Here is a 461,373-nt window from a genome sequence, read left to right as displayed (position 1 = left end):
GCCGAAGCCTCGCCAATGACCCCCTGAACCTGGTTGCCGTCGATGGTCCCGCCAACGTGAAGAAAGGCGCGAGCGACGCCGCGAGCTGGCTTCCTGCAAACAAAGGCTTTCGCTGCCATTACGTAGCCCGGCAGATTTCCGTCAAAGCCGCCTACCGGCTCTGGGTCACCCAAGCTGAGAAGGACGCCATGAAGCGCGTCCTGGATTCGTGCCCCGGCCAGCGGACCATCAGGGCGATGTAGCCGCCTCAGGCCGTGTCAAACCTGAGTGCTCCGCGCTGGGGGAAGCGCCAGATGGCCGTGGCCAAGCTGCCAGGCCCCGCCGTCTTCGATCCTTTCCAGCACCACCCGCTGAAGTGACGTCTCGCGGGGGAGCCGATCAAGGTTTTCCATGCCGCGCTGCCGGAAAGTGAAGTAGATAGCGTCGCCCGGGGCGTCTGAGCAGCGGTCCAGGGTGAATCGGCGGGCAAAAGCCGCGATGTTGCTGTGCGGCAGCTGATCGGCAAGATAGGGATCCAGCATCCAGGAGTCGCAGCTCGCCACGGAAACCGGCCTGTCCGGGAAGTATCGGTCGAAGAACTCCCTGGCCTGGCTGAAGCTCGCGTCCACGAGGGCAGGGGAGAGGCCTCCATCCTCGGGAATGTGCACGCCCAGCACCCATGAGCCCCCTGCGGGGGCGGAGCCTTCGGCGTCGGCGGAGCCTCCGACGTCTGGGAAATCCGCGTCGCCGCGGACAAGGTGGAATTGCAAGCGGCCGATCCGGAAGATGTTTCCGGCCATGTGGAGGGTCAGCCACGCCCACGTGTCCAGGCCGAAGCGTGCGTGGACCCGTCGGTTGATACGGAGGTTCAGTCCCACATCCGCCAGGATCGCGGCGGAGGCTGCCGGCGGGATGCCAAGGGAAAGATGATGCCGGTGGACCACAGGTGCGAAGCGCAAGAGCGCCTCGATCCAGTCGGTTTCGCTGCCGCCGTCCGCGGGGGCAGACGTGCTTGGGAAGGTACCCAGGCGGGAGTCAAGGCTTGCAAGGGCCCGTCGGGTGCCGTCTCCGGGAGGTGAAGCCAGCAGCGAGGCACACTCCTCGGCGTCCTCACCGTGGATGTCGAGAAGCCCGAACAATTCGTCCTGCGCGATGCCGGCCATGGCTCAGTGCCCGAAGGGGTCCGGGTCGACACCCGGCATCCAGCTCAGGCCAGGTACGCCCCAGCCGTTCTTCTTTGCCTGCTTCATGGCTTTCTTGGCGTAGCGGTCAACCAGGCGGTTCACGTAGAGCTTGCCATCAAGGTGGTCGAATTCATGCTGCATGATCCTCGCGAACCACCCCGTGGCGACGAAATCCACCGGGTTGCCGTAGCCGTCGAAGCCTTGGACGCGGGCCCATTCGGCCCGCTGGAGGGGGTAGTGCTCCCCAGGGAATGACAGGCAGCCTTCGACGTCTTCCTCGGGATCGGGAAGGGCGCCGGGGACCTTGGAGAGCGTGAGGACCGGGTTCACCAGAACGCCTTCATCCGGAGCATCGTCCTCATTCGCGTATTTGAAGATGAAGATCCGTTTTCCGACCCCCACCTGGGGCGCGGCCAACCCTACGCCGTTGGCGGCTTCGTTCGTCTCGAACATGTCGGCAATCAAGGTGCGCAGTTCGTCGTCGAACTCTTCCACTTCACTCGCCCGGCGGTGAAGCACGGGCTCGCCCCAGATGGTGACTGGCAGGACGGTCATGTCAGGTGTTCCTCTGGTTCTCGGTCTGTGGTGGCCGACATCGGCCCGGACAAAGCAAAGGCCGCACTGGATAACCAGTACGGCCTTTGGCTGCGATCGATAACCTGCTACCGATCTCGTGAGGGTGAGCGACGGGGGTTGAACCCGCGACCTCCTGGACCACAACCAGGCGCTCTGCCAACTGAGCTACGCCCACCATGTGCCTTTTTATGCTTTCGGAATGACCCGTTGGCTGCGAAGGCAACGACAAAAACTATACCCCGTCTTGGGGAGTGGTTTTGCCACTTTTGGCCGTTTGGTTGAAAATTCCCGGAAACGTGCCGCAGATCACGTGCCTGCCGGTGTCTCCGGACCCGCTGCAATCTGCTTGGAGATCTTCTGGGCAGTTGCGGTGTCGGGGCCGGGAGCCGGAACGAACACAGCTTCGCGGTAGTAGCGCAGTTCCTCGATGGAGTCCCTGATGTCTCCAAGCGCGCGGTGGCCGCCATGTTTGGCAGGCGACTGGAAATATGCGCGCGGGAACCATCGGCGTGAGAGTTCCTTGATGGTGCTGACGTCGATGACCCGGTAGTGAAGGTGTTCGACGATGGTGGGCATGTCCCGCGCGAGGAACATCCGGTCGGTTCCGACCGAGTTGCCACCCAACGGCGCCTTCTTCGGATCCGGTACCCACTTCTCGATGTACTCCAGAACGATTGCTTCGGCTTCGGCCATGGTCTTGCCATGGGGGAGCTCGTCCAGGAGCTTCGAACGGGTGTGCATGTCGCGGACGAAGTCGTTCATCTGCTCAAGCGCGGCGTCCTCAGGCTTGATGACGACGTCCACGCCATCACCCAGGATGTTTAGCTCCGAATCGGTGACCAAGGCCGCGACCTCGATCAGGGCGTCGTTTTCCAGATCGAGACCGGTCATCTCACAGTCGATCCAGACGATGCGTTCATTTGTAATAGGCACTGGCCCAGCCTACCGTTCGGGCGCGCAGGAAGGGTGGCGGGGCGCTCCATTCCGAGCCTGCGGCGCAGTGCTGCTGGTAAACTGGGCCGTTGTCGAGCGGTTGTTGCCTGCATCGATGAGCTGGACCAATGTAGGTAGGGACTGGAATATCATGACGGCAGGCGGAACGGGCGTGGGCACCTCAGATAGCCGGGATGAAGCAAAGGAATCCGCGGCGCCGTCGGAGAAGGCCGTCGCCGGTCTCTATTCCCCGAATGCCGCGCACCTCGGCGTCGGAATCCCCGGCCACGCGAAGGCCTACGTGGCAATCTGGCAAGGATTCTTTGGATCCCTCATGATCTTCGTCGGTTCGATCGGCGCCGGCTGGATCGCCAACGGCTCGCCCATGTTCAGGCACCCCCTTGTCATCGCCCTGCGCACGGAGGGCTGGGGCGTGACGACCTCCACCATCCTGCTGACGGCGGGGGCCATGCTTTTGGTCAGGTCATGGTTGAGGCTCGGGCAAAGACTCAAGGACTGGGGCCCCGGCTCGCTCAGATCCGTGGTTGTCGCCGTTGCGGCGTGGGCGGCGCCCCTGATGTTTGCCGTGCCCATCTACTCCCGCGACGTTTACGCTTACACCGGCCAAGGCAGGCTGGTGCTGGAAGGCCAGAACCCGTACACGGCGGGCATTTCCACGCTCAGCAACTGGTTCTCGCTGGGAGCCGATCCGGCCTGGGCAGAAGCCAAGACGCCGTACGGGCCCTACTTCCTGTGGCTGGCTAGATGGGTGGTGGGCATCACCGACGCCCAGCCCGATTTTTCCGTTTTGCTCTTTCGCGTTCTAGCAACCGTCGGAGTGGTGCTGTGCGTGATCTATGTCCCCAGGCTCGCCGAAATGCACGGAATCAATCCCGGCCGCGCGCTGTGGATCGCCGTAGCGAACCCGCTCTTTCTCATCAGCTTCGTAGCCAGCGCCCACAACGATGCCCTCATGGTGGGCCTGGCCGTGGCCGGAATGTACTTCGCAGCCACCGGACGCCATATCACCGGGCTTCTGCTGGTGACGGCTTCCATCGGCATCAAGCCGATCACGGTGCTCCTCTTGCCCTTCATAGGACTCATGTGGGCTGGCCCTGCCGCGAGTTGGGCCCGCAAGTTCCTGTTCTGGGGCGCGACGGCGGGTATCAGTTTTGCGGTCTTGGCAGTGAGCGGCATTCCCTACAACCTTGGCTTTGGCTGGGTCTGGGCCATCCTCGATCCCACACCCGGTTACACGGGATATTCTCCCTCCGGCTTCCTGGGCCAGCAGGTCGAGATGATCGCAAATCTCCTGGGCCTGCCCGGGTCCACCATGGCGACGGGGCTCCGGACGCTCATGAAGTGGGCCGGAATCGGGCTGGTGGTGGTGTTGATGTTCCGCGGCGACTATTCACGGCTGGTGCGCCGCGCGGCCCTGGCGTTTGCTGCCGTCGTCATGCTGTCCCCGATCATCCAGCCGTGGTACATCCTGTGGTTCATCCCGCTGCTCGCGGTCACGGGAATCAGGGACGACTGGCAGATCAAATCCCTCTATGTCGCGGTCACGTTTTTCGTCGCGTTTGGAGCGCAGGACCAGATTTCGGTGCTGTCCTTCGTGGAGTTGAACGTCAAGGTATCCTCCCTGTCATTCCTGGTGGCCTTGGGATTCACTGTCTACCTGATGGTTTTGGACGTCCACACCCGCAGGCTGCTGATCCGTTCCACTCCTGCGCAACTGCTCCGCCGGCTCGAGCAGCGGCTCAGGCGCTCCGAATAGCAGTTCTTGCGCCGGACTTGCGGCCCAGTTCCACCGTCCGCTGCACTGACCACCAGAGCAGGACAACCAAAAGAACGTTCCGCGTGGTGAGCACCGTTGCCATCACCGGGTTGGCATGGATCAGCGGCGTGTAGAACAGCGGGTAGATCACAAAAGTCGTCATGGCGATCCCCATGAGGAGCGCGGCGGGAACCCGCCAACGATTCCAGTCGTGGGTCAGCCCTGCGATAACCACCGGCGCAAGCCAGATGATGAATTGCGGCGAACCCACCTTGTTGAACACGATGAACGCGGTGGTCATCATGAGGGCACCTTCGAGGAACAGCTCTTCCGCTTCGGCGCCGCGCCGAAGGGCCCAGATCAAGAGGGCGGAGCCGGCGACGGCGGCAAGCACCAAGAGCGGCTGCATCATGAACGCCGCCACATTGGCTCCCGGGCCGTATACCTCGGTGGAGTTGATGGCGACGTTGTCGGCGATTTTGGAACCGCCGATGTTGAGCACGCTCAACCAGACCCATGGGGTTGAGAACGTGGCTTCCAATTGCATGCCGCGTTCGCCTTGGTTGGTCAAAAAGTCGAGGATGTGTGGGAGGCCGCCCGAAAGGTAGGTGCCCAGTGCGACGGCCGCGGTTACGGCGGCGCCGCACGCGATGATCCGCAGCCTGCGGTGGCTCGCGATGATGATGGGTACCAGGACGGCGGCCGGCCAGACTTTGATCCACGTGGCGATGCTGAGGAGGATGCCCGCCGCGACGGGCCGCGTAGCGGCATACAACAGGGCGACCAAGACAATGGGTGCCGTGATGCCCTCTACCCGGGCGAAGCTGAGGTAGCCCATGAAAGCGGTGAAGAACAGCCACCACCACGCGGGAGCGATTCCCGTTGTCCTGCGCGGTCCGCGGATCAGGATGAACAAGCCGGCGGCATTGAGCGCAGTGATGATCAACGTCCACACCAGGAGGTATGGACCCGGGCCCGCGATGTTGGCCAGGAAGATCGGAATCTGGGCGAGCACGGGGTATACCCACGGGCTGATGGCTCCATGGAGATCGGCAGGGTTGTAGCCGGCCATCGCCCACTGGCGGTACTGCTCAGTGTCGCTGAACGTGTTTCCCGTCAGGAAGAAACTAGCCATCCAGCCGAGGAAGTACACATGAATGGCGGCAAAACCCCACCAGACGCTGGAAGGGCGGCTGAACCAGGCGACGGCGGCAGGCGGCAGGGCGGCGTCGCGCACGCGGACCAGTCCGTCAAAGAAGCGAACGGAAATCTTAGGACTCCTTGGCAGCGGTGGCGGGCTCTTTGGCCGGGATCTTCTTGCCCAAAAGGTAAAGGCGGCGCACGGACCAGCAGAACAGGACCACCAGCAGGACGTTTCGGACTGTCAAAACCAAGGCCATCAAAGGGTTGTTGTGGCTGAGTGCGTCATAGAAGAGGGGGTAGATGAAGAACGTGGCCACAGCAATGGCGATGAGCATGGCCGCGGGAACGCGCCATTCCTTCCAGCTGTGGGCGAGTCCTACAGCGACAGCCGGCGCCAGCCACACCATGAACTGGGGCGACCCCACCTTGTTGAACACGACGAAAGCCGTGGCCATGGTCAGGGAGCCGGCCAACAACAGCTCCGTGCGGTCCGCCCCGCCGGTTCGCTTGCCGTTGTGGAGCGCCCAGAAGATCAGGGCGGCCACCAGGATTGCAGCCAGGACAAGAAGGGGCTGCATCAGGAATGACATAAGCGTGGTGCCGGGGCCATCGACCTGCATGGAGTTGATGTCCGTGTTCATGTACATCCTGGAACGGCCAATATGGAGGACCGAGAGCCACAACCAAGGAGTGGTGAAGGTAGCCTCCAACTGCATGCCACGATCGCCTTGTTGGGTCAGGAAGTTAAAGAGCCTGGGCAGTTGACCCACCGCAGCAGTGAGCGCGACCACCACGATGCTCGTGAGAATTCCCGCGGCAAGTACCCGTGTTCTCTGCTTGACCACCGTGAAAAGCGAGAGGACGACGGCGGCTGGCCAGACTTTCATCCAGGTCGCGATGCTCAGGAGGGTCGAGGCAATGAAAGGGTGCGACACCCCATATGCCAAGGCGATCAGCACAATGGGTGCAGTCAAGCCATCCACGCGGGCGAAGCCCAAGCAGCCCATGATCAAGAGGAAGACGAGCCACCACCACCCCGCCGGGATGGCGTCGCGACGCCGTCCCCATCCTGTGAGCTTCGCGATGGCCACGCCGTTGAGCACGGTGATCATGAGCACCCACAAGAAGAAGAACGGTCCGGGACCGGCCACGCCTGCTATGGCCATCGGCAAGAGGGCGAGGACCGGGTAGACCCACGGGCTCGGTCCGCCATGGAGGTTCCCGTCCTGGAATCCGGCTGCGGTCCAGTTTCGATAGATCACCGTGTCGCTGTACGCCCCGCCGTGAAGCGAGACAATCAAGGAGAAGACGAGGAAGACCAAATGCACCACGCAGAATCCGGCCAGCAGCCCTTTGGGGGAGTTGAGCCAGGCTTGCGCCGGGGAGGGAAGAACACGGTGACGGAACCGTGTGAGCGCGCTGAAGAATGAGTCCGTGGAAATGGGAGGATCCTTGCTGGGTAGTCGGTGTCGCGGGGTGTCGCAAGCCGTAACGGCCGGAGCCGTTCCAGACAACATCGGCTCCTTGAATTTCACGCGGAACCAGTGTGGCTATGGGTCTTCGGCATCAGACCAGAGCCCCGTCCATCCTATCTCAGGCCCCTTTCGCGGGCAGACCTCCGGTCCCGTTGGCCCCGGGGAGCCACGGGCCACGATGCTACAGTTGCAATAATCCATGGCAGCATGCAGTACCACTTTGGCCGGACGCGGCAGGGAACCGGACAGGATTTTGTTTGATGGTGACGTCGAAGTTTCGTGAGCGTGAGGTGGGGAGTTCGGTGGCTCATCCAGAGGCGCTTGGCGATTCCAACGCCCCGGTACACGGCATTGTGATAGCCAAAGCGGCAAGGACGGCAATCGTCCAGGGTTTCGTCGGGTCTTTGATGATGGTGGCAGGCTCGGTCGGAGTCGGCTGGCTGGCCAGTAGCAGTGCCCTCATCCGTACACCCCTCTTCATCGTGGCCCGGACGTCTCCGGTTGGTGTGATCGTCTGCACCGTGATGCTCTGCCTCGGCGCGCTCCTGCTTCTGCGCTCTTGGCTGCGCATTGCCCAGCGGATCGGCGGATGGAACCCTTCCTCGCGTCCTGTGCTTCGGCGCGCGTTGTGGATGTGGGCTCTCCCGATGATGTTCAGCTTGCCGTTGTTCAGCAGGGACGCTTATGCCTACATCGGCCAAGGCCGGCTCATGGAGCAAGGCCTGAATCCATATACCAACGGCATCTCGGCCCTGAGCAACTACTTTTCACTCGGGCCGGACAAGTTGTGGACGGAAGCACCTACCCCTTACGGTCCGTTGTGGCTCTGGATCGAACAGGGTGCCGTGTGGGTGAGCGCCAGCGTCCCCGAGCTTGCACTCATTCCGTTCCGCCTGGCTGCCCTCGCAGGGGTCATACTCCTCGCTGTCTACGTTCCCCGCTTGGCTGCGCTCCACGGAGTGAACCCGGAGCGGGCATTCTGGCTTGGAGTCCTCAACCCCGCTCTCCTGATCAACTTCATCGCCAGCGCGCACAACGACTCCTTGATGTTGGGACTGGTTGTTGCCGGACTGTACTTCGCCTCGGTCAAACGTCCCGTGCTTGGAATCTTGTTGGTCACTGCCTCGATCGCGATCAAGCCGATCACTCTGATTGCGTTGCCTTTTGCCGGACTGCTGTGGGCAGGTTCCCGTGCCGGCTGGGGACGCAGGATGCTTTGTTGGACGGCCACGTTGGGTCTGTCCATGGGGCTCCTCGCCGCTGCAGGATTGGTGAACGGGCTGGGATTTGGCTGGCTGGGCGCTCTCCAGACTCCCGGCGCCGTCTGGAGTTGGTACGCGCCGGTGGGCTTGCTGGCACACCTGGCCGGACTCGTCGTCGGACTATTCGGTGGTCCGGGCGTTCCCGTGACGGATGTTATCCAGACCGCCGGAACAGCGGTTTCGGCGCTTGCGATCGTCTGGCTCGCGGTGCGGACGCCCGGGCGCGGAATCGGAATGCCCGCGCCGCTTGAGCAGGAATCCGAGTTCAATAAGACCGTGCTCCGCAGGATGGCGTGGGCCTTCGCCGCCGTCGTAGTCCTCGCGCCGGTAATCCAGCCTTGGTACATGGTGTGGCTGCTGGTGTTCTTTGCGGTGACCGGAATCGCAGACGGCGCCCAGCTTCGGACGGTCTTCTATTTGACCGCCTTCTTCACCCTCATCGCGTTGACCGACCAATTGAGCGTCTTCCAATGGATCCCCATCGAGGTGGTGCGCGGGGTGGCGATCGCCATCGGGGTCTCCTTCATCGCCTATCTCGTGTTCTTTGACAAGAAAACCCATGTGCTGTTCCGCCCGCGCCGCGGGATTCTGAAGCTCAGGCTCAAGCCGAAGTCCTGAACCGGATCAGCCGAGGTGTTTCATGGCCTCACGGAGGGACAGCGGGCTCAGCCTCGTCTTTCGGGTTTCCACGTAGCCCCGCACCCACTGGGGATCGGTCTTGGCGTACTCCCGCAAGATCGCTTTCCTGATAAAGAACTCCGGCGCCCAGGTTGGCGTCCAGCGCCGTGGCGAGAAGATCCTGGTCCGTGGCGTTCCCGGATGTCGGCGATTCTTCGGGGTCCCATGCCGCGACTTTAGGCCAACCCGTGGCTCGCCGCGGACTCACCACCCGGTTGACTCGGACGACGGCGCCCATAGAGTGGGTGGAAAGAGTCCGTCCGGCGGCCGTTCCGGCCCCCTGTTCCTATGCTTGGAGGCCTCAGTGTCCATGGTGAAGACGCCAGAGGAGATTGCGCTCATGCGTGAAGCCGGGAGAGTGGTGGCGAACACTCTATCGGCGGTTCGTTCGCACGCCGGCGTCGGGGTGTCGCTCAAGGAACTGGATGATGTGGCTGCCGCTTTCATGGCGGCTGCCGGGGCCACTCCCGCGTTCCTGGACTATCGTCCGCGGTGGGCGCCTACGCCCTTTTCGAGGGTCATTTGCACGAGCGTCAACGATGCTGTGGTGCACGGCATCCCGGACGGATATGTATTGCAGGACGGCGACCTCTTGAGCGTCGATTGCGGGGCGTTTGTGCAGGGATGGTGCGGGGACGCGGCAGTCAGCTTCATCGTGGGCACTCCGGATCCGGTGGACCAGGAGCTGATCGACGCCACGGACGCCGCCCTCGCCCGCGGGATCGAGGCTGCCCGGATGGGAAACAAGATGGGCGACCTTGCGTATGCCATTGGCGGGGAGGCCAAGCGCAGCGGCTACGGGATCCTTGCCGATCACGGCGGGCACGGCATTGGCCGGACCATGCACGCCGAGCCGAGTGTGCCGAACATCGGTCGGCCGGGCCGCGGAGTGAAACTCGTTGAGGGCCTGGTGATCGCTATCGAGCCCATGCTGATTCTGGGCGGCAGCGACGACTACTACCACGACGACGACCAGTGGACCCTGCGCTCCGCCAACGGCCGCCGCGCGGCGCACAGCGAACACACGGTGGCCATCACGGCGGATGGCCCGCTTGTTTTGACACTGCCATAGTTGGATCGGTGGGCGGGGCCGTAGCCGGCTTCCGGGCGCCGCCTTGATGGAAATGCCAAGAGCGGCTCTGAACCACGTTTCCGCAGGTCAGAGCCGCTCTTTGGGTGCCCCGGGAGGGAATCGAACCCCCGACCAAGAGATTAGAAGGCTCCTGCTCTATCCTCTGAGCTACCGAGGCAGGCGTCGCACCAACAGCACATGGCTGTGGCGCCATCAAGAGTTTACATCGCGGCGGCTGCCCTTGTTGTCAGCCCGGGTTCGGGCGTGACCCGTCCTCCACAAGCGGGCATCCGGTCAGGCTATCCACATACGCGAAGTGGATACTGCCGCGGATCTGCGCGGCCCGTGAAGCTGAGAGGGCCAGACAGGCAGCTCAACTCACGTTAGGACACAACCATGAACGACATCATCACTGTCCGGGGTTTCGTTGCGACGGAACCCAAAAGTTCGACGACGCCGGGTGGAACGGGAACTGCCTCGTTCCGGCTGGGTACCACGGAGCGCAGGTTCGACCGTGCCAAGGATGTCTGGGTGGATGGCAACACCAATTGGTTCAGCGTCCAGGCGTTCAGGCATCTCGCGGGAAACATTGGATGCAGCGTCAAGAAGGGCCAGCGGGTCATCGTGGTCGGGAAACTCAAGTTGAGGCAATGGGAACACGACGGCAAGATCTATCACGTTGCCGAAATCGTCGCGGAATCGGTGGGGCACGATCTCATGTGGGGCTCTGCGAACTTCATCCGGACCTCAAGTAACACCATCCCGCAGAATATGCCGGTGGCACCGGAGGTCGTGCCGGAGAACCCCTGGCCTTCGGCGGATGATGATGGTGAGGACGGCCCGCATGACGACGAGGACGGAAGTGCAGCAGCCGAGCGGGAAGTAGTTCTGTCGGCTGGAGAAGGCGATGGGTCGGTTCTCGTTGATACCCGCACCGGAGAACTTGTGGACGCGATTGCCTGAACTACCCCGGTCCTCAGATGACGACGGCGCCTGAAACAGTAGATGCCACGGACCTCCGCGGTTGCCATGCGGCGCACCAGGTAGTGCGCCGCATGGCAGAATGGCCGGGTGATGAGCAGGGGAACGCCGCGAAAACCATCAGGACGCCGCCAACAGGCCGGAAGCCGAGGTTTGCTGCTTGCGGTGCCCTTGCTCGTGGCCGGGCTGGTAGCCGGCTGCACTGCGCCTGCTCCTGTCGTGTCAGCGAGCGCGCCGGCTTCATCGCCGATCCCATCGCGTACAGCCGGCGCCACCCCCAAAGCCAGTCCCGCTATCACACCGGGCGCTGCGAGCCCGGGGGCATCGGCTTCGCTCAGTCCGGGCACTGCGGCGCTGAAGCAGACCGTGGAGTCCGTACTCAAAACCGTTGTCGCCACAACGCCCAAACCGGCGCAGGATGCGCTGCGCTCCCAACTCGTTTCGGCAGGCATCCCCGCCTCTGCCGTCGAGGTGTCCGCGAGCAAGACGCCAACGGGACTGGATGTCGACGCCATTGAGACCGCGGCCAAACTGGACAAGGACTGCGTGATGGGGGAGATCAGGGACGGCCAGGTTTCAGTGTCGGTCCTTCCCGTGTTGGCCAGCGGCAAATGCTTCGTCGGGGATTCCCACTAGCAGGGCCGAATGTGAGTTATGCCTTGCCACCCATTAGATTTAACGGCATGGCGGAATTCATTTATACGATGACCAAGGCTCGCAAGGCCGTTGGCGAAAAACTAATCCTGGACGATGTCAGCATGTCGTTCTTCCCTGGCGCGAAGATCGGCGTCGTCGGCCCGAACGGAGCCGGCAAATCCACGATCCTGAAGATCATGGCTGGTATCGACACACCGTCGAACGGCGAAGCCCGCCTCAGCCCCGGCTATTCCGTGGGCATCCTCCTGCAGGAGCCGCCCCTGAACGAGGAAAAGACCGTCCTGGGCAACGTCCAGGAAGGCGTGGGCGAGATCTACTCGAAGATCCAGCGCTTCAACGCGATCTCCGAGGAAATGGCCAACCCGGACGCCGACTACGACACCCTGCTGGAGGAAATGGGCCACCTCCAGGAAGCCATCGACGCTGCAGATGCGTGGGACATCGATTCCCAGCTCGAGCAGGCCATGGACGCGCTTCGCTGCCCGCCGGGCGATTCCGACGTGACTGTCCTGTCCGGTGGTGAGCGCCGCCGGGTAGCGCTCTGCAAGCTCCTGCTGCAGAAGCCTGACCTCCTGCTTCTTGACGAGCCCACCAACCACTTGGACGCCGAAAGCGTTCTGTGGCTGGAGCAGCACCTCTCTTCCTACCCGGGTGCCGTGCTCGCCATCACTCACGACCGCTACTTCCTGGACCACGTCGCCGAGTGGATCTGTGAAGTAGACCGAGGACGCCTTTACCCCTATGAAGGCAACTACTCCACGTACCTGGAGAAGAAGCGCGCCCGCCTCGAAATCCAGGGCAAGAAGGACGCCAAGCAGGCCAAGCGCCTCACGGAGGAACTTGAGTGGGTCCGCTCCAACGCCAAGGGCCGCCAGACCAAGTCGAAGGCGCGCCTGGCCCGGTACGAGGAAATGGCAGCCGAGGCTGACCGCACCAGGAAGCTCGACTTCGAGGAAATCCAGATCCCGCCGGGACCGCGTCTGGGCGGCCTGGTTCTGGAAGCGAAGAACCTGCAGAAGGGCTTCGATGACCGGACCCTGATCGACGGGCTTTCGTTCACGCTTCCCCGTAACGGCATCGTCGGTGTCATCGGGCCCAACGGTGTGGGCAAGACCACGCTGTTCAAGACCATCGTCGGGCTGGAACCGCTCGACGGCGGCGACCTCAAGATCGGTGACTCGGTCAAGATCTCCTACGCCGACCAGAGCCGTGGCGGCATCGACCCCAACAAGACCCTGTGGGAGGTCGTCTCGGACGGACTGGACTTCATCCAGGTCGGCCATGTTGAGATGCCGTCGCGCGCCTACGTCGCGGCTTTCGGCTTCAAGGGACCGGACCAGCAGAAGAAGGCCGGCGTGCTCTCCGGTGGTGAGCGCAACCGCCTGAACCTGGCGCTGACCCTGAAGCAGGGCGGAAACCTCCTGCTTCTTGACGAGCCCACCAACGACCTCGACGTCGAAACCCTCAGCAGCCTTGAGAACGCCCTGCTCGAGTTCCCCGGCTGCGCGGTCGTGGTCTCGCACGACCGGTGGTTCCTCGACCGGGTTGCCACCCACATCCTCGCCTACGAAGGCGACGAGGAGAACCCGTCGAAGTGGTACTGGTTCGAGGGCAACTTCGAGTCCTACGAGGAGAACAAGGTGGAACGCCTCGGTCCGGACGCTGCCAAGCCGCATCGCATCACGCACCGCAAGCTGACCCGCGACTAAAAGCGGAATGCACCGCAAAAGGCCGGCGCCCTGGATCTTCTTCCAGGGCGCCGGCCTTTGTGTTGCGCAGAATTATTGCTTCGCGGAATCTCGGCCGTCTTGCGGCAGCGTCGCGGGCAGCTAGGACGGGATCCGGAGCATGCCCTCCTGTGCCACCGTGGCGACGTGCTGGCCATCCCGGCTGAAGATCTTGCCCGTGGCAAGTCCGCGGGCGCCTTGGGCGCTGGGGGACTCCTGCACGTAGAGAAGCCAATCGTCCACGCGGACCGGGCGATGCCACCACATGGCATGGTCCAGGCTCGCGACGCTCATTCCAGGAGTCATCCAGCTCAATCCGTTCTTGCGGAGCACCGATTCCAGAATGGTGTAGTCGCTCGCGTACGCCAGGGCAGCCAAATGAAGGTTGGGATCGTCGGGCATCGGGCCGAAAGTCTTCATCCAGACGGCATTGCTGGCTACCCGGTCCTCGGGCGCTTCCACGTAGATCGCGGGATCCACGTGGCGGACATCGAAGGGCCGCTCGAAGGACATGTGGCGGGCAAACGGGTGGTCGTACTTCTGCAGAAGCTCCGCTGTGCTCGGCAGGGTTTCGGGATCCGGGATTCCGGCAGGCATCGAGGACTGGTGTTCCACGCCCCCGGCTTCTGTCTGGAAGGACGCGATCATCGACAGGATCGGTTGGCCTTCCTGGTAAGCGTGCACCCGGCGCGCGGAGAATGAGCGACCGTCACGCAGCCGTTCAACGCTGAACGTGATGGGCTGGTTGGCATCTCCCGGACGGAGGAAATAGCCGTGCATCGAATGGACCGTCCGGTCCTCCTCCACGGTGCGCATGCCGGCGACGAGCGATTGGGCGAGCACCTGGCCGCCGAATACCCGGTGGCGCGGCTGTTTCTGCGACGGTCCAAAGAAGATGTCCTCGGCTGTCCTCGCGCCGTCGAAGTCGGCCAGGGACAACAGCTCGATGAGGGTGGATGTGGGGTCCTCAAGGGCAACCTGATGGTCCAGGCCGGCATGCGCGTCAGTCATGGTTCGACTCTAGACGCCACCCTGACCCCTCTCAACCGCGGACATGCCGGTAGAGTCGATGATGTGTCCGATGTATTGACCCAGTCCTTCCATTTCGTCGATCCCCGTGATCTGGCGGACCTCCGCACTTATGTCACGCGTGCCAAGAGCATCGACGATGGCGCCATCAGGCTGCAGGCTTCCGGTCGCGTCCTGGCGGCATATGTGTGCGTCTTGAGGCCGCGCCTCCTGGGCGAATCGACCCCCACCATTCTCGGGCTACGGACCATCGCCCTCGCCGATGACGCGCACGCGGACGTCACCGTGACGCTGTCCTCGGTCCTGGACCGCTTGGCGCGTTCCGGTGCCGACGACGTCGAGCTTCCGATCCCGCCGTCGACCGTTTCCGAATCGTGGGCGGGAGTCGGGGCTCCCCGCGGAGGCTGGGAGCCTCTGGGTTCTGTGCCCGACGCCGAGCTCAAGTCTGTAGCGAATGCGGGCATTGCCGAGGTGGCCGGGATTGTTCCGGAACAGCCCGGCGCATTGATCGTCAACAACGCCAGGGCCGCGGTGTGGGGACGGGAGATTCCAGGCCTCTACGGCGTGCCCGCGGGCGCCGCGTTCGCGGCCTTGGCGCTCGGCTTCCTTGGCGACGGGGAACACCGGCTCTTCCGCAACGGCCGCTGGTTCCGGCTCAGCGGGAGCCGGGGCCACATCCTGGCACGATCCGGATCGGGCCTGGGCTTCCAGGCCCGATAGGCCCCTGAACCCGAGCCCAGTTCCGGCCCAATCCCCTGGCCACACAGCACCGTCCTACAAACTCAGGGCTGGTGGACCGACGGGCTGTTGACCATCGTGAGCGCAGCCCGCTCCATGTAGTCCCACAGGGTACCTTCGTGAAGCGGCGACAAGCCCAACGAATCCACCGCCGCGCGCATGTGGAAGAGCCAGCGGTCCTTGGCTTCGGGTGTCACCTGGAACGGCATGTGCCGCATCCTCAAGCGGGGGTGCCCGCGTTCCTCGCTGTAGGTGCCCGGACCGCCCCAATACTGCTCAAGGAACATGAGGAACCGTCGCTTCGCGGGGGCGAGGTCCTGTTCCGGGTACATGGGCCGGAGCAACGGATCTCCGGCGACGCCGTCGTAGAAGACATCGATGAGCTTAACGAATGTCTCGTGGCCACCGATGGCCTCGTAGAAGCTGTCCGTGTAGGCCGGCTGGCTGAAGGGATCGTTTTGCATCAGTTGCCGCCGTTCGGCCGGCTGCGGCGCTGTGGCTTCCGGCTGGCTGCCCACGTCACTCACCTGCTTTCTGCTCGTGAATCTTGAGGGATTCCTTCGGGGACTGAGGCGCGCCCGATGCCGCGGTTTCTGCAGGCGCAGTGCCTGGGGGTGCTGGCGGAACGTCCGGATCAGCTGGTTCCTCCGGCACGTAGTCGCCTTGTGATCGGTTGCCCACCCTCAGGATTTCTCCGTTGCGCAGATACCAGATGGCGCCGTCTTCGGCCCGGAGCCGGGTGATCCGCAGGCCTACCGATTCGACGGTGCCGATCACTTCGGTGGTGACGATCACATCGCCGATCCCGAACTGGTCCTCGATGGTGATGAAGATGCCGGACAGGAAATCGCGGATGAGCTGTTGGGCGCCGAAGCCGATGGCGACACCCAAAATACCGACGCTCGTGAGTAGTGGCGCAATGTCCACGTTCAGGTATTTGAGGACGTAGATGATGACGATGACCACCACAACCACGCTCAGCACGCTGGTCAGCAGGGAGCCGATGGTGTGCGCGCGTTGGGCACGCCGTTCATGGTCGAGCGCCCGGAAGGCGGGCTGAACCCACCTGAAATGCGGTTTCTTGAAGAAACTGGTGCCCTCGGCCACCCTGCGGGTGATACGCAGGATGATGAACCGGGCCACAACCCAGAACACCAATCCGATGCCCAGCGTCACGAAGATTGACGCGTAATCGATTTTGGCTGCATCGGCCACGATGTTGTCGGTCGACGAGGCGACGTTCATGTGCGGGAATGCTCCTCACGGGATCCAATTGTTCGCCGGGCCCTTGATTGCCGGGCGCTGAACACTCTGTCCACGCTCAACCCTATCGCCGTAGCGTGGCCGGATCCGCATCGTGATTCCCGGCGGAACAGCATTCCCCTCGTCTGGCTAGCCCGCGGCCGCCGTCGTGCCCGGCTCATGAAGAACAGGAAAATTCACGCTCCGGGCGATGAAGCAGACCTGGTTGGCCTCATGGTGCAATTCGTCCACGAGGGAAATGTGGGCCGCGTCCGCGACCGTGACTTGCGGCTTCAAGGTGACGTTCTCGAACTGTCCGCTGCCATCGCGATTGAGCCTCATCATGCCTTCGGCGTGGTCGACATAGTCGGTGACCACCACGCCGTGCTTGACGGCGACGTGCAGGAAAGACAGCATGTGGCACTGCGACAGGGCGGTGAGGAGCAGCTGTTCGGGGTTGTACCGGCTACGGTCGCCATGGAAGGTGGGGTCCGAGGATCCCTTCAGGACGGGCAGGCCGGGGATCTCGACGTCGTGGTCCCTGGTATAGCCGCGGTAGCTGGAAGTCCCCGTGCCCAGATTCCCGGTCCAGCGCACGGTCAGGGAGTAGCGGTGTTCGTCGAGGCTCATGCGGAAAGTCTAGCGGCGGCCCTTCCCGGACGGCGCACCAACAGGCCCCGGTTCCGTTGAAGCGGAACCGGGGCCTGTTGGTGACTTACCCGACCGCTTCTAGAGGTCTGCCGCGCGGGCCTTCAAAGCGCGGGCAACGCCGTCGCGGTTTTCCAGCATCATGCGCCGCAGGGCGCTGCTGTCCGCCGGCAGTTCGGCGACGAACTTGTCCGTGCGGTCAACCGTGGCTTGCGTGGTCAGCTGCGCCGGGTAAAGCCCGACGACGATCTGCTGGGCCAGCGCGTGGGTGCGGTTGGCAACGATCTCGGGCACTGCCTCAAAGTACTCTTCGGCGTACGGCTCCAACAGGGAGGTGTCCAACACGCGCGTGAAGCCCGTGACGGCGGAGCTCTGAATGGCGTTGGAAAGCTCGCCTGTGACCACGATCTTCTTCCACGCTGCGGCCTTCGCCTCGGGAGTGGGAAGGGCCGCCGCTGCCAGGGCGGCGGCGTTCTGGCCATTGGCGGTGTGGTCGCGCTCCAGCTCGGCGTCGATCCGGTCCTGGCCTTGGCGCCCGCCCACCACCAGTGCGGTGAGGAGTTCCCAACGCAAGTCCTGGTCGACTGTCAGGCCATCGAGGACCGTGCCGCCGTCGAGGATCGCCTGGACGTTGTCCAATTGCGGGTTGCTCGCCGCAAGCAGCGCGAAGGACTTCACGAATTGGAGCTGGGCGTCCGATCCTGCGGCCGCGGTGCTCGAGAGTTCCCAGAGCTTGTCCGCCGCAGCCACGGTAGCCGCATCCTTGTGCTCCGCTGCGACGTAGTAGGTGAGGGTGGTCGCCAGCTGGCGGAGCTGGGTCTGGATCACGGACGAATCGGTCTCGGATGCGATGTTCGCCAGGATCAGCTCGGCGTAGCCACGGGCCGGGGTTTCGCCGTCGCGGGCCGCATCCCAGGCTGAGCCCCACACGAGGGTTCGCGGCAGGCTGCCCGCAAAGTTCTTCAGGTGGGTTTTCGCGGTGGCCAAGGAGGTGGGGTCGAGCCGCACTTTGGCGTAGGCGAGGTCGTCGTCGTTGAGCAGGACGAGATCCGGGCGTGCCATTCCGGAAAGGGCGGGGACCTCGGTCCGGGTGCCGTCGACGTCGAGCTCCTCCCTGTGGGTCCTCTCAAGTTTGCCCTCGGCGGAGAGGTTGTAGAACCCGACGGCGAGGCGGTGCGGCCGCAGTGTCGGCTGCTCCTCGATGGCCGTCTGCACGATCGCGAAAGACGTGATGGTGCCGTCGGCGTCGACCTCGAGCTCGGGGGAGAGGGTGTTGACTCCGGCAGTCTCGAGCCAGAGCTTGCCCCACTGGTCCAGGTCGCGGCCGCTGGCAGCTTCGAGCTCCTTCATGAGGTCCACGAGCTCGGTGTTCTGCCACGCATGCTTCCGGAAGTATTCGCGGACTCCGGCCATGAACTCTTCCGGTCCCACCCAGGCAACCAACTGCCTCAGCACGGAAGCCCCCTTGGCATAGGTGATGCCATCGAAGTTGACCTCGACGTCCTGGAGGTCGTTGATCTCGGCGAAAATCGGGTGCGTCGTGGGCAACTGGTCCTGCCGGTACGCCCAGGACTTCTCCACCGAGGCAAAGGTGGTCCAGGCCCGGTCGAATTCGGTGTTTTCGACTGCGGCGAGGTGGGACATGTACTCGGCAAACGACTCGTTGAGCCAGAGGTCGTTCCACCAGCGCATCGTGACAAGGTCCCCGAACCACATGTGGGCCAGTTCATGCAGCACGGTGATGGCGCGGCGCTCGATCTGGGCACCGGTGACTTTTCCGCGGAAGACGTAGCCCTCGAGGATGGTCACGGCGCCGGCGTTTTCCATGGCGCCGGCATTGAACTCGGGAACGAAGAGCTGATCGTACTTCTCGAAGGGATACGGGAAGCCGAACTGGGCCTCGAAGAACTCAAAACCCTGGCGGGTCAGTTCGAAGATGTTGTCGGCGTCCAGGTACTGCATGAGGGACTTGCGGGCGAACACGCCGAGCGGGATAACGCGGCCATCCGAGCTCGTGACCTTGCTGCGCACCGATTGGTACGGTCCCGCGATCAAGGCGGTGACGTAGGAGGAGATGCGGGGAGTGGGGGTGAAGCTCCAGACGGAGCGCGCCCCGCCGTCGTCCCCTGGGGTGGTTTCCACCGGTACCGGAGTGGGCGAGTTGGAGATCAGGTCCCAGTGCGAGGGCGCAGTGACCGTGAACGTGAACGCGGCTTTCAGGTCCGGTTGCTCGAACACAGCGAACATGCGGCGCGAATCCGGCACCTCGAACTGTGTGTACAGATAGACCTCGTTGTCCACCGGGTCCACGAAGCGGTGCAGGCCTTCACCCGTGTTCATGTAGGGGGCGTCGGCGACTATCGTCAGTTCGTTTTCGGCGGCGAGCCCGGGCAGCTGGATGCGGACACCGTCGGACACCGCCGCGGGATCGAGTTCGGTGCCGTTCAGGGTCACGCTGTGCACGGTGTCCGTGATCGCGTCGATAAAGCTCGATGAGCCCTCGACGGCGGAGAACTTCACCACCGTGGTGGAGCCGAAGACCGTGGCGCCCTTCGTCAAGTCGAGGGTGACGTCATACGAACTCACGGTGATCAATTCTGCGCGCTCTCCGGCTTCGGCGCGCGTCAGGTTCAGGCCTGGCAAGGGTTGCCTCCAAGAATGGTTTCGAGAAGCCGGTTGGTTTCAGCCAGCGCCGGCGCTGTGAAGTCATTCTTTCACTTGATTCCGGCTTGGCAAGGAAGCTCGATCACAGTGTCGCCGGCTCGGGGTAGCGTTGGAATATGGGAAAGATGCGCGACTCCTTGGACCTCCGTGCACTCCGCTTTGCGGTGGCATTTCCGCTGCTGCTCGCCGCCGCGTTCGCCGTGTGCGCGCTCATGCTGCGCAACAACCTTCCGGATCCTGTCGCCATCGCGTGGAACGCCGACGGCGGAATCAGCTTTGCGCCGTTCCTGGCCTATGTGCTGGGCGGAGGAGGGATTCTGGTCGTGGCAGGCTGGCTCGTGTTCATCCAGGCCGTTCCCCTTTCCCGGCCCGTGATGATGCGCCGGGTCATGATGGGCATGGGCCTCATGGTGACCCTCTTCATCACCGCTGTGCTGGCCGCCGGACTCGTGGGGCAAACGGGCCTCGCCGACGCCCGCAGCTCGCACGTCGATCCGACCGTCCTCGCGTTGGGCTCGGGCGCGGCGTTGCCCCTCGGCGTCGTCATGATGATGGCATTCAAGCCTGATCCGCGCTGGACACCGGAAGACGACGCGGCCCTCGAGGCCGAAAGGATCCGGACGGAAGACCCCGGCTTGGCGGAGGATTCCATGTTGCTGTGGGTCCACGCGCGGAGTTCGGTGTTTGTCATGATCTGCGTGGCCACGCTGTTTCCCGCCATGCTGATCGCGATTGCGCTCCCGTGGTTGGGCGCATTGCTGGCCGTGGTCGCCGTCGTCGGGGCGTGTTTCCTGTTCGTCCGGGTGCGGGCGGACCGGGGCGGGGTGCAGGTCTTCGTCGCGGGGGTACTCAGGGTGCTCACGGTGCCGGCCGTGGACATCGCAGGCGCGGCCGCCCAGGAAGTCAGGGCCGCCGACTTCGGCGGCTGGGGACTCAGGCACCACGGAGGAGCCACGGCCATGCTCGTCAGCAGCGGTCCCGCCGTCGTCGTGCGCCAGGTCAGCGGCCGCAGGGTGGCGTTCAGCGCCGGGACCTCGGCCACAGCGGACCGGCTCGCGGGAATCCTGAACCGTGTCGCGGCGCGTGCCCAGCGCGGCGAGCAGCCACCGGCCCCCTGAGCGCCGGAGGGCATCCGGACCGGGGCTTCGTCTTAAACCGGGGCTTCGTCTTAAGAGGTGGGCCGGTGCCCGATCCTAGTAACCTAGGAACCGCATCCCTCACCGCCGCGCCGGGCTTTGCCGCGCGCGCCAGACTGAATGGACTTCCTGTGACCACACCCCGCGTCCACATCGCCACGGACCACGCCGGCATGGAGCTGAGCGCCCACCTCGTAAACCACTTGACGGCCAAGGGCTACGACGTCGTTGACCACGGACCCAAGGTGTACGACGCCCTCGATGACTACCCTTCGTTCTGCATCAACGCGGCCGCTGCCGTGGTCGCCGACCAAGAGGCGGGCGTTCACGCATTGGGCATCGTCCTGGGCGGATCCGGCAACGGCGAACAAATTGCCGCGAACAAGGTCAAGGGTGTCCGGGCCGCGCTCGCCTGGAACCTCTCCACGGCGAAACTGGCCCGGGAGCACAACGACGCCAACGTCGTCGCCGTGGGCGGCCGCCAGCACACGGTCGAGGAAGCCACCGAACTGATCGAGGCCTTCCTCGAAGAACCGTTCAGCAACGACGAACGCCACGTGCGCCGCATCGGAAAGATCGCCACCTACGAGAACACTGGCGAAATCGTTGCCTAATGCCTGAAGGGCATTCCATCCATCGCCTGGCTCGCCAGTTCCAGGATGTTTTCGCCGGGCAGGTTCTGGAGGTCTCCAGCCCGCAAGGCCGATTCGTCGCGGGCGCAGCGCTTTTGGACCGCCATGAGCTGCTCGAAGCGACGGCGCACGGCAAGCAGCTCTTCCTCCGTTTTGACCACGGGCTGCTTCTGCATGTCCACCTGGGCCTCTACGGTGCGTGGAGCTTCGGTGGCGATGAGACCTTCCGCGGAGCCTCGAGCATCGGGGCGCCGCGGCGGATCGGCGAACGCGAGAGTTTCTCCCAGGAAGCCGGCACAGGAAGCCTGGGAAGCAGCTACGCGGGTCCGCCTGAGCCCGTGGGTGCCGTCCGCGTGCGCCTTGTTGCGACGAACGGCTGGGCGGACCTCAGGGGTGCCACCACGTGCGCGACGATCACCGAGGCAGAGGCCGCAGCCGTCCTTGCCCGCTTGGGCCCGGACCCGCTCCACAACCGCCCCGGCGACCGCGAGGAGTTCGTCCGCCGCCTGCTGCGCCGCAAGACCGCCGTCGGGCTCCTCCTCATGGACCAGGCGGTCGTGGCTGGAATCGGCAACATCTATCGCGCGGAAGTGCTGTTCCGCCAGGGCGTCGATCCGTGGACTCCGGGCAGCTCCCTGGACCCGGAAACCGCCGGACGACTGTGGGATGACACCGTGACGGCGATGTCCGACGGCGTCCGCGACGGCCGGATTGTTACGACGCCATCGGCTTTGTGGAGCGGAGGGAACGCAGAAGCGCTCGACGGCGAGGCCCACTTTGTCTACAAGCGGCAGGGACAGGCTTGCCGGCGATGCGGCGAAGCAGTGGGGATGGCCGAGCTCGGCGCGCGCAAACTCTATTGGTGCCCCGGCTGCCAGAACTGACGTCCGGCGCTGACCGGGTGCACCGCGCGCGCCGGGTACATCCTGAAAACACGAAGGGCCCCTCAGCGAGGGGCCCTTCGTTCCATGGAGGGGACGACGGGAATCGAACCCGCGTAATCAGTTTGGAAGACTGAGGCTTTACCATTAAGCTACGTCCCCGGGCAAGGCTGCATGGATCCCTATGAAGCTCACAGGGTGGTCCGTGCATCTTTCCGGTGGCTGTTGAAGCCGGATATAACTAAACCTAATTCAGGGGCCAAGTGTCAAATGTGCATTCTCCGGCGAGATGCCCGTAGACTGTCCTGTGCATTCACGGGGTGTAGCTCAGCTTGGCTAGAGCGCCTGCTTTGGGAGCAGGAAGTCGCAGGTTCAAATCCTGTCACCCCGACTCTGTGTGCCTGTCCCGGTCCGGGACGCGGCAGAACCCCATCCCACAAAACCAGGAGTACTTAGACTGTGAAGAGCGCTGTCGAGAACCTCACCGCCACGCGGGTCAAGCTCAACGTTGAGGTTCCCTTTGAGGAACTGAAGCCGAGCATCGATGCCGCTTACAAGACCGTAGCTTCGCAAATCCAGGTTCCCGGGTTCCGCAAGGGCAAGGTTCCTTCCAAGCTGGTTGACCAGCGCGTCGGCCGCGGCTACGTCCTGGAGACCGCCATCAACGATGGCCTCAACGGCTGGTACCAGGCTGCCGTCCAGGAAGCCGGCCTCCGCCCGCTGAGCCGTCCCGAGGTTGAGATCACCGAGGTTCCGGACCCGTCCTCGACCGACGGCGAACTGAAGTTCCAGGTTGAGATCGACGTCCGTCCCGAGGTTGAACTCCCGGACTACGCCGGCATCAAGGTCGAGGTCGCTGCAGCGGATTCCTCCGACGCCGACGTCGACAAGGCCCTCGACGAGCTCCGCGGCCGCTTCGGCACGCTGAAGTCCGTTGACCGCCCGGCCGCCGATGGTGACTTCCTGACCATCGACATCACCGCCACGATCGACGGCGCCGAGATCGACTCCGCCACCGGCCTGTCCTACCAGGTTGGCGCCGGCACCATGCTTGAAGGCCTCGACGAGGCCGTCACGGGTCTCTCCGCCGAAGAAGAAGCAATCTTCGACACCACGCTGGTTGGCGGCGAGCACGCCGGCGAGGCAGCCCAGGTCAAGGTTGCGGTCAAGACCGTCAAGGAGCGCGAGCTCCCCGAGGCCAACGACGATTTCGCCCAGCTGGCATCCGAGTTCGACACCCTTGCCGAACTGCGCGAAGACCTTGCCAAGCAGGCCGCTGAGTCCAAGGTCGTCGGCCAGGGCGTCGAAGCCCGCGACAAGGTCTTGGACAAGCTCGTCGAGCTCATCGAGGTTCCGGTTCCGGACTCCGTGGTTGAGGAGCAGCTCGAAGCGCACTTCAACGCCGAGAACGCCCACGGTGAGGGCGAGCACGACACCGAGGAGCACCGCGCCGAGGTCAAGGCCAACACGGCCCGCGCCTTCCAGAACGAGATCATCCTTGACGCCATTGCCGACAAGGAAGAAGTGAGCGTCAGCCAGAACGAGCTGATCGACTACATCGTCACCACCGCAAGCCAGTACGGCATGGACCCGAACCAGTTCGCCCAGATCATCGATCAGAGCGGCCAGGTTCCCATGATGGTTTCCGAGGTACGCCGCCGCAAGGCCCTCGCAGTCGTCCTCGGCCAGGCCGAGGTTGTCGACTCCGAAGGCAACAAGGTCGACCTCAGCGACTTCGTGCGCCCCGCAGGCGAAGAGGCCTCCGTCGAGGAAGCCGAAGAGGCAGCCGTTGTTCCGAGCGACGACCCCGCTGCAGTGAAGTTCTAGTTTCACCTCAAGCCGCCCCCGGATCCTTGATCCGGGGGCGGCTTGGTTTAAGCCCGGTGAGCATTGAAAGCGAGCTCTTCGGCAATCGTGCGCCGTCAGCGAACAGTGCGATTCGGGAGAACAAATCGCCGTGGAAAACGGTTAGTGTCCAAGTAGTGAAGATCAGGGATGGCAAGTTCAGCAATGGCCCTGTCACCAGCGAGAGGTAAGTACTTATGTCACAGCACGCAGAGGCGCCCAGGATGGCAACCGTCGATCCAGCGGCCCAGGACAACTACATCTACAACCGCCTGCTGAAAGAGCGCATCATCTGGCTCGGATCCGAAGTCCGGGATGAAAACGCCAACGCGATCTGCTCCCAGCTCCTCCTCCTCTCCGCTGAAGACCCGGAGAAGGACATCTACCTGTACATCAACTCGCCCGGCGGCTCGGTGACTGCCGGCATGGCCATCTACGACACGATGCAGTTCATTCCGAACGACGTCGTGACCGTTGCCACAGGGCTGGCGGCCTCCATGGGCCAGTTCCTCCTTTCCTCGGGCACCAAGGGCAAGCGCTACGCCACTCCGAACGCACGCATCCTGATGCACCAGCCCTCCGGCGGCATCGGTGGAACGGCGTCGGACATCAAGATCCAGGCGGAGCTGATCCTGCACATGAAGAAGGTCATGGCCGAGCTGACAGCCGAACAGACCGGACAGACTGTGGAGACCATCCTCAAGGACAACGACCGCGACAAGTGGTTCACGGCAACCGAGGCTCTCGCTTACGGCTTCTTCGACAAGATCTCTGCCCACGCGGGATCGGTCGCCGGCGGCGGCGGGACGGCGAATTCCTCGAATTCCGAGACCCCGTCGACCTCCGAGAAGTAACCGGCACCAAGAAACTTTCAGATCAGGAGCAATAAAATGAACTACAACTTTGGATGGTCTGCCGGTAATCTCCCGTCCAGCCGTTACGTCCTCCCGCAGTTCGAGGAGCGCACGCCCTACGGCTTCAAGCGCCAGGACCCGTACACGAAGCTCTTCGAGGACCGCATCATCTTCCTCGGTGTCCAGGTTGACGACGCTTCGGCTGACGACATCATGGCCCAGCTGCTCGTTCTCGAGTCCACGGACCCGGACCGCGACATCACGTTGTACATCAACTCCCCGGGCGGTTCGTTCACGGCCATGACGGCTATCTACGACACCATGCAGTACATCCGTCCCGAGATCCAGACCGTGTGCCTGGGTCAGGCCGCCAGCGCCGCAGCAGTGCTGCTCGCAGCCGGCACTCCCGGTAAGCGCCTCGCGTTGCCGAACGCCCGCGTCCTGATCCACCAGCCGGCCCTGTCGGGCGGCCAGGGTGGACAGGCTTCGGACCTTGAGATCCAGGCGGCCGAAGTGATGCGCATGCGCACGTGGCTCGAGGACACGCTGGCCCACCACTCGGGCCGGACCTCGGAGCAGGTCAACAATGACATCGAGCGCGACAAGATCCTCACCGCCGCTGAGGCGATGGACTATGGATTGATCGACCAGGTGCTCGATTCCCGCAAGATCAAGCCCCAGGCGATCGCCAGGTAGCTGGCTAAAACTCGACGCCGGTGCGGTTCAGGAAATATGGGCCGCATCGGCGTTCTGTTTCAACCCAAGCAGCCCATTGTGACCTACAGTGGAAGTTGTCATGGTGGCGCCCCCGCTGCGATCTTCCGTTCTTGGCAGATAGGTACGGGGCTGCACCACCCGCATGAAACGAAGGGATTCCCACATGGCTCGGATTGGCGAGAGCACGGATCTGCTGAAGTGTTCTTTCTGCGGAAAGAGCCAGAAGCAGGTGCGGAAGCTGATTGCCGGGCCCGGCGTGTACATCTGCGACGAGTGCATCGAACTCTGCAACGAGATCATCGAAGAGGAACTCGCGGAAGTATCGGATCTTGGCAGCTTCGAGTTGCCCAAGCCGAGGGAGATCTTCGATTTCCTCCAGGAGTACGTGATCGGCCAGGAACCCGCGAAGCGCTCCCTCGCCGTCGCGGTGTACAACCACTACAAGCGCATCCAGGCGGGCCACGCGCCCAAGACCGGCCTTGGTGAAGGCGGACACCAGGAAGACGTGGAGATCGCCAAATCCAACATCCTGCTGATTGGCCCCACCGGGTGCGGCAAGACCTACTTGGCGCAAACCCTGGCCCGCCGTCTTAACGTCCCCTTCGCGGTCGCCGATGCCACGGCCCTGACTGAGGCCGGATATGTCGGCGAAGACGTCGAGAACATCCTGCTGAAGCTCATCCAGGCCGCGGACTATGACGTCAAGAAGGCCGAACAGGGCATTATCTACATCGACGAGATCGACAAGATTTCGCGCAAGAGCGAGAACCCGTCCATCACGCGCGATGTCTCCGGCGAAGGCGTCCAGCAGGCGCTCCTGAAGATCCTCGAAGGCACCGTGGCTTCTGTTCCGCCGCAGGGCGGACGCAAACACCCGCATCAGGAATTCATCCAGATCGATACCACCAACGTGCTGTTCATTGTGGCCGGTGCGTTCGCCGGGCTCGAGGACATCATCGGCTCCCGCTCGGGCCGCAAAGGCATTGGTTTCGGGGCCCCGCTCAACGAGGTCAAGGACAACGCGGACAGCTACGGCGAGGTGATGCCGGAGGATCTGCTCAAGTTCGGGCTCATTCCTGAATTCATCGGGCGCCTGCCCGTGATCACCACCGTGTCCAACCTCGACCGTTCCGCGCTCATCCAGATTCTCTCCAAGCCCAAGAACGCCCTGATCAAGCAGTACCAGAAGATGTTCCAGCTGGACGGCGTGGAGCTGTTGTTCGACGATGACGCCCTTGACTCGATTGCGGACCAAGCCTTGGAACGCGGCACCGGAGCCCGAGGCCTGCGCGCCATCATGGAGGAAGTGCTGCTCCCGGTCATGTTCGACCTGCCCAGCAGGGACGACATCGCGAGCGTTGTTATTACCGCCGACGCCGTGGCCAAGAAGGGCCAGCCCACCATGATCGCGCACGAGGTCGTTGCGAAGCGTCGGAATAAGTCGGCCTAGCCTGGGGTTTGCATGGTTGGTGCCGGACACCCGTTCGTCCGGTAGCCGCGTCCCTTTCTTCCTACCCAAGGAGTTCCCTGTGCCCGAGCAGACCGCCAACAAGGTTGATTTCTGGTTCGATCCCATGTGCCCTTTTGCCTGGGTGACCTCCCGCTGGATCGGCGAAGTCGAAGACGTCCGTGGCATCGAGACCAACTGGAACGTCATGAGTCTCTCCGTCCTCAATGAAGGCCGCGAGCTGCCTGCTGAATACACCGAGAAGATGAAGCTGGGCTGGGGACCGGTCCGCGTCATCATTGCTGCCCGCGAGCTGCACGGCGATGAGTACATCAAGCCGTTGTACGACGCGATGGGCTTACTCATCCACCACGAAGGCGTCAAGGATTTCGCCGAGGTCATCTCCAAGGCACTGGCTGAAACCGGCTTGCCCGCCGAGTTGGCCCGCTTTGCCGATTCCGAGGAATACGATGTCCAGTTGCGTGCCAGCCACGAAGCGGGAATCTCCCTGGTGGGCCAGGACGTCGGCACGCCGGTGGTCGCCGTCAACGGCACGGCCTTCTTCGGCCCGGTCCTCACCCGTATTCCCCGTGGCGAGGAAGCCGGCCTGATCTGGGACGCCACCGTCACCCTGGCCGGCTACCCGCACTTCTTCGAGTTGAAGCGAAGCCGCACGGAAAGCCCCGAATTCAACTAGCGGGAAGTCAACGCTTCTGAATTGAAGTACCCTCGGCCGTCCTTTGAGGCACAGGCTACTTCAGGAATCGCGAGGTTCTGCGGTCCGCGAGGATTTTTCCGTTCGTTTGGCAGACAGGGCAGTACTGTAAAGCCGTGTCGGCAAAGGACACCTCGCGGATCGTGGTTCCACACACTGGGCAGGGCTGCCCTGCCCTGCCGTGGACCCGCATGGTGCTGCGCTTCGTGTCCTTGAGTTCGCTGGAGGCTTTCCCCACTGCGGCGGTGACGGCCGCGCCCAGGATGCTTTCGATGGACTCATAGAGGACATGAGTTGCGTCGTGGTCCAGCGACTTGGCGATCGCGAACGGTGAAATCTTCGCGGCGTGAAGGATTTCGTCACTGTAGGCATTGCCGATGCCCGCAATGACACTTTGGCTACGGAGGAGCCCCTTGATCTGGTGCGGACTTGCGGCAAGGATTCCGGCCAGTGTTTCTTCGGTGAATTCGGGGCCGAGCGGGTCCGGGCCTAGCGTCGCGATCCCGGGAACGTCCAAGGGGTCGAGGACCACGTAGATGGCCAGGCTCTTCTTCGTTCCCGCCTCCGTCAGGTCAACACCGACGGGCGTCGAGCCGTCGCTCTTGGTGAAGCCGAGCCTCGCGGCGATATTGCTGCCGCCCATCCGTAGCTGGGCTTGCGATGGCTGTTCCGTGTAGCGCAGCCACCCGGCTTTGGCGAGATGGAAGATGAAATGGATGCCGTCGGCGTTGAGACTGACGAACTTGCCGAAGCGTTCCACCCCGACGATCTTGCGACCCTCCAGGGCTGAGTATGGGGGATCGGCCGTCTTCAGCACGGCAAAGGAAGTGATCTGAATCTTCGTCAGTTCGGCACCGAGAAGATTCCTGCCCAGGAAGGCAGTCAACCCGGCCACTTCGGGAAGTTCTGGCATAGCAACACTGTGCCACAAAGCAACCATGCCCAGAACCCCGGACGCCCGCCACGAAGCCCCGAATTACATACCAGTAGTTCCTGAAGAGGGCTTGTGCTTGCTGGGGAGCAGGTCAAGAATAGAACTTACCCACTTCGAAAGAAGAGGGACACGGAAACCAGAGATTCAGTGATATGTATCTGACGCAGCCTTCGGCAAAGTTGGATGCAAGCTACCAGTGACGAGGTAGGAAGACCTGAAAGTCCGAGGATTCCGCCAGACTGCCAAGACGTCACCAGGCAGCCGAAGAGTCGAAGCCCCACCAACGGCTAAACGCTGATGGGGCTTCCCCTTTGCCCGGGAACGCCCGGGCACCTTACGGACTACGCTTGCGCGGGCTCCTCGGCAGGTGCCAGGACAACGTCGCTCACCGTGAGTTCGCCGTCCCCTGCAACCAGTGAGATCTCTTGTGCGTTGGCCGCGGCCTTCAGGTCTCCCAGTCCGGCTTCCAGTTGTGCAACGAACGACTCGGTTGCGCTGATGGTGGCGGAGAGAACCTCGGTGCGCTGCTTGACTTTGGCTTCGGACTTGGCCTTGCGGATGCCGCTCAGCGCGATGCCGACGGTGCCCAGCATCGTGGTGTCGCCGTCGACGATTTCCACGGCTGCCGGCCATGGCGCGCGGTGGACTGAACCCGTGCGCCACCAGCTCCAGACCTCTTCGGTGGCGAAGGGGAGGAACGGCGCGAAGAGGCGCAATAGCGCATCCAGTGCGGTGGCGAGGGCAGCAAGCACGGAGGCCTGCTCAGCCTCGCCGGCCGCACCGTAGGCACGGTCCTTGATGAGCTCCACGTAGTCGTCCGTGAACTGCCAGAAGAACGATTCCGTGATCTGCAGCGCGCGGGCGTAGTCGTAGTTGTCGAACGCCTTGGTGGACTGGGCCACGACGTCGGCCAGCTGCGCCAAAAGTGCACGGTCCAGGGGGTTGCTCAGGACGGACAGGTCCGAGCCGACCACCGAGTTCTCCGTGGCGCCCAGGTTCAACACGAACTTGGAGGCGTTGAGCAACTTGATGGCCAGGCGGCGGCCGATCTTCATCTGGGCGATCTCGTACGCCGTGTCCGCACCGAGCTTGGCCGAGGCGGCCCAGTAACGGACGGCGTCCGAGCCGAATTCGTTCAGGACGTCGGTGGGAACAACCACGTTGCCCTTGGACTTGGACATCTTCTTGCGGTCCGGGTCCAGAATCCAGCCCGAGATGGCTGCGTGCTTCCAGGGAGCGCTGTCCTGCAGGGCATCTGCCCGGACAGCCGAGGAGAAGAGCCAGGTGCGGATGATGTCGTGGCCCTGGGGGCGGAGGTCAAAGGGGTAGACCTTGCTGAATAGTTCCTCGTCACGGCTCCAGCCGCCCACGATCTGCGGAGTCAGCGACGACGTGGCCCAGGTGTCCAGGACATCGGCGTCGCCGATGAAGCCGTTGGGCTGCTCGCGCTGGGACTCGTCGAAGCCGGGTGCCGCGTCCGCCGCGGGGTCTACGGGCAAGGATTCGTCGGACGGCAGGATCGGGTTTTCGTAGTCCGGGTTGCCCTGCGCATCCAGCGGGTACCAGACGGGAATCGGCACACCGAAGAAGCGCTGGCGCGAAACGAGCCAATCGCCGTTGAGCCCGGAGATCCAGTTCTCGTAGCGGGAACGCATGAAGGACGGGTGGAACTCGATCTCGTGTCCGCGCGCGATCAACCGTTCGCGGCGGTCCTCGTCACGCCCGCCATTGCGGATGTACCACTGGCGCGACGTGACAACCTCAAGGGGCTTGTCGCCCTTCTCGAAGAAGTTCACGGGGTGCGTGATCTTCTTGGGTTCGCCATCCAGCAGATCTGCGGCAATGAGCAGCTCCACCACTGTTTCCTTGGCGGAGAACGCGGTCTTGCCGGCAATCGCCGCGTAGGCTTCCTTGCCGGCGTCGGTGGTGATCCACTCAGGGGTTTCCGCGATGATGCGTCCGTCGCGGCCCATGATGGCACGGGTGGGCAACTGCAGCTCGCGCCACCAGGTGACGTCGGTCAGGTCGCCGAAGGTACAGACCATGGCGATGCCGGAGCCCTTGTCCGCCTTGGCGAGCGGGTGGGCTTTGACCTCGAGCTCGACGTCGAACAGGGGGGACCTGACGGTCTTGCCGAACAGCGGCTGGTAGCGCTCGTCGTCGGGGTTTGCCACCAACGCCGCGCACGCGGCGAGCAGTTCAGGACGCGTTGTCTCGATGTAGATCTTCTCGCCGTCGGCGGTGAAGAAGGGGTAGCGGTAGTACGCGCCGGCAACGTCCCGGTCCTCCAGTTCGGCCTGGGCGACGGCGGTACGGAACGTCACGTCCCACAGGGTGGGGGCCTCGGCCATGTAGGCATCGCCGGCGTTCAGGTTGGCGATGAAGGCGCGCTGGGACACCGCACGGGAGGTGTCGTCGATCGTGCGGTACGTGAGGTCCCAGTCAACGGACAGGCCGAGGGTCTGGAACAGGTTCTCGAAGACCTTCTCGTCCTCGACGGCGAGTTCCTCGCAGAGCTCGATGAAGTTCCGGCGCGAGACGACGTCGAAATCGCGCTGGTTCTTCGCCGGCTGTGCCGGCGGCCGGTAGCCGGCGTTGTAGGGGATGGCGGGATCGCAGCGGACGCCGTAGTAGTTCTGCACGCGGCGCTCAGTGGGGAGCCCGTTGTCGTCCCAGCCCATCGGGTAGAAGACGTTCTTGCCGGTCATGCGCATGTAGCGGGCCTGGACATCCGTCTGCGTGAACGAGAACATGTGGCCCACGTGGAGCGAACCGGATGCGGTGGGCGGGGGAGTGTCGATCGAGTAGACCTGCTCCCGGGTGGTGTCCGGGTTGAACTTGTAGGTTCCTTCGTCCAGCCAGCGCCGCGTCAGGGCAGCCTCGAGGCCTTCAAGGGCCGGCTTGTCGGGAACGTTGATGGGGGCGGTGGCGGGCGTGTCTGTACCCTGCGTTGATTCAGCCATGGGCCAATTGTTTCATGGCGCCCTTTGTTCCGTGGCACGCGGACGTGCCGTAGCATGCGGGCCATGACGGAACTCAAGGATGTTTTGGCCATCAAGCGCATCTATGACGAAGCAAGCGACGACGACGGCTGCCGGGTTCTGGTGGACCGGCTCTGGCCGCGAGGGGTATCCAAAGAACGGGCCCACCTGGATCTCTGGCTCAAGGAAATAGCGCCCTCGCCGCCGCTGCGCACCGAGTTTGCTCATATGCAGGAGCGATTCGGGGACTTCCGCCGTGCATACCTCGCCGAGCTGGAACAGAATTCCGCCGTGGAGCAGTTGCTGGGGTTGGCTGCCGGGAAAAAGCGCGTGACGCTGCTCTATGGCGCCAGGGATCCCGAAGTGAACCACGCCCGCGTTCTGCTGGAGTTCCTGCTGGGTGCCGGGGCGGCGGCATGACGCCGCAGCATCCGCGGTTTGCGCGGGCCTATGCCCGGGCCGTTCCGGCGATAAACCTCCGCGGAGGGACAGAGCACCGGCGGACCTTGCTCGCCGGGCTGCGTGGCCGCGTCATCGAGGTCGGCGCCGGCGAGGGCTCGTCGTTCGGCCTGTACCCAGCCACTGTGGAAAGCGTCCTCGCGGTTGAACCTGATGACTACCTCAGGGAGCTTGCCGGAGCCAAGGCGCAGGCCGCTCCGGTGCCGGTCACGGTTGTTCCTGGAACCGCCGAAAACATTCCGGCGGACGACGGCGGGGCGGACGCCGTCGTCGTCAGTCTTGTCCTCTGCAGCGTCGCCGACCAGGCGGCGGCGTTGGCGGAAATCCGCCGGGTGCTGGGTCCCGGCGGAACCTTGGCGTTCTACGAGCACGTGCGCTCGGACAAGCGGTTTATCGCGGCAGTCGAAGACGTGCTCGCTCCGGCCTGGCAGCATATGGCCGGAGGCTGCCATCCCAACCGCAACACCCTTGAAGCGATCGGCACCGCTGGCTTCCAGGTGGTGCATCATGAGCGTTTCGGCTTCTCTGCGGGCCCGCTGTCGCCGTCGATCGCCCACATCCTGGGCCGTGCGGTTTCTCCGGGTGAACCGCGTTAGGGTGGTGCCATGACTGAGGAAGTACAGACAAAGACCGCAGTGGTGACCGGCGCGAGCACCGGAATCGGCGAGGCCACAGTGCGGGCCCTGGCCGCCGATGGATGGAAGGTATTCGCTGTCGCCCGCCGTGCGGAGCGGCTCGAGGCACTCGGCGCCGAGAGTGGCGCTGTGCCGTTCGCCGCGGACATCACCAACGACGACGACGTCGCGGCCTTGCTCTCCGCCGTCACCGAGGCAGGGGGAGCGGACACGCTCATCAACATCGCGGGCGGCGCACGGGGCGCTGACACCCTGGCCAATGCGCAGACCGAAGACTGGGACTGGATGTACCAAGTCAACGTGCTCGGCACCCTGAAGTTGACCCGGGCCTTCCTCCCGATGCTGCGGGCCAACGGAGAGGGCACTGTCCTGAACCTGACGTCTACTGCGGGATTCACGGCCTACGAGGGCGGCGGCGGGTACAACGCGGCCAAGTTCGCCCAGCACGCCATGACCGGTGCCCTGCGCCTTGAAGAGGCCGAGAACAACATCCGCGTGATCGAGGTGGCACCTGGCCTGGTCCACACAGAGGAATTCGCGCTCAATCGCCTCGGCGATGCCACTGCGGCGGCGAAGGTGTACGCCGGGGTCGAGAAGCCGCTCACGCCCGAGGACGTCGCCGACGTCGTCAAGTACGCGGTCTCAGTTCCGCATCACATCAACCTCGACGAGATCATCGTCCGACCGGTGGCGCAGGCAGCTACCCACAAGTTGATCCGCAAGGGCTAAGGTCGAGGCGTCGCGCGTTTCACCCAAGTGGAGCTCGCGGCGCCGCTGCCGTTAGACTTGTGGCACAAGCTTTGACCCGGACATCACCGGTGAGCTTCCGGAAGAACACCCCCGCCACCACGGGAGCCAGTAGAACCGGACGGGTAAGCCCGTCACAGCAGCAATGAGCGGCCGACGCCGGAACGGCTCCCCTTCACAGGGGGCAGCACCAGCGGCGGTAAGTGAGGTGGTACCGCGGTACCGGCGATGTTGGAAACAACGCAGCTGGCGCCGTCCTCGCATCCTGAATGAAACTTTGTGTTCACCGGCTCAACCCAGGATGAAGAGATGACGTATTACCCCAAGGCCTCCACAACTCCGTCCGGCACCTCACGAGGGGTGTCCGCCTCCGTGAAGTTCCCGGAGATCGAAGTGCGCATCCTCAAGTACTGGGATGAAGACGGCACCTTTCAAGCCAGCATCGACAACCGCAGCGCCGATCTGCCCGGCGGGCATCCTGGCAGCAACGAGTTCGTCTTCTACGACGGTCCTCCTTTCGCCAACGGGCTGCCCCACTACGGCCACCTCCTGACCGGCTACGCCAAGGACCTGGTGGGCCGCTACCAGACCCAGCGCGGCAAGCGCGTGGAACGGCGCTTCGGTTGGGATACCCACGGCCTGCCCGCTGAACTCGAAGCAATGAAGCAACTGGGCATGACGGACAAGACCCAGATCGAAGCGATGGGCATCGACAAGTTCAACGACGCCTGCCGTGCCTCCGTCATGAAATACGCGGACGAATGGAAGAGCTACGTCACGCGGCAGGCACGCTGGGTGGACTTCGACAACGACTACAAGACCCTCAACGTCGAGTACATGGAGTCTGTCCTGTGGGCCTTCAAGCAGCTCCACGAGAAGGGCCTCACCTACAACGGGTACCGCGTCCTGCCGTACTGCTGGAAGGACGAGACGCCGCTGTCCAACCATGAGCTGCGCATGGATGACGACGTCTACAAGAACCGCCAGGACCAGACCGTCACGGTGACCTTCCCCATCAAGGCAGGGGAGACCGAGCTCTCCAAGTCCCTGGCCGGCGTGCAGGCGCTCGCGTGGACCACGACCCCCTGGACCCTGCCCACCAACCTGGCGCTCGCCGTCGGGCCGAACATCTCTTACGCGGTGGTTCCTGCCGGTCCCAACGGGATCAAGGCCGCCTCCGCGGAGGCTCCGGTGACGGGCAGCTTCCTGCTGGCCGCCGATCTGCTCGGCAGCTACGCGAAGGACCTGGGATACGACGACGGCGCCGCCGCACTTTCTGCCGTCACGGCCAGTTACACGGGCACCGAGTTGGCCGGCCTGGAATACGAGCCGCTGTGGGACTACTTCTCCGACACCGAGAAATACGGCACCCAGAACGGCTGGCGTTTCCTCGTGGCGGACTACGTCACCACCACCGACGGTACGGGCATCGTCCACCAGGCCCCGGCCTACGGTGAAGACGACCAGAAAGTCTGTGAGGACGCCGGTATCCCCGTGGTCCTTTCCGTCGACGAAGGCGCCAAGTTCCTCCACCTGTTCGCACACGGACCCCTCGCCGAAATCTCCGGCTTGCAGGTGTTCGATGCCAACAAGCCGATCACGCAGGCACTGCGTTCCGGCGGGCGTTTGGTTCGCCAGGCCAGCTACGAGCACAGCTACCCGCATTGCTGGCGCTGCCGCAACCCCTTGATCTACCGCGCCGTGTCCTCCTGGTATGTGGAGGTCACCAAGTTCAAGGACCGGATGTCCGAACTGAACCAGGAGATCAACTGGATCCCCGGCAACGTCAAGGACGGACAGTTCGGCAAGTGGCTGGCCAACGCCCGTGACTGGTCCATCAGCCGCAACCGCTACTGGGGCTCGCCCATCCCGGTGTGGCAGTCCGATGACCCCGAGTACCCGCGCACGGACGTTTACGGCTCCCTCGCCGAGATGGAGGCCGATTTCGGCCGCCTGCCGGTGAACAACGACGGCCAGGTTGACCTGCACCGCCCGTTCATCGACGAACTGACCCGGCCCAACCCTGACGACCCGCGCTCTCCTGACGAGGGCCAGTCCACTATGCGCCGGGTGGAGGACGTCCTGGACGTCTGGTTCGACTCGGGTTCCATGCCCTACGGCCAGGTGCACTATCCGTTCCACAACGAGGAATGGTTCGAGACCCACAACCCTGCCGACTTCATCGTCGAGTACATCGGGCAGACCCGCGGCTGGTTCTACATGCTGCACATCCTGTCCACGGCGCTCTTCGACCGGCCGGCCTTCCGCAATGTGATCAGCCACGGCATCGTGCTGGGCTCCGACGGACAGAAGATGTCCAAGAGCCTGCGCAACTATCCGGACGTTTCCGAGGTCCTGGACCGCGACGGCTCCGACGCCATGCGCTGGTTCCTGATGTCCAGTCCCATCCTGCGTGGCGGCAACCTCGTGGTCACCGAACAGGGAATCCGCGACGGCGTCCGCCAAGTCATCCTGCCGCTGTGGAATGTCTACAGCTTCTTCACGCTGTACACGAACGCTTCCCACGCAGTGGATGGGACAGCCGCCGGCTATGACGCCAAGCTGCGCTACGACGGCTACACGGACACAATGGACCAGTACTTGCTGGCAAACACCGGCGACCTCGTCCGCAACCTCACCTCCAGCCTGGACGCATACGACATTTCCGGGGCTTGCGATGAACTGCGCAGCTACTTGGACATGCTCACCAACTGGTACGTGCGCCGCAGCCGGCAGCGCTTCTTCGACGAGAACACCGACGCCTTCGACGCCCTCTACACGGCACTCGAGGCCGTCTGCCGTGTCTCGGCATCGTTGCTTCCCCTGGTTTCCGAGGAGATCTGGCGTGGCCTGACCGGAGGGCGTTCCGTGCATCTGGCTGACTGGCCCGAGGCCTCGTTGTTCCCGGCAAACCCGGAACTCGTCGAGGCCATGGACCGGGTCCAGCAGATCTGCTCCACCGGTTCCAGCCTGCGCAAGGCCGCCAACCTTCGCGTTCGCCTGCCGCTGCAGGAACTCACGGTGGTGGCACCCGGTGCCGATGCGCTGGAAGGGTTCGCCGCCGTCGTCGCGGATGAACTGAACCTGCGGTCCGTCCGCCTCCTCGACGCGGCTACAGCGTCGCCGGAGGAATTCGGTATCGAGCAAAAACTCGTGGTCAATGCCCGCGCGGCAGGTCCGCGGCTGGGCAAGAACGTCCAGCAGGCCATCAAGGGTTCCAAGTCCGGCGACTGGTCTGTTTCCGATGCAGGAGTGGTCACGGCAGGAGGCCTCGAGCTTGAACCGCAGGAGTACACGCTCGAGACCGTCGTCGCGGAATCCGCTGACGGTTCCTCCGCGGCCGTCGCTGTCCTTCCGGGGGGTGGCTTCGTGGTCCTGAACACCGAGGTGACTCCGGAATTGGCTGCCGAAGGGCTGGCACGGGACATGGTCCGCGCCATCCAGCAGGCCCGCAAGGACGCAGGACTTAATGTCAGCGACCGCATCCACACCACGGTCCTGGCCGTCCACGACGTCGTTGATGCCTTGCGCGCCAATGAAGAGCTGGTCAAGACCGAAACCCTGTCCCTCAAGCTCGACCCCGTCGTCTCCGGCGACGCCGCCGAGCCGCAGATCACCGTTACCAAGATCGAGGCCTAGTACATGAGCGACGAATTCTCCGTAGAAAGCGTCTACGCCGAACTCCTCGGCCGCGCCCCGGAAAACAAAATGGAGCCGCGCCTGGCGCCCCTGTACCGGGCCATGGATGTACTGGGGGAGCCCAACAAGGCGTTCCCGATCATCCACATCACGGGCACCAATGGCAAGACGTCCACCGCCCGCATGATCGAGGCGGGGCTTCGTGCCCACGGCTTGAGCACGGGCCGCTACACGAGTCCGCACCTGTCCAAGGTCACCGAGCGCATCAGCATCGACGGCGAGCCGGTTTCGGACGAGACCTTTGTCCGGATCTGGGACGAGATCCGTCCGTACCTCGAAATCGTGGACAAGGAACTCGAGGCCGACGGGCAGCCCAGGCTCACGTACTTCGAGTGCCTGACCATCCTGGGCTTCGCGGTCTTCGCGGACCAGCCCGTCAATGTCGCTGTCATCGAGGTGGGCCTGGGCGGCATCACCGATGCCACGAATGTGGGCGACGGACAGGTTTCCGTGGTGACGCCGATTTCGCTCGACCACACGGATCTCCTCGGCGACACCACCGAGGACATCGCCCACGAGAAGGCCGGAATCATCAAGCCCGGCGGCTTCCTGATCAGCGCGGCCCAGCCCGTGGACGCCGCCCAGGTGCTCCTGGAGAAGGCGCGCGAGGTGGGGGTGCCGTTCCGCTTCGAAGGTGTCGAGTTCGGGGTCGAGTCCCGTAGCGTCGCCGTCGGAGGCCAAGTGCTCACCATCCAGGGGCTCGCAGGCCGCTATGAGGACCTGCTGCTGCCGTTGCACGGCGCCCACCAGGCCGAGAACGCGGCAGTCGCCGTCGCGGCACTGGAGGCCTTCTTCGGCGGAGGCGAGAAGGAACTCGACGGCGACGTCCTGCGCGAGGCTTTCGGAAACGTCACGTCGCCCGGCCGTCTTGAGGTGGTGCGCACCGCTCCTACGATCATCGTGGATGCCGCCCACAACCCTGAGGGCATCCGCGTCTCTGCCGAGGCAATCGAAGAGGCCTTCAGCTTCAGCAAACTCGTGGTGGTTCTCGGGGTCCTGAAGGAAAAGGACGCGGAAGAAATCCTGCGGCAGCTCAAGGAATCCCTGGGCGGACTGGCAGAAGAGTTCTGTTTCACGCAGTCCAGCTCGCCGCGGGCGATCCCGGCCGCGCAGCTGGCCGATCTCGCCGTCGACCTTGGCTTCGGAGCGGACAACGTCCACATTGCCGAGAAGCTGGATGACGCGATCGAGTGGGCCGTGGAGCGTGCCGAAGCCAATGATGATTTGGCCGGCGGCGTGCTCGTCACGGGTTCCATCACCGTGGTGGCGGAAGCCCGCATGCTCCTCGGGAAGGTAGGTTCCTGAGCATGGCCAAACTCACCAAAGCCCAGCGCGAATGGCGGCCCGGGATGCCCAAGAAGCGCCGCTCCACCAAGGTGATGTTCGCTTCGACCGTGCTGCTTTTGGAGGCCTTCGTCGCGTTCTTCGCCACCTTGGCTGTCTTCGGACTGAAGCGTGGAGAGCCGGCGCTGGTGCTGGGCTTCGGCATCACCCTGAGCGTCGTGCTGATCCTGGCCTGTGCCGTGCTCAGCAGGCCGTGGGGCATCGGCGTCGGCTGGGTAATGCAGCTGGTCTTGATTCTCTCCGGCTTCGTCGAGCCCACGATGTTCGTGGTGGGAGTCCTCTTCGCCGCCTGCTGGTGGTACGGCATCCGTGCCGGGATGAGGATCGACCGCGAGAATGCCCAGCGTGATCGTGAGCAAGCCGAATGGGACGCTTCGCACGGGGAAGACTCCGCCGGGCAATCAGCCTGAGCGAAACCCCGTAAACTGGCTGGGAAACCCACACATCCAACATTGGAGCAACCGTGAGCATTGAGCGCACCCTTGTACTGATCAAGCCCGACGGCGTCGCCCGCAACTTGAGCGGCAGCATCCTCGCCCGCGTCGAGTCCAAGGGATACTCCCTGGTCGAATTGAAGAAGGTCAACGCCACCCGCGATCTGCTGGAGCAGCACTACGAAGAGCACCTGGGCAAGCCGTTCTACGAGCCGCTGGTCGAATTCATGCTCAGCGGCCCGGTTGTCGCCGCCATCTTCGAGGGTCACCGCGTGATCGAAGGCTTCCGTTCCCTTGCGGGAACCACGGACCCGACGACGGCGGCGCCCGGCACCATCCGTGGCGACTTCGGCCGTGACTGGGGCCTGGCTGTGCAGCAGAACCTGGTCCACGGTTCCGATTCGGTGGATTCCGCCGAGCGCGAGATCAAGATCTGGTTCGGCGCGTAGATTCCCACCACGCCAACGAACAACGCGGGGTCACTTACGGTCCATCCGGAGGTCCGGAATGGGCCGTAAGTGACCCCGCGTTAGTTAAGGGATAAGTGCTCAGTAACCCGAAGTGCCGATGAAGACATTGATGAAGGAAAAGAAAATGCTCGCGATCACGGCAACGTAGAGCAGCGCGGAAATGATCCAACCGGATTCGGCCAGGATCTTCGCCAGGCCTGCCGGCGCTGGAATGACCCCGTGCGCCACGTTCCTGATGGTCACGAAGACGAAGAGCGGGATCATGCATGCCCACACCACCATGCAGAACGGGCACAGGATGTGAATGACATACAGTGCCTGGGACCATAGCCAGACGATGAAGATGAAGCCCAGTGTGACGCCGGTCTGGAGTCCGATCCAGTACCAGCGGGCGAACTTGGCCCCCGCAAAGATTGCCATGGCCGTGGTGATGATCACGGCGAAGGCGACAATGCCGATGAACATATTGGGGAAACCGAAAACCGAACTCTGCGGTGTCTTCATGACGCTGCCGCACGATACCCACGGATTGAGGTCGCAGGCCGTTACGTGGTTCGGGTCGATGAGGACCTGCAGCTTTTCCAGCACGAGCGCCCCGGATGCAAGCCACGCGATGGCGCCGGTGGCGAGCAATAGCCACGCAAAGTGGCGGTCGCGGACCATGCGCGGAAATGCGGAGTCCGCGGCGTTCTTCCCTGCAGGGGTTTTCGCGTTCTCCTGCCGGAGGGATCGGGCATCGTTGTTGGCCAGGTTCGGGCTGGCGGGGCTCGGCATGGTTGGCTGTCCTTTTCTGGGAGGCCCGGCGCGGAACCGGGGAGTGCTCTTGGGAGGATTCTAGCCGCGCCGGCTGGAGGACGCGTCCAGCGAGGGCGACGGCACGGAAGGTTTCAGGGCGTGCTTCCTGCCGGGAGTGCGGGCGTGTGAGAGAATGAACATGGCCGGAAGCCGATCCACATGCGGAATCCGGTCCGGTATCTTGTTCCCAAGACCGCCAGTCATATGCAGGGCATGCCCAGGATCCATTGATCCCCGGAAGCGCCGCAGTGGCAATGGACGGCACCTGGTTGTGTTTTTAGAACAACGGGTTTGGAGCGAAGCTGGCTTTCCGTGGATGCCGCACCCCCCTGCTGGTGCGAACCGGAAAGAACACTACTGACTTCTGTCAACGCCTGCGGGTTTTGACAATATTGCCCCTCTGGGCACCGGATGTGGCGGTTGCGCAAGGGCAGGAGTGTTGCCACATATGGATAATGAGCAAGTTGTAGCCGCCGCCGAAGATGCGGCGTCCGCCGAGACCACTGAAGCACCCAAGAAGGTCACCCGCACCCGCCGCAAGGCGGCACCGAAGACGCTCCCTGCGGACGCAACCCCCGACGTCGGAGCTGCCGCCACCGTTGAGCCGCTCGCTGCGGACGCAACCCCCGACGCCGGAGCTGCCGCAGCCACCGTTGAGCCGCTCGCCGAGTCGGCGGACACCGTTGAGCCCAAGGCCCCTGTCCGGCGCAGCAGGTCTCGCAAGAAGGTCGAAACTCCGGAACCGTTGCCTGGTTTCGCCGAAGACGCTTCCACCGGTGGCGGCGAGGCACCGGATGCTGCCGTCGTCGTACCTGAAGTAGCCGCAGAGGCCGAAGCCGCCCCGGAAAAGCCGGCCCGCCGTCGTCGTACCACGAAAGCCAAGAGCACCGAGCCCGTTGCCGAAGAAGCAGTGGTCGAAGCTCCGGTTGCGGAGGTTGTGCCCGAGGAAGCAAGTGAGGAAACCGCTGGGGAGCCGGCCGTCGAGGCGGAATCCGCAAGTCCGATCGCTTCGCTGTTCCTGGAACCCGGCTCCGTTACGTCCATGATCTTCCAGGCGCCGGACTTGAGCGCAGTCGCCCGTCCGGCCGTCGTCGAAGAAGAACCGCGGGCCGAGGCCGAGGAAGTCTCCGAGGACAACGAACTGGACGAATCCGGAAGCCGCCGTCGGCGTCGCAGCCGGGGCCGTCGTGGACGCCGGGGCACCGAGCGTGATGAAGCCGCGGGAGAAGAAACCGCCGCGGAATCCGAGGACGAGGCAGAAGCCGGTACCGAGGATGTCCTCGAAGAAGGCGTGACTTCCCGCCGTCGCCGGCGCCGGCGCCGTGGCGATCAGGACCTGGAACTGACAGGTGGGGGAGACGACGATCCCCCCAACACGGTCACCCGTGTCCGCGCTCCGCGCCCGCATGTTGAGTCCACCAGCAGCTCGGACCGCGTCACGAGCGTCAAGGGCTCCACCCGCCTTGAAGCCAAGAAGCAGCGCCGCCGCGAGTCCCGCGAGACCGGCCGCCGCCGCCAGGTCATCACCGAGGCCGAATTCCTGGCCCGCCGTGAGTCCGTCGACCGCCAGATGATCGTTCGCCAGCGCGACGACAGGATCCAGATTGGTGTCCTCGAAGACGGCGTGCTCGCGGAGCACTTCGTGTCGAAGACACAGCAGGACTCCCTCATCGGCAACGTCTACCTGGGCAAGGTCCAGAACGTGCTGCCGTCGATGGAAGCGGCATTCGTCGATATCGGACGCGGCCGCAACGCAGTGCTCTACGCCGGCGAAGTCAACTGGGATGCCGTCACCCTGGAAGGCAAACCGCGCCGCATTGAAAACGCGCTGAAATCAGGCGATTCCGTGCTGGTCCAGGTGACCAAGGACCCCGTGGGCCACAAGGGCGCGCGCCTGACGAGCCAGATTTCGCTTCCCGGCCGCTACCTCGTGTACGTGCCGGGCGGGTCAATGACGGGAATTTCCCGCAAGCTGCCCGACGTCGAGCGCAACCGCCTGAAGAAGATCCTCAAGGATCGGCTCCCGGAGAACGCGGGCGTCATTGTCCGCACGGCCGCCGAGGGTGCATCCGAAGAAGAGCTGACGCACGATATCAACCGCTTGCGGGCCCAGTGGGAAGGCATCGAAAGCCAGTCCACGTCCACCAAGATCCTGGCCCCGGAGCTCCTGTACGGCGAACCGGACCTCACCATCAAGGTTGTCCGCGACGTCTTCAACGAGGACTTCTCCAAGCTGATCGTCTCCGGCGACGAAGCCTGGGACACCATCGAGGCCTATGTCACGTACGTGGCGCCGGATCTGGTGGGACGCCTTGAGAAGTGGACCTCGGACCAGAACATTTTCTCGGCATGGCGCGTAGACGAACAGATCCACAAGGCGCTGGAACGCAAGGTCTTCCTGCCCTCCGGCGGTTCGCTCGTGATCGACCGCACCGAGGCCATGACCGTTGTGGACGTCAACACCGGGAAGTTCACCGGCAGCGGTGGCAACCTCGAGGAAACCGTCACCAAGAACAACCTTGAGGCTGCCGAGGAAGTGGTGCGCCAGCTGCGCTTGCGCGACATCGGCGGAATCATCGTCATCGACTTCATCGACATGGTCCTTGAATCCAACCGCGACCTCGTATTGCGTCGCCTCGTCGAGTGCCTCGGCCGGGACCGCACCAAGCACCAGGTCGCCGAAGTGACGTCGCTTGGCTTGGTCCAGATGACCCGCAAGCGCATGGGCACCGGGCTGCTCGAGGTCTTCGGCGAGCAGTGCGAGACATGCGCAGGGCGCGGAATCGTCACGCACGACGAGCCTGTCGAGCACCGTCGGGCCAACGTGGTGGCAGCTGAACACCACCACCCACGCACTGAGTCACAGCCGGCCGTCCGCCCGGAGCAGCGCAAGCGCCGCCGCGGCAGGGGCGCGGGCCAGGGAACTGCCGAACTCCCGGTCACGCCTCCGGTGCCGGTCCACACGGTCGAATCCACTGATCCGAACCGGCAGGCAGCCACCCGCGCCGCCCTTGCCACCATCGCGGCGGCGGCCCACGCTGCCCACCTGCACGACGACGAGCTCCACCACGCGGCGGAATTGCTCGCGGACGGGCACGTAGCCGAAGCAACTCCCGCAACACCGGCCGCCCCGGCTCCTGCCGCTGCATCGGGTGGCGAGGAACGTTCGAAGCCTGTGCTGCGGTTCGGCGGCGAGGAAGTGGCCCTGCCCTTCGTCCACCACGAGGAAGAGCCAGCGAGCGGCGCCCCTGCGATGAGCCTGGATCTGTTGGCTCAGGCGTTCGCGGGACTCGGGGAGGCGCCCGGTACGGTCCCGGCAGCCGTGGAAGCCCAGGAATCCCCAGCAGAGGCCCGCGCGGGCGTTGCAAGCGGTGAATCCCCGGACTCGGGCTCGCGTGGACGCCGAGGCCGCCGCAACCGCAGTGCCAGCCGTGCCCAGGGTGCCGCCAACGCCACCAACGTGGAGCACCACGAGGTCGCTGTGGCTGCCTCCGGCGGGGCAGCGCACGAGGCCAAGGCACCGGACGCTGCACCGGCCAAGTCGGCGCCGGCAGCGGAACCGATCATTCTCGGAGTCGGCGTGCCCAAGTCCCAGCTCTAGGCGCAATACCCTGCAGGGCCCCGGCCGTTCCACTCTCGTGGAAACGGCCGGGGCTTCTGCGTTTCCGGCTGTTTCACCTGGCCCCCGCACGCCCCGGTTGCATTGGGCGATTTCAGCGGGCGGGGTGTGATCCGGGTTAAGCTAGGGGACTGACACGGGGTGCCGCGCACCAAGCCGGCTGAGACCAAACCCGTTGAACCTGTCCGGTTAGCACCGGCGAAGGGATGTCTCGCATGACTGTTTCGGCGCAATCGGCCGTCTACCCGCTCAAGGCTGTCCAGAACCATATCCCCAGGGTCCTCAGCATCGCCGGCTCGGATCCCTCGGGTGGTGCCGGAATCCAAGCCGACCTGAAGAGCATTGCGGCCAACGGCGGCTACGGCATGGCCGTCATCACGGCGCTCACCGTACAAAACACGCAAGGAGTCACTGCCGTCCATGTGCCTCCCGTGGAGTTCCTGCGCCAGCAATTGGATGCCATCAGCGACGACATCACGGTCGATGCCGTCAAAATCGGCATGCTCGGGGACGCCGCGGTCATCCACGAAGTCCGCCGCTGGCTCGGCGGGGCGCGTCCCGCCGTCGTCGTGCTGGATCCGGTGATGATCGCCACCAGTGGAGACCGGCTCCTCGCGGAATCCGCTGAAACCGCACTGCGGGAGCTGCTGCCCCTCGCCGACTTGGTGACCCCCAACCTTCCCGAATTGGCCATGCTGCTTGGCGAAGCTGAGGCGACTGACTGGGCATCGGCGCTGGAGCAGGGCAAGCGACTGGCAGCTGCCTGCGGAAACACCGTCCTGGTGAAGGGCGGCCATCTGCAGGGAGCGGGCTGCCCCGATGCCCTGGTCAACACCGGGGGAGTCCTGAGCCAGGACGTGGTGGAATTCGCCGCCCAACGTGTGGAGACCCGCAACAGCCACGGCACGGGATGTTCCCTGTCGTCGGCGATGGCGACGGCCAAGGCGCGGCTCGGCGATTGGGAATCTGCACTGCGCGTGGTCAAGCCTTGGCTACAGGAGGCCCTGACCCAGTCCGAGGTGCTGGAAGTGGGGAAGGGCAACGGGCCGATCCATCATTTCCACGTGCTCCAGCAAGAGCTGCAGCCAGGGGATTTCGCCGTCCGGATGTGGGACGCCGCCCAAACGGAACTTGCGGCCATTTATGGCCTGGACTTCATCCAGCACTTGCAAACCGGTGGCCTCGGCGAAGCGCAGTTCAGCTACTACCTGTCCCAGGATGCCATCTATCTCAACGGCTATTCGAGGGTCCTGGCCAGGGCAAGCGCCCTTGCCCCCAGCGAAAACGAACAGCTGTTCTGGGCCCGCGGCTCGCAGATGTGCCTTGAAGTCGAGTCCGAGCTCCATCGGAAGTGGCTCAGCGGACGGCAGGTAAGCGAAAAGCAAGGCCCCGTCACCAAGGCCTACGTGGACCACTTGCTCGCGGCGTCGGCGTCGGGCAGCTATGCCGTGCTGTTGGCTGCCGTGCTGCCCTGCTACTGGTTGTACGCCGAGGTGGGACAGCAGCTCCACCATGGCTACCTTCAGGCCGGAGCGTCGGACGAGCACCCTTATGCGGACTGGCTGCGTACTTACGCGGACGAGGCGTTCGCCGAGGCCACCCGCCAGGCGATCGACATCACGGATGCCGCCGCACGGGCCGCTTCTCCTGCCGAGCGTACGGCCATGATGGAGGCATTCTCCGAATCCTGCCGCTATGAAACTGCGTTCTTTGATGCCCCAAGGCTGCACGGCTGAACCGGTTTCCTGGTGCGGAAGGACGGGATGGCGGGGCCATTCCGTCGGACGCCGCAGCGTGTCGGCGTGAGGATCCGGGATTTTCCCGGCTGGCAGGGTAAGGTTGACGGGCACGGTACCGGATGGCGGCATAGCCAGTCTGTGGCAGCCATCACGTGGCAGCCTCCGGACCTGGCCTCATTTGCAGCCGAAGGCGAAACTAGCGTAATCTAGATCTTCGGTGCTTACGCCAACACTTGGGTTATGCCCCTAGAGACCTTTCATGTGGAATTGACATTTCACGTGGATTTGTTCGAGGGATGACTCATGGATTCCGTAACGGAGTCCACGGCGTTGAGGCACAGCGTGAACCAGGCCCGTTTTCGGATCGGGGTTCCGCACGCAAATTTAGTAATAAACGTCGAGAGAAGTGAGTGCCCAAGTGGTGTACGCGATTGTCCGCGCAGGCGGCCGCCAAGAAAAGGTTTCCGTTGGAGACTACGTAACCCTGAACCGCGTCCCCGGTGGAGCCGGCAGCACCCTTGAGCTGCCCGCACTGCTCCTGGTGGACGGTGACAAGGTCACCTCCGCTGCTGCGGATCTGGCCAAGGTCAAGGTTACGGCTGAGATCCTCGAAGACCTCCGTGGTCCGAAGATCGTCATCCAGAAGTTCAAGAACAAGACCGGCTACAAGAAGCGCCAGGGTCACCGTCAAGAACTGACCAAGATCAAGATCACCGGTATCAAGTAACCACTGGTTGCTGTTCAGGTTTTCAACAGATTCCCCAGAATTTAAAGGCAGGCATTTCAAATGGCACATAAAAAAGGCGCGAGCTCCACTCGCAACGGTCGTGACTCCAACGCCCAGTACCTCGGCGTGAAGCGCTTCGGTGGCCAGGTCGTTTCCGCAGGCGAGATCATCGTCCGCCAGCGCGGCACCCACTTCCACCCGGGCGCCGGTGTCGGCCGCGGTGGCGACGACACCCTGTTCGCCCTGCAGGCAGGTGCGGTTGAGTTCGGTACTCGCCGTGGCCGTCGCGTAGTGAACATCGTTGCTGCTGCAGCTGCAGAGTAATAACACGTTCTGAACGGGTGGAGCGGGCCGTATGGCCCGCTCCACCCGTCTTTTTAACCGCACTAGAATTTACTAGGGCGGGCGGCGGCGCATGAGCCCGCAACGCGCATTCAAGCAGTAATTTCCACAAAGAGGAGAAACACGTGGCGACCTTCGTAGACCGGGTAGTACTTCACGTATCCGGCGGAACAGGCGGCCACGGCTGTGTCTCTGTTAAGCGCGAGAAGTTCAAGCCGCTCGGCGGACCCGACGGCGGCAACGGCGGCAATGGCGGCGACGTCATCCTGCGCGTCGATGCCCAGACCACCACTTTGCTTGATTACCACCACGCTCCGCACCGCCACGCGACCAACGGCGGTCCCGGCATGGGCGACTGGCGCGGTGGCAAGAATGGTGAAACTCTTGTGCTTCCGGTCCCGGACGGCACCGTGGTCAAGACCAAGGACGGCGTCGTCCTCGCCGACCTCGTCGGTGAAGGCACCGAGTTCGTCGCCGCCGCAGGCGGCATGGGCGGCCTCGGTAACTCGTCGTTGTCTTCCCAGAAGCGCAGGGCACCCGGTTTCGCCCTCCTCGGTATCGAAGGCGAGTCCAGCGACATCGTCCTGGAACTGAAGTCCATTGCGGACATCGCACTGGTTGGCTTCCCCTCCGCAGGCAAGTCGAGCCTCGTCGCGGCGATGTCGGCGGCTCGGCCCAAGATCGCCGACTATCCGTTCACGACCCTGATCCCCAACCTTGGCGTGGTCCAGGCCGGTGACGTCCGGTTCACCATCGCCGACGTTCCCGGGCTGATCGAAGGCGCGAGCGAGGGCAAGGGCCTCGGCCACAACTTCCTGCGCCACGTGGAGCGTTGCGCGGCGTTGGTACACGTGCTGGACTGCGGAACTTTGGAAGCGGACAGGGACCCGCTCTCCGATCTCGCGATCATCGAGCAAGAGCTGGACAAGTACGCCGTGGACATGAGCTACGCCGGCGTTGACGGCGAAGTTGTCCCTTTGAACGAGCGCCCCAAGCTTGTGGTCCTCAACAAAGTGGACCTGCCTGACGGTCGGGACATGGCCGAGTTCGTCCGTCCCGAACTGGAACAGCGGGGCTACCGCGTCTTCGAAGTCTCCGCTACGAGCCATGAAGGCTTGCGCCAATTGAGCTTCGCCATGGGTGAGATCGTCATGGCCGCCCGCAAGGCCGTTGCCATTGCGCCTCCCAAGGTCGCAGCGCCCGTTCTCCGCCCCCGTGCTGTCAACGAGTCCGGCTTCACGATCCGCCGCGAGGAAAAGAACCTCGAGCCGCTCTTCCGGGTATTGGGGGAGAAGCCGGTCCGCTGGGTCAAGCAGACTGACTTCACCAACGAGGAAGCCATCGGCTACCTGGCCGATCGCCTGGCCAAGCTCGGCATCGAAAACGAGTTGTTCAAGATGGGTGCCGTCCCGGGCGACACCGTGGTGATCGGCGAAGAGGACGGCGTCGTCTTCGACTGGGAGCCCACCATGATGGCAGGTGCCGAACTCTTGGCGACGCCTCGAGGCACCGACATCCGTGTTGCCGACATCGGCGATCGTCCCACCCGTTCGCAGAAGCGGGACGAGCAGATCGAACGCCGCGAGGCCAAGGCTGCCGCACGGGCCGAGCTCGAAGCCGAGCGGAAGGCGGGCATCTGGACCGAGTCCGTCAGCGGACGTCGTCTGCCCAAGCCCCTGAAGGAAAGCGGCCTGGAAGCCGAAAATGACGACTAGCACGGCCCGCATCGTTGAAGCCGCTACGGGCGACGACACCGCAGAACGCCAGGCCCTGGCCGGCGCCAAGCGGATCGTCGTCAAAGTGGGTTCGTCCTCGCTGACCAGCATCAAGGGCGGCATCTCGGAGAAAGCGCTGACGGCCCTCGTCCACGCCCTCGCTGAGAAGCGCAATTCCGGGACGGAGATCATCCTGGTCTCTTCCGGTGCCATCGCGGCGGGCCTCGCGCCGCTCGGCCTCGCCAAGCGTCCCAAGGACCTCGCCACGCAGCAGGCTGCGGCCAGTGTGGGCCAAGGGCTTTTGATGGCGCGCTATTCGCAGGCGTTTGCGGCACACGGGGTCACGGTAAGCCAGGTCCTGTTGACGGCGGATGACTTGATGCGCCGCACGCAGCACAGCAACGCCTACCGGGCGCTGGACCGCTTGCTGAACCTCGGCGTCGTGCCCGTCGTGAACGAAAACGACACCGTGGCTACGCACGAAATCCGCTTCGGTGACAACGATCGCCTGGCCGCTTTGGTGGCGCACCTTGTGCGGGCTGACGCGCTGGTCCTGCTTTCCGACGTCGACGCCTTGTATGACGGTCCGCCGTCGTTGGGCGCCAAGCGGATTCCACTCGTCACCGGTCCCGCCGACCTCGACGGCGTGACCATCGGCAAGGCCGGCCAAGCCGGCGTCGGAACCGGCGGCATGACCACCAAGGTGGAGGCTGCGTCGATCGCCGCAGGCTCCGGCATCCACGCCCTCGTCACGTCCACGGCCAATGCCGCAGCGGCACTGGCCGGCGCGGACGTGGGCACGTGGTTCGCCATCAACGGAAACCGCAAGCCGGTGCGCCTGCTGTGGCTGGCCCACCTCGCTTCGGTCCGCGGCCGTTTGGTGCTCGACGACGGCGCCGTCCGGGCCGTCCGCGATCGTCACACCTCGTTGCTGCCCGCCGGAATATCGTCGGTGCAGGGAGACTTCGAGCCCGGCGATCCCGTGGAGATGGTTTCCGCCGAAGGCGCCGTGATTGCCCGGGGCCTGGTGAACTATTCCGCTGAAGAGCTTCCCCGCATGCTTGGCCGCTCGACCAAGGAGCTCGCCAAGGACCTTGGCCGCGGATATGACCGCGTAGTTGTTCATGTTGACGACCTCGTACTGGTTCAGCAGCCCCGCTCCACTAAACTTGGAGAATGACTGAGGCCCTTACCCCTGATTCTCCTGTGATGACTGACACCCTGGCTTCCGGCAATGCCGGCCAGGTGCCGGAAACCCCGGAGCTGGGAACCGCGCCGCTCACGCCCGAGCAGGTGGAAGCGGCCGTGCATTCCATTGCGGACCGTTCGCGTCAGGCCGCGCGGCGCATGGCCCAGGCGAACCGTGCCTGGAAGGACCGCGCGTTGCACGCCATCGGCGCAGCCCTCCGGGAACAGCAAGCGTCAATCGTCGCCGCCAACGCCAAGGATGTCGAGTCCGGCCGCAACAACGGAACCTCCGCTGCCATGCTGGACCGTTTGACGCTGACTCCTGCGCGCATCGACGGACTTGTGGCGGCGCTTGAGAACCTGGCCGGCCTGCCGGATCCCGTGGGCAACGTCGTCCGGGGCCAGACCCTCCCCAACGGACTGCGCTTGCGCCAGGTCAACGTGCCGATGGGCGTGGTCGCAGCGATCTACGAGGCCCGCCCCAATGTCACTGTCGACATCGCCGGACTTGCCCTGAAGAGCGGCAATGCCGTGATCCTGCGCGGTGGATCGGCTGCCGCCCACACCAACGCGGCCCTTGTGACCATCCTCCGTGACGCGCTGGAATCCGTGGGCTTGCCGGCCGACGCCGTCCAGAGCGTGGACGAATTCGGCCGCGAGGGCGCCAATGTCCTGATGCGTGCCCGTGGCCGGGTGGACGTGCTGATTCCCCGAGGTGGGCGGGACCTGATTCAGACCGTGGTGAACAACTCTTCCGTGCCTGTCATTGAGACCGGCGAAGGCAATGTGCACATCTTCATCGACGAATCCGCCAGCGAAGAGATGGCCGTCGATATCCTGCTCAACGCCAAGACCCAGCGCCCCAGCGTGTGCAATACCGTGGAGACTCTCCTGGTGCACTCGAAATCCACGGTGCTGCCCGCCGTCGCTGCGGCCTTGCGGTCTGCTGGAGTCACCCTTCATGCCGACCCCCGGATTCAAGCGGCGCTGTCCGGTTCGGTGGAAACAGTCCCCGCAGACGACGTCGATTGGGCCACGGAATACATGGACCTTGACCTCGCCGTCGCCATGGTGGACAACCTGGATGAGGCAGTCGCGCACATCCGCAAATGGTCCACGGGCCACACGGAAGCCATCCTGACGAACAACCTGGCGAACGCCGAAAAGTTCATTGCGGACATCGACTCTGCGGCGGTCATCGTGAACGCTTCCACGCGTTTCACCGATGGAGGCGAGCTTGGCCTGGGTGCCGAGGTGGGAATCTCCACCCAGAAGCTGCACGCCCGCGGTCCCATGGGCCTCACGGAGTTGACCACCACGAAGTGGATCGTGCAGGGTGAAGGCCAGGTCCGGGGCTAGCGACGCTGTAACATAGAACAGAAGTCCTGGACGGTGGGAGGATCCGCCGTCGAAATCCTTTGAACCGCTAGGGGAGAAAATGCAGTTTCAGCAGATCGCCATTTCCATTCTCGCTCAAGGGGGCGAGAGTGAGGCCCCGGCGCCGTTGTGGGCTCCTCCTTTCGTCTTCGGCATCACCATTTTCTCCATCCTCCTGATCCTGATGTTCGTGGCGGTCTCCTACACGAACCTCGGCAACCGTCACGACGCCGTCGACGAGCACTCGGATCCGCACCGCCAGCACCCGGCCAAGCACCCAGGGCTGGGTCACTAACATTTCCGCCGCAAAACCCTTCGAGGAAACGGGGCGCCGGCATCGCTTGGGCGTGATGGGTGGGACCTTCGATCCCATCCACCACGGCCACTTGGTTGCTGCCAGTGAGGTTGCTTCCAAGTTCCGCTTGGACGAGGTGGTCTTCGTGCCCACCGGAGAGCCCTGGCAGAAATCGCACAAGCAGGTCAGCGAGGCCGAGCACCGGTACTTGATGACGGTCATTGCCACGGCCTCAAACCCCAATTTCACGGTGAGCCGGGTGGATGTGGACCGACCCGGTCCCACGTTCACCATCGACACCCTGCGTGATCTCCGGAAGCAGCGGCCGGACGCAGACCTGTTCTTCATTACTGGCGCGGATGCCCTGGCGCAGATCCTGTCCTGGAAAGACGTCGACGAGCTGTGGTCATTGGCGCATTTTGTCGGCGTCACCAGGCCGGGCCATGTTCTTGATGGCATGGGCAGGGAGGACGTCAGTCTCTTGGAAGTACCCGCCATGGCGATTTCCTCGACGGATTGCCGCGCCCGCGTGGGCGCAGGCAACCCGGTGTGGTACCTCGTACCTGACGGCGTAGTGCAGTACATCGCCAAATACAAGCTGTACTCGGGCGCACCCGGCATGGGGGAGCCCCTGCATGCTATGACCGGACCAGAACACCAAGCCCGTACCGAGTGAGTTTTGAATGAGCCAGGAACAACCCCCCATCCCTAGCCGGCGCGAGCTTCGGCGAGCCCGGGACGCACGCGTGGAAACCGGCGCACGTCCCGCGGTAGCCGAAGCCGGCACCACCGACGACGCCAACCATGCGTCCGGTGGCGCTTCGGTCAATCGGGTGCGCCGGGTGGCCGATGCTCCGCTCGACGCCAAACCCGCTTCGGAACGTTCTTCCCAGGCGCGCGCACGCGACCGCGCAGCCCTCCGTGCCATCAAGGAACTCGCGGATAAGGAACAGCAGCTTTCCCGCGGCGGTCCGCCCACGCGCCGTCAGTTGCGCTTGCAGCAGCTGCAGGAAGAAGTTGCCCCGGGAACCTCAGCGATCCCCGTTGTACCGGCACCAGGGTCCGGGCCGAGGACATCCAGCATCCCGGCCCAGGCTCCAGGCAAACAGCAGCCCGGACCGGATCGCAAAGGCGCATCGCCTGGCGGCGGTGTCCGCGTCACGGCAGGCCCGCCTCCCGGCGCCCCGGAAATGACCGTGGAGCAGGCCTTGATGGCCCGTGAGCTCCTCGCCGCCCAAGCGAACAATCAGACCAACAAGCTCGAGCAGATCGCGGCAATGGAATCCGCAGTGCAGAGGGTCCCGGCCGCTGAATCCGAGGCATCCGGAACCGACGCTGAGCCGGCGGATCCGGTTGTTTTGGCTGAGCAGATCGCCCAGGCCGAACGCGAGGCGATCCTCAACAAGAGGGCAATCGCCAAGCAGAAGCTTGCCGAGCAGAACAGCCGTCCTGCCCAGGCCCGTGCTGAACCTTCCGCGGCGAGCAACCTGGCCATGGTGACGCCCCTTGAGTTCGTGAAGGTTCCGGGACTCGATCGTCCCGTCATGAAGCCTCCCGGCACCACCTTTGTTCCCCTGGTGACCTCGCCTGCGCCGAAACTGAAGCCCGGGCAGTCGGCGTCGGGCAAGCCCCGCAGCCTGCGCGGCCGGGCAGGAGTCTTGGCGCGCGCCGAGGCCGCCGCGAAAGCGGCAGGCCGACGCCCGGCGTCGGACTCCGGATCGGACGGCCAGGCATTCGCGGAAGCGGCCGAACATCCGCCCGTTTCGGCAAGTTCGGCTTACGGACTTGAACCGCTCGACGCCGCGACGGCGGGACTTGGGCGCGCCCAGCGTACCCGGCTTCTGGTCCTGGGACTCGTTGGCATCGGAGCCATCGCCCTGATTGCGGGCATCATCATGATCACCAGCGGACTTTCCCGCTGACCACAACGGCTTTTGCCACCAAACAGGTTTCGTTCATTCTCGAAGCCGCATACAAGGAGTCCCGTGACTGCACATGAACAATCCGTCCTCTTGGCCCGCCACGCCGCCCGCGCGGCAGCGGACAAGCTGGCCGAGGACATCATCGCCCTGGATGTCAGCGAACGTCTGGCCCTCACTGACGTCTTCCTGATCGCATCGGCTCCGACCGAACGCCAGGTCAACGCCATCGTCGACGGCATCGAGGAAGAGCTGCTCAAGCAGGATCTCCGCCCGGTGCGCCGCGAAGGTCGTTCCGAGGGCCGCTGGGTCCTGTTGGATTACGCCGACATCGTGGTGCACGTCCAGCACTCCGAAGACAGGGTCTTCTACGCCCTGGAACGCCTGTGGAAAGACTGCCCTGTAGTGGACCTGGAGCTCGGCGACGATGCCTCCGCGAAGGCTCCCGCCGTCGAGGAATCCTAGGCTTTTAGACGCAAACCAACTGAATATGCCCGATTTGGAATTTTCGGAAATGCTGTTCTAAGATATTTGAGTTGCTTCGGAGGAATCCGAAAACTGGACGGGGTTTTCCGGCCAGTTCTCGGATAGTGAAGCAGCGAAAATATGGGGCTGTGGCGCAGCTGGTAGCGCACCTGCATGGCATGCAGGGGGTCAGGGGTTCGAGTCCCCTCAGCTCCACCATATTGACCTTATTCGAACCATCGACATCGTGGATGCCGTCGAGTAAGTGCTCGACGGTTACCAAAAGGGAACCACCAGATCTGGTGGTTCCCTTTTGTGTGTCACTGTGGGCCGCGTGGTGCGCTTGCGCGCGTTCGAGGGCCTCGGGCCGGCTAGCCCCGGCGATGAGCGACTGGTGGCCTGCGTGAGCGGCAGCCAGCGTCGCAACGGGTTCGGCCAGTAGCGTCCCTGTTATTTCTTCGTCTTCAACGAGGACTTTGACGAAGACTGCTTGGTTGAGCTGGCGGCGCTCCTGGTCGCTGGCGGCCCGGTAGAGGGCTTCCGGGTCCGCCAGTAGGTCCAGATAGGTTTCGAGATGGCGGGTTCCCTTTTCCAGATTGACGGTCGTTCGTGATACCAGCCCTTGGCTCAGTGCGACCATGTTCAACGAATTCCTTGACGACAAAAGCACCTTGTAGTCCTCCGCCATGGCCCGCGCGCGTACAGCCTCGAGTTGGGGAAAGCGGCGGGGGAGCGCCTGCTCGTGTTCGCCATTTTGTTTCGATTAGGCTCGTAGGACGCCCGCTCTTGAGGCCCTGCCTGGAACGTAGGTACATTTTCCGGGTACGCCTCTACCACTTTGCCAACCGATTACGGTTTACTATGGGGCATTACCGTCCGGCGGATTGCGGTCAATCGCGAGCCCACCGTCGACAAGTCACCGACAATGCAGGGGGATACTCCTTGGTAACCATGGCCGATGTTGCGCGGGTAGCCGGCGTTTCCAGGAGCACTGTGTCCTATGCGCTCAGCGGTGTCAGGCCGATTGCGCCCGAAACGCGGGAGCGCATCCTGCAAGCCATGTCCGAGCTTGGCTATACGCCGAACCTGCTTGCCCAGGGGTTGGCCGGCAAGCGGACCGGCATTGTCTCCTTGATTTTCCCGGTCGGGGAGCAGGGCATGAACACCACGGAGTTCGAGTACGTCCAAGGTGCTGCCGAGCAAGCGCGGGCTGATGGATACCATCTTCTTCTGTGGCCGATGGATCCCGACGACCTCGTCGAAATGCAACGGATCGTGGCCCAAGGGCTGGTCGATGGAATCCTCCTGATGGAAGTCAGGTCATTCGACGAACGGATTCCACTACTCCTGGAAACGGGGGTTCCCTTCGTCACGATCGGACGGCCGGCGGACGCCGCTGGCCTGACCTTCGTTGACGCGGATTTTGAAGCCATGGGTGAGTTGGCAGTGTCGCACCTCGTCAGCCTGGGGCACACGGAAATCGGCCTTGTGACGCATTCGCGTGAATCCCTGGACACCGGATACGGCCCGATGGTCCGGTCCTGGGACGCCGTGGCAGCTTCCGCCTCGAGGCACGGGATCACTGCCCGGCTGTTCCCAACCACGAGTTCGCTTGCCGGCGGTCGCGAGGTGTTCGCGCAGATCCTGGAAGAATTTCCGGAGACAACCGGACTCGTGATGATCAACGAAGCGGCCACCGCAGGCCTTCTGGGTGCCGCTGCGGCCCACGGTTGGCGAGTCCCCGAGTCCCTCTCCGTTGTCGCGATCAACACAAGTGCCGGCTCCGCCGAGCGCTTCATGCCCGCCCTCACGACGGCGTCCGCCGAACCCGGCGTCATGGGTCGTGAGGCGGCACAATTCCTTACCCGGCGCCTCCGGAGCGACGACGCGGACGCCTTGCAGTGGCTCGCTGAACCGGTGCTGACGTTGCGCGGAAGCACCGCCGCGGTACGCGCCAGACAGGCGTAGAACCGCCTCGCGGTTCGGGTGCAATCCGCCTATTCGCGGCCTTCATGACGCGGTTCCAACACGCATGATTGTGACATTTGACACACCATTGCGCTGCCAACTACTGTCGAGCCATCGACCCGCGTCGACAAGGCGCGTCGACGAACGGCGATGAGATTCCTCCTGATACAAACAAGGCGGATGGTCACCGATCAGCGTTCCCGGAAGACTAAGGAAGTAAGTCGTGCTTGGAATCATTCGGTGCCGACGCCCGGAGTTGACGATGCGGTCGACGTCACGCAAAACGGAACGGGAAATCCCCGGCTTTCGCCGCGGGTCCACAAGCAACCGCGTCCCCTTATTCCCCGACGGCGAAGGCCCCGGAATAGTGCGTGGACGGAACTTGGAGACTGCCACCCGCTTCTGAGCTCCAGGACCCGTGCGCCTGCGAGGCCAATGGTGCCCGCGCAAAGCATGTAAGCGCTTGCCCTTCCCCGATGGCTTCCCGGAAGCCTCCTCGCCGCGCGCCCCAGTGGTCCCATCCCCAAGCCACCATCCCCCCATCATCACAACAACCTCTTGGAGGTACACCCCATGGAAACGTTGACCAAAGCGGCCCTGTCCGCGTTCGAAGGTGGCCGGAAGTGAAAGCGATCCGACGGTTCACAGTCCGAACGGTTCTGCCGGACGCAATCGCTCCCTTGGCGCGGTTAGCGAAAAACCTGCGTTGGTCCTGGCATTTGCCGACGCGTGAACTTTTCTCCGCACTGAACGCCGAGGCCTGGGAACGAAGCGAGCACGACCCCATGACCTTCCTGGGCCTTGTCAGCCGCGAGGAATTGCAGGAGCTCGCAGCGGACGGCGCCGTCGTCGAGCGTGTGCAGCATGCGGCCGCGGATCTGGACCGGTATCTGAGCGAGCCGCGCTGGTACCAGGGCCTGGGTGCGGATGCCCCGGCGTGCATCGCGTATTTCTCGCCCGAATTCGGCATCACCGAGGTGCTTCCGCAGTATTCCGGTGGCCTGGGGATCCTGGCCGGGGACCATTTGAAGGCTGCCTCGGACCTCGGCGTGCCGTTGATCGGCGTCGGGCTGCTGTACCAGGCGGGCTATTTCAAGCAGTCCCTGTCCCGCGACGCGTGGCAGCAGGAAACCTACCCGGTCCTCGACCCGGACGGCCTGCCCCTGACACTGCTGCGCGAGGAAGACGGTTCGCCGGCCCTGGTCACACTTCCATTGCCGGGCGACCGGACGCTGCGCGCGCACATCTGGCGGGCGGACGTCGGGCGGGTGCCGCTGTTGCTGCTCGATTCGAACGTTCCGGCCAACGACGACGCCGCGCGCGGGATCACGGACCGCCTCTACGGCGGCGGAGGGGACCACCGCCTGCAGCAGGAGCTGCTGCTGGGCATGGGCGGGGTGAAGGCGCTGCGCGTCTACCAGCGCCTTACCGGCACCCCGGCCCCGGAAGTGTTCCACACCAACGAAGGCCACGCCGGGTTCCTGGGCATCGAACGGATCCAGGAGCTCATGTCTTCCGAGGCTCCGCTGAGCTGGTCCGAGGCCCTCGCCGCCGGGCGGGCGTCCACGGTGTTCACCACGCACACCCCGGTGCCGGCGGGCATCGACCGTTTCGAGGCCGTTCAGATCAGGCACTTCTTCGACGCGGGCCTGGCCCCGGACGTGCCGGTGGAGAAGGTCCTGGAACTGGGCCGGGAGAACTACGACGGTGGCAACCCCTCGGTCTTCAACATGGCCGTGATGGGCCTGCGCCTGGCGCAGCGGGCCAACGGCGTGGCCAAACTCCACGGAGTGGTCTCCCGCGAGATGTTCTCCGGGCTCTGGCCGGGCTTCGACCACTCCGAAATCCCCATCACCTCCGTCACCAACGGCGTCCACGTACCCACGTGGATCGATCCGAAGATGAGCCGGCTCGCCGCAAAGTACTTCGGCAGCACCGACGTGGATGCCACCGGTTGGGACAAGATCTATGACGTCGATGATGCCGAGCTGTGGGCCCTGCGAGGGGAGCTACGTTCCGCCTTGGTTGACGACGTACGCAGGCGCTTGCGCTCTTCGTGGAAGAAGCGTGGCGCGGCCGATGCGGAGTTGGGCTGGACGGACACCGTGCTGGACCCGGACGTGCTCACGATCGGTTTCGCCCGGCGCGTGCCCACCTACAAGCGCCTGACCCTCATGCTCCGGGACCCGGCCCGGCTCAAGGCGCTCCTGCTGCACCCGAAGCACCCGATCCAGCTGGTCATCGCCGGCAAGTCCCACCCGGCCGATGACGCCGGCAAGAAGATGATCCAGGACCTGGTGAAGTTCACCGACGACCCCGCCGTGCGGCACCGGATCGTGTTCCTGCCCAACTACGACATCGCCATGGCGCGCACCCTGTTCCCGGGCTGCGATGTGTGGCTGAACAACCCGCTCAGGCCCCTGGAAGCCTGCGGGACCTCCGGGATGAAGGCAGCCATCAACGGCTCCCTGAACCTCTCGGTGCTGGATGGCTGGTGGGATGAGATGTACGACGGCGAGAACGGCTGGGCGATCCCGACCGCGAACAACGACGCGTCCCCGACCGAACGCGATGACATCGAAGCCGCCGCGCTCTACGAGCTCCTGGAAACCCAGGTGGCCCCGCGCTTCTACGGCTCCACGGTCTCCGAACACGCCGGAGCGGCCGGGCCTTCGCAGACCGGCCCGGAAGCCGTGCCGACGCACTGGGTGTCCATGATCAAGCACACCCTGGCCCACCTCGGCCCGGCCGTCTCGGCCGACCGCATGCTCCAGGACTACGTCAACACCCTCTACCGTCCGGCGGCTGTCGCCGGCAGGCAAGCGGGAACGGCGTCGTTCAAGGAAGCAAAGGAACTCGCGGCCTGGACCAGCAAGGTCCGCGACGCCTGGCCGCAGCTCATCGTGGAACACGTGGACTCCGTGGGCGTCTCCGAAGAACCCCAGATCGGGGACACCCTCCAGGTCAACGCCTACATCGCCCTCCAAGAACTCACGCCCGAGGACGTGTCGGTTGAAGTGGCGTATGGGCGGGCCCAGGACGGAGACGAGCTGGAGGAAGTTGCCCTGGTCGAGCTGACCGAAACGGAGGACCTCGGCAACGGGCGCCACCTGTTCACCGGGTCCATCCTGATCAACCGCTCCGGATCCTTCGGCTACACCGTCCGGGTCTTCCCGAAGCACCCCTCCCTGGCGTCAAAGGCCGAACTGGGGCTCATCGCGAACGCCTGAAAGTCCGCGCCCCCGCTGCCGTTCGGGCAGCGGGGGCGCGTTTCGTTAAAGCGGTGCCCGCCCAGCGGGAGTCAGCAGCAACCGCAGCTTTCCCGCACCACAAGCTCCACGGGCAGCTCTTGGGCCACGGGCGCGGATCCGGGATTGGCGATCTGGTGGATGAGGATGCTGGCAGCGGCGCGTCCAAGGGCGATCATGGGCTGCCTGACGGTGGTGAGCGTGGGGCGGTTGACGCGGCCGGCCGCCAAGCCATCGAAACCCGTCACGGCAATCCGTCCCGGCACGTCCACTCCGGCCCGTTCCAGGGCATCCAGAAACAGGAGCGCCTCGGCATCGACGGAACAGACGAGCGCGTCCGGAAGTGCGGCCCCTGAGAGCAAACGCTGGATGGTCGAGTCCGCGTCTTCGGCGAGATTGACCCCGGAGTTCAACGTACCGCGCCCGTCCCGCCCCGGCGCGGGCAGCGTTTGGGTGTCCAACCCCGCCCCTGCCATGGCTTGGACGTACCCGGCGAAGCGCTGCTCACGGTCCGGCGAGCCGGACGCGCCGGCAAAGGTGATGGCCCGGTGTCCGTGGTGGTGGATCAAATGGTTCGTGAGGACCCGCATGCCTTCGGTATTCTCCACGGAGACCCTGTTCAGCCCTGTCTCTTCCGGCGGTTCGGCCAGCTCCACTACGGGAATCCGTTCGCCGATCCGCCGCAGGACCTCGACCGGAAACGTGTTGGGGAACACCGCCAGCCCGTCCACGCGGCCGGCAATGTCGTTGATGTCCGCCTCGGATCTGCCGCCACCACCCTCGCCCACCATGAGCACGAAGCCACGCCTGCGGCATTCCATTTCAACGCCGCGCTGCACCTCGTCGTGATAAAGCGGGAAGAGGCGAAACTCGTCATTGGCGTCGTCGGAGAACAGATCCCGGGGCAGGAGCGCGTCCGCCTCGCCGTGGACGCGGGCCGCTCCGGCGCCTGCACGGTTGAAGTAGTCGTAGGAGAAAAGGCCGATTGCTCCTGTCTTCCCCCGGGCCAGCCCCCTGGCGCTGGCACTGGGCAGGTATCCGAGTTCGCGTGCGGCGTCCATCACCAGTTTCCTGGTGGATTCGCGCACCCGGTGCGGCTGGGTGAAGGAGAGCGATACCGTCGCAATCGAGACGGCGGCGCGCTCGGCGACGTCGTAGATTGTTGGTTTCCTGGCCATGGCGACTCCTTTTCCGGCCCCCAGTCTAGGGGCATGCCGCTCCGTGGCCGTTCGTGGAGTGCCCGGATCCGGAAACGGCGAAAAAGTCGAAGCGCTTAAGCGATTGACGCGCTCTGGGGCCCATGAAAGCGTATTTATTGGCTCCAACCCGAGATCAGTGAAAAGACAGGAATTCCGTGGGCATTCAGCAGGAAGCAACGGCAGCACGCCTCAGGGTGGGCGTTGTGGGCATCGGATGGGCCGGTCAACAGCACCTTAAGGCCTACAGCGCCATCGACGGTGTGGAGATCGTCGCTGTCGCCGGGATGGAAGAGGATCTCCTCGCCCAGATGAAGCAGGAATACGACATTCCGCATGCTTTCGCGCGCTGGGAAGACATGATCGGGCTGGAAGGTCTGGATGCCATCAGTGTCGCCGTTCCGACCTTCCTGCACGCTCCGATTTCCATAGCCGCCCTGGAGCGCGGACTGCACGTGCTGAGCGAAAAACCACTGGCACGCAACGGTGAAGAAGGACGCGCCATGGTCGAGGCGGCCCGGAAGGCCGGCCGCGTCCTGGATGTTGCGTTCAACCACCGCCGCCGCGGCGACATCCAAAAACTCAAGAGCATCATCGACGACGGCGGACTCGGACGTCCGTACTACGCCAAGGGTTCCTGGCTGCGCCGCGCCGGCATTCCTACCCTGGGCAGCTGGTTCACCAATCCGGAGCTGGCCGGCGGCGGTCCGCTGGCTGACATTGGAGTCCACGTGCTGGACTACTCGCTCTACTTATTGGGCGAACCCAAGGTCCTGTCCGTTTCGGCGCAGACGCACTCGGAACTGGGGCCGCTGGGCCGTGGCGGCAGTGCCCGCTACACAGCAGGTCCCGCGAGCCACAAGTTCGACGTGGAGGACTTCGCCACTGCCTTCATCCGGCTCGCAGGCGGCGGCACCTTGATCCTCGAGGCGGGTTGGGCCAGCTACCGCGAGGTGGACGACCTGCTTGACTTCACGGTCTACGGGACCGACGGCGGTGCCGAACTGCGCGCCGTCGGGGCCCCGCTTCAGCCGGTCGGCAGCCTGAGAATCTTCACGGAGAAGGACGGCGAAAACGCCGATTACGAGCCCGAAGCGATCCCAGGCCTTGCCCACCAGGCCGTCGTCGACGACTTCATCGCCGCTGTCCGCGGTGGGGAGACGGTCTGGGGACTGCACGACGGCTCGCTTGCCCTGAGCCGGGCCCTCATCCTTGATGCCTGTTACAAGTCCGCCGTCGAACAACGCGAAGTGGTGCTCTGATGACCGACAAGAAGCTGAAGATCGTCGTCTGGAACGAAGCCGTCCACGAGGCCCGCAACCAACCGGACACCATGGCGGACATGTACCCGGACGGCATCCACGGTGCCATCGCGGCCGGCTTGCGGGGCTTCTACCCGGATGCCGACATCACGACGGCGACCCTCGCCGATCCCGAACACGGCTTGGATGAGGAAACTCTTGCGGCCACCGACGTCCTGCTCTGGTGGGGGCACATCGCGCACCACGACGTGAGCGACGAGGTCGTGGAACGGGTCCAGCGTCACGTCCTCGGCGGGATGGGACTCGTGGTGCTGCACTCAGGGCATTTTGCGAAGATCTTCACCCGGTTGCTGGGCACCACGTGTTCGCTCAAATGGCGAAACGACGGCGAACGCGAACTGGTGTGGACGGTCAAGCCATCGCATCCGATCGCGGCCGGCGTCGAGAGCCCCATCCTGATCCCCCAACAGGAGATGTACGGCGAACTCTTCGACATCCCGGAGCCGGACGACCTGATCTTCATCAGCTCGTTCGAAGGCGGGGAGGTGTTCCGCTCCGGCGTGACGTTCTCCCGCGGCAAGGGGCGGATCTTCTACTTCAGCCCCGGTGACCAGGAGTACCCCGTTTACCACCAGCCGCAGATCCAGAGGGTCATCGCGAACGGCGTGGGCTGGGTGGCGCAGCCCGATCAGTTCCGGGATGCCCCGGCAGTGAGCAACCCGGCCCGGGACTGGTTCCTGGCTACCTGAAATCCCGGGAGTTGGACTTCGCCGCCAGGACCAGGGATTCCAGCTTGTCCGCCACGAGGTTGGTGACTCCTTCCGGCGATCGTTCGAGGAACCCGCGGACGATCAACGCGGATGATTCGCGTGCGACGCGGCGATGCCTCTTCCAGAGGCCAACGCTGCAGATGACGTTGAGGATGCCGCTCTCGTCCTCCAGATTGACGAAGGTGATCCCTTGCGCGGTCTGGGGGCGTTGGCGGTGGGTCACGACGCCGGCCACTTCAACACGGGTGCCGGACTCGACCTGGGAGAGCCGGTCCACCCGCAGCACCCCCCTGGAATCCAGGTTTCGGCGCGCATGGCGCATCGGGTGGTCATCGGTACTGATGCCTGTGGCCCACATGTCGTAGGCAACATTTTCCAAGGGGGAAAGCTCAGGCAGCAGCGGCGGCTGGACGGCGACATGGGTCCCTGGCAACTGTCCTTCCCGCTCGAGCGCGGCATCGCCGGCCTGCCACAATGCTTCGCGGCGGTTCATCCCCAGCGAATCGAGTGCGCCGGCGGATGCGAGTGCCTCCAGCTGATCCGCGCTGAGGCTTGCCCGGCGGGACAGATCGGCCATGTCCCGGTAGGCGCCATGTTCCTCGCGCTCGGTGACGATGCGCTTCGCCACCTCGGCGCCGATGGACGTAACGCCGTCGAGGCCCAACCGCACCGCGCGTGAGCCATCCCGCCGGTGCAGGTGGTCTTCGGGTGGTCGATCCTGCTGGAAGAGGCCGATCTCCGGCTGATGGAACTCCAGGCAGGAATCCATGCCGCCCACCTGTCCCGTTTCAGTCCTTCCAGCCTCGTCGAGCACTTCGAGGGTCGCCTCGGCCAGGGAATGCAGTACATCCGGGCGCAACACCTGGACCCCGTGCCTGCGGGCATCCGCGACGAGGGTTTGCGGAGAGTAGAAGCCCATGGGTTGCGCCCGGAGCAGGGACGCGAGGAATGCGCCGGGATAATGGAGCTTCAGCCACGAGCTTGCGTAGACCAACACAGCGAAGCTCAAGGAGTGCGATTCCGCGAAGCCGAAGTTCGCAAAGGCCTGGATCTTGCCGTAGATAGCGTCGGCGTCGTCCTTGCTGATCCCGTTGGCCGCCATTCCCGCATAGAGCTTGGCCTCGAGCGACTCGATCTTCTCCCGGCCCCGTTTGGAGCCCATCGCGCGGCGGAGCAGGTCCGCGTCCTCGGCAGTGCAGCCGCCCACGGCAACTGCCATCTGCATCAGTTGCTCCTGGAACAAGGGCACACCCAAGGTCCGCTTGAGCACTGGCTCCAGCAATGGATGGAGATACGTGACTTTTTCCGTGCCTGCGCGGCGCCGGATGTACGGGTGAACGGCGCCTCCTTGGACGGGACCCGGGCGGATCAGCGCGATTTCGACCACCAGATCGTAGAATTTCCTCGGTTTCAGCCGCGGCAGCGTGCTGATCTGGGCCCGTGATTCCACTTGGAAGACCCCGATCGAGTCGGCCCGGCAGAGCATGTCGTAGACGGCCGGTTCTTCCCGCGGGATGGTTTCGATGGTCCAACGCTCCCCGAAATGCTTGTCGATCAAATCAAAGGAGTACTGCAGGGCGGCGAGCATGCCCAAGCCGAGGAGGTCGAACTTCACCAGGCCCATCCATTCGCAATCGTCCTTGTCCCATTGCAGAACTGTCCGGTTTTCCATCCGGGCACGCTCGATGGGTACCACCTCGCCGACAGGCCGTTCGGTGAGGACCATGCCGCCCGAGTGGATGCCCAGGTGCCGGGGGAAGCCCAGTATCTGGTCAGCAAGGTCCAGGACCGGAGCCGGGATGTTGTTCGTTTTGCCGTCGCTGAGATCCCCCCAGTGGTCGAGCCGCTTGGACCACGCGTCCTGCTGGCCCTGGCTGTAGCCGAGCGCCTTGGCGATGTCCCTGACGGCGTTCTTCGGCCTGTAACTGATGACATTCGCTACTTGGGCCGCGTTGAATCGTCCGTATTTGCGGTAGACGTACTGGATGACTTCTTCCCGCCGGTCCGAGTCGAAATCGACGTCGATATCCGGTTCTTCCTCGCGGAGGCTGGAGAGGAAACGCTCAAACGGAAGGTTGTAGAAGATACTGTCGACGGCGGTGATCCCCAGCGCGTAGCAGACGGCCGAGTTGGCCGCGGAACCCCGGCCTTGGCAGAGGATGCCGCGGGAACGCGCAAACTGCACGATGTCGTGCACAATCAGGAAATAGCCGGGGAAGTTCTTCGCCTCGATCACAGCGAGTTCCTGTTCGATCCGGCGACGGACCCGTTCGTCGGCGTCCGGGTATTTGTCCCTGATGCCTTCTTCGACAAGTTGCCGCAGCCAGGTGATGAGGCTGTGCCCGGCAGGGACATCAAGCTTGGGGAGCTTCGGGCGGGCTGCCCTTAACTGGAACGCAAGCTCGTCAGCGATTTCGACGGTCCGTTCGACCGCGCCGGGATAGCGGGCGAACCGTGCTGCCATCTCGGAACCGCTCCGCACATGGGCGCCGCTGCTTGCGGGCAGCCAACCGTCCAGCTCCTCCAGGCTGCGGCGTGCCCGGACAGCCGCCATGGCAGTTGCCAGCGGAAATCCCTCCGGGGACGCATAGTGCACGGCGTTGCTGGCGATGAAAGGCAGGCCTGCGCGCTCGGCAATCCGGACGAGGGCGTCGTTGTGGCTGCTGTCGAGGGGATTCCCGTGATCAAAGAGCTCCACCACCACGTTTTCCCGCCCGAATCTCTCGATCAACGCGTCCACCTCAAAGGCGGCTGCTTGCTCGCCGTCGCGCATAAGGGCCCTCCGGACTGAGCCTTTGCGGCATCCGGTGAGCACCACGCAGTGGTCCTTCAGGGAATGCGCCAGCGCATCGACGTCATAGATGGGGTGGCCTTTCTCGGCATCCGCGGCCAGATGCGCGGCGGTCATCGCCCCTGCCAAGCGGTGGTAGCCCTCTTCCTGGCGTGCGAGGACGAGCAAATGGTCGCCTTCGGGGTCGGCTTCGCCTTGTTGGGGTTTGCTGAGCCCGAGCGACAGCTCTGCGCCGAACACGGTTTTCAGCTCGTAGGCTTCGGCGGCCTCCGCCATTCGCACGATCCCGTAGAAGCCGTCGTGGTCGGTCAGTGCGAGGGCATGGAGGCCAAGCCGGACTGCCTCCTCAACCAGTTTCTCGGGTGACGAGGCGCCGTCCAGGAAGCTGTAGTGGGAATGCGCGTGCAGTTCGGCATAGGGCACGACGCCGGCACCCGCCTTGGACACAACCCTTGCGGGATCGAGGGGGACCGGACGGTAAGGCCCGCGTTTCCTCGACCAGGCTGGGCTGTCGCCGCCGTCTCCTGTGGCCTTGCCGATCTCCGGCATGCGCCGGTCTGAGAGCGTGCGTTCGAACTCCGACCATGGGATCGACGGGTTGTTCCAAGCCATCTTTGTCTTCCTGCCTAAGGTTTCAGTGTCTGGTGTTCAGTCGTAGCGGGCCTCTGCCCACCAGTTCTGCTCGTCCAGGAGAAGGAGCCATGCCTCTCCGTTTCCGTCCACAAGCTGGAACCGGTCCGCTTCGAGGCAGTGGTCGGCGTCCCACCATCTCTGCCGCAGCGGCCAGGGGCCGGCCCACTGAGCTACCAGCCGGCGTCGTGCAGGGTCTCCTCCGGGACAGAACCACATGGGCGGGGCAAGCAATCCGCCACGGTGGTCTGTACGGACTTTTTCCTTGTTCGCATCAAGAAGCAGGACAGGGATGAGGGAAGCGAACACCGTGGCGGGCTGCGGGTCTGGAATCCTGCCGGGCCACGGTCTGGTGGCCAGGGCGGCCGCTCCCGCGGGCAAGGCGTCTCCCCAAGGAACCAGGCGGCGCCGTTCGGCCAGCAGCCGGCCTCCGGAAATCGCGGGCACTACGACGGCTTCATGTCCCAGCATGCTTTGGATCCGGCTGAGTCCATGATGAATCTGCTCCTCGGCTCCGTCTCCGAAGAGCGCCCGCCCATGATGGGCGATGGAATCCACCCGGACGGGGACGAACTCGACCCGCGTGACCGGTGACGACAGCCCGCCGCGGGCCATGCCGGCGTCGTGCGTTCCGCCGTCGGCTGTTTTATCGCTGGCCTGGGCAGGGGGCTGCGACTGAAGCTGCCAACGCACCCTGTCCACGACGTCGCTGGCCGTGAAGTGGCGGGGGTGGCCCCACGTCCGCTCGGAGCGGCTCCCTGCTTCGTCAGTGATGAGGATCCTCAGCTCCGTGCAGACCAGGCCTTCCGTCTGCACCCCGGCCACGAAGGCGTCTGCCGTGGCGCGGAGCTGGAAGGCGAGTTGGTCAACCCGGTCCAGGCCCGGTTCGAAGTCCGCCCGTTGATCCAGTTTCCGCGGGGGAGTCCGGGGGACCACCTTGCGGGGATCCTGGCCGCTTGCCAGGGCGTGTGCAGTGATTCCGGCAGCCCCGAAACGGGCCCGGACATCTGCGACGGGAAGATTGGCGAAATTCCCCAAAGTGAAGACGCCAAGGCGTTTGAGCAAGGAAGCCAGCTTCGGCTGGCCAAGCACCTCCACCGGGAAGGGGGCCAGGAAATCCCGGGAAGAACCCGGCGGGAGCACAAGAACGGCAGAGAGTTCGCTGGTGCTCCGGGCTGCTTGCTCGGCGGCAAACACGGAATCGGCGACCCCCACCCTTGCCTCCACGCCGAGGCGGTCCGCCGATTCAAGCACGGCACCCGCGGCCGCTTCTTCTCCGCCGTAATACCGGGCAGCACCCTTGGCCCGGATAGCGCAGAGACCGGGGCGAAGCACTTCCACTCCAGGAGTCCGTTCCTCAAGGGAGGAGACCACAGGCTCGAATTCCCTCGCATCCCGCGCCGGATCAACGGCACACACCACCAGCTCAGGGCAGCGGGTCTGCGCTTCCCTGAGCCGCAAGCCCCGGACCACTCCTTCTGCCCGGGCTTCCGCGGAGCAAGCAGCTATGACACCTTTGCCTATGACTGCCACGGGTACATCAGGCGGCAGGGCATCTGCCAAACGGGCGGCGACAAGGGGCCAATCCGGGAACCATGTCACCAAGGCGCGCACCGGGGCTTCGAGCTGAAACAGCATCAGGCTCCCATCCGATGGCGGGACAGATCCACCGGACCGCTGTCCGTCAGATCCACGGAGGCCCTGCGGGAACTACCCCGCAGGGCGACCTCGAGCTCGAGCTCCTGCTTGGAGAGATGTCCATGGCCCTGCCCGAGCCCTGCCCACTCATATCCATTCACTTGCAGGACGGCTTCACTCTGCGGCCATGGTCCCAGGACAAGAAGGACGGCACTCCGCTCGCGGAGCCTGGCTCCCAAGCGGGCAGCCTCGGCGGGTGCGACTCTTTCCGGGGCATGCGCAAGCACCACCGAGAGCACGTCCGCCATGGCGGCGATCACCTGCGCCCAATGGGTCCCGGGATCAGGCACCAGTACCAGCCGGTCGAGCGCAATGCCGAAACCCGCCGCCGCCTCGACCCCGAAGTCCGGCAGTCCGGCTACCCCGCACCATGAGCCATTGCGTGACGGCCCGGCCAACAAGGCCATGGCCAGCGACATGGATCCCTGTATGGAGTAGGCCGCTCCCGGGCGCAACCCGCCCGGGAGGAGCCTGCTGAGCGAGGGGAGCACTGGCAGTGAGCGTTCGCTTCCGCGCTTGCCCTGCATGAGGTGGATCTGCGCCTGCAAGTCATCGCGCAGCGAAGCCGGCGATGCGGAAGACAGACGAGGAGGCATACTTCAATTTTCGAACATATATTCGAATGAGTCAATCGGGACTACTCCAGGGGCTTCCCTTTGCCTGCGCGCGCGACCACGTCACGCTGGACAGTGAAACTGCCAGGATCGAGGCGAGGATCAACGCCGACGCCGGGGCGGCGACAGCCCAAGGGGCCCGCTCCACGTAGTTGATTCCTTCAGCGAGGATGAGGCCCCACTCGGGGGACGGCTGATGGGGGCCGAGGCCCAGGAATCCCAAGGCGGCCAAGGCGAGCGCGATTCCCGGTACCCGGAGCATCGAATGCCTGAACACCGGGCCAAGGATGGCCGGGAGGATGTAGCGCCAGAGGATGCGGACCCTTCCCACGCCCAGGACCGGAAGGATCTTCACATGGGGTTGTGCCCTGGCCTCCTGTGCCAAGGCCGCTGTATGGGCGGCCAGGGGTGCCCAACTCACCAAGGTGACGGCTATTGCTGCTCCTTCGGCCGAGGGGCCGGTCATCACGGCAACGATCAGCCCGGCCAGGATGGGCGGAGCGGCGTTGGCTACTTCCAGCGGACCGGTGGCCGCGAGCGGGAAGAGCCCGACGACGATCCCGATCACAAGGCAAGCCAGCACCACGAGCAAAGCCGTCCCCAGGGTGGACACGGCGCCATGCCCCACCCGGGCAAGGAGATCCCGTCCGCTGGCATCGGCACCGAAGGGCAGTTCGAAGCCCGGGCCGGCAAGCCGTGCATGGCTCGAGGTAAACGGATCGCGAAGCAAGCCCGCGGCGACGATGAGCAGCAACGCTCCCGCCGCCACGAGCGGAACGGCGACATCCCGCCGTCGTGGTCTTCCCGGCGAGTCCGGAACCGGAACTGTGCCCGAGCGTAGCGCCGCTCCCACCAGAAGGTATCGGACCGCAGCACTGAGGGAACCCGCCCCGATCGCCAGCATGAGAAGGGCCAGGACTCCTGCCTGCAGCGCGGGTATGTCCTGGGCGCTCGCCGCGCCCAGGACCGCGCGGCCCAAGCCGGGAACCGCGAAGACCTTCTCCACCGCAACCGCCCCGCCGGTGAGGCCGATGAGGACAAGCCCGATCTGGCTCATCACCGACGGCAACGCCCGGCGGAGAACCGCCGCGGTGAGCCTGGCGGGGCTTGCTCCGGCCATCGCCCACGTGGCCACCCATTTTTCGGCGAACGCCAGGCTGGTGGCGTCGGAAAGCAGCCGCCCGATCAGCCCGCCGGCAGGCAGGCCGAGGGCGAGTGCCGGCAATACCGCATGGTCCAGGCCCTGCCAGCCATAGGGCGGAAACCAGCCCAGCCACACGGCACCGACGACAAGGAGCATCGCCGCCAGGAGGAACTCGGGAAGGGCGGTCATGGCCGCCGCTACGACGCCGGACCCCGGCCCGGGGTTCCCGGCCAGGCCCCGCATCACGGCAGGAACGCACAGTGCGGTGGCCATCACCGTTGCAACGGCCACCGCGCATGCCATCAAGGTGACGGACACTCCGAGGGTTTCCACGGTGCCGGGGCCGACCGGCGTATTCGTAATCCAGGAATTTCCCATGTCCCCGCGCAAGACGCTTCCTGCCCAGTCGAGGAAGATGTGTACTGGTCCTCGATCGAGTCCGAGTTCCGCGCGGATCATGCCCAGCGTCTCATCGGTCGCTTCCCGGTCGGCGTACCGGGCCCGCAGGATGGTGTACTCGGGGCGCTGTCCCGAAAGCCAGGGCAACAGCCCGATCAGCACCACTATGGCGAGGAGCGCCAAGGCCCGGGAAGCCGCGGTTTTGATGAACGCCGGGCCTGGCATCAGCCGGCGATTCCTGTCTTGCTGGTGATCAGGGCGCGCTCGCGGGGATCACGTTCGACGTTCCGGATCCTGGCCGATTCGCCTTGGATGACGCGCTCGTGCAGCAGCGGCACGGCAGCATCCTTCGAGAGGATCAGTGCTTCGGCGGCGGCAATTGCCGCCCGGCGCTCCGGGCCTGCGGGGATGGCTGCGGCCTTGCCCAGTGCTGCGTCCACCTCCGGATCGCAGAACTGGGAGATATTGAAGGAGCCTTTGCAGGAGAAGTCGCTGAACATGTAGGCGACAGGGTCGCCGGAGTCGAGGACCGTTGCCCGGGACAGGATGAAGGCGTCGAACTTGCCGGCCAGGGCGTCCGCCTCGATGTGCTGGTACTCGCGGACTTCCTGCTCCACGATGAAACCTGCAGCTTCGAGTTGCTGCTCAAGCTGCACGGCGACCTCGGGCAGTTCGGCGCGGTCCGTGAACGTGCCGAGTTTGATGCGGCGGCCATTGGCGGGTGCTGCTTCCGCCCGCTTCTTCAGCGTGTCGGCATAGGAGGTGCCCTGCCGTTCCTTCGCTGCCCAGGGAAGGGCCGGGCCAAGGAGGCCCTCGGCGATGTCCGCTCGTCCCTCGTAGACCCGTTCGACAAGGGCGGCGCGCTCGACCGACGCCCGGGCCGCTGCCCGGACCGACGGATCCGCGAAAGGGCCCGTCTTGGTGTTCAGGTAGAGGGTGTTGGTGCGGGGCATGGGAACTTCGTGGATCAAGTCCGCCTTGACCTGGGCAACCTGGCCTACGGGAATGGCCTCCACGACGTCGGCAGTTCCGGTCCTGAGCGCGGCAGCCCGCGCGGTGCCGTCCGGAACGTACTGGACGTCGACGCCACTGCTCGCCGCTTTCTCTCCCCAGTAGTCGGCGAAGCGGTTCAGCGTTGCCGAGCTGGTGCCGTCCGCGGACGCCAGGACATAAGGGCCCGTTCCGGCGTTGATGGGGCTCACGACCCCGCCTGGCTTGTAGGCGGATGCGGCGAGGATGGAAAGCTGGGGGCTCGAAAGCCGCTGCGGAACCAGCGGGTCGTCCGTTTGGGTGGTGACGACGACGGCGCTCCCGCCGTCCGCACGGACGCCCAGCTGCACGCCGTCGAGGATCCGCGGCTTGGGCTTCGCGTTGGCCGCCGCCGTCAACGATGCCGCCACTTGCTCGGCCGTCAGAAGCGTCCCGTCATGGAATTTCACCCCTGTGCGCAGTTCGAAGCGCCAGTTCCTGCCGTCCAGTTGCTCCCAGGCCGTTGAAAGCGCCGGCTGCGCATCGCCGAGCGCATCGAGGACAACCAGCGTCTCGGCGGTCTTCCAGCGTGAGAGTTTGAAGGCGTCGTCGCTCAAGGGAGTAAGTCCTGAACGGGGTGGCTGCAGCATGGCTACTTTGATTCGGGAGTCGGTACTGCCGGCCGATGATGCGTTGCCTTGGGCGAAGCAAGCGCTGAGGGCGGCGGCCATTGCGGTGGAGAGGAGTATCGCCGTCATTGCTTGTGGGCGTGGAATAGCCATGGATTGGTGCCTTCTTTCGTGGGTGTGAGTGGATCTAGGCGGGGTGGAGTTGTTGTGTGCGCGGCGCCGGAACGGGTGCCGCAAGGAAGCGGTGGATGAGTGCCGCGGAGGCTGCCGCGAAGATTGCCGACACCAGCCACGGAGCGGCCGCGGCCAGGGATGGTGTGGTGGCCTGTTCATAGAGGGGAGCAAGCGCGACATTGCCGAGCAGAACCATCGTTCCGCCGCAGCTCGCGAGCAGGCCGTAGTAGGCGCCGGTGGGGCGTCCTGCGGCATATTCGAGGACCAGATCCATGGCAACGGGTGCCACGCACATGTGCCCGAGGGCAAGCGCGGTAACCAGCAGGAACGCCGGCAGCGCAGGGAATGCAGCGGGTGCAGGAAGCACGGCCATGGCTGCAATTGCCACGAACCCCAGGCCCTGGACGGCAAATCCCACGGCAAGTGCTGCGCCTGGGCCTTTCCGTTTCATGAGCCCCGCGATGGGCCATTGCAGGGTGATGGTCAGGATGGATGCATAGGCGAAAACCGCGGAAAGTGCCCCCAAGCCGGCGTCGCTCCGTTCCAGTTCGATGGGTAGACCGAAATAGAGCTGGTTGTAGGCAAAGAGGTTGACGCTGTAGAAAGCCGCGAAGGCGACGAAGCGCTTCTCCCTGAGGCAGGACCAAGCGTCCGACGGCGGTGCGGCGCCCGGGTGCTTCACGGACGGTGCGACCGCGCTCGCCGTAGTTGCTGGAAGGAACGCGTTGAAGACCACGGCCATCACGGCAAAGACACCCGACCCGGCGAGCAGTGCTGTGTCGAAGCCGGTCTGGAGCAGGATGGACCCGAGCAGGGGACCCGCTACCGCCCCGACTTCTCCGAAGATGACCAGCAGCGCAAAAAGACTGGTCTTGCGGGGCTGAAGGGCGGCTCGTCGTTCTTCGGCCCCGCCCACAAGGCTTTCCAGGGCGGGTGAAAAGAGGGCGCCACCGACCCCCGTGATGACGGCTCCCAGGAGAAAAAGGGGGAAGTCCGAAGCCCAGATCAACAGAAGGTACCCGGAAATCCTGGCCAGGCATCCGGCGATCATGACGGGCCGCGCTCCCCAACGATCCGCGGCGGCGCCGCCCACGAAGAACAATCCTTGCTGGGCGAAGGTGCGGGCCCCGAGGACGATTCCCACGGCCATCGCGCCCATGCCGAAGTCCTCGCGCAGGGAAACCGCCAGGAAAGGGACAACGGAGTAGAAGCCAAGGTTGAAAATGAGCTGGCTGGCCAGCAGGAGCCGCGGCATGGGCTCCGCGCGGGGGTTCCCGTTCATGCCCTGTCCTTGTGGTCTTCTTTGTGCCTGCGCAGACGGGGGATGGAGTTGACGAGCTCCCCGGCCTCCCTGGTCTGTGGCTTGGCGTACACGGCGTCGGTAGGCCCTTGTTCCACGATGCGTCCCTCGGAGAGAACGAGGGTCCGGGAGCACAGCCGGGCGACCGCGGCCAGGTCATGCGAGACAAACAGGAGCCCAAGCCCGTCCCGATGGACCAAATGCTCCATGAGGTCCAGGACGGTGTTCCTGAGCGGAAGGTCGAGCCCGCTCACCGGCTCGTCGGCCAGCAGGACGCTCGGAGCGGGGACCAGCGCCCGCGCAATGGCCACGCGTTGGTTTTGGCCGCCGGAGAGTTCCCGGGGTCGACGCGTAAGCATGCCCGGATCGAGATCGACCCGCTGCAGCGCATCCAGGATCATCCGGCGGTGGTCTCCGTTGATGCGCAGTTGCCTCAGGGGCTCCAGGAGAAGGCGTTCCACGTTCATCCCCGGGTCGAGGCTCGCTGCCGGATTCTGCGGGATGTATTGCACCGCGCGGCGGTACCACCTCAATGACGATGCCGGGCCGGGCGCCACCGGAGTGTCGTTGAACGTGACGGTTCCGGCGTCCGGCTTCTCCAAAGCAAGCAGGATCCGCAGGAGCGTCGATTTTCCGGCCCCCGAGCCACCCACCAGGCCGAGGCGGTCTCCGGCAGCAATCCTGAGGGACACGCCCCGCAATGCGGGCCGGGACTGGCGTTGTGCCAGGAGTCCTCTGCCGGGGTAGCTGAGGCCCAGATTGGAGGCACTCAATACTGCATTCATGCCGTGGCTTCCCGGGGGAGGGCATCGAAGCCGGCATGGGCTGCTTCAACCAACTGCTTCGTGTAGGGGTGGCGGGGCCGCTCCACCAGCGCTTTCATCGATCCCTCTTCGACGATCCGGCCGGAACTCAGGACAAGGGCGCGGTGGCACAATGCCGCTGCCACGGCTAGGTCATGCGTGATGAACAACATTGCGGCCGCGGATCCGGAACGTCCGGACGCAGGGCTGCTCGGCTTCGAATGCATCGACCGCGAATACGAGGTCAAAGCCTCGAGGACCTTGGCCTGGTTGACCATGTCCAATGCAGTGGTGGGTTCATCCGCCACCAGGACGGAACTATGGCAAGCGAGGGCTAGCGCGATGCAGACCCGTTGCAGCTGACCGCCCGACAATTCGCCGCTGAAGCTCTCCATGGTCCGCCCGGCTTCCGCTATTCCTACCGCCTCAAGCAGCTCACGTGCCCGTTTCCGGGCCATGGAGCCTGAAAACCCACCATGCCGCAGCGGGATCTCCAGCTGTTTGCCGAGGTGCACCAGGGGATTGAGGGCCGACATGGGGTCCTGATGTATGGCGGCGATCCCGGCGCGGCTGCTTCGCCTGCGGGACAACGGCACGTCCACACCATTGATCAGCAACTCCCCGGAAAAACTCATCGTGGCCGGAAGCTGTCCCAGGAGGGCCGCCGCGGTCAGGGACTTGCCTGAACCGGAGGCTCCGAGAAGCGCCAGTCTTTGTCCCGGGTCAATAGCGAAACTGACTCCGTCTATCAAGGCGCGTCCCCGGAGGGACACCCTCAAATCTCGGACCAGGAGGGCAGGGTGCATGGCGGACTTTCGGGTAGGAGCGATGATGAGTATTGATGCTATCAATACTCATTCTCATTAAGCGAAATAATGACATGCGTTGAGCCTTGCTCCGTGCCATGCGCGCGACGCTTCCCTTAGTCCTGCGTCGCCCCGACCAGGCTTAGCGGCTCGTTATCGCGGCATGGAGAGCTGCGGCGTTTTCGGCGAGCCATGCCTGGCGGCGAAGAATCTTGTCCCCGACGCCTTCGTCCCACATCCGTTTCCACCCGCCGCCCTTGGTGAGCGCCCGGTGCCTCATCAGATGCCAGGAGCGGTCTGCGGCGTTCCGGGCCACGTGGACTACCTTGGCGCGGTCAGCAGGACCCAGGCCATAGGCGTCCACCAGCACGGCGGCACGGGAGGCGGCGTCGACCCCGCGCATGACGGGATCGCGGTCGGTGACGGGCATCCAGGCGCCCCACCAGAGGAGTAAGTTCGCGACTTCTTCAGCCCGGGTCGCGGGGCGCAGGAGATCGAAGTCGATCAGGGCGACGGCGGTGCCGTCCCGGAAAACGACATTCTCCGGGGTGATGTCCATGTGGGCGAGGAATGTTGCCGGTCCGGCGATCGAGCCGGGGCATCCAAGGGGATCAGCGCCGTCGTGCGCGTACGCCCAGTCCGGTACACCAAGCGGCTGCACGGCATCATCGTAAGCCCGCACCAAGCGCGCGACGCTGATGGCGCTCGATTCGTCGGCGACCCGGCGTGGCCAAGGGCGGCCGGCGGCCTCGCCGGGAACGAAACTCAGGGTGTCCCTGCCGTCTTCGTCGATGCCGAGGAAGCGCGGCGCCCCCTGGAAGCCGGCCGATTGGAGGAAATCCAGGACGCGGCGGACCCTCGGAGAAGCGTCGCTCGCAGGGCGCCGCACCGTATCGCCCACCCGGACGAGCCCCTCCGTCACGTCCCCGCCAAGGAGCGGAACGGCAGGTTCCGGCTGGCCACACTCGACGTACGGACGGGCATCGGTATCCATCGTCCGATGCTGCCACGGCCCGGTCGATGGCGCCAGCCGGTGCGGTCCGGGCAGGGGCGCCTGCTTCAAGCGGTAATGTCATCAGCGATGGAAGATCTGGGCGGCACCGTACTGACAGCGGCTGGAGCCTTTGCCGCGACAAACCTCGACGACCTGCTGGTCTTGTCCGTTCTTTTCTTGTCGGCCAGGACCCGGACGGTGCCAAGACTCTGGAGAATCTGGGTAGGCCAGTACGTCGGCATCGGAATACTGACCGTGGTGGCGGCCGCGGCGGCATTGGCGCTCACTCCGGTCCCGGTTGAGTGGGTGGGTTTCCTCGGGCTGGTGCCGCTCGCTTTGGGGTGCTACACCTTGCTCAAGGTCGCCCGCCCGTCCGGACATCCACCGAAGCCGCGCTCGCTGAACGTGCCCGTGGTTGTCGCTGTGACAGTAGCCAACGGTGGAGACAACATCTCGGTATACATTCCGCTTTTCCGCTCGCTGGGGCCGGCGGCCTCGGTGACGACGGGGCTCACCTTCGCGGTGATGGTGGCGGTGTGGTGCGCAGCCGGCTTCTGGCTGACAGCGCACCCGAAGGTGGGTGTGCTCTGCCGCCGGGCTGGAAACCGGGTTATTCCCGTGGTGTACATCGCCCTCGGGATCACCATCATTGTCCGCTCCGGAGTCGTCGCCCTGCTGGTGCAGCCCTGATCTGCACGTAGCGTGCAGGTTTCTCCCATTCGGAAGTGATATGACTGCGGGTGGGTTTCAACCGGAAGCGCGCAGGAGGATTGGCAGGGTATGTTCCGAGGTTGGTTTGTTGTAGGCGCTCTGGTGGTGCTCTTCGTGGCGGCGGCTGTGTTGGGGTTCGGAGCCATCTTCCGGGCCAAGAGTGTGGCGGCACGGATTGACGCGGCCGCGGCGGGGCTATTGGCCGCAACCATGGCGGCGGTAGGGCTCGGATGGGCCCAGCTAGGTGTCGTCCCCTGGGGAGCAGCGATTGGCCTTGTCTTCCTCCTTTTCGTCATCAGAATCGTGTACAGGAGCTCGGGTCCCGGCGAGGCGGGGCGATGGTCCGCCATCTACAACGCCCTGGTGGCGGCGCTTTCGGGCTGGGTGCTGCTTTCCGCGTCGAGCGGAGCCGGATCGGTGTCGGATCATCCAGGCCACCAATTGGGCATCATCCTTGCCGACATCATGGGCGCCCTGCTCATGATTTTCGCCGCCACCGGGTGGGTGCTGGGCACCTTCGCGATGCCGGCCGAGAGCAAATCGCACGCCGTTCCTCGATGGAAGGGCGTGCGCGAGGCGCTGATGGCTGCTGGACTTGCCGTCGCGTTGTTCGCGATATCCTAGCCCGATCCACCCAGCCCGGCACCGCCCTGAACCACCGGGTGGTGGCTTTAGAATGGAGCCATGATCGATATTTCGGTCGAGAAGATTGCCCTTCTCCTGATCATTGCCGTGTTGGTCCTTGGGCCGACCAAGCTTCCAGAGTATGCAAGGAAGCTTGGTCGGCTCATCCGCGAACTGCGGCGCATGGCCTCCGGCGCGCAGGAAAAGCTCCGGCAGGAGCTCGGCCCGGAATTCGAGGACATCGATTGGCGGAAAATGGATCCACGCCAATACGATCCTCGCCGCATTATCCGTGAAGCCCTCCTCGAGGACGAACCGCTGCCTGAGCCTTCCATCCCAGCCCAAATGCAGCATCCTGTACAGCCTCCCGCCCGCCCGGTTATGCGGCTGGCGGCCGGGCAGAAGGCCCCTTTCGACGACGAGTCCACCTGATCCGTCAGTCGAGGCGCGGTGTGCGCGGGGGAGCGGTACGACGCTCGCCTGTTGCTTCGAAGGCCGCAGCCAAGGCGAGCAGTGCGGTGTCGTCATAGGCGCGGCCGGCAAACGTGAGCCCGACGGGCATGCCGATATCGCTCATGGTTCCCATCGGCGCTGTGACGGTCGGGATTCCCAGATGCCGCGGAACGAGGTTGCCGTTGGCCACCCAGACGCCGTTGCGCCAGCCAAGATCGGCTGAGGATTCGTTGATGTCCATGTCCGCCGGTCCGACGTCGGCGGCGGCGGGGAAGACGACGGCGTCCAGCTTGAGACCGTCCATCCATTCCTCGAGGTCCACCCGCCGGGTCTCTTCGAGTCCGCGCAGGCCTTCTTCGAGGAACGGGATGTCGGTGACGGACGCGACCCGACGCGCGCGGATGTGCGCGGGATAGTCGGCGATGTCGTCGTCGAAGCCGTCATAGCGGTCCGGAAGCGCCCCTTCCGGGTGCGGGAAGATCGCCCCGCCGTCGACGTCGGCCAGGCTGTTGAGCGCCGGGTCGCCGTTTGCCGAGAGGAAATCGTCCCAGGCCCACGCCGAGAGATCGACTATTTCCCGCCGGAGGAACTCCGGGCTCACCAGTCCGCGGGTGGCTATGGTAGGTGCGCCCGGGCGGTCGCCTTCGTAGTTGGAGACCACAGGGAAGTCCACCAACACCACCTCGGCACCGGCGGCTTCGAGGTCGCGCCGGGCAGCCTCCCATAGGTCCATCACCGAATCGCGCGTCCGGATTCGTTGGCCCGTGGGGCCGCCGATGCCCGGAGTTTCGCTGGTACCGGCCTCGAAGTCTGCGTTGATGTACATGCGCGGCACTCCGAGGCGTTTCCCCTTCAACGGCGAGCGGGCGCCGTCGAGGTCGGATGGTGCCAGCGCCGGATAGGAAGCCGGACGGACCCTTGACGCGGCCGGGACCTCCACCCACGGCTGCGCACGCCAGAAGTCGCCGCGGGTTTCGGCGTCGTCGGCAACGATGACATCGAGCAGTTCCAAGAGGTCCGCCATGGAGCGCGTGTGGGGGACCACCACATCCATGGTGGGGACCAGCGGCCAGTTGCCACGCACTGAAATGACTCCGCGCGAGGGGGTGTAGGCGCACAAGGCATTGTTCGACGCCGGTGCGCGGCCACTTGACCAGGTCTCCTCGCCCAGGCCGAAGGCTCCGAAGCTCGCGGCGGTCGCGGTTCCCGAGCCGTTCGAGGATCCGGATCCGAAGGCCGCGGTGAGGAAATCGCCGTTGTAGGGGCTCTCGGCGCGTCCATAGACGCCGCGCTGCATGCCGCCGTTGGCCATGGGTGGCATGTTGGTCAGGCCGATCAGCACAGCGCCTGCCGCGCGGAGGCGTTCGATGGTGAAGGCATCGCGTTGGGCGATGAGGTTTTCGAAGGCGGGGGAGCCCGCGGCGGCCGTGAGCCCTTTGGCCAGGTAGCTGTCCTTGGCAGTGTAGGGAATGCCGTCGAGGGGCCCGAGGACGCTGCCGTTTGCCCTGCGTTCGTCGGAGGCCCGGGCATCGGCGAGCGCTTCGGGATTCATCACAACCAGGGCGTTCAATGTGATGCCGTTGCGGTCGTAGGCGTCGATGCGGTCCAGGTACGCCTGGGTGAGTTCCTCGCTGGTTACCTCGCCTGTCTCCAGCGCTGCACGCAACTGCGAAATGGAGGCCTCGACGACGTCGAAGCGGCTCATCGTGCAGCCGGCCTGGTGAGGGTGGGCTGCTGTTGCGTGATGCAGTGGATTCCTCCGCCCCTGGCAAGGATTGGCCGGGCGTCCACGGTGACGACGCGGCGGCCCGGATACGCCTCGGCCAGGATTTCCGCGGCCAAGGCGTCGGCCCGTTCTTCGCCGTAGCCGCACGCAATCACGCCGCCATTGACCACGAGATGGTTGACGTAGCTCCAATCGACGAAGCCTTCTTCATCGCGCAGGGTCTCGGGTGCGGGAAGCAAGGTGATCTCGAACGGCTTGCCTGTGGCGTCCTGTTGGGTTTCGAAGAACCGTTGGAGGGTGCGGCTGACCTCGAAATCGGGGTGACCTGGATTGGTCTGCGAGTGCAGCAGGACCTGGCCTGGCGAAGGAAGTGTCGCCACCATGTCGATGTGTCCGCGCGTACCGAGGTCTTCGTAGTCACGAGTGAGTCCCCGCGGCACCCAGACGGTGTGGGTAGTGCCCAGCGTGCGTGACAGCTCGGCTTCGACGCGTGCCTTGTCTGCAGAGGGGTTCCGGCGTGGATCCAGTTGGACGGTTTCGGTGGCGAGCACGGTTCCTTCACCGTCGACGTGGATGGCGCCGCCTTCGTTGACCAGCAAGGAAGTAACCAGTTCCGCGCCGGACGCTTCGGCGACAAACCGGGCCATGCCCGCGCTCTTCTGCCATTCGGACCAGGCCGGTGCGCCCCAGCCGTTGAAGATCCAGTCGACTGCGCCCAGCACGCCGGGACGTTCGTCGTCGACGACGAAGGTGGGTCCGACGTCGCGCATCCAGAATTCGTCGAGGGGAGCCTCAAGCTGTTCGATCCCGGCGCCGAGCATCCGGCTGGCCCTGTCCCGTTCGCTGGGGTCGACCACCATGGTGACGGGCTCGAACTCGGACACCGCGTGCGCGACGGCGGTCCATGCCGCATACGCTTCTTCCGCCGACGCGGCGTCGTCGCCCAAGGTCAGGCCAGTGCGGGGGAACGCCATCCAGATGCGCTCATGGGGTGCGGTTTCGGCCGGCATTCTCCAGGCCATGGAAGCCTCCTCTGTGTTGGTGAGGTGAAAGTGTTGGTGAGGTGAAAATTGTTATTGATCGCATGATCAATAACAGGAAAGCTACTTTAGACTGGTCTGTGATGTCAAGCACCATACAGAAACGCGCTGCGCGGAAGACGCCCGCCGAACGCGCTGCCGAAATAGCCGAGGCCGCCCGGGAAATAGCGCTCGAACAGGGGCTTTCCGCCATTACACTGCGCAACGTGGCGGCACGGGTGGGCGTGGCCTCGGGCCTCGTGGCGCATTACCAGCCCAATGTGGAGGCCCTGGTGGCGGGCATTTTCGCGACCATCGTGGCGGCGGAGACCGAAGAGGTTGCCGGCCTTCTGGAGACGCAGCCGACTCCCTTGGAACAGCTCGGAATGCTCCTCGAAACACTCATGGACGGCAGCCGCCTCGATGTCACGGCAATCTGGGTGGAGGCGTGGACCCTGGGGCGCCGGAACGAGGCGCTCGCAGCCTGCGTCCGTGAGCAGATGGATGCATGGCAGGCGGTGGTGCAGCGCGTCGTCGAAGCGGGGATCGACGCCGGTGAGTTCGAGACGTTCGATGCTCCGTCTGTCGCCTGGCAGATCCTGGGCATGGTGGACGGGCTGAATGCCCAGGCCTTGGTGCGCTGGGACGGCGTCAGCGACCGCGGTACGCACCTGGCCCGCGCAGTGGAAGGCATGGTGGGTGCGGCCCGCGGTTCGCTGCTGCCGGGCGGTGCCCCGCCCATAAGCCCGGACTCTTAGTTCCGCAGGTAGTGTTCCAGCCGCTCGAACTCCGGTTGGGAAAGCTCGCTCGCGACGGCGGCAGCCCCCACCGCGCAGGCCGCCGCGAGGCTGCTTTCCTCATCGAGGCCGGACGAGAGTGCCAGCACGAGGGCAGCACAGAAAGCGTCACCGGCCCCCACGCTGTTGACGACGCTCGTCTTGCTCGCAGGTGCGTGGGCGGTCTTGACCCCTCGCGTGTACATCGACGCACCGCCTGCGCCGTAGGTCACGGCCACGCGTTTGGCGCTCCGGAGCTCGGGGATGAGCTCGTACTCGGATTTGTTGACGATCACCAGCTCGCACCGCTCTAGAAGTTCTCCCGGGAGTGCCTGTGCCGGGGCCGCGTTGAGGGCGAAGAACCCGGACGTGCGTCGAGCGGCTTCGAGCACGGCATCGACGGAGATCTCCAGCTGTGCGAGTACGGGCCCGCCATCGGTGAAATCGACGTGGTCGAGCGAAACCATGGCGTTGGCTCCAGGAGCCACGGCGATCTGGTTCTCGCCCTCGCTGTCGATCACGATCAAAGCGGTACCGGTCGGCGCGGAAACCTGCTTCACTGCGGAAATATCAACCCCTGCACGGTCCAAGGCCTCCGTCAGGAGCCGGCCGTCCGCATCCGCGCCGACGGCCCCCACCATGCGCGCGGCGCCACCCAGCCGTGCGGCAGCCGCGGCTTGATTACCGCCCTTTCCGCCGGGTTGACGGTTGAGGGCGCCTTCGCCGATGGTTTCACCGGGGGAGGGCAGGCGGTGGACGCGGCATGTGAGATCGACGTTGAGGCTGCCGACAACGGTGAGCGTGCTGGGGATGGGCATGGACTGTCCTTCGGGTGGTGCTGGATTATGGTGCCGGGTTTCCGGCCCCGTGCCGGAAGCCTTGTTCATCGAAAGCCCCTTCAGTTCGCCGCCGGCAAGGACAGGATCCGTTCCAGGAGGTGGGCGGCGGCGTCACCCTTGACGGACAGCACAACCCGGGACGCCCGTTCCGGCACCTGCAGCGCGCCCGCGTCTCCGCCGTCGATCCGCTCACAGCGGGTCTTGCCATGGGCCTCGCCGGTGCTCGTGTCGACGGAAATTCCGACGTACGGGGCGTCGTCGAGCTCCAGGGCGCCGACGGCGATTGCCGCCGCCAGCGGATCGTGGAGGGCGGCGCAATGCTCACCGAAAATCGTGTTGTAAAAGGCGAAATACTGCACGAGCATGCCGGAGAGAGCATCGGCCACCGGGTGTCCCGCCGCCCCAAGGGCCGCACGATGGGCCTCATCGAAGCGGTGGTTCATGGTGAGGTCCAAGGGAACCATGGTCACCGGCCAGGCGGCCTCCATCACCACGGCGGCCGCCTCGGCGTCATTGAAGATGTTGGCCTCGGCGACGGGGCTGATGTTGCCCGGCACAAACGCGGCTCCGCCCATGATCGTGACATCGCGGACGAGCGACGGGAGCTCCGGATCCAGTTGCAGCGCGAGGGCCAGATTGGTGAGCGGACCGACGGCGATGACGCGCAATTCACCCGGGTGCTCGTTGGCGAGCCGCACCAGCATCTCCGCGGCAGTCTCCGATTCGAAGGTCAGCCCGGAGTCTTCCAGGACGACCCCGCCGATTCCGTTCTCGCCGTGAACGTGCGGCGCCCCGCCGTCGAACGTTCCCAGGAGGGGATCATGGGCACCCACGGCGACCGGGATCCCGGCCCTCCCGGCTGCATGGAGCAGGTTCAACGTGTTGACTGCCCCCGTTGCGGCGCTGACGTTGCCGCTGACGGTTCCGATCCCGGCCAGCTCCACCTCGGGGCTCGCCAAAAGATAGGCGATGGCGAGGGAATCGTCGATGCCGGTATCGCAATCGAGGTAAAACGGCTGCGGTGTGGTGGTGGTCATGGTGCTCCTTCGTGGGTTGGGTGACTCGGGTCCGGGATCAAGCATGGGAGACGACGACGGCGGGCGCCGCTGCGGCGTTCGCGGCGACAGGGCGCAGGATCAGGGAAGCGGCAAAGGCCGCGAGGGCGAAGCCCGCCGAGATCCACAAGGCATTTTGGTAGCCGGCGATGGTTCCGGCTGCGACGGCGGGTGCGACGACGGCGATACCCACACTGGCCCCGATTCCAAAGCACGCTCCATTGAGGCCGGGCACGGAACCCGGAGCCGATTTGGGCGAATTCAATACGGCGATGCCGCTGACGGTGCTCTGGAACTGGCCGAGATACAGGACGCCCATGATGATCAGCAAGCCGAACACCATCCAACGGTCCGCGGCAAAGATTGCGACCGCAACCGCGGCCACCACGATCAGCCCGCTGCTGATCCGCAAGGCCTTGAACCAGCCGATGCGCTGGGCGAACCAGCCGGAGAACACCGCGGTGAGCACACCGACGAAGGCTGTGGGCGTCAGGTAGAGGAGGGCGGACATGGAGGCGGACAGTCCGTATCCGGCTTTTGCGTCCTGGCTCAGGAGGATCACGGTGAAGTTCAACGCCGAGAAGATGCCGGCAAGCGTCAGCACGGTGCTTGCCAAAACCGGCCATACCTGGCGGGACCGCAATTGTTCGATGGCGATCAGTGGACGTGCAACGCGCCTTTCCACGGCCACGAACGCCAGCCCGGATACCACGGCGCCGGCGAGATAGCCCAGGGTCCAGATATCGCCCCATCCCGAAGTGGAAGCCTGCCCGATCAGGTTGCTCAAGAGAACCAGGAACGTGCCCAGGGTACCGGCGCCCCACCAGTCCATGCGTCCCTCGCGTGTCCGGGCGGCTCGCTTCGGGACGACGACGGCGACCAGCACGATCGCGAGCACGCCCACGCCGAGGACCAGCACAAAGAGGAATTGCCAGCCGATGGTGTCGGTGATGAAACCGCCCAGGAAGCCGTCGAGGCCGCCGATGCCGCCGTTGACCGCCGAGATGACACCGACGGAGATGCCGAAGAGGCGTTTGCTGAAGCGCTCGGACAAGAGCAGGAAAGAAATGGTGAACGTGGCGCTGGTTGCACTCTGCAGGACCCGGCCCACGAGGAGAACGGTCAGGTTCGGTGCCAAAAGGCACAAGACGGTGCCGCACAACATCATCGAGAGCACGATCAGCAGGGTGCGGCGGCGTCCCAGGAAGTCGCTCCATCGGGAAAATGCCATGCCCAGGACAGCGCCGGTCAGGAAGAACAACGACTGGACCTTGGCCACGTTTTCCGTGGATTCCTGGAAGTGGGCGGCCATGGCCGGCAGGGCGGCCGAGAACAGGCTGGCGTTGAGCTGGTAGCTGAGGATCGAAAGGATGAGCGTGGCGATGAGTATGGGCACTCGGGCTGCTTTTCGCCGAACGGGGAGCCCTGCGGTGCTGGTGGCTTGGGTTGTCATGGACAAACTTCCTTGTTTGAAACAGAACGGCTTGGGAGGTGGCTCAATGCAGGTGTGGCGCAGAGCACAAGGTGGCTTATATGTGAATCATACACGCTTGTTATACAAGCTTGGAATACCCATCGCGTAAACTCTCACTATCGACGAAGGGGGCCAACTTGGACCGCAGTGCTGAAGCCGTTCTTTCGGAGCCGTTGGATGCCACTGCCAACATCCCGCTCCGCGTTGCCGTCTACTCGCGCATCATGAACGCCATCAGGGCCGGGCATTTCCCTGTTTCCTCGCTGTTGCCTTCGGAATCTGATCTGGGTTCGGCGATGAAGGTCAGCCGGACGGTGGTCCGTGAAGCGCTGATGCTCCTCGAAGAAGACGGATATGTGCGCTCCCGCCGGGGCATCGGACGCTTTGTCGCCACCCGCCTGCCGCGGGTTGGCCTGGAACGGATCAGGCCCATGGAGGAGATTCTGGCCGAGGCCGGATCCGCTATCCAGGTCAGCCGTACGCAGCACGTATTGCACCCGTCGTCGTCGGTGTTCACCGCGGAGCCTCTCGGAATCCGGGAAGAGGAGGCCTCCTGGTTCTTCGAGAGCGTCCTCACACGGGATGGCTCACCCATTGCCCTGGTCCAGGAGCATGTGGCAAGCAAGGGGGGTCTCGTTGATCGCGACCCTGAAGCGGCGCGGGCCATTGTGGACGACGCCGGGCAAGGGGCGACGCTGTTGGCCAATTTGATTTCGGCCATTGGCCCGGCCTTCGGGCCCGGCGAGACCGATATCGCAGCAGGCACCCCCGGCGTCGCGAGAGGGGAGTTGCTCGAGCTGGACGCCAAGGACCCGGTGCTGATCCTGACCCAGACCGTGGAGCATTCCGGCCAGGTTGTCTACCTGGCGAAGACGCTGGTCAATACCGGCGTAGTCCAGATTGGAATCATCCAGGGAACCTAAGTGCAGGGCTGCCCATTGTCGTGTGGCAGCCCAACTGACTGGCAGTTGTTGTCGTTTTGGGCACCCAAAACGACAACAACTGCTGGGCCGACGCCGGCGAGGGTCCCTGCCTGAGCTTGCGAAGGCTGGGAGCCGGTGGGGACTAGTTGGCCGGGCGCACGGCCCGTCCCGCGACCGCGATCACCAGCTTCTCCGGCAGGAGCTTGACGGCCACCCGCGCAACAAAGGAATTGAGCCGGCCATCCACAACGCTCGGCTTGTTCCCGCGGATCGCGGACATCGCCGTGTCTACCACCTGCTCGGGGGTCCGCATGTTGCCGGCGGCAGCTGACTCACCGGCGATTTCAAAGAACGGTGTGTCCGTGGCTCCCGGGCAAACGGCGAGCACTTTCACGCCCGTGCCTTGCGTCTCGCCCCACAGCGCCTGGGTGAACGAAAGAACGAAGGCCTTCGTCGCGCCGTAGACGGCCATGTGGGGTATCGGCTGGAAGGCGGCCGTACTCGCGATGTTGATGATCGCCCCCGCCCCGCGTTCCACCATGCCGGGCAGGTAGCGAGTGCTGGTGCCGACCAAGGTGGAGCAGTTCAACTGGATCTGCTCCGCGTAGCGATCGGCGTCTGCATGGAGAACGTGTCCGTGTGTTCCGAATCCGGCGTTGTTGACCAGGATGTCCACTTTGAGTCCCAGGGCATCGGTGGCGAGCTGGAGTTCCTTGGCCGAGTCCGGCAGGCTCAAGTCCATGGCCAGGACGGTCACTTCGGTGCCCTGCCCGCGGAGTTCACCCGCAAGCGCATCGAGTTTGTCCTGGCTGCGGGCAACCAGGATCAAACGTGCGCCCTCGGCGGCCAACCTGCGGGCAAACACCGAACCAATGCCGGTGGATGCTCCCGTGATGAGGGCTGTTTTGGCTGAAATGTTCATTTCTACTCCTAATAAACTGACTGTGCGGTTTGTTTTTTGGCTAAGGGTCGAGATCTTTGGCTCGTGGTGCGCCGCATTACTGGCTGGAAATGAACTGACGCTCGACCAGCTCCAAGAGGAGGGTCGCACGTCGCTCGAAGGCGTCGAGATCTTTCGGGCCAAGGGCGTCGGTAACGGACTTCAACCCATCGAACGCGGCCACGATGACCGTTGCCGCATCGTCGGGATCCCCTGAAAACATCAGGACGCCGCTTGCGCGGCCCCGTTGAAGAATGCCGGCCACAAGATCCACCCATGCCGCCAGAGGTGAGGTGCCGCCGGCATTCTCGCTTGTGGATGCCAGTTGATTGGCCAAGTGGACCACGCCCCACGCGGACGAGTCGCTCAGGACTGTTCTGACCATGAATTGCCCGAGATGGCGCAACTCTTCGAGCGGGTTGTTCTTGCTGAGAATTTCCTCATGGACGCGAAGCAGCCACCGTGCCTTCTGCTCATCGACGACGGCCTGGGCCAACATGGCTTTCGACGAGAAGTGGAAGTAGATGGCTCCCTTCGTGAGCCCGACTGCGCGGATGATGTCGTCCATCCGTGTCTGCTCGAAGCCCTTGCGCGCAAAAACCTCCGCGGCAACCCGAAGGATCTCATTTCGGGTGGCCGCGCCCTTGGGTGTGCTGCCTGTGTCTGCGAATTCCACCCTACCAAGCTACAAACCGACCAGTAGGTATGTCAATGTGGGTAGTTCACCGGCATTGATCATCCGACGGGCACGCCTTGCCGATAGGATTTGGGCATTTAATGAGGGCGCAACAGCAGCGGTTGCTGCTCTGGCAGATTCCGGGAGGAGTGGGGGAACCCAATGCGCGATGAAGCGCTCTTCGAGGCTTCCGTCAATCGGGAGCTCGTTCATAAGCGCTCCGTTTCGGAAGTCTTCTTGACCGACTTTGTCCAATCAAGCTCCAGGCGGTTTGTCGCGGGAGCGCAATGGCCGCGATGGCATGTGTTTTATGGATCGCCCGACGGATCGCCGGACTCTGCGCTGATGGCTGAGACCTTGAGGCAGGCGGTGATCTTCTTGTCCCATTTGTGCGGAGTGCCCTTGAGTCATACGTTCCTCATGCCGTACATGAGCATTTCGGTGGAGGCCGCGCTCCTGGATCCCTTGGTGCCCACGCAGGTTGCCGTCGAGCTCGACGTGAAGGATATGAAGCTCAGTGGAGGGCAACTGTCGGCACTGACGGTGTCCGCCCGGTTCGTTGTTGACGGCACTCCCGTAGGGGGAGGGGCGGCCGCGGCCCGCATTGTGAATCCCGTGACGTATGAGCGATTCCGCGGGACGGTCCGCACCGGGCTGCCCACCGCCGGCGAAGACTTACTGGCGTGTGCCGACGTCGGGCATGCCACCCAACGGAACGTGATGCTCGGTCAAAGCAGCCGCCCGCTCATTTGGCCGTTGCGTGTCGATCCGACGCATCCGATCTTCTTTGACCATCCCCTCGACCACGTCCCGGGAATGCTGCTGGTGGAGGCCGCGAGGCAGGCTGTACGGGTGGCGACGTCCCGACCGGATGCCGATTTTGCCCTGTTTGAGGCGGAATTCATGAGGTTGGTCGAGTTCAGCTATCCCGTGGATGTTGCGGTGACACAGCTCGACTCCAATATTGGGCGCGGCGTGGTGGAGGTGCGGTTGTTGCACGAAGGGGAGACCCTGGTGTCCTTGTTGGCCCGGGTCAAAGAGCCGCGCTGATTCAGGGAGTCTCCGAGCCCTGCCCGTGTATCGGCGCAATGGCCGGCATCATGAAACGCCACATGTCCTCAATGCGTTTGAGGACGTCGCGTCGTTCCGTCAGCACATTGGAGACCATCTGCACGCCAGTGAAAGACGCCACCAGGTACCGTGCGAAGTCGCCGGCATCAACCTCGGGCCGCACGTCACCCTCGAGTTGGGCTTGGCGCGTCAGCATCTCCATGGTGGTGACCCAATCCTGGTACGGACCTTTGACGTCTCCGTTGAACGCCGAAGCTTCAAATGTCAGCCGGATGCCGGCCCTGACCACAGGCTCATCGAGTAGCTGTTGCCCGAACGTGCGGCACATGGCGATCATCGTCTCCAGTGCCGGCAGGCCGGCGGAGGCGATCTTCTCGCCAGCGACACGCACAATGTTGTGCTGTTCGGCTATGACGGCCAGCGCCAGGTCTTCCTTCGACTTGAAATGGAAATAGAGCGCGCCTTTGGTGACCGAGGCGCGCTCAGTGACGTCGCTTAGGCTCGCATTCCCATAGCCGACCTCTTCAAAGATCGACGCTGCACCCTCAATGACTGCCGTTCGGGTGGCTTTGGCACGTTGTTGCATGATCCGCGTGGAGACCTCTCCGGTTTCTGCGTCCGGGATACTTGAGTACATGAAGCTGGCGGACCGGGGGACCTGTGGGTGCGATGTCAACATGTGTTGACCATGTGCCCCGGGTTCTGGTCCTGGGTTCGTCGGGTTTCATTGGAAGTCGGGTTGTAGCCTCACTCGCCGGGTCCGGAGGAGCACAGGTTGTGGCACTCTCGCGAAAACCGGTTGCAAGACTACGAAACAATAACGCTACCATTGCGACCGCCGACATTTCCGTCCCGGGGAGCCTGCTCCCTTTCTTGCGCGATACGGATGTTGTCATCCATGCCGCATCGTATGTGGGCTCCGACCCCCGCCTTGCCCACGCGATCAACGAGTCCGGCACCAGCCACGTCATTGAGCAGTGCAGGGAGGCAGGAGTTGCCCGGCTGATCTATGTCAGCACGTGCAGCGTTTACGGAAGCGGCCCTCACCGGGGCATCCGTGAATCCGAGGCCCGTTATCACCCCGCCTCGGTGGCCAGCGCCAGCCGTTCCGTCGCCGAAGAGCTGGTTCTCGGCCGCGGCGGGGAAGTTGTCCGCCCCAACCTCGTGTTCGGTGCGGGAGACCGCTGGTTTGTCCCGGGCCTGCTCAAGCTGTTGAATGTGGCTGGCGGCTGGCCAGGTGACGGATCGGCGCTGGTTTCGCTCATCGGGGTGGAGGCGCTTGGAAGGCTGCTTTCCGGGCTCGCGTTGGCCCCTCCGCAACCCGGACAGGCGTTCCACGCCGCATATCCGGAACCGGTTCCTGTGTCAGTTCTCCTGCAAAGCGTTGCCCGGGTATGCGGCGTGGAATATCCGAGGTTCCTCGGGGATGACGAACGTGCGGGCTCGGCCTTGCGCGCGGCCGGATTCAGCGGCCATCAGATTGACCTGGTGACGAAGGATCACTGGTACTCCTCTGAACGCCTTTGGCGGATCTCCGGGCGCGAACCGGAAACGTTCCGCAGCGCCCTTGGCGAATTTGCTTCTTCCTACGAAGCTTCCCGGCGACCCGATCGGTCATAAACCGGTTGAACGGTTTGTTTATTGGCCTTCCAGTCCCTAGGCTTCAATCCAGTGGCTCGTTGCGATTGCGACAACAAGCCGAAGGGCAGGAATGGGGGGAGGTGCGGCCGAGAAATCGACCGCACCTCATCTGTCCCGAAGCCGCCGGGTTCGATTTCCTATCTCACATCGTTGTGGTTTAGTATTGACGAGTTGCTCCGGCGGGGATGGAAGTCCCTGGGGGCAAAGTTCGGGGCTGTGGCGCAGCTGGTAGCGCACCTGCATGGCATGCAGGGGGTCAGGGGTTCGAGTCCCCTCAGCTCCACCGAAGAAAAGGGAATCACCCGAGAGGGTGGTTCCCTTTTTCGTCTCTCCGTGGAAAACGCCTGGTCTGCCCAACTAGCTCGCAGTTAACGTCGTTTTCAGCCCTCAAAACGACATCAACTGCGAGCTAGTTGGGTCCGTGCTAGTCGGGCTTGACTCCGTATTCTGCTGCGCTGACAAACTCGATGGCCGAGTAGGTCTCGTCGCCTACAACCCAGGCAGTGTGTCCCGGCGGGATGGTGTATGAATCTCCTTTGGAGATGCTGATCTTCTTGCCGTCGATGGTCTCGACTTCCAATGATCCGGCAATGCAGTAACCCACATGGTTGAGCTGGCAGGAATCGGTGTGGACCACCGGTTTGATGCAGTCCGACCAGCTCCAGCCTGGCTCGAAGCTGAGGCGGCCGATCGTGTAGTCACCGACGGTGACGTTTTCCACCACGGTTTTGTCCGGGCGGCGAATTTCATCAGGGGAGTTGTGCGACTTTACTTCAAGCTGAGTGACGAGGTTGACGGTCATGATCTGCTCACAAGGGGAGTGGGAGCCTGGTCTTCCAGGTCCGCGACGTGGCTCGCCCTTCGCAGCGGACCCTGGTGTCCGGGCTGCTGGCGGCGTGTGCCGTGCCGACGGCAGCGGTCAGACGGTCGATTACTTGCAATCTCTACCTTCCTCCGCCACCACTATGTTGTCGAGGGTTCCCGAGGGGGATAGATTGGTGCACCGTGACCTTGACCGAGCTGGATGAAACCCTTGAGACGCTGTTCGGCACCCTGCGCCGCTTCCCCGACGTCGAGGCAGGGAACCTGCAGGCGTACGACGCCACCGACCGGCTCCTCCTTGAGACCGCAGCAAGGTACGTGCCCAGCCAGGAAACCCGCGTCGCTGTGATCGGGGACCGCTACGGGGCCCTGACCCTGGGCGCCGTAGCGGCCCTCGGCGTCGGGCACGTCCGCGTGACCCAGGATCTCTACGCCGGCAGGCTCGCGCTGCAACGGAACGCGGACGCGTCCGGGTTGGCCGGCCGCTTCGATCAGTTCGAGCTGGGTGCCGGGTTGCTCGACGGCGCCGGACTGGTGATCGTGCAGCTCCCCAAGGCCCTCGCGGAACTGGAGGAAATCGTCGACGCCGTTGCCCGCTTTGCGGCGCCGGGAGCCGTCCTCCTCGCCGGGGGACGCGTCAAGCACATGACCCTGGGCATGAACGCCGTCCTGGAACGCAACTTCGAGTCCGTGCAGCCACAGCTTGCGCAGCGGAAGTCACGTGTGCTGCTCGCCATCAATCCCAAGCGGCCGGACGCCCCGGAGCCCTTCCCGGTCTCGGAGCAGAACACAGAGCTCGGCATGACAGTCTGTGCCCACGGGGGTGCGTTTTCAGGCACCAAGCTGGATATCGGCACGCGCTTCCTCCTGGGCTTCCTGGACAGGATCCCCGAAGCCCGACACGCAGTAGACCTTGGCTGCGGGACCGGGATCCTCGCGACGATGTACGCCAGGAACCGTCCCGAAGCCCGGGTTACAGCGACGGACCAATCTGCGGCAGCCGTCGCGTCCGCCAGGGCAACGGTGGCAGCCAACGGTCTGGCAGATCGCATCACGGTAGTCCATGACGACGCCATGTCCACCTTCGAACCGGGCAGCGCCGACCTCATCCTGCTGAACCCGCCGTTCCACCTCGGCGCCAGCGTCCATGCAGGCGCGGCCACGAAGATGTTCGACGCCGCAGCGCGGGTCCTGGCTCCCGGCGGCGAACTCTGGACTGTCTACAACAGCCACTTGCAGTACCGCGCTGCGCTGGAAAGGCTCATTGGCCCCACCACCGAAATAGGCCGCAACCCGAAATTCACCGTGACACGCAGCATCAAACGCTAGGCGCCCGCCCGGTTCGGTGAGCAGCGCTCCGACAGCAGCTGCTCCACCCCGAAGCGCCCGATTCCCGCCATCGCCGGATTGTCATCCGAGAAACTGACCATCGCCGTCGCGAGGACCACGGCCCATCCGCGGGCCCGGGCCCACGTCGCGGCATCCACGGCGGTTCCGAAGGCCGCCATGAAACGATGCCGCGCACCGCCGTCGAACATCAACCACGCCACGGCGAGATCGACGGCGGGATCCCCGGCTCCGAGGTCTCCGAAGTCGACGACGGCGGCGAGCCGGCCGTCGGGCCGCACAAGGACATTCGCCGGGTGGAGATCTCCATGCAGCCACAGCCCCGGGCCGTCCCACAGCGGGGCGGCGCAAGCTTCGGACCAGAGCCTCCGCAACCGCTCCGCCTGGGGATAGCGGCTGGAATCGCGGAGCCTGTCCATGACCGCGTCCGACCTGGCTGCCAAAGGCACCCCGCGCACGGGATTGACGGGAGCGCCGGGGGTGGCCGGGACATGGATGGCGAGGAGGAACGTGGCCAGGTCCGCGGCCGCCGCGTTCCGCGACTCCTGGGAAACCAGCACGGCCGGGAGTCCCTTCAACCAAGGAGTCACGCTCCACGGCCATGGGAAGTCCACGGACGGCCGCCCCAAGTGGATGGGGATGGGGAGCGGGACAGGGGAACGCCTGGCATATTCGGGGAGATATTGCTGCTCATGCAGGATCAACTGTGCTGCCGCCTCCCGGCGGGGCAGGCGGACGGCCCACTCCTCGCCGAGCCGGTACATGACGTTGTCCCAGCCATTGGCCACCAGTTCCAACGGAAGGTCCGGGAGCCGTGGCAGCTGCTCCTCGAGTAGATTCCTCACCAACCGCGCGGTGACGTCGAGCTCGGCCTGCGGCATCAGTGCCATATTCCGGGCCTCCCATCAGCAATATCGGCGTCCGTTACGCCCGGGCAGCGTGTGGGCATACCGGGACAAGCACACGTGCCGTACGATGCAAATGCAACAGCATTATTCGAATGATTTTAGGGGAATCCGTGACTGAGATCCGGCAGCCGACTCCGAGGCGCGGAACCAATCTGCCACGCATGGGGGATTTCAACCTGACCGTCATTCTCGACGCCATCAGGCGCTCATCAGGTGGACTGAGCCGCGTGGAGCTTGCCCAAATCGTCGGCCTTTCACCGCAGACTATTTCGAACATCTCGCGCCGCCTCCTGGATCAACAACTCATTATCGAGGCAGGCAAGGAAGGGAGCGGTCCGGGCAAGCCCCGCACCATTCTGCGCCTGAATCCTTCCGGAATGTACGCGCTTGGCGTGCACCTTGACCCCGCGGTCATCACCACCGTGGTGCTGGACCTGGTGGGCGACGTCGTGAAGCACTCCAGGATTCCCACCCCGACGGGGAGCAATCCACAGCGCGTCATCGCCGCCATAGCGGAGGAAATCAAGGCGCTGATCGAAGATTCCGGTGTTGATACCGGGAAGATCGCGGGACTTGGCGTCGCGGCGCCCGGCCCGATCGACCTTGATGAGGGCACCGTCGTCGATCCGCCCCTGATGACAGGGTGGGACAGGGTGCACTTGAGGGATGCCCTCGCCGAAGCCACCGGACTTGAGACCCTCGTGGACAAGGACGTCACCAGCGCGGCGGTCGCCGAAACCTGGGCGGGTGGGGCCAGCGGCACCGGAAGTTTCATCTTCATGTATATGGGTACCGGCATCGGTTGCGGCATCGTCTTGAACGACGAAGTTGTCCGGGGAACATCCGGCAACGCCGGCGAAATCGGACACATCATTGTGGATCCGGACGGCCCGGAATGTGATTGCGGCCTTCGTGGATGCGTCAAGTCGTCCTGTATTCCGCAGGTCCTCGTGGCCGAAGCCGAAAAGCAAGGTGTCCTGAACGGTGGCCGCAAAGGCACCGAGGGCCCGGAAGTGCAGGAAGGCTTTGCCCGGCTTTGCGATGCCGCGGATGCAGGTGACGAACGCGCCATCGCGATCATCGATAAGTCGGCGGTGCTGGTTTCCCGAGCGGTTGCGGTGGTGACCAACACCCTCGACGTCGAACGCGTCGTCTTCGGCGGCCCGTTCTGGGGCCGCATGGCGGAACGCTACTTGGAGCGCATACCTCCCCTGCTCGCGGCCAACAGTGCCGCCAACAGCATCCACGGCATCGAAGTTGTCGGGACCGGAGTGGGCGAAGACGTCGGCGCGATCGGTGCGGCCTGCCTGGTCCTTGAACACACGCTTGCGCCGCGCGCCCAGCGGCTTCTCTTGGAAGGCTGAGGCCTTCACCACGTCCTGTGTCTCAGGGCTGCATTTATCAATATTGGCAACAGGCTGGGCCAGCTGAAGTGTGGGGGCTGCAGCCGCTTGAAGAAGGAGCGTCATGCGTCGCCCAGTCCGGATCGGAGCAGCACTGCTCGGCGTCGTAGGCCTTTTGGCCTCGGCAGCCTGCTCTGCCCAACCGCAAGCCACAAGCAAGCAAACCATCAAGATCGTCTATCAAAAGACGGACTCCTTCACCGCACTGGACAAGGTCTTCCAGGACGCCAAGCAGGAATTCGAAGCAGCAAACGCGGGCGTCACCGTGGACCTGGAGCCCATCCAGGCCAACGACGACGACTATGGCACCAAGCTCGCGCTGGCCCAACGTTCCCCCGACACCGCTCCGGACGTCTTCTACGAGGACACCTTCAAGGTCCGCTCGGACGTCGACGCCGGATACTTGCTGAAACTCGACTCGCAGCTGGCCTCGTGGGACGAGTGGTCCAAGTTCAACGAGGGCGCCAAAGCTGCGGGGCGCGGTGACGACGGCAGTATCTACGCCGTCCCGCTCGGCACTGATACCAGGGCGATCTGGTACAACAAGACTGTCCTCCAGAAGGCCGGCATACCCGTGCCCTGGCAGCCGAAGACCTGGGATGACATCCTCGCCGCGGCCCGCAAGATGAAGGCCGCGGATCCCGGCGTGATTCCCTTCAGCATGTACGCCGGAACCGGCACCGGTGAGGGAACCGTCATGCAGAGCTTCTACGAACTGCTCTACGGAACGGGCAGCTCCCTGTATTCGGAGAGCGACAAGAAGTGGGTGCTCGGCTCCAAGGGATTCACCGATTCACTCCAGTTCCTGAAGACCCTCTACGATGAGAAGCTTTCCGTGACACCGGCCGACGCCCTCGATGCGAATGTGTGGAAGAAAGTCTTTGGCCAGTGGCTGCCGCAGGGCAAAATGGGCGCCACCGTGGAAGGCTCCTACGCACCATCGTTCTGGCAGAAGGGCGGTTCATATGAATGGGCCGGCTACACGCAGGATATGGGAGTAGCCACGTTCCCCACCCAGTTCGGACAGGACCCCGGTGGGGTGAGCATGTCCGGTGGCTGGACGCTTGCCGTCGGCGCGAAGACCAAGGCCCCGGACCTGGCCTTCAAGTTCCTGACCACTGCGTTGAACAAGAAGAATGCCTTGGCCTTCGACGTCAACAACTCCCAGATCGCGGTCCGCACCGATGTCGCGTCCGATCCCGGTTACCAAGCGGCCAACCCGTTCGTGAAGGCTGTTTCCGATCTGGTCGGAGTGACGCACTACCGTCCGGCAACAGCCGACTATCCGAAGATTTCCCTCGCCGTCCAACAAGCCACTGAGGCGGTCATCACCGGCAAGCAAAGCCCGGCAGAGGCCGCGGCCGAATACGACGCCTCGGTCAAGAAACTCGTCGGCGACGCCAAGGTCATGCAGAAATGACGCATGGCAGTCCCTGATTCCCTCAGCCGCAGTTCCCTCCGGCGCAGAACCCCCATCCAAAGGACTCTGCGTCGCAGGCTCCGCTTGTTGCCGGTTGTTCCGTCAATCGTGCTGCTGGGCTTCTTCATGCTGGCCCCTGTGGCGTGGTCCTTCTATGCCTCCTTCACCAACGCCGCGTTGTCCGGCCAGGCGGCCCTGAACCCTCAATGGGTCGGCCTGGACAACTACGCCCGGATGTTGACGGATTCCGTCTTCCCGCTCTCGGCATGGCTGACGATGGTCTTCGTTATCGCGTCCGCGATCCTCGGACAGAACGCCCTGGGCCTGGGCATCGCCTTGTTGATGACCCGATCCGGGGGAGCCACCGCTTCGCTCGTGGGCACGGTGGTGGTCGCTTCTTGGATATTGCCTGAAATCGTGGCGGCCTTCGCGGCCTACGCGTACTTCAGCCAGGACGGGACGCTCAACCAGCTTCTGGGACTGTTCGGTGTCCAGGGCACCAACTGGCTCTATGCCTTTCCCATGGCCGCGGTCGTCCTGGCCAATGTCTGGCGCGGCACCGCGTTCTCGATGCTGGTCTACAGGGCCGCGCTTTCCCAGGTCCCGCGCGACATCTCCGAAGCCGCCCTCATGGACGGCGCCAGGGGTTGGCAACGCCTGGCCTTCATCACGCTTCCGATCATCCGCGGGAGCATCGCCACCAACCTCATGCTCATCACCCTGCAGACGCTCGCGGTATTCACCCTCATCTGGGTGATGACGGGGGGTGGTCCGTCCAACGCGAGCACCACCCTCCCTGTACTGGCGTACCAGGAAGCCTTCAAGCTCGGAGACATCGGATACGGCACCGCGATCGCTTCGGTCCTGATCCTGATCGGCATGGTCTTCGGGGCCGTGTACGTCAGGCTGATCCGGGGGGCGAAACCGTGACCTCCCTGCGCCGCGCTGCGCTGCTCGCCGGGAAGCGCCCGACGGCGGTGGGCCGGGGACGGCTCCGCGTCCGCTTGGCCGCGAATGCGGCGTTGGCCGTGATCGGCGTGTGCTTCGTGCTGCCCCTTGCGTGGCTGCTTCTTGCTTCCGTCGATCCGCACGCCGGATACGAGACGCGGTGGCCCCTATCGCCGTCGTTCGCGAATTTTGCCGCCGTACTGACGCCCGGCCTGCTGTTCCAGCCGCTCGCGAACAGCTTCCTGCTCTCCGCCGGGACCGCCGTCGTAAACCTGGCAGCTGCCGTCCTGGCGGCCTATCCGCTGTCCCGCTACCAATCGCGCTTCAACAAGCCGTTCCTCTATGCGATCCTGTTCGGAACCTCGCTCCCGGTCACGGCAATCATGGTGCCGGTCTATGGGCTGTTCGTGCAGTTGCAACTGCTGGACTCGATGCCGGCAACCATCTTCTTCATGGCAACCACCACCTTGCCCATGGCCATTTGGATGACCAAGAACTTCATGGACTCCGTGCCGCTGGAGCTGGAGGAAGCTGCCTGGATGGACGGCGCCTCCGGACTGGCCACGCTGCGGAGAATCGTCCTGCCGCTGATGAGGCAAGGTCTGGGCGTGGTGTTCATCTTCGTCTTCATCCAGGCGTGGGGGAACTTCTTCGTCCCGTTCATCCTGTTGTTGTCCAACTCCAAACAGCCGGCCGCGGTGTCCGTTTTCAGCTTCTTTGGCCAGCATGGAGCCATCGCTTACGGAGAACTCGCCGCGTTCTCCATCCTGTATTCCGTCCCGGTGCTTATCCTCTACACGGTGGTCGCCAGGGGCTCCGGCAGCGCGTTCGCGCTTTCGGGCGCGATGAAAGGCTGAGCAGCCAGGACTCAGTCGATGTCCTCCACGATGGTGCCGAACGGGATGGAATCATCCAGATGCGCTTGGTGGCCGCTGTGGTTGTAGACCACGCGGACGCCGTGAAGCTGGTCTGCGGCCGATTGCATCAGGATGGGGCGGACGGTCTGGACGAATCTTTCCTCTTTGTCGGCGAGGTACTCCTGGTAACTGGCGGGAAGCTGGATCATGGCAAAAGAATAGTCCTGCGGGACCGCCAAGGGGAGTGCTCGCGCCGGACTTCCCCGTGGCGTATTCTTCGCCGGCTGGACCCGGTCGGAATACTCAGCGAACAATCTTCAGAAATCGGGCGAAACGTAGCGTAAAAGTGCGTCTTAATTCGGCGGAGGATTTGTGGCGGCCGGAGCCCCGTTCTAGAGTCGTATTCAAGTTACCGCGGTAACGTGTCAGCGATCCTCCGCCGGATCTGCCTCTTGAAGGCAGGCAGGAGGGTGTGGGTGCCCCCATGTGGGCCTGACATTTGCACACGGACAACTTCATTCCAGGCGTAACAGTCGCGGCTGCGCCCTGCTGGAGTTCGTTGCGTGTATCCCCAAACTCAATTCACCGATTCTGCAGTCCACGGTTTCACGTCCGTGAACGCAGGCCCGCTGACACACAGCCAAGGACGCAAATGTCACCACCAAGCCTCATCGACACTCATCCGAACCTGACCGGCGCCGCCCCTGTTGCCTTGTCCTACGAACTTTTCCCGCCCCGCTCTCCAGCGGCTGCGGAGTCCCTCTGGACGACCATCGGGGAGCTTGAGGCCACGGATCCCGACTTCGTCTCCGTGACGTACGGTGCCAGCGGTTCCAACCGGGACACCGCCGTCGAGCTCATCAACCGGCTGCTGCTCGAAACGACCCTGCGGCCACTGGCACACCTGACCTGCGTCGGAAACACCCCGCAGGAATTGGCCGAGATCATCGGCGAACTCCTGGACAACGGCGTGCGCGGCATCCTTGCCCTGCGTGGCGACCTTCCCAAGGACAGCGGCCAGCCGGTCAGTGGTTCGCTGCGCTACGCCCAGGACCTCATCGAACTGATCCGGCGTGTGGAACAGCGGCGTTCGGCCCTCCTGTGCGCGGGCAAGATCGCCGTCGGCGTGGCCGCCTATCCCACGCGCCACCCGGAGTCCCCGAGTGTGGAGCACGACGTCGAGGTGCTGCTCGCGAAGCAGCGTTCGGGTGCCGACTTCGCCATCACGCAGGTCTTCTTCCACACCGAGCAGTATGCGGACCTGATCTCCCGTGCCCGGCGTGCCGGCGTCACGATCCCGATCATCCCGGGCGTCATGCCGCTGACCAGCCTTCGCCGGCTCAAGCGCCTCGGCGAGCTCACCGGCGTCGAACCCGCACCGGAACTGATCGAGCGACTTGCCGCGGCGGACAGCGACGCCGAACGGCGCAAGATCGGAGTCCGCGCCACGGTGGACCTGGCCAACGCCGCCCTGCAGGCCGGTGCTCCGGGCATCCACCTGTACACCTTCAACGAGCACGCCTGCGCCCTGGACGTGCTGGACAAGCTTGCCTTGCCCCGCCCGGCCCGGCCGGCCAGCAGGCTCAGCGCCATCGCCCGCCGCCAGGAACTCGTCAGCTGATCAGCCAACGCTGCTCCGCAAACCCCTCGACACATCGATTTGCACCTACTGCCCCAAGGAAATCCCATGACTGAACAGAACCTCACTGAAAAGACCAATGCGGCGTTCCCCGCTGCATCCCTGCTCGGCTACCCGCGCATCGGCCGCCGCCGCGAACTCAAGAAGACAATCGAAGCCTACTGGGCCGGCAAGATCGACGCCGCTGCCCTTGACGCCGCTGCCAAGGACATCCAACTGACCACCGCCAGGCGCCTCCAGGAACTCGGCCTCAACGAAGCCGCCGCCGTTCCAGGCACCTTCTCCTACTACGACCAGGTGCTCGACGCCACCGCGCACCTGGGTGCGGTCCCGGCCCGTTTCGGCCAGCTGCTCAACGCCGAAGGCCAGCTCGACATCGATGGCTACTTCACCCTGGCCCGCGGCAACAAGGAACAGCAGCCGCTCGAAATGACCAAGTGGTTCGACACGAACTACCACTACCTCGTTCCGGAAATCGGCCCCGAGACCGACTTCAAGCTCGCCTCCAACCGCATCGTCGAGGAGTTCGAGTTCGCCCTCGCCAACGGCATCGAGACCCGCCCGTACATTGTTGGGCCGGTGACCTACCTGCTGCTCTCCAAGGCTTCCGACGATGCTCCCGCGGGCTTCGCTCCGCTGTCCCGCTTGGAGGACATCCTCCCGGTCTATGTTGAACTCCTTGGCAAGCTTGCCGCTGCCGGCGCCAGCTGGATCCAGTTGGACGAGCCCGCCCTCGTTGTCGACCAGGACACCCCGGCCGCGGAAATCCAGGCTGCCACTGCCCGTGCCTACGAAGTCCTCTCAGGTGCCGCAGCGCGCCCGCAGCTCTTCGTCTCCACGCCCTACGGTTCCCTCGACGGCCAGCTCGGCACCCTCGCTGCGACCAACATCGACGCCCTGCACGTCGACGTTTTCAAGGGCGCGGTACCGTCAGCGGCAGCCCTGGCCGGCCTGGGCAACAAGACCCTGGTTGCCGGCGTCGTCGATGGCCACAACATCTGGCGCAACGACCTTGCCGTCTCGGCCGGCAAGCTGGACGAACTGAAGGCCGCGGCCGGCAAGCTTGCCGTCAGCACCTCCACCTCCACCCAGCACGTCCCGCACGACACTGCCGAGGAAACCCAGCTCTCCGCGCAGCTGCGTAGCTGGCTCGCATTCGCTGACCAGAAGGCCGTCGAGGTCAAGGTCCTGGCGGACTACCTGGCCGACCCGGCTTCCGCGAAGGCCGCGATCGACGAGGCTTCCGCGGTGATCGCGTCCCGCGCCACCGCCGAGGGGGTCCAGCGCGCCGACGTCCGCGCCCGCACGGCTGCCCTCACCGAGGCCGACTTCAACCGCTCCGAGTACCCGGTCCGCGAAGCCGCCCAGGAAGCTGCGCTTCACTTGCCGCCGCTGCCCACCACCACCATCGGATCCTTCCCCCAGACCTCGGAAATCCGTTCCGCCCGTGCCCGCAACAACAAGGGCGAGCTGAGCAACGAGCAGTACGAGCAGCTCATGAAGGACGAGATCAAGCGCGTCGTCGAGCTGCAGGAAGAGCTCGGCTACGATGTCCTGGTGCACGGCGAGCCCGAGCGCAACGACATGGTCCAGTACTTCGCCGAGAACCTCGAAGGCTTCGACGTAACCGTTCACGGCTGGGTCCAGTCCTACGGCTCGCGTTGCACCCGGCCGTCCATCCTCTGGGGCGACGTCACCCGTTCGGCGCCCATCACGGTTGCCTGGGCGGAATACGCGCAGTCCCTCACCAGCAAGCCGATGAAGGGCATGCTCACCGGTCCGGTGACCATCCTGGCCTGGTCCTTCGTCCGCGACGACCAGCCGCTCGGCGAGACCGCCAACCAGGTCGGCCTGGCACTTCGGGATGAAATCGCCGACCTCGAAGCAGCTGGCATCAAGGTCATCCAGGTGGACGAGCCTGCACTGCGCGAACTCCTGCCGCTGCGCAAGGCCGACCACGCCGCCTACCTGAAGTGGTCGGTCGACTCCTTCCGCCTGGCCACCGCCGGTGCCGCCGACGCCACCCAGATCCACACCCACCTCTGCTACTCGGAGTTCGGTGTGATCATCGACGCGATCGACGGCCTCGACGCCGACGTCACGTCCATCGAAGCAGCACGCTCACGCATGGAGGTTGTCCACGACCTCGAGGCGCACCACTTCGGCCGCGGGGTTGGTCCTGGCGTTTACGACATCCACTCGCCGCGTGTTCCGGGGGAGGCCGAGGTCACCGAACTGCTGTCCACCGCCGTCAAGCACGTTCCGTCCCGCCAGCTCTGGGTCAACCCGGACTGCGGCTTGAAGACCCGCGGCTACGCCGAGACTGAAGAGTCCCTGCGCAACCTGGTCAAGGCCACCAAGACGGTCCGCGCCGGACTGCTCGAAGCAGCAAAGTAAACCTCACGTAGTACAAACTGCGGCGGCCGGTCACCTCGAAGGTGACCGGCCGCCGTCGTTCTTTCGATCTTCGGGATAACCGACTTGTCACGACTCCCAGAGGATCTCGTCGTCCACTACACCGTCCTCATCGGCCGCAACCACCAGCAGTTCGTCGGTGAAGTGCGAGCCCAGAGTGAAATCCAGGACGAAATAGCGCTCCGGCTGGCCGGGGTAGATCGCCACATGGCCCAGTTTGAGGGCTTTGAGGAAAACGTCCTTGGTGAGCTGCGTCTTGTCGCGGACGCCGAACACCGCCTCCAGTTGCTCTTCTTTGAGCTGGTTGGAGTGGAAGTGCAGGAACTGCTGGGAGTTGGTGCCGTCCTGCTCCAGCTCCTCGGCGATCATGTCCCGGACCTGGTCCACCAATTCGGGGAGGTAGCCCAGGCGGTAGTCCACCTTGTGGAGTGCCTTCTCGTCGAAGTGGTCATGCGCCGTGACGTTCAGGTCCAGTTCGAGGGGATTTCCGGCGAGCTCGTGGGAAGCCACGTAACAGCGCTCCCGCCCGTGGTTGAGCTCGATCTCCCCAAAATGTTTGCTCGCTACCTTGCTCATGTCTTCAAGATAGTCCCAAACAAGCGGCGTGTTCCAGCATCCGGGAAGATTTCAGGTGCGGGGTTTGGGCGTTGACTTTTGAGTGGTTTTGGGCATCGTCGCGGCGCTGCCGGCCCGGACGGTTGCGGCGCTCCCGTGCAGCGTGTCGGCCAGCAATTCCGTGAAGAGCTGCACCTGGGCCGTTCGCTTCTCATTGAGGAGGAGAGCGAACACATTGCGGGCGAGCCGGATGTCCGGAACATCGAGAACCACGACGCCGGGCGGCCGGTGCCGCAGCGCCAGTTCCGGAACCAGGGCGGCGCCGAGCCCCGCTGCCGCCATCTCGAGGCTTGCGTGGAAGTCATCGCTGTAGGCCGCGACGCGTGGGTGCAGATTGCAGCTGGCAAACAGGCGTTCGATCACCACCGCGTCGCTGGTGCCCGGGTGGTGCATGATCCAGGGCATGTCCGAGAGTTGCGAGGCCTGCATTTCGGCGTCCTCCCGGATGCCCCACGATGCCGGGAGCACCACCCGGAAGTCGTCGTCGCCGATCCACTGCCGCTCCAGGGTGTGTGGCCACGCGAGCCCTGACTGGCCCACTTGGTACACGAGTGCGAGGTCCAGTTCGCCGCCGGTGCGCAGGCCTTGGATGGTCTGGGACGGCTCGGCCACCCACACGCGGAGTTCTATTCCCAGCTTCTTCCAGCGCGGGTTCCGGAGAATGTCCGGCAGGACGTAGGTTGCAAGGCTTGGGAAGATGCCGAGCCGCAGTTCCTGGACGGGGGAGTCGGTGCTCCTCGAGGCTGCCGCCAGCAAGGTCTCGACGTCGGTGAGCACTTTGGAGGCATGGCGCACCATGGTCAGGGCCGCCTCCGTGGGAACCACGCTGCGTGCGGAGCGGTGGAAGAGTTCGACGCCGGTGTCCCGTTCCAATGCTGCCATCTGTTGGGATACGGCCGAGGCGGTGTAGCCGAGCCGCGCGGCGGCTGCCGCGAAGGAACCGAGCCGCGTGACTTCAAGCAGTGTCCGTAGGTGGAGGAGGTTGACCATCAGTGATCCTTAGGCTCGGTGCCGGCCGAAAGACCGTGGAAACCAGCATATCGGTGTGAATTCGGTCTCCGCAGCCGCCGGGTTTGATGCCTGTCCGGCGTCGGGAAGTGTGGCGGGCGACTCACGGGACGGCGTTTGCAGGATGCCGCGACACGCCGGGATCCTGGCGACACGCTGGCGATTAAATGTGGCTAAGTAGTCCACAGGGTGTGGATGACGTCTCCGGATTTGGCGGATTTCCGGACATTTTTACCCCCTGCGCCTGTGGACTACCGGTGCGTAAAATGACATACTTGTAATACATCATCTTGGGGTTCCGCCGAGGCGCTTGCACTACATGTAGTATCGATTTACGGATTGAGCGGGAAACCAGCACAAGACATGAATGCAAGACGTGAATGCAAGACGTGAATAGATAGTTTGGCCGCCTTGGCGGCCAGCGGGCCAGTATCGGAGACGGAATCAGTTCCGGTCGGGGCCTGCCGAACGAAGAGCAAAGACTTCAACAAAGGGGACAGGGACCATGACTGTTACGGTTTACACGAAGCCGGCCTGTGTTCAGTGCAACGCGACTTACCGTGCACTCGACAAAAAGGGCATCGCCTACCAGAGCGTTGACATCTCACAGGATGCCGAGGCCCTTGAGCGCCTGAAGGCCCTTGGATACATGCAGGCCCCCGTTGTGGTGACCGAGCAGGACCACTGGTCAGGATTCCGTCCGGACAAGATCGAAGAACTGGCACTGGCTGCCGCTTCGGTGGCCTAGTCTTTCGGGACTCCGCCGCAACAACAAAGCATTCCAATGTAGTCGAGGTGACTCCCATGGCAGCGCTGGCAACAGCACCTGCTCAAACAATGGCTGAAGCTGTCAGCACGCGGAGCCACCTCATCTACTTTTCCTCGACATCTGAGAACACCAAGCGCTTCGTCCAGAAGCTCGGCGTGGACGCGGCACGCATCCCGCTCCATGCCAAGGACGCGCCGCTGCTCGCACTGGAACCCTTCGTCCTCGTGTTGCCCACGTATGGTGGCACGAACGGCGAAGGATCGGTGCCGAAGCAGGTCATCAGGTTTCTGAACAACCCGCAGAACAGGGAACTGATCCGCGGCGTCATCGGAGCAGGAAACACGAACTTCGCGGAAAACTACTGCATGGCGGGAGACATCATCGCCACCAAATGCCGGGTTCCGCTTCTTTATCGATTCGAACTCATGGGGACTCCGGAAGATGTTGACCGGGTCAATCAAGGATTGGAAAAGTTTTGGACACGACTGTCGCAGATACAGAAGTAACCAAGGGCGCTATGGACACCGCCAAGGCCAAGAAGCCATTGCCGGAGGCCTACAAGGGCCTTGGCTACCATGAGCTCAATGCCATGTTGAACCTCTACGGTCCGAACGGGGAAATCCAGTTCGAAGCAGACCGCGAGGCCGCGCACCAGTACTTCCTGCAGCACGTGAACAACAACACCGTCTTCTTCCATGACCTGGAAGAGAAGCTGGACTACCTGGTCAAGAACCAGTACTACGAGCGCGAGACCCTCGACCAGTACACGATGAACTTCATCCGTGACCTGTTCAACCGCGCCTACAAGAAGAAGTTCCGCTTCGAGACCTTCCTCGGCGCCTTCAAGTTCTACACCTCCTACACGCTGAAGACCTTCGACGGCAAGCGTTTCCTGGAGCGCTACGAAGACCGCGTCTGCATGGTTGCCTTGCACCTTGCCCGCGGCAACGAGGAGCTGGCCAGCCGCCTCGTCGACGAGATCATCGACGGCCGCTTCCAGCCCGCCACTCCCACGTTCCTCAACGCCGGCAAGGCCCAGCGCGGCGAGCTGGTCTCCTGCTTCCTGTTGCGCATCGAAGACAACATGGAGTCGATCGCCCGCGGCATCAACTCGGCGCTGCAGCTGTCCAAGCGCGGCGGCGGCGTGGCCCTCTCGCTGACCAACATCCGCGAGCACGGCGCCCCGATCAAGCAGATCGAGAACCAGTCCTCCGGCGTCATCCCGGTCATGAAGCTCCTTGAAGACAGCTTCTCCTACGCCAACCAGCTCGGTGCCCGCCAGGGTGCGGGTGCCGTGTACCTGCACGCGCACCACCCGGACATCTATCGCTTCCTGGACACCAAGCGTGAAAACGCCGACGAGAAGATCCGCATCAAGACGCTGTCCCTCGGCGTCGTGGTCCCGGACATCACGTTCGAGCTGGCCAAGAAGAACGAGGACATGTACCTCTTCTCCCCGTACGACGTCGAACGCGTCTACGGCGTCCCGTTCTCCGACATCTCGGTCACCGAGAAGTACTACGAGATGGTGGACGACTCCCGGATCAAGAAGACCAAGATCAGCGCCCGCGAGTTCTTCCAGACCCTCGCGGAGATCCAGTTCGAGTCCGGCTACCCGTACATCATGTTCGAGGACACCGTGAACCGGGCCAACCCGATCGCGGGCAAGATAACCATGAGCAACCTGTGCTCGGAGATCCTGCAGGTTTCCACGCCGTCGATCTACGCCGAGGACCTCAGCTACGAGACGGTCGGCAAGGACATCTCCTGCAACCTTGGCTCGATGAACATCGCCAAGACCATGGATTCCCCGAACTTCGGCCTGTCGATCGAGACGTCCATCCGTGCCCTGAGCGCAGTGTCGGACATGTCCTACATCAACTCGGTGCCGTCCATCGCGCAGGGCAACGCCCAGAGCCACGCCATCGGTCTCGGCCAGATGAACCTGCACGGCTACCTTGCCCGCGAGCACGTCCACTACGGTTCCGAAGAGGGCCTGGACTTCACCAACATCTACTTCTACACGGTGCTGTTCCACGCCCTCCGTGCCTCGAACAAGCTGGCCATCGAGACCGGCCAGCCCTTCGGCGGCTTCGAGAACTCCACCTACGCGAGCGGCACGTTCTTCGACAAGTACACCGAGCAGGTGTGGGCTCCGGAGACCGAGCGCGTGAGCGAGCTCTTCGCCGGTATTCACATCCCGACGCAGGACGACTGGCGCGAGCTGAAGGCTTCCGTCATGGAGCACGGTATCTACAACCAGAACCTGCAGGCCGTCCCGCCCACGGGCTCCATCAGCTACATCAACAACTCGACGTCGTCGATCCACCCGGTGGCCGCCAAGATCGAAATCCGCAAGGAAGGCAAGATCGGCCGCGTCTACTACCCGGCTCCGTACCTTGACAACGACAACCTGGAGTACTACCAGGACGCGTATGAGATCGGCTACGAGAAGATCATCGACACCTACGCCGCTGCTACGCAGCACGTGGACCAGGGCCTGTCCCTGACGCTGTTCTTCAAGGACACTGCCACCACGCGTGACATCAACAAGGCGCAGATCTACGCATGGCGCAAGGGCATCAAGACGCTCTACTACATCCGCCTCCGCCAGCTCGCGCTGGAAGGCACCGAGGTTGAGGGCTGCGTTTCCTGCATGCTGTAACTGTTTTCGGTTGTTTATTTGCGGCAGCCGCCGCGCCTCAAAACTGAAGAGTACGACGCCGGGCGAGCGCCCGGCGTCGTACGCTTACCTTAAAGAACACATACGTTAAGGGGACGAAATGACCGAGAAGGTCAAGCTGCTTAGCCACGTCGAAGCGATCAACTGGAACCGCATCCAGGATGACAAGGACGTGGAGGTCTGGAACCGCCTGGTCAACAACTTCTGGCTGCCGGAGAAGGTGCCGCTGTCCAACGACGTCCAGTCCTGGCACACCCTGACGCCGGACGAGCAGCAGCTCACCATGCGCGTCTTCACGGGCCTGACCCTGCTGGACACCATCCAGGGAACCGTGGGCGCTGTGTCCTTGATCCCGGACGCCATCACCCCGCACGAAGAGGCCGTGTACACGAACATCGCCTTCATGGAGTCGGTGCACGCGAAGTCGTATTCCTCGATTTTCTCCACCCTGTGCTCCACCAAGGAGATCGACGACGCCTTCCGCTGGTCCCTCGAGAACGAGAACCTGCAGAAGAAGGCGCAGATCGTCATGGACTACTACCAAGGCGACGATCCCCTGAAGCGCAAGGTCGCTTCGACGCTGCTGGAATCGTTCCTGTTCTACTCCGGGTTCTACCTTCCGATGTACTGGTCTTCGCGTGCCAAGCTCACGAACACGGCAGACCTCATCCGCCTGATCATCCGCGACGAAGCCGTGCACGGCTACTACATCGGGTACAAGTTCCAGAAGGGGCTTGAGAAGGTCTCCGAGGAGAAGCGCCAGGAAATCAAGGACTACACGTTCGAGCTGCTCTTCGAGCTGTACGAAAACGAAGTCCAGTACACCCACGACCTCTACGACGGCGTCGGCCTCGCGGAGGACGTGAAGAAGTTCCTGCACTACAACGCCAACAAGGCCCTCATGAACCTCGGCTACGAGGCCATGTTCCCGGCCTCCGTCACCGACGTGAACCCGGCCATCCTGTCGGCCCTGTCACCCAACGCTGACGAGAACCACGACTTCTTCTCTGGGTCGGGGTCTTCCTATGTGATCGGCAAGGCTGTCAATACCGAGGATGAGGACTGGGAGTTTTAATCCTCCCTTCCCTTCCTGGCGGCCCACAACGCGGGGTCACTTATCGCCCATCCAAGGCATCGGAATGGGCGCTAAGTGACCCCGCGTTGTTTTTCACGAGGACGGGGACTGGACCACCGGAACGGTCCCCTCGCACGGCTCGGGCATTACGGCGTTCAAGTGGGCGATATGGGGAGGCATGGTGCCCCAGCCATCGCTGGAAGATCCGGATGTGGTCGGCATACAGTACGGGCAGGACTCCCGCGGATATAACGAGATGTCGGCGAGCATTACCTATACGCTGTGGCGCAATCCCGCTGGCCGATCCGACCCGATGAATCTGGCCGAGCTCGACGAGCAAGCGCGAAGGTCGATCGAAGACTTTCCGCCATGGCCGCGACCGGCATGGCTGATTGAAGGGGTTCAACGGATGCGATACCCGCAGCTCTGGGAGGCCGTGCGGACCACGTGGCATCGGGACCCTTCCGAACGCCCATCCCCGGCCCAGGTGCTGACAGAACACATGAACCACATCCTCGTGAATCGCTACCGGAGTGAATGGCCCGGGGGCATCGCGTGGGACCGTAACGCCGGGGACATCAGTAATCGTCCGGGCAGCCGCGTCGTAACCGTATGGATTGACGGCGTCGAAGTGCAGGGTGTGGAGATCGACGCGGATCCCCTCGTGTACGGGGTTGGCGCGTCACTTGAACAGGGTGGGGTTATGACTGCTGTCCTCCCACGCGAAGAGCTCGAATACATACGCATTGAATTCGCGAAACGCGCGTAGGCTGTGGGGACATCCACAGCGAGGGGGCCAAGGATGAAGCATCCGCGCACTGTGGCCGCCGTCGCCGTGCTGTTGGGGTTGGCCCTCTCCGGGTGCCAGACGATAGCCGGGCCGCTCCCGGTCGACTCCTCCACAACAGCGGTGCCCAGCCCGTCGTCGTCGGAGCTCACTGCCATCATCCAGACTGCTGTCGAGGACCGAAACGCCACCGTCCTCGACAATCCCACTGCTCCACGCCTGGCCGAAGGGCAGACGACGGCGGCGTACCGGGCCAAGCGCGCGCGGGACCTCCCGGTGGTGGCCCGGTCAAAGGCCGGGTTCAAGTCAAAGGGCTTTTGGTACACGGACTTTTCGACGAAGATCACGGTGGAATCCGTGGAGGTGAGCGGGTCGACGGCAAGCGTCCATTTCAAGGAACTCACGGAAGAACACCAGGCCTCGGCGGCGAACGGGCCAAGCAACGTCCCGTTGGGCTACTCGGTGTCGCAGCCCGCTATGTTCCTGGCATCCGTGGATGGATGGCAGCTGGACAGCATCGCCCCTTCCACGCCGGGGGGCCTTTTGCCGATGTCCATCGTCAAGGGCTGAAACCGGAGCTGCACCGGTCCCGGGTCGGATTGGCGCGGGATCCGCCAGATCTACCCTCCTCGGCCAGGGAACGTGCCAGCCGAAACTGTAGGAAGTAGAGGGTCGGATGGCCCGTTCAATTCCTACTTATCCTGCTGTCGGCGCACCATCTCGCTGATCCAGATGGGTGCGAACGGAGACGTGCAGTTCGGGGGAGTCGGATAATCCCTGAGCACCCCCAAGCGCTCACCGATGTCAATGGCGCGGGCGCGATGCTCGGCGTGTTCGATCCCGATCTGGGCCAAGCACTGGTTCATGGCCCATTGCAGGCGATCCGGCGCGTCTTCCATCTCCGCCTCGATGACGTCGAGCAATCCTGCGAGATCCAGGCCCTCGGGATTCTTCGCCACCCGTTCGCTCGTCAACGCCCAACCGGCACTCGCCACCACCGGATCCGGATCGGTGAACCAGGCAAGACGCAATTCTTCGCAGTGCGGGTTCTTCTTCGCCACGTAATTGACGAGCCAGTCGTGCACCTTCGGAGTCCGCGCCTGGCGCAACATGACGTCCAACTCATCACGGTCGAACCCCTTCGGACGGCAGATCAGGATGGCCAAAAGCCTGGCGGCCGTTTCATCCGTCGCCCAGAGCTGGTGCGCGAGTTCCTGCTGCGTCTTCAACCGCTTCGCGAGGGCGCGGAGTTTGCCGAGGTTCACACCGTGATCGTCCCCGTGTTTTTCGTTCACCGCGCGAGGCTTCGGGTCCTCGAGCGCGGCCAGCTCGGCCACTATCTCGAGCACAGTCTCTTCGACCACTTCAGCCTCCTGTTGGTCACTGGTGGGGTTGAGCATACTAGGACAGGAAGCTCCGGATGCTGTGGCCTGCGTCCCTCCTGCACGGACTTCCAGTGGATCAAGCGGTTTGGAACTCGGGACATTCCGGGTAGGGGTCGTTCAGCCGCACGGGTCGATCCGGATCCCCAGGATCGACTGGACCGTGGTCAACGTCCATGTCGTCGGGGTCGGGCCATGGATGTGCGGCCGTGAAGGAGCACCAGTCCGGGAAGGGATCCTGCGGCAGTTCCGGATCCCGCGGAAATTCCGGATGTGCCGGCAGCTCATGGCCCGGTGGCGCACCCGTGTCCAGGTCCGTGTCGATGATCGTGAAGTGGTGTGGCCAGCGGGGTGGTTCCCAGTCCTGCTGTTCGCTGGGGTAGTGCCGTTTGGATGGTGAGGTCCAGCCCGGCGGGTGGTCCTTGCTGGCCGGGGAGGGAGTCCATCCGGTCCGATGTCTGAGACGGTGGTGCTTGGGGCAGGGTTGGCCGAGGTTGGTGATGCCGGTGGTGCCGCCGTCGGCCCAGGCCAAGAGATGGTCCGCGTCGTTGTCCAGGGAGTGGTTGTTGCAGCCGGGGAAAGGGCATTTGCCGTCGCGGAGCCGCAGCCACTGGCGCTGGGCCTTGGTGAGGCGGTAGCTCGTCCGTCCGATTTCCAGCGGAGCGCCGTCGCGGGGGTCGATCAAGACGCGGTGAAAAGAGTCAGCGCCGTCGGCGATCAGGCTCCTGGCCATGGACGGCGGGATCGGCCCATACCCGTCCAGCATGGCCGGTTCCTCCGTGACGCCCAGCAGGGACAGGATCGGGACGGTGACCAGCACCTGCGCCCGCGGGGACGGAACGCGCCCCGTCAGCCCCGGTTCCGCGCGTCCGCCGCCCGCCAGGCCGCCGTCGGGCACAACGCCCGGCAGGCCGCCGTCGGGCACAACGCCCGCCAGGCCGCCGTCGGGCACACCGCCGGTGGTGTTGGTGAGGAGCCAGGTGGCGGTGATGTCAGCGCGGAGCTGGGCGAGGGTCCGGGGCTCGTCGGGGCCTTGGAGGGCGCGGGCGGCGGCGGTGGTCCGTTCCCATATGCCCGCGGCGGTGGCCGCCGGGAGGTAGGCGGAGAGCCAGGCCATGCCGTCGCGGTCCGGGAGGTATTCGACCCGCCGGTCTTCGGCGCTCTTGGCGTGGCGCGATTCGATGCTGACGGGGTGGTGGCGTTCGCGCCAGGTGCGTGCTTTGGCCCGGAACCGGGACGGGACGAGGGCCCCGGCCGGGCAGCCGCGGGCGGGGTTGGGAGCATCGGGGTCCAGGAAGTGCGCTTCCAGGGCGGCTGCCCCGGCGGGGCCCAGGCCGCTTGTTTCGTCGACGATGATCCGGGCGTGCTGCCAGGAGATCGTTCCGGACTGCAGGGCCTTCAGGGTCAGCGGCAGCGTCGTGGTCAGGGACCGGGATTCGACCAGGAGGCCCCCGGCAGTCCGTTCGCTGACGGTCAGGACGCAGGCGACCTCGGCGATCAGGGCAAGTTCCTGGGCGGTGGATTCCTGTGGCGAGGACGCTGGCGGCGCCAGGGCACTGGCCGCCTGGACGTAATCCGCGGCGAGCTTCGCTTTCAGCGCGGCGGTCCGGGCTTCCAGCCTGGCCACTTCGGCGAGGCCGTCCAGGCAACCATCGGCGAGATCCCGGAGCGGATCGGGGCGTTCGGAGGGACCAGCGTCCTGAGCGAAGGCGGCAAGCACGGCAACGGACGCGGCAACGGCCTCCACTGCCGCCCTGCTCTCCGCGCTCCAGGCTGTCTTTCCATCCATGCCCCCAGCATCTCAGGAGGCACCGACAATTAAGCTCCGTCGCTGGGAGAGCCCCACACCGGTTCCCGCTGCTCGACCGGCTTGCTGCTGATGCCCTGCGAAAGCTCAGCCTCCAGCTCGCTGATGCTCGGCAGCGTTGACGCGATTTCGGGCAGCGACCCCGCGATCTCGGCTTCCCATTCTGCGATGCCAACGGGCTTGTTGAACCCGCGCAGCGCATATTCGGCCACGACGTTGTTTTTGGTCTTGCATAGCAGGAGCCCAATGGTTGGCTGATCGTCGGCGTGCGCGAGCAGATCGTCCACGGCGGACATGTACATGTTGATTTGGCCTAGGTATTCGGGTTTGAAGGCGGTGGCCTTCAGTTCAATGACCACGAAGCATCGCAGTTTGAAGTTGTAGAACAGCAGATCCGTGAAGAACTCGTCGCTGCTGATGGTGAGCCTTACCTGCCGGCCCACGAACGCGAAGCCTTGGCCAAGTTCCAAGAGGAACTTCTCAACGTGCCGGATCAACTGGTTTTCAAGGTCGCGCTCGTCCCGCTTGCCACTCATGGCGACGAAATCGAAGACATAGGGGTCTTTGAACGACTGTTGGGCAAGATCAGAGTCCGACGGCGGCATGGTCGCCTTGAAGTTGGTGATCGCCTTGCCGGAGCGTTCGTGAAGCCGGGTTTCGATCTGGACTGCCAAGACGCTTCGCGACCAGCCTTCCGCCAGGGCCTGGTCGGCGTACCAGACCCTGTCAGCTTGGTCCGCCAGTTTGTCGAGCAGGATGACGTTGTGGCCCCACGGCAATGTTGCAACAGACTGTTGCAACATTGGGAAGTCCGGCCAAGCCTCTGCAAAAGACTTCATGTACCGGAGGTTTCGTGGTGAGAAGCCCTTCGCCTCAGGGAAGGCCGACCGGATGTCTGCCGAGAGCCGCGTGACCACTTTGCTGCCCCACCCCTCCGCGGACTCCCGCTCGGCCAGTTGCTTACCAATGGCCCAGTAGGAAAGGAGCATCTCCCGGTTGGCGGCTGAGACTGCCCTGGACCTGCCGGAATGGATCTGACGTGACACCGAAGCCAGCAGCTCCGGGTACCAAGCAGGCATGACGGATTTCGCGGGCGTTGATTCAAACGAAGCTGGTGCGGACATACCGGGGCGGATCCTTTTCTCGGCAATCATTTCAAGGTGAACCTATCGGCGGGCACTGACACTTTCTCCAGGACATTGGCCCAGGACAGGAGCCCGGGGGATGGGCCCGGGGGATGGGCCAAGAGCTCCAGACGGCCCCGTTACCCTGGGTGGTCAGCCGGGCTGCCATCTGCCGGCGCATCCAGTCATAGGCGTCCTCATGAAACGGATCGACCAATGAGTTGTGCGGAACATGGACGCCAGTCGACAGGAGGGCCTCAAGCACTTCCCTCGGCTGAATCGTGTGGAGCAGGAGCCGCTCAGCAGAGATGTCGTAGCCGATCCGGCCGCGCGGGACGGCAGCGGCGGGCCGGGCTTTTCTGATAGGAAAGATCAACACGCAGGCATCTTCAGTGCGGGCACCGACATTTCCGGCCGGCTACCAGGCAGCCAGCCACAAAGTAAAAGCCGACGCCCCCAACCAAGTCAGAACAGCACAGACCGGGGGGCCGGCGGCGTCTGGGGTAGAGAGCCCCGAGCCCCGGGCTCCAGGGGCCCTCCCGCCGTCGGCCCCGTCTTTTCCGGACCCGTCAGGGCCGGTAGCTGTCGAAGTGCCGAATCTGTTCCTACATATATTCAACCGTCTTTTCCTACGATCTGAAACGAGTGGCGTGTACTCGTTTTAGGTCCGGAACCTCGGCAATACCACCCTCACCAGCTATGGCCACCGCTGCCGTTTTGGAAAGGGAATCCGGTCCAAGTCGTTCGCCGCGAGCACCGGAATTCCTCCCGACCGCGCGCGGGCTTGCTCCGCGAGCAGGCCGACGTCGGTATAGCGCGACGAGAAGTGGGTGAGGATGAGCATGCCAGCGTGGGCGGTGGCAGCCAATGCGCCCGATTGGCCCGCCGTCAGGTGACGGTATTGGGCGGCGAGCTCGCCGTCGTCGTCGCTGAAAGTGGACTCCGCGACGAGAAGATCGACGCCCTCGGCGAGTTCCTCAGCACCGGCGCATGGCGCCGTGTCCATGACGAAAGCAAAGCTCTGCCCGGGCCTCGGCACGCTCACATCCTCCAAGCGCACCCCGCCCAGTTTCCCGTCCTGCTGGAGGAGGCTGATGTCCGGACCGGCAATCCCGGCCGCCGCCAGCCGGTCCGGAAGAAGGCTGCGACCGTCGCGTTCTGCAACCCTGTAGCCGTAAGTCTCGATCCGGTGCAAGAGCGGGCGTACCTCCAGTCCCGGGGCGACGGCTCCTGCGCCGCCATGCGGATGCAGGCGAAGGTCGGCGCCGGGGGAGGCCACGGCAACGAGCGCACGGATCATGTCCTCGCCGGATGCGGGATAGTGCAAGTGGACCGGATGAGGAACCCGGTCTAGGGCCATGCGGGAAAGCACCCCTGGAAGCCCCAGGCAGTGGTCGCCGTGGACATGGGTGATGCAGATACGGGTGATCTGGCGGGCCGAGACACCCGCCTGGATCATTTGGCGCTGGGTGCCTTCTCCAGGGTCGAAGAGCAGGCCCTCCCCGTCCCAGTGGAGCACATATCCGTTGTGGTTGCGGGTCCGGGTGGGGACCTGGGAAGCGGTGCCGAGGACCACGAATTCGCGCATGGATCCGAGTCTCTCACTGCCGGGCTGCTTTCCCCATCGTTTGCTGCCCTTGCCGGTCGCCAGCCTTGGGAGGAAGATATGCGGCAGACCCAGGAGGCCTTCCATGATCCAGCTCGGGAAATTTGAAAAGTACTTGGTCGAGGAATTCTTCGACGATTACCGCTCGGGAGACATGTCGCAGCGGGCATTCGTCCGTCGGCTCGCATTCATCACCGGGAGCATGGCTGCCGCGTCCTCGACGATGCTGCAGCTCGGATGCACTCCGGAGGAGGTCCCGCGAAGCGGTGATCCCATGCCAGCACCGGACGCATCGTCCGTCCGGCCGGTTACCACGGCGATGGCCGGGGCCGTGCCTGGAGCGAAGAGCCCTCTTTCCGTTCCCGAGGGCGCGCCCGGATTGGAGGCGGCCATGGTCCGGTTCCCGGCAGGCGAAACCGAAATCAGCGCCTACCTTGCGCGGCCCGACACGGCCGGCGCTGGGCCGGCGGTGCTGGTTTGCCACGAGAACCGTGGACTGACACCGCATATCCAGGACATAGCGCGGCGTTTCGCGCACGCCGGATACGTTGCCTTGGCCCCGGATCTCCTCAGCAGGGAAGGAGGCACATCGAGCCTGGATCCCGACGCCGTACCCGGAGCCCTGACCCGGGCCGGAGCTGAACGCCACGTCTCCGACTTCTCGGCGGGTTTCGACTATCTCCGGTCGCTGGATGACGTTGACGGAGAGCGGATCGCGATGAACGGCTATTGTTTTGGCGGCGGCATCACCTGGCAATGCGCGACGGAAATACCGAGGCTGAAAGCCACTGCCGCCTTCTATGGACCCGCCCCCGATCTCGATAAAGTCCCATCCATCAAACCTGCCGTCTTTGGCGTCTATGCCGAACTCGACCAGCGCATCACCGGCGCGATGCCTGCCCTTCGGGATGCCCTGGCTGCCACCGATGTGCGCCACAAGCTCACTGTCTATCCCGGCGTCGACCATGCATTCCACAACGACACCAGCGAGCGGTACAACGAAGCGCAAGCGACCGCTGCGTGGCGGGACATGCTGGCCTGGTTTGGCGAGTACGTCTGAACGCACGCTATTGCGGAAGAATGTTTCGCATGAGTGACGCTGGCGAGTTCATCGATGAGGCTTTACGCCGTGAAAGCTCCTGGATCCGCGCGGAAGACATGCAGAGCCGGCTCGGAGGAGGCCACCGTTATTACGGCTCCTCCGTGGGTGCCGTCCGCGGGACAGTCCGCGACGCCCTCCGCAAGTACCCGGCACTCGAGCACGACGAAGTCACCGCCTTGAGCTCGGAATTGTGGGAGGTTCCCGTCTTCGAACGAAGGCTCGCGGCAATCGTCCTGTTGCAGTCAAACGTCCAGCTCCTGATCAATACCGATCTGACCAGGCTTGAGGGTTTTATCCGCGAAGGAAGGCTCCGCGAATTGGTCGATCCGCTGGCGGTCGACGTGATCGGGCCGTTGATCGCCGGGCTGGAAGGGCAGCTAAGGTCGCGCGCTGACGGCGTGCTGGACCGGTGGGCGCAGGAACCAGACGAATGGCTTCGCCGCGCCGCCCTGATGTCGCCATGGAGGGCACTCCGTGCCGGCGGAGGCGATTGGGACGCGTTCCTACGGCACGCCGCCGTAGCGCTCGACGCCGTTCGCGATACGGGCGGTGACGCTGCGGTGGTCCGGGACGCGGTCTCCACTGTTCTGGACGGGATTGCCAAGCGCCGGCCCGATCTGCGGTTTACCGCGGTGAGCTCCGGGGGGAATTCCGCTTAGCTTCTCGGGAAACTGGTGTTGTAGCGGTACATGAATGCTGCCATGGCATCCCGCGCGACGGCGGTGACCGGCCGATACGTCCTGGTGCTGTTCGACTCTGTCCACCCGGTGGAGATTCCCGTGGTCGAGAGCCAGTTGATTTCCTTGTAGAACGGAGTCTGTGGTGTCACGTCAGTGAACGGTGAGGCGGCCGGGGCCGCGTAGGCCGGGCTGCCTGCGAGCCGATACATGAAGGCCGCCATGGCATCCCGGTTCACGGGCTGCAGCGGGCGGTACGTCCTGATGCCGTTTCCTTCGTCCCAGCCGGTAGAGATGCCCTGCGTCGAGAGCCACGTGATTTCCTTGTAGAACGGGGTTTGCGTCGTCATGTCGGCGAACGGAGAAACGGCCGGGGGCGAGAAGGCCGGGCTGCCCGCCAGCCGGTACATGAAGGCCGCCATCGCGTCGCGGTTCACGGGATCCAGGGGGTGGTAGGTCCTGGTCCCGTTTGCTTCGACCCAGCCGGTCGAAATGCCTTGGGTTGCGAGCCACGTGATTTCGGTGATGTACGTGTAGTTGCTGGGGACATCCGTGAAGGGGCTCGACGCCGGTGGCGGTGGCGGTGGTGGCGGGGTGGTGGACTGCCCCAACGCCTGGGCGACGGTCCGGACCGATGTGGTCCCGTTGGCAGTCCGTGCGGCCAACCAGGTGACGAACGTGTCAAAGAGCGTTGGGCTGATGGTCAGGGTCGGATCAGTGCCCACTGCGATGTGGTGGAAAGTCAGTTCCAGCCACCCTCCGGTGCTTTCGGCGTTAGTGACCAGGTCCTCCAGATTCTGCAGGGTCCAGGTGCTGTCGACTTCGTCCGGGGCCTTGGTGACCAGGGGGTTTGCCGGAGGAAGGGTCTCAGCGAACGGGCAGCTTGGGCAGCTCGCGGGTGAACGGATGTCGCCGAGCCCGCGGCCGCTGGCAAATCCACAGTTCTTCACATCAGATTGAACGGACGCGTTCTCGGCGGCAAAAGGATAGGCGAAGTTGTTCACCTGGAATCCCCAGCTTTCGAGCGTCGACTTGCCGTTGCAGATCTCGGCGCTGGCGGCTGCCGAGGTGAGCGTGGTGAGATCCGGGTGGGTAACCGTGTGGCCCCCGATCTCGTTACCGTCGCCCGCGATGGTATGCAGGTCGGTCTGCGTGAGGTACCCCGGGGTGCCGATCCAGCTGGTGGTGATGAAGAAGGTTCCCACCAGGCCGTGGGCTTTCAACACCTGCTCGGCGGCAAGCTGGTTGCCGTTGCCGTCGTCGAAGGTCAAACTCACGATGGTCTGGGCTGCCGCCCGGGCGGGAGCGGCGACTCCGGTGAGGGCTCCCGCCGTGAGCAGGAGGGCGCCCAGGACGGCCACGATCCGCTTGTACTTTTCGGGGTTGCCTATCCGGCGAATTCCGGCCGCTCGCGGGCCGTGCTTCCTGAAACGCTGATCCAAGCTGCGCATGGCTCCTCCACGAGACGAGGGCCCCCAGGTGGCGTATGAATGTAGGGTACGCCTTCGCTCGCGCAGGTTGAACACGAAAACAATCAAAATCCGAATTCACAGCTTGCTCCAAGGTTCCGGGGAGTGGGGCCGGGCAGGCACGGCCGCGTCGGCCGGCCGTCTCAAGCCTGTTCCCACGACGGCCCAACACTCGTACTCTGAATGCTGGGAGGTGGTTCCTGTGGAAGCAGCCCAGGGAGATCGGATCATCATTCATGGCAGGACGGTCGGGGCATCGGACCGGCATGGCGAGATTATCGAAGTCCGCGGAGCAAATGGTGCGCCGCCGTACTTCGTGCGTTTCGACGACGGCCACGAGACCATCCTTTATCCAGGTGGTGATTTCACGATCGATCGCACAGGCGGCAGGTCCTAACCGAGAAACGGCCGTCTTCCGCCTTGAGCTAAGGTAGGACTTAGCTGCTGAAGAGACCGGGGGGCGCGCGTGGACCAGATCCTCGACCTGCCCTTTGAGGTGGCACTTGCGGCGCTGTTCGCTGGGGTGATGGTCCGGGTCAACGCGACATACTGGATCGGCCGCGGCGCAGCGGCGGGAATGGAACGCACGCGTTTCGCACGCGCTCTGCATCGCCCCAAAGCAAGCAAAGCGCAGGCGTTGATACAGCGCTTCGGCCCCTACGCCGTCGTACTGACCTTCCTCACCATCGGACTCCAAACGGCCGTCAACTTTGCTGCGGGGGCTGCGAGAATGCCACTCAGCCGGTATCTCCCTGCGGCGATAGTGGGCTCCGGCATCTGGGCCTTCGTCTACGCGACTATTGGTCTCGCGGCGATCGATGCTTGGCTCGCTGTCCTAGCGGCCTCCCCGCTGGCAGCTGTTCTCCTGGTTCTCTCGCTCGCCGGACTTGCAGCCGGCCTGGTCATGTGGCGCCGACGTCGGACGGCCGTGGCGCCAGAAGATACAGTGGTCTGAGTTCCATTACCGGACCGGCGAAAGGGCAGGCGTTGAGTATTGAGCTTCCGGACCTTGCGGAAGGCGGTTTCTACTACGAATCGCTCGGGAACGGGCGGTTCCGCTCGACCATCCACGCCCAGGGCGCGTGGAATCCGCATGAGCAGCACATGGCGCCCGCATCGGGCATCATGGCCGATGCCCTGCTCCGACACGAGCCGCGCGACGACGTCCGGATGGCCCGCCTCAGCTACGAAATCCTGGGGTTGATCCCGGGCGGCGAATTCGACATCACTACGACGACGCTCCGCCCCGGCAGGACAATTGAACTGATCCAGGCGGAACTCTCGGCGGCTGGACGCGTGGCTATCCGGGCCACCGCCTGGCGCATGGCCACCAGCGACACGAGTGCGGTGGCCGCGATAGAGGACGTCGCCATGCCGGCCCCGGACGAATGCAAGCCGTGGGACGGGGCGAGCGTGTGGCCGGGTGGCTACATCCGGTCCCTGGAGATGCGGATAGCGGAAGGGCACCGGGCCGGTTCGGGCAAAGTCTGGATCCGCACAGAGCATCCGCTCACCGATGCTGCGGACAGCCGCGATCTCGCGAGGCTCGTTGGACTCGTTGACACAGCCAACGGCATCGCCGCCCGCGTTTCGCCCGGTAAGAACAGCTATATCTTCCCCAACCTTGACCTGCAGATCCACATGTACCGTGAACCCGCAGGGGAATGGCTGGGACTGGACAACATGGTCTCCTTTGGCAATGACGGCATCGGCCTGACGTCCACGGTGCTTCACGACATCAGCGGCCCCTTCGGCCGTGCCGAGCAGATCCTGACGCTGAGGAAGAGCTGATGGTGGAGGACGCCGCCCGGCCATTGCGCACGCTGACGGTGGTGCGCCAGGAAGAATCACTCGGCGTCGCTGATGACCTTGACTTCGGAATCGAGCTCCTCAACCGTGCCCGCAGGGGGCTGCTGGGACCAACACTGAGGTTGTACCGGCCCCGCCCTACCGTGGCGTTCGGGCAACGCGACGCCAAGCTGCCGGGATTCCAGGCCGCGTCCGAGGCTTGCCGGGACCTGGGCTTCGAACCCTTGATCCGCAAGGCGGGTGGCCGGGCAGCGGCCTACCACCGGGGCACCTTGGTGATCGACCATGTGGAGCCGCACGCCGACGCGATTGCCGGGGCGAAGTCCCGTTTCTCCTTCTTTGGCGAGCTCCTCGCGGGTGCGCTCCGCCGCGTCGGCGTGCAGGCCGCCGTCGGCGAGATCCCCGGCGAATACTGCCCGGGTGAGTTCAGCGTCCACGGCCTGGACCCGGATTTTCCAACCCACCAGATCAAGCTGGTCGGCACCGCCCAGAGGGTGGTCTCCGGGGGATGGCTGTTCAGCTCGGTGATCGTCGTCGAGAATTCGGCGCCCATCCGCGAAGTCCTCACGGCCAGCTATGAAGCCCTTGGCCTCGAGTGGGACCCCGCCACAGCCGGCGCCGCCAACGACCTCTTGCCCCAGCTGGACGTACCCACGGTGGAAGACGCCGTCGTCGCGGCTTACTCGGAATACGCCCGGCTCGTCGACGGCGATTTCCAGGACCTGCTTCCTGTGACGAGCACCAGCACGCCGTTGTAGGCCACAAAGGCCGGGACTACGCTTGAACAATGGACAAGAAACCGTCCGTCGTCCATGATTCCGATGCGGACCTCACCGTCGGTCCGCCGAAGCGGTCCGCCGCGGGATTGCCGAGCCTGGTGGACTCCTTGCCCCGTGCGTTGAGCGACATGGGGCCGTCCCGTGCCTGGAAGTCCTTGCTGGCCATGAACCAGAAGGATGGCTTCGACTGCATGAGCTGCGCGTGGCCGGATCCTCCGGAGCGGAAGGTGGCCGAGTTCTGTGAGAACGGCGCGAAGGCCGTCGGGTGGGAGGCCGATCCGCTCAAAGTTCCGTCCACTTTCTGGGACGAGAACGACGTCGACTCCCTCGCCGAACGTTCAGAGTACTGGCTGGGACAGCAGGGCAGGCTCGTGGAACCCGTCTACAAACCCGCAGGGGCGAGCCACTACCGGCCCATCAGTTGGGACAATGCGTTCCGGATTATTGCCCGCGAACTAAACGACCTGGAATCGCCCGACGAGGCAACCTTCTATACGAGCGGACGGACGAGCAACGAAGCCGCGTTCGTCTACCAGCTCTTCGTCCGGGCGTTCGGGACCAACAACCTCCCCGATTGCTCGAATATGTGCCACGAGTCCACCGGGCTGGCCCTCGGGGAGACGCTCGGCGTGGGCAAGTCTGCCGTAACGTACACGGACTTTGCCAAGGCGGATTTGATCATCATCATGGGCCAGAACCCGGGGACCTGCCATCCCCGGATGCTCACCGCATTGGAAGAGGCAAAGCTTGCCGGCGCCAGCATCGTGGCGGTGAACCCGCTGCCGGAAGCCGGACTCATCAACTTCAAGAACCCGCAACGTCCCCGTGGACTGGTAGGCAAAGGAACGGATTTGGCAGACCAGTTCCTGCAGATACGCCTCGCAGGAGACATGGCGTTGCTCCAAGCAGTGTCCAAGCGGGTGCTGGACGCGGAGAAGGCGGCGCCGGGGGCCGTCCTGGATCACGCGTTCATCGAGAAGCACTGCCAAGGACTCGAAGAGTTCCGAGCCCATATCGACCATCTGGACGAGCAGGAGGTCCTCGCCGCGACGGGCCTGAGGACGGAGGAAATCGACGAGCTTGCCTCCCGCTACCTGCGTGCCGAGAAGGTCATCATCACGTGGGCCATGGGCCTGACCCAGCACAAGAAGGCCGTGATGACCATCAAGGAGATCGTCAACCTGCTCCTGCTCCGCGGGAACATCGGCAAACCCGGCGCAGGTCCGTCGCCGATCCGTGGACACAGCAACGTCCAGGGGGACCGGACCATGGGCATTTGGGAGAAGATGCCGGAACCGTTCCTCAACGCCCTGCAGCAGGAATTCGGCTTTGACCCGCCCCGGCACCCGGGCCTGGATTCCGTGGACAGCATCCGCGGCATGCGGGACGGCCGGATCAAGGTGCTCGTCGCGCTCGGTGGAAACCTCGTGCATGCCATGTCCGACACCACAGCGGCCGAGTCAGCAGTCCGCAAGACCCGGTTGTCCGTCCAGATTTCCACGAAGCTCAACCGCTCCCACGCCGTAGTGGGGGAACAAGCGATGATCCTGCCGACCATGGGCCGCACGGAAATAGACCGTCAGGCCAGCGGCGAGCAGTTCGTCACCGTCGAAGACACGGTCTGCGCGGTTCACCGTTCGGCGGGAAGGCTGGAGCCGATTTCGGACAAAGTCTTGTCCGAGGTGGCGATCGTGTGCCGCATGGCCGGCACGGTACTCGGCGATAAGGTCCCGGTTGATTGGCACGGCTTCGAGGCGGACTACGACACCGTGCGCGAACACATTTCCCATGTGGTGCCGGGCTTTGAGAACTTCAACCAGAAGGCCCGGAGCCGTGACGGTTTCGTCCTGGCCCACGGCCCGCGGGACGAGAGGAAGTTTCCCACCGCCACCGGGAAAGCAATGTTCACGGTCAACGACCTTGAGACCATCCATCTCCCCGAGGGGCGTTTGCTGCTCCAGACAGTGCGCTCCCACGATCAGTTCAACACAACCACCTACAGCATGAACGACCGCTACCGGGGCGTGAAGAAGGGCCGCATGGTGCTTTTCGCCCATCGTGACGACCTGGCTGATCTGGGCCTTGCCGATGGTGGCTATGTGGACGTGCACAGTGAAGCCGACGACGGCGTGGACAGGGTACTGCGGCAGTTGCGGCTCATCGCGTACCCGACGGCGCGCGGTTGCGTGACTGCCTACTACCCGGAAGCGAACGTCCTGGTACCGCTGGATTCGACCGCCGAAGGCAGCAACACTCCCGCGTCCAAGTCCGTCGTGGTGCGCCTGGAACCGGCTGCGCCACCCGGATGACTCCCTAATCGGGATTAAGGCGGCAAGGCGGGGTTCAGGCGGCGAGGCGCGCTTCGACCTCGGCTGCGGATGGGTTGGTGGCCGCGGTACCGTCCGGGAAAAGGACCGTGGGGACGGTCTGGTTGCCGCCGTTCAGCTTCTCCACGAGTTCGGCCGTGCCCTCAACCTCTTCGATGTTGATCTCGTTGTAGCCGATGCCCTTGGCGTCCAGCTGCTTCTTGAGACGGTTGCAATAACCGCACCAAGTGGTCGAGAACATAGTGATGGTGCCGGATTCGGGAGTGAAGTCCACGGATTCTCCTGTCGTTGTTGTGACGAACTACTCGCGTCAACGGTAACCCGGCAGGCGGTATTCCTTCGTGCGCATGTGTCACATGACACTCAAGGGAGCGGATGGAATAAGCATTCTGCCGCGAAATGTGACTTTTGGCCCTGCAAGACAGCTCGGTTCGCCGTCAGGCTTCAAGAACCAGAGGTTCCCCTTCCGGCAGGAGTACGCCATGGACCAGGAAGCATTCACGGGCAAGATCGTTGTTGGTGTTGACGGATCTCGCGCTTCAATTGAGGCCCTCAAGAAGGCCCGAAACATAGCGGTGCCGTTGGGGGCGCAGGTCGTTGCCATGGCGTGCTGGTCGTTCCCGCAGGTCTACGGAGGATATGTAGCCATGGGCGTCGAGGATTACGAGAAGGAGGCCCAGGGAATACTTGAGGAATCGCTGTCACGGGCGTTTGGCCCGGTTGTCCCTGAAGACGTTACGTCGCGCCTCCTCTGCGGTCCACCCCGGGACTTGCTCATCGACGCCAGCAGGGATGCCGACATGGTTGTTGTTGGCCGGCGGGGCCATGGAGGATTCGCCGGGCTGTTGCTCGGCTCGGTCAGCTCTGCCTGCGTGGCCCACGCCCACTGCCCCGTCCTGGTTGTCCGTGCCCCCGAGGAGGGTTGAACCCGGGATGATCCTAGAGCGACTCTTCGACAGCCACGCCTGACTGGAACTCGCGGCCGTCGGCTTCACTGAAGGCCGTCATCACATGCCCCTTGCCAAGGCCGTTGATCGCCGAGAGGGGGAAATGGCCCGTAATGGTGTTCCCCGAGTGCTCAACACCCTTGAGGTCGTAGTTCTCCTCGGCGCTGAGGTCGTGGTTAAACGAGAAGAAGGCAATCGCCTCCCCGTTCATGAACTCGATGCCCAGTCTTCGTTGAGAGGAATAGTCCGGAGTCGCCGCGACCAGCCCTACGACAAAGGCGCCGGAACCCGGGATGTTGCCCTCGATCTCGAACTTCGCCACGAGCGTGGCTTCCGTGGCGGTAATGCTGGCCTGCTTCAGAAGTGCCTCATGGATGCTCATGGCTCAATCCTGCTCTGTGCGACCTCCGCCGTCCACCCCTGATTCGGCTTTTGTCAGAGCGTGGCGGCCGGCCGGATCTGATCGAGCCCACGCGCGGAATCCGCCCTGACCAGCCGGAAGGGGTGCCGATACAGGTACCGGCAGGCCCTCCCTTACGGCCAGGAAGGCTTCTAGGGTTGAGGGCGTGGATCACCGGAATGAAGGCATGAAGCGATTACTCGTCCCGTCTGCGGCGCTGCTGTGGGGGTTCCAGTTCGCGTTCCTCAACCCTGCCCTGGCACTCCTCCTGGTGGCCCTGTTCAACGCCACCCCTGCGGAGGTGGGATGGGTCCTTGCCGTCTACAATGCCAGCGGCTTCGTCGCCTCCCTTCTGCTGCCTGCCTACGCAGATCGTGCGAACGACTACCTTCGGCCCATGCTGGCCTGCGGGGTCCTGACCCTGGCGTTGTCCGCCCTCCTGGCGGTGGGCACGTCGCTGCCGATCGCCGTCGTGGGCTTGATTGTCCTTGGCGGTCCGGCGGGGGTCGGCAGCTCGCTGCTCTTCGCCCACCTCAGGCACTCGGGTGCCGGAGCGTCGGACGTGATGAACACCCGCGCGATTGTCTCCTTCGCCTGGGTGGCCGGGCCGCCGCTCGCGACGCTCATCATGGGCGCGCTGGGCAACCGGGCCATCCTGCTAGCCCTCGGCGTGGTGGCTGTGCTCAATGTCGCCACGACTGCCGCCATGATTTCCCGACGACGCGCTGCCTCTGTCGAGGATCGTCCCAAGGCCCATGCCGAAGAAGACGGGCAGCTGTTCTCGAAATCAGGCGTCGCCGCCGTCGTCTTCGCCTTTGTCGCCTTGCAGGCCACCAATAGCGCCGCCGTGTCCATCATGAGCCTGTTCGTGACGCAAGGGCTCGGCGTGGACGTCATCTGGGCGGGCGTCGCGCTCGGCGTGTCCGCCGCGCTCGAGATCCCTGCGCTCTTCCTGATCGGGCGGCTGGCACGCCGCTACTCCAGCCGGGCGCTCATCGCCTCCGGATGTGTCGCCGGGATCGCCTACTACGCGGGCATGGCTTTTGTCTCCAACCCCGGCACCCTGATTGCGCTCCAGGTCCTGAATGCCTGGTTCTTCGGGATCGTGGCAGGTGTAGGACTGACCCTGTTCCAGCGGCTGATTCCCCGTCCCGGCCTGGCCTCCGGCCTCTACACCAACACGAGGCGCGTCGGCGCTATCGTTTCTGGCCCCATCATCGCTTTGGGATCGACGACGGCGCTCGGCTACCAAGGCGTCTTCGCGGCGTGCGCGGCACTCACCGTCCTGGCGCTGCTTGTCATCGTGTTGGCCGGGCGGCCGCGGCCGACGCCGGCAAAGGAACGGCCTGCTGCCCCTGCGCCCGCACTTGACGCTAGCGATTGATCCTGACGACGCGAAGGATGATCCCAGCTACGAACATGAGCACGCCCAGGGCCGCCGATAGCGGCGGAAGCGTGGTCACGAGGACGACGCAGGCCAGGGCCCCGAACACCTGGAGGGCCTTGGGGTATCGGCGGTCTTCGTCCGGCTGGGTGAAAGCCGCGATATTGGCGACCAGGTAGTAGACGAGCACGCCGAACGAGGAGAAGCCGATCGCACCGCGCAAGTCGGCGACGGCGACGATCACGCAGATCACCACGGCGAGGGCGGCTTCGGCGCGGTGCGGGACCCGGTACCGGGGGTGGACGGCGGCGAGCCAGTGCGGCAGGTCGTGGTGCCTGGCCATGGCCAGCGTGGTGCGGCCCAGGCCCGCGATGAGGGCGAGCAAAGCGCCGAGGGACGCGACGGCGGCTCCGACGCGGACCACCGGGACCGCCCAGGCGAAGGTCCCGGCTCCGGCCGCGGCAGCGAGCGGCGTCGGAGTGCCTGCAACACCGTCAGGCCCGAGGGCGGCGAGAAGCGTCACTGCGATGATCGCGTAGAGGACGACGGCGACGCCCAACGCTATCCCGATGGCACGCGGAATCGCGCGGCGTGGGTCCCGGACTTCCTCTCCCATGGTCGCGATCCTCGCATAGCCGGCGAAGGCGAAGAACAGCAAACCTGCGGATTGGAGGATCCCGTACCAGCCGTGTGCAAGGAGGCCATCCCCGGGGATGTTGGCCGGGGACGGCGCAGAACCGGTCCAACTGGCTGCCACCCCGATGGCCAGCGCCGCCAGCACTGCGAGAACCAGAATGCGTGTCAAGCCTGCCGTACGGGTCACCCCGTGATAGTTCACGGCGGCGAGGACGACGACGGCGACGATCGCCACGGGACGTTCCCAGCCCGGAGGGGCGGCATAGGCGGCGAACGTCATGGCCATGGCCGCCGCGCTGGCGGTCTTGCCGATGACGAATCCCCACCCGGCCAGGTAGCCGGACCATGGCCCCAGCCGTTCGCGCCCGTAAATGTATGTTCCGCCAGACGTGGGGTATGAGGCAGCGAGTTGAGCGGAGGATGTGGCGTTGCAGAATGCCACCGCTGCCGCGATGACGAGTCCGATCAGCAGTCCTGACCCTGCGGCAGCCGCCGCAGGGGTGAACGCCGCGAACACGCCGGCGCCGATCATGGAGCCCAATCCGATCACGACCGCGTCAAAGGTGCCCAGCCGGCGGGCCAGGGCCTGGGGATTGCTCATGGGATTAGGACTTCCCCGCGACTGTCAAGACGATGAGGACGCAATTGAGGCCGACGATCAGTGCGGCGCTGGTCCACCCGGCAATCTTCAATGCCGTGGAGTCCGTATGGATGCCCATGACCTCACGCTTGCCGGTAAGTCGGATCAGCGGAATCAAGGCGAACGGAATCCCGAAGCTCAGCAGGACCTGGCTCAGCACGAGCGCCAGGGTGGGTTCTATGCCCGCGCCGAGAATGGCCAGCGCCGGAACCAGCGTGACTACCCTGCGGACCAGCAAGGGCACCCGGATCTTGAGGAGGCCGCCCATGACCGTTGCGCCGGCGTAGCATCCGACGGACGTCGATGCCAGCCCCGAGGCAAGCAAACCGACCCCGAAAGCGACGCCGATGATTGGTCCCAGGGCCGAGGTCACGGCGGCGTGGGCTCCGGCGATGGTGTCGGTTCCGTCGACTCCCCGCAGGCTGGACGCGGCCAAAAGGAGCATGGCGATGTTCACGACGCCGGCCAGCATCAGGGCACCCGCGACGTCCACGCGGGTGGACTTGATGAGCCGCGTCCGCACGGCGGGATCCTCCGAGAAACCGTGCCGGTCGCGGGCCAGGGCCGAATGCAGGTAGATGGCATGCGGCATGACGGTGGCACCGAGCATGCTCGCGGCGAGGAGGACAGTGTCCGTGCCCTCGAAGCGCGGCACCAAACCAGCGAGCACTCCACCGGTCTCGGGTGGGTTGACGAAGAGCCCCGAAACGAACCCGACCGCGATGACAGCAAGGAGAATCATGATTGCATATTCAAAGGACTTCTGGCCCCGGGAGGACTGGAGCCCCAAGAGAACCATGGAAGCCAGGCCGATGATGATTCCGCCCGGGAGCAGCGGCAGTCCGAAAAGAAGGTTGAGGGCGACCGCGCCGCCGATGACTTCGGCCATGTCCGTAGCCCCGGCAACCACCTCAGCCTGGACCCAGAACAGCCTGCGGCGGCGGGTTCCCAAGCGTTTGCCCAGCAGTTCCGGAAGGCTCTGGCCGGTGGCCAAGCCGAGTTTCGCCGACTGGTACTGCACCAGGACCGCCATGACGTTCGCCGCTACCAGGACCCACACGAGAAGGTAGCCGTAATTTGCCCCGGCAGTGAGGTTTGCCGCGACGTTTCCCGGATCCACGTAGGCGATCGCGGCGACGAAAGCCGGACCCAAGAAGAGCAGCCGCGACCGCCACCGGGCCTTGCCCGCCGGTCGCTCGGCAATCGTGGCAGCCATGGTTTCCTCAACATCGCGGATACGGACACTTGAGGATACCGTTAAGTTAGGCATGCCGAAAAGTGGTTTTTAGGTACGGCTTGATACGCGCGCACTTTTCCCAACTGACTCGCATTAGGTGTCGTTCTGAGACCTCAAAACGACACCTAATGCGAGTCAGTTGGGTGGGTTCAGGCGTGGGTGGGTTCTTCCACGAGCGCCGTGGCGATGCTGTCCGCGTCGTCGAGCGCGGCGAGGTACCGTTCGGCATCCAAAGCCGCGGCGCAACCCGTTCCGGCGGCCGTAATGGCCTGGCGGTAGCGGTGGTCCACTGCGTCGCCGCAAGCGAAAACCCCGGAGAGGTTGGTAACGGTGGTGGGGGAGTCCACCTTGATGTAACCCTCGGCGTCGAGTTTCACCTGTCCCTCGACCAGGTCCGTCCGGGGGACATGTCCAATGGCAACGAAGATGCCGGTTGCTGCATGCTCGCGCGATTCGCCGGAACGCGTGTCTGCCAGGGTCACCCCGGTGACCTTGGCGTCGCCGTGGATGGCGGTGATGGCCGAGTTCCACGCGAAGCGGATTTTCGGATTGTCCTTGGCCCGCTGGGCCATGATCCTGGAGGCCCGGAGCTCCTCCCTGCGGACGACGACGGTCACGGTCTTCGCGAACCGGGTCAGGAACATCGCTTCTTCCATCGCGGAATCGCCGCCACCCACCACGATGATGTCCTGCTCACGGAAGAAGAAGCCATCGCAGGTGGCGCACCAGGAAACGCCGTGTCCGCTCAGCCTCTTCTCTTCGGGCAAACCGAGTTCCTTATAGGCCGAGCCGGTCGCAAGGATCACGGCGGGCGCCTCGTGGGTGTCGCCCGAGCCGGTGACCACGCGCTTGAGGTACCCCGTCAGCTGGACTTCAGTGGCGTCGTCGAAGACTATTTTGGCGCCGAAGCGTTCGGCTTGCTCCTGCAGGCCATCCATGAGTTCGGGACCCTGGATGCCGGCGGGGAAGCCGGGGAAGTTCTCCACTTCCGTGGTGTTCATCAACGCGCCGCCGGCGGTGACCGAGCCTGCAATGACGAGGGGGCTCAGGCCCGCCCTGGCTGCATAGATTGCCGCGGTGTAACCGGCAGGGCCGGATCCGACGATGATCAACTGTTCTTTGTTCATGGGACAAGTGCAACAAGGTCGGGGGATTCAATCAAGGGCCCGGCCATCCACGGGCATAATGGGTGGATGTTCAGCGAAGCCGGAGCCGTCCTGATCCGGCCCATGCGTCCCGGGGATTGGCCCGAAGTCCGAGCGATTTTCACGGAAGGCATCGGGACCGGGCAAGCAACCTTCGAAGCGGCCGCTCCCGAATGGGAGCAATTCGACGCAAGCCGCCTTCCGGACCACCGTTTCGTCGCTGAAGCATCCGGGCTCGTACTGGGATGGACGGCCGTTTCCGCTGTGTCCTCGCGACCGGCTTATGCCGGTGTCGTCGAACATTCCGTCTACGTCGCCGGTTCTGCCCGCGGACGGGGTGTCGGAGGCCTGTTGTTGAAAGCGCTGGCTGCGTCCACCGAAGATCGTGGCATCTGGACCATCCAGTCGAGCATTTTCCCCGAGAACCAGGCCAGCATCCGCCTTCACCAGGCGAATGGATTCACGATCGTCGGCCGCCGTGAACGCATCGCACGCATGATCTCGGGACCTTTTGCCGGCCAATGGCGGGACACGCTCCTGCTCGAGCGGCGCTCACGGAAGGTCTGACGTGCTTCCTGCTGATCCCTGGCTCACGCTACTCCGCCCAGTCCTGGTGTGCGCGGGTGACAAAGTGCTCCACCCGCCGGTCGGGAACGAGCCAGATCAGCGCCACGACAGTGTAGGCGGCGACGGCGAGCAAAGGATGCACGAAGCAGAGGCCAAGACCTGCAAGATAGATGAGGGGTGACGTCTTCCCCTTCCAGTCCCGGCCAACCGCCTGTGCGAGTGGACCCTGCCGCCCCTGCTGCCGGATCAAGGACTGCTGCAGGACGAAGTAGGCAATCGCGGCGCAGAGCAGGTTGAACCCGTAAGCCAGCACCGGGACCTCGGCGAAACCCGTCTCATCCATCCAGCGTGTGCTGAACGGGAAGAGGGATATCCAGAACAACAGGTGCAGGTTCGCCCACAGAATTCTGCCGTTGACCCGGTCCGCCAAGTGGATCATGTGGTGGTGGTTGTTCCAGTAGATCCCCACGTAGACGAAGCTGAGCAGGTAGCTGAGGAACGTGGGAAAGACGCTGAGCAAGGCATGCCAGCTCGGTTCCGGTGGCACCCGCAGTTCAAGCACCATGATGGTGATGACAATGGCGAGGACGCCGTCACTGAATGCCTCAAGCCTGTTCTTGTTCATCGGATTGCCTTCATGGGGAAATCATCGTTGCTGCGGACCCCCGTGGCCAAGTGACACTCCCTGACAGCAGAAAGCCCCCACGAAGCGCGAGCACGCGGCCAAGGGCCATGGTGCTTGCGCCCGCAGGGGCATTCGAGCCGAGGGCCGCCGGATCAGGTCCAGTGCGGCTTGAGGACCTCGGTCCGGTCTGTCGCCGGGGCCGGGGTTGGCGAGAGGGCCGAGATCTCGTCCCGGAGTTCCGCCGTCATCCCGACGTCCAGCGCGGCCAGGGAATCTTCGAGCTGTTCGAGGTTCCGTGCTCCGGTGATCGGCGCAGTGACTGCCGGATGCGACATTGCCCACGCCACGGCCAGTGTCGCAGGCTTGATGCCGGATTCCTGGGCGAACGCGGTAAATCGATCGGCAGTTGTCAGGTCGCTCTCGACGCCGTACCGGTCTGCATAGCGGGCATTGTCGACCAGCCTGCCGCCTTCGGGACGCTTGCCGGCACCATATTTGCCGGTCAGCAGCCCCGCTCCGAGTGGGCTGTACGTGATGACGCCCATGTTCTCGGCCTGGGCCAGCGGAAGAATCTCCACTTCCGCCTGCCGTTTGACCAGGTTGTACATGGGTTCGATCAGCTCGAACCGCGCGAGACCCTCCTTCGCGGAGATGCCCTGAGCGGTCGCGATTTGCCAGGCCGCCCAGTTGCTCACGGCAGGGTGGAGGATCTTCCCCTGCCGCTGCAGATCGTCGAGCGCGCGCAACGACTCTTCGATGGGAGTGTGCTCATCGAAGGCGTGGACAAAGTAGAAATCGATCCATTCTGTGTCCAGGCGCTTCAAGCTTGCCTCGACGGCGCGCACGATGTGCTGGCGGGACAAGCCCTGGGCATTGATGTCCGCGCCGGTCGGGTAGAACACTTTGGAGGCAATGACGACTTCGTCCCGGCTGTCCGAGACGAGCTTGCCCAGGATCTCCTCCGAGCGGCCGCCGCCGTAAACATCGGCAGTATCGAAGAAGTTGATGCCCAGCTCGCGGGCCCGGTGGAACTTGTCCGCTGAGGCCTGTTCGTCGGCTTCGGAACCGAACGACATTGTCCCGAAGCACAACGGCGAAACCTGCACTCCCGTTCTGCCTACCGTGGTGTACTGCATTCTTTTCGCTCCCCTAACCCAGTGTCGAGCTGTCGATCACGAAGCGGTACCGCACATCGGACGCGAGAACGCGCTCGTAGGCGTCGTTGATCTTGTCGGCCGGGATGACCTCGATCTCGGCACCAAGTCCATGCTCGGCGCAGAAATCGAGCATCTCCTGGGTCTCGCGGATGCCGCCGATTGCCGATCCGGCGAAGGAGCGCCGTCCTGTGATGAGCGAGAACACATTGACCGGGAGCGGCTCCGCCGGTGCGCCCACGTTCACCAGCGCGCCGTCGAGCGTCAGCAACTGAAGGTAGGAGCTGATGTCGATCGGGGCGCTGACCGTGTTGATGATGAGGTCGAACGACCGCGCAAGCTCCTCGAAGGTGGCCGGATCGCTCGTGGCGAAGTAACTGTCGGCGCCCAAGCGCAGGCCGTCTTCCATCTTCTTCAACGACTGGGACAACACGGTGACCTCGGCGCCCATGGCGTGAGCGAGCTTGACGGCCATGTGGCCCAGCCCGCCGAGTCCTACGACTGCGACCTTCTTGCCCGGGCCGGCACCCCAGTGCCGCAGCGGCGAATAGGTGGTGATGCCTGCGCACAGCAGGGGAGCGGCGGCGTCGAGCTCTATTCCTTCGGGGATACGCACCACGAAGTCCTCGGTCACGACGACGTGGGTGGAGTAGCCGCCCTGGGTGATGGTCCCGTCACGGTCGACGGCGCCATAGGTACCGGTCATGCCTTTCAGGCAGTATTGCTCCTCGCCCTTGCGGCAGTTCTCGCATTCGCGGCAGGAGTTCACCATGCAGCCGACGCCGACGCGGTCCCCGACCTTGTGGCGGGTGACCGCGGGGCCGACTTCGGTGACGATTCCGGCGATTTCGTGGCCCGGGGCCAGAGGGTAGGACTGCGGTCCCCAGTCCCCGCGGACCGTGTGGATGTCTGAATGGCAGATGCCTGCGTACTTGATCTCGATCAGCACGTCGTGGGCGCCGACGTCGCGGCGCTCGATGGTGGTGGGGACGAGGGCTTCGCTCGCGGAGGGGGCGGCGTAAGCGTTGACGGTCAGCATTATTCTCCTGTTGATGGACGGAGGATTGGCACTTTCCATCAAACAGGAGAATTCCAAGCTGAGGGAGTCCCTGCTAGTAGGGGTACTGGCAGGGCCTCCCTCACATTGAATCGGATCCGTCGCGGACTAGCTGGCACCCAGGAAGATCGGGTTCGTCAACGCCGCCATGGGTCCGAGCGGGATGGCAGTTCCCATCTCCGTGCCGCTGCCCGAGGTTCCGTCGAGCTTCGGATGGCGGACCTCCACGCGAACGTAGGCCGCGAGCTGCGGGGTGGTCACCCACGTGCTCGTTCCCTGGCCCGACGCCGGAAGGGTGACCTGCTGGGTCTGTCCCTCATCCGTGATGAAGCGCACGACGCCGTTCGGCACCCCGGCGATTTTCGCCGTCACCGTGACGCGGGCATCTGCGGCGACGTTGAGCCGCTCGCCAACGGTCGCCCTCTTGCCGCCGGACGTGACCTGGAAATCCACTGAGACGTCGGCGGACTCTGCGATCCAGTTCCGTCCGTTGCGGATGCCGTCCAGCAGGGCATCGCGCGACAGAGCCGCGGCGTTGACCACGTTGTGCGGGAGCCCGATGACCTGCGGAACACTGTGGGCGTCGCTGTTGCCCATGGCCGGGAGCCACCGGCCACCTGTGCGCACGGAGTGGGCCAGCATCGAGTCCCACGTGTTGACGGAGGACTCGTCGTCAATGGTCCACGGGCCCGTCCATACCTCTACGGCGTCGGCGTCGTCGTAACCGAACTTCCAGCGGCAGGCGACGTAAGGGCAATAGGGGTGTGCGGGGACAACGATTCCGCCGGAGGCGTGGATCCGCTGGGCTTCCTGCTCGAACCCCTTGTCGCGGGCCCGGTAGCGCCAGTCGATCCATTCGCCGGGCTCCAGGCCAAGCGCGAGGTAGTGGCCGTTCCGCGTGGTGACTTCCTCGCCCGTGAGGATGAGCAGGTCGTTGCCGGCGAGCGGCCCCCAGACGCCGTGCGATGCCGGCGTGTTGTGGTCCGTGGAGATCATGAAGTCGAGGCGCGCGGCGCGGGCGCCGGCTGCGACCTCTTCGGGGGTGCGCTTTCCGTCGGAGTAGACGGTGTGCAGGTGCGCATCGCCGCGGTACCAGGCCGCACCACGGCCGGCAATCTGCTGCGGCGGGTACTGGGGCTTGAACGGAGCGACGTCGGGTCCATACTCAAGGGTGATGTTGACGGTGTAGTCGAGGCCTTGCTCGGCTACCTGGTACGGGCCGAGGACGACGTTCCACGTGCCCTTTCCGATCGGTCCAGGCAGGTAGCCCGGCGTCGTGTCGCCGGCGCTGATGCTGAATTCGGTGCGGAAACCGCCGGACCAGCCGCGGAAACCCTTCCCGGCGAGATCGGTGCCCTTCTCATCGAAGATTCCGATGTCGCAGGCGTTCCCGAGGAGTCCGGAGGCCACCTGGGGCTTGCTGTAGGTATACGAAACGCTGATCTTGTTGACGCCGGCGGGGACGTCGATCGGCAAATAGACGAAATCTGCGGCGCCCGGTTCCAGATGCCCGGTGATCGTCTTGCTCTTGCTGGTTCCGGTGGCGGCTGCCGCGAACGAAACCGGGGCCAGGGTCAACGCCGCGCCGGTCAGGGCGGCGGCGAGGAAGCCGCGGCGGGTGGCGGAAAAGGAGACATTGTCGCCCGAATGGGCGTTGCATGGTGAAGTCACTCCCTCGATGTTGCCGAGCGTTACTGAACAGTAGGCAACGGAACCAAGAACGCAACATGAAACCGGAAGCGCCAGCAAGCCGGGTCCATCCAGTGGACATGTCCTCAACGGACCCTTGCCACGAGCCATGCCCGGGCTTACTGTTCTTGGCATGCACCAAGGGCTGGGGCGACGGCGCAAACCTTTCCCGTGGACCGAACAGGACGGTGTTTTCAGATGTGCGATATTCCGGGTTTGATCAGTCGCCTTCAATCCGAAGACCTCGCGCGATTGCGCGAAGCAGGCAAAGAAAAGCCCTTGGAACCGGGGATGGTCGCCGCGATAGATGCCGCGGCCGGCGGACCAGGCGAAGGCCGCGGCTATTACGTGGTCAGCGGTTCCTTGTATCCGGTGGACGCCAGGGACTACCACCTCAGGGAAGATGTAGCGGAGGCCGTGCTTGCATCGGAAGGAACCTCCGTAGACGTGACGGCCTAAGGCCGGGTCAGCCATAACCCGAGGCCGCCGAGCGCCGGCCCCCCTGGAAAACCGGGTGGGCCGGTGCTTTGGGCTGGATGTGCCTTTCGCTAGTCCGAATCTACAGCGTGCCCAATAACTCCTGCATTTCCTTGATCTCGGCCTCCTGGGCCACCACGATGTCCTTGCCGAGTTTGAGGGCGTCCGCGTTCTTGCCGTCGGCGCCTTCCTTCTGCGCCATGGCCACGGCCCCTTGGTGGTGGGCGATCATGTGGGTCAGGAACAGCCTGGCAGCTTCACGGCCCTGGGCCGCCTCGAGTTTCGTCATGTCCCCGTTGTCCACCATTCCGTTCATGGTGTGGCCGCCCGACATCTCCGCCGGCTCGTTCCAGTCCCTGAGCCAGCCCGTCATCTTCTCGATCTCCGGTCCTTGGGCTGCCTTGATCCTGCCGGCGAGCGCAGTCACCTGGGCAGGGATGCCGTTCTTGGCGAGCACACCGTCGCTCATCTGGACGGCCTGGGCATGGTGGGGGATCATCATCCGGGCAAACTCTGCGTCCGCGGCGTTGTGGTCTGCCGGCGCGGACGCCGCTGAACCGGCAGGGGATGCGGAGGCGCTTCCGTGGTTCATTCCCGGCATGCTGCTGTCGCTGGTTCCAGCCGAGCAGCCGGCAAGCGCGATTGCAGTGGCAACAGTAATGGTGGTCATGGCAAGGTTTTTTCTCATGCTTTTGGGGTCCTTCAATCATCAGCCTGCAGAGGTGCGGCTGTGCGGGACGCGCACGGCAAACCCACCGTGTGGGCGGCGCGTCAGGGAGGAGTCTTGTGCAGCGGGCGGGCAAGCCCGGTGCGGGTGTGGATTCTACGTGCGACTGATGCAGAGATCGCCCGGGGAAGGACTACCCGGACGGTGCGCATAGTCGGAGACCAGGACACCTGCTCCTGCTGCCCCCGCAGTGGCATAGGGCGGGACGCCGGGCAACGGTGCTGTCAGCGTGTTGTGGCCCGGCGCAGGGACGCAGACGGCGTGCAGGGCCGACATCCCGGTGCAGCTGCCTGGGCATGTGCACGACGGCGCGGGTGGAGAATCCGCGTGGTGGACTGCGGGGTGGCTAACGACAGAGGCTTGGCTCACGACGGCGGCCGGGCCCGCCGCGGGGGTGGCTTGCATGCTGTGGCCACCCGCCATGACGTGCATCCCGACGATTCCGGCGATGATCGCAAACAGTCCTGCCAACAGGCCGATGCGGAGGAGGAAGGCGGTGGCACGGCCCCGTAGGGGGTCGGTCATGGTCTTCCTCCTTCTGCAGCTTATGCGCTCTGTTCCCGCGCTTTACGACGGGTTCAACGAGTATAGGCCGCGTTCAGTTTCATCCTGCTGTCGGTCTCACCCGGCCATGGTCCGTCCCGTCATGGTCCTCGGGGGCTGAGCAGCTTTCGCCGCGGCGGCTTCGCGGGCGAGGAATGCTCCGAGCTCGCCGATGGTGCTCATCAAAGGCGCGGGGAAAACGACGGTGGTGTTCTTGTCCACGCCGATCTCCACCATGGACTGCAGGTTGCGCAACTGCAGGGCCAATGGGTGGGCCATCATGGTGTCGGAGGCCATGCCCAGTGCGGCTGCGGCCAGGGACTCGCCTTCGGCGGCGATGATCTTGGCACGCTTCTCACGCTCGGCCTCGGCCTGGCGGGCCATGGCGCGCTTCATGCTCTCCGGCAGCTGGATGTCCTTGAGTTCCACGAGGGTCACTTCGACGCCCCATTCCAAGGTCAGTCCATCCAGGATCTGGCGGATGTTGGCATTGATGACGTCTGTTTCCGCGAGCGTTTCGTCGAGCGTGTGCTGGCCTACTACTTTGCGCAGCGTGGTTTGTGCGATCTGGTCGATTGCGGCGTAGACGTTTTCGATCGCAAGGACGGACTTGATGGCGTCCACCACCCGGAAATAGGCGACGGCGGAAATGTCCAGGCTGACGTTGTCCCGCGTGATGATGCCCTGGGACTGGATAGGCATGGTGACGATCCGCAGGGAGACTTTCCTCAGCCGGTCGACGAACGGGATGATGACCACAAGCCCAGGGGTCCGGAGTCCCTGGACCCTCCCCAGCCTCAACAGGACACCACGCTCATACTGCGTGACAATGTGGACGGCCATCGCAAACCAGATGACCAGCAGGACAATCAAGACAATCAGCCAGGTGATGGCGTCCGCTGTCATGGCCGCACACCGGCTTCGTCGCTTAGCTCTGATGCATTCATGGCGGAGATCCTTCGGTGGCAGTGGAGGGAAAAGGGAGCCCACTTTCCGCAGCGGGGCGGGCGAACCGCTCACGTTGTATCTCCAGTAAATACCTTGGATTCGCGGAGTTGTAGGGCCACACGAAAGGAATGCCCCCTGGGGACATTCCTTTCAATGCCGTGGCCTAGACCCTCTCGCGGGTCCGGTCGATAACCGGCTCCGGATTGTTCGTGAACTCACGGTGGCGGCGTGGGAAGGCCCAGAACATGAAGTCCTTCGCGTCCACCTTGGGCTCAGGGCGTTCCTCGGGTTCCTGTGAGGCATCTTTCCTGGTGTCCCGCCGGAAATCCTTGTTGTAGCCGTAGCACATCACAGACCTCCTTCTAGCAACTGCCTTTTAATCGTCCTCCCGATTCGGCAAGGAGTCCACCTTTGAGGGTCCGATCCGCATCTATGCACAATGGAGAAGTGAAATCCCCACTCGTTCCCCGGAACGCCGCGCTCGCCTACCGCCCTTTCGACCTGGACAGGATCGGCGCGGGACTGGTGTTCGGAGAATCGCTGGGGGAACTCGCCAAAGCCCTCGATGCGGGAGGAGCGGCAGGAACCGCCGTCGTGCAAGCGCCCCCGGGGACCGGCAAGACGACCCTTGTGCCGCCCTTGCTTGCCAACATCGCACTCGCCAGGAACGAGGCCGGCGCCGTCACAGGCAAAAAGCTCCCCCGGGTGGTGGTGACCCAACCACGACGGGTGGCAGCGCGATCAGCGGCACGGCGCCTCGCCGCCCTCGACGGCAGCGGGCTCGGCGATCGGGTCGGGTACACGGTCCGCGGAGAAAGTCAAACAGGTCCGGGCACCATCGTTGAGTTCGTTACCCCCGGAATCCTCCTGCGCCGACTGCTGGCGGATCCCGGCCTTGAGAACGTCGGCACCGTGATCCTGGACGAAGTCCACGAGCGCGGCCTGGAGACGGACCTTTTGCTCGGAATGCTCATAGAGGTCCGTGAGCTGCGGGACGACCTGACGCTTGTCGCGATGTCGGCAACCCTCGACGCGCCACGGTTTGCCGCGCTGATCGGAGGCGCCGGCGCCGGAGAAGGCGCAGGCGGGAAGCACGACGGCGGCGGCCCGGCACCCGTCGTCGACTGTCCCTCCGCGCTGCATCCCTTGACGGTGGACTGGGCGCCCGCGGCAGGTCCACGGTTGGACGGACGCGGCGTGGCCCGCGCCTTCCTGGACCATGTGGCGGATACCGCCGCGGCGTCGTACACGGAGACGCTCGCAGCTGATCCGGATATCGACGCCCTGGTGTTCCTTCCTGGTGCGTGGGAGGTCTCCTACGTCGCGTCCCGGCTGCGCGCCAGAATGGCTGCGAGGCTACCGGGAGTGGAGGTATTGGAACTTCACGGCCAGGCAAGTCCGGCGGAACAAGACCAGGCGGTTTCCGGCCGGGAGCCCGGCGGACCTCCCCGGATCGTCGTCTCGACTGCCCTGGCCGAGTCCTCGCTGACAGTTCCAGGAGTCCGGCTGGTCATCGATTCGGGACTGTCCCGTGAGCTGCGCCGTGACGCCAACCGCGGGATGTCGGGACTCGTCACTGTCTCCTGCTCGCGTGCCTCCGCCGAGCAGCGCGCCGGACGCGCGGCACGCCAGGGGCCCGGACGGGTGGTCCGCTGTTACGAGCAAAAGGCGTATGGTGCCGCACCTGCCCACCCGACCCCGGAAATCGCGGCAGCCGACCTGACGGGCGCCGCTCTCGTCCTGGCCTGTTGGGGATCGCCGGGTGGCCGGGGGCTGGCACTTCCAGACGCTCCGCCCCAAGGTGCCACGGATGATGCCATCGAGGTACTGCGGGAGCTCGGTGCGATTGGCCCTGACGGACTGGCCACGGAGGCGGGAAAGACCCTGGCCAGGATCCCTGCCGATCCACGGCTGGCCCGCGCCCTGCTGGATGGCGCCGCCGCGGTCGGGCACCGGGCGGCTGCCGAGGCCGTCGCCCTCGTGGCGGGGGATCAGCGGGCTCCCGGGGCTGACCTGACGCGCCTTCTGGCCACACTCCGGACGGGCAAGGATCCGGCCGCCAGGCGTTGGGCGGAGGATGTCCGCCGCATGGAGGCGATCGCACGCCAGGAAAGGTCCGGCGTCGGGCCTTCCCTGACCACACCGCCGAGCCGGCCTTCACCGCCGAGCCGGCCTTCACCGGTGAGTCCGGCAGAAGCGCTCGGCTTCGTCGTCGCGCTCGCGTTCCCGGATCGCGTGGCGCGTCGCGTCCCAGGCGCCGGCCCCGAACGCTACCTGCTGACGTCCGGGACACGTGCCGGACTGCCGGCAGGTAGTACGCTCGCCGGCCACGATTGGCTCGCCGTGGCCGAAGTGTCCCGCGCGGAGGGCCGGGATGCGGCGGGCACCGGCGCCGTCATCCGATCCGCAGCCCCCTTGGCAGCGGATGCGGCGGAAGCTGCCGCCAGCCACCTGACGAGCGACACGGTGGAAGCCGATTTCACCCAGGGCCGTGTCACCGCCAAGAGGGAACGGCGGCTGGGAGCGATCCTGCTTTCGTCCACGCCCGTGCGCCCGACCATCGACGACGGGCGCGTTGCCGTCGCCCGCGCCCTGGCGAAAGAGGGCCTGGGGACGATTGGATGGTCGCCGGCCGCCGATGCCTTGCGCCGGCGATTGGCTTTGCTGCACAGGGAACTGGGTGATCCATGGCCGGACGTCTCCGAGCCGGCGTTGCTGGCCCGGCTGGAGAAATGGCTCGCGCCTGAACTCGAAGCGCTCGCAGGAGGCGCTGCCACGAGGGGTATTGACCTGGGCGAGCCGTTGCGGCGGCTTGTGCCGTGGGCTGAGGCGGCCCGACTCGGCGAGCTGGCACCGGAATGGCTTGAGGTGCCGAGCGGTTCGCGGGTGCGGATCGAGTATCCGGACGCGGCCGACGACGACGGCCGGCCGGTAGTGGCCGTGAAGCTGCAGGAGTGCTTCGGTTGGGCAGAGACGCCGCGTGTGGCAGGCGGACGCGTGCCGGTGCTGTTCCATTTGCTCTCCCCGGCCAGGCGACCGCTCGCCGTGACAGATGACCTGGCTTCCTTTTGGTCGGGCCCCTACGCCCACGTCCGTGCGGAAATGCGGGGCCGCTATCCGAAGCATCCCTGGCCCGAGGACCCATGGACCGCGCCCGCCACGGCCAGGACCAAGCGGAAGATGTGATCCCGGTCTGGCGACGGTTCCAGCCCTCTGGGAGGCATTCACAGGCTTTTTCTTTAGGATGCCACGGTGATGAACATGGAATTGCGACCCGCTGACCTGGCCAACGACTGGTGGCAGGCCGTCCTGCGGGGATTCACCACCCAAGAGGTCCCGAACCTGGCGGCCCCGGTTGTCCTGGGTATCCTCGCTGCGGCCGTCGTATTGAGCATCCCGCGGGCCACCTGGCGTTGGTTCGGCCTCTACGTGACCTTCGTGCATGAACTGGGCCACGCGTTCGCCGCCCTCATGACGGGGCGGGTTGTCCACGGGCTACGGATCGGGCTGGACCACTCCGGACAGCTCCTGAGCAGCGGGCGCGGCAAGTTCGGCGCAGCCTGGTCCGGTTTCTGGGGATATCCGAGTCCCGCGGTGGTGGGCGTGGCGCTCATATGGTCCGTGTCTGCAGGGTGGTCCGGGGCGGCCATGTCCGTCGGTGCGCTGGTATTGCTGCTCGCGCTGATCTTCCTGCGGAACTTCACCGGAATCTTCGTCGCGCTCCTGAGCGCGGCGACTGCCCAGCTGCTTGTCATGTTTGCTTCTGCACCGACGGTCAGCCATGTGGTGCTGGGCCTCGGCATAGCGCTCGAGGTGGGGGCCGTGCGGGACTGGTTCAAGGTGGCTGCCGTACATACCGGCCGCCGGGATCGGCTCGCATCCTCGGATGCCTACATCCTGGCCCGTTCCACGGGGGTGCCGTCCTTGTTGTGGCTGGCGGCTTTCGCGGTTGTCATTGCCGCGAGCGCGGCCATTTCCGTTCGCTTGGTGTGGGGAATGCTCTCCTAGCCTGCAGTTTCGGCACGGACTCCCTGGATTGCTCTTGCCGTGCGCCGGTCCAGGGTGTGGAATCGGTAAGCAAAGGACGCGGGGGATCCGGCTTCTACTCCAGGAGGTGCTCATGTCGGCGAAAGGCCCAGGCAGTGCGACGAAGGGGTCGAACCGGACCAACCCCGATCTTCGACGCGCGGACCCCTCCTCGGCGCCGGCCGACCGGCCGGAGAATATCCGCAACGTCGTGCTGATTGGCCGCTCAGGCGCTGGAAAGACGATGCTGCTCGAGTCACTTCTCTACGCTGCCGGCGTCGTGACCCGCATGGGTTCGATCGTCGACGGCACCACGGTGGGTGATTCGGAAGCGACGGCCATCCATCAACAACGGTCCATCGGACTCTCCGCGGCGCCCCTCGTCATCGACGACGTCAAAGTGAACCTTCTCGACACCCCTGGCTACGCGGATTTCATGGGAGAGTTGCGCGCGGGGCTGCGGGCCGCGGACGCGGCGTTGTTCGTGGTTTCGGCAGTGGACGGCGTCGACGTCGGAACCACCACTCTCTGGGGCGAATGCGAGCGCGTCGGCATGCCCCGGGCGGTCGTGATCAGCCGGCTTGACCATCCACGGGCGAACTACGATGCCGTCCTGGCCGAATGCCGGGCCGCCTTCGGCGATTCCGTCCTCCCCCTCTACGTGCCCGTCCGTGACGCCGACGCTGTTTCGGGAGTGCTCGGGCTGCTTTCGGGCACGGTGTCGGAGTACACCCTAGGGGAGCCGCGTCCCGCGGTACGTCCCGCGACCGCGGAGGAACTGGCCGGCGCGGAGGGTGTCCGCGGGGAACTCATCGAGGGCATCATTTCGGAGAGCGAGGACGAGAGCCTGATGGACCGATACCTCGGAGGCGAGGAGGTCCCCATCGATACCCTCGTGGACGATGTGGAGACCGCGATCGTCCGCGGCACGTTCTTTCCGGTGCTGGCAAGCTCTTCCGTGACCGGAGTCGGCACGGCCGAACTGCTGGAAGTGCTGACCCGGGCGTTCCCGTCACCGACTGAGCGAAACCTCCCGACGGTCACCGACTTGGGAGGGACGCCCGTCGCACCCCTGGCATGCGATCCGGAGGGTCCGCTCCTTGGCGAAGTGGTGCGTACCACCGTTGACCCGTTCCTGGGGCGGGTGTGCCTTGTCAGGCTCTTCTCGGGGACGCTTCGCGAGGACTCTGCCGTGCACGTCGGCGGGCACGGGCTGGCCGAACGGGGCCACCCCGACCACGACAGCGACGAGCGGATCACCCACCTTTACTCCCCGTTGGGGTCCAGCCTCCGTCCGGTACAGTTCGCCGTGGCCGGGGACATCTGCGCGCTGGCGAAGGTGGCGAGCGCCGAGACGGGAGATACGGTTTCCGCCCGCGAAGCTCCCTTGCTGGTGGAAACCTGGGACATGCCCGAGCCGCTGATGCCTGTGGCGATCGAAGCGGCGTCGCACGGCGATGAGGACGCGCTGTCCAAGAGCCTGGCCAAGGTAGCCGCGGGAGATCCGACCCTGAGGGTGGAGCGCAACTCCGAGACGCACCAGCTGGTCCTGTGGTGCATGGGCGAGGCCCACTCGGAGGCAGTCCTCGACCGCTTGCGGGAGCAGGGGGTGAAGCTGCAGACAGTGGACGTCATCACGCCCCTCCGGGAAACCTTCGCAGCCCAGGCCGCCGGCCACGGGCGCTATGTCAAGCAATCCGGCGGCCACGGGCAGTACGCGATTTGCGACATCGAAGTGGAGCCCCTTGAACGCGGGGCGGGTTTTGAATTCGTCGACAGGGTTGTCGGCGGGGTCATCCCCGGCACGTATGTCGTCTCGGTCGAGAAGGGCGTCCGGGCCCAGATGGGCAAGGGGGTGCGGGCAGGTTTCCCGGTGGTCGACATCAGGGTGATCCTGGTAGGCGGCAAGACCCACAGCGTCGATTCATCGGACGCGGCATTCCAGGCGGCCGGCGCGTTGGCCTTGCGGGAGGCCGCCGCGGCGGGCAGTATTCAACTCCTTGAACCGATTTCGGCCGTGACGGTCCTTGTGGCCGACGAGCATGTGGGTGCGGTCATGAGCGATCTGTCCTCCCGCCGCGGACGCGTCACCGGGACGACATCCGTCGGCGGAGAGCGTACTGAGATCAGCGCCGAAGTCCCGGAACAGGAACTGCTGCGGTACGCGATCGTACTGCGGGGACTGACGGCCGGCAGCGGCCGCTTCCGCAGGGAGTACTTGCGGCACGAGCCGCTGCCGCCCGGCATAGCCGTCGCCGCGGCGAAAGCCTGAGGCTCAGCCGTTCCTGCGAAGGAACGCCGACACGGGGGCCGCTAGTGATGCCCCTATGTCCGCGGCACCCTTCTTGACTCCCGCGCGCACGAAGGAATGGTCGCCGCCGTCCCACCACTCGATGGTGGCGGCGGGTCCGATCCGGGCCACGACGCCTTCGAGCAGCCCGGGCGTCGCGAAGGTGTCCCGGGTGCCCTGCAGGAAGAGCATCGGCAGAGCGAGCCCGTACAGGTGCTCGTCGCGGAGCTTCTCCGGTTTTCCCGGCGGGTGCAGCGGGTAGCCGAGATAGACGAGTCCGGCCGCGGACATTCCTTCGGCCGCCGCCATCGACGCCATGCGGCCGCCGAAGGACTTGCCGGCCGCCCACACGGGTTCGCCCTCCGACCGGGACGCCGCTTCCGCCATGACGGCCCGCCACGCCGCGATCGCAGCGGGTGGCCGGTCGGGGAACTTCCTGCCGGCTTCCCGGTAGGGGAAGTTGAAGCGCAAGGTCGCCACGCCGTCGTCGTTCAACGCGTGGGCCAGGCCGGCCAGGAACGGATGTTCCATGCCGGCTCCGGCTCCGTGTGCGAGGACAATTGTCGCCGCGGCTTTGTCCGGCCGGGCGTAGATCCCGGAAATCGCGGTGCCGTCGACGTCGATCGTGACGCGCGACTCGGCAGTGCCCATGCTCACTCGAACCGGGAGGGATCGCCGGTGCCGCGCCTGACAACTTCGGCCGTGCCGCTTGAGAAGTCCACCACGGTTGTGGGCTCTGCGCCGGTGTCGCCGGAATCGATGACGGCTTCCACCAGATTGTCCAGGCGTTCCTTGATCTCCCAGCCTTGGGTCAGGGGCTCCTCCTCGTCGGGGAGCAGCAAGGTGCTGGACAGGAGCGGTTCGCCCAGTTCGGCGAGCAGGGCCTGGACAAAGTTATGGTCGGGAATCCGCACGCCTACCGTCTTCTTCTTGGGGTGCAGGAGACGCCGCGGCACTTCCTTGGTGGCAGGCAAGATGAAGGTGTAGCTTCCCGGCGTAACGGCCTTGATGCTGCGGAACACGTCGTTGTCGATCATCACGAACTGGCCGAGCTGCGCGAAATCCTTGCAGACCAAGGTGAAATGGTGTTTGCCGTCGAGCTGGCGGATCGAGCGGATCCGGTCGAGGGCTTCCCTGTTGCCGATTTGCGCGCCGAGCGCGTAGCAGGAATCGGTGGGGTAGGCGATGAGGCCGCCGGACTGGAGGATCTTCACCACCTGGGAAATCGCGCGTGGTTGGGGGTCCTGCGGGTGAACATCGAAGAATCTTGCCATGCCATGAGCTTACGGGCAGGCCGAACTTCAGGACAGGACATCCTTGCTCGTGAACTTGCCGTAAGCCAACGCGCCGGCCACCAGGATGTAGCCCGCCTGCAGCAGGGCGTTGTCGCCGAAGCTCGTCCACGAGATCGGTTGGCGCAGGAGATCGGCGAAACCCAGCCAGTAGTGGCTGAACAGCCACGGGTGCAGCCACTCCAATTGCGGCAGGTTGTCAGCCACTTGCGACACCACGGACAACACGATGGTTGCAGCCATGGCTCCGACCGGCACGTCCGTGAAGGTGGAAATTGCCAGTCCGATAGCGGACAGCCCCAACAATGACACCGCGATGTATGCGGCAATCAGCAAGGAACGCACCACGGATTCGCCGACGCCGATCGTGTCGCCCGACAGCAGGGTGACAGGGCCCACCGGGAAGAGTGCGACGCCGGCCAGCGCGCCCGCGGCTGCAACCGTCAGGGTCGCTGCCAGGCAGAACACTGAGGCGGACGCGTACTTGATCAACAGGAGGCGGACACGTCCCGCCGGGGCGACGAGCAAGTATCTCAGGGTGCCAAGGTTTGCTTCGCCGGCAATCGTGTCGCCTGCCACCACTCCGATGGTGAGGGGGAGGAACAACGGTACGGAGACGATCATTGCCGTGACGCCGACGAAAAGCCCGTTCTGGGTGATGCGGTCAAGGAAAGGCGGGCCGCGCCCCGGGGCCACGGGATGCGAGCTCAGCTTGACCGCGGCGGCGATGAGGATGGGGATCGCCGCGAGCGCCAGGAGCATGGCCCATGTCCGCAGCCGCCGGAACAGCACCGAGAGCTCGGAGGCCATGAGCGACCACGAGCTTTGCGTGCCCTCCAGCACGGCAATCGTCGCTTCGGTTCCGCGTTCAGCCGGCAATGTCGAAGCCCTCTCCGGTGAGGGAGACGAAGCGCTCCTCGAGGCTCGCGCTCTCCACGCCGAAGCCCCGGACCCGGACGCCGTCGGACACCAAGGCAGCCACGATCGCCTCGGGTGCCACGTCGAGCCCCGCCGGACCGGTACTGACGAGGCTCCTGCCATCGGGACCGTACGAGCCGGGCGGCGGGGCAACCAGTTCCGACTCCAGGCCGAGTCTGGAGAGGACACGGACAGCGGCCTCGATATCGGGCGTGTGGAGCCGGATGATGGCCGTGCCCGCCGCGCGCAGTTCGTGCAGGGTTCCTTGCGCCACGAGCTTGCCCACGCTCATGACGCCCACATGGGTGCACATCTGCTCCACCTCCGCGAGGAGATGGCTGGAGACGAACACGGTGGTGCCCCCGGCCGCCAAGGAGCGGACCAGGCTGCGGACCTCCCGGGTCCCTTGCGGATCCAGGCCGTTGGTGGGCTCGTCCAGGACCAGCAGTTCCCGCGGCCGCAGCAAAGCATGCGCAATCCCCAGCCGCTGTTTCATCCCGAGGGAATAGGCGCGCACCCTTTTGCCCGCCGCGTGGGACAAGCCCACCCTCTCGAGCGCGTCATCCACGCGTGCGGCGCGGGTCCGTGGGGCGGCGTGAAGATCGGCGCTGTCCAAGCGCCGCAGGTTCGCTGCCCCGGACAGGAAAGGGTAGAAGGCCGGGCCTTCCACGAGCGAGCCCACGTTGGGCAGGACAGCTGCCAGTTGGCGCGGCATCTCGCCGCCAAGGACCCGGATGCGGCCGTTCGTGGCGGACGCCAGGCCAAGAAGCAACCGGATGGTGGTGGTCTTGCCGGAGCCGTTAGGACCGAGGAATCCAAAGACCGAACCGCGGGGCACCGCCAGGTCGACGCCGTCGACGGCGGCCCGGTGGCCGAAGCGCTTGCTGAGGCCTTGCGTCTCTATCGCCAGTTCAGCCGGCGGGGATGCCTCCGTCATTTCGCGGCGGCTGCGGCCTGCAACCGCTCAAGTGGCACCATTCCCGCGAAGACGCGGCCGTCGTCGAGCATCAAAACAGTAGCCAGGCTGGTGGTCAGCGCTCGACCGCCGGCGACAGGCTGGGTGAGCTGGGCCAACATCGGTGCCGAGCGGACATCGTTCGGCACAGTGCCGGCGGGCAAGCCCATCACTGCGTCCCAGCCGGTGCCCGTGATCGTTGGCCGGGCCGCTGTTGCCTTCGGCTGCCCGGTCTTTCCAGGGAGGGATCGCAACTGCGGGGTTGCCTTCTCCTCCACGGCGGCACCGCGGGGCGGAGTGAAACTGAACAGGGCGGCGTCGGGCGCCGACAAGCTCACGTCAGTGAATGCGAGCGAGAACGCCGCTGCCGCCTGGCCCCGTGCCCGGACATCGACGCCGAGCGGGAGGCCCGAAGCGGAGTCGACGGCGATTGTCACCGAATCGACGAGCGTGCCGGTACTGCGCGGCTTGATCACCAGTTGGTAGGCCGTGCGGCCGGCCACCGTGGTTCCGTCGCCCACGGCCACGTCCGTGGTGGGTCCGACGGCGGCGAGGAAGTGCTGCGCGACGACGTCAGGCGTGGTGACTCCGGGAGTCGGCGTCGCGTGCGGGGCCGCTGAACGCGCTGGTTCGGCGGGCATCGTCATGTGCGCCGCGCTGTTGTCTGCCGAGTTGTAGAGCCAGAGATCGTTGCCATTGCGGACGACGTCGCGCTCAGCGAGCATGTCCATCACCTGGAACCTGGCTTTGGCGGGACCGTCCATGTAGACCCGGGCTGTGTGTGAACCGCTCAAAAGCTCCATCACGGAAGCGGGCCCTTGGCTCGCCGTTGGCCCGACGGAGGGGAGTTGGGGCAGCCCCAGATCGGAACTTTGTTGAAGGGTTCCGGACAATGCATGGACGTCGGCGCGGCCGATCATGGCGATGACTTCCGCGGCCGTTTTGTGCGGCAGGCTCGTCGCAGCTCCGGCTTGGTAGGAACCAGCCAAGGCCGCCGCAGCAAGGGCCACCGGAGCCAGCACTGCCGGCAGCCAACGCAACCAGACGCGGGTCATGACGACCTCGCGAACCATCCACCATCGGGGAAGTTCATGGTTCCAGACTACTCCTGGTGCCCGGACTGATCACGTGTTCACGGGCTATCCCTCCAACGTCCTCCGCACGAATTCGGCGCTGGGCTTTGCATAGGCAGAGCCGAGGCGCTCGAACAGGGCGATCCCCGCCATTCCGGGCCAGTCCTCGGGAAGGAATTCGGCGGGCAGCCCCGGATCCAGATACGGAATGATCCGCCAGCGGTCGATGCTTCGGACATAGCGGGCGAAGGCCGCGGCAGTGTCCGGGCCGCCGTCGGGACCGTTGCCCGGGCCGTCGTCGTCGGCCATGGAACCATGATGCAGGATGAAGTCGCGATGCAGTTCCGCGACTGTGTCGAGGTCCCACCACGCGGAGGCGGCCTCGCGGAGGCTGCCTCCGACCAAGGGAGTGTCCGTCACGAACACCGTGGCCATGCCGCGCAGCTCCAGGTCCTCCAGGATCTCCTCCACTTCCTCCCGCAGTGCGTCGGGGCAGATCCACAGCCCTGCCGCTACGGTGCCGCAGCCGATCCAGTGCAGCCGCCGCCGCAACTGGTGCCGCTTTTCCCGCTCGGTTTCCGGGATGGAGAAGGACACGAGGCACCAGCGGTCGGCTGACGACATCAGGCGGGGTTTGAAGATCCGCCGGTCGCCGCGGGCGAGCATTGCTGCGGCACCCTCGGTGACGGCGAAGCCGGGAATCCCGTGACGCAATTGCGGCAGGACGATTTCCTTCTTCTTCAACCGTGACAGCGCCGTCCGGGACGCGGCAGCGCTCAACCCGAGTGCCTCCATGAGGGCGATGAGGTGCCTCGTGGACATCCATCCACCGGCATCGCGGAGGTACAAGCCGATGACCGTGCGCAGCAGTGACGTGGTGCTCCCGGGCCGGGAGTCCATGTCGTCAAGGACAGCGCTCACAGGAGTTCGGCGAGGGCGTCCCGGATGGCGGTCACTCCCAGCTCAACCTCCGCGTAGCTCGTGCTGAGCGGCGAGAGCCCGATCCGCAGTCCGTGCGGCGGACGGAAGTCCGGAATGATGCCCCGGTCCCAGAGCGTCCGGGTGACGTCACCGAACAGGGGATGGTCAACCGTGATGTGCGAGCCGCGCTCGGCGGTGTTGCGCGGGCTGACAATCTCGGCGCCGAGGGGGACCAGCATGTCCTCAGCCAAGGCAGCTGCGTAGTCGGTCAGTTTGATGGACTTCTCCCGCACGGCGTCCATGCCCACCGATGCGATCAGCTCGACCATGTCCTTGAGCGGCTGCATGGCCAGGACCGGGGGAGTGCCGGTGATGAAGCTTCGGATTCCCGTTGCCGGTGTGTAGCTTTCCGTCATGCCGAAGGGGTTGTCGGCGCCCATCCAGCCCCAGATCGGCTGTTGCAGGCGGTCCTGCTGCGATGCGTTGACGTAGGCGAACGCGGGAGAGCCCGGGCCGCCATTGAGGTACTTGTACGTGCAACCCACTGCGAGGTCCACGCCCCAGGCGTCCAGTTCGAGCGGCACCGAGCCCACCGAGTGGCACACGTCCCAGAGCATGAGCGCTCCGGATTCCTTGACCCTCGCGGTGATCGCAGCGGCATCCGCCAGGAAACCGGAGCGGTAAGCCACATGGCTGAGCACGACGACGGCGGTCCGCTCGCTGAGCAGTCCCTCGAGGTCCGTGGTCCGGACCCCGCTGGCCGGGTTGGAAGCGACCCACTTGATGGTGGCGCCCTTCTCCGCGGCGATGCCTTCGATGATGAAGCGGTCCGTGGGGAAGTTGTCCCGGTCCACAACGATCTCATCGCGGCCAGGCTGGGCGTCGACCGCCGCCCGGATGAGCTTGTAGAGCATCACGGACGTGGAATCGCCCACGGTGACCTGGCCGGCGGCCGCGCCCAGGGTGACGGCGCCGATCCGGTCGCCGACCGTGGTGGGCTCGTCCATCCACTGTTCGTCCCAACCGCGGATGAGGCGGCTGCCCCAGGCGTCCTCCACGAAGGACGCGAGCTTCGCCGACGTCGCCTTGAGCGGACGGCCGAGGGAGTTCCCGTCGAGGTAGGCGGTGAGCTGGCCTTCCGCCGGGGAGTAAAAGGCCTCACGCTGCCCGGCGAGGGGATCGGCGGCGTCGAGTTCTGCCGACGTCGGCCGTTGCGTTTGCTGCGCGCTGTTCATGTCTCTCCTGAGGGGAAATGTGGGGGTTTGCTCGGGTTGGAATTGCGGCTCAGTTGCCGATCTCGGTGCGGACGGCGTAGAGCTCCGGGAAGAAAGTCAGGTCCAGGGCCCGTTTGAGGAAGTCGACGCCGGAGGAGCCTCCCGTGCCCACCTTGAATCCGATGGTCCGTTGCACGGTCCGCAAGTGGCGGAAGCGCCAGGCGTGGAAGTTGTCCTCGATGTCCACGAGGTCTTCGCACGCTTCGTAGAATCCCCATGGCGTGGCTTCCGATTCGTAAATCTCCTGGAAGACCGGGACCAGGTCCTTCCGGAACGTCCACGGTTCGCTGGTGTCACGGTCCAGGATGTCGGCCGGAACGGCATAACCGGCCCGCGCCAGCACCGCGAGGAAGGCGTCGTACAGGGTCGGCTCCTCCAACAGCGTCGTGAGCTGGCTGTGCGCCGCGGGATCGCTCTCGAAGACCCGCAGCATGGAGCGGTTCTTGTTGCCCAGCAGGAACTCGACGCCGCGGTACTGGTGGGACTGGAACCCTGAAGAGCTGCCCAGGAAGCGCCGGAATTCGGAGTACTCGCGCGGAGTGAGCGTGCCCAGGACGGACCACTGCTCGGTCATGGTCCGCTGGATCGCCTTGACGCGGGCGATGCATTTGAGGGCCTTGGCAAGGTTGTCCACATCGAGGAGCCGTCGGGCTTCAAGAAGCTCATGCAGGATCAGCTTGAGCCACAGTTCGCTGGTCTGGTGCTGGATGATGAACAGCAATTCGTCATGGTGCTCCGGGGTGCTCAACGGGTGCTGGGCAGTGAGGAGGCGGTCAAGGTCCAGATACCCGCCATAGGACATGGCCTGGCTGAAGTCGGTGCGGACCGAATCCTCGATGGGCCGGATGTTTGTGGCCTTGATGGTCTCTTCGGAGTGGCCGGTGCGGTTTTCCATGCATTGAGCGTATCACTTGCGTGACGCACGTCAAGATTATGAATTTCAGGTTCATCCTGAGCCGCCTTCCCAAGGCTGCTTTTTGTTGCCTACGTGAACCGCTCGCACGGTCCATACGTTGTAAGATCGGCAGGGGGGTATGCGGGCTCCAGGAGGCTCCATGTACCAGCAGACAGTCAGCATTCGGGATTTACCAGCAGACCGTCGGCATCCGGAGGCAGACGGATCAGAACAATTCCCCGGTCTCGAACAGATGGCGCTTCGTACGCGTACAAAACTTCGGGCCCGGGACCTCATAGTGCAAAAGTACGGTGGCTCCTCGGTCGCCGACGCGGCGGCCATCAAACGGGTGGCCCGGCGGATCGCCGAGACCCGCGAGGCCGGGCATCCGCTGGTGGTGGTGGTTTCGGCCATGGGCGACACCACCGATGAACTGCTTGACCTGGCCGTGTCCCTCAGCCCCAGTCCTCCGGCGGGCGAACTCGACGCGTTGCTGACCACGGGTGAACGGATCTCCGTGACCCTTTTGGCGATTGCCTTGGCCGAGCTGGGCGTGCCTTCCCGGACCTTCAGCGGCAAAAAGGCCGGACTGATTACCGACGGCGTCCACGGCAAAGCGCACATCGTCAACGTTGACCCGCACCGTATCCGCGCTTGCTTGAAGCGCGAAGAGGTTGCCATCGTGGCTGGTTTCCAGGGGAAGGGCCTCAAGAAGAGGGAAGTCACCACCCTGGGCCGGGGCGGTTCGGACATCACCGCCGTCGCCTTGGCCGCAGCGTTGGGCGCCGGCATGTGCGAAATCTATACCGACGTCGACGGCGTATACACGGCCGACCCGCGGGTGGTTCCCCGCGCGCGGAAAATCGACGTCATTTCAAACGAGGAAATGCTGGAGCTGGCTGCGTCCGGTTCCAAAGTGGTGCATACCAGATGCCTCGAGTATGCCCGCCGTTTCGGCGTCCCCATCCACGTGCGTTCGTCCTTCAGCCGTGCCATGGGAACGCTGATCCTCCCGGGCCAGGACCAGGAGTCGGACTGGGACCACAGGCCCATCTGGGAACGGGCTCCGGCCGTGGAGCAGCCAGTGGTGTCCGCGGTTCTCTGTGACGCGTCCGTGGCGAAGCTGAAGGTCATAGGCGTCGCGGATGGCGTGGGAAAGTCCGCGGAAATCTTCGGGCTTCTGGCTGATGAGAGCGCCGAGGTCGACATGGCAGTTCAAAGCACCTCGTCCGTGCGCGCCGGCGGAAGCGATATTTCGTTGGCGGTTCCCAGCCGGGACGGATTCCGCGTCCGGGCGGCCTTGTCCGCTGCCCAGGGGGCCATCGGCTTCCTGGACCTCCAATACGACGGCCAGATCGGCAGGCTCTCGCTGATCGGGCTCGGCATGCGCACTGACGCCCAAGTATTTTCACGGCTCTTCAAGGCCCTTTCGGACGCGGGAGCCGAGATCGAGTTGATCTCTGCGTCGGACATCCGCATCGACGTCGTCGTCCGCGTGGCGGTGCTCGAGGACGCACAACGCGCCGTGCAGTTGGCCTTCGGGCTGGACCCCGCGGGAAATGACCAGGCAGGAGAGGAGGCCGTCAGCGCGCCATAGCGGGGCCGCAGTACCGGCCCCCCATCTCCCCGCGCCGCAGGCAAGGCCGCGGGAAGCGCCCAGTCATCGATCCGCCACCGCGGATCCCCCGGATAAGGACCCGATCGCCATGTACACACACCAGCAGCAGGCTACCTTGACCTCGGCACATGTCACCGGACCCCTGCCAGGACCCAGATCAGCCGAATTGTTGGCGCGCCAGGAACGAACAGAATCCAACGCCCGCACCTATCCACGGCATCTTCCCATTGCGATTGCCGAAGGTTCCGGTGCGTTCGTGCGGGACGTCGATGACAATGTCTTCCTTGACTTCCTGGCCGGTGCCGGGGTTTTGACCTTGGGGCACAGCCACCCGGAACTGGTTGAGGTGGTGGCCGGACAAGTGCGGAACCTGAGTCATGGGCTTGATTTCCCGACGCCGGCCAAGGACGCCTTCGTGCGGGCACAGCTGTCCATGCTTCCGCCCGGACTCGCCGAACGGATGAAGGTCCACTTCTGCGGACCGACCGGTGCAAATGCCGTGGATGCCGCCATCAAATTGTGCAAGACGGCCACTGGGCGGGGGGACGTCATTTGCTTCCAGGGCGCATTCCACGGCAGCAGCGCGGTCGGGATGGCGTTGACCGGGCTGGTCGAACAGAAGCGGCCGGTGGCGAACGGGATACCCGGAGTGCACTTCTTCCCCTATTCCTATTGTGCCCAGTGTCCCGTGGGCCTGAACCCGGAGACCTGCGCGACCAATTGTGTCCAGTTCCTCGAACACTCCCTCAAGGACCCGCTCGGGGGCATCCCGCTTCCCGCGGCGGTCATCATGGAAATGGTCCAAGGCGAGGGTGGAGTCGTACCGGCCACCATTGAATTCGCGCAAACCGTGCGCAGGGCGACGCGTGAGCTGGATATCCCGTTGATTATCGATGAGATCCAGACGGGCTGCGGGCGTACCGGAACCTGGTTCGCGTTCGAGCAGTTCGGGATCGAGCCCGACGTCATCGTGGCATCCAAGGCCCTGAGCGGGATAGGCCTCCCGGTTGCCCTCATCATCTACAACAAGGACCTTGACCGCTGGCTCCCCGGTGCCCACACCGGGACATTCCGTGGAAACCAGCTGGCCTTCGCCGCCGGGGCTGCCGCCGTCGAGATCATCCGGCGCGACGACGTTCTTGGCAACGTCCGCAGCCGCGGTGCGCAGATTGCCCGGCTTCTCGCGCCCTTGGCCAGCAACCCCTGGGTGCGTGAAGTTCGGGGCCGCGGGCTGATGTGGGGAATCGAGCTCGCTGATCCGGACACAGGCCGTCCTGCCGGAAGACTGGCCCGGGCAGTGCAGCGAAATGCCCTGGAGCGGGGCCTGATACTCGAATGCGGAGGGCGCGACGACTGCGTCGTCCGGCTCCTGCCACCGCTGAACATCACGGTAGAAATCGTCGATGCCGCCTGCGAGCTGCTGCTGGCCGCCATTGCCGAACAAAGCGCCATGGCCGAACGCAGGACCACGACGGATGCAGTCCGATAAGGCTCGACGAATTGGCATGACCCATTGGCGGGACCAGGAGGGGAAGATGGGAAGGCATACGGACCACGGCCGGACCCCCGGCGAAACGGCCACAAGCGCCGGACCCATGATCCAGCTAAGGGACGGCGCTGCGGTTCTCCTCGGCAGCGCACCGGACGCCACGGCGTCGGGCAAAATCACAAACGGCACCACCATCCGGTGGAGCCCCGGCGAGCGGCTCGAGGAGCTCTTCGAGGACCGGTGTGACCGGCAACGGGCCGAAGGCCGCAGCCATCATCCGGCAGTGGAAACGACCGATGGATCACTCAGCTACGAAGAACTGGACGCCCGGGCCAACCGCCTCGCCCGCTACCTCCAGGCCCGCGGCGCAAGCCCGGGCGACAAAATCGCACTGCTGTTCGACGACGCGGTGCGGTCCTATGTCTCCATGCTTGCGGTCCTCAAGGCCCATGCCGTCTACGTGCCCCTCGACCCGGCGTTCCCCTCCGAGAGAATTGCCTACATTGCCGCCGATGCCGACGTCACCATGATCCTGACTGTCTCCCGCCTGGCGGACAGCCTCCCGCCCGCGAGCGCAGCCCTCGCGGTTCGCATGGACAAGGAGGACCGCCGCATTGCCGCGTTCGAAGCCTCCCGACTGGCCTGGGCCGGGGAGGAGTCCCCGGCCAACGGACTGGCATACATCATCTACACGTCAGGATCCACGGGGCGGCCCAAGGGAGTGGCCATAGCCCACGCCAGCATCTGCCACTTCGTGCGGACCGCCGCCGAAACCTACGGCTACGATGCCCGCGACCGGGTCTACCAGGGCATGACCACGGCGTTCGACTTCTCCGTGGAGGAGATCTGGGTGCCATGGATGGTGGGGGCCACCTTGGTTCCCCGACCGCCCGGGAACAACCTCCTCGGGCCGGACCTTGCCGAGTTCATAGAGGCCCGGAACATCACCGCCCTTTGCTGTGTGCCGACCCTGCTCGCCACGCTCGACGACGACGTGCCCGGGCTGCGGTTCCTGCTCGTCTCCGGCGAAGCCTGCCCCGAGGACCTTGTGGCGCGCTGGCACCGGCCCGGCCGGCGCTTCCTGAATGTCTACGGGCCAACCGAAGCGACAGTGACGGCGACCTGGGGCACGGCGGAGCCCGGCAAGCCCGTGACGCTGGGCAAGCCCCTGCCCGGCTATGCGGCAGTCATCCTGGATCCCGTCCAGGACCGGGCCCTGGCCCACGGCGAGTTGGGCGAAATCGGCCTGGCGGGAGTAGGGCTCGCCAGGGGCTACATCAACCGGCCCGAGTTGACTGAAAGGGCATTCATTCCGGATTTCCTCGGCCTCGAGGACAACCCGTCCCACCGCATCTACCGCACCGGCGACCTTGGCCGGTTCAACGACCACGACGAAATCGAGTACCACGGCCGCACCGACACGCAGGTGAAGGTCCGGGGCTATCGGGTTGAGCTGAGCGAAATCGAAAGCGTCCTCCTGCAGATGCCGGGGATGGCGGCGGCTGTTGTGAAAACCTGGGAGCCCGAGCCGGGAATCACGGAACTTGCCGCCTACTACACGCTGCACCACAACGCACCCACGGTGGAAGGCGGGGACATCCGCGCCTGGCTGCGCGAGCGGCTCCCCGCCTACATGGTGCCAGCGTATTTCCTGTCCCTCCGGACCATGCCGATGATGGTCAGCGGGAAAGTGGACCGCAGGAGCCTGCCGGATCCCACCGGCCCGCGCGCGGTCAGTACAGGCGTCGCCGACACCAGCCCGGTGACGCCCACGGAACGGATCCTCGCCCCCGCTTTGGCCTCGGCCCTCCACCTCACGTCTGTCTCCACCACCGCCAATTTCTTCAACGATCTCGGGGCAAACTCCCTGTTGTTGGCGCATTTCTGCGCCAACGTCCGCAAGGTCGCCAACCCACCGTCAGTCTCGATGCGCGAAATTTATGCACATCCGACCATCGCCGCGCTGTCGGCCGCCTTGGACTCCGCGAGCGTCGGATCGACGGCGGGAGCCGACGTCGAGGGCCGGGAAATTGCGACGGCTGAACCCTTCCTGCGCGTCGGGACCGGCCAGTACCTGCTGTGCGGGGTTTTGCAGGCATTGGCGGGCCTGGCCTACGCCTACCTCGTCGTCCTCATCCCCTCCGCAGGTGAACAGTGGATCGGTGGCTCCCGGCAGCCCGGCGTCCTCGCGGCCCGCTCCGTCGTCGTCGGCACCGTATCGTTCCTGGCCTTGGCAGTCATGCCCATTGCGCTCAAATGGGCGCTCATCGGCCGGTGGAAGGCCGAGGAGTTCCCCCTCTGGTCCTTGCGGTACGTCCGCTTCTGGTTCGTCAAGACTCTCGTCAACACAAGCCCGGTGCGCTTGTTCGTCGGGACACCGGTCTTCCCCCTGTACCTCAGGGCTCTGGGGGCCAGGATCGGCCCGGGAGTAACGATCCTCTCCTCAAGGATTCCAGCATGCACCGACCTGCTGACAGTGGGTGCGGACACAGTGATCCGGAGGGATTCCACGTTCAATTGCTACCGCGCCCACGCCGGCCGGATCCAGACAGGGCCCGTCACTTTGGGCCGCAATGTCCTGATCGGCGAACAGACGACCCTGGATATTGATACCGCCATGGGCGACGACGCCCAACTGGGGCACAGCTCCTGCTTGTACCGCTTCCAGACGGTTCCGCCGGGCGCATCCTGGGCAGGCTCACCGGCCGAGCCCACCGGCACCAGCTACCGCAGGGCGGGACAAGCCGCTTCCGGGACCGCCCGCCGGGCCAGTTTCAGTTTCTGGACCGTACTGGTCCACGTGGTCCTGGTGTCTTCCATCGGGCTTGGAGTCGTCGACGTCATGCTCGCCTTCCTCCCCACGGGCGAAACGAACCCGACCCGGCCGCTCTTCTGGGAAGCGCTTTTACTGATCTCGGCCGTCCTTCTTTTCGGCAGCATCCTGGCCGCGTTCGCCGCCGCCGCCACCCTTCCCAGGCTGATTGCCTTGCTTCTTGTTCCGGGCAAGGACTACCCCCTGTACGGCGTCCGCTTCGGACTCTTGCGGACAGCCCAGCGCCTGACCAACCTCAAAGCCCTCCTCCAGCTCACCGGTGACAGTTCCCTGATCGTCTACTACCTGAACGTCCTGGGCTACCACCAGCCGGACCTGGTGCAGACCGGATCCAATTTCGGCGTGGGGCTGAAGCATGACAGCCCCACCCTGACGACTGTCGGCAGCGGCACCATGGTCTCGGATGGCCTTTCGATCATCAATGCGGACTATTCGAACACTGCTTTCCGCCTCAGCCCCACCATCATCGGGGCCAGGAGCTTCTTCGGCAACAACATCGCCTATCCCGCCGGGGCCAGAATGGGGGACAACTGCCTCCTGGGAACAAAGACGATGGTGCCTTTGGACGGTCCGCTCCGCGAGGGGGTTGGCCTCCTGGGCTCACCGCCCTTTGAAATACCGCGCACCGTTGACCGTGACAACGCCTTTGACCGGTTCCGGACGCCAGAGGAGCTACGGCGCCGGATCCCGGCAAAGAACCTGCACAATACCGTCACGGTAATCCTCTACCTGCTGGCCCGGTGGGTCGAACTGTATGTGATCCTCCTCGTTGCCTGGGGCTCGCAGGCCTTCCTCCCGAGCGCAGGAGGGCTCGCCGCGGTGGTCGCGGTGGGAACGATGGTGGTCACCACGGGCGCCCTGATGGTCCTCGTGGAGCGGGCATCCCTGGGATTTGGAAGGCTCTCGCCGACGTTTTGCTCCATCTACGAAGTGCCCTTCTGGCGGCACGAGCGCTTCTGGAAACTCGGCGCCGGGGGCATTGTGCAAATGTTCAACGGCACACCCTTCAAAGCAGTGATCTGGCGGATCCTGGGGGTTCGGATGGGCAAGAAGGTCTTCGACGACGGTTGCGGGATCCCGGAAAGGACCCTCGTCACCATCGGTGACTACTGCACCCTCAACGCCTACGCCGTCGCGCAATGCCACTCCATGGAGGACGGCGCCTTCAAACTCGATTCCATCAACGTGGGCATCGGCTGCACGCTTGGGGTGGGTGCATTCGTCCACTATGGCACCACCATGCATGAAGGTTCCGAGCTCGAAGGCGATTCGTTCCTGATGAAGGGCGAGGACATCCCCGCCTACGGCATCTTCGGCGGCAATCCCGCACGGGAGCTGAGCCGGAAGGCTGCCCCCGGACTGCTCTAACGTCGGCGCGTGGCTTACGCTGGCCCTAATGGGCGCGTCCGGTGAGGGGGTTGCATGACCAGCGTGTCACTCTATCTGGACGTCGACGGCGTGGTGAACCCCTTCGGTCCCATGGGCTTCACCGATTGGGGTACTGAATGGAAAATCGCCGACGCCGGCATACTTGACGTCGTTTACGCGTCCGAACTGGTCGATGAGCTCAACGAGCTGGCCGCGCATCCCGCGGCGAGGTTTGTCTGGCTGACCACGTGGCAGCGGCTCGCCCCTGAGTTCCTGTGCCCGGCCATCGGCCTCCACGGTAAGCACTGGCCCGTCCTGACGAGCGACGGTTGGGACCAGACCGCCGATTGGTGGAAGTTCGACGTTTTGCAAAAGGACGTCCAAGAATCCGGAGCCGAACGCATCGTGTGGATGGATGACCAGTTGAACCATGAAGCCGCGGCACGGTCCTGGGCGGAATTCCTCGGCCCCCGTGTGCTTTGGATCTCACCGGACCCGCGGCGGGGCCTGTCGCGGCGAGATATCGAGGCTGTTCGGCAATTCCTTGGATGATTCGATGTTTGGCCCTGCCGTCAATGGCACGTAGGATTCTTAGGGTTCCACGCCCGCCATAGTTAATTCCGCCAGTACAGTCAGATGAACGCCTGCTGAACTGTTTTGCGTCAGGCAGGCCCCGGGGAAGTGGAACTGCGCATCGTCGACTCTGCAGATTGGGCACCAGGTGGGAATCACCTTCATGGTCGCGCTTGTCATAGCGCTGGCCTTATTTTTTGACTTCACCAACGGGTTCCACGACACTGCGAACGCCATGGCGACTCCGATTGCCACAGGGGCCATCAAGCCCAAAACGGCTGTCGCCTTGGCCGCGGTGCTCAACCTCGTGGGCGCGTTCCTGTCGACCGAGGTGGCAAAGACCATATCGGGAGGCCTGATCCGCGAGGGCACGGACGGTGTCCACATCACGCCGGAAATCATCTTCGCCGGGCTGATGGGAGCGGTCCTGTGGAACATGTTCACGTGGCTCAAGGGGCTGCCGTCCAGTTCTTCGCACGCTCTCTTCGGCGGCCTCATCGGTGCGGCGATCGTCGGCATCGGATTCAACGCCGTCAACTTCGACACCGTGCTCCAGAAGGTCATCCTTCCCGCCGTCTTCTCGCCGCTGCTGGCGGGGGCCGTCGCCTATATATGCACCAAACTGGCCTACGCCCTGACGTCACGCCACGACCCCGAAACCGGCGACAAGCTGACCCAGAAGCGCGGCGGGTTCCGAACCGGCCAGATCTTCACCTCCAGCCTTGTCGCGCTGGCCCACGGCACCAATGACGCGCAAAAGACCATGGGCATCATCACCCTCGTGCTGATCGCCGCCGGAACCCAGCCCGCCGGAAGCGGACCCCAGCTCTGGGTCATCGGGGCCTGCGCGCTTGCCATCGCCATCGGAACCTACGCCGGCGGCTGGCGCATCATCCGGACCATGGGGTCCGGGCTGACCGACGTCAAGCCGGCCCAGGGCTTCTCCGCGGAAGCCAGCACCGCTTCGGCCATCCTCGCGTCCTCCCACCTCGGCTTCGCGCTGTCCACCACACAGGTGGCCTCCGGCTCGGTCATCGGCTCGGGTCTCGGACGCAAAGGCACCACGGTGCGCTGGGGAACTGTCGGGCGCATCGCCACAGGCTGGCTCTTCACCCTCCCCGCGGCCGCGATCGTGGGCGCCTTGACCGCGTTCCTCATCGGCACCGGCACCGCTGGCGTGGTGATCGCCGCCGTTGTGGGCACCGCCGTCGTCGTCTACATGTTCATCTACTCGAGGAAGTCGCACGTGGGCCACCACAACGCCGTCGAAGTCGAGGAAGCCGGCACCGCCGTCCGCTTCCGCAAGAAGAACGCCAAAAAACAAAGTCCGAGCAAAAGCACGAGTGAGGACATCCAGGCATGAAGTGGTTGGATCTGGTTCAGGTGGCCGGCGCGACCCTCGTCGCCGCCGTGGTCCTCGTGGTGCTGTATTCGCTCGGCGTCCGGCTCACTGCCGTCGCGGGCGACGCCCGGCAGAAGTCCCCGGCCATGGTCCGGACCCTGGCGTACGCGTGTTTCGCGGCCTGTGGAATTGCCGTGCTTTTCGGGATCTATCTGATCGTTCCGTACTTCACGAAGTAGCTGGGAACCCCGCTGCCTCATGGGTAGGGTGGTGCCATGGCGGACTTCCAGTACTACGTGGCATCCTCGCTTGACGGGTTCATCGCCACGAAAGAAGACGATCTCGGCTGGCTGCTCCAGTTCGAAGAGGCCGAGGGCGTCACCGAGAGCTACGAAGACTTCATGGCGGGCATCGGCTGCATCGTCATGGGTGGCCAGACCTATCGCTGGCTCATGGAGCACGAACCGGGCAAATGGCCCTATCCGGGTGTTCCATGCTGGATCTTCACCCACCGCGAGTATGCAGCGCCGCCCGGCGCGGACGTCACCTTCGTGCGCGGCGAGGTCGCGGAATTCGCACCGGACCTGATTGCCGACGCCGGTGACAAGAACGTGTGGCTGGTTGGCGGTGGGAACCTGGTGGCGCAGTTCGCCAAGGCAGGCCTGCTGGACGAGATGATTGTCACCCTCATCCCCGTCGCCTTGGGTACGGGCAAGCGCCTTTTGCCGGTCGAGAGCCCGACGGCGCCGCTCGAGTTGGTCTCGTCCCGCACCCTCGGTGCCGCAGCAGTCGAGATGCGCTACCGGTTCCCGGCCCGTGCCGGGTCAGCGGACCCTGTTCTCCCGGATCATGTTGGTGATCCGGGCCGTTGACAGTCGCCGGCCGTGTTCGTCGGTCATGACAATTTCATGGGTGGCGAGCGTACCGCCCAAGTGGATGGCCGTGCATGTGCCGGTGACCAGGCCGGCCGCTATGGAGCGATGATGGGTTGCGCCCACCTCGATTCCCACCACGTGGCGTCCGGCTCCTGCATGCAGGGCCGCCGCGAAGGAGCCCAAGGTTTCGGCGAGAACCACATGGGCTCCGCCGTGGAGGATGCCGGCAACCTGGGTGTTTCCCTCCACCGGCATGGTGGCCACGGTCCGTTCCGGCCCGAGCTCAAGGAACCTGATGCCCATCTTCGCCACGAGCGACCCCACCCCGTAACGGGAAAGCCAACCGTGCAACTCCGGCGGAACGCCGGCCGCATTGAGTTCGTCAGTGAACGGGCCCGGCGTGAAATTGTCCATCATGGCAACTAGGCTGGCACCTGTGAGCGAAACAACCAAACCGGACTCAGTTCCAACGTCAACGTCAACTGCCACCGCAACGGCACCAGACCCTTCGGCAACCATTGCGGGCACCGCGGCGGCTGGCCGCCCGAGGCTTCTGGTCCTCGATGGACACTCGATGGCGTTCCGGGCGTTCTATGCCCTGCCGGCTGAGAACTTCGCCACTTCCTCGGGCCAGCATACCAACGCCGTGCATGGCTTCACCTCGATGTTGATCAACCTGATCAAGGACCAGAAGCCCACCCACGTTGCAGTGGCCTTCGACGTCTCGGACGACACGACGTTCCGCAAGGCGGAGTACAGCGAATACAAGGGTGGCCGCAACGAAACGCCCCCGGAATTCCGCGGGCAGATCGATCTCATCGACCAGGTCATGGCGGCCTGGGGGATCAAGACCATCAAGATGCCCGGCTACGAGGCCGATGACATCCTCGCCACGCTCGCGGCACGGGGCGAGGCCGCAGGTTACGAAGTCCTCCTGGTTTCGGGGGACCGTGACGCTTTCCAGCTCATTACAGACAACGTGTTCGTCCTGTACCCGAAACAGGGGGTTTCCAACATTCCCCGCATGGACGCGGCAGCCATCGAAGAGAAGTACTTCGTTCCCCCCTCCCGCTACTCCGATCTCGCCGCGCTGGTAGGGGAGTCCGCCGACAACCTCGCCGGCGTTCCCGGCGTCGGCCCCAAGACCGCAGCCAAGTGGATCAACCTTTACGGCGGCCTGGAAGGGATCCTGGAGAACCTGGATTCCATCGGCGGCAAGGTCGGTGGAGCCCTCCGGGAAAACATCGACGCCGTCAAGCGCAATCGCCGCCTCAACCAGCTCCTGGGCGACCTTGAGCTCCCTGTGACGCTCGCCGAACTCGAGGAGCCGCGTCCTAATCGCCAAGAGGTCGAGACGCTCTTCGACACCCTCGAATTCAGGACCCTCCGCGCCCGGCTGTTCGCTCTCTACGGCGATGACACCGCCGGCGCGCCTGCCGAAACCATCGACGCGCCCGACTACGCGGTCCTGGAAGACGCAGCCGCCCTGGAGGCCTTCTTCGCGGGGGGTGCGGGGAGCCGTGCCGCGGTCGCCGTGCAGTTGGTTCCGGGACGGATTGGCGACGACGCCGCTGCCCTGGCCATCGTGCGGTCCAACGGGGCTGCCTACATCGAGCTGTCGTCCCTGGACGCGGCGGCCGATGCCGTCCTGGCCAAGTGGCTGCGTGATCCCGAAGAGGCCAAGGTCATGCACGAGTTCAAGGACGCCCTGAAGGCCTTGCACCATCGGGGACTTGGCCTGGAAGGCGTGGTGGACGACACCGCCATTTCGGGCTACCTGATCCAGCCGGACCGCCGCAGCTATGAGCTCGCCGAACTCGCCCAGCACCACTTGAGGATCACTGTCGCGGCTGCGGCGGCGCCAACAGGGCAGCTGGAACTCGAATTCGGCGATGGGCCGGACGGTGCCGCAGCCAGCGCGCTCGTCCAGCAGGCCGCCGTCGTGCACGCGCTGAGCAAGCACTTCGAAAGCGAGCTCGCGGAACGCAAGGCCGAGGCGCTCCTGACCACTCTGGAACTGCCGGTCGCACGGGTCCTGGCCCAGATGGAGCTCTCGGGCATCGCCATCTCCACGGAGCGGCTGAACGAGCAGCTCGCTGACCTCGCCAAGGTCATCGACAACGCCCAGGAGCAGGCATTTGCCGCAATCGGCCACGAGGTCAACCTCGGTTCGCCCAAGCAGCTCCAGACGGTCCTCTTCGAAGAACTCGGCTTGCCCAAAACCAAGAAGATCAAGTCCGGCTACACAACGGACGCCGCCTCGCTGAAGGCCCTCCTGGAGAAGACCGGCCACGAGTTCCTGGTTCAGCTCATGGCCCACCGCGAATCCTCCAAGCTGGCCCAAATGCTGGAGACTCTCAAGAAATCGGTGGCAGAGGACGGCCGCATCCACACCACGTACGCGCAGAACGTCGCGGCCACCGGACGCATTTCCTCCAACAACCCCAACCTGCAGAACATCCCGGTGCGCAGTGAGGAAGGCCGGCGCGTGCGCGGGATCTTCGTCGTCAGCGAGGGCTACGAATGCCTGCTGTCGGCCGACTACTCGCAGATCGAAATGCGCATCATGGCCCACCTGTCCGGGGACGAAGGACTCATCGAGGCGTACAAGGAGGGTGAGGACCTGCACCGCTACGTCGGCTCGCACATCTTCAACGTGGCACCGGAAGACGTCACGAGTGCCATGCGGTCCAAGGTCAAAGCCATGTCCTATGGATTGGCGTATGGCTTGACCTCGTTCGGCCTGTCCAAGCAGCTGGAAATCTCGGTCGACGAAGCCAGGACCCTCATGAAGGACTACTTCGACCGCTTCGGCGCCGTGCGCGACTATCTGCGCGGCGTGGTGGAGCAGGCCCGGATCGATGGTTACACCGCCACGATCGAGGGCCGCCGTCGCTATCTTCCGGACCTGACCAGCACGGACCGCCAGCACCGTGAGATCGCCGAACGCATTGCACTGAACTCGCCGATCCAGGGTTCGGCGGCGGACCTCATGAAGCGGGCCATGCTCGGCGTTTCGGCCGAGCTGACCAGCCAGGGACTCAAGTCCCGGATGCTGCTTCAGGTCCATGACGAACTCGTGCTCGAGGTGGCGCACGGCGAACGCGAAGCCGTCGAAAAACTCGTCACTGAACAAATGGGGACGGCGGCCCGGCTCACGGTGCCACTGGACGTGCAGGTAGGCGTCGGCTCCAGCTGGTACGACGCCGGGCACTAGCAGGCGCACCGGCCTGGTTGCAGGCTTCAACGGGGCACGCCGCCGGGATGGTGGCGTGCCCCCATGCTGTCTGGCTAGGCTCGGGACGTGGCTGATCCCAGGGAAACCAACGAAAAATACAACGTCAAGCGCTTTCGTTCCGTCGAAAGGACAACCCGGACTACGGACAAGCACGTGAGTGGCTCCGCGCCGTCGGCTTCGGATTCCACGACGAGCAGCGAAGCGATGAGCTCATCGACAAGATCCTCGCGATGTACCAAGCGGACAACCGCGAGCTGACCGGCGTCTACGTCAACGAAGAACCACCCTTGCACGCGCTCAACCCGGGGTTTCCGGTGGCTACCTTTGGAACGCTGGAAAACAAACTGAATGTCGGCTTCGGCCAGGAACTGCGGACCCGCCAGATCACCGCCGTCACCGTCCGCGGGACGCACCGGCGCCATGGCATCCTACGGGGAATGATGACCGCGGATCTCGCCGATGCCAAGGACGATGGCTTCGCCATGGCCGCCCTGACCGCATCCGAGGCGTCCATCTACGGCCGCTTCGGCTTCGGCGTCGCAACCTTCGAGCGCAGCATCAAGGTGGACACCGGTCCGAAATTCCGCATCCGGCACGAGCCCGTTGGCCGGGTGGAGATCGCGGATCCCAAGGTCCTCCTCGAACTCGCGCCCGAGGTTTTCGGACAGGTTCACCACCGTACGCCGGGGTCCATCGTGAGGCAGGACTCCTACCGCCATCACGTGTCCGGGGCCATGAAGCGCGACGGCAGCGAGGACAGAGCCATCAAATGTGCGCTCCACTACGCACCGGACGCCACAGTTGACGGCTACGTCTCCTACAAGTTCGCCGGTTGGGATACGAAGCCATACACGGTGGAAATCGTGGACCTCGTCGCCGCGTCGGACTCCGCCTACCTGGAATTGTGGCAGTTCCTGGGCAGCCTGGACCTCGTCGACCAGGTCTCCTGGCCTGACGCGCCCGTTGAAGACCCTCTCGCGTGGGCGCTCGTGGACGGGCGCTGCGTCACGTCATCCGACTACCGCGACATGTTGTGGCTGCGCGTCCTGGACGTCCCGGAAGCCCTGTCGGCACGGCGCTACGGGGCCGACGGGCGGTTGGTGCTGCAAGTCAGGGACGCGCTGGGTTTTGCCGACGGTACGTGGGAATTGACGTCCGACGGCGGCGTCGTAACCGTCAGGGAGGCGGGTGGCGGGAGCCAGGACATGAGCCCGGACCTGAGCATGGATGTCACGGATTTGGGGTCGGTCTTTCTGGGCGCCGTCAGTCCTGTAATCTTGGCTTCGGCAGGCCGGATCCGCGAGCACACGCCCGGAGCAGCATTGGCTGCCCAGCACATGTTCGCCGTCGAACGTCCGGCCCATTGCCTCACACACTTCTAGGCACATCTCCGTACGCAGAACCAACCAACAGAAGAGGATTCCATGGGGGAATTCCAGCCGGGGGGACACTCCTCCGGCCCATCAGGGCTGCCGGGCCGGCGGTCGTTGCTGGCGGCTGCCGCCGGACTCGCAGTAACCGGCCTGGCGGCTTGCGCCCAACAACCGGCAGCTGCACCCGCATCCCGCCCCGCGTCGGGTTCAGCGCCGGTCGTGGAGGATATAGGCCAGCATCCGGTCGTGCCCGAAACGCGGCCCGCGCTGCCGTCGAGATCCCAGGTTGTGGCCGAATACTCCAGGCGCAAGCCCGTCCAATGGGGGCTCGACGTCGTCGGCGTGGTGTCGAAGACAACGTCCCCTCATGCGGTCCTGACGTTTGATGCTTGCGGTGGTCCGAACGGTTCGGAATGCGATCACCGCCTTCTCCAGACCCTGCGCAAGTTCAACGTTCCCGCCACGCTGTTTGTCAACGGTCGCTGGATCAAGGCGAACCCCGGGCTGGCGGCTGATCTCGCGGCCGATCCCTTGTTCGAGCTCGGCAACCACGGCTTCCGGCACCAGCCCCTTTCGGTCAGCGGGCGCTCGGCATACGGCATCACCGGCACGTCCAACGCCGGCGAGGTTTATGACGAAATCATGGGCAACCAGGAAGTCATGGAGCGGCTCTGCGGCAAGGCTCCCCGCTTCTTCAGGGCGGGAACCGCCTACTATGACGACGTCGCGGCAGCGATCACCAATTCCCTCGGACTGGTTCCGGTGAGCTTCACGGTGAATGGCGACGGCGGCGCGACCTTCCCGGCCCCGACGGTCGCGGGCGAGGTGGGAAAAATCGCCGCAGGCCGGGGCGCCGGCCACATTGTGATCTCGCATTTCAACCAGCCCACGAGCGGCACCGCTGAGGGATATGCACGAGCCCTCCCAAGCCTGATGGACCGTGGCGTGACGTTCGCGCGGCTTGGTGACACGCTGCCGCTTTGACCCTCCTTGAGGCGAACGACTAGAATGAACGGGCGCATACTACTTGCGCGCAAATTTACAATCCACAATTCAGGATGACCCGGCGTTTTGCCGTGTCCTGCGGACCGGCGACGGAAAGCGGGCGGTTTGCCTGACCGATACTCTATCCACAACGGAGCCCCTACTACATGACCATCACCTCCACCGAGAAGCCCGGTACCCCCGTAGTCGCGATCAACGACATCGGTACCGCTGAGGACTTCCTCGCAGCTGTCGACGCCACCATCAAGTACTTCAACGACGGAGACCTCGTCGAAGGTATCGTCGTCAAGGTTGACCGCGACGAAGTTCTGCTCGACATCGGTTACAAGACCGAAGGTGTCATCCCTTCCCGTGAGCTTTCCATCAAGCACGATGTCGACCCCGGGGACGTCGTCTCCGTTGGCGATCAGGTCGAAGCCCTGGTGCTCACCAAGGAAGACAAAGAAGGCCGACTGATTCTCTCCAAGAAGCGTGCTCAGTACGAGCGTGCCTGGGGCGACATCGAAAAGGTCAAGGAAGAAGACGGTGTCGTCACGGGTACCGTCATCGAGGTTGTCAAGGGTGGTCTTATCCTCGACATCGGCCTGCGCGGCTTCCTGCCCGCATCCCTCGTCGAGATGCGCCGCGTCCGCGACCTTGCTCCGTACATCGGTCAGCAGATCGAAGCCAAGATCATCGAGCTGGACAAGAACCGCAACAACGTTGTTCTTTCCCGCCGTGCGTGGCTCGAGCAGACCCAGTCCGAGGTTCGCTCCACGTTCCTCAACAAGCTGGAAAAGGGCCAGGTTCGTCCCGGCGTCGTTTCCTCCATCGTCAACTTCGGTGCATTCGTGGACCTTGGCGGCGTAGACGGTCTGGTTCACGTTTCCGAGCTGTCCTGGAAGCACATCGACCACCCGTCCGAGGTTGTCGAGGTCGGCCAGGAAGTCACCGTCGAGGTCCTCGAAGTGGATCTGGACCGCGAGCGCGTGTCCCTGTCCCTCAAGGCTACGCAGGAAGACCCGTGGCAGACCTTCGCCCGCACCCACGCCCTTGGCCAGGTTGTTCCGGGTAAGGTCACCAAGCTGGTTCCGTTCGGTGCGTTCGTTCGCGTCGAAGACGGCATCGAAGGCCTCGTCCACATCTCCGAGCTGGCTGTCCGCCACGTTGAGCTTGCTGAGCAGGTCGTCTCTGTTGGCGACGAGCTCTTCGTCAAGGTCATCGACATCGACCTCGAGCGCCGCCGCATCTCCCTCTCCCTCAAGCAGGCTAACGAGGGCGTTGACGCTGACAGCACCGAGTTCGACCCGGCTCTGTACGGCATGGCCGCTGAGTACGACGAAGAGGGCAACTACAAGTACCCCGAGGGCTTCGACCCCGAGTCGAACGAATGGCTCGAGGGCTACGAGACGCAGCGCGCCGCTTGGGAGCAGCAGTACGCTGACGCCCAGGCACGTTGGGAAGCTCACAAGAAGCAGGTTTCCCAGCACGCTGCTGACGACGCCGCTGCTGCCGCTTCCGGCGAGAGCGACTCCGGTACCACCAGCTACTCTTCCGAGCCGGCTGTCGCCGAGTCCAACGCGGGCACCCTGGCATCCGACGAGGCCCTCGCAGCTCTGCGCGAGAAGCTGACCGGCAACTAATTGCCCCCGGCCCGGATTTCCGGGCCGGATCAAAGCGGCTCCTGCGATTCATTCACGAATCGCAGGAGCCGCTTTTGTTTAACCCTGTCCTACTCCTGCCCGGGTTGCTCTTGCCCGGGTCCCCACGGGACATGCCCATCGTTCGCAGCAAGGACTGGGCATATACCCACTATGTCCAGTGGTGGTGGTCGGGGGAGAGCATGTCCCTGCGTGGAAGCCCAGCCGTGTCCCGGGTCCCCACGGGACATGCCCCTCGTTCGCAGCAAGGACTGGGCATATACCCACTATGTCCAGTGGTAGTGACAAGGGGTGGGCATGTCCCTGTGTGGAAGCTCAGCCCTGGACGTCGACCCATTCCGTTCCACGCAACTGGAGTCCCGAGGCGCCTGCGGTCATGGATGCAAGCCGCTCACCGGCGTCGGCGATTGCGTTTGCATCATCGGGCAGGGCCACGCGCAGGATCGTCTCTGAGGGCCCGTAGCTTGTTTCGGCCATGACGTAGCCCGCGGAGCGCAGATCGTTTTCCAGCTTTCCGGCCGCGTGGTGGGGCACCGGGATGTCGCACATCCGCAGGCGACGCCGCTGAACCAGGGGAGCGGAGTCCAAAGCGGCCGAGACTGACTCGGAGTAGGCACGGACCAGTCCGCCGGCGCCCAGGAGGATCCCGCCGAAATAGCGGACGACGACGGCGCTCACGTCGCTGAGGTCAGTCACCCCGGGCAGTGTCTCGCGTTTGATGAGCGCCTCGAGCATGGGGATGCCGGCAGTTCCGGAGGGCTCGCCGTCGTCGTTGGAACGCTGGATGGCGCGATCAGGGCCCAGGACGAATGCCGAGCAATGGTGCCGGGCGTCATGGAATTCCTTGCGCAGTCCGGACGCCAACGCGCGGGCGGCATCCTCGTCGGAGGCGCGGCGCAGCACGGTGATGAAGCGCGAACGCTTGATCTCGAGTTCATGGCGGAAACCGTCACCGGGGGCCAACGTTGTGTACGAGGTCGCCCGGCTTTCTTCCTGTTCTGCCACCGACCCAGTCTAGTGTGGAGGGGTGCTGAAGATTGGACTTACCGGCGGGATCGCCTCCGGCAAATCACTCGTGTCCGCCCGGCTGAGGGAGTTGGGCGCCGTCTTGATCGACGCCGACGCTCTGGCACGCGAAGTCGTGGAGCCGGGCACGCCGGGCTTGGCGGGCGTCGTGGCCGAGTTTGGTGAAGACATCGTCGACGCCGGGGGTCGCCTTGACCGTGCACGCCTCGGCGCGATTGTCTTCGCTGAGCCCGATCGCCGGGAAGCACTCAACGCGATCATCCATCCGCGCGTGAGGGAGCGGGCTGCCGGGATGCTCGCGACCGCGAAACCCGGAGACATCGTCGTCCAGGATATTCCGTTGCTGGTCGAAACCGCGCAGGGGAGCAGTTTCCACCTGGTGCTGGTGGTCGACGCCCCGGACGGGGAACGGATCCGGCGCATGACGGAGAACCGCGGCATGACAGCCGAGGACGCGGTCTCCCGCATGGCCGCTCAAGCCAGCAGGGATGAACGGTTGGCGGCGGCCGACATCGTGTTGGACAACTCGGGAAGCGTGCAGGACATCACCGCACTCGTGGACGCCTTGTGGGAAGAGCGATTGGTCCCGTTCGCACGCAATCTTGCGGCCGACCGGCCGGCGCCACGAACCAGCGGCCCCGTATTGTCACCGCCAAACCCCGACTGGCCGGTCCAGGCTGAACGTCTGCTTGCCCGGATCCGGCGGGTATCTCCTGAGGTCCTGGGTGCAGACCATATCGGTTCGACGTCGGTTCCCGGCCTTCCTGCAAAGGACGTCATCGACCTGCAAGTGAATGTGTCCTCGCTGGACGCCGCCGACCGGATAGCCCGGGCCCTGGGCGAGGCCGGCTTCCCGTTGCGGGAGGCCTCAGCCCGCGACACCCCCAAGCCGCCTGACCTGGATCCATTGGCATGGCAAAAACGCTTCCACTGCAACGCCGACCCCGGACGGCCCGCCAATGTCCACGTCCGGGTCCTTGGAAGTCCGGGGTGGCGTTATGCCTTGTTGTTCCGCGATTGGCTCCGCGCCAACCCCGACGCCCTGCGCATGTATGCGGACCTGAAGCACGAGCTCGCCGCGCTCCACGCCGGAGACCGCAGGACCCTGGCGTACGCGGAAGCCAAGGAGCCGTGGTTCACCGAGGTCGCCTGGCCGCTCATGGACTCCTGGGCCGGAAGCAGCGGCTGGCACCCGCCGTCGTACTCCGCGGCGCAAGCCTAGAAAACGCGGACAGTAACTGTCCGCGGGCGGGGGTACATTGGATTCATGAGTCTTGCCCAGGAGATCAACCGCGTCGTCGCGCCCTTTGAGGTCATCAGCGAATTCAAGCCGGCAGGTGACCAGCCGGCCGCCATTGCGGAGCTGACTGAACGGATCAACAACGGCGAAAAAGACGTCGTGCTGCTCGGCGCCACCGGTACGGGCAAGAGCGCCACCACTGCCTGGTTGATCGAGCAGGTCCAGCGGCCCACCCTGGTGATGGTCCAGAACAAGACCCTTGCCGCGCAGCTCGCCAACGAGTTCCGGGAACTGCTGCCCAACAACGCGGTGGAGTACTTCGTTTCGTATTACGACTACTACCAGCCCGAAGCCTACGTTCCGCAGACGGATACGTTCATTGAGAAGGACTCCTCCGTGAACGAGGAAGTCGAGCGGTTGCGGCACTCGGCTACCAACGCGCTGCTGACCCGCCGGGATGTCATCGTGGTGGCTACCGTTTCCTGCATCTATGGCCTCGGCACCCCGGAGGAATACATCGCCGGAATGGTCACGCTCACCAAAGGCGCCGAAATGAACCGGGACGATCTCCTGCGCAAGTTTGTCGGCATGCAGTACACCCGCAACGACATGGACTTCCACCGCGGCACCTTCCGCGTCCGCGGAGACACCGTGGAAATCATCCCCATGTACGAAGAGCTGGCCCTGCGCATCGAGTTCTTCGGCGACGAGATCGAGAACATCTACACGCTGCATCCGGTCACGGGCGATGTCATCCGCGAGGAAACCGAGATGTACATCTTCCCGGCCTCGCATTATGTCGCCGGTCCGGAACGCATGTCCCGCGCCATCACCGCCATCGAGGGGGAACTCGCCGAGCGGCTCAAGGTCCTCGAAGGCCAGAACAAGCTGGTGGAAGCCCAGAGGCTGCGCATGCGCACCACGTACGACCTCGAGATGATGCAGCAAATGGGATTCTGCAACGGCATCGAGAACTACTCGCGGCACATCGATGGCCGCGGCTCCGGCACGGCCCCGCACTGCCTCATCGACTACTTCCCGGACGACTTCCTGCTGGTCATCGACGAATCCCACGTCACCGTTCCACAGATCGGCGCCATGTACGAAGGCGATATGTCGCGCAAGCGCACCCTCGTGGACCACGGCTTCCGGCTGCCTTCCGCGATGGACAACAGGCCGCTCAAATGGGATGAGTTCCTGGAGCGGGTGGGCCAGACCGTCTACCTTTCCGCGACCCCCGGAAAATATGAGCTCGGCAAGGCCGACGGGACCGTCCAGCAGATCATCCGCCCCACCGGGCTGATCGATCCCGAAGTCATCGTGAAGCCCACCAAGGGCCAGATCGACGATCTCCTCGGGGAAATCCGGACCCGGGTGGAGCGCGACGAACGCGTGCTGGTCACCACGCTGACCAAGCGCATGGCCGAGGACCTCACCGACTACCTGCTGGGCCATGGGGTCAAGGTCCAATACCTGCACTCCGACGTCGACACCCTCCGGCGCGTGGAACTGCTCCGGGAACTCCGCATGGGCAGCTTCGACGTCCTGGTGGGCATCAACCTGCTCCGCGAGGGCCTCGACCTGCCCGAAGTGTCACTTGTCAGCATCCTCGACGCCGACAAGGAAGGCTTCCTCCGTTCTGCCACGTCCCTCATCCAGACCATCGGGCGCGCGGCCCGAAACGTCTCGGGCCAGGTCCACATGTACGCCGACCGGATCACCGACTCCATGGCCAAGGCCATCGAGGAAACCAACCGCCGCCGGGAAATCCAGGTCAAGTACAACACGGACAATGGTGTGGATCCGCAACCGTTGCGCAAGAAGATCGCAGACATCACCGATCAACTTGCCCGCGAAGACGCCGACACCCGCGAGTTGCTGGCCGCAGCCGGAAAGGGCGGCCGGACCGGCAAGGGCAAGGGCGCTTCGAAGGTCCGTCAAGACGGCCTGGCCGCGGCGCCGGCCGAAGACCTCGTGGGTCTGATCGAACAACTGACCGAGCAGATGCATGCGGCCGCCGCCGAACTCCAGTTTGAGATCGCAGCGAGGATCCGTGACGAGGTGGGAGACCTCAAGCGCGAACTACGCCAGATGCAGTCCGCCGGGCATGCCTAGGGTAAAGTTGGGCCTACGTAGGGGAGTATCCCAAGCGCTAAGTCCGTCAACACGCAAGGCACAGACGCCTCGCCGGGCCTAGCGGATCGCCGTTTGAGCGTTGATTGCCTATTGAGCATGGACACGCAGGCAGGTCGGAGAGACTTACGCCGTTTTGGCGTACCTGCGAAAGGCATTCTTGATGCAACTCCCCGCCTGGTTTGAGATCGGCTCCTTCGTCGTTCTCGGAATCATCCTCCTTGTCGACCTTCTTTTGGTGATCAAACGTCCGCATGAACCCTCCATGAAGGAAGCAGGCCTCTGGGTCGCCTTCTACGTCACCCTCGCTTTGGTGTTCGCCGGGGCGATGTTCGCGTTTGCCGGCCCGGAGCATGGCAGCCAGTTCATCGCCGGTTGGGTGACCGAATACAGCTTGAGTATCGACAATCTCTTTGTCTTCATCATCATCATGGCGCGGTTCTCGGTGCCCCGTAAGTATCAGCAGGAAGTGCTCATGGTGGGCATCATCATTGCCCTGGTCCTGCGCGGTATCTTCATTGCCCTTGGCGCCGTGGTGATTGAGCAGTTCAGCTGGGTCTTCTACATCTTCGGCGCGTTCCTGCTGTGGACCGCATGGAAGCAGGCCACGGACAACGGCGAAGACGAGGAAGACGCCGCCGAAAGTCCGCTGATTGCCCGCATCCGCAAAGTTGTCCCGATGTCGGAGAAGTTCGACGGCGGCAAGCTGAGGACCACGGTCGACGGCAAGAAGCTGTTCACTCCCATGCTGATCGTCTTCGTGACCATCGGCATGACGGACCTCCTGTTCGCCGTGGATTCCATTCCGGCCATTTTCGGACTGACACAGAGCGCCTTCATCGTCTTCACCGCGAACATCTTCGCCCTGATGGGCCTTCGCCAGCTGTACTTCCTGCTGGGCGGACTCATGACCCGCTTGATCTACCTCAAGCACGCCTTGTCGGTCATCCTCGCGTTCATCGGCGTCAAGCTGGTCCTGCACGCCATGCACGTCAATGAACTGCCGTTCATCAACGGCGGCCACCATATTGACTGGGCGCCGGAGATCCCGACCTATGTGTCCCTGGCGGTCATCATCGGCACCATCGTGGTGGCGGTTGTCGCGAGCCTGCTGACCCCGGCGGCTGCGAAATCCAAACTGGATGCCCGGCTCGAGGAGGACTCCCGCAAGAGCATGAACAAGGTCAGCGGCCACTAACAACCGCCGAGCCATTGACACAGCAGAACTGAGCCCCGGTCAGCGCTTTGGCCTGGGCTCAGTTCTGGCCGCGGGCCATTCCCAGGAGCCGGTTGAAGATTCCTTCCCCGTCTTCGCCGATGCCGTCGTGGTGAAAGTCTCCGGTGGTCCAGGCACGCAGTCCGCGTACCGCCGCGGCGGTTTCCATGGACAGCTGGAAGTCGACATAGATGTCGTCGCGGTACACGGCAGCCGCGACCGGCACGGTGTTCGCTTTCAACCGGGACACATCGTAGAGCGGTTTCCAGTCTTGTTTGGCGGCCAACAGCGCGGCTACTTCCTGAAGGGGCACAAGCGCCGGATCCTGCTCGAAGTACCAGGGGTAGACCATTTCGCCGGTCAGGAGCGGCTCTGCGGCGTCGGGACGGAATTCCGGGAATTCCGAGCCCACCCGCCACGCCGCCCAGTCGGTGGCCTGGCCCTGGCCGTAGATGGACTCGTGCAACACCGCGTACAGCGGATTCGATGCGCGGGAGACCAGCCCGTGGACCTGTTCGAGGAAGGCGTCGGAGAGCCGTTCTCCGTCGGGCGTGGGCACGAACGCATCCTCCAGGAGGGTGTGCAGGGCATCCACCCGGGCGTTTCCGCCCAGGAACGATCCCACCATTTGGAAGCGCTCCGGAGTGAGTGGTTCCCCGCTGGGCAGCCGCTCCTCCGTGGACTCCAGATGCCGCGCAATCCGGGTGACCAGGCCGCGGTCCTCGGGGTACCACGCGAAGTATTCCGCGTTACGTTCCGCAACCCGTTGGAAGGTTGCCCGGTAGACCCGCTCGGCCGGGCCTTCCAACGGCGCCAGCCCGCCCGTGATGAGCACTTCGCTCAAGCCTTCCGGCGCGAAGGACAAGTAGGTCAGCGCGCAGAAACCGCCGAAGCTCTGGCCAAGGACGGTCCACGGCTCCGAGCCCAGCGCCTTCCGGATGAGTTCGGCGTCGGCGACGATCGAGTCCGCCCGGAAATGCGCGAGGTAGCCAGCCTGCGCTGCCGCGTCGCCCCGGAGCGGCAAGGTGTTGCGGTCCGCCGGCGTGGACAGGCCCGTGCCGCGTTGGTCCAGCATCAGGATGCGGAAACTCCTTGCGGCAGCCTTCATCCAGCCGGACAGGGAGGTGGTCCGGGTGCCGCGTCCGCCGGGGCCGCCTTGGAGGTAGAGCAACCACGGCAGCCGGTCCGCGTCCTCTTCCGAGTGCTCGGCAGAGACGATCTCCCGCGCGAAGACGGTGATCGTTTTCGCGTTGCCTGGAGCTTCTTCACCTCCGGACGCCCAATGGTCGAGCGGGACGGTGAAGAAATGCTCGGTGGTGCGGACACCCCGGAATTCGTGCCTTGCCCGGATGGTGTGCGCCGCTTGCCCAACCATGGGCTCAGCGAGACCCCCGACCGTGCGCTCAGCCACGGGCCATGACCTTGTCATCGCTGCCGAAGGCGCCCAGGGCGTCGCCGCTCAGGCGGAACGTGGACCAGCCGTCCATCGGAACGGCACCGAGGTTGCGGTAGAAGTTGATGGACGGTTCGTTCCAGTCCAGGACGCTCCATTCGACCCGCGCATAGCCGCGTTCGACGGCGGTCGCGGCCAGGTGCCGCAGGAGCGCCTTCCCGTGGCCCTCGCCTCGCGCAGCGGGAGTGACGTAGAGGTCCTCGAGGTAGATGCCGTGGACGCCTTCCCACGTGGAGTAGTTCAGGAACCACAAGGCAAAGCCCTGGACATCCCCGGCCGCGTTTTCCGCCATGTGTGCGTACACCCGCGGATTTTCGCCGAACAAAGCCTCGGTGAGCATTTCCGGCGTGTTCTTCACGGCGTCGGGCTCTTTTTCGTAGACCGCAAGCTCGTGGATCATCTGCAGGATCGCGGGAACATCGGATAATGTGGCTGGGCGGATAACACTCATGATTCGAGCTTACTAGGCGCCTAGAGACGGTTGACCGCGGTCACCCTGACCACGGCCGTGCCGCTCTCGTCGGAGGCTGCCAGGTCCACTTCGGCGGACACGCCCCAGTCATGGTTGCGGGCCGGGTCATCGAAAATCTGCCGTACGCGCCAGACGCCGGGTTCCTCGGTGATCATGAGGAGTCCCGGGCCCCGGGCATCGGGGCCGGTTCCGATGTCGTCGTGTTCGTCGAAGTAGTCGTCCAAAGCGTCTTCCCAGCGTTCCGCATCCCAGCCGCTGCCGGCGTCGAGCTCGCCCAGGGCGGCCGCATCCTCGTCCGCGAACAACTCAACGCGCCGGAACATTTCGTTGCGGACCATGACCCTGAAGGCGCGGATGTTGGACGTGAGCGACGGCGGCGCGGGAGGCGGAGCGTCGTGCGGCGTCGGGGCCACCCCGGAGGTAAGCTCTTCCCACTCGTCGAGCAGGCTCGAGTCGACCTGGCGGACCAGTTCACCCAGCCAGGCGATGAGGTCCTCGAGGTCTTCGCGAAGGGAGTCCTGGGGGACGGTCTGGCGCAGGGCCTTGAACCCATCGGCCAGATACCGCAGCACGATCCCTTCGGAGCGGGCGAGCCCATAGAACTGCACGAACTCACCGAAATTCATGGCGCGCTCATACATGTCGCGGACCACCGACTTCGGAGCAAGCTCGAAGTCGCCCACCCAGGGTGCAGCCTTCCGGTACACCTCAAACGCTTCGCCGAGGATCTCCGCCAACGGCTGGGGGTAGGTGACCTCTTCGAGCATCGCCATTCGCTGGTCGTAATCGATGCCATCGGCCTTCATCGCGGCGACGGCCTCGCCGCGTGCCTTCTTCTGCTGCGCAGACAGGATCTGCCGTGGCTTCTCGAGGGTTGACTCGATCACGGACACCACGTCCAAGGCGTACGACGGCGACTCCGGATCCAGGAGTTCGAGCGCGGCAAGCGCGAACGGTGAAAGAGGCTGGTTCAGCGCGAAGTTGGCTTGCAGGTGAACGGTCAACCGCACGGAGCGGCCTTCTTTCTCCTGCTCGGCCTCGGGAATGCGTTCGACCACGCCGGCTGCCAGCAGCTCGCGGTAGATGCCCAAGGCCTTCTTCATGAGCTGCAGCTGGGCGGGGCGCGCCTCGTGGTTTTCGGTCAGGAGACGACGGGCAGCGGCGAACGGGTCGCCAGGGCGCTCCATCAAGTTGAGCAGCATGGCATGGGTCACGGTGAAACTCGAGGTCAACGGGTCCGGCACGGACTCCACCAAACGGGTGAAGGTGGGCTGCCCCCAGGACACGAAGCCTTCCGGCGGCTTCTTCCGCACGACCTGCCTCAGCTTCTTCTGGTCGTCGCCGAACTTGGCGGTGGCCTTTGCCATCGCCTTCGCGTTTTCCACGACGTGTTCGGGAGCCTGCACCACGACCGTTCCGGCAGTGTCATAGCCCGCACGGCCGGCGCGGCCCGCGATCTGGTGGAACTCCCGGGAGTTCAGCAGGCGGGTGCGGACGCCGTCGTACTTGCTGAGCGCCGTCAGGAGGACAGTGCGGATGGGAACGTTGATCCCGACGCCGAGCGTGTCGGTGCCGCAAATGACCTTCAGGAGTCCTGCCTGTGCCAATTGCTCCACGAGGCGGCGGTACTTCGGCAGCATGCCCGCGTGGTGGACGCCGATGCCATGGCGGACCAGCCGGTTCAGGGTCTTGCCGAAGCCGGCGGCGAACCGGAAACCGGCGATCAGCTCGGCAATCTTGTCCTTCTCCTCGCGGGTGCACATGTTGACGCTCATGAGGTTCTGGGCACGCTCGATGGCCTCGACCTGGCTGAAATGCACCACGTACACGGGAACCTGCTTGGTGCTCAGCAGCTCCTCCAGGGTTTCGTGGACCGGCGTTTCCTGGAAGTAGTAATGCAGCGGGATGGGCCGTTCGGCCGAACTCACGGTGGTAGTGGACCGCCCGGTGAGTTCGCTCAGGCCGGCTTCGAAGCGGCTGACGTCTCCCAGGGTGGCCGACATCAGCAGGAACTGGGCCTGGGGGAGCTCAAGGAGCGGCACTTGCCACGCCCAACCGCGCTGGGGATCGGAATAGAAGTGGAATTCGTCCATGATGACCGTGCCGAGCTCGGCCTCCTTGCCTTCGCGCAAGGCGATGTTGGCGAGGATTTCTGCGGTGCAGCAGATGATCGGGGCGTCCTGGTTGACTCCCGAATCACCGGTGATCATGCCCACGTTCTCCGCTCCGAAAATGTCGCAGAGGGCGAAGAACTTCTCGGAGACCAGGGCCTTGATGGGGGCCGTGTAGTAGCTGCGCAAGCCGCGGGACATCGCCTCGAAGTGCGCGGCGATCGCCACGAGGGACTTTCCAGAGCCGGTGGGGGTCGCCAGGATGACGTTGGAACCGGACGCTAGTTCCATGATGGCTTCGTCCTGGGCAGGGTACAGCTGGAGCCCGCGGCTCTCCGTCCATTCGACGAAGCGTGTGTAGATTTCGTCCGGGTCAACGCGTGCGCCGTCGGTGAGCTGCTCAAGAAGTTTCATTGCCTTCCAGCTTAGTGTGGGTGGAGCAGACGACGGAGACCGACGATGGAGCATGCAGTGAAGTGGGATCCAGCCAAGTACGTCGAGTTCGGCAATCACCGTGACCGGCCGTTCTTTGACCTGGCCTCGAGGATCCTGGCGGAGGATCCGCGGCACGTCGTGGACCTGGGCTGCGGCCCGGGGAACCTGACGGCGACGCTCGCGACGCGGTGGCCCCGCGCCGCCGTCGTCGGGCTGGACTCCTCAGCGGACATGCTGGCCAAAGCCCACGCCCTCGCTGCCGCGCACCCTGCTCTTTCGTTCGTGCACGCCGACATCGCCGGGTGGACGCCGGAAGCGGACACCGACGTCGTCGTCAGCAACGCGGCGTTGCAATGGGTGCCGGGCCACTTGACGATGCTCGCCGCGTGGCTTGAAGCGCTGAAACCGGGAGCCTGGTTTGCGCTCCAGGTCCCCGGAAACTTCGGTGCGCCGTCCCACGTGCTCATGCGCGAACTGGCCGCCTCGCCCGAATGGTCCGGGAAGCTGTCCGGCGTGCTTCGCCACGACGACGCCGTCGGGGAACCGGCCGACTACCTGCGGATCATGCTCGACGCCGGATGCGCAGCCGACGCTTGGGAAACGACCTACCAGCAACTTCTGCCGGGAGCCGATCCGGTCCTGGAGTGGGTGCGGGGAACCGGCCTGCGTCCGGTGCTCGCAGCCCTCCCCGAAGCCGAAGCGCGCGCTTTCGAAAACCACTACGCGGCGGCCCTCCGCGAGGCCTATCCACGGGGGCGGCACGGCACGCTGTTTGCGTTCCGCAGGATTCTTGCGGTGGCACAAAAACAGGGCTGAGCCGGCCCAGGTCCAAAGGACTCCGGAAACGCCCTGATGACAAGGATTCGCACTGTGATCTGAACTACAATGGCAACGCGATCCAGGGGCGGCATCGTGTGAAATCCGCGGCTCCGGAGGCCAACGATTGGAGGCAATGTGCTGGCATCCTTGCTGTTGCAGCGCCTGGCTCCCTACAAGAGCCACGTCTTGGCCATCGTTCTCCTGCAGCTTGTCCAGACCGGCGCCACACTCCTCCTGCCCACCTTCAATGCCAAGATCGTCGACGACGGCCTCGTCGCCGGGAACAGCGGGGTGATCCTGCGCCTCGGCGGGTGGATGCTGGTCCTCACGGTCATCCAGGTGCTCGCCGCCGTGCTGGCCGGCTACCTTGGAGCCATTGTCGCCATGAAGGTCGGCCGCGGACTGCGGCAGGAACTGTTCGACAAAATACATTCCCTGCCGGACCAGGACGTGGCGGCGTTCGGACCGGCCAGCCTTGTGGTCAGGACCACCAACGACGTCCTGCAACTGCAGAACATCACGGTGCTCGTTTTGAGCATGCTGGTGGCAGCTCCCGTCATGGGTATCGGCGGCGTGATCCTCGCCGTCGAACAGGACGTGGCCCTGTCCTGGATCGTTTTCGCGATTGTTCCCGTGCTGCTGCTCATCATGCTGTTGATAGTGCGCAAGCTCGTCCCGCTGTACCGCGAGGGCCAAAACCTGGTGGACCGGATAAACGGCGTGCTCCGCGAACAGATCCTGGGGACCGCGGTCATCCGGGCATTCGTCCGCCAGCCCTTTGAGATGAAACGGTTCGAGGCCGCCAACGACGCCTTGACAAAGAACAATCTCCGTTCTGCCCGGATCGTCGCGGCCATGCTTCCGCTCGTCATGATCGTGGTCAACCTCTCCTCCGCGGGCGTGGTCTGGCTCGGCGGCCACCGCATCATCGCCGGAGACATGCAGCTGGGTGCACTCACGGCGTTCATCGCCTAGATCATGCAGATCCTCCTTGCGATCATGATGGCAATGTACGTGTTGAGCACGGCGCCCCGCGCGGCTGTCAGCGCCGAGCGCGTCACCGAGGTGCTCAACACGGATTCCGAAACGGTCTTGCCGGGCAACGGTGCCGGCGGGTTGGTCCGCCCCGCGAGGCCCGAAGGCTTGCGCTTCGAGAATGTCGTTTTCGCCTACCCTGGAGCCGAAACGCCCGTACTCGACAGCATCACCTTCCATGCGGCTCCGGGGACCACGACGGCGGTCATCGGCTCCACGGGAAGCGGCAAGTCGACCATCGTCAGCCTGGTGCCGAGGCTGCTCGAGGTGAGCAGCGGAAGCATTTCGCTCGATGGCCGGGACATTGCCGGGGTTCCCCTCGGGGCCTTGCGCGAGCAGCTCGGCGTCGTGCCCCAGGAGAGCTGGTTGTTTCGCGGAACCATCGCCGAGAACCTGCGGATTTCGCTGCCCTCGGCCACGGATTCCCAGTTGTGGCATGCCCTTGAAACCGCGCAGGCAGCGGATTTCGTGAATGAGCTGCCGCAAGGACTGGAAACCATGTTGTCCCAAGGCGGCGCCGGGCTCTCCGGCGGCCAGCGACAGCGTTTGTGCATAGCCCGCGCCATTCTGCGCCCGGCATCCGTCTACCTCTTTGACGACAGCTTCTCGGCGCTGGACACCGTCACGGAAGCAAAGCTCCGTGCCGCGCTTGAGCCGGAACTGCGCGGGGCAACCATCATCATCGTCGCCCAACGCGTCAACACCGTGGTGTCGGCGGACCAGATTCTGCTCATCGACGAGGGCCGCCTGGTGGCGCGGGGGACCCACGACGAACTTCTTGGTTCCTCGGAAACCTACCGGGAAATCGTGGCGTCCCAGCTGGAAACGGAAGAAGCCGCGTGAGCAGCGCAAGCGAGCTCCTCGCCGTCACAGGGAAACCATCGCGGTCGCTCCTCCGCCTGGTGGGCTTGATGAAGCCCGCCCGGGGAATCATGGCAGTGGCGATCCTGTGCATCTGCGGTTTCGTCACCCTCAATGTCGTGGCGCCCAAAATCCTCGGCGACGCCACCGACGTCATCGCGGCCGCAGTGTTCGGGGCGAAGTTCGACACGGCGCGATTTGTCTCCCTGCTGCTCGTGGCCGCAGCCATGTATTGCGTCACGGCGCTGTTCAGCTGGGCGCAGGGCCGCCTCAACGCCCTCGCCGTGCAGCGCCTCGCACACGATCTCCGGGAAGCCGTGGAAGCGAAACTGCACCGGCTTCCCGTGGCGTACTACGACGGCCGTTCCCGGGGCGACGTCCTGAGCCGTGCGACGAACGACCTCGACAACGTGTCGCAGACGCTCAACCAGCTCCTCTCCCAGCTCTTGACCTCAACGTTGATGGTCCTCGGTTCCCTCGGGATGATGCTCCTCCTTTCGCCCCTCCTCGCCGTCGTGTCCCTCTTGGCCGTTCCGGTATCGGCCCTGGCCTCGATTGTCGTGACCCGACGCTCGCAGAAATACTTCGTCCGGCAGTGGGAGGCCACGGGCGACGTGAACTCACTCGTGGAGGAAACGGCAACAGGCCATGAGGCCATCAAGCTTTTCAACGCCCAGCCCGCCATTGCGGCCCGCTTCGCTGCCCACAACGATGGCCTGTACGCCGCCAGTTCCAAGGCACAGTTCGCTTCGGGATTGCTGGTACCGCTCATGGCTTTCGTGTCGAACGCCAGCTATGTGGGGGTTGCGATCGTTGGTGCCCTCCAATTCCTTGCCGGAGCGATGAGTATTGGCGGCATTCAAGCGTTCATCCAATTCAACCGGCTCTTCAGCCAGCCGCTTGGACAGATCGGCGGCATGGCCCAGGTACTGCAATCGTGCGCAGTATCCGCGAGCAGGGTCTTCGAACTGTTGGACGCCGATGAAATAACGGGGGAGCCCGGGGAGCCGGGCGCTGGTTCCCGGGCCGACGCCCGCCCGGGCTTTGATGGGCGGTTTGATCTTCCTGCCGGGAGGGTTGCCTTCGAACGCATCTCCTTCAGCTACCGGCCGGATGCCCCCCTGATCCAGGACCTGTCCTTCCATGTTGAACCGGGACAGACGGTGGCGATCGTCGGGCACACCGGAGCGGGCAAAACCACGCTGGTCAGCCTCCTCATGCGCTTCCACGAACTCGCATCCGGGAGGATCACGATCGACGGCGTGGACATCGCCGGCATGCGCCGTGACGCGCTCCGCCGGAATTTCGGCGTCGTCCTCCAGGACCCGTGGATTTTCACCGGGACCATCAGGGAGAACATCGAGTATGGACGGCCAGGTGCCAGCGAGGCCGAAATCGTGGCCGCCGCCGAGGCGAGCCACGTTGACCACTTTGTCCGCTCGCTGCCCAACGGGTATTCAACCATGCTCAGCAACGGAGGAGATCCCCTCAGCCAGGGCCAAAGGCAATTGCTGAGCATCGCGCGGGCACGGCTCTCCGGGCGCCCCATCCTGATCCTGGACGAGGCGACAAGTTCGGTGGATACCCGCACGGAAGTCCTTATCCGGCAAGCGATGCACAGGCTGCGGAGCAACAAGACGTCATTCGTCATTGCGCACCGCTTGTCCACCATCCGCGACGCTGATCTAATTCTCGTCATGGACCACGGACGGATCGTTGAACACGGCACCCATCATTCCCTGCTGAAGCTTGGCGGGCACTATGCCCGGTTGCATGAAGCACAGTTTGCCTCGGGAGGCGGGGAGCTCGCCGAGATGCCCGTGAGGTCCGCCAAGCATCGCGCCGGCCAGGGCGGCAGGGAAGCCTCATGAGCCCGCTTGAGTTTCCAGGTTCCTGGCGTCCCAACCAGTCCAGCACCGTTGCCCTGTACGAGCAGCTTCGGCTCCGCATCATCGAATTGGCCGACGGCGGCACCCTGGCTGTCGGCAGCAAACTTCCGGCTGTGCGGAGCTTGGCCGAACAGTTGGATGTCGCTCCCCACACGGTGGCCCGTGCCTACAAGGAACTTGAAGCTGCGGGAGTAGTCGCAACCCGTGGGCGCAACGGAACAGTCGTGTGCGCACGGGATGACCGCTGGAGCGCATTGGCGGCAGTCGCTGCGAGCTACTCCGCGGCGGCCAAGGCGCAGGGTGCCAGTTTCGCCGAGGCGGTGCAGCTTCTGGCTGCCGCTTACGACGCCGATTGATACCCGTCAGTAGGCCGTGGGATGCCGCATGGAAATTCGAAGAAGTTTTCGATTAGCATTAGTGGGTGCCTAAAGCCGTAGCTGAAGTCCCCGCCGTCGAATCCTTCGCAAGCGTTTCCGCGCAACCACCCGCCGCGCCCGTAAGACATGACCTGTCCCGGCTCGTGGTCAAGGGAGCGCGTGAACACAACCTCCGCAACGTCGATCTCGACCTTCCCCGTGACGCCATGATCGTTTTCACGGGCTTGTCCGGATCCGGCAAGTCGTCCCTGGCTTTCGACACCATCTTCGCCGAGGGCCAACGCCGGTACGTGGAGTCACTGTCTGCCTATGCCCGCCAGTTCCTGGGCCAAGTGGACAAGCCGGACGTGGATTTCATTGAGGGCCTTTCCCCGGCAGTCTCCATCGACCAGAAGTCCACGAGCAAGAACCCGCGCTCCACGGTGGGCACCATCACCGAGATCTACGACTACATGCGCCTTCTCTGGGCACGTGTCGGCCGGCCGCATTGCCCGGTGTGCCACGAACCGATCACGCGCCAGACGCCGCAGCAGATCGTGGACCAGTTGCTGGAGCTCGAATCCGGCACCCGCTTCCAGATCCTCGCCCCCGTCGTCCGCGGACGCAAGGGCGAATTCGTCGAGCTCTTCAAGGAGCTCACCGCCAAGGGCTACTCACGCGCCCGGGTGGACGGAGACCTCGTCCAGCTGAGCGATCCGCCCAAGCTCGGCAAGCAATTCAAGCACTCGATTGAAGTTGTCGTGGACCGTCTGGTGGTCAAGGAAGGAATCAGCCAACGGCTGACCGACTCGATCGAAACCGCGCTCGGACTTGCCGAAGGCCGCGTGCTGGTCGAGTTCGTGGACCTCGATACCGAAGACCCCGCACGGATCAGGGCTTTCTCCGAAAACCTTGCCTGCCCCAATGAACACCCGCTGGCCATCGACGAAATCGAGCCACGCTCGTTCTCCTTCAACAACCCCTTCGGCGCCTGTGCGGCCTGCAGCGGTATCGGCACCAAGCTCGAAGTCGATGAGGAATTGGTGGTCCCCAACCCGGAATTGTCCTTGAACCAGGGTGCCATCGCGCCTTGGTCCCTCGGCACTGCCACCACGGAGTACTGGAACCGTCTCCTCGAGGGCCTCGCCCTGGAGCTCGACTTCTCCATGGACACCGCCTGGGAAAAGCTGCCGCAGGAAGTGCGGCAAACGGTGCTGCATGGCAAAGACCACAAGGTGGTGGTGCAGTACCGCAACAGGTTCGGCCGGGAGCGCAAGTACAGCACGGGCTTCGAAGGCGCCATCCAGTACGTCCACCGCAAGCACGGCGAAACGGACTCGGATTGGGCTCGCGACCGCTACGAAGAGTACATGCGGCAGATTCCTTGCCCGGAATGCAACGGCGCCCGGCTTAACCCGGCCTCGCTCTCCGTGCTGATCAACGGCAAGTCCATCGCCGAAGTAGCGGCCCTCCCGATGCGGGACTGCGCGGACTTCCTCGGCAGCCTCACGCTCACTGACCGCGAGGCCCAGATTGCCCACCAGGTCCTCAAGGAGATCCAGGCCCGCCTGACATTCCTCCTGGACGTCGGACTCGAATACCTGAATCTCGAACGGCCGTCCGGAACGCTTTCCGGCGGCGAAGCACAGCGCATCCGGCTCGCAACACAGATCGGCTCCGGCTTGGTAGGCGTGCTGTACGTCCTCGACGAGCCGTCCATCGGACTGCACCAAAAAGACAACCGCCGCCTCATCGAGACGCTGACGAGGCTTCGCGACCTGGGCAACACACTGATCGTGGTCGAACACGACGAAGACACCATCCACGAGGCCGACTGGGTGGTGGACATTGGACCCGGCGCCGGCGAGCACGGCGGCCAGGTGGTTCACTCCGGTTCCTACAAGGAGCTCCTGGAAAACACGAACTCGCTGACCGGCGACTATTTGTCCGGACGGCGCAAGATCGACATCCCGGCAAAGCGGCGCAAGTACGACAAGAAGCGCGAGCTCAAGGTCATCGGCGCACGCGAAAACAATCTGAACAACGTCGACGCCGCCTTCCCGCTGGGCCTCTTCACAGCAGTCACGGGAGTCAGCGGTTCAGGGAAGTCCACCCTGGTGAACGAGATCCTTTACAAGGTGCTTGCCAACAAGCTCAATGGGGCAAAGCAGGTCGCCGGCCGGCATCGCTCCGTGCAGGGCCTTGAGCACCTCGACAAGGTGGTTCACGTGGATCAGAGCCCCATCGGGCGGACCCCGCGTTCCAACCCGGCCACCTACACCGGCGTCTTCGACAACATCCGGAAGCTCTTCGCGGAGACCACCGAAGCCAAGGTCCGCGGATACCAGCCGGGACGCTTCTCCTTCAACGTCAAGGGCGGCCGCTGTGAGGCGTGCTCCGGTGACGGCACCCTGAAGATCGAGATGAACTTCCTGCCGGACGTCTATGTTCCCTGCGAGGTGTGCCACGGCGCGCGCTACAACCGGGAGACCTTGGAGGTCCACTACAAGGGCAAGACGATCGCCGACGTCCTCAACATGCCCATCGAGGAGGGGGCCGAGTTCTTTGCGGCATTCACCCCTATCGCCCGGCATTTGAACACCCTCGTCGACGTCGGCCTCGGCTATGTCCGGCTCGGGCAGCCCGCCACCACGCTTTCCGGCGGCGAGGCGCAGCGCGTGAAGCTGGCCTCGGAACTGCAGAAGCGTTCGAATGGCAGGAGCGTCTATGTGTTGGACGAGCCCACCACGGGCCTCCATTTCGAGGACATCCGCAAGCTGCTCATGGTGCTGCAGGGCTTGGTGGACAAGGGCAACACCGTCATCACCATCGAACACAACCTTGACGTCATCAAGTCCGCCGACTGGATTGTGGACCTTGGCCCGAATGGCGGTTCAGGCGGTGGACGCGTCGTGGCAACGGGCACCCCCGAACAAGTTGCCAAGTCGACGGAAAGCCATACCGCTACCTTCCTCGCAGAGATTCTCGCCTAGTCCTGGGTGAACGGCCGGGGAAAATTTCGAGTGCGCTCGAAGAATTCCCTGGCCGGCATGTGAGTTTCAGGCATGCCTCAACTCGTGAGAAACTAACCCGGTGACTCAAACAATGGTGCCCGTAATCTTTGATCTGGACGGCACCCTTGTCGATCCTGCAGGTGGCATAACCGGCGGCATCGCCGCGGCCCTGGGCGAAATGGGCCTCCGTGTCCCGGAACAAGCCGTGCTGGACTCCATGGTCGGACCCAAGCTCAGCGATTCCCTGGAGCACATTGCCGGGGTTCCCGCGGGAAAAGTCGACGAAGTCATCGGGCTGTACCGCGGCTACTACCGTTCCGAGGGAATAGGCCAAAGCCGGCTCTATCCGGGCATCCGTGAACTCCTGGAGTTCTTCGCGGAGTCCCGGCGGCCGGTTGCGGTGGCCACCCAGAAACCACAGGGCCTGGCACGCATCGTCCTGGAGCATCACGGCATTGCCGGTTTCTTCGCCTCCATCTGCGGCGCTTCGGACGACGAGTCGATGGCCGCCAATACAGCTCCGGGCAAAGTGGCAATCGTTGGTGCGGCGCTGGCCACCTTGCATTCCCAGCCTGCCGTGATGGTCGGGGACCGTCACCAGGACGTTGCAGGTGCCATGGCCAACGGACTCGACTGCATCGGGGTCAGTTGGGGATTCGCGCCCGACGGCGAGCTTCGGGAGGCGGGCGCCGTCGCCGTCGTCGACACCGCGGAGCAGCTGCTGAAGAAGATCGAAGAACTTGACGCTGTCCGCGCGGCGGCCCTGAGCGAGGTGCAGAACGATGGAAGCCTTTGATGTCATCCGATGGACCACGCGCGGACTGATCTCCGGCACGTGCAGGCCCACGGTCATCGGCCTGGAGAACGTGCCCAAGGAAGGGCCGTTCATTGTGGCCCCGAACCATTTGTCCTTTCTCGACAGCGTGATCGTCCAGGCCCTGATGCCCCGTCCGGTGGGCTTCTTTGCCAAAGCCGAATACTTCACCACCACAGGCTTCAAGGGGCGCGCGATGAAGGCGTTCTTTCAGGCCGTTGGATCCATTCCTGTGGAACGTGGAGAGCAGGCAGCCAGTGTGCAGGCCCTCAAGACCCTCCTGGACATCCTGGAGAACGGCAGGGGCATCGGAATCTATCCGGAAGGGACCCGCTCCCGTGACGGCTTGCTGTACCGCGGGCGCACCGGCGTCGGCTGGCTCGCCCTGACCACGGGTGCGCCCGTCATCCCGGTCGGCCTGATCGGCACGGACAAGCTGCAGCCGGTGGACCGCAATACTGTCCGTCCGCAGCATTTCACCATGAAGGTCGGCGGGCCGCTCTATTTCGAGAAGACAGGTCCCGACCATTCCTTGCCTGCCCGGCGCGAAGTGACTGACAAAATCATGGATGCCATCGCGGTGTTGAGCGGCCAGGAACGCTCAGCCAGCTACAACCAGAGCAAGTCCGCGGAGTAGCTTCGGCGGGCCGGTCGGCCCGTACGGGGGAGTGCGATTCCCTTACTAGACTGGATGCGTGGCAGATCCAGCGAGTTATCGACCCCAGACCGGAGAAATCCCCACCACCCCCGGCGTCTATCGGTTCCGGGATCCGCATGGCCGTGTCATCTACGTGGGCAAGGCGAAGAACCTCCGTTCCCGGTTGAACTCATACTTCGCCAACCCTGCCGGCTTGCTGCCGAAGACGTATGCCATGGTGCACGCCGCCAGCAGCGTCGAATGGACCATGGTGGGCAGCGAGCTGGAGTCGCTCCAACTGGAATACACCTGGATCAAGGAATTCAAGCCGCGCTTCAACGTGGTCTTCCGGGATGACAAGACCTATCCATACCTCGCCGTGAGCATGGGGGAGAAGCTCCCGCGGGTCCAGGTCATGCGCGGTGAACGCCGCAAGGGAACCCGCTACTTCGGGCCGTACACGGCCGGCGCCATCCGCGAAACCATGGACACCTTGCTGCGGGTCTTTCCGGTCCGCAGCTGCAGTCCCGGCGTGCTGAAGCGGGCCCAGGCCAGCGGCCGGCCGTGCTTGCTTGGCTACATCGACAAATGCTCGGCCCCGTGCGTCGGCCGAGTCACCGCGGAGGAGCACAGGGCGATTGCCGAAGACTTCTGCTCGTTCATGGGCGGCGAAGCGAAACGCTTCATCACGCGCCTCGAAAAGGACATGGGCGCCGCCGTCGCCGAGCTGGACTACGAGCGGGCGGCCCGGCTCCGGGACGACATCGTTGCGCTGCGCAAAGTGTTCGAGCGCAACGCCGTCGTGCTTTCCGAGGACACGGACGCCGATGTTTTCGCCCTGCACGAAGACGACCTCGAGGCTTCCGTGCAGGTTTTCCATGTCAGGGGTGGCCGGGTGCGCGGCCAACGGGGCTGGGTCGTCGAGAAGGTCGAAGACGCCACCAGTCCGGAGCTTATCGAGCACTTGCTGCAGCAGGTTTACGGGGAGGACAGCGACAACCAGGGCCGCATTCCCCGCGAAATCCTCGTGCCGGAGATCCCGAGCAACCACCATGAACTGCTTGAATGGCTCGGCGGCCTGAGGGGCGCCAAGGTGGATATCCGGGTGCCGCAGCGCGGCGACAAGGCTGCCCTCATGTCCACCGTCCGGGAAAACGCCGAGCAAGCGCTGAAGCTTCACAAAGTCCGGCGTGCCGGCGACATCACCGTCCGCTCCCAGGCGCTCCAGGAACTGCAGGAAGCCCTTGAGCTTCCCGTGCCGCTGCTCAGGATCGAGTGCTACGACATTTCCCATGTGCAGGGCACCAACGTGGTTGCGTCCATGGTGGTGGTGGAGGACGGACTCCCCAAGAAAGCCGACTACCGGAAGTTCTCCATCACCGGCGCTGCGGCAACAGACGATACGGCGGCGATGCACGACGTCCTGACCAGGCGTTTCAGGCACTACCTGCAGGACAAATCAGCACAGCTCCCGAAGAGCGGAGAGGTTCCGAACCCCGGCGCCGGGGAACCGCCGTCGGACGACGCCGCCCTCACGGGAGCCAAGGCGAAATTCGCCTATCCGCCCAACCTCGTCGTCGTCGACGGCGGGCAGCCCCAGGTCAATGCGGCCGCGCGCGCACTCGCGGAACTGGGGATCGACGACGTCTACGTCGTGGGCCTCGCCAAGCGCCTCGAAGAAGTCTGGTTGCCGGACAGCGACTTCCCGGTGATCCTGCCGCGCACTTCGCAGGGACTCTACCTGCTCCAGCGCATCCGCGACGAAGCCCACCGGTTCGCCATCACCTTCCACCGGCAGAAGCGCGGCAAGGCCATGACGGTCTCGGCCCTCGACGGCGTTCCGGGCCTCGGCGAGGCCAAACGGAAGGCACTCGTGGCCCATTTCGGTTCCCTCAAGAAGATCAAGGCGGCAACGGCCCTCGAGCTCACGGCCGCGAAGGGGATCGGCCCGGCGCTGGCCGAAGCCGTCGTCAACCACCTGGCCGCAGCAGGTGCCTCCGGAGAGGCTGCTCCTGCAGTGAACATGACCACCGGCGAAATCCTTGAAATTTAGCTAGGGTAATAAGCGGACCGCTCCCGAAAGCGGTCCGCCTTTGGGCCATCCCACAAACTTTGGACCATCTCAGAAACGGGGAAACTTGATGTCAGAGCCAACAGCAGGATCCGGCGCGGAGCAGGACGGTCTGGTACCCGTCAAGCCTGTCGAAGCGGAACTGCTGGTGGTGACCGGCATGTCCGGAGCAGGCCGGAGCACGGCATCGGACGCCCTGGAGGACCACGGCTGGTACGTCGTCGAAAACCTCCCGCCCCAGATGCTCGGAACGCTGGCGGAAATCGTCTCTCACGCGCCCCAGTCCATCCCCAAGCTCGCCGTCGTCGTGGACGTACGCAGCAAAGGCCTCTTCACCGATATCAGGACGGCGCTCGGGGCGCTCAGCGCCAGTGGAATCACCTTCCGCCTCCTCTTCCTGGATGCCAGCGACAACGTCCTGGTGCGCCGCTTTGAGCAGGGCCGGCGCCCGCATCCGCTCCAAGGCGGTGGCCGGATCCTGGACGGAATCGCGGCGGAACGCGACGTACTGAAGGAACTCCGGGAATCGGCCGACGTCGTCCTGGATACCAGTACGTACAACGTCCACGGCCTGGCGACCGCCATCACCGAACTCTTCACCGACACAGGCCCTGTGGCGTTGCGCTTGAACATCATGAGCTTCGGCTTCAAATATGGATTGCCCGTGGACGCCAACTTCGTCGCGGACGCGCGCTTCATTCCCAACCCGCACTGGGTTCCGAAATTGCGTCCGCACACGGGACTCGACGCCGACGTCAGCGATTATGTCCTCGGGGCCGATGGAGTCAAGGACTTCATCGACCGCTACGTCCTTGCCTTGGAGCCCGTCCTCGACGGCTACCGGACGGAAAACAAGCACTACGCCACGATTGCCGTCGGTTGCACGGGCGGGAAGCACCGTTCAGTCGCGGTCGCCGTCGAACTGTCCAAACGGCTGGCGCAATATCCCCGCGTCACCGTCACCACGAGCCACCGCGATCTGGGTCGCGAGTAATGGGGGTCCTCACCGGACCCCTGCCGCTGGTTCCACCGAAGGGCGCCCCGGGCAGCCAGCCTGCGAAGGGTCCCACAGTGGTGGCGCTCGGCGGCGGACACGGACTTTCCGCCTCGCTGTCGGCGCTGCGGCTGCTGACCTCGGAGCTGACCGCGATCGTCACCGTTGCCGACGACGGCGGATCCTCCGGGCGGTTGCGCGAGGAGTACGGCGTCCTTCCGCCCGGCGACCTTCGCATGGCGCTGAGCGCCCTGTGCGACGACACCGACTGGGGGCGCACCTGGCGGGATGTCATGCAGCATCGCTTCAAGACGCCGAGCGGCCGCCAAGGTTCCCTCGACGACCATGCCATGGGGAACCTGCTCATTGTCACCCTCTGGGAGCTTTTGGGCGACGCCGTCGCGGGCCTGAAATGGGCAGGTGCGCTTTTGGGTGCCCGCGGCCAGGTCCTCCCGATGTCCTCCCAACCGCTGAACATCGAAGGCGACGTCCGTGTGCCGTTGCCCGGGGGCGGGTACGAACTCCAGTCCGTCAAGGGCCAGGCCAAGTGCGCCGTTGCCGGATCGCTCGAAAACGTAAGGCTCCTCCCGGAAGATGCGCGCGCCTGCATCGAAGCGCTGACGGCCATCGAGCTCGCGGACTGGATCATTCTGGGTCCCGGCTCCTGGTACACCTCCGTGTTGCCGCATTTGCTGCTGCCCGAAATGCGCCAGGCCTTGTGCGACACACCCGCCAAACGCTGCCTGACGATGAACCTCGCCATGGACACCAAGGAAACCTCCGGGATGTCCGCTGCTGACCACCTGGATGCCTTGCGCCACTACGCGCCGGAGTTCAGCGTGGACGTTGTCCTGGCCGATCCGTCGTCGATATCGGACCTCAAGGAATTCGAACGCGCGGCCGGGATGATCGGTGCCGAGGTGGTCTTGGGTAAAGTGGGGGCGTCGAGCCGCCGTCCAGTCCACGACCCGCTGCGTCTGGCATCGGCGTATCACGATATCTTCGGGAATAGTTAGGAACATGCGATGGCACTGACCGCATCGGTCAAGGAAGAACTTTCCCGGCTGGACATCAAGAAGTCGTCCGTCCGCAAGGCCGAAGTCTCGGCCATGCTGCGTTTTGCCGGCGGACTGCACATCATTTCGGGCCGCATCGTGATCGAGGCAGAGGTTGACCTCGCCTCGACGGCGCGGCGGCTGCGCGCGGCGATCGCTGAAGTCTACGGGCACCAGAGCGAGATCATCGTCGTCTCCGGCGGGGGACTCCGGCGCGGTAGCCGCTATGTCGTCCGGGTAGTGCGCGACGGCGAAGCCCTCGCCCGCCAGACCGGCCTCCTGGACGGCCGCGGACGGCCTGTGCGTGGCTTGCCGTCCGCCGTCGTCAACGGCTCGGCGTCGGACGCGGAGGCTGTGTGGCGCGGCGCGTTCCTGGCCCACGGTTCCCTCACCGAACCCGGCCGGTCCTCATCGCTCGAGGTCACATGTCCCGGACCGGAATCTGCACTTGCCCTGGTAGGCGCTGCCCGCCGCCTCGGCATCCAGGCCAAGGCGCGGGAAGTGCGCGGAGTGGATCGCGTGGTCATCCGTGACGGCGACACCATTGCCGCTCTGCTCACCCGGATGGGCGCCCATGACGCCCTCATGGTGTGGGAGGAACGCCGCATGCGCAAGGAAGTCCGGGCCACGGCCAACCGCTTGGCGAACTTCGACGACGCCAACCTGCGGCGTTCGGCCCAGGCCGCCGTCGCCGCCGGCGCGCGCGTGGACAGGGCCTTGGAAATCCTGGGCGATGACGTCCCCGACCACCTCAAGTACGCGGGCGAGCTCCGGGTGGCCCACAAGCAGGCCAGCCTGGATGAATTGGGCCGGCTTGCCGATCCGCCCATGACCAAGGACGCCATCGCGGGAAGGATCCGCCGGCTCCTGGCCATGGCAGACAAGAGGGCCGGTGACCTCGGGATCCCGGGCACTGAGGCAAATGTGACCCCCGAAATGATGGACGAATAAAGCTCCCGTCCTAGAATCGGGAGAGTGTAGATTTCCGGCCGGTTCGCCGGTCGGATGAACAAAACGAGAGTTACCAACCGGACCCCGGTCCACTGCATTGGAGGATTTCGTGACAGAGTACGTACTGCCCGAGCTCGGCTACGACTACGCAGCACTTGAGCCGCACATTTCGGCGAAGATCATGGAGCTGCACCACAGCAAGCACCACGCTGCCTATGTAGCAGGCGCCAACAACGCTTTGGCCCAGTTGGCCGAGGCCCGCGACAAGGGCGACTTCGCCAACATCAACCGCCTCTCCAAGGACCTCGCGTTCCACACCGGTGGCCACATCAACCACTCCGTGTTCTGGAACAACATCTCCCCGGACGGCGGCGACAAGCCCGAGGGTGAGCTGGCTGCAGCCATCGACGATGCCTTCGGCTCCTTCGATGCATTCCGCGCCCAGTTCACTGCAGCCGCCCTCGGCCTGCAGGGATCCGGCTGGGGCTTCCTCGCCTACGAGCCCATCGGTGGCAACCTGCTCATCGAACAGCTCTACGACCAGCAGGGCAACGTCGCCGTCGGCACCACGCCCCTGCTCATGCTGGACATGTGGGAGCACGCGTTCTACCTGGATTACGTCAACGTCAAGGCTGACTATGTCAAGGCTTTCTGGAACATCGTCAACTGGGCTGACGTCGCGAAGCGCTTCGAAGCGGCCCGCGCGAACGCCACAGGGCTGATTGTCCTCTAGGGACACTCCTGCCGCATCGGTGCGTGACGCGGAATACACAAGGATGTAACAAACTTCACATTCAGGTGAATTTCGCCCAAATACCGGATTGTCTGCCCCCGCAGTTGCGGGGGCAGACGTAGTTAAACGTAAGATGGGTCACGGAAGGCGGTTAGCCTTCAGCAATGTGGCTGGTCGCCCTCCGATCTGATAATCACTTCTGCCCAATGATGTGCGGGAATTGTTAGTTGGAATCAAGATCCGACTCACTAGGTGTGCTTGCAAGAGCACCAAGGAGACTGAATAGTGACCACCCGTATTGGTATCAACGGCTTTGGCCGCATCGGCCGCAACTACTTCCGCGCAGCACTCGCCCAGGGTGCGGACCTCGAAATTGTTGCGGTCAACGACCTCACGAGTCCCGAGGCGCTTGCCCACCTTCTGAAGTACGACTCCGTCGGCGGTCGGCTGACCGAGACCGTTGAAGTCAAAGAGGGCAACCTCATTGTCGACGGCAGCATCATCAAGGTCCTTGCCGAGCGCGATCCTGCCAACCTCCCCTGGGGCGAACTGGGTGTTGACATTGTCATCGAGTCCACGGGCTTTTTCACCAAGGCTGCCGCCGCACAGAAGCACATCGATGCAGGTGCCAAGAAGGTCCTGATCTCCGCGCCTGCTTCCGACGAGGACATCACCATCGTCATGGGCGTCAACCACGAGCTCTACGACCCCGCGGCACACCACATCATTTCCAACGCTTCATGCACCACCAACTGCCTCGGCCCGCTGGCCAAGGTCGTCAACGACGCCTTCGGCATCGAGCGTGGCCTGATGACCACGGTGCACGCCTACACGGCAGACCAGAACCTGCAGGACGGCCCCCACAGCGACCTTCGCCGTGCACGCGCCGCAGCGATCAACATGGTTCCCACCTCCACGGGTGCCGCCAAGGCGATCGGCCTCGTCCTCCCGGAGCTGAAGGGCAAGCTCGACGGCTACGCCATCCGCGTTCCGGTCCCGACGGGTTCCGCCACGGACCTCACCGTCACCGTCTCCCGCGAAGTGACCGTTGAGGAAGTCAACGCCGCTCTCAAGGCAGCTTCCGAGACCGAGCAGTTCAAGGGCATCCTGAGCTACACGGCAGATCCGATCGTTTCTTCGGACATCGTCGGCGATCCCTCTTCTTCGATCTTCGACTCCGGCCTCACCAAGGTCATCGGCAACCAGGTCAAGGTTGTTTCCTGGTATGACAACGAATGGGGCTACTCCAACCGCCTCGTTGACCTCACGGAGCTCGTCGCATCCAAGCTGGGCTAGGGTAGACACATGACTTCTCACACCCTCAACGAACTGATCGCTGAAGGTGTCCGCGGGCGGTACATTCTTGTCAGAAGTGACCTGAATGTGCCGCTCGACGGCTCTACAGTGACCGACGACGGCCGCATCAAGGCCTCCCTCCCGGTCATCGAAAAGCTCTCGGACGCCGGTGCCCGCGTGCTCGTCACGGCCCATCTGGGACGCCCCAAGGGCGCTCCGGAAGCCAAGTACTCCCTCAAGCCCGCGGTAGCGCGGCTTGCGGAGCTCGCGCCATTCAAGGTCCAGCTCGCGGAAGACACCGTCGGTGAGTCCGCCAAGGAGCTGGCCCGGTCTTTGGGCGACGGTGACGTCCTTGTCCTGGAAAACGTCCGCTTCGACGCCCGCGAAACCAGCAAGGACGACGCCGAGCGCGGCGCCTTCGCCGATGAGCTCGTGGCCCTGACCGGTGACAACGGTGCCTTCGTGGATGACGCCTTCGGGGCCGTCCACCGCAAGCACGCCAGCGTTTACGACGTCGCCACCCGGCTTCCTTCCTACCAGGGGGACCTCGTGCACACCGAGGTGGAGGTTCTTCGCAAACTCACCACGGATACCCAGCGCCCGTACGTCGTGGTTCTCGGGGGATCCAAGGTCTCGGACAAGCTCGCTGTGATCGACAACCTCCTGGGCAAGGCTGACACCATCCTCGTCGGCGGCGGAATGCTCTTCACGTTCCTCGCGGCGGTTGGGCACAAGGTGGCGGGCAGCTTGCTCGAAGCAGACCAGATCCCCGTGGTCCAGGACTACCTCAAGCGCGCGTCCGACGCCGGTACCGCCTTCGTCATCCCGACCGACGTCGTGGTCGCCAGCCGCTTCGCCGCGGACGCTGAACACGAAGTGGTTGCGGCAGACGCGATCGAAGACAGCTCGTTCGGGGCTTCCGGCATCGGCCTGGACATCGGACCGGTATCCGCAGCGGCTTTCGCCGAGCAGATCAAGGCCGCCAAGACCGTCTTCTGGAACGGCCCCATGGGCGTCTTCGAATTCGAAGCCTTCTCGGGCGGCACCCGTGCCATCGCCCAGGCTTTGACCGAGACGCAGGCATTCACCGTGGTAGGCGGCGGCGACTCCGCCGCAGCTGTCCGGACCCTCGGTTTCGAGGACTCCCAGTTCGGACACATCTCCACCGGCGGCGGCGCCAGCCTGGAATACCTTGAAGGCAAGGAACTTCCCGGCCTGAGCGTTCTGGACCGCTAAGGCTACACGGCCGGCGGGGCGCCCTTCCTGGAAGGCAAGCGCCCCGCCGGCTTTCCCTATCTCAACGCATCTTTGGAGCACACGTGACAACTTCTGCCAACGGAAACTTCATCCGCAAGCCCTTCATCGCCGGTAACTGGAAGATGAACATGGACCACGTCCAAGGCATCACCCTGCTGCAGAAGCTGGCATGGACCTTGTCCGACGCCAAGCACGACTACAGCCGGGTGGAGGTTTCGGTCTTCCCGCCGTTTACCGACCTGCGCGGCGTGCAGACCCTCGTTCAGGGCGACGAGCTGGACGTCGTCTACGGCGGCCAGGACCTTTCGCAATTCGACTCCGGTGCATACACGGGCGATATCTCCGGGCAGTTCCTCAACAAGCTTGGCTGCGCCTACGTCCTCGTGGGACACAGCGAACGCCGCACCATCCACAACGAGGACGACCAGGTCCTCAACGCGAAGGTCAAAGCCGCCTTCCGCCACGACGTCACGCCCGTCTTGTGTGTCGGCGAGGGCCTTGAGGTCCGCCAGGCCGGCACCCATGTGGAGCACACGCTCGCCCAGCTGCGCGCCGGCGTCGAGGGCCTCTCCGTGGAGCAAGCAGGCGAACTGGTTGTCGCCTACGAGCCTGTCTGGGCCATTGGGACCGGAGAAGTCGCTGGTCCCGAAGACGCGCAGGAGATGTGCGCGGCGATCCGCTCGGAGCTCGCCTCATTGTTCGACGATGCGGTGGCCGCCAAGACCCGCCTCCTCTACGGCGGCTCGGTCAAGGCTAACAACGCGGCAGCAATCATGGCCGAAAGCGACGTCGACGGTTTGCTCGTGGGTGGCGCGAGCCTGGACCCCGCCGAGTTTGCTAACATTGTCAGGTTCGAGAGCCACCTCAGCGCGGCTTAGTCCGTTTTAGGTTCCGCTCCCGTTTTCCGCTCTTCTGAAAGGCCGTCGTGGACGTTCTTCAAGTTATTCTGCAGATCCTGCTGGGCATCACCAGTCTTCTGCTGACGCTGCTCATCCTCCTCCACAAGGGGCGGGGCGGCGGGTTGTCCGATATGTTTGGCGGTGGCATGAGCTCAGGATTGAGTTCTTCAGGTGTCGCAGAGCGAAACCTCAACCGCTTCACCATCGTTTTGGGCTGCACATGGGGCGTCGTCATCATCGGGCTTGGCCTCATCATGCGTTTCACTTCAGGCGGAGACTCCTAGCACTGCCCGTGTCGGGATCCTCCGATTAGACTAGGCTGCATGGCCTTCACCGCCATGCAGCCGAACTCTCAAGGGGATCGACGATGGTTCATGGTACTTCCGGATTCCGGGGCACACGGGCCGGCGTAACAGCCGGATCGGCCCCGAGAAACCAGCCCGACTCTGTTGTTGGCGAAAGCCTGCCGCGTATTCGTGTTCCCTATTGGTGCGCCAAGGGACATGAAACGCGGCTTGTTTTCGTTAAGCTCCCGGAAGATCAAATCCCGATTCGGTGGGACTGCCCTAAATGTGGCCTGATTGCCGTGCGCGAACAGGGCGAGGCCACCATGGAACGTGCGGACGAGGAAGTCTTCAAGAGCCACCTGGACTACGTTAAAGAAAGACGCTCCAGCCAAGACGCGGAGATTGTCCTGGCCGGAGCGCTCAAGCGGCTACGCGCCCGCGGGATCCTTGCGGATGAGCTGCTGGGGGACACGTGAGGCCGCGTTTTCATCGATGAGCCATAGGGTCCTCGACCGGCCGCTAGGACCGGAGGCGGGAACCTGGACCGGGTTGGCCCCTGCGAGGGCCAGTCCGACAGCCCCGGCCTTGTCCTCGCCCGCCACGACCATCCAGATTTCCTCGGCCGAATTGATCGCGGGCAACGTCAGCGAAATCCTCGACGGCGGCGGCTTGGGGGAGTTCTCGACCCCCACGACCGTACGGTCCTTCACGCGGATACCCGCTTGCTCGGGGAAGAGTGACGCAATGTGCGCATCCGGACCCACGCCGAGGAGCAGGACGTCGAAACGCGGCAACTCACCGGCCTCCTCCGGACGGTTGTCCGAAGCGTCGGCGGCGTGCTCGGCGGCAGCTGCGGCCTTGAGCCGGGCCGCGTAGTCCGCTGCGGCCTCGTCCGCCGTGTCGAACTCGTCCGTTGAACCCGGTTCGTGCACCCGGGCCGGGTCAACCGGCAAGCTGGCAAGCAACGCCTCACGCGCCTGAACGGTGTTGCGGTCCGTGCTGTCCTTGCCAACGAAGCGCTCGTCACCCCACCAGAAGTTCACCCGGGACCAGTCAACAGCCGGCGCTGCTGGCGAGTCGGCAACCGCTTTCAGGGTGCCGATGCCCACGGTACCGCCGGTGAGGACCACAGTGGCTTCCCCGTGCTTGTCCTGGATGTCCACCAGCTTGGTGATGAGCCGCGCTGCGATCGCGGCCATCAGGACGGCGGAGTCGGGATGGATGCTTACTCTGGGGTCGGCGCTCACTGGGACGGTCACTCCTTGCTATTGGTTCGGGGCAGTCCCATAGTAATCACTTCTCCGAAGACATCGTCCGGATCAAGGCGACGCAATTCTTCGGCGAGGCAATCCCGGAGGCTTCGGCGGGGCAGTGAGATCCGCTGGGCGGGCTGGCCCGGCTGAGTCAGTTCCGCCACGGTGAGGCCCGGACGGACCAGCTGGACGTCGCCCGTGGCGCGGCTGAGCCGCACCCTGCGGATGCCTGTTCCCGCCGGGTCGGCGACGATCTGGACCGGAGCGTCGAGGAACAGGGTGAGCCAGGCGGCCAGCAGCAGGGTGCTGGGCGAGTCCGAAGCCCCCTCGACGGCGATGGCCGTGACGGGGGATTCGTCCACCTGGTCCAGGGCTGCCGCGAGCTGGAGGCGCCAGTTGGTCAGGCGTGTCCAGGCGAGGTCGGTGTCCCCGGCGCGGTACGTCTTCCGGATCCGGGCAAGCGCCGCCGCGGGGTCGGCTTCGTTGGCCGAGTCCGTGATGCGGCGGTGCGCGATGCGTCCGATCGATGTCTCGCAGGCGTTCTCGGGTGCGCCGTGCGGCCACCAGGCCACGATCGGCGCGTCCGGGAGGAGCAGTGCGGCGACGAGGGACTCGCTTTCCTTGGCGAGCTCGCCGTAGCCGCGCAGCACGATGACCTCGGAGGCTCCGGCGTCGCCGCCCACCCGGATCTGGGCGTCGAGGCGGTTGGGCGCTTCGCTGCCTGCGTCCGCGAGGACGATGATCCGGCAGGGGTGTTCGCGGCTGGCCTCGTTGGCTGCCTCGATGGCTTCTTCCTCGAGGCCGGACTTCGTGACGACCACGAGGGTCAGGACGCGTCCAAGGGCGATCACCCCTCCCTGCTCGCGCAGGGAGGTGATCTTCTTGGAGATCTTGGAGGTGGTGGTGTCGGGAAGATCTACGATCATGGCCTTCTCCAGGTTCGTCCGTCGCGGGCAAGGAGCTCGTCGGCCGAGGCCGGGCCCCAGCTGCCGGGAGCGTAGGGTTCGGGCTGTTCGTCGAGGCCGGCCCAGTATTCCTCGAAGGGGTCCAGGATCTTCCAGGACTCCTCGACTTCCTGGTGCCGCGGGAAGAGCGGGGGCTCGCCCAGCAGCACGTCCAGGATGAGGCGTTCGTAGGCTTCGGGGCTGGACTCGGTGAACGAGTGTCCGTAGCCGAAGTCCATGGTCACGTCGCGGACTTCCATCTGCGTTCCCGGTACCTTGGATCCGAAGCGGATGGTGGCCCCCTCGTCGGGCTGGACGCGGATGACCACGGCATTCTGGCCGAAGTCGTCTTCGCCGTGGCCGCGGAAGAGCAGGTTGGGCGCCCGCTTGAACACCACGGCGATTTCCGTGACGCGCCGGCCCAGGCGTTTGCCTGCCCGGAGGTAGAACGGCGCACCGGCCCAGCGCCGGGTGTTGATGTCCAGGCGGATGGCCGCGTAGGTTTCCGTCTTGGAATCGGCCGGAATGCCGTCTTCCTCGAGGTAGCCCTGCACGAGCTCGCCGCCCTGCCAGCCGCCGGCGAACTGGCCGCGGGCGGAGTGGCTGGAGAGGTCCTCGGGGAGCCTGACGGCTGCGAGGACCTTTTCCTTTTCGGCACGCAGGTCGTCGGCGTTGAAGGAGATGGGCTCCTCCATGGCGGTCAGGGCCAGCAGCTGCAGGAGGTGGTTCTGGATGACGTCGCGTGCGGCGCCGACGCCGTCGTAATAACCGGCCCGTCCGCCGGTGCCGATGTCCTCGGCCATGGTGATCTGGACGTGGTCGACGTAGTTGGCGTTCCAGAGCGGTTCGAACAGCTGGTTGGCGAAGCGCAGGGCCAGGATGTTCTGGACCGTTTCCTTGCCCAGGTAGTGGTCGATGCGGAAGACCGCGTCCGGCGGGAAGACGGACTCCACGATGTCGTTGAGCTTGCGCGCGGACTCCAGGTCGTGCCCGAACGGCTTCTCGATCACTACCCGGCGCCACTGCCCGTCGCCGGCCTGCGCCAGTCCGTGCTTGGAGAGCTGTTGGCAGACCTGCTCGAAGGCCTTGGGCGGAATGGACAGGTAGAAACCATGATTTCCGCGGGTGCCGCGGGTTTCGTCCAGTTCGTCCAGGGTGGCGCTGAGGCGCTTGAACGCCTGGTCGTCGTCGAACTCTCCCTGGACGAAGCGGATGCCCTCGGAGAGCTGGTTCCAGACGGCGTCGTCGAACGGGGTCCGGGAGTGCGCCTTGACGTTCTCCTTGACCTCGTTCGCGAAGTCCTCGTTGCTCCAGTCCCGCCGGCCGAAGCCGACGAGCGCGAAGCTCGGCGGCAACAGCCCGCGGTTGGCTAGGTCATAGACCGCCGGCATGAGTTTCTTGCGGGCGAGGTCACCGGTGACTCCGAAGAACACCAATGACGAAGGCCCTGCGATGCGGTTCAGGCGCCGGTCCCGCGGATCCCGGAGGGGATTGCGGTGGCTTGCCTTTCCGGTGGACCGGTAACCGATTTCAGTTTCTGGCATGTTTGGGTTTGTGCCTTAGCTTTCGAGCGCGCTGGCCTGGCCGGCCAATGCGGCGACGATGTCCTGGAGCTGGGCGACACCGGCTCCGCGGTCCGTGAGGTGCAGCCGTAGGACCGGACGGCCGTGGTCCTCAAGAACCTGGGCATCGCCGGCGGCCTGGGCCGCAATCAGCTGACCGAAAGTGAACGGCCGTTCAGGGATGGCGATGTCGCCGCTTGCGGCGGCCGTCACCTGCAGGAACGAACCGATGGCCGGTCCGCCCTTGTGGAATTGTCCGGTGGAGTGAAGGAAGCGCGGGCCCCAGCCGAAAGTCACCGGCCGGCCGCTGACTCCGGCGAGCTCGTCGCGGATGCCTTCGAGCTGCGTGAAGGCGATCCGGTCGAAATATGCCTGGACGCTCAGGTAACCGTCCGTGCCGAGTTCGCCGAGGAGCGCCTTGACGGCGTCGGCGGCCGTTGCAGCGTCGCCGAGCCACGCACCGCCGCGGACCTCGATCGCGCCGTCGACGAAGTTCGCCGGCGTCGGCTCGGGACGCGCGTCCAACAGGCCGCGTGCGGCGATCTTGGCTGCCTCGACGTCGGGCTGGTCAAACGGGTTGATGCCCAGCAGGCGCCCTGCGACCGAGGTGGCGAATTCCCAGACGAACATCTGGGTGGCCAGGCCGCCTGCGATGGCTGCCTCGTTTTCGCCGAGTTCGACGTCGGATTCCGCACCGACGAGCCGGATCACCAGGACGTCGTCCGCGCCGCTGCTGACCTCGGGAGCGGAAGGACCTGCAACAACGGGCAGAACCCCCGTGCCGAGCTTGCCGGTGGACTCGGCGATGAGTTGTTCGGCCCAGTCCGCAAATCCAACGATTCCGGAACCGTCCTCGACGATCACGATCTTGTTGCGCAGCGGGGTGGTTCCGCCCAGTGCGGCACCGAGCCGGAGCCCGATGTTTTCGGGGGAGTCCTCGTTGAGGATTTCCGCTGCTTCCTCGGCCTCATCCAGGAACGCCTGGATGTCGACGCCGGCGAGGCCGCTCGGGACCAATCCAAAAGCGGTCAGCGCCGAAAAGCGGCCGCCAACGTTCGGGTCGGCGTTGAAGACGGCACGGTAGCCGGCTTCGCGGGACGCCTTGTCCAGCGGGGAGCCGGGATCGGTCACGATGACGATGCGGCTCTTGGCATCGATGCCGGCCTCGGTGAAGGCCCGCTCGAATACCCGTCGCTGCGAGTCGGTCTCCACGGTGGAGCCTGACTTGGAGGAGACCACGATGGCGGTCTCGGCGAGGCGGTCCGCGAGGGCAGCACCGACTTGTTCAGGGTCTGTGCTGTCCAGCACGGTCAGCTCGACGCCAGCGGTGCCGGCAATGACCTCGGGGGCAAGCGAAGAGCCGCCCATGCCACACAGGACAATGCGGGAGACGCCTTCGGCCCGGAGGGCATCCCGGAGTTCCAGGATTCCTTCGACCAAGGGCTGGGAAACGGTTGCCGCTTCCACCCATCCGAGACGGATGGCGGACTCGGATTCGGCGTCCGGACCCCACAAAGTGTGGTCCTTGGCGAAAATCCTGGTGGCAATCCGGTCTTCGACAAGTGCCGGGATGTGCTGCTCGATGGCCTGCTGCGCAGCACCGCTGGCGTCGTAGCTGAGAGTGCTCATGTGGGTTAGGAAGCCTTCCGTGCAGAGGCGAGGGCGCCTTCGACGTCGGCCAGAAGTTCCTTCCAGCTGGCGACGAACTTGTCCAGGCCCTCGGATTCGAGGATTGCGACGACGTCGTTGTAGGAAATGCCCAGCCCCTCCAGGTCGTTGAGGACGCGGTTTGCCTCCTCATACGTGCCGGAGACGGTGTCACCCGTGACGACGCCGTGGTCGAACGTGGCGTCGAGGGTCTTTTCCGGCATGGTGTTGACGACGCCCGCGGCGACCAGTTCGGTCACGTACAGGGTGTCCGGGTAGGCCGGGTCCTTGACGCCGGTGGAGGCCCACAGCGGGCGCTGGGGCAGTGCGCCGGCCTCGGCCAGGACTGCCCAGCGCTCGGTGGAGAACAGCTCTTCGTAGACCTGGTACGCGAGGCGGGCGTTGGCGACGCCTGCCTTGCCCTTGAGGGCCCTGGCTTCATCGGTGCCCAGGGCATTCAGGCGCTTGTCGATCTCGGTGTCCACGCGGGAGACGAAGAAGGACGCCACGGAGTGGATCGTGGAGAGGTCGTGGCCGTTTTCCTTGGCCAGCTCCAGGCCGGACTGGAAAGCGTTGATGACGGCGCGGTAGCGCTCCAAGGAGAAGATCAGGGTCACGTTGACGCTGATGCCCTCGGCGAGGGTTGCCGTGATGGCGGCGAGGCCTTCAAGGGTTGCCGGGATCTTGATGTGGACGTTGTCCTTGTTGACCTTCTTGTACAGGTGCTTGGCCTCGGCGATGGTGCCTTCGGTGTCCCACGCCAGGCGGGGATCCACCTCGATGGAGACGCGGCCGTCCACACCCTTGGTCGCTGCCGCGACCGGGGCGAAGAGGTCGCAGGCATCCGCGACGTCGGTGGTGGTGATCTCGAAGACGGTCTCTTCGACGGACGCGCCCTTGGCGGCCTTTTCGGCGATCACGGCGTCGTAGTCGCTGCCGGCGGTGATGGCAGCGTGGAAGATGGACGGGTTGGTGGTGACACCAACCACGTTCTTCTCGTCGATGAGCTTCTGCAAGGTGCCGCTGGAAAGGCGTTCCCGGGAAAGGTCGTCAAGCCAGATGGACACACCGGCGTCGGAAAGCTGCTGGGTGGGAGTCGTAGTCATTTCTTAATCTCCTTGGAAATCTGTTCGTTGCTGTCGGATTCGTCTCGGACGCGTTTCAGCTGCTGAGACCCGCGAGGGAGTCCTTGGCAGCAGCGGCGACTGCTTCTGCCGTGATGCCGAACTCCTTGAAGAGGCGCTTGTAGTCCGCGGAGGCGCCGAAGTGCTCGAGGCTGATGGATCGTCCGGCGTCGCCGACGAATTCCTTCCAGCCCAGGGCCAGGCCGGCTTCGACCGAGACGCGGGCCTTGACGGCGGCGGGGAGCACGGATTCGCGGTACGCGGAGTCCTGCTTGTTGAACCACTCGACGCACGGCATGGAGACGACGCGGGTGGCGATGCCTTCGGCCTGGAGCGCTTCGCGGGCATTCACTGCGAGCTGGACCTCGGAACCGGTGCCGATCAGGATGACCTCGGCCGGGACCGTGGCGCCGTCCTTCGAAGCTTCTGCCAGGACGTAGCCGCCCTTGGCGACGCCGGCGGTGGAGCCGAAGGTGTCACCCTCGGCAACGCCCTCGCCGCGTGCGTAGGTCGGGATGTTCTGGCGGGTCAGCACGATGCCTGCCGGGTTCTCGTGGTTCTCGAGCATGGTCTTCCATGCTGCCGCGACCTCGTTGGCGTCGCCGGGACGGACAACATCCAGGCCCGGGATGGCGCGCAGGGTGGACAGTTGTTCCACCGGCTGGTGGGTGGGGCCGTCTTCGCCCAGGCCGATCGAGTCGTGGGTCCAGACGTACAGCGACGGAACACCCATGAGCGCGCCGAGGCGGATCGCGGGACGCTGGTAGTCGCTGAAGATCAGGAACGTACCGGAGAACGCCCGGGTGCGGCCGTGCAGCGAGATGCCGTTCACGATCGACGCCGCGGCGTGCTCGCGGATACCGAAGTGCAGGACCCGGCCGTACGGGTTGCCCTTCCACGCGCCGGTGGAGCGCGAGGCCGGGATGAACGACGGCGAACCCTCGATGGTGGTGTTGTTGGACTCGGCGAGGTCGGCGGAGCCGCCCCACAGTTCCGGAAGGACCGGGCCGATCGCGTTCAGGACCTTGCCGGACGCGGCGCGGGTGGAGACTTCCTTGCCTGCTTCGAACACCGGAAGCGCGGAGTCGAGCTCGACCGGAAGCTTCTTGGCCTCGATGCGCTCGAGCAGCGCAGCGCCCTCGGGGTTGGCGGTCTGCCATGCTTCGAAGGATGCCTGCCATTCGCTGCGCTCTGCTGCGCCGCGTTCGACGACGGCGCGGGCGTGCGCCAGGACGTCCTCGTCAACCTGGAAGGATCGCTCGGGGTCGAAGCCCAGGACTTCCTTCAGGGCTGCGACTTCCTCTGCGCCAAGGGCGGAACCGTGGATCTTGCCCGTGTTCTGCTTCTTGGGCGCCGGGTAGCCGATGATGGTGCGCAGCGAGATGATGGACGGCTTGGACGTCTCGGCCTTGGCGGCGAGCAGCGCGCCGTAGAGTTCCTGGACGTCTTCGACGTATTCGCCGGTCTTGGTCCAGTCCACGCGCTGGGTGTGCCATCCGTAGGCCTCGTAGCGCTTGAGGACGTCTTCGGTGAAGGCCACGTCGGTGTCGTCTTCGATGGAGATGTGGTTCTCGTCGTAGATCACCACGAGGTTCCCCAGTTCCTGGTGCCCGGCCAGGGAAGAAGCTTCCGAGGTGACGCCTTCCTGGAGGTCGCCGTCGGAGGCAATGACCCAGATGGTGTGGTCGAACGGGCTCTGCCCGGCGGGAGCATCGGCGTCGAACAGGCCGCGTTGGCGGCGCTGCGAGTACGCGAAGCCCACCGAGGAAGCCAGGCCCTGGCCCAGCGGGCCGGTGGTGATCTCGACGCCGGCGGTGTGCTTGTATTCCGGGTGGCCCGGGGTCAGCGATCCCCACGTGCGCAGGGCCTCGAGGTCCTTCAGCTCCAGGCCGTAGCCGGAAAGGAACAACTGGATGTACAGGGTCAGCGATGTGTGGCCGGGGGACAGGATGAACCGGTCACGGCCGATCCAGTCCGGGTGCTTCGGGTCGTGGCGCATCAGCTTCTGGAACAGCAGGTAGGCGGCCGGCGCAAGGCTCATGGCCGTGCCGGGGTGACCGTTGCCGACCTTCTCGACGGCGTCAGCGGCCAAAACGCGGACGGTGTCCACGGCGCGCTGGTCCAGGCTTGTCCAAGTCAGTTCTTGCTCTTCCAAATGTGGCACGTAAACCGAGCCCCTCTCTGTGCTGACGGCTGGTGGCGGCACATGGCAAGCCTCGGGCACAGGATGGCGCCCGCTGCGAAGTGTCTACCAGCCGTTCACCATTGAAACGTTGATCTATCATCCAGACATGCAAATCTGAGAATACGCTTTCTCGGAAACCTGCGTGAGCTGATCTGCAGACAGCTTAGCCCGGTTCGCGGCCCCAAATGGTGGGAATCCCAAAAAATGGACGCATATTCCGTTTTATGAATCACCTCGACGGCAAAGCGCCGGTGAACTTTCGGAAATAACGGAAGGTTCGCCGGTGCCGTGGCGTCGGACAGGCCACGGTATGATATCTGGAGGCCACCAGCGGCGCGTGCGCCATCGATTGCATGCATGGATCGAATGCACGCTTCACCCCGTGCCCCGGATTCGGAGGTGCCAGGATGAACAGGCGCCGCCGCTGCGAGAACACCAGAGCAAAGAACAGAGTGACTGCCAACGTGAGCACAACAGATACGCCCCTCAACGCTTCCCCGGCTGTGGGGAAGGGCGGAATGTCCCGTAAGTTCAAGGCGTATCTGGCACTGACCAAACCCCGCGTGATCGAGTTGCTGCTGGTCAGCACCTTGCCCACGATGATCTTCGCCCAACGGGGCTTCCCGTCCATCGGGTTGATTCTGGCTACGTTGGTGGGCGGCGCCTTTGCCGCCGGCAGCGCAGGGGTCTTCAATTGCTACATCGACCGCGATATCGACAAGTTGATGCACCGGACCGAAAAGCGTCCCCTTGTGACCGGGGAAGTCACCCCACGCGAAGCTCTCGTCTTCGCGTGGATCCTTGGGGCCGCGTCCATCGCCATCCTGTGGTTCGGGGCCAACCCGCTGTCCGCTTGGCTGGGCCTCGGTGCAATTGTTTTCTACGTTGTCATCTACACGATGATTCTCAAGCGCCGCACGGCACAGAACATCGTGTGGGGCGGCGCGGCCGGCTGCTTCCCGGTGCTGATCGCCTGGGCCGCGGTGACCAACACCGTCGAGTGGCCCGCCGTCGTGCTCTTCATGGTGATCTTCCTGTGGACGCCTCCGCACTACTGGCCGTTGTCCATGCGCTACGGCGAGGACTACCGCAACGCCAACGTCCCCATGCTGGGCGCCATCGCCGGCGCCAAGGTGGTTTCCGTCCAGGTGGTCCTGTACGCCTGGGCCATGGTGGTGTGCTCGCTGCTTTTGGTGCCGGTTGGCCGCGCGGGCTGGGTCTACACCATCGCCGCCGTCCTCGCGGGCGCCTGGTTCCTGTATGAATCCCATGCCCTCTACAACCGGGCACAAGGCGGCGACGTTTCCAACAAGGGAGCCATGAAGGTCTTCCACGGTTCCATCAGCTACCTAACGATTCTCTTCATCGCCCTCGCGGTGGACCCGTTCATCGGTTCCCCGATCATCGGCGGCTGACGTTCCCCGTCCCCGCAGGACGCCCGCTCACCTTTAGGGCCGTTTTCCCACACGCCCGCTCACCTATAGCGGTAAAACGAAAGACCCTCGCTCACGTCGCATGACGTGAGCGAGGGTCTTTCCTTTGGCTTGCCCAGAGGCTATCAGCCGCCAGGTGCTAGAGCTTCGGGCTGAACCGTGCCACATCCGCCGCGTTCGTGGCGGCACCCATGAGCAGGGCGGCACCCAGCATGTGGGCTCCCACGAGGAGGGCGGGAATGCCGTTGTAGTACTGGGTGAAGCCGATGACCGCCTGCAGGACCGTCACGGCGAGCAGCAGCAGCGCAGCTGTGCGGAACAGGCCGGTGATTCCCTTGCGCAGGACGAAGTAGACAGCGAAGACGGCACCCGCCGTGATGAGGTACGCCGGCACTGCGTGGATGTGCGAGACGAGGTCCCAGTCGAGGTCGTTCCGCGGCGCGTTCGCGTCCCCGGCGTGCGGTCCGGCACCGGTCACGACGACGCCCAAGCACACCGCAACCGCCGAGAAGAACGCGACGGCGGTCATGACTGGGCTCATGGCTCCTGGAATCGCTGCCAACGGCCGCTTCATGAACCGCCCGGTCCGGCCATAGGCGCGGTTGACCAGCAGGGTGGAAAAGACAACCAGGGCCATGGAAACCAGGAAGTGCAGTCCGACAACCCAGGGGTTCAGGTTGGACAGCACGGTGATGCCGCCGATGATGGCCTGTGCCGGAATGCTGGCCAGCAGGCCCACGGCCAGCAGGAACAAGTCGCGGCGTTCCTTGCGGAGGTTCCACAAATACACAAGCATCAGGACCGCGACGGCGGCCAATGCGAACGTCAGCATCCGGTTGCCGAATTCAATGAAGCCGTGGATGCCCATCTCCGGCGTATTCACCAAGGATCCGCTGGTGCAACGAGGCCATGTCGGGCAGCCGAGCCCTGAAGACGTCAGCCTGACCGCGCCGCCGGTGACCACCAGGACCACCTGGCCGATCAGGGACAACATCGCCAGCCTGCGGATGGTGCTGTTGACTTCCGTGGGCAGCTTGTCGGCCAGCTGCTGGATGGACTTCGGGAGGCGGGAAGCCGTGCTCACAGTGTTCTCAATTCTCGGTACTCAATTCATGCTGACGGTTCGGTTCCACTGCGGGACACTCAGTTCCATTTGAACCAGCGGACGGCGGCCATGCCAGGAACGACGGTCCACAGCAGCAGCACAAGAACATACGGAAGGGAGACGCTGCCATGGAGGAAAGCATCCCTGAGGGACTGCCCCAAGGCTCCTGAAGGCAGGAAATGCACAATGCTCTGCGCCAGGTCCGGCAGACGCTCGGCAGGAACCACGATTCCGCCGAGGGCGCCCAGCAGGATCCAGAGCAGGTTCGTGATGGCGAGGGTTGCCTCAGGCCGGACGGTGCCGGCGACCAGGAGCCCGAGCGCAGTGAAGGCGGCAGCGCCGAGAACCAAGAGGCCGAGGCCCGGAAGCCAACCTTCGGGCCGTGGATGCCAGCCGAGCAACGCGGCGACGGCGCCGATCACCAGGACCTGGAGGACCAGGACTGCCAAGACGGCGATGATCTTGCCGGCAATGAGTCCGGTCCGGCCCAGGGGGGTGGTCGAGAGGAAGCGGAGCACGCCGTAGCGGCGGTCGAAGCCGGTGGCGATGCCCTGGCCCGTGAATGCCGTGGACATGGCACACAGGGCGAGGACACCCGGCGTCGCGATGTCCACCCTGCTGGCGCCCAAGCCGTCGAGCAGGGGCGTCACGGTGAGTCCCACCAGGGCCAGCAAGGGCATGATCACCGCGAGGATCAGCTGCTCGCCGTTCCTGATCATGGTCAGGGTCTCGTAGCGACCCTGCAGGAGGATCCTGCGCATCAAGGTCGCCGGTCCGGCGTGGGGTGTGCTGCGCAAAGGGATTGTGCTGGTCATCGGATATCCCTTCCGGAAATGTCCAGGAAAACGTCTTCCAAGCTGCGCGCCTCCAAGCGGAGGGACGCCGGCATGATGCCCTGCTCTGCCCACCAGGCCGTCAGCTTCGCCAGATGCTGCGGCGTCAAGGTGCCCGCAATTGCGTAGCTGCCTGCCCGGCTTTCGGTGACGGTCAGTTCGTGGCCGATGGCCGCGGCAATATCGAGGCCGGCCGGGGCGTCGAAGAACAGTGTGCGTTCAGTCACCCCGTCCATGGCCTCATGGCCGTGGCTCAACAAGTCGGCGACGGTGCCCTCTGCGACGTTGTGGCCGGCGTCGATGATGTAAACATAGTCCGCAAGCCTTTGCGCATCATCCATGAGGTGCGTGGTCAGGATGATTCCCATGCCGGCATCCCGCAGTTCGGCGATGAGCTCGAAGACGATTTGGCGGGACTGGGGATCGAGTCCAGCGCTGGGCTCGTCCAGGAACAGGACTTCGGGATTGCCGATCAGTGCAGCCGCAAGCGAGAGCCGCTGCTTTTGGCCGCCGGACAAGCGGCGGACGCCGGTGCGGCTGAAGGTATCGATGCCCAAGCGCTCGACGAGTCCGTCCAGTGGAAGCGGATTCCGGTACATGCCCGCAATGTGCCGAAGCAGGGGGATGGGACGGGCCGACGGCGGGAGGCCGCCGTCCTGCAGCATGACGCCGACGCGTGAACGGAGGTTCGCGCCGGCGGTGTCGGGATCTTCGCCGAGGAGTCCGATGCGGCCGCCCGTACGTTTCTGGAGGCCTTGGGCGCATTCGAGCGTTGTCGTCTTGCCGGCGCCGTTGGCACCCAGCAAGGCGGTGATCTGGCCGCGTTCTGCGAACATTGAGAGGCCGCTGACTACCCGCAGCATCTTGCCGTCAAGGGAAGCCAGCGGGCCAACGTCCTTGATGAGTCCGTCAATGGTGAGGACAGGGGATTCGGGGGATCGCACCAAAGTATTCTACGTGAAGTAGTAGGCCTGCGGAGGGCAAGCCGCCGCAGGCCAGCCTTGCCTTACTGGATGCGCGGACTAAATTACGACATGATTGTGTTGTGTATTCCATGAGGAGTTCTGTTTCCGTGCCCGCAGGGCATAGCGCGGTCATGCCGGTGCCCGGTGGCACTGCCGTTGGCGTCGCTGATGCAGAAGACCGCACCCGGAACCGCGTTCTCAATGCGGTGTTGGAGCATGGCCCCGTCAGTGCGGCTGAACTCGGCGACATGCTGGGGTTCACCCCTGCCGCTGTCCGCCGGCATCTGGATCACCTCCAGCGTGCCGGTGTCATAGAGGTAAAGCGCGTCGCGAAGGCGGGTGCCGGCGCGGGCCGGCCGGCCCGCCGCTATGTCCTCAGCTCCCAGGGGCAATCGAAGCTCGGCGATGACTACCTGAACATCGCGAGTTCCGCCTTGCGGCGGCTGAGGGACCTCGCAGGCGAAGAAGCCGTCAGGGACTATGCGGTGGAGCGCTTTGCCGAGATGGAGGCGCGCTACGCACCCGAAGTCGACCGCGCGGGTTCCGACATCGCCGCCCGGGCTGTGGCGCTGTCCAAGGCGCTGAGCCGTGACGGGTATGTCGCATCGGCAGCGTCGATTGAGACCAAGGCGCCCCTGCCCGCATCCCTTTCAAGCGTGCAGCTCTGCCAGGGCCATTGCCCCATCCAGCAGCTCGCCGCGGAATTTCCTGTTTTTTGCGACACTGAGACCGAGCTGTTTTCCCGTTTGGTCGGCGTCGATGTCCGCAGGCTTTCCACCCTCGCGCAGGGCGGACACGTCTGCACCACCCACATTCCTACCGGCAGGCCGGCCGCCAAGGAGGCCCTCGGGTTTCCGAAGCTGCCGGCCGCGCCCCATGTCGAATCCAACAATCAGTAAGAAAGGCCGTGATGACGGGTCAATTAGCTGAAGGAACAGCAGAGAAAGCGCTAGCTGACGGTGCTGTGATCTCGGAGATTCTGGAGAAGAATCCCGAGCTGCACGGTATTGGCACCTACGAGTACGGATGGGCTGACAAGAACGACGTCGGCGCCAACGCACGCCGTGGTCTCAACGAAGAGGTAGTCCGCGACATTTCGGCCAAGAAGAACGAGCCGGAATGGATGCTGGACCTGCGCCTGAAGGGCTTGAAGTACTTCGACCGCAAGCCCATGCCTACCTGGGGTGCAGACCTCTCGGGCATCGACTTCGACAACATCAAGTACTTCGTGCGCTCCACCGAGAAGCAGGCTGCCACGTGGGAAGACCTCCCCGAGGACATCCGCAATACCTACGAGAAGCTGGGCATCCCGGAAGCCGAGCGCAGCCGCCTCGTGTCCGGCGTGGCCGCGCAGTACGAGTCCGAGGTTGTGTACCACCAGATCCGCGAGGACCTGGAAAAGCAGGGCGTTATCTTCCTGGACACGGACACCGCGCTCCGCGAGCACCCGGAGATCTTCCAGGAGTACTTCGGCACCATCATTCCGGTGGGCGACAACAAGTTCGCGTCGCTGAACACGGCCGTGTGGTCCGGCGGTTCCTTCGTGTACGTCCCCAAGGGCGTCCACGTGGACATCCCGCTGCAGGCCTACTTCCGCATCAACACCGAGAACATGGGCCAGTTCGAGCGCACCCTGATCATCGCGGACGAGGACTCCTACGTCCACTACATCGAAGGCTGCACCGCTCCGATCTACACGTCGGACTCCCTGCACTCCGCTGTGGTGGAAATCATCGTGAAGAAGGGCGCCCGCGTCCGTTACACGACCATCCAGAACTGGTCCACCAACGTGTACAACCTCGTCACCAAGCGCGCCATCTGCGAAGAGGGCGCCACCATGGAATGGATCGATGGCAACATCGGCTCGAAGGTGACCATGAAGTACCCGGCCGTCTACCTCGTCGGCGAGCACGCCAAGGGTGAGACCCTGTCCATCGCCTTCGCCGGCGAAGGCCAGCACCAGGACACCGGCTCGAAGATGGTCCACATCGCGCCGAACACCAAGAGCTCCATCATTTCCAAGTCCGTGGCTCGCGGCGGCGGTCGTGCAGCCTACCGAGGCCTGGTCCAGGTCCGCGAAGGAGCCAAGCACTCCGCCAACACCGTGCGTTGCGACGCCTTGTTGGTAGACACCATTTCCCGTTCCGACACCTATCCCTACATCGACATCCGCGAGGATGACGTGGTGATGGGCCACGAGGCCACCGTTTCCCGAGTCAGTGAGGAGCAGCTCTTCTATCTGATGTCTCGCGGTATGCCCGAGGACGAGGCCATGGCCATGATCGTGCGAGGCTTCATTGAGCCGATTGCCCGTGAGTTGCCAATGGAATACGCCCTTGAACTCAACCGCCTGATTGAACTGCAGATGGAAGGATCCGTCGGTTAGCAATGACTGAAATCACTACTGAAAAGGCCCGCATCGGCGCGCCATCGGCCAAGCCGTTTATCGACGGATTCACCGAAGAGGGCGAGAACCTCTCACCGGTCAACACCGGTACCAACACGTCTTCCACCTCGGAAAAGACGTCGGAGCAGGCACCTTCGGCGGGGCCGCTTGCAGGCGCCTCGGCCAAGAGCCACTCCCACGGCGGCGGCGTTGGAATTCCGGACAGCTCGCGCGCAGGTCGGCTGACCTCGTACAAGCTGGCTGACTTCAAGCCCCTCACCGGCTTGGAAGAAGACTGGCGTTTCACCCCGCTCAAGCGGCTTCGCGGCCTTCACAACGAGGTCCTCTCCGGTTCGGCACCGTCCGTCGCCGTGACCGCCCCTGAGGGCGTCGTCGTCGAGACCGTGGGGCGGGACGACGTCCGCATCGGCTCCGCGGCCATTCCGGAGGACCGCGTGTCCGCCAATGCCTGGGAGAACTTCGCCGAGGCCACCGTCATCACGGTGCCCGCCGAGCTCCAGCTCGACGGCGAAGTGTCCGTCCTGCTGACCGGCACCTCCACTGAAGCTTCGGCCCAGCACATCGTGATCGTGGCAGGCCGCTTCTCGAAGTCCCGAATCATCCTGGACCACCAGGGCAGCGCGATCGTTTCGGAGAACGTCGAAATCCTCGTCGAAGACGGCGCGGACCTGACGGTCATCTCGCTCCAGGAATGGAACGACGACGCCGTTCACGCCTCTTCGCAGCAAGCCAAGCTGGGCCGTGACGCCAAATTCAAGCACATCGTGGTCAGCCTCGGCGGCGACGTCGTACGCATGACTCCGTCCACGCGCTTCACCGGGCCGGGCGCGGAAGCCGAGATGTTCGGCTTGTACTTCGCCGACGCGGGCCAGCACCTTGAGCAGCGCCTGTTCGTTGACCACGCCGTGGCCAACTGCAAGTCCAACGTCCTGTACAAGGGCGCCCTGCAAGGCCGCAACGCACACACCGTGTGGGTTGGCGACGTCCTGATCCGCAAGGAAGCAGAAGGCACGGATACCTACGAGGCCAACCGCAACCTGGTCCTCACGGATGGCGCACGCGCCGACTCGGTTCCGAACCTTGAGATCGAAACCGGCCTGATCGAAGGTGCCGGCCACGCCAGCGCCACCGGCCGCTTCGATGACGAGCACTTGTTCTACCTCATGGCACGCGGCATCCCCGAAGACGTTGCCCGCCGCCTGGTGGTCCGTGGCTTCCTCAACGAGATCATCCAGCAGATCAAGGTACCCGCGCTCGAAGAGCGCCTCACCGAAGCTGTTGAGCGCGAGCTCGCCGCGAGCGACAACTAATACAAGCCAAGCAGGGAAAACAGACTATGAGCGATCAGCCACAAGGCGAACTGGTATGCAACGCCAACGAGATCCAGGTCAAGCAGGCGCTGCGCATCCTGATCGATGACTACCCCGTAGCCATCGTCAAGGATTCGATGGGACAGATCCACGCCATCGGCGACACCTGCTCGCATGCGGACATTTCGCTCGCCGAGGGTGAAATCGAAGGCTGCGCGATCGAATGCTGGGGCCATGGCTCCCAGTTCGATCTCCGCACCGGACAGCCCTTGCAGCTCCCTGCCTATGACCCCGTCCCGGTCTTCGCCGTCACCCTCGACGGTGACGACGTCTACGTGGACGTGACCAACGTTGTGAACGGCGCGTCAGTACAGAACTACTGAGCGCCAAGTGCCTAAAGACTTACGAAAGAAAGAAGAGCATGTCTACTCTTGAGATCAAGGACCTGCACGTCAGCATCGAGACGGAGCAGGGCACCAAGGAGATCCTGAAGGGCGTCAGCCTGACCATCAAGACCGGTGAGACCCACGCGATCATGGGCCCCAACGGTTCGGGCAAGTCCACCTTGGCTTCCACCATCGCCGGCCACCCGCGCTACAACGTCACGAGCGGCACCATCACGCTCGACGGCGAAGACGTGCTGGCCATGAGCGTTGACCAGCGCGCCCGTGCCGGCGTCTTCCTGGCCATGCAGTACCCCGTAGAGGTTCCGGGCGTCACCATGACCAACTTCCTGCGCACGGCCAAGACCGCAATCGACGGCGAAGCTCCTGCCCTCCGCACCTGGACCAAGGACGTCAAGGCGGCCATGCAGCAGCTGCGCATCGACGCCGATTTCGCACAGCGCAACGTCAACGAGGGCTTCTCCGGCGGCGAGAAGAAGCGCGTGGAGATCCTCCAGCTCGAGCTCTTCAAGCCGAAGTTCGCCGTGCTTGACGAGACCGACTCCGGCCTGGACGTCGACGCGCTCAAGGTCGTCTCCGAGGGCGTCAACCGCGCCCACGCCACGGGCAACATGGGTACTTTGCTCATCACCCACTACACCCGCATCCTGCGCTACATCAAGCCGGACTTCGTCCACGTGTTTGTCGATGGCCAGGTTGTCGAAGAGGGCGGCCCTGAATTGGCCGACCGCCTCGAAGAAGAAGGCTACGACCGTTACGCCACCGGCGCCGGCGCAGCCACCATTGCTGCTGCCGCAGCAGCACAGGCCTAGTTAGGACTCCCGCCATGACCGAAATCAACGCGGCTCGCACCAGCCTCGAGGACGTCGAGGAGGCGCTCAAGGATGTCATTGACCCGGAACTCGGAGTCAACGTGGTGGACCTTGGGCTGCTCTACGGTCTGAAGTACTCGGAGGAGGACGGCGCTCTGCTCATCGACATGACGTTGACGACGGCGGCCTGCCCGCTGACCGATGTCCTTGAAGAGCAGGTCGGCCAGTCCCTCGACGGCATCGTCGACGACTGGCGCCTCAACTGGGTATGGATGCCGCCATGGGGTCCCGAGCGGATCACGGACGACGGCAAGGACCAGATGCGGGCCCTCGGCTTCAACATCTAGGAAAACCCTCGACGACGGCCGGTCACCTTTCGCGAAAGGTGACCGGCCGTCGTCGTACCCGCACAGCGTCATAGAACGGCGCGGACCCGCGGCAGGGGCTAAAATTCGATGATGCCTTTCCTGGACAAACTTCAGCTCTGGGCCGGTGAGCGCCCCGACGACACCGCCGTCGTCGTCGGCGGCAAGCGGCTCAGCTGGGCTGACCTTCGGGACGCCGCAGCCTTGCGCCTGGGCGGGACGCCCGCGACGGCGGTACTCGCCGAAGCGAATTCGCTGGACTTCGTGGTGTCCTACACGGCCGCGGTCGCCGGCGAGCGTTGCTGCGCCGTGCTGGACCCGTTGTGGCCGCGCGCCATGATCGATGAGGTCACCGAGAGGATCGGACAAGCCGGGCCCGCCAACGGCCCGACCGCCACCGGCGACGAGCTGTCAGACGGCGGTCCGGACTCCACGTTCCTGATCGGCCTGACGTCCGGAACCACGTCCGTTCCCAAAGCCTTCACCCGTTCACGGCGATCATGGCAGGTCTCGTTTGACGCCTCCATCGAGTTCTTCGGGCTGACCCCCGAGGACAGGACGCTCGCGCCGGGGCCGCTGTCCGCGAGCTTGAACCTGTACGCCCTGTCGGAATGCCTTTATGCCGGGGCGCCTTTCCACACCTTGGAGACCTTCGACGTCGGCGATGCCCATGCGGCCATCAGCTACGACGGCGTCACCCGACTGGTCCTCGTGCCTACGATGCTGCGCCTCCTGAGCGAACGCGGCCTGGCTGGAGGAGTGGACGCATCCGGCGTGCGCAGCATTATCTGCGCGGGCTCAAAGCTGGACGCCCGCACCCTGGAGGCGGCGAGGCGGTGGGCACCGAACGCGGCAATCTTCGAGTACTACGGTGCGTCCGAGCTCAGCTTCGTTTCCGGAACGCGGCTTGCTGCCGGGGAGCCGCTCGACGCCGGTGGCACCGGAATCGGCGGACCGTTTCCCGGCGTCGAACTCAGAATCATGGACGACGGCGGCGCGGAGCTGCCCGACGGGACCGACGGGAACATCTGCGTCCGCTCCGGCATGGTCAGCAACGGGTATTTGTGGGGCGACGACGGCCAGGCGCTGCGCTGCCTTGACGGTTGGTACACGGTGGGGGACCAAGGCTATGTGGACTCCGGTGTCCTGCATATCCTCGGCCGCCGGTCCGACATGATCATCACCTCCGGGAGGAACGTCTATCCCCACGAGGTGGAACTTGCCTTGGCATCGGTCCCGGGAGTCTCGGCCGCCGTCGCGGCCGGAATGCTCGATGAAGTCCGTGGCCAGAAAGTCGTGGCCGGCATCGTTCCAGCGTACGGTTCGGTGACGGCAACACAGGTCAAGACAGGCCTGGACGGCCTGCTCGCCCGGGACAAGCGGCCCCAGCGGTATTTCGCGCTGTCGGAATTGCCCGTGACGGACCGCGGGAAGGTCAGCCGCCGGATGTTGCTCGACTGGATTGAGAACAACGATCCGCGGGCGAAGCCCCTTGCCTAGCCGTGATCCGGTCACAGGGCCGGACCCTTCGCGCCAACCCGTGATCATCGCTGCCCTGCGTACACCCATTTGCCGGGCCAACGGACAACTGAAGGCGCTGCGCGCCGAAGAACTCCTCTCCCCGGTCCTGCGCTCACTGCTGACGGCAACGGGTATTGCCGGCTCGGACGTGAACGACGTCGTGATCGGCAATGCCGTGGGTGGCGGCGGAAACCTGGCCCGGTATGCCGCCTTGCACGCGGGACTGCCGCTGGAAGTCCCCGGACTGACCGTGGACCGACAGTGCGGCTCTGGACTCGACGCCATCGTGCTGGCGTCCCGGCTCGTGGTCGCCGGCGGTAATGGCGTCTTCCTCGCCGGGGGAGTGGAGAGCATCAGTACAGCTCCCTTGCGTGCCAGGCGGAACCAAGACCCCGACGGCGAGCCGGACTTCTACACCCGCGCCACCTTCGTGCCGCCCGGGTTCGGGGACCCGGACATGGGGGTGGCCGCTGAAAACGTAGCGCGGGAGTGTGGCGTCAGCCGCGAACAACAAGACGAGTTCGCCTTGCGGAGTCACCAGCGCTCCGTCGCTGCCGGTGCCGCCGGCGCGTTTGCCCCCGAAATTGTCCCCCTGCAAGCAGGGGACGCCGTGGTGCAGGCGGATGACGGACCGCGGGCTTCACTCAAGGCCGGGCTCATGGCCCGCTTCCCGCCGGCATTCGTACCGGGCGGCACTGTGACGGCCGGAAACTCGTGCTTCGACGCCGACGCGGCCTCCGCCGTCGTGATCACTTCACTGGAACGGGCACGTCAACTGGGCGCCCCCGACGGACTGCTGGTCCTGGGCTGTGACACCGCGGGCGTGGACCCGGAACTGCTGGGCATCGGGGCGTCAGTGGCGGCCAAGCGCTTGCTGGCGGAGCTTGGTCTTGAACCCGGGGAACTGGACCTCGTGGAATTCAACGAGGCTTTTGCTTCGCAGACCCTCGCGTGCCTTGGCGCGCTGGGAGTGGAACCGGCACGGGCGAACCTCGACGGCGGAGCGTTGGCCCTGGGACACGCTTACGGTGCGTCCGGGGCTGTCCTGGTGACGCGGTTGCTGGCCCAGGCACGCAGGATGGCCGGAGCGCAACCGGGCCGGCAAAGCCTGGCGCTGGCGATGATCAGCATCGCAGGCGGAATGGGCACCGCGGCGATGTTCCGCTACGCGCAGTTGCAGGGCGATTAGTCTTCGGCGTCGCCAAGGCCGCGCGCGGCCAGGGCATCGCCGGTCTGCCGGGCATAGGCGACCGTCGTGATGAATACCGGCAGCACCAGGGCACGGGGATTGCGTTCAAGGCCGCGCGCCCGGGCTGAGTCGCGGACATCGGAAAATGCGCCGGCGATGAACGGGAGGCTGCGCAGCATGATCGCGATCGTCAGCGCGAAGCGCTCAGGGTCCGCTCCGAAACGCTTGAACGGCTTGGACAGGGCCACCACTCCGTCCAGCAATGCTTGCACGGGAGTCGTGACCGTCAGTACCGACGCCGCCACGACGCAGACAAGCACATTGAGCACAATCCGCGCGGCGACAGGGCCGCCCAGTTGCCACCACTGGAAAGCGCCGATCGCAAGGAGGATGGGCGTTACGAGCCACACGGAGCGCCCGAGCCGTTTGAAGCCCGCACCGCTCAGCAGGAAGAGCCCGCACATCACTGCGAGGACCACTGCCGAGACAAGCCAATCGACAATGAGGAACGACGCGAGGCCGCAGCCGGCAACCAGCAGGAACTTGAGCCATAGGGGAGTGCGGTGCACGAGCGAGTCGCCCCGCACGTAGTTGGGGATCAGGACCCCGTGGCCCCTCACGTCGCCTCCACCTTGCCCTGCGGGGATTCAGCCGCGCACAGCGCGCGGTAGTGTTCGACGGCGGCGGTTGCTCCGCCGTCGAACACTATCCGTCCGCAATCCACCACGAGGGCGCGATCCGCTTCGAGGGCAAGGTCGAGATCGTGGGTGGACATGATGATCTGTTGCTCCAGGCCCGCAAGGGTCCGCCTGAGCAGCTCCCGGTTGCGCAAGTCCAGCAGGGTCGAAGGCTCGTCGAGGACCAGCACGGCCGGGTCCACCGCGAGGACGGCCGCGAGGGCGAGCAGTTGGCGTTCTCCGCCGGAGAGCTCATAAATACTCTGGTCGGCGAGGTCCAGGATCCCGAACCGTTCCAGCACGGCTTCCGCACGGGCAGCACGCTCTGTTGAGTTCTTGATGGAGCGCCGCAGGGAGAGTTCCACGTCTTCCCGGCCGGTCGGCATGACCAGCTGCGACAAGGGATCGGTGAAGACGAAGCCCACCTGGCTGCGGACCTGGCGAACGTCCCGAACGCTGTCTGCGCCGTTGACGCTGACGGTGCCTTCGCTGGGAGCCACCAGGCCGTTGAGCAAGCGCAGCAAGGTGGATTTTCCCGAGCCGTTGGCCCCGATGACCGCGATGCGTTGCTCGGTGAGTTCCAACGAGACGTCCCGCAGCAAAGTCTTGGGCGCCGGACTGCCATCAACGGCTACGTGCACAGAGACTTCGCTGAGAATGATGGTGTTCATCTACTGATTGTGCCCGCTCTATTTGACGCGGCGGACCAGGATGTCCGGGAAGGCCTTGTGTAGCGAGACCGCAATGATCGCCGCCAGGACGTTCTTGATGATGTCCCCGGGGTAGTAAGGCAGGTCGGCCAGGAACGCCTTGGCAAAGTCGAACTTGCCGTTGACCATGAAGCCAAGCACTCCGAGGCCGTGGATGAGGACGATGGTGCTGGCCATCGCCGCGGCAAACAGGAAAACGGTGCGGTACTTGACGGTCTTGCGGATCACGATGGCCGCCAACCAGCCGGTTGCGGCCGCCGCCAGCGGAAACGCAATGATGTATCCGGCCGACGGTGTCGCCAGGATACCGAGCCCGCTGCGACCCCCGCTGAAGATCGGCAGTCCCGCGAAACCGAGCAGGGTGTAAAGGCCGACGGCGGCAAAAGCGCGCCCGCCGCCGAGCACGAGGCCGGTCAGGATGACGGTGAGGGTCTGCAGGGTGATCGGCACGCCGAGTGCGCCGACCGGAATACCCGGAATCAGCGTTGAGGCGGCCACGAGGGCCGCGAATACCGCGATGAGGCCGATGTCCGTGGACGTCCAGCGGGTGCGGGAGGAGGTTCGTCGCGTGGATGCGGTTTCGGTGCTGCTCATGGTGTGTCCTGTCTCTGCCTTGGGGGCGGGGGAATCCCTGAAACCGACACTACAGAGCAGCCTGACACGGAATTTTGTAGGGTGTCCACGAGCAGCACCACAAGGCCTTGGGCCCTAGGTACAAAGGCGGCGCTGCTCGCGGGCGGAGTCGTGGCTAAGCTTCGACATCCTCGGCAGCCGGGGTGAAGCCCGCGCGGTCCACCTTGCGGTGGTAATGCATACCGGCGAGTCCTCCCAATGCCGCGGCGATGAGGGTCACCGCTGCCACCACGATGGCGGCGACGATGCCGATGGTGCTGAGCTGTCCCTCATTCACCGGAATCCTCGGGAAGCTGTTCACGCTGGCGAGGATATTGAACCGCGGTCCGGCGAACAAGCCCAGCAAGGCCACCAGCACGGCGACGATAACCGCCCAAAACCAGACCATGAATCCTTGCCTGACGCCGTTGAACCGGGCCATGCGTCCGGCAACGTAGCCGCCGCAATAATAGGAGAGGAACAGGATCACCAGGAGCGCGATGATCCCCGCGATGCCCACGGGCTGCGATGACGCGAGGTTCGCCGCATCACTGGCGTTCGCGTTGTTGGCGAGTCCGACGGCGATCCCCGCGGCTGCGAGGAGGGCGACCAAAAGCACTGCCATTCCGGTGGCGGTCAGCCAGCCGAAAAAGGCGGAGCCGATCTTGATTCCGCCGAACTGCTCCTTTTCGCGGGCGATGACGGTCTCGCGGGTGGCTGCGGTGGGGTCGGTAGCGGCGGGAACTACCGGATAGCTGCTCGTTTCGTCCACGTAACCGGAGCCGCTTCCACGCACATCACCTACCCGCTCGTTCCGTGCTTCAGCGGCGTATGGGACTTCATCCTGGGCGCGCTCGGCCCGGACGTGCTTGCCATCGGATCCTGCTGTACTGCTCATCGAGAGCCTCCCTCGCAATTGTCCTACCTTCACCTAACCACGCGCCGAAAATAGTAGCAAGGGTACTTACTATTTCCTGATCATCCTCGCCCGCCCTTGCCCCTGGCGAGTGTGGGACCTTGTGGGCGGTAGAATCGTAAAGGCCGTTTGTTCGGCCCTTCCACTTCAGCTGCGCCGTGACCTCCGGTGCTGCGGGTGTTCCCCATTGAAAGGCATCCCCCGAATTGATTACCGTCCAGGAACTCGAACTGCGCGCCGGCGCCCGCCTGCTCATGGACCAGGTGAGCTTCCGCGTGGACAAGGGGGACAAAATCGGTCTGGTGGGACGGAACGGTGCGGGCAAAACGACCCTCACCCGCGTCCTTGCCGGCGAGGGACTGCCCGCGGCGGGCAAAGTCGCCCGCAGCGGTGAAATCGGCTACTTGCCTCAGGATCCGAGGACTCCGGACATGGAGCAGCTGGCGCGCGACCGCATCCTTTCCGCCCGCGGGCTCGACGTGGTGGTGGGAAAGCTGAAGCAGGCGCAAACGGACATGTCCAGCGAGGACGCCACCGTTCAGCGCAAAGCCATGAACCGCTACGACCGTCTCGAAGCCGAGTTCCTTGCGGGAGGCGGTTACGCGGCCGAGGCCGAGGCTGCTGCTATTTCCTCCAACCTGGCTCTTCCCGAGCGGCTCCTGAACCAGCCGCTCAAGACCCTGTCCGGCGGCCAGCGCCGGCGCGTGGAGCTGGCCCGGATCCTTTACTCGGATGCTGAGACCCTTCTCCTGGACGAACCCACCAACCACCTTGACGCAGACTCCATCACCTGGCTCCGCGACTTCCTCAAGGGCCACCAGGGCGGGCTGATTGTGATCAGCCACGACGTGGAGCTCCTCGAGGCGACAGTCAACAAGGTTTACCACCTGGACGCCAACCGGGCGCAGATCGACTTCTACAACATGGGTTGGAAGCGCTACCTGCAACAGCGCGAAACCGATGAACGCGCCCGCAAGCGCGAACGCGCCAATGCCGAGAAGAAGGCCCAGGTCCTCATGGACCAGGCCAACAAGATGCGTGCCAAGGCCACCAAGGCTGTCGCGGCGCAAAACATGGCGAAGCGTGCCGAGCGGCTGCTCGGAGGCCTCGAAGCAGTCCGCGAGAATGACCGCGTGGCAGCCTTGCGTTTCCCGGATCCAGCTCCGTGCGGCAAGACTCCGCTCACGGCAGAAGGCCTGAGCAAGTCCTACGGCTCCCTGGAAATCTTCACCGACGTGGACCTGGCAATCGACCGGGGCTCCAAGGTGGTCATCCTGGGCCTCAACGGTGCAGGCAAGACCACCCTCCTGCGGATGCTCGCCGGGGTGGACAAGCCCGACACCGGCGACATCGTCCCGGGCCACGGGCTCAAAGTGGGCTACTACGCCCAGGAACACGAAACCCTGGACCACGAACGCACCGTCCTGGAGAACATGCGTTCATCCGCTCCAGACATGAAGGACGCCGAGGTCCGCGGGATCCTCGGTTCCTTCCTGTTCTCGGGCGACGACGTCGACAAGCCGGCGGGCGTGCTTTCCGGCGGTGAGAAGACGCGACTGGCCCTCGCCACGATCGTGGCCTCGAGCGCCAACGTGCTGCTCCTGGACGAGCCCACCAACAACCTCGACCCCGCCAGCCGCGCCGAGATCCTCGGTGCCCTGCGGAACTATTCCGGCGCCGTCGTCCTCGTCAGCCACGATGAAGGCGCCGTGGCGGCGCTGAACCCGGAACGCGTCGTCCTGCTTCCGGACGGTGTCGAGGACCACTGGAACGAAGACTACCTGGACCTCATCACCCTCGCTTAGGGGAGCGGGTCAGGGCATTTCCCACGGCACGGAGGCAAGCGGGCGGCCTAGTTCGATGTAGCTTTTCAGATTGGACAGGACCGCCGACCAGCCGCGGCTCGCAATGGCGAGCTGTTCGTCGTCGGCAATGTTCCTGTGATGGACGGTGAGCCGGGCAATACCGTCATGTGATTCGATGGTGAAAGTGACCACATCGGGCTTCACCACCTCCGGAACCGAGGGATCCTCCCACGTGTTCACGAGGCGCGCCGGCGGCGTCGCTTCGAGGATGGTTCCCACGACGTCGGCAGTTCCCGAGCCATCCGTGCGCTGGTGCTCCCAGCGTGAACCTGCCTTCCAGTCCGAGACATTGGCATGGCCCCAGTACTCCGCGCTTTGGGCTGCATCCGTCAGTGCCGTCCAAATCTGGTCCGGGGTTCCTTCGATGTACGTGACGTAGGTGTATTCAGCCATGCTCACCAGCCTAGCCGCAGGGCGGGCCGGATCAACGCCTCAGCGGACCTTCAGGGGCTGGGCGGCCGTAATCCGTTGGAGTTCGCCGTAGCTGATGGAGAACATCGAGTTATGGTCACCCGCGCCTGCCCAAAGAAGTGGGTGCTCCTGGAGCGAGATGTCGAGGATCGTTCGTATGGGCTGCGGGTGTCCAAGGGGAGCTACGCCGCCCACGGCTTGGCCGGTGTGCTCCAGCACGAACTCAGGGCTGGCACGGCGGATCCTGGCTGTTCCCAGGGAGGCTGCCACGAGGGCGGTGTCCACCTTCGCGGCCCCGCTCGCGAGGATCAGCAGGGGTGCGCCGTCAAGTTCGAAGACCAGGCTGTTGGCGATGGCCGCAACATCGCAACCGAGCAAGGATGCTGCCGCAGCCGCGGTGGGGACTTCGTCGTCGAAAGTCCGCACCGTGTCTTGTGCTCCGGCGGCGGTCAGCGCCGACTTCACATTCAGGACGGGGGCGGGGGCCGCTTCAGTACCCTTGTGCATCCAGGATCGCGTCTTCCTCTTCTTCGGCCGTCGGCCGCTTCGATTTCCGGGGTGCGGGTGCCTTGCGACGAGGCATCGCGCCGAGTTCTTCCTCTTCCTCGTCCTGGGCGTCGATCAGCGCGTTCCGCGCCTGTTGCCTGGCCGCGTAGCCGAAACCGACGAACATCAGCACGCCGAAGGCGAACCATTGCAAGGAGTAGGAGAGGTGGGTGCCCTCGTCCGTGGCCGGTTTGGCGAACGGCGCGGGCATCACCTGGGCAGCCGGCGATTCCGAGGCCAACTGCCCGTAGGCGCCGGTCAAGATGGGGTAATGGAGTTCCGCGGCGTAGGCAGGAAGATCGATCGATTGCAACTGGCCGTCTACCGCGCCGCGGCCCAGGTTGGCTTCCGAAGCCTGCAAACGTACGACGACGGTGACGTCGCCGGCCGGCGGGGCCGGGATGCTGTCCGGGTGGCCGGGAGTCTTGTTTCCGATGGGCAGCCACCCGCGGTCCACCACCACGGCGTCGCCGCTCGACAAGCGGAACGGGACCACTACCTCGTATCCGGGTTGGCCATTGAGGGGACGGTTACGGACAACGCGTTGGCCCGAAACGTCATAGCTCCCATGGAGTTCCACCTGCGCCCATTCCCGTTCAGGGTCCAAGGATTGGAACTGTGCCTTGGCAGCCGAAAAGGGAAGGGGGGTGGCCGAGTAGTTGTTGACGACTCGATTGATTTCCGCCAAGGTCTCTGCCCTGCGGTCCATCTGCCAGCGGCCCAGCAAAACGCAGCCGGTGGCAAAGATCAGGGCCAGAACGAAGTAGCCCAGCCACTTGCTGGAAAAAAGAAAACGGTACATTCAGCGGGCCTCGCCTGTGTCTGTGGTCTTGTCGAAAGGTACTGTCTCTTTCCACAGGCCTCGGGTCTGCAAGTAGTCCTCCAACCATTCCCGGTGCTCATCGCAGGACAACCACACCTTGCGGCGCTCCGGAGTATGGATACGGGGATTGTTCCACAGGAGCTGCCACGTGGCAGCCGCGCGGCATGCCTTGCGCGAACATACAGCCGCAGGCGAGCCATCGGGCCCGGCGTGCTGTTCATTCTCCAGCCCCAGCCCGCCCAAAGTGAAGATGTTCATGAAGCCGCCTGTTCTTCCCCGCTGAACGGATAGGTGCGTTTTACGCCGCCGGTGTAGTCATCGGGTTCCGGGCCGGTAGCGTCCCCGCCGCCAGCGTCGTCGTCGATGAGTTCGCCCTGCAAAACGGTGACGGGCGCCGCGGGCGGTTCCCCTTCTTCTGCAGGCGACGCTTCCAGCTCCACGGCCGGGACGTAGTCCAACAAGGCATCGCTGTGGACTTCGGCTTTGTCGCTGCCGTTGGCGATCACCACGGCAATCCAGGGCAGGAACACGGCACCGGCAACGGCGATGATCTTGAACCAGCCGTCGACCACGAAAATGAGGATGAGGCACACCAAGCGGATACCCATCGCCACGGCGTACTTGATCATCCGTTCGCGCATGTCGTCCGAGTGGGCGGCAGCGGCGTCGGTAATGCTGTGCACCACGGGGTCGCCCGAAACGGCGTCCGGACCCCCTGGCGCCTGCAGGGGACTGCTATCTCTTGTCACGGCTGATTCATCACGCTCCAACGGCTCCCCTCAATTCTCTCACCCCGGAACGGGCCTCCCAAACCGCGCCGGGCGCAGCTACCCGCGGCCACGGTCTCCCGGCGGCTAAGATCGATGCAGGAAATCACCCACTTTCAAGCGGCATATTGCTGCCGCGGAACTCTGGAGACCAGCATGTCTGAAGCAGTATCAAACGCCCGCAGTGTCCTGATCACGGGCGGAAACCGCGGCATCGGCCTGGCTATCGCAGAGGCATTCCTCGCCAACGGCGACAAAGTTGCCGTGACCTACCGCAGTGAAACACCCCTTCCGGAGGGCATCCTCGGCGTCAAGGCAGATGTGACCGACGAGGCCTCCCTCGATGCCGCGTTCAAGGAAGTCGAGGCGGCCCACGGGCCTGTCGAGGTTTTGGTAGCCAACGCCGGAATCACCAAGGACACGCTTCTCCTGCGCATGAGCGAGGACGATTTCACATCCGTCATCGACACCAACCTCACCGGTGCCTTCCGGGTCATCAAGCGTGCCTCGAAGGGCATGATCCGTTTGCGCAAGGGGCGGGTCGTGTTGATCTCCTCCGTGTCGGGCCTCTACGGCGCCCCGGGACAGATCAATTACTCGGCCTCGAAGGCGGGCATGGTGGGCATCGCCCGTTCCCTGACCCGGGAACTTGGCAGCCGGGGGATCACCGCGAACGTGGTGGCACCGGGTTTCATCAACACGGACATGACCGCGGAGCTTCCCGAAGACACCCAGAAAGCCTATTTGGCGAGTGTTCCGGCCGGCCGCTTCGCCGAGGCATCCGAGGTCGCCAACGTGGTCCGGTGGATCGCCAGCGATGAAGCCGCGTACATCTCCGGTGCTGTCATCCCCGTGGATGGCGGCCTGGGCATGGGGCACTAGGCCAGGGTTCCCGCTGGCATGATTGACTCGGGACTTATGGAACGTGGATGTTTTGCACAGGTCGGATGTTTTGAACAAGTTGGACGCTTTGAATAAAGGAGCACGAATGGGACTGCTGGACAACAAGACGGCAATCGTCACCGGTTCTTCGCGCGGCATCGGCGCTGAAGTAGCCAAGATCCTGGCCGGCGAGGGCGCTGCCGTCGTCGTCAACTACCGCCAGAAGGCCCCCCGGGCCAACAAGGTAGTGGGCGAGATCCAAGCGGCCGGTGGCCGTGCCGTCGCCGTCGGCGCGGACCTGACCACCCAGGAAGGCGTCCAGGCGCTGGCCAGCGCGGCCATGGAGGAATTCGGTTCGCTGAACGTCCTCGTGCTCAACGCTTCCGGCGGCATGGAATCCGGCATGGAAGAGGACTACGCCCTCAAGCTGAACCGCGACGCCCAGATCAACATGCTCAACGCCGCTGTTCCGCTGATGCCGGAGGGGTCCCGCGTGGTGTTCGTCACGAGCCACCAGGCGCACTTCGTCGAGACCGTTCCCACGATGCCCGAGTACGAGCCCGTAGCCCGCAGCAAGCGCGCCGGCGAAGACGCACTGCGTGAACTGCTGCCGCACCTTGCCGACAAGGGCATCTCGCTCGTGGTGGTTTCCGGTGACATGATCGAAGGCACCGTGACTGCGACCCTGCTGGACCGCTCCAACCCGGGCGCCATTGAGGCCCGCCGGGCCGAGGCAGGCAAGCTGTACTCGGTGGAGGAATTCGCCGCCGAGGTGGCGAAGATGGCCACGGCCGACGTTGAGAGCGGCCACACCGAATACGTCGGCGGCGCCGACTACTTCGGCAGGAGCGCTTTTTAGATTGCAAACACGAAAGAGCGGCCGGGACTGTCTCTGAAATACCCAGTCCCGGCCGCTCTTTCGTTGCGTGTGAAATGCCGCCTAAACGCCGGCGATATGCCGGACCGCGTCCAGGTACGGCATGTTGATGGCGGCGTCCGCTACCGCCCGGACGGCGGGCTTGGCGTTGAATGCCACACCGATCCCGGCCGCGCCCAGCATGTCGAGGTCATTCGCGCCGTCGCCCACCGCGATGGTGTGCTCCAGGGCGATTCCCTCGGCAGCCGCCCATTCTCGGAGGTACTTCTCCTTGGCGGCGCGGTCGATCACGTCGCCAAGGACCTTGCCTGTCAGGAAGCCGTCAACGATTTCAAGTTCATTCGCGATCCAGTAGTCCAGCCCGAGTTCCTCCGCGATAGGCCGCAGGATCTGGTTGAAGCCGCCGGACACCACCGCCACCGTATGGCCGGCCGCCTTGAAAGCGGCCACGAGTTCCGCTGCACCCTCGCTCAGGCGGACCTCGGCGCGGACGGCGTCGACGACGGCGGACGGCAGGCCCGCGAGGACCGCCACCCGGGCATGGAGGCTTTGTGCGAAGTCCAGTTCGCCGCGCATCGCGGCCTCCGTCACGGCCGCTACTTCTTCGCGTTTCCCGGCGTGTGCGGCCAGCAGTTCGATCACTTCCTGCTGGATCAGGGTGGAGTCCACATCCATGATCAGGAGCTTGCGCGAAGCGTCACGCAGTGCGTCGGTGACGATCGCGGTGTCCATGCCCGGTGCCGCCGCCTCGGAGACCCTGCGCCGGATGCCTGACAAGTCGGCGACAGTAGCCCCGTCAACGGCCAGGCCCATGGTGTAGACCCCGAAGCGCTCGTCGCCGGATTGCGACTCCGACGTGAAGGAAGCCCCCGAACCGGACAGCACCCTGCGCAGGTGTTCAAGCTCCGGAAGGGACAGATTCACGCCATAGCTGACGGCGGTCAAGTTCGAACTCATGGCTGCAATCTTAGCGAGCGGGGAACCGCCGCCCGAACTCGTGTTTCATTCACGCCGTCGCGCAAACCATGTGACCGGAGTTCCAGTTATCTATCGCCCCTATTTTTGTCCTAGTGTCTACTCCTATGAGCGATGTTCTTGAATTGGCTTCCGTCAGTGTTGTCCGAGGCACCAAGACCCTGTTGGACAAGGTTGACTGGCAGGTCAATGAAGGCGAGCGCTGGGTCATCCTCGGTCCCAACGGTGCCGGCAAGACCACTCTCCTCCAGATCGCTGCCGCCCGGATGCACCCCACGAGCGGGAAAGCCGGGATCCTTGACGAGACGCTGGGCCGCGTGGACGTCTTCGAGCTCCGCCCGCGCATCGGCCTTTCCTCCGCAGCCTTGGCCACCCAGATCCCGGAGCAGGAAAACGTACTGAACGTTGTGGTCACCGCCGCTTATGGCGTGACCGGCCGCTGGCGCGAAGGATACGAGCGCGACGACGAGCGCCGCGCCTTCGGCCTTCTCAACGAGTGGGGGATGGGCCCGCTGTTGAACCGCTCCTTCTCCTCGCTTTCCGAAGGTGAGCGCAAGCGGGTTCAGATCGCCAGGGCGCTCATGACCGATCCTGAGCTGCTCCTGCTCGACGAGCCGGCCGCGGGCCTGGACCTTGGCGGACGCGAAGAGCTCGTCCACAAGCTGGGTGAGCTCGCCCGCGACGAGGACGCTCCCGCCATGGTCCTCGTGACCCACCACCTTGAAGAAGTTCCTCCGGGATTCACCCACGCCATGCTGCTTCGTGACGGCGGCGTGGTTGCCGCGGGACCCATCGAGGAAGTCCTGACAGCAGAACACCTCAGCAACACCTTCGGCCTGCCCCTGGACGTGACCGAGAACTCCGGCCGCTACACGGCCACCGCCCGCCGCTAGGCCGGGCAGCGAGAATCAGTGGAGATCCTTAGCGGCATCCTGGTCTTTTTCGCGGGCTTGTGGGCCGGAACCATCAACAGCGTTGTCGGCTCCGGCACGCTCGTGACGTTCCCGGTCCTCATTGCCCTCGGCTACGCACCCGTCACGGCGACCATCAGCAACGCCATGGGGCTTGTCGCAGGCAACGTGACGGGAGCCTGGGGCTACCGCCACGAACTCAAGGGCAGGGGCAGCCAACTGCTGCGCCTCTTGCCGGCGTCGCTTCTTGGCGGGATCACGGGTGCCTGGCTGCTGCTGCACCTCCCGGAGAAGGTCTTTTACTACGCCGCCCCCATCCTGATCGTCGTCGCGCTGCTCATGGTGCTCTTCCAACCCAAACTCCAGCGGTGGGTCCAGGACCGGGCCGGCAACCCGGAGCACGCCATCCAGGACAAGCGCCACACCGTGGTCCTGGTGGTCCTGGTGTACCTCGCCGGGGTCTATGGCGGTTATTTCGTGGCGGCCCAGGGCATCCTGCTGGTCGGCATTCTGGGTGTCTTCATGACGGGCACCATCCAGAACGCCAACGCCATGAAGAACATCCTTGTGTTGGCCGTCAACGTGGTGGCAGCGTGCTCCTACCTCCTGTTTGCCTTTGGCCGGATCGAATGGCCTGTCGTGGCCGTCATCGCGGTCAGTTCATTGATCGGCGGACTGGTGGGCTCAAAAGTGGGACGGCGTTTGAAGCCCCTCGCGCTGCGCATCGTAATCTTTGCGCTCGGCATCGTGGCCCTCGGCTTCATGGTCGCCAACCTGCTGAAATAGGAACCTAGTGACCTTCCACTACCTCGAAACCGCTGACGACCCGCGTGTTGCCGACTACACCCAACTGACGGATGTCCACCTCCGCAAGCTCCGCGAGCCCGTCGAAGGCATGTACATCGCAGAATCGTCACGGGTGCTGAGACGCGCCCTCGCGGCCGGGCACCAGCCCCGTTCCTTCTTCCTGGCGGAGAAATGGCTGGAAGACCTCGACGACGTTTTCCAACAGTTCCCCGAGGTACCGGTCTATATCGGCAAGGCTTCCCTGCTCGAAGAAATCACGGGATTCCATCTGCACCGCGGTGCCATGGCTGCCATGCATCGGCCCGCGCCGGTGCCCCTTGAGGAACTCCTGGCCGGGGCACAGCGCGTGGCGGTCCTCGAGGACGTCGTCGACCACACGAATGTCGGCGCCATCTTCCGTTCCGCGGCCGCGCTCGGAGTGGACGCCGTGCTCGTGTCCCCGCGCTGCGGGGATCCCCTGTACCGCCGCAGCGTCCGGGTGAGCATGGGCACTGTGTTCCAGGTTCCCTGGGCGCGGCTCGAGTCCTGGCCGGGTGACCTTGAACGGCTCAAAGAGCAGGGCTTCACCGTCGCCGCCATGGAGCTGACCGACGACGCAGTGGACCTCGACGATCTTGCCGCCGGCAATCCCGGAAAGCTCGCCCTCGTCCTCGGCACTGAAGGCGCGGGCATGAGCCCGGAGACGCTCGCCGCCGTCGACCTCGCCGTAAAGATTCCCATGCGCGCGGGCGTCGACTCGCTCAACGTCGCTGCCGCCTCGGCCGTGGCTTTCTGGGAACTGCGCCCGCGCGACTGACGCGGTTGGTTCAAGCAAGGTGTGGTTTCCGCTATGATTGATTGTTGGCCCGGCACTGGGTATCTGTTTCAGTGCGCGGACCGAATCCATTCATACCTGGCAGCTGGCAAAATCCAGCTGCGTGAACAAAAGGTCCCATTATGAAGTCTGATATCCACCCGAAGTACGAAGCTGTTGTATTCAACGACCTGGCTTCCGGCGTCAAGTTCCTGACCAAGTCCACCGTGTCTTCTTCCAAGACCATCGAGTGGGAAGACGGCAACACCTACCCGGTCATCGACGTCGAAATCTCCTCGGAGTCCCACCCGTTCTACACGGGCAAGCAGCGCATCATGGACTCTGCAGGCCGCGTCGAGCGCTTCAACGCTCGCTTCAAGGGCTTCGGCGGCAAGAAGTAATCAACTTCACCTCCAAGCTTCTGTGAAAGCCCGCACCCGCCGGACCTCCGGTGGCTGCGGGCTTTTGCGTTTTCCGGCAGGATGGAAGCCATGACTTCCAGCATGGCTTTCGAGCAAGACGAACCGCGGCTCCATGGTGAATACAAGGTCCCGGGCGGAAAGCTCGTGGTGGTCGACCTCGACGTCGTCGACGGGCAGTTCGCGCACGTCTCGCTCAGCGGGGACTTCTTCCTGGAACCGGACGAGGCTCTCCTGGACATCAACCGGGCGCTCACGGGCCTTCCGGAAAGTTCGACGCCGGTGGAGATCTCCGCAGCCGTCTCCGCCGCATTGCGCGCGGACACTGTCCTGTTCGGCTTCTCAGCCGATGCGGTCGCCGTCGCTGTCCGCAGGGCGCTGTCCAAGGCCAGCGGGTGGGCGGACCACCAATGGGAGGTCATCCCGCCGTCGGTCCTTCCCACGCACCTCAACGTCGCGTTGGACGAGGTCCTCACCGAGCAGGTCGGGGCCGGGCTGCGCAGCCCCACCTTGCGCTTCTGGGACTGGGAAGAGCCGTCAGTGGTGATCGGCAGCTTCCAGTCCTACCGCAACGAGGTGGATCCCGACGGCGTGGCGCGCCACGGCATCACGGTGGTCCGTCGCATCAGCGGCGGGGGAGCCATGTTCATGGAAGCCGGGAACTGCATCACCTATTCGCTTTATGTGCCGCAGAGCCTGGCGGATGGCATCAGTTTTGCCGATTCCTATGCCTTCCTGGATGCGTGGGTCATGGCCGCTTTGGAAAAACTGGGCATTTCGGCGTTCTACGTCCCGCTCAATGACATCGCCACCGAGCAAGGCAAGATCGGCGGCGCCGCGCAAAAGCGCCTCGCCAACGGCGGAATGCTGCACCACGTCACGATGAGCTATGACATCGACGCCGACAAGATGGTCGAGGTCCTGCGCATCGGCAAGGAAAAGCTCTCCGACAAAGGGACCCGCAGCGCAAAGAAGCGCGTCGATCCGCTCCGGCGGCAAACCGGACTGGCGCGGACGGACATCATCAAGGCCATGCAGGAGGTTTTCACCGAGCGCTACGGCGCCGCGGAGTCCCGCATCACCGACGCCGAACTGGCAATAGCCCGGGAACGGGTGCAGTCAAAGTTCGGTACCGAAGAATGGCTGCACCGTGTTCCTTAGCCGGCCACCTGGAAGCCGGCCGCTTGGGCCGTCAGGGCCCGGAACAAGTGGCTTCGCTGCTCGATGACGATGCGCCGGAGCCCGCGCGGAGCCGCCGTGTGGGCGCTCAGCCACTCGTCCGTGCGCCGGAGCACCGGATGATCCGCCGGAGCCATGCCGTCCCGCAGATCCTGGGTTGTGGGGAACAAGCCCCGCACAATCCGGCTTGCGATCTCGATGCTCCGGGACTGCCAGACATCCTCCAAGCAGGTGAAGTACGGTTCCGTGAAGCCATCCAGCAGTCCGGACGGTGCAAGGGCGAATCCTGCGATGGTCGCGCTCAGAATCTCATTGGAGAGCCCGGTGTCGTTGACGGCGGCATTCCATGCGGCCGTCTTGACGTCGGCATTCGCACGGGCAGCCGCGGCCAGGGCATGGCCTTCGCGTCCCGACGCGGTGCGGTCCACGGCGAGCTCGGCATCCAGTTCCGAGAGCGTGGCCGCTCCGTTGGCTGCCAATGCTTGCCACAGGCTCCACCGGAGATCCGCATCCACCGTGAGGCCGTCCACTGTCACGCTTCCGGAGAGAATGCCGCGGAAGTACTCAACATACGCGCCGTCATGGCGCGACAACTCCGCCAGGGTCCTGGCCCACGCGAGTTGCTGGTCGGAACCCGGCTGGGAGGTCCGCAGCTGCATCGCGCTAGCCGCCATCAGGCCCTTCCGGACCTCATCGCGCTGCGGAGCAGGGACGTAACGCTCGACGGCGGTCACGGCGTTGCCCAGGACGTTGAGGAGCACGCCGATACCCGGTTCGGCCGGGGCGAAGCGTTCGACGGCGGTGACGTACAGCGCCGCCGGAGTGACGGCGTCGCGCGCCGAATCCCACAAAGCAGTCCAGCACAAGGCCCGGGCCATGGGGTCGCTGAGGCGGTCCAGGGAGGAACGTACCGTTGCCTCGGACCCCGCATCCAGGCGGACCTTGGCATAGCTGAGGTCCTCGTCGTTGACGAGAAGGAGGGCCGGGCGCGGTTTGCCCGCGAGTTCCGCGACGGGGGTGTCGGCACCGTCGGCGTCGAGCTCGATGCCCTCCGTGCGGAGCAACCGGCCGTCGTCGTCAAAGGTGTAAAGACCGATCCTGAGCCTATGCGGCCGGTGTTCCTGCTTGCCCGTGACGGGATCCACGGAGTCCTGCCGCAGGGTGACCGCCGCCATGGCATCGCCATTCCCCGAGATCTCCGCCGCAAGGGTGGAGATGCCCGAGGTCTGCAGCCATTGCCGGGCCCAGGTTCCAAGGTCCCGGCCGGATGCCGCGCCCAGGGCTTCGAGGAGGTCGGCGAGCGAGGTGTTGCCGTACTCATGATCCTTGAAGTAGCGCCGCGAGCCGGCAATGAACGCCTCGAAACCGACGTAGGCCACCAATTGCTTGAGCACGGACGCGCCCTTGGCATAAGTAATGCCGTCGAAGTTCTGCTTGGCGGCTTCCAGGTCCGGAATGTCGGCGACGATCGGGTGGGTGGTGGGCAACTGGTCCTGCAGGTACGCCCAGGACTTGCGCTTGTTCGCGAAATTCACCCACGCGCTGTCCCAGTCCGTGGCCTTGTCCACGCCGAGTGTGCCCATGTAGTCGGCGAAGGATTCCTTGAGCCAGAGGTCGTCCCACCAAGTCATGGTCACGAGGTCGCCGAACCACATGTGGGCCATCTCGTGCATGAGGGTGTTGGCGCGGGCCTGGTACTGGGCATCGGTGGCCCGCGAGGTGAAGACGTACTTCTCCGTGAAGGTGACGAGCCCGGGATTTTCCATCGCGCCGAGGTTGTACTCCGGCACGAACGCCTGATCGTACTTGCCCCACGGGTACGGGTAGTCGAAGAGATCGTTGAAGAAGTCCAAGCCGTTCTTCGTCAGCCGGAAAAGTTCCGCGGCGTCGAAGGACTCCTGCATGGATGCGCGGCAATAGAGCGCCAGCGGAACCTCAAGGTTCGTCCCGTCGTCGAGCGTCGTGCTCCAGTGGTCCTCGGCGCGGAAATAGGGACCGGCGAGAACGGTGGTGATGTAGGTGGACATCCGCTTGGTGGTGGCGAAGTCCCAGCGGCTCGTGGCCGGATCGCTCGTCAATTGCGTCCGGGAGACCTCGGCGCCGTTCGAAGCCACCTGCCAGGCGGAGGGTGCCATGACGCGGAAGGTGAATTCGGCTTTCAGGTCCGGCTGCTCGAAGTTCGCGAAGACGCGGCGGGCATCCGCCGGTTCGTATTGCGTGTAGAGGTAGCACTGCCCGTCTGCGGGGTCGACGAAGCGGTGCATGCCCTCGCCGGATCTGCTGTAAAGGGCGGTTCCGGTGACCGTGACCTGGTTTTCGGCCTGGAGATTGTTGAGGTGGATCCTGTCGCCGTCCACCACCTCGGTGATGTCGAGTCCTTTTCCGTTGAGGAAGACGCTGTGCACGCCGCCGTGGATGAAATCCAGGAACGTGGAGGAGCCGGGCTCCGCGGAGAAGTTGATGACGCTGCGGCTCGTGTACCCCGGCACTCCGGCATCGGAGGCTTCGCGGACGTCAAGGGAGACATCGTAGCTGTGGGTGCTGATCAGGGCTGAACGGGTGGCGGCTTCGGCGCGCGCCAAGTTGTGATTCGACACCCCGCTATCTAATCATGAGCAAGACCGCACCCAAGCCCAGGAGGGCGATAAGGAACCAGGAGCAAAGCGCTACGAGCACGGCACGGCCGCCAGTATGCAAGAGGGTACGGACGCGGACCGCGGAACCCAGCCCGAACAAGGCCGAGGCGAGCAGGATGTCCTGCAGCCCTCCCGCGGCGTCCAGCACGCCAGGGCCCAGGCCGCCCACGGAACGCACGGCCACCATCGCGATGAACCCGAGCACGAAGAGAGGGACGATCGGCGGGAACTTGCCGCCGTCGTCGTCGGCCTCGGCGCCGTTGCGCGACTTCAGCCTCATGGACGAGCGTTGCGCAAGGCCCGCTCCGGCGACGACGGGGGCCAGCAGGACCACCCTGGTCAGTTTCACGACGACGGCGAGCGCCAGCGCCGCCGGGCCGGCGGTCTGGGCGGTAGCTACCACTTGTCCGACGTCGTGGACCGAGGCGCCGGTCCACGCCCCGAATTGTTCGGGGCTCAGGCCCAAGGGGTGCATGAGCAGGGGCAGGACGCCGATGGCGAGCGTTCCGCACAGGGTCACCAGGGCAACGGGCAGGACCGTGTCCTGGTGTTTGATGCGGCGCACCGCGGCCATCGCTCCGATCGCCGAGGCCCCGCAAATGGCGAAGCCGGTGGCTATCAGGAGGGCGCCATCGCGCGGAAGCTTTACCAGCCGGGCCAGCCCGTAGGTGCCCGCGAAACTGAGGAGCACGACGGCGGCAATCAGGACGAGCGCAAACCAGCCGAGGTTGAGGACATCCACAACGCTGACCTTCAGTCCCAGCAACACGATGCCTGCCCGCATGTGGTGCTTGCCGGCGAAGTCGAGGCCCGGGCGGGCGCGTCCGGCAGCCCAGGTTGCTGTGCCCGGTATATTTGCAGCTAACAAACCCAGCGCTACAGCGGCTGTCATGGCAGGGATGGGGGGAAGCAGGGCATGGACACTGAAGGCAAGTCCGGTGGCTGCCACTGCCATGACGATCCCGGCTCCCCATCGGGAGACGGGGATCGGCAAACGCTTGGGGTGCATTCGTCAACCTTGATGCATGCAGGCGCTGAAATGCGAACCGGGTTCACACTTGGTGTCGCAACATGCAGAACGCGAAATGCGTTCGTAATCGAAAAGGTGATTGTCTGAATCCCATGTCAGAGCTATTCCGGGATTACTCCGAGGCCGCCGTCCGTTCCGGCGCCTACGACGAAATGTTCGCCCCAGGCACCGTTGCCCGAAAATCATACGGCCAGGTGGACGGCGCACTCCGCGAGCTTTCGCTTGCCGATGTGAGCGCCCGCGCTGAGTCGATGGCGCGGACCTTCCTGGACCGGGGCGTGACCTTCGATTATGCGGGGGAGGAGAGACCCTTCCCGCTAGATATCGTGCCGAGGGTGATTCCGGCTGATGAGTGGGATGTGCTTGAACGGGGGGTAAAGCAGCGCGTCCGCGCGTTGGAGGCGTTCCTGGATGATGTCTACGGCCGCATGACGGTGGTCGCTGACGGCGTCGTGCCGCGGGCATTGGTCACCACGAGTGCCCATTTCCATCGGGCGGTGCATGGTTTCGAGCCGGCGGGAGGCGTGCGCGTGCATGTCTCCGGTATCGACGTGGTCCGCGATGCGGCCGGCACGTTCCGGGTGCTGGAGGACAACGTCCGCGTGCCTTCGGGCGTGTCCTACGTGTTGGAGAACCGCCGGGCGATGGCAAAGGGTTTGCCGGAAGCGTTCGGGCAGCAGCACATCCGTCCGGTCGAGGAATACCCGCGCCGCTTGCTCTCGGCATTGCGCAAGACGGCCCCCTCCGGGGTGGACGACCCGACCGTGGTGGTCTTGACCCCCGGGGTCTTCAACAGTGCCTACTTCGAACACACCCTGCTGGCCGGGTTGATGGGCGTCGAACTGGTCGAGGGCAGGGACCTCATCTGCCGCGGAAACCGGGTCTACATGCGCACCACCGCCGGTGAGCAGCGCGTGGATGTGATTTACAAGCGGATCGACGACGAGTTCCTGGATCCGCTGCAGTTCCGCTCCGATTCCATGCTCGGTTGTCCGGGACTGGTGAACGCGGCCCGGGCAGGCGGAGTGACCATCGCGAACGCCGTTGGAAACGGGGTGGCCGACGACAAGCTGGTCTATTCCTACGTGCCTGACCTGATCCGGTACTACCTGCACGAAGAGCCGGTGATCGCCAACGTGGAGACTTTCCGGCTCGAAGAGAAGGAAGCCCGCGAGCAGGTCCTCGACCGGCTCGAGGAACTCGTGGTCAAGCCGGTCGACGGGTCCGGAGGCAAGGGCCTGGTGATCGGTCCGGATGCTTCACGGGACGAGCTGGATGCTTTGCGGAAGCGGGTGCTGGCGGATCCGCGAGGTTGGATCGCGCAGCCCGTGCTGCAGCTTTCCACCGTGCCCACCCTCTCGGGAGACCGCTTCGGGCCCCGCCACGTGGACCTGCGTCCATTCGCAGTGAACGACGGCGACGACGTCTGGGTGCTGCCGGGCGGACTGACCCGGGTGGCACTGAAGGAGGGCTCGCTGATCGTGAACTCTTCACAGGGTGGTGGTTCCAAGGACACGTGGGTACTCTCGGACTCCCCGCAATTGCCCGCGGCAGAGCTGCCCCGTTCGGCCATCACGGTCCGTGAACAGGTCTCGGTCTGGCCGGTCGAAAGCAACTGGCGGGACCGCCAATCGGACCAGCAGCAGTGATCGGTCACGCCGTGGTGCCGGAGCAGGACACATCCATCGTTACAACGCAGGACCCGAAGGAGGCACAGCCACATGCTGAGCCGTATTGCTGAATCCCTTTTCTGGATCGGCCGTTATGTGGAGCGGGCCGACGGAACGGCCAGAATCCTGGACGTCCATCTCGAACGCCTGAACCACCTTCCGCTCGAGGAACAACGCAGCGTGGCGAGGGAACTCCTGGCTGTCATGGGAGCCCGGCCGCAGAGCGAGGAGTTCGGCTTGCCGGAGCTGCTTCACGCCCTCGCTTATGACAAGACGAGTGCCACCTCCATTGCCGGGTCCCTGGGGGCTGCGCGGGAGAATGCGCGGCGTGCGCGCGAGACCGTGTCCTCCTCATTGTGGGAGAGCCTCAACACCACGTACTACGGGCTGAACCAGCATCGCAAGGATGTCGTGGGGACGTACCGTTTCTGCAACTGGGTACTGGAACGCACCGCCATGGTCAGGGGCCTCGCGGACACCACAGTGAGCCACGACGAAAGCTGGCTCTTCCTGGTCCTCGGCCGCTCGCTCGAACGGGCCGATATGACCGCGCGGATGCTGTCCACCAGGGATGTCCTCTCCGCGGGAATGTCCTGGGTGAACATGCTGCGTTGCGCCGGGGCCTACGAGTCATTCCTGCGGACCCGCCGTGCGGCCTTCGGAGACCAGCACGCTGCCGAGTTCCTTCTGCTGGACCGTTTGTTCCCGCGCTCCATCGTCTTCGCCCTGCGCGACGCCGACGAGTGCCTCGCGAAGTTGGATCCCTCGGCGCAGCGGGTGGGCTTCATCAATGACGCCCGCCGGATCGTCGGCCAGGCCCGTACCTTCCTTGAGTTCCACCGCACGGACGATCTCATGTCCGAGCTGCCCGAGCATATGGACCGGGTGCAGAAGGCCGTCACACAGGCGTCCGACGCGATTTCCCGTAAGTACTTCAATCAGGCGGATGAACTGGCCTGGGTGGGAGAAGTTTCATGACCCGGCTGAGCATCGTCCACAAGACGGCCTACAAATACAACCGCCGCGTGACCCTGTCGTACAACGAGGCGCGCATGACCCCGCTGACCGATCCGCAACAAGTGGTGCTTGAGTCCTCGCTGAAGATCACCCCGTCGCAGGCTGCGGTGAGCACCTACCGTGACTATTGGGGCACCCGCGTCACCGCCTTCGATATGCAGATGCCGCACGAGCGCCTCGAAGTGGTGGCCACCACCACCGTTGAGGTCCACCGGGTGGAACGGATGGCCCTGGACGAAGAGATCGTCGGCTGGGATGTGATGGCTTCCGACGAGATTCGGGACCAGTTCAGCGACTGGTTGCCCCAGTCGCAGCTCACCGGTCCGGGGGAGGAAGTCCTCGGGATCATTCCAGCCGTCGTGGCCGGCAAGAATCCGCACGAGACGGCCATGGCCATCTTCGAATGGATGCGCGGCGAAATGAGCTATGTGAAGGGCACCACCGGCGTTACCACCAACGCCGAGGAAGCCTGGAACCAGCGTCAGGGAGTCTGCCAGGACCTGGCGCACTTGGCCATCGGCTCCCTCCGCAGTTGCGGCATCCCTGCCCGGTACGTGTCCGGTTATATCCATCCGCGGCCCACGGCCGAGATCGGTGAAACAGTCGCGGGCCAATCCCACGCGTGGCTGGAATGGTGGGACGGCGAATGGCGCAGCTGGGATCCCACCAACCACAAGCCTGCCGGAGACCTCCACGTCACCGTGGCGCGCGGCCGGGACTACCGGGACGTGCCTCCCCTGAAGGGCATCCTGTCCGGGGGCGGCGGCTCGGGTCTCACCGTGACCGTCGAGATCACCCGGCTCACCTAGGAGGCCCGCGGCCCTCCGCCTGGTCTTACCAGGGGGAGGGCTTGTAGTCCTTCAGGAAGACGCCGTACTGGTCTTCGCCGTTTTCGCCCATCACGATCGGATCGTAGACACGCGCCGCACCATCGACCAGGTCGAGCGGAGCATGGAAGCCTTCCTCCATGAGCCGCACCTTGGTGTAATGCGGGCGTTCATCAGTGATCCATCCGGTGTCGACGGCGGTCATCAGGATCCCGTCGCTGTCCAGCATCTCTTGTGCGCTGGTCCGGGTCATCATGTTCAACGCGGCTTTTGCCATGTTGGTATGGGGGTGCCCCGGGCCTTTGTAGGCGCGGGAGAACTGCCCTTCCATGGCAGAGACGTTCACGATGTACTTTCGGTGTGCCGTGGAGCGCTTCATGGCGCCCCGGAGCCGGCTGACCAGCAGGAACGGCGCCGTGACGTTGCAGAGCTGAACCTCGAGCATCTCGAGCGGATCGACTTCGTCCACCACTTGGGTCCAGCTGTTGATGGCCGCAAGGTCGGGAACCAGGCCGCCGGCGTCGATCGCGGTACCTGTCGCGATCCGCGCCAACGACGCGGAGCCCGTGGACAATGCGAGCGAGGTAATCGCATCACCTGCCAGCACGGGATGATCGGTGACGCTTTGGGTGATGGCCAAGGGGTGCTTGTCGTGGGCATGGCCGAAGGTGACCAGCTCCGGACCGCCGTTGGCTGCCTGCAGGGCCTCGGGCAGGGGCTCATCCTCGGCATCCACCAGGGGCTTGTACGCATTCCCCGAACGCCGGACAGTCTGGGCGGCGTTGTTGATGATGATGTCGAGCGGGCCGGCTTCGTTGAGGGAGTCCGTGAGCGCCATGACCTGTGAGGGATCCCGGAGGTCAATGCCCACAATCCTGAGCCGGTGCAGCCAGTCCGCGCTGTCTTCCATGGCGGCGAAACGTCGTGCCGCGTCCTTGGGGAAGCGGGTGGTGATGGTGGTGTGCGCGCCGTCGCGGAGCAAGCGGAGGGCGATGTACATGCCGATCTTGGCCCGCCCGCCCGTCAGGAGGGCACGGCGTCCGCTGAGGTCCGTGCGGGCATCGCGTTTACTGTGGCTGAAGGCCGCGCATTCCGGGCACAACTGGTGGTAGAACGCGTCTACTTGCGTGTAGTGCTGCTTGCAGATGTAGCAGGGCCTGGACCGGATGAGGTGGCCCGCGATTTCGCCCGTGGCCGAGGTAGCCAGCTTGTTCCCGCGGGTCTCGTCGTCGATCCTGTCCGGGGCTGCGGTGGCAGTCAACGCAATGACAGCACGATCGGCTTCCGCGATCTCGTCCCGCTTGGTGACCCGGCGGTGGCGCTTGACGGCCTTGAACATCTTTCCCGTGGCACGACGGATGGCGACGTAGTCCGGGTGCTCCTCGTCGTAGGCGTGGATGGTGTTCAAGACCTTGAGGCAGGCCTGGATCTCTTCAGGCGTCAAATCGGCGGGGCTCATTGGGTCAATTTTACAGGGTCGGGCACAGCAAAGCCTCCCGTGCGGCAGTGGCGGGAGGCCTGCTGCCGCCCGGGAGGCCGGGGGGCTGTCCTGGTTCCGGGGTTCCGGGTCAGACCTCTACCGAGGAAGCCTGGATTTTCGTGACCTGCTCCGCGGAGTCCCTGATGTCGGGGAACTTCTCGGTGGCAGCCTTGATCGCCTCCGGCACCGAGCGGCGGTATTCAGCCGCCAGGGCGAGCTCGGAGGCCTCCGGCTCTGGTACCACCTGGTCCTTTGCGAGCACGGTGATTCCGGATTCGGTGACCTTGAAGCCGCGGGCCCGGTCGAGGTCGGGATCCAAGCCAATGGCAGCCCCGGCGGGCACTTTCACGTTTTTGTCGATGATGGCTCGCTTGACCACGGCACCTGCACCGATGCGCACCTTGTCCATCAGCACCGAGTCCTGGACCCTGGTGGCCGGTCCTACGTAAACATCGTTGGACAGCACGGACCCTTCCACGATTCCGCCGGAGATTACCGAGCCACTGGCCACGATGGAGTCCAGCGCGGTGCCCACGGTGCTGTTCTCGCCCCGGACGAACTTAGCCGGCGGTGAAATACTCTGCCGCGTGTAGATGGGCCATTCCGAGTTGTACAGGTTGAATATCGGAACGGGTGAAATCAGGTCCATGTGGGCGTCATAGAACGAATCGATGGTTCCAACATCGCGCCAGTACGTGCGGTCGCGCTCTGTTGAACCGGGAATATCGTTGAGCGTGAAGTCGTAGACGCCCGCCTCACCCTGGGACACGAAGTAGGGGATGATGTCGCCTCCCATGTCGTGTTTGGTGTCCAGGCGCTCCGCATCGATGCGAAGTGCTTCCACCAGGGCGTCGGCGTCGAAGACATAGTTGCCCATGGAGGCAAGGAACTGCGAGGGATCAGCGGCGAGGCCTTCCGTTTCGGCAGGCTTCTCCACGAACGCCGAAATTTTCTGCGGATCGTTCTTGTCGACCTCGATCACGCCGAACTGGTTGGCCATGTTCAGCGGCTGTCGGACGGCCGCAACTGTGGCCTTGGCGCCGCTGGCCACATGCTGTTGGACCATCTGCTGGAAGTCCATGCGGTAAACGTGGTCCGCACCGACAACGACAACAATGTCGGGGTTGGCGTCGTGAATGAGGTTCAGGGACTGGTAGATGGCATTCGCGCTGCCGAGGAACCAGCTCTTGCCCACGCGCTGCTGGGCAGGAACCGAGGCCACGTATCTTCCCAGCTGGGTGGACATCCGCCAGGTCTCGGAAATGTGGCGGTCAAGACTGTGCGATTTGTACTGGGTCAACACCACGATCTGGAGGTACCCGGAATTGACCAGATTCGAGAGAGCGAAATCGATCAATCGATAGCCCCCCGCAAACGGCACCGCAGGTTTTGCCCTGTCTGCCGTCAATGGCATAAGGCGGTTTCCTTCGCCGCCAGCCAACACAATTGACAATACTTTCTTCAACGCCATGGTGTTTGCTCTCCCTGTACGTCTTTGTAGCCCCCGAAAAAAGCCCGGGTTGCCGGACCCTTTCACACTAGAACACATACTCCGGAAGGACTACGTTAGGTAGCGTGCGCGTAGACATTGTGACTAAAGAGTTTCCACCCGAAATCTATGGCGGGGCCGGTGTGCATGTTGCCGAGCTCAGCCGCGTCTTGGCGAAGCATGTGGATCTGCAGGTGCGTGCCTTCGGCGCGCCCCGTGATGCGGACTTCCACGGTGCGACGGTGACGTCGTATTCCACTCCGGATGATCTGGGGGCCGCGAATGCCGCCGTCCAGACCCTCGGGGTGGATTTGCGCATCGTGCCGGACATCGCCGGAGCGGACCTGGTCCACTCCCATACCTGGTACGCCAACATGGCCGGCCACCTGGCGTCGCTGTTGCATGGGATACCCCATGTGCTCAGCGCCCATAGCCTGGAGCCGTTGCGGCCGTGGAAAGCGGAGCAGCTCGGTGGTGGTTACGCGCTGTCCTCATGGGTTGAAAAGACTGCCTATGAGGCCGCGGCCGCCATCATCGCCGTCTCGGAAGGCATGCGGAAAGACATCCTGCGCAGCTACCCGAACGTGGACCCGGCCAAGGTGCGAGTGGTACACAACGGCATCGACGTCGAGATGTGGCAGCCGGACCACGGCGAAGACGCTATTCGCGCCCTCGGCATCGACCCCGCGAAGCCCAGTGTGGTCTTCGTGGGACGCAACACGCGCCAGAAGGGTGTTCCGTACCTCTTGAAGGCGGCCGCGAGCCTCCCCGACGATGTGCAGCTTGTGCTTTGCCTGGGTGCGGCGGACACCCCGGAACTCGCAGCGGAAACGGCCCGCCTCATCGGCGACCTGCAGAGCAAGCGCGACGGGGTCCTGGTGATCGAACGCATGCTTCCGCGGCATGAGCTCATCCAGGTGCTAAGCCATGCCACGGCCTTCGCCTGCCCGTCGATCTACGAGCCCCTCGGCATCGTCAACCTCGAGGCCATGGCCTGTGGCGCAGCCGTGGTGGCGAGCGCAACGGGCGGCATCCCCGAGGTGGTTCAGCACGGCGAAACGGGACTGCTGGTGGAGCTGGAGCAGGTCACGGACGGTACCGGCACCCCGCTGGATCCCGAGAAGTTCGTCGCCGATTTCGCCGCTGCCCTCAACGAGGTGGTGTCCGATCCCGCACGGGCCAAGGTCATGGGCGCCGCGGGCCGCGTCCGGGCGGAGGAGCACTTCTCCTGGGAGTCGATCACCGAAACAACCCTCGAGGTGTACCGCTCAGTCCTCGCCCCCTGACCCACCAGCCCAACTAACTCGCAGTTAATGTCGTTTTGAGGGCTCATAACGACAACAAATGCGAGCTAGTTGGGAAAGAACGACGACGGCGCCGGGCCCCTCAGCGGGGGTGCGGCGCCGCCGTCGTCGTTAAAGGATTCGGCAACTGTTCACCGGCCGGTCACGGCAGGATGCTAGCTGGCTTTCCTCCCCTTCAAGGCGAGGAGGCTCTTCTCCTCGGCGGGGGCGTTGCCGCCTGCCCGTTGCGCCTGGAAGTAGCCGCGGGCCTCGTCCTGTCGGACCTTCTCGGCCCCCGAGGCGATGGGCGCCCGCAAGTGCTCCTGACCGTAGCCGAAGGAATCGACCAGGTCGCGGGCGTGGGGACGGATCTTGACGAGCAGCCGGTTGATGTAGGCCCCCACGGTGCGTCCGCGCTGCATGGAAAGGCGGCCGTTCATGAGGTACCAGGAGAGGTGCTTTTCGATGAGCGAGAGGCCGAACAGGTCGCGGAGCCAGGTCAGCACTTTCAAGGTATCCGGATCGCCGACCTTGCCGAGGGCTTCCGTGAACGCTTCCCATTGCAGCAGTTCGGCGTGGGCCTGGGCGGCTTCAATCAAATCGTCCTGGTGCTGGTTGAACAATGCGGCGCCCTGATGCTGCGGGAGCTTGTTCGCACCCTTGAGAGCAGAGCCCACCTCAGCCACCATGGACTGCACCCGGTCTGTCAGGAGCGTGCGTTGGCCTTCTTCGTCGCGCAGGGCCAGAGCGGCTTTCTGGACTGATCCGGTGTCTGCCACGAACTGTGCCACTTGCCGCAGGCCGGTCCGGTTGATGGCGACGTCGGCAGCCTGGGCAGCCACGAAGCGGGCCAGCACGCCAAAGTCGACGTTGCGGAACTCCTTGGCGTAGTCGGCCAGGAGGCGCTTGGCGACGAGCTGGAGAAGCACGGTGTTGTCACCCTCAAAAGTGGCGTAGACGTCCAGGTCCGCACGGAGCGAGGCGAAACGGTTCTCGATAAGGAATCCGGCGCCGCCGCAGGCCTCGCGGCACTCTTGCAGCGTGTCGAGGGCGTGCCAGGTGCTCATGGGCTTGAGGGCCGCCGCGAGGGTCTCGAGGTCCTGGCGGTCGGCGTCGGTGTCGTGACGGCCGGAGAAGACGTCGTCGAACTTTTCGAGCAGCTGCTCGTGCGCGAAGCTCGCCGCAAAGGTGGTGGCAAGCCGGGTGAACAAGCGGCGCTGGTGCCGCTGGTAGTCCAGCAGGACCTCCTCGTCGGTAGGGGAAGAAGCGTTGAACTGGCGCCGTTCGGCGGCGTACCGGATCGCGGTGGTCAAGGCCACCTTGCTGGCGGCGACAGCGGCTCCGTCGAGGGAGACCCGGCCTTGTACCAGGGTGCCGAGCATCGTGAAGAATCGCCGTCCGGGGCTCGCGATGGGCGAGGTGTACTCGCCTTCGGGGGAGACGTTGCCGTAGCGGTTGAGCAGGTTGGTGCGCGGGACACGCACATCGCTGAAGTGCAGGCGGCCGTTGTCGATCCCGTTCAGGCCGCCCTTGACGCCGTCGTCCTCGCCGCCGATTCCGGGCAGGAACTCCTTGGTGTCCGGGTCCCTCAGCTCGACATAGAACGCGTGGACGCCATGGTTCACGTTGCGGGTCACCAGTTGGGCGAACACGACGGCGGCCAGGCCGTCCTCGGCTGCGTTGCCGATGTAGTCCTTCCATGCGGCGCGGAACGGGGTGTTGATGACGAACTCCTGGGTGGCCTCGTCATACGTGGCCGTGGTGGCGATGCTCGCCACGTCGGAGCCGTGTCCGGTTTCGGTCATGGCGAAGCAGCCGGGGATCTCCAGGCTCATGATCCCGGGCAGCCACGCGTTCTGGTGCTCCTCCGTGCCGAGGTGCATCACCGCTGAACCGAAGAGACCCCACTGCACGCCGGCCTTGATCTGCAGTGAGGGATCCGCAGTGACGAGCTCCTCGAAGCCGGCGATGTTGCCGCCGTGGTCATCCGACCCGCCGAGGCTGGCGGGGAAAGCCCGGTGCACGGCATTGTTGTCCACGAGGTACTTCAGCTGCCCGAAGACGCGCTTGCGGTGTTCGGTATGCGTCAAGCCTTCGATCTTGTGCACCTCGGGGCGGCCCGCGAGGTCACGCGCCGTGTGGCGAATGTGGCCCCACTTGCCGAGCAACAGTTCGCCAAGGGCCGCGACGTCCACGGTAGGGTCGGCCGCAACGGGCTGCGGGGTTGACGGCGTTCCGGCGGACGCCCGGCTGGAGGAGGTACGGTCCACTACTTCAGTCATGGTGATTCCTTCTTTGGTTCCGAACAACGTGGAGTCATTGCTGATATTCAGGGGAGTTGATCTTGAGTTCCGGGGCGATTCCCACGCACAGCCAGTCAGTGATCCGGGCCGCCATCGTTTCCTGGTCGGGTTTTGCGGCGGAGGCAGGGCTGCCGAGCCACCTTTCGCCGGCGTTGCGGACCAACCCGATGGCCGCGGTGGGCCAGTAGTCGATCAACGCTTCCTTTTCCGCCCCCAGGTGTTCGCGCATCGGCCGGGCGATCATGGCACTGATCGACTCGAAGAAGTGGCCGAGAGCTCCCGAGGCGGCAATGGCATCTTGCGCCGACGGTTCCCCTTGGGAAAGCCGCGTGATGAACGCGTAGACGGCGGGGCTGGACTCCGCCATCTGCAGGTATGCGGAGACCATGGCGAACAAGCCTTCGCGGGGAGTCTGGGCGCTTTCGGCCGCTTCCTTCATCCGCCGTTGCATTTGTCCCAGTACTACTTCGCCCATTGCCTGCTGGAGGCCGGCTTTGTCCCCGAAGTACCGGTAGTACACCGACTTGGAGGTACTTGCCGCGGTCGCGATGTCTTCCATGGAGGCGTCGCTGCCCAGCGCATGGACGGCCTTGCGGGCGGCCTTGATGAGATCGCGTCGGCGTTCTTCGCGGTGGGCCTGCCAGCGGGCGGCGCGGCCGTCGACGGCGGGAGCCTCGCCGTCCGCGGGGAGCGGAGTGCCGGCGTCGTTTTCGGCAGGAAGTCCTAGGCTGGGGATGTTCACGATACTCAGCGTATCAGGTACGCTGGGTATCAGTAACCCGATGTGATCATAAGGAGAAACGCATGCCTGCAGCAGCACATTCCGCGAGCGCACCACACGAATCCCCCGCAACCCAGGGCACGCTCCGCAGGGCCGTGGTGGTTGGCGGGAACAGGATTCCCTTTGCCCGGACCGGGGGCGCCTACACCAAATCATCGAACCAGGACATGCTGACGGCGGCCCTCGACGGACTGATCGCACGTTTCGGGCTTCAAGAGGAGCGGATCGGTGAGGTAGCCGCCGGAGCCGTCCTGAAGCACTCCCGCGACTTCAACCTGACACGCGAAGCGGTCCTCGGTTCGGCCCTTTCCCCGGAGACGCCCGCCTACGATCTCCAGCAGGCGTGCGCCACCGGTCTTGAGACCGTCCTGGGCCTCGCCAACAAGATCAAGCTGGGCCAGATCGACTCGGCCATCGCGGGCGGCGTCGACTCTGCCTCGGATGCCCCCATTGCCGTGAGCGAAGGCCTCCGCGAAGTCCTGCTCGACCTCCATCGCGCCAAATCCCTGCCCGATCGGCTCAAGGTCCTCTCGCGGCTGCGTCCCAAGGACCTCGCCCCGGATGCTCCAAACACCGGGGAACCCAGGACCGGCCTGTCCATGGGGGAGCACCAGGCGCTGACCACGGCCCAGTGGAAGATCAGCCGCGAGGCGCAGGACGAGATCGCGTTCAATAGCCACCACAATCTCGCCGCGGCCTACGAACGTGGCTTCTTCGATGACCTCGTGACTCCGTACCGGGGGCTGAGCCGTGATTCGAACCTCCGGCCCGACACGTCCATGGAGAAGCTGGCCACCCTCAAGCCCGTCTTCGGCAAGGGCCTCGGCGCGGAGGCGACCATGACGGCCGGCAACTCCACCCCTCTCACGGACGGTGCCTCCACGGTGCTCCTCGGCAGCGAGGAATGGGCGGACGCCCGGGGCCTGCCCAAGCTGGCCGTCGTCGTCGACGGCGAGGCTGCCGCCGTCGATTTCGTCCACGGCAAAGACGGACTCCTCATGGCTCCTGCCTTTGCAGTGCCGCGGCTCCTGGCCCGCAACGGGCTGTCCTTCGAAGACATCGACTTCTTCGAAATCCACGAAGCCTTTGCGGGAACCGTCCTGAGTACGCTCGCCGCGTGGGAAGACGAGGAATTCGGCCGCACCCGGCTGGGATTGGACGGTTCACTCGGCAAGATCGACCGTGCCAAGCTCAACGTCAACGGCTCGTCCCTTGCCGCCGGCCATCCCTTTGCCGCCACTGGCGGACGAATCGTCGCTTCGTTGGCGAAGATGCTCCACGAGAACGGTCCGGTGAACGGTCGTCCGGCCCGCGGACTGATCTCCATCTGCGCTGCCGGAGGGCAGGGAGTCGTGGCGATCCTTGAGGCTTACTCCGCTCCGGAAGGTCGGTAACCGGCGTGACCGACAAGTACACACAGTTTGTGAGCCACGGGATCGGCAAGGACCTGGCGAAAAAGCTCGGCCTGCCCCAACCTGCCGTGCTCCGGAGGTACCAGCCGGGAGAGCCGCTGGTACCGGGACCCGTCCTGGTGCTCGGGAGCAGCAACGGCAAGACCGCGGGCTCCGACGAATTGGCTGCCGCCCTGGTGGGCTGGGGCCTCGACGTCCGGCGTTCGGCCTTGCCCAAGGAAAGGCTGGGGGCGATCATCCTGGTGCTCGACGGCGTCGAACATCCCGATGAGCTTGCCGGACCCGTTCTCACCGCGGCCCCGTCGATCCGGGATTTGGCCCGCAGCGCAAGGGTCGTCACGATCTCCCGCACCTCCGCCTCCGCGGCCAATCCGGCCGGTGCTGCCGGCCGGCAAGGAGTCGACGGACTGCTGCGGTCGCTGGCCAAGGAACTCCGGGCAGGTGCGACGGCCAACGGCATTCTCCTCGGGGACGGCGCCGGCACCACGAGCCCCAGCACGCTCGGGGCGCTGCGCTTTTTCCTGTCCGGTCGGTCCGCATTCGTGGATGGCCAATTCCTGACGGTCACGTCGGGCACGGGCCGGCTTCCCGCCGACGCCGACAAGCCCTTGGCGGGTAAGATCGCCGTCGTCACGGGCGCCGCCCGCGGCATCGGAGCGGCGATCGCGCGGACCCTGCACAGGGACGGTGCGCGGCTCGTGGTGGTGGATATTCCGGCTGCGGGGGACCACCTCGCCGAGGTCGCCAACGAGGTCCATGGCACTGCACTGCAATTGGACATCACGGCTGAGGACGCCGGGAAGCGCATCATCGACCACGCCGTGGAACGCCATGGCGGACTCGATATCGTCATCCACAATGCCGGCATTACCCGGGACAAGCTCCTGGCCAACATGGATGAGGGCCGCTGGAATTCCGTCATCGGCGTGAACATCGCTTCGCAGTTGCGGATCAACGAGGCACTCCTGGGCTCGGACCTGCTGCACAAGAGCCCGCGGATCGTGTCCGTGGCGTCCACGAGCGGAATCGCCGGCAACCGCGGGCAGACCAACTATGCGGCTTCCAAGGGGGGAGTGATCGGCATGGTCAGGGCCACGGCGCCCTTGCTCGCAGAACGCGGCGGCTCCATCAACGCCGTCGCGCCCGGCTTCATCGAGACCGACATGACCGCCCGGATCCCCTTCGCCACCCGGGAGGTGGCCCGCAGGCTCAATTCGCTGCAGCAGGGCGGCCTGCCCGGAGACGTAGCGGAGGCAATTGCGTTCCTGGCATCGGATGCGGCCGCGGGTATCACGGGTGAAGTGCTCAGGGTCTGCGGACAGAACCTGGTGGGCGCATGAGCACGGAACAACCCCTCATCCTAGGGGATCTGCCGTCGCTCTCGAAGCTGTACGTGAATGCGGCGGCGACGGCGGCGCGGCGGAGGTTGCTGGGGTTCCCGGCTGCCACCGCCCTGCCCCAGGGGAGCCATGAGGTCCGCGGGGTGCGGGCCGACGTCGCGAACCTCACCGAGTACCAGCACCTGATCGGGGAGACCGCGAGTGACGCGCTGCCGGCCGGCTTCATCCACGCCCTCGCGTTTCCGGTCTCCATGAGCGTGCTGAACCGGGACGACTTCCCGCTTCCGTTGCTGGGGATGATCCATTTGAAGAACCAGGTGGAGCAGTTGCGGGCCGTTCACTTCAGTGAACCGCTCGACGTCCGGTCCTGGGCCGATAACATGCGCGGCCACAGGGCTGGAACCCAGCTGGACGTCGTCGCCGAAGTCCGCTCAAGCAATGACGGGGCGCTGCTCTGGCGCGGCATCTCGACGTACCTCGCCAAGGGGGTCTTCCTTCCGGGATTCGACAAGGCCCCCGAGGCCGCCGCGCCAGCGGAGTTCAGGGCGCCCGCACCAACCGCAGTCTGGCAGCTCGGAGTGGATACGGGCCGCCTTTACGCTGCGGTATCCGGAGATTTCAATCCGATTCATTTGAGCCTCCTCTCGGCCAAGGCGCTGGGCCTGCCGCGGTCAATCGCGCACGGCATGTACCTCGCCTCCAGGGCCTTGGCCGACGTTGGCTCGGTGAAGGCGGAAGCGTTCCGCTGGGACGTGAACTTCGAGGCACCCGTGTATCTCCCTGCGCGGGTGGCCTTGGAAATCGGCACGGTCCACTCCTCGTCAGGTTCGTGGGAGCGTTCGGACTACGTCGCCTGGAGTCCGCGAAGCGGCAGGAGGCACTTCAGCGGCTCCGTGACGGCCCTGTAAGGCTCCGGTCTCGGGTTTCAGGAACGGCTACGACGACGGCGGTCACCCACGTGGGCGGCCGCCGTCGCCGTTCCCCGCGGAGCGAGGTCGGCAGTCCTGGTCACTGCCTCGAATGAATGAGCGGCAATGCAATTCAATAAATGTGATGAACGCCGCATTAGCGTCCGAAAAAGCAAATTCAAAGTTAAACAAACAAGGCCTGGAATTATCATAATTCCAGGCCTTGCAATTGTGCGCGGAGGGGGACTTGAACCCCCACCCCCTTTCGAGGACTAGCACCTCAAGCTAGCGCGTCTGCCATTCCGCCACCCGCGCAGGTGGTGTTCGGAGCGTTCGTTCTGCGCCTCTCGGCGCTTCTCTTTCCTCCGAAGCAGCGAGAAAAACTCTAACACGGTTTCTGGGAAATAAAAAAACCGGAGCGCGAGACGGCGCCGTCAACGGCAATTGGGGCCTGCCAATCGGCGCCAAAACGCGGGAAAGCACGCGGCCAAACGGGCATGCGGTGGGTAGGCTGAGGGAAGCGCGCGGGGAGCGTCAGCACCACCTGCCTTCCCGCCGGAGTACGTCCATCCCAGCAAGCAAGGAGAGTTCCATGACTGATATCCGACCCGAGGACGAAGTAGTCCGGATCTGCCAGGAACTTATCCGCATAGACACCTCGAACTTCGGCGACGATTCCGGTCCCGGGGAACGCGCCGCAGCTGAATACACGGCGGCGTTGATTAATGAAGTGGGATTGGACGCGGAAATCTTTGAGTCGGCTCCAGGCCGGGCCAATGTAGTCACGCGCATGGCGGGCGAGGACCCCTCGGCCGGCGCCCTCGTGGTGCACGGTCACCTCGACGTCGTTCCGGCCCTCAAAGACCAGTGGACTGTTGACCCCTTCAGCGGCGAACTCAAGGACGGACTCATCTGGGGACGCGGCGCCGTGGACATGAAGGACATGGACGCCATGATCCTCTCGGTCATGCGTGACTTCGCCCGCACGGGACGCAAGCCCAAACGCGACATCATCTTCGCGTTCTTCGCCGACGAGGAAGCCGGAGGCAACCACGGCGCGCGCTACGCCGTCGAGCACCGGAGGGAACTCTTCGACGGCGCCACGGAAGCGATCTCCGAAGTGGGTGGCTTCTCGGCCACCATCGGAGGCCAGCGCACTTACTTGCTCCAGACGGCGGAAAAGGGCCTTTCCTGGCTGCGCCTCGTGGCACACGGCAGGGCCGGGCACGGTTCGCAAATCAACACGGACAATGCGATCACCCGCCTGGCCGGGGCTGTCACCAGGATCGGCGAATACCGCTGGCCGATTGAGCTGACCCCCACCACCCGGCAGTTCCTCGACGGCGTGACGGAACTGACCGGCGTCGAGTTCGATCCGGACAATCCCGAGACACTGCTCAAGGAACTCGGCACCGTAGCGCGCTTCGTCGGAGCTACCCTGCAAAACACCTCGAACCCCACCTTGTTGAGCTCCGGGTACAAGCACAACGTCATCCCCGAATCGGCGGAAGCGCTGGTGGACTGCCGCACGCTGCCAGGCCAGCAGGAGTTGGTCTTCGAAACCGTCAAAAAACTCGCTGGGGACGGGGTGGAGGTCAGCTACGTCAACAAGGACGTGTCCCTGGAAGTGCCGTTTGCAGGCAACCTGGTGGACGCCATGATCGACGCCCTGCATACGGAAGACCCCGGCGCCAAGGTCCTGCCTTACACCTTGTCCGGGGGCACCGACAACAAGTCACTCAGCAAGATCGGCATCACAGGCTACGGATTCGCCCCGCTGATGCTTCCGGAAGAGCTCGACTTCACGGGCATGTTCCACGGGGTCGACGAACGGGTTCCGGCCGATTCGCTCAAGTTCGGATCCAGGGTGCTCAACACCCTGCTCAGCAACTACTAGGGAGAACCCCTTGATTCCCGAGGAGATCCTGCCGGACGAGCTGCTCGAGCGCATCCGGGCGCGGGCCGCAGGCTATGACCGGAACAACTCGTTCTTCCACGAGGACCTTGAGGAGCTCGCCGCGGCGGGATACCTGAAGATCTTCGTTCCGGAGTCCGACGGCGGACGGGGGCTCGGGCTCGAAGCCGCGGCGGCGCTTCAGCGCCGGCTTGCCACGGCTGCTCCGGCCACGGCATTGGCCGTCAACATGCACCTGGTCTGGACCGGCGTCGCGCACGTCCTGGCGGCCCGTGGCAACAGCTCCCTTGACTTTGTGCTGAAGGAGGCCGGACAGGGCGAAGTCTTTGCGTTCGGGATTTCCGAACCGGGTAACGACTCCATGCTCTTTGATTCAGGCACGACGGCGGAACCGCAGCCGGATGGCGGGTACAGCTTCACCGGGCGGAAGATCTTCACGAGCCTGTCGCCGGTGTGGACCCGCCTCGGCATCTTCGGCAAGGACAGCGGCGCACGGGAGGGGAGCGGTGAGCTGGTATTCGGCTTCCTCCACCGGGACGCGCCAGGCCACGAGACACTGGATGACTGGGACACCCTGGGCATGCGGGCGAGCCAGTCGAACACCACGCTTCTCCACGGTGCCCTGGTGCGGCCGGAGCGGATCTTCCGGAAACTGCCTGTAGGACCCAATCAGGATCCGTTGATCTTCGCGATCTTCGCGTGCTTCGAAACACTACTTGCCGCGGTCTATACGGGCATTGCGGAGCGGGCATTCAAGCTGGCCGTCGATGCCGTCACGCGCCGGACCTCGGCCAAGTACGGCGGCCGAAGCTTCTCGCAGGACCCGGACATCCGCTGGAAGATCGCTGACGCCGCCATGGCCATGGATTCCATCCAGCCCCAGTTGGCCTCGGTGGCCCGTGACGTGGATGCCGTGGTTGATCACGGGGCGCAGTGGTTTCCAAAGTTCGTGGGCCTCAAGGTGCGGGCCACGGAGAACGCCCGGAGCATGGTGGATGTGGCCATCCGGGTTTCCGGAGGCTCAAGCTACTTCCGCGGCTCGGAACTCGAACGGCTGTACCGCGATGTGCCGGCCGGGATCTTCCATCCGTCCAACGATGAATCAGCGCACACCACGGTAGCCAACGCGTGGCTGGGCCCGCTCGAAAGCTGAAACGCTCGGAAGCTCGAGCGGGGGACCCTGAAATAACGGCTGTGCTGCTATACGGTGCGCTGCACGTTGAGTACCTTGCGGCGCAGCCAGAACCGGCGACCGCCGCCGATATAGAGGATGCTCCGCTCCAGTTCCCACTTGCCGTATTCGGAGTGCTCCACGAGCCGACGTCGCGCCTCGGGCAAGGAATCGTCAGGGCTGACGGTCAGCACGAGATACTCGTACTGCCTTGCGTAGTCCCGCTGACGCTCCACTGAACTGCTCAGAAATTGTTCTCTCATCCCTCTCCATTTTCGTCTTTTTCGGGCTAACGTGAAGTCATGAGCATCGATCCGCGTGTCGCGCTTCAGTCATTGACAGCCGCCTTGGAAGAGCACCTGATTGCCGCTTCCGCCCGCCGTGGCGAAGGAGATCCCACCGTGGAGGCAGCGTTTTTTGCCGTCGCAGATGCCTTTGAGGTATATGAGGACTCACTATACGAGGCCTACTCGGAAGTCACACCCCTTCAGGTGTTCGACGACGATGAAGAGGATGACGACGAGGAGAATAATCAACTCCTCGATGAAGACGAGCTGGAGATCCTTGATCAGTAATGCAGGCCAGCAATGGGGGGCCGGCAGCGCCGGAGTAACAGCTAGGTCAGACCGCTGAAACGTCCTCCAATGCCCGGGAAATCTCAGCGGGAAGGGGCGCCAGCTGTGCGTCGAGCAGTTCCTTGAGCTGGACCGCATTGCGTGCTCCGACCACGGCCGTGGAGACGCCTGGGCGGGAGAGCAACCAGCTCAGCGAGACGTCCACGGCGGACCGTCCCAGGCCACGAGCGGCCATGGCCACCGCTTCGACGATCCGCGCCCCCCGCGCGTCGAGGTACTTTTCGACGTAACCGCTGAGGCGGCCTTCGGCCGCACGTGATTCAGACGGAATCTGCCCACGGTACTTGCCGCTGAGCACCCCGCGGCCGAGGGGGCCCCACGCCATGAGTCCGAGTCCTGCGTCTTCGACGGCGGGCACCAGCTCGTCTTCGGGCTTCCTGTGCAGGAGCGAGTATTCGGATTGGTTGGCCACCACGGTGAACCCTGCGACAGCCGCGGCCTTGGCGGTCTGCCAGCCGTTGTAGTTGGAGATGCCGACGTACCGTGCGCGTCCCGAGCGCAGCGCGAGGTCAAGGGCGGAGAGCGTTTCGTCCAGCGGGACGTTGCCGTCCCAGGCCTGCGCGAACCAAATGTCGACGTAGTCAGTCCGCAAACGGGCAAGGCTCGCGTCGAGGGCGGACAGCATGGCTCCGCGGGAGGCGTCCACGCTGCGCCGGCTGTCCGACGTCGAGATCCCCGCTTTCGTGGAGAGGGCAACCTCCGATCGCGACACGACGTCCCCCAGCATGGAGCCCAGGAGTGCTTCGGCCTGTCCGCCTGCGTAGGAGGCCGCGGTATCGATCATGGTGCCGCCCGCGGCGATGAACGTATGGAGCAACTCCCGTGCATCCTGCTCGTCCGTTTCTTCCGCCCAGGACATGGTGCCCAGGGAAAGGGTGGACACCCGAAACCCGCTGTTGCCGACGTAACGCTGCTGCATAGCTGATAGCTTACGGGGAGTTCGCCTAGATCATGACGTAGGGTCTATTCACGTGAACTGGATAGAAGCAGCCTTCCTTGGCCTCGTGCAGGGCCTGACAGAATTCCTACCGATTTCTTCAAGCGCGCACCTGCGAATTGTCGGCTCATTCCTGCCCAACGCGGCGGATCCCGGGGCTGCTTTCACCGCCATCACGCAACTGGGTACCGAGACGGCCGTCATCGTCTTCTTTTGGCGCGACATCGTCAGGATTGTCCGTGCCTGGTTCGGATCGTTGCGCGGCAAGGTCTCCGGGGATGATCCCGACGCGCGGATGGGGTGGCTGGTGATCCTCGGCAGCCTTCCGATCATCGTTCTCGGCCTGCTGTTCCAGGACCAGATCGAATCCGTCCTGCGTAGCTTGTGGATCGTGGCCACCATGCTGATCGTCTTCGGCATGATCCTTGCGGTAGCCGACGCCGTAGGCCGGCAGGAACGCGAGCTGAGCCAATTGACTTTCAAGCATGGCATCCTTTACGGCTTGGCTCAGGCGATGGCGCTCATCCCGGGCGTCTCCCGCTCCGGGGGAACCATCACCGCCGGCCTGTTGATGGGGTACACCCGGGAGGCGGCTGCACGCTATTCGTTCCTGCTGGCCATACCCGCGGTCTTCGGCAGCGGCCTCTACCAGTTATACAAGGTGGTGTCGAAGGAAGGAATCACCGGGCCTTTCGGCTTGCCGGAAACAGCCTTGGCCACGGTTATCGCCTTTGTTGTGGGCTTCATCATCATCGGCTGGTTCCTCAAATTCATCTCCACCCACAGCTACCGCGTCTTCGTGTGGTACCGCATTCTCCTGGGACTCGCCCTCTATGTACTGCTCGGTTTCAATGTCATCAGCGCCTAGCACTATGGTTGAGGCTGTGAAATCGTGGATCTCCCGCCCTGTGCCTGAACTACCCGGCAGCATGCCCTCTTTGAGGCTGTTCGATACCGCCCTCAGGGCCGTGGTGGAGGTCGAGCCACGCGCGGAGCAATCCATGTACGTGTGCGGCATCACCCCCTACGACGCCACCCACATGGGACACGCGGCGAGCTATGTCGCCTTCGACCTGCTCAACCGGGCATGGCGGGACAGCGGCCAGCGGGTCGCGTACGTCCAGAACGTCACCGACGTCGACGACCCCCTGCTTGAGCGCGCCACCGCCACCGGCGTCGATTGGCGCGAGCTGGCGGCGAGCCAGATCGAGCTTTTCCATACCGACATGGACGCCCTCAACGTGCTGGCCCCGAACCATTACATCGGCGCAGTGGAGGCGATCCCGATGATTGTCCCGGCCATTGAGAAACTGATCGCGGACAAACTCGCCTACCGCGTGCACGGTACCGGCGGCGAGCCCGACGGCGACGTGTATTACGACGTCGAGGCAGCCGGCAAAGCGTCGGATAGCCCGGACGCGTGGACGCTCGGGGACATCTCCGGGCTCGGTGAAGTGGAAATGCTGGAGCTTTTCGCCGAACGCGGCGGCGATCCGGGCCGTTCCGGGAAGCGGAATCCCCTTGATCCTTTGCTGTGGCGCGTTGCCCGCGACGGCGAGCCGCACTGGCCCGGCGCGAGCCTCGGTGACGGACGTCCGGGCTGGCACATTGAATGCACCGTCATCGCCCAGAAGTACCTGCCGGCTCCCTTCACCGTGCAGGGCGGCGGATCGGACCTCGTCTTCCCGCACCACGAGATGGGTGCCGGACACGCGTATTCGCTCAGCGGCGTTCCCTTGGCGCACCACTATGCCCACGCCGGAATGGTGGGCCTCGACGGCGAAAAGATGAGCAAGTCCAAGGGCAACCTGGTCCTCGTGTCCAAGCTTCGCGCCGCAGGCGAAGAACCTGCCGCAATCCGCTTGGCGATCCTGGCCCACCACTACCGCTCGGATTGGTCCTGGACCGATGAAGGCTTCGCAGAAGCCAAGGAACGGCTCAACACGTGGCGGGCGGCCCGGGATATCGCTCCCGAGGGGACGGCGGCGCAGCTGCTCACTCGGATGCGTGCCGAGCTCGCCAACGACCTCAACGCTCCCGGCGCGGTTGCCGCCGTCGATGCCTGGGCCGCTGCGGCCCTTGGCAACCCGTCCAACGCGAATCCGGGCGCCTTCGATTCCGCGCTGGTAAGCGACGCGATCAACGGATTGCTTGGCGTCGAGCTCTAATATCCAAACAACGCGGGGTCGCTTACGGCCCATAATGTCCCTTTGGACGGGCCGTAAGTGACCCCGCGTTGGCTTAGATGCGCACCGCACCCCCGGAGACGGCCCGTCAGGGCTTGTCCTTGCCCCTGCGCTTCAGGTAGCGCTCGAATTCGCGCGCTATGGATTCGCCACTGGCCTCCGGGAGGTCGGCCGTGTCCTTGGCCTCTTCGAGCTGCCGCACATAGGCGGCGATTTCCGGGTCTTCCGTGGCAAGTTCGTCCACTCCGCGCTCCCACGCCTCGGATTCCTCGTTGAGGGCATGGGTGTCCAAGGGCACCTGGAGCAGATCCTCGATCCGGTTCAAGATGGCCAGTTGCGCTTTGGGAGACGGTGGCTGGGCCACATAGTGCGGCACGGCTGCCCACAATGACACCGTGGGCAACCCCGCGAGCAGCGCGAACTCCGCCAGCACACCCACAATGCCTACCGGCCCCTCGTACTGCGACGCCTCAAGGTTCAAGCGCTGCCGCAGTCCGCTGTCGTCCGAGGTAGTGCTGACGGGGATCGGCCGGCTGTGCGGTACGTCGGCCAGAAGCGCGCCGATCAGCACCACGTAGTCAACCTTGAGCGTCTCGGCGTGGACCAGAAGCTCGGCTGTGTAGGCGCGCCAGCGATAGGAAGGCTCGGTGCCGAGCACGAACACCACGTCGACGTTGCTGTCCGGGACGCTCGCCTTGTAAAGGCGCGTGGAAGGCCATTTCACTTTGCGGGTTCCGGCGGCCGTGCGTCGAACGGTCGGCCTGGTGAACTGGAAGTCGTAGTAGTCGTCGGCATCAACGGATGCCACTTTCTTTCCTTGCCACAACTTGTTCAAGTAGTGGAGGGAATCGCTGGCCGCCTCGCCGGCGTCGTTCCAACCTTCGAAAGCCGCGAGCATCACGGTGATGCGCTGGCCTTCGGCTACAGGCTGGAGAAGGCGCTCAGGCTCGGGTGTTGTGGCCTGTCCGTCAGGGGCTCCGTCCAAACTGTTCATTCACTCACCCTACGTCCAACACCGCCACCCATGCATGGCGTGAAGTGACCGGCGTGGCCACACTTCGCCCCCGGCGTAGAACGGCAATTGCCTTCCGTCGTTCCACGTAGACTTTAGGCATGCTTGCTTCAGCCACCCAGCCCTTTGTAAAAGCCGAGCTCAAAGCCGCACTATGGGACATGGATGGCACCTTGGTGGACACCGAGCCATACTGGATTGCCGCGGAACGCGCCCTCGTGGAGTCCCATGGTGGCGCTTGGAGCCATGAACAAGCCATGCAGCTCGTAGGGCAGTCGCTGATGCATTCGGCCGGCATCCTCCAAACGGCTGGGGTGAACCTGGAAAAGCGCGAGATCGTCGACTCCTTGAGCGCCCGGGTCATCGACCGTCTCCGCGTCGAGGTGCCGTGGCGGCCCGGTGCCAAGGAATTGCTTGACGAACTGTATCAATCAGGCGTCCGCTGCGCCCTCGTGACCATGTCGGAAGGCCCCATGGCGCGGGAGGTCGTGGCCAACCTCTCCAAGCCCTACTTCGAGTTCCTCATCACGGGAGACACCGTGAGCCAAGGAAAACCCCACCCGGAGGCTTACCTTGCCGCCGTCGAGCGACTCCAGGACACAGACCCCGGGCTGACCGCAGACCATTGCGTCGCACTCGAGGACTCGGTCCCGGGAGTTGCGTCCGCGATTGCCTCAGGCGTGGTGACTGTGGGGATCCCGCACCAGATGCCGCTGCCGGAGGATCCCCGCCGGGCAACCTGGGACACCCTTCAGGGCAGGAAGGTCGCCGATCTGGAAGCGCTTGTTGCCGCCAGGGCCTCCGCGAATGCGCCCGCCGGGACTCTCCTTGGACGGGCGAACTAAGTGAGCACTCCCCGGAATGGTGGCCATAGCACTCGTCGCGGCAGTAAAGACGGGATTCCCCTCGGCCGGATAGCGGGAATCCCCGTGTACCTCGCTTACTCCTGGTTCATCATCGCGGCGTTCACGGTGATCGTCTACGGTCCAGCTCTGCTCATCCGGGAGCACTCGCTCGGCATCGCCGCGTACTTCGTTGCCTTCGCCTACGCGGTGCTCCTTGCCCTTTCCGTACTGGTCCACGAGCTCGCCCATGCCCTGAGTGCCAAGGCGTTCAACTGGCCCACGGAGAAGATCGTGCTGAATCTCTGGGGCGGACACACACAGTTCGAGAGCTTCATTGCGTCGCCCGGCCGCTCAGTGGTGGTTGCCTTGGCAGGACCCGCAGCCAACTTTGTCCTCGCGGGTGGGGCCTGGCTGGTGCTTCAGACCGGTATCTTCACCGGTGCGGGGGACACCCTGACAAATATCTTCATGTGGGCCAATTTCCTCATCGGCATCTTCAATGTCCTCCCGGGCCTGCCCTTGGACGGAGGCCGCTTGGTGGAGTCCGCGGTATGGAAAGCCACCGGCAGTCAGGAAAAGGGGACAGTGGCGGCGGGCTGGGCGGGACGGATCATCGTGATCGTCCTGGTCGTGTGGATCGTAGTACTGCCCGTGCTGAGCGGAAATACCCCGGATCTCAGCTACATGCTCATCACGATCCTGGTCTGCAGCTTCCTGTGGATGGGAGCCTCGGGCGCCATTCAGCAAGCCACGCTCCGCGGCCGCCTTCCCTTGGTGAGCGCCGCGGCCTTGGCCGAACCCGCCGTCGGGATTCCGAACTCGGCCACCGTCGCCGACGTCCTGCGGGTAGCACCTTACGGCACTCCCGCCGTCGTGATCTGCGGACCCGACGGCCGGCCTCAGGGCGTTGTCGATCCGCATGCCACCGCAGCCGTGCCGCCCTCCCAGGTTTACACAACGCTGGTGACGGCGGTTTCGACCCCGCTCGCCGAGGGCGCCTACGTCCCGTGGAGTTCCAGCGGCCAGGAACTGATCCAGTATCTGGCGCAGCTCAGCGGCACTGAATACGCCGTCGTGGACGAAGTCGGTACGGTCATGGGCCTGCTGCGGCAGCAGGCCGTAGTGACAGCCATTACAGGTAAAGTAGCCCGACGGAGCGGACGCCCGTAGGACCTTCCCGGTAGAGTTACCTGCCGGCCGTGAATTAACCCGGCCGCGCATCACCAAGCAGTAACTGTGGCAACAAAAGACGGCCCAGCCGTACAGGAGCGAGGAAATCCCCATGAGCAGCGAAACCGCCGCCAACTTCACGGCCACCGGCGCCGCCGACACCGCCCTTCAGCCGACGGGTGCGGCACGGCGCCGAGGGCCGTTCCGCGTGGGCGAGCGGGTTCAACTCACGGACGAGCGCGGCCGGATGAACACCATCACCTTGGAGGAAGGCGGAGCCTTCCACACGCACCGCGGCTTCCTCAACCATGACGAAATCATCGGCCAGGTTGATGGCTCCGTAGTCGCCAACAACATCGGCCAGCAGTACCAGACGCTCCGGCCGCTGCTCTCGGACTTCGTGTTGTCCATGCCCCGCGGCGCAGCAGTGGTCTACCCCAAGGATGCCGGGCAGATCGTCACGATGGCCGATATCTTCCCGGGTGCACGGGTTGTGGAAGCCGGCGTTGGTTCGGGCGCCCTTTCGATCTCCCTGCTCCGCGCAGTGGGGGACAACGGTTACCTGCACTCTTTCGAACGTCGCGAAGAGTTCGCGGACATCGCCCGCGGCAACGTGGAAACAATTTTCGGCGGCCCGCACCCCGCCTGGAAGATCTCGCTGGGCGACTTCCAGGAGGAAGTGGTCCGCAGTGAAGAGCCCGGATCCGTGGACCGTGTGGTGCTGGACATGCTCGCTCCTTGGGAATGCCTCGACGCCGTAGCCACCGTCCTGGCCCCCGGCGGCGTGTGGATCAACTATGTGGCCACGGTGACCCAGCTTTCCCGCACTGCCGAAGCCATCCGCGCCGACGGCCGGTTCACGGAACCGGACGCCTGGGAGTCCATGGTCCGTGGCTGGCATCTTGAGGGCCTCGCTGTCCGCCCCGACCACCGCATGGTGGCCCACACCGGCTTCCTTTTGGTCACCCGCCGCCTCGCCGACGGCGTGACCGGAATCTCCGTCAAACGGCGTCCGTCCAAGACCGAGTTCAGCGAAGAGGACTTGAACGCGTGGACACCGGGCGCCGTAGGGGAGCGCGCGGTTTCCGACAAAAAACTGCGTCGGGCGGCACGCGATGCGATTGCCGGCACCCACGTCAAGGACGACCCCACGCCTGCTTCCTGAGGAAACATCACAAACTGGTCCGCATTCCGGATGTCACAGGTTTCCCGACGCTTTTGAGGGCTAAGGTCTATTTATAGAAAGCGGGAAGGAGCTGATGCTTCGTGGATACGTCGAACAATGACTTCGGGCGAACGACGCCGGAGGAGCCAGCGAACAAGGCTGTGACTGAGGGAAAAGCGGGACACGGGGGTGGAGCAATCCAGCCGGTGGACGACTCCGCGGAACTCACCGTCGCGGAACGCCAGATCAACATCCTTCGAGACAAGCTGCGCCACATCGACCGTCAGCTTGCCGCCGCCACCCAGAACAACACCAAGCTCGTGACCATGCTGGAAACGGCGAAGGCCGAGATCCTGCGGCTCAAAGGAGCCCTCGAGCAGGACGGCCAACCGCCGTACAGCTTCGGGACGATCCTGCAGATCAATCCGAGGCGCCAGCCAACGGCAGGCAGCACGGGCCAGGCGGCCACTGAGGAGTCGGTAGACATCTTCAACGCCGGCCGCAAGATGCGCGTGGGCGTCAGCCCGCTCGTGAACCTCAACCAGCTGGCCGTCGGACAGGAAGTCCTCCTCAATGAGGCCCTGCTCGTGGTGACCGGACTGGGGTACGAACGGGCAGGCGAACTGGTCACGCTCAAGGAGATGCTCGGCACGGACCGCGCCTTGGTAGTGGGCAGGGCCGATGAAGAGCGCGTGGTGAGGCTCTCGGGTGCCTTGCAGAAAGTGCACCTGCGGGTCGGTGACGCCCTGTCCCTCGATTCCCGCACCGGCTACGCCTTGGAGAAGGTTCCCCGGGCAGAGGTCGAAAACCTCGTCCTCGAGGAAGTCCCGGATATCACCTACGAGGACATCGGCGGCCTGGGCCCGCAAATCGAACAGATCCGCGACGCGGTGGAACTCCCGTTCCTGCACCCGGACCTGTACCGCGAACACGGGCTCAAAGCACCCAAGGGCATCCTCCTGTACGGGCCTCCGGGCTGCGGCAAGACGCTGATCGCCAAAGCCGTTGCCAACTCGCTGGCCGCCCGCGCCTCCGAACGCGCCGGCAACGTGGACCTGAAGAGCTACTTCCTGAACATCAAGGGACCTGAACTCCTTGACAAGTACGTCGGCGAAACAGAGCGGCACATCCGCCTGATCTTCGCCCGCGCCCGGGAGAAGGCTTCGGATGGCAGCCCCGTGGTGGTGTTCTTCGATGAGATGGACTCGCTGTTCCGCACCCGCGGCACCGGTGTCTCTTCCGACGTCGAAACAACCATCGTTCCGCAGCTCCTGAGCGAGATCGACGGCGTCGAACGGCTGGACAACGTGATCGTGATCGGCGCTTCGAACCGCGAAGACATGATCGACCCGGCTATTCTCCGTCCCGGCCGCCTGGATGTGAAGGTCAAGATCCAACGGCCGGACGCCGAAGCGGCCGCCGATATTTTCGCCAAGTACATCACCACCGACCTTCCTTTCCACGCGACGGATCTGGCAGAGCACGGCGGCGACGTCCAGGCCACGGTCGACGCCATCATCCAGCGCACCGTTGAAGCCATGTACTCCACGGAGAAATCCAACGAGTACCTCGAAGTCACGTACGCCAACGGCGATACCGAGATGCTCTACTTCAAGGACTTCAACTCCGGTGCCGTGGTCCAGAACGTTGTGGACCGGGCCAAGAAGTACGCCATCAAGGACCTCCTGCTGACCCAGCAGAAAGGCCTGCGGATCGACCACTTCCTGCGCGCCGTCGTCGACGAATTCCGCGAGCACGAGGACATGCCCAACACCACCAACCCGGATGACTGGGCACGCATCTCAGGCAAGAAGGGCGAACGCATTACCTACATCCGCACCATCGTCCAGGGCAAGGCCGGCCAGGAGCCCGGGAAGTCGATCGAAACGACTCCCAACACCGGCCAGTACCTGTGACGGCCCGGCCGGAAGGCCTGCCTTCGGACAGGCTTCCCGTCGGCGGGGCCATGCGGGTCATGGGATCGGAAACCGAATACGGCATCCATTCGCCCTCCGCGCCGGGGGCGAACGCCACGATGATGTCCGCGCGGATCATCCAGGCCTACGCCAACCTGACGCGGCAACGGGCGGCCGGCGGCGCCGAGACCCGTTGGGACTATACGGACGAAGAACCCCTGCATGACGCGCGCGGTTGGACACTCGAGCGGAGTGCCGCCGATCCCAGCCAGCTGACTGACAGGCCCCCGGTGCTCGACGCCGAGGCCGTCGCGCTGGCGTACGGACGCCAGGAACTGGAAGCCGACGGCAGCGACGAGTCCGGATCGCTGCTCATGAACATGGTGCTCGGCAACGGGGCCCGGCTGTACGTGGACCATGCCCATCCTGAATATTCCAGTCCCGAGGTCACGAATCCCCGTGACGCCGTGGCCTGGGACGCGGCCGGCGACCTCGTCGCCTTGGCCACCGTTCGGAAGGTGGCCGCCGATCCCGACCTGCCGCCCATCAACCTGTACAAGAACAACACCGACAACAAATCGGTGTCCTATGGGTCCCACGAGAACTACCTCATGCCGCGCTCGGTGCCTTTCGGGGACATCGTCCGGGGCCTGACGCCGTTCTTCGTCACCCGCCAGGTCATCTGCGGAGCCGGTCGACTCGGCAAGGGCCAGGACGGTTCAACTGCCGGATTCCAGATCAGCCAGCGGGCGGACTTCTTCGAAGCCGAGGTGGGACTGGAAACCACCATCAGGCGTCCGATCATCAACACCCGGGATGAACCGCACGCCACCGCGGACAAGTACCGGCGCCTGCATGTCATCATCGGCGACGCCAACCTGAGCCAGGTGTCGAACTACTTGAAGTTTGGCACCACGGCTTTGGTCCTGAGCCTTATCGAAGCCGGCCAGGCTCCGAAGATCGAAGTACATGAGCCTGTGGCGGGCCTGCAGGCCATCAGCCATGACACCTCCCTGACCGCCACCGTCAGGCTTCTTGACGGACGGCGGGTCACCGCGCTGGATATCCAGTGGATGTACTACGAGGCAGCGGCCAAACTTGGCCAGGAGACCGGGGTTTCCGATTCCTTCAGTGGAGACGGCCATACCCGTGACGTCCTGGAACGGTGGGAGTCGACGCTGGGGCTCCTGGGTAGCAACCCCGCGAGTGCCGCGTCTTCCGTCGAATGGCTGGCCAAGATGTCCCTGCTCGATGGCTACCGGAACCGTGACGGCCTGGAATGGAACGACGCCCGCCTGGGGCTTGTCGATTTGCAGTGGTCCGACGTGAGGCCGGAGAAAGGCCTGTATTACAGAATGCTTTCCCGCGACCGCATGCAGACGATCGTCGACGACGCCACGATCAGCCGCGCCGTCGTCGAACCGCCGTCGGACACCCGGGCGTATTTCCGCGGGAAGTGTGTTTCCAGCTTCGGCAAGGACGTGGTCGGCGCCAGCTGGGATTCAGTCATCTTCGATGTTCCCGGCATCGGGAAACTGCAGCGGGTACCCACCAGGGAACCCCTCCGCGGCACCGAAGCACTCACCGGTCAGTTGTTTCGGAAGCATGCCACAGCCGGTGCATTCCTCCGTGAATTGCTCGGCCTGGACCCGGCCCCGCCCGCCTGAACGGGCAGCTGAGGAACGGCCGCCAAACGGGCCCGACAAAACCGCAGCGTCACGGCCCGCCCCGTGGCAGTATGGCATTACAGGAAGTCCCCGTTGCCGGGGATGGACAGAATGGAGAAGGAAATGGCAGCTCAGGAGCAGCAGCAACCGCAGTCGCGAGACGTCGAGACAGAGGCCGACGCCCCCGAGGCACCGCCCGCAGCGCCAGAGGCACAGGCCTCGGTCGCCACGCAGGGCGTTGACGATCTCCTCGACGAAATCGACGGCGTACTTGAGTCGAACGCGGAGGAATTCGTGCGGGCATTTGTGCAAAAGGGCGGTCAATAGCCAGCCGCCAGCCAAGCCAAGGGCCCGGCCGGCGCGAGGCCGCCGGGCATCGGATGTCAGAGTCGAAGGAGCGCAGCAATGCAGGATCCATCAGCCGGCCACCTGGCCACCCAAGCAACGTCTTCGTTCATAGAGCATCTGCAACGCTCCAGGCCTGAACTCCTTCCCTTCAACCAAGCGCTGCCTGCGGGACAAATTCCGCTGGTGCCCCATGCCACGACAATCGTCGCCCTGAGCTACCCAGGCGGCGTCCTGATGGCGGGGGACAGGCGTGCCACCATGGGCAACGTGATCGCCAGCAGGCACATCGAGAAGGTCTTCCCGGCCGACGAATATTCCGTCCTGGGAATTGCCGGGACAGCAGGCCTGGCTATCGACATCACACGGTTGTTCCAGGTTGAACTGGAACACTACGAAAAGATCGAGGGCACACTGCTGAGCCTGGACGGCAAAGCCAACCGGCTTGGAGCCATGATCCGTGGAAACCTGCCCATGGCGATGCAGGGCCTTGCGGTGATCCCGCTCTTCGCTGGGTTCGACCAGTCGGCCGGCGTGGGACGGCTTTTCTCGTACGACGTCACCGGCGGACGATACGAGGAATTGGAGCACCATTCGGTCGGATCCGGTTCCGTCTTCGCACGTGGCGCCTTGAAGAAGCTGTGGCGGCCGAACCTCACTGAAGACGAGGCCGTCGCCGTCGCCGTCGAAGCCCTCTACGACGCCGCCGACGACGACTCCGCCACCGGCGGTCCGGACCCCGTCCGGCAGCTCTGGCCGGTGGTGTATACCGTCAACCGCGCCGGCGCCCGCCGCGTGCCGGAACGGGAATTGGCGGCGATCGCAGGATCCATTGTTGAATCGCGCGCAGTTGCCGGACGGGAGGCCTGAGATGACCCAGCAGTTCTATGTTTCGCCCGAGCAACTGATGAAGGACCGCGCGGATTTCGCGCGGAAGGGCATCGCCCGCGGCCGTTCCGTCGTCGTGATCAGTTGTGCTGACGGCATCGCGTTGGTGGCGGAGAACCCTTCGCCGTCGCTCCATAAGATCGGTGAGATCTACGACAAGATCGCGTTCGCCGCCGTGGGCAAGTACAACGAGTTTGAGAGTCTTCGCCAAGCAGGCGTCCGCTACGCCGACGTCCGCGGCTATTCGTACGATCGCGAGGACGTCACGGCCCGCGGCCTGGCCAGCGTCTACGCGCAGAGCCTGGGCGCAGTCTTCACCGCGGAACAAAAGCCCTTCGAGGTGGAGCTCGCAGTCGCAGAGGTCGGGCATACGCAAGCCGGCGACCACCTTTATCGGCTGACTTTCGACGGTTCGATCGCCGACGAGAACGGTTTTGTGGTGATGGGCGGCTTGGCCGAGCAAGTAGCCGAGACCGTGGCCGGCGGTTGGAAGGCCGACCTCAACCTGGCCGGCGCACTCCGCCTGGCGGTCAAGGCGCTGGCCACGGACAAGGAAGTCGACGCACTGCCCGGCACCGCCGTCGAGGCCGCAGTCCTTGACCGGAGTCCGGAAAGCGGACGCGGTTCCCGACGGGCCTTCCGGCGGCTCCGGGCGGACGAAATCACGCAGCTGCTGGCAGGGGAGGCCTGAGATGGATAAAAGAATATTCGGGATTGAAACCGAGTTCGGCATTTCGTATTCGAGCCCGGACTCGCGGCCATTGGCTCCCGAGGAAGTCGCCAGGTACCTCTTTCGGAAGGTGGTGAGCTGGGGACGTTCCTCCAACGTCTTCCTGACCAATGGCTCGCGCCTGTACCTGGATGTCGGTTCGCACCCGGAGTACGCCACTGCGGAATGCGACGACCTCGCGCAATTGATTGCCCACGACCGGGCCGGGGAACTCATTCTCGACGACCTCGTCGATGAAGCGCAGGCGCGGCTTGCGGCGGAGGGATTCAACGGAACGGTCTACCTGTTCAAGAACAACACCGATTCCGCCGGCAATTCCTACGGCAGCCATGAAAACTACCTGATTCCGCGGCGCGGCGAGTTCTCGCGGCTCGCCGAGATCCTCATTCCCTTCCTCGTGACGCGGCAGCTGATCGCCGGCGCGGGCAAGGTCCTCAAGACGCCCCATGGGGCCACGTTCGCGTTCTCCCAACGTGCCGACCACATTTGGGAAGGCGTGTCCTCCGCGACGACGAGGTCCCGCCCGATCATCAACACCCGTGACGAGCCGCACGCCGACGCCGAGTTCTTCCGCCGTCTGCATGTGATCGTCGGTGATTCCAACATGTCCGAAACCACCGCCCTGTTGAAAGTGGGAACGGTGGACCTGCTCCTGCGCATGATTGAGGCCGGAGTGATCATGCGGGACATGCGCATGGAGAACCCGATCCGCAGCATCCGGGAAATCTCCCACGATCTGAGCGGTAAGGCCTTGGTGCGCCTGGCCAACGGCCGGCAACTGACGGCCCTGGACATCCAGCGCGAGTACCTCGCAAAGGTCACCGCCTTCGTGGCATCAAATGGAGCCCACAATCCGCACGTGCCGCTCATCCTGGATCTTTGGGAGCGGACGCTCGACGCGATCGACAGCGGCGACACCAGCGGAATAGATACGGAAGTTGACTGGGCCATCAAGAAGAAGCTGATGGACGGCTACATGCGCCGCCATGGAATCGGCCTCGACTCCTCGAGGATCGCGCAACTGGACCTGACGTATCACGACATCTCGCGCAAGCGCGGGCTCTTCTTCCTGCTCCAGTCGCGCGGTGCGGCGAGGCGCCTCGTGGCTGACACGGACATCAAGGATGCAGTGGATGCGCCGCCGCAGACCACCCGGGCAAAACTGCGTGGCGACTTCGTCCGGCGCGCCCAGGAACTCGGGCGTGACTACACCGTGGATTGGGTCCATTTGAAGTTGAACGACCGCGCGCACCAGACGATTTTGTGCAAGGATCCCTTCCGCAGCGTCGACGAGAGAGTGGATGCCCTGCTGGACTCGATGAGCTGACTCCCAGCTTCACCAGCTACTCTGGAGGTTGGCCTTTTAACAGGCCGCTACGCGCATGGCCGAGCCCGGCCCGGCCATGCCCTCCTTTTGCCCCGACGAAAGTTCAATTTGTGCGACGTCTACTAGCAATTCTTATCCCCGGCCTTTTGCTGCTCACCGCCTGCGGCGGAAGTCCAGCAACAACAGCAACCCCGGAGCCCACCAGCCAGTCCGCCGGCGATGTCGCCAAGCTGGATTCCCTCAAGGTCTCCGATAATGGAGACAAGAAGGCCCCCGGCCTGGATTTCACCAAGCCGTTGGACGTAACGCAGCCGACCATCAAGATGGTCAGCGACGGCACCGGTGACAAAGTGAAGGCCGGACAGGTGGCGCAGATCACCTACATTGCCGTCGACGGCAAGGACGGCAAGACACTCGAAGACACCTTCCCGACAGGGTCGCAGCCGGTCGAACTGAACGACCAGCTCAAGACCGGCAGCGCTGTGCTTTACAACGCGCTGGTCGGTGCGAAGGTCGGCGCCGACATCGCTTTTGCCGTCCCGGGAACTCCGGCTTCTGCTGAAGCAGCGGCAACGTCATCCCAGCTGGTGGTCTTCAAGGTCACCGGCGTCAAGGACGCAGTCAAACCCTTGGACAAGCCTGAGGGCGACACCGTGACTCCGCCCGCCGGCCTCCCCACGGTCAAGGTCGACGACAAGGGAATTCCGCAGATTTCCGTTGACGGTGCGAAGGCGCCGTCGGCCCTCGTCGCCCAGGACCTCATCAAGGGCAAGGGCGCAGTCGTCAAGGAAACGGACACCCTGACGGTCAACTACGTCGGCGTCACCTTGGCTGACGGCAAGAAGTTCGACTCGAGCTACGACAAGGGCCAGACCGCCAGCTTCGCGCTGAACGGCGTCATCAAGGGCTGGACTCAAGGCCTGACGGGCAAGACCGTCGGCTCCCGTGTCCTCCTGGTCATCCCCAAGAGCCTCGCATATGGCGACGCGGCCGCAGCCCAGGGCCAGCCCACGGGCGACCTGGTCTTCGTCGTGGACATCCTGGGCGCCCAGTAGCCTTCCGCAATTATCCGAAACACCGTAGCTATCACATTGAGGAGTACCCATGTCATTTGGTCAGCGCGATTACGACCGCACCAAGCCGGAGATCGACTTCCCGGAGGGCGACGTCCCCACGGAACTCGTTATCAAGGACATCATCGTTGGTGACGGCGCCGAGGCCCAGGCCGGCGACACCGTCTCCACCCACTACGTCGGCGTGGCTTGGTCCACCGGCGAGGAATTCGACGCATCCTGGGGCCGCGGCGCGCCGCTGGACTTCCGAGTGGGCGTCGGCCAGGTCATCCAGGGCTGGGACCAGGGACTGCTCGGGATGAAGGTCGGCGGCCGCCGTCGCCTCGAGATCCCCTCCGAGCTTGCTTACGGTTCCCGCGGCGCAGGCGCGGCCATCAAGCCGAACGAAGCCCTCATCTTCGTGGTGGACCTCGTGGCAGTCCGCTAGGTTTCACAGCATGGGAAGGCGCGTCTGCAGCCGGAGAAATCCGGCCGCAGACGCGCCTTCCGCCTTTGGCGGCGGAATTTAGTAACGTTGCAAGGGTGTCCGCATCACGTACCGAACGACTCCTGAACCTGTTGATTGCCCTTCTGAACACGAGATATGGGCTGTCCCGGGCCGTTCTCAGGCAGAAGGTCTATCACGACGCCGGCGGCAGCGACGTCGCGTTCGGACGCATGTTTGAACGCGACAAGTCAGACCTGAAGCAGTTTGGCTTCGAGATCGAAACGCTCTTCGACCACGGATTCGGCGCGGACGATCCCGCCTCGACCCGATACCGCATCGGCAAGGAGTCCAATCGCCTGCCGTACGTGCAGCTGACGCCGGCGGAGGGCACGGTCCTGCTCCTGGCCGCGCAGCTATGGGAGCGCGCGGCGCTCGGCTCAGCTGCGGCAAGCGCATTGCGGAAGCTGCAGGCTTCCGGCGACCTTGCCGACGTCCAACTCCCTGCCGGTGTCCAGCCGCGCATCAAGCCCGCAGGCCAGGCTTTTGACGACATCATCATGGCCATGAACGGCCGGCACCCCGTGAGTTTCGGCTACCGTGCCGCCAGCACCGGCAAGGACGAACGCCGCACCGTGGAGCCTTGGGGCCTCGGGAGCCGGTTCGGCCAGTGGTACGTGGTGGGCTTGGACAGCGCACGCCAGGCGAAGCGGTTCTTCCGGCTGTCCCGGATGACGAGCGATGTCCATGTCGAGACCGGGCATCACTGCGAGACACCTCCGGGGTTCGATATCCGCGCCGAACTGGACAGCCTCACCGAACTTCCTTTGCAGGAGGCCCACCTCGACGTCGCCGAAGGCCGTCTGCTCGGTCTTCGCAAGCGCGCGGTGAGTGTCACGGGGACGGCTGCCACCAGCGGCTCCCCAGGCGGCTGGGACCGGCTGTCGGTGCCTTTTCGGGACAGTGAGCTGCTCGCCGAGGAACTGGCCTCCTACGGTCCCCACGTCCGCGTCGCGGGACCTCCGGAGCTGCGCGATGCCGTGATCCGGCGGCTTGAGGCGGCCGCTGCGTTCGCCTCGAGCCCCGCCGTCGAGGTCCGCTTCTCCGGCGCCGGCCCGGCGCCGCTGGCACGTAAGCGGACCTCCGAAGACCAACTCAACCGCATGCTGCAGCTGGTCCCTTTCCTTGTCCACAACCAGGGCCTGCCGATCCAGGAAGTGGCGGACCGCTTCGGTGTGACCCGCGAGGAACTCGTGGCCGACCTGACCATACTGATTTGCTCCGGCCGGCCCGAGGGTTATCCGGACGACTTGTTTGACATCGATTGGGAGAACGAGCACGTCTACATCCGCGAGCACCTCGAACTCAACCGGCCCATCCGCTTCAGCGTTGACGAGGCTTGCGCGCTGCTCACGGGCCTGGCGACCCTGGGCGGGCTCCCCGCCCAGGCCGGAATGTCGGAGGATGAGCAGAGCGGCGCCCTGGAGTCCGTCACACTGAAGCTCACCGGCGCTGCGGGCGAGGCCGGCCGTTTGGCGGCAGCCGTCGCGGGACCACCCGTAACCCCCGCCGACGCCGGGGCGTTCGACACCATCACCCACGCGATCCAGTCGGGGCAACAATTGCGGCTTCGCTACTTGTCCCGGCAGCGCGACTCGATCTCCGAGCGGGACGTCGACCCTTTCCGGCTGTATTCCTTGGACAACACGTGGTATTTCGAGGCCTATTGCCATAGCAAAGCCGGGCTGCGGAACTTCCGCCTGGACCGCATCGAGGAAGTCACGCCCAATGGCCAGCCGGTTTCCCGGAGTTCCGCCGTCGAGGAAGGCGTTCCGGTGAAGCTGTACACGCCCAACGACGACGACGTCGTCGTCGTCCTCCACTTGACCCGGCAAGGCGTCGGACTGGCGGGCGACTATTACGCTGAGCGGACCGCCGTCCTTCCCGACGGCGGCTTGCTGGCCGAGATCCGGTTCGGAAATGCTGACTGGTTGCCGATGTTCGTCGCGCAGCATGGCGGTGCGGCCCGCATTTTGCAGCCGGCCGAGTTGGCGGACAAGTCGGCGGCGTGGGTGGCAGCGGCCCTCCGGCAGTACAAGCAGGCGGACCCGGTACAAACCGTGAAGGCTGGTTAGACTACTCAAATGCCTTGGTGGTCCTGGATCCTTCTGTGGGTCGCGCTGATTGCGGTATCGCTGCTTTGCTATGTCCTGTTGGGCGTTCGGCTTTTCCGGAAGTTCATGGCCACGGTGCGTGAACTGAGTGAGGCAGGGGAGGCGCTCGGGCACCGCCCGCACCTTCGCGAACATGCCGACGACGACGGCGGGGCCCCGGCGGATGTGTTCGGTGCGGCCGTTTTTGCCTCACCGGAACAGATGCGTCATGATTACGTGACGGCCAAGGCCTCCCGCCGGGAAGTGCGTCGCCAAAAGCGCGTTAAGCGCAAAGCAGAACGGGGCCAACCCCAGTCTCTGCACGACATCGAATTCAGTTAGACGTAGGATGTATTCCAACGAAAGGACTTCCCGTGGGACGACTATTTGATGGCCCTTGGCCAATTGTCATTATCATCATCGTGGCCCTGCTGCTGTTCGCGGCCCCCAAGCTGCCTGCCATGGCCCGTAGCCTCGGCCAGTCAATGCGCATCATCAGGTCCGAAGTCAAGGAAATGAAGAACGACGGGAAGCCTGCGGCCAAGGACGACACGGACCCCGTTGAGGGCAGAGTGGTCAACCACCCCGAAGCGAACAAGAGCGGCAACGACACTGACGTTCCGCCCGCAAACCGTAGCTAAGCAGTAGTGGCAACGAAGACAGGCCGCAAAGCCAACCCCGAAGGGCGGATGGCGCTCCTAGACCACCTGAGGGAGCTTAAGAACCGGCTGATCAAGTCTGCCATCGGCGTTCTCCTGGGCGCCGTGGCAGGGTGGTTCCTCTACGAGCCGGTGGTCAACAGCCTGTCGGATCCGTTGATCAAGATCGCCCAGGAGACCAAGCGGACCGCCGTCCTGAACTTCGCGAGCGTGGGAGATCCTTTCGACTTCAAGTTCCGCATTGCGATCCAGATCGGCTTGGTGCTCTCCAGCCCCATCTGGATCTATCAGGTCTGGGCATTCATTACGCCGGGCCTGACCAAGAAAGAGCGCCGGTACACGCTGGGGTACATGGCGGCCGCGGTGCCGTTGTTCCTGGCCGGGGTCTATGTTGCATGGACAGTCATCCCGAACGTGGTGCGTGCGCTGTTGCAGTTCACGCCGCAAAACGGGGCCAACAACATCGACGCATCCCAGTACCTGACGTTCGCCACGCACATGCTTCTTTTCCTCGGCATCGCGTTCCTGGTGCCGGTGGTGTTGGTGGGCGTCAACATGGCCGGCGTCCTGAGTGGCAAGACCATCCTCAAAGCCTGGCGCATCACGGTCTTCCTCGTGTTCGTCCTGGCGGCCGTTGCCGCGCCCGGTGCGGACGCCTTGTCGATGTTCATGCTCGCCGGCCCTCTCCTTGCGCTGTTCTTCGCCGCGATCGGGCTCTGCATGCTGAACGACAAACGGCGCGCGCGCCAGCAGTCGAAGATCGCTGCTGAGACGGATGCCACGGCCGACATCGCCACACGTGCTTCCGATCTGGAGAATCTCTAGTCTCACGGCCACTAGGCTTGAAGCATGTCCTCCAATTCAGGGGCCCTTTCGCCCTCAGAAGCCTTTCAAGCCGCAGCGCAGCGGAGTGCTGAGTCGAAGACCTACCTTGGCACTTTCGCCCAATCGCTGGAGTTCGAACTCGACGAATTCCAGCGCGACGCCTGCCGTTCGCTCCAGGAGGGCAGGGGAGTGCTCGTGGCGGCGCCCACGGGTGCCGGGAAGACAATCGTCGGCGAGTTCGCCATCTATCTGGCGCTCGAACGCGGACTCAAGGCGTTCTATACGACGCCCATCAAGGCGCTGAGCAACCAGAAGTTCTCCGAGCTCTCGGCGAAGTACGGCGTCTCGAACGTGGGACTGCTGACCGGCGATACCACCATCAACGGCGAGGCTCCTATTGTCGTGATGACCACTGAGGTCCTGCGGAACATGCTGTACGCGGACTCGGACACCCTCGGGGACCTTGGCTACGTGGTCATGGATGAGGTGCACTACCTGGCAGACCGCTTCCGCGGCGCAGTCTGGGAAGAAGTGATCATCCACCTGCCCAGCGAAGTGCAAGTGGTCTCCCTCAGCGCAACGGTGTCCAACGCAGAGGAGTTCGGCGCGTGGCTCGACACCGTGCGCGGGCACACCGATGTGATTGTCTCCGAGCACCGTCCCGTCCCTTTGTGGCAGCACGTCATGGTGGGGCGTGAGATCGTCGACCTCTTCGCCGGGGACACCAGCTTCGACGAGATCGCTCCGGAGGCACCCGACGGCGAAGCTCCTGCACCGGAGGCAGTGCGGGAGCCGGACCGGAATCCCCTGCAGAGGGAGTTCGAAGTCAACCCGGAGCTGCTGTCCATGGCCAGGGCAGAAAGCCAGATGAATTACCGTGGCCGCTTCGGCCATGGTGGGCGTAGTCGCCGCCGGCAGGACCGCCAGCGCGACAATACCGCCGCGGAGCAGCGCAGCCCGGTCCGCAAGGCCAGCCGGCCCCAGATCATCGCGAGCCTGGACCGCCAGGGATTGCTACCGGCCATCACCTTCATTTTCTCCCGCGCCGGCTGCGACGGGGCCGTGGCGCAGTGTGCCGCCGCCGGCTTGTGGCTCACGACGGAGCGGGAACAACAAATCATCGCATCCCGGGTGGATGAGGCCAGCCGTGAGATTCCGGCCGACGACCTGGATGTCCTGGGCTTTTGGAGCTGGCGCGACGGCCTGCTCCGCGGCCTCGCCGCGCATCACGCCGGCTTGCTGCCGACCTTCAAGGAGGTTGTGGAGACGCTCTTCGCGGACGGCCTGGTGAAAGCGGTGTTTGCAACGGAAACCCTTGCGCTGGGCGTCAACATGCCTGCCCGCTGCGTCGTCCTCGAGAAGCTCGACAAGTTCAACGGCGAAGCCCACGTCAACATCACCGCGGGGGAGTACACGCAGTTGACCGGCCGCGCTGGACGGCGCGGAATCGACGTCGAGGGCCATGCCGTGGTCCTCTGGCAACCGGGCACTGACCCTGCCGCCGTCGCCGGCTTGGCATCGCGGCGCACCTATCCGCTCAACTCAAGCTTCCGGCCCACGTACAACATGAGCATCAACTTGATTGCCCAGTTCGGCCGGCCCCGGGCACGGCAGATCCTCGAATCGTCGTTCGCCCAGTTCCAGGCTGACCGTTCCGTGGTGGGGCTCGCCAAGCAGGTTCGCAGCCGCGAAGAGTCGCTCGCGGGGTATGCGGAATCCATGAAGTGCCACCTGGGCGACTTTACCGAGTACGCCAAACTCCGGCGGGACCTGGGCGAAGCCGAGCAGTTTGCCTCGCGGAGCACCTCGCGGGCCCGCAAATCGCTGACCGTCGACTCCCTGACCCGGCTCATGCCCGGCGACATCGTCAAGGTTCCCGGCGGGCGTACGCCGGGCTACGCCGTCGTGCTCAATGCCGATCCCAACTCGCGTGAACCGCGCCCCGCCGTTCTCACGGACGACAACCAGCTGCATAGGATCGGCGCCCACGAAGTCGAAGGGCCGGTCGCTCCCGTGTCCTGGATCCGGATTCCGAAGTCGTTCAACGCGAAACTGCCCAAATCGCGCCGTGACCTGGCATCCGCCATGCGGAATGCAGTGCGTGAGGGACGCCCGCCGGCCCGCGGCACCAACCGGAGCGAGGACTTCGGCCGCGCCCGCTACCTGCCGGACCAGGAAAAGAAGATCGCAGACCTCCGCAGGGCGCTGCGCGCCCATCCTTGCCACGGCTGCAGTGAACGCGAGGACCATGCCCGCTGGGCTGAACGCTGGTGGAAATTGCGTCATGAAACCGATGGGCTCGTCCGGCAGATCCAGGGCCGCACCAATACGATCGCGAAGACATTCGACCGCGTGTGCGACGTCCTCGCCGCCTACGGTTACCTCCAGACGTCCGACGCCGGCCATGTCACCATCAGCGCGGACGGCCAGCGCCTGCGCCGGATCTACGGCGAAAAAGACCTGCTGATCTCGCAATCCATCCGCCAAGGGGCCATTAAGGACCTCGACGCCGCAGAACTGGCCGCGCTGGCGAGCACGATGGTCTACCAAGCGAAGCGCGACGACCGGGGCCTGCGACCCAAAATGCCGTCCGTGTCCCTCGAAACGGCCGTGGACATCGTGGTGCATGAGTGGTCAGCGCTGGAGGACGTCGAGGACAAGAACAGGCTGCCATTGACCGCCGAGCCTGAGCTTGGACTTGTCTGGCCCATCTTCAAATGGGCCAAGGGCCGCCACCTTCAGGAAGTTCTCAGTGGTACCGACCTCGCCGCGGGCGACTTTGTGCGCTGGGCGAAGCAGGTGATCGACCTGCTGGACCAGATGGCCAAGATTCCAGGGCTCGAACGTCGACACACCAAGATATGCCGCGAAGCGATCGACCTGGTCCGCCGCGGCGTGGTCGCGTACTCCAACGTCTCCTGACCCCCACAGATTCCCAGCAAGGAGCATATCCATGACCCATCCAGGCGTGCCCGCCGACAGCCGGCCCCGCAAGGTCACCATGTACCGGAACGGCTCTGTCTACACTGCCGCTGATCCCTTCGCGACCGCAATGCTGGTTGACGGCGACACCGTTGCTTGGGTTGGCTCGGAGCAGGCAGCGACGTCGATTGCCGACTCGTCGATGGAAGTCATCGATCTCCGGGGAGCCTTGCTGGCGCCCGGTTTCGTGGACTCCCACATGCACCTCACCGAGACTGGAATCGCTGCCGGTTCCCTCCAGCTGGCGGGGGTCCGCTCGGCGCGCGAATTGCTCGACGCCGTCGCCCGGGCCGCCAAGGATCTTGGCGCCTCCGGCTCCGTGCTTGGCCACGGTTGGGACGAGTCAGTGTGGGGCGAAAGAACCCTGCCCACACCGGAGGAGATCGATCGCGCCGCAGGCGGACGCAAGGTGTACCTGGCACGCGTGGATGCGCATTCGGCCCTTGCCTCGTCCTCCCTGGCATCCGCGGCGGGACTGGACGGCCTCGACGGCTACGACGGTTCCGCCCATGTCCTGGGGGCCGCCCACACTGCTGCCCGGCTGGTCGCCAGGCAGTTCCCCGACGCCGAACGCCGCCGATACCAGGAAGTGGCACTCCAGGAGGCTGCGGCCAACGGCTACGTCGCACTGGCCGAAATGGCGGCCCCGCACATTTGCAGTGTCGAAGACCTTCGCATGTCCGCCTCGTGGAACTCCGGGCCATGGAGCGAGGACAGGGCAGCCGTCCCCGGAATTCTTCCCTACTGGGGCGAACTGGCCACGTCGACGGAGCATGCCGCTGCCATCCTGGAGGGCCTGGACGTAGACGTTCTTGGCCTGGCCGGTGATTTGAACATCGATGGTTCGATCGGATCGCGAACGGCTGCCCTCAGCGCAGACTACGCCGACGCGCCGGGCCACCGCGGAAGCCTCTATGTCTCCGTCGACGAAGCCGCCCGCCACTTTGCGGCCTGTTCGACGCTCGGCATCCAGGCAGGCTTCCACGTCATTGGCGACGCGGGACTGAAGACGGCGCTGGATGCCTTGGACCTTGCCGCGTCGGAAGTAGGGGAGCAGCGCGTCCGTGCCGCTGCGCACCGGCTGGAGCATGTGGAAATGGCCGACGCCGGCGACCTCGCCCGGCTTGCCAAGTATTCGATCACCGTGAGCGCACAGCCAGCCTTCGATGCCGCCTGGGGCGGGGCCGGAAAACTGTATGAGCAGCGACTGGGGGAGCGAAGCCTTGCCATGAATCCCTTTGCTTCGTATTACTCCACCGGCGTGCCGGTGTGTTTTGGAAGCGACAGCCCGGTCACGCCGTTGCGGCCGTGGTCCAGCGTGAGGGCGTGCCTGGAACACAGCAATCCGGATCAACGCATTTCTGCACGGGCAGCGTTCCTCGGACACACCAGGGCCGGCTGGCGCGCGAGCAAAGAGCGCAATCCGTTCATGGGGCAATTGGTCCCCGGGGCTCCTGCAAGTTTCGCGGTGTGGGAAGTTGAGGAACTGATGGTGCAAGTGGCCGATGACCGAGTCCAGTCCTGGTCCACCGATCCACGTGCTCGAACGCCCCTCCTCCCGGCGTTGGACGGCGGCAGCGATCCCGCTTGCCTGCAGACAGTGCGCGAAGGCCAGGAGATCTTCGCGAGTGAAACTTTGCGGTCATAGTTCCAGATAGCCTGCTTGGCCTGAAGGCCCCTGACCTGCATGGATGAACAAAGCCCCAGCTCAGGGGGCGCTTGACACGATTTGTGAAGTCCGTAGCATTTAGGGTCAACAGACTGCCACAGGGAATACCTGGTTGTCTGGCCGCGGTCGGTTCCGGTTGTCAAAAACAGTCAACGGACCCGTTTCCCACGACCGTGGCACTCGTAGTGGGCAGGTCCACGGTGCTGCAGAAAACGGTTCGGCCACGAGTACAACGCGCGGGCCGGCACTGGACCTGGGCTTGTGGACCTGCCCGCGGCCAGTGGTGACCCTTGTGGCGGACGCCACAGATGTCCCAAAGTACGTCGGGTTGTCGTCCTATAATGGAGAGTTGCGCCTGAATGCCAGCCACGCTGCTGCTCCGGCCCACTGACCGCTCCATCAAGGAAAGGCCTCTTCTTGCGTGTCCTGACGATCATCCCCACGTACAACGAGCTGGAATCGCTACCCAAGACCCTCGGACGGCTGCGCGCGGCTGTGCCCGCCTCCGACGTCCTGGTTGTCGACGACAACAGCCCTGACGGCACGGGACAGCTCGCCGACAGCATCGCCGCCGAGGACAGCCAGGTCCACGTCCTGCACCGCAAGGGCAAGGAAGGCCTCGGAGCCGCGTACATTGCCGGATTCAAGTGGGGCATGGCCGCCGGCTACGACGTCCTGGTTGAGATGGACGCCGACGGTTCGCATCAGCCCGAGCAACTGCCGTTGCTGCTGGAAGCGATCAACGACGGCGCCGACCTCGCCATGGGCTCACGCTGGGTTCCGGGTGGCGGCACCGTGAACTGGCCGCTCTACCGCCAGGCGATTTCGCGCACGGGCAGCACCTATGCCCGGCTCATGCTCGGCTTGAAGATCAAAGACATCACCGGCGGCTACCGTGCGTTCCGCCGCAGCACCCTCGAGGCGCTCAAGCTGGACCAGGTCGAGTCGGTTGGGTACGGCTTCCAGGTGGACCTGGCGTGGCGGGTGGCCAAACTTGGACTGAAGATCGTCGAACGCCCCATTACCTTCGTGGAGCGCGAGCTCGGAGCCTCCAAGATGAGCGGCAACATCGTCGTCGAGGCCATGATCAACGTCACCAAATGGGGGCTGGCTTCCCGCTGGGCCGCGTTGACCGGGAAGAAGACCCGGGTCCCAAAGTAGGCCGGACACACAAAGGCCGGATCTGCGCTCTGCGAAGAGGGCGGATCCGGCCTTTGGCGTGGGCCTTGAAAATCGTGGCTGTTATGCCGAGCGGCGTTCCCCGCGACGTTCGCGCAGGATGTTCAGGCGGTCTTCGAGGATCTGCTCAAGCTCGGGAAGGCTGCGGCGCTCCAGCAGCATGTCCCAGTGTGTGCGGACGGCCTTCTCGTTGGTGTCAACGGGGCGTTCACCATCAACCAGGAGCGCTTCCTTGCCTGTCTTGGAAACCCAGACAGGAGGAATCTCGGCTTCGGAGGAGAAGGTAACGAAGACCTGCTCTCCGTCCGCGCAGCGGTATTCAACCCGTTGACGCGGCGCCGGCTCCACACCGGATTCGGTTTCCATGCTCTGGGCGCCAAGACGCATGCCCCGCAGGCTGCGATCGCTCATGATTACTCCCTCTGTCTGTTCGCGGAACCATGCTCCGCGCTAGCCGGACGCCGCGATGGCGTCGCCCGGACTACTGTCTGCACACGTTGCATCACTAGATGAAACGCCTGACCAAGCGTTAATGTTCCGTTCGGACTGAACCGGCCGGACAAATACACCATTATACGCGGATCGAAGCTGACAGGACAAAGCGAAGGGGACCGGCCAGTTAATCTGGCCGGTCCCCTTGCACGCCGTCCGCAGTTATGGCGACGGTTCCTGCGCAGCTGCAGTTGATTGCGCGTGTCCCGAACTTACGGCCGGTGTGCCCGCCGGGGCAGGGACCTCGGCTGACGGCTTCCCGGAATCGCTGAACAGGTCCGCCACGCCTGATCCACCGTTGGCGCCACCCAGCGCACCGCCGATGCCTTTGAGGGCCTCGCCGACCTCGCTGGGGATGATCCACAGTTTGTTCGATGATCCCTCCGCAATCTTCGGCAGGGTCTGAAGGTACTGGTAGGCCAGCAGCTTTTGGTCCGGGTTGCCCTTGTGGATGGCGTCGAAGACTTTCTGGATGGCCTGCGCTTCGCCGTCGGCGCGGAGGATCGCTGCCTTGGCGTCACCCTCTGCGGCGAGGATTGCTGCCTGCCGCTGGCCCTCGGCCGTGAGGATCGCCGATTGCTTGGTGCCTTCGGCGGTCAGAATCGCGGCACGCCGGTCGCGCTCGGCCCGCATCTGCTTCTCCATTGAGTCCTGGATGGAGTGTGGCGGGTCGATTGCCTTGAGTTCCACGCGTGAAACGCGGATTCCCCAGCGTCCGGTGGCTTCGTCCAGGACCCCGCGGAGCTGGCCGTTGATCTGGTCGCGCGAGGTGAGCGCTTCTTCAAGGTTCAAGCCGCCCACGACGTTGCGGAGCGTCGTGGTGGTCAGCTGTTCAACAGCCTGGATGTAGTTGGCGATCTCGTAGGTCGCCGCCCGGGGATCCGTGACCTGGAAGTAGACCACGGTGTCGATGGAGACAACCAGGTTGTCTTCGGTAATCACCGGCTGCGGCGGGAAGGAAACCACTTGTTCGCGAAGATCCAACAGCGGCAGCAGGCGGTCGACGAACGGGATGAGGATGGTGAGCCCGGGGTTGAGCGTGCGCTGGTACTTGCCGAGGCGTTCCACGACGCCGGCGCGCGCTTGCGGGATGATCCTGATCGAGCGGACCAAGACGATAATCACGAATATGACGAGAACTAGCAGCACAATCGCGGCTGCCGTTCCTCCCAAGCTGTCCATACATCTCCTTCATTCCCCAGTTACGTATTTGATGCGGTATGTGTGCGGCAAAATGCCGGTCGCTCGTCGCCGGACGCTCATCGTCGAACGTACGGCTTGAGCCATGGCGGGATGCTTCTCAGTGCGGGCTGTTTTCCGCCGTCAAGGCGACCACCGCCGTCGCGCCGTCAATCCTGGTGACCTGCACGGTCTGGCCGGCGTCGATGGTTTCCGCCGCGCTGCGGGCGCTCCACACGTCGCCACCGATTTTGACGAGTCCCGCCGTCGCGCTGACAGGCTCCATGACGAGGGCGGATTGGCCGATCAAGCGGTCCACGTTGGTGCGTTGCTCGGCGGGACCCTTGCGGAGATGCTTCAGCGCGATAGGACGGACAAAGGCGATCATCAGCAGGGACACGATGCAAAGGACGACGATCTGCAACCATAGATCGGCTCCGGCGAAGTCAGCGACCAGGGCAGCCAGCGCGCCGGCCCCGAGCATGATGAAGAAGAAGCTGAGAGTCAGCATCTCCACCACGGCGAAAGCGAGAAACACCGTGAGCCAGAGAGCCCACCAGTTGCTGCCAAGCCATTCAAACATCGTTCCCCCTGTTTCCGGACTTGCGGCGGCAGCCGGTCTGCCCCGGACTGCAGCGTCGGCAAGATCACAGTCGCTGTTTTTCCATCCTAGCCCGGTGCGAAGGTTACCGTTAGGAGCCTTGCTCCGGCGCTGTGAAAACGCTGAGGGTGAACTTCGCAGTGGCTTTGACTGACGTTTCCGCGGCCGTCGACGCGAGGAGTGCGGAGCGCTCGAGATGGTGGCCTGCGGGACCCATGAAGGCGACATCGGCGATGTCCCGCCCGCTGAGATTGAGATCCACGTCGAGTCGAACGGTGTCCGCGAGAGTGAAGTACTCCTGCATCGACTCGGCAAGTCGCTCGTCTTTGCCCGGCTCAATGCCCAGCATTCCGGTCCGTTCCGCAATCTCCCCAAGATGTCCGTCGCGCGGAGTCACCACGATCACCCGGCCGCCTGGACGCAGCACACGGGCGAACTCCGGTGGATTCCGAGGGGCAAAGACAACGATGAGGGCATCCACGGCGTGGTCCGCGAGCGGCAGGGGCCGCCAGATATCCCACACCAGGTTGATGGCGCCCGGATTCAACCTCGCAGCCCGGCGGAGGGCGAACTTTGAAATATCAATGCCGATGGCCGCTGCCGGAGTGCGGTCCAGCACTGTGCGCAGGTAGTGGCCGGTTCCGGTCCCCGAATCCAGGACGAGGGATCCCGGCGCCGCCAGGTCCGGGGCCGCAAGCTCCGCGATGGCCTCGGCAACGGGAGCATAATGGCCAGCGCCCAGGAAATCGTGGCGGGCTGCGACCATCTCGGCCGAGTCGGCCTCGAAGACCGTGCCCTTGCCGCTGAGCAGGTTGAAGTAGCCCTGTTTGGCGGAATCGAAACTGTGGCCGGCGACGCAACCCAGCGAAAACGGCGGAGCTTCGTTCAGGCGGAAAGGCCCGTTGCAGACCGGGCAGCGCAAGGAACGGACGGCGTCGGAAAGCATATGGACAATCCTACGGCGGCCGGAGTGGCGCATATCGCCCCGGGGTGACTGCGGCTAGGCTCACCAGCGTGAAAGCCGAACAACTCCCGCTGCTGAATGCCGTCTCTGCTCCCGCCACCCATCCCGATGGGACGCGCGCCGTCGTGTCGGTCACGCGGCCCGATTTCGACGCCGATGCGTACGTAGGGCAGCTCTGGAGCATTCCCTTTGACCAGGCGATGCCACCCCGGCGGATCACCCGTGGCTTCCGGGACACCGCACCGGCCTTCTCGCCGGACGGCAATGTGCTGGCATTCCTGCGGACGACGCCGGACGGCAAGCCGCAACTGCACGTGGTGGAGGCCGACGGCGGGGAGCCGCAAGCGATCACCGACCAGAAACTGGGCGTCTCCGAGTTTTCCTGGGCGCCTGATTCGCGCAGGATGGTGTTCTCCTCGCGGGTTCCCGAAGAAGGCCGCTACGGAACGGTTGACGGCGTCGGAGCCGGGAGCGAAGATCCGCGCCTGATCACCGGCAACCAATACAGGCTCAATGGCTTGGGGTTCACCGCGGACAAGCCGGCCCAACTGTTCGTCGTCGACGTTCCCGAGCCGGGAATGGAACCCCCCGTGGTTCCCGCCGGGAGGGCCGCCAAGGCTCGGGGGTCCGAAGCGGTTGGCTTGGTGCCGCCGGCGGTGCAGTTGACGTTCGGCGACGCCGACCACACCTCGCCGTCGTTCAGCAGCGACGGTACGAGCGTCTATTTTGTCGCTTCGCTCCACGAAGGGCACGACGCCGATATCGCCTCGGGTATCTATCGTGTCCCGGCCGCGGGCGGAGAGACCACGGCGCTGCGTCCGGACGCTGCGCCGCAGTCCGTCCATGAAGTCTGCGAATCCGTGAACGGTGAATGGCTGTTCTTCACGGCACAGGACCTCGGTGACGACGGCCTGGACTTCGTCGCGAGGAACACGGCGCTGTACGCCATGCCGGTCCGGGGAACCAGCGCGACGATGCTCAGCGACGTCGAAAACCAGGACATCGGCGGCCGCCTCGAAGCCCGTGGGGCGGACGGGGTGCTCGCGCTCAACACGAGCCGTGGGAGCGTCCAGCTGATCCAGTGGACAGCCGATGGCGAGAGCGAGGTCCTCGTCAAGGGGCCACTGGTCGTGATCGGAGCGTCCGCGGTGGGGGACGTCGTGGCTGTCACGTATGGGGACGCCTCGAGCAGTGGCGAGGTCGGCGTTCTGGAAAAGGGCGAATTCCGCTTGCTCACGGACTTCGCCAAGGGGTTCCGGGACGGAGCTACCGTCCTTGAACCGCATGAGTTCACCGCCACCGGCACTGACGGATACCCGGTCCATGGCTGGGCGGTCCTGCCGGAGGGGAACGGCCCCCATCCCGTGCTGCTCACCATCCACGGAGGTCCTTTCGCCCAGTACACGGGTGCCTTCTTCGACGAAGCGCAGGTATACGCCGAGGCGGGATACGCCGTGCTGATGTGCAACCCGCGCGGTTCCGCAGGATACGGCCAGGCGCACGGTGGAGCCATCAAGGAAAAGATGGGCACGGTGGACATGGCGGATGTGCTCACCTTCCTGGAGGGTGCGTTGGAAGCCTTTCCGGCAATGGACAGGGAATCGATCGGCATCATGGGCGGGTCCTACGGCGGATACCTCACCGCCTGGGTCATCGGCCATGAACACCGCTTCAAGGCAGCCATTGTGGAGCGCGGATTCCTCGACCCGGTCAGCTTTGCCGGCTCCTCGGATATCGGATGGTTCTTCGGCGGCCAATACACGGGAGGCTCATCCGAGCAGATGGCTGCCCAAAGCCCCATGGCCGTGGTGACTGAAGTGCGGACGCCCACGCTGGTGATCCACAGCGAAAACGATCTCCGGTGCCCGGTTGAACAAGGCCAGCGCTACTTCGCGGCCCTCAAGGCGCAGGGCGTGGAGGCGGCGTTGCTCCTCTTCCCGGGTGAGGACCACGAACTGTCGCGATCGGGCACGCCGCACCACAGGCGGCAACGTTTCGAGCAGATCCTGGCATGGTGGTCAACGCACCTGCCTTCCAGGGCAAATCCGCCGCGCGAAACCGGTTCAGTTACGCGTTGAGGAAACCGAGTCCGCTGCGTGCCTCGTCGATTCCGGGGTACGCCCAGTGGGCGGAGTACTCTCCATCGTTTGCCAGCGAACGCAGTTCGGCGCGATCCAGATAGATTCCGCCGTGCAGGTGGTCGGTCTCATGCTGGACTATCCGGGCCTGCCACCCGGAGAATCCGGCCGAGGTCGTGCTGCCGTCAGGACGCTGGTAGTGCAGGCGGACGTCGCGGTGCCGTGTCACCACGGCCTGGAATCCGCGCATCGACAGGCATCCTTCATAGAACGACGCCGTGGATGTCCCCTCGGGCTCGTAGCTTGGATTCAGTATCGCGAAGAAGCCCAGGGGCGTCCTCTGCCGGATCTCCGAGGCAAGAGGGTCGACATCGAAATGGTCTTCGAGCACAGCCAACTGCAAGGGGATGCCGAGCTGCGGCGCCGCGAGGCCCACGCCGGGAGCGGCATGCATGACATCCCGCATCCGCTCGATCAGCTGCGCCAATTCGGTGTCGTCGAGCTGGCCGTCATAGGGCGCTGCGCGCTGGCGCAGCACGGGATGGCCGACCTGCACGATGGGCGGGAGGCCTTCAAGACCGAGTAACTCCTGGACTGCGCTGCGGATTTCCGAGGCAGTAAATGTTGTGTCCGGGCCGGAAGGCAGGGGACGCGTCTCAAAGTCCATGGATTGAGCTTAGTGTCAGTGCATCGTGAACCGACGGGCAACAAGCTCCGAGAACAGGGGCAACGTGATGGCCCGACCGATCAGGGCGTTCCGTGCGCTGAGGACTTTTGGCGGCAGGGGGCGGCCGAGGGCCATATTCAGGCTGGCCTGCCAGATGGCTTTCTTCGCCGCACGTTGGCGGTCCCGCTCGAAACCGGCCAGCTGCTTGCCGGCGGGGCTGTTGGCGGATGTCCGCAACGCTTCGCTGATGATCGGCGCCAAGGCAACTGCGTCCAACCAGCCCAGGTTCATCCCTTGTCCGCCGATCGGGCTGATTTCGTGCGCAGCATCTCCGAGAAGGGCGATCCGTCCGTGGACCATCCGGGAGACCAGCCGCGACGTGACGCCGAAGGCGCTGATCATCGTATTGCTTGCTGAGTCCACCGCACCGCCGGTCCGCTTCGTGATGAGGGTGGCGAGCGCATGCGGAGTGGGTTCCTGGCACGGGGCGCCAAGCCGGACCACCCACCTTCGGATGCCGCCAGGGAGCGGAAAGGACTCCACGATTCCTGCCGGCTCAAGGAAAAGGACCGCGTTGTGGCCGTACAGCGATTCATCCCTGAAGTCGCCCATGACGTAGTAGTCGGGATAGGTGCGGAGGTGTGGCTCCAGTCCCAGTCCCGCGCGCACTGCCGAGTGTACGCCGTCGGCCGCCACCACGAAGCGCCCCAGGAACTCCACTGGAGCCCCGGCTTGCTGTCCCCGCAACCGCAGGTGCCCGCCGTCGTCGACGACTTCCTCAACGTGGACGCCTCGGTGGAGGGCGTCAGGATCCAGGTCGATGACCCTGGACTCAAGGGCCTGGGTGGTGAGGTATTGCGGAACCGAAAGGATGAACGGGTACTCAGCCGAGGCGCGGGCGAAGTCCATGTCGGCGACTTTCCGGCCGCCGCTGTACGCGGCACCGTGGCTGATCCGCACGCCTGAAGAGACCAGCGGATGGGCGGCGCCTACGGTGTCCAAAGCGGCCAGGGCAGGAGGATGTATTCCTATGGCGCGGGTCTGGCGGATCCGCGATTCGCGTCTTTCCAGAACTGCAACGCGATGCCCGTTTTGCAGGAGCAGAGCTGCCATGAACAGCCCGACAGGCCCGGCTCCAACCACCACGACGTCAAACATCGGGGACCTCGCCGGGCCGGTAGACCAGCAGGTTGTGCCACATGCCGTTCGATTCAACAGTCCAGGCCGGGGGAGTGGCGGCACGGAGTTCCACCGCTGTGTAGCTTCGCCTGATGGAGGTGAGGCCGTCACCGTGGATATAGGATCCGACGCCGAGGGGCCAGGATCCTGCCCAGAAGAGCGCGTATGCCACGCGACTGCGCTTGAGGTCGTTGTGCAGGGCGAGCCTGCGGCACAGGCGTTCGGAATCGCCGAGGAACGAGTCGAGTTCCGGGGCGGTCAGATGGTGGAGGACGTGGTTCGAAATAACGACGTCGAACGTGCGCCCTTCTGACACGAGCTCCGAGCTGAGTGCCTTTCGGTAGCTCACGCCCTCCACCGGCGGTGCGGAATTCGCAAAATGGAAGGCACGCTCGTCGGGGTCGATTCCCGTGACTTCCAGGCGGTAACCGTCCGCCGCGGCACGGCGCGCGAGGCTGCGGGCGACGTCTCCACCGCCGCAGCCGATGTCAAGGACCGTGGTGGGCGCCGCCGTCGTGAGCAACGGCTTGATCCGTGAGCTGTAGGTGGCGCGCCAGCCGGACACCACCGCGTTGACGATAGGAAAGCGCGCGTAGCTCCGGTTGAGGCGCTCGAGCTCGCAATCGGGGCGGTCCATGTCTTCGACGGCGGTCACATCCCGTGCGGCGAGAAAGCCTCTTGGGCGGGGGCGGGCAGCCATCACGGAGCCAGCATCAGAGATCCGGGGAAACCCGGGTGAACAGCCCTGTCTCCACGGTGAGGCCGGGGCCGAATGCCATGGAACAGATGCGCTCCTCCCGCTGTGCCGGAGCCTGTTCGAGGATGTGCTTCAGGACGAAGAGCACGGTGGCGCTGCTCATGTTGCCGTAGTCGCGAAGGACTTCGCGCGCGGGAATCATCTGTTCTTCGGTGAGTTCAAGTTTCGACTCGACTTTGTCGAGGATGCTGCGGCCGCCGGGATGGATGGCCCAATGCCTGATATCCCGGTAGGGGAGTCCGGCCAGGGAAGGGTCCTGCGCAAACAGCGGCTCAAGCGCGCCGGTGATGTGTTCCTCGATGATGTGGGGCACATACGTGCCGAGAACCATTTCGAAGCCTTCGTCGCCAATGTTCCAGGCCATGGCTTCTTCGCCGACGGGCGTCAGGACAGTCTCGAAATGATCCAGCCTGATCGCCGGGTCCGGCCCCTCAGGTTCGCGGGAAGCCACGACGGCAGCCGCCGCACCGTCCGCGAAGATCGCCGACCCCATGATGGTGTCCGGATCATTCGAGGTCCGGACATGGAGCGAGCAAAGCTCCACGCAGATGACCAGGACCACGGCGGAAGGATCGGCCTGGCAAAACTGCCGGGCCGCCCGGAGGGCAGGGAACGCGGCATAGCAACCCATGAAGCCAAGATGGTAGCGCTGCACGGCCGGACTGAGCCCGAGGGCCCGGACCACTTTGTAGTCGGGGCCGGGATTGAAAAATCCTGTGCAGGAAACAGTTATGACATGAGTTATGTCAAGCAAATCGATATCCGGACATTTCCCTACAGCGGCTTTGGCAGCCTCAATAAACAATTTGGTGGCTTCGACGGCAAAAATTTCATTGCGCACCTTGGTGCTGGGGCTAAGGACACGCCCCGTGGCGGGGTCGAAGAACGACGGATTCTCGGAATGATTATCAAGGGACAATTCGGAGACAGCAGTGAAGCGAGTATCGATCGCTGCTGAATCGAAGCAGGTTCGCACCAATCGGGATCCAAGCCGCGTCAGGCCGGGTTGGGAAGCGAAAACGTCGCGTGCTTGTGGTTGCACAAGCACGGTGGGCGGAACTGCAGTTTCCAGGGACCTCACGTAGACCGGCATGCTTCATTGTTGGCGACGAAGATGCCGTTGACAATGGCACAGCGTGGATATGTGGACGTTTTGAGGGGCATCGGCTGTTTCCGGGGATTCCCAAACGTTCTGCGTCACAAATTGAGGCGACGACCTACTAGTTCTAACAACAGCCCACTTTGTCCGCTCGCCTAGCGGCTGGACGGCAGGCAAAGTGGTCCTAAGTACTTTTGGGGAGGTGCGCAGGTATGCAACGGGAGCTGGATGTCGGGGTTGCGCGGGTCAAGGTGAACCGGCTGCGGCTCCGCTTGGCCGAGCTGGACCGCCAGGCGGGTGTTCTTGACCGACTGGTTGGCCAAGTGGTGAAGCTTGCTTTGGAGCTGTATGAGGCACAGGCGTGGAAGGCCTTTGGGCTGAGTACGTGGGCCGAGTTGGTGGAGGCTGAGCGGCTGGTCCTTCCACGTCTGGGAGGCAGCGCCCGGGTCAATGTCGCCATGGAGCTTGCGGCCGGAAATTTGTCGTTGCGTGCCATCGCCCCTGTCCTTGGCATATCCCACGGGACAGTAAAGACCCTGCTCGCGAAGGGAATCGCAGAAGGTGGAACGCTACCGCCTGTGACACTGTCGCTGGACGGCAAAAGACGCCCGAGTGCCCGCGTTGTACCAATCAATGTGATCGCAGGCGAACTGGTCCACGCTGATTCCAGCCCTGAATCCGACTCCGATTCCAACGCGGGAGTCTTCGATGTCGAGGGCTTCCTGGCGGATGTCGGCGCTTTGGGCGTGGATCACGGTCCTTCCGACGCGGCCGTGCTGGCTGAACTGCACCTGCGGGAGCTGATGGACTCCATCAGGAATATGGGGGCCTCGGAGCTTGTCGTGCAGCGGCTGCCCGAGGCGCATCCCGCACGACGACGCCGGCTGGCCGCCCAGTTCCACGCGGCAGCGGAACTAATGAGCGATGTTGCTAAGCAGTGGGGTGTTGCAGCGTGAGTCCCGGAGTCCGTAGCCGGTTTTCGACGCCAGCCGAACGGGACGCCCTTCTGAGGGACCTGGTAGAAACATGGCAGCGAGAGGGCCGGGACGGCCCGTCGACCAGCGAGCTGTTCGGTTCGTTTCTTCCGGCGCTGTTGTCCGGTTTCCAGCACGAGTTCCCCTCGATTGCCCCCGAGGACGCCCTGTTCTACGCCACGGAAGTTCTTTGCGCCAGCGGGATCCCCGCGGACGTCCCGGCCTGTGCCTGGCTTCTTACGGTGGTCCGCAATGGGCTGCGAACCTGGACGGTCACCCAACGCCACTGGCTCTCAGAGCGGGATGTTCGGGACGGCGTGTGGGCGCATCTGAAGAAGAACCAGGATCTGGGGGAGGGGACGCCGCTGGTATCGGTGTACGGACAGGAGTGCGAGTGGCCCCCGATTCCCCTGGCTATGACGCCCATGCCCGCCGGTTCATCGCCTCTTTGGCAGGAACTGAGGGCGTTGCTTGTCCGTGCCGGCTGGGATCGCGACGTCGCCGAGCACGGCCTGCAGGTGATTGAACAACGGGCGTCCCAACACCTTGAGGAGATCTCCTTCGGATCAGAGCCGGGGCCCGCGCTCTCCCGGTTGGAAACGAACAGGGTGTTGAGCTGCGTGCCCAGGGGCCACAAGAGGGCGCTCGTGGACTTCGTCTGCAGCGAACGCGGCTACCTCTGGGGCCGCCTCCACGGAATTTCCCCCGTCAACGCCCTTGCCCTGCCCGGGGTTCGCGAGGCGTTGGAATCGCTTATCTGGAACAAGGCGAGGCCCAAGAACTCTCGGACGAAGAGCTACGCGTCCCGAAATATGCATTCCTGTGAGGACATCCCTGCGTGACAGGGCCATCTCGTTCTGGACTGGAGTGGTGGGTCATGGCCAGGGGACTGCGGTGACCACGGTGTTGTTGGCGAACTGGGCTTGCCCGTCCATTGGCACGAAGGGGCTGGCAAGATCACACGTGACAACCCTCAGTAGGTGTGGGCCCTCGGTGGCAAAGGCATCTGCGGGCAAGGACGTTTTGGCCAGCGATTCGAGCCCGACGATCTTGTACCGGCACGTCACGCCGGCCTTGTCGGATAGGTAGAGGGGCATGCCCTTGGTCACGTGTGCGAGGGAAGCCATCGGCGCCAACGACCCATCCCGGAAGTTGACGTGCCCGGCCAGCAGGGTCGAGCCCTTCGTGGCACACCCAGGGGCGGACCCTATGTAGCGGGCGGCTTTGGAAGCATCCGGGACCACCAGGTAGCCGGAATCGTCACGGCCTTCGTCTACGAGCCCTACTTCGAGGTCCACGCCCGGGATGGAGAGCGTGCCAGGACGAAGGCTGGGGATCGCAGCCGGGCCAATGTAGGTGTCCGGTTCGGCGGAAGTAAACGCGGACAGGACAGGTATCGGTTGAGCCGGCGGGGGAGCGGGCGGTGCTGTGAAAGCCAGGACGCCTGCGGTGGCTCCGGCCACGCCAAACGAAGCCACGGCGGTCAGTGCAACCCGGTTCCGGCGGGCGCGGGAATGGTTGCGGGTTTGAATCATCGGATTTTCCTTGTTTGTTAGGCGGGGCACCCGGTGATCAGCCTCGGTGGCCGGCTCGGGGTGCCCCGCGTCAATTTGGTGGGGCCCGCCAAGGGGTGTTACCCGGCGTGTTCGTCCGGATACTCGGCAGGTGTTTTAGCTCCTCGGTTATCGAAGCGCCTGCGGTAGAACAGCCCAGCTCCTGCGAGGAGAGCCAGTGCGAGGGTGCTGGCACCTGCGATCAGCAGCGGCCCGTTCGGCCCGGCCTCCGGTGCAGACGTCGGCGCAAAGCCGGTGTTGATCATCAGGGCCGGCTTGTTCGGTGTAACGGTGACTGTCTCGGGGAAGGCGATGATGGTCTCGTTCTTTTCGCCGCAGTTGCCCTTGTGCAGCTGCGCTGTGAATGGTCCCTTGCCTTGGCCTTTGTCGATGGTCAGATTGAGCTCCTCGACGTACCCGTAGGTGCCTTTGTGGGCGATGGTGTGGCCCGGGTAGGTGATTTCACCCGTTGTAGTGACGTCCTGGTCCGTGGAGGTCCAGGTGGGGTTGGCGCAGACGGCCTGGGCGGATCCGTCGGTCGAATCGTCGAATTTGTACTGGTTCACTTTGGTGGTGACTTTGATGCCGGTGCCGGAAGGGATGGTGCCCGAGATCATTCCGATGTCGTGAGCCACGAGCGGCACGGTGCCGTTCTCGGAGGCTTTGGTGACAATCGAAGGTTTCTCGACCGGCACGGTTTCGTTGGGCAGCAGTTCCTTGCCGTCCCATGCCATGGTGGACTCGGTAGGGTTGATCTTCTCGGAGAAGTACAGGTTGGCTGTCTGGCCTATGGCCCACTTCTCGACGACGATCTTTTCCCATGGAACCTCGACGGCGGCGGTCCTGAATTCGCCGTTGCCGGTGACCTTGGTCGTCACGGTACCGATGACCTCGGCATCGGCCGGGGCGGCGTCGGTGCCGCCGGCAACCGGGGAGGCGGAGGTCAGGACCAGATCCGTTGTCACGGTGAGTTCTTTTCCGGGCTCGTTGCCGGTCACGGTGACGACGTCGTGGACCTTGCCGTTTTCAATGATCGATGCCTTGGTCGCGACCTCGGGCTGGTATTTCTGGATCGTCTCTTCGTTCGGGTCGTTGAAGCCTGCCGTCCAATCAGCACGGAAGTACTGCTGCAGTTCCGCGGGCTGGGCCGCCTTGGAGAAGCGGGCCACCGGGTAGTAATAGCCGGCCTTGTCCGCCGTTTTGTCCGCGGTCACCGTGATGTCGCCGGGTCCCGTCGCAGTGCCCGTCCCGGAGGCAACCTTCACCGCGGCGGAAGGGACTTGGGCGGCCGGGGTGAGTTTGACCTGGCTGTAGTACCAGTCGACGTCGAAGCGGGCCGGTACGCTCCCGCCGTTCACGAACGCCCAGTCATTGGTGTTTCCCGTGGACGTGTTCACGTGCAGGACGTCCACCAGGGGCTGGCCGCCCTCCACATATCGGGGAGCGGTCGAGCTCGCTACGGGCTGAAAATCGATGATCACTTTGGCATCGGCCGACGTTCCCGCGACGGGTCGTGCCCCGCCGGCAACGAGAAGGTTCTGGAACCCGGGCACCGAATAGGTTGTGGCTGACACCCCGGGTGCGTCGATCGTCAGTGTGACGGACACTATTCCGTTTCCGGTAGCCGCGAAGCTGAGTTGATCTCCGGTACGGAGGTTGACTGCATGGGAGTTCGTTCCTGACCACACGGCAGGGCCGTTCAGAACAGCGCGGGCCGAGAAGCCGCTCAGCTTGTTTCCGGCCGCGGAAACCAGTTCCGTTGAGGTGACTGTCCCGCCGCGACCGCTAGTGTCCACCGAGAGTTTCGGTTGGGCGGAATACGGACCGGAATTGGCCCGGGCGTCGGCCAGCATCGCGGCGGCCTGTGCGCGGACGGCCGGCATCTGCGGATCAGATGAGTCCCGGAGATTAGCGTAGGGAGCCCCGTTGCCGTTCCACGGCGCGTTGAACTTCGGGTCGGCTTCTTGGTGAGCGAGATAAGCCAGCGCGGGGTGGTTGGCAGGGTCGCCCTGGTATTTCTGGATCGCGTAGTTGAGTTGCGGGTTACCCAGGGACCCCACCGCCCCGGATCCGGCCGGGCCGGCCGGGATCCCGACGTCGAAGCAGAACGCCGTGGGACCTCCGGCGGCTCCGTTCAAGTTCAGGGATCCCAGCCACATCGACCAATCCCCAAACGCCCTGGCCGGCGGAGCCTTGACGGTGATGCCCGATTGGTGCATGCCCGGCAGGTCAGTTGCGGCGTGCGCGGCAGGCGCGGTCAAAACGCCACCGGTCCCGACGGCGGACAGAGTCAGTGCGCCGGCGGCTGCCAAGGCGCCGGTCTTGTAGATCGCCCGCCAGTTCCTTCCCCGTCCCGGCGGGTTGCCGGGGCCTCGTTCGAATCTTCTTTGGCTCACTTATATCCCCTTCTCTTCAACCGCGCCCATAGACGCGATGACCACGCTTCGGGTGGTCCTGTATGTAGAGAGCCGGACTAATCGCAGTCCGAGAGAAGGGTTTGGTTTGAGCTGTCGGTTTTGAGGGAGACATTTTTCAGAGCCTTCAACTGTCAAAAATTTGACAGTTGAACCCCTGGATTTGCGCGGACTTCTTTCATATTGCCAAGGACATCAGGCTGGTGTTTCCGGTAGTCGGCATGGCGGGCAGGAAGTCCATGTCCTTCGGGGAAGCGGTGGCCCAAGCGGCCTCGATCACGGTAACCCGGCGGTGTGAGTTACCTGTGGTTTTTGTGAGTTTGGTCCGGGGGAGTAGCCAGGGGATTCGGCCGATGAGGGCCACGGGTGTGAGTTTGGTGCGTTCGCACAAGTTCCGAGCCGTGCGCCGTGGTGGTGAACAACTTGCTAGAGACGGGTTGTGAGCTGTTGACCGAAGACGCTTTCATCGCCAGCGGAAAGCGCCGGTTCGATCAAGGATCGGGCATTCTTGTCCGTTCTCAATGCAGTTATCAGTCGCGACGTCGGAACTGACAGGTTGGATGAGACGACATCCGGCTCGATTCGTCTCATCCGGGTTGTTGGCTTCGTGTGTTTGGCCATGTCGCGGGCAGTTCGTTTCATGCAGAAGTCCGGCGGCCGTCAGCGATCTCAACAACTCACGATCATCCACGCTGACAACTTAACTGAGAATCCGTTAACTGACAGTTGAATGCGAAAAGTGACATATCTGGAATGAGAACGGACAGTTCTTGGAACCGATTCCACTCCCGTTGTTTGACTGGCAGCGGGACGTGTTGATGTGGGACGAGTTGAAACGCTCGAGGTTCTTCCGGGAGTTAGCTTGGGCTCTTCGGCTGGTTCTGCGCTGATGTGATGTCCAGGAAGTGCCCGGATCTTTTGAACTGCCAGATGGAAAAAGTGAAGAGCGCCGCGAAGAGTGCGGTCAGGACGGGCCAGATCCACGAAATACCCTCGAGGCCTTGGCGGACGTTGAGCAGCAACTGCGCTGCGCACATGAGTATGTATCCAGGCGCCAGCAGAAGCTGCAGGGCAAGAGCCTGTCTGGTCTGTGCAGCGATTCCTCGAACGGCGGGTAGGTGCTCAGGCCTGGGAGGAACTTTCCCGAATATCTGATCACTCACGTTCTTGCGTTCAGGCTTTTCCAACCAAATCGCTGCACTTTGTCGCTGGGGCTGCACCAGCGGGTTTACTCTTTTCCTGGCATAGACGAACCCACCTATGAAAGCTCCCAGCGACGCGGCGGAAACGCCAACACCAAGAGGTCCAATCCAATCGTCGAAGCCGATTTGAAGTGCAAGTGCAGACACGATGAAGCCAAGGCCGATCAGGAGCAAGGCTCCTACGGGGAACAAGACCAAGTAGTAGGTCCTCAATGCTCTCGCCATCCCGTGGTCGGTAATGCCTGTGGCTATTTTCTCGGCTTTCGCCCACCCGGCCTCGGCTTCCGAATCCTCATGACTCATTGTTGTCCCCCAAGTAGGCATGTCCGCAGGTCGATGGTTATCCAACTGTGCGTTATCACTTGTTGTCTGTCCATAAGCGAGGGTCAGTCGCTAAGCAAATGCTGGTGGAATTCCCAGGTCTGGCTTGCTTGTCAGGCTGGCTAGCTTGACGCGTGCGACGAAAGGGCCGACATGTACTCCATGTAGTTGGCCGACGATGCCAGAGCATGGCGATCAATCGTGGCCGGTGCGTAGCCAAGAGCTTCGGCGATGATGGCTACGGGGGCGAGTTTGGTGAGTTCGTGCAGTGTTCCGAGCCGGGCCGCCCGACTGCTGAAAACGGTGCTGAGTCGCTGGGTGAGGGTCGAGGCCTGAATGTGCCGGCCGGGGACGCCGCCGCGGAACACCCAGTTGCTGTTGGGGTGAGCTGCTGTTTGATCATGGGTCGGGGTGGCCGCCAGTTCGCGCCACGGCTCATCGAGCGGCGAGGTGAGAGCGATCTCGACGGTTCCGAAGGTGATGGTAACGAGTTCCGCTGTCACGGTGACGTTGTCCCACGTCAGTTCGACGATGTCGGAGACCTGCTGGCCGAAGACCATGACGAGGATGGCTGCTGCGCGATCCCGGGGGTTCATGTCGGTCGTGTGGCTCAGGCTGTGCACGATTTCTGATTGCCTCGCGGCGTCGAGCCGGGGGCTCGTGCCGCGGCGGTGAGGCTGCAACTTCAATGAAGGGTCGATGAGGCTGGTTTTGGTTGCCCAGTCGAGGAAGCGTGAGGCGATGCCTCGCGTCGTTGGGCCTTCCGCCTGCCACCGGTCTAAGTGCGCTTGATTCACGTACTCGAGTTCAGTGTCGTGCTCGGTGAGCCAGTTCAGCAGGTCGATGGCGACGGTGACCGATTGCTTGGCCCGGAGGAACGTGCCTTGAGTGACTTCGTCCATCTGGTTCATACGGCGCTGGTGATGCCAGCGGATGTAGCGCCGGGTGATGTCGCGATGGTTCTGGGTGGTGATCCGCTCGAGTGCCTGCTCGGACCAATCGCTAAACCTCGCGCTGAGTTCATCGCGGCGTGGCAATGCATTGTGTTCGACGAGGAGGCCGCGGACGTATTCGCGGGTGCGGGATGCCGGGAGTTCGTCGAGGCGAGCGTGTGTGATCACAGGCGCGGACGCCAGTTGTTGGAGGAACGCGGTGACGTGCGGTTGCCGGATCCAGGTCAGGCCGCTGTTGGCCCGCTTCATAGACTTCAGGGCCATGGCGATTGCCTGGAGAGCGGGGGAGGGCGCCTGGTTGTCTGGTGGGCTGAGGAGCCGGTCGACAGTGATCGAGAGAATGCATGCCCAGCACCGGTTGCCGGAGTGAAGCTCGTCTTCGTTGCCGCACCCGATGCAGTCAACGTTGAGACTGACCCCGGAGCACTTTCGGCACGCCGGCATAGTTTCGACGCGGCCAGGCAGGACGCCCTCGTGGCCGCAGGCACAAGTGCCGCGCGTTCTTTTGGCCTGCTGGTAGCAATAGACGCAGATTCCGCCGTCTGGCCAGCGGACCGCGATTTGATGGTGTTCGGCGCAGCGCCCGCATGCTTCGGGCCATGTTGCGGGGTCGCTGGCTTTTCGTGGTTTAGGCATCTTCTTCCGGTGGCAGGAGGCGGATCCGGCGTGCAATCGGCGCACCGGGATGGATCCCCAGGTCTTCCGGCTTCTTGGGTGCATTGGCGGTCTTGGCGGCGCGCATCTGCACGTAGGGTTCGAACAGGTCGTTGGGTGTGCATTCCAGGATGTCGCAGAGGGCCGCGAAGGTCTGGGCAGGGATGCGTTCGGGTGTTCCGGTGACGAGCCGGTGGACCTGGGCGTTGGAGAGGTTGATTCCACGCGCTTTGAGTAGGGGGAGAAGCTCCGTGGTTTTCCAGAGATTTCTGTGGGCCATCAGTTGCCGAAGGTTCCAGCGGTAGCCGATCCGTCGCTGTTCAGCCATGGCCGTTCCCCTCGTCAGTGCCGCCACCGCGTAGCCGCTGGGCGATCATTTTTTGGATGGTCTTCTGTTTGAAGTCCGCCGACACGGAAGTATAGAGGGCTGTGGTGGAGGAGTAGCTGTGCCCGACCTGTTGCTGGACGAACAGAGGGTCGTAGCCGGCCTCGATCAGATGCGTTACGTATGAGTGCCGCAGCGTGTGCAGGGTCAGTTCCTCCGGGAGCCCGGCGTTTTTCCGCAAGCGTTGAAAGGAGCGGTCGAAGTTGCGGTAAACCGTGGAACCCGAGCGTTCAGAGGGCCACAGGCTGGCGGACCGGTCAGCCGTTGGGAAACGTTTACGGCCGTCAGGGGAGAGCCAGTACTCCAGGAGCCCTACCACCCAGTCGAACTCGGGGACCGTCAGTACTGTCCTGCGACGGGGCCCTGAGCCCTTGGTTCCCTTGGCCCAGCGCACCTGGACCGCTCCGAACCGGCCGAACGCCTCAACGTGAGGGTTGGGCCCGAAATCGACATACTCGAGCATCGCCAGCTCGCGCCGCCTCAGCCCGTAGGCATAGGCGACCTTGAACGCCGTCGAGTCTCGCAGCGCAGGAAGCCAGCGCTTTGAACCCTTGGCGAATTCGGTGTCGACCAGGTCATCGGCGGCATCGAAGAACGTCTGGAGTTCGGCCTTGGTGAACGCCCGGCGGCGTGCAGGCATGGCATCGTCGGTGGTGTGGCGCGGTGAGTTCCACTCGAACACGACCTGCACCGGGATGTCCGCAAACACCCGTTCGCAGAAGGCTGCCCACCCGTAGCGGCCGTCGGTCAGATACGAGCAGAACGCCCTGATGGCCCCGGAATTGGCACGCAGCGTCGACAGCGCCAGACCTTTGTCGGAGCTGCGACGGTCGGCCAGGAACTCATCCACATGATGGGCCGACCAGGTCCACGGATATTGGTTCGCGTGCTCCTGAAAGCGCTGAACGGTCCCGCATGAGCTCTTGATGTACGACGTCGAGAGGCCACGGGCCAGCAGTTGGGCACGCCAGCCATCCAACATCGCTTCAAAGACGCGATCCTCAGCACGCAGCAGCCCGACATTCGCGTTGGTCAGAAAGGCCGGAATCCGTCCGGCTTCAATATTCACGGACCAAACTCTACGCAAGAATCTCTCATCTAATGAGAGATTACGCCGCTAGTCCGCATGACTACGGACAAGCCACGGCACAACACGTTACGTACGTGCCCATTGCAAAGATAAGCCTGACCTGCGAAAACAAGGCAATACGCATATGGACGGGTTCTCTCATCTGTTTGAACTCGTCCTACTTTAACGCCGATAATCTACATTATGTAAAGTAGAAGTGATTCGGTTGCGGAATTTGCAGACTAGGACCCGTTGTTGGTACCCCCGCTTCTCCCAAGCGCGAAGTCGCAACCAAGCTGCCAGCGAAATCCAGTGACAAAGCCCTCCGGCCACGTATACGCTCCGACCAGCTTCAATTCCACGCCTCCCCTGGCGACATGTAAGCCATTCCTGCCGTCCGCACCATGTTCGCAATTCGTCAGCATTTTGGGGACATCCAACGGCGTCAACCTGCCGTGGGTGGAGGCAGGCGGGTTGAGAGTGGAACTGTATTCCGTCAACGGGGTGCTTCAATTCGCGGCGAAAACCCCTTGCAATCCGATCAGTGGACCGGCGACGATCACAGGGAACACCCACACACTCGGCAAACTCGCAGCTGGGGCAATGGGCTGCGCCGGCGAGTCTTCTGCGCAGGAGCAATGGGTCACGCAATTCCTGAGTCGCCCCATCGAAATGTCGTTCGTCCAAGACACTCTGACCTGGACGAGCGGAGGGGACACCCTCCGCTTCAAAAGCAAATAGCAGCCGCTCGTTTCAGCTTTAGCATGCCTCCAGGCGGGATACCCTGCGGGGGGCGCCCCTCGTCCATCACGGGCTCCTCCCCCACCAGGTTCCAAACCGCGCACGTTTGGCGGGATAGGTGAGCAAATCGAGCTGGTCCACCAGGTTGTTGGCGAGTAGCCATCGGACCAGGACACCGCTGCCCGGGACCAGCAGCTCGCCGTCGTGATCCGCTTTCAGCTCAGCGATCGCTGTGGCGAGGTCGCCGGTCAGGACCGTGGTGCCCGACCATTGCGGGTCGGTGAGGCTGGAAGACGCCACGTACTTGGGCCGGCTGTTCAACGCGGCCGCGATCTGGTTGGTGCTCGGATCGATCATCGCTCCCCAATAAGGGGCAAGATCTCGTACGTGCGCCGCCCGAAGAGGAACGCGGACGCAGCGCCGTAAACCTGGCTGAGGTAGTCCCCCGTTTCTGAATCGAGAAGCGGGATCGCCCATCCCCCGCGGTCAAAGCCGCCTCTGCGATCTTCGTCGGCTCCCCCCAGGCCCTGCATCACGCCGTCCACCGTGACGTTTGTCGTCCTCGTCAACCTCATGTCGTTTCACTTCACCCCGTCGAACAACGGTCGCGGACCCCTTCCGGACCCACGCCACTTGCCCTCATTGTCCCAAGTGTCAACGCCCTTGTCCGGGTACCGCCGTCGAATGACGCCGACTCCGTGCGACGATAACCGGATGGACCAGACACCGGAAGTACTCCGCTATGCCGCCTTTACCGCCACGCCCGACGGCGGAAATCCGGCGGGAGTCGTCCTCGACGCAAGGAGCCTCGACGACGCCGGGATGCAGGCCATCGCTTCTGGCATCGGTTACGCGGAAACGGTCTTTGTCACCGAGGTCGCCGTTGACGGGGACACCCGCCGAAACCGTGTGCGGTACTTCTCCCCCATCGCCGAAGTACCGTTTTGCGGCCACGCGACCATCGCTTTGGCTGTCGCGCTGTCAGGACGCGACGGTGCGGGAACCTTTGTGTTCGATACGGCGGTTGGGCCAGTGGTGATCGGGACGGCGTTACGCGGTGCTGCTGTGACAGCAAGCTTCACGAGCGTGGAGCCGCGAATCGCCGAGTTCGCCGACGGCGTTCTGGACTCCCTCCTCGGATTGCTCGGCGTGGGCCAAGGCGAATTGCACCCGGGCTACCCTCCGATGGTCGCCTTTGCCGGAAACTGGCACCCCATTCTCGTCTTCGCCGAACGCAGCACCTTCGACTCCTTCGTTTTCGACCCGGATGCCATGCGCGCGCTGATGGATGCCAAGGGTTGGGCCGGCACCGTCACGACGCTCTGCGAGATCGGTCGCGGCGAGTTCGACTCGCGCAACCTGTTCCCAGTAGGAACCATCACTGAGGATCCCGCGACAGGTTCAGCCGCCGCGGCTTTCGGCGCATACCTCCGGCTGCTTTCGCTCGTGGAGACGCCAAGCCGGGTCATTGTCCATCAAGGCAGCCACGTCGGCCGCCCGAGCGTCCTTACCGTCGACATTCCGTCCCAGGGCGGGATCGTCGTCAGTGGCGAAGCCGTGGAGATTGCCGAGCCCTCATAAGCAATCCAGGCCCGGCCAAAAAAATAGTAAGGTTACCTTTTCAGTTTGCCTTACTATCTGGTAGCGTCGTTGTTATGAACCCCAGCCCGGATGCGGACGCGGCAGGAACGCTCGAAGCTGCCGCCGAGCTTCGTGTCCTCATTGGCCAGTTGACCCGACGGCTGCGTGAGCAGTCCCAAGTGGACAACCTGACGAATGCGCAAAAGGCCGTGCTGATCCACTTGGAGCGGGACGGCCGGGCCACGTTGTCCGCGCTGGCCCGAGCCGAGGGAATGCGTCCCCAATCCATGGGGGCTATCATCTCCGCCCTTTCCAGCCTGGGACTCGTTGAGAGCGGACCTGATCCGGCCGACGGCCGTCAGCGGATCCTGTCCCTGACAGCCGAGGCCCGTGAGAGCATCAGCGCCAGCCGGGCGGCCAAAGCCGATTGGCTTTACCGCACCATCCTGTCCAAACTCACGCCGGACGAGCGCGAACAACTGCCCGGCGCCGTTCACCTACTCAAACGCCTTTTGGAGCCGTGATACACATGACCATCACCACGTTGGACCCACAGACAGCCCTGATCGTTGTTGACCTTCAGCGGGGCATTGTTGCCTCCCCGAATGCCCACCCGCTGGAGCCGATTGTGCAGAATTCCGCAGCCCTGGCTGATGCCTTCCGCAGCCACGGGCTGCCCGTGGTGCTGGTAAATGTCACCGGCGGCGCGCCGGGCCGGACAGATCAAGGCAGCACCGCGGGAAGGGAGTTCCCCGCCGATTTCGCCGAGCTCCTGCCTGAACTGAACCAGCAACCAAGCGATCACCTTGTGACGAAGAAGACATGGGGCGCCTTCACCAACACTGGCCTTGGCGCACTCCTGGAGGACCTCGGTGTCACCCAGGTTGTGCTGACCGGTGTTGCCACAAGCATTGGCGTGGAATCCACCGCGCGGAGCGCCCACGAAGCCGGCCTGAATGTCACCTTGGCCCTGGACGCTATGACCGATATGAACATGAACGCCCACGAGAACTCCGTCACGACGATATTCCCCCGGCTGGGCGAGACCGGAACGACCCAAGAAATCCTGGACGTGCTCAAAGCCTCCCGGTCGTGACAGCGCGGGACCCCGCCCCAGCATCGAGTCCGTCCGCTGACGTGGCCAACAAGCCGCTGACTCAGCCGCGGAACCCGGCCGGTGCTCCGGCTTCCGAACAAGGGCAACGGCACTCGAACCCGCTGGGCTGGAGGTTCACGGCACCGCTGCTGCTTGGCTCCACCCTGAACCCGATCAACAGTTCGATGATCGCCACCGCGCTGGTCGGCATCGGGGCTGACTTTCGCTCAAGTCCGGGAGCCACTGCCGGGCTCATATCCGTCTTGTATCTGTGCAGCGCGGTGGCCCAACCGACCATGGGGAAACTCTCCGTCGTCTTTGGGCCCAGGCGGGTCTTCCTCTCCGGCGTCGCTATCCTTCTGGCGGCCGGAGTTGTCGGAGTGTTTGCCCCGAATCTCGGGGTGCTGCTCATTTCACGGGCGCTCATCGGCGTCGGGACCTCAGCGTGCTACCCGACGGCGATGGCGCTCGTCCGCCGGCGGGCCGACGAGTCCGGCATCGGCGTACCGGGCCGCGTGCTGGGCAACTTTTCGATCGCGGCCCAAGTGACCGCCGTCGTCGGCCTGCCCCTGGGCGGGGTACTGGCGGGCGCGTTCGGCTGGCGGGCACTGTTCGCGGTCAACATACCGCTGGCCCTCCTGGCATTCACGTTCACTTTGCTCGGAGTGGCCAAGGACGCGCCGGTCCGCAAACAGGGCTTGGGCAGCCTGCTCACCATGCTGGACCTGCCCGGGATAGCCCTCTTCGCCGGTGCAATCGTCTCGCTGCTGGTGTTCCTCTCGGCGCTCACGACGCCGGCCTGGTGGCTTGCCGCGCTGGCCGTGGTGCTGGCGGGAGCGCTGCTGGTGCGGGAACGCCAGGCACGCAGCCCGCTGATCGACGTCCGGATGCTGGGCGCGAACCGACCGCTGCAGCGTACGTACCTGCGTTCGATCCTGGCCGCGTTGGCTACATACACATCGATGTATGGCGCCAGCCAGTGGATGGAACAAAGCATGGGGCTGCACGCCGCGACCGTGGGGCTGATTCTGATCCCGCTGAGCCTGCTGAGCATCGTCGTAGCGCGGGTCGTCTCCGGCCGTGCCTGGGTCCGTTGGCCTTTGATCCTTGCCGGTGTCGCTCTGACGCTCTCCGCAGGAGTGATGCTGCTGGTGAACCACGGCTCCAGCGTTGCGTTGCTCATCGGAATGACCTTGCTGCTGGGCCTGACCAACGGCTTCAGCAGTTTCGCCAATCAGGCGGCGTTGTACCTGCAAACGACTGCCGCGGAGATCGCGGTGGCCTCGGGATTGCTGCGGACGTCGATGTACCTGGGCGCGATCGGGTCCTCCAGCGTCATCGGCATCGCCTTCGGACCGTCGGCCACCGACGCAGGTTTCCATATTTTGGCCTGGATCCTGGTCGCCATCGGGGCATCGATGGTGCTCCTGACAGCGTTTGACCGCAGCGTTCCGGCCGTCGCCGCCGAGCATTGACACCGACGGCGGGTGGTGACCCTCCCGCTCAACCTGGCGTTGACCGCCGTATTCCTCTCCGTGGTCTTTGCCCTTCAGGCGCACCGCGACAGCGGTGTCAGCTTGCTCCCCGGCCGCCTTGGCCGCGGCCAGACCGCAATGGATGATGCACAGGTGTGCGTTGTTCCCTTTCAGCTGTTCGCCGAAACCGCGGTCCCCAGGCCAAGGGCCGTAAGGATCGCGGCGGAGCTCCGTTCGAGTGCTTTCGTCACAGATGGCTTCTTCAACCAGAGAACGGCCTGGGTGGCCACCACAGACAGGATTCCCAGGTAAAGCATCGAAATAGCGAAGTCGATCACTCCGAGGAGCATCGTCAGTCCAAGGGACGCCTCCCCGGGAGGAAGGAACTGGGGCACCACGGCGAGGAAAAACAGGCCCACCTTGGGGTTCAGCATGCACGAAACAAGACCTGCGAAGAAGCTCGAGCGCAGCGTGGGGCCCGCCCAAGTGGGGTTCTCTTCCTGGTGGGCTGGTTGCCCGCGCCGGCTGTGGATAAAGGCGCTGACCCCCAGGTAAACCAAGTAGAGGCCGCCGATGATCTTCACCATCCTGTACGCCTCGGCCGACTGCTCCAGTAGGGCCGCCAGTCCAATGCCGACAAGCCCTGCCCAGAAGATGCTGCCCAACGAGGAACCGAGACCGGCCGAGAGGCCGGCTTTGACGTTCGACAGGCTGTACCTCAGGACGAGGAACGAGTCAGGGCCTGGAGTAAGGGCCAGGATCACGCACAACCCGGTGAACGCCGCTAGTGAACTCAGAGTCATGTTCCCATTGAATCATCGCGCGGCATTTGGACCGTGTACCGCGGGCCTCACGGAACCTTCCCAGAGCCCCCAGCTACAATAGGGCCGTCCGTATTTCCCCTGGAGAGGTAGTTCCCCTTTTGGTCACTCGCCACGATGCACCCAGCCCGGAGCCGGGCCAGTCGCCCCCTGTCGCCTACCCGGGCCAGGGAAAGCTGGCTGCCCGCAGCCGGCGGTTCAGCTTTCGTCGTTCGGCCCGCTGGTTCAAAATCACCAGCGCCGCAGTGGCTGTCCTGCTGATCGCAGTCATCGCGTTTGGAGGGTATTGGGTATGGCGCCTTCAGGCCAATATCTCATCGTCCGCACTCGGCGCCGGTGGCATCAGGACGGAAGGGCCGGTTGACGACAGCAAGGACCGCCTGCAAATCCTCGTTCTGGGTACCGATACCAGGAGCGGCAAGAACGGGCAGTTCGGCACCACAGACCAGTCCTCCGGCTACGGCCAATCGGACGTCATGATGCTGCTGGACATTTCCGCGGACAACAACCATGTCAACGTGATCAGCTTCCCCCGCGACTTGTTGGTCGACGTGCCGGCTTGCACTGACAGCAAGACCGGCAAGCAATACCCCGAACGGCAAAATGCGATGATCAACAGCGCGATGGCCGAAGCCGGCATCGGCTGCGCTGTTGACACCGTCAACAAGCTCACGGGTTTGGAGGTTGACCACTTCATGATGGCCGACTTCAATGCAGTGACCGAACTGTCCAAGGCCGTCGGCGGCGTCGACGTCTGTGTGAGTACCGCAGTCAACGACCCCGACTCCGGGCTGCATTTGCCTAAGGGCACTTCGCAGGTGGAAGGTGACCAGGCACTTGCGTTCCTGCGCACGCGCCACGCATTTTCCGACGGCGGGGACCTCGGACGGATCAAGGCGCAGCAATCGTTCCTCGGTTCCCTCGTGCGGAAGCTCAAGGCTGACGGAACGCTCGGCAACCCCCAGAAGATGCTGAGCATCGCCGACACAGTCACGAAGAACCTCACCGTCGATGACGGACTCGCCTCGGTTCCGGCCCTGTTGACCATCGCGGGCAGGCTCAAGAATATTGACCCGGCCAAGGTCAACTTCATCACGGTGCCCAACGTGCCGGCCGCGTCCGATCCCAACCGGCTCGACCTTGACCAACCGGCGGCGAGCAACTTCTTCGCTGCCCTGACGAAGAGCCCCGATCTCAGCCAGCCCGCACCAAGCGCAGCGGCGTCCCCGGCTCCATCCACTGCAACGTCGAAAGCCGGTTACGACAAGGCCCTTCAACCGATCACCGTCGCCAATGGAACAGGCGTGACCGGCAGGAGCCAGGAGATCGGATCGATTCTCTCCGCCGGAGGCTTCACGAAACTGGCCAAGATCCAAGCCGATGCCAGGCCACAGACAATGGTCTACTACGGTGCGGGCTTTGCCGATGTTGCTGCGGACGTCGCCGCGATGTTCGGGTTGCCCGCGACGAGCGTGCAGCAGGTAGCGAGTGTCCAGGGAGTGCAGCTCTACGCCGGGCAGGACTTCGCCACCGGGGACAAGCCGACACTTCCGGCCCCCAAGCCCAACGATGTGGTTGCCCAGACCGCTCAAGACCAGACCTGCCAGACAACCAACCCGGTCGGATAGCCGGAAGACAGAGCGCCCTCCGCCTCGCAATGCGTGGCGGAGGGCGCTTTCTGTTTTCTTGCTACTGAGGCTGCTCGCCCGAAACGTTGACCAGCCAGGCAATGCCGAACTTATCCGTCAACATCCCGAAGATGTCGCCCCACGGCGCCTTCTCCAGTGGAACGGTGATCGTGCCGCCGTCGGCCAGTCCGTTCCAATAGCCGCGAAGTTCTGCTTCGTCGTCACCGCTGAGCGACACCGAGATGTTGTTTCCCGGACTGTAATCCATGCTGTTGGGGGTGTCTGCGGCCATGAGCTGCAGTCCGTTATCTGTTTTGAGCGCGGAGTGCATGATCTTGTCGCCCTCGGCGGGGTCTTCGCTCGCGTGGAACTCGGCGAAGGTGCTTTGGGTCAGCTCGCCCCCGAAGACCGACTGGTAGAAGGCCATGGCCTCCTTGGCGTTGTCCCGAAAGCTGATGTACGGGTTGAGGTTCGTGGTCATTACATGGCTCCTCAGTGTTCAGGGCAGCACGATCAGCTACCTTTTCGTCATGCTAACAGCGCCGGCTGCGCCCATCCACAGCCCAAAATTACCGCGCCCGACGGCGGCTGACCCGGTTCCCGTACGCTCCTTGTCCCGGAGGCGCGGAGTTCTTCAACAACGGGCCGGAGATCGGGTACGCCAAGTAAAACGCCGATGCCCGGCCGAGGTCGCTGGCGCGCCGGACAACGTGGATCAACCTCATGGTGTACCTCCGGGAATTGCGGGTCGATTCACGTGCGGTTGCCACATCTTCCGCGGTACTCAATCTTGGTTCAAGAGCCTGCCGGCATGCGGAGGGCCTTCAGTTCGAGTTCGGCTTAGCTGCGCGATAAGGTCGTTTCCATGCCTGCTGCAAAATCGACCCTGGTCCGCACTGCCCTCATCGCCGGACTGGCCGACGCCATTCTCATTCTTGTTTTCGCGGCCATCGGCCGCGACGCGCACCAACGCGCCGACGTCCTGACAGGGGTCTTTTCCACGGCCTGGCCCTTCCTTGCCGGTGCGGCGATCGGCTGGCTCGCCGCGAGGGTCTGGCGGGCACCGTTCCAGACCTGGCCGGCCGGCGTCGCCGTGTGGATTGGAACCGTGGCCGGTGGCATGCTCCTGCGTGCGGCCACCGGGCAGACCGTGGTGATCGCCTTCATTATTGTCGCCCTCATCAGCTTGGGGATCCTGCTGCTCGGCTACCGCGCTGTGATCGCCCTGGTAGTGCGGGTCCGTCGGCGGAGCCGCCAGTCCTGAGCGCCCGCCGATGTACTAGGCTTGCTACGTCCATCGCCGCACTTCGGAAAGGCCGCCCCCAGTGATCACCGCTTTTGTCCTGATCAAGACCGACGCTTCACGTATCCCGGAGACGGCCGAAGAGATCTCCGCCATCCAGGGGATCAGCGAGGTCTACTCCGTCACCGGGGAATGGGACCTTATTGCCGTGGCGCGCGTGGCGAAGCATGAGGAATTGGCGGATGTCATCGCCGACAAGCTCTCCAAGGTCCCCGCGGTGGTTCACACCACCACGCACATCGCCTTCCGCGCCTACTCGCAGCACGATCTGGACGCCGCGTTCTCGCTGGGCTTCGAGCAGTAACCGCCGGCGCCCCGACGCCTACCTTTGGGTGAGTCCAACCCACGTGTCGAGGACCCGGGCAGCTGCTCCCGAGTCGACGGACTCCGCAGCACGCAGCCAGGCCGATTTCATTCGGTCCAGGAAAGGGCCGTCGGCAGCAGTCTCGTAAGCCACCAAGCCCGCGGCGGCGTTGAGCAAGACGGCATCCCGGACCGGACCCGCCTTCCCGCCAAGCACTTCGCGCACGACGGCGGCATTCGCCGCGGCGTTGCCGCCTCGAAGATCGGCCACGGTCGCCGGAGCAATCCCGAGATCTGACGGCGAGAACCGCTGTTCGGTGACCTGCCCGTTCCGGATTTCCCACACCGTGGACGGACCTGTGGTGGTGAGTTCATCGAGGCCGTCTTCCCCGCGGAAAACCAAACCCCGGCTCCCCCGGCGTGCCAAGACGCCGGCGATCAGCGGAGCCATGGTGGCGTTGGCAACGCCCACGGCTGAAGCCTGGACATGGGCAGGGTTGGTCATCGGACCCAGGAAATTGAAGGCGGTGGGAACACCAAGTTCAGCCCGTACAACACCGGTATGCCGGAAGGACGGGTGGAATACCTGGGCGAAGCAAAAAGTGATCCCTGCCTCTTCGGCGTTGCGGGCGACGCGCTCGATCGGCAAGTCAAGCCTCACGCCCAAGGCTTCCAGGACATCGGCGGAGCCCGACGACGACGACGCGGCGCGGTTCCCGTGCTTTACGACCCGCGCTCCAGCGCCGGCCGCCACAAGGGCAGCCATCGTCGAGATGTTGACCGTGTTGAGTCGATCGCCGCCCGTGCCCACAATGTCCAGCTTTTCGCCCGGGATGCTCACGGCTTTGGCGTTGGACAGCATCGCCTCGACCAGTCCGGTGACTTCCTCCACGGTTTCGCCCTTGGCGCGCAGGGCAACCAAGAAACCGGCGATCTGGGACGGGGTTGCTTCCCCGGACATGATCGTGTTCATGGCCCATGCCGTGTTCTCGACCGTGAGGTCATGCCCGTTGATCAAGGCAGAGATGAGTCCGGGCCATGAGTTGCTTGCCTGCTGTGCAGATGCCTGTGAAGTCACCACTTGATGCTAGCGATCCACCGTGCTCCGTGACCAATGCGAAGGAGGTCGGGAACTTTTCCGCGCGAATTCGCGTGTTTGTAGAAAAAGTCTCCCCAAATGGCGGTTCGCATTGGGAAGTCCGGACTTTTACAGACATAATGTCCTTGTGACATCTGCGACCCATGCCCCCAGTACCCCGGCGCACCCGACGCTGAATCGCCCCAATTTGGTTTCCGTTGGAACCGTTGTGTGGCTTTCCAGTGAGTTGATGTTCTTCGCCGGTCTCTTCGCCATGTACTTCACGCTGCGTTCCACGTCAGGCGCGTTGTGGGCGGACGAAACCGGCAAGCTCAACTTCCCGTTTGCGCTTGTAAACACGATCGTCCTTGTGTCAAGTTCCTTCACTTGCCAGATGGGCGTCTTCGCCGCCGAGCGACTTGAACCGCGCCGTCGAGGCGGTGTGCTGCAGTTCACCCGCTGGGGCATGAACGAATGGTTCCTCCTGACGTTCATCATGGGCGCCATCTTCGTTGCCGGCCAGAGCACGGAATACGCCATGCTTGTGTCCGAGCACGTTACGCTCTCCGCCAACGCCTACGGTTCCGCTTTCTACATGACTACCGGCTTCCACGGCCTGCACGTCATCGGCGGCCTCATCGCCTTCCTGTTCATCATTGGCCGCGCATACGCCGCCAAGAAGTTCGGACACTTTGAAGCGACCTCGGCAATCGTCACCTCGTACTATTGGCACTTCGTGGATGTTGTGTGGATCGGCCTCTTCCTGGTCATCTACGTCCTGAAGTAGCCCGGCACCGACTCTTGTTCCACAAGAGGATGAATTTTAAAGAAGCGGCTCACGGAGCCGACGCAGGATCGAATAAAGGAACCACCACGTGAAGGCACTCTCGCAGAAGCGACGTCATCCACTGGCAGCAATTGCGCTGCTGTTGTTGGGACTCCTCGTCACTGGTGGGCTTTACGCCGTTGCCACAACGGTCAACCAGGCGAAGGCAGACACCACTACCTTCAGCGCCAGCGACGCCCAGGAGGGCGGCAAGCTCTTCGCCGCAAACTGCGCCACCTGCCACGGCATGGGCGCAAGCGGAACGAAGGACGCTCCGTCGCTGGTCGGCGTGGGTGCTGCTGCAGTTGACTTCCAGGTTGGCACCGGCCGTATGCCCATGCAGATGAACGGACCCCAGGCCCAAGAAAAGCCAAGGCAGTTCAACGACCAGCAGACTCAGCAGCTCGCGGCTTACGTCGCCTCGCTGGGTGCTGGTCCGGCAATTCCCGACGCATCGCTGCTCGACGAAAAGGGTGACGCCGCGAAGGGTGGCGAGCTCTTCCGCGTCAACTGCGCGATGTGCCACAACGCTGCCGCAGCCGGCGGTGCCTTGACCCGTGGAAAGTTCGCTCCGGCGTTGGCCGGGGTTTCGGGACAGCACATCTACGAAGCCATGGCCACTGGTCCGCAGAACATGCCCGTCTTCAACGACGCCAACATCTCTCCTGAGGGCAAGCGCGACATCATCACCTTCCTGAAGACGATCGAAGCCAACGGGTCGCCGGGCGGAAACGACCTCGGATCCCTGGGTCCGGTTTCCGAAGGTCTCTTCGTCTGGGTCGCAGGCCTCGGCGTCATCATCGCCTTCACCATCTGGCTGACGTCCCGCACGTCATAACCCGGACGCACTAAGAACTTCTGCTGTCCCCACAGCAGTTTGAATTGAACATTAACCCGGTTAAGGCCGGGACAACGAGAGAAGGATGAGGCGAATTATGGGCAACCATAGTGACGGCAGTCCGAACCACTCGGGCACCGTAGCTACGGCTGGTCAGAATGATGTGGAGAAGTTCCAGGATCCTGGGCTCCCTCCGCACCGTTTGCGCCTGGCTGACACGGATCCGAGAGCCGCCAAGCGAGCCGAACGACAGGTAGCCATACTCTTCGGCATATCTGTCATCGGCACGGTGATCTTCCTGGTGTCGTACTTTGCCATCGATCTGCACACCGATGGATCGATCGCAACGATCCGCAACCAAAACCTGTTGCTTGGCCTTGGCACCGCATTTGCGATGCTCGGCATCGGCACCGGTATCGTGCACTGGGCCAAGGCCCTCATGCCGGACCACGAGGTATCGGAAGAGCGCCACGCCATCCGTACCGAGGAAGACCGGCAGGCAGCCGTGCGGATCGTCGAGGACATCGTCGAGGAAACCGGCATCAAGCGTCGCCCGCTGATCCGCAACACCCTTTTGGGTGCTGTGGCCCTGGCTCCCCTCCCGGCCCTGGCCGTATTCGGTGACCTTGGACCCCGTCCGGACGACAAGCTCGCACACACCATGTGGGCACCCCAGGACGGCAAGCTCAAGCGCCTCACCCGCGACCCCGATGGAACTCCGATCAAAGCGTCCGACGTGACCATCGGTTCTGCGTTCCACGTGATCCCGGAAGGCCTCAACGAACTCCAGGAAGGCAAGCTCAACGCGAAGGCCAAAGCCGTCGTTTTGCTGATGCGCCTGAACCCGGAGGACTTGACGATTTCCAAGGGCCGCGAAACCTGGAGCTACAACGGAATCGTTGCCTACTCCAAGATCTGCACCCACGTCGGTTGCCCCGTTGCCCTTTATGAGCAGCAAACGCACCACCTGCTGTGCCCGTGCCACCAGTCAACCTTCGACCTCACCAAGGAATGCAAGGTTATCTTCGGCCCCGCCAGCCGTCCGCTCCCCCAGCTGCCCATCGCGGTGGACGCTGAGGGCTACCTCGTAGCCACGAGCGATTTCAAAGAACCTGTAGGACCGAGTTACTGGGAGCGTGACGAGCATGAGCGCCTCATCAACAGCTGAAGTCCCCTTCGTACCTAAAACCAAGGTTGGCCGGATCACGGACTTCGTTGACGAGCGTGTCGGCGGATCCGGAATCCTGCGTGAATTCGGCCGGAAGGTCTTCCCCGACCACTGGTCCTTCATGTTCGGTGAGGTGGCGCTGTATTCCTTCGTCATCCTCCTGATGTCGGGTACGTTCCTGACGTTCTTCTTCGACCCGTCGATGGCTGAGACCCACTATTCGGGTTCTTACACCCCGCTGACAAATGTCGAAATGTCCGTCGCGTACAACTCGTCGCTGAACATCTCGTTCGACGTCCGCGGTGGCTTGTTCTTCCGCCAGGTCCACCACTGGGCGGCCCTGCTGTTCGTGGCGTCCCTTGGTGTGCACATGCTGCGTGTCTTCTTCACGGGCGCTTTCCGCAAGCCCCGTGAAATGAACTGGGTGGTGGGCGGCGTCCTGCTCATCCTCGCCATGGCTGAAGGCTTCACGGGATACTCGCTCCCCGATGACCTGCTGTCCGGTAACGGCCTGCGAATCATCGACGGTGTCATCAAGTCGATCCCGGTGATCGGCACGTATATATCGTTCTTCCTCTTCGGGGGTGAATTCCCCGGTACGGCGATCATCGGCCGCCTGTACGTGCTGCATATCCTGCTGGTGCCGGCGATGATTCTCCTGATGATCGTCATCCACCTCTTCATGGTGGTTGTGCACAAGCACACGCAGTACCCTGGCCCGGGCCGCAACGACGGCAACGTCGTCGGCTACCCCCTGGGACCGGTTTATGCGGCCAAGGCAGGTGGCTTCTTCTTCATCGTGTTCGGTGTCGTCGCCCTCATGGCTGCGATGTTCACCATCAACCCGATCTGGAACTACGGGCCGTACGACCCCTCCCCCGTGTCTGCCGGTACCCAGCCTGACTGGTACATCGGCTTCGTCGACGGTGCCCTGCGACTCATGCCCGGCGTGGTCAACGACTTCCACTTCGAATACATCATCTTCGGCCATGTGCTGACGCTGAATGTGCTGTTGCCCGCATTGGTTCCGGCAGGCATCATTTTCACGGTGCTTTTCACGTACCCGTGGATTGAGCGCTGGATCACCAAGGACAACCGTGAGCACCACGTCCTGGACCGTCCTCGCAACGCGCCTACCCGCACCGCGATTGGTGTTGCAGGCTTTACCTGGTACTGCGTCATGTGGGCAGCGGCCGGCTCCGACCTCATCGCAACGCACTTCCACGTCGCACTGAACGATGTCACGTACTGGTTGCGCACGCTGTTCTTCATTGGCCCGATCATTGCGTTCATGGTGACAAAGCGCGTGGCCCTCGCACTGCAGCGCAAGGACCGTGAAATTGCCTTGCACGGCCGCGAAACGGGCCGCATCGTGCGCCTGCCGCACGGTGAGTTCATCGAGGTGCACGCCCCGCTGGACGACTACAAGCAATACAAGCTTGTGGGCTTCGAGTCGCCGTCCCCGTTGGCGGCCCAGCCGAACGAGCACGGCGTCGTCACTCCGAAGGAGAAGCGCCGCGCGGCACTGTCCAAGTGGTTCTTCGAAGACCGTGTTGCCCCGGCAACGCCGGCCGAGCTCGAAGCAGCGCACGGACACGGCCACCATGAGGCCATCGAATCCAGCGAAGAGCACAAGAGCCTTAGCCACTAGCTCCCGCAGATAGCAACGAGTGAGGGCCCCGTCCGCATGGACGGGGCCCTCACTCGTTGTGCTGCATCCGGGCGGTGTGCCCCTGGCTTCGAGCTAGTGGGTGCGGTAGCCCGTCGATTGGCTTCTCGTGGACCGGACGCCCGGCCGCTGCAACGGAACCCACAACTTGTAGCGGTCAGCACGGTAGTACGAGACGGAGTAGTCCACCATGGCACGGGCCACGAATGCGTGGCGCTGGATCTTGAGCAGCGGAGTACCGACATCCACGTTCAGTAGCCGCGCTGTGGATGGCGAAGCTGCGGTTGCTTCGATCATGTCCTCTCCCCACTCCATCACCAGTCCGTACTTTTCACTCAGTACGTTGTACAGGGACGTGGGAGGCGCCTCGTCCAAAAGACCTGGCACGCGGTGGGCAGGGATGAAGTTCTCGTCCACGCTCATGGGTTCGTTGTCCGCGAGGAGGAGCCTCCGGAAACGGACCAGCGGCGTGCCTTCCTCCAACTGGAGTTCCCTCGCCAGGAAGGCGCTGGCAGCGATTTGCTCAAAGCTCAGGACCTTGGCAGCCGGAACCATGCCACGGCGCTGCATTTCCTCGCTGTACGAGGTGAGCTTCACTTGCAGGTCCAGCTTGGGTTTGCGGACGAAAGTTCCCAGTCCAACCACCCGTTCGATGACTTCCTCGCCGACGAGGGCATCAATGGCCTGCCGTACCGTCATCCTCGCGAGTCCGAAGCGTTCAGAGAGGTCCCGTTCCGACGGCAACGCCGCGCCGGGCTTGCAGGACTCCGAGATGTAGCTACGCAGGATCTCGCGCAGTTGAACGTAGATAGGAGTGCCGCTCTTGCGGTCGATCTCCCCCGCGATACGTGCTGCTTCAGCAGGCACGGCGGACCCCGGCAAAGAAATCACTCATGAAACAAGCGTAGGCCAATCCACTCGCAGGTCTAGACCAGCCGTCCGCAACACACGGTGCGGCGGCGCTAGGCTTGTAGGGATCAAAATCGCAGTCGGCATCTGGCCGTACGAGTCAAAGGAGCCGGTTTGCCCGAGCACAAAGCCATCATCGCCGCAAAAATCGGCCTCCATGCACGGGCTGCCGCTCTGTTCGTGCGGGCCGTGACGGCCACTGGCCTGCCGGTGACGATCCGCAAGCCCGGCCAGCAAGCGGTGGATGCCCGCTCTTTGCTCGAAGTCATGACCGAAGATTTCGGATATGGCTGCGAAGTGGTCCTGGCGGTCGAGCGAGAAGCGCTGCAAGCCGGTCGCACGCTGGATGAGGTCAACGATGCCTTGGTGGCCCTTTCGGCCGTGCTGGAGGCCCTGGAGGGCTCCTGAAGGGCAATTCCCGTGATGGCATAGCTCTCAAACGGCATTCGGATACGACAAAAGACGGCGGGCCCCACCAAGTGGTGGGGCCCGCCGTCTTTGTTCACGTGTTTTTCTAGTGCGCGTGGTCTCCACGGCTGTATTCGAACACCCAACCGACCAGGGCTACGACAGCCAGGCCGGCGGCGACGAACGTGATCCAGAAGCCTACGGCCAAGCCAAGGAACCCGCCTGCACAAGACAAGCCGAGCACCAGCGGCCACCAGCTCCAGGGGCTGAAGTGTCCCTGCTCGCCGGCGCCTTCGTGGATCTCCGCGTCCGGACGGTCCTCCGGACGCATGCCGACCCGCTTACCCGTGAAACCGAGGTATGCGCCGATCATGCCTGCCAGGCCACCGACCAGGAGGATGCCGAGGGTGCCGACCCACTCATCCCAGTTGTTCAGGAAACCGTAAACCAGCGCGACCGGTACGAAGAAGAAGCTCCCCGCACCAAAAATCCAAGATTCGATTTTCATTTCGCGTCCTTCTGGTCAGCGTTGCCGAGCACCCTTGCTGCCGGCTCAGGGCTCATGGAAGTGTGGTGCTGCGCGAGTTCCGGGTGGTGGAGGTCCAAGGCAGGACGTTCGGAACGAATGCGGGGCAGCGACGTGAAGTTGTGCCGCGGCGGCGGGCAGGACGTAGCCCACTCGAGCGAGGCGCCAAAGCCCCAGGGATCGTCGACCTCGACCTTTTTGTTGCTGCGCCACGTGATGTAGACGTTCCAGAAGAACGGCAGGAGCGAGGCGCCGAGCACGAAGGACGAAATCGTGGAGAACTGGTTCATCCAGGTGAAACCATCCTGCGGAAGGTAGTCGGCGTAACGCCGGGGCATACCCTCTACGCCGAGCCAGTGCTGGATCAGGAAGGTGCCGTGGAAGCCCAGGAACAGGAGCCAGAAGTGGATCTTGCCGAGGCGCTCGTTGAGCATCTTGCCGGTCCACTTGGGCCACCAGAAGTAGAAGCCTGCGAACATTGCGAACACCACGGTGCCGAAGACCACGTAGTGGAAGTGCGCCACGACGAAGTAGGAGTCCGAGACGTGGAAGTCCAACGGCGGGGACGCCAGGATGATGCCGGTCAGGCCGCCGAAGAGGAAGGTGACCAGGAAGCCGATGCTCCAGAGCATGGGTGTCTCGAAGGTAATCGAGCCCTGCCACAGGGTGCCGATCCAGTTGAAGAACTTCACGCCGGTGGGTACCGCGATCAGCATCGTCATGAAGGAGAAGAACGGCAGCAGCACCGATCCGGTGACATACATGTGGTGCGCCCACACGGTCACCGACAAAGCGGCGATCGCGATGGTTGCGTAGACAAGGCCCTTGTAGCCGAAGATCGGCTTGCGGCTGAAGACCGGGAAGATCTCCGAGACAATGCCAAAGAACGGCAACGCGATGATGTACACCTCGGGGTGGCCGAAGAACCAGAACAGGTGCTGCCACAAGACAGCGCCGCCGTTCTCCGGATCGAAGATGTGGGCGCCGAAGCGCCGGTCAGCGCCGAGGGCGAAGAGTGCGGCCGCGAGCGGCGGGAACGCCATGAGAACCAGGATGGCCGTCACCAGGGTGTTCCAGGTGAAGATCGGCATGCGCCACATCGTCATGCCGGGAGCGCGCATGCAGATGATGGTGGTGATGAAGTTGACCGCACCCAGGATGGTTCCGAAACCGGACAACGCCAGGCCGAAGACCCAAAGGTCACCGCCGACGCCCGGGGTGAACGTGGTGTCTGACAGCGGCGCATAGGCGAACCAGCCAAAGGAGGCGGCACCTTGCGGAGTGATGAAGCCGGACACGGCGATGGTGGAGCCGAAAAGGAAGAACCAGAAGGCCAGCGCGTTCAGTCGCGGGAAGGCGACATCGGGGGCGCCGATCTGGAGCGGCATGACGACGTTCGCGAAGCCGGCGAAGAGCGGCGTCGCAAACATCAGCAGCATCACGGTGCCGTGCATGGTGAAGAGCTGGTTGTACTGCTCCTTGGTCTGCAGGATCTGCATGCCGGGCTCGAAGAGCTCCGCACGCATCAGCAGCGCCATGACGCCGCCGAGGCAGAAGAACACGAAGGACGCGATCAGGTACATGTACCCGATGGTCTTGTGGTCCGTGGAGGTGATCCAGTTGACGACGATGCGTCCCTTGGATTTCGGTACTACGGGAGCCTCTAGGACCCCGGCTGATTGAGTATAAGTAGCCACGTCGCGTCCCTTAATTCTTTGCGTTCAGGTTCGGGTTGCGGTCGTACTTCGAATCGAGAAGACCGGTGTTGCCGCTCTGGCGAAGCTGATCCATGTGTGCCTGGAACTCGGCTTCGGAAACGACCTTCACGCGGAACAACATCTCAGAATGGTATTCACCGCAAAGTTCGGCGCACTTGCCGTCATAGGTGCCCTCCTTGGTGGGGGTCAACCTGATGTAGTTGGTCTTGCCGGGAATCACGTCGCGCTTCTGCAGGAAGGCCGGAACCCAGAAAGAGTGGATGACGTCGCGGGAATTCAGCTCGAGGTCAACCGACTTGTTGACCGGCAGATACAGCGTCGGCAACTGGTTCAAGTCGATGGCGTTGCCCGTGAGGTGCGCCTGGACGCCCGCTTCGTGAACGTCATCGGTGATGACAGAGCCCTTGACGTAGTTGAAGTCCCAAGCCCATTGCTTGCCCACGACGTCGATGGTGACGTCGGCCGGCTTGGAGCGATCGTCAATCGCCTGCTGGTCCTGGTTGGTGAAGTAGAAGAACACCAACACCATGAACAGCGGAATGGTCAAATAAAAGACCTCCAGAGGGAGGTTGTAGCTAAGCTGCTTCGGGAAACCCGTGGTGCCCTTGCGGCGCCTGTAGGCGATGATGCACCAAACCAGCAGACCCCAAGTGATAATGCCGACTACGAGGGCGGCGATCCATGAGTTGACCCAGAGGTCCATGATCCGATCGGTGTTGCTGGTTGTACCACGTTCCGTGGGCAACCAGCCTTTTTCTACCTCTGGTGAACATCCGGTCAAAACCAACGCGCCGGCTAGTGCCAAGCCAGTGATCGAGGTGATCTTTATGCGTCGGCTGCCGGTTCGGTTCTGCGAACTCACAGACGGCCCTTCCTCTTGTTGCTGCAGCCCGGCAGGCGGAAGGCCCACCGGGCACACTAAAGTTTTACTACCCGATGTAGAGCTTACCGCTACCAAGCGGTTTTCGCCGACATGCTGGCCCAGTGCGTCGGGACGGGTTTAACCCGTTCCTGAACTGGGCCAACAGTCTGCGAATGCCCGGTTAGTGGAACGAATCGCCGCAGGCGCAAGACCCGCCGGCGTTGGGGTTGTCGATCGTGAAGCCCTGCTTGGAGATCGTGTCCTCGAAGTCGATGCTCGCACCGCTCAGGTACGGCACGCTCATCTTGTCGACAACCACTTCGACGCCGTCGTAGTCGCGGACGGCATCGCCGTCGAGCAGGCGCTCGTCGAAGTAAAGCTGGTAGATCAGGCCCGAGCAGCCGCCCGGCTGAACAGCGACGCGAAGCCGCAGGTCCGTGCGGCCCTCCTGTTCGAGAAGGCTCCGGACTTTACCTGCTGCGACATCGGTCAACTTGACCTCGTGCTCAGGAAGCTCGCCGCCTGCGAGCTGCGCTCCGGTGCTGTTTTCGTTGGTTGCAGTGCTCATTGGCCTACCTTCTTATGACGCTCTTGGCGGCTGCGCCTACGCGCTGCCTGCCCTTACCCAAATACGTGCGGGCTATAGCTACATGCTACGTCGAGCCGGCGCATAGCTATAACTTCTAACGTAACCGGCCGGACCCTTGGCTTGTTCCCCGGCCTGATGCGCGCGTGGGCTCAGAGGCCTTCCGAGTTCAGGCGGGCCAGCATCAGGGCCTCGGCCAGCACTGCGTTGCGGAAATCCCCGATGTGGAGAGATTCGTTGGCGCTGTGGGCCCGTGAATCCGGGTCCTCGACACCAGTCACCAGGATCTGGACATCAGGATAGGTTTCGGTCAGGTCCGCGATGAAGGGGATTGATCCGCCGATCCCCATTTCGACGGCGGGCACACCCCAGGCTTCACCGAGTGCCCACATCGCGATCCGGGCGGCAGCTGATCCTGTATCGGTGGAGAAGGCGTTGCCCCGCTCCCCCGGCACGAACGTGACCTTCGCTCCGAAAGGCGCGTTCGCCGCGAGGTGTTTTCCGACGGCGTCCATGGCGGCATCGGGATCTTGCCCGGGAGCCAAGCGCAGGCTGAACTTCGCCCTCGCAGCGGGGAGCAACGTGTTGGATGCGACGTCGACGGCGGGTGCGTCGATGCCGATGATAGACAAGGCGGGTTTGGTCCAGAGCCTCGACGCAATACTGCCGCTGCCGGCGAGCCGCACGCCGTCGAGCACTGAGGCGTCGGCACGGTACTGGTCCTCGTCCACGTCCTCCACGACGTCATCCCTGGCTACCAAGCCCTCGATCGCGACGTTGCCGTCGTCGTCGTGCAGCGTGGCGATAAGGCGGGACAGGAGGGTCGGCGCATCCAGTACGGGACCGCCGAACATGCCGGAGTGCACGGCGTGTTCGAGCACCCGTACTTCGAAGGTACCGTCCACCAGGCCGCGGAGACTGGTTGTCAGTGCCGGTACGCCGACTTTCCAGTTGCTGGAATCGGCTACGACGATGACGCTCGCTTCGAGGAGGTCGCGGTGCGTTTCGAGGAAAGTGCGGAAGGTGGGTGAACCGGCTTCTTCTTCGCCCTCGAAGAACAAGGTGACTCCAAGGCCGAAGTCGTCTCCCAACACCTGGGTTGCCGCGGCGTAGGAAGCAAGGTGGGCCATGATGCCGGCTTTGTCGTCTGCGGCGCCACGGCCATAAAGGCGGCCCTCGCGTTCCTCGGCCACGAACGGCTCGGTGTCCCACAAGGTCACGTCGCCCGGCGGTTGCACATCATGGTGCGCGTACAGCAGGATGGTGGGCTTGCCCGGCGCGGCGAGGCGGCGCGCAACAATCGCAGGGCCCCCAGCGGTCCCGTCGGCCTTGTCGCAGCGCAGGATCTGTACGTCCTGGAAGCCCGACTCGCGGACCAGCGAGGCAACAGCCTCGGCGCTTCGCTCGAGTTCGGCCGGGTCGAAGCTGGGCCATGCGATCCCCGGAATAGCGACCAGGGCTTTCAAACGAGCCATGGTCTCGCCGAAGGAAGCATCGATCGAGGACTTGAGCGCATCAACATTGATCGTGCCGGAGCCGCCGGAAAGGGTCTGCGGGATCTCCGCATTCATTGAAGTCATGGCGAAAACACTACCGCCGCGAGTGGTGCTGGGGAACCGGGCCGGGCGGCGTGGCGGCCCCATTCGCCGGGCGGCGCGCCACGGCGACTTTCGCGCGGTTCCTGCGGGGTATTCTGTAGTGGTGTTTGGACGTAAAAAGGATGAGCCGAGCGCTCAAGACTCAATAGACCAGCTTGCCGCCGATCCCGCCGTGAGAGGCGCTGGCAAGGGCGCTCCCACGCCCAAGCGCAAGGAACAGGAAGCAGCCCGCAAGCGTCCCCTCGTACCGACGGACCGCAAGGCCTCGAAAGAAGCCGAGCGTATCGCCGTGCAGGACCAGCGCCAGAAAATGCGCCAGGCCCTCGACACGGGGGACGAGAAGTACCTGCCGCTGCGGGACAAAGGACCCCAGAAGCGTTTCGCGCGCGATTATGTCGATGCCCGTTTCAGCCTCGGTGAGTACTTGATGTTCGGTGCCCTGCTTTTCGTCGTGATCTCCTTCGTCATTCCTTCGGGAAGCGACGCCCTCAGCTACATCCTGATCGGCTTCTGGGTCATGTTCCTCGCTGTCTTCGCGGATGTGTTCGTCCTTTCCCGCAAGTTGCGCAAGGGCTTGACGCAGAAGTTCGGCGACATCGAGCGTGGCACCGTCTGGTACGGCAGCATGCGTTCCCTGCAGTTCCGTCGCTTGCGCCTGCCCAAGCCGCAGGTGCAGCGGGGCCAGTACCCCGCGTAAAGCCATCCGTCGCCACGGACCCGAGTCCATGAACCAGAAAGACCCTGGAACAACTGTTCCAGGGTCTTTCTGGTTTGTCCGCGCCTGGCGGCGACGCTTAACTGCGACGTTTGGCCAAGGCCCTGTTGATCCCGGCGGCCCAGAACGGACCTTCGTAGAGGAACGCCGTGTAACCCTGCACGAGGGTTGCGCCGGCGTCGAGCCGTTCCTGGACGTCGGCCGCGGACTGCACTCCGCCGACCGCGATGAGCACGAGGCCCTCCCCCACCGCGGCCTTCAGGCGGCGCAACACCTCGAGCGAACGCCCCTTGAGCGGGGCGCCCGAGAGTCCGCCGGCGCCGCACGCCTCGACTTTGACCGGATCGGACACCAGGCCTTCCCGGCCGATGGTGGTGTTTGTGGCGATGATCCCGTCGAGCTTGAGGTCCAAGGCGAGGCGGGCGACGTCGTCGATGTCTTCGTCACTCAGATCCGGTGCGATCTTGACGAGCAACGGCACATGGCGCCCCGCGGATTCGTCTGCCGCATCTCCGACGGCGCGCAGGAGCGGACGAAGCGTTTCGACGTTCTGGAGCAGGCGCAATCCCGGCGTATTGGGTGAACTGACATTGACTACCAAGTAGTCGGCGGCGGGTGCCAGGCTGCGGGCGCTGACCAAATAGTCCTCAACGGCGTCGTCGAGCTCTACAACCTTGGTCTTGCCGATGTTGACTCCGATCACGGGACGGACCCCTGAATGGGTCCGCTGCAATGCCGCCCGCGCGGCCTTGAGCCGCGGGGCCACGGCTGCCGCGCCGTCGTTGTTGAAGCCCATGCGGTTGATCACGGCTTTGTCCTCGATCAAGCGGAAGAGCCGTGGCTTCTCATTGCCGGGCTGTGCCTGGCCCGTGATAGTACCTACTTCCACGTGGCCGAAGCCCAGCTCGGCGAGGGCCTCGATGCCATGGCCCTCTTTGTCGAAGCCGGCCGCAAGGCCAAAGGGTGAGGGGAAGGTCAGCCCCAAAGCCTCGGTGCGCAAGGAGGGGTGGGGAGCCGTCATTTTGGCGAGGACGCGTCCTGCTCCTGAACGGTGTGCGAAGCGGATCGCCTGGAAGCCGATCTTGTGGGCCTTTTCGGCGTCCATCCAGGAGAAGGCCAACTTGAAGAATGTGGGGTAAACGCGCATGGTCCTAGTTTTCCGGTTTAGGGGTCCCGCACCAAACCAGGGCGGTTACCGGACGGTAGCATGTACGAATGCCGAGCAATCCACGTGATGGAGTTCACTCCGAGGCTATCATCAGAGCCGATGTCATCGTTATCGGTGCGGGATTGTCGGGGCTGGTCGCCGCGGCCCACGCCTACGCCGCCGGCAAACGCGTTGCGGTCTTGGACCAGGAGCCGCCGGCCTCCGTGGGCGGCCAGGCACATTGGTCTTTCGGCGGCCTGTTCCTGGTCAATTCTCCCGAGCAGCGGAGGCTGGGTGTCAAGGACAGTGCCGAACTCGCCTTGAGGGATTGGCTGGCGTCGGCTGCCTTTGACCGGCCGGAGGAGTCGTGGGCCCGGTTGTGGGCGGAGGCCTATGTGGATTTCGCCGCCGGCGAGAAGCGCCGGTGGCTGCGCTCCCTTGGCGTGCGGATCTTTCCGCTCGTGCAGTGGGCCGAACGGGGCGGTTATGGTCCCCAAGGCCACGGCAACACGGTCCCGCGGTTCCACGTCACGTGGGGCACCGGACCCGGCGTCGTGCAGCCCTTCCTGGCAAAAGTGAACGAAGGCGAGGCCCGCGGAAGGGTGTCCTTCCACTTCCGGCATCGCGCCACGGAAATAACGACGACGGCGGACCGCGCCACAGGGGTCAGCGGCGAGATTCTTGAGCCGTCCGGAGCCGGACGCGGCGAAGCATCGCCAAGGACCGTCGTCGGGCGGTTTGAGGCGACCGCCGGCGCGATCATCGTGACCACCGGCGGGATCGGCGGGAACCATGCCATGGTGCGCAGGCAATGGCCGGACGGGAGCACCCCGGAACACATGCTCAGCGGTGTACCCGCGTCGGTCGACGGCGAGTTCCTCGCTGCCGCTGCAGCCGCCGGCGGGCGGCTCATCAATGGAGACCGCATGTGGCACTACCCCGAAGGCATCCACAACCACTCCCCCGTGTGGCCTTCGCACGGCATCCGCATCCTGCCCGGTCCGTCGGCGCTGTGGATTGACGCGACGGGCAGGCAGTTGCCCGCCCCGCTGTTTCCGGGCTTCGATTCGCTGGGAGCCCTCCGGCATATCCTGGCGGGCGGGCACGGACATTCGTGGTTCGTGTGCAACCGCACCATCGCGCTGAAGGAGTTCGCCCTGTCCGGCTCGGAACAGAACCCGGACCTGACTGGCAAGGACATCAGGCTCCTTGTTTCCAGGCTCAAACCCGGCAGCGACTCTCCATTGCGCCTCTTCCTGGACCGTGGCGTGGATTTCCTGCAAGCTCCAACGGCCGCCGAGCTCGCCGCGAAAATGAACGCGCTGACAGGTTCAGCGCTCATAGATCCCGCCCGGCTCGATTCCCTCATCCACGATCGGGATTTGCAAGTGGCGAGTGGGCTGGGCAAGGATCCACAACTTGCCGCGATCCGGGCGGCCCGGCGTTTCGCCACCGACAAGATCATGCGTGTTGCCCCTCCGCACCGGCTCAGCGACCCGAAACACGGTCCCCTCCTGGCCGTCCGGCTCTCCGTTTTGACGCGCAAGAGCCTCGGCGGACTTCAAACGGACCTTCGCTCGCGCGTGCTCGACGATTCCGGCGTTCCGGTCCCCGGCTTGTACGCGGCTGGTGAGGCTGCCGGTTTCGGTGGAGGAGGAATCCATGGCTACCGGGCGTTGGAAGGAACGTTCCTCGGCGGGTGCCTGTTCTCCGGTCGCGCAGCCGGGCGCGATGCCGCGGCGAGTGTCTAAGCTGTTCCCATGGAGTGGCAGACCGACATCCTCGGTGCGGACTTCGAAAGTTGCGCATTCGAGGCGGCTGGACCTGACGGAGTGGTCCGGCGCGCAACGCTGGTCCGCCATGTTCCGCGCCAAGGTGCCGGCAACCCCTGTGATTCTCCCCCTCCGGCCGACCGCTCGGTCCTGTTCCTGCACGGGTGGAGCGACTACTTTTTCAACGTCGCCCTCGCGGAGTTCTGGACGGCACAAGGCTTCCGTTTCTACGCGTTGGACATGCACAACCATGGCCGCAGCCTGCAAGCGGACAGTCCTGGCGGTTACGTAGAGCACCTGAACGACTACGACGCCGAAATCAGCAAGGCCATCGACATGATCCGTTCCGCCGGTCAGCATGGCCAGGAGCCCGGTTCTTTGACGCTCATGGGACATTCCACCGGGGGTCTCGTCGCCGCTCTGTGGGCCAGCAGCCACCCTGGCTCTGTTCAGTACCTCGTACTCAACAGCCCGTGGCTTGAAATGCATGGAAGTTCCGTGGTCCGCCGCGCCGCGCAGACCATGGTGAAGCCGCTCGCGCGATTCCGACCCACGACGATCCTGCGCCTGCCCGAACGCGGCTTCTATTTCCGAAGCATCAGCAGCTCGGCCGAAGGCGAATGGCTCCTGGACGAAAAGTACCGTCCGCCCTTGGCCTTCCCCATGCGGGCCGGTTGGCTCAGTGCGGTCCTCAGCGGCCACACGAGGGTGGCCCGCGGGCTGAGGATAGACATCCCGATCCTGGTCCTGATTTCCGGAGCCAGCGCCAACGGCATGGTCTGGCAGGAGTCCATGCGGCACTCGGACGCCGTGCTGGACGTCAACACCATGGCCGTCCGGGCGATGACCCTGGGCCGTACGGTCACCCTGGAGCGGGTGGATGGCGGCCTCCACGACGTCTTCTTGTCGGCCGGTCCGGTACGCGCGGATGCCTATGACAGGCTTGCCCGCTGGATTCACGGGTACATCACCAGCGGGCCGCGGACGGAACCTCCGGCAGGCCGCGAACTGGGACAATCGGGGGAAACGCCATGACCACGGAACTGGGGTTGCCAGTCTGGCAACAGGACTTTCTGGGGGGCGGGTTCGAGGCCTTGGAACTCGAACTCCCGCCGGACGAAGAGGGACCCGCCTGCGCCACCCTCGTCCGGCACGTCCGTCCCGTGGCGGCACCGTCGGTGCCGCACGGGCTCCTGGATGCCTTGACGGCATTCACCCGACGCCGACGCCGGAGCGTCGTTCCTGTCAGCCAGGGGCCGCCGAGGGTGGTGCTGTACCTCCACGGCTGGGCCGACTACTTCATGCAGACCGAACTGGCTGAGTTCCTGGGCGCCTCGGGCTTCCATTTCTATGCCCTTGACTTGCGGAAGTTCGGACGAAGCCTGCGGCCGGGCCAGACCCCCGGCTACACGACTGACCTTTCTGTCTATGACGAAGACCTTGATGCCGCCCTCCGCGCGATCCGGCAGGATGTTGCCGAGCTGACGGGCAGCGTGGAGGAACCTACAATCCACCTCCTGGCCCATTCGCTGGGCGGCCTGATCGCGGCGCTGTGGGCGGACCGGAATCCCGGCCGCATTGCCACGCTGACATTGAATTCGCCGTGGTTGGAGCTCCAAGGCAGCAGCCTGATCCGCAGCATCGCGATGCACGTCGTGGAGCCGTTTGCCCGTACCGACCCCAAGCGTCCCTTCCGGTTCCCGGAGATGCCCGCCTACTGGGAAAGCGTGAGCAACCTGGCCCACGGCGAATGGACCCTTGACCCGGAATGGCGGCCGCGCGCTTCCTTCCCGATCCGCGCAGGGTGGACCAAGGCAGTCCTCGCGGGCCACGCCGCCGTCGAACGCAAACTCAATATCGACGCTCCGGTGCTCGTGCTGCTTTCCGGCCGGACCCGGATCCAGGCTGAGTGGACCGCGGAGCTTATGCGCGTCGACGCCGTGATCGACGTCGAGCAGACGGCCCGCCGGGCGCTGGGCCTCGGGCGCCGGACTGCGGTGTTCCGCTATCCGGGTGCGCTCCACGATGTGTTCCTGTCACGGCGCACCGTCCGGCAGCAGGCCTACAGGGACGTTGCCATCTGGTTGGCTTCGTACCCGGACTGAGCGGTTGGCACGCTTGTGCCAATTCCTTGCCGCAGTCAGCGGGGTGCGGCAGCGTCTACGGCGCCTCCGTAGCGGCGGTCGCGTTTGGCGTAAATCTCGACGGCGTCCCACAACGTCCTGCGGTCGACGTCGGGCCACAACGTGTCCATGAAGACGAACTCCGCGTAGGCCGATTGCCACAAGAGGAAGTTCGAGAGCCGTTGCTCGCCGGAGCTCCGTAGAAACAGATCGACGTCCGGAAGGTCCGGTTCGTCGAGGTACTTCTGGATGGTCTTCTCGGTGACGGAACCCGGCTTCAGGCGGCCATCGGCAACATCCTGGGCAATCGCGGCCACGGCATCGGCGATCTCGGCCCGGCCGCCGTAGTTAACACACATGGTCAAAGTGCAGGTGTCGTTGCCGCGCGTGAACTGCTCGGCATCCTCCAGCTCTTTGATGACGGAACCCCACAGCCTGGGCCGCCGCCCCGCCCAGCGAATCCGCACCCCCCATTCATCGAGCTGGTTGCGTTGCCGACGTAGCACGTCCTTGTTAAATCCCATGAGAAAGCGCACTTCTTCAGGAGAGCGACGCCAGTTTTCGGTGGAGAAAGCATAGACGCTGACATATTTGATGCCCAGTTCGATCGCCCCGGCCATCACGTCCAGCAGGGCCGGCTCCCCTGCCTTGTGGCCCTCGATGCGCGGCAGCCCACGTTGGTTCGCCCAGCGGCCGTTGCCGTCCATGACGATGGCGACGTGTTGCGGTATCAGTTCTGCGGGGATGGCCGGCGGCCTGGCGCCGGAAGGATGGTGGTAGGGGGCCTTCACCGGCGCGGTCCGCGTCGTTGCCGTCTTCTTTTTTCCCAGTGCCACTTTCAGCTTCGCTCCACATGTTTGAGGGACTTCAATGCTCGTTCAAGATGCCATTGCAGGTAGCTCGCCACCAATCCGGCGGCCTCGCGGCGGTGCAAGGATTCGGAGCTATCCGCGGTAGCCCAGTCCCCCGTGAGCAGCGCGCCCAGCAAGACGACGGTCTCGCGAGCGGGTGCCGGCGAACCGGGCGGGCGGCAGTCGTTGCAGATCATTCCGCCCAAAGGAGCGGAGAAAGCCGTGTGCGGACCGCTCGCCCCGCAGCGGGCGCAATCCGTGAAACTGGGTGCCCAGCCTCCGGTTGCCAAAGCGCGGAGCAGGTAGGAATCAAGAATGAGTTCCGGCGGGTGGTCGGAACGGCTCAACGCAGCTAGTGCCCCGACAAGCAGGTTGTATTGGGCCGTTCCGGAATCGGCGTCGGCGTCGGTCAGTTTCTCCGCCGTTTCCGTCATGGCGGCTGCAACGGTATACCGGGAGTAATCGGCGGCGATCGAGCTCCCATAGGCTCCCTTGGCGACCGCCTGGGTGACAATATCCAAGGTGCGGCCGGACACGAGTTGCAGGTCAGCGACCATGAACGGCTCCAGCCGGGCGCCGAACCGGCTGCTGGTGCGCCGTACGCCCTTGGCAACCGCCCTGACTTGTCCATGGTGCTTTGTGAGCAAGGTGATGATGCGGTCCGCTTCGCCCAGCTTGTGGGTGCGCAGCACGACGGCATCGTCCCGATAGGAGCGCGCTGCAAACGACGAAGGATTGGCCACAGTTAATCTTCGCACCACACCGGGCCTTCTCAGGTCCGGTGAAGCCGTGCGGCGCCGTGTTGACGGCGCCGCACGGCACATGGCTATGCCCGGACGGCCCTGATGGCACGGTTGACGGCAGAGATGACCGCCTTGAGCGCTGCGGTGCTCGTGTTGGGATCGATGCCCACACCCCAGAGAACCCGCTCGCCAACGGCGCATTCCACATACGCCGCGGCGGTGGCGCTGCCACCTTCGGACAGCGCATGTTCCGAGTAGTCCAGGACGCGGACGTCCACGCCGTCTTGGCGCAAGATGTCCAGCATGGCCGCGATCGGTCCGTTGCCGGCGCCGGTGCGCTGAACTACAGTGCCGTCAATGCGCAGGGCTGCGTGCAGGGTGAGCTCGCCGGACTCATCGGTTTCGGTGCGGATGGAACCCAGCGAATAGCGTCCCCACTGGCCGTCGGCCGTGCTGGCGGGCAAGTACTCGTCCTGGAACATCGCCCACAACTGGGCTCCGCTGACTTCGCCGCCCACGGTGTCGGTGCGGTGCTGGATGACGCTGGAGAACTCGATTTGGGCCCGGCGCGGCAGGTCCAGGCTGTGCTCGTTCTTGAGCAGGTACGCCACGCCGCCCTTGCCGGACTGGGAGTTGACGCGGATGACTGCCTCGTAGCTGCGGCCCAGGTCCTTGGGATCGATCGGCAAGTACGGAACCTGCCACGTGAAGTCGTCCACGGCCTTGCCGGCAGCGGCAGCGTCCTTTTCGAGGGCTTCGAAGCCCTTCTTGATGGCGTCCTGGTGCGAGCCGGAGAACGCCGTGAACACCAGATCGCCGCCATACGGGGAACGCTCGGGAACCGGCAGCTGGTTGCAGTACTCCACGGTCCGTCGGACTTCATCGATGTCGGAGAAGTCGATCATCGGGTCGACGCCCTGGACAAACATGTTCAGGCCGAGGGTGACCAGGTCCACGTTGCCGGTCCGCTCGCCGTTGCCGAACAAGCAGCCTTCGATGCGGTCGGCGCCGGCCAGATAGCCCAACTCTGCAGCGGCAACGCCCGTCCCGCGATCGTTGTGCGGGTGGAGGGAGATGATGATGCCGTCACGGGGATGCAGGTTACGGTGCATCCATTCGATGGAGTCCGCGTAGACATTCGGGGTGGCCATTTCCACGGTAGCGGGCAGGTTGATGATGACCTGCTTGTCCGCGGATGCTTCGAAAACGTCGGCAATCGCGTTGCAAACGCGCGCTGCGTACTCAAGTTCGGTTCCGGTGAAAGACTCCGGCGAATACTCGTACGTGATGTGGGTATCCGTGAGTGTTTCCTCGTACTTCTTGCACAAGCGGGCACCTTGGAGGGCGATGTCCAGGATGCCGTCCTCGTCCTGGTTGAACACGACGCGGCGCTGCAGAACCGAGGTTGAGTTGTACAGGTGGACGATTGCCTGCTTGGCGCCCACGAGGGATTCGTAGGTGCGCTCGATGAGGTGTTCACGTGCCTGGGTCAGGACCTGGATGGAGACGTCATCCGGAATGTGACCGCCTTCGATGAGCTGCCGCACGAAGTCGAAGTCGGTCTGCGAAGCGGACGGGAAGCCGACTTCGATTTCCTTGTACCCCATCTTGACCAGCAGCTGGAACATCTTCAGCTTGCGGGCAGGGCTCATGGGGTCGATCAGGGCCTGGTTGCCGTCACGGAGGTCCACAGCGCACCAGCGCGGAGCCTTGGTGATGACCTTGTCCGGCCAGGTGCGGTCCGGGAGCTCGACATTGATCTGGTCCTGGAAAGGCAGGTACCGGTGAATGGGCATTCCGGAGGGCTTTTGTGCGTTGCGCATGACTTGGGGCCTTTTCTCTTAATCTTTGATGGAAGATTGGCCGGGCACAGCTAACTCCGCAGCGAGGGTTGGCCTAGCGAATGATCGCCTTCGAGGCCCCGCCGCGGCAGCTAAGGAGAAGCATTCCTGCACGCACCATTTCACACTAACACGGGTGCGTATGATGACAATGCAATACCAGATGCAACGTCCACTATGCAGACGCGGGAACGGTTGTGAGCCGGTTCCGCTCGTCTTCCGAAGGAGTTCTTGTGCCACAGTCGGGGATCACACTGTCCAACATCGATGAAAGCGTCAGGCCGCAGGACGACCTTTACCAGCACGTCAATGGTGCGTGGCTGAAGTCGACGGTGATCCCTGACGACCGCCCGCTTGAGGGAACGTTCACGGCCCTGCGGGACGGCGCCGAACTGGCAGTCAAAGCGATCATCGAGGAAGCTGCCGCCAAGGGCGAGGACGCCAGCGGCATCGAACGCAAGGTAGGCGAGCTCTACAACAGCTTCATGGACGAGGAAGCCATCGAAGCAAGGGGCATGGAGCCTGTCCGGGACAGGCTCGCGGAGGTTTTTGCGACTACTTCGCCCGCCGGCGTGGTGTCCCTGACCGGGCGGCTGTTCCGCTCGGATGTCTCCGGCCTCTTCTCGATCTACCCGGCTCCCGACGCCGGGAACCCGGACCGGGTCCTGTTGTACATCGGCCAGGGCGGCCTGGGGCTTCCCGATGAGTCCTACTACCGGGACGAGAAGTTCGCAGGCATTGTCAGCGCCTATGCGAAATATGTCGCCAAGCTCTTCGGGCTGGCAGGAATTCCCGACGCCGACGGTGCTGCCGCGCGCGTTGTCGCCCTCGAAAAAGCACTCGCCTCGCACCATTGGGACAACGTCACCTTGCGGGATCCGCAGAAGACGTACAACCTCAAGACCGTGGAAGAGGACCGGGAGCTTTTCCCGTACCTCGACGCATGGTTCGATTCGGCCCGGATCGAAGGCGACAAATTCGCCGAGCTGGTGGTGAGCACGCCTGATTTCTTCACCGGCGCGTCTGCCCTCGTCGAGTCCGAGCCGCTTGCCACATGGCAGGAGTGGCTGGCCCTTCGTGTGCTCAATGCCGCCGCCCCCTACCTCTCCTCGGGGTTCGTGGACGCGAACTTCGATTTCTACGGCACCACCCTGAGCGGCACTCCGCAGAACAAGGACCGCTGGAAGCGCGGCGTCGCCGTCGTCGAGGCCGCCTTGGGCGAGGCCGTCGGCCAAATCTATGTGGAGCGCCACTTCCCTGAGGGTTACAAAGCCAGGATGCAGACTCTGGTTGCCAAACTCATCGAGGCCTACCGCGAGAGCATCACGGCGCTCGATTGGATGGGCGAGGACACCAAAGCGGAAGCGTTGAAAAAGCTCGCGGCCTTCCGGCCCAAGATTGGTTTCCCGGACAAGTGGATCGACTATTCCGCCGTCGACATTCACCCTGGCGATCTTCTGGGGAACGTCGAGCGGGCGCACAACACCGACGTCGACCGGCACCTCGATGAGGTCGGCAAGCCGGTCGATCTCGACAAGTGGCTCATGACCCCGCAGACGGTCAACGCGTACTACCACCCGATGTTGAACGAGATTGTCTTCCCAGCTGCGATCCTGCAGCCGCCCTTTTTCACGGCGGAGGCCGACGACGCGGTCAACTATGGAGGCATCGGCGCCATCATCGGCCATGAAATCGGCCACGGCTTCGACGACCAGGGCTCCCAGTTCGACGGGAGCGGGGCGCTGCGGAATTGGTGGAGCGAGGAGGACCGCAAGGCCTTCGAAGGGCTCGCGGCGAAACTCGTGGCCCAATTCGACGCCCTTGCCCCCTATGCCGCGCCCGAGCACAAGGTCAACGGGAAACTCACGCTCGGCGAAAACATCGGCGACCTGGGTGGCCTGACCATCGCCTACAAGGCCTACCTCCTGAGCCTCGACGGTTCGGAGCCGCCGGTTCTTGAAGGACTGAGCGGTGGCCAGCGCTTCTTCATGTCCTGGGCGGCCGGCTGGCGCCAGGTCATCCGTCCTGAGGAAGCCATCCGGCGCGTCGCGACTGACCCGCACTCCCCCAACGAGTTCCGAACCAATGCCATCGCGAAGAACCTCGACTCGTTCCACGACGCGTTCGCAGTGGAACCCGGGGATGGAATGTGGCTGTCGCCCGAGGACCGGGTCAGTATCTGGTAGCCATCTGGTAGGCGGCGACGCTAAACGGAAGGGAGCGGTCTCCACGCGACGTGTGGAGACCGCTCCCTTCGCTGCGTCCCGGGTCTTTCCCGTGTTGCTATCTCGCGATGAGTGCCGGGTTGACCGCCTGGCATTTCACGTCGCCTGCAGTCTGCTTCACGACGTTGGATGGTACGGAGGCCACTCCGTACTTGGTCCCGGAATCGAAGTCACTGCCGATATAGACCTGGACACCGACCACACCCGTCGATGGTTCGATTTGCGAAGCCGGGATGCCGAGGAGGCTCGCGACGTCCGGAGCGACGTCGGCATAACCGGCCCCGTAATAGACAACGGTCTTCGGTACGGCGGCCGCAAGGAAGTGCGCGGCTTTCGTGAATCCGCCACCGGCCAAAGCTGCGGCGATCTCCTGGCCGCGGGATGCGACGCCTGTTCCGTCGGCAACGGTCACTGGCTGAAGGGCCTTGTCATAGGCGGGAACGGCGGGAACAGGCGGCGCCGGTGCCGCGCTGCTGGACTGCGCGCCCGATGCCGCAGGCGTGGGACCCGCCGATGGAGCGGCGGTAGCCCCCGGGGTGGTCAGGTCCAGGTTCGCACGCATGGCGGCGAAGAGTTGGGAAGCCTGCGGTTGGACCAATTCGAGCCTGTTGGGATCGACGGCGGCGGGCTGGGTGGGAACCGAAACGAACGCGACCTTGGACAGGTCGACGTCTTTGAGGCGGCTGCCGATGGTCAGGAGCGACTGGACCGACGCCAGGCCTTCATCCACGGTCAGGTTCTTTGTCACGGCATCCGCGATGGACAGCAGGCTCTGCGGATTGCCCAGCGTTCCGTCGGACTTGATCTTGCGGGTCAGGGAGGAGAGGAAGCCCTGTTGCGCCTGGATGCGGCCGAGGTCGCTTCCGTCGCCAAAACCGTGGCGGGTCCGGAGGAAGGCCAAGGCCTGTTCCCCCTGGACGCTCGATGTTCCCTTGGGGAGCCGGAGGCCTGAATCGGGGTCGTATACGGCATCGCTCACGCACACGTTGACTCCGCCGACGGCGTTGGACAGCTCCTTGACGGCGTTGAAGTCGGCCATCATGAAGTGGTCGACCTGCAGTCCCATGAGCTTGTTCACGGTGTCTACGGCGCAACCGATCCCGGCTTCCGCCATGGCCGAGTTGATCATGACGTTGGAGTGCGGTTGATATACGGTGCCGGTTTTGGGATCGGTGCATGACGGGACATCCACCAGGAGGTCTCGCGGAATGCTGGTGAGGCTGACCCTCTTGTTGTCCGCCGAAATGTCGAGCAGCATCATGACGTCCGACTGGCCATAGCCCGTGGAATCCTGCGTGGATCCGTATTGCGAATTCTTCCCATCCCTGGTGTCGGAACCGAGGATGAGGATCTGCAGGCGGTCCGTGGCGTCGTTTGCTGCGGCCTCGGTCCTCGGTGCGCCTGCCGACAACGGTGCCGTGCTGATGTTCGACTGCAAGCGGATAACCCAGTAAGCGGCGAAAGCGATACCGCCGAGCAACAACACTGAGACCGTGGCGGCAGTGACCTTGAGCCAGATCGGGAGGCCCTTGGGAGCATTCATGTGGCGGGGGGTGCCGGGAGCTTCCCCGTGGCGTGCAGCGCCGCGGGCACCACCGGTGCCGGGCTCCTGTACGCGTGCATCGCGACGTCGCACGACTTGCTCAACCTTTCCTCGGAAAATGGGATTCGGACCATTTTACGGGCCCAATCTGGGAAATTCCCCAGCGGCTAGAATCCCAGCTTCACGAGTTGCTTCGGGTCGCGCTGCCAGTCCTTGGCCACTTTCACGTGCAGGTCGAGGTAGATCTTGGTTCCCAGGAGGGCCTCAATTCCCTTGCGGGCGTTCGTTCCGACCTCGCGCAGCCGGCTTCCGGCCTTGCCAATGATGATGGCCTTCTGGGACGGGCGCTCAACGTACAGGTTCACCCGCACGTCGAGGAGCGGGTTGTCCTCCGAGCGTCCTTCGCGGGGCAGGATTTCCTCCACCACCACAGCCAAGGAGTGCGGAAGTTCGTCGCGGACGCCCTCCAGAGCTGCCTCCCGGATAAGCTCGGCCACCATGACAGCCTCCGGTTCATCGGTGAGTTCACCGTCCGGGTAGAGCGGCGGGGAAGGCGGCATGTGGCCGATGAGGACGTCGGCCACAGTGCTGACCTGGAAGCCGTCGGTCGCCGAAACCGGGACGATATCGGCCCAGCCTTGTTCGCCGAGGACTTCGCGGCCCAGGGCGGCGACCGCCAAGAGCTGCTCGGTCAGCGCCTGGCGGTCCACCAGGTCGGTCTTGGTGACCAAGGCGATGATGGGCTTGCGTCCGACGGCGGCGAGCTGGGCTGCGATGTACTTGTCACCCGGCCCGATCTTTTCGTTGGCCGGCAAGCAAAAACCGATGGCGTCCACTTCGGAGAGGGTGTCCGCGACGAGATCGTTGAGCCTCTTGCCAAGGAGGGTGCGCGGGCGGTGCAGGCCCGGAGTGTCCACCAGGATGAGTTGGGCGTCCTCCCGATGGACAATGCCGCGGATCGTGTGCCTCGTGGTCTGCGGCTTCGCCGAGGTGATGGCCACCTTCTGGCCTACCAAAGCGTTGGTGAGGGTGGACTTCCCGGCATTGGGACGGCCGACAAGAACCGAGAATCCTGCGTGGAAGCCGCCGAAGTCCTGATCGGCGTCGAACTTCTTATTGTGCTTGCTCACGTGGAACTCCCTGTTGCGTTGTATCGGCCTCGTCGAGAAGGTCTTCAAGGTCAGTGTCTTCTTTTGGAATGGCTGCCGCAATGATATGGCTGACCCGGTTTCGCCGGCCTTCCAGCCTATCGGCTTTCAAGGAGATCCCATCCACCTCCACCGCACTGCCTACGATCGGCACTTTGCCCAGGGTCTTGGCCAGGAGGCCGCCCACCGTGTCCACTTCGTCGTCGTCGAGGTCTATGTCGAAAAGCTCGCCGAGGTCGTCGATGCTCATCCGGGAACTGACGCGGTACGTGCCGTCACCAAGGTCAGTGACCTCGGCATCGTTGGAGTCGTACTCGTCGACGATCTCCCCCACGATCTCCTCAATGAGGTCCTCGAGCGTCACCAGTCCTGCCGTGCCGCCGTATTCGTCAATGACGACCGCGACGTGCGTGGACTCTTGCTGAAGCTCGCTCAGGAGGTCGCTGACAGGCTTCGATTCGGGAACGAAGCGTGCTTCGCGCGCTATGGCGTCAACGTCCTGGCGCACTGACGGCTGGTCGGGGCGGTGCAATGCGGCCGCGACGTCCTTCAAATAGAGGATGCCCCGGATCTGGTCGGCGTTTTCGCCGATGACGGGGATCCTTGAGTACCCCGAGCGCAGGAACAAGGCCATGGCCTGTTCCAGGCTGGACCCGGACTCGATGCTCACAATGTCGGTTCGAGGGACCATTACCGAGCGGACCAGTGTGTCTCCGAAGTCGAAGACCGACTGGATGAGTTCGGCCTCGCTGTCCTCGATCATGTCGGATTCCGTGGCCCTGTCGACCAGTTCGCGGAATTCTTCCTCGCTGAAGAAAGCTTCATCGCCGCTGGGTGCACCGGGTGCGACCGTACTGCCGATCGCCACGAGCCAGCCGGGAATGGGACCAAGGATCCAACACAGGAACCTGATGAGCGGAGCCGAGTAGCGAACCACGCCTCCCGAGTGCGCGCGTCCAAGTTGGCGCGGCGAGACACCCACCAAAACGAATCCTATGACGGCCATGATGCCTGTCGCCGCCAAACCGGCAAGCCAGACGTTCTCGAGGAGGCTGTGCATGACGACGGCGACGGCCACCGCAGCCGCCATCTCGAACCAGACCCGCCAGAACCGCAGCGCGCGGATGTGCGCGACGGGCTGGGCGAGGATGCTGCGGAGCGAATTCCCCCGGCTCTTGACGACGGCTTGCTCTGCGTCATGCCGCGGCAGGAAAGTGAAGGCAGCTTCAGCCGCGGTCAGCAGGGCGACGAAACTGAGGAACACCAACGCCATCCCGACCAGGATGAGTGATGTCACTGCATGGTCTCCATGGGGGCATCCTTGCCAAGGAACGCGGACAGCAGCTCACGCTGCAGGCCGAACATCTCTTCTTTTTCCTCCGGCTCGGCGTGGTCGAAACCGAGCAGGTGAAGGATTCCGTGCGTGCAGAGCAGGAGCATTTCATCCTGCGTTGAATGACCGGCGTTGCGCGCTTGGACCTCGGCCACTTGCGGGCAGATGGCGATGTCGCCCAGCATGCCCTGCGGGGCCGGCTTGCCCGGTGTTCCCGGCGTCAGCTCGTCCATCGGAACAGACAGGACATCGGTGGCGCCGGGTTCGTCCATGAGCTCGATGTGGAGTTTTTCCATGGCGGGTTCGTCCACCAAAAGGATGGAGAGTTCGGCCTGGGGGTGAATGTAGAGCCGCTCGAAGATGAAGCGTGAAAGCGTCACCAATTGTGCCTCGTCCACCTGGACGCCGGACTCGTTGTTGACCTCGATGCTCATCGGTGTTCTCCCCGTTTGTCGTGGATGGGCGTGTGCTGGGCACGCACCCGGTGCTTTTCATCCCAGATGCTGTAGGCGGACACGATGTCGGCAACGAGCCGGTGCCTGACGACGTCGGACGCGTCGAGCATCGTAAAGTTCACGCCATCGATCCCGTTGAGGATTTCCTGGACGATGCGCAGCCCGGACGTGGCGCCGAAAGGCAGGTCCACCTGGGTGATATCGCCCGTCACGACCATCTTCGAGCCGAAGCCCAGGCGGGTCAGGAACATCTTCATCTGCTCTGCGGTGGTGTTCTGGGCTTCATCGAGGATGATGAACGCGTCGTTGAGCGTGCGGCCGCGCATGTAGGCAAGCGGTGCCACCTCAATGGTCCCGGCCGCCATGAGCCGCGGGATCGATTCCGGGTCCATCATGTCGTGCAGGGCATCGTACAAAGGACGGAGGTACGGGTCGATCTTGTCGCTCAGCGTTCCCGGCAGGAAGCCGAGGCGTTCCCCTGCCTCGACGGCAGGCCTGGTGAGGATGATCCGGCTGACTTCCTTGAGCTGCAAAGCCTGAACGGCTTTTGCCATCGCCAGGTACGTCTTGCCGGTGCCCGCCGGGCCGATCCCGAAGATCACGGTGTTGTCGTCGATGGCGTCGACATAGTTCTTCTGGTTCAGCGTTTTGGGGCGGATGGTGCGTCCGCGGCTCGAAAGAATGTTGTGGGTCAGGATTTCCACGGGGTTCTGCAGGGACTGGCTGCGCAACAAGGAAACGAGCTGTTGGAGGACGTCCGGTGTGATGACCGTCCCCTTGCCGACCAGGCCGCGGACTTCTTCCAGGAGGCGCATGATCCGGGGAACATCGCTTGACGGGCCGCTGAAGGAGAGCTCGTTGCCGCGCACATGAAAGTCGACACCGGGGAACTGGGCTTCGATGTAGCGCAACGCCTCGTCATGGCTGCCAAGGGTCTGAACCATCTGATCCGAGTTGTCGAAGATGACAACTTCCGTCCGGGCGCCCGGGACAGAGTGCGGGAACTCGGCCGGACCTGTGTCAACGCTGCCGGCCTTGGGCCGCCCGTTCAATGATTCTGTCATAGTGCTGGCCTTGCGGCCTGTGCTCCTCCGGCTTGGTGATGTCCATCGATTTTCTCCGATGTCCGTGTGCTGGATGGGCGCAGGATCGCGGGCCTCGGATTGCTTTCAATCCTACGCCAGCCAGTCTCCCGGATGGTTCCGGGCCGTGCCCGTCGGGGCTGCAGGGCGGCGGATCCGTGCGCTTTGGTATCAACTCGGCATCGACCTCGTATCAATCGGATTGCAGTTCGCCGCCGGAGTATCGAAACGCCAACCGGCGCCCGCGGGACTATGACAAGCTGATTCATGGGCAAAAATGCCCCTGTGCCCGAAACCGGGCGCACGACTCCCCCGCACCACAGCGGCAGAACACGAGCAGGAATCCACCATCACCAGGCCAGCCGTCACTCCACACGGCACTCGCATCCGGAAACGTTCCGCCATGCTTGTGACCGCCTTGACGGCTGCCATGTTCCTGTCGGGTTGCATCGCAGATCGCACGGGACAGGGTTCCACGACGCCGATCCCCACTCCGACAGTCGCCCTGCAGGCGGCCCCCGACAGCAATGCTCCGCTCGAAACGACGCAGGCCTCGAACAAGATCCCTGTGTATTGGATCGGCCGCAGCGACACTGACACCTTCCTGTACCGCGAATTCCGTGACAACCCGGGCAACGAGAACCCCATCACCACAGCCCTGCGGATCATGATGTCCCAGAAGCCGTTGGATCACGACTACTTCACGCCGTGGCAGAATCCGAGCAGCCTGGCGACCACGATTTCCGGTAAGAACGTTGTCACGGTGGATGTTTCCCGTGACGCGTTCAATTCCAATCTCGACGGCGGGATGGCGCAGCGGGCGATCCAGCAACTCGTCTATACCGCCACTGCCGCGGCAGCGAGCTCAGGCCTCATTGATGCCGGACAGCAGATCAAAGTGGCCATCCTGGTGGACGGGCACACAGACTATATGGCGTTCGGGCAGGTCAAGCTGGGCGACCCCATGGTCCGCGACGCCACCGTGGTGGCACCCGTGTGGATCATCGACCCGCAGGAGGACCTGACCTTGCCTGCCGGTCCGGTCAAGTTCAATGGTCGGAGCACGGACCCCTCGAAGAAACTGCACTGGCAAATCCTTCGGGAGAACTCAAACGGCGACAAATCGTCCTACTTGGCCGGGCAGACCACCGCTTCGACCGTACCGGGACAGGGCGGCGTCTTCAGCCTCACCGTGGGGCTCGGAGCCGGCCGCTATGAATTGCGGGTCTCCTTGGTCGGTCCCAACGACGCCGACGTCGCGACGGATACCCGCTCCTTCAACGTCCGCTGATCGAGGGGTCTTCCTACCAGCGCCCTAGAATGTCGCTGGCCAGTACGACGGCGGCAGGACCCGCCGTCGACGAGCGAAGCACGTGGTGGCCCAAGAGCGCGGTGACGGCGCCGACGTCGCTAAGCTTGGTCACTTCGCGCGGTGAAATGCCGCCCTCCGGGCCGACGATGAGCAGGACTTCCCGCCCCGCGTCGGTGTCCTCGCCGGAAATCCCGCCGCGCCAATTCTCCAGGACGTCGCGCAAGGGACGTTTCGCGTCCTCGTGAAGGATGATCGCCAGGTCAGCCGCGGCTACCGCCGCAGCCAGCCCGGAGCCGTCGACGGCGGCACGCACCTCGGGAATCCACGCGCGCCGCGCTTGCTTGGCGGCCGCGGTGGCGACGGATTGCCACTTCGCGTGGGCTTTGGCGGCCCGGTCGCCCTTCCAGCGGACGATGGAACGCTCGGCCTGCCAGGGCACGACGGCGTCAATACCGAGTTCCGTCGCCGTCTCGACGGCAAGCTCGTCACGGTCGCCCTTCGCCAGCGCCTGGACCAGCACAAGCCGCACGGCCGGGCGGCCTTCCTCCTGGACGGCGGAGGCAAGGACGGTCAAGGTACCCTGCCCGGATCCGGCCACGGTGCCCGTGAGCCGCTTACCCGCACCGTCGGCGATGTCGACCGCTTCGCCGATTTCCAGGCGCTTGACCGTGACAGCGTGCCTGGCTTCGGCGCCGTCGAGCACGAAAGTGTCACCGGTGCCGAGTCCGTCCAAGGTTCCGGCAGCGGTGAAGAATACGGGGTTGCTCACCGCTACAGGTTACCGAGCTTGTCCCGCAGCTTCGCGAACATACCGCCGCTGGCCACGAGCTTGCCCTCGGTGAACTGCTCTCCGCGCAATTTGGCCAGTTGGCGGAGCAGGTCTTCCTGGGCGGCGTCTAGCTTGCCGGGCGTCTCCACATGCAGGTGCACCTTGAGGTCTCCCCTGCCGTAGCCGCGCAGGTGGGTGACGCCCAGCCCGCGAAGGGTGATGACTTCGCCGGACTGGGTGCCGGACTTGACGTCGATCTCCTGGGGGCCGTCGAAGGTCTCAAGCTGCAGTTCCGTGCCCAATGCCGCGGCGGTCATGGGAACACTGAGCGTTGCATGAAGGTCGTCGCCTTCACGAAGGTAGGTGGAATCGCTGTTTACCCGGATCTCCACGTAGAGGTCGCCGGGAGGCCCGCCCGCAGGACCTGCTTCGCCTTGCGACGACAGCTGGATGCGGGTTCCGGTGGCGACGCCGCCCGGCACCTTGACGGTCAGCGAACGGCGGCTGCGGATGCGGCCCTGGCCGTTGCATTCATTGCAAGGATCCTTGATGATCGAGCCGAAACCTTCGCACGATCCACACGGTGCCGCGGTCATGACCTGGCCGAGGATCGAGCGCACGGCCCGCTGGACCTGGCCCGAGCCGCCGCAGATGTCGCAGCGCTCCGGGTGGGTGCCCGCGCGGCAGCATGAGCCCTCGCACGTGGGGCAGATGACAGCAGTGTCCACCTCAAGCTTCTTGTTGACGCCGAAGACAGCCTCGCGCAAGTCGATGCGCACACTGATGAGGGCGTCCTGCCCGCGACGCATACGTGATGCGGGCCCCTGCATGCCGCCACCTCCTCCGCCGAAGAAGGTGTCGAAGATGTCCTGGAACGCGAATCCCTGGCCTGCGTAGCCGCCGCCGAAACCGTTGTCCGTCCCGTTCTCGTTGCCTGTGGCGTCGTAGACGCGGCGCTTCTGGGGGTCGGAGAGGACCTCGTAAGCGTGGGTCACGGCTTTGAATTCCTCCGCAGCGCCGGCCCCGGGGTTCACATCGGGGTGGAGCTTACGTGCAAGCTTGCGGTAGGCCTTCTTGATCTCCTCGCCGGTTGCTTCCGACGAGACGCCCAGAACGTCATAGTGACTGCTCAAAGTCGGTATCTCTTCCTTTATTACGGGTACACTGCGTTTCTTGCGGGGCGGTTCCAGCCGAAGCCGTCAACCGCCCAGAATGCGGGAAAGGTAGCGTGCGACGGCCCGGACGGCCGCCATGGTGTTGGGGTAGTCCATGCGGGTGGGTCCAAGAATGCCGATCTTGGCGCTGCTGCCCGGACCGTAGCCCGTGGCAACCACCGAAGCCTCGGAGAGGCCGTCATAGGGGTTTTCGCGGCCGATGCTCACCGTGACTCCCCGGGGGTCTTCCGCCATGTCCGACAGCAGCCGCAACATGACCACCTGCTCCTCGAGCGCTTCGAGGACAGGGCCGATGCTCAGGGGGAAGTCCACGTTGGAGCGGGCCAGGTTGGCCGTGCCGGCCATGACCATGCGTTCGTCGCGGCTCCGGTCGGCGAGCCTTTGGAGACCGTGGGCAAGGGCGCCTGCAAGGTTCCGGAGCGCCGGCGGGCACAAGGCCACCACCGAGGGCAGGACTTGGGACATGAGGTCGAGCTGTGAGCCAGCAATGCTTCCAAGGAATCGCGCGCGCAACGTCATGAGCTCTTCGTCGGCAGTGTCCGCCGCTGCGTGTACAACGCCTTGTTCCACTTTGCCCGAATCCGCGATCAGCACTACCAGGACCTGGCGCGGTGCCAAAAGGACAAACTCGATGTGCCGGACGCGTGCGCGGCTCAGGTGCGGATACTGGACGACGGCGACCTGGTTGGTGAGTTGGGACAGGAGCCGGACCGTGCGCTCCAGGATGTCCTCGACGTCGTCGGGGCCCTCAAGCAACGAGTGGATGGCCCGGCGCTCGGCAGCCGACAGCGGCTTGACCTCGGAAATGCGGTCCACGAACAGGCGGTAGCCCTTGTCCGTGGGGATGCGGCCTGCACTGGTGTGCGGTGCCGCAATGAGGCCTTCCTCTTCCAAGAGGGCCATGTCATTGCGGATGGTGGCGCTCGACACTCCCAGATGGTGCCGTTCGACCAAGGCTTTGGAGCCGACAGGCTCGCGGGAGTGAACGTAGTCCTCCACGATGGCGCGTAGCACTTCAAGCTTGCGTGGTTCGCTCACTGCCCACCTCCATTCAACAACCGGTACTTCTACAGTTAGCACTCAACATGCCCAAGTGCTAACAAGTCTAGTATGAGCCACCTCGTTGTTAGCATTGGTACCGCTCGCGGCGAACATGATGCCCGCGCGGTCCTGCGGAATTCCAAGGACCGTGACCGATCCCTTAGCGCAAAGTGGTGTGAAGACCGTGTCTTACGACAATTGGGGCCCGCAAGACCTCTCCTCGCCGGCCAAGCGGCAACTGCCTGAAGTGCCCGCTGAACGCGGAATGGTGCTCGAGGACGTGCAGTCCGGTTGGGTCGGGGCCGTGACCAGGGTGGAGAAGTCCGGAGGCATGCACATCGTGGTGCTTGAGGACCGGCGGGGAAAAGCGAAATCGTTCCGGCTTGGTTTCGGATTCCTGCTGGAGGGGCAAGCGGTGAAGCTCCTCCCGCCGGTGCCGCGCGGGGCGGCCGCAAAGGGCGCATCCCAACCGGGCAGGACGGCGTCGGGTTCCGTCCGGGTGGCCGGCCAGCGGGCGCAGGTCGCCAAGGCAAGCCGGATCTGGGTGGAAGGCAAGCACGACGCCGAACTTGTGGAAAAGGTCTGGGGAGACGATCTGCGGGTGGAGGGCATCGTCGTCGAGCCCTTGCACGGCGTGGACGATCTCAAGGCGGCCATCGCCGCCTTCTCCCCCGGCCCTGGCCGCCGGCTCGGAATCCTGGTTGATCACCTGGTGCCGGATTCGAAGGAGTCGCGCATCGCTGCCGGCGCCATGACGTTGCCGGGCGCCAAAGGAAACGTCCTGATCGTCGGTCACCCGTATGTGGACGTCTGGCAGGCAATCCGGCCCAAGGTGCTGGGGATCGAACAATGGCCGACCGTAGCGCGCGGCACGGATTGGAAGACCGGCATCCTCAGGTCGTTCGGTTGGCCGCACGAGACGGCCGAAGACGTGGGACTGGGTTGGCAGAGGCTTCTGGGCGCCGTCCATAGCTACGCCGACCTGGAGGCGTCTTTGTTGGGACGCGTGGAGGAAGTGATCGATTTCCTGACCGTCGCATGATGGTTTGGATGCCTCCGGGCCCGGACGTGGTCGTCCGATCCCGTGCCGAGCAAGTATTCTGGGACAGCAACACCGCACCTATAGCTACTCGAAGGAAGAAACTGTGGCAGACAACGCTCCTGACGATCGGGACGGCACCTCGGGCCAATCCCAGTACCACGGCGTTCCTGCCAACGCGCTGCCCTTGACCGCCTCGGAAGACCGGCAGTGGGCAACCCTGGCGCACTTCGGCGGGATCCTTGGCTGCGTGCCTTCGCTTCTGATCTACCTGATCTTCCGCGAACGTGGTCCGTTCACGGCCCAGGAATCAAAGGAAGCCCTCAACTTCACTTTGCCGCCGACGATTGCCGCGGTGCTCGCCAACATTCTCGTCTTGCTCCCGGTGGTGGGAAACCTGTTCGCGGTCCTTGCCACGGGAATCTGGGTCGCGGTGACCTGCTTCTCGGTGTCCGCTGGAATCCGCGTCAACCACGGACAGCCGCACCGCTACCGCTTCAACCTGCGCTGGATCAAGTAGCCGTTCTTCGCGGGTGCCTATGACGGTTCGCGCGCCCGCCGTCCGCGCCGGACGTTAGTCCGGAAGGATCCGGCGGACCACGGCATCTGCGAGCAGCCGGCCCTTGAGGGTCAGGACCAGCCGTCCTTGGAAGGCCGCTGCGGGTTCAACCAGGCCGTCGGCAATGAGGCCTGCGACGGCGTGACGGCCCACTTTGTCGAGCGCGTCGACTTGAAGCCCGGTGCCGAGCCGCGCCTCCAGCATGATGCGTTCCACTTCCCGGGTTCCGGCGTCGAGCGTTTCGCGTCCAGCGGCCGGTGAGGCCCCGCTACCAAGCCTGTTGGCATAGGCGGTGGGGTGCTTGACGTTCCACCAGCGGACGCCGCCCATGTGGGAATGCGCACCGGGCCCGATGCCCCACCAATCGTCTCCCCGCCAGTAGGCAAGGTTGTGTTTGCACGCCTGTTCGGGAGTGCGGGACCAGTTGCTGACCTCGTACCAGTCCAGCCCTGCGGCGCTGATCAGCTGGTCGGCGAGTTCGTACTTGGCGGCGTGGTCGTCGTCGTCGATCCCGGGAACTTCTCCGCGCCGGATCTGTGCAGCCAGCTTGGTGCCTTCTTCCACAATCAGCGCATAGGCGCTGATGTGGTCCGGGGCGTAGGACAAGGCGGTCTCCAGGGACGCCTGCCAATCAGCCATGGACTCACCGGGAGTGCCGTAGATAAGGTCGAGGCTCACGGCAAGGCCGGCGTCGCGCGCCCACTGGACCACCAAGGGGACGCGGCTCGGTGTGTGCGTGCGGTCCAGGACTTTGAGCACATGAGGTACCGCCGACTGCATGCCGAAGGAAATCCGCGTAAAGCCGGCGTCGGCGAGCAGCCGGAGGGACTCCGGCGTCACGGAGTCCGGGTTGGCTTCAGTGGTGACTTCGGCTCCCGCTTCCAGGCCCCAGCGCCCGACGGCGGCCGTCAGGATGCGTGCCAGATCTTCAGCAGGGAGCAGGGTCGGGGTGCCGCCGCCGAAGAACACGGTGCTCAGGGGGCGCTGCGGCAACCCGGAGCCGTCCATGGCCCGGACGGCGAACTCCACTTCCGAAATGGCAGTAGCAGCGTAGGCGTCCTGGGAAGCGCCGCCGCCAAGGTCCGTGGCCGTGTAGGTGTTGAAATCGCAGTAACCGCAACGCACGGCACAGAAGGGTATGTGGACGTAGAGTCCAAACTTCCGTGAATCGACGCCGTCAAGCACTTGCGGCGGCAAAAGGCCATCCGCAGGTGCCGGATCCCCGAGGGGAAGAACGCTAGGCACAGACGTCCCCTCGTGGCTGTCCTGTACGCACCGCTACAGCGTGCGCCGGTCCCGCAGTGTTCCGGGCGAACAGCCGCATTACTTCCTGGCCTTGTCCTTGGATTCGTCGGTGGTCAGGGCGGCGATGAAAGCTTCCTGTGGAACTTCCACCCGGCCCACCATCTTCATGCGCTTCTTGCCTTCCTTCTGCTTTTCCAGAAGTTTGCGCTTACGGGTGATGTCACCGCCGTAGCACTTGGCAAGGACGTCCTTGCGGATGGCGCGGATGCTCTCACGGGCAATGATTCGCGAGCCGATGGCTGCCTGGATGGGCACCTCGAACTGCTGGCGGGGAATGAGCTCGCGCAACTTGCCCGTCATCATGACGCCGTAGGCGTAAGCCTTGTCGCGGTGGGTGATGGCGCTGAAAGCGTCAACCTGCTCGCCCTGGAGCATGATGTCCACCTTGACCAGGTCGGCGACCTGCTCGCCGTCGGCCTTCCAGTCCAGCGAACCGTAGCCCCGGGTCTTGGACTTGAGGATGTCGAAGAAGTCGAAGACGATCTCGGCCAGCGGCAAGCGGTACCGGATTTCCACGCGATCCTCGGAGAGGTAGTCCATGCCGCCCATAACGCCGCGGCGGCTCTGGCACAGTTCCATGATGGCGCCCACAAACTCATTGGGCGCCAGGATGGTGGCCGACACCATCGGTTCGCGGACTTCGGCGATCTTGCCGGTGGGGTATTCGCTCGGGTTGGTGACGTGCAGGACCCGCTTATCCTCCAGCGTGACCTCATATTCAACGTTGGGAGCAGTGGAGATGAGGTCGAGGTTGTACTCGCGCTCAAGGCGCTCACGGGTGATTTCCAGGTGCAGCAGGCCAAGGAAGCCCACGCGGAAACCGAAGCCCAGGGCGGCAGACGTCTCCGGTTCATACACCAGCGCTGCGTCGTTGAGCATCAGCTTCTCGAGGGCATCCCTGAGCACGGGATAGTCCGTGCCGTCCAAGGGGTACAAGCCGGAGAAGACCATGGGCTTGGCATCGGCGTAGCCCGCGAGGGATTCCGAAGCGGGCTTGGCGAGGTTGGTCACCGTGTCGCCGACCTTCGACTGGCGGACGTCCTTCACGCCGGTGATCAAGTAGCCTACTTCGCCGACGCCCAGACCCTTGGAGGGGGTGGGTTCCGGAGAGCTGACACCGATCTCCAGGAGCTCGTGAGTGGCGCGGGTTGACATCATCTGGATTCGCTCGCGCGGGTGCAGCATGCCGTCCACGACGCGGACATACGTGACCACGCCGCGGTATGTGTCATACACGGAGTCGAAGATCATGGCGCGGGCCGGTGCGTCGGGATCGCCGACAGGGGCTGGAAGATCGCGGACGATCTTGTCCAGGAGGGCCTCAACGCCGACACCCGTCTTGCCTGATACGCGCAGCACGTCCTCCGGGTCGCCGCCGATCAGGTTGGCGAGTTCAGCCGCATACTTTTCGGGTTGGGCGGCCGGGAGGTCGATCTTGTTGAGCACCGGAATGATGGTGAGGTTGTTTTCCATCGCCAGGTAGAGGTTGGCCAGGGTCTGGGCCTCGATGCCTTGAGCGGCGTCCACCAAAAGGACAGCGCCTTCGCATGCCGCCAGGGAACGGGAAACCTCATAGGTGAAGTCAACGTGACCGGGAGTATCGATCATGTTCAGGGCGTAGCTGGTGCCGTCAAGTTCCCAGGGCATGCGGACAGCCTGGGACTTGATGGTGATGCCACGTTCGCGTTCGATATCCATGCGGTCCAGATACTGGGCCTTCATGTCGCGGGACTTAACGACGCCGGTGTACTGCAACATGCGGTCGGCCAGGGTGGATTTACCGTGGTCGATGTGGGCGATGATGCAGAAGTTCCGGATGATGGCCGGATCTGTCGCGGCGGGCACCGGTGCGGTGCGGGCCATGGGAGACACGCAGGGTCCTTACTGTCGATACTCACACGGCCGGACTCCGGACTGGTCTGGACCATTCCGGCCGATGCCGCATATCTGAACTAATAGTCTCCCATGAACACGACGCCGCTTGTGCACTGTGGCGGCAAGGGAAAGTACGGTGGAGCCATGGCATCGGACACACATTTGCTTGGCAGGCTCCTCAAATGCTCCCTGGGCTACCTTCGACGGATCGTCGGGGCCCCGGCCGGCACGCCCCCTCGCCGATCCCCGAACGCCGGGAACGCTGCGAAGGCGGGCCGGACCGGGCGCGCAGGCACCGGCGTCGGGCAACTCTCCCGCCCCTACCCTGGCGACTTCCGCGGCACCGTGTCCCCGCGATACTCCCCCAACCCCGACGGCAAGCCCGACCCTGGCGAGATCGTGTGGTCCTGGGTCCCCTATGAAGAGGACTATTCCCAAGGCAAGGACCGGCCGGTCCTTTTGATCGGGCGCGACGGCGGGTGGCTGCTCGGGCTGATGCTGACCAGCAAAGACCACGACAACGGCCGCCGCTCAGATGGTTACGTCGACATCGGCACCGGCTCCTGGGACCCCCAGGGGAGGCCCAGCGAGGTCAAGGTGGACCGGGTGGTGCGCATCAATCCGGCGGACGTCCGGCGCGAGGGTGCCGTCCTCGACAAACGCACCTTTCAGCAGGTGGCCCGTCGGCTCGATAGGCAACACGACCGGGCCTAGAGACCAAATCCCCGGAAATGCGCCGAGTCTGATAATATTTATGGCTGTGTGTCCGTGCAGGTCGACGGCCACTCATGGTTGGCTGCCATAGGCATCCCCACGCCGCTCAGTCGATGGCCAACCTGAAAACCCTCTAGACCATTTTCCGCATTAAAAAGAGAGTTCACACACGTGGCTAATATCAAGTCCCAGAAGAAGCGCATCCTCACCAACGAGAAGGCTCGCCTGCGTAACAACGCCGTCAAGTCTGAGCTGAAGACGGCCATCCGCGCCGTTGCCACCGCCGTTGAGTCCACGGACAAGGATGCCGCTGCAAAGGCTCTTGTTGCTGCTAGCCGTAAGCTGGATAAGGCTGTCAGCAAGGGCGTTATTCACAAGAACAACGCTGCAAACCGCAAGTCGGCGATCTCCAAAAAGGTCAACGCACTCTAAGGTTTATCCAGTTCGACTGAGCTGAACGTGAGGCCGGCACCCCTTGGGTGCCGGCCTCGGGTATTTAAGATTGGTGGTTCCATTGAGAATCCGGAAGTATACGTAGCGCCTGACAACTTGGGTGTCTTGGGTGGCTTAGCGGCCCCGAGCCGAGGTGGCAATGACGGTGACCGCGTGCTCCACCGCGTATACGGGATCCCGCGAGAGGCCCTTCACCTGGGCATCCGCTTCAGCCGTGACCTGGATGGAACGGATCAGTCCTTCCGGAGTCCAACGGCGGACATCCCGTTGCGCCTGTTCCACGAGCCATGGCTGGATGCCGAGCTGCTTGGCGATCTGTGCCGACGATCCCTGGGCACCGGCAACCTTGGCCAGAGTGCGGAGCTTCGCGGCGAGGGCGGCAACCAGTGGCACCGGGTCGACCCCGGTGGCGAGGGCATGCCGGAGGCTGGACAGGGCCTGAGGACCATTGCCGGCCATGGCTGCATCCGCAACCTTGAATGCCGTGGCTTCGACGCGGCCACCGTAGTAGCGCTCCACTGTGGCTGCGTCTACCGCTGTAGTAGCGTCCGCGATGAGCTGGTTGCATGCGGCGGCGAGCTCGGAAAGGCTGGCACCTACTGCATTGACAAGGGCCTGGACGGCTTCCGCGTCGATGCGGCGGCCGCCTGCCTTGAATTCCGAGACGACGAACGCGGTTTTCTCGGCGTCCTTTTTCAAGGGCTGGCAGTCCACCACCGGCCACCCGGAAGACTTGATGGCGTCCAGGAGCTTTTTGCCACGCACCCCGCCGCCGTGGCGAAGGACCAACACGACGTCGTTCTCCGGTTGGGCGACGTACTTCATGGCATCGGCAAGGAAGGCATCGGTCATTGATTCGAGGCCTTCGATCTCGATGAGTTTGGCCTCATCGAACAGCGACGGCGTGACGGCCATTGCGAGCGAACCGGACTCGTAGCTTCCGGCATTGAGCTTGCTGATTTCCACTTCCGGTGCCACGGTCCGCACCTGGGATCGGATCCGATCCATGGCACGGATTCCAAGGTATTCCTCGGGGCCGGTGATAAGCACTACCGCGGACGGGGCAATGTCCCGCCAGCTGACGGTGTTCGCCGCGGAGCGTTTAGCCTTGGAGACCTGGGCAGCAGCCAATGTCGCTTCCTTCCAGAAGGGTTTTTGCAGAATCCCAGTCTCCCACGTTGAGCGTCCTGGGTGGTGATCTTCAAACTTGCGGCCTGCCTTCCCGTGCGGCGGCGGGCCCCGGGACGGCTCCCGGTCCGGCGGCGGACAGCAGACTCCCCCGCGGCTATTGCGAACACTAAGCGGCGGTGCAACGACAGTACGGCGGACCCCGCCCACGTTGGATGCAGGGCTAGCCACACCAGCAGGATGGCGACAAGCGACCAGAGAGTCATGGTGGCGATTCCAATGGGACCTTCCGGCCACGGCAAAGCCGCTCCTGGGAGCCCGGCGAAGAACCTCGCGATTGCCGCCACGATTCCCGCGCTGGCCCCGGCAACGGCTATTGGAACTATTGCAAGCCAAGGAAGCAGCGGAACGAGGGGAACCGCGATTGTTCCCAGGATCGTCACCGGTGCGACAAACGGGGCAACTGCGATATTCGTCAGTAATGAGTAGCTGGAGAACTGCGGTTGCAAGGCCACGATCACCGGGCTGCATAGAAGCTGTGCGGCCAAGGGAACGGCAACGGCGGACGTGAGCCAGGAAGGCACCCAGGCCGGAGCCCAGGACGCGATGGGCCGTGCCAACAGGACAATCCCCAGGGTGGCGAGGACCGACAAGAGGAATCCTATGCTCGTGCCAAGTGAGGGATCCAGGATGAGCAGGCCGGTCACGGCAAGGCAGAGAAAGCCCAGGCTCCGGCCCCGCCTGCCGGCACTGAGCGCGCTGAGGCCGATCGCACCCATGACGGCCGCCCTCAGGACGCTCGCGTCCGGCCCCACCATCATGACGAAGGCCGCCAAGCCACCCAGGGCCGCGGTTGACGCCACTCCCCTGGCAAGTCTGAAGCTCCTTGCCAGTAGCACCAGGCCGCCGAGGATGAGGCTGCAGTTAGCGCCACTGACCGCCGTGAGGTGCGTGGTCCCGGTGGTCTTCATGGCCGTTTCCAGGCTTTCGTCCAAACCGGTGGTGTCGCCCGTGACCATTCCGGGTAGCAGTCCGGCTGCGTCGCCGTGCAACCACTCAGCGGCGGAACTGAATTGTTTTTTCAATTGAGCGGGACCTTGGGGAATGTTGGCAAGTGCTTCCGGCCTGTTGTGTGCGTCCGGACTGTGCCGCGGGTCCGGCCGCATGGGCGGGGTGGCGGCGGTAAGAACACCGGTCTCGACTTGTCCCGCCTTTGGAGGCTTTAGCTTTCCGGCGGTTCGCACCTCCTGTCCCGTGACCACCCGGTCCCAGCCTTCCCCTCCTGTCAGCAGAATCTTCGTGCGGGCGCGGGTCAGCATGCCGTCGGCCGCAATATCAATGATTTCGGCTGGCACGGCCCACCGTGCCGATCCGCGTGAATCGGTGCCTAGCTCGCGCGGCTCACCCACTATCACCGCATGAATGACAACCGAGTCGCGCGACGCCGCAGCCTCGGCAACCGGACCTTCTTGGCGCGGTCCGGCATCCATTGCTGCGTGGGCGGCCACGGCCGCCCCGAACAGGCACGCGACGGCCAGAGTGGCGGGAAACGTCCTCAAGCTTCGGGCGGCCATGGACCGGGTGGCGAGAAGAACACCCGCGGCGGAGAGCAAAGCCACGCACATGATTCCTGTCCACAGTGAAGGTAGATAGGCGGCTGCTAGGGAAACAGCCCACGCGAGAAAGGCCGACGGGGCCAGCCGAAGGTCTACACGGCCCGGGCTCACCTTCACTCGGCTCACCCTAGACCGTCACCAAAGGCAGCAGGGATTCCATCATCTTGGGACCGACACCATCCACTGCATCGAGATCCTCTACAGCAGCGAACGGGCCGTGCTGCTCGCGCCATTCGACGATCCGCTTGGCGAGGACAGGACCGACCTTCGGCAAGGCGTCGAGTTCCTCAGCAGTTGCGGTGTTGAGATTGACTTTGCCGCCGACAGACCCGGCCCCGATGCTCCCGCTAGTTGGAGCTGAGCCAACTGGCCCGGCAATCTGCGACGGAGCCGCCTCCCCCGTCCGCGGAACGTGGATCTTCGCGGCGTCCTGCACCACCGCCGCAAGGTTGAGGCTGTTCAGCTCGGCTGCAGGATCCGCACCACCTGCGGCAGCGATCGCGTCGAACACCCGCGCTCCCGTGGGTACTCTGACAATCCCGGGATTCTTGACCGCACCCGCAACGTGGACTGTAAGCAGCTGTGCTCCATCGTCGTGTTCCGAAGCCCCGTTGCCATCGTCGCCTTTACTTTCTGTGCCCGCTTTCGGAGTTCCTCCCGCAAGTGAACTTCGGACGACGGGCTCAGTGGTCGGGTGCCCGGACCAGGACTGCCAGAGGAACCACACCACCAGCAGCAAACAAGGCACAGCCAGCAACATTGCTACGCGCCATGGCGTTCGCCACCGAAGCTGTGATGGAGAACGTGCCTCCGAGGACGGGTCTTCGGTGCCTGACTTCTGGTCCGCGTCGGCCTTGCCCGAGCCAGCCGTCATCGAGGCCTGCACAGGAAGCAGAGGCTCTGTTTCGTTGACGTGGGCCGGCTGCGCGTCGGCGTCGTGGTCGGTCGGTGGTGCAAGACGAACAGCGAACCGGAGCCGGGCGGCACTCGCAGCATCATCCGCGGGCGAGGCTCGGTTCCTGCGTGGCATATCCACGAGCCTAGGCGCCCGCATCCGCCGCAGCAGCAGGGAATGCCCCTATGTGGATACGGCCACCGCAGGATGCCTGTGGAGGATCAGTGGCCGCGGGACACCGCCTAGCCCGGTCTCATATTTGGAAGTAGTGGTTTCTTCGGGGTTTCCGCTGCGGGTCGGTGTGGGGTGGCGGGATGAACCAGGGGATGCCGTTGCGGACCTGGATGTGCCAGTCTTCCTTGTGGATCAGATGGTGGTGATGGCCGCAGAGCAAGGTCCCGTTCGCGGTGCTCGTGACTCCGTCCTGGGACCAGTACTCGATGTGGTGGGCCTCGCACCACGGGGCCGGCATGGTGCATCCGGGAAAGGCGCAGCCCTTGTCCCGGGCCGTGATGGACTTGCGGATATGCGGCGGGAAGACCCGTGAGGCCCGTCCGATGTCCAGGACCTGGCCTTCGCCGCCCAGGACCACGGGGATGATGTCCGCGTCGCAGGCGATCTTCCGCAACGTCGCGGCCGGCACGGGCCCGGTGAACGTGAAGGACCCGGTGCCGCGGCCCTGCCGGCTTGCTTGGGGGAAGAGGTCGCGTTGGTCGATGGTGGCCAGGATCGGTGGCGGGCAGCGACCCTGTGGCCAGGGCGAGCCGGCAGGCGCCGACCAACCCGTCCAGGAGCTTCTGCGCCCTCGAACGCCGGTCCAATGGTCGGGCATGCTCCGGCGCCCCGCCGCAGGAATCGGCGAAGGAATCGGCGAAGAAACCGCCGGAAGGTTCCGTCCAGGCGGGAACCGTGCCTTGGGGTTCGGTGCCGTGGGTTTCGGCGCCTTGGGGTGTGCGGGTGCGGGGGTTGGCGGCGGTGTTCATGACCGTGAGCAGCTGTTCGTATTGTTCGGCGGTGGCGAAGATTTCCACGTGCGCGAGGCCGTGCTTGGGGCGGCGCAGGAACGCTCCTTGGTGGTGGCGGAGGGATTCTTCGGACGGTTCCGGGCCGTCCTGGTCGATCGCCTCGACCCAGCGCCGGGCCACCCTGGCCAGGAAGTCCTGGTCGTTTTCCGCCGCGGTCCGGGCCAGGGCGTGTTCCATTTCCGCGGCCTTCTCCGGGGTGCACAGCGGACGCACCTTCGCCACGGCCATCGTGATGATCCCGGCCGCACCGGAGCCGATCACCCCGGACGCCACCGCCGCGGCGGTTTCCCCGTGCCGGGCAGGAACCGTTTCTCCGGTGAGGCTCCGGCCCGGCAACAGCTCCCGGGCCAGGGCGAGCCGGCGCCTGGCGTCGGCGGCACTGATCCGCAGCAACGACCGCAGGTGCTCGGCCGTGGACCTGAACTCCCCGCCCCGCGCGCTCCCCGCCTCCCCCCGTGCCGGAACCCGTGTCCATGCCGGAGCCCGCCTGCGCGTCGGCGGCCGTCTGGGCGTCGGCTGCCCAGCCGGTGGTCCAGCCCTGCGGGCTCGAGGGGTCATCGTTCCGGGCCGCGTCCAGCGCGGCTGCGGCGGCCAGTTGGAGATAATCCAGGGTCCGGGAAAGTTCCTCCACCCCGGACGCGAACGCAACAGCCTCCTCGAAACCGGTGACTCCGACATCGTCGGCCGCTTTGTCCGCCAGCGACCTCAGCGCCTCCACGGCCCCATCCAAAGCGTCCAGCCGGCCGCCGCGGCCGCCCCGGCCGGGAGGATCCAGCAACGCCAGCCCGCCCGGAACCGCGGCCAAGCGCGGACCACGGGGACGGGACCCCCCGGAAAGCCCGCGGGACGCAAGGCCCTGCCGCTTGTCGAAGTATCCGATCGCTTCCATGGAAACACTCTGCCAGGAGGCTACGACAAAGTAGGTCCGTCGCTCAGAGGGCATACACGAGCAGCCTGACCGCACTTGCGGCTGGCACGTCGTCGTGTTTGCTTAATCCGTCCCAGCTTCCGCGCTGTCGCGCAGGGGCGTCATGGCGCCAGGCGTGCTGCTCTCCCCGACAACCACCGCCAGGACCCCGAGCCCGGCGTGGGCCGCGAGAACCGCGGGCAGGGCGCTGAGCTGCGGTGGCGGGCAACCGGGGCATTTCTCTCCCAGCCGGGCCGCGAGGCGCTCTGCCTCCGTCAGGTTCCCAAAGTGATGCACGGCGAGCCGCGATTGCCCTGCAGGCCGGGCACTAACATCCGCTGCAACGATTTCTTCGAGCCGCGCGACGGCCTTCGCAGCCGAGCGCACCTTCTCGAGCGGTACGATCTTGCCGCCGTCGACCGCGAGGATCGGCTTGATGGACAGCATCGTCCCAAGCCAGGATGCGGCGGTGCCGATCCGTCCGCCGCGACGCAGCTGCTCGAGGCTCGGCACATAGAAATAGACCTTGGTGCGGGCCAATCGCTCCTCGGCGAAGTGCCGGACTTCGGCCGCCGAACGGCCGTCTGCGGCGGCAACCAGCGCGCTTTGGACGCCCATCCCTTGGGCCATTCCCACAGTGCGGGAGTCAATGACTTCGACGGGGATCGAGACACGATCAGCGGCCATCATGGCTGCATCGGCGGTGCCGGACAGCCCTGCGGAAATGTGGATGGAGACGACGGCTTCGAAACCGCGGTCCCGGGCGGCGAGATAAGCCTGTTCGAACTGGCCCGGTGAGGGCCTGGACGTCTTCACGGACGATCCCGCGGCCAGTGCAAGCGCGAGCGTCTGGGTGATGTCGTCCTCCCCCTCGCCGTAGATCTCCTCGCCCACCATGACTGGCATCGGCACGACGGCGAGGCGGCCGTCGGCAACGAACGCCTTGACCCACTCGGCAGGGAGAGCGGCAGCCGAGTCGGTAACGACGGCGGTGCGCACGACGGCGGGCGCCGGCTCAGTTCCGGCGCGGCCCGGCGTCGTGGACTGACGCAGGCGGGCCAAACGTTCCTTGAGCCACAACCATGCGGGTGGTTCGCGGTCCGTCAAGGGAGCCTCCTGGAGCTGGTGGCCGGCCGCCGGCAAGCGCCGGCGGCCGTTTTCCCGGCTAGGCCGGGACGATGTTCACCAGTTTAGGCGCGCGCACGATCACGGTACGGATGCCGCGGCCATCGAGTGCACGCTGCACGTTCTCGCTGGCCAGGGCGAGCTCGCGCAGGGCGTCCTCACTGATGTCCGGCGAAACGTCCAAGCGGTCACGGACCTTGCCCTGCACCTGCACCACGGCCGTCACAGTGTCCTGGACAAGAAGCGAGGCATCGTGGGAGGGCCAGCCGGCGTTCGCCACCGAGGCCGGGTGGCCCAGCTGGTTCCACAGGTCCTCGGCCGTGTACGGCGCGAAGAGGCTCAGGATGACCGCCACGGCTTCGACGGCTTCACGAACGGCGGGGTCTGCGCCACCGGCACCGGAGTCGATGGTCTTGCGGGTCGCGTTGACCAGCTCCATCAGCTTGGCCACCACGACGTTGAACTTGTTGTTGTCCAACAGCTCAGCGGCGTCGGCGATGGTCCTGTGGGTGACGGTGCGCAGCGCGCGGTCACCAGTGGAGACATCGACGCCGGGCTCGCTCGTGACGTCCTGGCCAAGGCGCCAGGCGCGGGCAAGGAACTTTGCGGAGCCCGACGGCGACACATCAGCCCAGTCGACGTCGTCCTCAGGCGGGGAGGCAAAGACCATGGTCAAACGGACTGCATCGACGCCGAACTTGTCGAGTTGCTCGCCAAGATCCACGCCGTTGCCCAGTGACTTGCTCATGGCCTTGCCGCCGTTGAGGACCTGCCCCTGGTTAAGCAGGGCGCTGAAGGGTTCGTCCGCGTCGAGCATGCCCATGTCGTGGATGACCTTGGTGAAGAAGCGCGCATACAGCAAGTGCAGGATGGCGTGCTCCACGCCGCCCACGTACTGGCCGACCGGCATCCAGTCATTGATCTTGGCCGGATCGAACGGTCCCTCGGTGTAGTGCGGGGAAACGAAGCGCAGGAAGTACCAGGAGGAGTCAACGAACGTGTCCATGGTGTCCGTGTCGCGCTGGGCGGCCCGTCCGCAGTTCGGGCACTCGACGTTGACCCATTCGAGTGCCGCGGCGAGTGGAGACGTTCCGCGTGGCGAGAGTGCCTCGCCGCGCAGGTTTTCGGGCAGACGGACCGGCAGCTGATCGTCCGGCACCGGCACCTCGCCGCATTCGGCGCAGTGGATGATGGGGATCGGGGTACCCCAGAAGCGCTGGCGGCTCAGGAGCCAGTCGCGCAGGCGGAAGTTGACGAACTTCTCCCCTGTGCCCAACTTCTCCAGGATGTCGATGGCTGCGGGGATGGCTTCGGCCTTGGACAGGCCGTCCAGTTCGCCGGAGTTCATCAAGGTGCCCTCGCCGGCGGTCGCAATACCGGTCTCCGCCGGGTCTTCACCGCCGGTGTTCAGGACCGGGCGCACCGGCAGGTCAAAGGCGCGGGCGAAGTCGAGGTCGCGTTGGTCGTGCGCGGGTACCGCCATGATGGCGCCCGTGCCGTAGTCGGCGAGCACGTAGTCGGCCGCCCACACCGGCAGTCTTTCGCCATTGAGCGGGTTGATGGCGTAGCGGCCGGTGAACACACCGGTCTTCTCGCGCTCAGTCGACTGGCGCTCGATGTCCGACAGCGCCTTGACCTTCTCGCGGTAAGCCATGAGGGAGTCGTGGTGTTCGGGCGTGACCAGGTCCAGCGCCAGGTGCGCATCCGCGGCGACGACGAAGAACGTTGCACCGTACAAGGTGTCCGGGCGGGTGGTGAAGACAGTGACTTCGCGCTCGGCGCGGCCATCCGTGGCTTCGATGGCGAACCGCACGTGGGCACCCTCGGAGCGGCCGATCCAGTTGCGCTGCATTGCCAGGACGCGCTCGGGCCAGCGCCCCTGGAGTTCGGACATGTCGTTCAGCAAGCGGTCGGCGTAGTCGGTGATCTTGAAGTACCACTGGTTCAGGGACTTCTTCGTGACAGGTGTCCCGCAGCGTTCGCACGCGCCGTTGACGACCTGCTCGTTCGCCAGGACGGTCAGGTCCTTCGGGCACCAGTTGACCGGGGAATCCTTGCGGTAGGCCAGCCCGCGCTCGTAGAAGCGCTTGAACAGCCACTGCGTCCAGCGGTAGTACTCCGGGTCGGAAGTGTGCAGCCGGCGGGACCAGTCGGCAGAGATCGCGTAACGCTTGAATGATGCAGCCTGCGTGTCGATGTTGGCGTAGGTCCACTCGCTGGGGTGTGCGTTGCGCTTGATGGCGGCGTTCTCCGCGGGCAGGCCAAAGGAGTCCCAGCCGATGGGGTGCAGGACGTCGAAACCCTTCTGGCGGAGGTACCGCGCCACGACGTCGCCCATCGCGAAGGCCTCGGCGTGGCCCATGTGGAGGTCGCCCGAAGGGTAGGGGAACATGTCCAGGACATAGCGCCGCTCGCGGGAGCCGTCGTCGACAGGAGTGAAGACTTTGAGGTCCTCCCAGACCTGCGGCCACTTGGCCTCCATCGAGGCGAAGCTGTAGACACCCTCCTCGGGCACCTCGCCTGCCACTGTTGACTGTGCTCCGGTTTCTGTCTCCGGCTGAACGCTCACTGCTGCCCTCTTCTGTTCTTCCATGACGGTTTTGCCTCCTGCTCCGGGTCCCGGAAGGTCCCGGACACACAAAAGCCCCTCGGCAAGGAGGGGCGGCCGCTCGGTTCGCGATGGTCTAAATCGACGTATACCGGGCGGCTAGCTAAGCAGAAGGATCGCACGCATAAAGCCACCTTACCGCTTTGTTATGTGTAGTGTGCAAACACGCAACAGACGCCGCACATCGCGCCGGTGAGCAGCGCACTAGAAAAGGGGCCGGTGACTCCCCGCCATGGTGTGGTGGGCACCGTGAAGCGGGCGGGCGGGAGTTACCGGCCCCTTTCGGGGCGAGTAGGACTAACTCGGCGGGCGGGGCAGGGGCCGCCCCATCGAAACAGGCGAGGCGGCCCCTAGCTTACGTGAGGCGGCCTCCCTCAACCGAGGTGAGGCCTACTTAACGTCCTCGTCCACCCAATCCATGGACTTGGTCACTGCCTTCTTCCAGAGGCGCATCTGGCGGTCACGCTCGGCGCCGTCCAGCTGCGGCTCCCAGCGCTTGTCCTCGCCCCAGTTCGAGCTGAGTTCGCCGAGGTCCTTCCAGAAGCCGACGGCGAGGCCCGCTGCGTAGGCGGCACCCAGGGCCGTGGTCTCCACGACCTTCGGACGGACCACGGGCACGCCCAGGATGTCTGCCTGGAACTGCATGAGCGCCTCGTTGGCCACCATGCCGCCGTCGACCTTCAATTCGGTCAGCGGAACGCCCGAGTCCGCGTTGACGGCGTCGAGCACTTCGCGGGTCTGGAAGGCGGTGGCCTCCAAGGCCGCGCGGGCGATGTGGCCCTTGTTGGCAAAACGGGTCAGGCCAACGATGGCACCGCGGGCGTCGGCGCGCCAGTACGGGGCGAACAGGCCGGAGAACGCGGGCACGATGTAGACGCCGCCGTTGTCCTCGACGCCGGCAGCCAGCGTCTCCACTTCGGGCGCGGAGCTGATCATGCCGAGGTTGTCGCGGAGCCACTGGATCAGTGAGCCCGTGACGGCGATGGAACCTTCGAGGGCGTAGTGCGGTTTGGCGTCGCCCAGCTTGTATCCGAGCGTCGTCAGCAGGCCGTTCTTCGAGTGGACGATTTCCTCGCCCGTGTTGAAGATCAGGAAGCAGCCGGTGCCGTAGGTGTTCTTGGCTTCGCCTGCCTGGAACGCCGCTTGGCCGAACGTTGCTGCCTGCTGGTCGCCCAGAATGCCTGCGACCGGCACTTCGCGCAGCAGCTGCGAGGTGTGCACCGTTCCGTAGACCTCGGAGGAGGACTTGATGGCGGGCATCATCGACGCCGGCACGCCGAACGCATCCAGGATCTCCTGGTCCCATTGCAAGGTGTCGAGGTCCATGAACATGGTGCGCGAGGCATTGGTGACGTCCGTGGCGTGCACGCCACCGTCCACGCCGCCCGTCAGGTTCCACAGGACCCAGCAGTCGGTGTTGCCGAAGACGAGGTCCCCGGCTTCAGCCTTGGCACGCGCACCCTCGACGTTGTCCAGGATCCACTTGATCTTGGTGCCGGAGAAATAGGTAGCCAGGGGCAGGCCGACCTTTTGCTTGAACCGCTCGGGTCCGCCGTCCTGGCCCAGTTCGTCCACGATGGACTGTGTGCGGGTGTCCTGCCAGACGATCGCGTTGTAGATGGGCTCGCCCGTGTTCTTGTCCCACACGACGGCGGTTTCGCGCTGGTTGGTGATGCCGACGGCGGCGATGTCGTGCCTGGTCAGGTTGGCCTTGGACAAAGCGGAACCGACGACCTCCCTGACGTTGTTCCAGATCTCCACTGGGTTGTGCTCTACCCAACCGGCCTGGGGAAAGATCTGCTCGTGCTCCATCTGGCCCGTGGAGACAATGTTGCCGGAGTGATTGAACACGATGGCACGCGAGCTGGTGGTTCCCTGGTCAATGGCGATGACGTATTGCGACATTGTGACGTCCTTGTCTGCTTGCTTTGGTGGATGCGGGATTGGTGTCTGAGCGGTGTACTACTTGGCGACCGTGGCCATGATCGGTATTGAGTGGGCGACGAGTCCGGCGATCATTCCACCCAGGAGCGGGCCCACGATCGGAACCCAGGCGTAGGCCCAGTCGCTGGAACCCTTGCCCTTGATCGGCAGAATAGCGTGGGCGATACGCGGACCGAGGTCACGGGCGGGGTTGATCGCGTAACCCGTCGGGCCGCCGAGCGAAGCGCCGATGCCGACGACGAGCAATGCCACCGCGAGCGGCCCCAGGCCGGAGGGAGTGCCTCCGAAGGTCAGGATCACGAAGACCAGCACGAACGTGGCGATGATTTCGGTGACGAGGTTCCAGGGGTACGAGCGGATGGCCGGTCCCGTGGAGAAGACAGCAAGCTTGCTGGCTGCCAAGGGCTCGGCGTCGAAGTGCTGCTTGTGGGCGAGCCAGGCGAAGACGGCGCCAAGGAAGGCACCGAGCAGTTCTCCACCGAAGTAGGTGAACGTGGATGCCGCACTCACGGCCACCCCCGGGGCGAACTCGGCCTTGCCGTCAACCAAGAGACCAAGCGTCACTGCCGGATTCAGGTGCGCACCGGACATGGCCGCCACGTATACACCGGCAAACACTGCAATGCCCCAGCCAAAATTCACCATCAGGAATCCGCCATTGTTGCCCTTTGTGCCCTTGAGCGCGACGTTTGCCACAACGCCACAGCCAAGGAGGGTAAGCATGCCGGTTCCGAACACTTCGGAAAGGAAAACAATTCCGAGAGACATCTTTGACTCCTCATTTTCTTCTGTTGTCAGCCCTGCAGGTTTTGTGGGGGCCGTTGGTCCGGCGTCTGTTTCCGCCGTCCCGGTTGCGGCCCTCCTTTGCCGAGCGGAGCACCGCAACCCTTGCGTCCGGGCTTCTTGCCCCGAACAATCAAGCTGATGTGACGTACATTACGTTCATGCGACGAGGCTGTGAACAGTCACGCCATGAAAATGCAGAAGCACCTCCTGCGCGTGATGGATTTCCGCTTCGCGCTTTGCTGCATCCCAGCCGAGCCGGACTGCGAGGACCTCGGCGATTTCGTTGAGGAGCTCCCCCGTCACGAGGCCCCGGAAGGCCAGCGAAGTGCGGCGGATGAGGACATCCACGAGGTGACCGATCTGTTCCTTGGCGGCCATGAACTCGAGCTCCCGAACGCTGAGCTCGTCCGTGGACCGGAGCTTCCGGTCCTCGCCTGCCTTGAGGTACGCAATGACGTCCTCGGCGCGGGTGCCATAACGTGTCAGCAGGCCGCTGACACGATCGGCACCGAGGCCGGGCGCCATGTGCTTCTTGACCCAGTCCTGGATTCCGTCCTCACTGTCCGGGAAACCCAAGCCGCCGCCGATGGCGAGTTTCGCCGTCGAAACCTTTCGCTCCATGCCCAGTTCCCGGAGCACATCGTTGCTCAAGTGTTCGGCAAGGGCCCGGAAAGTGGTCCACTTTCCGCCGATCAATGAAAGTACGACGGCGGCCTTGCCGCCTTGGGCAACGGCCGCGCCGGACGCTTCCCGCGTGCTTCGCTCGATGCGGTAGTCGCGGGATACGAAGCCCGGCTGGGTATCGTCGTGGCGCGGGAGAGGTCGGACGCCGGCGAAGCTGTAGACGATCTGGCTGCGCTCGACCGTGATCGACGGGAAGACATGTCCGACGAGGTCGAAGAAGTAGTCGATCTCGGCTTCCGTGCACACGGCATCCTGGGCCATGTCCGCCTCGACGTCGGTGGTGCCGACCAGGACGCGGTCACCCATTGGATAGATCAGGACGATCCGTCCGTCCGTGTGTTCGAAGAAGATCTCGCGGCCTCCGCAGGCTGCGAGCAACTCCGGGTGGTCCAGGACAATGTGGGAACCCTTGGTTCCGCCCATGAATCGGCTCGCGGCCCCCATTGACTCGTTGGTGAGGTCCACCCAGGCGCCGGTGGTGTTGACGATCACGTCGGCCTGGAAGCTGAATTCCTCGCCCGTGAGTTCGTCGCGCAGCACCACAGCGCCGGCGGAACCAGCGGCGGTGTCCGTCGAAACGAGGGAGACGTAATTGCTGGCCCGGGCGCTGCCGCCTGGTAAGCCGCCACCGATGCCCGCCTTTTCTCCGTCCTGCAGCACATCGAGCGTCAGGCGCTCCGGGTTGTGCACGGACGCGTCAAAGTAGGTGGCTGCGTACTTGATGCCGGGGTGCAACCGCGGCAATTCGGCCAGCGCCCTCTCCCTGCCGCGGAACTGGTGGCGCGGAACGCTGCCTCCGTCGCGGGAGAAGAAGTCGTACATGCCCAGTCCGAGCTTGATGAGGAACGCGCCACGCTCCTTCGGCTTGCCTTGCTTGTGCGTGAGGAAGCGCGTGGGGGCGGACAGTATCCCGGAGAAGGTGCTGAAGATGGGGATGGTTGTCTGCAGCGGCTTGACGTAATGCGGGGCGATCTTCAACAGCCGGTTGCGCTCGACGACCGATTCCTGGACGAGCCGGAATTCCCCGTTCTCGAGGTAGCGGATGCCGCCGTGGATCATGTGGGATGAGGCGCCGCTGGCGCCCTGGCAATAGTCACCGCGTTCCACGAGGGCGACGTCCACGCCTTGCAATGCCAGATCACGGAACGTTCCGACGCCGTTGATGCCGCCTCCGATGATCAGCACCTGGGCCTTCGGCCGCTGGCGGAGTGCCGAAACCGAGGTCCGGAGTGGTGATTCTGCTGCGGAACCGGAATTGCTGGTGTATCCCAAAACTGCTCCCTTGGGCTTTGGTGTATGCGCTGCATCACTTGACGTCGCACCTTGCACAACTATTCTTCGAAGGAATGGAAAATGAAATCAAGCTATTTGCACAAACGTGCAGAACGGAACCGAGATGCCACGATCACGACATTCAGAGGCCCTTCGGGCGGCTCAGATGTACTACCTCCAAGACCTCACGATGGACGCCATTGCCCGCGAACTCCGGACCTCCCGCTCAACCGTCTCCCGACTGCTGTCCTCGGCCCGCGAATCGGGACTGGTCCAGATCCAGATCCGCAGTCCCCTTGATTCCGCCCCCGAACTGGAGCGCATGATCCGCAGCCACTACGGCGTCGATGTGCACGTGGTACCGGTCCTGGACACCTTGAACGAGGCGGAAACCCTGGACCGGGTGGCGACGCAGGCCGCACGCACCATCGGTCCCCTCGTCGATTCCAACGCCATCATCGGAGTGGCCTGGGGTGCGACCATCAGCGCCGTCAGCAGGCACCTGACCCGCAAGATCACGCACGGCAGCACTATCGTGCAGCTCAACGGCGCCGGCAACATGCAGACCACCGGCATCACCTATGCCAGCGACATCATGCGTCGTTTCGGCATCGCCTACGGGGCGCGGGTGGAACAGTTCCCGGTGCCCGCTTTCTTCGACCACGCCGCCACGAAGACCGCCATGTGGAATGAGCGCAGCGTCCAGCGCGTGCTCGACCTCCAGGCCAGGATGAGCATCGCCATCTTCGGTGTCGGCTCGGTGCATTCGGACTACCCCAGCCACGTCTACGCAGGCGGCTACCTCGATGAAACAGACTTGAACCTGCTTGCCAGCTTGGACGTCGTGGGCGATGTTGCCACCGTCTTCTTCCGTGCCGACGGCTCCTCCGACGGCATCACCCTCAACGAGCGGTCCACCGGCCCAAGCCACGAGCAATTGCGGCAGGTCCGCCGCCGCATTTGTGTCGTCTCGGGTGCCTCCAAGATCAACGGGCTGCGCGGAGCCCTTGAAGCGGGGCTGGCAACGGATCTGATCCTGGACGAGGCCACAGCGAAGCACCTGGTCAGTTTCGGCAGCCCGTCCTGAAAAACTGAAGGACCCTGAAACATTCCCGGCATCGAGGTAGGTAGAGTCTTGGCTATGAAACCCTCGCCTCGGCTCAATCTCAACAACGGTGTCTTGATTGACCAGTTGGGGTTCGGGCTCTACAAGGTGCCCCCGACGGAAACCACGTCTTTGGTCGCCACTGCGCTAGGCGCCGGCTACAGGCATTTCGACACAGCCGCAATGTATGGGAATGAAACCGGCGTCGGCCGCGGCATCGGCAGTGCTGTGATATCCCCGCCGGGAGTGGACAGCAACACGGGAGGCTCCGGGGAGGGCACTCACGGACTCTCCCGCGAAGACGTTTTTGTCACCACCAAGCTCTGGAACGACGACCAAGGCTACGACTCCACGCTGCGCGCCTTCGATTCCTCCATGGCCAATCTGGGCCTCGACTACGTCGACCTGTACCTCATCCATTGGCCGTGCGCGGGGCGCGGCTTGTTCCAGGAGAGCTACCGCGCCATGGAAACCCTGTACCGCGAAGGCCGCGTGCGCGCGATCGGAGTCTCCAACTTCCAGCCGGCCCATCTCGAGGCACTCATGGAAAAAGCCGAAGTGGTTCCAGCCGTGAACCAGATTGAATTGCACCCGTGGTTGCAGCAGACCCGGCTCCGCACGCTCCACGAGCAGCTGCGCATCCGCACCGAGGCGTGGAGCCCTCTGGGCCGGGGCCAGGTCCTCCAGGATCCGGCCGTCCGTGCACTCGCGGACAAGTACGGAAAGACACCCGCGCAAATCATCATCCGCTGGCACCTCCAGCTGGGAAACATCGTCATCCCCAAAGCGAGCACCGCGGCACGCATCCAGGAGAACTTCGACGTCTTCGGCTTCGAGCTTGATGCCGACGACATGGATGGCCTGGCCGCACTCGAACGCCACCACCGCACCGGGTCACACCCGGACAACGTCAACTAGGACCTGCCGAATGGAACAAGTGGACACAAACCACTCCCCCGAACCCGTGCCTGCCTCCCCACGGGAGTTCTTCAGCAAGGCCCTGGCCGCGCGGACGAGTGCCTCAGACATCGACCTCGACGGCAGCAACGTCGCCTATTGGTGCTACGAACCGGTCACGGTGACCGCGGATACCCGGACCATACTGGTCATCCACGGTTTCCGCGGCGACCACCACGGCCTCCTCCGCGTAGTAGACCACCTGCCGGAAATGCGGGTCATCATGCCCGACCTTCCCGGCTTTGGCAGCTCGGAGCCTTTCGCCGGAGACCCCCACACTGTGGAACGCTACGGGAAGTTCATCACCGGTTTCATGGCGGCCCTTGGCCTCGGACCGGACACGGTTCTCCTGGGGCATTCCTTCGGATCCATCGTTGCCAGCCACTTCGCCGCATCGAATCCGGGCGCCATCCGTCCGCTGATCCTGGTCAATCCGATCGCCGCTCCCGCGTTGGCGGGGCCCAAGGGGCTCATGACCAAGCTGGCAGTCCTGTACTACCAGGTCTCCGCCAAGCTCCCCCGCCGGCTGGGACTCGCCGTCCTGCGCAGCCGCCTGATTGTCCGTGTCATGAGCGCAGCGATGGCCAAGACCCGGGACAAGGAACTCCGGGGCTTTGTCCATGGCCAGCATGATGCGTACTTCTCGGCGTTCGCCGACCGCGCGAGCCTCCTGGAGTCCTTCCGGGCTTCGGTCTCCAGCCATGTGTCCGAGGTCGCCGGGCAGCTGGACCTCCCCGTTCTGCTGGTGGCCGGCGAAAAAGACGAGATCGCCCTGCTCCGGGACCAGCACAAGCTGCTGGACCTGTTGCCGGACGGCGCGCTGGAAGTGATTCCCGACGTCGGGCATTTGATCCACTACGAGACGCCGGCGCCCGCCGCCGCCGCCATCCGCAGCTTCCTGGAGGAACACCCCGCGTGAAAATCGTCATAGATGCCCGCTTTACCCGCACGGACCATCATGACGGGATCAGCCGCTACGGATCGAGCCTCATAGCAGCGACGTCCAAGATAGCCGACGTCACGATGCTCATCAGCGACAAGCGCCAGTTGGCACTCCTCCCGGATGTCCCCTACGTTCACATCAGCAGCCCGCTCTCCCCCCGCGAACTGTTCGTGGCGCGCGCGGTCAACAAGATCGGGGCCGATGTTGTGGTTTGCCCCATGCAGACCATGGGAACCTGGGGCCGCAAGTACGGGCTCGTCCTGACCCTGCACGACCTCATCTACTATGAACACCCCGCCCCTCCCGGCTTCCTTCCGGCGCCCGTACGTCTCCTTTGGCGGCTGTACCACAAGGCCTACTGGCCACAGCGATTGCTTCTCAACAGGGCCGACATCGTCGCGACCATCAGCCACACCACCGAGTCGCTCATGGCCAAGTTCAATTTGACCCGCCGCCCGGTCCGCATCGTGGGCAACGCACCGCAGCCGGGCCAGAAGCCACGCGATCCCGCAGCCGGCGCCGAGAAATCCCTGCTCTACATGGGCTCGTTCATGCCCTACAAAAATGTGGAAACCATGATCCAGGGCATGGCCGGATTGCCCGGATTCACGCTGCACCTTCTCAGCAGGATCACCCCCCAGCGCCGGGCCGAGCTCGAGCCCCTGGTCCCGCCGGGTGCGAAGGTCGAGTTCCACAACGGCGTGACGGACGCCGAATACGACTCCCTCCTGCTCCGGGCCACCGCGCTTGTCAGCTTGTCCAAGGCGGAAGGCTACGGGCTTCCCCTGGTCGAGGCGATGGCACTTGGCACTCCCGTGATCGCCAGCGACACCCCCATCTTCCGGGAGGTAGGCGGGGACGCCGTGAGCTATGTGCACGCCGAATCGCCCGAGGAATTTGCCGCGGCGGTCAAGGCCCTTGAAGACGGCGAATTGTGGCAGGTGCGCTCACGCCGCTCTGTGGAACGTGCGGCTGATTTCAATTGGGACGAGTCGGCGCGCCAGCTTCTGGCCGTGGCCGAAGAGATCGTTGCGATGCGCAGCCGCAAGCGGCGCTAGAGGACATCGACGCCGTCGAGCCGCAACTGCACCGGTCCCGACGTGCGCTTGGCCGCACTGGCAGCTTTGACTGCACGCATGGAACGGGTGGCAACAGCTGCTTGGGCATAAGGGATGAAGAAGAGCGTCCGGACGTCCGGATCGCCCTCTTGTTCTGCTCCGCGCTTGGTGGACAGTGTGAGGGAGACCGGCGCGGGGCCAGCGGTGCGGAGCTTGATGGCTTCGGCAAGGCTTTCGGTGAAGTGCACGACGTCGGCCCGCTTGCCCGTCACGGACGCGATCCGCACGGAGGGCGGCAACTGGAGTTCCTGCCGCAGCGCGAGCTCACGGGAGGCATATCCGGCAGGATCCCAGCGCAACAGGGCACCGGTCGCCGTGGCGTCGTCCGCGGTGATGACGACGAGCCCGCCCTCATGCGCGGGCCGCACGAGGGCTGCCGCATTGAACCATCGCCGCACGGTGTCCTCACCGGCGCGCAGGTTCTCCCGGCGCAGGAGCGAATTGCCATCCAGGAGCAGCGCGGCCGCGTAGCCGCCGCTGGCGATCGGCTCGGCCCCCACGGTGGCCACCACCAGTGCATGGGCATCCGACACCGTGGCCTTGACCTGGTCTCCCGACGACGTCACGACGGCCTTGCCGGGAAAAGCCCTGCCCAGTTCTTCCGCGGTCCGCAGCACACCCGCGGCACCCCTGCGAAGTCGGACTCCGCCGCAATGCCGGCAGCGCCACTCCGGGGCCGGGGTGGAGCACCAGCGGCACTGCGGCAAGGCCGATTGTCCGGCTATGGCAAGGGGTCCCTGGCAGTTGTTGCACCGGGCGGACTCGCGGCAATCCTCGCACACAAGGGATGGGGCATAGCCGGCCCGGGCCACCTGCACCAGGACAGGTCCCCGTTCCAGGCCCTCCTTGGCGGCCCGCCAGGCCGCGCCGGGCAAACGTGCAACCCTGGCGAGAGGGTCGCGCTCCTGCTCGAAGCTGTCAGCTGTATTGAGCACCCGGGGCGTGCTGGAGCGGACCACCGGCCGGGGAGCCTCCACCGGAACGGCCCAACCGCCCTCAACAAGCCGCTGAAGTTCGGTACTGCGGCTATGCGCGGCCATGAGGCAAGCAGCCGCTTCCTGTTCTGCACGCAAGAGCAGGACTTCCCTGGTGTGCGCGTACGGAGCGCGCTGGTCAATGTGCAGGTCGTCGCCGTCGTCCCAGCACACCACGAGTCCCAGGTCCTGCACGGGGGCGTAGGCGGCGGAGCGAGTGCCGACCGCAACCTTCGCGGCGCCGCTGAGGACCCGAAGGTAACTACGGTACCGCGGTGTCTGGCCGTCGTCGGCAGTCAACCGCGCGACGTCGCCCGGCGGCAGGACAGTGCGCAGGGCAGCTTCCATGCGGTCGAGGTCACGGTAGTCGGGCACGACGACGACGGCGCCGCGCCCGGAGGAGCGGACGGCTGCCACCGCGGACGCCACAAGCTCAGGCCAGCCAGCTGTGCCGAAACCCTGCGTCGCAGTCAGGACCGCGCGGGGTGAGCCGCCCCCGGCGAGGTGTTGCAAGTACGGTGCGCCGTTGGCGTAGGAAGCCCAGGCGGCGTGGGCCCGCGACGTGGAGACCTCGGCAGCCGCATTGTCTTCCTCCCGCCCATCCAGCAGGGAATCTCCTGAGAGGAACAACTTCTCCAGCCGCGCGACGCGGGGAGGAATGGCGGTGCGGAGGACATCGCTGAGGGTCCCGGCATAGCGGGCCGCGATACTCGAGGCAAGCTCCAGCAACGCCGGCGTCAGCACCGGGACGGCCGAGACCACCTTGAGAAGCGGAGTCAGGGCATGTCCGGCTTCCGAGGATTCCGTGCGCTCCAGGACGTAGCCGTTGAGTTCCTGGCCGCTGAAGCGGACTTTGACCCGGACGCCTGCCAGGGCGGTGTCCTCCAACTCGGCCGGGACGCTGTAGTCAAAGGGCCTGTCCAGATGCGGCACGGAGGATTCGATCAGGACCCGTGCCACCGGATTGCTTGAGGCAAGGGGCGGCCCCACGGCGTCGCTCCCGCGGGAAGGGAAGCCTTGCAACAACGACGGCTGATGGGACGGCGAAGGCAAGGCAAGGCCAAACGGAAGCAATGAACCATCGCCCATGTTGTCACCTCCCTGGAGTGCCGGATGCCTTGGTCCAATCCAAGCAGGTACCACCGACAATGTCCGGGATGACCCCCGGATTCCGGCCGGCACCGACTGTCACGGGCAAGCCGGTTCAGGCGTTGAAGAATTCCTTCAGCTCGTCCACGCGGTCCAGGCGTTCCCATGTGAAGTCGGGCTCTTCGCGGCCGAAGTGCCCATGCGCCGCCGTCTTGGCGTAGATGGGCCGCTTGAGGTCGAGGGCGTCGATGATGGCGCGCGGACGGAGGTCGAAGATCTCGGCAATCGCTTCGCTGATCTTGGCCGGGTCCACAGTCTCAGTACCGAAGGTCTCCACGTAGGTGCCCACCGGACGCGCCTGGCCGATGGCGTAGGCGATCTGGATTTCGGCCCTCTTGGCCAAACCAGCGGCCACGACGTTCTTCGCTACCCAGCGCATCGCGTAGGCCGCCGAACGGTCCACCTTGGACGGGTCCTTGCCGGAGAAGGCGCCGCCGCCGTGGCGGGCCATGCCGCCGTAGGTGTCGACGATGATCTTGCGGCCGGTCAGCCCGGCGTCGCCGACGGGCCCGCCGATGACGAAGGCACCGGCAGGGTTCAGGATATTCGCTACGTGGGAGATGTCCAGGTTGGCCGCAGCCAGGACGGGATCGATGACGTGGGAGGCAAGATCGGCGCGCAAGCGATCCAGGTGGGTCCCTTCGGCGTGCTGGCTGGAAATCACCACCGTTTCAACGGAAACCGGACGGTCGCGGTCGTATCCGACCGTCACCTGGGTCTTGCCGTCAGGGCGCAAGTAGGCCAGCTCGCCGCTCTTGCGGACTTCGGTGAGACGCTCGGAGAGCCGGTGGGCGAGCCAAATGGGCGTCGGCATGTACGAGGGTGTCTCATCGCTCGCGTAGCCGAACATGATGCCCTGGTCACCGGCGCCCTGGAGGTCGTAGTCGTCCTCCTGGCGGCCTTCGCGGGCTTCGAGCGAATTGAAGACGCCGCCGGCGATGTCGTTGGACTGCTGTCCGATGGAGACAGACACGCCGCACCGTGCGCCGTCGAAGCCGTTGGCGGACGAGTCGTAACCGATTCCGAGGATGGTCTCGCGGACGATCTGCGGGATTTCAACATACGCGTCCGTGGTGACTTCACCGGCTACGTGCACCAAGCCGGTGGTCGCCATGGTTTCAACGGCCACGCGCGACTCGGGGTCTGCCGCCAGGAGCGCGTCGAGGATGGCGTCGCTGATCTGGTCGCAGATCTTGTCCGGGTGCCCTTCCGTGACCGACTCTGAGGTGAAGAGCCGGAGCTTGGACGGGGTGCCGTGGGATTCATGGTGCAGCGGTAAAGTCACTCGACTACCTTACTCGGTTGGGGGCGACCGGCTTCCGCCGTATGTCCCTGTGCTAAGGATGGACCAGCTGCGGAATGAGTGTCACCCGATGGCTAGGGGGCCGGGTGTACGCGGCTCAGTTCAGTGCTGATGCGGTCAATAACAGCGGCGGCGACGTCGGATTTGGAACCCGCCGCCGATTGCGGCGCCGCGCCATGGCCGGAGAGAATGATCACAGAATTCTGGTCTTGGCCAAACACGCGCCCGACGCCGACCTGGTTGACCACCAAAAGGTCGCAGCCTTTGCGTTTGAGCTTGGCAGTGGCGTGCTCCAGGACGTTCCCGTCCTCGTCCCCGGTTTCGGCCGCAAACCCGACGATCAACTGCGTGGATGCCTCGGCGTCGCGGCGCACCACCAGCTCATGAAGGATGTCCGGGTTCTGCACGAGGCGCACCACGGGGGCGTCGTCGCCGGTGACCTTCTTGATTTTCGTGTCCGAAACCTCGGCCGGGCGGAAGTCTGCGACTGCTGCGGCCATGATCACGACGTCGGAGCCGGCGGCGGCTTCCAGCGCGGCGTCACGGAGCTCCAATGCGGATTCAACCTGGATCAGTTCGACCCCGGCCGGCGCCTGGACATCCATGTGGGCAGCGAGGAACCGGACATGGGCGCCTGCGGCAAGGGCCGCGGCGGCCAGCGCAACGCCCTGCTTGCCTGAAGACCTGTTCCCCAGGAAACGGACCGGATCAAGGGCTTCCCTGGTGCCTCCGGCAGAAACGGTGATGGTGCGCCCGGCGAGGGGTTTCGGGGCCGCCATCAGGGTTGCGGGTGCGGAGGCGTCGAGCAGAGCCACCGCGGCTGCGAAGATCGCTTCCGGTTCGGGCAGCCTGCCCGGCCCGGAGTCCACGCCCGTCAGCCGGCCCACAGCGGGTTCCAGGACAGTGATGCCCCGGCTGCGCAACGTTTCCACATTCGCCTGGGTGGCCTGGTTCTGCCACATTTCGGTGTGCATCGCGGGGGCGAAAAGTACCGGGCCATGGGCCATGAGGAGCGTGTTGGTGAGCAAGTCCCCCGCTTGGCCGGTTGCTGCCTTGGCCAGCAGGTCGGCAGTTGCCGGGGCCACCACGATGAGGTCCGCCTCATGGCCGAGACGGACGTGGTTGACCTTCTCCACGTCGTCGAAGACGCTGTTGCTCACCGGATTGCCCGAGAGCGCCTCCCAGGTGGCCACGCCGACAAAGCGGGTGGCGGCCTCCGTGGGAATGACCGTCACGTTGTGTCCGGCTTCAGTAAAAAGCCGGAGGAGCGATGCAACCTTGTAGGCTGCGATCCCTCCCCCGACTCCGAGGACTATGCGCACGTGACCTCCGTCAACAGGCAGTCTGTTTACTCTGCGGGCTCGATGGGAGTGGAAACCAGCAGGCCTTCGTTGATCTCGCGCAAGGCGATGGAAAGCGACTTTTCGTTCAGCTTCGTGTCGACCAGCGGGCCAACGTACTCGAAGAGGCCCTCGTGGAGCTGTGCGTAGTAGGCGTTGATCTGGCGCGCGCGCTTGGCGCCGAAAATCACCAGGCCGTACTTCGAATCGGCAGCAGCAAGCAGCGAATCGATCGGCGGGTTGATGATGCCTTCAAGGTTCGTGGACACGAAATCTCCAAATTCTAACGGGCTGACAAGTGCTAGCGCTTAGCGCTGGTGCGGGGTAAGCCCCATGAGTGAAACAAGCTCGTCCGCTGCCCGGCGTACGTCGTCATTGATGACGGTGTGGTCAAACTCCGGTTCAGCGGCAAGTTCCAGTTTAGCGGTTTCCAGCCGCCGCTGCTGTTCCTCCGGGGTTTCGGTGCCGCGCCCTACCAGGCGGCGCACCATTTCGTCCCAGCTGGGCGGAGCCAGGAACACGAAGTTGGCGTCCGGAACTGCCGCCTTGACCTGGCGGGCGCCCTGCAAATCGATCTCCAACAGCACGGACCTGCCTTCGGCGATGGCCGCGTCCACGGTGCTGCGCAGCGTGCCGTAACGGTTTTTACCATGGACGACCGCCCACTCAAGCAATTGCCCGGCGTCAACGAGTGCGTCGAATTCCTCGGCGGACTTGAAGTAGTAGTGGACACCATCCTGCTCCCCCGGCCGTGGCGCACGGGTGGTGGCTGAAACCGACAGCCAGACTTCGGGGTAATTGTCCCGGATATACGTGGATACTGTTCCCTTGCCAACGGCAGTGGGGCCTGCGAGGACAGTCAGTCCCGGATTCTTGCTCACATCGTCCTTCGTGGAGATTCTATATACGCCGCATTTGTTAAACGCTGTATTCGCTTAAACGCTGTATTTGTCTTCCATAAAATCTATCAGCGACCGGGACTGGTGAATTCCCAGGCCCCGGAGCCTGCGCGAAGGGGCGATACCGATTTCCGCCATGATGGCCGCGGCCCGGACCGGACCAATGCCGGGAACAGCCTCGATGAGCTCGGAAACGCGCATGCGGGCGATTGCCTCGTCGGTTTGTGCCGACTTGATCAACCCCGCAAAGCCGAGTTCGCCGGTCCTGAGCTGTTCCTTTGCGAGAGCCCGCCGTGCCCGGGCTCTCGCTGCCTTCTCCAAGGCATCGGAACGTTCCTCTGGCGACAATGCCTTTAAGGTCACTGACACATCCCCCTTTGGCCGGCATCGAGTGCGTTGCGGATTTGGACTGATCCCGAAGCTATCGCGTGGTCGCTACGGAGCGCAATGCATTGGACCAACCAAGATCGGGCTCAGCCTTCCAGCAGTCCGTCGCGCGTGGCCTCAGTGGCGGAGCGCAGTCCGGCAATCGCAGGACCGGCGGCGAGGATTCCACGGCTCGACGTCGCCAGGACCGCCGGGTATGCCGCGCCGAAAGTGGCACGCAGATCCGCCGGAGTTGCCCCCTGCGCGCCCAGTCCGGGTGCCAGGATGGGCCCGTGGACGGCGTCGAGGTCCAGCCCGAGTTCCGTGAGGGCGCCGCCGATCGTGGCACCGACCACAAGACCGACGGACCCCATGGCACCGGAATAGCGACGGTTTTCCTCGGCCGCGGCCTCGGCGATCCGCCGCGCGACCGATTCCGAGCCGCCTACGTGCTGCACGGACTTGCCCTCGGGGTTGGACGTCAGGGCGAGCACGAAGACACCGCGGCCGGACTCGGCTGCGAGGTCGAGTGCCGGTCGCAGCGACTCGAAGCCGAGGTACGGGCTCAGCGTGACCGAGTCTGCCGCCAAGGCGGAACCATCCCGTAGCCAGGCGTCGGCGTAGGCAGCCATCGTGGAACCGATGTCTCCGCGTTTGGCGTCGGCGATGCTCAGCACTCCGGCGTCGGCTGCGACCGCAAGGGTCCGTTCCAAAACCGCCATGCCGGCGGAGCCGTGGCGCTCATAGAGCGCCACCTGCGGCTTGACCGCGGCAGCGAGCGTCGCCACGGCCTCCACGACCGTGAGCGAAAAGCGTTCCAGGCCTGCGACGTCGTCGTTCAATCCCCAGTCCGCCAAGAGCCCCGGGTGCGGGTCAATGCCGACGCACAAGGGGCCACGGGCGGCCATCGCGGCCGCCAGGCGGGAACCGAACGGCTGTGGTCCCGAGCTAAGAACAGCCTGCTGCGCGGCTGCGGCGGACTCAGGCATTGACGGCCTCGGCTGCCGCGGCCTGGGAAGCTGACAGCGCAGCGGCGTGCTCCTGCAGGCTCGTCACCGACCACTCGTAAGTGCGCAGCGCCTCGATGGCCTGCACCGCGGCGTTGAACTCCGCAACCGTGGTGATGCAGGGGATGCCGATGGACGTAGCGGCTGCACGGAGTTCGTAGCCGTCGCTGCGGGCTTCGCCCCCGGAAGGCGTGTTGAAGACCATGTCGATTTCGCCGGCGATGATGAGGTCCGCGATGGTCCCCTCGCCTTCGGCGCTGCTGCCTTCGGCGACCTTGCGGACCGGGGTGGCCTGGATGCCGTTGCGGCGCAGGACATCCGCGGTGCCGCCCGTGGAGACAATCTCGAAGCCGAGATCGGACAGGCGCTTGACGCCCATGATCACCGAACGCTTGTCGCGGTTGGCGACAGAGACAAAGATCTTCCCTTCGGTGGGCAGCGCGTTGTTGGCAGCGGCCTGGCTCTTCGCGAATGCGGTGTCGAAGTGCTTGTCGATGCCCATGACCTCACCGGTGGAACGCATTTCCGGGCCGAGCAGCGAGTCCACTACCTTGCCTTCCGGCGTGCGGAAACGGCTGAACGGCAGCACGGCTTCCTTCACCGCGACGGGAGCGTCGAGCGGCAGGGTTGAACCGTCGCCCGTTTCCGGCAGCATCTTGTAGGCGCTGCGCAGCTGGTTGATGGTGACGCCGGTGCCGATCAGGGCCGCAGCCTTGGCCATCTGCACGCCCGTTGCCTTGGAGACGAACGGAACCGTGCGGGAAGCGCGCGGGTTGGCCTCGAGCACGTAGAGCACGTCGGAGGCCAGCGCGAACTGGATGTTGATGAGCCCACGGACGCCTACGCCTTCAGCGATGGCCCTCGTGGCCGTGCGGACGCGCTCGATCACGTTGCTGCCGAGGGTGATCGGAGGCAGGACGCACGCGGAGTCACCGGAGTGGATGCCGGCTTCCTCGATGTGCTCCATGATGCCGCCGAGGTACATGTCCGTGCCGTCGAAGAGCGCGTCGACGTCGATTTCGACGGCGTCCTCGAGGAAGCGGTCGATCAGCACTGGGTGGTCCGGGGTGATTTCCGTGGCGTTGGCGATGTAGCGCGAGAGGTTGGCTTCGTCGTAGACGATCTCCATGCCGCGGCCGCCCAGCACGTAGGACGGGCGGACGAGGACCGGGTAGCCGATCTCGTCGGCGATCTTCTTGGCGTCCTCGAAGGACACGGCGGTGCCGTTCTTCGGGGCGATCAGGCCCGCCTGGTCGAGCACGCGGGAGAACATGCCGCGGTGTTCGGCGAGGTCGATCGCTTCCGGGGAGGTGCCAAGGATCGGCACGCCGGCGTCTGCCAGCTGCTGTGCGAGCTTGAGCGGGGTCTGGCCGCCGAGCTGCACGAACACGCCCATGACGCCGCCCGTGCGCTCCTCGGCCGCGATGACTTCGAGGACGTCCTCGAGAGTCAACGGTTCGAAGTACAGGCGGGTGGAGACGTCGTAGTCCGTGGAGACGGTTTCCGGGTTGCAGTTGACCATGACGGTCTCGTAGCCGGCCTTGCGCAACGCCATGGAGGCGTGGACGCACGAGTAGTCGAACTCGATGCCCTGGCCGATGCGGTTGGGGCCCGAGCCCAGGATGATGACGGACGGCTTGGAGTGCAGGCCGACCTCGTCCTCCTCGTCATACGAGGAATAGTGGTACGGGGTGTACGCGGCGAATTCGGCGGCACAGGTGTCCACCGTCTTGTAGACCGGGCGGATGCCCAGGGCCTGCCGGACGCCGCGGACAACGGCCTCCGGGTTGTGCGTCAAGGCGCCGATCTGCTCATCAGAGAAGCCGTGGCGCTTGGCGTTGCGGAGCATGTCCTCCGTCAGGGCGCCGGCCTTGCGGATCTCGTGGGACATTTCGTTGAGCAGCTGCAGCTGGTCCAGGAACCACGGATCGATCTTGGTGGCGGCGTAGAGGTCCTCGACCGAAGCACCGCCGAGCAGGGCGCGCTGGACCTGGTGGAGGCGGTCCGTCGTCGGGCGCTTGGACTTCTCGATGAGCTCCGGAACTTCCCACTCGGGCACGTGGCTGAAGTCCAGCTGCGAACCCTTCTGCTCAAGCGAGCGGAGGGCCTTCTGCAGAGCCTCGGTGAAGTTGCGGCCCATCGCCATGGCTTCGCCGACGGACTTCATGGTGGTGGTCAGCGTGTTGTCCGCGGCAGGGAACTTCTCGAACGCGAAGCGGGGAACCTTCACGACGACGTAGTCGAGCGTCGGCTCGAACGAAGCAGGGGTTTGCTGCGTGATGTCGTTGGGGATCTCGTCCAGCGTGTAGCCCAAGGAGAGCTTGGTGGCGATCTTGGCGATCGCGAAGCCGGTGGCCTTGGAGGCCAGCGCCGAGGAACGCGAAACACGCGGGTTCATTTCGATGACGACGACGCGCCCCGTGTCCGGTTCGATGGCGAACTGGATGTTGCAGCCACCGGTGTCGACGCCGACTTCGCGGATGACGGCGATGGAGATGTCGCGCAGCCGCTGGTACTCGCGGTCAGTCAGGGTCAGGGCCGGGGCAACCGTGATCGAGTCGCCCGTGTGGACACCCACCGGATCGAAGTTCTCGATGGAGCAGACAACAACGACGTTGTCGTTCTTGTCGCGCATCATTTCCAGCTCGTACTCTTTCCAGCCGAGGATGCTCTCTTCCAGCAGGACCTCGGACGTGGGGCTGTACTGCAGGCCCTGGCCCACGATGCGGCGCAGGTCGTCCTCGTTGTACGCCAGGCCCGAGCCCAGGCCGCCCATGGTGAAGGACGGTCGGACAACCATCGGGTAGCCGAGGTCTTCCGCCGCAGTCAGTGCTTCGTCCATGGTGTGGATGATGTGGCTGCGGGCCGATTCGGCGCCGCAGCGTTCCACGACGCCCTTGAACTTTTCACGGTCCTCGCCGAGTTCGATCGCGGGAATGTTGGCACCGATGAGTTCGACGTTGTACTTCTCGAGCACGCCGTTCTTGTCGAGGGCGATGGCCGTGTTGAGGGCCGTCTGTCCACCCAGCGTGGGCAGGACGGCGTCCGGGCGCTCCTTGGCGATGATCTTTTCGACCACCTCGGGAGTGATGGGCTCGACGTACGTGGCATCGGCGAACTCGGGGTCCGTCATGATGGTGGCCGGGTTGGAGTTCACGAGGATGACGCGCAGGCCCTCCTCTTTGAGCACCCGCAGTGCCTGGGTGCCGGAGTAGTCGAATTCGGCCGCCTGGCCGATGACGATCGGGCCGGAACCGATAACGAGGACGCTCTTGAGATCTGTACGCTTTGGCATTACTTGGTGTCCTCGTTCTTCGCGGAGTTCGATGTCTGAGTGTCGGCGGCCTGCGCGGCGGCCTGGCCGTTCTTCGTGCTCTCCATCAGATCGATGAAGCGGTCGAAGAGGTAGGCGGCGTCGTGCGGTCCGGCTGCGGCTTCGGGGTGGTACTGGACGGAGAAGGCCGGGATGTCGAGGCAGGCGAGTCCTTCGACGACGTCGTCGTTGAGGCTCACGTGGCTGACCTCGACGCGTCCGAAGCGCTCCTCGGGGGCCATGGTGGCGCCGTCCATGGGAGCGTCGACGGCGAAGCCGTGGTTCTGGGACGTGATTTCGACCTTGCCGGTGCGGCGGTCCATCACCGGCTGGTTGATCCCGCGGTGGCCGTACTTGAGCTTGTACGTGCCGAATCCGAGGGCCCGGCCCAGGATCTGGTTGCCGAAGCAGATTCCGAAGTACGGCATCTTCTCATCCAGCACGGCGCGGAGCAGCTTCACCTGGGCGTCCGCGGTGGCGGGGTCGCCGGGGCCGTTGGACATGAAGAAGCCGTCAGGGTTGACTGCCTTGACGTCTTCCAGCGTTGCGGTGGCCGGCAGGACGTGCACGCGTACGCCGCGTTCGGCGAAGCGGACCGGGGTCATCGCCTTGATGCCAAGGTCGATCGCGGCGATGCTGAACTTCGGCTCGCCGTCCCAGCCATGGTCCGCGGGCTCGACGACGTATGCCTCGTCGATGCTCACTTCTTCGGCCAGGCGGGCACCTTCCATGGGCGCGCTGGCCAGGACGGTGTCCAGGAGCTCCTTGTCGGTGGCCTTGGCCGCTTCGCCGGAGAAGATCCCGGCGCGCATGGTCTTGTGCTCGCGCAGGTGCCGGGTGATGGCGCGGGTGTCCACGGCCTGGATGCCGACAATGCCCTGTTCGACGAGTTCCGCGTCGAGGCTGCGCTCCGAACGCCAGTTCGAGGGGCGGCGCGCGGCGTCGCGGACAACGTAGCCGGCCACCCAGATGCGGCGGGACTCGGCGTCTTCCTTGTTCACGCCGGTGTTACCGATGTGCGGAGCCGTCTGGACCACGAGCTGCCGGGCGTAGGAGGGATCCGTGATGGTTTCCTGGTATCCGGTCATGCCGGTGGCGAAGACCGCCTCGCCCAGGGCCACGCCGGTGGCGCCGTAGCTCCGGCCGCGGAACGTGCGGCCGTCTTCGAGGACCAGCACTGCCGCGGAGGACTCTGCTGGATTGGTATTGCCTGTCACTGCGTTGGTGTCCGTCACTTTGTTACTTTCCACTATCGGCATCTGCCTGGGGGGCTGCAGAGATCAATTCTTGAAGTGCTTCGAGGAGCGGTTGCTTGTCGGCGGCGCGCCTGGTCCTGAATCCGGTATCGAGTTCGTGTTCGCCGAGCATCCAGCTCAAGACCACGAGTCCGTCCTTCTCCACGAACTTGCCGGCCATGCCGTCGGCGCTGCCGCAATCGGTCACGGCCTCCGCCGGAACGAACAATGGTGCTGTCCCCTTCCGGTCGAAGAGGACGCCTTCCGGGTGGACGCTCACTTCCGCGTTGCCGCGGAAGCCAAGTCCGTGGACGGCGACCCGGTCGAGCCAGTCTCCCGCCGTCGTCGTGGCCACATACTGGCCTTCAGCCACGATGCCGGCCGGGCTGAGCCTCTCCGGCACGTCCGGAAGCTGCCCGAGGCCGGCCTGCCGCTTGAGCCTGCCGCGCCAACCTATCGCGATGAGTCCGGCCGCAACCGCGGCAAGGACCACGACGAGGAGCAGGGAAGCAAGTTTGTTGTCCATCAGTTGCTGCTGCCGGCGCCGGCCGGCTCCGCTGCATGGCGGTACGGCGTGTTGAGCTTGCCGTCCAGTACGGTCGGGTGGCCCTTGAAGAACGTGGCGACGACGGCGCCCGGCAGCTCCCTGCCCGCAAACGGTGAGTTCCGGCCCATGGTGGCCATCTTATGCGGATCCACTGTCCACCGGGCAGCCGGGTCCACGAGGATGACGTTCGCGGGCTCACCGGCTTCGAGCGGACGCCCCTGATCTGCCACGCGTCCGATGGCCGCGGGCACCGTGGACGTGACGCGGGCGAAGTCGGCCCAGGTCATGAGCCCGGTTTCGATCATGGTTTCCTGGACGACCGACAAGGCAGTCTCCAGTCCCGTCATGCCCATTGCCGCCTGGGCCCACTCGCACTCCTTGTGCTCGCTTGGGTGCGGGGCGTGGTCCGTGCCGACGACGTCGATGGTGCCGTCCGCGAGCCCGGCACGGAGCGCCTGGACATCCGCGTCGGTGCGCAGGGGCGGGTTGACTTTGTAGACGGGGTCGTAGCTGCGAACCAATTCGTCAGTGAGCAACAAGTGGTGGGGCGTGACCTCCGCCGTGACGTTGATCCCGCGTTCCTTGGCCCAACGGACGATCTCCACTGAGCCGGCGGTGGACACGTGGCAGACGTGCAGGCGGGAGCCCACGTGCTGGGCCAAAAGGACGTCCCGGGCGATGATGCTCTCCTCGGCGACCGCGGGCCAACCGGCCAGCCCGAGGACGGCGGAGACGGTGCCCTCGTTCATCTGGGCTCCCGCGGTGAGGCGGGGTTCCTGGGCGTGCTGGGCCACGACGCCGTCGAACGCTTTGACGTACTCCAGGGCGCGGCGCATCAGCACGGGATCGTGGACGCAAATGCCGTCGTCGGAGAAGACGCGGACCTGGGCGCGGGAGTCCGCCATGGCGCCGAGCTCGGCAAGCTGCTCACCGGCGAGCCCTACCGTGACCGCGCCGACCGGACGCACATCCACCCAACCGGAGGCGCGGCCCAGGCTGTGGACCTGCTCGACGACGCCGGCGGTGTCAGCCACCGGGTTGCTGTTGGCCATGGCGTGGACCGCGGTGTAGCCGCCAAGGGCCGCGGCGCGGGTACCCGTTTCGACGGTTTCCGCGTCTTCGCGCCCAGGCTCACGCAAGTGGGTGTGGATGTCGACCATGCCGGGAAGCGCCACGAGGCCGGCGGCCTCGATCACAGTGGCTCCTTCGGCGGAAAGGCCGATGCCGCGCCCGGCGATGACGCCATCGCGGATCAGCAGGTCCTCGGCGTCGCCACCCAGGATGGCCGCACCGCGGATCACGTAGGTCCCTGTTGCGGTTTCGGTCATCAGTTGCTCTCCTTATCGGAACGGGCGGTGCCCGGCATGGGGGCGGCTTCACGGGAATCCCCCGAGAGCAGCAGGTACAGTGCGGCCATCCGGACCGACACGCCGTTCCGGACCTGGGCAAGGACGGTGGAACGCGGCGAATCGGCGGCGGCAGAAGAAATCTCCAGCCCCCGGTTCATGGGGCCGGGGTGCATGATGATGGTGTCCTTGAGCCCGAGATCGTCGAGGGCACGCAGGCGGGCATCGTCGAAGCCCCAGCGTCGCGAATACTCGCGGGTGGAGGGGAAGAAGGACGCGTTCATGCGCTCTCCCTGGACGCGCAGCATCATCATGGCGTCCACTCCGGCCTCGAGGGTCTCATCGAGGTTGTAACTGACCTTGCAAGGCCAGTGTTCGACGCCGATCGGCAGCAACGTGGGCGGTGCCACGAGCGTCACTTCCGCGCCGAGGGTGCGCAGGAGCCACACATTGGAGCGGGCGACGCGGGAGTGCAGGACGTCGCCCGCGATGGCGACGCGCATGCCCGTGAGGTCCGCGCCAGTGGATGACGAACCGTGCAACCTGGACCAGTGGCGGCGCATCGTGAACGCGTCCAGGAGGGCCTGCGTGGGGTGTTCGTGGGTGCCGTCGCCGGCGTTGATGACGGCTGCGTCGATCCAGTCGGTGGAAGCCAAGCGGTGCGGAGCCCCGGAAGCCCAGTGGCGGATGACCACAGCATCGGCACCCATGGCCGCGAGGGTCTGCGCGGTGTCCTTGAGGGACTCGCCTTTCGACACCGAGGAACCCTTGGCAGCGAAGTTGATGACGTCGGCGGAGAGCCGCTTGGCCGCGGCCTCGAAGGATATGCGGGTGCGGGTGGAGTCTTCGAAGAAGAGGTTGACCACGGTGCGGCCGCGCAGGGCGGGCAGCTTCTTGACTTCCCGGTCCCCTACGGCCGCCATCTCTTCGGCGGTGTCAAGGATCCGGATGGCGTCCGCAGCGCCCAGGTTCTCGGTGGAGAGCAGGTGCTTCATGCGCCTGCCTCGATCACTACTTCATTGATGGGCAGGCCGTCCACGGAATCGAATTCTTCGAGGTGGACCCGGACCTTTTCCGAGGAGGACGTCGGCAGGTTCTTGCCGACATGGTCGGCGCGGATCGGCAGTTCGCGGTGCCCGCGGTCCACGAGGACGGCCAGGCGGACGATGCGCGGCCTGCCGAGGTCGATGATCGCGTCGAGGGCTGCCCGGATGGTGCGGCCCGAGTACAGGACGTCATCGATGAGGACAACAACCTTGTTGTCGATTCCGGACAACGGCAGCTTGGTGGGGTACGGGGGCCTGGCGGGCTGATGGGATAGATCGTCACGGAACATGGTGACGTCCAGCTGACCGACAATCGCGGAAGCGTTCACGGATGGATCGGCGGCGGCGATTTTGCCAGCCAGCCTCACGGCCAACGGATAGCCGCGGCGTGGGATGCCCAAAAGAACCAGATCCTGGGAACCCTTGTTGGCTTCGAGGATCTCGTGGGCGATACGAGTGAGCGCACGGTCGATGTCAGCGTGGTTGAGAACAACCCGGGACGGCACCGGCGCAGTGACTTCAGTCATCGCTCGTCTCCCCTTTCCCCGCCTCACTGGACGGAATTAAAAAAGGAACATTTGCTCTTCAAAATTACCACAGCGGCAACACCCGGCTGCCCAGGGTCTCTTGAGTTCAGCCCAACTGACTGGCAGCAGATGTCGTTATGAAGGCTCATAACGACCTCAAGTGCCAGTCAGTTGGGCTGATCTTCCAATGCCGCCTAAGCGAGCAGTGACGGCTTCAGCGTCTGCAACCGGCCGAGGAGGCCGTTGATAAACGCAGGAGATTCGTCGGTGGACATGACCTTGGCCAAGGCAACGGCTTCGCTGACGGCCACGCCGTCCGGGACGTCGTCGTTGTAGAGGAGCTCCCACGCGCCGATCCGCAGGATGATGCGGTCGACCGCGGGCATCCGCTCCAAGGTCCAGCCCTGGGCGTAGGTCTGCAGGAACTCGTCGATGGTGGGCTGCATGGCAACCACGCCTTCCACGATGTCCATCGTGTACGGGTTGACGACGAGGTCGGTCATTTCCCGGCGGGCCTTCAAGACCTCGAAAGCGGAGGCGGAACGCTGCTCCGCCTCGAACAGTACTTCGAGGGCCCTGTTACGGGCCTTACCACGGGCGCTCACTAGTCGCTGACCCGGCCAAGGTAGCTGCCGTCGCGGGTGTCGACCTTGACCTTGGTGTTGTTCTCAACAAACAGGGGCACCTGGATCTCGTAGCCGGTCTCGAGGGTAGCCGGCTTGGTTCCAGCCGAGGAGCGGTCGCCCTGGAGGCCCGGCTCGGTGTAGGTGATTTCGAGGACGACGCTCGGGGGCAGTTCGATGTAAAGCGGAGTGCCCTCGTGGATGGCGATGTTGACCATCTGGTTTTCCAGCATGAAGTTGGTGGCGTCGCCTACCGTGGCACCGGAGACCGTGATCTGGTCGAAGTCCTGGGTGTCCATGAACACGAAGTCCGCGCCGTCCTGGTACAGGTACTGGTAGTCGCGGCGGTCGACCGTGGCGGTTTCGATCTTGAGGCCGGCGTTGAAGGTCTTGTCGACCACCTTGCCCGACATGACGTTGCGCATCTTCGTGCGCACGAACGCGCCGCCCTTGCCCGGCTTGACGTGCTGGAACTCAATGATGTTCCAGAGCTGGCCCTCGAGCTTCAGCACGGTTCCGTTCTTGATGTCATTTGTGGTTGCCACTAGTATCCTCTGGTTTCTCTCACTGGTTCTAGCTACGCCTCTGGCTTCCAGCCCGACTATGCCAAGCAGGCATGCCTTGACGGCCGCCAGCGCGTATTTATCAAAAATCCAAAGTCCATTCTACCGGCAAAATGCGTCACGCCTTCCGCGCCCTTGTCAGGAGGCGAGCTCGAGGACGTTCCGGGCGCGTTGGAGGGCCACAGCCGAGGAGTAGATCAAGGAAGCGTCAGCCGCCAGGGCGACACGCAGGTCCAGGGCCTTGGTGAACGACTCCGCCGCGGCGACGTGATTGCCCGCCACAAAATAGGCGCGCCCCAGATACTGATGGACCACCGGTTCCTCGGCGGTTCCGTGGACTTCGCCCAGTAGCCGGCGGAAGAGTTCCACGGCGCGGTCGAAGCGGTTGGTGGCGCGGTGCAGTTCGGCTTCGAAGATCCGCAACTTGAACGACTCGGGATCGCTGTAGCGCGCCTCCGCCAACAATTCGGCGGCCTCTCCCGGGTGGCCTTCGAGCATGAGCGCCATGACGCGGTCAGCGGGGTCGCTGGACTCAGCCAGTGCCGACTGCATGACTTCCTCGTTGACGATGGCCGGCAGGAGCGTGTCCGGATTGGTCCGCACTCCTGGAAATCCTCCCGTGGGCCAGTCACTGATAGTGCTGAAGGTCTCGGTGGTCATGATGCGATTTCCTGGTAGGCAGCGAAGAGCAACGAAGTGTCCGGAACGTCGAGGATTCCGGGTTTGGCCACGCCGTCGAGCACGACGAAGCGCAGGAGGTCTCCGCGGGATTTCTTGTCGCGGCGCATGCCGTCGAGCAGGCCTTGCCAGCGGTCCCGGCGGTAGGTGACCGGCAAGCCGAGTCCCTCCAGGATGGTGCGGTGCCTGTCGGCGTCGACGTCGGAAAGCCGGCCGACGCTGCGGGCGAGCTCAGCGGCGAACATCATGCCGACCGAAACCGCTGCACCGTGGCGCCATGAGTAGCGTTCCACGAGTTCGATCGCGTGGCCGAGCGTGTGCCCGTAATTGAGGATTTCACGCAGCCCGGATTCCTTGAGGTCTTCGGAAACCACTTTCGCCTTGACCGCGATGGCGCGTTCGATAAGCTCGCGGAGCACCGCCGAGCCCGGATCGGTGACTTCCTCCGGCTTGTTTTCGACCAGTTCCAGGATGGCGGGATCGGCAATGAAGCCGCACTTGATGACCTCTGCCATTCCGGAGACCAACTCATTCCTGGGCAACGTCTGGAGCGTGTCCAGGTCCGCAAGGACAGCTGCGGGCGGATGGAAGGAACCCACCAGGTTCTTGCCTTCAGCCGTGTTGATGCCCGTCTTGCCGCCAACCGACGCGTCCACCATGCCGAGAAGGCTCGTGGGAATGTGGATGACCTTGACGCCTCGCAGCCAGGTGGCGGCGACGAATCCGGCGAGGTCGGTGACCGCGCCGCCGCCGACCGCCACGATCGCGTCGGAGCGGGTGAAGTCGTTCTGGCCCAGCACTTGCCAGCAGAACGCGGCAACCTGGATGTGCTTGCCTTCTTCGGCATCGGGGATCTCGGCGGTGAGGGCGGTGAACCCGGCAGCCTCGAGTTCGGCCCGGACCGCATCGCCCGTGAGGCGCAAGGCACGAGGGTGGATCACGAGAACCCGCCTGACGCGCTCTCCCAGCTTCGCGGGAAGGGTCTCCAAGAGGCCGCGCCCGACGACGACGTCGTAGTTCTCGTTGGCGGACTGGCCAGTGACCTTGATGACAGTTGCTTCGTTGCTCACTTTTGCACTTCCTCTTTCAAGGCCGCGTATTCACGCAGTCTTTCCTCCACGTGGAGGGCGATTTCCGCAACGGTTCCGGACCGGACGTCGACGGTGATGTCTGCAAGGCGTTCATAGACAGGACGCCGGGCGGCGAAGAGGGCATCCCATCGGGCCATGGCGTCGCCGGCCAGGAGTGGCCGGCCTGTATTGCGGGCAATGCGCTCAGCGACTGTCTCCGCGTCGCACTCAAGGTAGATCACGGTGCAGCCGCCCAGCAGTTGTTGCGTGCCGGAATCGAGCACTGCGCCTCCACCCAGCGAAACCACCGCGCCGTCGATGTTCGCAGCTTCAACGGCACGTGCCACCGTCCTGGCCTCGATTTCCCGGAAAGCATGTTCTCCACGGCCGGCGAAAATATCCGCGATCGTACCGTGGTGCTCGACGATGACGGAGTCCGTGTCAACGAAGGGCACGCCCAATTGTTGGGCGAGCTGCTGGCCGATGACCGACTTGCCGACGGCCATTGGCCCCACCAAAGCGATCGCGCGCCCGTAAGCGGCGCCCGGACTACAGCGGGCCACTAGTGGCCAACCGAGTCCAGGGTTGCCGGGATGCTGTCCAGGTAACCCCGAAGGTTCCGGGCGGTCTCGGCGACCGAATCACCGCCGAACTTCTCGGCGACTGCCTCGGCCAGCACAAGCGCGACCATGGCCTCGGCAACGACACCCGCCGCGGGAACGGCACAGACGTCGGAGCGTTGGTGGTGGGCCTTGGCGGCCTCGCCCGTGCTGACGTCGATGGTCTTCAACGCACGCGGGACGGTGGCGATGGGTTTCATGGCGGCGCGCACACGCAGGACCTCGCCGATGCTCATGCCACCCTCGATGCCACCGGCACGGTTGGTCTTGCGGACGATCCGGCCGGTCTCGTCCTTGACGATTTCATCGTGGGCCGCGGAGCCGCGGCGGGCCGCTGTCAGGAAGCCATCGCCGACTTCGACGCCCTTGATCGCCTGGATACCCATCAGGGCAGCAGCAAGGCGCGAGTCGAGGCGACGGTCCCAGTGCACGTAGCTTCCGAGCCCCGGCGGAAGCCCGTAGGCCAGGACCTCGACGACACCGCCGAGGGTCTCGCCTTCCTTGTGTGCCGCGTCAACCTCGGCCACCATCGCGTCGGAGGTCTCCCGATCGAAGCAACGCAAAGGATCGGCATCGAGGGCCAGGACGTCGGACGGCACGGGCAGCGGGCGACCCTCGGGCACGGTCACGCTCGCGATGGAAACGGTGTGGCTCACCAGCTCGATGCCAAGCTGCTTCAGGAATTGCGAGGCCACGGTACCCAGGGCAACGCGGGTGGCGGTTTCCCGGGCACTGGCGCGTTCCAAGACAGGCCGGGCCTCGGGGAATCCGTACTTCTGCATGCCCGTGAAATCCGCATGGCCGGGACGCGGCCGTGTCAAAGGCGCATTGCGGGCCTGGTCCGCGAGGAGCGCGGGGTCCACGGGGTCGGCAGACATGATCTGCTCCCATTTGGGCCATTCGGTGTTGCCGATCTGGATCGCGACGGGGCCCCCCTGCGTCACGCCGTGCCTGACGCCGCCAAGGATGCTCACTTCGTCCTGCTCGAACTTCATCCGGGCGCCGCGGCCATAGCCGAGCCGGCGACGCGCCAAGGCGTCGCGTATTTCCTCGCTGGTGAGTTCTACACCGGCGGGGACGCCTTCAACAATTCCGAGCAGTGCCGGGCCATGGGATTCACCGGCAGTCAACCAACGCAACATATATCCAATCCTGCCATGTAAGGCCCTTACTAGACCCGCCGGGGAAGCCCGACTGAGTCACACATCACATCTATGACATCGGCGGTGACGTCGGCTCCGGAAAACAAGCGGATTTGCTCCACGGCTTGGTAGAGCAACATCTCCAGCCCCGGAACCACTACCCCACCCCGGGAATGCCACGCTTCGGCGATGCGGCTGGGCCACGGATCGTAGGCGACATCCAGAAGCACACCCCAGGCATCGCCGGGAAACTTGTCATCGCCGGGAAGCCTGCCGCTGTCGGGAAGCCTGCCGCTGTCGGGAAGCTGTTCGAGCTGCGTTGCGATCCCGTCTGCCGCCCGGGGCGGCAGCGTGGAGATCACCAGGTCGAGTCCGGCCATGCCTTCGGCAGCTTCAGCCAGCGGCCGGAGGTGAATGGAAAGCCCGACGGCGGCCGCCGCGGCTTTCGCCTCGGCGGCCCGTCCGGCGTCGCGCACGAAGACGTCAACGTGTTTCGAACCGAGCTCCCGGAGTGCCGCAATGGCCGCCGCGGATGTCCCGCCTCCGCCAAGGATCGCGGAATCCGGCTGCTCTGTGACTCCTGCGTTCCTGACGGCGTCAACGATGCCGGCCACATCCGTGTTGTGACCGATCCGCCGCACGCCCTGGCCGGTGGCTTCAAACGCGACCGTGTTGATGACGCCCAATTGCGCCCCCGCCCCCCGGACCTCGTCGACTTCTTCCACCATGGCGGTCTTGAGGGGCATCGTGACCGACAAACCGCACCAGTCGTCCCCTGCCTGGAGGGCCGCCATGAAGGCCGGGAGCCGCTCAACGGTGACGTCGATCGCCGAGTATTCGATGTCGAGCCCAAGCTTCGCGTAGGCCGCGCGGTGGAGCGCCGGTGACTTCGAGTGACCGATAGGGTGCCCCAGGACGGCGGCACGTCTACTCACACGCACCGTCCCGCGTTGGCTGCACACCACGCGTTGTATTGGTCAACGTACTTGAGGTGTTCCGCCAAAGTGCTGGAGAACTTGGTTTCCTTGGTGTCCAGGTTGATGGTCACCCAGTAAAGGTAGTTGTTGGCTGTCGGCTTGGCGGCGGCATCGATCGCCGTCTTGCCGGGTGAACCAATGGGACCCACCGGAAGGCCTACGTTGGCGTAGGTGTTGTACGGGTTGCTCTTGTCGGCCTTCTGGGCATCGGTCAGGTGGAAGGTCTTGGTACCCAGGCCATAGGTAACCGTGGCGTCCGACTGGATGAGGCCGTTCGTCTCGGTGTTGCCCGGTTTGAGCCTGTTGTAGATGGCGCCGGCCACGTTGCCATAATCGGCTTGGCCGCCTTCAGCCTGCACGATGCTGGCCACTGTGATGGTCTGGTACTGCTTGACCGGATCCGTGACACCCTGGGCCTTGAGCTCATCGGTTGTCGACGTGACGAGCTTCTGCAGGATGTCCTTGGCAGAGGTTCCAAGGGGGAAGCGGTACTCCCCCGGTGCCAGGAAGCCCTCCAGGTTCTTCGCCTGGGCGGGGAGGCCAAACTGGCCCGGCGAGTCGCTGAGCGCCTTCAGGTCGGACAACGGGATGCCCGAGCCCTTGGAGATCGCGTCAAGTGATTCACCGATCCGCAATCCCGCACTGAGCGCGAAATACATGACCTTGGAAGTGTCCTTGCCGATGAGCACGTTCACCGCATCGGAGTTCTTCATTTCCGTCCGGAAGGTGAAATCACCGGGTGAGAGTTCACCCCCGGCAGCAGTGAAGGCCGCCACGAACGTATCGGCGTCGGCAATGACGTGCTGGCTCTGAAGGTTTGTGGCGACCAGTTTGGGGCCGGAACCCGGCGCTACAGTGATGGTCACCGAGCCGGTACCCGGGCCGGGGTAGTCGCTGACCTTGTCCATCCCGAGCAATGGCTTCAGGAACTGCGCCCCAACGGCGACCGCCGTGACGAAGACCGTGAGCGTGAGCAGGAGAGCAACAAGGCGGCGGCGCCTGCGGACCTTCTTCGAGCGGGCCTTCGGCACAGGAGTCGCAGCCGCCATGAGGTCATGGGCAGGGTGCTCATCGTGGACCTCGTAAGCCAACTCGGGATCGTGGTGCTCAAGACCCTCTTCATGGGCAGGCAGCTCGTGGAACTCGTCAGCGTGCGCGACATCGTAGCCGGCAGCGTCGTCGTGCTCCATGGCGTCAGGGTGCACCATGTCGTAGTGGGCAGCGTCGAACGGCTGCGCTGGGTCTTCGTGCTGCAGTGGGTCTTCGTGCTGCAGGAAGCCTGCATCCGAAGCATCGTGCTGCAGTGGGTCTTCGTGCTGCAGGAAGCCTGCATCCGAAGCATCGTGCTGCTGCACGTCCTTGTCCGCTTGAACCGGTTCGCCGTGCGCAGCCGCGCTTTCGGAAGCAGCGCCTTGGTTGGGAACACCGTGGCCGCGGAGGCCGGCGGCATGGGTGGTCGCTTCAGGGGCCGCCGGCCCGTAGTCCGGGACATATGCAGGCTGCGGCTTCGGAACCTCGGCAGGCTCAAAGTGGACAGGCACTGGTGGTGGCAGAACCTCCTGGTTCTGCGTCTCCAGGAAGCGTTCCCTGGCACGGATTTCACGACGAGTCAGAGGCCGGGTACGGTCTTCTGCTGCGTCGTTGGAGGGGTCGTTGTTGACCGGGCTCACAGTTGTCTTCCCCTCGTTGGAGAGTGTGGATCAATGCCGGAGGCCGGAAGCGGCGCACTGGCACCGTCAATGTGTTGGGGTGGCATCGGCGCCTGCACGCGCCTGCCCACATCCGCACCTCTGGCTTTTTGCATGTCGATCGCGTGCTGCAGAATTCCGGCAGCGGCAACCTGATCCACCACTTTACGATGATCTTTGCTGCTCATGCCAGCTTCATGGAGATTGCGGTGGGCCGTCACGGTGCTGAGCCGCTCGTCCACCATGTTGACCGGAACGTCGAGCCCACGGCGCTGCAAGTGGGCTGCGAGCAACTCCGCGTAGTCGCTCGCCATGACCGCGGACGCGTGTTCCTCGCCCTTCATGGTGCGCGGCAACCCGACGAAGACCTGGACGACGCCGAGGTCCGCTACGTGCCGGACAATGACCCCGATGTCGGAATTCTTCTTGGCGTCCCGGCTCACCGTCTTGAACGGCGTCGCCAGGATTCCGTCCGGGTCGCAGATGGCGACTCCCACACGGACGGTGCCGACGTCCACCCCCAGTTTGATGCCCCGGGGGTAGTCGTCGTTGCGCGCAATGGCCTCCAAGATCAGCGCTTGGTTATCGCGTCCACAACGGCCGCAAGGGCCGATGCGATCTTCGCGGCGTCGGTTCCGCCGCCTTGGGCGACATCGTCCTTGCCGCCGCCGCCCCCGCCGAGGATTCCCGCGGCCACGCGGACCAGGGCACCTGCCTTGACGCCGGCTTCGCGCGCAGCCTCGTTGGTGGCCACGATAATGACGGGACGGTCGTTGCTGACACCGGCTACGGCAACCGTGGAGGCGTCGGAGCCGAGCCGGTTGCGCAGGTCCATGGCGAGGCTGCGGAGGTCGTCCGCTCCCCCGACCTGGCCGGCGTCGTGTGCCACTACCCTGACGCCTGCGGCATCCCGGGCCGTGGCGACGAGGTTCCCGGCGGCTGCAGTCAGCTGCTCTTTGCGGAGGCGGTCGAGTTCTTTCTCGGTTGCCTTGAGCTTGGCCAAGGTGCTGGAGATGCGGTCGGCCAACTGGCCCGACGGGACCTTGAGCATCTCCGTGAGCTCGGTGACCAGCGCGCGCTCGGCTGCGAGGTGCCGGAAGGCGTCCAGGCCAACAAAGGCTTCCACGCGGCGGTTTCCCGAACCGACGGACTGTTCGCCGAGCAGCGACAGGCTGCCGATGAGGGAGGTGTTGGCCACGTGGGTGCCACCGCAGAGTTCACGGGACCACGCGCCGTCGATCTCCACAACACGGACTTCGCTGCCGTAGTTCTCGCCGAAGAGGGCCATGGCGCCGAGGGCCTTCGCTTCAGCGAGGCCCATGATCTTGGTGTCCACCCGGAAGTTGTTCCGGATCGCGATGTTGGAGACCTCTTCGATCTCGGACCGCGTGGCGGCGCTCAGCCCCTCGCCCCAGGCGAAGTCGAAGCGCAGGTAACCGGCCTTGTTGAAGGAGCCGCGCTGGGTGGCCTCCGGGCCGAGGATCTGGTGCAAGGCGGCGTGCACGATGTGCGTACCCGTGTGTGCCTGCTCCGCGGCGTGGCGGCGTTCGCGGTCGACGGCGGCGCGCACCAAGGCGTCCGAGGCGATTTCGCCTTCGCGGACGATCGCCTTGTGGACGCTCAGGCCCTTCACGGGGCGCTGGACGTCGAGGACCTCGACGACGAAACCGTCACCGGTGATGAGGCCCTTGTCGGCCGACTGGCCGCCGGCCTCCGCGTAAAACGGCGTCTCGTTCAGCACGAGCTCGATTTCGTCGCCCGTCGAAGCGTGGGCAACACGCCGGCCGGAGCTGACGATCCCGCGGACGCGGGCCTCGCCTTCCAGCTCGGTGTAACCGGTGAAGACGGTCTCGCCTTCGGCCAGGAGCTCCTGGAAGGCTGAGACATCGGCGTGTCCGCCCTTCTTGGACTTTGCATCTGCCTGCGCACGCTGGCGTTGTTCGAGCATGAGGCTGCGGAATTCGGCTTCGTCAACCTTCAAGCCGGCTTCCTCGGCCATTTCGAGGGTGAGATCGATCGGGAACCCGTAGGTGTCGTGCAGCGCGAAGGCATCCTCGCCGGACAAGGGCTTTCCGGCAGCCTTGGAGAGCACCACGGCTTCCTCGAGGCGGGCAGTGCCGGAGGCGATGGTGCGCAGGAAGGCCTTTTCTTCGGCATAGGCAATGCGGCTGATGCGATCGAAGTCGGTCTCCACCACGGGGTAGACGCCCTTCATGGCGTCGCGGGAAGCCGGCAGCAACTGCGGGAGGCAAGCCTCTTCGACGCCGAGGAGGCGCATGGCACGGACGGCACGGCGGATCAGCCGGCGCAGGACGTAGCCGCGGCCCTCGTTGGACGGGGACACGCCGTCGGAGATCAACATGAGCGCCGAACGGATGTGATCGCCAACAACGCGCATTCGCACGTCGTCCGTGTGATGAGGGTCGTCGGGAGACTCGGCGGAGGTGTACTCCTTGCCGGACAGGGCCGCGACCCTGTCGATGACGGGACGGACCTGGTCCGTTTCGTACATGTTTTCAACACCCTGCAGGATCATCGCGAGGCGCTCCATGCCGAGGCCGGTGTCAATGTTCTTCTTGGGCAGCTCGCCAACGATGTCGAAGTCCACCTTCGAGCGGACGTTTTCGATCTGGTACTGCATGAACACGAGGTTCCAGATTTCGACATAGCGGTTTTCGTCCGCGATGGGACCGCCTTCGGCGCCATAGGCCGGGCCGCGGTCGTAGTAGATTTCCGAGCACGGACCGGCAGGACCAGGCTGCCCGGTGGACCAGTAGTTGTCCGCCTTTCCCATCCGCTGGATGCGCGAGGCGGGGATTCCCGTGTTCTTGAGCCACAAATCCTGGGCTTCGTCGTCTTCCTCGTAGACCGTCACCCACAGGCGCTCAACATCGAGACCATAGCCGCCGTCGTCGACGCTCTTCGTGAGCAGTTCGAAGGCAAACTTGATGGCGTCTTCCTTGAAGTAGTCCCCGAAGGAGAAGTTTCCGCACATCTGGAAGAACGTCCCGTGGCGGGCGGTCTTGCCGACTTCCTCGATGTCGCCGGTGCGGATGCACTTCTGCACGCTCGTGGCGCGGTTGAAGGGCGGTTCCTCGCGGGCGGTCAGGTAAGGAATGAACGGAACCATGCCGGCCACAGTGAAGAGAAGGGAAGGGTCGCTGGATACGAGCGACGCTGAGGGAACGGCGGTATGGCCCTTGCTGACAAAAAAGTCCACCCAGCGTTTGGTGATCTCCTGCGACTTCATTAGCTGATTACTTACCCTTCTCAATTCACTGCACATGAGTTTGTGCGCGGTTTTGGCATGTGCCATCGCCGCAGCTTCTAATTCTGCCCTGTTGACGGCCGCTTGGGCGAACCGCGGTGCCTGGCGGCTGCTTAACGGCTCCCTGCGTCGGACTCCGCGATGCCGAGCGCGGCACGGAGGTCGACTTCGCGTTCATTCATTCCGGCGCGCACGGCATCGGCGAAGTCGTAGACGCCGTCAGCCAGTCGCGCTACCGCGCGGTTCAGGCCGTCGGGACCAATACTGGCCTGTGCTTGGGTGATCTTGCGGAAGGCGATGACCCCGATTGCCACGCCGATTCCCATCCAGACAATTCTTTTCACAGTGTTCCTGACTTACGAACGGATTCAGCGGCTGCGGCGGCCACTGCTCGGCTTGCGGCGGGCGGCAAAAGCAGAGCGCACTCCATAGCTGAAAGCTGCCACCTTGATGAGCGGCGAACCGACTGTTGCGGCCACCAGCGAGGACAAAGCAGAGATGTTGGCGGAGGCATCGGAAACGTTTGAAGTGATCCCGTCCACCCTTTTCAGCTGCTGGTTGGTGGTGGACACCGTTGCCGTGACTTCGTCCATCAGGGGCGTTGCTCCGTCGCTCAAGGAGCGGATGGAGGTGCGGACTTCATCGAAGACGCGCCCGAGTTTGAGGATCGGCACGGCCAACAGCACCACAAGGAGCGCGAAAACTCCGGCCGCGATCAGGCCTGCAATATCGCCACCAGTCATGGACACTCATCTCCTAGCATTTGTTGCGTTGCCGTTGGTGCTCGATCTCGATCGACACGGGTACCCCCGGCGTGGCTTCCCCAAGTACCTTACATACAAAAAAGCCCGCGGCGCGTGCCACGGGCTTCTTTGTAGGTGCTTGCTGGAAATCAGCGAGCGTAGAATTCGACCACGAGCTGCTCTTCGCAGGTCACGGGGACCTCAGAGCGCTTCGGGCGACGAACCAGGCGTGCCTGCAGGGCGTCGATCTTGACGTCCAGGTAAGCCGGAACGGAGTTCAGCACGTGTGCACCGGCAGCTGCAACCTGGAACGGAGCCATGACTTCGCTGCGGCTGTGAACGTGGATGAGCTGGCCTTCAGCAACGCGGAACGACGGGCGGTCCACGCGGATGCCGTCAACGAGGATGTGGCGGTGCACAACCAGCTGGCGGGCCTGGGCGATGGTGCGGGCAAAGCCGGCACGCAGCACGAGGGCGTCGAGACGCATTTCGAGCAGTTCGATCAGGTTTTCACCGGTCAGGCCCTTGGTGCGACGTGCTTCTTCGAAGGCACGGGTCATCTGGGCTTCGCGGATGCCGTACTGGGCGCGCAGACGCTGCTTTTCGCGCAGACGTACGGCGTAGTCGGAGTCCTGCTTCTTGCGGGCACGGCCATGCTCACCGGGGCCGTACGGACGGCGCTCCATGTACTTGGCGGCCTTGGGAGTCAGAGCGATGCCGAGTGCACGCGAAAGGCGTGCGGTACGGCGAGCACGAGTGTTGTTAGCCACTTGTGTCCTTCCAATATCTGCGGTGTGTCAGTGTTACTGGCCTCCATGAGGGAGAGCATCGGCCAACCGCTGCCTTTTGCTACGGGGCGCAGGGCACAGCACCAAAACCTTGGTTTTGATGGATTGTGCGCCCGAGCCTTGCCAGACAAGCATCTAGCCTACCATGACGCCTACTTGCCGCGGATGATCCGGCGCAGCCGCTCGAGCCTGGGAGCAATATCCCGTTCCGCACCGTTTGCCGTGGGTTCGTAATAGTCCTTGCCGACGAGGTCATCCGGCGCGTACTGCTGGGTGGCTACGCCGTGCGGGGCATCGTGGGCGTACTTGTAGCCCTGGCCGTGGCCCAGGCCCTTCGCCCCTTGGTAATGCGCATCCCGCAAGTGTGCGGGGATCCCGTTCCCCATCCCCGCACGCACATCGGCGATGGCCTTGTTGATGCCCATATACGCGGCATTCGATTTGGGCGCCGTCGCCAGGTGCACCACGGCTTCGGCAAGGATGATCCGCCCCTCGGGCATGCCGATCAACTGCACTGCCTGGGCTGCCGCGACTGCGGTCTGCAGCGCCGTGGGATCTGCCATGCCGATGTCCTCGGCAGCCGAAATGACGATCCGGCGGGCCACGAAGCGCGGATCCTCGCCGGCTTCGAGCATGCGGGCCAGGTAGTGGAGGGCCGCGTCGACGTCTGAACCGCGGATCGACTTGATGAACGCGCTGGCGACGTCGTAGTGCTGGTCGCCGGCGCGGTCATACCGGACCGCGGCCACGTCCAGTGCCCGCTCCGTGTGGCGGAGTTCGACGACGACCGGAGCCTCCGGGGCGCCGTCGCCGGCCAGCCCGGGCTCTTCGGAAGCGTCGCCGCCGTCGGGGGCGTTCCGGTCTCCGTAGGCGACGCCGGCAGCGGCCTCAAGAGCGGTGAGCGCGCGGCGGGCATCTCCCCCGGACAAGCGGACCAGATGCTCGAGGGCTTCCGGAGTGAGCTCCACTCCGCCGGCCAAGCCGCGTGCATCGGCGACGGCCCGTTGCAGGAGCGCCTCGATGTCGCTGTCAGTGAGCGGTTTGAGGGTGAGCAGGAGTGATCGCGAGAGCAGCGGGGAGACTACCGAGAACGAAGGGTTTTCGGTAGTGGCGGCGACCAGGACCACCCACCGGTTCTCGACGCCCGGAAGCAGTGCGTCCTGCTGGGCTTTGTTGAAGCGGTGGATCTCGTCCAGGAAGAGCACGGTGGTGGTCCGGTAGAGATCCCGGGCAGTCAAAGCGTTTTCCATGACCAGCCGGACATCTTTGACGCCCGCGGTAATGGCGGACAATTCGACGAACTTCCGGCCCGGTCCGCGGGCGATGACGTGTGCCAGAGTTGTCTTCCCCGTGCCCGGGGGTCCCCACAAAATGACCGAGCTCGGACCGGCAGGACCGGCTGCGTCGGCCCCCGCGGCAAGCTGACGCAAGGGGGAACCTTTGCCCAGCAAGTGCTGCTGGCCCACAACGTCGTCAAGCGTCCGGGGCCTCATACGGACAGCCAAAGGGCTCCGCGGCGACGATGGACGTCCTGTTCTGGAACTGTCCGGATCCGCCGCCTGGCTGCCGGGGTCGTCGTCGTTGTCCGCGCCGGCACCAAAGAGATCTTCCACATGGATAGGCTACTCATGATTCCAGCTAAGGAGACATCGACGTGGAGACCCGGCCATCCGGCCCCAACGAAAAGCAGCAGCCAGGGGCGGGACGCACCGCTTTCATCCCCGGTCCGCGCGTGACCGGCTGGGTGGAGCGCTTCGCCGCGAGCCATGGCGCCGTTGCGGAAGAACCCGACGACGGCGGTACCCTTCTGCGGGCGGCTGACGGCGCCACCGCGCTATTGAAGGCTCCCTGGCCTGTCGATGGCAGGCCCGGCAAGGGAACCACCACGGTTGAGCGCCTGGCGTCGCTTGCTTCACAGGAACGGCGGCTCGGTATCGTCCTGGTGCGCCGCGGCGGCTACGCGGTGGGCGTCGTGAGCGGCGGCACAGTGTCTGCGTCCAAGTCGGGGTCCCGTTACGTGCAGTCACGCTCCGCGGCAGGCGGATCCTCACAGCAACGCTTTGCCCGGCGGCGCGAGAACCAAGCCAACGCGCTCACGGAGGCCGTGGCCGGATATGCCGCCGGCGTGTTCGCCGGACACAGTATCGAATACCTGGTCCTGGGCGGAGACGCCGCGCTGTCCGCGGCAGTCCTGGCGGAAGCGGCGTTGAAAGAATACGCATCGCGGACAAGGCTCGCGTTCCTGGCGGTCGCCGATCCCAATGCGACAGTGCTGCGCCGTGCCGCGGCGGATGCGTGCGCGGTGCGGATACAGGTCACTGATCCGCCGTAGCGGACCGCAGCGCCACTAGCAGCCCGACAACGCCCGTTGCGGGCGCGCCTGCCGGTAGAGATACCTGCCGCGCTCCGTGAATCCGGCGCCCTCGTACAGAGCCTGGGCAGCGGTATTCGAGGCCATCGCGAGCAGCCAGAACCCTGACACGCCTCGGTGACCGCCAGCCGTCAGAAGGGCGTCAAGCACTTGGCGCCCGAAGCCCCGCCGACGGTGTCCGGCCGCGGTTGCCATGCAGTAGATGCCTCCCCTGCCGTCCACCAAGGCAAGGCGTCCGACGGCGGCCGGGACGCCGTCGTCGTCCGTCACGAGGGCGTAGACCGAGGGGCAAGACACGAGGATCTTCCGGGCGATCTCCAGCTCGGCGTCGCCGCCGCGCCCGTCGACGGACCACCACAGCCGCAGCCACTCTTCGGACGGCTCCTCGGAGATCTCGACGTCGTTCGGCAGGTCACCGCGGGGAGCGCCGGGAGGTGTGTCAGCCGCGCGGACCAGGATGAGGGTCTCGGATTGCCGGGTGAATCGCTGCGCATCGAGCACAGCGTTGAGGCCCGCGCTCCGCTCGTCGTCGAAGACCTGGAAGATCAGCGGCAGGCGCCGGGAGCGATACCACTGCGAGGCGGCCCGTACTGCAGACTCGTGGTCATCGGCCTCTTCCCTCGGCCAGACCGAGTTGGCCCGCTGGGTGACGCCACCGGCCGCACGCATGACCCATCCCCCGGTGTCCTCACGATCCAGGGCCGGCCAAGCGTGGTCCATCAGCGCTTCGATCAATGCCAGGCTCATCTCCTGCGCCACGCGTCCTCCTCGAAATCAATCGCCGTCATGGTACGCCGGAGGCCCCCGCGATATGCGGGGGCCTCCGGGCTACTTCTGCGGTGTCCTGCTACTCCGGCTTGGCTGCCGGCGCTGCCTGGGCCTTGGCTTCAGGCTTGAAGTCAACTCCGGCTTCCTTGCGCTGCTGCGCCGTGATGGGCGCGGGAGCAGCGGTCAGGGGGTCGTAGCCGCCGCCGGACTTCGGGAACGCGATGACGTCGCGGATCGAGTCGACACCGGCCAGCAGGGCCACCACGCGGTCCCAGCCGAAGGCCATGCCGCCGTGCGGAGGTGCGCCGTACTTGAAGCCCTCCAGCAGGAAGCCGAACTTGGTCTGCGCGTCTTCCTTGTCCAGGCCCATGAGCTCGAAAACGCGCTCCTGCACGTCGCTCTCGTGGATACGGATGGACCCGCCGCCGATTTCATTGCCGTTGCACACGATGTCGTAGGCGTAGGACAGGGCCGCTTCCGGGTCCTTGTCGAAGGAGTCCAGGAACTCGGGCTTCGGGGAGGTGAAGGCGTGATGCAGGGCCGTCCACTGTCCGCCACCGACCGCGACGTCACCGGAGGCGACTGCTGCGGCTGCAGGTTCGAACATCGGCGCGTCGACGATCCAGACGAAGGCCCAGTCCTTGGGATCGATCAGGCCGGTGCGGTGGCCGATCTCCACGCGGGCAGCTCCCAGCAGAGCGCGGGACGGGGACTTCTCGCCAGCGGCGAAGAAGATGCAGTCGCCGGGCTTGGCACCCACAGCGTCAGCCAGGCCGGCCCGCTCGGTGTCCGTGAGGTTCTTGGCAACGGGACCCGTGAGTTCGCCATCTTCCTTGAACAGCACGTACGCGAGGCCCTTGGCGCCGCGCTGCTTGGCCCATTCCTGCCAGGCGTCCAGCGCGCGGCGGGCCTGCGAGGCTCCGCCGGGCATGACGACGGCGCCGACGTACGGTGCCTTGAAGACACCGAAATTCGTGTCCTTGAAGAACTCTGTCAACTCGGTGAGTTCCAGGCCGAAGCGCAGGTCCGGCTTGTCGGAGCCGTACTTGGCCATGGCCTCGTGGTAGGTCATGCGGCGGATCGGCGTCGGGATTTCGACGTCGATCAGCTGCCACAGTGCCTTGACGATTCGTTCGCCAAGCTCGATGATGTCGTCCTGGTCAACGAAGCTGGCCTCGATGTCGAGCTGCGTGAATTCCGGCTGGCGGTCCGCACGGAAGTCCTCGTCGCGGTAGCAACGGGCGATCTGGTAGTACTTTTCGAAACCACCAACCTGGAGCAGCTGCTTGAAAAGCTGCGGCGACTGCGGAAGCGCGTACCAGGAACCCGGTGCCAGACGCGCCGGAACAACGAAGTCGCGGGCGCCTTCCGGCGTCGAACGCGTCAACGTGGGAGTTTCGATCTCCACGTAACCCTGCTGGTGAAGCAGTTCGCGGGCCACGCGGTTCGCTTCGGAGCGCAGCCGCAGGTTGTGAGCGGGGCCGGGGCGGCGCAGGTCGAGGTAGCGGTGCTTGAGCCGTGCTTCCTCGCCGACCTCAACGTGCTCGTCAATCTGGAACGGGAGGGGATCCGAAGTGTTGAGAATCACGACCTTCTCGGCGATGACCTCGATCTCACCCGTGGCGAGGGCCGGGTTCTCGTTGCCCTCGGGACGCTTGCTCACGGTGCCCACGATCTGCAGCACGTATTCATTGCGCAGGCCGTGGAAGACCTCTTCCTCGCGGACAACCACCTGGGCGACACCGGACGCATCACGCAGATCGACGAAGGCCACGCCACCGTGATCTCGGCGGCGGCCTACCCAGCCTGCCAGGGTGACGGTCTGTCCAATGTGCTCGGAACGCAAGGATCCGAGGTCATGTGTGCGCAGCACAGCATTCCTTTCAACATGATTTACAGGATCATGACAAAACGATCCCGTTCGAGTTTACCCGTACGGATGATGCACGGCCCCACCAGGCCAGGCCGGTTCCCGGCGACGTTGGCCGGGTTGACGCCCTTGGGGCGCCGGTGCGTGCCTAGCGCGTGGTGATGCGGACGTGGAGATCCTCGGGCGACGGCTCCCAGCTGGCCGGATCCGCGTCGACTTGCTCACCGGTGCGGATGTCCTTCACTTGGTGCTTGCCGTCGTCGTCGGTGAACCAGACGAAGGGAATGCCGCGTCGATCGGCGAATTTGATCTGCTTGCCGAACTTCTCTGCCTTCGCCGCAACTTCGGTTGCGATCCCCCGTCCGCGCAGCTGCGCCGCGACGTCCTGGGCGGCAGACCAGCTGTCGTCGTTGTTCAAGGCCACGAGCACGGCCGTGGGCACCGAGCGCGACGCCGTCGCGAAGTCCTGGCTGAGGATGCGGGAGACGAGGCGGGTCACCCCGATCGAGAGGCCGACGCCGGGAAACTTGCGGTTGCCCTTGCTGGCAAGGGCGTCGTAGCGGCCTCCGGAGCAAATGGAACCGAGCTGCTCGTGACCCACCAGGACGGTTTCGACGACGGTGCCGGTGTAGTAGTCGAGGCCCCGGGCGATGCTGAGGTCGGCAACAACCTTCCCGGGGGCACGCTGCACGGCGGCTTCGATGACTTGTTCCAGCTCACTGAGGCCCTCTTCAAGAAGCTCGTCCGAGACGCCAAGCGCCCGGACCTGGCCCACGAAGGACGTGTCCTCGGTGCGGATGCCTGCAAGCTTCAGCGCGAGTGCCGCCTGCTCATCCGTGGCGCCAAGCTCGTTCCTGAGCAACTCGGCAACTTTCGCTTCGCCGATCTTCTCAAGCTTGTCGATGCTGCGAAGGACCCCGGCAGTGTCCATGAGGCCGATGCCGCGGTAGAAGCCCTCCGCCAGCTTGCGGTTGTTGATGCGCAAACGGAAGTCCGGGATGGGGAGGGCGCCCAGCGCTTCCGCAATCACGAGGGCAATCTCGACGTCGTAGCGGAACGGCAACTCGCCGTCGCCCACCACGTCGATGTCCGCCTGCGTGAACTCGCGGGCGCGGCCTTCCTGGGGACGTTCTCCCCGCCATACCTTCTGGATCTGGTAGCGGCGGAACGGGAAGGCAAGGTAGCCGGCGTTCTCGACGACGTAGCGGGCAAACGGCACCGTGAGGTCGAAGTGGAGGGCCAGGGCATGGGGATCTGCCTTGTCGGACTTTCCGCCCTCGCCGGCGGCGTCTTCGTCTTCCTGGAGGCGACTGAGTCCGTACACCTCTTTGTCGATCTCGCCCTTGCGGAGGAGCTGGCCCACTGTTTCCACAGCGCGGGTCTCGATGGAAGAGAAGCCATGGAGTTCGAACGTCTTGCGCAGCGTGTCCAGCACATGCAATTCCACCAACCGCTCCTGGGGAAGCCACTCGGGGAATCCGGACAGGGAGGCGGTACGAGCCATGGTGGAATTTTCTCCTCAACGATTGCGCGGGTCGGACCGCCGCCACGAACCACGGCCGATTCGGCTTAGCTTGGGCGGGCGTCCAGCCAGTCATGCATAAACTATGTGCGGCAGCCAGTTTATGCTTTCGGCGCCTGCACATCTAATGCAGGCACCACGGTCTGGCTTGCTTGCGATGGAAGCTTGTCCAGACAACCAGGAGGACCTTTGTCTACAAGGCCGCGGGACAACCGTGAAGCCAAACGGCGCATCAGGCAGATGGAAGCCAAGCGCGAGCTTCGGCGTGCACAGGGCAAGCGCCGCCGCAGGGACAACGTGATCGCCGTCGGCGTGGGTGCCGCCGCCTTGATTGCCGCCGTCGTGCTCCAACTCACGGTGTTCAACTCGAACCCGAGCGAGTCGGAGTTCGCCGCGGCGCAGGCCGGACTGAGTTCGCCGTCGGCCTCAGCCTCTGCGAGCCCTTCCGCTTCCGCCGCCGCGACAGGCTCGAATAGTGCCGGCATTCCCAAACCGGACACCGCTGCAGGGAAGACTTTCGTCGGCCAGCTCAGCCTCAACGGAGGCGCCGTCGGCGTCGAACTGGATGGTACGACGGCTCCCCAGGCCGCGGCCGTGTTCAAATCGCTGACTGATGCGAGCTACTACAGCGGGCTCAAGTGCCCTCGACTGACCACCGCTGACAACTTCGCGGTGCTGCAGTGCGGAGCCAAGGGCGCGGACACCACCGATGACCCCAACTTCCACTGGGGACCGCTGGAGAACACGCCCGCCAACAACACCTACCCGGCCGGAACCATCGCCGTCGCCAGGACGGGCAATAACGCCTACGGCAACGGGCACCAGTTCTTCATCGTGTACAAGGACACGGTCATTCCCCCGGATTCTGCCGGCGGGTACACGGTGGTGGGCAAGGTGACGAGCGGCATGGATGTCGTGACGAAGATTGCCCAGGCAGGTATTAATCCGGGCAGCAGCGCCACCGACGGCGCCCCTGTGGCACCTGTCACGATAGACTCGTTTTCTCTGAAGTAACCAGCCCGGGCCACGGTCCACGGCGCATTACCTTAGTAATCCCTCCAAGCGAAAGACTTTTAGCGGTGACAGACAGTCAGAAATCCGACGAAACTGCAGTAGTGGCCAACGAAGAAGAGACTCAGGCGCCGGCGGCCGGGCAAACCGGCGTCGAATCAGCTGCCCCGGCAGACGACGCGGCCGAGTCCGCGCCGAAGCCTGCTTCTCCGGCACCGCGTCCTGCCCCCTCGCATGCGCCTTCTCCGGCGGCATTTGCTGCCCGCCCGAAAGCCTCGCCCAGCGTGATTCCGGCCGCGCCGGCGGCCCAGCCTACGGCTGTGTCCCTCGCGGAAGCCGCAAAGTGGGGGCGAGCCGAGGGTGATGGCCACGTCTTCCTGACCATCGACGGCGAAGAGCAGCCGGTGGGACAGTACCCGGGAGTGAGCACCGACGAGGCGCTGGGATACTTCGCCCGGAAGTACGACGACGTCGTGGCGCAGATCGTTTTGATGGAACACCGCGTGGAGTCCAAGGCCCCCGCAACCGACATGCAGAAGACGGTCGAGCACCTGCGCGAGCAGCTTGCCGAGCGGAACATGGTGGGCGACATTCGCACTGCGGAAGCCCGTCTCGATGCCCTGGCCGGACAGATTTCCGAGTTGGAGAAGTCAGAGAAGGCCGCGCACGACGCCGCCCGCTCCGCGGAACTCGCGGCACGCGAGGCGATCGTTGCCGAGGCCGAATCCATCGCGTCCCAGGATCCGTCCCAGGTGCAGTGGAAGACGTCGAGCGCCCGCATGAACGAACTCTTCGAGAGCTGGAAGACGGCCCAGAAGAACGGCATCCGGCTTGGCCGAAGCAACGAGGACGCCCTGTGGAAGCGGTTCCGCTCGGCGCGTACCGTCTTCGACCGCCACCGCCGCGCCTACTTCTCCCAGTTGGACAGCACCAACTCGGCCGCGAAGGTCGCCAAGGAACAGCTGATCGTCGAGGCAGAAGCACTCTCCAGCTCCACGGACTGGGGTTTCGCGGCCGGCGAATACCGCCGCCTCATGGATCAGTGGAAGGCAACTCCCCGTGCAAGCCGCAAAGACGATGACGCCCTCTGGCTCCGTTTCCGCGCAGCCCAGGACGTCTTCTTCAGCAACCGCCAGGCGGCCAACGACGAGATCGACCAGCAATACACTGCCAACCTTTCCGTCAAGGAAGAGCTCATCGTCGAGGCCCAGGCCCTGCTGCCGATCACGGACCTCAACGCTGCCAAGAAGGCCTTGCAGTCCATCCGTGACCGCTGGGAAGAAGCCGGAAAGGTCCCCCGCGCCGACATGGGCAGGATCGAAGCCGGCCTGCGCAAGGTCGAGGACGCCGTCCGCGACGCCGAAGAGGACAAGTGGCGCCGGAGCAATCCGGAGACAAAAGCCCGCACCAACAGCGCCCTGTCACAACTCGAGGCAGCCATCGCCGGCCTCAAGGAAGACCTGGAAAAGGCTGAAAAGGCCGGAGACCAGCGCCGCATCAAGAACGCCCGTGAGGCCCTTGAGGCCCGCGAGGCTTGGCTGGACCAGATCCAGCGTTCAGCGAGCGACCTCGCCTAGTAGTACAGCTTGATCGAACAGGCTCCGTCCCGGTTATCCACATAGCCGGGACGGGGCCTGTTCCCGTTGCGGCGGCCACGCAATGATTGCTGGATGGCCCCGAGAATACCGCCCTCGCAGCACCAGGTCGTCCCTGCCCAGGAACTGTACGCCCCTAGCCCCCTGTTCACGTGGGCCGAGCTGCAATCGATGGCCGCGGACGGTGTGCTGACCCCGCTCTACGAGAAGAGCTTCACGCCTCCCGGCCTGGTCGTCACGCCGAGGCTTCGCGCCCGCGCGGCCGCCCTGGTGGTTCCGGACCGTATTCGCAGGAAGGTCATTGCAGGCCGCATGACGGCAGCCTGGATCTACGGTTGCGCGGATGCTCCCGAAAAACTTTCGCTCCTGGTGGATGCCAAACACCGTATATCGAGCGTGCGTTCGGCCCGTGGCTGCATCCTGCATGAAGTCCGCTTGGGCCAACTGGACGTGGTCAGCATCGGCGGCCTGCTCGTGACCAGTCCGCTCCGGACGGCCGTCGATGTGGCGCTTCACGTCGAAGCGGACCGGGCCCTGCCCGCACTGAGAATGCTGCTGTCCCAAGAGGAACTGGGCGTCCGGCTGCGCCTCGTCACCCTCGCGGTGGAGGCGTCCGCGAGGGTGCCTCACAAAAAGGCTGCCTTGCGCAAGCTCGCCGCGCTGGCTCTGAGCGCTGACCCGCCGCCGGCCGGAGCATTCCAACCCAAGGAGGCCGCGTGAGATGCTTCGATTCAGCTTCTCCTGCGGTTCCCCGTGGTCCTGTAGACGTCGAAGACGCCGTCGATCCGGCGCACAGCGCTGAGTACATGGTGCAGGTACTTCGGGTCGCCCATTTCGAAAGCGAAGCGGGAGATGGCAACCCGGTCGCTGGACGTGTGCACCGAGGCTGCGAGGATGTTGACGTGGTTTTCGGACAGCACGCGGGTGACGTCCGAGAGCAACGACTTCCGGTCCAGTGCTTCCACCTGGATCTCAACGAGGAAGACGCTGGATTGGGTCGGTGCCCACTCGACCTCGACGATGCGATCGGGCTGGTCACGGAGATCCGAGACATTCGTGCAGTCCGTGCGGTGTACCGACACTCCCGAGCCCCGGGTCACGAACCCGAGGATCGGATCGGGCGGTACGGGCGTGCAGCAGCGGGCCAGCTTCACCCAGACATCCCCGACGCCCCTGACTATGACGCCGGAGTCCGAGTACCGGGTCTTCTGGAGTTGCGAGGGAATACTGACTTCGTCGAGGTCCTCATCGGGCGTCTCATGGCCTCCGAGGTGCTCCATGAGCTTTTCCATGACGGACTGCGCCGAAGTATGGCCGTCGCCCACACCGGCGTACAGGCCGGAAATGTCGACGTAGTGGAACTCCTCTGCCACCGTGGACAGGGCGTCATGCGTCATGAGTCGCTGCAAGGGCAGGTTCTGTTTGCGCATCGCCCGGGTCAGCTGGTCCTTGCCGCGCTCGATGGCCTCTTCGCGGCGTTCCTTGCTGAACCACTGGCGGATCTTGTTGCGGGCCCGGGCGCTCTTGACGAAATGCTGCCAGTCCTGGCTCGGTCCTGCGCCTTCGGCCTTCGAGGTGAAGATCTCCACCCAGTCGCCATGATTGAGTTCGCTGTTGAGCGGTACCAGCTTGCCGTTGACGCGCGCACCTATGGTCCGGTGCCCCACCTCGGTGTGGACCGCATAAGCGAAGTCCACAGGCGTCGATCCAGCCGGCAACGCCATGACTTCGCCCTTCGGGGTGAAGACGAACACCTCGCGGGCGTTGATCTCGAAACGGAGCGAATCCAGGAACTCGCCCGGATCCGACGTTTCCTGCTGCCAGTCGACCAAGGAACGCAACCAGCCCATGTCGCCGTCCTTCGGGCTCCCCGGGCCGACGGCGGTCCGGTTGGGTTGGTCCTTGTACTTCCAGTGCGCTGCGACGCCGTACTCCGCGCGGCGGTGCATTTCGTGCGTGCGGATCTGGATCTCGACGGGCTTGCCACCAGGGCCGATGACCGTGGTGTGCAGGGACTGGTACATGTTGAACTTCGGCATGGCGATGTAATCCTTGAACCGCCCCGGCAGGGGGTTCCACCGCGAATGCAAGGTGCCAAGAGCCGCATAACAGTCACGGACGGAATCCACCAGGACGCGCACGCCCATGAGGTCGTTGATGTCGTCGAAGTCCTTGTCCCGGACGATCATCTTTTGGTAGATCGAGTAGTAATGCTTGGGGCGGCCCGTGATCGTGGCCTTGATGCGTGCGACCCGCAGGTCTTCGGCAATCTGGTTGCGGATGACGCTCAGGCTCTTCTCGCGTTCCGGAGTACGGTCCCCCACCATCCGGACGATCTCCTCGTACACCTTCGGGTACAAGGCGGCGAAAGACAGATCCTCAAGTTCCCATTTGATGGTGTTCATGCCGAGGCGGTGGGCCAGCGGCGCAAAGATCTCCAGGGTTTCGCGTGCTTTGCGTGCGGACGACTCTGCGGAAACAAAACGCCAAGTGCGGGCATTGTGCAGACGGTCCGCAAGCTTGATCATGAGCACGCGGATGTCCTTGGCCATGGCCACAACCATCTTGCGGACAGTCTCGGACTGCGCGGCCTCACCGAACTGGACCTTGTCGAGCTTGGTGACACCGTCCACGAGCATCGCGACTTCCGGGCCGAAATCACGGGTCAGGTCAGCGAGGGTGTAGGGAGTGTCCTCCACAGTGTCGTGCAAAAGCGCGGCGGCCAGGGTTGTTCCGGTGAGCCCCAGTTCCGCGAGGATCGTGGCCACCGCCACGGGGTGCGTGATGTACGGATCGCCGCTCTTCCGTTTCTGCCCCTGGTGGCTGCGTTCGGCCACCGTGAAGGCACGTTGGATCAGATCGAGGTCTTCCTTGGGGTTGTTGGCCCTGACCGTCCGCAGCAGCGGTTCGAGGATGGGCGAATAGGTGCTCGCGCCCCGTCCGGTCAATTTCGCCAGCCTGGAACGCGTCCGCTCGCGCCGTCCGGGGAACGTCGGGCGCACGCCCGGGCTGTCCACGGGCACACCATCCACCGTGCTGCCCGTAGCTGCAGTTGCGGTGCCGGGCACGCGGCTCAGGCCGTCCTCTCCGCCCGCCGGCGGCGCCGACGTCGTACGTTCCTCCACAAAAGCACCTCTCACGACTGACTTAATTCTCCCAGTCTATTCCCGCGGTAGACCTCTCCAAGAACCGGTACCCAGATGACGGAACCGGGAACGAAAAAGGCCGGTCACCGCTTTTCAGCGGTGACCGGCGCTTCGAGGGGAAAACGAGGCTAAACGGCCGCGGCTTCCGGGTTCGAGCTGGCGGCTGCCGCTCGTCGGGTAGCGACCTTCTTGGCCTGCTTCTGCAGCTCGGGTTCGCTCTGGCGCAGCCAGGCGTAGAGCGGAGCCGCGATGAAGATCGTCGCCGCGGTACCGATCAGGATGCCGACGAACAACGCGAGGGACAGGTCGCGGAGCGTGCCGGCGCCGAGCAGCCCGGCACCGATGAAGAGAATCGCGGCGACCGGCAATACTGCCACCATCATGGTGTTGATGGAGCGCACCAACGTCTGGTTGACGGCGAGGTTGACCTCTTCGGCAAAAGTGCGACGGCTGGAGGTGGTGATGTCCGAGGTGTTTTCACGGATCTTGTCGAAAACAACCACGGTGTCATACAAGGAGTAACTGAGCACCGTGAGGAAGCCGATGATGGCTGACGGGGTCACTTCGAAATCGCTCAAGGAGTAGACACCGGCCGTGGTGAACATCGTCACCAGCATGCCGGCGAGGGCAGAGACAGACATCTTCCAGGTGCGGAAGTACAAAGCCATCAAGAGAGCGGCCAGGCCTACGAACACCGCGAGGCCAATGAGGGCCTGCTTGGTGACGTCCTGCCCCCAGGTCGGGCCGATGAACGTCGAGGTCACTTGGCTTTCGGTGACGCCGTAGACCTTTGCGAGGTCCGTTTTGAGCTTGACGGTCTGGTCATCGCTGAGTTTGTCCGTCTGGATACGCATGGTGTTGCCTGCGACGTTGGCGACGCGCGGAACCGCACCGGGAACGACGTCGTGGACGGCCTTCTCACCCGGGGCTGAATCCGTGGTCTTCACGTTGGATACCGTGAACTCGGAACCGCCCCGGAAGTCGATTCCGAGGTTGTAGCCGCCCTTGACCACCGGCAGGAGGATGGAGATCGCCACTGCCACTGCGGCGATGATGAACCAGATCTTCTTGCTGGAGACGAAGTTGTAAGAGCGCTTGCCCGTGTAGAGCTCGTTGCCGAACTTTGCGAAGCTCGTGGTCATTACTTCTCCTCCTTGGTGCCGTTGGAAGAACCAGCCAGCTGGGCTTGCTTTTCGGCAAGCCGACGTTCGGCAATAGTCATGCGGCGCTCGGCTTCAGCGGCAGCACCGGTGTTGCGGGCGCGGACGACGGCGGGCTTCTCGGTCGGCGTGCGGAGCCTGCCGGCACCGAGGTAGAGCGGCACGGCGCCCAGTCGCTCGGGGTCGAGGCCTGAGAAGCGGTGTCCTTCGCCGAAGAACTTCGTCTTGGCCAGCACCTGGAGCGTCGGGTGCGTGAACATGAACACGACCAGGAGGTCCGCCAACGCGGTGAGGCCAAGGGTGAAGGCGAAGCCGCGGACGTTTCCAACAGCGACGAAATACAACACCAAGGCAGCGAGCAGGTTGACGGCCTTGGAGGCAAGGACCGTCCTCTTGGCGCGCCTCCAACCGTTCGCGACGGCGGACACGAGGCCCTTGCCCTCACGAAGTTCGTCACGGATGCGTTCGAAGTACACGATGAAGGAGTCCGCTGTTTGACCGATGGCCACGATGAGACCTGCCACACCGGCCAAGGACAGCCGGTAGTTCTCAGTCCACCCAAGGATCGCGATCGCGAGGTAGGTGAGTCCACCGGCCACCACGAGGGAGAGGATCGTGACGAAGCCCAGGGCCCGGTACTGGAACAGCGAATAGACCACCACAAGCAGGAGCCCGATCACACCGGCCAACAGGCCAAGGCGCAACTGCTCGCCACCGAGGGTTGCGGAAATCTGCTCTTCGGACTGGATATCGAAGCTGATGGGCAACGCGCCGTAGCGAAGCTGGTCCGACAATGCCTGCGCGGACGCCTGCGTGAAGTTGCCGGTGATCTGCGGCTTGCCGTCGGTGATCACGGCGAGGGCACGCGGTGCGGAAATGACCTGGTCATCCAGGACGATGGCGAACTGGGCCTTGGGGTCGTTGCCGCCCTGGGCCTGCGATGCCACGTAGAACTGGTTGAGCCGCTGCGTCACGTCCTTGAAGGTCTTGGTGGCGTTGGCGTCGAACGTGATCGTCACGCCCCATGCATTGGTCACCGAGCCCTGTGCGCCCTGGACGGGGTCGAAGGAGGACGACACGATGTCCTGGCCCTTCACTTCAACCGGGCCAAGGATGTACTTGACGGCGGGAGTCGTGGCCGTTGCCGGCTCGCAGGTCACCAGAGGCTTGGCCGGATCCGACCGCGGCTGCTTGTCCTGCGCAGGATTGGCGCAGTCCAAGGCTTCGAAGGCTTTGTAGACGTCCGCCGTGACCCAGTTGCTGTCGCTGGCGTTGGTTGGCGCAGCCGTTGGCTTGGGCAGGCTGGCATCAGGCGTCCGCGATGCCACCGGAACGGGAGCAGGATCGCCGGTGGTGATCACCGGTCGGAAGTTCATGTCGGCAGATGCCTGGATCAAGGCACGGGTTTCCGAACTTGGCGTCCCGGGAAGGCTCACCACGACGTTACGGCCGGACTGCGTGGTGATTTCCGCTTCGGCAACGCCGGAGCTGTCAACGCGCTGTCGGATAATCGCAACGGCTTGGTTCAACTGTTCTTCGTTGATGCCGGTGGATCCTTCGACCTTGGGCGCGAGGATCATTTGCGTGCCGCCCTCGAGGTCAAGCGCAAGCTTGGGAGCCCAGCTTGCGTGACCGGTGATGACGCCGCCCCCGAGGACTGCTGTCAGTACAGCGAATATTGCGACAAGCCAGATCAGCACCCTGCGGGCTGCATTTTTGTGGCCGGTTCGTGCCATGTTCGATCTTCCTGTTGATGACGGAACAGCCGCCGACGTGCACTTGTGAGCGCAGGCCGGCGGCGATTCATTGCCGTAGAGCTATTCCCGCTTGTAGAGCGGGTACGGGCTAGCTGTCCTTCTTGCCCTCGTCGTTGAGGCGCCTGAGGGTTTCCTCCGGGGTTTCCGAGGATGCCGACGCCTCGGCATCAGCGGCCGTCAGCGACGACGCGTCGTCCGGGACGTCAACCGGGGTTTCCTCGACAGGCTCAACGATCTTGGTAACGGCCTGGCGGTGCACCGTGGCGAGGTTGCCCGGTGACAGCTCAAGGACAACCTTGTTCTCAGCGTCGTCCATCGCGACAATTCGGCCGAACAGGCCGAAACTGGTCATGACCTCAACGCCGGGGGCGAACTGGGATTGCAGCTTGGCCTGCTGTTGCTGCGTCTTCTTGTTGCGGCGGAACATCATGAAGATGAAGACGCCGAGCATGGCAAACAGCAGGATTGTCATTGGATCCACAGGGAAGTTCCGTTCTTTACTTACGTTTTTGGTTTCACGGCCATGTCTGCCCGGTGGATCCGGCGGCCGTGGAGCTTTCGCCCGCGTGGCCGCACAATGCTCCGACGGGCGGGCACAGAACCAAGGACTCGAACGTGCCGAGTGTCATACCAGTCTAGAGGGTTAAGCTGAATGGATCGTGCTATCGGCCGGTGTCGATGCTTTCAGCGCCGTTTTCGCTGTCCTCGAACAGGGCGAGGGGATCCTGCCCGAACACTCCTGCCGGCACCGCATATCCAAGGTGCGTCCATGCTGACGCCATGGCGATCCGGCCGCGCGGCGTCCGGCCCAATAGGCCTTCGCGCACCAGGTACGGCTCAGCGACCGTTTCCACAGTCTCCGGCTCTTCCCCGACGGCGATTGCAAGGGTGGAGAGCCCCACGGGGCCACCGTTGAACTTGAGGATCAGCGCTTCCAGCACGGCACGGTCCAAGCGGTCCAATCCACGCTGGTCCACCTCGTACATGTCCAACGCCGCGGAGGCTGCACGCGCATCGATCTGTTCGATGCCGTGAACCAAAGCCCAGTCCCGGACGCGGCGCAGCAGCCGGTTGGCGATGCGCGGAGTTCCGCGGGAACGGCCCGCGATCTCGCTGAAGCCGGCGGAATTGACCTTGAGATCTAGCAGTCCGGCCGAGCGGCGCAGCACCAGTTCGAGCTCCGCAACGGAATAGAACTCCAGATGCCCTGTGAAACCAAAGCGGTCACGCAGCGGTCCAGGCAGCAATCCGGCCCTCGTGGTGGCCCCGACGAGGGTGAAGGGCGGCAACTCAAGCGGGATGGCAGTGGCGCCGGCGCCCTTGCCCACCACGATGTCCACACGGAAGTCCTCCATGGCCATGTAGAGCATTTCCTCTGCGGGCCGGGACATCCGGTGGATTTCATCGAGGAAGAGGACTTCACCCTCCGAAAGCGAAGAGAGGATGGCCGCGAGGTCTCCGGCATGCTGGATGGCCGGCCCGCTGCTGATACGCAAGGGAGCGTTCATCTCGGCGGCGATAATCATGGAGAGCGTGGTCTTCCCGAGCCCCGGAGGGCCCGACAGCAGGACGTGGTCCGCGCTGCGGCCGCGCATCCTCGAGGCTTCCAGGACGAGCGAGAGTTGCTTGCGGACGCGGTGCTGGCCCACGAAGTCGTGGAGGTTCTTCGGGCGCAGTGCTGCCTCGATGATGCGCTCTTCGGGTTCCTCTCCCCCGGTAACGAGGGATTGCTCAGCCACGGCTGCCTACCCGGTTTCCGGCTCGGGCGCCGTCCTGCCCAAGCCAGCGAAGGGTTGCTCGCAGGATCTGCGCGACGTTGCCGGCGTCGGCGAGTTCCGGGGAATCGGCCATAGCCTTGTCGATGCTCCCGGCGGCGTCCTTTTCCGACCAGCCGAGGCTCGTCATGGCAGCTACCACCTGCGGCTTCCACGCGGACTCGGCGGCGACGGCGGGGGCAGCCCCCGGAGCGGTGCCGTGGGGTACGAGCTTGCCCGCAAGCTCGAGGACGATCCGGCCGGCCACCTTCGGGCCGATGCCCGGCACCTTGGTGAATGACTTGGCGTCACCGGAATGGGCGGCGACGCGGATCGCCTCGGGCTCATGGACGGCGAGGACTGCGAGGGCCAGCCGCGGTCCCACACCGCTCACACTGAGCAGGACATCGAAAACTTCCCGTTCGTCGTCGTTCGAGAAACCAAAGAGCGTCAGGGAGTCCTCCCGGACGATCAACGAAGTGAACAGCTTCGCTTCCTCGCCGACATGCAGGTGGCTGAGGGTTTGGGGCGTGGCGTAGACGCTCATTCCGGCGCCGTTGAGATCGATGACGGCCGTGGAGAGACTGACGTGTGCCACGGTTCCGCGGAGAAAACTGATCAAGACCCGGCTCCTGAAGTACTGCCCCGTGCATGCTGCGCTTGCATCCAACACGCGGGGGCTATCCGAACATATCTACGAATACCCTAGCAAGGGCCGCTGACAATTACCGGCCGCGGCGCGCTTTCGCTTCGGCTTCCGCCCATGCCCGCTGGGCCGGCGTGAGCGCGCTGCTCCCCGGTCCGGTGGTGGCAACGGCGGCGCCGCTCCCGGCCCGCCACGCGTGCGTGACGGCGAGGGCCAGCGCGTCCGCGGCGTCGGCCGGACGGGGCGGGGCGTCCAGGCGCAGGATCTTGGTGATGAGCTTGGTCACCGCCTCCTTGTTGGAGGTGCCGCTTCCCGTGACGGCGGCTTTGACTTCCGACGGCGTGTGAAGCGCCACCGGGATGCCGCGCCGCGCTGCCGCCGCGATGACCACCCCGGACGCTTGGGCCACGCCCATGACAGTGCTGACGTTCAACTGGGAGAAGACCCGTTCGACCGCAAGAACGTCTGGCTTGTACAGGTCCAGCCATTCGTCGATGGCCTTGGCGATGACCAGCAGGCGCTGGTCCAATGACTGTTCCGGGGAGGTTCCCACGACGCAGACGGCCACCATGGTGGCGCGCCTGTTCCGTTCGACGTCGACCACTCCGATGCCGCAACGGGTGAGGCCCGGATCGACTCCTAGTACGCGAAGAGTCAAGTCCGGGCCTCCCTGCTGGTTGTCAGGCTATGTCGCAAAAAGCATTATTCGGCTTCGAGCGCAGCCTGGACTTCCTCGCTCATGTCCGCGTTGGTGTAGACGTTCTGCACGTCGTCGAGATCCTCGAGGGCGTCGACGAGCTTCATGAACTTCTTGGCACCGTCGACGTCAAGCGGTACCTGCATGGACGGGACGAATTCAGCTTCGTCCGTCTCGTATTCGATGCCGGCTTCCGTGAGGGCTTCGCGGATGGCCTGCAGATCGGTGGGTTCCGAGTGGATTTCCCAGTTGTCGCCGCTGTCCTTGACTTCCTCGGCGCCTGCGTCGAGCACGGCCATCAGGATGTCGTCTTCGCTGAGACCGTTCTTGGGCAGGTTGACGACGCCCTTGCGGGAGAAGAGGTAGCTCACGGAGCCGGGGTCGGCGATGGTGCCGCCGTTGCGGGAGATGGCCAGCCGGACCTCGGAGGCAGCACGGTTCTTGTTGTCCGTGAGGCACTCGATCAGGAGGGCTGAACCCTGCGGGCCGCGGGCTTCGTACATGATTTCCGTGTAGTCGACCACTTCGCCGGTCAGCCCGGCTCCGCGCTTGATGGCGCGGTCGATGTTGTCAGCGGGGACCGACGTCTTCTTGGCCTTGGTGACGGCTAGTTCCAGGCTCGGGTTGCCGGCAAGGTCCGGTCCGCCCATGCGGGCCGCGACTTCGATGTTCTTGATCAGTTTGGCGAACGACTTGGCCCGGCGGCTATCGAGGATGGCCTTCTTGTGCTTGGTCGTCGCCCATTTCGAGTGGCCTGACATGCTTTAAACTTCCCCTCTGATCATTCGAATAAACAATTCATGCACGCGCTTCTCCCCAGTCACTTCCGGGTGGAAGGAGGTGGCCAGCAACCGACCTGAGCGCACTGCAACAATTCTAGCCAACCCGTGCAAAGTGTCCGTGTGGCTGGCTTTTCCCGGTTCCACCTGGGCAAGGATTTCGACGCCCGGACCGACGCGCTCCACCCATGGTCCCCGGATGAAGACGGCATGGACGGGGTCGACGCCGGACTCGCCGGCGCTGAACTCGAGGCCCTTGAAGTCAAGGTCGGTTTCGAAAGACTCCCGCTGCCGGCCGAACGCGTTGCGGCGGACCGTGATGTCCAACCCGCCGAAAGTCTGCTGCGGATTCCCGGCGAGGTCCGTGGCGGGATCTGCGATGTCGTCTGCCAGGAGGATCATTCCGGCGCAGGACCCATAGACCGGCAGCCCGGACGCGATCTGCTTACGGATCGGATCCGCGAGTTCGAAGATGCGCGCCAGCTTGTCGATGGTGGTGGACTCGCCGCCGGGAATGATGAGGCCGTCAATGTCGTCGAGTTCCGCCGGACGCCGGATGCCGACGCCGGTGGCGCCGGCCGCTTCGACGGCGTGGATGTGCTCACGAAAATCGCCTTGTAGTGCGAGGACGCCGATGCGCAGGCCGGTGCCCACGCTTGATGACGCCTCGGAAGGGGGATTGGTCATTCGACCATCATAATGCGCCGCCGCTGCAGGCCTCGCCCCGTGGTGGCACCGCAGGCTTGCGGCACGTGGTTTATGCACCAACTGGGATATATTACAGAGCATGTTTTCGTTCACCGTTCCGCTCGGCAAGCTGGTCCGTGCTGTGTCCCGGCTTCGCGGAGGGGGTTCGGCTTTGCCGGGCCTCGTGGTCGAGAAGATCGACCCCGGCTTCATGCAGAGGACGCTCTCCTCGCTCCCCCACGGTGTGGCCGTGGTGAGCGGGACCAACGGCAAGACCACCACCACCAAAATGGTCGTGGAACTCCTGGAAAGCCAAGGCCTCAAGGTCTTCACCAACCGGACGGGCAGCAACTTCACCCGGGGAGTGGCAGCTGCGCTCCTGGGTGAGGTGGACTGGCGCGGCAGGCTGGACGCCGACGTCGCGGTGTTGGAACTCGACGAGGCACATGCCGTGCATTTCGTGAACAAAGTGCCGCCGCGCTACTGCCTTCTCCTCAACGTCCTGCGGGACCAGCTGGACCGCTTCGGCGAAATCGACGCCACCGCGTTGCTTCTCCAGCGCATCGCCGAGCGAACTACAGGCACCGTGGTCTTGAACCGCGAGGATCCCCGGGTCGCCCGTATCGCGGCAGCCGTCAGCGGCCCCGAGGTGCTCTACTTCGGATTGGACCAATCGCTCCGCAGCACCTTCCCGAACGACGACGACATGCGGGCCGCGGCTCCGGGAACCAGCCCCCTCGGTGACGTGCCCGCCTCCCCGGAGGCCGACGTCGTACTCCGCCGGGTGGGTGCCGACGACGCCGACTTCGAGTTCGACGGAACCCGCGTCGCGACCCACATGAAGCTCCGCGGCGTCTACAACATCTTCAATGCAGCCGCCGCCTTGGTGCTCGCCAGGAGCATCACCGGGGCAAGCGGCAGGCCCGGCGATGCCGCGAAGCTCGTCAAGGCGCTCTCCGAGGTGGCTCCGGCGTTCGGCCGTGGGGAAAGCCTGACGGTGGATGGCCAGCCTCTTGAGTTGGTCCTGGTGAAGAACCCGAGTGGTTTCCGCCTGGGCCTCAAGTCCTTCCCGGCGAAGGGCTACGCGTCCATGATCGCCATCAACGACAACTACGCCGACGGCCGCGACATGTCCTGGCTCTGGGACGTTGAGTTCGACTCCCTGCGCGAGGATGGCGTCGAAGTACTCACCGGTGTCCGTGCCTACGACATGGCCCTGCGCCTGCAATACGACGAGGTCCGTTTCGGTTCAGTGAACACCGACATCCCTGCGGCCTTGGCTGAATTCATCCGGGGCTCGGCCGGCAAGCCCAAACGCGTGTTCTGCACCTACACCGCGATGTTGGCCATCCGGCGCGAACTCTCCAAAATCACCACAGTAGAGGTGGTCTCATGACCCCGGCCGAAGACACCGCCCCCCACGCCAGCAAGGGCACCATCCGGGTCCTGCAGTTGTACCCCCGTGAGATGAACATCTACGGGGACTGGGGAAACGCGCTCGTCTTGCGGCAGCGCCTGCTCTGGCACGGCTACACGCCTGAACTCCTTGAATACAACGTGGGTGACGACTTTCCCGAGGACGTCGACCTCATTGTGGGCGGCGGCGGGCAGGACAGCGGCCAGGTAGTCATCCAGGAAGATCTCCAGGCACGCGCCGAGCAACTCCGCGAGATGGCCGAGGACGGAACGCCCATGCTGGTTATTTGCGGGCTCTACCAACTCTTCGGCAAGTTTTTCAAGACGAAGAGCGGCCCTGTCATCCCGGGCATCGGCATCCTTGACGTCGAGACGGTCGGCACCGACGAGCGCCTCATCGGGAATGTCACCCTCACCTCGTCCGAGTTCGGGGAAATCCTCGGCTACGAGAACCACAGCGGACAAACCTCGCTGGGCCCCGATGTCGAGCCCCTCGGCACCGTGTCCAAAGGTGCCGGCAACAACAGCAAGGACAACCACGAGGGTGCCAGGCACCGGAATGTTGTTGCCAGCTACTTGCACGGTTCCTTGTTGCCCAAGAATCCTGCCATCGCCGATTTCCTGATCCGGACCGCCGTCGAACGCAAGTACGGTGCTTTCGTCCCCGGAACGCCCGACGACGACTTTGCCCGCCTCGCGCGCGAACATGCGGCGCGGCGGCCGCGCTAACACGAAAAGCGTTGTGGGCGGGGACCTCGCATGAAAGGGTTGCTTCATGACGAACCCTCTCTCGGAGCCGAGCACCCTTCCCTTCGGATTGCCGCCCTTCGCAACGATCCAGGACAACCACTACGCCGAAGCTGTTGAAGCGGGCCTCGCTGAGCATCTGGCCGAGATCCAGTCCATCGTAGACAATCCGGAGCCTGCATCCTTCGAAAACACGGCGGTGGCGATGGAACGCTCCGGCCGGCTGCTGGAGCGTGCAGCGGCAGCCTTCTTCACCCTGGTTTCCGCCGACGCCTCCTACGCCATCCGGGAACTCGAAACCGAGCTGTCTCCCCGTTTCGCGAGCCACCAGGACGCGGTCTACCTCAATCGCGGACTGTACGAACGATTCGCAGCCGTCGACACCTCGGGCCTCGATGACGAATCCCTCAGGCTGGTCCAGGAGTACCTCCGGGAATTCCGCCAGTCGGGGATCCACCTTGATCCGGCCGACCAGGAAAAGCTCAAAAGCCTCAATGCGGAACTCTCCCGTTTGGGAACGGAGTACGGGCAACGCGTCAAGGAAGCCATGAAGGACGCCGCGCTTGTGGTGGAGGACGCCACGGAACTCGCGGGCCTCCCTGCGGACGACATTGCCAGTGCCGCCGAGGCAGCACGCGCTGCCGGGCACGAGGGGAAATACCTCCTGACCCTCATACAGCCGAGCAACCAGCCTGCTCTGGCTTCTTTGCAAAACCGCGAGCTTCGCCGTCGCCTGTATGAGGCATCCATTGCGCGAGGCAGCGACGGCGGCAGCCTGGACGTCATGGAACTGGCGAAGGCGATGGTGCGTTTGAGGGCCGAGAAGGCGGGCCTGCTCGGGTTCGGCAACTACGCCGAACTCGTCCTGGAACGCCAGACTGCCCCTGATTTCGCGGCCGTGCAGACGATGCTGAACCGCCTCGCCCCTGCCGCTATCCGCAACGCCGACGCCGAAGCGGCTGCCTTGGCGGAGAGCGCGGGGCACCCGTTGGAAGCGTGGGACTGGGCGTACTACTCCTCGAAGGTCCGGAGGGAGCGGTATGAGGTGGACGAACAGCTGCTGCGGCCCTATTTCGAATTGGACCGGGTACTCGTGGACGGCGTGTTCTTCGCAGCTACGAGCCTCTTCGGGATGACTTTCCACGAGCGGAAAGACCTTGAGGGGTACCACCCCGACGTCCGCGTTTGGGAGGTACGGAACGAGGACGGCTCCGAGCTCGGCCTCTTCCTGGGCGACTACTACGCGCGGGACTCCAAGCGCGGCGGCGCCTGGATGAACTCGCCCGTCGAACAATCAGCACTGCTGGGGACCAAGCCGGTGGTCATCAACAACCTGAACATCTCCAAACCGCCGGCCGGAGAACCGACACTGCTCACCCTGGACGAAGTCCGCACCACGTTCCACGAGTTCGGCCATGCCCTGCACGGGCTCTTCTCCAACGTCACGTATCCGCGGTTCTCCGGAACCTCGGTCCCCCGGGACTTCGTCGAGTATCCGTCGCAGGTCAACGAGATGTGGATCATGTGGCCGGAAATCATCGGCAACTACGCGCGCCACTACGCCACCGGAGAGCCGCTCCCCCAAGACACCATTGACCGCCTCAACGAGTCCAGGCTCTGGGGCGAGGGTTTCGCCACCACCGAGTACCTCGGCGCAGCCCTCCTGGACCTGGCCTGGCATGTCCTGGACGTGGACGGTGTTCCGCAGGATGCTCAGGACTTCGAGGCCAAGGCATTGGCAGCCGCAGGCGTGGCGCACTCCCTCATACCGCCCCGGTACCGCACGGGGTATTTCCAGCACATCTTCGCCGGGGACTTCTACGCTGCCGGGTACTACTCCTACATCTGGAGTGAAGTGCTGGACGCGGAAACGGTGGACTGGTTCACGGAAAACGGCGGGCTGCTGCGCGAGAACGGCGAACGATTCCGCTCGGAGCTGCTCTCCCGTGGCAACAGCCGGGATCCGCTGGAATCCTTCCGCACGCTCCGTGGCCGCGATGCTGCCCTCGAGCCGCTCCTGAAGCGTCGCGGCCTTCAGTAGCCAGCGGGTCTACCCAACTGACTCGCAGTTGTTGTCGTTCTGGAGCCTCAGAACGACAACAACTGCGAGTCAGTTGGGTTAACGCACGACGCCGGTCGGTCACCGAAAAGGTGACCGACCGGCGTCGTACTTCTACTGACTGAAAGGCGTCGGACGGTGTGATCCGGCTGCGCGCGTAAAAGGGCCCCCGCCCTTAGCCGCCGCAAAGCCGCGGCAGCGAAACGGGGGGAATAGCGCGCCGAGGATCAGCGCCGTCCGGTGCACCAACCAAGCGCGCAGACATCTGCGCTGTCCGGCGTGCCAACAGAGCGCGCCGGTTAACTAGGATTTACCAGCCGCGCTCGGCGAGGCGGTGGGGTTCGGGGATTTCCTCGACGTTGATGCCGACCATGGCTTCGCCCAGGCCGCGGGAGACCTTGGCGATGACGTCGGGGTCGTCGAAGAACGTGGTGGCCTTCACGACGGCGGCGGCACGCTGGGCCGGGTTGCCGGACTTGAAGATGCCCGAACCAACGAACACGCCGTCCGCGCCGAGCTGCATCATCATCGCAGCGTCGGCCGGGGTGGCGATGCCGCCGGCGGTGAAGAGGACGACGGGGAGCTTGCCGGTAGCGGCGATTTCCTTGACGAGTTCGTACGGTGCCTGCAGTTCCTTGGCCGCGACGTAGAGTTCGTCCTCGGGCAGGGTGGAGAGGCGGAGGATCTCGGCGCGGATCTGTCGCATGTGGGTGGTGGCGTTGGAGACGTCGCCTGTGCCGGCCTCGCCCTTGGAGCGGATCATGGCCGCGCCCTCGTTGATGCGGCGCAGCGCCTCGCCGAGGTTGGTGGCACCACAGACGAAGGGAACGGTGAAGTTCCACTTGTCGATGTGGTGGGTGTAGTCGGCGGGGGTCAGGACCTCGGACTCGTCGATGTAGTCAACACCGAGGGACTGCAGGACCTGGGCTTCGACGAAGTGGCCGATGCGGGCCTTGGCCATGACGGGGATGGACACGGCGGCGATGATCTGGTCGATCATGTCCGGGTCCGACATGCGGGACACGCCGCCCTGGGCGCGGATGTCGGCGGGAACGCGCTCGAGCGCCATGACGGCCACGGCACCGGCATCTTCGGCGATGCGGGCCTGCTCGACGTTGACGACGTCCATGATGACGCCGCCCTTGAGCATCTCGGCCATGCCGCGCTTGACGCGGTTGCTGCCCGTAACGCTGGCTGCGGACGAACCGGCTTCGTTGCTTACATCAGGTGTAGACACAAAAACCCCTATGGGTAGATAGAAGACCTTGGCCGGGGGCGCAGGCGGACAGGGGCCACACACAGCGCGCACCGGATTTCCAGGTCACATTGACCAAGTAACTTCAATACTAGTCCCCTGCGCTGTGCCCGTCGTACTTGGTTACCCGCCTCTGCCACGCAGTTCCGCCGGCACCGGCGGGGCTTCGCGCAGCGGGTGATATGGGTCCCGCGTGTCGCGGATACTTCAGGTGCATTGATGGCAGCGGATTGGTTGACGATGCAAAGGCGCAGGAATCTGTCTTCGGCAATTGTGAGGGCAACACCGGGCCGGTCGCGGAGGCGATCCGGGTTCATTGGGACCTCAACAGCTAGTACTTGGGACGTGTTTTCCTTGTTTTCGCTTTTCGCGTCGGCGGGTGGCAGCGTGGGGGCTTAATTGTCAGTGCCTCGTGACAGGGTTTAGTCATGGAAGGCACCGGTCACCTCACCGCCCCTCGGGCGGCCGCGCCCGACGGCGGGATCCCGTCGCCGGGGCGCGTGGCCCGCCGCCTGAAGCCTGTCGCCGCCCGCCATGCCCGGCTCCAATACGCAGCTCAGTTCGCAGCCCGGCTTCAAAGCCCTGGCCGGTTTCAACACGCTGCGCAGCACCAAAGCCTGGCCCGGTTCCAAAGCCCTGCGCAGCACCAAAACCCGGTCCGGCTACAAGACCCTGCGCAGTTCGAAAGCCCTGCGCAGTTCGAAAGCCCTGCGCAGCACCCAAACCCGGTCCGGTTCCAAAGCACGGCGGCCGGCGGGCCGCTCCCCGCGGGCGGTCTTGATCAGGCGGTGGCGGTGATGGATGCGCTGCGCTCAACCGCTCCCGCCGACACCCGCCTGTTCGGTTTCCCTGAAGCCGCGGATTTCGCCGGCCGGGTCGAGGAGATCGCCCGGACGGTGGAGTTCCTGCAGATCCTCGCGGCCCAGGCCGTGGAACGGACACGGCGCGAAGCCCAGGCCGCACGGCACCCCTGCCCGGCTCCGGGGTGGAGGACCGGCTGGACCGAACCCACCACAAGCGGCACGGCAGACACGGCCGACGCGGCCGACGCGGCGACTGACGCCGATGCGGGAACTGACGCCGATGCGGGAACTGACGCCGACACAGCAACCGCGGCAGGTGCGCCGGGGTCCGTGGCCGGCCTCGCCGAAGCCGCCGACCCGGTCCATGACGGGTACCGGAACGCCGCCGAATTCCTGCGCGCCAGGCTGCGGATCGGCATCAGCGAAGCACGGCGCCGGCTCACCCTGGCCGAAAGCGTGCTCCCGCAGACAGGAATCACCGGACAAGACCTCCCCGCACGCCACCCGGTCCTCGCCGCGGCCCTGTCCACCGCGGCCGTGCCGTCCCGCTCGGCCACCCTCATCAGCATCGCCCTGGACCAGGTACGCCACCACGCCGACCCGGACACCATCGGGCAGATGGAACACTCCCTGACCCGGACCGCCCTGGAAAGCGATCCCGACTTCGTGCACCGGATGGCCAAACGCTGGGTCGACGCCATCGACCAGGACGGAACCGAACCCAGCGAGGAAGAACTGCGCCACCGCCAAGGAGCATTCATCCGCACACCCCGCCACGGCCTGCACCACCTGGAAATCTTCGCCACCGCCGAACAAATCGAAACCCTCGCCACCGCCATGAACACCGCCGCCAACCCCCGCCTCCAACACCACACCGGCACCGGCACCGGCACCGGCGGCGAGGGAGCACAGGGCCCGGATTCAGGGGACACCGGCCCGGGCGGCGACAGCAACAGCGAAGGCGCGCACCCCGGCCTGGACCGCCGCTCCCGCCCGCAGAAACTCCTCGACGGACTCGTCGGCGCCTGCAGTATCGCCCTGGCCACCGGCGAACTGCCGGCCAACGGCGGCCTCCGCCCCCAGGTCATGGTCACCATCGACTACCAAGACCTGCTCAACCGCCTCCAACACCACACCCCCGGCACCCCAAACCCCGGCACCACAAACCCCGGCGCAGCAAACGCCCGGCCCGGCACCGGGGCCGCCACGTTCCACGGCCCGATCCACCCCACGGCCATCCGCAAAATCGCCTGCGACGCCGACATCATCCCCGTCCTGCTCGGCAGCGAGGGCCGCGTCCTGGACATCGGCCGCACCACCAGGATTTTCCCGCCCCACATCCGCAAAGCCATCATCGCCCGCGACCAAGGCTGAGCCTTCCCCGACTGCACAATCCCCGCACCCTGGTGCGAAGCCCACCACATCACCTACTGGACCAACGAAGGCACCACCTCAACCGACAACGGCACCCTGCTCTGCAGCCACCACCACGTCATCCACAAAGAACACTGGACCATCACCACCGAAACCGGCGTGCCATGGTTCACACCCCCACCCCACCTCGACCCCCGCCAAACACCCCGACGCAACCACCACTTCAGACCCACCCGCACATAAAGCTGCCCCGGACATGAGCGTGCCCCGACACGAAACGCGCCGGGGCAGCAAAATGATCAGAGGGCTTAAGCGGGAGTCCCGCCGTCGACGTCTGCCATCGCCTGTTCGCGGACGGCCGCCATCCTTTGGACGACGGTGACTGCCGTGGCGGCGGCGAGGATGACGAGGGTCACCAGCAACACGACGGAAGGCAATCCCAGCCCGGTCAATCCGGTGACGAGGAGCACCGAGATGAGCCGCTCCGCGCGCTCGGCGATGCCCACATTGGCGTAGAAGCCCAGAGATTCAGCCTTGGCGCGGGCGTACGAAACCACCATCCCGAGCACTAGACAGGCCAGAGACGCGACGGCAATCGCGCTGTTCCCGCCCCCGGTGAAGAACCAGATCGCGACGCCGGCGAAAATGGCGCCGTCAGCCAGTCGATCCAGCGTCGAATCGAGAAAATTTCCCCACGGACCGCTGCGACCCTGCTCCCGCGCCATGATGCCATCCACGACGTCGGATAGCGCGAATACGGCGATCAGCAGCGAACCCCACCAAAGCTGGCCGAGGGGGTAGAGAATCAGGGCGCCGAGAACTACTCCGGCGGTCCCGACGACGGTGACGGCGTCAGGCGAGACCCCCACTTTGAGCAGGAACCGGGCAAGGGGCGAGAACAGCCCGGTGAAGAACCCTCGGGCGTGCCGATTAAGCATCCGGCTCCCCGGATAGTTCCGATTCCTCCGGCCACGCGTCCGCCACCTGCTGCCGGACCTCCGCGAGGGTCTGGGTGATGGCTTTCGTCTGGGCGATGATCGGGAAGAAGTTTCCGTCCCCACCCCAGCGCGGAACCACGTGCTGATGCAGGTGGGCGGCGATTCCCGCGCCGCCGGCTACACCCTGGTTCATGCCCAGGTTGAAGCCGCTCGGGTTGGCCACCTTCCTCAGCACCCGCATTGCGGTCTGCGTGAGCTCGGCCATTTCCGCGGTTTCCTGCACCGTGATGTCCGTGTAGTCCGGAACATGCCGGTACGGGCACACCAGCAAATGACCGGGGTTGTAAGGGAACAGATTGAGCACCACGTAGCACGTCCTGCCGCGGCGGACGATGAGGGCCTCCTCGTCCGTGCGGCTTGGAGCCACGCAGAACGGGCAGTCCTCGTTATCGAACTGGTTCTGCCCGCCCTTGATGTAGGCCAGGCGGTGCGGCGTCCACAAGCGTTGGAAGGCGTCGGGAACACCTGCCAGGCCGAAGTCATCAGTCACTTCGGCATCGCCCGGATAGTCAGCTGTCACGCCCGTGTTCTCCTGCACTGTTTCCTGTCCCCCGAAGCGTCCGACTCGTCAGCTCTCGCGGTTCTTGACGGCGTCCACAATCCTGCGGACGGCCTCGGCAACGGGCACGCCGTTGTCCTGGCTGCCATCACGGAAGCGGAACGAGACTGCGCCTGCCTCTGCGTCCTCTCCGCCGGCAATGAGGACGAAGGGAATCTTGTCCTTGCTGGCAGTGCGGATCTTCTTCGGGAAGCGGTCGGAGGAAATGTCCACCTCGGCACGGATGCCCGCAGCCTTGAGCTGGCCAACGACGTCGAACATGTAGTCGTTGAACGCCTCCGCCACCGGAATGCCAACCACCTGCACGGGCGAAAGCCATGCCGGAAATGCTCCCGCATAGTGCTCAGTCAGGACGCCCATGAACCGCTCCACCGAGCCGAACAGAGCGCGGTGGATCATGACCGGACGCTGGCGGGTGCCGTCGGCCGCCTGGAATTCCAGTTCGAACCGCTCGGGCAGGTTGAAGTCCAGCTGGATGGTGGACATCTGCCAGGTGCGGCCCAGGGCGTCCTTGGCCTGCACGGAGATCTTGGGACCGTAGAACGCGGCTCCACCCGGATCCGGGACCAGCTCCAGTCCCGACGCCTCGGCTACTTCTGCCAGGGTACGGGTGGCTTCCTCCCAGGCCGCGTCCTCGCCAACGAACTTGTCCTCGTTCTTGGTGGACAGTTCAAGGTAGAAGTCGTCCAGGCCGTAGTCCTTGAGCAGTCCGAGGACGAAGTTCAGGGTGGTGGTGAGCTCGTCCTTCATCTGCTCGCGGGTGCAGTAGATGTGGGCATCGTCCTGTGTCATGCCGCGCACACGGGTCAGGCCGTGGACAACACCGGATTTCTCGTAGCGGTACACAGAGCCGAATTCGAAGAGCCTGAGGGGCAGTTCCCGGTAGGAGCGTCCGCGCGAACGGAAGATGAGGTTGTGCATGGGGCAGTTCATCGGCTTCAGGTAGTAGTCCTGGCCCGGCTTGCGGACAGTGCCGTCGTCGTTCAATTCCGCGTCGATGTGCATCGCCGGGAACATGCCTTCCTTGTACCAGTCAAGGTGGCCGGAAACCTCGTAGAGGTGTCCCTTGGTGATGTGCGGGGTGTAGACGAACTCGTATCCGGCGTCGACGTGGCGTTGGCGCGAATAGTCCTCCATCGCCTTGCGGATGATCCCGCCCTTGGGGTGGAATACCGGCAGGCCCGAACCCAGCTCATCCGGGAAGGAAAACAGGTCCAGCTCCGCTCCGAGCTTGCGGTGATCGCGGCGCTCGGCCTCGGCGATGCGCTCCTGGTAGGCCTTCAGCGCGTCTTTGGTGGGCCAAGCGGTGCCGTAGATACGCTGCAACTGCTGGTTGTTCTGGTTGCCGAGCCAGTACGCCGCCGAGGAGCGGGTCAGGGCGAAGGCGTTGGAGATCAGTTTGGTGTTGGGCAGGTGCGGGCCGCGGCAAAGATCGCACCAGACGCTTTCACCGCTCTTGCGGTCCACGTTGTCGTAGATGGTGATGTCCCCGGCGCCCACCTCGACGTTGACGCCTTCGCCGGCGTCGGCGGCGTCGTTCTTCTTGCCCAGCAGTTCGAGCTTGTAAGGCTCACCCTTCATGGCTTCACGGGCTTCGTCCTCGGTGACGACGCGGCGCACGAACCTCTGGTTCTGGTTGATGATCTTCTGCATCATCTTCTCGAGCTGGCGCAGGTCCTCGGGAGTGAAAGGCTCGGCAACATCGAAGTCGAAGTAGAAGCCGTCCGTGATATAGGGGCCGATTCCGAGCTTGGCATCCGGGCGAAGCTGCTGCACGGCCTGGGCCATGACGTGTGCGGTGGAGTGGCGCAGGACGTTCAGGCCATCCGGCGAGTCGATGGTGATGCCGTCAACCTGGGCACCCTCGGGCAGCACCTGGTCGAGGTCCTTGAGTTCGCCGTCGACACGGGCAACCACGACGTCGCGGCGCTCAAAGAAGAGTTCCGCGCCGGTGGTCCCCTCCGTCACCTTGGTCTCTTCGCCATCGACGATGAGGGTGATCTGCTGGGCATCTGACACGGGTGTCTCCTATTCATTGATACGGCTTCATAGCTTGTGGCGTACGGGGACCACAGCCAGCCATCGTCCATCGTATCCGCTCCGGCTGAGGCAGCCAAAGAAGGCACGGACGTGCCGTTCTTCGTCGAGGAGATCCGTGCCGCACGGATTCTTGGCAAGCGTTAGTGCGGTCCGTGCAAGCCGTTGAAGAGGGCTGAGGGACCGGAGCGCGGGGCAGTCTGCGAAACCGCCTTATCGCAGGGCTACGAGCGGCCTGCGCTTCTCACTTCGTGCTTCCGCCATGCGGGTTGGTGGAACAAATGCAAGTGGTGGGCCTGACGTTCAAGGGACGGGGTCCACCGTCCGTGGCTCCGGTCCTTGATGAGGGCCGTCCCGGCAATCTCCCGGAGTGTGGATATCCCGCGGACAGCCGACTGCTTGGTGGCGAAAGTCGTGGACATCGCCAGAAGCTCGCCGTCGCCGTCGCGCAGCGCAATCCTGTACCCATCGTTGGGTCCGTCGATCAGCTCAAAGTATCCAGCCATTGTGTAGCCTCCTTTGAAACCTGCGGTTGTAAAGGACACCAACCAGTTTATCGAACCAAACCTTTGGCCTGAAGCATCGCCAGCAAGGCGCCGCCGTCCGGACTGCCCAGGCCCGTGCAGGGATCCCAGCCGGTCCCGGCGTGGTAGCTTCCGTTCGAGCCGACGGTGATGTCATGGAAGCCCGACGCCGGTTGCGTGCCGTTTTGATAGAGCAGCGGCTGGATCAGCCCGAAACGCCTATTGGTGGCTTGGGCAAGGCGGGCAACGAGAGCCGCCCAGAGAGGGGCCACCGCACTCGTTCCGCCGATCACCATGTCCTTCCCGTCGACGCGCACTTGGTAACCGGTCTGCGGGTCGGCGACGCCACTGACATCAGGCACGCCCCTGCCAGCCTGCTGAGGAGCAGGCTTGTGGGTGGTGTGTCCCGCGATGCCCGACTGCCAGGACGGAACCGGAAAGACGTCGCTGTATCCTCCGCCTGTTGCCGAATTGGGACCGTCGTTCCAGACGGTTTCCGCGCTGATGGCACCCGTCGAGGCGTCTGCTTGAAGACGGGTTCCGCCGCAGGCCAGCACATGCGGGCTCGACGCCGGAAAATCGGCGTGGTCCTTGTTGTCGGTTGCGCCGTCCGCACTGCCGTTGTCCCCGGCTGCCGCTGTCACCGTCACCCCGAGGGCCGCTGCGTCGGCCATGGCCTGGTCGAAGGCCGTGCGGGCTTGCGCGGTCCAGGAGTCTTCGCTCTGGCCCCAACTGATGCTGATTGCGGCCGGCGTCGGGTTTGCGTGGGAGGCCGCGACAATCGCATCCAGGAATCCGGCGTCGGTGTTGGGAGCAAAGTAGACAACAATTGCGGCTTTCGGCGCCAAGGCGCCCACCACTTCGACGTCAAGGAGGACTTCCCCGTCGGCACCCGCCGGATCCTGCCCCGGTTGGTTGGCCCCGCCGTCGACTCCCACCGACGTGATGCTCGGCGTGGCGATGCCAAGGCCCTGGAAGTAAGCGTCAAGGTCTTGCTGGCCGTAACCGCCGCCCAACTCGAGGATGGCAACGGTTTGGCCCGTTCCGTCGGTTCCCGCCGGGAAATTGTAGATCTTTCCCAACTGTGGCGGGGTGTAGCTGGTTCCTGCCGCGGCGAGGGGGATGGCGCGGAACTGGGCCCGTGCCTGGGGACGGTCGTCAAGGCCGAGGACGGCAACGACGACGCCGTCGAGGGCTGCAGGTATGTGGAGTCCTCCAGTGCGATGCCGGTGGGTGACGGCACTTCCGTCCGGGCTGCGGCTCGTCAGCTCGTCCAGGGACGTCCCGAAGATGCTGCTCATCCGCTCCACGGTTCCGGCTAGTCGAATCCTGCGGCTGGCGGCGTCGGACTCCACGATGTCGAGACCAAGGGTGGCGAAAGTGCGTTCGGCCAGATCCAGGTCTGCGGCCGATGCGCCGTATCGGGAGGCCAGTTCGTCCCGGGAAATCGCTTCGGGCGGAACGTCAGCCATTTCCTCCTGCCGCCTCAGGATGACTGTCACCTCGATCCGCCGGGACGGATCAACGGGACCGAGGCTGTCCCGGACGCCCGGAGCGGGAGCCCGCTCCGATCCAGGCAGTGGAACGCTTCGCGCTTCCCCCGGCTGTCGATCTTCTGGAGTGTCCTGCATCGGCATTGGTGCCTCCTACGATCGCGGTGACTGAGCTCCGTCCCCTGCGATTATGCACCAGGAGTCACTTTGGCACCATGGCATGGGGGTGGAATCGACTCGGCCAGCGGCTCCCGGATGAGCTTGGGCACGGAGGCCTGCCACGGTAGCGTGGGGCCTTGGCGGGCCATGCCACCGCAGCGGCTGACGCTGCGGCGAGTCAAAGGAGCGAACCATCAGTAGGTCACACCGAACATCAGCCCATGAAACCGACACGGCAGTTGAGTTGAACCCGGTGTTCAGCCGGCCGGGAGAATCCAGTATTTTTCCGCGGTTCACCATTCCGGACGGCGAGTCCCTTCCTTCGACTGCCTATCAGGTGGTCCACGACGAAGCCATGCTGGACGGCAACTCCCGCCTGAATCTGGCTACGTTCGTTGGAACGTGGATGGAACCGGAAGCGTCGAAACTGTATGCAGAGACGTTCGACAAGAACATGATCGACAAGGACGAATACCCCCAGACGGCCTTGATCGAGACCCGCTGCTGGCGGATGCTCGCAGACTTGTGGAACGCGCCCGATCCCGCCAAGTCCGTTGGAACCTCAACGATCGGTTCGTCCGAGGCATGCATGCTGGGCGGCCTGGCATTGAAGCGACGCTGGCAGCATGCACGCCGTGCGGCCGGCCTTCCCACGGACAAGCCCAACCTTGTCCTCAGCTCGGCCGTGCAGGTGTGCTGGGAGAAGTTCTGCAACTACTGGGACGTGGAGGCCCGGTACGTCCCGGTGTCGAAGGAACACCAAGTCCTGGACGGCCACGAGCTGGACAAGTACGTGGACGAGAACACCATCGGCGTAGTGGCCATCATGGGCGTGACTTACACGGGGGCCTATGAACCTGTGGAGCAAATCTCGGCTGCCTTGGACGAAATCCAGGAAAAGCATGGCCTCGATGTGCCGATCCACGTCGACGGCGCCTCTGGAGCGATGGTTGCGCCTTTCCTGCAAACGGAGACGGTCTGGGACTTCCGACTGCCGCGGGTCGCTTCGATCAACACGTCCGGCCACAAGTACGGCTTGGTCTATCCCGGCCTTGGCTGGATCATCTGGCGTGACGAGCAGGCGCTCCCCGAGGACCTGATCTTCCATGTCAGTTACCTGGGCGGGAACATGCCGAGCTTTGCCCTCAACTTCTCACGCCCGGGCGCCCAGGTGCTCCTTCAGTACTACCTGTTCCTCCGGCTCGGATACGAGGGATACAGATCCGTACAGGCAGCCTCCCGCGACGTGGCGCTCTATCTCTCCAGCGAAATAGGGGCGATGGACTCGTTTACTTTGTGGAGCGACGGATCGGACATTCCGGTCTTTGCGTGGCAGCTTACTGACGGCTACACGGAGAATTGGAACCTTCACCACTTGTCAGAACGGCTGCGGATGAACGGATGGCTCGTTCCCGCGTACCCCATGCCGGAGGGACTGAGCGAGATCACGGTTCAACGGATCGTTGTCCGCAACGGCTTCACTCGAGATCTCGCATCCAGTTTCCTGGCCGACCTCAAGAAGGAAGTTGCTTACCTGGACGGCCTCACCGCGCCGATGCCCGCGGGTGGGCAAACCCAGGCGTTCCACCACTAGCCAGCAGCGTCAAGCAAATCCAAGCAATTCAAGGAAGAGGAGTGCCATGTGCCGGTTGTTCGGCTTACATGCCGGTTCGCAGGCAGTTCGGGCCACTTTCTGGCTTTTGGACGCGCCGGACAGCCTCGCTGACCAGAGCCGGCGCGAGCCCGACGGCGCTGGCATAGGAACCTTCGACGGCGACGGCGCGGCCCATGTTGCCAAGCAGCCGCTCGCTGCATGGGAGGACCACGCGTTTGCTCGTGAGGCACGGGTCCTGAAAAGCACGACGTTCCTGGCCCATGTGAGGTATGCCAGTACCGGCGCGCACACCATGGTCAACACCCACCCGTTCGAACAGGACGGGCGGTTGTTGGCCCACAACGGCGCGTTCGGCGATCTTGATCGGCTGGATCAGCGGCTGGCCGAGTTCGGAGTTGCAGACCTGGTGGAGGGCCAGACCGACAGCGAGCGGCTCTTCGCACTGATCACTGCCGAGATCAGACGGGCGGATGGCGACGTCGGCGAAGGTATCACCCGGGCGATCAGCTGGATCGCCGCGGAGCTTCCGGTGTTCAGCTTGAACCTCATCCTGACGACCGCTGGCGACCTTTGGGCCGTCAGGTACCCGGAAACGCATGAATTGCACATCCTGGAACGGTTGCCTGCCCGCTCCGACGACGAAGCGCCGCTTGACGCACGCAGCTCCCGAATCCGCGCGCACAGCAAGGAGGCCTCGCGTGCAGGACACGTCCTCATCGCCACCGAACCGATGGACGACAACCCCGGATGGAGTGCACTGCCCTCCGGTGCGCTGGTCCACGTCAATGCGGATTTAGCCGTAACTGTCAGCCACCCCTTCCCCGGGACTCCCGCGCATCCCCTCACGCTGGCCGATCTCTCCCCCTCGGCGGCCGCATCCCAGAAGCCGTGACCTTCGAGCACAAAACAACGCTCGGCGTCTTGCCCTGACGGCCGCGTGTTCATCATGTCTGCAGGCCCCGCCGCGCATAGGATCGATCCATGACCGCTGAAGTCGAATCCGAAGCCGCCTTCGTCCCGGCCGTCCAACTCGACGGGCAAATGAGCATCAACGACGTCCTGCTTGAGTTGGGGCGGGAACCTGTGGTGTACCCGTCCGCGAACGCCGACGCCGGCGACTTCCACATTTTCTAGGACGACGTCGGGCCACCACGACGCCGGGTCCGTGACCTTCGCTGGTGACTTGCCGCTGAGGGAGGTACTGGCAGGGACTCCCCCACTGCGCTTCAAGTTCACTATCGTTGAGCGCATGGACAACCGGAACGACGCTCGCGATTTCCTTGCCTCCCGTCGGGCGAAGATCACCCCCGAACAGGCCGGGTTGCCGACATCGGGCGGCAACCGGCGGGTACCCGGGCTCCGTCGCGGAGAAGTCGCGACCCTCGCCGGCGTGAGCGTCGAGTATTACACCCGCCTTGAGCGCGGCAACCTTGCGGGAGTGTCTGAAAGCGTCCTGGAAGCGTTGGCCAGGGCGTTGCACCTGGACGACGCCGAACGTGCACATCTCTTCGATCTGGCCCGCGCCGCAGGAACAAGCAAGAGGCAGCGTCGATCTGCGCCGCAAAATCTGCGGCCGAGCGTCCAGTTTGCCCTCGACGCCATCACTGACGCGCCGGCGTTTGTCCGCAACGCACGCATGGACATCCTCGCCGCCAACAGGCTCGGCCGCGCATTGCATTCGGAGATGTACGTCGACCCGGTCCGGCCGGCCAACTACGCGCGCTTCATTTTCCTGGACGAGGAACGGGCGCGGAGGTTCTTCCCGGATTGGGAACTCGCTGCCAACAATATGGTGGCCATCCTTCGCACCGAGGCCGGCCGAGATCCCTTCGACCGCGGACTGAGCGACCTCGTAGGAGAGCTGTCCACCCGCAGCGATGAATTCCGCACTCGCTGGGCAGCACACAACGTGCGCCGCCACTACAGCGGCTTCAAGCATTTCCATCACCCCGTCGTGGGCGAACTCCGACTGCTGTTCGAAGCGATGGAGTTGTCAGCGGACACCGGACTTTCGCTGTTCATCTACCCTGCAGAGCCCGGCTCCCCTTCGGCGGATGCCCTGCGCCTCCTTGCGAGCTGGGCCGCAACCCAGGAATTGGCGGAGCAACCTCAAACCGCTCCCGCTTCAGGTGGGGTGTAACGGCTGCCCGGACCTACGGTCTAGGCCCTCGGCGTCCTTCCTCGTCGCCTCGGTCCTCCTCCCGCTCTCGCCGGTTGGCGTCGTCCCTGTCCAGACGGCCGCCATCGTCGTTCCTATCCCCGCGGCCGCCGTCGTCGCTGACCGAGCGATTGCCCGCATCGGGGTCCAGCTCCTCCGCCCGCCGCAGCCTGTCCTGCGAGGCTTCATTGGCACGCTCGGCAGCCCTCTGCTTCTCGGTGGCCTCCTGGTGCAACCGCTCCGCTTCGTTCTCGGCCCGGGCTGCGTCGGCCTTCGCCCTGGCGGCTTCGGCGCTGCGCTCATGAGCTCCGAGGGCATCGGTACGGGCTTTCTCGCGGAGATCCGCGGCGCGCTTGCGGTTGGCGGCGTTCTTCGCGCGGCGCCCATAAAGGACGACGGCGACGATCACCGCGATGATGACAATCGCCACCACGATCCAAATCCAAACTTGCGCGTCCATTGCAGCTCCCCTCAACGTTGGCTGTGCTTCCGCGGCGCCTGTTCGATCGTTCGGCCGACCCTGCCGTTGGCCAACTGGGATCGGCGTCCCCGGACAGCGCGCGGATGCTGGTCTCTTGAGTCAACAACTTTGAGCGAACCATGGCACGAGTGGCGTGTACTTGTTTTCTCCGGTGGTTGCGGCGGCTTGCCGGGCTCGCCCTATTCAACGGCCGGCGATGGTCGCCGAACACCAAAGGACAGCGAGGGTTCGTCGGGGGTAGCGAGGGTCAGCACCGCTTCCTCGACGGTGTCCTCGTCTTCCAGTTCCCGTTCCACGCGTCGCAGGGCCACGGCTACTTCGTGCTCCCGAAGGTCGCCCGTGATATCCACGGCCGCTACGAGGTACAGCTTGCGCGGCCCGACAAACTCCAGGTGCAGATAGGTCAGGCGCTCGATTTCCGGGTGTTCCAGGACCCTGATCGCCATCGAATTCTCGAGTTCGGGAGTAACGCCCTGGCCGACGAGGAATCGGCGATTGCTATCTATCAACACCACCGCGATCACCCCGAGAAGGATGCCGACGGATATGGATCCGAGAGCGTCTGGAAGTGGCGATCCCGTGAGCTGGTGCAGCAAGATGCCCAAGAAGGCAATCACCAGGCCAATCAATGCCGCACTGTCCTCCGCGAAGACGGCGCGCATGGTGGGATCCGAGCTCTTGAGGACCTGCTCCAACGTGCGGCGTTCAAGCTCCCGCGCGGACGTGCGCGCTTGCCGTAACGCCTGGACGAACGACGCGCCTTCGAGAACGAACGATATTGCCAAGACACTATAGGCGACCGCGAAATCGCCGGCGGGCTCTGGTGCGAAAAGCTGTTGGATGCCGTGCATCACGGAGACCACGGCACCCGCAGTGAAAAGCCCGAATGCGGCAAACATCGACCACACGTACGCTTCCCTCCCATAGCCCATAGGGTGGGCTACGTCGCGCTGTTTCGAGGATCTCCTCTCAGCCACCAGCAAGAACACCTGGTTTCCGGTGTCCGCCCAAGAGTGGGCGGACTCGGCGATCATCGAAGCCGACCCGCTAATAACGGCAGCAACAGTTTTTGCCGTGGCAACAAGAAGATTTGCGGCAAAAGCCAGAATCACGGTCATAAGTGATGACGATGGCACCTTGGCCCCCTTGGATCGACCCATGAAATCTACCGCCTAACGATCGAGGGATCAGCCCTCGCGGTTGCCGAGGAATGAACGGAGGGCCCGGGCGTCACGGACCGCGTTGCCGCCGCCGTCGTTGTTGAAATAGACGAAAACTTCCTTGCCGGCGGCCTCCCACTCCGAAATCCGGTCCCCCCACCAGAACAAGTCCTGCGCGGAGTACGACCCTCCGTAAAGGTGGTGGTGGTCCGGCCCATGCATCCTGACATAGACAAACGGCGCCGTGGCACGGAGGACGCAAGGCAACCCGGCCCCGCTCATGACGCAGTATGCCGTTTGGCGCTCCTCAAGCAGCTCGAAGACAGACTCGTCGTGCCAGCTGGGATGGCGGAACTCGACGGCCACCTTCATCCACTCGGGGAGGAGGTCCAGGAAATAGGCCAGCCTGCCGTCGTCGCGCCCCATCCCGGGCGGCAGCTGGACCAGCAGAACTCCGCGCCTGTCCCCCAGCTCATGCCACGCTGGCGAGATCCTTCCGACCCAGGTTTCCGGCGCGTACAGGCGCTTTCCGTGGGTGAGTCCGCGGGGGGCTTTGACCGAAAACACGAAACCGTCAGGTAACCGCCGTCGCCAGCTCGCGAAGGATGCATCACGGGGCCACCGATAGAAACTCGCGTTGAGTTCTACGGTGTCGAACTGTTGCCCGTAGTACCCGAGCCGGTTGCGGGAGGGAGTGCCGGGAGGATAGAGCACGTGCTCCCAGTGGTCGTAACTCCACCCCGAGGTCCCAACGTGGTATCCCATCAGGCCAGCCTATGGTCCAGGTTGCTTAATAAGTAAGCTGAAGATATCCGGAATTGAGGAGAGGTTGGTCGATGGCCATGCGATTCGGGTCATTCTTCGGGCTGATCGTGGTGATCTGGCTCGTCGTGGGAGCGGTAGCCGCCGGTCAGCGGGGCTACTTCAACGCAGTCCCGGCACAGTGTTCCCAGTTCGCGACGATTACGTTGAATATTGTCGCCGGTCCGCTGAACTACATGGGACTGAACCCTGTGGCAGGTTGCCAATTGCCTCGGCCATCGTGAGCGATCCGGAGGATCCGTTGCTTCCTGGTCCGGCGGCCAATACCAGGCACGAGTCCGAGGACCAGCGGATGGACCGCAACTGGAACGATCTGCTCCAGGAGATGCGCGTTCTCCAGACAGGCGTCCAAATCATCGGAGGCTTCCTGCTGACCCTTCCGTTCCAGCAGCGATTCGCCACGCTGACAGAGCTGCAGAAGTGGTGGTTCCTCGTCTTGGTTGTCCTGGCGACGATGACTACCGGGCTCATGCTGGTCCCGGTCAGCCTGCACCGGCGACTCTTCCAGCATCACGTCAAATACCGGCTCGTGGCCGCCGGGAACACGATCGTCAAGACGGTCGTCGCTTGCGTCGCCGTGCTGATTGCAGGATGCGCCGGACTGATCTTCAGTGTTGCCGTGGGGCCCGAGGCGGGCTTCGCCGCCGGTGGCGGCATCCTTGTGGTGCTCGCCGCGCTCGTGCTGCTGTACCCGCTGCTTTCCTGGTCGCCTCGGCGGGGGAAGGCTGTGCCGGACGACGTATCAGGCGCGGCGCCCGAGCCGCGGGAGTCGTAGTTCGCGGCTCGTATGCCGGGCTAGTCTAGGCCCTTTCGATCAAGATAGTAAGTTTGCTGATCAATTTGCCGGAATCCATGGACAAGAGTCCGTCCGGCCTATTAGTTTCGATGTGGTGGCAAGGTCACGCGAACCGTCGAACGAAGACTGGCGTCCATCTCGTCCGGGGCCCAAGGGTCCTGCTTTTCCGAGTCCGCTCTCCAGGCCACCGGAGGAAGACGCCGTAGTAGCCGGTCCTTGATTTTCCATCAACAGGTTCAACCAGCACGGAAAGGACAGCGTGGACATGGACGAGCAGCATGCAGCCGAAGAAGCCGGGGGCTACGGAACTCCGACCCCCGACCAAGAAATGCCAGGCAACGAGGGGCAGCAGGCGAATCAGCCGAAGGAACAGGACGCCCCCACAACAGACGACGGCGACGATTCAGTCGCGGTGCCATCAGCCGATGCCGAGCTGGACGACTCCAACTCCGAAGAGAGCAAGACCGGGAGTTCTTTCTCGTCGGAGCCGAAGGGCGATGCGACCGGGCTGCCCGAGGACAAGTCCCCGAAAGACGACGACGGCGAGACATTCGACGCTGGCTAAATCGCCTGGACAACCACCAATCTCCGCAGGAACAAGCACTAGCAAGGAGCATGAACATGGCTACGGTTAATCGAACGATCGACGTGGAAGTTCCCGTTTCAGTGGCTTACAACCAATGGACCCAGTTTGAGTCCTTCCCGGAATTCATGAAGGGCGTCGAAGCGGTCGAGCAAATCGACGAGACCGCACTGCATTTCTCCACCAACGTTGGCGGCGTCAAGCGCGACTTCAACGCCCAGATCCTGGAACAGGTTCCGGATTCCCTGGTCAGCTGGGCCAGCATCGACGGACCGCGGAACGCAGGCTCGGTAAGCTTCGAGCCCCTTGGCACGGACCGTACCCGTGTGAGTGTGGAGATCGAATGGGAGCCGGAGAGCATTGCCGAAAAGGCCGGTTCGCTGGTGGGGATTGACGATATGCGTGTTTCAGCCGATCTCGACAAGTTCAAGAAATTCATCGAAGAGCGAGGCCTCGAGACCGGCGGCTGGCGCGGTTCCGTTGCCGCCGGCGATGTCGACGAATCCGGTGCAGCCGTATCCCGTTCGGCCACCACTTCGGAACTTCCCGCCGTCGATCCTGACCTGACGGCGCCGGCGGCGATGGAAGTGCCCGACGGCGGCGACGCGACTCGCGTCGGCCAGTACACCGAGGGCGACTACGGCACGGAACGCGTCACTGACCTGCCCGCGGAGCGCATCGAAGGCGACTACACCAAGGAAGACCCGGAAGCACGTCCGCATTCGACGGACCGCTGAGCCCCGTGGGGCCTGCCTGAACAGGCCGGCCCCACGGAAGTCCGATAGGAATCACCTGACATTCCGAGGAGCAAACAATGAGTGAGTTCCCTCCCGACCCGACCCGGGACCCCAACGCCGACCCCACCCGGGAGCCTGGCCCAACACCGACGCCGGAACCTGTTCCGTTCCCCGAGCCAGGGCCGACGCCCGTGCCGGCCCCCGGTCCGGAACCAAGTCCCGGACCCCATCCCGGGACCCCCGAACCGGTTCCGTTGCCCGAGCCGGGACCTTCTCCGGTCCCCGAGCCCGGTCCGGACCTTCCGTTCCCGCCCTCTAGGCCCTTGGGCGAGCCGCCACTCACGATCGTGTGACGTGGCCGTTTGGATCGTGTGACGGAAGAGATGGAGGTCCCAGGCATGACGGTGAAACTCAACAAAAAAGCCTTTGATCATGCGAAGAGCCTTATCCGGGACGACAGAGTAGTCATCGATGCCCGCGACGATTGGAGCGAGCATGCGCCGTCGACGCAGGATGAGAACGCGTTTCTGGACAAGAACGGAAGCGCCGAATATTCGAAGTGGTTTCTCGGCGTGGACGACGAGCACCCCGAAGGACAGAAGGGCCGCTACAAATTCCCCTTTGGAGACTTCAAGAAGATTCATCGATGCGCCGTGATTTCAGGCGAAAGCAGGGCCAGCCAGTACGACCATGACGATATTCGCGAAGCCTTGGGGAACTTGCTCGAGCGGCTGAACGAGCACTAAGGAAAGAGGGACCGGGGCATGTTAGAAGACAGGACAACAACCCACGCCCGGTTGGAAGCCGACGAAGCGGATTCCATCCGGGCGCTGGCCACGCAATTGCGCGTGGATTCCATCAGGTGCAGCACCAACGCCGGCTCGGGTCATCCCACGTCGTCGCTGTCCGCCGCGGATTTAATGGCGGTGCTCCTCACACGGCACCTTCGCTACGACTGGGAACGCCCGGAACTGCCGAACAACGACCACCTCATCTTCTCCAAGGGACACGCTTCGCCCCTGCTGTATTCCATGTATCGGGCCGTAGGCGTCGTGGAGGAAGATGAGTTGCTGAATACCTACCGGCAGTTCGGCGCCCGGCTACAGGGCCACCCGACGCCGGTTCTGCCGTGGGTCGACGTGGCGACCGGCTCGCTGGGGCAAGGGCTGCCGGTCGCCGTCGGGGTGAGCATGGCCGGACGGTACCTGGACAAGCTGCCCTTCCATACCTGGGTGTTGTGCGGAGACAGCGAACTAGCCGAAGGGTCCATCTGGGAAGCCCTGGACAAGGCGGCCTACTACAAGCTCGGCAACCTCACGGCCATTGTGGACGTCAACCGGCTCGGTCAGGACGGCCCTACCGAACTGCAGTGGAACATGGACGCCTACTCCAGGCGGGTTGAGGCTTTCGGGGCCCGGGCCGTCATCATCGACGGCCATGACCTAGCCGAGATCGACGACGCACTGGACCGGGCGCGGAGCGATCCAGACCAGCCGACCGTCATCCTGGCAAAGACGATTAAGGGTAAAGGTGTGCCTGAGATCGAAGACCAGAACGGCTGGCACGGCAAGGCGCTACCGGCAGACATGGCCGAGAAGGCCATAGCAGCCCTCGGCGGTCCAAGCAGCGTCCACGTGACCACCAGGCCTCCGGAGCCGGGTACCCCGGCAATCACGCCGGACACACACGGTGCGGTAAAACTTCCGGAGTGGAAGGTTGGCGACAAAGTAGCGACCAGGGCCGCCTTCGGCGCCGCAGTGTCCGCGCTTGCGGTCCGCCCCGAAGTGGTTGTCCTTGATGGCGAGGTAGGGAATTCGACCCACGCCGGAGACTTCAAGGAGGTAGCGCCTGAGCGGTATTTCGAAATCTTCATTGCCGAGCAGCAACTCGTCGCCGCAACCATCGGCCTCTCGGTACGTGGATACGTCGCTTTCGCCTCAAGTTTCGCGGCTTTCCTGGTTTCGCGGCCCTTCGACTTCATCCGCATGGCCGGAGTCTCAGAAGTGGACATACGGCTCGTCGGCACGCACGCCGGCGTTGAAATCGGGCAAGATGGTCCTTCGCAAATGGCCCTTGAGGACATAGCAGCCATGCGGGCAGTGCACAGTTCCACTGTGCTCTATCCGGCCGACGCCCCATCCACGGCGCAGCTTGTGAGCACGATGGCGGACACGCCTGGAATCTCCTACCTGCGGGCCACCCGTGGAGCCTACCCCGTGATTTACGGGCCGGACGAACAATTTCCCCTCGGCGGAAGCAAAGTCCACGGCGCCGGCCCCGACGACCAGGTGGCGCTTATCGGCGCCGGCGTCACGCTCCACGAGTGCCTCGCGGCCGCCGAGCAACTGGCCGAGTCCGGAATCAAAGCCCGAGTCATCGACCTCTACTCCATCAAGCCGGTCGACGTCGAGACCCTGCGCCGGGCGTGCCTCGAAACCGACGGCCGGATAGTTGTCGCGGAAGACCACTACGCCCAAGGCGGCATCGGCTCGGCCGTCCTCGAAGCGCTCGCGAGTGCAAACACGCCCAAACTCCATCTGGCACTGCTCGCGGTGAGGGAACTGCCGGGGTCCGGAGAACCCAAGGACCTGCTCAACGCTGCGGGTATTTCCGCACGCCACATCGCGGCCGCAGCGCGCGACCTCGTCATGGACTGATGACAGGCAACATCACGGCGGCCGGGCCTGCAGGCCCGGCCGCCAGCGCAGTTTGCCGAATGGATCTAAACCCTCGCAGCACGTGGCATTGCGACCGAACCGCGCCGGATCAGCCGGGCGGAGAACCCGGGTCCGTTGGCCGCAGGCTTCCGGCCCTCGATTTGCCGGATCAGGGCGCCGGCAGCGGCCACGCCCATTTCGTACACAGGCTGGGAAACGACGGTCAGGGGTGGGCTCGTCAGGCGTGTCCAGGAAAAGTCGTCATACATCAGGAACGAAACATCCTCGGGGATCGAGAGGCCCAGCTCCTGAATGGCTTCGACGACGCTGAGTGCTATGAGGCCGTCGGACGCCACAATGGCAGTGACCGGCTCGGGCATGAGCAAGAGCCCGCGGGTGATATTCCGGATTGAATCCGCGTCGCCGGCGTTGAGCCGCACGTGGTCCTCCGGGAGCGTCAATCCGATTTCGGAGAAGGCGCGCTCCATGCCCTCAAGCCGCTCGGAGATCTGCGAAGAATCCAGCACCATTCCAGACCGGTACGGAGAGCCGGTCTTGAGGGTGGAGACAAACGCGATCCTGCGGTGGCCGGCCTGAAGGAGATACCGGGTGGATTCGTAGGAAATCCCAGTCATGCTTACCGCGATGGTTTCCACGTCCAACCCCTCGGCTTTTCGGTCCAGGAGCACCAACGGCCGCCCGGACTCGTGAACGTCCTGTAAATGTTTCGTTTCAACGGACGACGCCGGCGCCACGATCAGTCCGTCCACGCGCTTATCGAGCAAGACCTGGACCGCTTCGGTTTCCGCGGTGAGTTCCTCGTCTGTGTTGATCAGAATGACGTTGTAGCCGCTTTTCTTGGCAGTGTCCGTAATGCCCCGCGTCGCGAGTCCGAAGTGAGGGTTCTCAATATCACCCACCACGACTCCGATCGTGTTGGATTTCCCCGTGTTCATGCTGCGGGCCAGTTCGTTCGGCCGGTAGGAAAGTTCCTCTGCCGCCGCTAGCACGCGGCTCCGGACATCCTCGCTGACGGCCCCGTAATTTCCCAAGGCACGTGCGGCCTGGGCCTTGGACACCTGTGCCGCCTTCGCGACGTCGGCAACGGTAATCTCGCGCCGCCTCGAACCATTGCTGCTCATGCATGCCTTCCGAACGGGCCTTGACGGCCAGTGTGCCTTGGGTTACATTTTTTGCAACCCCCTGTGAGTCCGGTCTCAATCCTAACTACTGAGACCGGACTCAGCAAGGGGAATTCCGTAAGGCTTTAAGGCCGCCTCGCTTCTCATGATTGGAAAATTTGCTGTGACTAAACGACTGAACTTCCGCCCCGGAGTGATCGTTGCGGCTGCTGTCGCAGCCCTCCTGGCACTGAGCGGGTGTGGCGGATCGACCCCTGCCTCGTCGTCGACCGCCGGAAACCCTTATGGCCTGATAGAACCTGGCACTATCCGCGTGGCCAGCCTGGGAGACGCCAAGCCCTACACGTTCACGGACGCCTCGGGAAACTTCACAGGTTTCGACGTCGAACTCTTCAAAGATGTCGCGCACCGCGCCGGAGTGGAGAAGGTCGTCTTCACCGGACAGGACTTCTCGGCGATCCTGCCGGCCGTCGCCAACGGACAGTTCGACGTCGGCGTCGCCGCCATCGGCATCACGGACAAGCGTAAACAGACCGTGGACTTCTCCAACGGCTACCTCGCCGGATACCTGACCGTCCTGACGACCAAGACCTCAGGGATCAAGGATGTCAGCGGCCTTGCCGGAAAGCGGCTTGGCGTGGTCCAAGGCACCCTGCAGGAGGCCTACGCAGTGAAGAACTTCCCCACCGCGAACCTGGTGCGCTTCCCGGACAACAACTCCGCGATCTCGGCAGTGAACAGCGGTTCGGCTGACGCCCACTTCCTTGACTACGAGGCCGCCAAGTCCTACGAACAGCAGTTCGGCCTGGTCAGCGCGGCCGATATTCCGTCCTTTGACGCACCGGCCGGCTTCGCGTTGGCCAAGGACAAGACCGCCCTCAAGGATGCCCTGAACAAGGGACTGGCCGCGGCGATGGAAGACGGTACCTGGGAGAAGCTCTACCAGAAGTGGTTCCCGGGATCCCCGATGCCCACGCAGTACCTGCCCAAGGCTGAGCAGACCGCCAGCCCGGCGCCGAGCAAATAGCCCAACTGCCTGACGGGCGGGCGTCCCTTTCGCGGTCCGCCCGCCCCGACGGCCACCTAAGTCTGAGAGCAAACCATGGACTGGTTAAGCACCATCACACGTACATTCTTCGATTTCGGCGCGATGGCCGAAGTCCTGCCGCAATTGATCGGCGTCGGCCTTTTGAACACCCTGATCATTTCGGTCTCCGCCACGATCATCGGCGTGGCACTAGGCATGGTCGTTGCTGTCATGGGGATCTCATCCTCGGCGTGGCTGCGCGTCCCTGCCCGCATCTACACCGATCTGTTCAGGGGCCTGCCGGCCATCCTCACCATCCTTCTGATCGGCCAAGGCTTCGCCCGGCTAAGCCAGTCGATCTTCGGCCCCTCCCCCTACCCGCTCGGCATCATCGCGCTGAGCCTTATCGCCAGCGCGTACATCGGGGAGATCTTCCGCGCCGGCATCCAAAGCGTTGACAAGGGCCAAGGCGAGGCATGCCGTGCCCTGGGCATGAGCTATGCCAAATCAATGCGGCTCGTGGTGGTGCCGCAAGGCATCCGCCGGGTGCTGCCCGCCCTGGTGAACCAGTTCATCGCCATCGTCAAGGACTCTTCACTTGTGTACTTCCTCGGCCTGCTTGTCAGCGAGCGCGAGCTCTTCCGTGTGGGCCAGGACGCCGCCGTGCTCTCCGGGAACCTGTCACCGCTGGTCATGGCCGGTGTCTTCTACCTCGTGATCACCGTCCCGCTGACCCACCTCGTGAACTACTTCGACAGCCGATTCCGCACGGGCCGCCGTCGTCCGAGCGCGCCGAGCAGCGGCCTCAAGGAACTCACAGAACTCGACGCGGCATCGCCGCTGATCACCGGGAGCAACACATGAGCGCCAACACCAGCACAAACAACACCGCCGCCGGTGTCCAGACATTCCACGGTTCCAGCCTGGAGTTAAGAAACCTGACCATGGCCTATGGCGACATCGAGGTGCTGCGCAACGTCAGCCTGAACGTTGCCCCCGGCACCACCACCTGCATCATCGGCCCCTCCGGATCCGGCAAGTCGACCCTGCTCCGTGGCGTCAACCGGCTCCACGAACCCAAGAGCGGTGATGTACTCCTGGCCGGTGAAAGCGCACTCGCGGTCAAACCGGACATCCTGCGAAGCCGCATCGGCATGGTGTTCCAGCACTTCAATCTCTTCCCTGACCACACCGCCCTGGAGAACGTTGCCTTGGCGCTCTGGAGCGTGAAGGGAATGTCCAAGACCGCAGCCAGGGACCGTGCCCGCCGCAGCCTCGCCGAAGTGGGGCTCGCCGAACGGGCGGACCACCGCCCCCGCGACCTCTCCGGCGGCCAGCAACAGCGCGTGGCCATCGCCCGGGCGCTGGCCATGGAACCGGAGGTCATGCTCTTCGACGAAGCCACGAGCGCACTGGACCCCGAACTCGTCAAAGGCGTATTGAACCTCATGGCGGGCCTGGGTCGGCGCGGCATGACCATGTTGGTTGTCACGCACGAAATGGGCTTCGCCCGGAAAGTCGCCGACCAGGTGGTCTTCATGGATGAGGGTGAAGTCGTAGAGTCAGGCACGCCTGTAGACCTCTTCGACAACCCACGCAGTGAACGGCTCCAACGATTCCTTTCGGAGGTGCTGTAATGGCGAACGCCACCCCCTCTCCTATCCGCACGGCCATCGCCGGATTCGGGGTTTCCGGGAAAGTCTTCCACGCGCCGCTGATCGCCGCCGACCCCCGCTACTCCCTCGATGTCATCGTCACGGCAGACCCGCAGCGGGCAGCGGAAGCGGCAAGGCTGTATCCCGGTGCACGGATTTTCCCCACCCCGGAAGCACTGTTCGCAGTAGCTCCGGACCTGGACCTCGTGGTCCTGGGCACTCCCCCGCTCACCCATTTCGATCTCGCCGCGACCGCGATCGCCCATGGCCTCGACGTGGTGGTGGACAAGCCCTTCGCCACGACCTCGGCGCACGGCGAAGAGCTCATCGCCAGAGCATCCGACGGCGGTGTGCGGCTAACGGTATTCCAGAACCGCCGGTGGGACGCCGATTTCCTGACACTTCGTAAGGTCGTGCGGGAAGGCGGCCTCGGCGAGGTCCGAACCTTCGAATCGCGATTCGAGTGGTGGCGCCCGGAAGGCTTCGGCAATTGGCGTGACAGTGCGTCCTTGGGCGAAGGAGGCGGCATCCTCCATGATCTCGGCGCCCATTTGATCGACCAGGCCATCCAGCTTTTCGGTCCCGTCGAAGATTGCTACGGCGAAACGGCCAACCATGGACCGCACCCGGACGGCGCAGACACCGAAGCGTTTGTGACCTTGCTCCATAGCTCAGGAGTGCGATCGAGGCTATGGATGAACGGCATGGCTGCCCAAGCAGGTCCCCGGTTCCATATCCTCGGTTCCAAGGCCGGCTACACCAAGTGGGGACTCGACAGCCAGGAGGCGGCCCTCGCGGCCGGACTCCCGCCGTCGGATCCCGCCTATGGCGTTGAGCCCGTAACTTCCTGGGGCGTGATGGGGACTGACGGAGGCCCTGAGCCCGTCCCTGCCCAGACCGGCGCCTACCCCCGGTTCTATGCCGAACTCGCGGCCGCCATCCGCGGGGAGGGGCCATTGCCTGTGGACCCCGCGGAATCACTTGAAACCCTCAAAGTCATCGAAAGAATCCACGCCTTCGCGTAGGCGGATCTTTCCAGCCATGCCACCGTCCGCCTCGTGCGGCCGGCAACCACACCCCAAAGAAAGGGAGACTCATGTCCTCCACGCCCCCTACCAAGCATGTCGTCGTCATCGGCGGCGGCATCCTTGGAGTCTCCACGGCGGTCCACCTGCTCCGTGAAGGCGCGTCCGTTGTCCTGCTGACCGAAAAGGGCCTCGCGAGCGAGGCCAGCGGCCGTTCCCTGTCCTGGCTCAACTCCGCAGGAGAACGCTCCACCCCTTACCACCAACTGCGCCTCGCGGGGGTCGACCGCTACCGTACATTGTTCGCCGCGGATCCACACCGTGAATGGCTCCAGTTCGGCGGCGGCCTCATGTGGAACGCCGCCGGACAGCAAGCGGCCACGGAATCACGCCACGCCTACGAGAAGTCGGTCGGATACGACTCCAAGCTGCTGACTCCTGAAGAGATTGACTTCGCTACCCCTGGCATCAATGCAGGTGCAGTCCCGGAGTTCGCCATTTTCAACCCGGGCGAAGGGTGGGTCAGCCTCCCTGAGCTCATCGAGTTCCTTCTGGAGGAATTCCACGCCCGCGGTGGCCAGCTCGTCCCCAACGCCGGCAAGGCTTCCGTCACGGTCGACGGCGGCCGTGCCACCGGCGTCGAGACTGTTGCCGGCGGGACCTATCGAGCCGACGCCGTCCTTGTGGCTTGCGGTGCCGCTACCCCTGCCGTCGTCGCACCACTCGGCGTCGACATCCCGAACGCCTCCCCCGTCTCGATGCTGGTGCTGACCAAAGCCGTGGACCATGAGGTGAGAGCCGTGATGAACACCCCCCGCGCCGCCATCCGGCCAAACCCGGAAAACACCTTCGCGCTGGACCACGATTGGTACGAAGAGCACATCACCGAGCACGAAGACGGTTCCTTCAGCATCCCGGATGGCATCGTCCAGGAGCTCGCCGACGAGGCGTCCAAGCTCATCGCGGGCCGGCCCGAGCTCAAGCCGGCATCCTGGAAGATCGGCTACAAGCCCATTCCGGGCGACGGCGAACCCGTGCTCGGAGAGCTCGGCCACGTGCCGGGCTGTTATGTCGCTTTCACGCACTCGGGAGCCACGCTCGGACTCATCGTGGGCGAACTGCTGGCGGGCGAAATCCTCACGGGAAGCAAGCATCCCATGCTCTCCACCTTCCGCCCCGGCAGGTTCTCCTAGCCGCGCAGGATGGCTGGCTGCCCAAAGGGGGCCAGCCATCCCGCATGTTGTTCGCGTCACAAACCGTCGTTTCGATGCCATATTCGTCGTTCTGAGCAATAAGCGGTGAACAAGCCGGGCGCCCTCATTACTATCTAGTGGTGGGGGCGAATTCCGGACCTAGCTGGGAGTTGCCGGGATGAAAAATCAGGAGCTGGCAGTGTCGGAACCTTTGGAGTCTCAAGACCCGCTCGTCGAGCCGGAGCCCGTGCTGGTTCCGGGTGACAAGGGTGACACCCTGGCTGCCCTGCGTGGGCAAGCACAGGAAATCATCGACGAAGTCCTCGGCGGAACCGAACCGAGTGGCGAGCATCTCCGGGCGAAACTACGGTCCAGCATTGCCCGACACCCCGGATACCCCGAGCTGGCCCTGCTCGAACACCTGATGAACCGGGCCAGCGGCAGCTGACTCGTCCCGGAGTTGCACACGTTTTACACAGGGTTTACCCACGCGGTCTTGTTAGCGTCGACGCAGTCAGCACAGACTGAATATCACGTGAAAAACGATTCACGGTGGTTGTTCAACCAGAGCAGCGGACGAGGACTGCAGTGATGCTCCGTCCTCGCCGGTAGTGAAGTCGCTACCGAGCAGGATCCGCAGACCGGGAGGTAGCAGTGGCCGGCATATTCGAAGTGTTCGTTGACGGGGAATCGCTTTTCAGGTTCCGCCTCAAATCACCTGACGGAACGGTCATCGCTGTTTCGACGCCATTCAAGGACAAAACAGCGGTTGTCGCCGGAATCGCCGCGGCGCGGGAGTGCGCGGGCATGGGGCTGGTCACCGACCTCTGCCCGGCAACGGGCGTGCGCCAGCCGGCCGCGACCGTTCTTCCGGGCGCGATCCCGCACAATGCGGCTTCCCAGGGATGTGATGAACCGCGCAAGGCCGCCAACGGATTCCGCACGCATGCCAAGGAACTAGGTCGGGCGTCGGCCGCGCCCAGATGGACCGGCGCGGCTTAAGAGGTTGACAGCGAAGGACCGACGGCGCACTGGGGGACTTACCTGGGTCTCAGCAGGCAAGATGCGCCGCCGGCCGTTTTGGTCCAGCCCCCATTCTCCCACTCATCGCCCGCCGAGGCCACTATCCGCGCCCGTCAGACAGGCTTGCGCGCTCGGCTCGGCTGCACACGCGTCGGCTCGCCCGGCATCTTTGGATAGTCAGGCGGGAACGGCATCTCCCCAAGCCCCGCGGCGACGTCGCGTTCCCACCATTGAAGCAGCACGTCGATCTTCCCCGCTTCGGAATTCATCGCACTCCACGGATCGCCGAGGGTTTTCAACCTGCCAGGCACGCTCAGGATGGTGAAGTTTTTCGGGTCCGCTGATTCAAGTTCGTTCCACGTGATGGGACAAGAGACCGGGGCATGGGCGAGCGCCCTCGGGCTGTACGCGCCGGTTATGGTCCGGTCACGGTTGGCTTGGTTGAAATCGACGAAGACCCGTTCACCGCGTTCTTCCTTCCACCAGGCGGTGGTCACCTTGTCCGGCATTCGGCGCTCGAGCTCCCGGGCGGCTGCAATCACGGCATGCCGTACGTCCAGGAACTCATGCGAAGGCTCAATCGGGGCATAGACGTGGAGTCCGCGGTTTCCGGAGGTCTTGATGAAAGTGGTCAACCCGGCCTCCGCGAGTACGTCTTTCAACGCAAGGGCCGCGGGAATCGCGTCGTCGAAATCCGTTCCCGGCTGCGGGTCCAGGTCGATCCGCAGCTGGTCAGGGTTGTCCGTGTTTTCGACCCGCGAGGGCCAAGGGTGAAAGACCACTGTGTTCATCTGGACGGCCCACACGGCTGCTGCTGGCTCATCGAGCACCAGTTGGGGATGCGAGCGCGCACTCGGATAGACAACCTTCACGGACCGGATGAAGTCCGGTGTTCCTTTCGGCGGATTTTTGGAGAAGAACTGGTCGCCGTCGATGTTGTCCGAAAAGCGCTGCAGCGAGATCGGCCGATCGCCGTTCGCAGAGATGAATGCGTCCCCGACCTCAACGATATAGCGCGCGAGATCCAGCTTGGTCAGGCCGAGCTCCGGCCAGAGGACGCGGCTTGGACTGGAGATCCGTATTTCGCGAGGACCGTTCGGCCCGTCAACGGTGAGGGTGGTTGCTTCGGTAGCCATGGGGACAAGCTACCCCGGCCCTAGCCTCAGTGTCTGCAGCCTGAATGGATTGTGCAAACCGCATCTTCGTCGGATTCCTGTTCCGCCCCTAGCCGAGACCATCTTCTCCCGCTTCGGGCAACCCCGCAGTGGGAGGGCAGATGAGCACCTCCCGCTACGGGATACACGCGCCGCAGCCAGCCTTGGGGCTGAGAACCGCTTAGCGCTCCCCTGCGTCCGGGGTGCCCTCGGTGTGGGCGGGGTCCGTCTTGTGCTGGTCCTCGCCCTTGGACCCGTGGTCCGTCTCGCCGTGTCCGGCGTCCTTGTCCTTGGCTTCCTTCATTCCGTCGTGGTCACGATCAGCCGGCTCGACCGCCGGGGTATGGGAGGACGGTGACGAATGGGTAGGGGGCGGCGTTGATGAACCGGGAGCTGGGGCCGGAGTGCCCGGCGCATCCTCAGCCGGTTCCGCCGCGGCTGGAGCCGACGACGACGGCTCCGGGGACTCCGCCCCAGGAGCGGTCGCAGGGAGAACCGCCGTCGTCGAGGGTACCGCCGTCGTCGGGGTCGCCGGTGAGGAGACCCGAGGGGACGACGGCGACGGGCTGGCCGATGCGGTGGACGTTGGCGCAGGCGCTTCGGTGGTGGCGATGCTGGTAAAGGCGGCAGCGCCGCCCCCTGCTGCGATGGCGCCCGCTGTGATCAGGGTGATCACGGCTTTGCTGGCTGCAAGGCTGGTCAGGATAGGCATTGGAGACCTCCGGAATTCTCTTCTTGATTGCTCATTGGATATTTCACGGACTGGGTTGCGGTTGCCTCACCGCGCGTTCCGGTATCGGAACTCCCACAGCCACGCTAGGCACAGAAGCCGCTGGATATCAGCCCTGAGGGGGAACGATCGCGCATTTGTTCACCCACCGTTCACCTCACCGCGGCACTTGCGGCCGGACCGTACCCTTGGGTCCGTGCGGGACGATTACCCCAGCGGGAACGAATGTCCGCGGCCAGGCAAACGGGGCCTAGACTGTACGGGCTCCGTCGGTTCGAAGAAAAGCGAGGTGTGAGCGTGCCTGATGGCCCAATCACTGGAGACAGCGATGCGCTGGTAGCAGCTCGGTACAGGCTGGGAACCCTGATCGGCCGAGGCGCGACGGCCTCGGTGTACCGGGCGCGGGATGAGAGGCTGGGCCGCGAGGTGGCCCTGAAACTCTTTGCTCCCCTGCTGGGCGGGCCGGACGAGCTTGCCCGGCATGAGAACGAGATGCGGCTCCTGGCGACCTTCAACCATCCGTCACTCGTCACTCTCTTCGACGCCGGTACCGACCATCGGGATCCGGAGCATGCCAGGACATTCCTCACGATGGAACTGATTCACGGTCCGGACCTGTATGCCAGGCTCCGGGACCGGCCGCTGACGACCCAGGACGTAGCCCACATCGGGGCGGATCTGGCGTCGGCCCTGGAATACGTCCATGGGCGCGGGATCATCCACCGCGACATCAAACCTGCGAATGTCCTCCTGCCTGATGCCCCCGTGGGATCCCCGATCCGGCCCAAGCTCACCGACTTCGGAATCGCCCGCATCATCGAGGGCACGCGCTTGACCGCAACAGGCACCATGGTGGGAACCGCTGCCTACCTGAGCCCGGAACAGGCCACTGGCTCTGCCCTCGGACCGGCCAGCGACATCTATTCCCTGGGACTTGTCCTCCTCGAATGCCTGACCGGAAAGCTCGAATACCCGGGAACCAGCGTGGAGTCGGCCGTTGCGAGGCTCCACCGCCCGCCACGCGTGCCCGATACCTTCGGAACGCAGTGGGTTGACCTCCTGACCGCCATGACATCGACCGAACCCTCCGCGCGACCTGCCGCGCGAGACGTTGAGCAAGCCCTGCGGAACGGCTTCAGTACCGGCGTCCCTGCGGCGATGCCCGTTCGCGGCAACGGAGCCACTCAGACCCTTCCCCGTATGCCCGACCGTCCGCCCCGCACAGCCAAGGCAACCACGCAGACGCGCGTTCAGCCGGTGGCAACGGCAAGCGAAAGCGCGGGCGGCAGCACCGTCGTCGGGCCGACCGTACGTAGCAGCCGCCCATGGCGGGGAAAGGCGCCGAGGCGCCCGCGTGGCGCGGCATGGGCTGTCGGGGCCGTCCTGCTTACCGCTGCCCTGGTGGTCATTGGCGTCAGCGCCATCCAGCCGCCCGCTCCCGCGGCCCCTGCCCCCTCCGTCTCGGCAACACCAACGCCCACACCCAGTGCCTCAACCCCGACGCCGACGCCAACGCCATCACCGAGCGTTGAGACATCGATGCCGGTTGCGCCGGTTCCCGTGGCCCCGGCGCCGGGACGCCACAAGGGCAAGGGCAATGGCGGTTAGGAGCCGGCGCCCGGGCTGAAGCCAGCCGGCTTGCCGGATCGAGCCGTCGGCAACGGCGCGTACTAAAGACATGCGGATGCATCGAAAAAGGGAGGGGCGGCGTGCCGACCCTCCCTTTCGTTTCCTGCTGTTGCTAGATACCGCCGTCGCGGGTGTCCCGGGTCACGATGCGGTCCCCCGTGACGGGGTCGACGGTGGCGCGGCTTTCGCTGATTCGGCGGGTCCGGCGCGGGCCGAACACGAAGAGGGAAACGATCAAGCCGATAACGCCGACCACCATGAGGATGTAGCCGACCATATGAAGGTCGATGAATGACACGACATCTCCGGGGATGGCGAAGGCCAGAATGGCGCCTATCGCGATAAGGAAGATGGATGATCCGATACCCACTGCTGTACCTCCTGCTGAACCGCGGACCCGGCGGTGGCGGGTATTACTAAGGTTACTTTGCATCGCCAAAGCTACACGTCGGCACTTCATCCGGCAACCACGTGCCGAGGATCCGGCATCTCTACGGCATCTCACCCCCAAAAACACTAAGGGTGCTTTGCATTTTCAGTGCCTGCCGGGTACCGTCCAATAAGGACCACGTGTCTCTATTGGGGGAGGTCAGCAAATGGCAGGAAAGTTTGAACTGTTTGTCGATGCCCGGGAACGGTACCGGTTCCGGTTGAAGGCAGCGGACGGGACCGTCATGGCCGTCTCGAAGGATTTTGAGACCAAACGAGCTGCGGTGGCGGGAATCCGCGAGGTGCGGGCATGTGCCGGAATGGGACTGATCACAGACCTGTGCCCGGCCCAGCCGGCGACGTCCGTAGCAGCACCGGAAACCTCCCCGCCGGCTTTGTCCGAAGCGGTGCCGCCACGCGGCCGGCATTGGCTCGGCCGGACCTTTATCGTTCGCAGGCGCGGCCACAAAGCGCTGGCGTCCGCTCGATGGCTGAACCCGGTCGAGTAACAATAGAAGCCGGCCAATAGCTCAGGACGGCAGAAAAGGCCGGGACTCATGTCCCGGCCTTTTCCATCGCATTTAGTAAGGCTTCCCGGCACCTGGTGGCCGGGTGGTCCACTCGGTTTCGGTGGCGCGCATCCAGGGATACGGCAGGAGTTCTTCGAGGCTGACGGTCCCCACCTCTCCCCCGGCATCGACTAGGACAGTTGCCTCGGGCCCGTAGTTCCGAAGCAGTTCCCGGCACACCCCACAAGGATTGGTGACCTGGGGCTCACCGTGGTCGTCCATGCTGACCGCAACGGATGACTCGATGGAGGTTTCCTGCGCCATCCTGGCGTTGGCGAGGGCGCTGGATTCGGCACACACATTGATTCGTTTGGAGCCAAGGTGAAGGCCGAGGTAGATCGCCCCTGAGGCACCCCGCATGGCGGCGGCGACGCGATGGTTCTCGCTGTGATGAGCCGTGAGAAGCAGTTCACGGGCCGCCGTGTAGAGCTCCACGTCCGGCTGGCTGAGGTCAAACGAGATCAGATTGCTAGCTCCCAATGAAGATGCCGCTCTTCCGACGCGCCAAGACGTAGAACACGATGCTCAGCACGGAGAGTACTGCGACGTAAACCGGGAAGATCCACGCTGCATTCATGGACTGGAGCCAGACCAGGAGGTACGAGGCCGTGCCACCGAAGATTGCCACGCCAATTCCGTAACCGAGGGAAGTTCCGGCGCCACGGCAGGATTTGGGCATCAGGGAACTGGTGACGACGTTGTACAGGGTCATGTTCAGGACCAGGACAACCGAGCCGCCCAGGAGGACCGCGGCGAATCCACCGATGCCCGGACGGACGTACATCAGCATCAGGAAGACCGAAGGAATGGACAAGGCGCGGGTGATGAGGAACCACTTGGAAATCGACTTGCCGTCGGCGAGCTTGCCGACAACCAGGCTACCGACAACCAGCACCGCTCCGAGGATGGTGGTAAGGGCGAAGACGGCGGTCGCGTCTTCCTTGAAGCTGCTGCGGGCCGCGGTGGGCAGTCCCGTATTCCAGGCGTAGTTGTAGGCCTGCGCCGCTCCAACGACGAACGTGATGGCCAGTACGCTCAGCCAATGCTTGCGCACTCCGCCCCACACGGCTTTCGAGGAGTTTTCCGCAAGCTCCTCCGGACGCATGGTTTCCGGAAGGGTCCGGCGAAGGTAGACCACGATGAATCCGAAGATTGCGCCCACGATGAAGGGAACACGCCATCCCCAGTCGGCCATGACAGCGCCGCTGAGCATCAGGCTGCACAGGTAGCTGACCAGCGAGGCGAGCAAGATGCCCGAGTTGACGAAGAAGGAGATGATGCCTGCGACGAACCCTTCGCGACCCACCGGAACCAGTTCCACGGCGTGTGCGGTGGAAAGAGGAGCTTCAACACCGGTGGAGATGCCCTGGACGATGCGGCAGACCAGGAGGATCATGCCGGCAGCGCCGCCGATCTGCTGGTACGTCGGGCAGAGGGCGATGACGAGCGTGGTGATGGCCATCATCATGATGGACCAGAGCATCACTTTTCGACGCCCGATTCTGTCGGCGAAAGTACCGAGCAGGACGCCGCCCAGCGGACGGAACGCGAAGCCGACGGCGAAGACCGCCAAGGCGTTGAGCGTCGCGGCGGTGGGGTCCTGCGAGGGGAAGAACTTTGGCCCGATGAAGGCCGACAGGAGTCCGAAGACCATCCAGTCGTACCACTCAAGGGTGTTCCCGAGACCGAGGCCCAGCAGCCCACGGCGGATTTCCGGAGAGAGCCGGGACTTCCGGGCGCTCTCCGGGCCATTCTTGACGACAGTGTCAGTCATGATTCTTTCCTTCCTCCGCACCTTCGGGTGCGTGAGGGTACGGATCACCGTTGACATCCAGGGGGTATGGACGGTGATCGAAACTATCATTTTGGCTTGGTTCGGCAGGGCCGAACCGACTCACCTCATGGGAAGCGAGTTAGCCCAGATAGCTACGCGTGCCTCTTCGTAGCGCTTTGAAGCAAACGGGGACATCCAGTCCGGAAAGGGAGCGTGGATGGCTTGCTTGGGTGTCGCAGGATCAGCAGGGAAACACGAGGGTGGACGTGGGGCTGGGTTGGGCCTTCCGCCAGAAGGCTGAATGCCCGCGTCTGTGATCGTGTTGCAAACTTCCCAACGTGATGCGACTCACTTAACTATATTGAAGATATTCACCAGGTCAATGCTTTTAGATAAATAGCCCGCGTTATGCCGCCAATGCTGGAGAGTCCTGCCCCGAGAGCGGGCTGGTGGGCGGGGCGTGAGAGAAAAGTTTCAGCAAACCATTGATTCGCTAAAATTTTTCACTATAGTTGTGTGAGTCAGCTCACCGAGAGAAAGCTGGACCATGACCAACGAGATCATCACGGCATCCTCACCCGCCGGCACAAGCGCACTTCTGGCGACTGTCGGCAACAAGGTCCGTACGATGCGCAAGGACAAGGGGATGACCCTGTCCAAACTCTCGGAAATCACCGGTCTCAGCCCGGCGATCGTCAGCCAGATCGAACGCGGGCTGGCCAATCCGTCATTCACCACCCTGGCACAGCTGGCTCACGGCCTGGACATTCCGGTGGGGAAGTTCTTCCTCGGTCAGGAAGAAACCAGGTCGCCGGTTGTCCGCAAGGCGGAGCGGCGAAACCTCAAAGGCGTCACCAAGAAGTCCGTGGGAGAGGCAGTCTACGAACTCCTGACCCCGGACCTCAACGGTGCGCTCGAGGCCCAATGGATCGTGAGTCCGCCAGGCCACGACACCAGCGCCACTCCTTTCCGCCACAGCGGCGAGGAATTCGGCATCATCCTCTCGGGAAGGAAAGACATCTTCCTCGACGGTGAGTGCTACACGCTTGAGGCGGGCGATTCGATCACTTTCTCCTCGGATACGCCTCACTGGTACAAAAACAGCTACGAAGAGGTATGCGTAGCAATCTGGGTCAACGCCCCCCACGTGTGGTGATCAGCCGGCGCTAGCCGCCGCCCGATCCCATACACGCACGGACCCTTGGACGTCCGTTCGCAAACATCTCCATCTCCGTGTCCAGGTCCCCCGGGACCTCTACTCGTCATGCCCTTCGCCAGGCCCGGTCCGCTGCATTGCATTGCTGCGGGCTCCTCCTGAGCACCTCGTCTATACCCCGGCAACCGTGCCAGCGGCATGCCCGCCGGGAAGTAAGGATCCTCCACCATGAACTCCTTTGCCACCACATCGTCACTGGAACTCAGTACGACGACGGCGGATCTCACCGCGCCCGTCATCTCCCGCTCCGATGTCCTCGTGGTCGGCGGTGGTCCCGCCGGCGTGGCCGCCGCCGTCACTGCAGCACGGTCCGGGGCATCCGTCACCCTCCTCGAGCGCTACTCCTCGCTCGGCGGGCTTGCCTCCGGAGGCATGGTCCTGGTTCTCGACGACATGATCAACGGCCAGGAAATCACGGTCACGGGCATCGTTTCGGAGTACGTGGAGCGTCTGCAGAAGCTCGGCCTGGCCGTCGTTCCGCCTGCCGATGACCGCAAGACCTCCGAGGAACTCTGGAACAAGTGGGGCCGCTACGGCACCTTCGACTTCCACTCCCACACCAACCCCAAGCCGATCTGCTACGCCGCAGCCTTCGACCCCGACGGCTGGAAGCGGGTCTCCAACGACCTCGTCCGCGAAGCCGGAGTCAACCTCCGCCTGCACTCGTGGTTCTCCCGCCCGATCGTGGACAACGGCGTCATGAAGGGCGTCATCTGCGAGACCAAGTCCGGCCCGCAGGCCTTCATGGCGGACATCGTGATCGACACAACCGGAGACATCGACGTCGCCTCCCGTGCCGGCGCCAGCCACATCAAGGACAGCTACCTCACCACCCTCGTCTTCCGCCTCGGCAACGTCGACACCGCCGCCGCCGAAGCCTTCGAGCAGGCCAACCCGAAGGAAGCCCGCGCCATCAACCGCACCATCAAGCGGCTCCTTGGCGGCGCCTGGGAACTGTGGTGGCTCAAGACACCGATCGACGGCGTCGTCTGGTGCAACGCTCCCCACATGACCGGGTACGACGGCGTGGACCCGGCGGACATGACCGCCGCCGAGTTTGCCGCACGCGACCGGATCAGCGAGGCCGTGGAGTACGTCCGCGCCCACCTGCCGGGCTTCGAGAACTGCTTCATGCTCGACGCCGCCTCCCAGATGGGCGTCCGGCAGACCCGCCTGCTCGAGGGCGAATACGTCATGACGAAGGACGATGTCACCTCACGCCGCCACTTCGCGGACACCGTGGCCCGCGGCCGCGATTACTACTACCCCTACCGTTCCCTGCTTCCCAAGGAAGTGGACCAGCTCCTCGTGGCCGGCCGCCACTACTCGGCCACCCCGGAAGCGCAGAAGATGTCCCGCGAGATCCCGCCCTGCATGGCCATGGGCCAGGCAGTCGGCGTCGCCGCCGCTCTGGCGGTCCAGAACGGCACCCTTGTCCGCGACGTCTCCGCGCTGGATATCCAGCAGGGCATGCGCCGGCACGGTGCAGACCCGGGCGACGTCCCGTCGTCGAACGCTACCGTCGACAGCGAAGCGGTGGTGGGGGCATGAGCACCGAGACCCTCCTCGATGAGTTCGAGGAAACCACGACGGCGGCCGTCGCCGCTGCTGCCAAACCCAACGGCATCCCTCTGCCGCTCGACGGCATCAAGATCGTCGACTTCACCCAGGTATTCATGGGACCGTCGTGCACCCAGCTCCTGGGCGACTACGGCGCGGACATCATCAAGGTGGAACGTCCGGGCGCCGGCGACATCTCGCGCAACTCGTTCCCGGACAAGGACGGCCAGGACAACCCCATTTTCCTGTCCATCAACCGGAACAAGCGCAGCGTTTCCGTGGACACCCGCACCGACGAGGGCAAGGCCGTCCTCCGCCGGGTGATGGCCGACGCCGACGTCGTGGTCAGCAACTTCCGTTCCGGCGTGATGGAACGGATGGGCTTCGGCTACGAGGAACTCAAGGCAGAGAACCCGGGAATCATCTGGGCCTCCGGCACGGGTTTCGGCCCGGTTGGACCGTACTCCCACAAGGGCGGCCAGGATGCGATCGCACAGGCGTACTCGGGCGTGATGTGGCGGCGCGAGTCGGACGACGTGAAGCCGGCCATCTACCCCACCACGCTGTGCGACTACATCACGGGCATGCACCTCATGCAGGGCATCCTGCTGGCACTGCGCACCCGGGAGACCTCCGGCGTCGGGCAAAAGGTCGAGGTGACCATGTACGACTCCATGCTCCACCTGCAGATGCAGGAGGCTTGCATGCAGCTCAACCGCGGCTACGAAGTCAACTGGGGCGCCATGCCGCTAAGCGGCGTCTTTGAAACCACAGACGGCGCCGTCTGCATGGTGGGCGGTTTCACCCCCGATCCGCTGGCCCGGATTTCCGAAGCGCTGGGCCTGGACGAAGACCTTACCCAGCGGCCGGAGTTCGCCAACTTGGAGCAGCAATTCAAGCACAAGCCGGCCCTGCAGGCGATCTTCCGGGAACGGATCGCCGCGAACACCACGGAGTACTGGACCAACCAGCTCGAAAGCCAAGGCCTGCTCAACGCGCCCGTCCACACCCTGGAGCAAGCCTTGGCCGATGCCCAGACCGAGGCCAACGGCATGATCGTCGAAGCCGAGCATCCCGGCGTGGGCACCGTGAAGATGCTCAACGCCCCGATTCGCCTGTCTGCCACACCGCCTTCCGTCCGGCGCGTGGCGCCGCGGCTCGGAGAGCACAATGTGGAAGTCCTCCTGGAGAACGGCTTCGACGCTGAAACCATCGAACGCCTGCAGACGTTGGGAGTCCTCCGGTGACTGTGTCGATGGAAGAGAAGAAGATTGTTGACCAGGTCACGCTGACCATCGAGAACCACGTCGCCACGGTGGTCATCGACCGCCAGCACGTGCTCAACGCCGTCGACGGGACTGCACAGGCCCGGCTCAACGAGATCTGGACCCGGATCGAAGCCGATCCCGACCTGCGCGCCGTCGTCATCACCGGCGCCGGGACGCGGGCGTTCTGCGTCGGGGCGGACATGTCCGCCTCGGCCGTGGACAAGACCGGCTTGCAGTATTGGGCGGAACTTGATCCGAATGGTTTCGGCGGACTGAGCCTGCGCACCAGCCTTGACATTCCGGTGATCGCCCGGGTGAACGGCTACGCGCTGGGCGGTGGCATGGAGATCGTGCTCGGCGCCGATATCGTGGTCGCCGCGGACACGGCCCGCTTCGGCCTCACCGAACCGCGGGTCGGACGCTTGGCGCTCGACGGCGGCATCCACCAGCTGGTGCGCCGCGTCCCCTACACGCAAGCGATGGGCATGCTCCTCACGGGCCGCAAGGCCGAGGCTGCCGAGATGCAGTCGATGGGCCTTGTCAACGAAGTGGTTCCCGCGGAGGAGCTCGACGCCGCGGTGCAGCGCTGGGTGGACCAGGTCCTCGCCTGCGCCCCCAGTTCCGTCCGGGCCGTCAAGCAAATGGTCAGCCGGACCAGCCACTTGAGCGCCACGGAAGCCCGCGGCCTCCGGCTGCCGGCCCTCATGGCCGCACTGGACAGCGAAGACTCCGCCGAAGGCGTGCGGGCTTTCCAGGAAAAGCGTCCGCCGGTGTGGCCGGGCCGCTGAATGCAGGACGAACAGATGCAAGACACCGAACTTCAGCAGGAACGGAAGGACAATCCAATGCGGGAATCACTGACACCCGGCGTGTGGGGCGTCGTCGCCACGCCATTCCACGGCAGCACCCTCGATCTGGACACGGACAGCCTGGCCCGGCTGGTGGAGCACTATGAAACCATCGGCGCCACGGGCCTGACTGTCCTGGGTGTCTTCGGCGAAGCCGCTGCCCTGACCGCAGCGGAGCGCAGCCTGGCGCTGGAAGTGGTGGTCGAAGAGACCCGTTTGCCGCTCGTTGTGGGTGTGACCTCGCTCTTCACGGGCACCGCCGTCGAAGAAATCCGTGCTGCCCAGGCCGTCGCGGGAGACCGGCTCGCAGCCGTCATGGTGCAGGCCAATTCGGCCCGGCCGGAGGTGGTCATCGCGCACCTGAACGCCATCCACCAATCCACCGGGGCCAAAGTTGTCCTGCAGGACTACCCCGTGGCCAGCGGTGTCAGCATCAGCACGGAAGACCTTATTTACGTGGTCCAGGCCTGCAAGTTCATCGTCGCGGTAAAAGCCGAGGCCCCACCCACCAGCGTGGCCATCGCCCAACTGGCGTCCGCCGTCGACGTCTCCGTGTTCGGCGGGCTGGGCGGTCAAGGGCTGTTGGACGAGCTGGTGGCCGGCGCAGCCGGCGCCATGACCGGATTCTCCTACCCGGAAGCCCTCGTTGCCTGCGTCCGTGCCTGGCAGTCGGGCGGCTACGACGCCGCCCGGGACGCGCTGCTCCCCTACCTGCCGCTCATCAACTTCGAGCAGCAGGCCCGGATCGCCTTGGCCGTCCGGAAGGAGTGCTTCCGCGAGCGGGGCTTCATCAAGGACTCCGGTGTCCGGCCGCCCGCGGCTCCTTTCCCGGAGGTCCTCAGGAACGGAATGCTGACGCATCTGGCTGAAGCCGCCCAGGCATTGAATCTCTCGCTCACCCCCGCAGCCCACACAGCAGGAGGGATCTAATGGATCTCGGAATCAGCGGAAAGACCGCATTCGTCGCCGCCTCCACAGGAGGGCTGGGACTGGCCGTCGCGCGCGGCCTCGCCGCCGAGGGCGTCCGGGTGGCCATCACGGGCCGACGTGGCGAACTGGCCGAGAAAATCGCGGCGGAGCTGCAGGCCGACGGCCACAGCGCCGTGGCCGTCGAGGCGGACCTGAGCACCCTGGACGGGGTGACGGCCGCCGTCGAACGCGCCGTGGAGCTGCTCGGTCCCATCGACATCCTCGTCCTCAACGGCCCCGGCCCCAAGCCCGGCGCTGCCGCGAGCCTTGGCTCCGACGACATCGCTGCGGCCTTCGAGTTGCTGGTGAAACCGCACCACGCCCTTGTCTCTCACATCCTGCCGGGAATGCGGGAGCGGCGCTGGGGACGGATCCTGGCCATTGGATCCAGCGGAGTCGTGGCGCCCCTGCCCAACCTCGCCGTCTCCAACACGGGCCGCGCTGCCTTGGCGGGCTACCTCAAGACCCTTGCGGCGGAAGTGGCCCTCGACGCCGTCACGGTCAACATGCTCTTGCCTGGCCGCATAGCCACCGAGCGCGTCGCCGAACTGGACCGGGCGGCGGCCAAACGCCGCGGCACCACACCGGAGGAAATCCAGCTCGAATCGCGCAAGACCATCCCTGCCCGGCGTTACGGCGAACCGGAGGAGTTCGGCGCTGCCGGAGCCTTCCTCTGCAGTGCCCCGGCTTCCTACATCACGGGCGTCGCGCTTCGCTGCGACGGAGGCCTGATCCGCAGCCTCTAGGCCCGGTCACCTCCCGACCAGCAGCCGCCCATCCCAACCGCACAAGCCAAAGGATTACCATGACTTCCACCGCCACCGAATCTGCAACGTCCACCCACAGGGATGTTGCCGCAGCGCAGCACCTGATCAACGGCGAATGGACCGGAGAGCCCGACATCCGGCGAACCAACCCGGCCCGCCCGGACGAACTCGCTGCCCTCTCCCCGCGAGGCACCGCCGGCGACGTCGACGCGGCGATCACAGCCGCTGCCGCCGCGCAACCGGCTTGGGCAGCCCTTCCCGCTCCCGCCCGTGGCGCCATCCTCATGACGGCCGGCAACCTGTTGGCAGAGCGCCAAAGCGCGATCGCCGAGGACCTCGTCCGCGAGGAAGGCAAGACCCTCGCCGAAGCCAAGGGAGAGGTCAAGCGCGCCTCGGACGTGCTGCGCTTCTTCGGTTCCCTCGGCTGGGCCGCCACCGGCGAAGTACTTCCCAGTGGCCACCCGGACACCACCATCACCACACGGCGCGAGCCGCTCGGCGTCGTCGGGCTCATCACCCCGTGGAACTTCCCCATCGCCATCCCGGCATGGAAGGCAGCCCCCGCACTCATCAGCGGCAACGCCGTGGTCATCAAGCCGGCCGAACTTACCCCGCTCTCGGCGACGCACCTCGCCCGCGTCCTCAAGGACGCCGGGCTTCCCGCCGGAGTCTTCAACGTGGTCCACGGCAAGGGCCGCGTGGTCGGAGACGCTTTGGCACGCGATCCCCGCATCGCCGGGCTGTCCTTCACCGGGTCCACCAAGGTGGGGCTTGGACTCCAGGAGATCCTGAATGCCCGCCGGGCCCGCGTCCAGCTTGAAATGGGCGGCAAGAACGGCGTGCTGGTGCTCGACGACGCCGATCCGCAAAAGGCCGCCGCGGTCGTCGCAGCCGGCGCGTTCGGACTCACGGGCCAGGCGTGCACGGCAACCTCCCGCGTCTACGTCACCCCGGGTGTCCGCGACGCGTTCCTCGATGCCCTTGTTGCCGAGGCCGCCAACTACACCGCCGGTGACGGGCTCGACGGCGCCAAAATGGGCGCGGTGGTGAGCAGCCAGCAGTTCGAGCAGGACCAGGCCGCGGTCCGCACCGCCGTCGAACGCGGCGCCACCCTCCTCCACGGAGAGTACGACGGCGACCCTTCCGGCGCGCTGCTCTTCCCGGCCGCTGTCCTCACCGATATTCCGTTTGACGACGCCGCTGTGACGGAGGAAATCTTCGGTCCGGTCGTCGCAGTCCTGGAGGTCCCGGACTACGAGGCCGGGCTGGCCGCGATCAACGACTCGCGCTACGGACTCACTGCAGGCATCTGCACCGATTCCCTGGCCCTGTCCACGGACTTCGCCGCGCGGGCGCAGGCCGGCGTGATCAAGGTCAACCGGCCCACGGCCGGCCTGGACCTGAATGTCCCGTTCGGTGGCGTGAAGGACTCCTCCACCAACACCTTCCGCGAGCAGGGCAAGTCCGCACTGGACTTCTTCACGTGGGGCAAGACCGTTTACACCGGTGTGTAGCGCGTCATGACTTACGTGATCGCGCAGCCATGCGTCGACGTCAAGGACAAAGCCTGCATCGACGAATGCCCCGTGGACTGCATCTACGAAGGCGAACGCTCGCTCTACATCCACCCGTCCGAATGCGTGGACTGCGGCGCCTGCGATCCGGTCTGCCCGGTCGAGGCGATCTACTATTCGGACGACGTTCCGGATGAGTGGGCGGACTATGTCCGGGCCAACGTCGAGTTCTTCGAGGAACTCGGATCCCCGCAAGGAGCATCGGCGCTGGGAAACCTGGGCCGGGACCACCCTGTGGTTTTAGCGGCGCACGTCCCGGGCTGATCCTAAGCAGCCAGCCTGGCCTGAATCGCTTGTCGAAGCGATTCCAGGCTGGGCAGGCCCGAGAGGCCCCCGGCTGTGCGGTAGACCCGACACGTCATGGCTGGTTCCGCGGTGGACGGGAAGAGATCCTTCCCGTCCACCAGGAACGTGGGGGATCCGTGGAATCCGGAGGCTTCGGCCTCTTCGTCGCTCACGATCTCCCGCGCAGCAATCAGGACCGGGTCCTGTCCTTCCAATTCCACGGCCCTGGAGAACAGCTCCCGGGCGGCCGAGCCGTGCGGACAGCCCTGGATGGTGAGCAATTCGAAATCCATGGCCCCATTATCCAGCGCCGTGAAGTCAACCTCACAGCAGGTCGGCGTGGTGCTCTGCGACGACGTTCGGGTGGGCCCGAAGCCTGTACCGGAGAGCGTTGTCACCGTAGGTTTCCAGAATCGGACTGTTCGTCGGGTCAACCGACAAGCCACGTGCTTTTGCCTGGAACTCCGGGCTCACGGCAAGCTGCGGCATGGTCGCGTCAAGTGCAGGGTTGTAGAAGAAGGGAAGGGAAATCCGGTCCGTGCCGCGGAGCGGTGAAATGACGCGGTGCAGGGTCGCTTTGAGGTAGCCGTTGGTGGCCAGTTCGAGCATTTCGCCGATATTGACAACGAAGGTCCCGGGCACTTGGGGCGCGTCGATCCACTTCCCTTGGTACTCGACCTGGAGACCGCCTTTCCCTGGCTCAACCAGGAGGAGCGTGAGTACTCCGCCGTCGCGGTGCGACCCCACGCCCTGTTTGGGTTCCGGGTTCGATTCCCCCGGATAACGCACAATTTTGAGGACCGGGAAAGCCCGTGCGGCGAATGCCGCATCAAAGGTGTCCTCAGGTGCCCCGAGGGAAACTGCCAGGGCCCGCAGCAACGCCAGCGAGATGGTGCTCAGCCGTTCCGTCCACTCCGAGACAATCTCCCGCATTTCCGGCAACGCATCCGGCCACAGGTTCGGCCCCTCCAGGCGCCAATATTCGGCGACACCCGGGCCCGGTTCAACAGCATCCCGTTCGACGCCGATGTCGATCTGCTCGCGCCAGTCGATTCCGCCGTCGGTGAGCTCGCCGCCAACGCGGGTGTAGCCGCGGAACTGGGGGCTGTGCACATTCTCGATGGCGAGCTTTTCCTCTTCCGGGAGCTCGAAAAAGCGGCGCGACACATCGAGAATGGCGTCGGTCAACTCCTGCGGAATACCGTGGCCCGCCAAATAGAGGAAGCCAACTTCGTGCATCGCCTCACGCAGTTCGTCACGGAACCGGCCTGCCTCCTCCGGTCCTGCAGTCAGTCGGGAGAAATCGATCACGGGCAATGTATCGAGTGTCAATGCACTTCGTCCTTTTCATTGAGCGTCGCAAGTGTCCGCATTGTCCCGTCGCTTCAACGCGGCTGTTTCGGACGCCACACACCGAAACGGTTGCCGTGCGGGTCCAGCAGGTGCGCGAACTCGATGGCGCCGTTGTCGACGAACGGGATAGCTACGCTTGCACCGAGAGACTCGGCCTTGGCGATCGCGGCTTTAAGGTCGTCGACCTGGACGTAGAAGATCGCCCACGACGTCGCCTCGAGCGAGGAGGTGTCCCACAGCCCGCCCTTGCCGCCATTCACCATCTGGTAGCTGGCAGGCGAGGACTCACCGAAAGTCCAGTCGAAGAGCGAACCGTAGAAGGCCCGCGAGCCCTCGGGATCGGGGGAACCGACTTCGAAGTAGTTCACCATGTCGGCCAAAACTGTTCCTTTCCACTGCCCCCGCTGATAACCGAAGGCCGCCCGCGAGACCTGGGGGCGGCCTTTTCGAATAGCTAGGGCATCACCTTGTAGAGATCGACGACGGTCTCTTCCGGGGGTGATTCGAATCCGCCCTCGATGCCTGCCTGCATGCGGGGCATGAGAATGCCGTCGCGGAACTTCTCCCAACTTTCTTTCGACTCGTGGACGGCCATGATCGTCCAACCGCCGGCCGACGGGCCTGCGGCGTGGAAAGTCTGGCCCTCGGGCAAGAGCCCTTCTCCTGGGTGAACGGCGGCTATTGACGCCTCATATTGGTCCTTCGTGCCTCCCGGGAAGAAGTGCACGACTCCATACAGCTCCATATCTGCTCCCTGCTGGTGTTGACGGGTGTGGACATGCCAAGCAATAGACCCCGCAGCCCGGGATGTCAATGAGTTTTCAGGTGCGGGATCCGCCTCCGGGATTCAGGTCCAGAATTCGTCTGCCTTGGCTGTGTCCTCGAAGAACTCCCGGCCCTCTACAACCTTTCCGTCGCGGAGAACGAAGGAGATGGCCGTTGCAATGTCCAGGGTCTTTCCGTCGCTTTCGGCGTGGCTTTGCTGGAGCCCGATGGTGTGGTTTTCTCCGCCGACGATGTCCTGGACCGTCGCTTGGAACGTACCTTGGGAACGCGCTCCCAACTCGCCGAAATACGCCAGGATCGCGTCGCGTCCTTGCTTCGTCCCGGACAGCACGCCGCTTCCTGCTACGTGCCAGACTGCGTCTTCCGCGAACAACTCGCTGAGTGTCGCCAGATCACCTGCGTTAAACGCCTCGTATCCCCGCCGGACCAATTCAGCGTTTTCTGTAGCTCCCATGTTCGGATACCTCTCCGTCATCCTTGTCGGTCAATGGGACGGCTTAAGGCTATTCCTGGGCAGGGTGCCTGTCGATGGGAAGCCGTGAGTTCGCGGACCGCTCCAAGGGGCCCTGTCGGCAATGGCGTGGCAAGCTGGACCACAAAGGGCGGCATCGATTAGGCCTGCATGTAGTCACGAGACCCTTGAGACACAATGGGGCCGGTGGGACGATGAAGCCGTGAATCCCTTCCTCGAATTTGTCAGCCACTTCTGGTGGCTGGTCTTCCCCCTGAGCGGATTGGCCGGCGGTTGGGCGCGGTCGTGGTCCAGGGCCAGCGAAAGGCGGCACCGCCGTCGGGTGGAGCTCTATCAGCTCAAGAACCGCGCGGCAGAAGCGGAGCACGCCAGCCAGGCCGAGGTGGTGCGGCTGCAAGAGGCACACGACGCAGTGAACCGGCGGTGGCTTGACTACGAACTTGACGTCGGCAAAATCATAGACTTTCCGGTCATGTCGGATGTCCCCGAGCCTCTCACCGTGGCGTTTCTTCGGGCCAAACGGGAGGCTGACGGCCTGCGCCCGGCAACGCCGGAAGAAATCACGACGGCGGCCCGGCTGGCCGAATATCGAACGGCCGTCCGCGGCTACGAACTCGCATTCGATGTGGCGGAGCGGGAAGCCAAACGCATCAAGGACAGCAATTTCACTGAGCCCGAGCGCCAGCGGCTGGCGACCGCCAGGAAGCTGCTCAGGATCGCTTCGGACAGTGCAGCGACGCCGGCAGAGCGCCAGACAGCCTACAAGCGCGCCCGGCGCGAACTGGATGGCCTGATTGTCCTGCCCGAAGCGACCATCGCAGCGTTGGAGGAGAAGATCGCCGGGATCCTCGACGCACCCAAGGCTCCCGACTTTCACCAAAGCTGACACGCGCAATCGTCCCGAGGGGGCTACCCACGGGACGTTGCTTGGCGTAGCTTTCTTTTCATCCCGGCACTTCTGTCTTGACCCGCAGCCGGTACCTACCAGGAGGTCATCATGGACAACCTATTCGGACGCGGCGGTCGCGGCGGACTCGGTGGACTCGACGTCCCGGAGCCGCTCCGACGCTTCCTTCAAGGCGAATCCGACTCGTCGCTCCGCATCGAGCAATACCAAGAGGGGGACACGCTCGTCGTCAGGGTGGATCTGCCGGGAGTCGACCCCGAGAGCGACGTCGACATTAGCGTTGCCGACGACACCCTGCATATCCAGGCGCGGCGCGAAGAGGATGCCGAACACGTGGACAAGAAGGGTTACCGTACCGAAGTCCGCTACGGCGAACGGTCCCGCAGCATCCCGCTGCCCCGCGGCGTGAGCCAGGACGGCATCATCGCAACGTACGAGGATGGCGTCCTCGAAGTACGCATCCAACTCCCCGAAGAGTCAGAGCCGCAGACCACGAAAGTACGCGTCGTCCGTAAGGGTGGCCGCGAAGCCAACCCGCCCTCGGAGGCGACGGGTTACTAGCCGGGGGCGCAAGCCTAAGGGCCGTCGTCCGGCCCGTTTGGTCGGCGTACTTTCTCGAGCCGCGGGGCCGGCTCCTTGCCCAGCGGAACAGTCGCCTCCACGGGCGTCGGGGGCATTGCGAGGACGGCGACGACGGTCAGTGCGGCGCTCACAAGCACGGCGAGAAAAACCGCTGCCGAGGCGAACACAATCGCCTGCGAACTCTTTCCGCCATCCGGGCGGTCGGCGTAGATTGCGTTGGCGACCGCCCCGAAAACTGCCACACCGAGCGAACTGCCGATGGACCGCGCGAAGAGGTTGGTGCCCGTCACCACACCGCGCTCGTGCCATTCGACACTGGACTGCGCTGCGATCAGGCTCGGGGTTGCAAGGAGGCCGAGGCCGAGCCCCGCCACAAAGCAGCTGCCCGCAACGAAGACGAGGTTCGGTGTGTAGGCGGTGATCGCGAGGGCCGCCGAACCGATGACGGTGACCGAGATCCCGATCAACGCTGTGGTCCTGAAGCCGATCCGCAGGTAGAAGCGGCCCGACTGCGAGGCGCTGATCGGCCAGCCGATT

Annotated in this window: 424 protein-coding genes, 7 tRNA genes, 2 pseudogenes and 1 riboswitch (2 of these 434 running past the window's edge); of the genes and pseudogenes, 223 read left to right on the top strand and 210 right to left on the bottom strand. The window is 64.4% G+C overall.

Features of this window, described 5'->3' with window-relative positions; translation table 11 throughout:
- Window positions 1-242: the 3' portion of an HNH endonuclease family protein gene (locus tag OIT41_RS12325; RefSeq protein WP_241709847.1), read on the top strand. The gene continues 556 nt to the left of window position 1, outside the view; 242 of the gene's 798 nt are visible here — the last part of the coding sequence; its start codon lies beyond the left edge, outside the window; it ends in the stop codon at window positions 240-242.
- A gap of 15 nt (window positions 243-257) precedes the next feature.
- On the opposite strand, the gene OIT41_RS12320 is transcribed toward OIT41_RS12325, so the two are convergent.
- From OIT41_RS12320 to orn, 4 genes are all read right to left on the bottom strand, one after another.
- Window positions 258-1,142: an acyltransferase domain-containing protein gene (locus OIT41_RS12320; RefSeq protein WP_264636524.1), complete on the bottom strand. Its 885-nt coding sequence runs from the start codon at window positions 1,140-1,142 to the stop codon at window positions 258-260.
- 3 nt (window positions 1,143-1,145) lie between these two features.
- The gene (gene def / locus OIT41_RS12315; RefSeq protein ID WP_241709849.1) at window positions 1,146-1,718 is read right to left on the bottom strand and encodes a peptide deformylase; all 573 of its coding nucleotides are present in this window, start codon (window positions 1,716-1,718) and stop codon (window positions 1,146-1,148) included.
- Between the two features lie 123 nt (window positions 1,719-1,841).
- A tRNA-His gene (locus OIT41_RS12310) sits at window positions 1,842-1,914 on the bottom strand.
- A 131-nt stretch (window positions 1,915-2,045) separates the two neighbouring features.
- On the bottom strand, window positions 2,046-2,630 hold the full coding sequence (gene orn, locus OIT41_RS12305; protein ID WP_241709882.1) for an oligoribonuclease: 585 nt from the start codon (window positions 2,628-2,630) through the stop codon (window positions 2,046-2,048).
- A 193-nt stretch (window positions 2,631-2,823) separates the two neighbouring features.
- Here orn and mptB (OIT41_RS12300) point away from each other — a divergent pair, with 193 nt between their 5' ends.
- Entirely contained in the window at window positions 2,824-4,449 is a 1,626-nt protein-coding gene (gene mptB, locus OIT41_RS12300) for a polyprenol phosphomannose-dependent alpha 1,6 mannosyltransferase MptB (RefSeq protein WP_241709850.1), read from the top strand.
- Here the strand turns inward: mptB (OIT41_RS12300) and OIT41_RS12295 are convergent.
- Window positions 4,433-5,686 (bottom strand): glycosyltransferase 87 family protein, encoded by a 1,254-nt coding sequence (locus OIT41_RS12295; RefSeq protein ID WP_241709851.1) that lies wholly within the window; start codon window positions 5,684-5,686, stop codon window positions 4,433-4,435. The two genes, mptB (OIT41_RS12300) and OIT41_RS12295, sit on opposite strands and share 17 nt — an antisense overlap.
- Before the next feature lie 34 nt (window positions 5,687-5,720).
- Entirely contained in the window at window positions 5,721-7,034 is a 1,314-nt protein-coding gene (locus OIT41_RS12290; RefSeq protein ID WP_241709883.1) for a glycosyltransferase family 87 protein, read from the bottom strand.
- A 293-nt stretch (window positions 7,035-7,327) separates the two neighbouring features.
- Between OIT41_RS12290 and mptB (OIT41_RS12285) the strand changes: the two genes are divergently transcribed.
- Entirely contained in the window at window positions 7,328-8,947 is a 1,620-nt protein-coding gene (gene mptB / locus OIT41_RS12285) for a polyprenol phosphomannose-dependent alpha 1,6 mannosyltransferase MptB (RefSeq protein WP_241709852.1), read from the top strand.
- A 6-nt stretch (window positions 8,948-8,953) separates the two neighbouring features.
- Here mptB (OIT41_RS12285) and OIT41_RS12280 read toward each other — a convergent pair whose 3' ends face one another.
- Window positions 8,954-9,064: a DNA alkylation repair protein gene (locus OIT41_RS12280; RefSeq protein WP_264636523.1), complete on the bottom strand. Its 111-nt coding sequence runs from the start codon at window positions 9,062-9,064 to the stop codon at window positions 8,954-8,956.
- Between the two features lie 247 nt (window positions 9,065-9,311).
- Between OIT41_RS12280 and map the strand changes: the two genes are divergently transcribed.
- Window positions 9,312-10,079 carry a type I methionyl aminopeptidase gene (gene map / locus OIT41_RS12275; protein WP_264636522.1) on the top strand — a complete coding sequence of 256 codons (768 nt, stop codon included), beginning with the start codon at window positions 9,312-9,314 and terminating at the stop codon, window positions 10,077-10,079.
- Between the two features lie 105 nt (window positions 10,080-10,184).
- Here map and OIT41_RS12270 read toward each other — a convergent pair.
- Window positions 10,185-10,257, bottom strand: a tRNA-Arg gene (locus OIT41_RS12270).
- A gap of 218 nt (window positions 10,258-10,475) precedes the next feature.
- On the opposite strand from OIT41_RS12270, the gene OIT41_RS12265 reads away from it, so the two are divergent.
- The 3 genes from OIT41_RS12265 (at window position 10,476) to ettA (ending at window position 13,426) form a co-directional block, all read left to right on the top strand.
- Window positions 10,476-11,042 carry a single-stranded DNA-binding protein gene (locus tag OIT41_RS12265; RefSeq protein WP_241709854.1) on the top strand — a complete coding sequence of 189 codons (567 nt, stop codon included), beginning with the start codon at window positions 10,476-10,478 and terminating at the stop codon, window positions 11,040-11,042.
- Window positions 11,043-11,225: 183 nt separating this feature from the next.
- Window positions 11,226-11,696 carry a DUF6993 domain-containing protein gene (locus OIT41_RS12260; protein WP_264636521.1) on the top strand — a complete coding sequence of 157 codons (471 nt, stop codon included), beginning with the start codon at window positions 11,226-11,228 and terminating at the stop codon, window positions 11,694-11,696.
- A gap of 47 nt (window positions 11,697-11,743) precedes the next feature.
- Window positions 11,744-13,426, top strand: coding sequence for an energy-dependent translational throttle protein EttA (gene ettA, locus OIT41_RS12255; RefSeq protein WP_264636520.1), 1,683 nt, complete (start codon window positions 11,744-11,746; stop codon window positions 13,424-13,426).
- Window positions 13,427-13,546: 120 nt separating this feature from the next.
- Here ettA and tesB read toward each other — a convergent pair whose 3' ends face one another.
- Complete coding sequence (gene tesB, locus OIT41_RS12250) at window positions 13,547-14,455, bottom strand: acyl-CoA thioesterase II (protein ID WP_241709856.1); 909 nt, start codon at window positions 14,453-14,455, stop codon at window positions 13,547-13,549.
- 63 nt (window positions 14,456-14,518) lie between these two features.
- Here tesB and OIT41_RS12245 point away from each other — a divergent pair, with 63 nt between their 5' ends.
- Window positions 14,519-15,193: a hypothetical protein gene (locus OIT41_RS12245; RefSeq protein WP_241709857.1), complete on the top strand. Its 675-nt coding sequence runs from the start codon at window positions 14,519-14,521 to the stop codon at window positions 15,191-15,193.
- 62 nt (window positions 15,194-15,255) lie between these two features.
- Here the strand turns inward: OIT41_RS12245 and OIT41_RS12240 are convergent, their stop codons facing one another.
- The 4 genes from OIT41_RS12240 to pepN (OIT41_RS12225) all read right to left on the bottom strand — a co-directional run bounded on the left by OIT41_RS12240 (window position 15,256) and on the right by pepN (OIT41_RS12225) (window position 19,744).
- A complete protein-coding gene (locus OIT41_RS12240; RefSeq protein ID WP_139359747.1) occupies window positions 15,256-15,675 on the bottom strand; it encodes a globin in 420 nt (139 codons plus the stop codon).
- Window positions 15,676-15,730: 55 nt separating this feature from the next.
- Window positions 15,731-16,456, bottom strand: coding sequence for a mechanosensitive ion channel family protein (locus OIT41_RS12235; protein WP_241709858.1), 726 nt, complete (start codon window positions 16,454-16,456; stop codon window positions 15,731-15,733).
- Window positions 16,457-16,603: 147 nt separating this feature from the next.
- Entirely contained in the window at window positions 16,604-17,083 is a 480-nt protein-coding gene (locus tag OIT41_RS12230) for an OsmC family protein (RefSeq protein ID WP_241709859.1), read from the bottom strand.
- Between the two features lie 99 nt (window positions 17,084-17,182).
- Window positions 17,183-19,744 carry an aminopeptidase N gene (pepN, locus tag OIT41_RS12225; protein ID WP_241709860.1) on the bottom strand — a complete coding sequence of 854 codons (2,562 nt, stop codon included), beginning with the start codon at window positions 19,742-19,744 and terminating at the stop codon, window positions 17,183-17,185.
- 137 nt (window positions 19,745-19,881) lie between these two features.
- On the opposite strand from pepN (OIT41_RS12225), the gene OIT41_RS12220 reads away from it, so the two are divergent.
- From OIT41_RS12220 to OIT41_RS12210, 3 genes are all read left to right on the top strand, one after another.
- Window positions 19,882-20,883 (top strand): hypothetical protein, encoded by a 1,002-nt coding sequence (locus OIT41_RS12220; protein ID WP_241709861.1) that lies wholly within the window; start codon window positions 19,882-19,884, stop codon window positions 20,881-20,883.
- Between the two features lie 191 nt (window positions 20,884-21,074).
- Entirely contained in the window at window positions 21,075-21,515 is a 441-nt protein-coding gene (locus OIT41_RS12215) for a ribose-5-phosphate isomerase (protein ID WP_241709885.1), read from the top strand.
- Window positions 21,515-22,417, top strand: a complete 903-nt coding sequence (locus OIT41_RS12210; protein WP_241709862.1) for an Fpg/Nei family DNA glycosylase — start codon at window positions 21,515-21,517, stop codon at window positions 22,415-22,417. Before OIT41_RS12215 ends, OIT41_RS12210 begins: the two co-directional genes overlap by 1 nt.
- 85 nt (window positions 22,418-22,502) lie before the next feature.
- On the opposite strand, the gene OIT41_RS12205 is transcribed toward OIT41_RS12210, so the two are convergent.
- Window positions 22,503-22,576: transfer RNA gene (locus OIT41_RS12205), tRNA-Gly, on the bottom strand.
- A 154-nt stretch (window positions 22,577-22,730) separates the two neighbouring features.
- Between OIT41_RS12205 and OIT41_RS12200 the strand changes: the two genes are divergently transcribed.
- The 6 genes from OIT41_RS12200 to OIT41_RS12175 all read left to right on the top strand — a co-directional run bounded on the left by OIT41_RS12200 (window position 22,731) and on the right by OIT41_RS12175 (window position 27,974).
- Window positions 22,731-22,805: transfer RNA gene (locus OIT41_RS12200), tRNA-Pro, on the top strand.
- 68 nt (window positions 22,806-22,873) lie between these two features.
- Window positions 22,874-24,241, top strand: coding sequence for a trigger factor (gene tig / locus OIT41_RS12195; protein WP_078108669.1), 1,368 nt, complete (start codon window positions 22,874-22,876; stop codon window positions 24,239-24,241).
- 242 nt (window positions 24,242-24,483) lie between these two features.
- Window positions 24,484-25,113 carry an ATP-dependent Clp protease proteolytic subunit gene (locus OIT41_RS12190; protein WP_078108670.1) on the top strand — a complete coding sequence of 210 codons (630 nt, stop codon included), beginning with the start codon at window positions 24,484-24,486 and terminating at the stop codon, window positions 25,111-25,113.
- Between the two features lie 36 nt (window positions 25,114-25,149).
- A complete protein-coding gene (locus tag OIT41_RS12185) occupies window positions 25,150-25,809 on the top strand; it encodes an ATP-dependent Clp protease proteolytic subunit (protein WP_078108671.1) in 660 nt (219 codons plus the stop codon).
- Window positions 25,810-25,993: 184 nt separating this feature from the next.
- Window positions 25,994-27,280: an ATP-dependent Clp protease ATP-binding subunit ClpX gene (clpX, locus tag OIT41_RS12180; RefSeq protein WP_241709863.1), complete on the top strand. Its 1,287-nt coding sequence runs from the start codon at window positions 25,994-25,996 to the stop codon at window positions 27,278-27,280.
- A 124-nt stretch (window positions 27,281-27,404) separates the two neighbouring features.
- Window positions 27,405-27,974, top strand: coding sequence for a disulfide bond formation protein DsbA (locus OIT41_RS12175; RefSeq protein ID WP_241709886.1), 570 nt, complete (start codon window positions 27,405-27,407; stop codon window positions 27,972-27,974).
- 55 nt (window positions 27,975-28,029) lie between these two features.
- On the opposite strand, the gene OIT41_RS12170 is transcribed toward OIT41_RS12175, so the two are convergent.
- Window positions 28,030-28,905, bottom strand: coding sequence for an Fpg/Nei family DNA glycosylase (locus tag OIT41_RS12170; RefSeq protein WP_264636519.1), 876 nt, complete (start codon window positions 28,903-28,905; stop codon window positions 28,030-28,032).
- 362 nt (window positions 28,906-29,267) lie between these two features.
- Window positions 29,268-31,889 carry a valine--tRNA ligase gene (valS, locus tag OIT41_RS12165; RefSeq protein WP_264636518.1) on the bottom strand — a complete coding sequence of 874 codons (2,622 nt, stop codon included), beginning with the start codon at window positions 31,887-31,889 and terminating at the stop codon, window positions 29,268-29,270.
- 63 nt (window positions 31,890-31,952) lie between these two features.
- On the opposite strand from valS, the gene OIT41_RS12160 reads away from it, so the two are divergent.
- From OIT41_RS12160 to ndk, 7 genes are all read left to right on the top strand, one after another.
- Window positions 31,953-32,327, top strand: a complete 375-nt coding sequence (locus OIT41_RS12160) for a DUF488 domain-containing protein (protein WP_264636517.1) — start codon at window positions 31,953-31,955, stop codon at window positions 32,325-32,327.
- The gene (locus tag OIT41_RS12155; RefSeq protein WP_264636516.1) at window positions 32,324-32,962 is read left to right on the top strand and encodes a class I SAM-dependent methyltransferase; all 639 of its coding nucleotides are present in this window, start codon (window positions 32,324-32,326) and stop codon (window positions 32,960-32,962) included. The genes OIT41_RS12160 and OIT41_RS12155 overlap by 4 nt, the downstream gene beginning before the upstream one ends.
- A gap of 9 nt (window positions 32,963-32,971) precedes the next feature.
- Window positions 32,972-33,730 carry an SDR family oxidoreductase gene (locus tag OIT41_RS12150; RefSeq protein WP_241709868.1) on the top strand — a complete coding sequence of 253 codons (759 nt, stop codon included), beginning with the start codon at window positions 32,972-32,974 and terminating at the stop codon, window positions 33,728-33,730.
- A gap of 327 nt (window positions 33,731-34,057) precedes the next feature.
- A complete protein-coding gene (gene ileS, locus OIT41_RS12145) occupies window positions 34,058-37,387 on the top strand; it encodes an isoleucine--tRNA ligase (RefSeq protein ID WP_264636515.1) in 3,330 nt (1,109 codons plus the stop codon).
- Window positions 37,388-37,390: 3 nt separating this feature from the next.
- Entirely contained in the window at window positions 37,391-38,752 is a 1,362-nt protein-coding gene (locus tag OIT41_RS12140) for a bifunctional folylpolyglutamate synthase/dihydrofolate synthase (protein WP_241709870.1), read from the top strand.
- A 2-nt stretch (window positions 38,753-38,754) separates the two neighbouring features.
- Complete coding sequence (locus OIT41_RS12135) at window positions 38,755-39,201, top strand: DUF4233 domain-containing protein (RefSeq protein ID WP_264636514.1); 447 nt, start codon at window positions 38,755-38,757, stop codon at window positions 39,199-39,201.
- A gap of 53 nt (window positions 39,202-39,254) precedes the next feature.
- A complete protein-coding gene (gene ndk, locus OIT41_RS12130; protein ID WP_078108680.1) occupies window positions 39,255-39,674 on the top strand; it encodes a nucleoside-diphosphate kinase in 420 nt (139 codons plus the stop codon).
- Window positions 39,675-39,773: 99 nt separating this feature from the next.
- Here ndk and OIT41_RS12125 read toward each other — a convergent pair whose 3' ends face one another.
- Window positions 39,774-40,469, bottom strand: coding sequence for a vitamin K epoxide reductase family protein (locus OIT41_RS12125; protein WP_264636513.1), 696 nt, complete (start codon window positions 40,467-40,469; stop codon window positions 39,774-39,776).
- A 469-nt stretch (window positions 40,470-40,938) separates the two neighbouring features.
- Between OIT41_RS12125 and OIT41_RS12120 the strand changes: the two genes are divergently transcribed.
- The 14 genes from OIT41_RS12120 to glgP all read left to right on the top strand — a co-directional run bounded on the left by OIT41_RS12120 (window position 40,939) and on the right by glgP (window position 59,074).
- Window positions 40,939-44,091 (top strand): Rne/Rng family ribonuclease, encoded by a 3,153-nt coding sequence (locus OIT41_RS12120; RefSeq protein WP_264636511.1) that lies wholly within the window; start codon window positions 40,939-40,941, stop codon window positions 44,089-44,091.
- Window positions 44,092-44,236: 145 nt separating this feature from the next.
- A riboswitch (TPP riboswitch) is annotated at window positions 44,237-44,333 on the top strand.
- A complete protein-coding gene (gene thiD, locus OIT41_RS12115) occupies window positions 44,325-45,845 on the top strand; it encodes a bifunctional hydroxymethylpyrimidine kinase/phosphomethylpyrimidine kinase (RefSeq protein ID WP_264636510.1) in 1,521 nt (506 codons plus the stop codon). (Overlaps the previous riboswitch by 9 nt.)
- 421 nt (window positions 45,846-46,266) lie before the next feature.
- The gene (gene rplU, locus OIT41_RS12110) at window positions 46,267-46,575 is read left to right on the top strand and encodes a 50S ribosomal protein L21 (RefSeq protein WP_028267456.1); all 309 of its coding nucleotides are present in this window, start codon (window positions 46,267-46,269) and stop codon (window positions 46,573-46,575) included.
- Window positions 46,576-46,635: 60 nt separating this feature from the next.
- A complete protein-coding gene (gene rpmA / locus OIT41_RS12105; RefSeq protein ID WP_003803426.1) occupies window positions 46,636-46,899 on the top strand; it encodes a 50S ribosomal protein L27 in 264 nt (87 codons plus the stop codon).
- A gap of 143 nt (window positions 46,900-47,042) precedes the next feature.
- Complete coding sequence (gene obgE, locus OIT41_RS12100; RefSeq protein ID WP_241709875.1) at window positions 47,043-48,632, top strand: GTPase ObgE; 1,590 nt, start codon at window positions 47,043-47,045, stop codon at window positions 48,630-48,632.
- Window positions 48,622-49,812: a glutamate 5-kinase gene (gene proB, locus OIT41_RS12095; protein ID WP_241709876.1), complete on the top strand. Its 1,191-nt coding sequence runs from the start codon at window positions 48,622-48,624 to the stop codon at window positions 49,810-49,812. The genes obgE and proB overlap by 11 nt, the downstream gene beginning before the upstream one ends.
- Window positions 49,809-51,179 (top strand): glutamate-5-semialdehyde dehydrogenase, encoded by a 1,371-nt coding sequence (locus OIT41_RS12090; protein ID WP_241709877.1) that lies wholly within the window; start codon window positions 49,809-49,811, stop codon window positions 51,177-51,179. The genes proB and OIT41_RS12090 overlap by 4 nt, the downstream gene beginning before the upstream one ends.
- A gap of 79 nt (window positions 51,180-51,258) precedes the next feature.
- The gene (locus tag OIT41_RS12085) at window positions 51,259-51,492 is read left to right on the top strand and encodes a hypothetical protein (RefSeq protein WP_078108687.1); all 234 of its coding nucleotides are present in this window, start codon (window positions 51,259-51,261) and stop codon (window positions 51,490-51,492) included.
- Window positions 51,493-51,547: 55 nt separating this feature from the next.
- Complete coding sequence (gene nadD / locus OIT41_RS12080; RefSeq protein WP_241709878.1) at window positions 51,548-52,168, top strand: nicotinate-nucleotide adenylyltransferase; 621 nt, start codon at window positions 51,548-51,550, stop codon at window positions 52,166-52,168.
- A 7-nt stretch (window positions 52,169-52,175) separates the two neighbouring features.
- Window positions 52,176-53,414 carry a hypothetical protein gene (locus tag OIT41_RS12075; protein ID WP_078108689.1) on the top strand — a complete coding sequence of 413 codons (1,239 nt, stop codon included), beginning with the start codon at window positions 52,176-52,178 and terminating at the stop codon, window positions 53,412-53,414.
- Window positions 53,415-53,477: 63 nt separating this feature from the next.
- On the top strand, window positions 53,478-53,876 hold the full coding sequence (gene rsfS, locus OIT41_RS12070) for a ribosome silencing factor (protein ID WP_059389355.1): 399 nt from the start codon (window positions 53,478-53,480) through the stop codon (window positions 53,874-53,876).
- A 143-nt stretch (window positions 53,877-54,019) separates the two neighbouring features.
- Window positions 54,020-54,095, top strand: a tRNA-Ala gene (locus OIT41_RS12065).
- A 732-nt stretch (window positions 54,096-54,827) separates the two neighbouring features.
- Window positions 54,828-55,844 (top strand): LacI family DNA-binding transcriptional regulator, encoded by a 1,017-nt coding sequence (locus OIT41_RS12060; RefSeq protein WP_264636509.1) that lies wholly within the window; start codon window positions 54,828-54,830, stop codon window positions 55,842-55,844.
- Between the two features lie 623 nt (window positions 55,845-56,467).
- Window positions 56,468-59,074, top strand: a complete 2,607-nt coding sequence (glgP, locus tag OIT41_RS12055; RefSeq protein ID WP_264636508.1) for an alpha-glucan family phosphorylase — start codon at window positions 56,468-56,470, stop codon at window positions 59,072-59,074.
- A gap of 71 nt (window positions 59,075-59,145) precedes the next feature.
- Here the strand turns inward: glgP and OIT41_RS12050 are convergent, their stop codons facing one another.
- Window positions 59,146-60,270 carry a LacI family DNA-binding transcriptional regulator gene (locus tag OIT41_RS12050; protein WP_264636507.1) on the bottom strand — a complete coding sequence of 375 codons (1,125 nt, stop codon included), beginning with the start codon at window positions 60,268-60,270 and terminating at the stop codon, window positions 59,146-59,148.
- A 176-nt stretch (window positions 60,271-60,446) separates the two neighbouring features.
- Between OIT41_RS12050 and OIT41_RS12045 the strand changes: the two genes are divergently transcribed.
- Entirely contained in the window at window positions 60,447-61,550 is a 1,104-nt protein-coding gene (locus tag OIT41_RS12045) for a Gfo/Idh/MocA family protein (protein WP_241710510.1), read from the top strand.
- On the top strand, window positions 61,550-62,299 hold the full coding sequence (locus OIT41_RS12040; RefSeq protein ID WP_264636506.1) for a ThuA domain-containing protein: 750 nt from the start codon (window positions 61,550-61,552) through the stop codon (window positions 62,297-62,299). Before OIT41_RS12045 ends, OIT41_RS12040 begins: the two co-directional genes overlap by 1 nt.
- Here the strand turns inward: OIT41_RS12040 and OIT41_RS12035 are convergent.
- The 9 genes from OIT41_RS12035 to OIT41_RS11995 form a co-directional block, all read right to left on the bottom strand.
- Window positions 62,292-65,723, bottom strand: coding sequence for an error-prone DNA polymerase (locus OIT41_RS12035; protein WP_264636505.1), 3,432 nt, complete (start codon window positions 65,721-65,723; stop codon window positions 62,292-62,294). The genes OIT41_RS12040 and OIT41_RS12035 overlap by 8 nt on opposite strands.
- Window positions 65,724-65,759: 36 nt before the next feature.
- Window positions 65,760-67,379 (bottom strand): DNA polymerase Y family protein, encoded by a 1,620-nt coding sequence (locus OIT41_RS12030; protein WP_264636504.1) that lies wholly within the window; start codon window positions 67,377-67,379, stop codon window positions 65,760-65,762.
- Window positions 67,379-68,035, bottom strand: coding sequence for a hypothetical protein (locus tag OIT41_RS12025; RefSeq protein WP_241710514.1), 657 nt, complete (start codon window positions 68,033-68,035; stop codon window positions 67,379-67,381). The genes OIT41_RS12030 and OIT41_RS12025 overlap by 1 nt, the downstream gene beginning before the upstream one ends.
- Window positions 68,036-68,066: 31 nt before the next feature.
- A complete protein-coding gene (locus OIT41_RS12020) occupies window positions 68,067-69,821 on the bottom strand; it encodes an ABC transporter permease subunit (RefSeq protein WP_264636503.1) in 1,755 nt (584 codons plus the stop codon).
- The gene (locus OIT41_RS12015) at window positions 69,821-71,347 is read right to left on the bottom strand and encodes an ABC transporter substrate-binding protein (RefSeq protein WP_264636502.1); all 1,527 of its coding nucleotides are present in this window, start codon (window positions 71,345-71,347) and stop codon (window positions 69,821-69,823) included. The genes OIT41_RS12020 and OIT41_RS12015 overlap by 1 nt, the downstream gene beginning before the upstream one ends.
- A 34-nt stretch (window positions 71,348-71,381) precedes the next feature.
- On the bottom strand, window positions 71,382-72,650 hold the full coding sequence (locus tag OIT41_RS12010; RefSeq protein ID WP_241710517.1) for an MFS transporter: 1,269 nt from the start codon (window positions 72,648-72,650) through the stop codon (window positions 71,382-71,384).
- Window positions 72,647-73,453 (bottom strand): ABC transporter ATP-binding protein, encoded by an 807-nt coding sequence (locus tag OIT41_RS12005; RefSeq protein WP_264636501.1) that lies wholly within the window; start codon window positions 73,451-73,453, stop codon window positions 72,647-72,649. Before OIT41_RS12005 ends, OIT41_RS12010 begins: the two co-directional genes overlap by 4 nt.
- Window positions 73,450-74,322 (bottom strand): ABC transporter ATP-binding protein, encoded by an 873-nt coding sequence (locus OIT41_RS12000; protein WP_264636500.1) that lies wholly within the window; start codon window positions 74,320-74,322, stop codon window positions 73,450-73,452. Before OIT41_RS12000 ends, OIT41_RS12005 begins: the two co-directional genes overlap by 4 nt.
- 97 nt (window positions 74,323-74,419) lie before the next feature.
- Complete coding sequence (locus OIT41_RS11995) at window positions 74,420-75,271, bottom strand: aminoglycoside phosphotransferase family protein (protein ID WP_264636499.1); 852 nt, start codon at window positions 75,269-75,271, stop codon at window positions 74,420-74,422.
- Window positions 75,272-75,346: 75 nt separating this feature from the next.
- Here OIT41_RS11995 and OIT41_RS11990 point away from each other — a divergent pair, with 75 nt between their 5' ends.
- The 3 genes from OIT41_RS11990 (at window position 75,347) to OIT41_RS11980 (ending at window position 77,038) form a co-directional block, all read left to right on the top strand.
- Window positions 75,347-75,961 carry a cadmium resistance transporter gene (locus OIT41_RS11990; protein WP_264636498.1) on the top strand — a complete coding sequence of 205 codons (615 nt, stop codon included), beginning with the start codon at window positions 75,347-75,349 and terminating at the stop codon, window positions 75,959-75,961.
- Window positions 75,962-76,084: 123 nt separating this feature from the next.
- On the top strand, window positions 76,085-76,606 hold the full coding sequence (locus OIT41_RS11985; protein ID WP_264636497.1) for a hypothetical protein: 522 nt from the start codon (window positions 76,085-76,087) through the stop codon (window positions 76,604-76,606).
- 60 nt (window positions 76,607-76,666) lie between these two features.
- Window positions 76,667-77,038, top strand: coding sequence for a sec-independent translocase (locus OIT41_RS11980; RefSeq protein WP_264636496.1), 372 nt, complete (start codon window positions 76,667-76,669; stop codon window positions 77,036-77,038).
- Window positions 77,039-77,042: 4 nt separating this feature from the next.
- Here the strand turns inward: OIT41_RS11980 and OIT41_RS11975 are convergent, their stop codons facing one another.
- The gene (locus tag OIT41_RS11975; protein WP_264636495.1) at window positions 77,043-78,764 is read right to left on the bottom strand and encodes an amidase; all 1,722 of its coding nucleotides are present in this window, start codon (window positions 78,762-78,764) and stop codon (window positions 77,043-77,045) included.
- Window positions 78,761-79,807 (bottom strand): agmatine/peptidylarginine deiminase, encoded by a 1,047-nt coding sequence (locus tag OIT41_RS11970; protein WP_241710525.1) that lies wholly within the window; start codon window positions 79,805-79,807, stop codon window positions 78,761-78,763. Before OIT41_RS11970 ends, OIT41_RS11975 begins: the two co-directional genes overlap by 4 nt.
- A gap of 101 nt (window positions 79,808-79,908) precedes the next feature.
- Here OIT41_RS11970 and OIT41_RS11965 point away from each other — a divergent pair, with 101 nt between their 5' ends.
- Window positions 79,909-80,562, top strand: coding sequence for a TetR/AcrR family transcriptional regulator (locus OIT41_RS11965; RefSeq protein WP_241710526.1), 654 nt, complete (start codon window positions 79,909-79,911; stop codon window positions 80,560-80,562).
- Here OIT41_RS11965 and OIT41_RS11960 read toward each other — a convergent pair.
- From OIT41_RS11960 to OIT41_RS11950, 3 genes are all read right to left on the bottom strand, one after another.
- A complete protein-coding gene (locus OIT41_RS11960; RefSeq protein ID WP_241710527.1) occupies window positions 80,559-81,398 on the bottom strand; it encodes a PfkB family carbohydrate kinase in 840 nt (279 codons plus the stop codon). The two genes, OIT41_RS11965 and OIT41_RS11960, sit on opposite strands and share 4 nt — an antisense overlap.
- Window positions 81,399-81,478: 80 nt before the next feature.
- Entirely contained in the window at window positions 81,479-82,456 is a 978-nt protein-coding gene (locus tag OIT41_RS11955; protein ID WP_241710528.1) for a nucleoside hydrolase, read from the bottom strand.
- A 37-nt stretch (window positions 82,457-82,493) separates the two neighbouring features.
- Entirely contained in the window at window positions 82,494-83,927 is a 1,434-nt protein-coding gene (locus OIT41_RS11950) for an MFS transporter (RefSeq protein ID WP_241710529.1), read from the bottom strand.
- A gap of 158 nt (window positions 83,928-84,085) precedes the next feature.
- On the opposite strand from OIT41_RS11950, the gene OIT41_RS11945 reads away from it, so the two are divergent.
- A complete protein-coding gene (locus OIT41_RS11945; protein ID WP_241710530.1) occupies window positions 84,086-84,871 on the top strand; it encodes a GntR family transcriptional regulator in 786 nt (261 codons plus the stop codon).
- Between the two features lie 142 nt (window positions 84,872-85,013).
- On the opposite strand, the gene OIT41_RS11940 is transcribed toward OIT41_RS11945, so the two are convergent.
- Window positions 85,014-85,793: an SDR family NAD(P)-dependent oxidoreductase gene (locus tag OIT41_RS11940; RefSeq protein WP_241710531.1), complete on the bottom strand. Its 780-nt coding sequence runs from the start codon at window positions 85,791-85,793 to the stop codon at window positions 85,014-85,016.
- A gap of 76 nt (window positions 85,794-85,869) precedes the next feature.
- Complete coding sequence (locus tag OIT41_RS11935; RefSeq protein WP_241710532.1) at window positions 85,870-86,487, bottom strand: TetR/AcrR family transcriptional regulator; 618 nt, start codon at window positions 86,485-86,487, stop codon at window positions 85,870-85,872.
- A gap of 162 nt (window positions 86,488-86,649) precedes the next feature.
- Between OIT41_RS11935 and OIT41_RS11930 the strand changes: the two genes are divergently transcribed.
- On the top strand, window positions 86,650-87,537 hold the full coding sequence (locus tag OIT41_RS11930; RefSeq protein WP_241710533.1) for a ScbA/BarX family gamma-butyrolactone biosynthesis protein: 888 nt from the start codon (window positions 86,650-86,652) through the stop codon (window positions 87,535-87,537).
- 1 nt (window position 87,538) lies between these two features.
- Here the strand turns inward: OIT41_RS11930 and OIT41_RS11925 are convergent, their stop codons facing one another.
- Entirely contained in the window at window positions 87,539-88,237 is a 699-nt protein-coding gene (locus tag OIT41_RS11925) for a ScbR family autoregulator-binding transcription factor (protein ID WP_241710534.1), read from the bottom strand.
- Here OIT41_RS11925 and OIT41_RS11920 point away from each other — a divergent pair.
- Window positions 88,228-89,178 carry an NAD-dependent epimerase/dehydratase family protein gene (locus OIT41_RS11920; protein WP_241710535.1) on the top strand — a complete coding sequence of 317 codons (951 nt, stop codon included), beginning with the start codon at window positions 88,228-88,230 and terminating at the stop codon, window positions 89,176-89,178. The genes OIT41_RS11925 and OIT41_RS11920 overlap by 10 nt on opposite strands.
- A gap of 231 nt (window positions 89,179-89,409) precedes the next feature.
- Window positions 89,410-89,482, top strand: a tRNA-Ala gene (locus OIT41_RS11915).
- Window positions 89,483-89,623: 141 nt separating this feature from the next.
- Here OIT41_RS11915 and OIT41_RS11910 read toward each other — a convergent pair.
- Window positions 89,624-90,001 (bottom strand): cupin domain-containing protein, encoded by a 378-nt coding sequence (locus OIT41_RS11910; protein ID WP_241707835.1) that lies wholly within the window; start codon window positions 89,999-90,001, stop codon window positions 89,624-89,626.
- Between the two features lie 209 nt (window positions 90,002-90,210).
- Here OIT41_RS11910 and OIT41_RS11905 point away from each other — a divergent pair, with 209 nt between their 5' ends.
- A complete protein-coding gene (locus OIT41_RS11905; protein WP_241707846.1) occupies window positions 90,211-91,350 on the top strand; it encodes a class I SAM-dependent methyltransferase in 1,140 nt (379 codons plus the stop codon).
- Here OIT41_RS11905 and OIT41_RS11900 read toward each other — a convergent pair.
- Window positions 91,347-92,258 carry an aminoglycoside phosphotransferase family protein gene (locus OIT41_RS11900; RefSeq protein WP_241707834.1) on the bottom strand — a complete coding sequence of 304 codons (912 nt, stop codon included), beginning with the start codon at window positions 92,256-92,258 and terminating at the stop codon, window positions 91,347-91,349. The genes OIT41_RS11905 and OIT41_RS11900 overlap by 4 nt on opposite strands.
- 179 nt (window positions 92,259-92,437) lie before the next feature.
- Here OIT41_RS11900 and OIT41_RS11895 point away from each other — a divergent pair, with 179 nt between their 5' ends.
- From OIT41_RS11895 to OIT41_RS11880, 4 genes are all read left to right on the top strand, one after another.
- On the top strand, window positions 92,438-93,640 hold the full coding sequence (locus OIT41_RS11895; protein ID WP_242598575.1) for an ROK family protein: 1,203 nt from the start codon (window positions 92,438-92,440) through the stop codon (window positions 93,638-93,640).
- Window positions 93,641-93,743: 103 nt separating this feature from the next.
- Window positions 93,744-95,099: an extracellular solute-binding protein gene (locus tag OIT41_RS11890; protein WP_241707832.1), complete on the top strand. Its 1,356-nt coding sequence runs from the start codon at window positions 93,744-93,746 to the stop codon at window positions 95,097-95,099.
- A gap of 3 nt (window positions 95,100-95,102) precedes the next feature.
- A complete protein-coding gene (locus OIT41_RS11885) occupies window positions 95,103-96,029 on the top strand; it encodes a carbohydrate ABC transporter permease (protein ID WP_241707831.1) in 927 nt (308 codons plus the stop codon).
- A 47-nt stretch (window positions 96,030-96,076) separates the two neighbouring features.
- Window positions 96,077-96,904, top strand: coding sequence for a carbohydrate ABC transporter permease (locus tag OIT41_RS11880; protein WP_372489627.1), 828 nt, complete (start codon window positions 96,077-96,079; stop codon window positions 96,902-96,904).
- 11 nt (window positions 96,905-96,915) lie between these two features.
- Here the strand turns inward: OIT41_RS11880 and OIT41_RS11875 are convergent, their stop codons facing one another.
- Entirely contained in the window at window positions 96,916-97,113 is a 198-nt protein-coding gene (locus OIT41_RS11875) for a hypothetical protein (protein ID WP_241707830.1), read from the bottom strand.
- A 443-nt stretch (window positions 97,114-97,556) separates the two neighbouring features.
- Here OIT41_RS11875 and OIT41_RS11870 point away from each other — a divergent pair, with 443 nt between their 5' ends.
- Both OIT41_RS11870 and metE read left to right on the top strand, forming a co-directional pair.
- Window positions 97,557-98,525, top strand: coding sequence for a methylenetetrahydrofolate reductase (locus OIT41_RS11870; RefSeq protein WP_078108731.1), 969 nt, complete (start codon window positions 97,557-97,559; stop codon window positions 98,523-98,525).
- 66 nt (window positions 98,526-98,591) lie between these two features.
- On the top strand, window positions 98,592-100,940 hold the full coding sequence (gene metE, locus OIT41_RS11865; protein ID WP_241707829.1) for a 5-methyltetrahydropteroyltriglutamate--homocysteine S-methyltransferase: 2,349 nt from the start codon (window positions 98,592-98,594) through the stop codon (window positions 100,938-100,940).
- 87 nt (window positions 100,941-101,027) lie between these two features.
- On the opposite strand, the gene OIT41_RS11860 is transcribed toward metE, so the two are convergent.
- The gene (locus OIT41_RS11860; RefSeq protein ID WP_078108736.1) at window positions 101,028-101,534 is read right to left on the bottom strand and encodes a DUF2004 domain-containing protein; all 507 of its coding nucleotides are present in this window, start codon (window positions 101,532-101,534) and stop codon (window positions 101,028-101,030) included.
- A 51-nt stretch (window positions 101,535-101,585) separates the two neighbouring features.
- Window positions 101,586-102,563, bottom strand: coding sequence for a LysR family transcriptional regulator (locus OIT41_RS11855; protein ID WP_078108737.1), 978 nt, complete (start codon window positions 102,561-102,563; stop codon window positions 101,586-101,588).
- Window positions 102,564-103,086: 523 nt separating this feature from the next.
- Between OIT41_RS11855 and nrdH the strand changes: the two genes are divergently transcribed.
- The 6 genes from nrdH (at window position 103,087) to OIT41_RS11825 (ending at window position 108,465) form a co-directional block, all read left to right on the top strand.
- Window positions 103,087-103,329 carry a glutaredoxin-like protein NrdH gene (gene nrdH, locus OIT41_RS11850; protein ID WP_028267421.1) on the top strand — a complete coding sequence of 81 codons (243 nt, stop codon included), beginning with the start codon at window positions 103,087-103,089 and terminating at the stop codon, window positions 103,327-103,329.
- Between the two features lie 56 nt (window positions 103,330-103,385).
- Window positions 103,386-103,856, top strand: a complete 471-nt coding sequence (gene nrdI, locus OIT41_RS11845; RefSeq protein ID WP_241707828.1) for a class Ib ribonucleoside-diphosphate reductase assembly flavoprotein NrdI — start codon at window positions 103,386-103,388, stop codon at window positions 103,854-103,856.
- 11 nt (window positions 103,857-103,867) lie between these two features.
- Window positions 103,868-106,015, top strand: coding sequence for a class 1b ribonucleoside-diphosphate reductase subunit alpha (gene nrdE, locus OIT41_RS11840; protein WP_241707844.1), 2,148 nt, complete (start codon window positions 103,868-103,870; stop codon window positions 106,013-106,015).
- Window positions 106,016-106,133: 118 nt separating this feature from the next.
- Window positions 106,134-107,108, top strand: coding sequence for a class 1b ribonucleoside-diphosphate reductase subunit beta (gene nrdF / locus OIT41_RS11835; protein WP_059389329.1), 975 nt, complete (start codon window positions 106,134-106,136; stop codon window positions 107,106-107,108).
- Between the two features lie 178 nt (window positions 107,109-107,286).
- A complete protein-coding gene (locus OIT41_RS11830) occupies window positions 107,287-107,877 on the top strand; it encodes a hypothetical protein (protein WP_241707827.1) in 591 nt (196 codons plus the stop codon).
- 33 nt (window positions 107,878-107,910) lie between these two features.
- The gene (locus tag OIT41_RS11825; RefSeq protein WP_241707826.1) at window positions 107,911-108,465 is read left to right on the top strand and encodes a hypothetical protein; all 555 of its coding nucleotides are present in this window, start codon (window positions 107,911-107,913) and stop codon (window positions 108,463-108,465) included.
- 122 nt (window positions 108,466-108,587) lie between these two features.
- On the opposite strand, the gene OIT41_RS11820 is transcribed toward OIT41_RS11825, so the two are convergent.
- The 4 genes from OIT41_RS11820 to OIT41_RS11805 form a co-directional block, all read right to left on the bottom strand.
- Window positions 108,588-109,295 (bottom strand): DNA alkylation repair protein, encoded by a 708-nt coding sequence (locus tag OIT41_RS11820; RefSeq protein ID WP_241707825.1) that lies wholly within the window; start codon window positions 109,293-109,295, stop codon window positions 108,588-108,590.
- Between the two features lie 61 nt (window positions 109,296-109,356).
- Entirely contained in the window at window positions 109,357-111,066 is a 1,710-nt protein-coding gene (locus OIT41_RS11815; RefSeq protein WP_241707824.1) for an HNH endonuclease signature motif containing protein, read from the bottom strand.
- Between the two features lie 29 nt (window positions 111,067-111,095).
- A complete protein-coding gene (locus tag OIT41_RS11810) occupies window positions 111,096-112,208 on the bottom strand; it encodes a PDDEXK nuclease domain-containing protein (protein WP_241707823.1) in 1,113 nt (370 codons plus the stop codon).
- Window positions 112,209-112,905: 697 nt separating this feature from the next.
- The gene (locus tag OIT41_RS11805; protein ID WP_241707822.1) at window positions 112,906-113,796 is read right to left on the bottom strand and encodes a ribonuclease Z; all 891 of its coding nucleotides are present in this window, start codon (window positions 113,794-113,796) and stop codon (window positions 112,906-112,908) included.
- 103 nt (window positions 113,797-113,899) lie between these two features.
- On the opposite strand from OIT41_RS11805, the gene OIT41_RS11800 reads away from it, so the two are divergent.
- Window positions 113,900-114,874 (top strand): dienelactone hydrolase family protein, encoded by a 975-nt coding sequence (locus OIT41_RS11800; protein ID WP_241707821.1) that lies wholly within the window; start codon window positions 113,900-113,902, stop codon window positions 114,872-114,874.
- 29 nt (window positions 114,875-114,903) lie between these two features.
- Window positions 114,904-115,575 (top strand): DNA alkylation repair protein, encoded by a 672-nt coding sequence (locus OIT41_RS11795; protein WP_241707820.1) that lies wholly within the window; start codon window positions 114,904-114,906, stop codon window positions 115,573-115,575.
- On the opposite strand, the gene OIT41_RS20995 is transcribed toward OIT41_RS11795, so the two are convergent.
- Together OIT41_RS20995 and OIT41_RS20990 are read right to left on the bottom strand one after the other, a co-directional pair.
- A complete protein-coding gene (locus OIT41_RS20995) occupies window positions 115,572-116,294 on the bottom strand; it encodes an S-layer homology domain-containing protein (RefSeq protein WP_413542330.1) in 723 nt (240 codons plus the stop codon). The genes OIT41_RS11795 and OIT41_RS20995 overlap by 4 nt on opposite strands.
- Window positions 116,295-116,582: 288 nt before the next feature.
- Window positions 116,583-117,044: pseudogene (locus OIT41_RS20990) on the bottom strand (polysaccharide deacetylase family protein); the annotation flags it as partial.
- A 220-nt stretch (window positions 117,045-117,264) separates the two neighbouring features.
- On the opposite strand from OIT41_RS20990, the gene OIT41_RS11780 reads away from it, so the two are divergent.
- The 5 genes from OIT41_RS11780 to OIT41_RS11760 all read left to right on the top strand — a co-directional run bounded on the left by OIT41_RS11780 (window position 117,265) and on the right by OIT41_RS11760 (window position 121,959).
- Window positions 117,265-117,459, top strand: a complete 195-nt coding sequence (locus OIT41_RS11780; protein ID WP_241707819.1) for a DUF1918 domain-containing protein — start codon at window positions 117,265-117,267, stop codon at window positions 117,457-117,459.
- A gap of 69 nt (window positions 117,460-117,528) precedes the next feature.
- Entirely contained in the window at window positions 117,529-118,017 is a 489-nt protein-coding gene (locus OIT41_RS11775) for a DedA family protein (protein WP_241707818.1), read from the top strand.
- A gap of 32 nt (window positions 118,018-118,049) precedes the next feature.
- The gene (locus OIT41_RS11770; protein WP_241707817.1) at window positions 118,050-118,853 is read left to right on the top strand and encodes a thioesterase family protein; all 804 of its coding nucleotides are present in this window, start codon (window positions 118,050-118,052) and stop codon (window positions 118,851-118,853) included.
- Window positions 118,853-119,629, top strand: a complete 777-nt coding sequence (locus OIT41_RS11765) for a biotin/lipoate A/B protein ligase family protein (protein WP_241707816.1) — start codon at window positions 118,853-118,855, stop codon at window positions 119,627-119,629. The genes OIT41_RS11770 and OIT41_RS11765 overlap by 1 nt, the downstream gene beginning before the upstream one ends.
- Before the next feature lie 29 nt (window positions 119,630-119,658).
- Window positions 119,659-121,959 (top strand): FdhF/YdeP family oxidoreductase, encoded by a 2,301-nt coding sequence (locus OIT41_RS11760; protein WP_241707815.1) that lies wholly within the window; start codon window positions 119,659-119,661, stop codon window positions 121,957-121,959.
- Window positions 121,960-121,993: 34 nt separating this feature from the next.
- Here the strand turns inward: OIT41_RS11760 and OIT41_RS11755 are convergent, their stop codons facing one another.
- Entirely contained in the window at window positions 121,994-122,251 is a 258-nt protein-coding gene (locus tag OIT41_RS11755; RefSeq protein ID WP_059389319.1) for a mycoredoxin, read from the bottom strand.
- 208 nt (window positions 122,252-122,459) lie between these two features.
- Between OIT41_RS11755 and OIT41_RS11750 the strand changes: the two genes are divergently transcribed.
- On the top strand, window positions 122,460-122,903 hold the full coding sequence (locus tag OIT41_RS11750; RefSeq protein WP_241707814.1) for a universal stress protein: 444 nt from the start codon (window positions 122,460-122,462) through the stop codon (window positions 122,901-122,903).
- A 13-nt stretch (window positions 122,904-122,916) separates the two neighbouring features.
- Here the strand turns inward: OIT41_RS11750 and OIT41_RS11745 are convergent, their stop codons facing one another.
- Entirely contained in the window at window positions 122,917-123,306 is a 390-nt protein-coding gene (locus OIT41_RS11745) for a hypothetical protein (protein ID WP_078108751.1), read from the bottom strand.
- Between the two features lie 205 nt (window positions 123,307-123,511).
- Between OIT41_RS11745 and OIT41_RS11740 the strand changes: the two genes are divergently transcribed.
- A complete protein-coding gene (locus OIT41_RS11740) occupies window positions 123,512-124,708 on the top strand; it encodes an MFS transporter (RefSeq protein WP_242598572.1) in 1,197 nt (398 codons plus the stop codon).
- Here OIT41_RS11740 and OIT41_RS11735 read toward each other — a convergent pair.
- The 3 genes from OIT41_RS11735 to trxB form a co-directional block, all read right to left on the bottom strand.
- Window positions 124,698-125,945 (bottom strand): APC family permease, encoded by a 1,248-nt coding sequence (locus tag OIT41_RS11735; RefSeq protein WP_241707812.1) that lies wholly within the window; start codon window positions 125,943-125,945, stop codon window positions 124,698-124,700. The genes OIT41_RS11740 and OIT41_RS11735 overlap by 11 nt on opposite strands.
- Before the next feature lie 4 nt (window positions 125,946-125,949).
- Complete coding sequence (locus OIT41_RS11730; protein ID WP_413542329.1) at window positions 125,950-127,146, bottom strand: Nramp family divalent metal transporter; 1,197 nt, start codon at window positions 127,144-127,146, stop codon at window positions 125,950-125,952.
- Between the two features lie 224 nt (window positions 127,147-127,370).
- The gene (gene trxB / locus OIT41_RS11725) at window positions 127,371-128,348 is read right to left on the bottom strand and encodes a thioredoxin-disulfide reductase (protein ID WP_241707810.1); all 978 of its coding nucleotides are present in this window, start codon (window positions 128,346-128,348) and stop codon (window positions 127,371-127,373) included.
- Window positions 128,349-128,414: 66 nt separating this feature from the next.
- Here trxB and OIT41_RS11720 point away from each other — a divergent pair, with 66 nt between their 5' ends.
- Window positions 128,415-128,933, top strand: a complete 519-nt coding sequence (locus tag OIT41_RS11720) for a GNAT family N-acetyltransferase (RefSeq protein ID WP_241707809.1) — start codon at window positions 128,415-128,417, stop codon at window positions 128,931-128,933.
- 28 nt (window positions 128,934-128,961) lie between these two features.
- Here the strand turns inward: OIT41_RS11720 and OIT41_RS11715 are convergent, their stop codons facing one another.
- The 4 genes from OIT41_RS11715 to OIT41_RS11700 all read right to left on the bottom strand — a co-directional run bounded on the left by OIT41_RS11715 (window position 128,962) and on the right by OIT41_RS11700 (window position 133,440).
- Entirely contained in the window at window positions 128,962-129,558 is a 597-nt protein-coding gene (locus tag OIT41_RS11715; protein ID WP_241707808.1) for a TMEM175 family protein, read from the bottom strand.
- Window positions 129,559-129,710: 152 nt separating this feature from the next.
- Window positions 129,711-130,694, bottom strand: coding sequence for an aldo/keto reductase (locus OIT41_RS11710; RefSeq protein WP_264636493.1), 984 nt, complete (start codon window positions 130,692-130,694; stop codon window positions 129,711-129,713).
- A gap of 13 nt (window positions 130,695-130,707) precedes the next feature.
- Window positions 130,708-131,751 (bottom strand): NAD(P)-dependent alcohol dehydrogenase, encoded by a 1,044-nt coding sequence (locus tag OIT41_RS11705; RefSeq protein WP_241707806.1) that lies wholly within the window; start codon window positions 131,749-131,751, stop codon window positions 130,708-130,710.
- 126 nt (window positions 131,752-131,877) lie between these two features.
- The gene (locus OIT41_RS11700; RefSeq protein WP_264636492.1) at window positions 131,878-133,440 is read right to left on the bottom strand and encodes a CehA/McbA family metallohydrolase; all 1,563 of its coding nucleotides are present in this window, start codon (window positions 133,438-133,440) and stop codon (window positions 131,878-131,880) included.
- Between the two features lie 234 nt (window positions 133,441-133,674).
- Between OIT41_RS11700 and OIT41_RS11695 the strand changes: the two genes are divergently transcribed.
- Window positions 133,675-133,917: a hypothetical protein gene (locus OIT41_RS11695; RefSeq protein ID WP_241707804.1), complete on the top strand. Its 243-nt coding sequence runs from the start codon at window positions 133,675-133,677 to the stop codon at window positions 133,915-133,917.
- 100 nt (window positions 133,918-134,017) lie between these two features.
- Here OIT41_RS11695 and OIT41_RS11690 read toward each other — a convergent pair whose 3' ends face one another.
- The 4 genes from OIT41_RS11690 to OIT41_RS11675 form a co-directional block, all read right to left on the bottom strand.
- Entirely contained in the window at window positions 134,018-134,623 is a 606-nt protein-coding gene (locus OIT41_RS11690) for a DUF305 domain-containing protein (RefSeq protein ID WP_241707803.1), read from the bottom strand.
- A 135-nt stretch (window positions 134,624-134,758) separates the two neighbouring features.
- Window positions 134,759-135,187, bottom strand: coding sequence for a hypothetical protein (locus OIT41_RS11685; RefSeq protein WP_241707802.1), 429 nt, complete (start codon window positions 135,185-135,187; stop codon window positions 134,759-134,761).
- 96 nt (window positions 135,188-135,283) lie between these two features.
- Window positions 135,284-136,111, bottom strand: a complete 828-nt coding sequence (locus OIT41_RS11680; protein WP_241707801.1) for a slipin family protein — start codon at window positions 136,109-136,111, stop codon at window positions 135,284-135,286.
- A 205-nt stretch (window positions 136,112-136,316) separates the two neighbouring features.
- Window positions 136,317-136,502: a hypothetical protein gene (locus OIT41_RS11675; protein ID WP_241707800.1), complete on the bottom strand. Its 186-nt coding sequence runs from the start codon at window positions 136,500-136,502 to the stop codon at window positions 136,317-136,319.
- An 83-nt stretch (window positions 136,503-136,585) separates the two neighbouring features.
- On the opposite strand from OIT41_RS11675, the gene hrpB reads away from it, so the two are divergent.
- The 3 genes from hrpB to OIT41_RS11660 all read left to right on the top strand — a co-directional run bounded on the left by hrpB (window position 136,586) and on the right by OIT41_RS11660 (window position 142,451).
- Window positions 136,586-139,339, top strand: coding sequence for an ATP-dependent helicase HrpB (hrpB, locus tag OIT41_RS11670; protein ID WP_264637957.1), 2,754 nt, complete (start codon window positions 136,586-136,588; stop codon window positions 139,337-139,339).
- 75 nt (window positions 139,340-139,414) lie between these two features.
- On the top strand, window positions 139,415-140,161 hold the full coding sequence (locus OIT41_RS11665) for a M50 family metallopeptidase (RefSeq protein ID WP_264636491.1): 747 nt from the start codon (window positions 139,415-139,417) through the stop codon (window positions 140,159-140,161).
- Window positions 140,162-140,273: 112 nt separating this feature from the next.
- Entirely contained in the window at window positions 140,274-142,451 is a 2,178-nt protein-coding gene (locus OIT41_RS11660; RefSeq protein ID WP_241707798.1) for an elongation factor G-like protein EF-G2, read from the top strand.
- A 3-nt stretch (window positions 142,452-142,454) separates the two neighbouring features.
- On the opposite strand, the gene OIT41_RS11655 is transcribed toward OIT41_RS11660, so the two are convergent.
- From OIT41_RS11655 to kynA, 8 genes are all read right to left on the bottom strand, one after another.
- Window positions 142,455-143,120 (bottom strand): alpha/beta family hydrolase, encoded by a 666-nt coding sequence (locus OIT41_RS11655; RefSeq protein WP_241707797.1) that lies wholly within the window; start codon window positions 143,118-143,120, stop codon window positions 142,455-142,457.
- Window positions 143,121-143,122: 2 nt separating this feature from the next.
- Window positions 143,123-143,743 carry an L-threonylcarbamoyladenylate synthase gene (locus OIT41_RS11650; protein WP_241707796.1) on the bottom strand — a complete coding sequence of 207 codons (621 nt, stop codon included), beginning with the start codon at window positions 143,741-143,743 and terminating at the stop codon, window positions 143,123-143,125.
- Window positions 143,744-143,770: 27 nt separating this feature from the next.
- Window positions 143,771-144,571 carry an ABC transporter permease gene (locus OIT41_RS11645; protein ID WP_078108824.1) on the bottom strand — a complete coding sequence of 267 codons (801 nt, stop codon included), beginning with the start codon at window positions 144,569-144,571 and terminating at the stop codon, window positions 143,771-143,773.
- A gap of 58 nt (window positions 144,572-144,629) precedes the next feature.
- Window positions 144,630-145,616: an ABC transporter ATP-binding protein gene (locus tag OIT41_RS11640; RefSeq protein WP_241707795.1), complete on the bottom strand. Its 987-nt coding sequence runs from the start codon at window positions 145,614-145,616 to the stop codon at window positions 144,630-144,632.
- Window positions 145,613-146,707 (bottom strand): LolA family protein, encoded by a 1,095-nt coding sequence (locus OIT41_RS11635; RefSeq protein ID WP_264636490.1) that lies wholly within the window; start codon window positions 146,705-146,707, stop codon window positions 145,613-145,615. The genes OIT41_RS11640 and OIT41_RS11635 overlap by 4 nt, the downstream gene beginning before the upstream one ends.
- A gap of 66 nt (window positions 146,708-146,773) precedes the next feature.
- A complete protein-coding gene (locus OIT41_RS11630; protein WP_241707793.1) occupies window positions 146,774-147,628 on the bottom strand; it encodes a PaaX family transcriptional regulator C-terminal domain-containing protein in 855 nt (284 codons plus the stop codon).
- Window positions 147,625-148,863, bottom strand: a complete 1,239-nt coding sequence (locus OIT41_RS11625; protein WP_241707792.1) for a kynureninase — start codon at window positions 148,861-148,863, stop codon at window positions 147,625-147,627. The genes OIT41_RS11630 and OIT41_RS11625 overlap by 4 nt, the downstream gene beginning before the upstream one ends.
- A 49-nt stretch (window positions 148,864-148,912) precedes the next feature.
- A complete protein-coding gene (gene kynA, locus OIT41_RS11620) occupies window positions 148,913-149,797 on the bottom strand; it encodes a tryptophan 2,3-dioxygenase (protein WP_264636489.1) in 885 nt (294 codons plus the stop codon).
- A 298-nt stretch (window positions 149,798-150,095) separates the two neighbouring features.
- Between kynA and OIT41_RS11615 the strand changes: the two genes are divergently transcribed.
- The 7 genes from OIT41_RS11615 (at window position 150,096) to OIT41_RS11585 (ending at window position 159,892) form a co-directional block, all read left to right on the top strand.
- Complete coding sequence (locus OIT41_RS11615) at window positions 150,096-151,394, top strand: aspartate kinase (protein ID WP_308196773.1); 1,299 nt, start codon at window positions 150,096-150,098, stop codon at window positions 151,392-151,394.
- 109 nt (window positions 151,395-151,503) lie between these two features.
- Window positions 151,504-152,904, top strand: a complete 1,401-nt coding sequence (locus OIT41_RS11610) for a diaminobutyrate--2-oxoglutarate transaminase family protein (RefSeq protein ID WP_264636488.1) — start codon at window positions 151,504-151,506, stop codon at window positions 152,902-152,904.
- A 46-nt stretch (window positions 152,905-152,950) separates the two neighbouring features.
- Window positions 152,951-157,105: a Pls/PosA family non-ribosomal peptide synthetase gene (locus tag OIT41_RS11605; protein WP_241707789.1), complete on the top strand. Its 4,155-nt coding sequence runs from the start codon at window positions 152,951-152,953 to the stop codon at window positions 157,103-157,105.
- Between the two features lie 54 nt (window positions 157,106-157,159).
- Window positions 157,160-157,657: an HAD domain-containing protein gene (locus OIT41_RS11600; RefSeq protein ID WP_241707788.1), complete on the top strand. Its 498-nt coding sequence runs from the start codon at window positions 157,160-157,162 to the stop codon at window positions 157,655-157,657.
- 169 nt (window positions 157,658-157,826) lie between these two features.
- Window positions 157,827-159,041, top strand: a complete 1,215-nt coding sequence (locus OIT41_RS11595) for an inorganic phosphate transporter (RefSeq protein WP_264636487.1) — start codon at window positions 157,827-157,829, stop codon at window positions 159,039-159,041.
- Complete coding sequence (locus OIT41_RS11590; RefSeq protein ID WP_241707786.1) at window positions 159,038-159,259, top strand: hypothetical protein; 222 nt, start codon at window positions 159,038-159,040, stop codon at window positions 159,257-159,259. The genes OIT41_RS11595 and OIT41_RS11590 overlap by 4 nt, the downstream gene beginning before the upstream one ends.
- 36 nt (window positions 159,260-159,295) lie before the next feature.
- The gene (locus OIT41_RS11585) at window positions 159,296-159,892 is read left to right on the top strand and encodes a dihydrofolate reductase family protein (protein WP_241707785.1); all 597 of its coding nucleotides are present in this window, start codon (window positions 159,296-159,298) and stop codon (window positions 159,890-159,892) included.
- On the opposite strand, the gene OIT41_RS11580 is transcribed toward OIT41_RS11585, so the two are convergent.
- Window positions 159,845-160,312, bottom strand: a complete 468-nt coding sequence (locus OIT41_RS11580; protein WP_241707784.1) for a hotdog fold thioesterase — start codon at window positions 160,310-160,312, stop codon at window positions 159,845-159,847. The two genes, OIT41_RS11585 and OIT41_RS11580, sit on opposite strands and share 48 nt — an antisense overlap.
- Window positions 160,313-160,469: 157 nt before the next feature.
- On the opposite strand from OIT41_RS11580, the gene polA reads away from it, so the two are divergent.
- From polA to rpsA, 4 genes are all read left to right on the top strand, one after another.
- Window positions 160,470-163,112, top strand: a complete 2,643-nt coding sequence (polA, locus tag OIT41_RS11575; RefSeq protein WP_241707841.1) for a DNA polymerase I — start codon at window positions 160,470-160,472, stop codon at window positions 163,110-163,112.
- Window positions 163,113-163,228: 116 nt separating this feature from the next.
- On the top strand, window positions 163,229-164,515 hold the full coding sequence (locus OIT41_RS11570) for a GNAT family N-acetyltransferase (protein WP_264637956.1): 1,287 nt from the start codon (window positions 163,229-163,231) through the stop codon (window positions 164,513-164,515).
- Between the two features lie 237 nt (window positions 164,516-164,752).
- On the top strand, window positions 164,753-165,490 hold the full coding sequence (locus OIT41_RS11565; RefSeq protein ID WP_241707782.1) for a polysaccharide deacetylase family protein: 738 nt from the start codon (window positions 164,753-164,755) through the stop codon (window positions 165,488-165,490).
- 167 nt (window positions 165,491-165,657) lie between these two features.
- Complete coding sequence (rpsA, locus tag OIT41_RS11560) at window positions 165,658-167,133, top strand: 30S ribosomal protein S1 (RefSeq protein ID WP_234749534.1); 1,476 nt, start codon at window positions 165,658-165,660, stop codon at window positions 167,131-167,133.
- A gap of 333 nt (window positions 167,134-167,466) precedes the next feature.
- Here rpsA and OIT41_RS11555 read toward each other — a convergent pair whose 3' ends face one another.
- Entirely contained in the window at window positions 167,467-168,156 is a 690-nt protein-coding gene (locus OIT41_RS11555; protein ID WP_241707781.1) for an IMPACT family protein, read from the bottom strand.
- Between the two features lie 22 nt (window positions 168,157-168,178).
- Here OIT41_RS11555 and coaE point away from each other — a divergent pair, with 22 nt between their 5' ends.
- The 3 genes from coaE (at window position 168,179) to OIT41_RS11540 (ending at window position 172,748) form a co-directional block, all read left to right on the top strand.
- Window positions 168,179-169,399: a dephospho-CoA kinase gene (coaE, locus tag OIT41_RS11550; RefSeq protein ID WP_241707780.1), complete on the top strand. Its 1,221-nt coding sequence runs from the start codon at window positions 168,179-168,181 to the stop codon at window positions 169,397-169,399.
- A 45-nt stretch (window positions 169,400-169,444) separates the two neighbouring features.
- Window positions 169,445-171,532, top strand: coding sequence for an excinuclease ABC subunit UvrB (gene uvrB / locus OIT41_RS11545; protein ID WP_241707779.1), 2,088 nt, complete (start codon window positions 169,445-169,447; stop codon window positions 171,530-171,532).
- A 181-nt stretch (window positions 171,533-171,713) separates the two neighbouring features.
- Window positions 171,714-172,748, top strand: coding sequence for a TerC family protein (locus OIT41_RS11540; protein WP_078108784.1), 1,035 nt, complete (start codon window positions 171,714-171,716; stop codon window positions 172,746-172,748).
- A 58-nt stretch (window positions 172,749-172,806) separates the two neighbouring features.
- On the opposite strand, the gene OIT41_RS11535 is transcribed toward OIT41_RS11540, so the two are convergent.
- The 3 genes from OIT41_RS11535 to OIT41_RS11525 are packed head-to-tail and all read right to left on the bottom strand — an operon-like array spanning window position 172,807 to window position 177,216.
- Window positions 172,807-174,141: an alpha/beta fold hydrolase gene (locus OIT41_RS11535; protein WP_241707840.1), complete on the bottom strand. Its 1,335-nt coding sequence runs from the start codon at window positions 174,139-174,141 to the stop codon at window positions 172,807-172,809.
- A gap of 28 nt (window positions 174,142-174,169) precedes the next feature.
- Window positions 174,170-174,670, bottom strand: a complete 501-nt coding sequence (locus tag OIT41_RS11530; protein ID WP_241707778.1) for a GNAT family N-acetyltransferase — start codon at window positions 174,668-174,670, stop codon at window positions 174,170-174,172.
- 20 nt (window positions 174,671-174,690) lie between these two features.
- Window positions 174,691-177,216, bottom strand: a complete 2,526-nt coding sequence (locus OIT41_RS11525) for a DEAD/DEAH box helicase (protein WP_241707777.1) — start codon at window positions 177,214-177,216, stop codon at window positions 174,691-174,693.
- A gap of 57 nt (window positions 177,217-177,273) precedes the next feature.
- On the opposite strand from OIT41_RS11525, the gene OIT41_RS11520 reads away from it, so the two are divergent.
- The 18 genes from OIT41_RS11520 (at window position 177,274) to OIT41_RS11440 (ending at window position 196,681) form a co-directional block, all read left to right on the top strand.
- Window positions 177,274-178,053: a trans-aconitate 2-methyltransferase gene (locus OIT41_RS11520; RefSeq protein ID WP_264636486.1), complete on the top strand. Its 780-nt coding sequence runs from the start codon at window positions 177,274-177,276 to the stop codon at window positions 178,051-178,053.
- 138 nt (window positions 178,054-178,191) lie between these two features.
- Window positions 178,192-179,031 carry an ABC transporter permease gene (locus OIT41_RS20880; protein WP_319801821.1) on the top strand — a complete coding sequence of 280 codons (840 nt, stop codon included), beginning with the start codon at window positions 178,192-178,194 and terminating at the stop codon, window positions 179,029-179,031.
- A gap of 3 nt (window positions 179,032-179,034) precedes the next feature.
- The gene (locus OIT41_RS20875) at window positions 179,035-179,934 is read left to right on the top strand and encodes an ABC transporter ATP-binding protein (RefSeq protein ID WP_319801820.1); all 900 of its coding nucleotides are present in this window, start codon (window positions 179,035-179,037) and stop codon (window positions 179,932-179,934) included.
- A 68-nt stretch (window positions 179,935-180,002) separates the two neighbouring features.
- On the top strand, window positions 180,003-181,823 hold the full coding sequence (locus OIT41_RS11510; protein WP_241707839.1) for an ABC transporter ATP-binding protein: 1,821 nt from the start codon (window positions 180,003-180,005) through the stop codon (window positions 181,821-181,823).
- On the top strand, window positions 181,820-182,197 hold the full coding sequence (locus OIT41_RS11505) for a GntR family transcriptional regulator (protein WP_078108788.1): 378 nt from the start codon (window positions 181,820-181,822) through the stop codon (window positions 182,195-182,197). Before OIT41_RS11510 ends, OIT41_RS11505 begins: the two co-directional genes overlap by 4 nt.
- Window positions 182,198-182,262: 65 nt before the next feature.
- The gene (gene uvrA, locus OIT41_RS11500) at window positions 182,263-185,190 is read left to right on the top strand and encodes an excinuclease ABC subunit UvrA (RefSeq protein WP_241707774.1); all 2,928 of its coding nucleotides are present in this window, start codon (window positions 182,263-182,265) and stop codon (window positions 185,188-185,190) included.
- A 100-nt stretch (window positions 185,191-185,290) separates the two neighbouring features.
- Window positions 185,291-186,007 (top strand): HAD hydrolase-like protein, encoded by a 717-nt coding sequence (locus OIT41_RS11495; protein WP_264636485.1) that lies wholly within the window; start codon window positions 185,291-185,293, stop codon window positions 186,005-186,007.
- Window positions 185,994-186,662 carry a lysophospholipid acyltransferase family protein gene (locus OIT41_RS11490; protein WP_241707772.1) on the top strand — a complete coding sequence of 223 codons (669 nt, stop codon included), beginning with the start codon at window positions 185,994-185,996 and terminating at the stop codon, window positions 186,660-186,662. The genes OIT41_RS11495 and OIT41_RS11490 overlap by 14 nt, the downstream gene beginning before the upstream one ends.
- A 58-nt stretch (window positions 186,663-186,720) precedes the next feature.
- A complete protein-coding gene (uvrC, locus tag OIT41_RS11485; protein ID WP_241707771.1) occupies window positions 186,721-188,715 on the top strand; it encodes an excinuclease ABC subunit UvrC in 1,995 nt (664 codons plus the stop codon).
- An 88-nt stretch (window positions 188,716-188,803) separates the two neighbouring features.
- Entirely contained in the window at window positions 188,804-189,727 is a 924-nt protein-coding gene (gene rapZ, locus OIT41_RS11480) for an RNase adapter RapZ (protein ID WP_078108793.1), read from the top strand.
- The gene (locus OIT41_RS11475) at window positions 189,727-190,743 is read left to right on the top strand and encodes a gluconeogenesis factor YvcK family protein (RefSeq protein ID WP_078108794.1); all 1,017 of its coding nucleotides are present in this window, start codon (window positions 189,727-189,729) and stop codon (window positions 190,741-190,743) included. Before rapZ ends, OIT41_RS11475 begins: the two co-directional genes overlap by 1 nt.
- 9 nt (window positions 190,744-190,752) lie before the next feature.
- Window positions 190,753-191,733 carry a DNA-binding protein WhiA gene (gene whiA / locus OIT41_RS11470; protein ID WP_133202987.1) on the top strand — a complete coding sequence of 327 codons (981 nt, stop codon included), beginning with the start codon at window positions 190,753-190,755 and terminating at the stop codon, window positions 191,731-191,733.
- A gap of 109 nt (window positions 191,734-191,842) precedes the next feature.
- On the top strand, window positions 191,843-192,466 hold the full coding sequence (locus tag OIT41_RS11465) for a superoxide dismutase (protein ID WP_028267347.1): 624 nt from the start codon (window positions 191,843-191,845) through the stop codon (window positions 192,464-192,466).
- 285 nt (window positions 192,467-192,751) lie between these two features.
- A complete protein-coding gene (gene gap, locus OIT41_RS11460; RefSeq protein WP_241707770.1) occupies window positions 192,752-193,762 on the top strand; it encodes a type I glyceraldehyde-3-phosphate dehydrogenase in 1,011 nt (336 codons plus the stop codon).
- Window positions 193,763-193,771: 9 nt separating this feature from the next.
- Window positions 193,772-194,998, top strand: a complete 1,227-nt coding sequence (locus OIT41_RS11455; protein ID WP_241707769.1) for a phosphoglycerate kinase — start codon at window positions 193,772-193,774, stop codon at window positions 194,996-194,998.
- An 83-nt stretch (window positions 194,999-195,081) separates the two neighbouring features.
- The gene (gene tpiA / locus OIT41_RS11450; RefSeq protein ID WP_241707768.1) at window positions 195,082-195,897 is read left to right on the top strand and encodes a triose-phosphate isomerase; all 816 of its coding nucleotides are present in this window, start codon (window positions 195,082-195,084) and stop codon (window positions 195,895-195,897) included.
- A gap of 47 nt (window positions 195,898-195,944) precedes the next feature.
- Window positions 195,945-196,202, top strand: coding sequence for a preprotein translocase subunit SecG (gene secG / locus OIT41_RS11445; RefSeq protein ID WP_074589634.1), 258 nt, complete (start codon window positions 195,945-195,947; stop codon window positions 196,200-196,202).
- An 83-nt stretch (window positions 196,203-196,285) separates the two neighbouring features.
- Window positions 196,286-196,681, top strand: a complete 396-nt coding sequence (locus OIT41_RS11440) for an RNA polymerase-binding protein RbpA (protein WP_078108799.1) — start codon at window positions 196,286-196,288, stop codon at window positions 196,679-196,681.
- Here OIT41_RS11440 and pgl read toward each other — a convergent pair.
- From pgl to tkt, 6 genes are read right to left on the bottom strand one after another with little or no spacing between them, the layout of a single operon-like run.
- Complete coding sequence (gene pgl / locus OIT41_RS11435) at window positions 196,634-197,452, bottom strand: 6-phosphogluconolactonase (protein WP_078108800.1); 819 nt, start codon at window positions 197,450-197,452, stop codon at window positions 196,634-196,636. The genes OIT41_RS11440 and pgl overlap by 48 nt on opposite strands.
- 8 nt (window positions 197,453-197,460) lie before the next feature.
- Entirely contained in the window at window positions 197,461-198,384 is a 924-nt protein-coding gene (locus OIT41_RS11430) for a glucose-6-phosphate dehydrogenase assembly protein OpcA (RefSeq protein WP_078108801.1), read from the bottom strand.
- A complete protein-coding gene (gene zwf / locus OIT41_RS11425) occupies window positions 198,381-199,946 on the bottom strand; it encodes a glucose-6-phosphate dehydrogenase (RefSeq protein ID WP_241707767.1) in 1,566 nt (521 codons plus the stop codon). Before zwf ends, OIT41_RS11430 begins: the two co-directional genes overlap by 4 nt.
- 15 nt (window positions 199,947-199,961) lie before the next feature.
- Entirely contained in the window at window positions 199,962-201,593 is a 1,632-nt protein-coding gene (locus OIT41_RS11420) for a glucose-6-phosphate isomerase (protein WP_241707766.1), read from the bottom strand.
- Between the two features lie 5 nt (window positions 201,594-201,598).
- Window positions 201,599-202,717, bottom strand: a complete 1,119-nt coding sequence (tal, locus tag OIT41_RS11415; protein ID WP_078108804.1) for a transaldolase — start codon at window positions 202,715-202,717, stop codon at window positions 201,599-201,601.
- Window positions 202,718-202,772: 55 nt separating this feature from the next.
- Window positions 202,773-204,890, bottom strand: a complete 2,118-nt coding sequence (gene tkt / locus OIT41_RS11410; RefSeq protein WP_241707838.1) for a transketolase — start codon at window positions 204,888-204,890, stop codon at window positions 202,773-202,775.
- Window positions 204,891-205,372: 482 nt separating this feature from the next.
- Here tkt and OIT41_RS11405 point away from each other — a divergent pair, with 482 nt between their 5' ends.
- Entirely contained in the window at window positions 205,373-206,335 is a 963-nt protein-coding gene (locus OIT41_RS11405; RefSeq protein ID WP_264636484.1) for a heme o synthase, read from the top strand.
- A 157-nt stretch (window positions 206,336-206,492) separates the two neighbouring features.
- Here the strand turns inward: OIT41_RS11405 and OIT41_RS11400 are convergent, their stop codons facing one another.
- Genes OIT41_RS11400 through OIT41_RS11390 form a run of 3 tightly spaced genes read right to left on the bottom strand, consistent with a single transcriptional unit; the run spans window position 206,493 to window position 209,235 of the window.
- Entirely contained in the window at window positions 206,493-207,437 is a 945-nt protein-coding gene (locus OIT41_RS11400; protein WP_264636483.1) for a COX15/CtaA family protein, read from the bottom strand.
- 59 nt (window positions 207,438-207,496) lie between these two features.
- Complete coding sequence (locus tag OIT41_RS11395) at window positions 207,497-208,273, bottom strand: ABC transporter permease (RefSeq protein ID WP_264636482.1); 777 nt, start codon at window positions 208,271-208,273, stop codon at window positions 207,497-207,499.
- Window positions 208,270-209,235: an ABC transporter ATP-binding protein gene (locus OIT41_RS11390; protein ID WP_264636481.1), complete on the bottom strand. Its 966-nt coding sequence runs from the start codon at window positions 209,233-209,235 to the stop codon at window positions 208,270-208,272. The genes OIT41_RS11395 and OIT41_RS11390 overlap by 4 nt, the downstream gene beginning before the upstream one ends.
- A gap of 152 nt (window positions 209,236-209,387) precedes the next feature.
- Between OIT41_RS11390 and OIT41_RS11385 the strand changes: the two genes are divergently transcribed.
- The 8 genes from OIT41_RS11385 to OIT41_RS11350 all read left to right on the top strand — a co-directional run bounded on the left by OIT41_RS11385 (window position 209,388) and on the right by OIT41_RS11350 (window position 217,264).
- Window positions 209,388-210,155 carry a helix-turn-helix transcriptional regulator gene (locus OIT41_RS11385; RefSeq protein ID WP_253190922.1) on the top strand — a complete coding sequence of 256 codons (768 nt, stop codon included), beginning with the start codon at window positions 209,388-209,390 and terminating at the stop codon, window positions 210,153-210,155.
- An 11-nt stretch (window positions 210,156-210,166) separates the two neighbouring features.
- Complete coding sequence (sufB, locus tag OIT41_RS11380; protein ID WP_078108810.1) at window positions 210,167-211,642, top strand: Fe-S cluster assembly protein SufB; 1,476 nt, start codon at window positions 210,167-210,169, stop codon at window positions 211,640-211,642.
- Window positions 211,643-211,644: 2 nt separating this feature from the next.
- Window positions 211,645-212,973 (top strand): Fe-S cluster assembly protein SufD, encoded by a 1,329-nt coding sequence (gene sufD / locus OIT41_RS11375; protein WP_078108811.1) that lies wholly within the window; start codon window positions 211,645-211,647, stop codon window positions 212,971-212,973.
- A gap of 26 nt (window positions 212,974-212,999) precedes the next feature.
- On the top strand, window positions 213,000-213,356 hold the full coding sequence (locus OIT41_RS11370; RefSeq protein WP_078108812.1) for a non-heme iron oxygenase ferredoxin subunit: 357 nt from the start codon (window positions 213,000-213,002) through the stop codon (window positions 213,354-213,356).
- Window positions 213,357-213,394: 38 nt separating this feature from the next.
- Window positions 213,395-214,189, top strand: a complete 795-nt coding sequence (sufC, locus tag OIT41_RS11365; protein ID WP_241707760.1) for a Fe-S cluster assembly ATPase SufC — start codon at window positions 213,395-213,397, stop codon at window positions 214,187-214,189.
- Window positions 214,190-214,203: 14 nt separating this feature from the next.
- Complete coding sequence (locus tag OIT41_RS11360) at window positions 214,204-214,536, top strand: metal-sulfur cluster assembly factor (protein WP_059389266.1); 333 nt, start codon at window positions 214,204-214,206, stop codon at window positions 214,534-214,536.
- Between the two features lie 111 nt (window positions 214,537-214,647).
- Window positions 214,648-216,054, top strand: coding sequence for a class I adenylate-forming enzyme family protein (locus OIT41_RS11355; RefSeq protein ID WP_264636480.1), 1,407 nt, complete (start codon window positions 214,648-214,650; stop codon window positions 216,052-216,054).
- Between the two features lie 40 nt (window positions 216,055-216,094).
- Window positions 216,095-217,264 carry a thiolase family protein gene (locus OIT41_RS11350; protein WP_319801819.1) on the top strand — a complete coding sequence of 390 codons (1,170 nt, stop codon included), beginning with the start codon at window positions 216,095-216,097 and terminating at the stop codon, window positions 217,262-217,264.
- Here OIT41_RS11350 and OIT41_RS11345 read toward each other — a convergent pair.
- The 4 genes from OIT41_RS11345 to OIT41_RS11330 all read right to left on the bottom strand — a co-directional run bounded on the left by OIT41_RS11345 (window position 217,261) and on the right by OIT41_RS11330 (window position 220,161).
- A complete protein-coding gene (locus OIT41_RS11345) occupies window positions 217,261-217,884 on the bottom strand; it encodes an energy-coupling factor transporter transmembrane component T family protein (RefSeq protein ID WP_264636478.1) in 624 nt (207 codons plus the stop codon). The genes OIT41_RS11350 and OIT41_RS11345 overlap by 4 nt on opposite strands.
- Complete coding sequence (locus OIT41_RS11340) at window positions 217,881-218,612, bottom strand: energy-coupling factor ABC transporter ATP-binding protein (RefSeq protein WP_241707756.1); 732 nt, start codon at window positions 218,610-218,612, stop codon at window positions 217,881-217,883. The genes OIT41_RS11345 and OIT41_RS11340 overlap by 4 nt, the downstream gene beginning before the upstream one ends.
- A gap of 18 nt (window positions 218,613-218,630) precedes the next feature.
- A complete protein-coding gene (locus tag OIT41_RS11335; RefSeq protein ID WP_264636477.1) occupies window positions 218,631-219,245 on the bottom strand; it encodes a biotin transporter BioY in 615 nt (204 codons plus the stop codon).
- Window positions 219,246-219,399: 154 nt separating this feature from the next.
- Window positions 219,400-220,161 carry a hypothetical protein gene (locus tag OIT41_RS11330; RefSeq protein ID WP_264636476.1) on the bottom strand — a complete coding sequence of 254 codons (762 nt, stop codon included), beginning with the start codon at window positions 220,159-220,161 and terminating at the stop codon, window positions 219,400-219,402.
- Between the two features lie 224 nt (window positions 220,162-220,385).
- Here OIT41_RS11330 and abc-f point away from each other — a divergent pair, with 224 nt between their 5' ends.
- Entirely contained in the window at window positions 220,386-221,984 is a 1,599-nt protein-coding gene (abc-f, locus tag OIT41_RS11325) for a ribosomal protection-like ABC-F family protein (RefSeq protein ID WP_241707753.1), read from the top strand.
- Window positions 221,985-221,993: 9 nt separating this feature from the next.
- Here the strand turns inward: abc-f and OIT41_RS11320 are convergent, their stop codons facing one another.
- The 5 genes from OIT41_RS11320 to OIT41_RS11300 are packed head-to-tail and all read right to left on the bottom strand — an operon-like array spanning window position 221,994 to window position 224,594.
- The gene (locus tag OIT41_RS11320) at window positions 221,994-222,437 is read right to left on the bottom strand and encodes an SRPBCC domain-containing protein (protein WP_078108838.1); all 444 of its coding nucleotides are present in this window, start codon (window positions 222,435-222,437) and stop codon (window positions 221,994-221,996) included.
- Between the two features lie 39 nt (window positions 222,438-222,476).
- Window positions 222,477-222,962, bottom strand: coding sequence for a YbaK/EbsC family protein (locus OIT41_RS11315; RefSeq protein ID WP_078108839.1), 486 nt, complete (start codon window positions 222,960-222,962; stop codon window positions 222,477-222,479).
- The gene (locus OIT41_RS11310) at window positions 222,946-223,803 is read right to left on the bottom strand and encodes an SURF1 family protein (RefSeq protein ID WP_264636475.1); all 858 of its coding nucleotides are present in this window, start codon (window positions 223,801-223,803) and stop codon (window positions 222,946-222,948) included. Before OIT41_RS11310 ends, OIT41_RS11315 begins: the two co-directional genes overlap by 17 nt.
- The gene (locus OIT41_RS11305) at window positions 223,804-224,082 is read right to left on the bottom strand and encodes a hypothetical protein (RefSeq protein ID WP_078108841.1); all 279 of its coding nucleotides are present in this window, start codon (window positions 224,080-224,082) and stop codon (window positions 223,804-223,806) included.
- Window positions 224,079-224,594 carry a DUF3099 domain-containing protein gene (locus OIT41_RS11300; protein ID WP_264636474.1) on the bottom strand — a complete coding sequence of 172 codons (516 nt, stop codon included), beginning with the start codon at window positions 224,592-224,594 and terminating at the stop codon, window positions 224,079-224,081. Before OIT41_RS11300 ends, OIT41_RS11305 begins: the two co-directional genes overlap by 4 nt.
- 153 nt (window positions 224,595-224,747) lie before the next feature.
- Here OIT41_RS11300 and OIT41_RS11295 point away from each other — a divergent pair, with 153 nt between their 5' ends.
- Together OIT41_RS11295 and OIT41_RS11290 are read left to right on the top strand one after the other, a co-directional pair.
- On the top strand, window positions 224,748-225,473 hold the full coding sequence (locus OIT41_RS11295) for a beta-ketoacyl-ACP reductase (RefSeq protein WP_078108843.1): 726 nt from the start codon (window positions 224,748-224,750) through the stop codon (window positions 225,471-225,473).
- Window positions 225,474-225,579: 106 nt separating this feature from the next.
- Complete coding sequence (locus OIT41_RS11290; protein WP_078108844.1) at window positions 225,580-226,332, top strand: SDR family oxidoreductase; 753 nt, start codon at window positions 225,580-225,582, stop codon at window positions 226,330-226,332.
- Window positions 226,333-226,413: 81 nt separating this feature from the next.
- On the opposite strand, the gene serB is transcribed toward OIT41_RS11290, so the two are convergent.
- A complete protein-coding gene (serB, locus tag OIT41_RS11285; RefSeq protein WP_241707748.1) occupies window positions 226,414-227,307 on the bottom strand; it encodes a phosphoserine phosphatase SerB in 894 nt (297 codons plus the stop codon).
- Window positions 227,308-227,432: 125 nt separating this feature from the next.
- Here serB and OIT41_RS11280 point away from each other — a divergent pair, with 125 nt between their 5' ends.
- From OIT41_RS11280 to OIT41_RS11260, 5 genes are all read left to right on the top strand, one after another.
- Entirely contained in the window at window positions 227,433-228,218 is a 786-nt protein-coding gene (locus OIT41_RS11280; protein ID WP_059389255.1) for an ABC transporter ATP-binding protein, read from the top strand.
- Window positions 228,219-228,236: 18 nt separating this feature from the next.
- Window positions 228,237-229,022, top strand: a complete 786-nt coding sequence (locus OIT41_RS11275; protein ID WP_264636473.1) for a sulfite exporter TauE/SafE family protein — start codon at window positions 228,237-228,239, stop codon at window positions 229,020-229,022.
- A gap of 7 nt (window positions 229,023-229,029) precedes the next feature.
- On the top strand, window positions 229,030-229,839 hold the full coding sequence (locus tag OIT41_RS11270) for a TrmH family RNA methyltransferase (protein ID WP_241707746.1): 810 nt from the start codon (window positions 229,030-229,032) through the stop codon (window positions 229,837-229,839).
- 140 nt (window positions 229,840-229,979) lie between these two features.
- Complete coding sequence (locus OIT41_RS11265) at window positions 229,980-230,237, top strand: type B 50S ribosomal protein L31 (protein ID WP_009358283.1); 258 nt, start codon at window positions 229,980-229,982, stop codon at window positions 230,235-230,237.
- A gap of 81 nt (window positions 230,238-230,318) precedes the next feature.
- The gene (locus OIT41_RS11260) at window positions 230,319-231,416 is read left to right on the top strand and encodes a biotin/lipoate A/B protein ligase family protein (protein ID WP_372489625.1); all 1,098 of its coding nucleotides are present in this window, start codon (window positions 230,319-230,321) and stop codon (window positions 231,414-231,416) included.
- On the opposite strand, the gene pepN (OIT41_RS11255) is transcribed toward OIT41_RS11260, so the two are convergent.
- Together pepN (OIT41_RS11255) and OIT41_RS11250 are read right to left on the bottom strand one after the other, a co-directional pair.
- A complete protein-coding gene (gene pepN, locus OIT41_RS11255) occupies window positions 231,413-234,031 on the bottom strand; it encodes an aminopeptidase N (protein ID WP_264636472.1) in 2,619 nt (872 codons plus the stop codon). The genes OIT41_RS11260 and pepN (OIT41_RS11255) overlap by 4 nt on opposite strands.
- Before the next feature lie 4 nt (window positions 234,032-234,035).
- Complete coding sequence (locus tag OIT41_RS11250) at window positions 234,036-235,079, bottom strand: YeiH family protein (protein ID WP_264636471.1); 1,044 nt, start codon at window positions 235,077-235,079, stop codon at window positions 234,036-234,038.
- Window positions 235,080-235,192: 113 nt separating this feature from the next.
- On the opposite strand from OIT41_RS11250, the gene OIT41_RS11245 reads away from it, so the two are divergent.
- The 3 genes from OIT41_RS11245 (at window position 235,193) to OIT41_RS11235 (ending at window position 238,596) form a co-directional block, all read left to right on the top strand.
- Window positions 235,193-236,749, top strand: a complete 1,557-nt coding sequence (locus OIT41_RS11245; RefSeq protein ID WP_078108850.1) for a circularly permuted type 2 ATP-grasp protein — start codon at window positions 235,193-235,195, stop codon at window positions 236,747-236,749.
- A 72-nt stretch (window positions 236,750-236,821) separates the two neighbouring features.
- Window positions 236,822-237,748: an alpha-E domain-containing protein gene (locus OIT41_RS11240; RefSeq protein WP_078108851.1), complete on the top strand. Its 927-nt coding sequence runs from the start codon at window positions 236,822-236,824 to the stop codon at window positions 237,746-237,748.
- On the top strand, window positions 237,745-238,596 hold the full coding sequence (locus OIT41_RS11235; RefSeq protein WP_078108852.1) for a transglutaminase family protein: 852 nt from the start codon (window positions 237,745-237,747) through the stop codon (window positions 238,594-238,596). The genes OIT41_RS11240 and OIT41_RS11235 overlap by 4 nt, the downstream gene beginning before the upstream one ends.
- Window positions 238,597-238,621: 25 nt before the next feature.
- Here the strand turns inward: OIT41_RS11235 and OIT41_RS11230 are convergent, their stop codons facing one another.
- Window positions 238,622-240,073: an SDR family oxidoreductase gene (locus tag OIT41_RS11230; RefSeq protein ID WP_078108853.1), complete on the bottom strand. Its 1,452-nt coding sequence runs from the start codon at window positions 240,071-240,073 to the stop codon at window positions 238,622-238,624.
- A gap of 109 nt (window positions 240,074-240,182) precedes the next feature.
- On the bottom strand, window positions 240,183-241,565 hold the full coding sequence (gene glgC, locus OIT41_RS11225; protein ID WP_078108854.1) for a glucose-1-phosphate adenylyltransferase: 1,383 nt from the start codon (window positions 241,563-241,565) through the stop codon (window positions 240,183-240,185).
- A 104-nt stretch (window positions 241,566-241,669) separates the two neighbouring features.
- On the opposite strand from glgC, the gene glgA reads away from it, so the two are divergent.
- A complete protein-coding gene (gene glgA / locus OIT41_RS11220; RefSeq protein WP_241707742.1) occupies window positions 241,670-242,869 on the top strand; it encodes a glycogen synthase in 1,200 nt (399 codons plus the stop codon).
- 173 nt (window positions 242,870-243,042) lie between these two features.
- Here the strand turns inward: glgA and OIT41_RS11215 are convergent, their stop codons facing one another.
- Together OIT41_RS11215 and OIT41_RS11210 are read right to left on the bottom strand one after the other, a co-directional pair.
- Window positions 243,043-245,148, bottom strand: a complete 2,106-nt coding sequence (locus tag OIT41_RS11215) for an acyl-CoA dehydrogenase (protein WP_241707741.1) — start codon at window positions 245,146-245,148, stop codon at window positions 243,043-243,045.
- Between the two features lie 34 nt (window positions 245,149-245,182).
- A complete protein-coding gene (locus OIT41_RS11210) occupies window positions 245,183-245,905 on the bottom strand; it encodes a TetR/AcrR family transcriptional regulator (protein ID WP_078108869.1) in 723 nt (240 codons plus the stop codon).
- A 68-nt stretch (window positions 245,906-245,973) separates the two neighbouring features.
- On the opposite strand from OIT41_RS11210, the gene OIT41_RS11205 reads away from it, so the two are divergent.
- Genes OIT41_RS11205 through OIT41_RS11195 form a run of 3 tightly spaced genes read left to right on the top strand, consistent with a single transcriptional unit; the run spans window position 245,974 to window position 249,610 of the window.
- On the top strand, window positions 245,974-247,344 hold the full coding sequence (locus OIT41_RS11205; protein ID WP_241707740.1) for an acetyl-CoA C-acetyltransferase: 1,371 nt from the start codon (window positions 245,974-245,976) through the stop codon (window positions 247,342-247,344).
- Window positions 247,345-247,349: 5 nt separating this feature from the next.
- Complete coding sequence (locus tag OIT41_RS11200; protein WP_264636470.1) at window positions 247,350-248,702, top strand: 3-oxoacyl-ACP reductase; 1,353 nt, start codon at window positions 247,350-247,352, stop codon at window positions 248,700-248,702.
- Window positions 248,699-249,610 carry a MaoC family dehydratase gene (locus OIT41_RS11195; protein WP_241707738.1) on the top strand — a complete coding sequence of 304 codons (912 nt, stop codon included), beginning with the start codon at window positions 248,699-248,701 and terminating at the stop codon, window positions 249,608-249,610. Before OIT41_RS11200 ends, OIT41_RS11195 begins: the two co-directional genes overlap by 4 nt.
- A 232-nt stretch (window positions 249,611-249,842) precedes the next feature.
- Here the strand turns inward: OIT41_RS11195 and OIT41_RS11190 are convergent.
- A tRNA-Leu gene (locus OIT41_RS11190) sits at window positions 249,843-249,925 on the bottom strand.
- Between the two features lie 277 nt (window positions 249,926-250,202).
- Between OIT41_RS11190 and OIT41_RS11185 the strand changes: the two genes are divergently transcribed.
- Complete coding sequence (locus OIT41_RS11185; protein ID WP_241707737.1) at window positions 250,203-251,507, top strand: M20/M25/M40 family metallo-hydrolase; 1,305 nt, start codon at window positions 250,203-250,205, stop codon at window positions 251,505-251,507.
- Between the two features lie 10 nt (window positions 251,508-251,517).
- On the top strand, window positions 251,518-252,678 hold the full coding sequence (locus tag OIT41_RS11180; RefSeq protein WP_264636469.1) for an acyl-CoA dehydrogenase family protein: 1,161 nt from the start codon (window positions 251,518-251,520) through the stop codon (window positions 252,676-252,678).
- 47 nt (window positions 252,679-252,725) lie between these two features.
- Here OIT41_RS11180 and OIT41_RS11175 read toward each other — a convergent pair whose 3' ends face one another.
- Window positions 252,726-252,959, bottom strand: a complete 234-nt coding sequence (locus OIT41_RS11175; RefSeq protein ID WP_078108891.1) for a DUF5703 family protein — start codon at window positions 252,957-252,959, stop codon at window positions 252,726-252,728.
- A 39-nt stretch (window positions 252,960-252,998) separates the two neighbouring features.
- Between OIT41_RS11175 and OIT41_RS11170 the strand changes: the two genes are divergently transcribed.
- A complete protein-coding gene (locus OIT41_RS11170; RefSeq protein ID WP_264636468.1) occupies window positions 252,999-253,271 on the top strand; it encodes a hypothetical protein in 273 nt (90 codons plus the stop codon).
- Between the two features lie 46 nt (window positions 253,272-253,317).
- Here the strand turns inward: OIT41_RS11170 and OIT41_RS11165 are convergent, their stop codons facing one another.
- Entirely contained in the window at window positions 253,318-254,250 is a 933-nt protein-coding gene (locus tag OIT41_RS11165; protein ID WP_241707735.1) for an aldo/keto reductase, read from the bottom strand.
- 52 nt (window positions 254,251-254,302) lie between these two features.
- Here OIT41_RS11165 and OIT41_RS11160 point away from each other — a divergent pair, with 52 nt between their 5' ends.
- Both OIT41_RS11160 and mshC read left to right on the top strand, forming a co-directional pair.
- Window positions 254,303-255,136 carry an undecaprenyl-diphosphate phosphatase gene (locus OIT41_RS11160; RefSeq protein ID WP_264636467.1) on the top strand — a complete coding sequence of 278 codons (834 nt, stop codon included), beginning with the start codon at window positions 254,303-254,305 and terminating at the stop codon, window positions 255,134-255,136.
- Between the two features lie 16 nt (window positions 255,137-255,152).
- On the top strand, window positions 255,153-256,436 hold the full coding sequence (gene mshC, locus OIT41_RS11155) for a cysteine--1-D-myo-inosityl 2-amino-2-deoxy-alpha-D-glucopyranoside ligase (RefSeq protein ID WP_241707734.1): 1,284 nt from the start codon (window positions 255,153-255,155) through the stop codon (window positions 256,434-256,436).
- Between the two features lie 106 nt (window positions 256,437-256,542).
- Here the strand turns inward: mshC and OIT41_RS11150 are convergent, their stop codons facing one another.
- A complete protein-coding gene (locus tag OIT41_RS11150; RefSeq protein WP_078108896.1) occupies window positions 256,543-257,448 on the bottom strand; it encodes a PAC2 family protein in 906 nt (301 codons plus the stop codon).
- A gap of 119 nt (window positions 257,449-257,567) precedes the next feature.
- Here OIT41_RS11150 and OIT41_RS11145 point away from each other — a divergent pair, with 119 nt between their 5' ends.
- The 18 genes from OIT41_RS11145 (at window position 257,568) to OIT41_RS11060 (ending at window position 278,465) form a co-directional block, all read left to right on the top strand.
- Window positions 257,568-258,311, top strand: a complete 744-nt coding sequence (locus OIT41_RS11145) for an HAD family hydrolase (RefSeq protein WP_241707733.1) — start codon at window positions 257,568-257,570, stop codon at window positions 258,309-258,311.
- Window positions 258,312-259,481: a site-2 protease family protein gene (locus OIT41_RS11140; RefSeq protein WP_241707732.1), complete on the top strand. Its 1,170-nt coding sequence runs from the start codon at window positions 258,312-258,314 to the stop codon at window positions 259,479-259,481. It abuts the gene before it with no gap.
- A gap of 112 nt (window positions 259,482-259,593) precedes the next feature.
- Window positions 259,594-260,646 (top strand): tRNA (adenine-N1)-methyltransferase, encoded by a 1,053-nt coding sequence (locus tag OIT41_RS11135; protein WP_241707731.1) that lies wholly within the window; start codon window positions 259,594-259,596, stop codon window positions 260,644-260,646.
- Between the two features lie 101 nt (window positions 260,647-260,747).
- Entirely contained in the window at window positions 260,748-262,562 is a 1,815-nt protein-coding gene (arc, locus tag OIT41_RS11130) for a proteasome ATPase (protein WP_241707730.1), read from the top strand.
- 50 nt (window positions 262,563-262,612) lie between these two features.
- Window positions 262,613-264,229, top strand: a complete 1,617-nt coding sequence (gene dop, locus OIT41_RS11125; protein WP_241707837.1) for a depupylase/deamidase Dop — start codon at window positions 262,613-262,615, stop codon at window positions 264,227-264,229.
- A gap of 123 nt (window positions 264,230-264,352) precedes the next feature.
- Complete coding sequence (locus OIT41_RS11120; RefSeq protein WP_078108941.1) at window positions 264,353-264,556, top strand: ubiquitin-like protein Pup; 204 nt, start codon at window positions 264,353-264,355, stop codon at window positions 264,554-264,556.
- 78 nt (window positions 264,557-264,634) lie between these two features.
- Window positions 264,635-265,444, top strand: coding sequence for a proteasome subunit beta (gene prcB, locus OIT41_RS11115; protein ID WP_241707729.1), 810 nt, complete (start codon window positions 264,635-264,637; stop codon window positions 265,442-265,444).
- 1 nt (window position 265,445) lies between these two features.
- On the top strand, window positions 265,446-266,153 hold the full coding sequence (gene prcA / locus OIT41_RS11110; protein WP_078108902.1) for a proteasome subunit alpha: 708 nt from the start codon (window positions 265,446-265,448) through the stop codon (window positions 266,151-266,153).
- Between the two features lies 1 nt (window position 266,154).
- Window positions 266,155-267,519, top strand: a complete 1,365-nt coding sequence (gene pafA, locus OIT41_RS11105; protein ID WP_078108903.1) for a Pup--protein ligase — start codon at window positions 266,155-266,157, stop codon at window positions 267,517-267,519.
- 110 nt (window positions 267,520-267,629) lie between these two features.
- Window positions 267,630-268,574, top strand: a complete 945-nt coding sequence (locus tag OIT41_RS11100) for an FKBP-type peptidyl-prolyl cis-trans isomerase (protein WP_241707728.1) — start codon at window positions 267,630-267,632, stop codon at window positions 268,572-268,574.
- Between the two features lie 49 nt (window positions 268,575-268,623).
- The gene (locus OIT41_RS11095; protein ID WP_078108905.1) at window positions 268,624-269,019 is read left to right on the top strand and encodes an FKBP-type peptidyl-prolyl cis-trans isomerase; all 396 of its coding nucleotides are present in this window, start codon (window positions 268,624-268,626) and stop codon (window positions 269,017-269,019) included.
- A gap of 95 nt (window positions 269,020-269,114) precedes the next feature.
- Window positions 269,115-271,151 carry a helix-turn-helix transcriptional regulator gene (locus tag OIT41_RS11090; protein ID WP_241707727.1) on the top strand — a complete coding sequence of 679 codons (2,037 nt, stop codon included), beginning with the start codon at window positions 269,115-269,117 and terminating at the stop codon, window positions 271,149-271,151.
- Window positions 271,152-271,160: 9 nt separating this feature from the next.
- On the top strand, window positions 271,161-271,511 hold the full coding sequence (locus tag OIT41_RS11085) for a hypothetical protein (protein ID WP_241707726.1): 351 nt from the start codon (window positions 271,161-271,163) through the stop codon (window positions 271,509-271,511).
- A gap of 32 nt (window positions 271,512-271,543) precedes the next feature.
- Complete coding sequence (gene tatA, locus OIT41_RS11080; RefSeq protein WP_078108908.1) at window positions 271,544-271,810, top strand: Sec-independent protein translocase subunit TatA; 267 nt, start codon at window positions 271,544-271,546, stop codon at window positions 271,808-271,810.
- Window positions 271,811-271,858: 48 nt separating this feature from the next.
- Window positions 271,859-272,653 (top strand): twin-arginine translocase subunit TatC, encoded by a 795-nt coding sequence (gene tatC / locus OIT41_RS11075; RefSeq protein WP_078108942.1) that lies wholly within the window; start codon window positions 271,859-271,861, stop codon window positions 272,651-272,653.
- Between the two features lie 24 nt (window positions 272,654-272,677).
- Window positions 272,678-275,575: a DEAD/DEAH box helicase gene (locus OIT41_RS11070; protein WP_241707725.1), complete on the top strand. Its 2,898-nt coding sequence runs from the start codon at window positions 272,678-272,680 to the stop codon at window positions 275,573-275,575.
- Window positions 275,576-275,606: 31 nt separating this feature from the next.
- On the top strand, window positions 275,607-277,283 hold the full coding sequence (locus OIT41_RS11065) for an amidohydrolase (protein WP_241707724.1): 1,677 nt from the start codon (window positions 275,607-275,609) through the stop codon (window positions 277,281-277,283).
- A 438-nt stretch (window positions 277,284-277,721) separates the two neighbouring features.
- The gene (locus tag OIT41_RS11060; protein WP_241707723.1) at window positions 277,722-278,465 is read left to right on the top strand and encodes a polyprenol monophosphomannose synthase; all 744 of its coding nucleotides are present in this window, start codon (window positions 277,722-277,724) and stop codon (window positions 278,463-278,465) included.
- 81 nt (window positions 278,466-278,546) lie between these two features.
- Here OIT41_RS11060 and OIT41_RS11055 read toward each other — a convergent pair whose 3' ends face one another.
- The 4 genes from OIT41_RS11055 to OIT41_RS11040 form a co-directional block, all read right to left on the bottom strand.
- Window positions 278,547-278,894 carry an RNA polymerase-binding protein RbpA gene (locus OIT41_RS11055; RefSeq protein ID WP_059389983.1) on the bottom strand — a complete coding sequence of 116 codons (348 nt, stop codon included), beginning with the start codon at window positions 278,892-278,894 and terminating at the stop codon, window positions 278,547-278,549.
- 243 nt (window positions 278,895-279,137) lie between these two features.
- Entirely contained in the window at window positions 279,138-280,157 is a 1,020-nt protein-coding gene (locus tag OIT41_RS11050) for an SPFH domain-containing protein (protein ID WP_241707722.1), read from the bottom strand.
- A gap of 118 nt (window positions 280,158-280,275) precedes the next feature.
- Window positions 280,276-280,737, bottom strand: coding sequence for an NfeD family protein (locus OIT41_RS11045; protein WP_078108913.1), 462 nt, complete (start codon window positions 280,735-280,737; stop codon window positions 280,276-280,278).
- A 109-nt stretch (window positions 280,738-280,846) separates the two neighbouring features.
- Window positions 280,847-281,701, bottom strand: a complete 855-nt coding sequence (locus OIT41_RS11040) for a methyltransferase domain-containing protein (RefSeq protein WP_241707721.1) — start codon at window positions 281,699-281,701, stop codon at window positions 280,847-280,849.
- A gap of 68 nt (window positions 281,702-281,769) precedes the next feature.
- Between OIT41_RS11040 and OIT41_RS11035 the strand changes: the two genes are divergently transcribed.
- Window positions 281,770-283,797, top strand: coding sequence for a S9 family peptidase (locus tag OIT41_RS11035; protein ID WP_264636466.1), 2,028 nt, complete (start codon window positions 281,770-281,772; stop codon window positions 283,795-283,797).
- On the opposite strand, the gene OIT41_RS11030 is transcribed toward OIT41_RS11035, so the two are convergent.
- Genes OIT41_RS11030 through OIT41_RS11015 form a run of 4 tightly spaced genes read right to left on the bottom strand, consistent with a single transcriptional unit; the run spans window position 283,787 to window position 287,493 of the window.
- Window positions 283,787-284,464: a peptide deformylase gene (locus OIT41_RS11030; protein ID WP_241707719.1), complete on the bottom strand. Its 678-nt coding sequence runs from the start codon at window positions 284,462-284,464 to the stop codon at window positions 283,787-283,789. The genes OIT41_RS11035 and OIT41_RS11030 overlap by 11 nt on opposite strands.
- A gap of 15 nt (window positions 284,465-284,479) precedes the next feature.
- Window positions 284,480-285,622: an FAD-dependent oxidoreductase gene (locus tag OIT41_RS11025; protein WP_241707718.1), complete on the bottom strand. Its 1,143-nt coding sequence runs from the start codon at window positions 285,620-285,622 to the stop codon at window positions 284,480-284,482.
- On the bottom strand, window positions 285,615-286,343 hold the full coding sequence (locus OIT41_RS11020) for a class I SAM-dependent methyltransferase (protein ID WP_241707836.1): 729 nt from the start codon (window positions 286,341-286,343) through the stop codon (window positions 285,615-285,617). The genes OIT41_RS11025 and OIT41_RS11020 overlap by 8 nt, the downstream gene beginning before the upstream one ends.
- A gap of 13 nt (window positions 286,344-286,356) precedes the next feature.
- The gene (locus OIT41_RS11015) at window positions 286,357-287,493 is read right to left on the bottom strand and encodes a type III polyketide synthase (protein WP_078108919.1); all 1,137 of its coding nucleotides are present in this window, start codon (window positions 287,491-287,493) and stop codon (window positions 286,357-286,359) included.
- 218 nt (window positions 287,494-287,711) lie between these two features.
- Here OIT41_RS11015 and OIT41_RS11010 point away from each other — a divergent pair, with 218 nt between their 5' ends.
- Both OIT41_RS11010 and OIT41_RS11005 read left to right on the top strand, forming a co-directional pair.
- The gene (locus OIT41_RS11010) at window positions 287,712-288,455 is read left to right on the top strand and encodes a hypothetical protein (protein WP_241707717.1); all 744 of its coding nucleotides are present in this window, start codon (window positions 287,712-287,714) and stop codon (window positions 288,453-288,455) included.
- Window positions 288,452-289,315, top strand: coding sequence for a hypothetical protein (locus OIT41_RS11005; protein ID WP_241707716.1), 864 nt, complete (start codon window positions 288,452-288,454; stop codon window positions 289,313-289,315). Before OIT41_RS11010 ends, OIT41_RS11005 begins: the two co-directional genes overlap by 4 nt.
- A 33-nt stretch (window positions 289,316-289,348) precedes the next feature.
- Here the strand turns inward: OIT41_RS11005 and OIT41_RS11000 are convergent, their stop codons facing one another.
- From OIT41_RS11000 to OIT41_RS10975, 6 genes are all read right to left on the bottom strand, one after another.
- Window positions 289,349-290,008, bottom strand: coding sequence for a class F sortase (locus OIT41_RS11000; protein ID WP_241707715.1), 660 nt, complete (start codon window positions 290,006-290,008; stop codon window positions 289,349-289,351).
- 98 nt (window positions 290,009-290,106) lie between these two features.
- A complete protein-coding gene (locus OIT41_RS10995) occupies window positions 290,107-292,422 on the bottom strand; it encodes a hypothetical protein (RefSeq protein ID WP_241707714.1) in 2,316 nt (771 codons plus the stop codon).
- 875 nt (window positions 292,423-293,297) lie between these two features.
- On the bottom strand, window positions 293,298-293,945 hold the full coding sequence (locus OIT41_RS10990; RefSeq protein ID WP_264636465.1) for a hypothetical protein: 648 nt from the start codon (window positions 293,943-293,945) through the stop codon (window positions 293,298-293,300).
- 140 nt (window positions 293,946-294,085) lie between these two features.
- Window positions 294,086-295,180, bottom strand: coding sequence for a Fis family transcriptional regulator (locus OIT41_RS10985; protein WP_264636464.1), 1,095 nt, complete (start codon window positions 295,178-295,180; stop codon window positions 294,086-294,088).
- A 364-nt stretch (window positions 295,181-295,544) separates the two neighbouring features.
- Window positions 295,545-295,898: a helix-turn-helix domain-containing protein gene (locus OIT41_RS10980; protein WP_264636463.1), complete on the bottom strand. Its 354-nt coding sequence runs from the start codon at window positions 295,896-295,898 to the stop codon at window positions 295,545-295,547.
- Window positions 295,891-297,024, bottom strand: coding sequence for a tyrosine-type recombinase/integrase (locus tag OIT41_RS10975; RefSeq protein WP_264636462.1), 1,134 nt, complete (start codon window positions 297,022-297,024; stop codon window positions 295,891-295,893). Before OIT41_RS10975 ends, OIT41_RS10980 begins: the two co-directional genes overlap by 8 nt.
- A gap of 312 nt (window positions 297,025-297,336) precedes the next feature.
- Between OIT41_RS10975 and OIT41_RS20870 the strand changes: the two genes are divergently transcribed.
- Complete coding sequence (locus OIT41_RS20870; protein WP_319801818.1) at window positions 297,337-297,765, top strand: META domain-containing protein; 429 nt, start codon at window positions 297,337-297,339, stop codon at window positions 297,763-297,765.
- 66 nt (window positions 297,766-297,831) lie between these two features.
- Here the strand turns inward: OIT41_RS20870 and OIT41_RS10965 are convergent, their stop codons facing one another.
- On the bottom strand, window positions 297,832-298,122 hold the full coding sequence (locus tag OIT41_RS10965) for a dihydrofolate reductase family protein (RefSeq protein WP_241710208.1): 291 nt from the start codon (window positions 298,120-298,122) through the stop codon (window positions 297,832-297,834).
- Entirely contained in the window at window positions 298,119-298,340 is a 222-nt protein-coding gene (locus OIT41_RS10960) for a hypothetical protein (protein ID WP_264636461.1), read from the bottom strand. Before OIT41_RS10960 ends, OIT41_RS10965 begins: the two co-directional genes overlap by 4 nt.
- 139 nt (window positions 298,341-298,479) lie before the next feature.
- On the opposite strand from OIT41_RS10960, the gene OIT41_RS10955 reads away from it, so the two are divergent.
- From OIT41_RS10955 to OIT41_RS10940, 4 genes are all read left to right on the top strand, one after another.
- The gene (locus OIT41_RS10955) at window positions 298,480-299,346 is read left to right on the top strand and encodes a PhzF family phenazine biosynthesis protein (RefSeq protein WP_264636460.1); all 867 of its coding nucleotides are present in this window, start codon (window positions 298,480-298,482) and stop codon (window positions 299,344-299,346) included.
- A gap of 74 nt (window positions 299,347-299,420) precedes the next feature.
- Window positions 299,421-299,870, top strand: a complete 450-nt coding sequence (locus OIT41_RS10950) for a MarR family winged helix-turn-helix transcriptional regulator (protein ID WP_241710210.1) — start codon at window positions 299,421-299,423, stop codon at window positions 299,868-299,870.
- 5 nt (window positions 299,871-299,875) lie between these two features.
- Window positions 299,876-300,442 carry an isochorismatase family cysteine hydrolase gene (locus tag OIT41_RS10945; RefSeq protein ID WP_264636459.1) on the top strand — a complete coding sequence of 189 codons (567 nt, stop codon included), beginning with the start codon at window positions 299,876-299,878 and terminating at the stop codon, window positions 300,440-300,442.
- Window positions 300,439-301,917, top strand: a complete 1,479-nt coding sequence (locus tag OIT41_RS10940) for an MFS transporter (protein WP_241710212.1) — start codon at window positions 300,439-300,441, stop codon at window positions 301,915-301,917. The genes OIT41_RS10945 and OIT41_RS10940 overlap by 4 nt, the downstream gene beginning before the upstream one ends.
- Before the next feature lie 170 nt (window positions 301,918-302,087).
- Here OIT41_RS10940 and OIT41_RS10935 read toward each other — a convergent pair whose 3' ends face one another.
- The gene (locus OIT41_RS10935; protein ID WP_241710213.1) at window positions 302,088-302,720 is read right to left on the bottom strand and encodes a LysE family translocator; all 633 of its coding nucleotides are present in this window, start codon (window positions 302,718-302,720) and stop codon (window positions 302,088-302,090) included.
- A 119-nt stretch (window positions 302,721-302,839) separates the two neighbouring features.
- Between OIT41_RS10935 and OIT41_RS10930 the strand changes: the two genes are divergently transcribed.
- Window positions 302,840-304,366, top strand: coding sequence for an LCP family protein (locus OIT41_RS10930; RefSeq protein ID WP_264636458.1), 1,527 nt, complete (start codon window positions 302,840-302,842; stop codon window positions 304,364-304,366).
- Between the two features lie 61 nt (window positions 304,367-304,427).
- Here OIT41_RS10930 and OIT41_RS10925 read toward each other — a convergent pair whose 3' ends face one another.
- Window positions 304,428-304,847 (bottom strand): VOC family protein, encoded by a 420-nt coding sequence (locus OIT41_RS10925; protein ID WP_078108931.1) that lies wholly within the window; start codon window positions 304,845-304,847, stop codon window positions 304,428-304,430.
- Window positions 304,848-305,231: 384 nt separating this feature from the next.
- Here OIT41_RS10925 and OIT41_RS10920 point away from each other — a divergent pair, with 384 nt between their 5' ends.
- On the top strand, window positions 305,232-305,630 hold the full coding sequence (locus OIT41_RS10920) for a DUF3054 domain-containing protein (protein ID WP_241710215.1): 399 nt from the start codon (window positions 305,232-305,234) through the stop codon (window positions 305,628-305,630).
- Between the two features lie 61 nt (window positions 305,631-305,691).
- Window positions 305,692-305,973, top strand: a complete 282-nt coding sequence (locus OIT41_RS10915) for an Lrp/AsnC family transcriptional regulator (protein ID WP_078108932.1) — start codon at window positions 305,692-305,694, stop codon at window positions 305,971-305,973.
- An 18-nt stretch (window positions 305,974-305,991) separates the two neighbouring features.
- On the opposite strand, the gene trpD is transcribed toward OIT41_RS10915, so the two are convergent.
- Window positions 305,992-307,050, bottom strand: a complete 1,059-nt coding sequence (gene trpD, locus OIT41_RS10910; RefSeq protein WP_241710216.1) for an anthranilate phosphoribosyltransferase — start codon at window positions 307,048-307,050, stop codon at window positions 305,992-305,994.
- 112 nt (window positions 307,051-307,162) lie between these two features.
- Here trpD and OIT41_RS10905 point away from each other — a divergent pair, with 112 nt between their 5' ends.
- From OIT41_RS10905 to OIT41_RS10890, 4 genes are all read left to right on the top strand, one after another.
- Window positions 307,163-307,837, top strand: a complete 675-nt coding sequence (locus tag OIT41_RS10905; protein WP_242598936.1) for a heme-copper oxidase subunit III — start codon at window positions 307,163-307,165, stop codon at window positions 307,835-307,837.
- An 88-nt stretch (window positions 307,838-307,925) separates the two neighbouring features.
- Complete coding sequence (locus tag OIT41_RS10900; protein WP_078108934.1) at window positions 307,926-308,714, top strand: c-type cytochrome; 789 nt, start codon at window positions 307,926-307,928, stop codon at window positions 308,712-308,714.
- Between the two features lie 97 nt (window positions 308,715-308,811).
- Entirely contained in the window at window positions 308,812-309,882 is a 1,071-nt protein-coding gene (locus OIT41_RS10895) for a ubiquinol-cytochrome c reductase iron-sulfur subunit (protein WP_241710217.1), read from the top strand.
- Complete coding sequence (locus OIT41_RS10890) at window positions 309,860-311,533, top strand: cytochrome b (RefSeq protein ID WP_078108936.1); 1,674 nt, start codon at window positions 309,860-309,862, stop codon at window positions 311,531-311,533. Before OIT41_RS10895 ends, OIT41_RS10890 begins: the two co-directional genes overlap by 23 nt.
- Before the next feature lie 93 nt (window positions 311,534-311,626).
- On the opposite strand, the gene OIT41_RS10885 is transcribed toward OIT41_RS10890, so the two are convergent.
- Window positions 311,627-312,418 (bottom strand): GntR family transcriptional regulator, encoded by a 792-nt coding sequence (locus tag OIT41_RS10885; RefSeq protein ID WP_078108937.1) that lies wholly within the window; start codon window positions 312,416-312,418, stop codon window positions 311,627-311,629.
- A gap of 156 nt (window positions 312,419-312,574) precedes the next feature.
- On the opposite strand from OIT41_RS10885, the gene OIT41_RS10880 reads away from it, so the two are divergent.
- The gene (locus OIT41_RS10880; protein ID WP_241710218.1) at window positions 312,575-312,868 is read left to right on the top strand and encodes an HPr family phosphocarrier protein; all 294 of its coding nucleotides are present in this window, start codon (window positions 312,575-312,577) and stop codon (window positions 312,866-312,868) included.
- A gap of 106 nt (window positions 312,869-312,974) precedes the next feature.
- On the opposite strand, the gene OIT41_RS10875 is transcribed toward OIT41_RS10880, so the two are convergent.
- The 5 genes from OIT41_RS10875 to OIT41_RS10855 form a co-directional block, all read right to left on the bottom strand.
- Window positions 312,975-313,376 carry a cytochrome c oxidase subunit 4 gene (locus OIT41_RS10875; protein WP_078105136.1) on the bottom strand — a complete coding sequence of 134 codons (402 nt, stop codon included), beginning with the start codon at window positions 313,374-313,376 and terminating at the stop codon, window positions 312,975-312,977.
- Window positions 313,373-315,091 (bottom strand): cytochrome c oxidase subunit I, encoded by a 1,719-nt coding sequence (ctaD, locus tag OIT41_RS10870; RefSeq protein ID WP_241710219.1) that lies wholly within the window; start codon window positions 315,089-315,091, stop codon window positions 313,373-313,375. The genes OIT41_RS10875 and ctaD overlap by 4 nt, the downstream gene beginning before the upstream one ends.
- Window positions 315,092-315,101: 10 nt before the next feature.
- The gene (gene coxB, locus OIT41_RS10865) at window positions 315,102-315,974 is read right to left on the bottom strand and encodes a cytochrome c oxidase subunit II (RefSeq protein WP_078105134.1); all 873 of its coding nucleotides are present in this window, start codon (window positions 315,972-315,974) and stop codon (window positions 315,102-315,104) included.
- 181 nt (window positions 315,975-316,155) lie between these two features.
- The gene (locus tag OIT41_RS10860) at window positions 316,156-316,542 is read right to left on the bottom strand and encodes a HesB/IscA family protein (RefSeq protein ID WP_059390004.1); all 387 of its coding nucleotides are present in this window, start codon (window positions 316,540-316,542) and stop codon (window positions 316,156-316,158) included.
- 170 nt (window positions 316,543-316,712) lie between these two features.
- Window positions 316,713-318,140 carry a dipeptidase gene (locus OIT41_RS10855; RefSeq protein ID WP_241710220.1) on the bottom strand — a complete coding sequence of 476 codons (1,428 nt, stop codon included), beginning with the start codon at window positions 318,138-318,140 and terminating at the stop codon, window positions 316,713-316,715.
- A gap of 121 nt (window positions 318,141-318,261) precedes the next feature.
- On the opposite strand from OIT41_RS10855, the gene OIT41_RS10850 reads away from it, so the two are divergent.
- Window positions 318,262-318,855, top strand: coding sequence for a DUF3043 domain-containing protein (locus OIT41_RS10850; protein ID WP_078105139.1), 594 nt, complete (start codon window positions 318,262-318,264; stop codon window positions 318,853-318,855).
- 97 nt (window positions 318,856-318,952) lie between these two features.
- Here the strand turns inward: OIT41_RS10850 and OIT41_RS10845 are convergent, their stop codons facing one another.
- Window positions 318,953-320,020, bottom strand: a complete 1,068-nt coding sequence (locus tag OIT41_RS10845; protein WP_241710221.1) for a quinone-dependent dihydroorotate dehydrogenase — start codon at window positions 320,018-320,020, stop codon at window positions 318,953-318,955.
- 68 nt (window positions 320,021-320,088) lie between these two features.
- Here OIT41_RS10845 and OIT41_RS10840 point away from each other — a divergent pair, with 68 nt between their 5' ends.
- Genes OIT41_RS10840 through OIT41_RS10830 form a run of 3 tightly spaced genes read left to right on the top strand, consistent with a single transcriptional unit; the run spans window position 320,089 to window position 323,897 of the window.
- Complete coding sequence (locus OIT41_RS10840; protein WP_241710222.1) at window positions 320,089-321,771, top strand: FAD-binding dehydrogenase; 1,683 nt, start codon at window positions 320,089-320,091, stop codon at window positions 321,769-321,771.
- 9 nt (window positions 321,772-321,780) lie between these two features.
- The gene (locus OIT41_RS10835) at window positions 321,781-322,827 is read left to right on the top strand and encodes an alpha/beta hydrolase (RefSeq protein WP_241710223.1); all 1,047 of its coding nucleotides are present in this window, start codon (window positions 321,781-321,783) and stop codon (window positions 322,825-322,827) included.
- Window positions 322,824-323,897, top strand: a complete 1,074-nt coding sequence (locus OIT41_RS10830) for an alpha/beta hydrolase (protein WP_241710224.1) — start codon at window positions 322,824-322,826, stop codon at window positions 323,895-323,897. Before OIT41_RS10835 ends, OIT41_RS10830 begins: the two co-directional genes overlap by 4 nt.
- Window positions 323,898-323,932: 35 nt before the next feature.
- On the opposite strand, the gene OIT41_RS10825 is transcribed toward OIT41_RS10830, so the two are convergent.
- The 3 genes from OIT41_RS10825 to leuA all read right to left on the bottom strand — a co-directional run bounded on the left by OIT41_RS10825 (window position 323,933) and on the right by leuA (window position 327,332).
- On the bottom strand, window positions 323,933-324,751 hold the full coding sequence (locus OIT41_RS10825) for an isoprenyl transferase (protein WP_078105128.1): 819 nt from the start codon (window positions 324,749-324,751) through the stop codon (window positions 323,933-323,935).
- A 2-nt stretch (window positions 324,752-324,753) separates the two neighbouring features.
- Window positions 324,754-325,509 carry a DNA repair protein RecO gene (gene recO, locus OIT41_RS10820; protein ID WP_264636457.1) on the bottom strand — a complete coding sequence of 252 codons (756 nt, stop codon included), beginning with the start codon at window positions 325,507-325,509 and terminating at the stop codon, window positions 324,754-324,756.
- Window positions 325,510-325,592: 83 nt separating this feature from the next.
- Window positions 325,593-327,332, bottom strand: coding sequence for a 2-isopropylmalate synthase (gene leuA, locus OIT41_RS10815; protein ID WP_264636456.1), 1,740 nt, complete (start codon window positions 327,330-327,332; stop codon window positions 325,593-325,595).
- 251 nt (window positions 327,333-327,583) lie between these two features.
- On the opposite strand from leuA, the gene OIT41_RS10810 reads away from it, so the two are divergent.
- Window positions 327,584-329,536: a M13 family metallopeptidase gene (locus OIT41_RS10810; RefSeq protein WP_264636455.1), complete on the top strand. Its 1,953-nt coding sequence runs from the start codon at window positions 327,584-327,586 to the stop codon at window positions 329,534-329,536.
- Between the two features lie 97 nt (window positions 329,537-329,633).
- On the opposite strand, the gene OIT41_RS10805 is transcribed toward OIT41_RS10810, so the two are convergent.
- From OIT41_RS10805 to OIT41_RS10785, 5 genes are all read right to left on the bottom strand, one after another.
- Window positions 329,634-331,211 (bottom strand): LCP family protein, encoded by a 1,578-nt coding sequence (locus OIT41_RS10805; RefSeq protein WP_241710226.1) that lies wholly within the window; start codon window positions 331,209-331,211, stop codon window positions 329,634-329,636.
- Between the two features lie 74 nt (window positions 331,212-331,285).
- A complete protein-coding gene (gene era, locus OIT41_RS10800; protein ID WP_078105123.1) occupies window positions 331,286-332,248 on the bottom strand; it encodes a GTPase Era in 963 nt (320 codons plus the stop codon).
- Window positions 332,232-333,563: a hemolysin family protein gene (locus OIT41_RS10795; RefSeq protein WP_078105122.1), complete on the bottom strand. Its 1,332-nt coding sequence runs from the start codon at window positions 333,561-333,563 to the stop codon at window positions 332,232-332,234. The genes era and OIT41_RS10795 overlap by 17 nt, the downstream gene beginning before the upstream one ends.
- Window positions 333,560-334,033 carry an rRNA maturation RNase YbeY gene (gene ybeY, locus OIT41_RS10790; protein ID WP_078105121.1) on the bottom strand — a complete coding sequence of 158 codons (474 nt, stop codon included), beginning with the start codon at window positions 334,031-334,033 and terminating at the stop codon, window positions 333,560-333,562. Before ybeY ends, OIT41_RS10795 begins: the two co-directional genes overlap by 4 nt.
- On the bottom strand, window positions 334,030-335,118 hold the full coding sequence (locus OIT41_RS10785) for a PhoH family protein (protein ID WP_241710227.1): 1,089 nt from the start codon (window positions 335,116-335,118) through the stop codon (window positions 334,030-334,032). The genes ybeY and OIT41_RS10785 overlap by 4 nt, the downstream gene beginning before the upstream one ends.
- A gap of 421 nt (window positions 335,119-335,539) precedes the next feature.
- Between OIT41_RS10785 and OIT41_RS10780 the strand changes: the two genes are divergently transcribed.
- Window positions 335,540-336,427, top strand: coding sequence for a GerMN domain-containing protein (locus tag OIT41_RS10780; RefSeq protein WP_241710228.1), 888 nt, complete (start codon window positions 335,540-335,542; stop codon window positions 336,425-336,427).
- Between the two features lie 13 nt (window positions 336,428-336,440).
- Here the strand turns inward: OIT41_RS10780 and OIT41_RS10775 are convergent, their stop codons facing one another.
- The 3 genes from OIT41_RS10775 to hrcA form a co-directional block, all read right to left on the bottom strand.
- The gene (locus tag OIT41_RS10775; protein ID WP_078105118.1) at window positions 336,441-337,217 is read right to left on the bottom strand and encodes a 16S rRNA (uracil(1498)-N(3))-methyltransferase; all 777 of its coding nucleotides are present in this window, start codon (window positions 337,215-337,217) and stop codon (window positions 336,441-336,443) included.
- Window positions 337,218-337,219: 2 nt separating this feature from the next.
- Window positions 337,220-338,350, bottom strand: coding sequence for a molecular chaperone DnaJ (gene dnaJ / locus OIT41_RS10770; RefSeq protein ID WP_241710229.1), 1,131 nt, complete (start codon window positions 338,348-338,350; stop codon window positions 337,220-337,222).
- Window positions 338,351-338,416: 66 nt separating this feature from the next.
- The gene (gene hrcA / locus OIT41_RS10765) at window positions 338,417-339,430 is read right to left on the bottom strand and encodes a heat-inducible transcriptional repressor HrcA (RefSeq protein WP_264636454.1); all 1,014 of its coding nucleotides are present in this window, start codon (window positions 339,428-339,430) and stop codon (window positions 338,417-338,419) included.
- A gap of 187 nt (window positions 339,431-339,617) precedes the next feature.
- Between hrcA and OIT41_RS10760 the strand changes: the two genes are divergently transcribed.
- Window positions 339,618-340,475, top strand: a complete 858-nt coding sequence (locus OIT41_RS10760; RefSeq protein ID WP_264636453.1) for a DUF3097 domain-containing protein — start codon at window positions 339,618-339,620, stop codon at window positions 340,473-340,475.
- A 103-nt stretch (window positions 340,476-340,578) separates the two neighbouring features.
- The gene (locus OIT41_RS10755; RefSeq protein ID WP_241710231.1) at window positions 340,579-340,992 is read left to right on the top strand and encodes a DUF4870 domain-containing protein; all 414 of its coding nucleotides are present in this window, start codon (window positions 340,579-340,581) and stop codon (window positions 340,990-340,992) included.
- A gap of 54 nt (window positions 340,993-341,046) precedes the next feature.
- Here OIT41_RS10755 and hemW read toward each other — a convergent pair whose 3' ends face one another.
- Together hemW and lepA are read right to left on the bottom strand one after the other, a co-directional pair.
- The gene (gene hemW / locus OIT41_RS10750; protein WP_264636452.1) at window positions 341,047-342,276 is read right to left on the bottom strand and encodes a radical SAM family heme chaperone HemW; all 1,230 of its coding nucleotides are present in this window, start codon (window positions 342,274-342,276) and stop codon (window positions 341,047-341,049) included.
- 78 nt (window positions 342,277-342,354) lie between these two features.
- Window positions 342,355-344,208, bottom strand: coding sequence for a translation elongation factor 4 (gene lepA / locus OIT41_RS10745; RefSeq protein ID WP_241710233.1), 1,854 nt, complete (start codon window positions 344,206-344,208; stop codon window positions 342,355-342,357).
- 147 nt (window positions 344,209-344,355) lie between these two features.
- Here lepA and OIT41_RS10740 point away from each other — a divergent pair, with 147 nt between their 5' ends.
- Window positions 344,356-344,925, top strand: a complete 570-nt coding sequence (locus OIT41_RS10740) for a type II toxin-antitoxin system PemK/MazF family toxin (protein WP_264636451.1) — start codon at window positions 344,356-344,358, stop codon at window positions 344,923-344,925.
- A 171-nt stretch (window positions 344,926-345,096) separates the two neighbouring features.
- Window positions 345,097-345,357: a 30S ribosomal protein S20 gene (gene rpsT, locus OIT41_RS10735; RefSeq protein WP_028267110.1), complete on the top strand. Its 261-nt coding sequence runs from the start codon at window positions 345,097-345,099 to the stop codon at window positions 345,355-345,357.
- A gap of 135 nt (window positions 345,358-345,492) precedes the next feature.
- On the opposite strand, the gene holA is transcribed toward rpsT, so the two are convergent.
- The 10 genes and pseudogenes from holA to OIT41_RS10690 form a co-directional block, all read right to left on the bottom strand.
- Window positions 345,493-346,509 (bottom strand): DNA polymerase III subunit delta, encoded by a 1,017-nt coding sequence (gene holA, locus OIT41_RS10730; protein ID WP_241710235.1) that lies wholly within the window; start codon window positions 346,507-346,509, stop codon window positions 345,493-345,495.
- Window positions 346,428-348,125, bottom strand: coding sequence for a ComEC/Rec2 family competence protein (locus tag OIT41_RS10725; RefSeq protein WP_264636450.1), 1,698 nt, complete (start codon window positions 348,123-348,125; stop codon window positions 346,428-346,430). The genes holA and OIT41_RS10725 overlap by 82 nt, the downstream gene beginning before the upstream one ends.
- A gap of 124 nt (window positions 348,126-348,249) precedes the next feature.
- Window positions 348,250-349,152, bottom strand: a complete 903-nt coding sequence (locus OIT41_RS10720) for a helix-hairpin-helix domain-containing protein (protein WP_264636449.1) — start codon at window positions 349,150-349,152, stop codon at window positions 348,250-348,252.
- A gap of 118 nt (window positions 349,153-349,270) precedes the next feature.
- The gene (locus OIT41_RS20985) at window positions 349,271-349,489 is read right to left on the bottom strand and encodes an HNH endonuclease (protein ID WP_413542328.1); all 219 of its coding nucleotides are present in this window, start codon (window positions 349,487-349,489) and stop codon (window positions 349,271-349,273) included.
- Between the two features lie 319 nt (window positions 349,490-349,808).
- A pseudogene (locus OIT41_RS20980) lies at window positions 349,809-350,600 on the bottom strand (DUF222 domain-containing protein); the annotation flags it as partial.
- Between the two features lie 433 nt (window positions 350,601-351,033).
- Window positions 351,034-352,056 (bottom strand): DegV family protein, encoded by a 1,023-nt coding sequence (locus OIT41_RS10710; protein ID WP_264636447.1) that lies wholly within the window; start codon window positions 352,054-352,056, stop codon window positions 351,034-351,036.
- Between the two features lie 58 nt (window positions 352,057-352,114).
- Entirely contained in the window at window positions 352,115-354,643 is a 2,529-nt protein-coding gene (gene leuS / locus OIT41_RS10705; protein ID WP_264637955.1) for a leucine--tRNA ligase, read from the bottom strand.
- A 429-nt stretch (window positions 354,644-355,072) separates the two neighbouring features.
- Entirely contained in the window at window positions 355,073-356,587 is a 1,515-nt protein-coding gene (gene glpK, locus OIT41_RS10700) for a glycerol kinase GlpK (protein WP_264636446.1), read from the bottom strand.
- 57 nt (window positions 356,588-356,644) lie between these two features.
- The gene (locus tag OIT41_RS10695; protein WP_078109011.1) at window positions 356,645-357,394 is read right to left on the bottom strand and encodes an MIP/aquaporin family protein; all 750 of its coding nucleotides are present in this window, start codon (window positions 357,392-357,394) and stop codon (window positions 356,645-356,647) included.
- 174 nt (window positions 357,395-357,568) lie between these two features.
- Window positions 357,569-359,368 (bottom strand): glycerol-3-phosphate dehydrogenase/oxidase, encoded by a 1,800-nt coding sequence (locus tag OIT41_RS10690; RefSeq protein ID WP_264636445.1) that lies wholly within the window; start codon window positions 359,366-359,368, stop codon window positions 357,569-357,571.
- A 124-nt stretch (window positions 359,369-359,492) separates the two neighbouring features.
- Here OIT41_RS10690 and OIT41_RS10685 point away from each other — a divergent pair, with 124 nt between their 5' ends.
- From OIT41_RS10685 to OIT41_RS10670, 4 genes are read left to right on the top strand one after another with little or no spacing between them, the layout of a single operon-like run.
- Window positions 359,493-360,455, top strand: coding sequence for a sugar-binding transcriptional regulator (locus OIT41_RS10685; protein WP_264636444.1), 963 nt, complete (start codon window positions 359,493-359,495; stop codon window positions 360,453-360,455).
- 54 nt (window positions 360,456-360,509) lie between these two features.
- Entirely contained in the window at window positions 360,510-361,391 is an 882-nt protein-coding gene (locus tag OIT41_RS10680) for an aldo/keto reductase (protein ID WP_264636443.1), read from the top strand.
- Window positions 361,392-361,401: 10 nt separating this feature from the next.
- Window positions 361,402-362,349 (top strand): alpha/beta fold hydrolase, encoded by a 948-nt coding sequence (locus OIT41_RS10675; RefSeq protein ID WP_264636442.1) that lies wholly within the window; start codon window positions 361,402-361,404, stop codon window positions 362,347-362,349.
- The gene (locus OIT41_RS10670; protein WP_078109007.1) at window positions 362,346-363,431 is read left to right on the top strand and encodes a glycosyltransferase family 4 protein; all 1,086 of its coding nucleotides are present in this window, start codon (window positions 362,346-362,348) and stop codon (window positions 363,429-363,431) included. The genes OIT41_RS10675 and OIT41_RS10670 overlap by 4 nt, the downstream gene beginning before the upstream one ends.
- Here OIT41_RS10670 and OIT41_RS10665 read toward each other — a convergent pair.
- The 27 genes from OIT41_RS10665 to OIT41_RS10535 all read right to left on the bottom strand — a co-directional run bounded on the left by OIT41_RS10665 (window position 363,428) and on the right by OIT41_RS10535 (window position 392,316).
- Window positions 363,428-365,554 (bottom strand): primosomal protein N', encoded by a 2,127-nt coding sequence (locus OIT41_RS10665; RefSeq protein ID WP_264636440.1) that lies wholly within the window; start codon window positions 365,552-365,554, stop codon window positions 363,428-363,430. The genes OIT41_RS10670 and OIT41_RS10665 overlap by 4 nt on opposite strands.
- Window positions 365,555-365,669: 115 nt before the next feature.
- A complete protein-coding gene (gene metK, locus OIT41_RS10660) occupies window positions 365,670-366,899 on the bottom strand; it encodes a methionine adenosyltransferase (protein ID WP_078109005.1) in 1,230 nt (409 codons plus the stop codon).
- A gap of 92 nt (window positions 366,900-366,991) precedes the next feature.
- Window positions 366,992-368,239, bottom strand: a complete 1,248-nt coding sequence (gene coaBC / locus OIT41_RS10655; RefSeq protein ID WP_264636439.1) for a bifunctional phosphopantothenoylcysteine decarboxylase/phosphopantothenate--cysteine ligase CoaBC — start codon at window positions 368,237-368,239, stop codon at window positions 366,992-366,994.
- Window positions 368,240-368,265: 26 nt separating this feature from the next.
- Window positions 368,266-368,526 (bottom strand): DNA-directed RNA polymerase subunit omega, encoded by a 261-nt coding sequence (rpoZ, locus tag OIT41_RS10650; protein ID WP_078109003.1) that lies wholly within the window; start codon window positions 368,524-368,526, stop codon window positions 368,266-368,268.
- Window positions 368,527-368,565: 39 nt separating this feature from the next.
- Window positions 368,566-369,138 carry a guanylate kinase gene (gene gmk / locus OIT41_RS10645; protein WP_078109002.1) on the bottom strand — a complete coding sequence of 191 codons (573 nt, stop codon included), beginning with the start codon at window positions 369,136-369,138 and terminating at the stop codon, window positions 368,566-368,568.
- Window positions 369,139-369,192: 54 nt separating this feature from the next.
- A complete protein-coding gene (mihF, locus tag OIT41_RS10640) occupies window positions 369,193-369,519 on the bottom strand; it encodes an integration host factor, actinobacterial type (RefSeq protein ID WP_241709964.1) in 327 nt (108 codons plus the stop codon).
- A gap of 110 nt (window positions 369,520-369,629) precedes the next feature.
- Window positions 369,630-370,511: an orotidine-5'-phosphate decarboxylase gene (gene pyrF, locus OIT41_RS10635; protein WP_078109001.1), complete on the bottom strand. Its 882-nt coding sequence runs from the start codon at window positions 370,509-370,511 to the stop codon at window positions 369,630-369,632.
- A complete protein-coding gene (carB, locus tag OIT41_RS10630; RefSeq protein WP_264636438.1) occupies window positions 370,504-373,824 on the bottom strand; it encodes a carbamoyl-phosphate synthase large subunit in 3,321 nt (1,106 codons plus the stop codon). The genes pyrF and carB overlap by 8 nt, the downstream gene beginning before the upstream one ends.
- Window positions 373,824-375,101, bottom strand: a complete 1,278-nt coding sequence (gene carA, locus OIT41_RS10625) for a glutamine-hydrolyzing carbamoyl-phosphate synthase small subunit (RefSeq protein WP_241709966.1) — start codon at window positions 375,099-375,101, stop codon at window positions 373,824-373,826. Before carA ends, carB begins: the two co-directional genes overlap by 1 nt.
- Complete coding sequence (locus OIT41_RS10620; protein WP_264636437.1) at window positions 375,082-375,603, bottom strand: hypothetical protein; 522 nt, start codon at window positions 375,601-375,603, stop codon at window positions 375,082-375,084. The genes carA and OIT41_RS10620 overlap by 20 nt, the downstream gene beginning before the upstream one ends.
- Entirely contained in the window at window positions 375,603-376,952 is a 1,350-nt protein-coding gene (locus OIT41_RS10615; RefSeq protein ID WP_078108998.1) for a dihydroorotase, read from the bottom strand. Before OIT41_RS10615 ends, OIT41_RS10620 begins: the two co-directional genes overlap by 1 nt.
- A complete protein-coding gene (locus tag OIT41_RS10610; RefSeq protein ID WP_264636436.1) occupies window positions 376,952-377,965 on the bottom strand; it encodes an aspartate carbamoyltransferase catalytic subunit in 1,014 nt (337 codons plus the stop codon). The genes OIT41_RS10615 and OIT41_RS10610 overlap by 1 nt, the downstream gene beginning before the upstream one ends.
- A complete protein-coding gene (pyrR, locus tag OIT41_RS10605) occupies window positions 377,962-378,543 on the bottom strand; it encodes a bifunctional pyr operon transcriptional regulator/uracil phosphoribosyltransferase PyrR (protein WP_078108996.1) in 582 nt (193 codons plus the stop codon). Before pyrR ends, OIT41_RS10610 begins: the two co-directional genes overlap by 4 nt.
- 194 nt (window positions 378,544-378,737) lie before the next feature.
- Window positions 378,738-379,148 (bottom strand): transcription antitermination factor NusB, encoded by a 411-nt coding sequence (gene nusB, locus OIT41_RS10600; RefSeq protein WP_078108995.1) that lies wholly within the window; start codon window positions 379,146-379,148, stop codon window positions 378,738-378,740.
- Window positions 379,148-379,711: an elongation factor P gene (gene efp, locus OIT41_RS10595; RefSeq protein ID WP_078108994.1), complete on the bottom strand. Its 564-nt coding sequence runs from the start codon at window positions 379,709-379,711 to the stop codon at window positions 379,148-379,150. Before efp ends, nusB begins: the two co-directional genes overlap by 1 nt.
- Before the next feature lie 156 nt (window positions 379,712-379,867).
- Window positions 379,868-380,389 carry a tetratricopeptide repeat protein gene (locus OIT41_RS10590; RefSeq protein ID WP_078108993.1) on the bottom strand — a complete coding sequence of 174 codons (522 nt, stop codon included), beginning with the start codon at window positions 380,387-380,389 and terminating at the stop codon, window positions 379,868-379,870.
- A complete protein-coding gene (gene aroB, locus OIT41_RS10585; protein ID WP_264636435.1) occupies window positions 380,386-381,477 on the bottom strand; it encodes a 3-dehydroquinate synthase in 1,092 nt (363 codons plus the stop codon). Before aroB ends, OIT41_RS10590 begins: the two co-directional genes overlap by 4 nt.
- A complete protein-coding gene (locus OIT41_RS10580; protein ID WP_078108991.1) occupies window positions 381,474-381,983 on the bottom strand; it encodes a shikimate kinase in 510 nt (169 codons plus the stop codon). The genes aroB and OIT41_RS10580 overlap by 4 nt, the downstream gene beginning before the upstream one ends.
- A 56-nt stretch (window positions 381,984-382,039) precedes the next feature.
- The gene (gene aroC / locus OIT41_RS10575; RefSeq protein WP_078108990.1) at window positions 382,040-383,239 is read right to left on the bottom strand and encodes a chorismate synthase; all 1,200 of its coding nucleotides are present in this window, start codon (window positions 383,237-383,239) and stop codon (window positions 382,040-382,042) included.
- A 29-nt stretch (window positions 383,240-383,268) separates the two neighbouring features.
- Entirely contained in the window at window positions 383,269-384,174 is a 906-nt protein-coding gene (locus OIT41_RS10570; RefSeq protein ID WP_264636434.1) for a shikimate dehydrogenase, read from the bottom strand.
- Window positions 384,171-385,886, bottom strand: coding sequence for an endolytic transglycosylase MltG (mltG, locus tag OIT41_RS10565; RefSeq protein WP_264636433.1), 1,716 nt, complete (start codon window positions 385,884-385,886; stop codon window positions 384,171-384,173). The genes OIT41_RS10570 and mltG overlap by 4 nt, the downstream gene beginning before the upstream one ends.
- On the bottom strand, window positions 385,883-386,473 hold the full coding sequence (gene ruvX / locus OIT41_RS10560; protein WP_264636432.1) for a Holliday junction resolvase RuvX: 591 nt from the start codon (window positions 386,471-386,473) through the stop codon (window positions 385,883-385,885). The genes mltG and ruvX overlap by 4 nt, the downstream gene beginning before the upstream one ends.
- A 2-nt stretch (window positions 386,474-386,475) precedes the next feature.
- On the bottom strand, window positions 386,476-389,154 hold the full coding sequence (gene alaS, locus OIT41_RS10555; protein ID WP_264636431.1) for an alanine--tRNA ligase: 2,679 nt from the start codon (window positions 389,152-389,154) through the stop codon (window positions 386,476-386,478).
- Between the two features lie 131 nt (window positions 389,155-389,285).
- Window positions 389,286-389,498: a hypothetical protein gene (locus OIT41_RS10550; protein WP_241709990.1), complete on the bottom strand. Its 213-nt coding sequence runs from the start codon at window positions 389,496-389,498 to the stop codon at window positions 389,286-389,288.
- 42 nt (window positions 389,499-389,540) lie between these two features.
- Window positions 389,541-389,915, bottom strand: coding sequence for a DUF948 domain-containing protein (locus OIT41_RS10545; protein ID WP_078108984.1), 375 nt, complete (start codon window positions 389,913-389,915; stop codon window positions 389,541-389,543).
- Window positions 389,916-390,064: 149 nt separating this feature from the next.
- Window positions 390,065-390,685, bottom strand: coding sequence for a 30S ribosomal protein S4 (gene rpsD, locus OIT41_RS10540; RefSeq protein WP_078108983.1), 621 nt, complete (start codon window positions 390,683-390,685; stop codon window positions 390,065-390,067).
- A gap of 170 nt (window positions 390,686-390,855) precedes the next feature.
- The gene (locus tag OIT41_RS10535; RefSeq protein ID WP_264636430.1) at window positions 390,856-392,316 is read right to left on the bottom strand and encodes a replication-associated recombination protein A; all 1,461 of its coding nucleotides are present in this window, start codon (window positions 392,314-392,316) and stop codon (window positions 390,856-390,858) included.
- Window positions 392,317-392,357: 41 nt separating this feature from the next.
- On the opposite strand from OIT41_RS10535, the gene OIT41_RS10530 reads away from it, so the two are divergent.
- Window positions 392,358-393,035: an acVLRF1 family peptidyl-tRNA hydrolase gene (locus OIT41_RS10530; protein ID WP_241709976.1), complete on the top strand. Its 678-nt coding sequence runs from the start codon at window positions 392,358-392,360 to the stop codon at window positions 393,033-393,035.
- A 15-nt stretch (window positions 393,036-393,050) separates the two neighbouring features.
- Here the strand turns inward: OIT41_RS10530 and OIT41_RS10525 are convergent, their stop codons facing one another.
- The 3 genes from OIT41_RS10525 to hisS form a co-directional block, all read right to left on the bottom strand.
- Window positions 393,051-393,821: a GNAT family N-acetyltransferase gene (locus OIT41_RS10525; RefSeq protein WP_264637954.1), complete on the bottom strand. Its 771-nt coding sequence runs from the start codon at window positions 393,819-393,821 to the stop codon at window positions 393,051-393,053.
- Between the two features lie 100 nt (window positions 393,822-393,921).
- On the bottom strand, window positions 393,922-395,715 hold the full coding sequence (aspS, locus tag OIT41_RS10520) for an aspartate--tRNA ligase (RefSeq protein WP_078108980.1): 1,794 nt from the start codon (window positions 395,713-395,715) through the stop codon (window positions 393,922-393,924).
- 145 nt (window positions 395,716-395,860) lie between these two features.
- Entirely contained in the window at window positions 395,861-397,216 is a 1,356-nt protein-coding gene (gene hisS / locus OIT41_RS10515) for a histidine--tRNA ligase (RefSeq protein WP_264636429.1), read from the bottom strand.
- A gap of 258 nt (window positions 397,217-397,474) precedes the next feature.
- On the opposite strand from hisS, the gene OIT41_RS10510 reads away from it, so the two are divergent.
- The 3 genes from OIT41_RS10510 (at window position 397,475) to OIT41_RS10500 (ending at window position 400,560) form a co-directional block, all read left to right on the top strand.
- Entirely contained in the window at window positions 397,475-398,248 is a 774-nt protein-coding gene (locus tag OIT41_RS10510; protein ID WP_370873929.1) for a peptidylprolyl isomerase, read from the top strand.
- Window positions 398,249-398,313: 65 nt separating this feature from the next.
- Complete coding sequence (locus OIT41_RS10505) at window positions 398,314-399,822, top strand: DUF349 domain-containing protein (protein WP_241709979.1); 1,509 nt, start codon at window positions 398,314-398,316, stop codon at window positions 399,820-399,822.
- Between the two features lie 93 nt (window positions 399,823-399,915).
- Window positions 399,916-400,560 (top strand): type IV toxin-antitoxin system AbiEi family antitoxin, encoded by a 645-nt coding sequence (locus tag OIT41_RS10500; protein WP_241709980.1) that lies wholly within the window; start codon window positions 399,916-399,918, stop codon window positions 400,558-400,560.
- 11 nt (window positions 400,561-400,571) lie between these two features.
- Here OIT41_RS10500 and OIT41_RS10495 read toward each other — a convergent pair whose 3' ends face one another.
- The 9 genes from OIT41_RS10495 to pdxT form a co-directional block, all read right to left on the bottom strand.
- Window positions 400,572-402,965: a RelA/SpoT family protein gene (locus OIT41_RS10495; RefSeq protein ID WP_078108975.1), complete on the bottom strand. Its 2,394-nt coding sequence runs from the start codon at window positions 402,963-402,965 to the stop codon at window positions 400,572-400,574.
- A gap of 149 nt (window positions 402,966-403,114) precedes the next feature.
- Complete coding sequence (gene secF / locus OIT41_RS10490; protein ID WP_241709981.1) at window positions 403,115-404,128, bottom strand: protein translocase subunit SecF; 1,014 nt, start codon at window positions 404,126-404,128, stop codon at window positions 403,115-403,117.
- Window positions 404,128-405,882 (bottom strand): protein translocase subunit SecD, encoded by a 1,755-nt coding sequence (secD, locus tag OIT41_RS10485; RefSeq protein WP_241709982.1) that lies wholly within the window; start codon window positions 405,880-405,882, stop codon window positions 404,128-404,130. The genes secF and secD overlap by 1 nt, the downstream gene beginning before the upstream one ends.
- A gap of 109 nt (window positions 405,883-405,991) precedes the next feature.
- A complete protein-coding gene (yajC, locus tag OIT41_RS10480; protein ID WP_241709993.1) occupies window positions 405,992-406,375 on the bottom strand; it encodes a preprotein translocase subunit YajC in 384 nt (127 codons plus the stop codon).
- A gap of 190 nt (window positions 406,376-406,565) precedes the next feature.
- The gene (gene ruvB, locus OIT41_RS10475; RefSeq protein ID WP_078108971.1) at window positions 406,566-407,642 is read right to left on the bottom strand and encodes a Holliday junction branch migration DNA helicase RuvB; all 1,077 of its coding nucleotides are present in this window, start codon (window positions 407,640-407,642) and stop codon (window positions 406,566-406,568) included.
- Window positions 407,635-408,279: a Holliday junction branch migration protein RuvA gene (ruvA, locus tag OIT41_RS10470; protein ID WP_241709984.1), complete on the bottom strand. Its 645-nt coding sequence runs from the start codon at window positions 408,277-408,279 to the stop codon at window positions 407,635-407,637. The genes ruvB and ruvA overlap by 8 nt, the downstream gene beginning before the upstream one ends.
- Before the next feature lie 103 nt (window positions 408,280-408,382).
- Window positions 408,383-408,961 (bottom strand): crossover junction endodeoxyribonuclease RuvC, encoded by a 579-nt coding sequence (ruvC, locus tag OIT41_RS10465; RefSeq protein ID WP_236810689.1) that lies wholly within the window; start codon window positions 408,959-408,961, stop codon window positions 408,383-408,385.
- Window positions 408,962-409,005: 44 nt separating this feature from the next.
- Complete coding sequence (locus OIT41_RS10460) at window positions 409,006-409,761, bottom strand: YebC/PmpR family DNA-binding transcriptional regulator (protein ID WP_241709985.1); 756 nt, start codon at window positions 409,759-409,761, stop codon at window positions 409,006-409,008.
- 3 nt (window positions 409,762-409,764) lie between these two features.
- Window positions 409,765-410,466: a pyridoxal 5'-phosphate synthase glutaminase subunit PdxT gene (gene pdxT / locus OIT41_RS10455; protein WP_078108967.1), complete on the bottom strand. Its 702-nt coding sequence runs from the start codon at window positions 410,464-410,466 to the stop codon at window positions 409,765-409,767.
- 100 nt (window positions 410,467-410,566) lie between these two features.
- On the opposite strand from pdxT, the gene OIT41_RS10450 reads away from it, so the two are divergent.
- From OIT41_RS10450 to OIT41_RS10440, 3 genes are read left to right on the top strand one after another with little or no spacing between them, the layout of a single operon-like run.
- The gene (locus OIT41_RS10450) at window positions 410,567-411,862 is read left to right on the top strand and encodes a Mur ligase family protein (RefSeq protein WP_241709986.1); all 1,296 of its coding nucleotides are present in this window, start codon (window positions 410,567-410,569) and stop codon (window positions 411,860-411,862) included.
- A complete protein-coding gene (locus tag OIT41_RS10445) occupies window positions 411,859-412,611 on the top strand; it encodes a type 1 glutamine amidotransferase (RefSeq protein WP_241709987.1) in 753 nt (250 codons plus the stop codon). The genes OIT41_RS10450 and OIT41_RS10445 overlap by 4 nt, the downstream gene beginning before the upstream one ends.
- Before the next feature lie 46 nt (window positions 412,612-412,657).
- Window positions 412,658-414,670 (top strand): M3 family metallopeptidase, encoded by a 2,013-nt coding sequence (locus OIT41_RS10440; protein WP_264636427.1) that lies wholly within the window; start codon window positions 412,658-412,660, stop codon window positions 414,668-414,670.
- Between the two features lie 328 nt (window positions 414,671-414,998).
- On the opposite strand, the gene pdxS is transcribed toward OIT41_RS10440, so the two are convergent.
- Window positions 414,999-415,925 carry a pyridoxal 5'-phosphate synthase lyase subunit PdxS gene (gene pdxS / locus OIT41_RS10435; RefSeq protein WP_078108963.1) on the bottom strand — a complete coding sequence of 309 codons (927 nt, stop codon included), beginning with the start codon at window positions 415,923-415,925 and terminating at the stop codon, window positions 414,999-415,001.
- Between the two features lie 552 nt (window positions 415,926-416,477).
- Between pdxS and OIT41_RS10430 the strand changes: the two genes are divergently transcribed.
- The 3 genes from OIT41_RS10430 to OIT41_RS20975 are packed head-to-tail and all read left to right on the top strand — an operon-like array spanning window position 416,478 to window position 418,363.
- Complete coding sequence (locus tag OIT41_RS10430) at window positions 416,478-416,741, top strand: hypothetical protein (protein ID WP_264636426.1); 264 nt, start codon at window positions 416,478-416,480, stop codon at window positions 416,739-416,741.
- Window positions 416,741-418,120, top strand: a complete 1,380-nt coding sequence (locus OIT41_RS10425; protein ID WP_319801817.1) for a DUF222 domain-containing protein — start codon at window positions 416,741-416,743, stop codon at window positions 418,118-418,120. The genes OIT41_RS10430 and OIT41_RS10425 overlap by 1 nt, the downstream gene beginning before the upstream one ends.
- A gap of 18 nt (window positions 418,121-418,138) precedes the next feature.
- Window positions 418,139-418,363, top strand: a complete 225-nt coding sequence (locus tag OIT41_RS20975; protein WP_413542327.1) for an HNH endonuclease — start codon at window positions 418,139-418,141, stop codon at window positions 418,361-418,363.
- A 65-nt stretch (window positions 418,364-418,428) separates the two neighbouring features.
- On the opposite strand, the gene pgsA is transcribed toward OIT41_RS20975, so the two are convergent.
- The 5 genes from pgsA to OIT41_RS10400 all read right to left on the bottom strand — a co-directional run bounded on the left by pgsA (window position 418,429) and on the right by OIT41_RS10400 (window position 423,710).
- Window positions 418,429-419,058 (bottom strand): phosphatidylinositol phosphate synthase, encoded by a 630-nt coding sequence (pgsA, locus tag OIT41_RS10420; protein ID WP_264636425.1) that lies wholly within the window; start codon window positions 419,056-419,058, stop codon window positions 418,429-418,431.
- On the bottom strand, window positions 419,051-419,656 hold the full coding sequence (locus OIT41_RS10415) for an HIT family protein (protein ID WP_264636424.1): 606 nt from the start codon (window positions 419,654-419,656) through the stop codon (window positions 419,051-419,053). Before OIT41_RS10415 ends, pgsA begins: the two co-directional genes overlap by 8 nt.
- A 30-nt stretch (window positions 419,657-419,686) precedes the next feature.
- Window positions 419,687-421,696, bottom strand: a complete 2,010-nt coding sequence (thrS, locus tag OIT41_RS10410) for a threonine--tRNA ligase (protein ID WP_264636423.1) — start codon at window positions 421,694-421,696, stop codon at window positions 419,687-419,689.
- A gap of 242 nt (window positions 421,697-421,938) precedes the next feature.
- Window positions 421,939-422,220: a YegP family protein gene (locus tag OIT41_RS10405; protein WP_264636422.1), complete on the bottom strand. Its 282-nt coding sequence runs from the start codon at window positions 422,218-422,220 to the stop codon at window positions 421,939-421,941.
- A 47-nt stretch (window positions 422,221-422,267) separates the two neighbouring features.
- Window positions 422,268-423,710, bottom strand: coding sequence for a protease pro-enzyme activation domain-containing protein (locus tag OIT41_RS10400; protein WP_264636421.1), 1,443 nt, complete (start codon window positions 423,708-423,710; stop codon window positions 422,268-422,270).
- Between the two features lie 373 nt (window positions 423,711-424,083).
- Here OIT41_RS10400 and OIT41_RS10395 point away from each other — a divergent pair, with 373 nt between their 5' ends.
- From OIT41_RS10395 to OIT41_RS10380, 4 genes are all read left to right on the top strand, one after another.
- Window positions 424,084-425,484 carry a glutamate decarboxylase gene (locus OIT41_RS10395; RefSeq protein ID WP_264637953.1) on the top strand — a complete coding sequence of 467 codons (1,401 nt, stop codon included), beginning with the start codon at window positions 424,084-424,086 and terminating at the stop codon, window positions 425,482-425,484.
- Window positions 425,485-425,590: 106 nt separating this feature from the next.
- Entirely contained in the window at window positions 425,591-426,397 is an 807-nt protein-coding gene (locus tag OIT41_RS10390; protein WP_264636420.1) for a class II glutamine amidotransferase, read from the top strand.
- An 89-nt stretch (window positions 426,398-426,486) separates the two neighbouring features.
- Entirely contained in the window at window positions 426,487-426,639 is a 153-nt protein-coding gene (locus OIT41_RS10385; RefSeq protein WP_171983578.1) for a hypothetical protein, read from the top strand.
- A gap of 115 nt (window positions 426,640-426,754) precedes the next feature.
- Entirely contained in the window at window positions 426,755-427,645 is an 891-nt protein-coding gene (locus OIT41_RS10380) for a helix-turn-helix transcriptional regulator (protein ID WP_078108951.1), read from the top strand.
- 13 nt (window positions 427,646-427,658) lie between these two features.
- On the opposite strand, the gene OIT41_RS10375 is transcribed toward OIT41_RS10380, so the two are convergent.
- The 3 genes from OIT41_RS10375 to OIT41_RS10365 form a co-directional block, all read right to left on the bottom strand.
- On the bottom strand, window positions 427,659-428,123 hold the full coding sequence (locus OIT41_RS10375) for a hypothetical protein (protein WP_264636419.1): 465 nt from the start codon (window positions 428,121-428,123) through the stop codon (window positions 427,659-427,661).
- A gap of 200 nt (window positions 428,124-428,323) precedes the next feature.
- Complete coding sequence (locus OIT41_RS10370) at window positions 428,324-429,304, bottom strand: cation diffusion facilitator family transporter (protein WP_264636418.1); 981 nt, start codon at window positions 429,302-429,304, stop codon at window positions 428,324-428,326.
- Window positions 429,305-429,331: 27 nt separating this feature from the next.
- Window positions 429,332-430,069, bottom strand: coding sequence for a DUF72 domain-containing protein (locus OIT41_RS10365; RefSeq protein ID WP_264636417.1), 738 nt, complete (start codon window positions 430,067-430,069; stop codon window positions 429,332-429,334).
- 71 nt (window positions 430,070-430,140) lie between these two features.
- Here OIT41_RS10365 and OIT41_RS10360 point away from each other — a divergent pair, with 71 nt between their 5' ends.
- From OIT41_RS10360 to OIT41_RS10335, 6 genes are all read left to right on the top strand, one after another.
- Window positions 430,141-430,350, top strand: coding sequence for a hypothetical protein (locus tag OIT41_RS10360; protein WP_241708503.1), 210 nt, complete (start codon window positions 430,141-430,143; stop codon window positions 430,348-430,350).
- The gene (locus OIT41_RS10355) at window positions 430,347-430,901 is read left to right on the top strand and encodes a DUF6328 family protein (RefSeq protein ID WP_264636416.1); all 555 of its coding nucleotides are present in this window, start codon (window positions 430,347-430,349) and stop codon (window positions 430,899-430,901) included. Before OIT41_RS10360 ends, OIT41_RS10355 begins: the two co-directional genes overlap by 4 nt.
- Window positions 430,902-431,187: 286 nt before the next feature.
- A complete protein-coding gene (locus OIT41_RS10350; protein ID WP_264636415.1) occupies window positions 431,188-431,487 on the top strand; it encodes a hypothetical protein in 300 nt (99 codons plus the stop codon).
- 56 nt (window positions 431,488-431,543) lie between these two features.
- Window positions 431,544-432,242 (top strand): SRPBCC family protein, encoded by a 699-nt coding sequence (locus OIT41_RS10345; RefSeq protein WP_264636414.1) that lies wholly within the window; start codon window positions 431,544-431,546, stop codon window positions 432,240-432,242.
- Between the two features lie 398 nt (window positions 432,243-432,640).
- On the top strand, window positions 432,641-432,988 hold the full coding sequence (locus OIT41_RS10340; RefSeq protein ID WP_241708508.1) for a hypothetical protein: 348 nt from the start codon (window positions 432,641-432,643) through the stop codon (window positions 432,986-432,988).
- Window positions 432,989-433,006: 18 nt separating this feature from the next.
- Window positions 433,007-434,899, top strand: coding sequence for a transketolase (locus OIT41_RS10335; protein ID WP_264636413.1), 1,893 nt, complete (start codon window positions 433,007-433,009; stop codon window positions 434,897-434,899).
- Window positions 434,900-434,964: 65 nt separating this feature from the next.
- On the opposite strand, the gene OIT41_RS10330 is transcribed toward OIT41_RS10335, so the two are convergent.
- The gene (locus OIT41_RS10330) at window positions 434,965-436,041 is read right to left on the bottom strand and encodes a LacI family DNA-binding transcriptional regulator (protein ID WP_264636412.1); all 1,077 of its coding nucleotides are present in this window, start codon (window positions 436,039-436,041) and stop codon (window positions 434,965-434,967) included.
- 163 nt (window positions 436,042-436,204) lie between these two features.
- Between OIT41_RS10330 and OIT41_RS10325 the strand changes: the two genes are divergently transcribed.
- The 7 genes from OIT41_RS10325 to OIT41_RS10295 all read left to right on the top strand — a co-directional run bounded on the left by OIT41_RS10325 (window position 436,205) and on the right by OIT41_RS10295 (window position 441,943).
- Entirely contained in the window at window positions 436,205-437,068 is an 864-nt protein-coding gene (locus OIT41_RS10325) for an ABC transporter substrate-binding protein (RefSeq protein WP_413542282.1), read from the top strand.
- 75 nt (window positions 437,069-437,143) lie between these two features.
- Complete coding sequence (locus OIT41_RS10320; protein ID WP_078107981.1) at window positions 437,144-437,932, top strand: amino acid ABC transporter permease; 789 nt, start codon at window positions 437,144-437,146, stop codon at window positions 437,930-437,932.
- Window positions 437,929-438,705 (top strand): amino acid ABC transporter ATP-binding protein, encoded by a 777-nt coding sequence (locus OIT41_RS10315; protein ID WP_319801816.1) that lies wholly within the window; start codon window positions 437,929-437,931, stop codon window positions 438,703-438,705. The genes OIT41_RS10320 and OIT41_RS10315 overlap by 4 nt, the downstream gene beginning before the upstream one ends.
- The gene (locus OIT41_RS10310; RefSeq protein WP_264636411.1) at window positions 438,705-439,748 is read left to right on the top strand and encodes a Gfo/Idh/MocA family oxidoreductase; all 1,044 of its coding nucleotides are present in this window, start codon (window positions 438,705-438,707) and stop codon (window positions 439,746-439,748) included. Before OIT41_RS10315 ends, OIT41_RS10310 begins: the two co-directional genes overlap by 1 nt.
- A gap of 71 nt (window positions 439,749-439,819) precedes the next feature.
- Window positions 439,820-440,941, top strand: a complete 1,122-nt coding sequence (locus tag OIT41_RS10305) for an NAD(P)/FAD-dependent oxidoreductase (protein WP_264636410.1) — start codon at window positions 439,820-439,822, stop codon at window positions 440,939-440,941.
- 178 nt (window positions 440,942-441,119) lie between these two features.
- The gene (locus OIT41_RS10300; protein ID WP_241708522.1) at window positions 441,120-441,389 is read left to right on the top strand and encodes a hypothetical protein; all 270 of its coding nucleotides are present in this window, start codon (window positions 441,120-441,122) and stop codon (window positions 441,387-441,389) included.
- A 206-nt stretch (window positions 441,390-441,595) separates the two neighbouring features.
- Window positions 441,596-441,943 carry a YegP family protein gene (locus OIT41_RS10295; RefSeq protein ID WP_264636409.1) on the top strand — a complete coding sequence of 116 codons (348 nt, stop codon included), beginning with the start codon at window positions 441,596-441,598 and terminating at the stop codon, window positions 441,941-441,943.
- 134 nt (window positions 441,944-442,077) lie between these two features.
- Here the strand turns inward: OIT41_RS10295 and ligD are convergent, their stop codons facing one another.
- Both ligD and OIT41_RS10285 read right to left on the bottom strand, forming a co-directional pair.
- Complete coding sequence (gene ligD, locus OIT41_RS10290) at window positions 442,078-443,100, bottom strand: non-homologous end-joining DNA ligase (protein WP_264636408.1); 1,023 nt, start codon at window positions 443,098-443,100, stop codon at window positions 442,078-442,080.
- A gap of 199 nt (window positions 443,101-443,299) precedes the next feature.
- A complete protein-coding gene (locus tag OIT41_RS10285) occupies window positions 443,300-443,830 on the bottom strand; it encodes a hypothetical protein (protein WP_264636407.1) in 531 nt (176 codons plus the stop codon).
- Window positions 443,831-444,145: 315 nt separating this feature from the next.
- On the opposite strand from OIT41_RS10285, the gene OIT41_RS10280 reads away from it, so the two are divergent.
- Window positions 444,146-445,456, top strand: a complete 1,311-nt coding sequence (locus OIT41_RS10280; protein ID WP_264636406.1) for a serine/threonine-protein kinase — start codon at window positions 444,146-444,148, stop codon at window positions 445,454-445,456.
- 133 nt (window positions 445,457-445,589) lie between these two features.
- Here OIT41_RS10280 and OIT41_RS10275 read toward each other — a convergent pair whose 3' ends face one another.
- Window positions 445,590-445,847 (bottom strand): DUF6458 family protein, encoded by a 258-nt coding sequence (locus OIT41_RS10275; protein WP_078107972.1) that lies wholly within the window; start codon window positions 445,845-445,847, stop codon window positions 445,590-445,592.
- 226 nt (window positions 445,848-446,073) lie between these two features.
- Here OIT41_RS10275 and OIT41_RS10270 point away from each other — a divergent pair, with 226 nt between their 5' ends.
- Window positions 446,074-446,415 (top strand): YegP family protein, encoded by a 342-nt coding sequence (locus tag OIT41_RS10270; protein WP_264636405.1) that lies wholly within the window; start codon window positions 446,074-446,076, stop codon window positions 446,413-446,415.
- Between the two features lie 72 nt (window positions 446,416-446,487).
- Here OIT41_RS10270 and OIT41_RS10265 read toward each other — a convergent pair whose 3' ends face one another.
- Window positions 446,488-446,955, bottom strand: a complete 468-nt coding sequence (locus tag OIT41_RS10265) for a hypothetical protein (protein ID WP_264636404.1) — start codon at window positions 446,953-446,955, stop codon at window positions 446,488-446,490.
- On the bottom strand, window positions 446,945-448,249 hold the full coding sequence (locus OIT41_RS10260; protein WP_078107969.1) for an MFS transporter: 1,305 nt from the start codon (window positions 448,247-448,249) through the stop codon (window positions 446,945-446,947). Before OIT41_RS10260 ends, OIT41_RS10265 begins: the two co-directional genes overlap by 11 nt.
- 547 nt (window positions 448,250-448,796) lie before the next feature.
- Here OIT41_RS10260 and OIT41_RS10255 point away from each other — a divergent pair.
- From OIT41_RS10255 to fdxA, 8 genes are all read left to right on the top strand, one after another.
- The gene (locus OIT41_RS10255) at window positions 448,797-449,405 is read left to right on the top strand and encodes a helix-turn-helix domain-containing protein (protein ID WP_078107968.1); all 609 of its coding nucleotides are present in this window, start codon (window positions 448,797-448,799) and stop codon (window positions 449,403-449,405) included.
- Window positions 449,406-449,633: 228 nt separating this feature from the next.
- Window positions 449,634-451,016 (top strand): FAD-dependent oxidoreductase, encoded by a 1,383-nt coding sequence (locus tag OIT41_RS10250; RefSeq protein ID WP_264636403.1) that lies wholly within the window; start codon window positions 449,634-449,636, stop codon window positions 451,014-451,016.
- Complete coding sequence (locus OIT41_RS10245; RefSeq protein ID WP_264636402.1) at window positions 451,013-452,272, top strand: CaiB/BaiF CoA transferase family protein; 1,260 nt, start codon at window positions 451,013-451,015, stop codon at window positions 452,270-452,272. The genes OIT41_RS10250 and OIT41_RS10245 overlap by 4 nt, the downstream gene beginning before the upstream one ends.
- An 8-nt stretch (window positions 452,273-452,280) precedes the next feature.
- Window positions 452,281-453,081 carry an enoyl-CoA hydratase-related protein gene (locus tag OIT41_RS10240; protein WP_171983515.1) on the top strand — a complete coding sequence of 267 codons (801 nt, stop codon included), beginning with the start codon at window positions 452,281-452,283 and terminating at the stop codon, window positions 453,079-453,081.
- 57 nt (window positions 453,082-453,138) lie between these two features.
- Window positions 453,139-454,071 (top strand): dihydrodipicolinate synthase family protein, encoded by a 933-nt coding sequence (locus OIT41_RS10235; RefSeq protein WP_264636400.1) that lies wholly within the window; start codon window positions 453,139-453,141, stop codon window positions 454,069-454,071.
- Window positions 454,071-454,856 (top strand): SDR family oxidoreductase, encoded by a 786-nt coding sequence (locus OIT41_RS10230; protein WP_264636399.1) that lies wholly within the window; start codon window positions 454,071-454,073, stop codon window positions 454,854-454,856. The genes OIT41_RS10235 and OIT41_RS10230 overlap by 1 nt, the downstream gene beginning before the upstream one ends.
- A 59-nt stretch (window positions 454,857-454,915) precedes the next feature.
- Window positions 454,916-456,391 (top strand): aldehyde dehydrogenase family protein, encoded by a 1,476-nt coding sequence (locus tag OIT41_RS10225; RefSeq protein WP_264636398.1) that lies wholly within the window; start codon window positions 454,916-454,918, stop codon window positions 456,389-456,391.
- A 6-nt stretch (window positions 456,392-456,397) separates the two neighbouring features.
- Window positions 456,398-456,715, top strand: a complete 318-nt coding sequence (gene fdxA, locus OIT41_RS10220; protein ID WP_264636397.1) for a ferredoxin — start codon at window positions 456,398-456,400, stop codon at window positions 456,713-456,715.
- 2 nt (window positions 456,716-456,717) lie between these two features.
- Here fdxA and OIT41_RS10215 read toward each other — a convergent pair whose 3' ends face one another.
- The 5 genes from OIT41_RS10215 to OIT41_RS10195 form a co-directional block, all read right to left on the bottom strand.
- The gene (locus OIT41_RS10215; protein ID WP_241708544.1) at window positions 456,718-457,029 is read right to left on the bottom strand and encodes a hypothetical protein; all 312 of its coding nucleotides are present in this window, start codon (window positions 457,027-457,029) and stop codon (window positions 456,718-456,720) included.
- Between the two features lie 31 nt (window positions 457,030-457,060).
- Window positions 457,061-458,068, bottom strand: a complete 1,008-nt coding sequence (locus tag OIT41_RS10210; protein WP_264636396.1) for an isopenicillin N synthase family dioxygenase — start codon at window positions 458,066-458,068, stop codon at window positions 457,061-457,063.
- 53 nt (window positions 458,069-458,121) lie between these two features.
- Complete coding sequence (locus tag OIT41_RS10205) at window positions 458,122-458,460, bottom strand: VOC family protein (protein WP_264636395.1); 339 nt, start codon at window positions 458,458-458,460, stop codon at window positions 458,122-458,124.
- 83 nt (window positions 458,461-458,543) lie between these two features.
- A complete protein-coding gene (locus OIT41_RS10200; protein WP_236810610.1) occupies window positions 458,544-458,834 on the bottom strand; it encodes a hypothetical protein in 291 nt (96 codons plus the stop codon).
- A 102-nt stretch (window positions 458,835-458,936) separates the two neighbouring features.
- A complete protein-coding gene (locus OIT41_RS10195) occupies window positions 458,937-459,329 on the bottom strand; it encodes a nuclear transport factor 2 family protein (RefSeq protein WP_236810609.1) in 393 nt (130 codons plus the stop codon).
- 220 nt (window positions 459,330-459,549) lie between these two features.
- Here OIT41_RS10195 and OIT41_RS10190 point away from each other — a divergent pair, with 220 nt between their 5' ends.
- Both OIT41_RS10190 and OIT41_RS10185 read left to right on the top strand, forming a co-directional pair.
- Window positions 459,550-460,233 carry a hypothetical protein gene (locus OIT41_RS10190; protein WP_264636394.1) on the top strand — a complete coding sequence of 228 codons (684 nt, stop codon included), beginning with the start codon at window positions 459,550-459,552 and terminating at the stop codon, window positions 460,231-460,233.
- Between the two features lie 111 nt (window positions 460,234-460,344).
- Window positions 460,345-460,815, top strand: coding sequence for an Hsp20/alpha crystallin family protein (locus OIT41_RS10185; RefSeq protein WP_264636393.1), 471 nt, complete (start codon window positions 460,345-460,347; stop codon window positions 460,813-460,815).
- A 14-nt stretch (window positions 460,816-460,829) separates the two neighbouring features.
- Here the strand turns inward: OIT41_RS10185 and OIT41_RS10180 are convergent, their stop codons facing one another.
- Window positions 460,830-461,373 carry the final stretch of an MFS transporter gene (locus OIT41_RS10180; RefSeq protein WP_264636392.1) on the bottom strand. It continues 941 nt past the right edge of the window, so 544 of the gene's 1,485 nt are visible here — the last part of the coding sequence; its start codon lies off the right edge, out of view — the gene reads right to left on this strand; its stop codon occupies window positions 460,830-460,832.

Origin of the sequence: Arthrobacter sp. YA7-1 (genome assembly GCF_025960325.1) — a bacterium.
Taxonomy (GTDB): domain Bacteria; phylum Actinomycetota; class Actinomycetes; order Actinomycetales; family Micrococcaceae; genus Arthrobacter; species Arthrobacter bambusae_A.
The sequence above is the reverse complement of the archived record's forward strand: the minus strand, read 5'-3'. Positions and strand labels throughout refer to the sequence as shown.

Bases quoted from the DNA above. Each gene is read 5' to 3' on its own strand.
- OIT41_RS12320 (WP_264636524.1), bottom strand. From the start codon at position 1,142: ATGGCCGGCATCGCGCAGGACGAATTGTTCGGGCTTCTCGACATCCAC.
- def (WP_241709849.1), bottom strand. From the start codon at position 1,718: ATGACCGTCCTGCCAGTCACCATCTGGGGCGAGCCCGTGCTTCACCGC.
- orn (WP_241709882.1), bottom strand. From the start codon at position 2,630: ATGACCGGTCTCGATCTGGAAAACGACGCCCTGATCGAGGTCGCGGCC.
- mptB (WP_241709850.1), top strand. From the start codon at position 2,824: ATGACGGCAGGCGGAACGGGCGTGGGCACCTCAGATAGCCGGGATGAA.
- mptB (WP_241709852.1), top strand. From the start codon at position 7,328: ATGGTGACGTCGAAGTTTCGTGAGCGTGAGGTGGGGAGTTCGGTGGCT.
- OIT41_RS12265 (WP_241709854.1), top strand. From the start codon at position 10,476: ATGAACGACATCATCACTGTCCGGGGTTTCGTTGCGACGGAACCCAAA.
- ettA (WP_264636520.1), top strand. From the start codon at position 11,744: ATGGCGGAATTCATTTATACGATGACCAAGGCTCGCAAGGCCGTTGGC.
- tesB (WP_241709856.1), bottom strand. From the start codon at position 14,455: ATGACTGACGCGCATGCCGGCCTGGACCATCAGGTTGCCCTTGAGGAC.
- OIT41_RS12240 (WP_139359747.1), bottom strand. From the start codon at position 15,675: ATGCAAAACGATCCCTTCAGCCAGCCGGCCTACACGGACAGCTTCTAC.
- OIT41_RS12235 (WP_241709858.1), bottom strand. From the start codon at position 16,456: ATGAACGTCGCCTCGTCGACCGACAACATCGTGGCCGATGCAGCCAAA.
- OIT41_RS12230 (WP_241709859.1), bottom strand. From the start codon at position 17,083: ATGAGCCTCGACGAACACCGCTACTCCCTGACCGTGCGCTGGACCGGG.
- OIT41_RS12220 (WP_241709861.1), top strand. From the start codon at position 19,882: ATGGGAAAGATGCGCGACTCCTTGGACCTCCGTGCACTCCGCTTTGCG.
- OIT41_RS12215 (WP_241709885.1), top strand. From the start codon at position 21,075: ATGGAGCTGAGCGCCCACCTCGTAAACCACTTGACGGCCAAGGGCTAC.
- OIT41_RS12210 (WP_241709862.1), top strand. From the start codon at position 21,515: ATGCCTGAAGGGCATTCCATCCATCGCCTGGCTCGCCAGTTCCAGGAT.
- OIT41_RS12190 (WP_078108670.1), top strand. From the start codon at position 24,484: ATGGCAACCGTCGATCCAGCGGCCCAGGACAACTACATCTACAACCGC.
- OIT41_RS12185 (WP_078108671.1), top strand. From the start codon at position 25,150: ATGAACTACAACTTTGGATGGTCTGCCGGTAATCTCCCGTCCAGCCGT.
- clpX (WP_241709863.1), top strand. From the start codon at position 25,994: ATGGCTCGGATTGGCGAGAGCACGGATCTGCTGAAGTGTTCTTTCTGC.
- OIT41_RS12175 (WP_241709886.1), top strand. From the start codon at position 27,405: ATGTGCCCTTTTGCCTGGGTGACCTCCCGCTGGATCGGCGAAGTCGAA.
- OIT41_RS12170 (WP_264636519.1), bottom strand. From the start codon at position 28,905: ATGCCAGAACTTCCCGAAGTGGCCGGGTTGACTGCCTTCCTGGGCAGG.
- valS (WP_264636518.1), bottom strand. From the start codon at position 31,889: ATGGCTGAATCAACGCAGGGTACAGACACGCCCGCCACCGCCCCCATC.
- OIT41_RS12160 (WP_264636517.1), top strand. From the start codon at position 31,953: ATGACGGAACTCAAGGATGTTTTGGCCATCAAGCGCATCTATGACGAA.
- OIT41_RS12155 (WP_264636516.1), top strand. From the start codon at position 32,324: ATGACGCCGCAGCATCCGCGGTTTGCGCGGGCCTATGCCCGGGCCGTT.
- OIT41_RS12150 (WP_241709868.1), top strand. From the start codon at position 32,972: ATGACTGAGGAAGTACAGACAAAGACCGCAGTGGTGACCGGCGCGAGC.
- ileS (WP_264636515.1), top strand. From the start codon at position 34,058: ATGACGTATTACCCCAAGGCCTCCACAACTCCGTCCGGCACCTCACGA.
- OIT41_RS12140 (WP_241709870.1), top strand. From the start codon at position 37,391: ATGAGCGACGAATTCTCCGTAGAAAGCGTCTACGCCGAACTCCTCGGC.
- OIT41_RS12135 (WP_264636514.1), top strand. From the start codon at position 38,755: ATGGCCAAACTCACCAAAGCCCAGCGCGAATGGCGGCCCGGGATGCCC.
- OIT41_RS12125 (WP_264636513.1), bottom strand. From the start codon at position 40,469: ATGCCGAGCCCCGCCAGCCCGAACCTGGCCAACAACGATGCCCGATCC.
- OIT41_RS12120 (WP_264636511.1), top strand. From the start codon at position 40,939: ATGGATAATGAGCAAGTTGTAGCCGCCGCCGAAGATGCGGCGTCCGCC.
- thiD (WP_264636510.1), top strand. From the start codon at position 44,325: ATGACTGTTTCGGCGCAATCGGCCGTCTACCCGCTCAAGGCTGTCCAG.
- rpmA (WP_003803426.1), top strand. From the start codon at position 46,636: ATGGCACATAAAAAAGGCGCGAGCTCCACTCGCAACGGTCGTGACTCC.
- proB (WP_241709876.1), top strand. From the start codon at position 48,622: ATGACGACTAGCACGGCCCGCATCGTTGAAGCCGCTACGGGCGACGAC.
- OIT41_RS12090 (WP_241709877.1), top strand. From the start codon at position 49,809: ATGACTGAGGCCCTTACCCCTGATTCTCCTGTGATGACTGACACCCTG.
- OIT41_RS12085 (WP_078108687.1), top strand. From the start codon at position 51,259: ATGCAGTTTCAGCAGATCGCCATTTCCATTCTCGCTCAAGGGGGCGAG.
- nadD (WP_241709878.1), top strand. From the start codon at position 51,548: ATGGGTGGGACCTTCGATCCCATCCACCACGGCCACTTGGTTGCTGCC.
- OIT41_RS12075 (WP_078108689.1), top strand. From the start codon at position 52,176: ATGAGCCAGGAACAACCCCCCATCCCTAGCCGGCGCGAGCTTCGGCGA.
- OIT41_RS12060 (WP_264636509.1), top strand. From the start codon at position 54,828: ATGGCCGATGTTGCGCGGGTAGCCGGCGTTTCCAGGAGCACTGTGTCC.
- OIT41_RS12050 (WP_264636507.1), bottom strand. From the start codon at position 60,270: ATGGCCAGGAAACCAACAATCTACGACGTCGCCGAGCGCGCCGCCGTC.
- OIT41_RS12040 (WP_264636506.1), top strand. From the start codon at position 61,550: ATGACCGACAAGAAGCTGAAGATCGTCGTCTGGAACGAAGCCGTCCAC.
- OIT41_RS12035 (WP_264636505.1), bottom strand. From the start codon at position 65,723: ATGGCTTGGAACAACCCGTCGATCCCATGGTCGGAGTTCGAACGCACG.
- OIT41_RS12030 (WP_264636504.1), bottom strand. From the start codon at position 67,379: ATGCTGTTTCAGCTCGAAGCCCCGGTGCGCGCCTTGGTGACATGGTTC.
- OIT41_RS12025 (WP_241710514.1), bottom strand. From the start codon at position 68,035: ATGCCTCCTCGTCTGTCTTCCGCATCGCCGGCTTCGCTGCGCGATGAC.
- OIT41_RS12020 (WP_264636503.1), bottom strand. From the start codon at position 69,821: ATGCCAGGCCCGGCGTTCATCAAAACCGCGGCTTCCCGGGCCTTGGCG.
- OIT41_RS12015 (WP_264636502.1), bottom strand. From the start codon at position 71,347: ATGGCTATTCCACGCCCACAAGCAATGACGGCGATACTCCTCTCCACC.
- OIT41_RS12010 (WP_241710517.1), bottom strand. From the start codon at position 72,650: ATGAACGGGAACCCCCGCGCGGAGCCCATGCCGCGGCTCCTGCTGGCC.
- OIT41_RS12005 (WP_264636501.1), bottom strand. From the start codon at position 73,453: ATGAATGCAGTATTGAGTGCCTCCAATCTGGGCCTCAGCTACCCCGGC.
- OIT41_RS11995 (WP_264636499.1), bottom strand. From the start codon at position 75,271: ATGGATACCGATGCCCGTCCGTACGTCGAGTGTGGCCAGCCGGAACCT.
- OIT41_RS11990 (WP_264636498.1), top strand. From the start codon at position 75,347: ATGTCATCAGCGATGGAAGATCTGGGCGGCACCGTACTGACAGCGGCT.
- OIT41_RS11980 (WP_264636496.1), top strand. From the start codon at position 76,667: ATGATCGATATTTCGGTCGAGAAGATTGCCCTTCTCCTGATCATTGCC.
- OIT41_RS11975 (WP_264636495.1), bottom strand. From the start codon at position 78,764: ATGAGCCGCTTCGACGTCGTCGAGGCCTCCATTTCGCAGTTGCGTGCA.
- OIT41_RS11970 (WP_241710525.1), bottom strand. From the start codon at position 79,807: ATGGCCTGGAGAATGCCGGCCGAAACCGCACCCCATGAGCGCATCTGG.
- OIT41_RS11965 (WP_241710526.1), top strand. From the start codon at position 79,909: ATGTCAAGCACCATACAGAAACGCGCTGCGCGGAAGACGCCCGCCGAA.
- OIT41_RS11960 (WP_241710527.1), bottom strand. From the start codon at position 81,398: ATGCCCATCCCCAGCACGCTCACCGTTGTCGGCAGCCTCAACGTCGAT.
- OIT41_RS11955 (WP_241710528.1), bottom strand. From the start codon at position 82,456: ATGACCACCACCACACCGCAGCCGTTTTACCTCGATTGCGATACCGGC.
- OIT41_RS11950 (WP_241710529.1), bottom strand. From the start codon at position 83,927: ATGACAACCCAAGCCACCAGCACCGCAGGGCTCCCCGTTCGGCGAAAA.
- OIT41_RS11940 (WP_241710531.1), bottom strand. From the start codon at position 85,793: ATGAACATTTCAGCCAAAACAGCCCTCATCACGGGAGCATCCACCGGC.
- OIT41_RS11930 (WP_241710533.1), top strand. From the start codon at position 86,650: ATGCGCGATGAAGCGCTCTTCGAGGCTTCCGTCAATCGGGAGCTCGTT.
- OIT41_RS11920 (WP_241710535.1), top strand. From the start codon at position 88,228: ATGTCAACATGTGTTGACCATGTGCCCCGGGTTCTGGTCCTGGGTTCG.
- OIT41_RS11925 (WP_241710534.1), bottom strand. From the start codon at position 88,237: ATGTTGACATCGCACCCACAGGTCCCCCGGTCCGCCAGCTTCATGTAC.
- OIT41_RS11910 (WP_241707835.1), bottom strand. From the start codon at position 90,001: ATGACCGTCAACCTCGTCACTCAGCTTGAAGTAAAGTCGCACAACTCC.
- OIT41_RS11900 (WP_241707834.1), bottom strand. From the start codon at position 92,258: ATGGCACTGATGCCGCAGGCCGAGCTCGACGTCACCGCGCGGTTGGTG.
- OIT41_RS11895 (WP_242598575.1), top strand. From the start codon at position 92,438: ATGGGGGATTTCAACCTGACCGTCATTCTCGACGCCATCAGGCGCTCA.
- OIT41_RS11890 (WP_241707832.1), top strand. From the start codon at position 93,744: ATGCGTCGCCCAGTCCGGATCGGAGCAGCACTGCTCGGCGTCGTAGGC.
- OIT41_RS11885 (WP_241707831.1), top strand. From the start codon at position 95,103: ATGGCAGTCCCTGATTCCCTCAGCCGCAGTTCCCTCCGGCGCAGAACC.
- OIT41_RS11875 (WP_241707830.1), bottom strand. From the start codon at position 97,113: ATGATCCAGCTTCCCGCCAGTTACCAGGAGTACCTCGCCGACAAAGAG.
- OIT41_RS11870 (WP_078108731.1), top strand. From the start codon at position 97,557: ATGTCACCACCAAGCCTCATCGACACTCATCCGAACCTGACCGGCGCC.
- metE (WP_241707829.1), top strand. From the start codon at position 98,592: ATGACTGAACAGAACCTCACTGAAAAGACCAATGCGGCGTTCCCCGCT.
- OIT41_RS11860 (WP_078108736.1), bottom strand. From the start codon at position 101,534: ATGAGCAAGGTAGCGAGCAAACATTTTGGGGAGATCGAGCTCAACCAC.
- OIT41_RS11855 (WP_078108737.1), bottom strand. From the start codon at position 102,563: ATGGTCAACCTCCTCCACCTACGGACACTGCTTGAAGTCACGCGGCTC.
- nrdH (WP_028267421.1), top strand. From the start codon at position 103,087: ATGACTGTTACGGTTTACACGAAGCCGGCCTGTGTTCAGTGCAACGCG.
- nrdI (WP_241707828.1), top strand. From the start codon at position 103,386: ATGGCAGCGCTGGCAACAGCACCTGCTCAAACAATGGCTGAAGCTGTC.
- nrdE (WP_241707844.1), top strand. From the start codon at position 103,868: ATGGACACCGCCAAGGCCAAGAAGCCATTGCCGGAGGCCTACAAGGGC.
- nrdF (WP_059389329.1), top strand. From the start codon at position 106,134: ATGACCGAGAAGGTCAAGCTGCTTAGCCACGTCGAAGCGATCAACTGG.
- OIT41_RS11830 (WP_241707827.1), top strand. From the start codon at position 107,287: ATGGTGCCCCAGCCATCGCTGGAAGATCCGGATGTGGTCGGCATACAG.
- OIT41_RS11825 (WP_241707826.1), top strand. From the start codon at position 107,911: ATGAAGCATCCGCGCACTGTGGCCGCCGTCGCCGTGCTGTTGGGGTTG.
- OIT41_RS11820 (WP_241707825.1), bottom strand. From the start codon at position 109,295: ATGCTCAACCCCACCAGTGACCAACAGGAGGCTGAAGTGGTCGAAGAG.
- OIT41_RS11815 (WP_241707824.1), bottom strand. From the start codon at position 111,066: ATGGATGGAAAGACAGCCTGGAGCGCGGAGAGCAGGGCGGCAGTGGAG.
- OIT41_RS11810 (WP_241707823.1), bottom strand. From the start codon at position 112,208: ATGTCCGCACCAGCTTCGTTTGAATCAACGCCCGCGAAATCCGTCATG.
- OIT41_RS11805 (WP_241707822.1), bottom strand. From the start codon at position 113,796: ATGCGCGAATTCGTGGTCCTCGGCACCGCTTCCCAGGTCCCCACCCGG.
- OIT41_RS11800 (WP_241707821.1), top strand. From the start codon at position 113,900: ATGATCCAGCTCGGGAAATTTGAAAAGTACTTGGTCGAGGAATTCTTC.
- OIT41_RS11795 (WP_241707820.1), top strand. From the start codon at position 114,904: ATGAGTGACGCTGGCGAGTTCATCGATGAGGCTTTACGCCGTGAAAGC.
- OIT41_RS11765 (WP_241707816.1), top strand. From the start codon at position 118,853: ATGGTGGAGGACGCCGCCCGGCCATTGCGCACGCTGACGGTGGTGCGC.
- OIT41_RS11760 (WP_241707815.1), top strand. From the start codon at position 119,659: ATGGACAAGAAACCGTCCGTCGTCCATGATTCCGATGCGGACCTCACC.
- OIT41_RS11750 (WP_241707814.1), top strand. From the start codon at position 122,460: ATGGACCAGGAAGCATTCACGGGCAAGATCGTTGTTGGTGTTGACGGA.
- OIT41_RS11745 (WP_078108751.1), bottom strand. From the start codon at position 123,306: ATGAGCATCCATGAGGCACTTCTGAAGCAGGCCAGCATTACCGCCACG.
- OIT41_RS11740 (WP_242598572.1), top strand. From the start codon at position 123,512: ATGAAGCGATTACTCGTCCCGTCTGCGGCGCTGCTGTGGGGGTTCCAG.
- OIT41_RS11735 (WP_241707812.1), bottom strand. From the start codon at position 125,945: ATGAGCAATCCCCAGGCCCTGGCCCGCCGGCTGGGCACCTTTGACGCG.
- trxB (WP_241707810.1), bottom strand. From the start codon at position 128,348: ATGAACAAAGAACAGTTGATCATCGTCGGATCCGGCCCTGCCGGTTAC.
- OIT41_RS11720 (WP_241707809.1), top strand. From the start codon at position 128,415: ATGTTCAGCGAAGCCGGAGCCGTCCTGATCCGGCCCATGCGTCCCGGG.
- OIT41_RS11715 (WP_241707808.1), bottom strand. From the start codon at position 129,558: ATGAACAAGAACAGGCTTGAGGCATTCAGTGACGGCGTCCTCGCCATT.
- OIT41_RS11710 (WP_264636493.1), bottom strand. From the start codon at position 130,694: ATGCAGTACACCACGGTAGGCAGAACGGGAGTGCAGGTTTCGCCGTTG.
- OIT41_RS11705 (WP_241707806.1), bottom strand. From the start codon at position 131,751: ATGCTGACCGTCAACGCTTACGCCGCCCCCTCCGCGAGCGAAGCCCTC.
- OIT41_RS11690 (WP_241707803.1), bottom strand. From the start codon at position 134,623: ATGAGAAAAAACCTTGCCATGACCACCATTACTGTTGCCACTGCAATC.
- OIT41_RS11685 (WP_241707802.1), bottom strand. From the start codon at position 135,187: ATGACCGACCCCCTACGGGGCCGTGCCACCGCCTTCCTCCTCCGCATC.
- OIT41_RS11680 (WP_241707801.1), bottom strand. From the start codon at position 136,111: ATGACAGCGGACGCCATCACCTGGCTGATTGTCTTGATTGTCCTGCTG.
- OIT41_RS11675 (WP_241707800.1), bottom strand. From the start codon at position 136,502: ATGTGCTACGGCTACAACAAGGATTTCCGGCGGGACACCAGGAAAGAT.
- hrpB (WP_264637957.1), top strand. From the start codon at position 136,586: ATGCACAATGGAGAAGTGAAATCCCCACTCGTTCCCCGGAACGCCGCG.
- OIT41_RS11665 (WP_264636491.1), top strand. From the start codon at position 139,415: ATGGAATTGCGACCCGCTGACCTGGCCAACGACTGGTGGCAGGCCGTC.
- OIT41_RS11660 (WP_241707798.1), top strand. From the start codon at position 140,274: ATGTCGGCGAAAGGCCCAGGCAGTGCGACGAAGGGGTCGAACCGGACC.
- OIT41_RS11655 (WP_241707797.1), bottom strand. From the start codon at position 143,120: ATGGGCACTGCCGAGTCGCGCGTCACGATCGACGTCGACGGCACCGCG.
- OIT41_RS11650 (WP_241707796.1), bottom strand. From the start codon at position 143,743: ATGGCAAGATTCTTCGATGTTCACCCGCAGGACCCCCAACCACGCGCG.
- OIT41_RS11645 (WP_078108824.1), bottom strand. From the start codon at position 144,571: ATGGCCTCCGAGCTCTCGGTGCTGTTCCGGCGGCTGCGGACATGGGCC.
- OIT41_RS11640 (WP_241707795.1), bottom strand. From the start codon at position 145,616: ATGACGGAGGCATCCCCGCCGGCTGAACTGGCGATAGAGACGCAAGGC.
- OIT41_RS11635 (WP_264636490.1), bottom strand. From the start codon at position 146,707: ATGGTTCGCGAGGTCGTCATGACCCGCGTCTGGTTGCGTTGGCTGCCG.
- OIT41_RS11625 (WP_241707792.1), bottom strand. From the start codon at position 148,863: ATGAACAGCGCGCAGCAAACGCAACGGCCGACGTCGGCAGAACTCGAC.
- kynA (WP_264636489.1), bottom strand. From the start codon at position 149,797: ATGGAAAACCGCACCGGCCACTCCGAAGAGACCATCAAGGCCACAAAC.
- OIT41_RS11610 (WP_264636488.1), top strand. From the start codon at position 151,504: ATGTACACACACCAGCAGCAGGCTACCTTGACCTCGGCACATGTCACC.
- OIT41_RS11605 (WP_241707789.1), top strand. From the start codon at position 152,951: ATGGGAAGGCATACGGACCACGGCCGGACCCCCGGCGAAACGGCCACA.
- OIT41_RS11600 (WP_241707788.1), top strand. From the start codon at position 157,160: ATGACCAGCGTGTCACTCTATCTGGACGTCGACGGCGTGGTGAACCCC.
- OIT41_RS11590 (WP_241707786.1), top strand. From the start codon at position 159,038: ATGAAGTGGTTGGATCTGGTTCAGGTGGCCGGCGCGACCCTCGTCGCC.
- OIT41_RS11585 (WP_241707785.1), top strand. From the start codon at position 159,296: ATGGCGGACTTCCAGTACTACGTGGCATCCTCGCTTGACGGGTTCATC.
- OIT41_RS11580 (WP_241707784.1), bottom strand. From the start codon at position 160,312: ATGATGGACAATTTCACGCCGGGCCCGTTCACTGACGAACTCAATGCG.
- polA (WP_241707841.1), top strand. From the start codon at position 160,470: ATGGCGTTCCGGGCGTTCTATGCCCTGCCGGCTGAGAACTTCGCCACT.
- rpsA (WP_234749534.1), top strand. From the start codon at position 165,658: ATGACCATCACCTCCACCGAGAAGCCCGGTACCCCCGTAGTCGCGATC.
- uvrB (WP_241707779.1), top strand. From the start codon at position 169,445: ATGAGTCTTGCCCAGGAGATCAACCGCGTCGTCGCGCCCTTTGAGGTC.
- OIT41_RS11540 (WP_078108784.1), top strand. From the start codon at position 171,714: ATGCAACTCCCCGCCTGGTTTGAGATCGGCTCCTTCGTCGTTCTCGGA.
- OIT41_RS11535 (WP_241707840.1), bottom strand. From the start codon at position 174,141: ATGGTTGGGCAAGCGGCGCACACCATCCGGGCAAGGCACGAATTCCGG.
- OIT41_RS11530 (WP_241707778.1), bottom strand. From the start codon at position 174,670: ATGAGTGTTATCCGCCCAGCCACATTATCCGATGTTCCCGCGATCCTG.
- OIT41_RS11525 (WP_241707777.1), bottom strand. From the start codon at position 177,216: ATGAAACTTCTTGAGCAGCTCACCGACGGCGCACGCGTTGACCCGGAC.
- OIT41_RS20875 (WP_319801820.1), top strand. From the start codon at position 179,035: ATGCAGATCCTCCTTGCGATCATGATGGCAATGTACGTGTTGAGCACG.
- OIT41_RS11510 (WP_241707839.1), top strand. From the start codon at position 180,003: ATGAAGCCCGCCCGGGGAATCATGGCAGTGGCGATCCTGTGCATCTGC.
- OIT41_RS11505 (WP_078108788.1), top strand. From the start codon at position 181,820: ATGAGCCCGCTTGAGTTTCCAGGTTCCTGGCGTCCCAACCAGTCCAGC.
- OIT41_RS11490 (WP_241707772.1), top strand. From the start codon at position 185,994: ATGGAAGCCTTTGATGTCATCCGATGGACCACGCGCGGACTGATCTCC.
- rapZ (WP_078108793.1), top strand. From the start codon at position 188,804: ATGTCAGAGCCAACAGCAGGATCCGGCGCGGAGCAGGACGGTCTGGTA.
- OIT41_RS11475 (WP_078108794.1), top strand. From the start codon at position 189,727: ATGGGGGTCCTCACCGGACCCCTGCCGCTGGTTCCACCGAAGGGCGCC.
- whiA (WP_133202987.1), top strand. From the start codon at position 190,753: ATGGCACTGACCGCATCGGTCAAGGAAGAACTTTCCCGGCTGGACATC.
- OIT41_RS11455 (WP_241707769.1), top strand. From the start codon at position 193,772: ATGACTTCTCACACCCTCAACGAACTGATCGCTGAAGGTGTCCGCGGG.
- OIT41_RS11440 (WP_078108799.1), top strand. From the start codon at position 196,286: ATGGTTCATGGTACTTCCGGATTCCGGGGCACACGGGCCGGCGTAACA.
- OIT41_RS11430 (WP_078108801.1), bottom strand. From the start codon at position 198,384: ATGATCGTAGATCTTCCCGACACCACCACCTCCAAGATCTCCAAGAAG.
- zwf (WP_241707767.1), bottom strand. From the start codon at position 199,946: ATGCCAGAAACTGAAATCGGTTACCGGTCCACCGGAAAGGCAAGCCAC.
- OIT41_RS11420 (WP_241707766.1), bottom strand. From the start codon at position 201,593: ATGAGCACTCTCAGCTACGACGCCAGCGGTGCTGCGCAGCAGGCCATC.
- tal (WP_078108804.1), bottom strand. From the start codon at position 202,717: ATGACTACGACTCCCACCCAGCAGCTTTCCGACGCCGGTGTGTCCATC.
- OIT41_RS11395 (WP_264636482.1), bottom strand. From the start codon at position 208,273: ATGACCAGCACAATCCCTTTGCGCAGCACACCCCACGCCGGACCGGCG.
- OIT41_RS11385 (WP_253190922.1), top strand. From the start codon at position 209,388: ATGCCGGTGCCCGGTGGCACTGCCGTTGGCGTCGCTGATGCAGAAGAC.
- sufB (WP_078108810.1), top strand. From the start codon at position 210,167: ATGACGGGTCAATTAGCTGAAGGAACAGCAGAGAAAGCGCTAGCTGAC.
- sufD (WP_078108811.1), top strand. From the start codon at position 211,645: ATGACTGAAATCACTACTGAAAAGGCCCGCATCGGCGCGCCATCGGCC.
- OIT41_RS11370 (WP_078108812.1), top strand. From the start codon at position 213,000: ATGAGCGATCAGCCACAAGGCGAACTGGTATGCAACGCCAACGAGATC.
- sufC (WP_241707760.1), top strand. From the start codon at position 213,395: ATGTCTACTCTTGAGATCAAGGACCTGCACGTCAGCATCGAGACGGAG.
- OIT41_RS11360 (WP_059389266.1), top strand. From the start codon at position 214,204: ATGACCGAAATCAACGCGGCTCGCACCAGCCTCGAGGACGTCGAGGAG.
- OIT41_RS11355 (WP_264636480.1), top strand. From the start codon at position 214,648: ATGCCTTTCCTGGACAAACTTCAGCTCTGGGCCGGTGAGCGCCCCGAC.
- OIT41_RS11340 (WP_241707756.1), bottom strand. From the start codon at position 218,612: ATGAACACCATCATTCTCAGCGAAGTCTCTGTGCACGTAGCCGTTGAT.
- OIT41_RS11335 (WP_264636477.1), bottom strand. From the start codon at position 219,245: ATGAGCAGCACCGAAACCGCATCCACGCGACGAACCTCCTCCCGCACC.
- OIT41_RS11330 (WP_264636476.1), bottom strand. From the start codon at position 220,161: ATGAGCAGTACAGCAGGATCCGATGGCAAGCACGTCCGGGCCGAGCGC.
- OIT41_RS11320 (WP_078108838.1), bottom strand. From the start codon at position 222,437: ATGGCTGAATACACCTACGTCACGTACATCGAAGGAACCCCGGACCAG.
- OIT41_RS11315 (WP_078108839.1), bottom strand. From the start codon at position 222,962: ATGCACAAGGGTACTGAAGCGGCCCCCGCCCCCGTCCTGAATGTGAAG.
- OIT41_RS11310 (WP_264636475.1), bottom strand. From the start codon at position 223,803: ATGTACCGTTTTCTTTTTTCCAGCAAGTGGCTGGGCTACTTCGTTCTG.
- OIT41_RS11305 (WP_078108841.1), bottom strand. From the start codon at position 224,082: ATGAACATCTTCACTTTGGGCGGGCTGGGGCTGGAGAATGAACAGCAC.
- OIT41_RS11295 (WP_078108843.1), top strand. From the start codon at position 224,748: ATGTCTGAAGCAGTATCAAACGCCCGCAGTGTCCTGATCACGGGCGGA.
- OIT41_RS11290 (WP_078108844.1), top strand. From the start codon at position 225,580: ATGGGACTGCTGGACAACAAGACGGCAATCGTCACCGGTTCTTCGCGC.
- serB (WP_241707748.1), bottom strand. From the start codon at position 227,307: ATGAGTTCGAACTTGACCGCCGTCAGCTATGGCGTGAATCTGTCCCTT.
- OIT41_RS11280 (WP_059389255.1), top strand. From the start codon at position 227,433: ATGAGCGATGTTCTTGAATTGGCTTCCGTCAGTGTTGTCCGAGGCACC.
- OIT41_RS11265 (WP_009358283.1), top strand. From the start codon at position 229,980: ATGAAGTCTGATATCCACCCGAAGTACGAAGCTGTTGTATTCAACGAC.
- OIT41_RS11260 (WP_372489625.1), top strand. From the start codon at position 230,319: ATGGAAGCCATGACTTCCAGCATGGCTTTCGAGCAAGACGAACCGCGG.
- OIT41_RS11250 (WP_264636471.1), bottom strand. From the start codon at position 235,079: ATGCACCCCAAGCGTTTGCCGATCCCCGTCTCCCGATGGGGAGCCGGG.
- OIT41_RS11245 (WP_078108850.1), top strand. From the start codon at position 235,193: ATGTCAGAGCTATTCCGGGATTACTCCGAGGCCGCCGTCCGTTCCGGC.
- OIT41_RS11240 (WP_078108851.1), top strand. From the start codon at position 236,822: ATGCTGAGCCGTATTGCTGAATCCCTTTTCTGGATCGGCCGTTATGTG.
- OIT41_RS11235 (WP_078108852.1), top strand. From the start codon at position 237,745: ATGACCCGGCTGAGCATCGTCCACAAGACGGCCTACAAATACAACCGC.
- OIT41_RS11230 (WP_078108853.1), bottom strand. From the start codon at position 240,073: ATGAGCCCCGCCGATTTGACGCCTGAAGAGATCCAGGCCTGCCTCAAG.
- glgC (WP_078108854.1), bottom strand. From the start codon at position 241,565: ATGGCGTTGAAGAAAGTATTGTCAATTGTGTTGGCTGGCGGCGAAGGA.
- OIT41_RS11215 (WP_241707741.1), bottom strand. From the start codon at position 245,148: ATGACTGAAGTAGTGGACCGTACCTCCTCCAGCCGGGCGTCCGCCGGA.
- OIT41_RS11205 (WP_241707740.1), top strand. From the start codon at position 245,974: ATGCCTGCAGCAGCACATTCCGCGAGCGCACCACACGAATCCCCCGCA.
- OIT41_RS11195 (WP_241707738.1), top strand. From the start codon at position 248,699: ATGAGCACGGAACAACCCCTCATCCTAGGGGATCTGCCGTCGCTCTCG.
- OIT41_RS11185 (WP_241707737.1), top strand. From the start codon at position 250,203: ATGACTGATATCCGACCCGAGGACGAAGTAGTCCGGATCTGCCAGGAA.
- OIT41_RS11175 (WP_078108891.1), bottom strand. From the start codon at position 252,959: ATGAGAGAACAATTTCTGAGCAGTTCAGTGGAGCGTCAGCGGGACTAC.
- OIT41_RS11170 (WP_264636468.1), top strand. From the start codon at position 252,999: ATGAGCATCGATCCGCGTGTCGCGCTTCAGTCATTGACAGCCGCCTTG.
- OIT41_RS11165 (WP_241707735.1), bottom strand. From the start codon at position 254,250: ATGCAGCAGCGTTACGTCGGCAACAGCGGGTTTCGGGTGTCCACCCTT.
- OIT41_RS11150 (WP_078108896.1), bottom strand. From the start codon at position 257,448: ATGAACAGTTTGGACGGAGCCCCTGACGGACAGGCCACAACACCCGAG.
- OIT41_RS11145 (WP_241707733.1), top strand. From the start codon at position 257,568: ATGCTTGCTTCAGCCACCCAGCCCTTTGTAAAAGCCGAGCTCAAAGCC.
- OIT41_RS11135 (WP_241707731.1), top strand. From the start codon at position 259,594: ATGAGCAGCGAAACCGCCGCCAACTTCACGGCCACCGGCGCCGCCGAC.
- dop (WP_241707837.1), top strand. From the start codon at position 262,613: ATGCGGGTCATGGGATCGGAAACCGAATACGGCATCCATTCGCCCTCC.
- OIT41_RS11120 (WP_078108941.1), top strand. From the start codon at position 264,353: ATGGCAGCTCAGGAGCAGCAGCAACCGCAGTCGCGAGACGTCGAGACA.
- prcB (WP_241707729.1), top strand. From the start codon at position 264,635: ATGCAGGATCCATCAGCCGGCCACCTGGCCACCCAAGCAACGTCTTCG.
- prcA (WP_078108902.1), top strand. From the start codon at position 265,446: ATGACCCAGCAGTTCTATGTTTCGCCCGAGCAACTGATGAAGGACCGC.
- pafA (WP_078108903.1), top strand. From the start codon at position 266,155: ATGGATAAAAGAATATTCGGGATTGAAACCGAGTTCGGCATTTCGTAT.
- OIT41_RS11095 (WP_078108905.1), top strand. From the start codon at position 268,624: ATGTCATTTGGTCAGCGCGATTACGACCGCACCAAGCCGGAGATCGAC.
- OIT41_RS11085 (WP_241707726.1), top strand. From the start codon at position 271,161: ATGCCTTGGTGGTCCTGGATCCTTCTGTGGGTCGCGCTGATTGCGGTA.
- tatC (WP_078108942.1), top strand. From the start codon at position 271,859: ATGGCGCTCCTAGACCACCTGAGGGAGCTTAAGAACCGGCTGATCAAG.
- OIT41_RS11070 (WP_241707725.1), top strand. From the start codon at position 272,678: ATGTCCTCCAATTCAGGGGCCCTTTCGCCCTCAGAAGCCTTTCAAGCC.
- OIT41_RS11065 (WP_241707724.1), top strand. From the start codon at position 275,607: ATGACCCATCCAGGCGTGCCCGCCGACAGCCGGCCCCGCAAGGTCACC.
- OIT41_RS11055 (WP_059389983.1), bottom strand. From the start codon at position 278,894: ATGAGCGATCGCAGCCTGCGGGGCATGCGTCTTGGCGCCCAGAGCATG.
- OIT41_RS11050 (WP_241707722.1), bottom strand. From the start codon at position 280,157: ATGGACAGCTTGGGAGGAACGGCAGCCGCGATTGTGCTGCTAGTTCTC.
- OIT41_RS11045 (WP_078108913.1), bottom strand. From the start codon at position 280,737: ATGTTTGAATGGCTTGGCAGCAACTGGTGGGCTCTCTGGCTCACGGTG.
- OIT41_RS11040 (WP_241707721.1), bottom strand. From the start codon at position 281,701: ATGCTTTCCGACGCCGTCCGTTCCTTGCGCTGCCCGGTCTGCAACGGG.
- OIT41_RS11030 (WP_241707719.1), bottom strand. From the start codon at position 284,464: ATGGACTTTGAGACGCGTCCCCTGCCTTCCGGCCCGGACACAACATTT.
- OIT41_RS11025 (WP_241707718.1), bottom strand. From the start codon at position 285,622: ATGTTTGACGTCGTGGTGGTTGGAGCCGGGCCTGTCGGGCTGTTCATG.
- OIT41_RS11020 (WP_241707836.1), bottom strand. From the start codon at position 286,343: ATGGCTGCCCGCCCCCGCCCAAGAGGCTTTCTCGCCGCACGGGATGTG.
- OIT41_RS11015 (WP_078108919.1), bottom strand. From the start codon at position 287,493: ATGCCGGTCTACGTGAGGTCCCTGGAAACTGCAGTTCCGCCCACCGTG.
- OIT41_RS11010 (WP_241707717.1), top strand. From the start codon at position 287,712: ATGCAACGGGAGCTGGATGTCGGGGTTGCGCGGGTCAAGGTGAACCGG.
- OIT41_RS11000 (WP_241707715.1), bottom strand. From the start codon at position 290,008: ATGATTCAAACCCGCAACCATTCCCGCGCCCGCCGGAACCGGGTTGCA.
- OIT41_RS10990 (WP_264636465.1), bottom strand. From the start codon at position 293,945: ATGAGTCATGAGGATTCGGAAGCCGAGGCCGGGTGGGCGAAAGCCGAG.
- OIT41_RS10985 (WP_264636464.1), bottom strand. From the start codon at position 295,180: ATGGCCCTGAAGTCTATGAAGCGGGCCAACAGCGGCCTGACCTGGATC.
- OIT41_RS10980 (WP_264636463.1), bottom strand. From the start codon at position 295,898: ATGGCTGAACAGCGACGGATCGGCTACCGCTGGAACCTTCGGCAACTG.
- OIT41_RS10965 (WP_241710208.1), bottom strand. From the start codon at position 298,122: ATGATCGATCCGAGCACCAACCAGATCGCGGCCGCGTTGAACAGCCGG.
- OIT41_RS10960 (WP_264636461.1), bottom strand. From the start codon at position 298,340: ATGAGGTTGACGAGGACGACAAACGTCACGGTGGACGGCGTGATGCAG.
- OIT41_RS10955 (WP_264636460.1), top strand. From the start codon at position 298,480: ATGGACCAGACACCGGAAGTACTCCGCTATGCCGCCTTTACCGCCACG.
- OIT41_RS10950 (WP_241710210.1), top strand. From the start codon at position 299,421: ATGAACCCCAGCCCGGATGCGGACGCGGCAGGAACGCTCGAAGCTGCC.
- OIT41_RS10945 (WP_264636459.1), top strand. From the start codon at position 299,876: ATGACCATCACCACGTTGGACCCACAGACAGCCCTGATCGTTGTTGAC.
- OIT41_RS10935 (WP_241710213.1), bottom strand. From the start codon at position 302,720: ATGACTCTGAGTTCACTAGCGGCGTTCACCGGGTTGTGCGTGATCCTG.
- OIT41_RS10925 (WP_078108931.1), bottom strand. From the start codon at position 304,847: ATGACCACGAACCTCAACCCGTACATCAGCTTTCGGGACAACGCCAAG.
- OIT41_RS10920 (WP_241710215.1), top strand. From the start codon at position 305,232: ATGCCTGCTGCAAAATCGACCCTGGTCCGCACTGCCCTCATCGCCGGA.
- OIT41_RS10895 (WP_241710217.1), top strand. From the start codon at position 308,812: ATGGGCAACCATAGTGACGGCAGTCCGAACCACTCGGGCACCGTAGCT.
- OIT41_RS10890 (WP_078108936.1), top strand. From the start codon at position 309,860: ATGAGCGCCTCATCAACAGCTGAAGTCCCCTTCGTACCTAAAACCAAG.
- OIT41_RS10875 (WP_078105136.1), bottom strand. From the start codon at position 313,376: ATGAAAATCGAATCTTGGATTTTTGGTGCGGGGAGCTTCTTCTTCGTA.
- OIT41_RS10860 (WP_059390004.1), bottom strand. From the start codon at position 316,542: ATGAGCACTGCAACCAACGAAAACAGCACCGGAGCGCAGCTCGCAGGC.
- OIT41_RS10855 (WP_241710220.1), bottom strand. From the start codon at position 318,140: ATGACTTCAATGAATGCGGAGATCCCGCAGACCCTTTCCGGCGGCTCC.
- OIT41_RS10845 (WP_241710221.1), bottom strand. From the start codon at position 320,020: ATGCGCGTTTACCCCACATTCTTCAAGTTGGCCTTCTCCTGGATGGAC.
- OIT41_RS10840 (WP_241710222.1), top strand. From the start codon at position 320,089: ATGCCGAGCAATCCACGTGATGGAGTTCACTCCGAGGCTATCATCAGA.
- OIT41_RS10835 (WP_241710223.1), top strand. From the start codon at position 321,781: ATGGAGTGGCAGACCGACATCCTCGGTGCGGACTTCGAAAGTTGCGCA.
- OIT41_RS10830 (WP_241710224.1), top strand. From the start codon at position 322,824: ATGACCACGGAACTGGGGTTGCCAGTCTGGCAACAGGACTTTCTGGGG.
- leuA (WP_264636456.1), bottom strand. From the start codon at position 327,332: ATGCGCAACGCACAAAAGCCCTCCGGAATGCCCATTCACCGGTACCTG.
- ybeY (WP_078105121.1), bottom strand. From the start codon at position 334,033: ATGAGCATCGAGGTCAACAACGAGTCCGGCGTCCAGGTGGACGAGGCA.
- OIT41_RS10785 (WP_241710227.1), bottom strand. From the start codon at position 335,118: ATGACAGAATCATTGAACGGGCGGCCCAAGGCCGGCAGCGTTGACACA.
- OIT41_RS10780 (WP_241710228.1), top strand. From the start codon at position 335,540: ATGCTTGTGACCGCCTTGACGGCTGCCATGTTCCTGTCGGGTTGCATC.
- OIT41_RS10740 (WP_264636451.1), top strand. From the start codon at position 344,356: ATGGCATCGGACACACATTTGCTTGGCAGGCTCCTCAAATGCTCCCTG.
- OIT41_RS10720 (WP_264636449.1), bottom strand. From the start codon at position 349,152: ATGCCACGCAGGAACCGAGCCTCGCCCGCGGATGATGCTGCGAGTGCC.
- OIT41_RS20985 (WP_413542328.1), bottom strand. From the start codon at position 349,489: ATGCCGGCCCCGTGGTGCGAGGCCCACCACATCGAGTACTGGTCCCAG.
- glpK (WP_264636446.1), bottom strand. From the start codon at position 356,587: ATGTCGCAATACGTCATCGCCATTGACCAGGGAACCACCAGCTCGCGT.
- OIT41_RS10695 (WP_078109011.1), bottom strand. From the start codon at position 357,394: ATGTCTCTCGGAATTGTTTTCCTTTCCGAAGTGTTCGGAACCGGCATG.
- OIT41_RS10685 (WP_264636444.1), top strand. From the start codon at position 359,493: ATGCCACGATCACGACATTCAGAGGCCCTTCGGGCGGCTCAGATGTAC.
- OIT41_RS10680 (WP_264636443.1), top strand. From the start codon at position 360,510: ATGAAACCCTCGCCTCGGCTCAATCTCAACAACGGTGTCTTGATTGAC.
- OIT41_RS10675 (WP_264636442.1), top strand. From the start codon at position 361,402: ATGGAACAAGTGGACACAAACCACTCCCCCGAACCCGTGCCTGCCTCC.
- OIT41_RS10665 (WP_264636440.1), bottom strand. From the start codon at position 365,554: ATGGGCGATGGTTCATTGCTTCCGTTTGGCCTTGCCTTGCCTTCGCCG.
- pyrF (WP_078109001.1), bottom strand. From the start codon at position 370,511: ATGCCTGAGTCCGCCGCAGCCGCGCAGCAGGCTGTTCTTAGCTCGGGA.
- carB (WP_264636438.1), bottom strand. From the start codon at position 373,824: ATGCCAAAGCGTACAGATCTCAAGAGCGTCCTCGTTATCGGTTCCGGC.
- carA (WP_241709966.1), bottom strand. From the start codon at position 375,101: ATGCCGATAGTGGAAAGTAACAAAGTGACGGACACCAACGCAGTGACA.
- OIT41_RS10620 (WP_264636437.1), bottom strand. From the start codon at position 375,603: ATGGACAACAAACTTGCTTCCCTGCTCCTCGTCGTGGTCCTTGCCGCG.
- OIT41_RS10615 (WP_078108998.1), bottom strand. From the start codon at position 376,952: ATGACCGAAACCGCAACAGGGACCTACGTGATCCGCGGTGCGGCCATC.
- OIT41_RS10610 (WP_264636436.1), bottom strand. From the start codon at position 377,965: ATGAAGCACCTGCTCTCCACCGAGAACCTGGGCGCTGCGGACGCCATC.
- pyrR (WP_078108996.1), bottom strand. From the start codon at position 378,543: ATGACTGAAGTCACTGCGCCGGTGCCGTCCCGGGTTGTTCTCAACCAC.
- OIT41_RS10590 (WP_078108993.1), bottom strand. From the start codon at position 380,389: ATGACCACCGAGACCTTCAGCACTATCAGTGACTGGCCCACGGGAGGA.
- OIT41_RS10580 (WP_078108991.1), bottom strand. From the start codon at position 381,983: ATGGCCGTCGGCAAGTCGGTCATCGGCCAGCAGCTCGCCCAACAATTG.
- aroC (WP_078108990.1), bottom strand. From the start codon at position 383,239: ATGTTGCGTTGGTTGACTGCCGGTGAATCCCATGGCCCGGCACTGCTC.
- alaS (WP_264636431.1), bottom strand. From the start codon at position 389,154: ATGAAGTCGCAGGAGATCACCAAACGCTGGGTGGACTTTTTTGTCAGC.
- OIT41_RS10550 (WP_241709990.1), bottom strand. From the start codon at position 389,498: ATGGGAATCGGCGTGGCAATCGGGGTCATCGCCTTCCGCAAGATCACC.
- OIT41_RS10545 (WP_078108984.1), bottom strand. From the start codon at position 389,915: ATGACTGGTGGCGATATTGCAGGCCTGATCGCGGCCGGAGTTTTCGCG.
- OIT41_RS10525 (WP_264637954.1), bottom strand. From the start codon at position 393,821: ATGAGCCTGGCATTGATCGAAGCGCTGATGGACCACGCTTGGCCGGCC.
- hisS (WP_264636429.1), bottom strand. From the start codon at position 397,216: ATGGCTCGTACCGCCTCCCTGTCCGGATTCCCCGAGTGGCTTCCCCAG.
- OIT41_RS10510 (WP_370873929.1), top strand. From the start codon at position 397,475: ATGGAAGCCAAGCGCGAGCTTCGGCGTGCACAGGGCAAGCGCCGCCGC.
- OIT41_RS10500 (WP_241709980.1), top strand. From the start codon at position 399,916: ATGGCCCCGAGAATACCGCCCTCGCAGCACCAGGTCGTCCCTGCCCAG.
- secF (WP_241709981.1), bottom strand. From the start codon at position 404,128: ATGACCACGAGCTTCGCAAAGTTCGGCAACGAGCTCTACACGGGCAAG.
- secD (WP_241709982.1), bottom strand. From the start codon at position 405,882: ATGGCACGAACCGGCCACAAAAATGCAGCCCGCAGGGTGCTGATCTGG.
- yajC (WP_241709993.1), bottom strand. From the start codon at position 406,375: ATGACAATCCTGCTGTTTGCCATGCTCGGCGTCTTCATCTTCATGATG.
- OIT41_RS10460 (WP_241709985.1), bottom strand. From the start codon at position 409,761: ATGTCAGGCCACTCGAAATGGGCGACGACCAAGCACAAGAAGGCCATC.
- pdxT (WP_078108967.1), bottom strand. From the start codon at position 410,466: ATGACCAATCCCCCTTCCGAGGCGTCATCAAGCGTGGGCACCGGCCTG.
- OIT41_RS10450 (WP_241709986.1), top strand. From the start codon at position 410,567: ATGTTTTCGTTCACCGTTCCGCTCGGCAAGCTGGTCCGTGCTGTGTCC.
- OIT41_RS10445 (WP_241709987.1), top strand. From the start codon at position 411,859: ATGACCCCGGCCGAAGACACCGCCCCCCACGCCAGCAAGGGCACCATC.
- OIT41_RS10440 (WP_264636427.1), top strand. From the start codon at position 412,658: ATGACGAACCCTCTCTCGGAGCCGAGCACCCTTCCCTTCGGATTGCCG.
- OIT41_RS10430 (WP_264636426.1), top strand. From the start codon at position 416,478: ATGCCCGGCTCCAATACGCAGCTCAGTTCGCAGCCCGGCTTCAAAGCC.
- OIT41_RS10425 (WP_319801817.1), top strand. From the start codon at position 416,741: ATGGATGCGCTGCGCTCAACCGCTCCCGCCGACACCCGCCTGTTCGGT.
- pgsA (WP_264636425.1), bottom strand. From the start codon at position 419,058: ATGCTTAATCGGCACGCCCGAGGGTTCTTCACCGGGCTGTTCTCGCCC.
- OIT41_RS10405 (WP_264636422.1), bottom strand. From the start codon at position 422,220: ATGGCTGGATACTTTGAGCTGATCGACGGACCCAACGATGGGTACAGG.
- OIT41_RS10400 (WP_264636421.1), bottom strand. From the start codon at position 423,710: ATGGCTGACGTTCCGCCCGAAGCGATTTCCCGGGACGAACTGGCCTCC.
- OIT41_RS10385 (WP_171983578.1), top strand. From the start codon at position 426,487: ATGACCGCTGAAGTCGAATCCGAAGCCGCCTTCGTCCCGGCCGTCCAA.
- OIT41_RS10380 (WP_078108951.1), top strand. From the start codon at position 426,755: ATGGACAACCGGAACGACGCTCGCGATTTCCTTGCCTCCCGTCGGGCG.
- OIT41_RS10375 (WP_264636419.1), bottom strand. From the start codon at position 428,123: ATGGACGCGCAAGTTTGGATTTGGATCGTGGTGGCGATTGTCATCATC.
- OIT41_RS10370 (WP_264636418.1), bottom strand. From the start codon at position 429,304: ATGGGTCGATCCAAGGGGGCCAAGGTGCCATCGTCATCACTTATGACC.
- OIT41_RS10365 (WP_264636417.1), bottom strand. From the start codon at position 430,069: ATGGGATACCACGTTGGGACCTCGGGGTGGAGTTACGACCACTGGGAG.
- OIT41_RS10360 (WP_241708503.1), top strand. From the start codon at position 430,141: ATGGCCATGCGATTCGGGTCATTCTTCGGGCTGATCGTGGTGATCTGG.
- OIT41_RS10350 (WP_264636415.1), top strand. From the start codon at position 431,188: ATGGACGAGCAGCATGCAGCCGAAGAAGCCGGGGGCTACGGAACTCCG.
- OIT41_RS10345 (WP_264636414.1), top strand. From the start codon at position 431,544: ATGGCTACGGTTAATCGAACGATCGACGTGGAAGTTCCCGTTTCAGTG.
- OIT41_RS10340 (WP_241708508.1), top strand. From the start codon at position 432,641: ATGACGGTGAAACTCAACAAAAAAGCCTTTGATCATGCGAAGAGCCTT.
- OIT41_RS10335 (WP_264636413.1), top strand. From the start codon at position 433,007: ATGTTAGAAGACAGGACAACAACCCACGCCCGGTTGGAAGCCGACGAA.
- OIT41_RS10330 (WP_264636412.1), bottom strand. From the start codon at position 436,041: ATGAGCAGCAATGGTTCGAGGCGGCGCGAGATTACCGTTGCCGACGTC.
- OIT41_RS10320 (WP_078107981.1), top strand. From the start codon at position 437,144: ATGGACTGGTTAAGCACCATCACACGTACATTCTTCGATTTCGGCGCG.
- OIT41_RS10315 (WP_319801816.1), top strand. From the start codon at position 437,929: ATGAGCGCCAACACCAGCACAAACAACACCGCCGCCGGTGTCCAGACA.
- OIT41_RS10310 (WP_264636411.1), top strand. From the start codon at position 438,705: ATGGCGAACGCCACCCCCTCTCCTATCCGCACGGCCATCGCCGGATTC.
- OIT41_RS10305 (WP_264636410.1), top strand. From the start codon at position 439,820: ATGTCCTCCACGCCCCCTACCAAGCATGTCGTCGTCATCGGCGGCGGC.
- OIT41_RS10300 (WP_241708522.1), top strand. From the start codon at position 441,120: ATGAAAAATCAGGAGCTGGCAGTGTCGGAACCTTTGGAGTCTCAAGAC.
- ligD (WP_264636408.1), bottom strand. From the start codon at position 443,100: ATGGCTACCGAAGCAACCACCCTCACCGTTGACGGGCCGAACGGTCCT.
- OIT41_RS10285 (WP_264636407.1), bottom strand. From the start codon at position 443,830: ATGCCTATCCTGACCAGCCTTGCAGCCAGCAAAGCCGTGATCACCCTG.
- OIT41_RS10270 (WP_264636405.1), top strand. From the start codon at position 446,074: ATGGCAGGAAAGTTTGAACTGTTTGTCGATGCCCGGGAACGGTACCGG.
- OIT41_RS10260 (WP_078107969.1), bottom strand. From the start codon at position 448,249: ATGACTGACACTGTCGTCAAGAATGGCCCGGAGAGCGCCCGGAAGTCC.
- OIT41_RS10255 (WP_078107968.1), top strand. From the start codon at position 448,797: ATGACCAACGAGATCATCACGGCATCCTCACCCGCCGGCACAAGCGCA.
- OIT41_RS10250 (WP_264636403.1), top strand. From the start codon at position 449,634: ATGAACTCCTTTGCCACCACATCGTCACTGGAACTCAGTACGACGACG.
- OIT41_RS10245 (WP_264636402.1), top strand. From the start codon at position 451,013: ATGAGCACCGAGACCCTCCTCGATGAGTTCGAGGAAACCACGACGGCG.
- OIT41_RS10240 (WP_171983515.1), top strand. From the start codon at position 452,281: ATGGAAGAGAAGAAGATTGTTGACCAGGTCACGCTGACCATCGAGAAC.
- OIT41_RS10235 (WP_264636400.1), top strand. From the start codon at position 453,139: ATGCGGGAATCACTGACACCCGGCGTGTGGGGCGTCGTCGCCACGCCA.
- OIT41_RS10230 (WP_264636399.1), top strand. From the start codon at position 454,071: ATGGATCTCGGAATCAGCGGAAAGACCGCATTCGTCGCCGCCTCCACA.
- OIT41_RS10225 (WP_264636398.1), top strand. From the start codon at position 454,916: ATGACTTCCACCGCCACCGAATCTGCAACGTCCACCCACAGGGATGTT.
- fdxA (WP_264636397.1), top strand. From the start codon at position 456,398: ATGACTTACGTGATCGCGCAGCCATGCGTCGACGTCAAGGACAAAGCC.
- OIT41_RS10215 (WP_241708544.1), bottom strand. From the start codon at position 457,029: ATGGATTTCGAATTGCTCACCATCCAGGGCTGTCCGCACGGCTCGGCC.
- OIT41_RS10205 (WP_264636395.1), bottom strand. From the start codon at position 458,460: ATGGTGAACTACTTCGAAGTCGGTTCCCCCGATCCCGAGGGCTCGCGG.
- OIT41_RS10200 (WP_236810610.1), bottom strand. From the start codon at position 458,834: ATGGAGCTGTATGGAGTCGTGCACTTCTTCCCGGGAGGCACGAAGGAC.
- OIT41_RS10195 (WP_236810609.1), bottom strand. From the start codon at position 459,329: ATGGGAGCTACAGAAAACGCTGAATTGGTCCGGCGGGGATACGAGGCG.
- OIT41_RS10185 (WP_264636393.1), top strand. From the start codon at position 460,345: ATGGACAACCTATTCGGACGCGGCGGTCGCGGCGGACTCGGTGGACTC.